This window comes from Sedimentisphaera cyanobacteriorum (assembly GCF_001997385.1).
Classification (GTDB): domain Bacteria; phylum Planctomycetota; class Phycisphaerae; order Sedimentisphaerales; family Sedimentisphaeraceae; genus Sedimentisphaera; species Sedimentisphaera cyanobacteriorum.
In genome coordinates this window covers 2,249,186-2,710,558 of record NZ_CP019633.1, presented here as the reverse complement: position 1 = coordinate 2,710,558, position 461,373 = coordinate 2,249,186, and the positions used below count along the sequence as shown (strand labels likewise).

Annotated in this window: 321 protein-coding genes, 9 tRNA genes, 1 other RNA gene and 9 pseudogenes (2 of these 340 only partly in view); 140 read left to right on the top strand and 200 right to left on the bottom strand. The window is 46.6% G+C overall.

Features of this window, described 5'->3' with window-relative positions:
* On the top strand, positions 1–606 hold the 3' portion of the coding sequence (locus L21SP3_RS10820) for an aldo/keto reductase (protein WP_077541412.1). Its footprint begins 540 nt before the window's first position; the window shows 606 of its 1,146 coding nt (coding positions 541–1,146); its start codon lies off the left edge, out of view; it ends in the stop codon at positions 604–606.
* Positions 607–2,271: a HAMP domain-containing histidine kinase gene (locus L21SP3_RS10815; protein WP_077541410.1), complete on the top strand. Its 1,665-nt coding sequence runs from the start codon at positions 607–609 to the stop codon at positions 2,269–2,271. It begins immediately after the preceding gene.
* A 69-nt stretch (positions 2,272–2,340) separates the two neighbouring features.
* Here the strand turns inward: L21SP3_RS10815 and L21SP3_RS10810 are convergent.
* The 38 genes and pseudogenes from L21SP3_RS10810 to der all read right to left on the bottom strand — a co-directional run bounded on the left by L21SP3_RS10810 (position 2,341) and on the right by der (position 58,733).
* Positions 2,341–2,415, bottom strand: a tRNA-Pro gene (locus L21SP3_RS10810).
* Positions 2,416–2,586: 171 nt separating this feature from the next.
* On the bottom strand, positions 2,587–3,060 hold the full coding sequence (gene rpsG, locus L21SP3_RS10805) for a 30S ribosomal protein S7 (protein WP_077541407.1): 474 nt from the start codon (positions 3,058–3,060) through the stop codon (positions 2,587–2,589).
* A 32-nt stretch (positions 3,061–3,092) separates the two neighbouring features.
* Complete coding sequence (gene rpsL, locus L21SP3_RS10800) at positions 3,093–3,458, bottom strand: 30S ribosomal protein S12 (protein WP_077541405.1); 366 nt, start codon at positions 3,456–3,458, stop codon at positions 3,093–3,095.
* Positions 3,459–3,524: 66 nt separating this feature from the next.
* Positions 3,525–7,784, bottom strand: coding sequence for a DNA-directed RNA polymerase subunit beta' (rpoC, locus tag L21SP3_RS10795; RefSeq protein WP_077541402.1), 4,260 nt, complete (start codon positions 7,782–7,784; stop codon positions 3,525–3,527).
* 43 nt (positions 7,785–7,827) lie between these two features.
* On the bottom strand, positions 7,828–11,583 hold the full coding sequence (gene rpoB, locus L21SP3_RS10790; RefSeq protein ID WP_077541400.1) for a DNA-directed RNA polymerase subunit beta: 3,756 nt from the start codon (positions 11,581–11,583) through the stop codon (positions 7,828–7,830).
* A gap of 164 nt (positions 11,584–11,747) precedes the next feature.
* The gene (gene rplL / locus L21SP3_RS10785; protein WP_077541398.1) at positions 11,748–12,155 is read right to left on the bottom strand and encodes a 50S ribosomal protein L7/L12; all 408 of its coding nucleotides are present in this window, start codon (positions 12,153–12,155) and stop codon (positions 11,748–11,750) included.
* A 137-nt stretch (positions 12,156–12,292) separates the two neighbouring features.
* Positions 12,293–12,823 (bottom strand): 50S ribosomal protein L10, encoded by a 531-nt coding sequence (gene rplJ / locus L21SP3_RS10780; RefSeq protein WP_077541396.1) that lies wholly within the window; start codon positions 12,821–12,823, stop codon positions 12,293–12,295.
* Positions 12,820–13,509: a 50S ribosomal protein L1 gene (gene rplA, locus L21SP3_RS10775; protein ID WP_077541394.1), complete on the bottom strand. Its 690-nt coding sequence runs from the start codon at positions 13,507–13,509 to the stop codon at positions 12,820–12,822. Before rplA ends, rplJ begins: the two co-directional genes overlap by 4 nt.
* Before the next feature lie 68 nt (positions 13,510–13,577).
* Complete coding sequence (gene rplK / locus L21SP3_RS10770) at positions 13,578–14,000, bottom strand: 50S ribosomal protein L11 (protein WP_077541392.1); 423 nt, start codon at positions 13,998–14,000, stop codon at positions 13,578–13,580.
* 100 nt (positions 14,001–14,100) lie between these two features.
* Positions 14,101–14,652 (bottom strand): transcription termination/antitermination protein NusG, encoded by a 552-nt coding sequence (nusG, locus tag L21SP3_RS10765; RefSeq protein ID WP_077541390.1) that lies wholly within the window; start codon positions 14,650–14,652, stop codon positions 14,101–14,103.
* A gap of 14 nt (positions 14,653–14,666) precedes the next feature.
* A complete protein-coding gene (secE, locus tag L21SP3_RS12195; protein WP_077541388.1) occupies positions 14,667–15,056 on the bottom strand; it encodes a preprotein translocase subunit SecE in 390 nt (129 codons plus the stop codon).
* 42 nt (positions 15,057–15,098) lie between these two features.
* A tRNA-Trp gene (locus L21SP3_RS10755) sits at positions 15,099–15,171 on the bottom strand.
* A gap of 9 nt (positions 15,172–15,180) precedes the next feature.
* Entirely contained in the window at positions 15,181–15,348 is a 168-nt protein-coding gene (rpmG, locus tag L21SP3_RS10750; protein ID WP_077541386.1) for a 50S ribosomal protein L33, read from the bottom strand.
* A 168-nt stretch (positions 15,349–15,516) separates the two neighbouring features.
* A complete protein-coding gene (gene tuf, locus L21SP3_RS10745) occupies positions 15,517–16,725 on the bottom strand; it encodes an elongation factor Tu (RefSeq protein ID WP_077541384.1) in 1,209 nt (402 codons plus the stop codon).
* Positions 16,726–16,821: 96 nt separating this feature from the next.
* Positions 16,822–16,894: transfer RNA gene (locus tag L21SP3_RS10740), tRNA-Thr, on the bottom strand.
* 319 nt (positions 16,895–17,213) lie between these two features.
* A pseudogene (locus L21SP3_RS10735) lies at positions 17,214–18,677 on the bottom strand (sulfatase-like hydrolase/transferase); the annotation flags it as partial.
* A gap of 15 nt (positions 18,678–18,692) precedes the next feature.
* A complete protein-coding gene (locus L21SP3_RS12035; RefSeq protein WP_161488190.1) occupies positions 18,693–18,842 on the bottom strand; it encodes a hypothetical protein in 150 nt (49 codons plus the stop codon).
* A 22-nt stretch (positions 18,843–18,864) separates the two neighbouring features.
* A complete protein-coding gene (locus L21SP3_RS10730; protein ID WP_077539332.1) occupies positions 18,865–19,971 on the bottom strand; it encodes an ROK family protein in 1,107 nt (368 codons plus the stop codon).
* A 16-nt stretch (positions 19,972–19,987) separates the two neighbouring features.
* Positions 19,988–21,163, bottom strand: coding sequence for an MFS transporter (locus L21SP3_RS10725; protein ID WP_077539333.1), 1,176 nt, complete (start codon positions 21,161–21,163; stop codon positions 19,988–19,990).
* Between the two features lie 71 nt (positions 21,164–21,234).
* Positions 21,235–23,538 carry a GH92 family glycosyl hydrolase gene (locus L21SP3_RS10720; RefSeq protein WP_077541382.1) on the bottom strand — a complete coding sequence of 768 codons (2,304 nt, stop codon included), beginning with the start codon at positions 23,536–23,538 and terminating at the stop codon, positions 21,235–21,237.
* 37 nt (positions 23,539–23,575) lie between these two features.
* The gene (locus L21SP3_RS10715) at positions 23,576–25,783 is read right to left on the bottom strand and encodes a hypothetical protein (protein WP_077541380.1); all 2,208 of its coding nucleotides are present in this window, start codon (positions 25,781–25,783) and stop codon (positions 23,576–23,578) included.
* 107 nt (positions 25,784–25,890) lie between these two features.
* Complete coding sequence (locus L21SP3_RS10710) at positions 25,891–29,247, bottom strand: GH116 family glycosyl-hydrolase (RefSeq protein WP_077541378.1); 3,357 nt, start codon at positions 29,245–29,247, stop codon at positions 25,891–25,893.
* Positions 29,248–29,472: 225 nt separating this feature from the next.
* Positions 29,473–32,316 (bottom strand): LamG-like jellyroll fold domain-containing protein, encoded by a 2,844-nt coding sequence (locus L21SP3_RS10705; protein WP_077541376.1) that lies wholly within the window; start codon positions 32,314–32,316, stop codon positions 29,473–29,475.
* 163 nt (positions 32,317–32,479) lie between these two features.
* A complete protein-coding gene (locus L21SP3_RS10700) occupies positions 32,480–33,298 on the bottom strand; it encodes a type II secretion system protein (protein WP_161488189.1) in 819 nt (272 codons plus the stop codon).
* A gap of 147 nt (positions 33,299–33,445) precedes the next feature.
* Positions 33,446–35,401 (bottom strand): LamG-like jellyroll fold domain-containing protein, encoded by a 1,956-nt coding sequence (locus tag L21SP3_RS10695; protein ID WP_077541372.1) that lies wholly within the window; start codon positions 35,399–35,401, stop codon positions 33,446–33,448.
* Positions 35,402–35,438: 37 nt separating this feature from the next.
* Entirely contained in the window at positions 35,439–37,052 is a 1,614-nt protein-coding gene (locus L21SP3_RS10690; protein ID WP_161488188.1) for a LamG-like jellyroll fold domain-containing protein, read from the bottom strand.
* A 94-nt stretch (positions 37,053–37,146) separates the two neighbouring features.
* Positions 37,147–37,749, bottom strand: a complete 603-nt coding sequence (locus L21SP3_RS10685; protein WP_077541368.1) for a PEP-CTERM sorting domain-containing protein — start codon at positions 37,747–37,749, stop codon at positions 37,147–37,149.
* Between the two features lie 538 nt (positions 37,750–38,287).
* Entirely contained in the window at positions 38,288–39,682 is a 1,395-nt protein-coding gene (locus tag L21SP3_RS10680; protein ID WP_077541366.1) for a sugar porter family MFS transporter, read from the bottom strand.
* 30 nt (positions 39,683–39,712) lie between these two features.
* Complete coding sequence (locus L21SP3_RS10675) at positions 39,713–40,981, bottom strand: uroporphyrinogen decarboxylase family protein (protein ID WP_227806770.1); 1,269 nt, start codon at positions 40,979–40,981, stop codon at positions 39,713–39,715.
* 76 nt (positions 40,982–41,057) lie between these two features.
* Positions 41,058–43,298 carry a carbohydrate-binding protein gene (locus L21SP3_RS10670; RefSeq protein WP_161488187.1) on the bottom strand — a complete coding sequence of 747 codons (2,241 nt, stop codon included), beginning with the start codon at positions 43,296–43,298 and terminating at the stop codon, positions 41,058–41,060.
* A 136-nt stretch (positions 43,299–43,434) separates the two neighbouring features.
* The gene (locus L21SP3_RS10665; protein ID WP_123785189.1) at positions 43,435–46,083 is read right to left on the bottom strand and encodes a hypothetical protein; all 2,649 of its coding nucleotides are present in this window, start codon (positions 46,081–46,083) and stop codon (positions 43,435–43,437) included.
* A gap of 265 nt (positions 46,084–46,348) precedes the next feature.
* A complete protein-coding gene (locus L21SP3_RS10660) occupies positions 46,349–48,940 on the bottom strand; it encodes a glycoside hydrolase family 3 C-terminal domain-containing protein (RefSeq protein ID WP_161488186.1) in 2,592 nt (863 codons plus the stop codon).
* Between the two features lie 775 nt (positions 48,941–49,715).
* Complete coding sequence (locus L21SP3_RS10655; RefSeq protein WP_077541358.1) at positions 49,716–52,754, bottom strand: glycoside hydrolase family 2; 3,039 nt, start codon at positions 52,752–52,754, stop codon at positions 49,716–49,718.
* Between the two features lie 24 nt (positions 52,755–52,778).
* The gene (locus L21SP3_RS10650; protein ID WP_077541356.1) at positions 52,779–54,167 is read right to left on the bottom strand and encodes an arylsulfatase; all 1,389 of its coding nucleotides are present in this window, start codon (positions 54,165–54,167) and stop codon (positions 52,779–52,781) included.
* 76 nt (positions 54,168–54,243) lie between these two features.
* An RNA gene (gene rnpB, locus L21SP3_RS10645) (RNase P RNA component class A) lies at positions 54,244–54,609 on the bottom strand.
* A 14-nt stretch (positions 54,610–54,623) separates the two neighbouring features.
* Positions 54,624–55,694 (bottom strand): hypothetical protein, encoded by a 1,071-nt coding sequence (locus L21SP3_RS10640; protein WP_077541354.1) that lies wholly within the window; start codon positions 55,692–55,694, stop codon positions 54,624–54,626.
* Between the two features lie 42 nt (positions 55,695–55,736).
* Positions 55,737–57,356 (bottom strand): L-aspartate oxidase, encoded by a 1,620-nt coding sequence (gene nadB / locus L21SP3_RS10635; RefSeq protein ID WP_077541353.1) that lies wholly within the window; start codon positions 57,354–57,356, stop codon positions 55,737–55,739.
* 6 nt (positions 57,357–57,362) lie between these two features.
* Positions 57,363–58,733 (bottom strand): ribosome biogenesis GTPase Der, encoded by a 1,371-nt coding sequence (der, locus tag L21SP3_RS10630; RefSeq protein ID WP_077541351.1) that lies wholly within the window; start codon positions 58,731–58,733, stop codon positions 57,363–57,365.
* Between the two features lie 271 nt (positions 58,734–59,004).
* Here der and L21SP3_RS10625 point away from each other — a divergent pair, with 271 nt between their 5' ends.
* Positions 59,005–60,033: an AI-2E family transporter gene (locus L21SP3_RS10625; protein ID WP_077541349.1), complete on the top strand. Its 1,029-nt coding sequence runs from the start codon at positions 59,005–59,007 to the stop codon at positions 60,031–60,033.
* 23 nt (positions 60,034–60,056) lie between these two features.
* On the opposite strand, the gene L21SP3_RS10620 is transcribed toward L21SP3_RS10625, so the two are convergent.
* The gene (locus tag L21SP3_RS10620) at positions 60,057–61,049 is read right to left on the bottom strand and encodes an IS30 family transposase (protein WP_077538477.1); all 993 of its coding nucleotides are present in this window, start codon (positions 61,047–61,049) and stop codon (positions 60,057–60,059) included.
* Between the two features lie 566 nt (positions 61,050–61,615).
* Here L21SP3_RS10620 and L21SP3_RS10615 point away from each other — a divergent pair.
* Positions 61,616–61,867, top strand: coding sequence for a hypothetical protein (locus L21SP3_RS10615; RefSeq protein ID WP_077541347.1), 252 nt, complete (start codon positions 61,616–61,618; stop codon positions 61,865–61,867).
* 227 nt (positions 61,868–62,094) lie between these two features.
* Here the strand turns inward: L21SP3_RS10615 and L21SP3_RS10610 are convergent, their stop codons facing one another.
* From L21SP3_RS10610 to L21SP3_RS10600, 3 genes are all read right to left on the bottom strand, one after another.
* The gene (locus tag L21SP3_RS10610; RefSeq protein WP_077541345.1) at positions 62,095–63,024 is read right to left on the bottom strand and encodes a dihydroorotate dehydrogenase; all 930 of its coding nucleotides are present in this window, start codon (positions 63,022–63,024) and stop codon (positions 62,095–62,097) included.
* Between the two features lie 22 nt (positions 63,025–63,046).
* Positions 63,047–63,964 (bottom strand): iron-sulfur cluster-binding protein, encoded by a 918-nt coding sequence (locus L21SP3_RS10605; RefSeq protein ID WP_077541343.1) that lies wholly within the window; start codon positions 63,962–63,964, stop codon positions 63,047–63,049.
* Positions 63,965–64,181: 217 nt separating this feature from the next.
* Positions 64,182–66,965: a glycosyl hydrolase gene (locus tag L21SP3_RS10600; protein ID WP_161488185.1), complete on the bottom strand. Its 2,784-nt coding sequence runs from the start codon at positions 66,963–66,965 to the stop codon at positions 64,182–64,184.
* Between the two features lie 436 nt (positions 66,966–67,401).
* Between L21SP3_RS10600 and L21SP3_RS10595 the strand changes: the two genes are divergently transcribed.
* Positions 67,402–68,784 carry a phosphomannomutase/phosphoglucomutase gene (locus L21SP3_RS10595; protein WP_077541340.1) on the top strand — a complete coding sequence of 461 codons (1,383 nt, stop codon included), beginning with the start codon at positions 67,402–67,404 and terminating at the stop codon, positions 68,782–68,784.
* 229 nt (positions 68,785–69,013) lie between these two features.
* Here L21SP3_RS10595 and ppdK read toward each other — a convergent pair whose 3' ends face one another.
* The 4 genes from ppdK to typA all read right to left on the bottom strand — a co-directional run bounded on the left by ppdK (position 69,014) and on the right by typA (position 74,784).
* Positions 69,014–71,719 carry a pyruvate, phosphate dikinase gene (gene ppdK / locus L21SP3_RS10590; RefSeq protein ID WP_077541338.1) on the bottom strand — a complete coding sequence of 902 codons (2,706 nt, stop codon included), beginning with the start codon at positions 71,717–71,719 and terminating at the stop codon, positions 69,014–69,016.
* Positions 71,720–71,940: 221 nt separating this feature from the next.
* Positions 71,941–72,285, bottom strand: a complete 345-nt coding sequence (locus L21SP3_RS10585; RefSeq protein WP_077541336.1) for a C-GCAxxG-C-C family (seleno)protein — start codon at positions 72,283–72,285, stop codon at positions 71,941–71,943.
* Positions 72,269–72,922 (bottom strand): dTMP kinase, encoded by a 654-nt coding sequence (tmk, locus tag L21SP3_RS10580; RefSeq protein WP_077541334.1) that lies wholly within the window; start codon positions 72,920–72,922, stop codon positions 72,269–72,271. The genes L21SP3_RS10585 and tmk overlap by 17 nt, the downstream gene beginning before the upstream one ends.
* Positions 72,919–74,784 (bottom strand): translational GTPase TypA, encoded by a 1,866-nt coding sequence (typA, locus tag L21SP3_RS10575; RefSeq protein ID WP_077541332.1) that lies wholly within the window; start codon positions 74,782–74,784, stop codon positions 72,919–72,921. Before typA ends, tmk begins: the two co-directional genes overlap by 4 nt.
* 34 nt (positions 74,785–74,818) lie before the next feature.
* Between typA and L21SP3_RS10570 the strand changes: the two genes are divergently transcribed.
* Positions 74,819–75,022: a hypothetical protein gene (locus tag L21SP3_RS10570; protein ID WP_077541330.1), complete on the top strand. Its 204-nt coding sequence runs from the start codon at positions 74,819–74,821 to the stop codon at positions 75,020–75,022.
* A gap of 23 nt (positions 75,023–75,045) precedes the next feature.
* On the opposite strand, the gene L21SP3_RS10565 is transcribed toward L21SP3_RS10570, so the two are convergent.
* The 5 genes from L21SP3_RS10565 to L21SP3_RS10545 form a co-directional block, all read right to left on the bottom strand.
* Positions 75,046–76,032: a glycoside hydrolase family 43 protein gene (locus L21SP3_RS10565; RefSeq protein ID WP_169835725.1), complete on the bottom strand. Its 987-nt coding sequence runs from the start codon at positions 76,030–76,032 to the stop codon at positions 75,046–75,048.
* 576 nt (positions 76,033–76,608) lie between these two features.
* A complete protein-coding gene (locus L21SP3_RS10560; protein WP_077541328.1) occupies positions 76,609–77,709 on the bottom strand; it encodes an SGNH/GDSL hydrolase family protein in 1,101 nt (366 codons plus the stop codon).
* Between the two features lie 11 nt (positions 77,710–77,720).
* Positions 77,721–78,872, bottom strand: coding sequence for an AGE family epimerase/isomerase (locus tag L21SP3_RS10555; protein ID WP_077541326.1), 1,152 nt, complete (start codon positions 78,870–78,872; stop codon positions 77,721–77,723).
* A 7-nt stretch (positions 78,873–78,879) separates the two neighbouring features.
* Positions 78,880–80,388 carry a DUF5009 domain-containing protein gene (locus L21SP3_RS10550; protein WP_077541323.1) on the bottom strand — a complete coding sequence of 503 codons (1,509 nt, stop codon included), beginning with the start codon at positions 80,386–80,388 and terminating at the stop codon, positions 78,880–78,882.
* Positions 80,385–81,506 carry a LacI family DNA-binding transcriptional regulator gene (locus tag L21SP3_RS10545; protein WP_077541321.1) on the bottom strand — a complete coding sequence of 374 codons (1,122 nt, stop codon included), beginning with the start codon at positions 81,504–81,506 and terminating at the stop codon, positions 80,385–80,387. The genes L21SP3_RS10550 and L21SP3_RS10545 overlap by 4 nt, the downstream gene beginning before the upstream one ends.
* A 175-nt stretch (positions 81,507–81,681) precedes the next feature.
* Here L21SP3_RS10545 and L21SP3_RS10535 point away from each other — a divergent pair.
* A pseudogene (locus L21SP3_RS10535) lies at positions 81,682–83,000 on the top strand (FAD-dependent oxidoreductase).
* Between the two features lie 100 nt (positions 83,001–83,100).
* Here the strand turns inward: L21SP3_RS10535 and L21SP3_RS10530 are convergent.
* From L21SP3_RS10530 to L21SP3_RS10485, 10 genes are all read right to left on the bottom strand, one after another.
* Positions 83,101–85,662 (bottom strand): alpha-N-acetylglucosaminidase TIM-barrel domain-containing protein, encoded by a 2,562-nt coding sequence (locus L21SP3_RS10530; protein ID WP_161488184.1) that lies wholly within the window; start codon positions 85,660–85,662, stop codon positions 83,101–83,103.
* Between the two features lie 89 nt (positions 85,663–85,751).
* The gene (locus L21SP3_RS10525; protein ID WP_077541313.1) at positions 85,752–87,392 is read right to left on the bottom strand and encodes a phosphodiester glycosidase family protein; all 1,641 of its coding nucleotides are present in this window, start codon (positions 87,390–87,392) and stop codon (positions 85,752–85,754) included.
* A gap of 11 nt (positions 87,393–87,403) precedes the next feature.
* Complete coding sequence (locus L21SP3_RS10520) at positions 87,404–90,280, bottom strand: glycoside hydrolase family 20 zincin-like fold domain-containing protein (protein ID WP_123785187.1); 2,877 nt, start codon at positions 90,278–90,280, stop codon at positions 87,404–87,406.
* On the bottom strand, positions 90,270–91,097 hold the full coding sequence (locus tag L21SP3_RS10515; protein WP_077541309.1) for a glycerophosphodiester phosphodiesterase family protein: 828 nt from the start codon (positions 91,095–91,097) through the stop codon (positions 90,270–90,272). Before L21SP3_RS10515 ends, L21SP3_RS10520 begins: the two co-directional genes overlap by 11 nt.
* Positions 91,087–93,312 carry a sodium:solute symporter family protein gene (locus tag L21SP3_RS10510; RefSeq protein ID WP_077541306.1) on the bottom strand — a complete coding sequence of 742 codons (2,226 nt, stop codon included), beginning with the start codon at positions 93,310–93,312 and terminating at the stop codon, positions 91,087–91,089. The genes L21SP3_RS10515 and L21SP3_RS10510 overlap by 11 nt, the downstream gene beginning before the upstream one ends.
* 41 nt (positions 93,313–93,353) lie before the next feature.
* Complete coding sequence (locus L21SP3_RS10505; protein WP_077541304.1) at positions 93,354–94,514, bottom strand: Gfo/Idh/MocA family protein; 1,161 nt, start codon at positions 94,512–94,514, stop codon at positions 93,354–93,356.
* A 48-nt stretch (positions 94,515–94,562) separates the two neighbouring features.
* Positions 94,563–95,720: an AGE family epimerase/isomerase gene (locus L21SP3_RS10500; protein WP_077541302.1), complete on the bottom strand. Its 1,158-nt coding sequence runs from the start codon at positions 95,718–95,720 to the stop codon at positions 94,563–94,565.
* 79 nt (positions 95,721–95,799) lie between these two features.
* Positions 95,800–96,807, bottom strand: a complete 1,008-nt coding sequence (locus L21SP3_RS10495) for a DUF4434 domain-containing protein (RefSeq protein ID WP_077541300.1) — start codon at positions 96,805–96,807, stop codon at positions 95,800–95,802.
* Between the two features lie 43 nt (positions 96,808–96,850).
* Positions 96,851–97,735 carry a type II secretion system protein gene (locus L21SP3_RS12030; protein ID WP_077541943.1) on the bottom strand — a complete coding sequence of 295 codons (885 nt, stop codon included), beginning with the start codon at positions 97,733–97,735 and terminating at the stop codon, positions 96,851–96,853.
* A gap of 121 nt (positions 97,736–97,856) precedes the next feature.
* Positions 97,857–101,426 carry a LamG-like jellyroll fold domain-containing protein gene (locus tag L21SP3_RS10485; RefSeq protein ID WP_077541298.1) on the bottom strand — a complete coding sequence of 1,190 codons (3,570 nt, stop codon included), beginning with the start codon at positions 101,424–101,426 and terminating at the stop codon, positions 97,857–97,859.
* Positions 101,427–101,817: 391 nt separating this feature from the next.
* On the opposite strand from L21SP3_RS10485, the gene L21SP3_RS10480 reads away from it, so the two are divergent.
* Complete coding sequence (locus tag L21SP3_RS10480; protein WP_077541296.1) at positions 101,818–102,888, top strand: LacI family DNA-binding transcriptional regulator; 1,071 nt, start codon at positions 101,818–101,820, stop codon at positions 102,886–102,888.
* 217 nt (positions 102,889–103,105) lie between these two features.
* Here the strand turns inward: L21SP3_RS10480 and L21SP3_RS10475 are convergent, their stop codons facing one another.
* Both L21SP3_RS10475 and L21SP3_RS10470 read right to left on the bottom strand, forming a co-directional pair.
* Positions 103,106–104,101: a dockerin type I repeat-containing protein gene (locus L21SP3_RS10475; RefSeq protein WP_077541294.1), complete on the bottom strand. Its 996-nt coding sequence runs from the start codon at positions 104,099–104,101 to the stop codon at positions 103,106–103,108.
* A 62-nt stretch (positions 104,102–104,163) separates the two neighbouring features.
* The gene (locus L21SP3_RS10470) at positions 104,164–104,487 is read right to left on the bottom strand and encodes a hypothetical protein (RefSeq protein WP_077541292.1); all 324 of its coding nucleotides are present in this window, start codon (positions 104,485–104,487) and stop codon (positions 104,164–104,166) included.
* A gap of 179 nt (positions 104,488–104,666) precedes the next feature.
* Here L21SP3_RS10470 and L21SP3_RS10465 point away from each other — a divergent pair, with 179 nt between their 5' ends.
* The 8 genes and pseudogenes from L21SP3_RS10465 to L21SP3_RS12255 all read left to right on the top strand — a co-directional run bounded on the left by L21SP3_RS10465 (position 104,667) and on the right by L21SP3_RS12255 (position 117,291).
* Entirely contained in the window at positions 104,667–106,214 is a 1,548-nt protein-coding gene (locus tag L21SP3_RS10465) for a GspE/PulE family protein (protein ID WP_077541289.1), read from the top strand.
* A gap of 8 nt (positions 106,215–106,222) precedes the next feature.
* The gene (locus L21SP3_RS10460; RefSeq protein WP_077541287.1) at positions 106,223–106,753 is read left to right on the top strand and encodes a hypothetical protein; all 531 of its coding nucleotides are present in this window, start codon (positions 106,223–106,225) and stop codon (positions 106,751–106,753) included.
* A gap of 920 nt (positions 106,754–107,673) precedes the next feature.
* Entirely contained in the window at positions 107,674–108,273 is a 600-nt protein-coding gene (locus L21SP3_RS10450; protein ID WP_077541283.1) for a hypothetical protein, read from the top strand.
* A pseudogene (locus L21SP3_RS12395) lies at positions 108,216–108,350 on the top strand (hypothetical protein); the annotation flags it as partial. The gene L21SP3_RS10450 and the pseudogene L21SP3_RS12395, both read left to right, overlap by 58 nt.
* 30 nt (positions 108,351–108,380) lie before the next feature.
* Complete coding sequence (locus tag L21SP3_RS10445; protein ID WP_077541281.1) at positions 108,381–113,540, top strand: PAS domain S-box protein; 5,160 nt, start codon at positions 108,381–108,383, stop codon at positions 113,538–113,540.
* A gap of 286 nt (positions 113,541–113,826) precedes the next feature.
* Entirely contained in the window at positions 113,827–115,587 is a 1,761-nt protein-coding gene (locus L21SP3_RS10440; protein ID WP_077541279.1) for an IS1634 family transposase, read from the top strand.
* A gap of 272 nt (positions 115,588–115,859) precedes the next feature.
* The gene (locus tag L21SP3_RS10435) at positions 115,860–117,143 is read left to right on the top strand and encodes an arabinan endo-1,5-alpha-L-arabinosidase (RefSeq protein WP_077541277.1); all 1,284 of its coding nucleotides are present in this window, start codon (positions 115,860–115,862) and stop codon (positions 117,141–117,143) included.
* A gap of 25 nt (positions 117,144–117,168) precedes the next feature.
* Positions 117,169–117,291 carry a hypothetical protein gene (locus tag L21SP3_RS12255; protein WP_261340800.1) on the top strand — a complete coding sequence of 41 codons (123 nt, stop codon included), beginning with the start codon at positions 117,169–117,171 and terminating at the stop codon, positions 117,289–117,291.
* Here the strand turns inward: L21SP3_RS12255 and L21SP3_RS10430 are convergent.
* The 6 genes from L21SP3_RS10430 to L21SP3_RS10405 form a co-directional block, all read right to left on the bottom strand.
* Positions 117,288–118,379 carry a UDP-N-acetylglucosamine--N-acetylmuramyl-(pentapeptide) pyrophosphoryl-undecaprenol N-acetylglucosamine transferase gene (locus L21SP3_RS10430; RefSeq protein ID WP_077541275.1) on the bottom strand — a complete coding sequence of 364 codons (1,092 nt, stop codon included), beginning with the start codon at positions 118,377–118,379 and terminating at the stop codon, positions 117,288–117,290. The genes L21SP3_RS12255 and L21SP3_RS10430 overlap by 4 nt on opposite strands.
* 22 nt (positions 118,380–118,401) lie before the next feature.
* Positions 118,402–119,649: an FtsW/RodA/SpoVE family cell cycle protein gene (locus L21SP3_RS10425; protein ID WP_077541273.1), complete on the bottom strand. Its 1,248-nt coding sequence runs from the start codon at positions 119,647–119,649 to the stop codon at positions 118,402–118,404.
* An 81-nt stretch (positions 119,650–119,730) separates the two neighbouring features.
* A complete protein-coding gene (locus L21SP3_RS10420) occupies positions 119,731–120,039 on the bottom strand; it encodes a LysM peptidoglycan-binding domain-containing protein (protein WP_161488182.1) in 309 nt (102 codons plus the stop codon).
* A gap of 164 nt (positions 120,040–120,203) precedes the next feature.
* The gene (locus tag L21SP3_RS12190) at positions 120,204–123,833 is read right to left on the bottom strand and encodes a protein translocase subunit SecDF (protein WP_077541269.1); all 3,630 of its coding nucleotides are present in this window, start codon (positions 123,831–123,833) and stop codon (positions 120,204–120,206) included.
* A 56-nt stretch (positions 123,834–123,889) separates the two neighbouring features.
* The gene (yajC, locus tag L21SP3_RS10410) at positions 123,890–124,321 is read right to left on the bottom strand and encodes a preprotein translocase subunit YajC (RefSeq protein ID WP_077541267.1); all 432 of its coding nucleotides are present in this window, start codon (positions 124,319–124,321) and stop codon (positions 123,890–123,892) included.
* A 576-nt stretch (positions 124,322–124,897) separates the two neighbouring features.
* A complete protein-coding gene (locus L21SP3_RS10405) occupies positions 124,898–126,307 on the bottom strand; it encodes an arylsulfatase B (protein WP_161488181.1) in 1,410 nt (469 codons plus the stop codon).
* Between the two features lie 286 nt (positions 126,308–126,593).
* Here L21SP3_RS10405 and L21SP3_RS10400 point away from each other — a divergent pair, with 286 nt between their 5' ends.
* The 4 genes from L21SP3_RS10400 to L21SP3_RS10385 all read left to right on the top strand — a co-directional run bounded on the left by L21SP3_RS10400 (position 126,594) and on the right by L21SP3_RS10385 (position 130,240).
* Positions 126,594–127,652, top strand: a complete 1,059-nt coding sequence (locus L21SP3_RS10400; RefSeq protein WP_077541263.1) for a M42 family metallopeptidase — start codon at positions 126,594–126,596, stop codon at positions 127,650–127,652.
* 74 nt (positions 127,653–127,726) lie between these two features.
* Positions 127,727–128,197, top strand: a complete 471-nt coding sequence (locus L21SP3_RS10395) for an NUDIX domain-containing protein (RefSeq protein WP_077541260.1) — start codon at positions 127,727–127,729, stop codon at positions 128,195–128,197.
* The gene (locus tag L21SP3_RS10390) at positions 128,194–129,129 is read left to right on the top strand and encodes a GGDEF domain-containing protein (RefSeq protein WP_077541258.1); all 936 of its coding nucleotides are present in this window, start codon (positions 128,194–128,196) and stop codon (positions 129,127–129,129) included. Before L21SP3_RS10395 ends, L21SP3_RS10390 begins: the two co-directional genes overlap by 4 nt.
* 10 nt (positions 129,130–129,139) lie before the next feature.
* On the top strand, positions 129,140–130,240 hold the full coding sequence (locus L21SP3_RS10385; RefSeq protein WP_077541256.1) for a tRNA-queuosine alpha-mannosyltransferase domain-containing protein: 1,101 nt from the start codon (positions 129,140–129,142) through the stop codon (positions 130,238–130,240).
* A 58-nt stretch (positions 130,241–130,298) separates the two neighbouring features.
* Here the strand turns inward: L21SP3_RS10385 and L21SP3_RS10380 are convergent, their stop codons facing one another.
* From L21SP3_RS10380 to L21SP3_RS10370, 3 genes are all read right to left on the bottom strand, one after another.
* On the bottom strand, positions 130,299–131,993 hold the full coding sequence (locus L21SP3_RS10380) for an FAD-dependent oxidoreductase (protein ID WP_077541254.1): 1,695 nt from the start codon (positions 131,991–131,993) through the stop codon (positions 130,299–130,301).
* Between the two features lie 14 nt (positions 131,994–132,007).
* Positions 132,008–132,343, bottom strand: a complete 336-nt coding sequence (locus L21SP3_RS10375) for a thioredoxin family protein (protein WP_077541252.1) — start codon at positions 132,341–132,343, stop codon at positions 132,008–132,010.
* A gap of 158 nt (positions 132,344–132,501) precedes the next feature.
* Positions 132,502–133,869 (bottom strand): sigma-54 interaction domain-containing protein, encoded by a 1,368-nt coding sequence (locus L21SP3_RS10370; RefSeq protein ID WP_161488180.1) that lies wholly within the window; start codon positions 133,867–133,869, stop codon positions 132,502–132,504.
* A gap of 195 nt (positions 133,870–134,064) precedes the next feature.
* Between L21SP3_RS10370 and L21SP3_RS10365 the strand changes: the two genes are divergently transcribed.
* A complete protein-coding gene (locus tag L21SP3_RS10365) occupies positions 134,065–136,332 on the top strand; it encodes a sialidase family protein (RefSeq protein WP_077541248.1) in 2,268 nt (755 codons plus the stop codon).
* A 363-nt stretch (positions 136,333–136,695) separates the two neighbouring features.
* On the opposite strand, the gene L21SP3_RS10360 is transcribed toward L21SP3_RS10365, so the two are convergent.
* Complete coding sequence (locus tag L21SP3_RS10360) at positions 136,696–138,039, bottom strand: IS5 family transposase (RefSeq protein ID WP_227806747.1); 1,344 nt, start codon at positions 138,037–138,039, stop codon at positions 136,696–136,698.
* Positions 138,040–138,260: 221 nt separating this feature from the next.
* On the opposite strand from L21SP3_RS10360, the pseudogene L21SP3_RS12250 reads away from it, so the two are divergent.
* A pseudogene (locus L21SP3_RS12250) lies at positions 138,261–138,410 on the top strand (DUF6900 domain-containing protein); the annotation flags it as partial.
* A gap of 6 nt (positions 138,411–138,416) precedes the next feature.
* Here the strand turns inward: L21SP3_RS12250 and L21SP3_RS10355 are convergent.
* From L21SP3_RS10355 to L21SP3_RS10340, 4 genes are read right to left on the bottom strand one after another with little or no spacing between them, the layout of a single operon-like run.
* Positions 138,417–138,929, bottom strand: a complete 513-nt coding sequence (locus L21SP3_RS10355) for a DUF6933 domain-containing protein (RefSeq protein ID WP_077541246.1) — start codon at positions 138,927–138,929, stop codon at positions 138,417–138,419.
* A 2-nt stretch (positions 138,930–138,931) separates the two neighbouring features.
* The gene (locus L21SP3_RS10350; RefSeq protein WP_077541244.1) at positions 138,932–139,519 is read right to left on the bottom strand and encodes a hypothetical protein; all 588 of its coding nucleotides are present in this window, start codon (positions 139,517–139,519) and stop codon (positions 138,932–138,934) included.
* Entirely contained in the window at positions 139,510–140,415 is a 906-nt protein-coding gene (locus L21SP3_RS10345) for a nucleotidyl transferase AbiEii/AbiGii toxin family protein (protein WP_161488179.1), read from the bottom strand. Before L21SP3_RS10345 ends, L21SP3_RS10350 begins: the two co-directional genes overlap by 10 nt.
* On the bottom strand, positions 140,412–141,014 hold the full coding sequence (locus tag L21SP3_RS10340) for a type IV toxin-antitoxin system AbiEi family antitoxin domain-containing protein (protein WP_077541240.1): 603 nt from the start codon (positions 141,012–141,014) through the stop codon (positions 140,412–140,414). Before L21SP3_RS10340 ends, L21SP3_RS10345 begins: the two co-directional genes overlap by 4 nt.
* A gap of 271 nt (positions 141,015–141,285) precedes the next feature.
* On the opposite strand from L21SP3_RS10340, the gene L21SP3_RS10335 reads away from it, so the two are divergent.
* Complete coding sequence (locus L21SP3_RS10335) at positions 141,286–142,485, top strand: DNA-binding transcriptional regulator (protein ID WP_077541238.1); 1,200 nt, start codon at positions 141,286–141,288, stop codon at positions 142,483–142,485.
* A gap of 145 nt (positions 142,486–142,630) precedes the next feature.
* On the opposite strand, the gene recO is transcribed toward L21SP3_RS10335, so the two are convergent.
* From recO to L21SP3_RS10245, 18 genes are all read right to left on the bottom strand, one after another.
* Entirely contained in the window at positions 142,631–143,383 is a 753-nt protein-coding gene (gene recO / locus L21SP3_RS10330) for a DNA repair protein RecO (protein WP_077541236.1), read from the bottom strand.
* Positions 143,384–143,388: 5 nt separating this feature from the next.
* Positions 143,389–144,678 carry a hemolysin family protein gene (locus tag L21SP3_RS10325; RefSeq protein WP_077541234.1) on the bottom strand — a complete coding sequence of 430 codons (1,290 nt, stop codon included), beginning with the start codon at positions 144,676–144,678 and terminating at the stop codon, positions 143,389–143,391.
* A gap of 128 nt (positions 144,679–144,806) precedes the next feature.
* Positions 144,807–145,847 carry a thiamine phosphate synthase gene (gene thiE / locus L21SP3_RS10320; protein WP_123785186.1) on the bottom strand — a complete coding sequence of 347 codons (1,041 nt, stop codon included), beginning with the start codon at positions 145,845–145,847 and terminating at the stop codon, positions 144,807–144,809.
* A 7-nt stretch (positions 145,848–145,854) separates the two neighbouring features.
* Complete coding sequence (locus L21SP3_RS10315) at positions 145,855–147,441, bottom strand: LptF/LptG family permease (protein ID WP_077541230.1); 1,587 nt, start codon at positions 147,439–147,441, stop codon at positions 145,855–145,857.
* Positions 147,442–148,361: 920 nt separating this feature from the next.
* On the bottom strand, positions 148,362–149,234 hold the full coding sequence (locus L21SP3_RS10310) for an alpha/beta hydrolase (protein WP_161488172.1): 873 nt from the start codon (positions 149,232–149,234) through the stop codon (positions 148,362–148,364).
* A gap of 478 nt (positions 149,235–149,712) precedes the next feature.
* The gene (locus tag L21SP3_RS10305) at positions 149,713–150,729 is read right to left on the bottom strand and encodes an IS30 family transposase (protein WP_077541228.1); all 1,017 of its coding nucleotides are present in this window, start codon (positions 150,727–150,729) and stop codon (positions 149,713–149,715) included.
* 288 nt (positions 150,730–151,017) lie between these two features.
* Positions 151,018–151,983: an IS1634 family transposase gene (locus L21SP3_RS10300; protein ID WP_227806768.1), complete on the bottom strand. Its 966-nt coding sequence runs from the start codon at positions 151,981–151,983 to the stop codon at positions 151,018–151,020.
* 66 nt (positions 151,984–152,049) lie between these two features.
* Positions 152,050–153,672, bottom strand: a complete 1,623-nt coding sequence (locus L21SP3_RS10295) for an IS1634 family transposase (RefSeq protein ID WP_077541224.1) — start codon at positions 153,670–153,672, stop codon at positions 152,050–152,052.
* Between the two features lie 127 nt (positions 153,673–153,799).
* On the bottom strand, positions 153,800–155,014 hold the full coding sequence (locus L21SP3_RS10290) for an IS1634 family transposase (RefSeq protein ID WP_077541222.1): 1,215 nt from the start codon (positions 155,012–155,014) through the stop codon (positions 153,800–153,802).
* Positions 155,015–155,511: 497 nt separating this feature from the next.
* On the bottom strand, positions 155,512–156,387 hold the full coding sequence (locus tag L21SP3_RS10285) for a cell division protein FtsQ/DivIB (protein ID WP_123785185.1): 876 nt from the start codon (positions 156,385–156,387) through the stop codon (positions 155,512–155,514).
* Between the two features lie 5 nt (positions 156,388–156,392).
* Positions 156,393–157,304, bottom strand: a complete 912-nt coding sequence (locus tag L21SP3_RS10280) for a D-alanine--D-alanine ligase family protein (RefSeq protein ID WP_077541218.1) — start codon at positions 157,302–157,304, stop codon at positions 156,393–156,395.
* Positions 157,305–157,306: 2 nt separating this feature from the next.
* Complete coding sequence (locus L21SP3_RS10275) at positions 157,307–159,436, bottom strand: sodium-dependent transporter (protein WP_077541216.1); 2,130 nt, start codon at positions 159,434–159,436, stop codon at positions 157,307–157,309.
* Positions 159,437–159,503: 67 nt separating this feature from the next.
* Positions 159,504–160,415 (bottom strand): amidohydrolase family protein, encoded by a 912-nt coding sequence (locus L21SP3_RS10270; protein ID WP_077541215.1) that lies wholly within the window; start codon positions 160,413–160,415, stop codon positions 159,504–159,506.
* A gap of 29 nt (positions 160,416–160,444) precedes the next feature.
* Positions 160,445–161,059 (bottom strand): hypothetical protein, encoded by a 615-nt coding sequence (locus L21SP3_RS10265; RefSeq protein ID WP_077541213.1) that lies wholly within the window; start codon positions 161,057–161,059, stop codon positions 160,445–160,447.
* Positions 161,060–161,217: 158 nt separating this feature from the next.
* Positions 161,218–162,657 (bottom strand): hypothetical protein, encoded by a 1,440-nt coding sequence (locus L21SP3_RS10260; protein WP_077541212.1) that lies wholly within the window; start codon positions 162,655–162,657, stop codon positions 161,218–161,220.
* A complete protein-coding gene (locus tag L21SP3_RS10255) occupies positions 162,654–163,556 on the bottom strand; it encodes an ABC transporter ATP-binding protein (protein WP_077541210.1) in 903 nt (300 codons plus the stop codon). Before L21SP3_RS10255 ends, L21SP3_RS10260 begins: the two co-directional genes overlap by 4 nt.
* A complete protein-coding gene (locus L21SP3_RS10250) occupies positions 163,549–163,944 on the bottom strand; it encodes a GntR family transcriptional regulator (RefSeq protein WP_077541208.1) in 396 nt (131 codons plus the stop codon). The genes L21SP3_RS10255 and L21SP3_RS10250 overlap by 8 nt, the downstream gene beginning before the upstream one ends.
* Positions 163,945–164,036: 92 nt before the next feature.
* A complete protein-coding gene (locus tag L21SP3_RS10245) occupies positions 164,037–165,029 on the bottom strand; it encodes an IS30 family transposase (protein WP_077541206.1) in 993 nt (330 codons plus the stop codon).
* Between the two features lie 361 nt (positions 165,030–165,390).
* On the opposite strand from L21SP3_RS10245, the gene L21SP3_RS10240 reads away from it, so the two are divergent.
* Positions 165,391–165,918: an SIR2 family protein gene (locus L21SP3_RS10240; protein ID WP_161488177.1), complete on the top strand. Its 528-nt coding sequence runs from the start codon at positions 165,391–165,393 to the stop codon at positions 165,916–165,918.
* 186 nt (positions 165,919–166,104) lie between these two features.
* Here L21SP3_RS10240 and L21SP3_RS10235 read toward each other — a convergent pair.
* Together L21SP3_RS10235 and L21SP3_RS11915 are read right to left on the bottom strand one after the other, a co-directional pair.
* Positions 166,105–167,460: pseudogene (locus tag L21SP3_RS10235) on the bottom strand (ISH6 family transposase).
* 399 nt (positions 167,461–167,859) lie between these two features.
* Positions 167,860–168,042 carry a hypothetical protein gene (locus L21SP3_RS11915; protein ID WP_123785184.1) on the bottom strand — a complete coding sequence of 61 codons (183 nt, stop codon included), beginning with the start codon at positions 168,040–168,042 and terminating at the stop codon, positions 167,860–167,862.
* A gap of 27 nt (positions 168,043–168,069) precedes the next feature.
* On the opposite strand from L21SP3_RS11915, the gene L21SP3_RS10225 reads away from it, so the two are divergent.
* The 3 genes from L21SP3_RS10225 (at position 168,070) to L21SP3_RS10215 (ending at position 171,042) form a co-directional block, all read left to right on the top strand.
* Entirely contained in the window at positions 168,070–168,378 is a 309-nt protein-coding gene (locus tag L21SP3_RS10225; protein ID WP_077541198.1) for a hypothetical protein, read from the top strand.
* A gap of 296 nt (positions 168,379–168,674) precedes the next feature.
* Positions 168,675–169,193 carry a PEP-CTERM sorting domain-containing protein gene (locus L21SP3_RS10220; RefSeq protein WP_077541196.1) on the top strand — a complete coding sequence of 173 codons (519 nt, stop codon included), beginning with the start codon at positions 168,675–168,677 and terminating at the stop codon, positions 169,191–169,193.
* A 487-nt stretch (positions 169,194–169,680) separates the two neighbouring features.
* Complete coding sequence (locus tag L21SP3_RS10215) at positions 169,681–171,042, top strand: PFL family protein (protein ID WP_077541193.1); 1,362 nt, start codon at positions 169,681–169,683, stop codon at positions 171,040–171,042.
* 71 nt (positions 171,043–171,113) lie between these two features.
* Here the strand turns inward: L21SP3_RS10215 and L21SP3_RS10210 are convergent, their stop codons facing one another.
* The 4 genes from L21SP3_RS10210 to L21SP3_RS10195 form a co-directional block, all read right to left on the bottom strand.
* Positions 171,114–171,740: a corrinoid protein gene (locus L21SP3_RS10210; protein WP_077541191.1), complete on the bottom strand. Its 627-nt coding sequence runs from the start codon at positions 171,738–171,740 to the stop codon at positions 171,114–171,116.
* A 152-nt stretch (positions 171,741–171,892) separates the two neighbouring features.
* The gene (locus tag L21SP3_RS10205) at positions 171,893–172,648 is read right to left on the bottom strand and encodes a M48 family metallopeptidase (RefSeq protein WP_077541189.1); all 756 of its coding nucleotides are present in this window, start codon (positions 172,646–172,648) and stop codon (positions 171,893–171,895) included.
* A gap of 321 nt (positions 172,649–172,969) precedes the next feature.
* A complete protein-coding gene (locus tag L21SP3_RS10200; protein ID WP_077541187.1) occupies positions 172,970–173,716 on the bottom strand; it encodes a hypothetical protein in 747 nt (248 codons plus the stop codon).
* A 40-nt stretch (positions 173,717–173,756) separates the two neighbouring features.
* On the bottom strand, positions 173,757–175,820 hold the full coding sequence (locus L21SP3_RS10195) for a penicillin-binding transpeptidase domain-containing protein (protein WP_077541185.1): 2,064 nt from the start codon (positions 175,818–175,820) through the stop codon (positions 173,757–173,759).
* A gap of 672 nt (positions 175,821–176,492) precedes the next feature.
* Here L21SP3_RS10195 and nusA point away from each other — a divergent pair.
* From nusA to L21SP3_RS10165, 5 genes are all read left to right on the top strand, one after another.
* Complete coding sequence (gene nusA, locus L21SP3_RS10185; protein ID WP_077541181.1) at positions 176,493–177,752, top strand: transcription termination factor NusA; 1,260 nt, start codon at positions 176,493–176,495, stop codon at positions 177,750–177,752.
* A gap of 38 nt (positions 177,753–177,790) precedes the next feature.
* Entirely contained in the window at positions 177,791–180,505 is a 2,715-nt protein-coding gene (infB, locus tag L21SP3_RS10180; RefSeq protein ID WP_161488176.1) for a translation initiation factor IF-2, read from the top strand.
* Positions 180,506–180,527: 22 nt separating this feature from the next.
* Positions 180,528–180,926, top strand: coding sequence for a 30S ribosome-binding factor RbfA (gene rbfA / locus L21SP3_RS10175; protein WP_077541177.1), 399 nt, complete (start codon positions 180,528–180,530; stop codon positions 180,924–180,926).
* A gap of 27 nt (positions 180,927–180,953) precedes the next feature.
* A complete protein-coding gene (locus L21SP3_RS11860; RefSeq protein ID WP_118084547.1) occupies positions 180,954–182,150 on the top strand; it encodes a hypothetical protein in 1,197 nt (398 codons plus the stop codon).
* 63 nt (positions 182,151–182,213) lie between these two features.
* The gene (locus L21SP3_RS10165) at positions 182,214–182,966 is read left to right on the top strand and encodes a YebC/PmpR family DNA-binding transcriptional regulator (RefSeq protein WP_077541175.1); all 753 of its coding nucleotides are present in this window, start codon (positions 182,214–182,216) and stop codon (positions 182,964–182,966) included.
* Here the strand turns inward: L21SP3_RS10165 and L21SP3_RS10160 are convergent.
* Entirely contained in the window at positions 182,963–183,937 is a 975-nt protein-coding gene (locus tag L21SP3_RS10160; protein ID WP_077541173.1) for an alpha/beta hydrolase, read from the bottom strand. The genes L21SP3_RS10165 and L21SP3_RS10160 overlap by 4 nt on opposite strands.
* Before the next feature lie 233 nt (positions 183,938–184,170).
* Between L21SP3_RS10160 and L21SP3_RS10155 the strand changes: the two genes are divergently transcribed.
* Positions 184,171–185,274: an SUMF1/EgtB/PvdO family nonheme iron enzyme gene (locus L21SP3_RS10155; RefSeq protein ID WP_077541171.1), complete on the top strand. Its 1,104-nt coding sequence runs from the start codon at positions 184,171–184,173 to the stop codon at positions 185,272–185,274.
* A 103-nt stretch (positions 185,275–185,377) separates the two neighbouring features.
* Here the strand turns inward: L21SP3_RS10155 and proB are convergent, their stop codons facing one another.
* From proB to L21SP3_RS10115, 8 genes are all read right to left on the bottom strand, one after another.
* Positions 185,378–186,478, bottom strand: coding sequence for a glutamate 5-kinase (gene proB / locus L21SP3_RS10150; protein ID WP_077541169.1), 1,101 nt, complete (start codon positions 186,476–186,478; stop codon positions 185,378–185,380).
* 288 nt (positions 186,479–186,766) lie between these two features.
* On the bottom strand, positions 186,767–187,921 hold the full coding sequence (locus tag L21SP3_RS10145; RefSeq protein ID WP_077541167.1) for a TlpA family protein disulfide reductase: 1,155 nt from the start codon (positions 187,919–187,921) through the stop codon (positions 186,767–186,769).
* An 84-nt stretch (positions 187,922–188,005) separates the two neighbouring features.
* Complete coding sequence (locus tag L21SP3_RS10140) at positions 188,006–190,882, bottom strand: hypothetical protein (RefSeq protein WP_123785183.1); 2,877 nt, start codon at positions 190,880–190,882, stop codon at positions 188,006–188,008.
* 18 nt (positions 190,883–190,900) lie between these two features.
* Positions 190,901–191,614 carry a hypothetical protein gene (locus tag L21SP3_RS10135; protein ID WP_077541163.1) on the bottom strand — a complete coding sequence of 238 codons (714 nt, stop codon included), beginning with the start codon at positions 191,612–191,614 and terminating at the stop codon, positions 190,901–190,903.
* A 72-nt stretch (positions 191,615–191,686) separates the two neighbouring features.
* Positions 191,687–193,204 carry a sulfatase family protein gene (locus tag L21SP3_RS10130; RefSeq protein ID WP_077541161.1) on the bottom strand — a complete coding sequence of 506 codons (1,518 nt, stop codon included), beginning with the start codon at positions 193,202–193,204 and terminating at the stop codon, positions 191,687–191,689.
* Between the two features lie 344 nt (positions 193,205–193,548).
* Positions 193,549–193,986: an arsenate reductase ArsC gene (locus L21SP3_RS10125; RefSeq protein ID WP_077541149.1), complete on the bottom strand. Its 438-nt coding sequence runs from the start codon at positions 193,984–193,986 to the stop codon at positions 193,549–193,551.
* Positions 193,987–194,011: 25 nt separating this feature from the next.
* Positions 194,012–194,707, bottom strand: coding sequence for a cytochrome c biogenesis CcdA family protein (locus L21SP3_RS10120; protein ID WP_077541147.1), 696 nt, complete (start codon positions 194,705–194,707; stop codon positions 194,012–194,014).
* A 3-nt stretch (positions 194,708–194,710) separates the two neighbouring features.
* Positions 194,711–195,196, bottom strand: coding sequence for a thioredoxin family protein (locus L21SP3_RS10115; RefSeq protein ID WP_227806767.1), 486 nt, complete (start codon positions 195,194–195,196; stop codon positions 194,711–194,713).
* Between the two features lie 148 nt (positions 195,197–195,344).
* Between L21SP3_RS10115 and L21SP3_RS10110 the strand changes: the two genes are divergently transcribed.
* Positions 195,345–196,568: an IS4 family transposase gene (locus tag L21SP3_RS10110; protein ID WP_077541145.1), complete on the top strand. Its 1,224-nt coding sequence runs from the start codon at positions 195,345–195,347 to the stop codon at positions 196,566–196,568.
* Positions 196,569–196,769: 201 nt separating this feature from the next.
* Here the strand turns inward: L21SP3_RS10110 and L21SP3_RS10105 are convergent, their stop codons facing one another.
* The 5 genes from L21SP3_RS10105 to L21SP3_RS10085 form a co-directional block, all read right to left on the bottom strand.
* Positions 196,770–197,003, bottom strand: a complete 234-nt coding sequence (locus tag L21SP3_RS10105) for a thioredoxin family protein (RefSeq protein WP_077541939.1) — start codon at positions 197,001–197,003, stop codon at positions 196,770–196,772.
* Positions 197,004–197,063: 60 nt separating this feature from the next.
* Positions 197,064–198,605 (bottom strand): BCCT family transporter, encoded by a 1,542-nt coding sequence (locus tag L21SP3_RS10100; protein WP_077541143.1) that lies wholly within the window; start codon positions 198,603–198,605, stop codon positions 197,064–197,066.
* A 13-nt stretch (positions 198,606–198,618) separates the two neighbouring features.
* Positions 198,619–199,416: a universal stress protein gene (locus L21SP3_RS10095; protein ID WP_077541141.1), complete on the bottom strand. Its 798-nt coding sequence runs from the start codon at positions 199,414–199,416 to the stop codon at positions 198,619–198,621.
* 75 nt (positions 199,417–199,491) lie between these two features.
* Positions 199,492–200,964: a permease gene (locus L21SP3_RS10090; protein ID WP_077541139.1), complete on the bottom strand. Its 1,473-nt coding sequence runs from the start codon at positions 200,962–200,964 to the stop codon at positions 199,492–199,494.
* A 67-nt stretch (positions 200,965–201,031) separates the two neighbouring features.
* Positions 201,032–201,358 carry an ArsR/SmtB family transcription factor gene (locus L21SP3_RS10085; RefSeq protein ID WP_077541137.1) on the bottom strand — a complete coding sequence of 109 codons (327 nt, stop codon included), beginning with the start codon at positions 201,356–201,358 and terminating at the stop codon, positions 201,032–201,034.
* Between the two features lie 452 nt (positions 201,359–201,810).
* Here L21SP3_RS10085 and L21SP3_RS10080 point away from each other — a divergent pair, with 452 nt between their 5' ends.
* The 6 genes from L21SP3_RS10080 (at position 201,811) to L21SP3_RS10050 (ending at position 212,660) form a co-directional block, all read left to right on the top strand.
* Positions 201,811–204,132 carry a glycoside hydrolase family 2 protein gene (locus L21SP3_RS10080; protein ID WP_077541135.1) on the top strand — a complete coding sequence of 774 codons (2,322 nt, stop codon included), beginning with the start codon at positions 201,811–201,813 and terminating at the stop codon, positions 204,130–204,132.
* Positions 204,133–204,296: 164 nt separating this feature from the next.
* The gene (rpoN, locus tag L21SP3_RS10075) at positions 204,297–205,778 is read left to right on the top strand and encodes an RNA polymerase factor sigma-54 (RefSeq protein WP_077541133.1); all 1,482 of its coding nucleotides are present in this window, start codon (positions 204,297–204,299) and stop codon (positions 205,776–205,778) included.
* A gap of 769 nt (positions 205,779–206,547) precedes the next feature.
* Entirely contained in the window at positions 206,548–207,900 is a 1,353-nt protein-coding gene (locus tag L21SP3_RS10065; protein WP_077541129.1) for a TolC family protein, read from the top strand.
* A gap of 1 nt (position 207,901) precedes the next feature.
* Positions 207,902–209,185, top strand: coding sequence for an efflux RND transporter periplasmic adaptor subunit (locus tag L21SP3_RS10060; RefSeq protein ID WP_077541127.1), 1,284 nt, complete (start codon positions 207,902–207,904; stop codon positions 209,183–209,185).
* 16 nt (positions 209,186–209,201) lie between these two features.
* Complete coding sequence (locus L21SP3_RS10055; protein WP_077541125.1) at positions 209,202–212,315, top strand: efflux RND transporter permease subunit; 3,114 nt, start codon at positions 209,202–209,204, stop codon at positions 212,313–212,315.
* 15 nt (positions 212,316–212,330) lie between these two features.
* On the top strand, positions 212,331–212,660 hold the full coding sequence (locus L21SP3_RS10050) for a P-II family nitrogen regulator (protein WP_077541123.1): 330 nt from the start codon (positions 212,331–212,333) through the stop codon (positions 212,658–212,660).
* A 111-nt stretch (positions 212,661–212,771) separates the two neighbouring features.
* Here L21SP3_RS10050 and hcp read toward each other — a convergent pair.
* From hcp to L21SP3_RS10025, 5 genes and pseudogenes are all read right to left on the bottom strand, one after another.
* Positions 212,772–214,384 (bottom strand): annotated as a pseudogene (gene hcp, locus L21SP3_RS10045) (hydroxylamine reductase).
* Positions 214,385–214,443: 59 nt separating this feature from the next.
* Positions 214,444–214,782, bottom strand: a complete 339-nt coding sequence (locus L21SP3_RS10040) for a cupin domain-containing protein (protein WP_077541121.1) — start codon at positions 214,780–214,782, stop codon at positions 214,444–214,446.
* A 10-nt stretch (positions 214,783–214,792) separates the two neighbouring features.
* Positions 214,793–215,209 (bottom strand): RrF2 family transcriptional regulator, encoded by a 417-nt coding sequence (locus tag L21SP3_RS10035; protein ID WP_077541119.1) that lies wholly within the window; start codon positions 215,207–215,209, stop codon positions 214,793–214,795.
* Between the two features lie 311 nt (positions 215,210–215,520).
* A complete protein-coding gene (locus L21SP3_RS10030) occupies positions 215,521–215,877 on the bottom strand; it encodes a PEP-CTERM sorting domain-containing protein (RefSeq protein WP_077541117.1) in 357 nt (118 codons plus the stop codon).
* 48 nt (positions 215,878–215,925) lie between these two features.
* On the bottom strand, positions 215,926–216,123 hold the full coding sequence (locus tag L21SP3_RS10025) for a hypothetical protein (RefSeq protein ID WP_077541115.1): 198 nt from the start codon (positions 216,121–216,123) through the stop codon (positions 215,926–215,928).
* Between the two features lie 396 nt (positions 216,124–216,519).
* Here L21SP3_RS10025 and L21SP3_RS10020 point away from each other — a divergent pair, with 396 nt between their 5' ends.
* The 7 genes from L21SP3_RS10020 (at position 216,520) to L21SP3_RS09990 (ending at position 229,426) form a co-directional block, all read left to right on the top strand.
* A complete protein-coding gene (locus tag L21SP3_RS10020; RefSeq protein ID WP_077540821.1) occupies positions 216,520–217,491 on the top strand; it encodes an IS30 family transposase in 972 nt (323 codons plus the stop codon).
* A 67-nt stretch (positions 217,492–217,558) separates the two neighbouring features.
* Complete coding sequence (locus L21SP3_RS10015) at positions 217,559–219,988, top strand: glycoside hydrolase family 127 protein (protein WP_077541113.1); 2,430 nt, start codon at positions 217,559–217,561, stop codon at positions 219,986–219,988.
* Between the two features lie 108 nt (positions 219,989–220,096).
* On the top strand, positions 220,097–221,206 hold the full coding sequence (locus tag L21SP3_RS10010) for an endo-1,4-beta-xylanase (RefSeq protein WP_077541111.1): 1,110 nt from the start codon (positions 220,097–220,099) through the stop codon (positions 221,204–221,206).
* A gap of 190 nt (positions 221,207–221,396) precedes the next feature.
* Positions 221,397–224,279 (top strand): sugar-binding domain-containing protein, encoded by a 2,883-nt coding sequence (locus tag L21SP3_RS10005; protein WP_077541109.1) that lies wholly within the window; start codon positions 221,397–221,399, stop codon positions 224,277–224,279.
* A gap of 117 nt (positions 224,280–224,396) precedes the next feature.
* The gene (locus L21SP3_RS10000; protein WP_077541107.1) at positions 224,397–226,829 is read left to right on the top strand and encodes a LamG domain-containing protein; all 2,433 of its coding nucleotides are present in this window, start codon (positions 224,397–224,399) and stop codon (positions 226,827–226,829) included.
* A 102-nt stretch (positions 226,830–226,931) separates the two neighbouring features.
* A complete protein-coding gene (locus tag L21SP3_RS09995) occupies positions 226,932–229,214 on the top strand; it encodes a hypothetical protein (protein WP_077541105.1) in 2,283 nt (760 codons plus the stop codon).
* A gap of 138 nt (positions 229,215–229,352) precedes the next feature.
* A tRNA-Val gene (locus L21SP3_RS09990) sits at positions 229,353–229,426 on the top strand.
* A gap of 393 nt (positions 229,427–229,819) precedes the next feature.
* Here L21SP3_RS09990 and L21SP3_RS09985 read toward each other — a convergent pair.
* The 4 genes from L21SP3_RS09985 to L21SP3_RS09970 form a co-directional block, all read right to left on the bottom strand.
* Positions 229,820–229,890: transfer RNA gene (locus L21SP3_RS09985), tRNA-Gly, on the bottom strand.
* A gap of 137 nt (positions 229,891–230,027) precedes the next feature.
* Positions 230,028–230,891: a metallophosphoesterase gene (locus L21SP3_RS09980; protein WP_077541103.1), complete on the bottom strand. Its 864-nt coding sequence runs from the start codon at positions 230,889–230,891 to the stop codon at positions 230,028–230,030.
* A gap of 5 nt (positions 230,892–230,896) precedes the next feature.
* Positions 230,897–232,003, bottom strand: coding sequence for a glycosyltransferase family protein (locus L21SP3_RS09975; protein WP_077541101.1), 1,107 nt, complete (start codon positions 232,001–232,003; stop codon positions 230,897–230,899).
* A gap of 229 nt (positions 232,004–232,232) precedes the next feature.
* Positions 232,233–233,027 (bottom strand): inositol monophosphatase family protein, encoded by a 795-nt coding sequence (locus L21SP3_RS09970; RefSeq protein WP_077541099.1) that lies wholly within the window; start codon positions 233,025–233,027, stop codon positions 232,233–232,235.
* A 213-nt stretch (positions 233,028–233,240) separates the two neighbouring features.
* On the opposite strand from L21SP3_RS09970, the gene L21SP3_RS09965 reads away from it, so the two are divergent.
* The 3 genes from L21SP3_RS09965 to L21SP3_RS09955 all read left to right on the top strand — a co-directional run bounded on the left by L21SP3_RS09965 (position 233,241) and on the right by L21SP3_RS09955 (position 237,023).
* Entirely contained in the window at positions 233,241–234,110 is an 870-nt protein-coding gene (locus L21SP3_RS09965; RefSeq protein ID WP_169835723.1) for an electron transfer flavoprotein subunit beta/FixA family protein, read from the top strand.
* A gap of 63 nt (positions 234,111–234,173) precedes the next feature.
* Positions 234,174–235,202, top strand: coding sequence for an electron transfer flavoprotein subunit alpha/FixB family protein (locus L21SP3_RS09960; RefSeq protein WP_077541097.1), 1,029 nt, complete (start codon positions 234,174–234,176; stop codon positions 235,200–235,202).
* Positions 235,203–235,232: 30 nt separating this feature from the next.
* Positions 235,233–237,023, top strand: coding sequence for an acyl-CoA dehydrogenase family protein (locus L21SP3_RS09955; RefSeq protein WP_077541095.1), 1,791 nt, complete (start codon positions 235,233–235,235; stop codon positions 237,021–237,023).
* Positions 237,024–237,080: 57 nt separating this feature from the next.
* Here the strand turns inward: L21SP3_RS09955 and ruvX are convergent, their stop codons facing one another.
* Positions 237,081–237,500 (bottom strand): Holliday junction resolvase RuvX, encoded by a 420-nt coding sequence (ruvX, locus tag L21SP3_RS09950; RefSeq protein WP_161488175.1) that lies wholly within the window; start codon positions 237,498–237,500, stop codon positions 237,081–237,083.
* A 215-nt stretch (positions 237,501–237,715) separates the two neighbouring features.
* Here ruvX and L21SP3_RS09945 point away from each other — a divergent pair, with 215 nt between their 5' ends.
* The 7 genes from L21SP3_RS09945 (at position 237,716) to L21SP3_RS09915 (ending at position 249,452) form a co-directional block, all read left to right on the top strand.
* Positions 237,716–238,009, top strand: coding sequence for an ACT domain-containing protein (locus tag L21SP3_RS09945; RefSeq protein ID WP_077541090.1), 294 nt, complete (start codon positions 237,716–237,718; stop codon positions 238,007–238,009).
* A gap of 2 nt (positions 238,010–238,011) precedes the next feature.
* Entirely contained in the window at positions 238,012–238,332 is a 321-nt protein-coding gene (locus L21SP3_RS09940; protein WP_077541088.1) for a cupin domain-containing protein, read from the top strand.
* A 100-nt stretch (positions 238,333–238,432) separates the two neighbouring features.
* Positions 238,433–240,280, top strand: a complete 1,848-nt coding sequence (gene glmS, locus L21SP3_RS09935; RefSeq protein ID WP_077541086.1) for a glutamine--fructose-6-phosphate transaminase (isomerizing) — start codon at positions 238,433–238,435, stop codon at positions 240,278–240,280.
* A 27-nt stretch (positions 240,281–240,307) separates the two neighbouring features.
* A complete protein-coding gene (locus L21SP3_RS09930; RefSeq protein WP_161488174.1) occupies positions 240,308–241,111 on the top strand; it encodes a carbon-nitrogen hydrolase family protein in 804 nt (267 codons plus the stop codon).
* Positions 241,112–241,613: 502 nt separating this feature from the next.
* On the top strand, positions 241,614–244,604 hold the full coding sequence (locus L21SP3_RS09925; protein WP_152024011.1) for an LPS-assembly protein LptD: 2,991 nt from the start codon (positions 241,614–241,616) through the stop codon (positions 244,602–244,604).
* Between the two features lie 283 nt (positions 244,605–244,887).
* Entirely contained in the window at positions 244,888–248,130 is a 3,243-nt protein-coding gene (locus L21SP3_RS09920) for a glycoside hydrolase family 2 protein (protein WP_077541080.1), read from the top strand.
* 155 nt (positions 248,131–248,285) lie between these two features.
* Complete coding sequence (locus L21SP3_RS09915; protein ID WP_077541078.1) at positions 248,286–249,452, top strand: DNA-binding transcriptional regulator; 1,167 nt, start codon at positions 248,286–248,288, stop codon at positions 249,450–249,452.
* 47 nt (positions 249,453–249,499) lie between these two features.
* Here the strand turns inward: L21SP3_RS09915 and L21SP3_RS09910 are convergent, their stop codons facing one another.
* Positions 249,500–251,047, bottom strand: coding sequence for an alkaline phosphatase (locus L21SP3_RS09910; protein WP_077541076.1), 1,548 nt, complete (start codon positions 251,045–251,047; stop codon positions 249,500–249,502).
* Between the two features lie 170 nt (positions 251,048–251,217).
* Between L21SP3_RS09910 and L21SP3_RS09905 the strand changes: the two genes are divergently transcribed.
* From L21SP3_RS09905 to L21SP3_RS09880, 6 genes are read left to right on the top strand one after another with little or no spacing between them, the layout of a single operon-like run.
* Positions 251,218–252,282: an MraY family glycosyltransferase gene (locus L21SP3_RS09905; RefSeq protein ID WP_077541074.1), complete on the top strand. Its 1,065-nt coding sequence runs from the start codon at positions 251,218–251,220 to the stop codon at positions 252,280–252,282.
* Entirely contained in the window at positions 252,251–254,488 is a 2,238-nt protein-coding gene (locus L21SP3_RS09900) for an O-antigen ligase family protein (RefSeq protein WP_077541072.1), read from the top strand. Before L21SP3_RS09905 ends, L21SP3_RS09900 begins: the two co-directional genes overlap by 32 nt.
* Positions 254,485–255,834: a peptide-N-glycosidase F-related protein gene (locus L21SP3_RS09895; protein WP_077541070.1), complete on the top strand. Its 1,350-nt coding sequence runs from the start codon at positions 254,485–254,487 to the stop codon at positions 255,832–255,834. Before L21SP3_RS09900 ends, L21SP3_RS09895 begins: the two co-directional genes overlap by 4 nt.
* A 6-nt stretch (positions 255,835–255,840) precedes the next feature.
* Entirely contained in the window at positions 255,841–257,241 is a 1,401-nt protein-coding gene (locus tag L21SP3_RS09890; protein ID WP_227806765.1) for a UvrB/UvrC motif-containing protein, read from the top strand.
* 26 nt (positions 257,242–257,267) lie between these two features.
* Positions 257,268–258,695 carry a dihydrolipoyl dehydrogenase gene (locus tag L21SP3_RS09885; protein WP_077541068.1) on the top strand — a complete coding sequence of 476 codons (1,428 nt, stop codon included), beginning with the start codon at positions 257,268–257,270 and terminating at the stop codon, positions 258,693–258,695.
* A 32-nt stretch (positions 258,696–258,727) separates the two neighbouring features.
* Complete coding sequence (locus tag L21SP3_RS09880; RefSeq protein ID WP_077541066.1) at positions 258,728–259,288, top strand: DapH/DapD/GlmU-related protein; 561 nt, start codon at positions 258,728–258,730, stop codon at positions 259,286–259,288.
* Between the two features lie 20 nt (positions 259,289–259,308).
* On the opposite strand, the gene L21SP3_RS09875 is transcribed toward L21SP3_RS09880, so the two are convergent.
* The 7 genes and pseudogenes from L21SP3_RS09875 to L21SP3_RS09845 all read right to left on the bottom strand — a co-directional run bounded on the left by L21SP3_RS09875 (position 259,309) and on the right by L21SP3_RS09845 (position 268,485).
* Positions 259,309–261,720 carry a ComEC/Rec2 family competence protein gene (locus L21SP3_RS09875; protein WP_077541064.1) on the bottom strand — a complete coding sequence of 804 codons (2,412 nt, stop codon included), beginning with the start codon at positions 261,718–261,720 and terminating at the stop codon, positions 259,309–259,311.
* Between the two features lie 27 nt (positions 261,721–261,747).
* Positions 261,748–263,013 carry a serine--tRNA ligase gene (gene serS, locus L21SP3_RS09870; protein WP_077541061.1) on the bottom strand — a complete coding sequence of 422 codons (1,266 nt, stop codon included), beginning with the start codon at positions 263,011–263,013 and terminating at the stop codon, positions 261,748–261,750.
* Between the two features lie 132 nt (positions 263,014–263,145).
* Positions 263,146–263,823, bottom strand: a complete 678-nt coding sequence (locus L21SP3_RS09865; protein ID WP_077541059.1) for a DUF4276 family protein — start codon at positions 263,821–263,823, stop codon at positions 263,146–263,148.
* Positions 263,816–264,928, bottom strand: a pseudogene (locus L21SP3_RS09860) (AAA family ATPase). Before L21SP3_RS09860 ends, L21SP3_RS09865 begins: the two are co-directional and overlap by 8 nt.
* A 143-nt stretch (positions 264,929–265,071) precedes the next feature.
* Positions 265,072–265,683, bottom strand: a complete 612-nt coding sequence (locus tag L21SP3_RS09855) for a CDP-alcohol phosphatidyltransferase family protein (RefSeq protein ID WP_077541057.1) — start codon at positions 265,681–265,683, stop codon at positions 265,072–265,074.
* A complete protein-coding gene (gene dxs, locus L21SP3_RS09850) occupies positions 265,664–267,589 on the bottom strand; it encodes a 1-deoxy-D-xylulose-5-phosphate synthase (protein ID WP_077541055.1) in 1,926 nt (641 codons plus the stop codon). Before dxs ends, L21SP3_RS09855 begins: the two co-directional genes overlap by 20 nt.
* Positions 267,586–268,485: a polyprenyl synthetase family protein gene (locus tag L21SP3_RS09845; protein ID WP_077541052.1), complete on the bottom strand. Its 900-nt coding sequence runs from the start codon at positions 268,483–268,485 to the stop codon at positions 267,586–267,588. Before L21SP3_RS09845 ends, dxs begins: the two co-directional genes overlap by 4 nt.
* A 121-nt stretch (positions 268,486–268,606) precedes the next feature.
* On the opposite strand from L21SP3_RS09845, the gene miaA reads away from it, so the two are divergent.
* From miaA to L21SP3_RS09815, 6 genes are all read left to right on the top strand, one after another.
* On the top strand, positions 268,607–269,551 hold the full coding sequence (gene miaA, locus L21SP3_RS09840; protein ID WP_161488173.1) for a tRNA (adenosine(37)-N6)-dimethylallyltransferase MiaA: 945 nt from the start codon (positions 268,607–268,609) through the stop codon (positions 269,549–269,551).
* Positions 269,544–270,158: a nicotinate (nicotinamide) nucleotide adenylyltransferase gene (gene nadD / locus L21SP3_RS09835; RefSeq protein ID WP_077541048.1), complete on the top strand. Its 615-nt coding sequence runs from the start codon at positions 269,544–269,546 to the stop codon at positions 270,156–270,158. The genes miaA and nadD overlap by 8 nt, the downstream gene beginning before the upstream one ends.
* A gap of 93 nt (positions 270,159–270,251) precedes the next feature.
* Complete coding sequence (rsfS, locus tag L21SP3_RS09830; protein ID WP_123785182.1) at positions 270,252–270,620, top strand: ribosome silencing factor; 369 nt, start codon at positions 270,252–270,254, stop codon at positions 270,618–270,620.
* Positions 270,621–270,625: 5 nt separating this feature from the next.
* Positions 270,626–272,380 (top strand): arginine--tRNA ligase, encoded by a 1,755-nt coding sequence (gene argS, locus L21SP3_RS09825; protein WP_077541044.1) that lies wholly within the window; start codon positions 270,626–270,628, stop codon positions 272,378–272,380.
* A gap of 115 nt (positions 272,381–272,495) precedes the next feature.
* Positions 272,496–272,915 (top strand): arsenate reductase ArsC, encoded by a 420-nt coding sequence (locus L21SP3_RS09820; protein WP_077541933.1) that lies wholly within the window; start codon positions 272,496–272,498, stop codon positions 272,913–272,915.
* Positions 272,916–273,675: 760 nt separating this feature from the next.
* Positions 273,676–274,548 (top strand): alpha/beta hydrolase, encoded by an 873-nt coding sequence (locus tag L21SP3_RS09815; protein ID WP_161488172.1) that lies wholly within the window; start codon positions 273,676–273,678, stop codon positions 274,546–274,548.
* 520 nt (positions 274,549–275,068) lie between these two features.
* Here the strand turns inward: L21SP3_RS09815 and L21SP3_RS09810 are convergent.
* Positions 275,069–276,691, bottom strand: a complete 1,623-nt coding sequence (locus tag L21SP3_RS09810) for an IS1634 family transposase (protein ID WP_077541040.1) — start codon at positions 276,689–276,691, stop codon at positions 275,069–275,071.
* Positions 276,692–276,829: 138 nt separating this feature from the next.
* On the opposite strand from L21SP3_RS09810, the pseudogene L21SP3_RS12425 reads away from it, so the two are divergent.
* The 10 genes and pseudogenes from L21SP3_RS12425 to L21SP3_RS09765 all read left to right on the top strand — a co-directional run.
* Positions 276,830–276,991: pseudogene (locus L21SP3_RS12425) on the top strand (ISH6 family transposase); the annotation flags it as partial.
* 204 nt (positions 276,992–277,195) lie between these two features.
* Positions 277,196–278,986: a DNA primase gene (dnaG, locus tag L21SP3_RS09805; RefSeq protein WP_077541038.1), complete on the top strand. Its 1,791-nt coding sequence runs from the start codon at positions 277,196–277,198 to the stop codon at positions 278,984–278,986.
* Between the two features lie 9 nt (positions 278,987–278,995).
* Complete coding sequence (gene rpoD, locus L21SP3_RS12310) at positions 278,996–280,882, top strand: RNA polymerase sigma factor RpoD (RefSeq protein ID WP_077541036.1); 1,887 nt, start codon at positions 278,996–278,998, stop codon at positions 280,880–280,882.
* On the top strand, positions 280,879–281,517 hold the full coding sequence (gene ruvA, locus L21SP3_RS09795; protein ID WP_077541033.1) for a Holliday junction branch migration protein RuvA: 639 nt from the start codon (positions 280,879–280,881) through the stop codon (positions 281,515–281,517). The genes rpoD and ruvA overlap by 4 nt, the downstream gene beginning before the upstream one ends.
* Positions 281,518–281,619: 102 nt before the next feature.
* Positions 281,620–283,137, top strand: coding sequence for a Clp protease/crotonase-like domain-containing protein (locus tag L21SP3_RS09790; protein WP_077541031.1), 1,518 nt, complete (start codon positions 281,620–281,622; stop codon positions 283,135–283,137).
* Between the two features lie 515 nt (positions 283,138–283,652).
* Positions 283,653–284,951 (top strand): pyridoxal phosphate-dependent aminotransferase, encoded by a 1,299-nt coding sequence (locus L21SP3_RS09785; RefSeq protein WP_077541029.1) that lies wholly within the window; start codon positions 283,653–283,655, stop codon positions 284,949–284,951.
* A 10-nt stretch (positions 284,952–284,961) separates the two neighbouring features.
* Positions 284,962–285,699, top strand: coding sequence for a tRNA pseudouridine(38-40) synthase TruA (truA, locus tag L21SP3_RS09780; RefSeq protein ID WP_123785181.1), 738 nt, complete (start codon positions 284,962–284,964; stop codon positions 285,697–285,699).
* Between the two features lie 80 nt (positions 285,700–285,779).
* Positions 285,780–286,556 (top strand): restriction endonuclease, encoded by a 777-nt coding sequence (locus tag L21SP3_RS09775; protein ID WP_077541025.1) that lies wholly within the window; start codon positions 285,780–285,782, stop codon positions 286,554–286,556.
* Entirely contained in the window at positions 286,549–287,460 is a 912-nt protein-coding gene (locus L21SP3_RS09770) for a DNA-methyltransferase (protein ID WP_077541023.1), read from the top strand. Before L21SP3_RS09775 ends, L21SP3_RS09770 begins: the two co-directional genes overlap by 8 nt.
* 237 nt (positions 287,461–287,697) lie before the next feature.
* Entirely contained in the window at positions 287,698–289,659 is a 1,962-nt protein-coding gene (locus L21SP3_RS09765) for a GLUG motif-containing protein (RefSeq protein ID WP_123785180.1), read from the top strand.
* A gap of 27 nt (positions 289,660–289,686) precedes the next feature.
* On the opposite strand, the gene L21SP3_RS09760 is transcribed toward L21SP3_RS09765, so the two are convergent.
* Together L21SP3_RS09760 and murC are read right to left on the bottom strand one after the other, a co-directional pair.
* A complete protein-coding gene (locus tag L21SP3_RS09760; protein ID WP_077541019.1) occupies positions 289,687–291,399 on the bottom strand; it encodes an ABC transporter ATP-binding protein in 1,713 nt (570 codons plus the stop codon).
* A gap of 11 nt (positions 291,400–291,410) precedes the next feature.
* A complete protein-coding gene (gene murC, locus L21SP3_RS09755; RefSeq protein WP_077541017.1) occupies positions 291,411–292,835 on the bottom strand; it encodes a UDP-N-acetylmuramate--L-alanine ligase in 1,425 nt (474 codons plus the stop codon).
* Between the two features lie 235 nt (positions 292,836–293,070).
* On the opposite strand from murC, the gene L21SP3_RS09750 reads away from it, so the two are divergent.
* Complete coding sequence (locus tag L21SP3_RS09750; protein ID WP_077541016.1) at positions 293,071–293,193, top strand: type II secretion system protein; 123 nt, start codon at positions 293,071–293,073, stop codon at positions 293,191–293,193.
* Complete coding sequence (locus tag L21SP3_RS09745) at positions 293,194–293,946, top strand: hypothetical protein (protein ID WP_077541014.1); 753 nt, start codon at positions 293,194–293,196, stop codon at positions 293,944–293,946.
* A gap of 154 nt (positions 293,947–294,100) precedes the next feature.
* Here the strand turns inward: L21SP3_RS09745 and L21SP3_RS09740 are convergent, their stop codons facing one another.
* The 4 genes from L21SP3_RS09740 to L21SP3_RS09720 all read right to left on the bottom strand — a co-directional run bounded on the left by L21SP3_RS09740 (position 294,101) and on the right by L21SP3_RS09720 (position 299,889).
* Positions 294,101–295,006, bottom strand: coding sequence for an alpha/beta hydrolase (locus L21SP3_RS09740; protein WP_077541013.1), 906 nt, complete (start codon positions 295,004–295,006; stop codon positions 294,101–294,103).
* Between the two features lie 737 nt (positions 295,007–295,743).
* Entirely contained in the window at positions 295,744–297,162 is a 1,419-nt protein-coding gene (locus L21SP3_RS09730; protein ID WP_077541009.1) for a sulfatase-like hydrolase/transferase, read from the bottom strand.
* 458 nt (positions 297,163–297,620) lie between these two features.
* Positions 297,621–298,313 carry a class I SAM-dependent methyltransferase gene (locus L21SP3_RS09725; RefSeq protein WP_077541007.1) on the bottom strand — a complete coding sequence of 231 codons (693 nt, stop codon included), beginning with the start codon at positions 298,311–298,313 and terminating at the stop codon, positions 297,621–297,623.
* Between the two features lies 1 nt (position 298,314).
* Complete coding sequence (locus tag L21SP3_RS09720) at positions 298,315–299,889, bottom strand: alkaline phosphatase family protein (protein ID WP_077541005.1); 1,575 nt, start codon at positions 299,887–299,889, stop codon at positions 298,315–298,317.
* Positions 299,890–300,004: 115 nt separating this feature from the next.
* Here L21SP3_RS09720 and L21SP3_RS09715 point away from each other — a divergent pair, with 115 nt between their 5' ends.
* Positions 300,005–301,591 (top strand): alkaline phosphatase family protein, encoded by a 1,587-nt coding sequence (locus L21SP3_RS09715; protein ID WP_077541003.1) that lies wholly within the window; start codon positions 300,005–300,007, stop codon positions 301,589–301,591.
* Here L21SP3_RS09715 and L21SP3_RS09710 read toward each other — a convergent pair.
* Positions 301,582–302,943 (bottom strand): lipopolysaccharide biosynthesis protein, encoded by a 1,362-nt coding sequence (locus tag L21SP3_RS09710; protein WP_077541001.1) that lies wholly within the window; start codon positions 302,941–302,943, stop codon positions 301,582–301,584. The two genes, L21SP3_RS09715 and L21SP3_RS09710, sit on opposite strands and share 10 nt — an antisense overlap.
* Positions 302,943–303,878 carry a hypothetical protein gene (locus L21SP3_RS09705; protein ID WP_123785179.1) on the bottom strand — a complete coding sequence of 312 codons (936 nt, stop codon included), beginning with the start codon at positions 303,876–303,878 and terminating at the stop codon, positions 302,943–302,945. The genes L21SP3_RS09710 and L21SP3_RS09705 overlap by 1 nt, the downstream gene beginning before the upstream one ends.
* Before the next feature lie 310 nt (positions 303,879–304,188).
* On the opposite strand from L21SP3_RS09705, the gene L21SP3_RS09700 reads away from it, so the two are divergent.
* The 3 genes from L21SP3_RS09700 (at position 304,189) to L21SP3_RS09690 (ending at position 309,030) form a co-directional block, all read left to right on the top strand.
* Positions 304,189–305,556 carry a transposase gene (locus L21SP3_RS09700; protein WP_077538585.1) on the top strand — a complete coding sequence of 456 codons (1,368 nt, stop codon included), beginning with the start codon at positions 304,189–304,191 and terminating at the stop codon, positions 305,554–305,556.
* A 206-nt stretch (positions 305,557–305,762) separates the two neighbouring features.
* Positions 305,763–306,866, top strand: a complete 1,104-nt coding sequence (locus L21SP3_RS09695) for a family 43 glycosylhydrolase (RefSeq protein ID WP_077541931.1) — start codon at positions 305,763–305,765, stop codon at positions 306,864–306,866.
* A gap of 526 nt (positions 306,867–307,392) precedes the next feature.
* Positions 307,393–309,030: an NAD+ synthase gene (locus L21SP3_RS09690; protein WP_077540997.1), complete on the top strand. Its 1,638-nt coding sequence runs from the start codon at positions 307,393–307,395 to the stop codon at positions 309,028–309,030.
* A gap of 300 nt (positions 309,031–309,330) precedes the next feature.
* On the opposite strand, the gene L21SP3_RS09685 is transcribed toward L21SP3_RS09690, so the two are convergent.
* The 3 genes and pseudogenes from L21SP3_RS09685 to L21SP3_RS09670 form a co-directional block, all read right to left on the bottom strand.
* On the bottom strand, positions 309,331–309,831 hold the full coding sequence (locus L21SP3_RS09685) for a PEP-CTERM sorting domain-containing protein (protein ID WP_077540995.1): 501 nt from the start codon (positions 309,829–309,831) through the stop codon (positions 309,331–309,333).
* A gap of 303 nt (positions 309,832–310,134) precedes the next feature.
* Positions 310,135–311,490 (bottom strand): annotated as a pseudogene (locus tag L21SP3_RS09680) (ISH6 family transposase).
* Between the two features lie 858 nt (positions 311,491–312,348).
* Positions 312,349–313,002 (bottom strand): HAD family hydrolase, encoded by a 654-nt coding sequence (locus L21SP3_RS09670; protein WP_077540989.1) that lies wholly within the window; start codon positions 313,000–313,002, stop codon positions 312,349–312,351.
* A gap of 152 nt (positions 313,003–313,154) precedes the next feature.
* Here L21SP3_RS09670 and L21SP3_RS09665 point away from each other — a divergent pair, with 152 nt between their 5' ends.
* From L21SP3_RS09665 to L21SP3_RS09655, 3 genes are all read left to right on the top strand, one after another.
* Entirely contained in the window at positions 313,155–314,555 is a 1,401-nt protein-coding gene (locus tag L21SP3_RS09665; protein WP_077540987.1) for a trypsin-like peptidase domain-containing protein, read from the top strand.
* Between the two features lie 431 nt (positions 314,556–314,986).
* Positions 314,987–315,919, top strand: a complete 933-nt coding sequence (locus L21SP3_RS09660) for a type II secretion system protein (RefSeq protein ID WP_077540985.1) — start codon at positions 314,987–314,989, stop codon at positions 315,917–315,919.
* A 385-nt stretch (positions 315,920–316,304) separates the two neighbouring features.
* Positions 316,305–316,490 carry a hypothetical protein gene (locus L21SP3_RS09655; protein ID WP_077540983.1) on the top strand — a complete coding sequence of 62 codons (186 nt, stop codon included), beginning with the start codon at positions 316,305–316,307 and terminating at the stop codon, positions 316,488–316,490.
* Positions 316,491–316,631: 141 nt separating this feature from the next.
* On the opposite strand, the gene L21SP3_RS09650 is transcribed toward L21SP3_RS09655, so the two are convergent.
* Positions 316,632–317,776, bottom strand: a protein-coding gene (locus tag L21SP3_RS09650) for an IS3 family transposase (RefSeq protein WP_390612105.1) whose coding sequence is annotated in 2 segments (ribosomal slippage) — positions 316,632–317,515 and positions 317,515–317,776 — 1,146 coding nt in all. Because the reading frame shifts where the segments join, the coding sequence is not laid out codon by codon here.
* 61 nt (positions 317,777–317,837) lie between these two features.
* Between L21SP3_RS09650 and L21SP3_RS11910 the strand changes: the two genes are divergently transcribed.
* From L21SP3_RS11910 to L21SP3_RS09640, 3 genes are read left to right on the top strand one after another with little or no spacing between them, the layout of a single operon-like run.
* The gene (locus tag L21SP3_RS11910) at positions 317,838–318,017 is read left to right on the top strand and encodes a hypothetical protein (protein WP_123785178.1); all 180 of its coding nucleotides are present in this window, start codon (positions 317,838–317,840) and stop codon (positions 318,015–318,017) included.
* A 60-nt stretch (positions 318,018–318,077) separates the two neighbouring features.
* Positions 318,078–318,530, top strand: a complete 453-nt coding sequence (locus tag L21SP3_RS09645; RefSeq protein WP_077540981.1) for a YhcH/YjgK/YiaL family protein — start codon at positions 318,078–318,080, stop codon at positions 318,528–318,530.
* Positions 318,531–318,545: 15 nt separating this feature from the next.
* Positions 318,546–320,015: a sulfatase gene (locus L21SP3_RS09640; RefSeq protein WP_077540979.1), complete on the top strand. Its 1,470-nt coding sequence runs from the start codon at positions 318,546–318,548 to the stop codon at positions 320,013–320,015.
* On the opposite strand, the gene L21SP3_RS09635 is transcribed toward L21SP3_RS09640, so the two are convergent.
* The 4 genes from L21SP3_RS09635 to L21SP3_RS09620 all read right to left on the bottom strand — a co-directional run bounded on the left by L21SP3_RS09635 (position 319,997) and on the right by L21SP3_RS09620 (position 322,926).
* A tRNA-Pro gene (locus L21SP3_RS09635) sits at positions 319,997–320,070 on the bottom strand. The two genes, L21SP3_RS09640 and L21SP3_RS09635, sit on opposite strands and share 19 nt — an antisense overlap.
* A 66-nt stretch (positions 320,071–320,136) precedes the next feature.
* A complete protein-coding gene (locus tag L21SP3_RS09630) occupies positions 320,137–321,432 on the bottom strand; it encodes a glutamate-5-semialdehyde dehydrogenase (protein ID WP_077540977.1) in 1,296 nt (431 codons plus the stop codon).
* A 174-nt stretch (positions 321,433–321,606) separates the two neighbouring features.
* Complete coding sequence (locus L21SP3_RS09625) at positions 321,607–321,735, bottom strand: entericidin A/B family lipoprotein (protein ID WP_077541929.1); 129 nt, start codon at positions 321,733–321,735, stop codon at positions 321,607–321,609.
* A 46-nt stretch (positions 321,736–321,781) separates the two neighbouring features.
* Positions 321,782–322,926, bottom strand: a protein-coding gene (locus L21SP3_RS09620) for an IS3 family transposase (protein WP_390612107.1) whose coding sequence is annotated in 2 segments (ribosomal slippage) — positions 321,782–322,665 and positions 322,665–322,926 — 1,146 coding nt in all. Because the reading frame shifts where the segments join, the coding sequence is not laid out codon by codon here.
* Between the two features lie 442 nt (positions 322,927–323,368).
* Here L21SP3_RS09620 and L21SP3_RS09610 point away from each other — a divergent pair.
* Positions 323,369–324,712, top strand: coding sequence for an IS5 family transposase (locus L21SP3_RS09610; protein ID WP_227806761.1), 1,344 nt, complete (start codon positions 323,369–323,371; stop codon positions 324,710–324,712).
* A gap of 189 nt (positions 324,713–324,901) precedes the next feature.
* On the opposite strand, the gene ispH is transcribed toward L21SP3_RS09610, so the two are convergent.
* Positions 324,902–325,735, bottom strand: coding sequence for a 4-hydroxy-3-methylbut-2-enyl diphosphate reductase (gene ispH / locus L21SP3_RS09605; protein ID WP_077540975.1), 834 nt, complete (start codon positions 325,733–325,735; stop codon positions 324,902–324,904).
* A gap of 134 nt (positions 325,736–325,869) precedes the next feature.
* On the opposite strand from ispH, the gene L21SP3_RS09600 reads away from it, so the two are divergent.
* From L21SP3_RS09600 to L21SP3_RS09590, 3 genes are all read left to right on the top strand, one after another.
* Positions 325,870–326,079: a zinc-ribbon domain-containing protein gene (locus L21SP3_RS09600; RefSeq protein WP_077540973.1), complete on the top strand. Its 210-nt coding sequence runs from the start codon at positions 325,870–325,872 to the stop codon at positions 326,077–326,079.
* Positions 326,080–326,100: 21 nt separating this feature from the next.
* A complete protein-coding gene (locus L21SP3_RS09595) occupies positions 326,101–326,496 on the top strand; it encodes a PH domain-containing protein (RefSeq protein ID WP_077540971.1) in 396 nt (131 codons plus the stop codon).
* A 99-nt stretch (positions 326,497–326,595) separates the two neighbouring features.
* Complete coding sequence (locus L21SP3_RS09590) at positions 326,596–327,942, top strand: ABC transporter permease (protein ID WP_077540969.1); 1,347 nt, start codon at positions 326,596–326,598, stop codon at positions 327,940–327,942.
* Positions 327,943–328,089: 147 nt separating this feature from the next.
* Here L21SP3_RS09590 and aroB read toward each other — a convergent pair whose 3' ends face one another.
* The 7 genes from aroB to L21SP3_RS09555 all read right to left on the bottom strand — a co-directional run bounded on the left by aroB (position 328,090) and on the right by L21SP3_RS09555 (position 338,138).
* Positions 328,090–329,199, bottom strand: coding sequence for a 3-dehydroquinate synthase (gene aroB, locus L21SP3_RS09585; RefSeq protein ID WP_161488171.1), 1,110 nt, complete (start codon positions 329,197–329,199; stop codon positions 328,090–328,092).
* A 96-nt stretch (positions 329,200–329,295) separates the two neighbouring features.
* Entirely contained in the window at positions 329,296–329,769 is a 474-nt protein-coding gene (locus tag L21SP3_RS09580; RefSeq protein WP_077540965.1) for a 3-hydroxyacyl-ACP dehydratase FabZ family protein, read from the bottom strand.
* A 24-nt stretch (positions 329,770–329,793) separates the two neighbouring features.
* Complete coding sequence (locus L21SP3_RS09575; RefSeq protein WP_077540963.1) at positions 329,794–329,961, bottom strand: hypothetical protein; 168 nt, start codon at positions 329,959–329,961, stop codon at positions 329,794–329,796.
* Between the two features lie 102 nt (positions 329,962–330,063).
* Positions 330,064–331,062: a lysylphosphatidylglycerol synthase transmembrane domain-containing protein gene (locus tag L21SP3_RS09570; RefSeq protein ID WP_077540961.1), complete on the bottom strand. Its 999-nt coding sequence runs from the start codon at positions 331,060–331,062 to the stop codon at positions 330,064–330,066.
* 15 nt (positions 331,063–331,077) lie between these two features.
* Entirely contained in the window at positions 331,078–334,554 is a 3,477-nt protein-coding gene (locus tag L21SP3_RS09565) for a DNA polymerase III subunit alpha (protein ID WP_077540959.1), read from the bottom strand.
* 155 nt (positions 334,555–334,709) lie between these two features.
* The gene (locus L21SP3_RS09560; RefSeq protein WP_077540957.1) at positions 334,710–335,624 is read right to left on the bottom strand and encodes a PEP-CTERM sorting domain-containing protein; all 915 of its coding nucleotides are present in this window, start codon (positions 335,622–335,624) and stop codon (positions 334,710–334,712) included.
* 117 nt (positions 335,625–335,741) lie between these two features.
* The gene (locus tag L21SP3_RS09555) at positions 335,742–338,138 is read right to left on the bottom strand and encodes a GEVED domain-containing protein (RefSeq protein WP_077540955.1); all 2,397 of its coding nucleotides are present in this window, start codon (positions 338,136–338,138) and stop codon (positions 335,742–335,744) included.
* A gap of 927 nt (positions 338,139–339,065) precedes the next feature.
* On the opposite strand from L21SP3_RS09555, the gene L21SP3_RS09550 reads away from it, so the two are divergent.
* Together L21SP3_RS09550 and L21SP3_RS09545 are read left to right on the top strand one after the other, a co-directional pair.
* Positions 339,066–339,725, top strand: coding sequence for a PEP-CTERM sorting domain-containing protein (locus L21SP3_RS09550; protein ID WP_077540953.1), 660 nt, complete (start codon positions 339,066–339,068; stop codon positions 339,723–339,725).
* A 484-nt stretch (positions 339,726–340,209) separates the two neighbouring features.
* Positions 340,210–341,832, top strand: coding sequence for a sulfatase-like hydrolase/transferase (locus L21SP3_RS09545; RefSeq protein ID WP_077540951.1), 1,623 nt, complete (start codon positions 340,210–340,212; stop codon positions 341,830–341,832).
* Between the two features lie 430 nt (positions 341,833–342,262).
* On the opposite strand, the gene L21SP3_RS09540 is transcribed toward L21SP3_RS09545, so the two are convergent.
* Together L21SP3_RS09540 and L21SP3_RS09535 are read right to left on the bottom strand one after the other, a co-directional pair.
* Positions 342,263–343,606 carry an IS5 family transposase gene (locus tag L21SP3_RS09540; protein ID WP_227806760.1) on the bottom strand — a complete coding sequence of 448 codons (1,344 nt, stop codon included), beginning with the start codon at positions 343,604–343,606 and terminating at the stop codon, positions 342,263–342,265.
* A 284-nt stretch (positions 343,607–343,890) separates the two neighbouring features.
* Positions 343,891–346,761, bottom strand: a complete 2,871-nt coding sequence (locus L21SP3_RS09535; RefSeq protein ID WP_077540949.1) for a valine--tRNA ligase — start codon at positions 346,759–346,761, stop codon at positions 343,891–343,893.
* A 1,302-nt stretch (positions 346,762–348,063) separates the two neighbouring features.
* On the opposite strand from L21SP3_RS09535, the gene L21SP3_RS09530 reads away from it, so the two are divergent.
* The 3 genes from L21SP3_RS09530 to L21SP3_RS09520 are packed head-to-tail and all read left to right on the top strand — an operon-like array spanning position 348,064 to position 350,824.
* A complete protein-coding gene (locus L21SP3_RS09530; protein WP_077540947.1) occupies positions 348,064–349,065 on the top strand; it encodes an NAD(P)H-dependent glycerol-3-phosphate dehydrogenase in 1,002 nt (333 codons plus the stop codon).
* Between the two features lie 16 nt (positions 349,066–349,081).
* Positions 349,082–350,029, top strand: a complete 948-nt coding sequence (locus L21SP3_RS09525; RefSeq protein ID WP_077540945.1) for a metallophosphoesterase — start codon at positions 349,082–349,084, stop codon at positions 350,027–350,029.
* A gap of 24 nt (positions 350,030–350,053) precedes the next feature.
* Positions 350,054–350,824, top strand: a complete 771-nt coding sequence (locus L21SP3_RS09520; protein WP_077540944.1) for a GDSL-type esterase/lipase family protein — start codon at positions 350,054–350,056, stop codon at positions 350,822–350,824.
* Between the two features lie 304 nt (positions 350,825–351,128).
* Here L21SP3_RS09520 and L21SP3_RS09510 read toward each other — a convergent pair whose 3' ends face one another.
* The 3 genes from L21SP3_RS09510 to L21SP3_RS09500 all read right to left on the bottom strand — a co-directional run bounded on the left by L21SP3_RS09510 (position 351,129) and on the right by L21SP3_RS09500 (position 353,536).
* Complete coding sequence (locus L21SP3_RS09510; protein ID WP_077540940.1) at positions 351,129–352,160, bottom strand: restriction endonuclease; 1,032 nt, start codon at positions 352,158–352,160, stop codon at positions 351,129–351,131.
* A 167-nt stretch (positions 352,161–352,327) separates the two neighbouring features.
* Positions 352,328–353,167 (bottom strand): ATP-dependent sacrificial sulfur transferase LarE, encoded by an 840-nt coding sequence (larE, locus tag L21SP3_RS09505; RefSeq protein ID WP_077540938.1) that lies wholly within the window; start codon positions 353,165–353,167, stop codon positions 352,328–352,330.
* 96 nt (positions 353,168–353,263) lie between these two features.
* A complete protein-coding gene (locus tag L21SP3_RS09500; protein ID WP_077540937.1) occupies positions 353,264–353,536 on the bottom strand; it encodes a PEP-CTERM sorting domain-containing protein in 273 nt (90 codons plus the stop codon).
* Positions 353,537–353,999: 463 nt separating this feature from the next.
* On the opposite strand from L21SP3_RS09500, the gene L21SP3_RS09495 reads away from it, so the two are divergent.
* Positions 354,000–354,992, top strand: a complete 993-nt coding sequence (locus tag L21SP3_RS09495) for an IS30 family transposase (protein WP_077539138.1) — start codon at positions 354,000–354,002, stop codon at positions 354,990–354,992.
* A 308-nt stretch (positions 354,993–355,300) separates the two neighbouring features.
* Here L21SP3_RS09495 and L21SP3_RS09490 read toward each other — a convergent pair.
* Together L21SP3_RS09490 and L21SP3_RS09485 are read right to left on the bottom strand one after the other, a co-directional pair.
* Positions 355,301–355,373, bottom strand: a tRNA-Glu gene (locus tag L21SP3_RS09490).
* Positions 355,374–355,490: 117 nt separating this feature from the next.
* Positions 355,491–355,925 (bottom strand): glycine zipper domain-containing protein, encoded by a 435-nt coding sequence (locus L21SP3_RS09485; RefSeq protein ID WP_077540936.1) that lies wholly within the window; start codon positions 355,923–355,925, stop codon positions 355,491–355,493.
* A 157-nt stretch (positions 355,926–356,082) separates the two neighbouring features.
* On the opposite strand from L21SP3_RS09485, the gene dapB reads away from it, so the two are divergent.
* Both dapB and L21SP3_RS09475 read left to right on the top strand, forming a co-directional pair.
* Positions 356,083–356,874 (top strand): 4-hydroxy-tetrahydrodipicolinate reductase, encoded by a 792-nt coding sequence (dapB, locus tag L21SP3_RS09480; protein ID WP_077540935.1) that lies wholly within the window; start codon positions 356,083–356,085, stop codon positions 356,872–356,874.
* A 5-nt stretch (positions 356,875–356,879) separates the two neighbouring features.
* Positions 356,880–357,392 (top strand): GNAT family N-acetyltransferase, encoded by a 513-nt coding sequence (locus tag L21SP3_RS09475; protein WP_077540934.1) that lies wholly within the window; start codon positions 356,880–356,882, stop codon positions 357,390–357,392.
* 3 nt (positions 357,393–357,395) lie between these two features.
* Here the strand turns inward: L21SP3_RS09475 and L21SP3_RS09470 are convergent, their stop codons facing one another.
* On the bottom strand, positions 357,396–358,145 hold the full coding sequence (locus L21SP3_RS09470) for a ComF family protein (RefSeq protein WP_077540933.1): 750 nt from the start codon (positions 358,143–358,145) through the stop codon (positions 357,396–357,398).
* Positions 358,146–359,350: 1,205 nt separating this feature from the next.
* Here L21SP3_RS09470 and rnr point away from each other — a divergent pair.
* Complete coding sequence (gene rnr, locus L21SP3_RS09465; protein WP_077540932.1) at positions 359,351–361,597, top strand: ribonuclease R; 2,247 nt, start codon at positions 359,351–359,353, stop codon at positions 361,595–361,597.
* 230 nt (positions 361,598–361,827) lie between these two features.
* Here the strand turns inward: rnr and L21SP3_RS09460 are convergent, their stop codons facing one another.
* From L21SP3_RS09460 to L21SP3_RS09455, 3 genes are all read right to left on the bottom strand, one after another.
* Positions 361,828–364,137, bottom strand: a complete 2,310-nt coding sequence (locus L21SP3_RS09460) for an amino acid permease (protein ID WP_077540930.1) — start codon at positions 364,135–364,137, stop codon at positions 361,828–361,830.
* A gap of 22 nt (positions 364,138–364,159) precedes the next feature.
* Complete coding sequence (locus tag L21SP3_RS12020) at positions 364,160–364,303, bottom strand: hypothetical protein (protein ID WP_161488170.1); 144 nt, start codon at positions 364,301–364,303, stop codon at positions 364,160–364,162.
* A gap of 105 nt (positions 364,304–364,408) precedes the next feature.
* Positions 364,409–365,371, bottom strand: coding sequence for an ELM1/GtrOC1 family putative glycosyltransferase (locus L21SP3_RS09455; protein ID WP_161488169.1), 963 nt, complete (start codon positions 365,369–365,371; stop codon positions 364,409–364,411).
* A 1,201-nt stretch (positions 365,372–366,572) separates the two neighbouring features.
* On the opposite strand from L21SP3_RS09455, the gene L21SP3_RS09450 reads away from it, so the two are divergent.
* The 5 genes from L21SP3_RS09450 (at position 366,573) to L21SP3_RS09430 (ending at position 373,403) form a co-directional block, all read left to right on the top strand.
* On the top strand, positions 366,573–367,895 hold the full coding sequence (locus L21SP3_RS09450) for a homoserine dehydrogenase (RefSeq protein ID WP_077540928.1): 1,323 nt from the start codon (positions 366,573–366,575) through the stop codon (positions 367,893–367,895).
* Positions 367,892–369,085 carry a cofactor-independent phosphoglycerate mutase gene (locus L21SP3_RS09445; protein ID WP_077540927.1) on the top strand — a complete coding sequence of 398 codons (1,194 nt, stop codon included), beginning with the start codon at positions 367,892–367,894 and terminating at the stop codon, positions 369,083–369,085. Before L21SP3_RS09450 ends, L21SP3_RS09445 begins: the two co-directional genes overlap by 4 nt.
* Before the next feature lie 29 nt (positions 369,086–369,114).
* On the top strand, positions 369,115–370,350 hold the full coding sequence (locus L21SP3_RS09440; protein ID WP_077540925.1) for an aspartate kinase: 1,236 nt from the start codon (positions 369,115–369,117) through the stop codon (positions 370,348–370,350).
* Positions 370,351–370,426: 76 nt separating this feature from the next.
* The gene (locus L21SP3_RS09435) at positions 370,427–372,343 is read left to right on the top strand and encodes a polysaccharide biosynthesis protein (RefSeq protein ID WP_077540924.1); all 1,917 of its coding nucleotides are present in this window, start codon (positions 370,427–370,429) and stop codon (positions 372,341–372,343) included.
* Positions 372,336–373,403, top strand: a complete 1,068-nt coding sequence (locus L21SP3_RS09430; RefSeq protein ID WP_077540923.1) for a glycosyltransferase family 9 protein — start codon at positions 372,336–372,338, stop codon at positions 373,401–373,403. Before L21SP3_RS09435 ends, L21SP3_RS09430 begins: the two co-directional genes overlap by 8 nt.
* Positions 373,404–373,407: 4 nt before the next feature.
* Here the strand turns inward: L21SP3_RS09430 and L21SP3_RS09425 are convergent, their stop codons facing one another.
* Positions 373,408–376,023, bottom strand: a complete 2,616-nt coding sequence (locus L21SP3_RS09425; RefSeq protein ID WP_077540921.1) for a carbohydrate-binding domain-containing protein — start codon at positions 376,021–376,023, stop codon at positions 373,408–373,410.
* A gap of 358 nt (positions 376,024–376,381) precedes the next feature.
* Here L21SP3_RS09425 and L21SP3_RS09420 point away from each other — a divergent pair, with 358 nt between their 5' ends.
* A complete protein-coding gene (locus tag L21SP3_RS09420) occupies positions 376,382–377,086 on the top strand; it encodes a hypothetical protein (RefSeq protein WP_077540919.1) in 705 nt (234 codons plus the stop codon).
* Positions 377,087–377,204: 118 nt separating this feature from the next.
* On the opposite strand, the gene L21SP3_RS09415 is transcribed toward L21SP3_RS09420, so the two are convergent.
* Positions 377,205–377,456: a DUF6868 family protein gene (locus L21SP3_RS09415; protein WP_123785177.1), complete on the bottom strand. Its 252-nt coding sequence runs from the start codon at positions 377,454–377,456 to the stop codon at positions 377,205–377,207.
* Between the two features lie 981 nt (positions 377,457–378,437).
* Between L21SP3_RS09415 and L21SP3_RS09410 the strand changes: the two genes are divergently transcribed.
* On the top strand, positions 378,438–379,859 hold the full coding sequence (locus L21SP3_RS09410; protein ID WP_227806759.1) for an arylsulfatase: 1,422 nt from the start codon (positions 378,438–378,440) through the stop codon (positions 379,857–379,859).
* 95 nt (positions 379,860–379,954) lie between these two features.
* Entirely contained in the window at positions 379,955–380,770 is an 816-nt protein-coding gene (gene zupT / locus L21SP3_RS09405) for a zinc transporter ZupT (RefSeq protein ID WP_077540915.1), read from the top strand.
* 8 nt (positions 380,771–380,778) lie between these two features.
* Here the strand turns inward: zupT and pepD are convergent, their stop codons facing one another.
* The 4 genes from pepD to ychF form a co-directional block, all read right to left on the bottom strand.
* On the bottom strand, positions 380,779–382,221 hold the full coding sequence (gene pepD / locus L21SP3_RS09400) for a beta-Ala-His dipeptidase (RefSeq protein WP_077540913.1): 1,443 nt from the start codon (positions 382,219–382,221) through the stop codon (positions 380,779–380,781).
* A 258-nt stretch (positions 382,222–382,479) separates the two neighbouring features.
* Positions 382,480–383,418 (bottom strand): tyrosine recombinase, encoded by a 939-nt coding sequence (locus tag L21SP3_RS09395; RefSeq protein ID WP_077540911.1) that lies wholly within the window; start codon positions 383,416–383,418, stop codon positions 382,480–382,482.
* Between the two features lies 1 nt (position 383,419).
* Positions 383,420–384,133 carry a 16S rRNA (guanine(527)-N(7))-methyltransferase RsmG gene (gene rsmG / locus L21SP3_RS09390; RefSeq protein ID WP_077540909.1) on the bottom strand — a complete coding sequence of 238 codons (714 nt, stop codon included), beginning with the start codon at positions 384,131–384,133 and terminating at the stop codon, positions 383,420–383,422.
* Between the two features lie 26 nt (positions 384,134–384,159).
* Entirely contained in the window at positions 384,160–385,260 is a 1,101-nt protein-coding gene (gene ychF / locus L21SP3_RS09385) for a redox-regulated ATPase YchF (RefSeq protein WP_077540907.1), read from the bottom strand.
* 388 nt (positions 385,261–385,648) lie between these two features.
* On the opposite strand from ychF, the gene L21SP3_RS09380 reads away from it, so the two are divergent.
* A protein-coding gene (locus tag L21SP3_RS09380; protein WP_390612106.1) for an IS3 family transposase occupies positions 385,649–386,793 on the top strand; the annotation gives its coding sequence in 2 pieces (ribosomal slippage) (positions 385,649–385,910 and positions 385,910–386,793; 1,146 coding nt in all).
* Positions 386,769–388,139 carry an IS5 family transposase gene (locus L21SP3_RS09375; RefSeq protein ID WP_315850251.1) on the top strand — a complete coding sequence of 457 codons (1,371 nt, stop codon included), beginning with the start codon at positions 386,769–386,771 and terminating at the stop codon, positions 388,137–388,139. Before L21SP3_RS09380 ends, L21SP3_RS09375 begins: the two co-directional genes overlap by 25 nt.
* Before the next feature lie 35 nt (positions 388,140–388,174).
* Here the strand turns inward: L21SP3_RS09375 and L21SP3_RS09370 are convergent, their stop codons facing one another.
* Together L21SP3_RS09370 and L21SP3_RS09360 are read right to left on the bottom strand one after the other, a co-directional pair.
* Positions 388,175–389,818, bottom strand: a complete 1,644-nt coding sequence (locus L21SP3_RS09370; RefSeq protein WP_077540905.1) for a sialidase family protein — start codon at positions 389,816–389,818, stop codon at positions 388,175–388,177.
* A gap of 579 nt (positions 389,819–390,397) precedes the next feature.
* A tRNA-Arg gene (locus L21SP3_RS09360) sits at positions 390,398–390,471 on the bottom strand.
* A 139-nt stretch (positions 390,472–390,610) separates the two neighbouring features.
* Between L21SP3_RS09360 and L21SP3_RS09355 the strand changes: the two genes are divergently transcribed.
* Positions 390,611–390,701, top strand: a tRNA-Ser gene (locus L21SP3_RS09355).
* A gap of 138 nt (positions 390,702–390,839) precedes the next feature.
* Here L21SP3_RS09355 and L21SP3_RS09350 read toward each other — a convergent pair.
* Complete coding sequence (locus L21SP3_RS09350; protein WP_077540901.1) at positions 390,840–392,258, bottom strand: sulfatase; 1,419 nt, start codon at positions 392,256–392,258, stop codon at positions 390,840–390,842.
* 399 nt (positions 392,259–392,657) lie between these two features.
* Here L21SP3_RS09350 and L21SP3_RS09340 point away from each other — a divergent pair, with 399 nt between their 5' ends.
* Positions 392,658–393,815, top strand: a complete 1,158-nt coding sequence (locus tag L21SP3_RS09340; RefSeq protein WP_390612114.1) for a XylR family transcriptional regulator — start codon at positions 392,658–392,660, stop codon at positions 393,813–393,815.
* A gap of 149 nt (positions 393,816–393,964) precedes the next feature.
* Here L21SP3_RS09340 and L21SP3_RS09335 read toward each other — a convergent pair whose 3' ends face one another.
* The 20 genes from L21SP3_RS09335 to L21SP3_RS09240 form a co-directional block, all read right to left on the bottom strand.
* The gene (locus L21SP3_RS09335) at positions 393,965–396,580 is read right to left on the bottom strand and encodes a glycoside hydrolase family 2 protein (RefSeq protein ID WP_077540895.1); all 2,616 of its coding nucleotides are present in this window, start codon (positions 396,578–396,580) and stop codon (positions 393,965–393,967) included.
* A gap of 107 nt (positions 396,581–396,687) precedes the next feature.
* A complete protein-coding gene (locus L21SP3_RS09330; protein ID WP_077540893.1) occupies positions 396,688–403,347 on the bottom strand; it encodes a glycoside hydrolase family 97 catalytic domain-containing protein in 6,660 nt (2,219 codons plus the stop codon).
* Between the two features lie 10 nt (positions 403,348–403,357).
* On the bottom strand, positions 403,358–406,219 hold the full coding sequence (locus L21SP3_RS09325) for a hypothetical protein (protein ID WP_077540891.1): 2,862 nt from the start codon (positions 406,217–406,219) through the stop codon (positions 403,358–403,360).
* A 4-nt stretch (positions 406,220–406,223) separates the two neighbouring features.
* The gene (locus L21SP3_RS09320) at positions 406,224–407,969 is read right to left on the bottom strand and encodes a sodium:solute symporter family transporter (RefSeq protein WP_118084542.1); all 1,746 of its coding nucleotides are present in this window, start codon (positions 407,967–407,969) and stop codon (positions 406,224–406,226) included.
* Between the two features lie 95 nt (positions 407,970–408,064).
* The gene (locus tag L21SP3_RS09315) at positions 408,065–410,470 is read right to left on the bottom strand and encodes an FAD-dependent oxidoreductase (protein WP_118084577.1); all 2,406 of its coding nucleotides are present in this window, start codon (positions 410,468–410,470) and stop codon (positions 408,065–408,067) included.
* A gap of 134 nt (positions 410,471–410,604) precedes the next feature.
* The gene (locus L21SP3_RS09310; protein WP_077540887.1) at positions 410,605–412,884 is read right to left on the bottom strand and encodes a LamG-like jellyroll fold domain-containing protein; all 2,280 of its coding nucleotides are present in this window, start codon (positions 412,882–412,884) and stop codon (positions 410,605–410,607) included.
* 41 nt (positions 412,885–412,925) lie between these two features.
* Entirely contained in the window at positions 412,926–415,178 is a 2,253-nt protein-coding gene (locus L21SP3_RS09305; RefSeq protein WP_161488167.1) for a LamG-like jellyroll fold domain-containing protein, read from the bottom strand.
* 73 nt (positions 415,179–415,251) lie between these two features.
* Positions 415,252–416,064, bottom strand: a complete 813-nt coding sequence (locus tag L21SP3_RS09300) for a type II secretion system protein (RefSeq protein ID WP_077540883.1) — start codon at positions 416,062–416,064, stop codon at positions 415,252–415,254.
* Between the two features lie 310 nt (positions 416,065–416,374).
* Positions 416,375–417,262, bottom strand: a complete 888-nt coding sequence (locus tag L21SP3_RS09295; RefSeq protein ID WP_077540881.1) for a hypothetical protein — start codon at positions 417,260–417,262, stop codon at positions 416,375–416,377.
* A 459-nt stretch (positions 417,263–417,721) separates the two neighbouring features.
* The gene (locus L21SP3_RS09290; RefSeq protein ID WP_077540879.1) at positions 417,722–419,518 is read right to left on the bottom strand and encodes an FAD-dependent oxidoreductase; all 1,797 of its coding nucleotides are present in this window, start codon (positions 419,516–419,518) and stop codon (positions 417,722–417,724) included.
* A 203-nt stretch (positions 419,519–419,721) separates the two neighbouring features.
* A complete protein-coding gene (locus L21SP3_RS12170) occupies positions 419,722–420,597 on the bottom strand; it encodes a type II secretion system protein (protein WP_077540877.1) in 876 nt (291 codons plus the stop codon).
* Between the two features lie 165 nt (positions 420,598–420,762).
* A complete protein-coding gene (locus tag L21SP3_RS09280; RefSeq protein WP_077540875.1) occupies positions 420,763–421,383 on the bottom strand; it encodes a flavodoxin family protein in 621 nt (206 codons plus the stop codon).
* A gap of 25 nt (positions 421,384–421,408) precedes the next feature.
* Positions 421,409–422,089: an LOG family protein gene (locus L21SP3_RS09275; RefSeq protein WP_077540872.1), complete on the bottom strand. Its 681-nt coding sequence runs from the start codon at positions 422,087–422,089 to the stop codon at positions 421,409–421,411.
* Positions 422,082–423,845: a protein-disulfide reductase DsbD family protein gene (locus tag L21SP3_RS09270; protein WP_077540870.1), complete on the bottom strand. Its 1,764-nt coding sequence runs from the start codon at positions 423,843–423,845 to the stop codon at positions 422,082–422,084. The genes L21SP3_RS09275 and L21SP3_RS09270 overlap by 8 nt, the downstream gene beginning before the upstream one ends.
* A gap of 42 nt (positions 423,846–423,887) precedes the next feature.
* A complete protein-coding gene (gene ftsH, locus L21SP3_RS09265; RefSeq protein WP_077540868.1) occupies positions 423,888–426,020 on the bottom strand; it encodes an ATP-dependent zinc metalloprotease FtsH in 2,133 nt (710 codons plus the stop codon).
* 66 nt (positions 426,021–426,086) lie between these two features.
* A complete protein-coding gene (gene lptE, locus L21SP3_RS09260) occupies positions 426,087–426,590 on the bottom strand; it encodes an LPS assembly lipoprotein LptE (RefSeq protein ID WP_161488166.1) in 504 nt (167 codons plus the stop codon).
* A gap of 13 nt (positions 426,591–426,603) precedes the next feature.
* Positions 426,604–427,620: an outer membrane protein assembly factor BamD gene (locus L21SP3_RS09255; RefSeq protein WP_077540864.1), complete on the bottom strand. Its 1,017-nt coding sequence runs from the start codon at positions 427,618–427,620 to the stop codon at positions 426,604–426,606.
* A 9-nt stretch (positions 427,621–427,629) separates the two neighbouring features.
* Positions 427,630–431,100 (bottom strand): preprotein translocase subunit SecA, encoded by a 3,471-nt coding sequence (gene secA, locus L21SP3_RS12305; protein WP_077540862.1) that lies wholly within the window; start codon positions 431,098–431,100, stop codon positions 427,630–427,632.
* A gap of 93 nt (positions 431,101–431,193) precedes the next feature.
* Positions 431,194–431,754 carry an elongation factor P gene (gene efp, locus L21SP3_RS09245; protein ID WP_077540860.1) on the bottom strand — a complete coding sequence of 187 codons (561 nt, stop codon included), beginning with the start codon at positions 431,752–431,754 and terminating at the stop codon, positions 431,194–431,196.
* Positions 431,755–432,098: 344 nt separating this feature from the next.
* Positions 432,099–433,133 carry a uroporphyrinogen decarboxylase family protein gene (locus L21SP3_RS09240; RefSeq protein WP_077540858.1) on the bottom strand — a complete coding sequence of 345 codons (1,035 nt, stop codon included), beginning with the start codon at positions 433,131–433,133 and terminating at the stop codon, positions 432,099–432,101.
* A gap of 1,402 nt (positions 433,134–434,535) precedes the next feature.
* Here L21SP3_RS09240 and L21SP3_RS09235 point away from each other — a divergent pair.
* Positions 434,536–436,167, top strand: a complete 1,632-nt coding sequence (locus L21SP3_RS09235) for an alkaline phosphatase (protein ID WP_077540856.1) — start codon at positions 434,536–434,538, stop codon at positions 436,165–436,167.
* Between the two features lie 96 nt (positions 436,168–436,263).
* Here the strand turns inward: L21SP3_RS09235 and L21SP3_RS09230 are convergent, their stop codons facing one another.
* Positions 436,264–436,680, bottom strand: a complete 417-nt coding sequence (locus tag L21SP3_RS09230) for an alpha-L-rhamnosidase C-terminal domain-containing protein (protein ID WP_077540854.1) — start codon at positions 436,678–436,680, stop codon at positions 436,264–436,266.
* Between the two features lie 180 nt (positions 436,681–436,860).
* On the opposite strand from L21SP3_RS09230, the gene L21SP3_RS09225 reads away from it, so the two are divergent.
* From L21SP3_RS09225 to L21SP3_RS09150, 16 genes are all read left to right on the top strand, one after another.
* The gene (locus L21SP3_RS09225) at positions 436,861–437,592 is read left to right on the top strand and encodes an HAD family hydrolase (protein WP_077540852.1); all 732 of its coding nucleotides are present in this window, start codon (positions 436,861–436,863) and stop codon (positions 437,590–437,592) included.
* 36 nt (positions 437,593–437,628) lie between these two features.
* Positions 437,629–438,972, top strand: coding sequence for a sigma-54 interaction domain-containing protein (locus L21SP3_RS09220; protein ID WP_077540850.1), 1,344 nt, complete (start codon positions 437,629–437,631; stop codon positions 438,970–438,972).
* Between the two features lie 182 nt (positions 438,973–439,154).
* Positions 439,155–439,565, top strand: coding sequence for a NifB/NifX family molybdenum-iron cluster-binding protein (locus L21SP3_RS09215; protein WP_077540848.1), 411 nt, complete (start codon positions 439,155–439,157; stop codon positions 439,563–439,565).
* Positions 439,566–439,594: 29 nt separating this feature from the next.
* Positions 439,595–439,927, top strand: a complete 333-nt coding sequence (locus L21SP3_RS09210; RefSeq protein WP_077540846.1) for a DUF5320 domain-containing protein — start codon at positions 439,595–439,597, stop codon at positions 439,925–439,927.
* A 129-nt stretch (positions 439,928–440,056) separates the two neighbouring features.
* Positions 440,057–440,419, top strand: coding sequence for a NifB/NifX family molybdenum-iron cluster-binding protein (locus L21SP3_RS09205; protein ID WP_077540844.1), 363 nt, complete (start codon positions 440,057–440,059; stop codon positions 440,417–440,419).
* The gene (locus tag L21SP3_RS09200; RefSeq protein ID WP_077540843.1) at positions 440,419–441,309 is read left to right on the top strand and encodes a damage-control phosphatase ARMT1 family protein; all 891 of its coding nucleotides are present in this window, start codon (positions 440,419–440,421) and stop codon (positions 441,307–441,309) included. The genes L21SP3_RS09205 and L21SP3_RS09200 overlap by 1 nt, the downstream gene beginning before the upstream one ends.
* On the top strand, positions 441,300–442,148 hold the full coding sequence (locus L21SP3_RS09195; protein ID WP_077540841.1) for an ATP-binding protein: 849 nt from the start codon (positions 441,300–441,302) through the stop codon (positions 442,146–442,148). The genes L21SP3_RS09200 and L21SP3_RS09195 overlap by 10 nt, the downstream gene beginning before the upstream one ends.
* Complete coding sequence (locus tag L21SP3_RS09190) at positions 442,145–443,020, top strand: ATP-binding protein (RefSeq protein WP_077540839.1); 876 nt, start codon at positions 442,145–442,147, stop codon at positions 443,018–443,020. Before L21SP3_RS09195 ends, L21SP3_RS09190 begins: the two co-directional genes overlap by 4 nt.
* Positions 442,999–443,367, top strand: a complete 369-nt coding sequence (locus tag L21SP3_RS09185) for an iron-sulfur cluster assembly scaffold protein (RefSeq protein ID WP_161488165.1) — start codon at positions 442,999–443,001, stop codon at positions 443,365–443,367. The genes L21SP3_RS09190 and L21SP3_RS09185 overlap by 22 nt, the downstream gene beginning before the upstream one ends.
* Before the next feature lie 19 nt (positions 443,368–443,386).
* Entirely contained in the window at positions 443,387–443,725 is a 339-nt protein-coding gene (locus L21SP3_RS09180) for a NifB/NifX family molybdenum-iron cluster-binding protein (protein WP_077540835.1), read from the top strand.
* A 166-nt stretch (positions 443,726–443,891) separates the two neighbouring features.
* Positions 443,892–444,716 (top strand): MBL fold metallo-hydrolase, encoded by an 825-nt coding sequence (locus tag L21SP3_RS09175; RefSeq protein WP_077540833.1) that lies wholly within the window; start codon positions 443,892–443,894, stop codon positions 444,714–444,716.
* Positions 444,717–444,761: 45 nt separating this feature from the next.
* Positions 444,762–445,667, top strand: coding sequence for a 4-(cytidine 5'-diphospho)-2-C-methyl-D-erythritol kinase (gene ispE, locus L21SP3_RS09170; RefSeq protein ID WP_161488164.1), 906 nt, complete (start codon positions 444,762–444,764; stop codon positions 445,665–445,667).
* Between the two features lie 18 nt (positions 445,668–445,685).
* Positions 445,686–446,096: a SpoVG family protein gene (locus L21SP3_RS09165; RefSeq protein ID WP_077540829.1), complete on the top strand. Its 411-nt coding sequence runs from the start codon at positions 445,686–445,688 to the stop codon at positions 446,094–446,096.
* Between the two features lie 153 nt (positions 446,097–446,249).
* Positions 446,250–447,329, top strand: a complete 1,080-nt coding sequence (locus tag L21SP3_RS09160; RefSeq protein WP_077540827.1) for a PIN/TRAM domain-containing protein — start codon at positions 446,250–446,252, stop codon at positions 447,327–447,329.
* 210 nt (positions 447,330–447,539) lie between these two features.
* The gene (locus L21SP3_RS09155; protein ID WP_077540825.1) at positions 447,540–448,646 is read left to right on the top strand and encodes a type IV pilus twitching motility protein PilT; all 1,107 of its coding nucleotides are present in this window, start codon (positions 447,540–447,542) and stop codon (positions 448,644–448,646) included.
* Positions 448,647–448,700: 54 nt separating this feature from the next.
* The gene (locus L21SP3_RS09150) at positions 448,701–449,402 is read left to right on the top strand and encodes an AAA family ATPase (protein ID WP_077540823.1); all 702 of its coding nucleotides are present in this window, start codon (positions 448,701–448,703) and stop codon (positions 449,400–449,402) included.
* On the opposite strand, the gene L21SP3_RS09145 is transcribed toward L21SP3_RS09150, so the two are convergent.
* Positions 449,366–450,337 (bottom strand): IS30 family transposase, encoded by a 972-nt coding sequence (locus L21SP3_RS09145; RefSeq protein WP_077540821.1) that lies wholly within the window; start codon positions 450,335–450,337, stop codon positions 449,366–449,368. The genes L21SP3_RS09150 and L21SP3_RS09145 overlap by 37 nt on opposite strands.
* 388 nt (positions 450,338–450,725) lie before the next feature.
* Here L21SP3_RS09145 and L21SP3_RS09140 point away from each other — a divergent pair, with 388 nt between their 5' ends.
* From L21SP3_RS09140 to L21SP3_RS09105, 7 genes are all read left to right on the top strand, one after another.
* The gene (locus L21SP3_RS09140; RefSeq protein WP_077541923.1) at positions 450,726–451,745 is read left to right on the top strand and encodes a glycoside hydrolase family protein; all 1,020 of its coding nucleotides are present in this window, start codon (positions 450,726–450,728) and stop codon (positions 451,743–451,745) included.
* A gap of 113 nt (positions 451,746–451,858) precedes the next feature.
* Entirely contained in the window at positions 451,859–453,016 is a 1,158-nt protein-coding gene (locus L21SP3_RS09135) for a potassium channel family protein (RefSeq protein WP_077540819.1), read from the top strand.
* Between the two features lie 695 nt (positions 453,017–453,711).
* The gene (locus L21SP3_RS09125) at positions 453,712–455,427 is read left to right on the top strand and encodes a 2-oxoacid:acceptor oxidoreductase subunit alpha (protein WP_077540815.1); all 1,716 of its coding nucleotides are present in this window, start codon (positions 453,712–453,714) and stop codon (positions 455,425–455,427) included.
* Positions 455,428–455,437: 10 nt separating this feature from the next.
* A complete protein-coding gene (locus L21SP3_RS09120) occupies positions 455,438–456,289 on the top strand; it encodes a thiamine pyrophosphate-dependent enzyme (RefSeq protein WP_077540813.1) in 852 nt (283 codons plus the stop codon).
* Positions 456,290–456,502: 213 nt separating this feature from the next.
* Complete coding sequence (locus L21SP3_RS09115) at positions 456,503–459,424, top strand: discoidin domain-containing protein (protein WP_123785176.1); 2,922 nt, start codon at positions 456,503–456,505, stop codon at positions 459,422–459,424.
* Between the two features lie 130 nt (positions 459,425–459,554).
* Complete coding sequence (gene lpxD / locus L21SP3_RS09110; protein ID WP_077540808.1) at positions 459,555–460,592, top strand: UDP-3-O-(3-hydroxymyristoyl)glucosamine N-acyltransferase; 1,038 nt, start codon at positions 459,555–459,557, stop codon at positions 460,590–460,592.
* Positions 460,593–460,594: 2 nt separating this feature from the next.
* Positions 460,595–461,373 carry the 5' portion of an LpxI family protein gene (locus tag L21SP3_RS09105; RefSeq protein WP_077540806.1) on the top strand. The gene runs 76 nt beyond the window's last position, so only the first 779 of its 855 coding nucleotides appear in the window; it begins with the start codon at positions 460,595–460,597; its stop codon lies beyond the right edge, outside the window.

Here is a 461,373-nt window from a genome sequence, read left to right as displayed (position 1 = left end):
ATGTTCCGCTGGGATGCTGTTGAAACAGCATACAAAAACGGAGCAGGGGTGGTTGCGATGAATCCGCTTGCAGGCGGCATGATACCTAAGCACGAAGAGAGATTCAGCTTTATCTCAAACGGCAGCGAATCACCCACAGATGCTGCCCTCAAATTCTGCATCGGCAGCCCTGAAATCACTGTTGCTCTCAACGGCTTTACAACCAAAGAACATATCAATCAGGCCTGCAGGTGCGCAGATCAGAGCAGTGAAATCAGCAAAGAGAGGAAAGATGAAATAGCCGAACTGCTCAGCGATAACTTCGATGAGCTCTGCACGGCCTGCGGCTACTGCGACAGCGAATGCCCCAAAAGGATACCGGTATCATCCTATATGCAGTTTTACAACAGAAAGCTCATTGAAAACAAAAGCGACAAAGAGCTTTTAGAGGCTCTGAAATTCAGCAGGGAATGGGGCATACTCAACGACAGAACAGGCGAAGCAGCTGACTGCATTAAATGCAAAAGGTGCGAAGAGGCCTGCACTCAGCACCTCAATATAACAGAAAGGCTTGAGCATTTGGAAAGGCTTGAAGAAAGGCTCAAGGAAGAAAATCAGAAAACTTAAATGGCAAAAAAAACTCAAAGAGAAAAGAGCAGACAGCGCAAAAAGCTAAAAATACAGTTTCGTCTTCTGCTCAAGAGCATTGATCTTCGCCCGCACAACGTTGCGAGCAAGTGCAGGCTGCAGTTCGGGCTTGCGATAATCGTAATCCTTACCCTTGCCCTTCTTTTTCCCTATCTATGGATGAATAAGCTCGCAGACAAGGCCGGCTACGATACCGTGGTTACAGTTTCCAAGCTGGTCATAAAAAACGAGCTCAAAGGCAATTCAGACTTTTCAGAAAAGTATATCCAGCAGGAAGGCCTAAGAGATACAAAAGAAAACGAAAGCTTTATAAGATGGGTTGATCTTCGAACTGCTGAAGCAGAAAAAAAGGCAGACCTTACCAAAAAAGAAAAGCAGATTATCGAAAAGCTCAGGGAATCCAGCGAAACAAATATGCGTTTCTGGAGGACTAAATCGCAGGAAAAAGCGTACAATAATCTCCTAAGGCTCGTTACCAATGAAGAGGTTTATTCCAATGATGCGATTCAGGAGCTTAATGCAGCAGGCCCAAAGCAGATTGTCGGAGCAGTTATTGTAAAACTTCTCGATGAAAACCGCGGCAAAACTATGCTTATGAACAAGATCTGTATTATATTCGCCGGCTTTCTTGCAGGCTGCGGAGCGATTATTACTGTTTATGTCATTATTCAGCGCGTTATCCTCAGCCCGATACGCCAGCTTAGAGCTCTTGTGAGCAATGTCTCCGAGGGCAATATCAACGCCCGTTCCTCAATCAAAACCAACGACGAATATCAGCGGTTTGCAGAAGGCTTCAACCAGATGCTCGACGGGCTGAGAGATACCCAGCAAAAGCTCAAAAAGGCCAATAAGCAGCTCGATGAGAAGATTGTGGAGCTCTCAGAGAGGAACGTTGAGCTATTTAAGGCCAACAAGCTGAAGAATGAATTCCTCGCCAATATGAGCCACGAATTCCGCACTCCTCTCAATGCAATTATAGGCTTCTCAGACCTGCTCAGAGACAATACCCCCCGCTCACAGGAGAAAATATCGCGGTATGCAGGGAACATTTCCGAGAGCGGGAGGAACCTTCTCAGTATGATAAACGACCTTCTCGACCTTGCCAAAGCAGAAGCAGGCAGGCTTGAGCTTAGAATTGATAAAACAAGTATCCCCGAGCTTTGCAGAGGCGTAGTAAGCTTCTTCTACGGGATGGTACAAAAGAAAAATATCAGCCTTGAGCTGGAGGTGGATGATGAGATACCTATTATCAAAACCGACGCATCAAAGGTGCAGCAGATACTCTACAACTTCATCAGCAACGCTATAAAATTCACCCCCGAAGAGGGCGAAATCAAGATGGATGTTATGATGGCAGACGAGAAAACCGTTCGCATATCTGTAACCGATACCGGGTGCGGCATTCCGAAAAACCAGCAGGAATCGATATTCGGCAAATTCCGCCAGCTCGACGGGTCTATAACGAGAATGGTTCCCGGAAGCGGGCTGGGACTTGCAATATCAAAAGAGCTCGCCAACCTGCTTGCTGCCAATATAGGCGTGGAAAGCGAGCCGGAGAGAGGCGCAACATTCTATCTGGAAATCCCCGTTATTCTGGAAGAGGCAGACGAGGAAGATGGGGAAAAGCAAAACCCTAATCAATAATTTGCTGAAATGGAAAAGCTCAAACGAAAAAAGCCCTGAATCCGTCAGTTCGGTTCAGGACTTTATAATTCGGAGTGGCGAGATTTGAACTCACGACCCCTTGCTCCCAAAGCAAGTGCTCTAGCCAAGCTGAGCTACACTCCGATTTTGAATAGACGGGGTATTTTACACACACCCGTTTTCAATTCAAGATTATAATTTAGATTTTCGAGGTTTTTTCGGCTTGGGTGAGAAATCCACCCCATATAAACCGGCATGAAATAAAAAGCCCCGCTCTGCAGAATACAGACGAGGCTTGAATGTTCATCTCAGAATCTACCAGGCGAAATGAGCGAAAGCCTTATTCGCCTCAGCCATTCTGTGCACGTTTGTGCGCATTATCATAGCTGAACCTTCGCCGTTGTATGCATCGCAAAGCTCTGCTGCGAGTCTTTGCGCCAAAGGCCTGCCCTTCTTGCCTCTCACGCCGTCGAGAATCCAGCGGAAAGCAAGAGCCCTCTGCCTGTTGGGTTTAACCTGCATAGGCACCTGATAGCTCGCACCGCCCACACGCTTACTGCGAACCTCAAGCGAAGGCTTCACATTTTCAATAGCCTTCTCGAAGACCTCATTAGGAGGGCAATCTTTAATACGCTTTTCAACAATACCCATCGCATCATAGAAAACTTTGCGTGCTACGCTCTTTTTCCCATCAAGCATAAGGCAATTGATAAATTTCGCAATCAGCTTACTTCCATAGACCGGATCAGCCTTCAGCTGAGTTGCAGATGCTGTAAATTTCTTTGCCATACTGTGCTTTATCCCTTAAATTAAAACAAAAATTACTTATTCTTAGCGCCGTACTTGCTTCTTCCCTGCTTGCGTCCATCAACGCCAGCGGTATCAAGAGCGCCTCTGACAACGTGGTAACGAACACCCGGAAGGTCTCGTACACGACCGCCCCTTACAAGAACAGTACTGTGTTCCTGGAGGTTGTGATCTATGCCGGGGATATACGCTGTTACCTCTTTGCCGTTTGTAAGACGAACCCTTGTGATCTTGCGAAGCGCAGAGTTCGGCTTCTTAGGTGTCTGTGTTCTAACTATAAGACACACACCTCTTTTCTGCGGACATCCACGGATATCCGAAATCCTTTTGCGGGAAGGCTTCTTCCTTCCCTTTCTAATCAGCTGGTTAATTGTGGGCATTATTAAAAACCTTTTATAAAACTGTTAATATTTCGTTTTCATCAAAATCGCAGATAAGCAGCTCACTTAAAGCCCAAGAGCTTCCCTTATAGCTGCATCAGCAGCGGCCTCTGCATCCTTGCTTTCCTTAATCTCTTCAGGAATAGGCTCTTCGGCATTGTAAACCACATTCAGTTTCTCGTAGTCCTTGAATCCAGTACCGGCCGGTATGAGCCTTCCAAGAATTACATTCTCTTTAAGACCGCGCAGTTTATCAATTCTACCGCTTAATGATGCCTCAGTCAACACTTTTGTTGTTTCCTGGAAACTCGCAGCAGAGATAAAGCTCTCAGACCTCAGAGAAGACTTGGTTATACCGAGAAGCAGGGTGTTCGCTGTAGCAGGCTGGGGACGTTTGCCCTTTGCCGGCTCGCCTACGAGCAGCTCCACCTTCTCGTTGGCCTTTGAAAGCTCTTCTTTGCTCACTTTCTGGCCTTCCTTTAGATCGGTATCGCCCGGGTCTGTGATAATAAGCTCGCTTGCAAGAGCAGCATTAACACGCTTAAATTCGCTCTTATCGACAACCTCTCCCGGGAGGAAGCCGCTGTCTCCAACGGTATCAATCTCAACTTTGCGAAGCATCTGAGAGATGATTATTTCAACGTGCTTATCGTTGATCTTAACATTCTGTGCACGATAAACGTTCTGAATCTCGTTGAGCAGATAGCCCTGAAGAGCCTCTTCGCCTTTGATTCTCAAGATGTCGTGAGGTACAAGCGGGCCCTGAGTGAGCGGGTCGCCGGCCTGAACAGTATCTCCTGCGTGAACATTCAGGTGCCTGTCTCTGGGGACATGGTGCTCTCTTTCAAGACCGGACTGCTCATTGCGTACAGTGATTGTTATCTTGCCTCTTCTGCGTTCACGCTGAAGCTCGACAACACCAGAAATCTCAGCCATTGCTGCTGGTTCTTTGGGCTTTCTCGCCTCGAAGATTTCCGTAACACGAGGCAGACCGCCTGTAATATCCTGCGTACCGTCTGAGGCTCTCGGTAGCCTTGCAAGCAGAGCACCTGCCTTCACTTCCTGCCCGTCTTCAACGCCGATACGAGCCTTTGCAGGCAGATAATGCACGTCAAGAATTTTTCCTGTTTCATCTTCGATAACAACCTGCGGGTGCCTGTCGCCTTTGTGTTCGATAACCACCGGATAGGGCTTCTGTCCCTTTCGTTCTTCTTCGATTCGAATAGTTTCGCCTTCGATTATATCGTGCAGACGAATGCGGCCGTCAACCTCGGCAAGAATCGGGATACGGTGTGGGTCCCAGCGGAAGAGCTTCTGCCCTTTTTTCACTTTCTGCCCGTCTTTAACCTGAATGAAGTAGCCGTATTCGACAGGATACTTCTCAAGCTCACGCTCTCTTTCATCTACAATAGCCAGCTCAGACTTCCTCTTCAGACAGACGTATTCCTCGCCCTTCTCGGAGCTTACCGTAACATACTTGATATCACGATACTTTATAGTACCGCCTCTGGCAGCCTTTTGGGCGTCTTCAACTACTGCACGAGATGCAATGCCGCCTGTATGGAAGGTACGCATCGTGAGCTGAGTCCCGGGCTCGCCGATAGACTGAGCGGCAACAATTCCCACTGCCATACCTTTCTCCACCTCGCGGCTCTTGCTCATATCCCAGCCGTAGCATTTTGCACATACGCCTTCTCTGGCATCGCAAGTAAGTGCGCTTCGAACCCTTATTGAATCAAGACCGAGCTCTTCAATCTTCGCTGCTGCTTTTGGAGTTATAATCTCGTTCTCAGCAACGATCATCTCGTCGCGAATCGGGTCTTTGATATTATCCCTTGCCGTTCTTCCTACAATCATAGCGCTTAGCGGGATATCAACGGCCTCATCTTTGTAAACTGTAGTTTTGGTAACCCCTTGGAGCGTTCCGCAGTCGTCTTCGGTTACGATAACATTCTGCGCAACATCAGCAAGCTTTCGAGTTAGATAGCCTGAATCGGCTGTCTTGAGAGCCGTATCGGCCAGCCCTTTACGAGCACCGTGGGTGGAGCTGAAATACTCAAGCACGTTAAGCCCTTCACGGAAATTTGATTTAATCGGCGTTTCGATAATCTCGCCGCTGGGCTTGGCCATCAAAGCACGCATACCTGCAAGCTGCATAATCTGATCTACACTGCCTCGAGCTCCGGAGTGCCTCATTACCCAAATCGGATTGAGATAAGGCTTGCCGTCTCTTGTATCGCTCTGGAGGCTGTCGAGCATAGCGTTTGTAACTTCAATCCTTGCGTGAGTCCAAACGTCGATAATCTGGTTCTTGCGTTCTGTTTCGGTAAGCAGGCCGTCGGAGTAGTTTTTGGAAATTTTATCTACTTCTTTCTGCGATTTATCGAGGATCTCCGTCTTTGTTTCAGGGACTTTCAAATCTGTAATACCAAAGCTGAGCCCCGCAAGAGCTGCATACTTGAAGCCCAGATCCTTTACCTTATCGAGAATATCAACGGTAGCACCGCTGCCTATTCTCTGATAGCACTCGCTAATCACCTTCCCAAGCTGCTTGCTGCTCATAAGGAGATTGAAGAAGGGTATCTCAATAGAGAACATATCGTTGAAAAGACACCTTCCTGCGGTGGTATCTACGACGCCGCCCTCACGGACTCCTTTTTCATCCATAAATTCCTTACCCTCAGGCAGGCGAACTTTAACCTTGGCATGAGCAGAAACTACGCCCCTGTCGTAAGCACTAATCGCCTCATAAGTATCGCGGAAAATCATTCCCTCGCCCTTCTCGCCTGGTACTACAGTTGTAAGGTAGTAGATTCCCAGCACGATATCCTGCGATGGGGTAAGGTTTGGAGAGCCGTTTGCCGGCGAGAAAATATTGTTCGTAGCAAGTATAAGCGTATGCGCTTCAACCTGCGCTTCACTGCTGAGCGGAAGGTGCACAGCCATTTGGTCGCCGTCGAAGTCCGCATTGAAGCCTTTACAGGCAAGCGGATGGAGGTGTATCGCATTACCCTCTACCAATACAGGCTCAAACGCCTGAATACCCATTCGGTGCAGGGTCGGAGCGCGGTTGAGAAGAATCGGATGCTGGTAAATCACCTCTTCGAGAATATCCCATACGCAGTCTTCCCTGCGTTCAAGCATTCTTTTTGCGCTTTTAACTGTATCAGCATATCCCTTCTCGCGGAGTCTGCGTATTATAAACGGCTGATAAAGCTCAAGGGCAATCTTCTTGGGCAGTCCGCACTGATTGAGTTTCAGCCACGGGCCAACAACAATCACAGAGCGGGCAGAATAATCCACACGCTTACCGAGGAGGTTCTCACGGAAACGCCCCTGCTTGCCCTTAATCATATCAGTAAGCGATTTAAGTGCTCTGCTGTTGCTGCCTACTACCGGCCTTCTGCACCTGTTGTTGTCCAGCAGGGCATCTACAGCCTGCTGAAGCATACGCTTCTCATTGCGTATAATAACTTCAGGAGCGTTTAAGTCCATAAGTTTGGCGAGTCTGTTGTTTCTGTTGATGATTCGCCTGTAGAGGTCGTTGAGGTCGCTTGTTGCGAAGTTTCCGCTTTCGAGCATAACCAGCGGTCTCAAGTCCGGCGGTATAACAGGGAGAACCTTCATAATCATATTGCGCGGGTCGTTGCCGCTCTCACGCAGTGCATTTACAGTTTTGAGCCTTTTGCTGAGCTCGTTAATCTTCTGCTTGCTTCCAGTGCTGTTAATCTGCTCGTGCAGTTCAACGCTTAGAAGCTCGAGGTCGAGCTTGTCAACAAGCTCTTCTACTGCTTCAGCACCCATAGAGGCTCTGAATTCCCTGCCGTATTTGCCCAGAGCATCACGGTATTCCTCTTCGCTTAGAAGCTGATTCTCCACCAGAGGAGTATCTCCCGGGTCGATTACTACATAATCCTGGAAGTAAACGATTTTTTCGAGGTCGCTTGTTTTGAAGCCCAGAAGCGTGCTGAGCCTGCTGGGCATAGCCTTAAAGAACCATATATGCACCACGGGTGCGGCGAGTGTTATATGCCCCATGCGTTTTCTTCTCACACGGCTCGGAGCCACTTTAACACCGCAGCGTTCGCAAATGATTCCCTTAAACTTTGTGCCTTTATGTCTGCCGCAGGCACATTCGTAGTCCCTTTCAGGCCCGAATATCCTCTCACAGAACAGACCTTCCTTTTCCGCACGATATGTTCTGTAGTTAATCGTCTCAGGTTTTTTAACTTCCCCGAAAGACCAGCTCCTGATATCATCTGGGCTGGCAAGGGTAATCTTAACTGAGTCGAAATTATTAATTTTTTCAAAACCAGGTTCTATCATTTCCCAGTAGCTCCTTTACTAAGAGGGCTCAAAGATTTCACGCTTAAAACGGCGAATTGTCTTTTTTGGTTCTTTCGAGTCTCATATTAAGTCCGAGACCCTTAATCTCATTACAGAGAACTTCAAACGAAACAGGCGTACCGGCCTGAAGAGAATTATTGCCCTTCACCATAGATTCATAAATCTTGCTGCGTCCTTCGATATCATCACTCTTAACAGTTAGAATCTCCTGAAGGAGGTAAGCCGCTCCATAGCCTTCAAGCGCCCATACTTCCATCTCGCCGAAACGCTGTCCGCCTGCACGGGCTTTACCGCCAAGCGGCTGCTGGGTGATGAGGCTGTATGGGCCGGTGCTCCTTGCGTGGAGTTTATCGTCCACAAGATGATGCAGTTTGAGCATATACATATATCCTACCGTGCCCCTCTGCTCAAACGGCTCACCGGTACGACCGTCATAGAGCTGATTCTTCAGCGTATCAGGCACAACAGAAAGCAGCTGGTCTTGCGGAGGCGGGGTTTTGGTTTTCTCGCATTCTTCTCTAACATTTTTGACGTGCTCATTTGCATGCATTGTAAGCTCGAAAATTTCCTTTTCGCTAGCACCGTCAAACACAGGGGTTATACCGTCAAATCCGAGAACTTTCGCTGCCCAGCCAAGATGTGTTTCGAGAATCTGGCCGACATTCATACGTGAAGGCACGCCGAGAGGGTTGAGCAGGATATCGACCGGTGTACCGTCATCAAGGAACGGCATATCTTCTTCCGGCATAATCCTTGCGATAATTCCCTTATTACCGTGCCGTCCGGCCATCTTATCACCGACAGAAAGCGGCCGTTTCATAGCTACGTAAATCTTTACCTTCTCGAGCACACCATTGGGGAGCTCATCGCCCCGCTTCATATGCTCTGTAACTCTCTCGAGCTCCTGGCCGATTTCAACAATCTGCGGCCAGTACATATCCACGATTTCCTGGAATTTCTTCTTTTTATTCTTCTGCTTCAGCCAGCTTGGAGAGAAGCTTTCGATCTGCTCGGCGATAACGTCATCATCCTTGCTCACACCAGCCTTCTGGAGAGTGTCGGGGTCTATAACATCAACCTCGCCCAGCTCACTGTAAACAGTTTCCATCATATTTCTGAAAAGACGAATCTGCTTGCCTAAAGCTTCTTTCCTGAGCTTTTCAATCTTGGCGTTAAGCTCTTTCTTTTCCGCTTCATTTGTTGCTGTGTATCTGCGGAAATGCTTAGTTCCGATAATAACACCTTCATGCCCGCTGGGCATAACAAGCGAATCATTTTTCACATCTTCGCCTGCGCGTCCAAAGATCGCATGTAAGAGCTTCTCTTCTGGAGTGAGCTCAGTTTTGCTCTTGGGAGACACCTTGCCCACGAGCAGATCCCCCGGCCCAACTCGAGTTCCCTCGCGGATTACGCCGCGTGAATCAAGATTCCGGAGCATCTTCTCGCCCACATTCGGGATATCTCTTGTAAACTCTTCTCTTCCCAGCTTTGTTTCGCGAACCTCTACATCGAACTCATCTATGTGAACACTTGTGAAAGTGTCTTCCTTTACTACCTTCTGGCTGATAAGAATAGCATCCTCGAAGTTGTATCCGTCGAAAGGCATAAAGGCAACGAGAAGGTTTTTCCCGATAGCAAGCGTGCCATTGCAGGTTCCGCCGCCGTCTGCGATAATCTGCCCCTGTTCAACCTTCTCCCCAAGGGTTACTGTAGGTTTCTGGTTCAGGCATGTCCTCTCGTTCAGACCGCGGTATTTGCGCAGGTGATATTCGTCCCTGTCGTCGATAACGATTTTCGTAGCGTCAACTGCTGTAACAGCACCGCTGCGTCGAGCCTTTACCACCATAGGGGTGTTTTTGGGAACTTCATATTCCATACCCGTTCCCACAAACGGGGCTTCTGTTTTAAGAAGCGGAACTGCCTGCCTCATCATATTCGAGCCCATAAGAGCCCTGTTTGCATCGTCGTGGTCGAGGAAGGGGATAAGCGAGGCTGAGATACCCACAGTCTGCTGTGAGGAGACATCGAGATATTCCACTTCTTTACTGTCTATCTGAGTAAGCTCGCCCTTCTCACGTGCAAGCACAGGACCAGACCTTAACTTCTTCTGGTCTTTAAGATCTAAGGCGGCTGGAGGGGCACATACTACTTCATCTTCATTATCCGCACGCATAGTTACCACGTCTCCGGTGAGCTTGCGGTTTTTCACCTTCATATAAGGCGTCATGAGGAAGCCGTACTCATCGAGGCTTGAATATACACCTAGCGAGGAAATAAGACCAATGTTCGCTCCTTCAGGAGTTTCAATAGGACAAATCCTGCCGTAGTGGGAGATGTGAACGTCTCTAACTTCAAAGCCGGCACGCTTTCTGTTAAGACCGCCCGGGCCGAGAGCTGAGAGCCTTCTTTCGTGCGTAAGCTGGCTTAGGCAGTTTGTCTGATCAACTACCTGACTGAGCTCGCCTCTTCCGAAGAAGGCATCTATATGATTTGAAACGCTCTTGCTGTTTACAATATCAGATATCTTCTTGATATCTTCGGCCTGCTTGCTGCTCATCCTGTCTGTAACAGTTCTGCGGAGCTTCAAGAGCCCCTTTCTGATTTCATCTGAGCCAAGCTCGCCCACCGTTCTGACACGGCGGTTACCAAGGTGGTCGATATCGTCGATTTCGCCCTGATTTGCCCTTAGCTTAAGGATATAGCTCACTACATTGATATAGTCTTCAGGCCTTATTGTCTGATGTTCTTCGGAAACATTAGTACCGAATTTTCTGTTCAGGCGGAAGCGCCCCACCTTCCCGAGGCGATACCTGCTCTTATCGTAAAAACGTTCGTTGAATAGCTGCTCAGCCTTTTCAACGTTTGCAGGATTCCCGGGACGCAGCTTTGAATATATCTTTATGAGGGCGTGTTCGTAGGTTTCGCAGTCATCCTCAGCGAGAGTGTTGAGTATGAGCATATCGCTCAAGTTTTTCACTACCTCAATCTTATCGATGCCGCTGCCTTGTATCTGACCTACTCTCTCGCCTATCTGGTGGCCGGAGTCAACAATGATTTCTCCGGTTTCAGTATCTACAACCTGCCCCACTGCCCACATAGTAGGCTCGAGTTTGGCAGGAGATATTTCTTCTGTCTCGTAAAACTGTCTTATAACTGCTGCTGTAGTTCCGTATTCGGGAGCCATAGCACGCAGAAGCACAGTTGCCGGGAGCTTGTTGGACTGGTCTATCTTTACAATCAGCTGGTCTTTCTTGGTAACATTCACCTCAAGCCAGCTTCCCCTTTCTGGAATAATCCTTCCTCCGTGAAGAACCCTGTCTGCCTCTTTGCTTTCAATGCCAAAGTCCACACCCGGGCCTCTGTGAAGCTGATTGACGATAACCCTCTCAGCTCCGTTTACTATGAAAGTACCGCCGCCGAGCATTACAGGCATCTCGCCGAGGAATACAGCCTGCTCTGTTACTTCATCGAGCTTTTTGTTGGTCAGCCGGAACGTAACTCGAAGAGGGTAGCCGTAAGTAAGCTTCAGCCCCTTGCATTCCAAAGGCGTGTACCTTGGTCTCTCCAGGGCGTAGTGCAGATATTCAAGGGTAAGTTCCTGGCCTTCTATCGGAAAAGACTCCCTGAAAACGGCTTCCAAACCGAAATCTTCTCTCTCCGCAGGATTCTTGTCGAGCTGGAGGAACCTCCTATAGCTCTCTCTCTGCACCATTGTTAGATCCGGTACAGGGATAGTTTTGTTGATTTTCCCAAAATTTCGTACTGCTCTTGGCCCCATTCAAATTCTCCGCATAATTATGATAATGCAAGCACGGGTCTGCCGGAATAAACCTCCGGCATATATAAACGCAATAAAGGTGTACGGGAAGGAGAATATCTCTCCTACCCGACACCACTATAATTTCAAAGATATCAGGCTGCCTTGCAGCCGTTGGAAAGTTTTTAGTCGATCTTGATAGTAGCGCCTGCTTCTTCAAGCTGCGTTTTCATTTCTTCTGCCTCTTCTTTAGAGACACCTTCTTTTATCGGCTTAGGTGCATTATCAACTAGCTCTTTTGCTTCCTTCAGGCCGAGGCCGGTAATTCCGCGAACTTCCTTGATAACACCAATTTTCTTGTCGCCTGCAGCTTCGAGGATAACATCGAAAGAAGTTTTTTCCTCTTCCTCTTCTCCGGCGCCTTCGCCGCCTGCTGGCCCTGCCATCATTACTGCGCCGCCGGCTGCAGGTTCGATTCCATACTCTTCTTTGAGGTAATCAGCAAGCTCTTTTGCCTGCATAAGAGTAAGATTTACAATGCTGTCGCCGATCGATTTGATATCGTCGCTGAATGTTTTTGCTTCTTCGCTCATATTATTAATCTCCTTTTATTACCCGCTTATGCCGGCTGCCGCAGCTACGCCGCCGCGTTTAACCCTTTCGGGACGACCGACAAATGCCGTAATAACTGAATAGATTGTCTTCTGTTTATTATCCTTTTCAAGGCTGACTAAGCAGCCTGCTCTTCTTTTTTCTCGATGAGGGTTTTCAGGCAGCCTGCAATATTTGAAGCCGGGCTGGAAACAGCTCCTGCAACGTTTGAAGCAGGTGTCTGAGAAATCTGAACAATCTGCGCCTGCAGCTCTGCACGATTCGGCATCTTTGAGAGCTCAGTTACGCCTTCAGAACCGACCACACTGCCTTCTACAAAAGCCCCTTTCAGATCCAGAGCCTTTAGCTTCTTTTTGAGAGCTACCATCTCCTTGGCAACATCTACAATGCTGTCGCCTCCGTAAGCAACCGTGCACTGCCCCAACTTGAAAAGCTCTTTGGCCTGTTCCTTACCGGCATCGCTTAGAACCTTCCGCATAAGGCTGTTGCGAACAACCTTAACTGTCATTCCCTTCTCGCTAAGGTCTGCACGCATCTGGTTGTTGTCGTTTCCCCCGATTCCGTCAATGCCGATTACGAGAAAATTATCAATATCCTTGAACTGGGCTTCAAGTTCTCTCTGAAGTAATTGTTTTACAAACTTACTCATTTTTCTTCACCTTTCAGCTCAATCTCAACACCAGGGCTCATTGTTGAACTGATGCATACCTTCTTAATATACGTACCCTTAACCGATTCAGGCTTCATCTTATCTATCTGGTCGATAAAATATTTAATATTCTCAACGAGCTTTTTTTCATTGAAACTCAGCTTCCCGACCAAAGCATGCACATTCCCGCCGCTGTCGTTTCTGAATTCCACCTTACCGGCAGAAAACTCTTTCACAGCAGTAATGACATCCGGTGTAACCGTGCCGTTTTTAGGAGAAGGCATCTTCCCCTGAGGCCCGAGTACACGGCCGAGCTTTCCGACTTTGCTCATAAGCTTTGGCGAAGCTATGGCAACGTCAAAATCAAGCCATCCGCCTGAGACCTTTTCTACGAGTTCATCACCGCCGGCATCAACAGCACCGGCAGATTTTGCTTCTTCTGCTTCTGTATCTTCGCAGAATGCAATTACCTTTTTGGTTTTCCCGATTCCGTTTGGAAGGGAAAGCGATCCTCTGATAAGCTGATCAGACTGGCGGGGATCAATCCCCAGATGCATAACCACATCAACCGACTGGTCAAACTTTGTCGCAGAGAAACCCTTGAGCACCTCTACCGCATCTTTCACAGAAAGCGGCTGTTTTGGCGCTTTTTCCGCTGCCTCGCGGTATCTTCTGCTTTTATTCATTCAATTATCCTTTCGCGTTAAATCTTAGTCAACGCTCCCACTGAAGCCGTGGTAAGCAAACATTACTATTATGAGACCTCTATCCCCATACTGCGCGCCGTACCCTCAATGATTAGGTCTGCTGATTCGATCTTGTAGGCGTTAAGGTCTTTCATTTTCATCTCAGAGATTTCACGAATCTGAGCCTTGGTAACAGTGCCGACTTTGTTTGTATTCGGCTCACCGCTTCCCTTGTCCAATCCTGCTGCCTTCATAAGAAGAACCGCGGCAGGCGGGCTTTTTACTATGAAATCAAAGCTTCTGTCGTTGTAAACATTAATTACAACAGGAACAGTCATCCCGTTAAGCTCAGCTGTCTGGTCGTTAAACTGCTGGACGAACTGGCCAATATTCACACCATGCTGACCAAGCGCAGGGCCAATAGGTGGTGCGGGTGTTGCCTTACCGCCCGGTGCCTGAAGCTTAATCTGTCCGGTTAGTTCTTTTGCCATTTTTTATAAACCTCTTAAACTCGTAAAAAAGTATTTTTATCAAATTATCCCGCCGAAGGGCTGCAATCTGCCTCTGCCGGTGGTGAATCTCAAAATCCGGCTAAGCCTTTTCAATCTGCCAGTACTCAATTTCTATCGGAGTACTTCTGCCAAAAACGTTAGCTATCACCCTGACAACCCCGCGCTCGGTATCTACAGAGTCAACCACACCTTCGGTATTTTCAAAAGCGCCGTCTATAATCTTAACTAAGTCCCCAACACTGAACTCGAGTTTGAAAACCGGCTCTTCTTCAGTTTCCTGTTTTTCAACTTCCTGAAGCATCTTCGCCACCTCTGTATCACGCATTGGAGTAGGCACGCCTTCAGTGCCGATGAAATCGCCCACCCCGCCGGTTTCTTTAATCAAGAACCAAGGCTTTTCGGGGATCCTGCCGTTTTCATCAGTCTCAAGCTCCATAAAAACGTACCCCGGGTAGAGCTTCTGTTTTTTTATCCGCTCTTTACCGTCTTTGGTGCGTTCTCTTTTTCTCTCTGTAGGTACTACCACCCGTCCGACACATTCCTCGAGCTGTTCAAGCTTAACTTTCTTCTCGATCGTATCACGGACATAATTTTCCTTGTTTGAGGCCACCCTCAGCACATACCACTGCATAAAACAGACCTCACTTACGAGTAAATCTTGAACACATACTCAAACATAGAGCGGAAACCAACATCTACAGCACCAAGAAGTATTGAGATTATCACGACTACAGATATCACAATCATCGTAGAAGCTATAATCTGTGCTCTGGAAGACCAGCTTACCTTCTTGAGCTCTCCCTCTGATTCGATGAGGAAATCTGCAAAACTTGGTTTATTCTGGACAGAATAAATCAGCCAGCTCAGCCCCGCAAGCAAAGCTGCCGGTACCATATACTCAATCCACGGGTTCTCTGTCATTGTAAGCATCTCGCTGAGCCTGTAGCATCCCCAGCAGGCCAGCGCAAAACACGCAAGACTTGTCCATAAACGAGTATGATATCCCTGTCCTCTTTTATATATATATAGCTGCATGGATTACCTCTGCCAAATATTATGCGCCATTTTTATTATAAACAGGACACGAGGGAATCGAACCCCCAACCTTTGGTTTTGGAAACCAATGCTCTGCCGATTGAGCTAGTGTCCTAAGCGCGTTTTATTTTCGTCTGATCTTATGAACAGTATGCTTGCGTTCATTTTTGCAGTATTTTTTCAGCTCAATTTTAGGAACACCGCCCACCACATTTACAGGTGTTCGATAATTCCTTGAACCGCAATCTTTGCATTCAAACCAAACGTGTTCTCTTTTGAGTGATTTTGCCATTCTTTTTACCTCTTACTGGCCTCTAAAATAGAGCTGGCTGCAAACAATTCCGCCGATATTTGAAGAGAAAACGTTCCCGCAGCGGCAGAAAAGATCCTAATAAAAAATTTGAGATAAAAAAAGCCGGACGGCCGGTTTGACCGCCCGACTGATATTAACTTAAGCTGGTTACTCGATTATTTCGGTAACAACACCAGCGCCTACGGTATGTCCGCCTTCACGAATAGCAAAGCGCAGTCCATCTTCCATAGCGATAGGTGCAATAATTTCAACTTCCATAGCGATATTATCGCCCGGCATACACATCTCAGCTTCGTTACCTTCACGGCTCATAATCTTGTTTACAGAGCCTGTTACGTCAGTAGTACGGAAATAGAACTGAGGACGGTATCCTGCAAAGAACGGACTGTGACGGCCGCCTTCTTCCTTAGTAAGCACATAAACCTCACACTTGAATTTAGTATGCGGTGTAATAGACTTCGGAGTAGCGAGCACCTGACCGCGTACGAGGTCTTTCTTTTCAACGCCGCGAAGAAGAAGCCCAACGTTATCACCAGCCTGACCTTCGTTAAGTGTCTTGTTAAACATCTCAACACCTGTACAGGTTGTCTTTCGTGTCTCGCCGAGGCCAACGATCTCAACTTCGTCGTTCACGTGGATAACTCCGCGCTCTACACGGCCTGTTCCTACAGTACCGCGGCCTTTGATTGAGAACACGTCTTCAACAGGCATAAGGAATTTCTGATCTACAGCACGCTCAGGTACCGGGATGTAGTCGTCAACTGCACCCATAAGATCATCAATGCACTTACAGGCATCGTCATCCTTGCCGTTTGATTCCATAGCCTTCAGAGCAGAACCCTGAACAATCGGTACTTCATCACCCGGGAATTCGTACTTGCTGAGAAGCTCACGAATTTCCATTTCTACCAGTTCGAGCAGCTCAGGGTCATCCACCTGATCTACCTTGTTCATAAACACAACAATTCTGGGAACGTTTACCTGACGTGCGAGCAGGAGGTGCTCACGTGTCTGAGGCATCGGGCCGTCTGAAGCCGCTACCACCATAATAGCACCGTCCATCTGAGCAGCACCAGTAATCATGTTCTTTACATAGTCGGCGTGTCCAGGACAGTCAACGTGTGCATAGTGCCTTTTGTCTGTTTCATACTCTACGTGAGCGGTGTTAATAGTAATACCGCGCTCTTTCTCTTCGGGAGCATTGTCGATTTCATCAAATCTTTTGCCCTCTTCGCCGCGATTGTTCGCCATGCGCATTGTGATTGCCGCTGTAAGAGTTGTCTTACCGTGGTCAATGTGACCAACTGTACCAATGTTTAGGTGCGGTTTGGTCCTTTCGAATACTGCTTTTGCCATTTCAGGTTTACTCCCTAAAATTCAGATTACATAAATTCTCTTTAATTTTCGCCGATTTATTGTACGCTTATTTCAAGCTTAGCAAGGCTGGGCAAGTGCTGCTGATGGGACTTGAACCCATGACCCCATCCTTACCAAGGATGTACTCTACCAACTGAGCTACAGCAGCGGAACTCAACGCCTTATCAAGCACGGAGTAGCTCAGACCAATACTCACACCGTCCCCGCTAAAGCTCAAAATAGAGCGAACATAGTAATAAAAATTGACAAGGATGCAAATAAAAAACAAAAAATTTTAAAACTTTTTTTAATATTTTGCCAAAAAACGTGCTTTCGTAGTAATTCCAGCAATTCAAATCGCCAAGATACGACAATTAAAGCCAAGCAAACGCTTTAATATCCTGTAAAGCTCAGCCTGTCGCCAACGGATTTAAATGAAAAACTCTAACAGAAGTTTCCTAAAACTGGATCTTCGAAAAGCTTCTCTATCACCCTGACAAGTCTTTCTTAAAACCTTCTGCAATTTCATGCCATTTCGAAGCTAACTGATTAACTTTATCCGGGTGTTTAGAGGCCAGATTATTCATTTCACATCTGTCAAACTTTAAGTTGTACAGCTCCCAAGGCCCCGTCTGACCATTGCTTGCTCTTCTGGCAGATATCTTCCAATCCCCCTTGCGCAAAGCCCTATTGCTGCTGTGCGCCCACCATAAGCAGTTATGTTTTACTGCTCCATTTTTCTTGAATGCCGGCAGTAAACTTTTCCCAAGGCGTTTCGGCACGTTCTTCCCACCCTCAGTTTTTTCAGGAAATTTGAGTCCAGCCGCATCCATACAGGTTGGCAGGACATCAATGAAATGTGAAGGGTCATCTCTTAGTTCACCTGTGTTTTTGATTCCATTAGGCCAATGAGCAATAAAAGGAGAACTTATTCCGCCTTCATGATTCCAGTGTTTATGCAGTCTGAAGGGGGTATTAGCCGCTGTTGACCAGCCAGGCCCAAGGCATAAATAACTTTCTGCCGAACCCAAAGGTGCATCGGGGTTATGGCCGTCCCCGCGGATAAACTGCTCAGCACTTGCCCCGTTATCGCTTGCAAATAGTATCAGGGTGTTTTCATAGGCACCCATTTTCTTCAGCTGCCTTATCACCCGCCCAATCTCAATATCCATACGGGTAATCATAGCGGCGTGGATAGACATTTTCTTCGCCTGAAATTCTTTTTCCTGTTCAGTAAGTGTATCCCAAGCTACGGCGTAAGCGGCTTCACCTTCATCAATCTTTTGTTTTAAGCCCTTTTCGGACATATTCCAATGCGGGATTATATTGGGTTCACGCTCGGAGAGACCGCAATTAACAATCCCCATTTTTTTCATACGTTCTAATCTCTCCTGCCTTACAGCATCCCATCCCTTCCTGTAAACTCCTTGATACGAGTCTATGTCTTTTTGCAGTGCCTGCAGGGGGAAGTGCGGCGAATAAAATGCCATATACTGGAAAAAAGGGCTGTCCGGATGTTTTTCCTGATGAAGTTTCAGGCATGCAATAGCATGGTCTGCGATGGCAGTAGTTGAATAATACTGCTCACCTTTTTGTGCCGGTGCTTTGAGGTCGTCTTCCTGCCAAGGCTTTGAGTCGAAGAATCTGTCCCAGTCGCAGCCGTTATTATGACTTCCCCACGAACGGTCAAAACCGCCCTGTTCAGGACTGCCGTCAATGTGCCACTTTCCGCTGTGGTAAGACTTATAGCCCCCATTTTTAAAGAAATGAGGCGCAGTCGGCGCCCAAGAAGGTCTTTTCCCTTTTTTTATCCCCGGTAGGCTGTCGCGGCGTATATGCTGAGCGTAGTAACCGGTTAAAAGGCAGGCGCGGGAAGGCCAGCATCGGCCTGAAGAATAATGCTGGGTAAAACGCAAACCATTATCCGCAAGAGAAGATAAATTCGGTGTACGAACCTCTCCTCCAAATCATTCTGCATCCGAATACCCCATATCATCTGCCATAATGATAAGTATGTTTGGCTTCTCCTTAAACCCGGCTTCAGAGCTTAATACTGGAGCTGTATGAAAAGCTAATATCCCAGCAGTACTTTTCATAAAATCGCGTCTGTTTATCATTTGATAATCCTTTCTTGTATAATCAGCTTTTATCCAGTTCACTCAGTGCATAAGCGTATGCTCCTATTGCGATGGCTCGGCTTGTATCGAGGACGGCCCTGCCGATTCCAATACGTTTCATAGAGTCGTATGGAATTTCTTTATCAGTCCCGGGGACCTTCAGCTGCTTAACCTTGCCTTCGATAAATTCCCTCCGCCCTTCTTCGCTCTCCAGATCGAGGGTTTTCTGAATAATTCTCGGCTTGGGCTCGCCTGCATAGCTGCTGATAGTTCCGTTCATCTGCCTCAACGCTGAATCTATGAACATATCGTACGCAGCGGAAAGCCCGCCGCCTACTACGATAATCCCGTCTATAAGCGTGATTGCGTTGGCAAGCGAATCGCCAACAATCTCACCCAGCTCGGCAAACGAATCCAGGGCTGCCTGCTTACTGCCTTCTTGATTGCCGTTGGCGATTTCGTAAATATCCTTTGGCTCGGGAGCGTTTTGCGGCGATATCCCCGCAAGCTCTGCATACTTATTCTTTACCGCCCTTATGCTTACGCCCTCTTCAGCGAAGCACTCGGAGTACTTGCTGTTTCTGGTGATCCATATCTCGCCTGCTGCGGAGTTGTCGCCTATGAAGAGCTCTCCGTTTGAAACTATCCCCGCACCGAAGCCTGTTCCGATTGTTATGCCGAACAGATTCTTGAAGCGTGTGGGCGAGCCTGCATTCTCGAGCATACTGTTGACCTTAGGCAGGAAGCCGGCAATCGCCTCCCCGTAAACAAACAAATCCCCGTCGTTGTTTATATATACGGGTATCTGGAATTTCTCTTCCAAATAGCTGCCCAAAGGGATTCCCCCCGCATAGGCGGGAAGATTGCCTACGTTATCTATAATACCGTTGGGATAGTCCGCAGGGCCGGGAAAAGCAAAGCTGATTGCCGCCGGCTTCTGCGGGAGCTTCTCGATCACCTCAGAGAAACCCTTCACCATCGAACCAAGACTCTTATCCAAGTCGTCTGCGAAGGCGGGCAGTTTTACCGGCTCAACTATTTCCTTCATATCCTGCATCGCAGAGAAAACGAAATTCGTTCCCCCTGCATCAAGGGTTAATACAATTCTGTTATCATTTGCTGGATTCATTTCTCACCTCATTTAATCAGGAACTTGCTGCTGATTCTGGTTCAATCTGCTTGGGCTGGTCCTTCTCAAGGGAAAGCACCAGAAGATACACAAAGCATACAACTGGAACGATAAATGCCTTAGTACCAAGGCCCATATCAACAAATTGCCCCATCAGCAGAGGCACGAGAGCTCCGCCTGAGATTGCCATACACATAAGACCGCTGAGCTCGCTTCCGCGGGCGGGATCCTTCTCTACTGTAATAGAGAAAAGCATTGGCCATATATTAGCAAAACCAAGGCCTGAAAGCAATACTCCTATTACCGCTATATTCGATGCACCGAACATAAGTATCAATGCCCCGACAAGACCCATCAGGGCTGAGAGCCTGAAGAATGTACGCTGTGAGAGGAAGTTCAGTACAGCACCCCCGCCCAGACGGCCGACAGTAAGCATAAGGAAGAAAAATGCAGGGCCGAATTTGGTTGCAGTGGATTCTTCAAGTCCCATCTTTTCAAGAAGAGGCAGGAGGAACCTTGCCATACATACCTCAGAGCCCACGTATAAAAATATCCCGAGAACCGCTAAAGCGTAAACCGGCTTTTTCAAAAGACCAAGTCCGGACTTCAGGCTTGGGGGAACGTCTGCCTTTGTCTCGTTTACTTTGATAGTGCAGACCCAGATAAAGGCCGCTGCCATAAGCACGAAGAAAATCGGAAATACGCCTCTCCAGCCCAGTGTCTTGAATATCGCAAATCCCGCTACAGCCGTTACAAGGTAAGAGGAAACCGAGCTTCCAATCCCCTTGAAGCCTTGCGCGAAGCTGAGGTTTCGGCCGTATTTGCCCTCAGCGCTCACATCGTGCATAATCGGATTGCCCGCTACCTGAAGGAATGTTGTTCCGATTCCGAGAACAAAAATGCAGCCCAGCAGAACCGCAAATGTTGGTTCTGTAAGGCAGGGTATCAGCATTGCTATCGCATTGAGGCCGAGGCCGAGCAGAAGTAGCCTTTTCTTGCCGATCCTTGCGGCAAGAAGACCGCCCGGAACGCTGAAAACAGCGAACGCTATAAATACAAAGAATGAAAGAAGGGTTGCTGTTACGTTGCTGAGCTCGTAATTCTCCCTTACCGCCTCAGACATAGGCCCCATTGCATCGGCAACGCCCATCATCAGAAATACAAATAGTATTGGAATTGTTTGGATTCTCACGATTCTGCCTTTCGTAAAATTAAACTGTTATTAAATTCTGTACATTAACAATATAAACCCCGCAATATGTCTTACTCCAACTCTTCAGACATTGAGTAAGGGGCATCGGAAGGGGCATTGCCCCAGTCTTTGTTCGGCTCATCATCCATATCGAAAGATATTGTTCCGCCCTTCTGGATGTCTTCGTAATTCAGGTAAGTCTTTGAATACGGTCTGCCGTTCAAACGGGCAGATTGAATATATATATTATCTTTGCTGTTCTCTTCGGCCTCAACGGTAAAGATATTCCCGTTTTCAAGCTTCATTTCAGCCTCCTTGAAAATCGGACTTCCTATCACAAACTCCCCTGAACCCGGACATACCGGATAAAATCCAAGGGCTGAGAATACATACCACGCTGAGGTCTGGCCGTTATCCTCATCGCCGCAAAGGCCGTCCGGGCGTGGCTGGTAGAGCCTGTCCATAACCTCCCTGACCCATTTCTGCGCCTTCCATGGCTGGCCGGCATAGTTGTAGAGGTATATCATATGCTGGATTGGCTGATTCCCGTGGGCGTACTGACCCATATCAACAACGGTCATCTCTATGATCTCGTGTATCGGGAAGCCGTAATAAGAAGCGTCGTATTTCGGCGGCGTTGTAAAAACAGAATCAAGCTTTTCTGCGAACGCTTTCTTGCCGCCCATCAGATTCATAAGCCCCTTTGGATCCTGAAAAACAGACCACGTGTAATGCCATGCTGAGCCTTCAGTGAAAACCCCGCCCCATTTCTCAGGAGCGAATGGAGACTGCCATTTGCCGTCTTCTTTTTTGCCTCTCATAAAATTCGTGCTTTTATCAAAAACGTTTCTGTAGTATTGGGCTCTCTTACGGAAACGCTTAATATGCTCTTCTGGTTTATCCAGAGCCTCTGCAAGCTTCCAGACAGTATAATCGGCATAGCTGTATTCAAGCGTGCGGGCAATGCTCTCATTTACACCTACATCGCAGGGAATATAACCCTTTTCGTTGTAATAGTCAACGCCGAGCCTGCCTACCGAAGAGAGCTTCGGGTGCTGATTTTCGGAATTTTTCAGAATAGCTTCGTAGAGAGTTTCAATGTCGTAGCCCCTTATTCCGCTGAGGTAGGTATTAGCGATTATCGAAGCAGAATTAGAGCCCACCATGCAGTCTCTGTGTCCCGGGCTTGCCCATTCCGGAAGCCAGCCGCTCTGCTTGTAGGTGTTTACAAGGCCCTTCATAATATCGGCATTCAGCTCGGGGTACATCACAGTGAAGAACGGGAAGACTGCGCGGAATGTATCCCAGAAACCGTTGTCTGTGAACATATATCCCGGGAGCACCTTGCCGTTGTATGGGCTGTAATGAACCATCTTGCCGTCTTCATTGAATTCGTAGAACTTCCTCGGGAAAAGCAGAGTGCGGTAAAGCGCTGTGTAGAAATTGCCGTACTGTTTTTCAGTTCCGCCATTTACCCTGATTCTGTTTAACTGCTTATTCCATATATCCTTTGCTTTTGAGCGGGTTTGCGAGAAGGTTTCATTGCCTATCTCTCGTTTGAGATTCAGCTTTGCCTGCTTAAGGCTGATAAACGAAGAGGCCACTTTAACGTTCACCTTCTCGCCCTTGCCGGTTTTGAATCTGACAGCCGCTCCGACATGTTCGCCCTTCTTCTCACTGCTGCCCTTTTTGATTTTCCAGTCGCTCCAGGTGGAAACTTCTTCAAAATCCTTGTCGAAAACTGCAGCGAAATAGTTATGGAAGTTATCAGGTACGCCGCCGCTGTTGTTGCGGCAGTAGCCTATGATCATTCGCTTCTCGGGCAGGATCTTTACGTATGAGCCCTGATTGAAGGCATCCAGCAGTACGTAGGATTTATCTGATTCGGGGAATGTAAAGCGAAACTGAGCAGCCCTTTGGGAAGGTGTGATCTCTGCGGTTACATCGTAATCGGCCAGATAGGCCTTGTAGTAGTGCGGCTTTACCGTCTCGGCCTTATGAGAAAACCAGCTCGCGCGCTCTTCCGTTCGAACTTTTAGCTCGCCGACTACCGGCATAAGGGCAAAACGGGCGTAGTCGCTGATCCAAGGGCTGGGCTGATGGGTCTGCTTGAATCCGCAAATCTTATAGTCGTCGTAGTTGTAGCACCAGCCGTTGAGCTGATCAGTATTCGTTACCGGCGTCCAGAAATTCATGCCCCAGGGAAGAGCTATAGCAGGATAAGTGTTGCCGTTGGAAAATTCGAAGGCCGAATCCGAACCAACCAATGGATTTACATAATCAATCGGTGATTGGCTTTTCCCGGCCATTGCAGGACTAAAAATTAAAACGCTCAAAAAGAGCAGCAGAAATAAGTTTTTGTAAATTTTACCCATTTAAAATTTCTCCAATGTAAATGCTAACTTTGTTTTTTTACCAGAATATTTTAACACTTTGAATTTTTTCAAAAGCAGGCGATTTAAAAAACACGGTTTTGCTATGTTTATGCCATGAAAAATCAGCGAAATTTTTATTGTCTATAAGCATTCTGAGTGGCTTTTTAGGTAAACGGATTCGGGAAACAATTTTTACATCCCTTGGAGCAGACAGTTTTAATTCAATGCCGTCGTCAAGTTTTTCCCAGCTCTCAATCCTCGCTGCAGAAGCTATTGGCTGGGCTTTATTCTTCTCAAGCTTTTTCAAATCCATCAGCCAGATGCGCTGGCCTGGGCTTACAGATACTTTTTTCTTTACAGGAAGGTTGCTGTCTAACAGATCTACAAAAAGCCCTTCAAGCTCAAGCGGCTTTTTGCTGATTGAATCTTCCAAGCATGCCGCTATAACATAAGGCCCGCGATTGAGCTGCAGATAATTATTTCGGTTATACTTCATGCCCGCTGCCTTAGCTGCATGACTCAAAATTGAGCGATATTCATCGGCGGCTTTTTCAGACCGGCTGTAGTAGGCGGGATGCTTCCGGGAAAGGAAAACCTTTCCTTCACCGAAGCTGTAAATCCCATCTTCTGTTTCGGATTTGATGCCCATAAGTTCCAGTAAATGCCCAGAGGGGGTCTGGCATTCTTTATCACCCATGTTCCACCATTCAGAGACATTATTGAACGGGTCTTCATCAGCTCCGACATAGACCAATACACCGCCTTGCGCAGTCCATTCGGCCAAAGCCTGATTAACAGCAGGCGTCTGCGGCTTCATAAATTCGTAGCTGAGAACAAGAACCTTATAGTCCGTTAGGTAATTTGCAAATCTTACAGTATTATCCAGCTGAACGGCCTGAACAGGGATCCCGTGCTTTAGAAGAGGAAGCGTCAAACCGTAAAAAGCAGAGAAATCCTCAATTTCTGACTCGCTTGCCCTTTTGGGGTTATCCATATTTCCCGCTGCCTCACGAAAAACGGGCTGGGCTCTTTGGAACATCGCCGAATCAGCTATCAAAACTCCGATCCCGTGAGATGCATTTACCCATTCATTCTCTTCCTGACGCATATCTCGAAGCTGATTGAATACTGTGCAGAGCGTAGTGGCATAATCAGCCGGTATGGGTTTGGCGTTCTCTGAACCTCTGGGATAACTTCTTTCAAAGACTCTATGGGGCCAAGGACATATTTCATAACGCCATATATGGGGCTGAAGCAGGGAAGCGATCAATGTTGCTTTGTAATTATATTTGTAATCATCCCAGCCGTAGCCTGAATTATCCTCGATTGGATCGTGAAGAAACCACAAACGCCGATCAGTATTTCGAACTAGCTCCTGCATAACGCCATATTCCAGAAAAGCAGTTTCGAAAGTCCGTTCTGCCCGATTGCCCTCATAAACATTCGGGGTTCTGGAAGTGCCTGTCCAGACCTGAGCAATACAGCCGTCTATAACGTCTGAATCTATCAGAGAGGACTGGGGAGAAACAATATTCCAATGAGTATAGTTTATGAGGCTGTGAGTAGGAACATAGATCCTCAATTCTCGATTGTGTTTTCTAAGGGCGTAATCCTTGCAGGCCTCCGCTACACGACGAATGGTGCGCGTGTAAAGGTAATATTTCAGCTTGCTGGCCTTGTATTGCGCATTTATGGATGAGTCCGGACGTGTAAAAGGTTCATCATAAAAAAGCTTCCATTCCTTCTGAAACTTTTCAGAAAAACCAGTGTAAGCCCAAAATTCCGGCTCCTCCAGATGTATGGCCAAAACTCCGGCATCAATTGCAGTTTTAAGCTTTTCGGTAATATAGTCTGCAAACTCGATTGAGGGGACAATGTAAGGATTCATATGCCCGTGGAGCTTTTGCGAACCATCGGCATCCACTTGAGAGAGAGACATAATTGAGCTGCCCTCAAAATCCTCAAAATCAGAGTATTGCCCCCAAGCGATTCCCGTCATCAGGTGAGGGAGATAATCCTTCTGCTTCCAAGACTTAAGGTCATCAATGAGATCGGGACGGGAAGCACCATACACCATTGCGAAATCATTACGGAAATCGCATTCAGGAGAATACGGCCTGCTGTCCTGAAACCCCGTCAACTCGAGGCTTCGATCAGTTACAAGCCTTACACTGTTATCCGCATAGCTATGTAAGGTGCAGACTGATAAAACCAAGCCTGCAATCAATATTTTAAAGTTCTTCATCAAATTCACCTTTTAGCGAGTTGTATATCTTTTACACGCTTTCTTTGCCAGTTTTCCAAAACGGCACTTTATACTGAGAAACAGTTTGAGCGCAAAACCACTTCAGATTAAAAAAGCGAAACTTCTTTTGAATCAGAACCGGATGGCTGCCATTTAACCTCGAGCAGCTCTCCCCCTTCGTTCTCAAAATATTCTACCTTAACCGAGTAGATACCTTTACTTAGAGGAACAGTCATGGTCTTTGTGTCTGTGGCGTCATGCACGCCGTCATTACTCAGAACTTTACCGCCAACAGTTAAACGTGAGCCGTCATCTGAACGAAGGCTGAAAGTATAAACACCATCTTTTTCGATCGTAACAGAGCCTTCATAGAGAACCGCAAAATTGTCCTTAAATCTAAACCTCTTAACATTGCTGTCAACTGCAATTCCGCTTTTAACGGGCTCAAGAAATGCAAAGTCCGGAAGTTTCTGAAAATACCCCTTATAAAGCTGATATCTGAATCGGACGGGGTTTTCAAGATCCGGAGAGAGAGGCTCGGCCTTGGTAAAGGTCTTGCTTTGGACAGGACTGTACAAACCGTCGCTGGAAGCGACAGCAAGAACAGTTGTCTCGGTATCTACTTTGAAAGGTTTCGTGTATTTTTTACCTTCAGCTTTTGGGTCAGACCCATCAAGTGTATAGTATATATCGCCCTTCTCAGAAGCAATACTTACTTCAATGCTGTCAATAAAGAAGTCTTGAGCTGATTTTATCTCGGGATACTTCAATGATTTTGCCGGCGTATATTCTTTAAATGGTACTACTTCAATTTTATCGAGAATAGGTTCGTGTATTTCGGCATCTGTAATTGCATTATAATACTCAGATAAGTCGATAGTTTTTCCGGCCTTGAGGGTTACAGGGCTAATATCAAAAGTCTTCTGCTGAGCAAACGACTTTCCAACAGGACGACAGATTAAACGATCGATTTTATATTTCTCTTCGCCAAAGGTTTTGGTTACTTTGAGGCTCGCAGTTTTGTTATTGTTATCAAGCGTTACAACAGCCCAGAATTTAGGATAGAACAGCGGGAGCTGCACCTTGCCCTGCTTTTCCATCGAAACAGGAGCAAGGTACAGAGTATTTTTTGTAACATCAACGCCTGCTCCAGCCAGCACATCTGTTACAAACCATGTTACCGGAGCTGTCATATATGTAACCTCATCGGGCTGCCATAGATTTTGCGTCCATGTCCAGCCGTTACGCAGATGCACAAGCTGGATGTGTTTCATAATATCCAGCCCATCCTGCAGAAATCCTGCCTGCATTGCTGCCATAGCAGTATAGCTTTCAAGATAAAACGGCCAGCATGTTGACTTGCCGTAATCGCCCTGCTCGGCCTGCTTGGCTGGAATATCCCATACCTTAGGTGCATAATAATCAACCGAATTACCAACATTTGTTTTAAGCTGGGCTATAATTGAAGATTTGACCATCTCAACAGGGAAATTCTCGTTCCACTGACAATAACGAGAAACAAACTGGCCTGCCAACTGCCCGCTGAACATCACATCATCAAGGCGGTTCGTGCCGTCAGGATCGCATCCATAGGCAAAATACTTACCGTTCCACAAATAATTAACAGCATCCTGAACGCTTCTTTCCTTCTGATAACGGCATTCTTGAGCAAGCTGATTCTCGCCCAGAGCCTCAAAAAGCACAGCGGCAGCATCCATGAAGACAGGATAAGTTGTTGCGGTGTATGAATAAATATCCGGATGCCAGAAATCGTCATAGGTCGTGTAGCCAACGGGTATTTCCAAGTCGTAGAGCATTCTTTCTTTCAGAAAGGCAACAGCTCCCTTAATCTCATCACGGAACTGGGCTATGTATTCTAAATCGCCTGTCTGCTGATATTCTTTTGCAAGCTGCACGAGCCAGCTGCCGGAATTATCAAGCATCCAGCCCTCCGGGGTTGGAGTTTGGCCGTCTCTGGAGGCAATGCCGATGTAGTAGTGGCCGTCAAAGTGCAGAATTTGCCCCATTGAACCGGGCGTATGACCGAACAGCTCCATTTCAGAACGGTCTATTTCTGTGAAGAATTTCTGGAAGAACGGATGCGAGCTCATCCGCTGGTCCATAGTACCAGCCAAACCGCCCATCATACCCTCCATCACGGTGAAATCTCCAGCTTTGTTGAGAATGGAGTTTGTATAAATAACGTAGCCGCTGTTTATCAACTTGAATTTGAGCCAGTCAGGCATAGTTGAATCGAGAACCGGCTTATGCCATTCACGTGATTTGTTGAGAATTCTCGAGCGATTTTTCGCTGCATACGAAACAAGCTCTTTAATATTATCGAAATAGTTATGGTAATACCGGCAGTAATCAGCAGAACCGAAATAAGTAACTGGATCGGCTTTTTCACGGTCAATTTTGTATTCGGGAGCAAACCATGCCAGCATAAAACGGACCGTTTTGGATTCTCCGGCCTTGAGATGCGTTTTTATAGAAACAGCCGAAGCAGCAGCTCCTTCGCCATGCGAGGAGAGAGGCTGGCTCATATCAGGTTCAAACTCGCCTGACTTTACAAAAGATTTCCACGCTTTTGGATTATCAACTTTCCATTCGGGAAGAAAGCTTACTTTTACACCAGAACTGTTCTCAGCCAGAATTGCTGTTTTGTTGTTGTAGTTCTGGTAGGTCATTTTTGAAGGTTTAAGCTTCTTTGAATACTGCAAGAGCCCTGAAAAACTGCCTACTTCCAACGGGACTACTCGTGTTTGAGGTTTTTCCATAGGCTGTAAGCCTTTTTCGGGATGCTTGTCTTTTACTGTATTCAAGCTCCACGCGTTATTGCTTACTTGATTGAATATAGAAGGGTCAGCGTAGTCAGAAATGCCTCTGGCAATTACATCCTCCCATGAGAATGCAACGCTGAAATCACTGTCTTTGCCGGTTGTATTTTTCACAGTAACATCAAGCCATGCAACAGGCAGCGAGGAATCTTTGATGTTGTGGGGGATTAGGCCGGAGTAGGCGTTTAGTGTAACACCATTGCCGTAATCGCATTTGATTGTTGGGAAAAGCCCTGTGTAGGTAACGTTGTCTATCGTATCCATACCGGCAACGCTTTTACGCTGCAGGAGTTTTGCATCTTCCCCGTTCCAGAAAGCCAGGAAACTGCCCTGCACATCTTTCAAGACTCCTGCTTCGTGAGTATTATTCAGAGCGATACGAGTGAAAGCTCCGTTTGGAGCAATATCAAAGCAGCCTGTCCCGATACCGCCCAGCGGCACACCGCTCGGCCCTTTGTGGTTTTTTAAAGCCAAATAATTATAATCAGACTTCCCGCCCTTAACCATATCTCTTCGTTCCTGCATCGCATTGACTTCGTCTGCCCCGTAGTCAATCTCTTCAGCCAAAGCAGCAGCTCCAAGAACGCAGACAACAATAAAACATGCTAATTTTTTCACTTCCATAATTTGCTCCTCTTAGTTAAGGTCTGGATAAATTGAAGCAATTAAAATGATGCTCCTTACAATAAAAGAGCTCTGCTTTCAATTTTAATCGCAAACCCTAAGCCAGTTAAAAATTTATCACTTATTTATTAATCAAAAATGCTGATTTCACAATTACTAATCAGCAAAACTATTTTTGAACAATTCAAACTGCCTGCAAACTCAAAAAAAAAACTCCAGCAGAGTTTATTTTTCCCAGCCATCAGACAAATAAGGAAAATCTCTGAGGTCAACGCTTTGATTTTGATCAATATCCGCAGAAATTCCTTCACCGTTTTCCAGCCAGCTTTTCCCAAACTGCAAAAGATCTGTCTTATTCACCCGGCAGTCTTTATTCAAATCACCCTTAAGATACGGAGAACAGGGGCCTTCATTCATAAGAGATCTAATTTCTTCGTGGGAAAGCGGTCTGCCGTAGATAACCACATCGTCAAGTATGCCAAAGAAAGCTTCCTCAACTGCAGCTTCTGCGGGTTTTCCAATTCGAATCGGCACAGAGGTATTCGCCGGCGAATGAACGATATCAGTTCGTTCTGCAGCAAGCTCGCCATTTATATAAAGCCGCCCTACGTTTTCATTCAGCGTACAGGCTACATGCACCCACTCACCCGGCGAATAGCCGTTTGGTGCGATAATGGTTTGATTATTGGATTCACTGCCAACGCGGAACCATACCTCGCCGGTCTCACGCAATTTAACATTCCAGCCGGTGCCGCTGTTATCGTTAGGCAGCTTATCAACGGGAACCTGAAGCTGGAGTCTTCTGGATTTCATCCAGAAGGCTGCTGTGAGCCATTCGGATGAGCCGGCTTGATTGCCAAAGTCTATGCAGTCGTCATCGCCGTCAAAACTTATTCCACTAATACCTCTTTTGGCATTGTCCTCAGCAACAAATTCAGGCTCGCCGAACTTTTCGTAAGAATGATTATCCGCAAAGCGGTTTTCAGTATCTAATTCAAACGGCCAGTATGCTGTATCGGTGTTAAAATACAATTGATCTATCATTTCATCGGGTGTTACAACCCTGACATTTTCATCCAAATTCTGAATAGCATTATGCACCTGCTCAAGACCATAACTCCATGCGTGGACTATAACAAAACTATAACCATCCTCACTGGTAGAATCTGCCGCTAACTGATTGATACTGTTTGCCAATTGTTCACCTGTTCGGCTGACTCCTTCATACTGCTGCGAATCCCATAAAGTGTACCTCGTGGCTACCATAGGCTTACCGTCAAACCAAAGTATTTTCCCGTCATAGCGGGCGTAATCACCCTGCACATCAACATAGAAGAGCCCTTTTAAATTGTCAAAGCGGGTGTACTTGCCTGCAAAATCCTTGTATCCGCTGAATGTAAGAGGTTTATCCCATCCATCCGAATAATTGTCTAAAATCACCATCGACTCAAGGTCGCCTTTTTTCATATAACTATTAAGTACGGTTGAATAACTATCGAGCTCTGGGAATTTAGAAGGATACATATATCCCTGTCCTGAGTATGCAGAGAAGGAATTATTATCCCCTGCTTTGCGGTACCACCAATCCATCACTGAAGGGCCTACTTCAACCATAGAAGCCTGCATGCCCCAGCCCATAGGAAACTGGCCGAAATATTGAGGATCGAACCAATGTGAGAGCGGATGAAACACGACGTTGATATTGTCCATATCGCTCATCATAAAAGCAACATGGTGAACATCAGTTTTCTTTTCATACTCCTTATCGCTCGCAGGATGTTTCAATTCTATTTCCGGCTCATAAGAGGCCATCCCTGCAAATGTGGATAGGTTAAGCATCCAGTCTGCCGGCACCTGAAAAAGACTGTTTTGGCTGTGAAAATCAACAGCGCTCAATTCGCCCGGGGCTGCCGGATTATCCCATCCCCAAACAGAGGAATTAGGGTTCATTGATTCAAACACCTGCTGGGTTGCAGAGTAGTCGCTGTTCCACCATGAGATTGCCTTGGAAGCTGCTCCCAAATCCCGAAGGAAAAACTTTCTGCTGCTCTGATCAGTATCCTGAATAGTTATTGCATTATGGTTTAGCCTGTGCCAATAATTTTGATAAACCCATTGCTCTGTTTTGCCTCTGCAGTCAACAAGCATTTGCAGCTCCGGCCATCTTCGATTTACATCGCTTTCAAGCGAGATATCCAGAGGTACAGCCCTCAACACTCCCGCCAAAGACATAGCTGCGCTGAACGAATCAACGTCATCGAAATCATAAAGCACGTATCCAGCAAGCTCATCTTTGTACTTATCAAGGTAAAAAGACAGGTAGTCATTTCTGGTGGCAGTTATGCCATATCTGTTTTTCAAGTCATCCAGATACATTTGATACCTTCCGCCTCCATCTATAAAATACAACTCCGGCTTATTCTGCGCAAGTATGCCCTGCAATGAAGTAAGGGCTATTCGTTTGGCATCATTTAGATATTTAGAATGAAAATCAATTACATAGAGGTGCTCGGGAGATGAAATACCAAAATCCATAGGTGCGCGGTAAACAGATATGTCATCAATGAGAAAAGTTCCCTCGGTTGATTCATCAATTAAGAACCGGACATCCATAACATCAGCACCTTCCTCCACTGAAACTATATGCGAAACATAAGTCCATTCAGTAATTCCGGCATCAATTGCGAACTGCTCCTGTCCTAAAAATTCATTATGACTGGAAAAGCGAACATCAACTTGCCCGTCGCTGCTTGCCCCATCCATTGCCATGACGGCAAATCGAATCATTATTTCCCCGCAGCCAGTAACATTGATCTCATCGCTGCGAAGGTCTTGGTAACGGTCTGAGAAATCGCGTTTTAGCTCAAAACAGTGAGCTCCTTCGGTACCGTCATTAACTATACTCACGCCATAGGAATAATTCCAACCATAAAAATCATTTTCAGCGCTTCCGTTAAGAATCAAATTAGCTGCAGTATCACCGCCCACCCATTCCTCACCGCCAACAGCGATGCCGCAAAAATAATACAAAAGGAGAAGTGCTGTAACCGCTTGCTTTTTTAATGCCATAAATTAATCCTAATTGCCGTAAGGTTTAACTGCTTGATATTATGCCAAAGAATTGACAGGGAATGTTTAATTCCTGAAAAACATTTTTCAAGATTTTGTTTACATTAATTTTTTTTACTTCGGCTGCTAAATAGTGGCCGGCGTATTATTTCATACCTGTTTATTAGGGTTGAGGCCAACCGTCATGTATATACTTCATATCCGCTTTGCCTTCATCTGTTACGGGCGAAAATGTCCCTGGATGCGCTCTGAGACGCTCAAAAGCTTCAACAGTTTCGTCGCTCAAATCCCTTGTTTCAACATGGCCGTCCACATAACCGAAATTCGTCTTGCCTCTGTGCCACACGGAAATCGGGTCATGCCAGGTTTGATCTTCCCATCTTTGTTCATAAGGGCCAAGTGCCCATGAGCCGCGATTAAAGTTGCGGCCGTCATACTCTCCAACAAAGTTATAAGAAGTGCTGGGAGAAGAAATCTGGACAGTCCGATCAAGATGAGTCCACCCCCAGTCTAAACTTCCGTTAAGTGAATCGGGAATAGAATATGTCCTGAAATTGCCTGATTTATCTGAAGGACAGTGATAAAGATCCACGCTTTCAGTGTAAGGAAAGAGGCTTCCAAGCCGAATACCTTCCTTGCGATGCTCAATCGTTGGACTGTCGATTATTGCCCCGCCGCCCCTTTGGCCTTCACTGTTCCAAGGAGCCCAAGCCCAGTCCCATTTATGTGTCTCTATCCACTCCTGCTCTTTAGGATTGTACACGTTTGCCCCTGGGATTTTGCTGTCATTATCCGATGCGTAGGTATGCCAAGCAACGTTCAAACCACGTATGTTGCTCTCGCATACAAGCGTTTTTGCCATTTGCCTTGCCTGCGATAATGCCGGCATAAGGATGGCCATAAGCAAAGCGATAATGGAAATGACCACCAGCAATTCGATTAGCGTAAAAGCGCTGTTTAATTTAAGATATTTATTTTTCATTTGCATTCTTTCTACTTTTATCAATTTTGTCAATGACTGATCTGTATCAAGCTGCAGCTGATTTCACAATGATTATTAAAGATCGTTATAAAAAAACTTAAAAGGAGGAGTCCCGGAATAGTCCGGAACCCCATCGCTCAATCTCTTCTATTCGGCCGGATACATACCTGAATCAAGCCATTGATCAACCATTACCATAAAATCATCCATATTTACGGCACAGTCGTCTGTCAGATCGTACCATACAAGATCTTTCAGACAAATTGTTTCGCCCGTTTCGTCCTGATACAAGCCTGCAATATGCTCAGAGCTCAGAGCGTAATTATAAACTTGAATATCATCAATTGCACCATCAAAACGCTGGCCGAGGTCGTCGCCAATTCTTCCGATGTAGAATGTGGAGTCTTCGCCGCCCTGCATCGGATATTCGGCTTCACCTGCAAACTGGCCGTTGAGATACACTCTGCCAACTTCGCCGGTGTAAACTGCTGCGAAATGATACCATTCATTAGGCTGTACAGAATCCTGGCCGGAGCCAATATAGCCATCTCCCCAAGACTGCATCACGAGCTGCTTTGACGGGCCTGCAACGAGAATCATAAACATATTGTCATCGCTGCTAGTCCAGTTATCGCGCTTGGATACGAGAGTATTCCAGTCAACAGCAGGATCGCTGTGCTGAGTCCACTTGAACCATCCGCTAACGGTGAACTGGTCTGAATATTCGGCAGGGTTAAATGTTCCTGCATCAGCCCATCCATCGTTTTCATATATCTTAACAGCACCGTTTGCCTTTAATGTATTCGGGTCTTGATCGCCGTTTACGAAACCATCAACAAATTCCGGAGTTCCTCCAACAGAGGCATCATTCCCTGAATTGCTGAGGTCTATATACTGGCTTTCGGAATAATCGACATCATCAAGGCTCCAGTGCGCTAATTTCCGGCGAATGCCAAGCGAAACCACATTTGAATGCAGCGTAAGGGAACCGGAAGATACGGCGCAGTAATAGAATGTCTCATCAGTCAAGTCCACATCAGTGAGCGTCAATACATCCCCGCTGGTGAGAGCCTCGTCGCTATCGTCAACAACATCATCTGCGGACTTATACCATTGATACGAGATTGGCGAGTCAAACAAGGTTTCTGCTGCGAGAGTAAAGTCAACATCGCTTCCAGCATCTACAGCAGCAGTCTCGGGCTGTTCAGTAATTGACAAGGTTACATAGCTGCCGAAAGACCAGACCGGCCCTTGAATGGTTTCAGGGTCTTCAGGCCCGCTTACGCCGCCGCCTGCAAGGCTGACGCCCTCATCTACCCGCCAGAGGTATTGCTTATTGAAAGACAAACCTGTGAGCGTGTATGTCGCTTCGGGGCTGTCGGCGTTTACATCATCCTGAAGCGTCCATCCGCTGCCGTCGTTGAGATACACGTAATGAGTAACTATATTCGGATCAGGAATGGTAGGATCGGCAATTTTCAGCCCTGTCTTCCAGCTCAAGTCAACATCACAAGCTTCATTCTGAACAGTTCCAACATCTTGAGCACCGTTTTCCGGAACAGGATCCCAAGCAGACGGGCCGAACAGAGCAATGTTGTCAACTTTAACAGCTCCATTGAAACTGTTATAAGCTCCGTTACTGAGCTCAACAGTCGCTTCGGCAACATTAGCGAAATCCACTGTAAACTGTCCGGTCAGTGTGTTCCAGCCGAATCCAGTATGGTCAGTAATCTCTTCTAAAAGAATGTCGCCGACCCATTCTCCCTGATCATCAAAACACTGAAGTCTGAAGAGATAACCTTCAGTTTGCGGAGTAGCCGACACCCATGTTGCATAGTCAATACTGTAACCAAGCTCCATCCCCTGATAAACCGAAAACCGTTCACTGCGGGCAAAGGCTCCATAGTCCTCTGTGTCATCAAGATTCGATGCATTACTGTCCATGTACAGCTCACCATTGGCGAATGAAAGGTTTTGACCACCCCATGAACCGGTCTCCGGCCAATTGGCATTACCATCAGCAAAATCACCGTTAGTAATAAGATTAGCTTGTGCAATGCCTGTTATAGCTAATATCAGTAGAAAATAATAAGTCTTATTCATATCTTTCTCCTTATATTGATTTATTCAATTAATCTTTTTAGAAGGCCTGCGGAGTGTAATTACCGTCATTCAGCCATTCCTCTGCAAGCAGAGAAAAATCAACAAAATCTACGACGCAGTCACCATTTTGGTCAGCCTCTGGTCTTTGTTCCTCCAGACACCTGCGAAAACCTGTTTCATCGTAATACAGGTCATATATATCTTTGTCAGAGAGGGAATAGTTGAAGACCTTGAAGTCATCAATCGCACCATCGAACCATTCTGCAGTACTGTCATTGCGGGCGACCCAGAACGTGGAATCGCTCTTTGTGCCCATAACATAGTTATCATTCTCAGCCTCAAGCTCGCTGTCAAGCCATATCTCTGCGCGCTGACTGGAATCGTAAGTTATAACCAGATGATGCCACTGACCGGGTGTTATTGCACTGCCGCCGGTACCAATCCAGCCGCCTCCGGAAGTTTCCATGATTACAGCTCCGTCCCATTCATCATATACGTGCACCATATACTGCATAGAATCGAAACCCCATCCGTCTCGTTTAGACCATAAATTGTTGTAACCCGAATCAAGGCCTGTATCGTTCCAATTAAGCCAGAGACTAACCGACCACTCGCCTGATTCTGCAGCAGGGTCAAATGTTCTGGCATTGGCTGTTCCGGCTAGGTGATCAATTTCAACAGCACCGTTTGGTTTTAAGTTTTCAATATCCTGATCACCGGTTACTACGCCATCAACAAAGTTCACCGGTACTGATTGTTCTATATTTGCGCTGTGTCCGTTGCCGGTCAGATCGGAATAGTAATTGGGGTCTGAACCCGCTACATCAGCTTCGTCCATACTCCAATGCGCCACAAGATCACCAAAACTCAAGAAGGCAGCATTGGTAGTTATCGTACTTGAATTCACTGCTGCTTCACAGTAATAAAAACCAGTATCAGCGGATGTTACATCAGAAATCGCCAATGTTGCTGCTGTCTCTCCAGTGAGCAGCTGATCATCTTCGCCTCCAATAGTTGAATCGGCAGACTTGTACCACTGGTATGAGGGAGTGTCCCCGGAAGCAGAGCCTGCTTCAGCAGTAAAGCTAACGTCATCGCCTTCATTTGCCAATACACCTTCAGGCTGGGTGATAATCCAAAGGTCTGCTTCAATTAAAATATTATCAATTATCAAGTCGCCGGTAAAATCATTGAATACGCCCAAACTAACACGAATATCAGCACTGGACGTGCCGGCGGGAGCTGAAGCTGAGCCGCTTGCTGTTATTGTTGAACTCCCTGTATCAGCCAGATCTACATCCTCCTCGCCGAGAAAAGAGCCGGAGGAATCGAAAAACCTCAACTGAAACAGACCAGCCAAATCATCGCTGGAAAAATTGTCTACCGAATACTCAAAGCTGTAATTATAGGTTGTAGCAGAAGCGCTGAATTTGTCGCTTATTATATCAGCATGGTCGCTGGCAGCGTCGGTACGCAGATATCCGTCGTTATAAGAGAAATCAACTACACCGTTGCCCCCAGTACCGCTGTTCCAAAACTGGTCTGGCGGATCCGCTTCAAAGTCTCCGTTAGGAAGAATATTTGCCTCTGCGGCAACACTCATTAACCCAATGAAAGCTAAAACCAAAAAATAGTTAATGCTTTTTTTCATAATTTTCTCCTTAGTAAAGAATTTCATTTAATAGAAGCGATCTTGAAGTAAATTCAGAGTCCCTTCTGTTCACATAACTTTCACATAACTTTTTTTACGCTGAGCTTCTTTTTCGAATCAGTGCTGCAGCACCAAATCCGAGCAGTGAAAGCGAAGCCGGTTCGGGAACTATCGAAACATTATCAACCTTTACAGCTCCGTTAAAATTGTTATAGGTTCCGTTGCTCAATTCAACAGCGGCTAAAACCGCATTTTCAGGCCCCACTGTAGTCTGACCTGACAACGTGTTCCAAACGAACCCTGTGTGGTCTTTAATCTCCTCTAACACAGTATCTCCGACCCAGTTTTCCTGCTCATCGTAAAACTGCAGTCTGAAGAGATAACTCTCTGCCTGAGGCGTCTCGGAGATCCAAGTTGCATAGTCAATACTGTAATCAAGCTGCATCCCCTGATAAACTGAAAAGCGATCACTACGAGCGTTAGCTCCATAGTCCTCAGTGTTATCAAGATTTTCAGCATTAGTATCCATATACAACTCACCGTTGTCGAATGTAAGGGTTGCTCCGCCCCAATTGCCTCTTTCAGGCCAATTGTCAGTTCCGTTCTCGAAATCACCATTGGCAATAAAATTGGCCTGCGAGCTAACTGCTACAGCAATAACAGCAGCAAACATTAGAATACTTTTTGTTTTTTTCATTTTTCTACCCTCAAAAAATAATTAAATAAATTACACGATTTTGATTACTGCGGTAATACCTTAAAAAACACTGTTCACTGTCGATCAAATCTCCTTTCTTCTCTTCGATTAATGCTGCCGGCTCTGCAGTTGTAAAAAACCAAACCCTTCTATTCATAATTCTCTACGCTTTCAAAACCTATTAAATTCTGCTAAATTCTGCCGTATTACGCATTACATCAGAGCAGTTTAGAAATCAAAGCTCAGCGGCATTAAAGCCTCGGATATTTACAACTTTGCTGCCTTCAATCAGCAAAAAGCGAATCAAGGCATTTTTGAGATCTATCGCAATACTATAAAGCAAAAACCGAAGGCTCATTGTACAAATATAAGAAACATCAGCCTCAAAATGAAGGCCATTTTGCGTTAATATAAAGCCATTTTCCGCAAGAACAAAGTGCTGTTTGTATTCTCACAATCGCTTCCACAAACATCTCAGTTTAAGTTCATTATTCAACAGCTGAATTTGTCAAAAATCCGAAAATGCCTTCTGGAAAATTCAATCGCTTCCAATCCAGCTTTTTGCTATTTCTTCAAGACTTTTGCCTTTTGTTTCCGGGACGAATAAAAGAACGAACAAAAATGCAGCCCCGCACACATCGGCATAAATCCAAAATACCGAACCTTTAAAGGTTTCAAGCATATAAGGGAAAAATACAGATACAAGAAAGCAGGCTGTCCATAAACACACAGTGGCAACAGACATCGCTCTGCCGCGAATTTTAGTGGGAAATATCTCAGATATTACTACCCAGACAACCGGTCCCATAGCTACAGCGAATGAAGCAACGTAGGTCAGAACAAAAAGCAGAACCCATGGCCCTTCAAACTGTTCAAGACGAATTGCCCTGCCGAGTAGTAACAAACTTACCCCCATTCCAGCACTGGCCGCCAATAACAAAGGCTTCCTGCCAAGCTTATCCACTACAGCAATCGCAACAACAGTAAAGGTTAAATTGACAATTCCAACAATAACGGTATCTGAAAGAGCCGATTGCGCTGTCAATCCTGCATTTTTGAAGATTTCCGGAGCATAGTATAGAACTATATTTATTCCTGTGATTTGCTGGAGGATGGCGAGTCCTGCGCCGATAATCAAAGCCATCCTTATCCCGGGTTTGAACAGATCCCAAATCGAGCCGCTCTCCATTGCGATGGTATCCTTTATTTCTTTCAGCTCGAGTTTAGCATGCTCACTGCCTCCCACCCTTGTGAGGATATTCCTCGCCTGTTTTTCTTTGCCTGCTTCTGTTAGCCATCTCGGACTTTCCGGAACAAGAAAAAGCAAACCAAAAAACAGTATTGCCGGCACCGCTTCCGAGCCGAACATCCATCTCCAGCCGTACTGCACATTCCACATTTCACCGCCCTGACGAGCAATCATAGTGTTTACAAAATAGACAACCAGCATTCCACCTACAATGGCAAACTGGTTCAAAGAAACCAGACGACCTCTCATCTTGGCAGGAGATATTTCAGCTATATATAAAGGCGAAAGCATTGAGGCCGCCCCTACACCTAATCCACCTACAACCCTCGCTATAATAAAATCAAATAATTGATAAGGAATAGCCGACCAAACAGCAGAGATAAAAAACATTCCTCCCGCAAGCATCATAATACGCTTTCGGCCAAAACGGTCGCTAAGCGTGCCTGCAAACATTGCCCCGAAAATACATCCAACAAGGGCGGCGGAGGCTGCCCAGCCGGTCATCATAGAATTCAGTTCAAAATGGCTGCGCAGAAAACCTATCGCCCCGGAAATTACCGCTGTATCATAGCCGAACAGTAAACCGCCAAGCGCAGCTGCTGCCGCAACAACAGCTGCATAACTCAAACTACCTTGTGAAATTTCAGTGTGCTGATTATCAGTATTTATTTTATGTTCAGCCATCTAAAACCTTAGATTGAATTATTATAATCGTTAAAAATCTCTTCCAAGCGCCTTGAACATTGCAATGATATTATCAATTGGAACATTGCTTTGTATATTGTGAATCGAGGTGGCTACGAAGCCATTTTTTTGCTGAAAAATCTCAGCCCTTTCAGAAACTTCTCTGTAAACTTCTTCAGGTGTCCCGAAGGGCAGCGTGTTCTGAGTATCAACTAATCCGCCCCAAAAAGTAATATTCTGCCCGAAACGATCAGCCAACTCCTGCGGATCCATCCCTGCAGCCGAGCACTGTACCGGATTAAGAATATCAAACCCAGCATCTATGAACTCCGGAATCAATTGCTTTACAGCTCCGCAGGAATGAATAAACACCTTCCATGAAGTATTTTGATGTATAAAATCATTAATCGCTTTATGAAACGGCTTATACAAATCACGGTAAGCCTGCGGCGAAATGAACAGCCCTGTCTGCATTCCGAAATCAGTTCCGGTGGTAAAAACCGCCAGTACATCGTCTCCGAGAGCTTCTGCAAGAAGACCAAGATTTTCGAGAGCTATCTCGCATTGTTTTTCAAAAACTGCATAGACATAATCCCGCCGAGCAACAGTTGAGACATACCACTCTTCGACATCCCTAATGCCGGGAGTATGTTTCACTCCCACAGCCGGAATCATAGCAATATCTCCAAACGGCGCAGCCGGAGCTGTAAGGACCGCTCCTTTTCCACTTTCTGCAGCAGCTTTGGCTTCCTTCTTGTAATGCTCTATCTCACTTTCCGAGAGTACACTGAACTCTACGCAGTTATCTGCCGGATTAAGTTTTTCTTCGTCTATCGGCTCTTGCCGACAAATTGCGTCAAAGTAAAACCCGTCCTTGGGCATATGACCGCTGGGCGGTACCGATGTATCACCTTGCGGGTGCTGGAATAAGCCTCCCTCTCCATCCGGGGTTACATTAAAATTACCCGGCACGAGTACTTCTGTACCGTCAAAAAGCGTAAACGGCTTCCAGTCCTTATTTTCAAAGCCAAACATATTTTTTGGCCCGAAGACACCCATAACATCAATTCCCAACGCCTCCATTAGTTTACTGTCCAGCTCACCAAGCATCTGGTAAGGCTCGATAACTTTGACGCGATAATCCTTTTCACCAAGCACGGTCTGACGCAATTTTGATAAAGTGCTAACTGCGATGCCCGTTACGGCTGTAGCTCCAAAGTCTATACATAACTGATCGACCGATTCGTGATTCAATGTTTTCTGAAGACGCTCTCGAGAATTCAAAGGCTCTTTTGACATACGTATATTTCCTCTTTGCTTGATTGAACTTACAATATCTTCATAATTTGCCGGCAGCGGCCGAAGAGGTTTTTTATTATCGAACTTTAAAGCTCACAGCGCCCTCTTTAATTTCTTCAAAAGGCCCTGGGGTTGGGTTGCTTTTGCTTCTTTCAACATTTAAATAATCGGTGTCAACTTTTAGGTACGAGCCTTCGTAATCCAAATATGGCAAATCGGAGATTTCAGTTCTGCCAAGCATTTCTGTCGTAATCAGTTTGGTATCTGCTGATACCACAGACTCTGGGAACGTCAGCTCTATATTACAACCATTTTCAGAAAGCTTTAACTCAGGGTCGAATCCCGGCAAAAAGATCGGGGTTTCCTCGTCCTCAGAAGCTTCAGCCCCATTCAGGAAGACGTTCCCGTCCATATACACAGGCAGTATTGCCTTGTCGTAAGATGCAAGTCCCTCACCGCCAATGAAAATGTTGTTGTAGAAACGATTATCTCCGTTTTTGATATTGCTAAGGCCTGCAATTTCCGTGGAATGAGGCTTATGATAAGGCGTTTCTCGGTTGAACTCAGCACTTCTGAAAATATCTCCCGCAAACAAATTATGGACGTATGTCCCGCCCTGAGAATTATCATAAAATGCCCTGCGGGAAAGGAGAATATTATTGTCGACAACAAAAGGTCCGTGATTAACCTCAACGAACAAATCCTCATAGACATCATTATCATGGAATAAATTACGAGTTACCCGCGTCCCCTGAGTCATCCAGTCCAGCCACATCCCTCTGGCGGTACGGTAAATATGATTATTGGCGATCAAACAGTCAATTGGGGCGTGCAGTTTGATGCCTGCCATTTCAGCCCCGGAAAAGAGCTGCCGGATATGAATATCATGAATTTCATTATCCGTGATCGTGCTGAAAATAGCACCAAGACTTCCAACCAGCCCCGCCTGCTCGCAGTGTGAAATGGTATTATTGCGGACGATGTGGCTGCCGATATTATCTTTCGCCCATCCATTGTTTCCTGCACGTTTAATTGTTTGAACATAACCCACAGCCGTATCCTGAGATGTGTTGTCAAACTCATCGCCGTACTTGCCAAGGGTAACGCCTGTACATGCTGAGTAGCTGATTTGATTATTCTCGATTATCCAGCCCCTGCTCCAATGAGTTCCTATAAGCCCGATTTGTTCGGCCGTCGGAGGTGCCCAAGGGGTGGCAGCGTGCATCAATTTGAAGCCTCGAACAGTAATATAATCCCTCCCGGGCTTTTCAGGATAGAATACCGTCTGGCGTACATTGATCTCAACCTGCTCCCTGTTGGGATTGGCATCCTTGAACTGTGCCCATATCGTTGTTTGGGAATCGTTCACTTCGGCATACCATAAACCTGAATTAGAAGGGCTTATTTCGGGGCTCCATAGAGGGTTCTTAACAGGCTTTGAGCCGCTGCTTAGGAAAACTAAGCAGATGTTCTGATTTCCGCTTATGGGCTTAATCCGGGCGGTAAAGCTGTCCCAAGACTGCCATCCAGCGGTATTTGGTATATCAGCCGTACCCAAAAGCTTTCCTTCCGGCGAATCCAGACGAACTTCTATACGGCCGCCGTTAGTGTCTGAAGCTGCACCGAATGTGATCTGTCCGGCATTCTCGCCAAAATTAATGTTATCATACCGCGCCCAGTCGCCATGCTGTATATAAGCAATGCACTGGCCTCCCTTAGATGCAGGCTCCTTTCTAACCCCATGCTGGGAGGAAAAATTGGCGGCAGGAATGCGTTTGGACTGGCCGGGCTTAATCCAGTTCACATTCAGCAGATAAGAAGAGGGTTGTCTGTATGCCCAGATTGGCTGTTTATTCACAGGCTGCAAAACTTGAGATTTCTCAGAAGCTTCGGTTAGCCAGTGGCCGTTAAGATACACCGCACCGGTATGGTGTTCCCGTCCTCTCGGATCAAACCAGTCTCCTGAAATCAAATCATCATAAGGATTGAATTCACCAAAAAAACTGTTGGGCATGGTTATCTTCCATGTGTCGTTCTGCACCTTTTCCCAGCCAGTAACCCGCTCTGACCCTTTAATCACAACATCATCGCCTGCGGCTGCCTGATACACAATACGTCTCTTATTTGATTCACCTCCGCGCGGGGGATTGATTCGCTCACGATAAACTCCTTCGTGAACAGTTATCACATCCCCGGGCTGAGCAATCTTAGCAGCTGCGCTAATTGTTTTAAAAGGGGCATTTAAAAATCCGTCATTGTTATCACTGCCGTCTTTAGAGACGTGATACTGCTGCCCTGCCGCCAAAGAACAGAGCAATAAACCAGCAGCCAAAGATAAATTCACTTTAAATTTTATTACATTCATTTGATACTATCACTTTTTGTATTTAGAATTATTTTTTCAGATTAGCATTATAAAACAACCTGCTTCTTCAATTGCAACTTAACAAGGGCTAATCGTTTGCGTTTAACCAATTCTCAGCAAGAATGCGCAAGTCAGAGGTGTCATAAATGGTCTGCCATTCTTGAGCGATAAGAGAGAGGTCGAACAAGTTCACGCTGCCGTCTTTGCTGAAGTCTGCCGGGTTATAGAAAGGCTTAAGCGAAACGTTATCAATCCTGAAACCGCCTTTCCAATCGTTAGGCCATCCTCCGCGGAAACGAAGCTGCACATAGTCTGTACCATCCGGCGGATGGATCGTGCCCTCGTTCAAAGCAGAAACATCTGCCCAGTCTCCTTGAGTTTTCTGTATATCTATCCATTCCTGACCAAGCCAGCCTCCATCTGCTGAACCCAGATCATTATAAAACATAATCTGCAGCAGTGGGGAATTCCCCTCAGATGTCTCCTGCCAGATGCCAGAGTTAAAACTATACCTCAGGTTTGCTCCTGAAAGAACTTTGACTAATGGGCTCTCGAGCTGAGCATTTCCCTCGGTCTGGGTTTCAATGTACATAAAATGGCTGTCTCCATCTTCAATGAGACTCGCTTGCCCGCCATTGTCTCCCTCACCCTGCCAGCATGTCCAGCCGTCTTCAAAATCGCCGTTTATTATGAGGTTTGAATAGCCGGAACCGGTATCTGAGAAATTCCATTGAGCTTTGGAGGCTTGATCGGAAGACTCTGTAAGAGTTGCAGAGCCCGATTCTATTTTCAGTCTGCTTTTGAGCCCTGCTCTCTGCATACCCACATTTTCCAGGAAAAAGCTTTCATCAATTTGAATCAACTGCCATTTCACAAAATTATCATTCTGATTATCCCGAACGAGACCAACATCACGGCGGATTTCTGATGCGCTTAAACGAGACCTTTCTCCAGCATCTCTAGCGCCAATATTATCAATGTAATAAAATGCCCCTGCGGGACGGAATTTCCATTGTGTGAAAGCTCCAGTATCATTTGTTGAAGTTGTGTTGAGCTTGCCGTCAATTACAGCCATCCTGGCGGTCTCTGCGCTATTATCAACATACTGAGAGTAATAAGGAGGATTGCGGTCGCCCCAAGTAAGCTCTGCATGCCAGTGGGCATGGGAGCCCATAGTAATTGTTTTTCGTACAGCTGGGCCGAAATCATTTATAAAAACGTCTCGGGTCGTGCTTATAAACTCCCATTTTGAATTTTGAGCATTTCTCTCAGAGGAGCCGGCAAACAGCCATACCCTGTTTTGGGGATCACGGTAAACACTTGTTCCGCTCCATGTTACAGCGTCCATCTGATAAGCAATCCTCTTGCCTTTACAGGCCTGAATAAATCTGCCTGCCGCAGGAACGACATTGTCCCAGAAAACACCGCCTTCGCCAGGCCTGTCTCCGCTTAAATCGGCCTGAATCAAAATTTCCGCAAAACTGTGCACTTCAGGATTAACAAAAGGTTTGCCGTCATTATGTACCCACTCAATGAAACCTTTAAAGGATTCAACAGAGCCGTTTATAACGTGCGTCCCGCCAATGTCGGTATAGCCCTGGGTTGCTGCGTACCAATTGTAAGCTGAATCCGAGGATAATGTGGAAGGTCCGAGCAATGGCACGCTGTCAAGCTCAGGGCGGCTTCGAAACTCCGCCATTACATCTGCCATATTCTGAGGGCTGCTGCAGGGATACTCCCAATCCGGCTCGTTAATAACCTCTACAAAATCCCAGCGGTCTATGGAGTATCCGTAATTGTCTCCAATATAATTTATCATTGCCACTGCACCATCGACGGTGCGTTCCGGAATAAGCAAACCGTCGGAGCCGACATACCAAGCGTGTAAATCAGATTTCGCCGTCAGGTGCATTCCCAAATTAGCCCCTGGGGCTCGCAGTGCCTGATCCATCGCTCTGTCAACAAAATCTTTCATTGTTTGAGTTAGAAGCGGCTCGCCTGCTGCATCATAATTCAGCGGCTCAACGGCCAGAAAATTAATGCGGACAACATCGAAATCATCTTGGCCGATTTGAGCAATTGCCTCTTCCATATTCCACCCGTCTATCCAAGTCTGATCCATGCCCCAATAATCAAGGCGTTTGGTAACTCCAGGGTCGCTGAGGTCAAAATAAATGGGTAACGCTCCTTCGGATGGGTTAAGTTTGCCTTTAGCTTTGAGCTTAACATTTCCGATACGCGCGCCGCCTTCCCACGGGTTATGTAAACCAGCAGAGAAAACAACATCCATATACTTTGTTCCAGAAGGAGCCTCAAATTCACCGCTGTTTTGGGTGAGTATTCCCCACCAATCATTACTCTTTTTCTGGACATCAAACTTCACCTCGCCAATCATATCTCCATGGTTTTTGGATCCGTAAAACCTCACCTGAAAAACAGGATGAAGCTCTGAGGTAGTTTGCTGCCAAATGCCGGAGTTGAAATTTAAGCTGAAATCCGATACTGGCGGAACCGCAAACAGATCGCTTCGGATGTCCTGAGCTCCCATGCCGCCGCCGTTTTCCAGGCGTCCGCAAAGCATCGCGGAATTTTCTGGATGGTTAGCATTTTCAACCCAAGCGTTTGTGCTGAAATTCCAGTAATCACGCCGGGCTGAAAAATCATCATTGGGAACCAAAGCCGCCTGCGATAATGAAGTAAAGGCAAAAAATACTAAAAAACACGCTAATTTTTTCATTAAAACGTTCTCCTGTAAGTTTTTTCGGCAAATCCATTTTTCACATTTGCCGGCTATAAGAACATTGTATGCCTTAATCAAGAATCTGCTTATAAAACCGCTGCTGCTTTAAGACATTTTCCAAAAACCGCTTGCCGGATATGCCCAAAAACTGCGGGCAAATAATCGCCTCTTATTTTCTGACGCATCATGCAAAACGGTTTTCAGAATTATTAATTTCCCGCCGGCAGAGTACGGACTTTATCACTCGGCCGGGGCAATAATGTCATTTAACGGTTAGGCCGCTCTTCAATTCAATATTAGCGGATGATGAGCCGATCATTATTTCAAATTCACCGGGTTCGACAACAAATGTTTTCTTTTTGCTGTCCCAGTAATTCAGATCGCTGATTTCAAGCTCAAATGATACAGTTTTGCTTTGTCCAGCGTTTAAATTCACCTTCTTGAATCTCTTAAGCTTCCTTTTAGGCTGATAAACTGGAGATTCCACATTTCTCGCATAAAGCTGAACCACTTCAGCGCTATCCCTTGAACCGGTATTCTCAAGAGTGAACTCTACTGTAACAGCGTCATCCTCATTAATATACCTCTTGCTTATGTTAATATCGGAATATGCGAAATCAGTATAGCTTAGACCATAGCCGAACGGATACAGCGGCTCGCCCTCAAAATACATATAGGTTCTTCCATGCTGGGGCTCATAATCGTCCCAAGGCAGCAGCTGTTCGTCAGATGCAAAGAAAGTTACAGGGAGCTTGCCGGAAGGAGAGCTCTTGCCGAACAATATATCTGCCAAGCCATTACCGCCCTGCTCTCCGGGATACCACATATTCACAATTGCAGGAATGTTTTCGTCCATCCAAGTAATCGCCATAGGACTTCCGATTTGGAGAACAACAACGACGTTCTGATTTACCTCATAAACCTTCTTGAGAAAATCGAGCTGCTCTGGAGGGAAGGTAAGTGTGTTTTTGTCCCTGCCCTCAAATTCGTATCTCTGGTCCAGCCCTAAAGCTACAACGACAAGGTCGCTCTTTTCAGCGAGTTGGAGCTCATTGTTCAGAATATCAGCGGGATCGACATCCGGCTCTCGCCAATAAAGATGCACCTGAGCTCCGCCGCCATCTTCACGGTATTCGAGCTTCAAATCGTATTCTTCGCCGGCTTCGAGCCGCACTTTGGATTTAACAACACCAATCTGGAATTGCCATCTGTCTAAGACAAGCTTACCATCGATGTAAAGCCTCACCCCGTCATCAATGTTCTCAGTGAGGAAGGTATGAACGCCTGTCTGATTAGGAATGAGCTTGCCCGTGTAAACAGCGGAGAAATTGTCATAAGGTATCATTGGATCAGGAGAGGAGCTGCCCCAGTCGAAATCGACAGTTCTCACTGTTCTGGTAAAGGGGTCGCCTTGGAAATTCGGAGTTGGGTAATACTCAGCCCTTAATCCATGCTCTCCCTCTTCTTCTGTTGGAGGCCTGTAGTTTGAAGTTGGAATAATAGACTTCATATCGTCCATAGCGATGGAAGACCTAACATGCTTGACCTTTATTGATTGCCCAGAACCGTTTTTCAATCCTTCCAAAACCGACACATCACCGCCAACAGGTGTTCCTGAATACCCGCCGACATAATTCTCTGTTGCATGAGTTCCGAGAACCGCTAAGCTCTTAACCCTGCTTCTTTCTACCGGCAGAAGCGGCTTGCCATTAATTTTGTCATTTTTCAGCAGAACGATAGACTCTCTTGCTGCCTGTCTGGCAAGAGAGATGTGCTTATCGCAGCCTACAACAGACTTGGAAATTTTGGAAAACGGAACGGCTTCAGGCGGGTCAAAGAATCCAAGCCTAAACAGTGTCCTCAGGTTGGGATATAAGGCCTTATCGAGCTGTGAATCATTTACCATCCCCTTTTCATAAGCCTCAATAATGTATTTCGGGAAGTCCGGACGGAAATCATCAATTACGTTCACCCCGGCCTCAATCATAGGTTCAACCGTTTCCGGCGGAGTGCCGTAAATCCTGTGAGACTGCACCAGATCGCCTGGAACACCCACATCGGTAACCACGCTTCCATCGAAACCCCACTGATAACGAAGCAGTCCTTCAAGGAGCCATTTGTTTGTGCTGCAGGGGATGTTGTTGATGCCGTTATAAGCGCTCATTATAGATTCGGCTTTTGCCTCGGTAATAGCCTTCTCGAAAGCCGGCAGGTAATATTCCCGCAGAGCCCTTTCGCTGATAAACGGACGCGTTGAATGCCGCTTTGCCTCTATATTGTTAGCTACAAAGTGCTTGGGAGTGGCTGCAACCTTCAGATATTTTGGATGCTCACCTTGCAGACCGGTGATAAATGAATAGCCCATACAGCCTGTGAGATAAGGGTCTTCGCCGTAGGTCTCTTCGGTTCTGCCCCATCTCGGGTCTCGGGCGATATTGATAGTAGGGCTCCACATAGTCAAGCCTCTGTACTGAGTGTTTTTGGCGGGGTCGGAATTATATTTGCCCCTTGCCTCATCAGATATCGCCGATGCTATTTCGTTCATCAGGTCTGTATTCCATGTAGAAGCAAGAGCTATTGCCTGCGGGAAGACCGTTGCCTTACCAGCACGGGCAACACCGTGAAGGCATTCGTTCCACCAATGAAAACTCGGTATTTCGAGCCTCTCAACACCTCTGGTATTCATAACCAACTGCCATGCTTTTTCTTCTACTGTGAGACGAGAGAGCAGGTCATCTATCCTGTCTTCAACTTTCAGCTCAGGATTCTTAAAAGGATACTCATAACTCTCGGCGTAAACGAATGACGTTAACGAAAATGCTGTAAAAAAAATAACAAACATTACCTTCTTCATATCTGCTCCCATAGTAAAAATCAATTTCAGTATTATTGCTTTCAAAACGAATTGCACATCTTTGACATGCTGACCACTATACCCCAATCACAGATTCATAACAAGGCCAATTAGCGTATAAATTAAACCATTTTCCGCAAAGAAAAGCTTCGGGATCGAACCCCAAGTGCGATACTTTGAAACTGCCTTAATCATAAATCTAACCCATATCCCTGAATTATTTGCTGAGTCGGGAAAAATGCGCAGATATGTCCCTTTCTATCCCGAAAAATGCAATTTAGATGTATCCTTTGATGATGTTTTCCAGCATTTCCCGCCTCCTGCGGGATGACTGTTCAGCAACATTACAGAGAATCTCTCGGTCTCAGATATTGGAGGTGTTCTCAAAAACGCAAGACGGCAGAACTGTGCTTATGCAGAGATATACCGAACCTGAAGACGGACACAAGATGCTGCTGCAAAAAAAGAAGACAGAAATGCCGCCGCAAAAACCTCCGAAAATATACAGCGGCCAACTGAAAAAATAACACATCTTTGGTGACAGACCAACCCCTCTGACGGGGGCAAAAACGCACTTTTAACCCCCTAAGTGAGAAATCAGGGTTAACAAATAATCGGCAGCAGCCCCCTTTTTTCCTGAAGGGAGTATAATTGCCCCTCCTAAAGTGGCAATTTGGGCTAACGGAGAATCAAGCTGGCAGATTCTGAGAATCTTTTCACAATTTCAATGCAGATTAGTCAATGAACCGATATCCGCTGTCTGCTGCGTAAGGTATTAGCGAATCGTTCTCACTTCAAGCTTGTCTATGTTCATCCCGCTTTGGCCGTCGGTTTTCAGCTTAATAATATTTGAACCAAGGTTTAGCTTTCTCTTCACTTTAATGGTCTGCCAGTCTTTCTGCCAGTTTGAAGTGCTTTTGAAGCTTAGCTTCTCGGGGCTTTGGCTGTTGAAAATCAGCTCCATATCCCTCTGGCTCTCGGGATCATTGCCGGCATAATGGAATACAAGCCAAACTGCCTCCCCGCCGCCGTCTGTGGTTACAGACCATTCAATCGAACCTTCACTGCCATCGAAATCGAGATATCCAGTCCCTGTGTACCCTCTGCCGGCCTTGGAAAATTTTGCTCCATCAAAATCGGACGATTCGGCCTCGTAGTAAACGCCATTTTCCTCGAGCTTAGCCTGCTGCCATACAAGCCCTTCATCGCCAAAACTTTCCTCGCACTCGAGAACGAGCTCGCCGTCTGCGTATATCCACGCCTTTACAACGCATTCTTCCGGAACGCTGAAAGGTGCATAATACTGCTTGGCATCGCTTATCCCCGCATTCTCGCCAACTGCATATTTTACCTTCGTATCCAGCCTTTCAGGCGCTCCGCTCAGGGTAATCTGGGCGACATCAATCGCAGCCTTATTCGAGGTAATCTGCCTTTTCTCGCCGAGGATTGATGCAGCGAGCAGAAGGGCATCCCCGCTTTCCTTTCCGCTTCGAACGTAGGCCTTTGCAAGCCCCATAAACGCCTTTCTGTCTGGCTTATTGTGGGTTTCTGTGTCTATGGGGCTCCCGCTGCCTGTTGCCTTAATTTTGCCCGCCCCGAATAGCTTGAAGTAAATTCGGTTTTCCCCGTATGGGTAGAAATTGCCGTTTTCATCGGTAATGCTTACAGCAGCCTGAGCATAATCTTTTCGGCCGGCCTCCAGCGAGGAATTATCCGTTTCCAGCTCGATTCGGGCAGGAGCTGAGGCCGTTTGAACCGTCTCGGAGCAAACAAGCTGGCCGTTAATATATCCTTCTGCCTTAATCTTTCCGGGCTCCCATGGCACGAGCCACTCACCGTTCATTTTATCCCAGCGGCTGATATCGAGCTTCTGCGAGCCGAGATTCTTTCCATTGCAATACAGCTTTACTTCATCGCAGTTTGAATAAACGTGAACTGGAATTTCCGTGCCTTTAGGCATTGTTGGATGTGTCCAGTGAGGGAGGATATGCACCATAGGGTCTTCAGAACCGTCCGTCCAGAGACTTTGGTATAGGTAGTATGCATCTTTGGGAAAGTTTGCCATATCTATAACGCCGCTGTTGAAGAGTTTGAACGGCCAGCCGCCGGAGATATAACCCGCCTCGCCGATATAATCGAAAGCTGTCCAGCGGTACGAGCCGCTTAGCCAGTCGCTTTTCTGCGTTTTCAACTCAAAATGACGCACATTATCCCGCACAGTGCTGTTATCGTAGGATGAATTAAAGCAGCGTTTGTATGAGTGGGAGTCTGTCCAGTCGTAATGGAAAATTTCCTTTTCGGTTAGATCGGGAATTTCGAGGGTCCTGCCCTTTTTGAACCCGTCTCGATACCAAGTCTGGGTTCTGTAGCTCCCTCGTACGTGCCAAGTATGAACGCATTCTGTGCCGATAAACGGCTTATCCGATGGGTTTTTGTAGCTCACGGCCTCGGTTCTTCCGTTCTCGCCGAAAACCTCCATCATTTTGGAGCTTGAGCTTCCGCTTGTAACCTTGCGTGTTGGGTCGAGCTGATGGCAGATCCGCACCATCTTCTCGGCAATCTCATTGCCGTGGGTTTCATTTCCGAGGCTCCATATAATTATGCTGGGGTGGTTTCTGTCCCGCCGGAGCCAGTCGGTTAGGTCTGTTTTCCACCAGCGGTCGAAATCGAGGGCTCCATAGTCCTGAGCAGCCTTCTGCTTCCAGCCGTCGAATATCTCATCCATCACCATAAGGCCTATTCTGTCGCATATATCATAGAAAACCGGCGGTCTTGGGTAATGAGAAGTTCGAACCGAATTGCAGCCCATATCCTTAACCATTCTCAGCCTCTGCTCGAGAATCTTATCGGGAACAGCTGCCCCGAGCGGGCCTGCATCAATATGCATACACATCCCGCGAATCTTCATATTCTTTCCGTTCAGGAAGAATCCTTTTTCTCCATCCCAGCGGGTGGTTCGTATGCCGAAATTTTCGGTGTATGTATCTAAAACTTCTTCCCCGCTTAAAAGCTCTATTTTTATGGTGTATATTGAAGGAGACTCAGGAGACCAGAGCCGGGGAGATTTAACATCAAAGGCCGGGGAATACTTGAATTCGCCATTTGCGGGCACAAGAAACGGTTCAGATTCACTTTCGGCAACGCTTTTGCCTGAAGGGGCTTTTATCTGGGCTTTGCACCTAATCTTCTCAGCAGAATTCGCTGTATTGCGGATTTTAATTCCTGCATCAACACGTGCAGAATCTCCTTCAAGCTCAGAGATAATCTGCACGCCCCACTGCGCAACCTTCACCTTCTCGGTTGCAGTGAGCCAAGTATGGGCGTAGATGCCAGAGCCGGTGTACCATCTTGCGGCAGGCTGTTTTGTATTATCAACGCGCACGGCTATCAGCACCTTCTCTTTGCCCTGAATATGCGGGGTAATATTATACGAGAAAGAGATCCAGCCGTACGGACGATGGCCGAGCTTTTTGCCGTCAACGTAAACTGTGGACTTGCGGAATACGCCGTCGAAATCTATACGAACGTCTTTGCCTTCCCAGCGAGACGGGATTTCAAGCTCTTTTCTGTACCAGCCTATGCCCGTGGGCAGATAGCCGCATCTCGGGCCTGAAGGGGCAGCCTTGTCATACTCGCCTTCAATGCTCCAGTCATGAGGGATGTTAACAAATTGCCAGTCTGAGTCATCAAAGTTTTTCTTTTCTGCGCCGGGGAAATCTCCGCGAGAAAATTTCCAGTCGAAATCGAAGCTCTCCCTCTGCCTTGCAAATACAGAAAGACAGAGCATAAATACCAAAAACGTTAATCTTTTCATTGAATAAACCTATATTTTAACTTTTTATTTTCTGAGATTTTTAAACGGAAAGTTCGAATCTTCTGTGCGGGAGGATTCCATAAGCTTAGCCATTTGCTTGGCTTGGTCAGGATAATCAGCGGAAATATCATTATTCTCCCCCGTGTCTTTGGTTAAATCGTATAGCTCGAGGGGTTTGCCCTTATACCGAACGGCCTTCCATTTGCCCTTGCGCACCGCCTGAACAGGCCCCTGCCATTCATTAAATTCCCAGTACAGGCATTTGTGGGGAATTTGGCCTCTTGTATTGCCCTTTAGAGCCTGAAAATATGAGATCCCGTCGGTTTTGGCTTTCGGCTCAATTCCGGCAATATCGCAGGCAGTTGGGAGAAAGTCCCAAAATGCGGAGATATGCGAAGACTTTGTTCCCGGCCTTATCATTTCCGGCCAGCGGGCAGCAAACGGGATATGAATACCGCCTTCGTAGAGGTCTCGTTTTTTGCCTCGAAACACTCCATTACTGTCGAAAAAGCCCTTGTCGTAGTGATGACCGTTATCGCTGGTGAAAATAACGAGCGTATTTTTATAAAGTCCCCTTTTCTTGAGAAGCTCCATAAGTGAGCCAATATCCCTGTCCATCCTCGAAACCATACCTGCGTAAGTGGTATTGCCTTCTTTGTCGTGGTAATAATGCCCCTGTTTCATAGGGCGTTTTTTCCAGCCGAGCTTCTGATAAGGCTCTTTGGAATCTTCTGGAACTGTAAGCTCGTAATGCGGTATCGTATATGCAAGATAAAGGAAGAACGGATTGTTTTTGTCCTGCCTGCTTATATATTTGAAGGCCTCTTGAGTGAATAAATCGTGTACATACAGCCCTTCTTTCTCCTTAGGCTTATTCGGAAGGGACACCTGATGTTCATTGCGCCATATCTTTTCTGGATAGTAATGATGTGCGGGGCCGTGCCTCATAAAACCGTAGAATTCATCGAAGCCCTTTTTCGTGGGCATAGCATCGCCGAGATTTTCAGCAAGCCCCCATTTGCCTATTGCGCAGGTTTTATAGCCTGCTCTTTTTAGCTCGTCAGCAACTGTGGGCTCTGATTTGGGTATGTCAACAGGCTTGCCGTCCGCTGTCCAGCGGGGATTCCCGCGAACCGAAGCATGCCCAGTGTGCCTGCCTGTCATAAGGCAGCAGCGAGAAGGCCCGCAGACTGTGGAACCGGAATAATGATTTGTAAAAACCGCTCCCTCTTCTGCAATAGAATCTATATTCGGCGTTTTGATTTTAGTCTGTCCGTTAAATCCAACATCCCCATATCCAAGGTCGTCTGCGAGGATAAAAACTATATTTGGTTTTTTGCTTTCGGAAGCAAAGCCAGCTGAGCCAGCAGCAAGAAAACAGCCCGCTGACTTCAAAAAATCACGTCTTTTCATATATATTCCTAAAAATAAGCATAATACTTCTATGTATATATTTATTGAGGCAGGAAATTTTACACAAAAAAATAAAAAAATGAGCAGGCCTTTAAGCCGGGTTCTGTTCCGCAAGTGCGGAGCCGATCATTTAACTGGACTGAATGTTGCCATTCAGCTCTGCATTTCTGCAAGCAGCCTACCCGCCGGTATCTGCCGGGCCGGCACCGGCATACTTGGTCTTGCAGGCGGAGGGGTTTGCCTTGCCGGAAACGTCGCCGCTTCCGCGGTGCGCTCTTACCGCACCATTTCACCATTACCTGAGGCACAATGGCCACAGGCTGTATGTTTTCTGCTGCACTTTCCCTCGGATCGCTCCGGGTGGCCGTTAGCCACCTCCGTGCCCTTTCCTGCCCGGACTTTCCTCCGGCATATCTCAGCCGGCGATCGGCCGGCCTGCTCATTTAAGACTTGTACTTACTTTATAGGCGGGTTCTTTGTTCCCTGTTCAATCATTTTGAGAGTTTTATTGGATGGGTTGAAAATTGCTGACAACTGAACAGTAAGATCCTCCATATTGGAGGTGTCAATACTGGGATTCCATTTATTTACGAGCTTATGAGTTCCAGATTCCTGAAGGATGTTATCAACCTTTCCGCTAACCTTTTCAAGAATCATATCTGCTGATTCGCCGCTGAAAGCCATTTTGTGGAATTTTTCCTGAAGCTCAGTCATTTTTTTGTCTATTGCATCAGCTGCTTTTGTATTTCCCGAAGCATCAGCCTTTTCATATTGCCGGCGTCTGCCCTTGAGATAATTATCGAACATCTCAGAATTAGCATAGGCTATTGCAACCGCTCTGGGGTCGTAGCAGGCGGTTTTTAAGCTCTCTTTTTTCAGAGTAATAGATTTCCATAAGTCTTTCTTTTCTGCCGCTTTCACGTAGAAATCCCTCAGCTCTTCAGAGCTTCCAGTGAGAAATATGTATTGGGGAGAGCTTTCTTTTACTGTGTAAGGCGTTTTCATTTCTTTGAGAAACTTCTCGAGACTTTGATACTCCAGAAAGCCAAGCTCGATTTTTTCAGAATCTATATCCTTTACAAGCAAAGTATTATACATCGGAAGAAGCTGATTGAAATAGAACACGCTGATATCTTCATCGTTCAGTTTCAGCTCTTTGGTCTTTGCAAGCAGCTCAGCAAAAAGCATATCTTCAGCCTTTAAAAGCTTTAGATTGAAAAATCCTGTTTTGCTTTCTGCCTCCGTTTCCCCCTCTTTCTGCACAATCTTTAGCTGGTAGTCCTTGGCATCAGGCTTGAGGAATTTTGCCCCTAAATTGCTGTCATCAACTTTTGCATCAATTTCATTGGAGCGTTTGATCTCAGCTTGAAAATCGCCGCCTTCACTAACCCACCGCCCTTCGATATTCTCATCTGTTACCTGCGAGACTGCACCGACCATACTGTTAATTGAAACTACTCCGCAGCCGGAGAGAAAGGCAGAGGCAAAGAGCCCTAAAACTGCAATGACACATACTTTAATTTTCATAATCAACTCCCTTACTAAAAAATCAGTTTATTTAAAGTTTGATTATAACAAATTATCTGAGGAAACCGAAATATGTTTTTCAAATTTTTCGGACGGTTCCGGAAAATCCTCCCTAAAATGCACACCCCTGCTCTCTTTCCTCTCAAGAGCTGAATTGGCCATAAGCAGTGCTGTTGTGAGCATATTCTGGCATTCCCAGCCCTCTGCGGCATCGAAGACCTTATCCATAACGTATCTCTGCCAAAACTGGATTATCTCTATCGTTTCGCGGAGCGTTTGGTCTTTTCTTGAAATACCTAAATTCCTCCACATAAGTGCACGAAGAGAATTGCGGATATCTGCGGTGTCGAGCATACTGCGGTCTGAAACTTCGATGTCATACTTGATTCTTCGGAATTCATTCTCCGAGCCGTTTTCGTGCAGTCCTATTGCGGCATTTTCTCCAGCCGCTCTTCCGAAAACGAGCCCTTCAGCGAGTGAGTTGCTTGCGAGCCTGTTAGCCCCGTGAAGTCCTGTAGCTGCGCATTCACCGCAGGCGTACAGCCCGGGGATGCCGGCAGCGGCGTTTTGGTCTGTCTTGATTCCGCCTATCATATAATGAGCGCTCGGACGCACGGGGATTAAGTCTTTCTCGGGGTCGATATCGAATTCTTTGAGAAAGCTGAAAATGTACGGAAAGCGGCGATGGAAAAAGCCCTTTTCAAAATGCCTTACATCAAGGAACACGTGGGTAGTGTTGGTTATTCGTATCTGATTTATTATAGACCTGCTAACGATATCACGCGGTGCAAGCTCGGCGCGTTTATCGTAATCGAACATAAAGCGGTAATTGTTCGAATCAACCAGCACTCCCCCCTCGCCGCGGAGCGCCTCAGACACCAAAGCCCTTGTTGCTCCTGCAACGTAAAGCGTGGTCGGATGGAACTGTATAAACTCCATATCCGCAAGCTCCGCCCCCGCACGGAACGCCATAGCGAGACCGTCGCTCGTGGCAACGGAGGGATTTGTTGTTTCGCGGTACAGCCGGCCTGCCCCGCCTGTTGCGAGGATTACCGAATTCGCCCATATAAGCTCTAAATCGTTTCTGCTGTTGAGCCCGTATATCCCCGAGCATTTGCCGTTTTCGCCTGTAACGATATCGATCGTGAAGAAATTCTCCATCAAAGTTATACGCGGATGGTCTGCAGACTTTTTCAGCAGCGTCTGAGAGATAGCTTTTCCTGTTGAGTCTCCAAAAGCATGCGCTACTCTGCTTGCGCTGTGGCCGGCTTCGAGGGTGGCAGCGATTTCGCCCGAATCATTCAGGTCGAATTCTGTGCCCCATTGGTGGAGCTCTTCGATCAGCTTCGGTGTTTCTGATACAACTTTCTGCACAGACTCATCTCTGCAGAGACCGCAGCCGGCATCAAGGGTGTCTTTGGTATGCTTTTCCGGGCTGTCTCCCTCTTTCATAACAGCCGCTATTCCGCCTTGCGCCGCCCAAGTGTTGCTTTTGGTGAGCGATCGCTTGGATACAACGGTAACATTACAGGTCTTTGCTGCCTCCAGAGCCGCCCTTAGCCCCGAGATCCCGCTGCCCACTACAATCACATCTGTAAACAGGTGCTTTGCTGTGCGTGTGCTGATATTTGTAAGGTATCGTCTGAAATACGGTATCTTCATTTCAAATCACCTTTTCCTGCCTTGAACTCTACTTTCCTTCCCCGGCTGTCTTCTATCAGAATGGTGCTGTCTGAACATCAGCTTTATCGGCACCTCGCTCACCGGCAGGAGGTCTCTGAGGCGGTTAAGCATAAATCTCTTGTAGTTTTCGTCGAAAAGGTCCGGGCGGTTTACGAAAATCAGCAGAGAAACAGGCTGCACTGACACCTGCGTTGCATAGTATATCTTAGGAAAAACGCCCTTATCGCTTTTGCCGGTTCTTTGTGCCCTGATAACTTCCATAGCCTCATTCAACTTGCTGGTAGGCAGACACATAGTGCTCTGCTTGTAGAGCTCTTTAGCGAGATCGAGGGTGCTGGAGATATTTCTGCCTTCGGTAGCAGTTGTAAAGGCAATCGGGGCGTGCCTGAGGCCCGGGAAGGTTTCAGTGAGGTAATCGGAAAAGTCTTCCGGCTCGGCGTCGTAGCCCTCTTCAAGAACCTTGTCCCATTTGTTTATTACGAAAATGCAGGGCTTCAAATAATCTGTTATCATCCTTGCAAGCTTCTTATCCACCTGCGAGGACGGCAATACCGCATCAATCATAAACAGCACTACATCCGCCCGCCTGATAGATTTCTCCGCACGGGTGTAGCTGTAGTATTCGATGCTGTCGGACATTTTCCCCTTCTTTCGCACTCCAGCTGTATCTATGAGCGTTACTGGATAGCCGTCCTTGATGAAGCGAACGTCAACTGCATCTCGGGTTGTCCCTTCAACCTCACTTACAATCATCCGCTCCTCCCCTAGAACCGCATTAACAAAGCTCGATTTGCCCGCATTCCTCTTGCCGACAACGGCAATCTTCATAAAAGCATCCTTGGGCTTCTCGGAGGAAATATCACCAACCTTCTCAGTGATCTTCTCAAGCAGGAACGATTTATTGAGATTGTTAGCAGCAGATACGCAAACAGCCTCGCCGAAACCGAGACTCATAAACTCCACAGCCCTTGAGAACATACCCGCATCATCGGCTTTGTTTGCTGCAAGAAGCACATTCGAACCGTTTTTCCTGAGCAGCCTTGCTATCTGCTCGTCGAGAGGCGTGAGCCCTTCTCTGATATCAACGAGAAACACCACAAGATCCGCCTCTTTCACAGCGCGGTCAATCTGGGAATTTATATCACTGCTTAGCTCGCGATTATCGAATATCCCGTATCCGCCGGTATCAACAAGCTCAAAGTATATGTCTTCGTATTCAAGGAGAATGCTTATTCTGTCTCTTGTTACTCCCGGGGTGGCCTCTACGATGCTTATCATAGAACCTGCAAGAGAATTCAAAAGAGAGCTTTTGCCCACATTCGGCCTTCCGACTATTGCTATCTTAGGAAGCGACATTAAATGACCTTAAAATAAAGTTATTGTCAAAAATTCGATTTGTTTACCAAACCTTAATTATACAGTCTATATGCATAAAAACAATTCCAGCAGAAATAACCGTTTAAGTTTGACAGAAAAAACAAGAATTTTCTGCGGCATAAGATAATCGACGGCAGGGACTTACAAAATATGAAACTGCAGTGTCATTCAGAATTAAAACAGCGAAAATATAAAATTCCAATTTGCCCAAGGTTGACTTTCAGCCCCAAATAGCTATAAGGATATTCCTATGGAGGAACTAAACAAAGAGCAGAGTTATTTAGTTACTGCCTCGCTTCTGATACTTGCTTCAGTAGCGATAGGATTTGTGCTTCAATATTCCAGCTCCATTATGATACCGTTCACTTTTGCGGTGTTTATAGTGCAGCTTGTCTCTCCGATACTGGACTATCAGGTGATCAAACTCAACGTATCCCGTAAAATCGCCATAGCCACTTCGATGCTCTTAGTTATCATAATTCTTGCGGTTATCTGCGTGCTGCTTGTGAATACCATAAGCATCCTTCTGAGAACTGCCAACAGCTATACCGATACATACGTTGGCTTTATTGAAAAATATCTCTGGAAGAGCGATCTTTTCGGCATCGAGCTCGACCGTGCCCAGCTCACATCCCAGATACGAAGCTATATCCCGAGGATCGTTTCAGGGACTTTCGGGACTATTATGAGCTTTCTTTCCAAATTCACACTCGTATCGATATTTGTAATGTTCCTGCTGATAGGGCGTAATCCGTACGTTATCCAGAAGGGCATCTACGCAGAAATCGATCATCAGGTGCGAAAATACCTCATAATAAAGACGATAATGTCTATTCTTACCGGAATTCTTGTATGGGCAATACTCAGCGCATTTAATCTGAAGCTTGCAGTTGTTTTCGGCACACTGGCATTCCTGCTCAATTATATTCCTTCTTTGGGTTCAATTATTGCGAGCATACTGCCTGTGCCTGTGGTTTTGGCTCAATTCAGCAACCCTTGGATGGCTGCTGCGGTAATTGCTTCTCCTGCGGTAGTGGAATTTACGATTGGAAACGTGATAGAGCCCCGAATACTCGGAAAAGGCCTGAATCTGCACCCTGTTACCGTGCTTTTCAGCCTTACATTCTGGGGTCTGCTATGGGGGGTTCCCGGGATGTTCCTGGCAGCACCGATTACTGCAATAATAAGGATCATACTAATGCAGTTTGAAACCCTTCGTCCTGCTGGGATGCTGCTTGCAGGACATCTGCCTGAAAGAATAAACAATTCGGAAAACTGAAATATTGTTTGATTATCAAAATTTTAATCTGAAGCGCAACTTTTTTCATCGCTCCAGAGCACTTCATTTGGTGTCCGATATTTTAAACATTTCCTTGGTCGATTATTGATTAAGGCGACAACTTTGTCAAGTTCCTTATCACTAACTTTCTTAAAATCAGTTCCCTTAGGGAAGAACTGACGAAGCAGGCCGTTTGTGTTTTCATTAGTTCCACGCTGATAAGAACTGTATGGATCAGCAAAGTAGCAGCATAGGCCGACTGTTTTTTCCATCTCTTTAAACTGGGCAAACTCCTTGCCATTGTCAACTGTCATCGTTTGACGCTTGGACTTTGGTATCTTCCTGAACAACCTTCGGGTGGTTTCATTCATGCTCTGGGCACTCTTATCTTTCATCCTGCCAGAGAGCAGATAGCGGCTTGCACGCTCGACAAGTGTCGCAATAAATGAACCGTGTCCTTTACCGCTGACGCTGTCACCCTCCCAATCGCCGAAGCGATTACGCTTGTCAACAACCTCCGGACGCTCACTGATCGAACGTTTGTTCGGTATCCGGCCACGCTTGTCATTACTGCCGTGCTTCTTTCGTCGTTTGCGACGGCCTTGACGCAAAAACTTGTAAAAAACACCGCCGTCAACCTTGTCTCGTTTAACCCAACTATATATGGTCAAAGGGCTTACACGCATTTGGGCATTATCTGGATAGTCGATTTCAAGACGGCCTGCTATCTGTTCAGGCGAGTGATATTGCTCGAGTTTACTGCATACTCGACGACGAAGACGGCCATTCTGTTCAAGCCGATATGGCTGCTTGGATGCGGCCCTGCGTTTGCTGTAATATCGCTGGGCCAGGTGGGGCTTATAATCATGGGTTGAGGACATGTTTCGATTCAACTCACGGCTGATAGTGCCCTTGCTCCTGCCGAGATATATGGCGATTTCCAGTAAATTTTTTCCTTCAGATCGCATTTTTAGAATGCTTTCTCGCTCATTAATGTTAAGATGTCTATAGCCCATTGCGGTTCCTTAAATAGAGTATTTTTCGTCAAAAAAACATTCTATCGAAAACAACCGTAATGGGTGCTCTTTTTTTACTTTTTAAAAGCAATCGCCATCGCTATAATAGATTATCTTGTTGCAGGGGATAGGGCAATGCTGGAGAGCTACCCGAGCACCGCAACAATCTATACTGGATAGAGGCGGCTTAACCGCCGCCCTTATTCTTTATCTATCCAGGCAGCTAAAAGCGATAAACTCCAGCCCGCCACGCGGGCTGATTAAATTAGCGAAGCGTTGCGCTTCAAATTAAAATCTAAGTTACTTTTAAGGCCGTGGAGTGAAAAAATTTTGAAATTTTTAATTTTTTTGTTGTATTTTCATAACAGTCAAATATAATTCTTCTTAGTGGGAGAAATCAGCAATTAATAAGTTTGCCCTCTCTCCGTTTATTAGCTCTTTATTAATTAAATATTAAACAGTTTTCATTTTTTTAAGAAATTAAGCTCTTTTCTGCGAACAAGCCTTAAAGGCGAAAGTAAAATTCTTTGGAAAAAGAAATTAACTATTACTGAAAGGGCTCAATTATGAAAACTAAATACTTTACAGCGATGGCAGTAGCGGCCTTACTGGCTGCATCAGCTCTCACGTTGCCCGTACTTGCAGGCTCAGAAACAATGCCGGCAAGCTCAGTCTCGCAAGAGGCTTCACTATCCTGCGGCGAATGCAGCTGTTCAGAAAACGGATGCAATAAAAATAAGCAGAAATGCGAAAAAGTCGAACAATCCTGCGGCGAAGAGAGTAAAGGTAAATGCGGAAGCAAATGTGAAAAAGATTAAAAAATCTTAACTTTGCTCGAACAAAATAAAAATTAAACAGTAGAAATGGTAATAACAACAACTATTTAATATCCAATAAACGCTACAACCAACGCAACCAGACAGTACACTAACAACAACTCCAACCAATAACTTACAACACACAGAGCGGCGCTTCCCTCCTGGCGCCGCTCGCTCTTTTTAAAGAAATTTAAAAATCTAACGAAGCGAAATCTCGTTATCAGATATCAATTAAGTGAGCCGGTAAGCTCGCTTATTTTTTTTATTCCCTCAGATTCGCAAAACCGCCTTAATCCATCTGAAACTTTAACAGCAGCGTCAGGTCTTGCGAAAGTTGCTGTTCCTATGCACACCGTCGATGCGCCGGCAATCATAAATTCAGCGGCATCCAAACCGTTTCTTATCCCCCCGAGCCCCATAATCGGAATGCCCGCATCCTTAGCCACATCCTGATAAACCCTGCTTACAAGATAAACAGCCATAGGCTTTATCGCCGGTCCGGAAAGCCCGCCGGTACGATTTGCCAGAACGGGGGTTCTGGTGTGAACATCAATAACCATTGCCGTGAACGTGTTTACAAGGCTCAAGGCATCCGCCCCGCCAAGCACGGCAGCCTCTGCTGTTTTGCTGATATCAGTTACAGACGGGGTTAGCTTTACCATAAGCGGCTTGCCTCCGCAGGCCGGTTTAACCTCACTTGTAATCTTTTTTATCTGGGCTGGGTCTGTGCCGAAGGATATACCGCCCTGTTTTACATTCGGGCAGCTTATATTGAGCTCAAATCCCGATATGCCATCTTGCCCGGAAAGCCTTGATGCCACCTCCACATACTCATCAATTTTCTGGCCGGCGAGATTAACAAAAACAGCAGTATTCTTCTGCCTTATAATCGGGAGCTTCTCGGCAATAAATTCCTCCAGCCCGATATTGGCAAGCCCTATCGCATTGAGCATTCCGCCGTTAGTTTCTACAACACGCGGAGCGGGATTCCCCAAGCGGGGCTTGAGCGTAATGCTTTTTGTTATCCAGCCGCCAAGCTGATTGACATCGAGATAATCATCAAGCTCGTCTATATATCCGCAGGTTCCTGAAGCGGTAAACACCGGATTTTTCAGATTCAGCCCTGCAAATTCAATTTTTTCATTCACTATCGACATATATCACCCATTTCTAAGTTGTTTATTCTGCAAACACCTCGCGGCTGTCAAAGACAGGCCCGTCTTTGCAGCAAAGCTTGTTCTGCTCTCTGCCAAGCTGTGATTTAACCGGCACAATGCAGCTCTGGCATACTCCGATCCCGCAGGCCATCATCTTCTCAAGACTCACCTGAGCCCTGATCCCGAGCTTATGTGCCGTTTGAGCTATTGCCCGAAGCATAGGCTCAGGTCCGCAGGCTGCAATCTCGCAATCGGCCGGGGAAAGCCCTGCACCGGCAAACCAGCTCTCGAAAACCTCGGTTACAAGCCCTTTATCGCCGAAAGACCCGTCATCAGTGGCAGCGGCAAAATGCTTGCAGAAACTGTATTCTTGGTTTTCAGGATTTTTGCCCTGCTGCACGCTTGCTATGGGCATATCTGCCCTTGACCTCGCCCCTGCAAAGGCAAAGCATTCCTGCTTGGGATTATCCCTGCACAACTGACGCAAAAAATGCTCCACAGGCGGTATGCCTATCCCGCCCGCTATGCCGATAACCTTTTTGCCCTTTTCAGGCTTTGCAAAGCCCCTGCCAAGCGGGCCGAGAATGCTCACCTTATCGCCGGCTCGGAGCCCGCTGAGACGAGCGGTGCCTGTGCCGATAATATCGCACATTATTTCTACAATCATATCCTCACCGTACGGATAGATATCCAGAAAACTGAAAGGCCTTCTGAGTATCGGCTGGCGGAATGCCCTGTCCTCAAGCCCTTCAGGCAGATTGGAAGGCAGAGCCAGCCCCTCAACCTGAAACTGAGCAAACTCCCCGGGCGAGGCAAGCTTGAATGCATCTGCGCCCTCACCGCTGAGGACAAATTTGAGCCTGCATATCTTTTCACCAAAATGCTCGCTGCCGGCAACAGAAGCCTCGAACACTCCCGAGCGGTTATTTTTGTTGGTCATAGCAAAAAATCTCCAAAGTAGGCTAATATATATAGCAGTATTTTACAAAAACTTATTAAACCTGTACAGTAAACACTAAAAGGGCGAAGATTTATAACAAATACGAAATGACCAAAAAGATAGAATATCCAGCTGCCCTTTATAACGAACAACTGGATAAAATATCATATTGAATGATATAAGAAATTAAATTTGCGGTTACGCTTTTCAATAAAACTCAGTTATCTTCAGCTAACGCTTGAATCAAATCCTCAGAAAGAGCAGTATCGTATATTCTAAGTTCATCAATCAAACCTTCATAAAAAAACGGAGACTCAGGATACCCCCCAATTGTTACATCTATACCATCAGAAGTGTTAATCGAAACCTCAGATATTCTCGACTCTTGGTCTCTCTGACCATCAACATAAAACACAACATCGCTGACCTGCGGGTTTTCGAGCTTGGGAAGAACAATTGCAATATGGTGCCACTTGCCGTCAACCAAATTGTAAGTTCCGTATTTATATCCGCCGCCAGCACCAATTGTCAGATTGCCCGAATCATTAACCCTGACAACCCACTTTTCACCCTGTGCCTTAGAGCCCCAAGACAAAATCTGCATATCCCTCCCAAAAGGCTTGATCCACATAGCACACGTCCTTGGTGTCGTGCCAAGAATTCCTTTGGAGTTATTCAGTTTCACAATGCCGTTACCATAGAAATATAAAGACCTGCATACTTTGGCTTCTGAATGTTGAGAAACCTGACCAAACGAGAAAATGTCAGCATCATTTCTTCCGCTGTCGTAAAAGCCGGCATCAAAGGTCAGCTTGTGAACCGGAACAGGTTCAAGCCATAAATCAGCAAAAACGGATAAGTCTGAAAACTGCACATCGCCATTCATATCAAAATCGCACCCGCTGCACCAATCAAAAACTGCACACCCGCTGTCGAACCAATTAGAGCTGAAAGTTGCATAATCAGAAAACCCAATAAAGCCGTTTTTACCTAACCCACGCCCTGGCATAACAGAACTGATTTCTCCTTCTGATGCAGTGAGCATAATCCTGTCTATAGCTGCCCCATCTTCTCGGGGATAAAAACCAAGTTCGTGAGTTCCAGCAGATAAATCGGCAAACGTATGAACTTTCAAATTCATCCATTCGTGATAATTGTTGTTATTTTGGTCAAGCCATGGCCCGCCATCTATATTGTAATAGAAAGAATCATCGGAGTCTCCAGGGAAATTCACCCTCGCTTCAAGGGATACATCAGAGGCATTGCTGAGGTTAAAGCTGAAAACAAACTTAGCGGAAGTTTGCTGTGACGGGACAGGGCTGTAAGAACCTGTTCCCTGTTTCATAATATAGCTGCCATTTGAAGCCTGCGCATCATTGTAAACCTCAAAAACATCAAATGAACTTTGAACTGCCCCTTTTTCAACTTCAAAAACAACAGTTCTTTGGGCTTTAGTACCTTTCCAGATTCTCCCCTGAGTTGTACCTAATATAATCCTGTCAATCTTTGCCCCGGGCTCTTTGGGAGCTATAAAAAGCTTATGGTCTCCAATTTCAAGGCCGGGAAATTTAATAATATCAAACGCCTCAAAACCGGAGGTTGTTCTTCCGTACTGCGAAACCCAAGGCCCACTGTCTATTCTGTAAAAAAACGAATCGCTTTCACCGGCCGGCATATCTGCATCAACCTTGAAAACCACATCAGCCTTGGTATCTATATTAAACGCAAAGCAAAGCTCTGCATCGGGCGATGTAAGGTCTTCCTTGGCGAGCTTTGATGAACCGTTATAAGCCATATATGCCCCGCCGGACGCATTTGAATCTGAAACAAAATCAAAATTTGTATTAGAATCTTTGGAGCTGGGATTCTCGGCCTCAAAGCTAACTTCCTCAATCGGTTCACCAGAACGAAGCGGGAACCAGTGCAGATAAGAACCGGTATAGCTGCTCATATGCATTCCTTGGTCAGGGGTATATCTCAGGTTGCTGCCCGAATTAACGTTTTTCAAGAGCTTCCAGCCTCTATCCATATCCACAATTTTCCACCTAACTTTATCCCCATAATAGTTTAATGGAACAAGCTTTATATCGCCATCCCTATCCTGAAGCTTAAGATTTTCCTCTCTGCTTACAATATAGAACTGGTCGTCAACATCTGTCTTAACAAACTTCCAGTCAACGGATGCTGAATCATCATAGATACCTGCGGTGTTTACCTGATTTGACTCTACCGAGATTCTGTTATGAAAGGCTTTATTATGGAAATTGTACCAAACTTCAGGACAAGGTCCTTCAAGGTCTGCATCAGTAAAATTTGCATAAATTTTACCTAAAGGGCTTAATTTGCCATCTACCATTATAGGGGAAGCCTCTGAGGCTGAGGATGAACCGTTCCACGGGAATATTGCATATCTTTCTATTTTATCGGAATGTCCCATTCGCCACAAAGCCTCGCACATAAAAGTACAAGATTCTTCCTGCGAATAATTATTCGGATAAGACCAGTCTGCAACATTGAATTCTGTAATCCAAACCTTTTTATGACCGTAATTAGAATAGCTGTAGTTTATTGCATTCATTAGGCTGTCAGCATTGGGACCTTTGTACCAGTGAATACATGTAAAATCAAAGGTTAATCCTTGTGCGGCAGCTTGAGAATAGAAATCCTGCATCCAAGAATTATTGTAGTTTGTCGCAGCAGGCGTTCCTACTAAAAGGTCATATTGCTGTGCATTGGGGAAAATATTGTTTATGTAGTCGTTTATAGACTGTTGAACCGTCATATCTGCCTGATTTTCACCATCCGGTTCGTTATGGCCAAGAATGTGAGTAGCCCCCATACCATCTAGATTGGCAAACCCTGGCCACCACCTTCCCCAGCGTTGAGGCGTATAATCTATTGAAGGGGGCAGTTCGGGATTTTTCGCAATATCCCAATTGCATGTCCAGTCGACCCCAAGCATATAATGTTTTTTTGTATATTCACCGGAGGAATTTGTCAATCCTACACCTTTCTTTGAATTGTTGCCGGCTAAAGAATTCGGCGAAAAAGCCAAAAAAAACAGCAAGAAGGCTAAAAAAAACTCTTTAATCATAATCACGCTCTTTTTTAAATCATAAGTAACTTCATTTTATATTATAATAGCGGCTGAGACAATTTTATGCAAAAAAAACTAAAAACAAAAAAGAGTATCAGACGATAAATATTAGTCAAATCACCAGTTTTATAGGGCAGTTATAGTTATATGGGCGAACTTCTGGTTTATCTGGTTCATTCAAATGCAGATTTGAAGTATTTTATCTGGCCTCCTCATTAGTTAAAAAAATCGGGCAAATTCAAGTCCCTGCCATATTTTGAGTATTATTTCGCTGGAAATCAGCAGAGTAAAAATTACAATACGCCAAAATCGATTTCAAACTGAAACGGGAGAATTCTCTATGATAGACGAAAAGATATTCAAGGCATACGATATTCGCGGAATTTACAAAGAGCAGTTCGATGAAGAAGCGGCTTGGAAAATAGGCTATGCTTCTGCTCAGTTCCTCCGTTCGCACCTTCGCGGCTACGACCGCGGGCAGGAAAACGCTCAGGCGGTTTGTGTGGGCAGGGATATGCGCAAGCACAGCCCCTCGCTCTCGAAAGCCCTGATAGAAGGAATGAGATGCGCAGGCACTAACGTTATTGATATCGGCGTTATCGACACGCCGCAGATGTACTTCGCTATCAACCACTTCGGGACTTGCGGAGGTGTTCAGGTAACAGCGAGCCACAACCCCGCTGCCTACAACGGATTCAAAATCAGCGGGCTTGAGGCAAAACCAGTAGGACAGGCTACCGGCCTTGCAGACATCAAACACATAGCCACTTCGCTTCTGCATACAAAAGGCAATCCTACGGGAACAGTTACCGAGGTTGACCTTACAGAAGAATACAAAAAACACATACTCAAATTCCTCGACAGCAAGATCAAGCCGCTGAAGGTGGCAGTGGATGCCTCCAACGGTATGGCAGGGAAGATGGTGCCGCTGATCTTCGGGGATTTGCCGATAGAGCTTAAAATCCTGAACGAAACCACGGACGGCACATTCAAACACGAACCAAATCCGCTTGTAGAAGAGAATCTCGCAGAGCTCAAGGAGCTTATCAAAGCTGAAAAAGCGGATGTGGGCGTATGTTTCGACGGCGACGCAGACCGTCTGCTGATGATAGACGAGACCGGCAGAAGCATAGGCTGCGATATACTCACCGCACTAATGGTCCCCTATTTCCTCGAACAGGAAAACGGCAGCAGGACAGTAGTTTACGACCTCCGCAGCAGCTGGGTAGTACAGGAAGAAATTATCAAGTCCGGCGGAACGCCCAGACGCGAGCGTGTTGGCCATTCATTTATGAAAAAGACGCTCAGAGACAGCCATGCGGTATTCGGCGGTGAGCTCTCGGGACACTTCTACTACCGCGACAGCTTCAACACCGATTCGGGTATGATTACATTCGTTCATATGCTCAATATCCTCAGCAGAACTGAGAAAACGGTATCAGAATTGATCGCCCCTCTGAGAAGATACTACGCCTCCGGCGAGCTGAATTTCGAAGTGGAAGACAAAGAGGCGATGATTAAAGAGCTCAAGCATAAATTCGCTGACGGGAAGATAGACGATCTGGACGGCATAACAATTCAGTTCAAAGGCTGGTGGGTGAACGTTAGGCCGAGTAATACAGAGCCATTCCTCAGGCTCAATATGGAAGCAAAAAGCGAAGATGTTCTAAATGAAAAGCTCTCCGTTCTGAAAGCCATTCTGGGTGAACCATCCGGCCATTAATCCAATAACCCCGACCATCGAACCCTTAACAGCAGAGGTGAACTTATATGTTTGTCTCTGCTGTTTGAATAATAGCTTTTGCCGAAATAGAAATTCTATCCGCTTGTTTCTGCTCGCCTCCGGCGGGTAACGAGCGGGAGGGTGATGATAATTCTGGCTCTTCGTGCAGCGCATAGAAAAGCAGAGCCCAGAAACCTGAGCTCTGCTGTAAATGTTCTGTAATCGAAAACTACTTAGACGCTGCCTGAGCGGCCGAGAGCCTTGCAATAGGCACACGGTATGGAGAGCATGAAACGTAGTTCATTCCCTGATCAGCGCAGAAATCGATAGTGTTGGGTTCGCCGCCGTGTTCGCCGCAGATACCAACCTTGAGGGTTTTCTTCTGCTCACGTCCAAGTTTGACGCCAGTTTCAATCAATTTGCCCACACCGGTCTGGTCGAGCACCTGGAACGGGTCGTCCTTGTATATGCCGTATTCAATATACTTGGCAGTAAACTTGGCAACATCATCACGGCTGAAGCCCAGAGCCATCTGGGTGAGGTCGTTTGTACCGAAGCTGAAGAAGTCTGCCTCGGCTGCAATCTCATCAGCAGTGAGAGCAGCTCTTGGAACTTCGATCATAGTTCCAATCTTGTAGGTAAGCCTTGTGTTATTGCTTTTGAGAACCTGCTTGATCTCGTCAACGATCTCTTCCTTGACGATCTTGAGCTCTTCCACATGGCCTACAAGCGGAATCATAATCTCCGGAACAACCTTCTTCTTAGGCGTGCTTGCTGCAATAGCGGCCTCGATGATAGCCTTAGCCTGCATCCTGTAGAATTCAGGGTATGTAACAGCGAGCCTGCAGCCGCGGTGTCCGAGCATCGGATTGAATTCGTTGAGCTTTTCAACCTGCTCTTTTACCTTCTTCAGCGAAACGCCCAAGCGTTTGGCCATCTCAGACTGAGTTGCCTTATCGTGAGGCAGGAATTCGTGCAGAGGCGGGTCGAGCAGTCTAACCGTAACCGGTTTTCCTGCCATCGCCTTGAATATACCTTCGAAATCCTTCTTCTGATATGAAGCAAGCCTTCTGAGAGCGCTTTCGAAATTCTTCTTGGTCTCAGAATACTTAGACTTAATCTTCTGCTGGTCGGTTTTTGTGTCGGCTTCTGCCAGCTCTTTTTTCATCTCGGCATAGTTGTCTGCCTCGAGAATAGCCTGACGAACATACCAAACTCTTTTGCCTTCGAAGAACATATGCTCAGTACGGCAGAGACCTATACCTTCAGCACCGAATCCTATTGCCTTTTCAGCATCTTCCGGGGTATCTGCGTTTGTGCGAACTTTAATCTTGCGAACCTTATCGCAGATAGACATAAACTTCTTGAAATCGCCGCTCATCTTCGGCTCTACAGTTGGCACGGCACCAGCCATAAGCTGACCGCTAGACCCGTCAAGACTGACCCAATCGCCTTCTTTGAATGTTTTGCCGGCAACGCTGAACTTCTTGCTCTTTTCGTTTATTGAGATATCACTGCAGCCTGCAACGCAGCACTTGCCCATACCTCTTGCCACAACAGCAGCGTGTGATGTCATACCGCCGCGGACGGTGAGGATGCCCTCTGCGGCTGCCATTCCGCCGATATCTTCAGGGCTTGTTTCCGTACGCACAAGCACTGTCTTTTTGCCCTGTGCTTCCCATTTCTCAGCTGCTTCAGCATCGAAGACAACCTGCCCAACAGCCGCGCCCGGAGATGCCGGCAGACCTTTTGCCACAACATCCCTCTTGGCGTTTGAGTCGAAGCTGGGGTGAAGAAGCGTATCGAGCTGATTCGCTGTTACTCTGTGAACCGCTTCGCGGTTGTTTATCAAGCGTTCTTTGAGCATATCAACTGCAATTTTGATAGCAGCTGCAGCTGTTCTCTTGCCGTTTCTGGTTTGAAGAACAAAAAGCTCACCTTCCTGAATGGTAAACTCAATATCCTGCATATCCTTGTAGTGTTTCTCGAGCTTGGTCATTAAGGTTGTAAGCTCTTTATAGAGGTTCGGCATTGCTTTACTGAGGCTCTTAAGCGGCTGGGGAGTTCTGATACCCGCCACAACATCTTCGCCCTGAGCATTAATGAGATACTCGCCGTAAAACTCTTTCTTTCCGGTGCTGGGGTTTCTGGTAAAGCAAACGCCCGTACCTGAACCCTCGCCCATATTGCCGAAGGCCATAGCCTGAACGTTTACCGCAGTTCCGAGGAGGGATTCAATCTTGTTGAGCTTGCGGTACTTGATTGCTCTTTCACTCTCCCAAGAACCGAATACAGCATTCACTGCATTTACCAGCTGCTTCTTCGGGTCCTGCGGGAAGGCCGAGCCAACGTGCTTTTTATAAATAGCTTTGTATTTCTCTACTACATCCTGAAGCTGCTCGGCAGAGAGCTGATTATCGTTTTCAACTCCGGCCTTTTCTTTAGCGGCATGGATTGCTTTTTCGAAATTGCTGTGAGAGCAGCCCATTACAACATCAGCAAACATATCGATGAATCTGCGATAGATGTCGTAAACGAATTTGGGGTTGCCGGTTTTCTCGATAAGTCCTTCAACGGCTTTGTCGTTCAAGCCGAGGTTGAGAACAGTATCCATCATACCGGGCATGGAAACAGCTGCCCCGCTTCTAACACTTACAAGCAGGGGGTTCTTGTTGTCGCCAAATTTCTGCCCCATCGCCTTCTCAAGCTTGGCGATGTTCTCATCGACTTCCTTGTTCAAGCCGGCAGGCCATTTGCCTTTGTTGCTTTCATACTCTTGACAAACCGAAGTGGCTATTGTGAAGCCCGGGGGGACCGGCACTCCAAGATTTGTCATTTCTGCAAGGTTGGCACCTTTGCCGCCAAGCAGATGTTTCATTTCAGCCTTTCCTTCGGCTTTGCCTTTGCCAAAGAAATAAACCCTTTTCTCAGCCATAAGATTTCTCCTGAATTAAGACGAATTAGTTTCATGTATCGCCGGAGGCAACACAAAACTCTTTTTTATGGAGTATATAAGCACAGAGCGCTGTGTCAACAGAATATCGCTTCTGAGAGGCTAAAAGAGTGAATATTATGAGCAAAATTGCAAAGATTAATGCAAATTCTTATTCGGATCAGCAAATAAACAGAATTATAAATTCTTTCAGCTGAGCAAATCTAAGCACACTTTTGCTCAAGTTCTGCGAGCAGCTCTGCCGCCAGCCCCACACATTCCCTGCACGGGAAACCGAGCTTTTTGAGCTCTCTGCATTTTGTATGCCCTGCTTTTTGCTCAAATCTTTTGCAGAGCTTTTCAGCCTGTTCGGGTTTGTTTTCAATCAGCTTTAGAGCTGCAAACAGAGCACCGCAAGTTCCGCCTTCGGCTCTTCCCCCGCCTGAGGCTCTAAAGTTTTTTATGCAGTCGTCTGAAACTGCGTATTTATCGCTAAAGGCAGAAAGAACTGCCTGAGCGCAATTGTATCTTTCTTCGCCGTGAAATTTCTTCTTAGCTGTTTCTACCATCTGTTAATCCCAGTTCTTCCAAAACATTTCTGTGTACTTGTTCAATAGTCCCATATCCTGAAACAACCGATACGTCAAAGTCCTCGAGGTGTTTGGAAAAAGCGGCCAGCTCCAAGAATCCTTCATAAACCAGCCGATGATAACCAATACCTTTCTGCTCCATTCTGTCGAAGCTGCGGGTAATTCTATTGAGCCCTTCCTGCGGGTCAACCTCAATTATGAAAGTTTTATCCGGCCATACCCTCGGCAGGCTGAGCTGGGCGATTTTTATAACGTTCTCAATTCCAAAACCTCCCGCCTTGCCCTGATATGCACAGGTGCTCGAGAGCCAGCGGTCCATCACAACGCATTTTCCCGCATCAATGGCAGGGTAAATTTTCTCTTTCCAGAGCTGGGCTCTTGCAGCCATATACAGAAGAACTTCGGTATTATCAGACATCGCCGAATGCTCAGGGCTGAGAAGAATATCCCGAATCTTCTCAGCAATTACAGTATCGCCCGGGTCTCTGAAAGCAGCCGTTTGAATGCCTGCACTGCTTAGGGCCTCTCTGAGCATTTGCGCCTGAGTGCTTTTTCCGCTGCCGTCCGGGCCGTCGAGCACTATAAACTTTCCTTTGTATGTCTCGGGCGAAATCATTTTTCTGTCTGCTTCTTTCTGTCTGCTCTTCTTCTGTCTGCTTCTTTGAGATAAACTTTCCTCATTCTCACAAAATTCGGCGTAATTTCAACAAGCTCATCATCCTGTATATATTCAAGCGTAGCCTCGAGGCTCATTTTCCTTGCAGGCTTAACCTTTGCAGAATCATCCTTGCCCGCAGCCCGGACGTTGGTTAGGGCTTTCTGCCTCACCGGATTAACAGGTATATCCTTATCCTTGCAGTGCTCCCCTACTACCTGTCCTTCGTAAACGGTATCTCCCGGAGAAACGAAGAAAAAGCCTCTGTCGAACAGATTGTCCAGCGAATACGGCGTAACCTGCCCTGGGTCTGTAGCAATCATCACGCCCGCCTGACGCTGGGGAATCGAACCTCTCATCGGGCCGTATCTCTCGAAGCGGTGGTGAACCACAGCCCTGCCCTGCGTGGCGTTGAGCAGTCTGGCATGCAGGCCGAAAAGGCCTCGGCTGGGAATGAGAAACTCAATATGAACGAAATTATCTGTTCCTGATTTTGCGGTAAGGTCCTGCATTTCTGCCCGGCGGTCTCCAAGCAGGCTCATCACAGAGCTCTGGCACTCCATCGGGCAGTCTATGCTTAGGATTTCAAGAGGCTCCTGCCGAACGCCGTCGAACTCTTTGAATATCACCTCAGGCTTGCCCACACATACCTCGTATCCCTCTCGACGCATATTCTCGAGCAGAATCCCGAGATGCATAAGCCCCCTGCCGGAAACCTTGAACTGCTCGCCTGTTGCCCCGGGCTCCGCCCTGAGAGCAACGTTTGTCTGAAGCTCTTTCTGAAGCCTCGCCCATATCTGACGTCCTGTTACATATTTCCCGTCTCTGCCTGCAAGAGGCCCGTCATTAACGCGGAAGGTCATTGTCATGGTAGGCTCGTCAACAGATATAATCGGAAGCGGCGAGGGCTTATCCGGACAGGCAATGGTATTGCCTATATCCACAGGTTCGAGTCCTGCAACGGCGCAGATATCCCCGCATTCAATCCAGTCAACAGGCCGTTTGCCCAAGCCTTCAAATTCATACAGATCAACAATCTTCTGCAGTGTGTGTTTGCCCTGTTTATCAATCACTGTAACCTTCTGAGCCTTCTCGATCCTGCCGGCAAACACCCTGCCCACTGCAATCTTGCCCACGTATTCGGAATAATCCAGCGTAGTAACGAGCATTTGCAAAGGGGTTTTCTCGTCGCAGGCCGGGGCAGGCACGTTTTCAATAATCGCATCGAAAACAGGCTTCATATTGTCATTCCCGCTGTCCAGATCGGTTCTCGCCCAGCCCTCCTTCGCTGAGGCATAAACTATAGGGAAGTCGAGCGTTTCATCATCTGCGCCCAGCTGGATAAGCAGCTCAAACACCTCATCTGCCACATCATCGCATCTAGCATCCGGGCGGTCTGCCTTGTTTATAACAACGATAGGATTGAGCCCGTTCTCGAGGGCCTTTCCGAGAACGAACCGCGTTTGGGGCATCGGCCCCTCGAACGAATCGACGATTAGAATCACGCCATCGGCCATTTTCATCACCCGCTCAACCTCTCCGCCGAAATCGGCGTGGCCGGGAGTATCAACTATGTTGATTTTGTATTCCTCGCCATCGGGCGTGGTGTAATTAACAGCGCAGTTCTTGCTGAGGATAGTGATCCCCCGCTCACGCTCGAGCGGATCAGAATCCATAACCAGATTGTGCTGCCCGCCGGCTAGCTTATCGAGCTCTGCACTTCTGAACATACCGCTCTGGTAAAGCAGCTGATCTACGAGCGTTGTCTTGCCGTGGTCAACGTGCGCTATTATCGCAACATTCCTTATATGCTGAATTTCCATCTAATATCCTTTTCGGGGTAGAATTGGTTCGTGAATGATTTGCGCAAAGAGTACAAAGAACTCACGCAAAGTAAAGCCTATTTTCATCCGCATTACACTTGGCTTCGATGATTTCAACTCTAATGAGCACAGCGGCCCAAAGAAGAATTCCCCGCTTGAAGCCCTTCGGTGCTTCCGGCAGATGGCTGAAAGCGCATCTTTAATACCAACTGCAATATATGTTGCAAACGGTCTTTAATGGCAACATTCAAAACATAACAATCAATCTATTGGATTTGGCTCAACTCCTTCAAACGTTATTTCTACAGGCTTGATGCGTCCGTTTTCGTCAAATTCCATCCTGTCAATACAGGTTACTCTGTGATTAGCGTCGGTTTCGCCAAGGGGGCGTCTGTGATAGACGATATACCACTGCTCACTGCCCGGGACGTTGGCAACGGAATGATGGCCTGCACCAGAAGCTACTGAGGCATCCTGTTCAAGGATTTTATCAAGCCTTTCGAAAGGGCCGAAGATGCTGTCTGAAATTGCATAGGCCACAGAATAATCAGGTCCTCCCCAGCCGCCTTCAGACCACATAAAGTAGTACTTGCCGTTCTTTTTGAACATACAAGGCCCTTCGACATATCCCTCCGGCGTAACCTCCTTATACATATCGCCGTCTTCAAAGGGAACAAGCCTTGTAAAGCTTTCGTGAAGTTTAACAATATTGCAGTGTCCCCAGCCTCCGTAGTACATATAGTAAGAACCGTCTTGCTCAAAAACGTACTGGTCTATGGGCTGAGCCCCGTTTACGATTTCGTTAATCAGCGGTTTGCCTATTAAATCTTTGTATGGGCCTTCAGGGCTGTCTGCTACGCCCACTCCAATACCGCCCACTTCACCTTCGTGAACATCATTAGCCGCGAAGAAGAAATAATACTTCCCGTCTTTCTCAATAACTCCGGGAGCCCACATCGCACGATTCGCCCAGCTCACCTCTTCAGAATCAATGATACGCTCGTGCTTTGTCCAGTTCACAAGATCCGGCGAAGAGAAGCAGTCGAAAAAGGTTTGCTTTTCGTACGGAGCGGAGTATGTAGGGTAAATCCAGTATTTATCATCGTATATGATAACCTCCGGGTCTGCATACCAGCCTTCAAAAATCGGATTGCCGGATATTTTTTTATCTCCATAACCTTTGCTTTCTACGCCGCCGCCCTGACAGTCGGCAGCAGAAGTCTTAGAAGCGTACTGCTTAAGCTTTATGAATTGCACATCACAAAGCGTGTTTTCTTCTTGCCTGCTTCGGTCTTTGTTGTACTTTTTCCTGTCAACATTATGAATATTATCTCCGAAATTAGGATTCTTCTCTAATCCCTGTTCAGCATAAGACCCGAAAACCGTGCCGGGAACAACTGCCTTTACCCAACCTGAATCTGAAAAGTCATCTGCGAACAACTCTAAATAATCATCTACCTTATCAGCAGGCCTCACCTTCCATACAGTTTTGCTGCTGTTAAGGCTGATTTCACTAACGCCGGCAAATGCTGGCAAAATCATAATCATCGAAAAAATGACCGCTGCTGGGCAAAAATATCTTTTACTCATCTTCAATCCCTGTTTAAATATGCAAAAACTGCGCTTATCATACCGGCAAACTGCTTTGACTTTTTAATTTGCTCTTTGCTTTACTGCAGGCAAAACCAGCCTGCCTCACAGCTTAATTATCCGAAGAAGTAAAAATGCAACTCCATCAAACATTATTTTTGGAACAAAGGCAAAAAAATTGCTCTTACGTAAAATACGCAGTCAAAAAGTGCTGAACAGGAAATAATGCTTAGATTACTCCAATATTTCTTCAGCAAACGGAACCAAGGCGTCTGCAATAATTTCAAATCCAACATCTGTAAGATGGATACCATCAGCAGTTGGATGATCGCCGCCTGCCTGTATCAAGGCTCCTGAATCAAAGAGATAAATATTATCATCACCCTCCTGCTTTAACTTGTCATAGGTTCTGAATAGGGCTTTGTGCTGTTTATCATAATACGACCTGCTCTCATATATATTCGCTGGAAGCGCCTCATAAGCGAAATGTATTTTAGTCATAAGAATCACAGGGGTATCAGGCTTATTTTTACGAAGTATTCTTACAAAATTCTCATATCTCTCTTGCATCACTTGTGCTTCCATATTCGCAACAGAATCTACAATATACAAAGATGCATCAATCTCTGTCATAAGCTCAGCCATTACGGGTTCGCCGCACCCGCTGCCGGAGAAACCAAGATTAATCACATCAGTGTTGAGCCTTCTCTGCAGTTGAGCGGCGTAACCATTGGATCCTCGGCTTGCACAAGCTCCCTGAGTAATTGATGTGCCGTAGATCACAACAGGTGCCTTTCTTTTATATGGAATTGGGGCAAGCAGGGCTGCATCATTCGATATACCAATCTTTAAACTTTTAAGCTCTGCGTAAGAAGGTAAATAGAGAGTAAATTCTCTGAGTTTCTTCTCCATACCGCTGAAATATTTATGTACATAATCACCTTTTGCCTGCTTAGGGTTCGATGTAAACAAGAAGGACATATTATCGGGCTCTCCAACATACAAATCAATACCACTAACCGCAACAGAGCTCATATGCCACATCTCAAGCCTGCCTTCTTCTGTCATTCCGTGATCAATACAAACTGAAAGCGTCGGCGAATCTGTTTTGAAACGTACCCGAGCTGCAGCTGGGCAAAGACTCATTCTCCAGGCAAGCTTGGTTATATCGTCTTTTCGTGCAATCGGAAGCCTGATAAACTCACCGTCATTTTCCTCAAACCAGCCCAGCCCATCAACAGAAACTGCGGTATCATTAGAAACATCAATCCATTTAACATCTTCAGCAGCCGAAAGCACCGCACAAAAAATCAGTATTGAAAAACATCGAAACATTATCAGTCCTTTTATAACTGAGAGGTAAAAAGCAATGCACGCGGGACATGGAAAAAGCCTTTGTAATTTCCGCCTTTGCAGGTGTGGGTTAAGCTTCCTCGCCTATCACAGTAGCCGAACCAGCCGCCATAATCATAGTCTATAAAGTGGCTGTATGCATATTCATGCACTTTACTTAACCAGTCAAGCCATATTTGCTCACCTGTGTTTCTGTATGCAAGGCCAAGAGCGTATATCGCTTCAGTATGCGGCCACCACAACTTCATACTTGATTCAAGCTGAAGTGTTGGTTTGTTTTGCAAATCCATAAAATAGTATATCCCGCCATACTTCTTGTCCCAGCCATAATCCAGCGAACCTTTAATAACATCATAAGCCATCTTTTCCATAGCCTCATCAGGGATAAATTTCAGCAGATGAAGCAAAAACCATGCAGCCTCAATAGAATGGCCGGGATTAAATAGTCTGCCTTCAGGGTGTTCTGAAATATCTTCACCGCCCAGAGCAGCTGTTTCAATGAGTATATTTTTATCAGAAACGAAATGAGCCTTGATATCACATAAAGACTTCTTCATTACGTCAATGTATTCCTGTTTCGGTTCAATATACGCAAGCTCTATTGCCATACTTGCAAGAACCATAACATCAGCTAAGCTGCTTGTCGGAGGCCGCCCTGGCATATTTGGTCTGCCAAGAAGCGATGGATCGGCAACCCATAGTTTTATCTTCTCAAACAGCTCCACAGCTTTTTCATAATACCGAGAATCGCCTTTAAGATTATAATACTCAAGGTAAGCCAGCATAATGAATACTGCGCTGTACACCTTTCTCTGGTAAAACCATGGCTTACCTTCTTTGGTAAGTGAAAAGTAGTATCTGCCTTGCGGGTCAACAGCATTCTTTTCAATAAATCTTAAACCAAGCTCTGCTGCTTTGAGATATTCCGGATTTTTATCAAGGCTGTTGTACAGCCTGCAAAACATCCATACAGAGCGTCCAACAAGCCACATATACTTTTTTCCATCGTAAACAGCGCCGTCTTTATCCAGACATGAAAATGTTCCGCCATCAGCCCAGTCAGGTGAATGCTTCAACCAGAACGGGACAACCCTTTCGCAGAGATCTTTGCTGTATATCTTTTGGTAATCTTCAAATTTCTTCATATAAAACTCAAGTTCTTAAATAAATCTTTTTCTTGGAAAATAAACTCACCCAAATACCAATTGCTGCCACCAGAATAACTGTAATACAGAAACCAAGCCAAGGATATTCAGTATAGACCCCCGTAATCGGCTCTCTCAAATTAATTAATGCAAGGGCAGGCCAGAACACATTCTGCGCCGCCAAATATGCGGCCATAGGATTTTGGCCGTTATAAACAAACAATTTGAGGTATTTCAAAAGCCCATAATAATGAACTAAAATAATTATCCCTGCAGCAGAAAATCCAGCAAGCCCAGCGGTTACAAAGTAATAACTGATTGTGCTGGGGTCTTTTTTTATACCACCTTCATACGGCTCTAATATTAAACCGAGAAGATACCAAAAAACTGCATTTCTTATCAGCTTATTCAATAAAAATTCAGTTGGGTTTTCTGAACTTCGAGCAATAAACACAATAGCAGCCGAGAGCAGCAGGCCAACAGCAAATGTACCCAGCACCAACCTTGACTGCAGTCCAACAAGTGTAGTTATAATCAATAAAGGCACCAAAAAAGCAGCAATAAGATATCTCCACCTGCTCCATTCTCGAACCAAACTGCTGTCTGACTTACGAGCCCATTCGTTAAAGAGATCACCCACTGCAGTTGCAGGTATTATGATGAACAAGTACTTGAGGAAGCTCCAATTCAAAAACCAGCTGTAATCATAAACCCAACGCCAATGCCCGCCTTTATCATGCAGCATCTCTTTTAAGAATGGGACTTGTATAAAACTTCCAGCCTGTGAGATCCAGCTGCCATCAACCTGACTTACAAGTCGAACAGCTAAAATAAACGCAAGGACACCAAATCGCAAAACTATATTATTCCTTGTCAAGATCCAGCAGAGAGCTCCCCAAAAAGCCAGATTAGAAAGCACAAACAAAATTATATCGTTACGATAAATATCAAACCCCTTGTCTCCATAATCTGCAAATGCAAAAAATACCGCAGCCGCTGCGATTCCCGCTGACTTAATCAGAAGCCTTATTTTGCGGTGCATCGCCCACGGCAATCTGCCCCATATAGAAAACATCAATAGATAGAGCAGAATAGCAATTACCCACTTCCATTCTCCATAAGAATCGGCCAAATAATAAGGCGAGATATGCTTTGCATAAACAGCAAAACCAACCAAGAAAAACCACCTTTTAAGGCTAACCAACACTGCTCTGGATTTTGACAGCCCGTTGTTCAGGCGTCTTTCCAAGGATAATGGGATAGCCGCTCCCATTGAAAAAATGAAAAATGGGAATACAAGATCAACCCACGTAAGCCCGGGCAGCTGCGGATTGAATTGGTGAGTTGGCGGCGGAGTTTGAGCATGATACATCCACGAGGGCAAACTGCCAAACGGCTCATTATTGGCAAGAAGCATTAGAAGAATAGCAATACCGCGGAGGATATCCAAGCTGTAGATCCGCTTCGGTTCTGATATGGAATTAAACTGAACACTCATTAGCTTAAAATCTGTCAAACAGGACAATGCCCGGTTGACTGCCTTTCTGTCAGTTTATTTACTTTCCATATATCTCCAGCACGGCGATTTGTTTCGATCCAATTAACATTCCTGTCGATGTAGTCTATAAGTAAACAAGCAGCTTGTGTTCCTGCCTGATGCATAGGCAGATTAATCGCAGTCATAGACGGTCTGCTCCACTTACACAAAATGGTATCGCAGGTGCATAAAATGCTAACGTCTTGCGGGCAGGAATAACCCGCCTCAAATACTGATTTCATAAATCCAGTGCACCATTGGTCATGACCAATAACCGCAGTAGGCCTGCTGCGAGTACTTGTATGAGCCCATTTCTTTCCATCCAAAACAGCCTGATTCATAACATCATTACAATCATCAGGAACAGTATAGTTGGAAAACTTCACAAAACTGGTTTCAGAATTATCTTTGTATTCCTGAACAGCCTCTCGAAATATTTGCTTTGCCAATTCTGTCTCAATACCGCCAACGGCAATGTTTCTATGTCCCAAGCCCACCAGATAATCAAAGGATGATTTCCAGTCATCTTTTAGGTTTCTTGTTACAGATAATACTCCTTCAACAGGGAAATCAGCATTTATGCCGACCAGTATGAAAGGTATGCCGCTGTCAATGAACATTTGAAGAATATCTTCTTCTATTCTCCCTGAGATAACCAGCCCATCTACAAACTTCCTTTTCAGTTTAGAGGGCATCACGAAATCTTTCACTGTGGAAAGATCGTAACAGTTTACGATGCAGTTGTATCCCTTGGAAGTTGCGCCGGCCTGAACACCGGCCATAATTGAAGCAAAAAACGGATTTGCCAATCCGTGATTTACTTTAGAAGAAAGCAAGAAGCCGATATTGCCCGTTTTGCCTGTAACCAAAGCCTTGGCAGCAGCGTTGGGTATATACCCCAACTCTTTTACTGCAGCATGTATCTTTTCCCTTGTTTTTTCGCTAACCTTTACCTTTCCCCGGCGATTTCTAAGCACATCAGAGACAGTTGACTTTGAAACACCGACATGGTCAGCAATATTCTGTAATGTAATATTTTGAGCCATCATCTCACTTTCAATTATCGACTGCATTATTTTAACGTATCGGTACGTCATATCAATATTTTTATAATAAAATAAAGCAATAAATAAGCGATTCAAAGCAATATTAATGATTTATTAAAGACACTTAAATACGAGCAGCCTTACACGTATCGATACGTTATATTTGACTTTCTAAAAAAACCTTCTATCATATTGGAAGCTTTTAAGATTATCAGGGTTCTATAATATGTTTCTAAAATACAGCAAATCCATACCAATCAAATATGACGTTGATGTATTTATTGGAGGCGGCGGGCCTGCTGGAATTGCCGCAGGGGCAACAGCCGCAAAGTCTGGCGCAAGCACATTTCTGGCAGAATCACATACATGTCTGGGAGGAATGGGAACGGCGGGACTTGTACCGCTGTTTATGAACTTCTGCGATGGAAAGAACTTCCTTGCAGGCGGATTCGGCAAGGATATTTACAATGCTGTCATAGACAGCGGCGGGGTAAAATATAACCGCTACCTATCCATCAAAGCAGAACCGCTCAAACGCATATACGACCGGATTGCTGCTGAATCAGGCCTCAAATTAACATTCCAAACAAACGTGGTGGATGCTGTTGCAGAAAACGAAAAATTCAATATATTATCTGCAGCTCCAAAAGCGGGATATTCGCAGTGAAAGCAAAAGTATTCATAGACTGCACAGGAGACGGAGATATCTCTGCAAGGGCAGGAGCAGAATATGACAGCGGAGACAAAAACGGCAATTTAATGCCGGCAACCCTGTGCAGTCAGTGGTCAGGTGTAAACTGGGATTTGGCCGATCCTGTGAATATGCAGCTTATATCAGAAAAACTCGAAAAAGCCTTCAAAGATAACGTCTTCAGCGAGCCGGACAGACACCACACAGGTATGGCACAAACAGGCAGAACCCTGGCTTCAGCCAATATGGGGCATATCTACGACATCGACAATACTAACGAAGAATCAGTAACAAGAGCTCTGATTAAAGGCCGCGAGATGCTGCCTGAATTTGAACATTTCTATCAGGAGTACGTGCCGGGCTATGAAAATATTGAGCTTTGCTCCAGCGCATCCCTTCTTGGAATAAGAGAGTCAAGACGTATCAGGGGTGATTATCAGCTTAACATAAGCGATTATTTAGAAAGACGCAAATTCAACGACCAGATCGGCTGTTACGCTTATGAAATAGACATTCACCCTTCAAGCAGCTCGAGAGAAGATTATGAAAAGGCGATTCAGACTTTCAAAGACAACAGATATAAAACAGGTGAGCATTACGGAATACCATACAGAGCACTCACCGTTAAAGGTTTCAGCAACCTCCTTGCTGCAGGAAGATCAATCTCAACAGACAGAGAAATGCAAGGTTCAATACGAACAATGCCCGGCTGTTTTATAACCGGTCAGGCCGCCGGAATGGCTGCATCATTGGCAAGCAGAAGCAAAACTGCCACTCGGAAAATTGACATAAAAGAATTGCAAGCCAAGCTGGCTGATATCGGTGCATTTATCGGAGAACTGCCAAATGAGTAATTGGCCTCCAATAAACCAGAAACAGAATATAAACTATGCCTGATTAACACGAAAACACTTCTTGGATCCCGAAAGCCGAATCAGCACTCACAGGAAAATGCTAAAAACCTATCTCAGAATTGAAAACTTTGAATTCTGATACATGAACACTCCCGTTGGCACTGTTTTTTACCATATTAAGACGCACGTAACGAGCCTTTATACCTTCAGGATGCGCAATCTTAATTTTGTGCAGGCAGCCGTTTCTTCCTGCCTGACGCGTATTGGAAAGCATATCTACAACGCGCACCCACTTCTCGCCATCAAGAGAAGTTTCGATCTCATACTGATAATACCTGCTGTCTCCCCAGTATGTATAAACCTGAAAGCCAAACAATGTTTCAACCTTTTCCAGGTCAATTGTAATAGCGGCCGGGGCTGCTGCCCACCATCCATTGTCTCGCTTAATATCCCCGTCAACAGCGTACTCAGGTTTTCGGTAATTCTCCCAAGAAGGAGCTTCTGCTTTTTTACCAACAGCAATACCAGAAGGAGTTTTAATAATGCCTTTGCCATTATTTTCTTTGATCTCAATGCCATACTTCTGCCAAAGCCTCCTGCTTACTTCGACAGCACAACCAACTGGCTTAGTACTTAATTCGCTATGAGAAGAAGCCCATTTCTTTCTGAAAACAGCATAATTTTTCTCAAGCTGCTCATCGCTTACAGTTTCACCCTGCATTCTCTTTTTAAGGCAGTTCAGATATATCTCCCACAGCGGCTTAGTATAGCTGCTGAAGATCCCTGACCACTCTTTAACCGCATAAGTACCATTATTGCCGCCCCAATCTGTAATCTGCCTTTTAGCGTTCCACTCCATAAGCTGTTTCTCTTCAGGAGTGCTGCCTAATGAGCGAAATCCTTTTATCCATCTTCCAAGGAGAAAATGTTTATTCGTGGCAAGCAGAGAATCGAAATCGTCGATAAATTCAAGCATATCCTTAGAAGCCTTCTCAAAACCTTCTACGTCTTTACTGTAAAATTCATTTTTTATAGCATTCGAATAATGCGAGGCATACAAACCCATCACCTCTCTTCCAATGTTAACCAGATCGTATCTGTACGCCTGGCAATCTGCCAGTTCTTCTGCGCCTGCAAGCATCAGCTGCCAAGCGTTTACAAGTCTTACATCAACCTGCGCATCATCCCAAAGCCCTGGAGCGTAACTAAGCGGCGTGCCGCCTGTCCTTTCGTGCCTTGTATAACGAACGGAATAAAGTATTTCCCATGCTTTCCTGACGGATTCAGGAACCACACCGTAGCGTTTGAGCAGATACTTTTCTTTCCATTGGTCAAGGTCATGCACACCCTCTGCCCACATCATATCGAAGAGCAGCTCGAAGACCACAGGGTTATACCCCAACCCCTCCATTGCGATACCCATACCAACAAGATTGCCTTTGTTATCAGATTCCACCATCATCTTGTAATTATCTGTTATCTGAGGCAACCCGCCATATATATCAACTGTATAACCGAAGTTCTGTATGGCACACCATATCCAAGGTTTGCCGTACCAGCCATTTTGCCTAAACCATCCTGTCCACTGAAGGCTGTCGGCATGGAGCTCAAGAGCAAGTAGTTTGTCATTCGGGATAGAATCAAAGAAAATTTCGGTTATGTCTGTCTGCCAATAATTCCAGTCGAATTGAGGACTTTTGCAAAACCATGTCATAAGCACCCATGTGCCTTGAGGATCCCCTTCCAACATTGAATTAAGAATGGTTTTACCCATATTCCTGATATAATCCGGCTCATCAGAGGGAGGCCTCATCTCATTGAAAGGGTCAATTGAATAGTAATGATCCGTGCCGTAAATCTCTTTCTGTTTTTTGATAAATGTTGAGCCTATTTGCTTAAAAAGTGGCTCCTGCCAATCCAGCAGATATGTCGGCCCGAAACCCTGCCATTCAAGTTCGTGAACTTCCGCATCAGGATACTTACTTACAACTGCGGCTGGTATATGCCCTGAGAAGCCGGAGAGGACAGGCTTCATACCTAGTTCGCGAACACGTGATAATATCTTTTTCTGCAAATCAGCCTGTTTATCAATCACACTCTGCGGCAAAGGACCACCCCAGCCGTCAAGGTTTCCCATCCATTGCCACGGCATCCATGCAGGGCCGGCGAAGAAATCCTTCAAATCATCTTTGTCAAAACCCAATTCAAGGTATGTTTCCTGCCAAACTTTCTCCTGACCAAGCAGACAGAGCGGCAGGTTAATGCCGTTCAATGCCATTATATCGATCATCCGCTCCCACTGCTGCCAATTCCATCCAGCAAGCGAATAGCCGTAAACACAGTTATTGAAGAAGTAACGATACTCAAAAGGCGTGCTCTCACGCGCCTTTGATTCAGGCATCGGCAAAGGGGAAGGCAGGTTAAGATTATCTCCCCGCCAAGAGAGACTGCAATTACAGTACTCATTCAAATAATACTTTAATGCTCTGCCGACAGATACGGGGTTTGAGCCTCGCAGATGAATCTTATTTTTAATCGTCTCTATCTCAAAAACATCATAGCCGTCCTGCTGCGATATGAACTCTACCTCAAACAGAGCGGCATCACTTTTACCCAAAACCCTTTCAATCAAACCCTCTGCCGCTGATACATTCTCCTGCATAGAAGCAGCAGTGAAAGGAGCAAATAAAAGTAAAAATAAAGCCGAGGTGCACAAATTCTTCATCATCAAAGCCGCATTATTTTCATATATTATTTTTCAGGATCATTACTCGAAAGCCAAAACTTTGAGAAATACCCAAGATCTATCATATCAACCCTTCCGCTTGAAGTAGAAACCAAATCATACACAGAAGAGCATTCAAGCCAATTTCTCGCAAACACCTCAAGGTCTTGTGAATCTATAACACAGTCCTGATTATAATCAGGAGCCATCCCCCTGCCTGACTTCCATATTTGTTCGCAATTTTCATAACGCTCCAGCGAACCAGCCGCATCATGGCTTATATCATCAATATAGACCACTGCATTAGTATTTGGACCTAATAGTTGAATGCTGTCTATAGTGAAAGTATCTTCCGAAACTGATCCGTCTCCATTGTACCACCCTTCCCACTTCGAATCATCTTCAAGCGACCATTGATAACAATGCCAATATCCGTCCGGCTGCATTTCTACGGGTACGCCTCTCTCCATTTGAGAATCATTATCAATGCACATAGAGACCTGCAGTCCTTCGTAGGAAGTCCTTGCCCAGAAGCCTATATAACCTTCTGCCGGCCGAGAAACATTTTCAGAGGGGCTCGCAGATGCCCCGGAGACCCAGCGAACAAACCAGCCGCCCTGAGGGTTCTCGCTTACACTGCTAACAGCAGGGTCTTCAGCGATCACAAGCTTTTCCGACCATTGGCCTGACCAAAATCGAGAAGTGTTTGGGTATGCTGTTGAATAGGAGGAGATTATTCCTTGGGTTGAGCCGGAATAGCCGGGAGAATAAGTAAATGTTCCTTCACTGCTGTTCTCAAAGCCGCTGAAAATGTAATACTGCTCAATATCATCATCATAATTTGCATAAACTCCAAGATGGTTGGCAACAGATCTTTGTGAACCGCCTGAAGGAGAGTTCACAACTCGCGGTGCAGGATCGGCAAAAGCCATTGTTGTAGAGCCGCCGCCGTCAAAATTTATGCCCTGATATACTCCAAGGTCAACAAGGAGCTGTGCAACTTCTTGAACTGTCATTCCTTCGCTGAAGCCGTTTTGCCTGCCGTCAACCGTTACCAAGTACAATATGCTCTTGTCCTGATTGTACCCCCCTGCGGTTCTTGGATGCAGGCCTGTATTAACAGGCCAGCTGTCATCAACAATCGCAGCACCTTCACGAACAATCCACTCACTGCCCGGTACAGCATTCCAAGGCTGATGCACAGGTGTGGAAGCAGTACCCAAAGGCTGGTCATCTGCCGGGAATATCATATCAGGCTGATTATATGGTGAAATATTGAGAGCTGCATAAGGCTGCGGCCATGATTCCGAGCTTAAATCCATAAAAGGAGAATACGCATAGCCCCTGGCGCATACATAGCCCAATACATCATTTGTTATCATATTATAGAAACCGGCATTGACAGCAATCTGGCAGCCGGCACTCTGCATAAAGCTTGTAGTGGTGCAGGCGTCTGCATCGCCTGGGCTCTCGCCATTGCTTGGAGTAACTGCGAAACCTATACCCTCAGCAGAAAGCTCTATCTCAACAATATTTATGTTAATGTTTCGCGGCTCTGTTAAGGTTCGATGAATATGCTTAACTCCTTCAAAAGGGTAATCTACAATATCGGAAGCATATAAAAGAACCGGAGCAAGCAAAATTAAACACTGTAATATTTTTTTCATTTTAACACCCTTTATTTCACAGCAGTTACAGCGTAAAGCAGCAGCGAGCTGTCTGTCTGCCCGCCTTCAATTTCTATTGAAGTAATCTGCTTGTTTGGCCTCGGATTTGGAAGTATGTATTGATGGACGCAAATTTCTTTACCATTTTGATTTTCACCTATCCAAACCATTTGCGTATTAGGAGCAACCCTTAAATCTGTATAAGCCAGAATATCCTCGCCATACTTGAGCGGTTTGCTGTAAGAAGTATTATCTGCATATTTGAGTGTGAGCTTCCCGACCTCTTTTCCAAACTTATTTGGGAAAGAAGTATCAATAAGCATCCTTATCTCATCAGCCTTTATATCCGCATTCAATACTGCTTTATTTGGGTAAGCACCTTTAGGATTGAGATTGCCGCTTGTTAATAAAACTGAATTTTGCTCAGCCCCAGCCTTGATAAGGTAGTTAGTGTCGGTGTGCAGCTCCTGACCGGAGAATGCAGACATATCATTTCCAGCTCCATAGCCAAGCCAGTCGGTGGAATCCTCGTCATCCTTTAATCTGCGATTATAAATATCGCTCAGGTCAAAAAAGTATCCGTCCTTATTCTCTGCTAATGGCTTGGTTTCGTTCCATATATCCCAGAACAGCTGCGGCGCACTAAAATCAAGCTCCTCCTGCGACCTTGTATCCGCTGTCCATGCATAATATGCAGCATATAAATATGCCCAATACTGGTTCCACTGAGACACATTTCTATCTACAGCAAAATTGTAACCCGCCCATGTTGTCTGCAAAATACCTTTCTGTGAATTATTTTTAACCGCCTGCACCATATTCTTAATGTTCTCAGGCTCAAACCAAGCAGCGCCTACTGTTTTAAACCCATCCTTTTTGAAAAGATCGAGAGATATATATTTTTCAGGCTCATTAACCTCATAATGCCAATCACAAATAAGAACATCTCGGGCAATCTTATCTCGCCTTTTCTTAGACTCCTCAGGATTCGGAGCGTGAGCAGAGCTGCTTGCCTCCTCGCCGGAGATCAGCATATCACCCCACATTGATATTTTAACATCTCTATCGGCAAACCATTCATAAAGCCTGTTGGTATCCTCAAAAAATAATTCGCTTGCGGTTTTTCCGGTATCCTTGCTTCTGTATGGGAAACGGCCTACGATGGTAACTTCATCATGACCAATATGGAAATATCTCGGCTTCTCAACGCAAGCATCAAGAATCTCTTCAAACAGCTCAAATAAAAACTCATAGGTATCAGGATTTGTTACACAGTAGGCGTAGGGGTAATCCGGATCTTCTGCTAAATCAAGATTCTGGCCATTGGCAAACAGCCATTCACAATGTCCAAGGCAATTAACAAAAGGCGTCATTTCAATGTTGTACTTATAAGTATCCTTGAAAACCTTCAAGGCATCCTTTTTATCCATGCCGTAATGCGGGTGCCAAGATTTTTTCTTCGATTCCCAGTTGACATACTCACACTCAAAGGCCAGCATATTGATCTTATGCCTTGCAAGCAGATTTCTCAAAGTTTTGCTGATCTGCGAATAGGCATTCTTGCCTGAGAAAAAATGAACGCCCCTGAAATCCAATGATGGATAGTCTGCGATTATTGCACCCTTAAAGTATTGCTTCTGCTCTTCGACAACTGCAAGCTGAATAAGAGAGGTTAGAGAATAGAAAAGACCTTGATCGGTATTAGCTGTAATGTATATTTCTTCATCACTGCATATTAGATTATATGCCTCTGCGTGCTTATTGAGTTCTAAAGCGTTTTTTTCGAACTCTTCGTCCACTCTTTCGCATTCGCCGCTCTTGGCGATTACAACAGTATTTGCTAATTTACCAGAATTCTTACTGACAACCTTCGGTGCAAAGCCAAATACTGCTTCAAAATCTTCAAGGAAATAATCTATGCTCCTTTGCAATTTTGGCGTTACTTCTTCGGCAGTGTAAATCTTTGTATGCTGATTAATGTGAAATTTGTCATCAGTATATTCAAGGCTCTTAGGCTCAGGCATAATATAATCCTGTCCCCACTTACGAACTCTTGCCTTATCAGTAGCTTTAACAGAAAGCTTGTTTTCAGCTGTTCGCTCAACTCTGTTTTCGGCCTTCTTAAGATCAAATCTAAACGCAACTTTATAATTTATCCCATCATCGGGAAAAGGCCTCTCAAGAAAACCCAACCAAAAGATCGGATTTGTGGAATCTGCCCATGCATTCTTTCTGTAATCAAAGAGGCGAATATTATCGCTGCTGTCCGATATTATCTCTATCTGTCCAAGCCTTGTCTGCAAGATAAGCTTATCAAAATCACAGGCAACCGTAGCTTCTTCTGCATCTGAGCTGATCGCTTCAAGAGGCACAATACCTGTCTTCTTAACGCCATCAGCATACGAAACAAATTTCTCGCCAACAATAGGCAAAGCATTTAATGCACCTACCTGCCCCTCATAAAAGGCCTGCCCTTGCCCTGCAAAGGCCAAATCATACTCGATTGTAAAAGTATTATCAGGCAGCATAGTATAAGTTTCGGTTCCTGTTACAAGCTGCTCGGGATCAGTTGAACTTAAATGATGGAGGATAAGTCTTTTGCCGCCATTATAGTCCTCAACCTCCAGCTTGTGGAGTCTGGTCTGGGCCATGGTAGCAAAATACTTTTCTGTCCAGCCAGCAGAAACAACTGCAAAAGAACTGCTTGTTATGACATTCGTTCCACGAACAGAAAGCGACATACCAAGCCTTGGAACATACGAGAGATGCATATCACCAACAGTTTGGGAAAATGACTTCACAGACCCGCCATCATCTCTTGCGATATAATCAGCAAAAGAAATATTTAAAAGTGAGATAAGCAATACAAATAAGAATTTAGTTTTCATAGCAGCCACTGTTATTATCAAATATCATCAAAACATCTGCAGGATAATTTGTTGTAATCCCATCAACGCCCCAGGCCCTCATCCTCTCTGCATCAGGCAGATAATTGACTGTCCATACAAAAAGCTCAAGACCATTTTTATGCACCTGCTTAACAAAAGACTCACTCAGCATCCCATAGCTTAAATTAAGTCCGTCAAGGCCATGCTTCTTTGCAGATTGAATATATTCAGCATCGAAAGGCAAATATTCACCGCCTTCTGCTTTTCGCGGCGAGGCAAGCCAGTACATCGGCACCTGCGGCATAACCTTCTTTGCCTTACCAAGCAATTCAAGATTGAACGATATTATGCAAAGCTGCTGAATCTTCCCGCTCTTGGAGAAAATGTCTTTGAGGAACGGAATAATTCTCTCTGAGCATTTAACCTCTACAAATAACTGCTTACCTTCCGGGACAGTGTCAATAATATCTTTCAGCAGCGGAATTCGTTCATTCCTGAAATGCCACCCTTTATGCGAACCAACATCTAAAGAGGCAATATCAGCATAGCTGCAATTTTCAACAACGAAATCTTCTCCGCTTGTGCGTTTTGTGTTTCCATCATGCAAAACTACTACCTGATCGTCTTTTGTGATATGCACATCCACCTCAACAGCATCAGCCTTTACCTGCCAAGCGCTCTTAACGGCTGCTTCTGTATTCTCCGGTGCATAGCCGGAATTGCCGCGGTGTGCAATAATTATCGGTTCGTATGAACTGCATCCGGTTAGATAAAACGCAACAATGAAAAATAATATTAAGATTACTCTACGCTTCATCTTGGCCCAGTCCCTTAAGAGTTTTAATAAAGACCTTCAAGTCTTTGAAACCGCCAATCGTGAGCCATATCATAACAATGATACCCACTATATACATAACCCACATCCAAACATACCAGAAATCCAGCCACTGAGTATCAGTAATACTCTTCCGCATTACAGAACCAGCAATAAAAACTATCAGCCAGAATACAATCCAAACGATAGAAACTATTGCAATAGCACAATCACCCTTCGTAAAGCTCTTTGATAAACCCAGACGAGAAGCAATTGAATCTTCCTTGTTGAGCTGAGCAATCTGGTCATCCTTGATCGCATACTTTCCTCTGTGAAGAAGTTTGTCCATATTGTGAGCAGGTTCTTTGGAGACCAGCGAGGTTATTACGTAAATCGTAATACATAAACAGCTTATGATAAACAGAAACTCCTGCGAGTTTAAAGCAAAAATATTTCTCGCCATTTCCCAGAAAGCTTCAGCACAACCTATCTTCTCGAGGCCGCTGGTTACAGAAACCCAAAACGGCTTTTCTATCGCCCCGTCAACAGCGGAAACGCCCGACTGCGTTATCATTATAGCAATTATTGAAAATATTACGCCTGCTGCCATTGCAAACCAAGCGGCTTTATTTGTACCGCGTTTCCAGTATAGACCGCCGATTATAACAGTACCTGCACCGGCAAAAAATATAGAAGCTGTTATCTGGCAGTAGAGCATAATGCGCTGGGCATGTTTGAAATTAAGGCTAAAGAAAAACACGTATATCGCCACACCAATCATTGCAAGCTTCAGCAATCTGAGATGATGCTTATTTGAAAGCGGCTTCTTCCTGAAAGGAAGCACAACATCCTGCATAAACATACTTCCCCAAGAATGCAGATAGGTATTGTGCGTGCTTATGAATGCCGCCAACATCGCAGCACAGAACAGCCCTTTAAGCCATACAGGGATAATATTACCAATCACAAGAGGCAGCCTCATCTGACTTGACACTTCATCTGTCTTATCGTGATAGAGCCTGGCCAGCTTTGAAACCTCCTCAGGTTTCCTGCCCTGCAACGGCTCAACTCCTGCATAATCTGATTCTTCGAGAATCTGATCAGACTTCTTATATATTGCAGTTAGCTGCTCAGCTTCAGCATTATTCAAGGTGCTCAGCAAGAGATAATCATCTGCTCTGGAATCATTGTCTTGGGCTAGCTTAGCCAGATCCTCAGCCACATACTCATTCAAAGCTGCATTAACTTCAACTGCCTTATCTGCATAGTTCTCATGTTGAGTATATATCCTCACTCCAATTGGCATAAATACCGTTAAAACAGGTATAATCCCCAAAAGCTTCCAGGGCTCAAGCACCTTTGCCATCTTTGCTTCATGCGGATTCTTAGCACAGCAGTTGTATCCCGCTGTACCCTGCCATGCAAGAAGCAGATAAAAGTTCATAAAAATAGCAATGAGATAAAATCTAATATTAAAGTTTTCCTCTTTGGCAAGGTCAAAGGGGTTAACAAGAGATCGGCCGGATGAAGCGGAAAGAACTGTTTCAGCAATCTCCGTCTTAGAAAAAGTGTGAAACAGACAGCCAACCACCAAAGCAAATACAAAAGTAGTAAATGCCCCCTGTATGAAGTCAGTAAACATCACTGTTATCTGGCCTCCGGAAAAGGTAAAGAATACTGAAATGCCAAGAATAATAACCATAATGAATGGGAACATCTGCACCTCAAGCGGGAGACCAAACAACTTGAACGTTTCCGGCAAATCGCAAAAGAACATAAAAAATCTTGCTCCAATGGAAGGGAATATGCCAAAATTCAAAATGCCTGATACAAACGCTACAATCCCTGCAAACACCCTGAAACCTCTGCTGTATCGCATTTCTAAGAATTCGGGCAAAGTCATTGCTCTGGTCTGCCTGAATCGATAAACCACCCACCCAGAGAGAGCGATAAAAATAGCCACAGGGCTGAATGTACCGGATACCATAAACCACCAATTGCTGGTAAAACCAGTGTCGTAGCTTATCTGAAATAAATACATTAAAGATATAACACCAAGCCCAGCCATACTGTTTGAGACAGATATCATATACCTGCCGCCGCATCTTTCTGCGGCTAAAAAGCTTTCCACGTTTCGTAAATATTTCCTTGTGTATGCTGCACAGGCAGTAAGGCCGCAGATAAATAATAATACGACAATCCAGTTTAGAGTAATCAAGCCATTGCTCCTTTTATCTCAAGCGTTAAGATTCTGATATGTTATCCAAGGTCTTTAAAAACGTCTTCCATCTGCTGCCAGATACCAGCATAATTATAAACACAACCTTCATCCAGAGCTGCGTCAATGCCAAAACAAGTAGCTGCCGAAACAATAGCGTCATACATACTCGTCTGCGGCTCGCTTTCGCCGTCAAAAAGCTCTTTCAAGCATTTGCACAGATATTCATCGCCCCCTGCATGACTGCCCTTAGCAGAGGTGCTGACATCAACAAATTCTTCATCAAAACCAATTCTTCGATATTCGATTTTACCTTCTATCGCATCACTTCTTATGCAGCCTTTATCGCCGATGATATACATTCGTCTCTCAGGTATGCCCGAACAGCAGTTTGTGTGAAAAGTTGCGCGTGTACCATTTTGATATTGAATTATTGCTACCTGATTATCAACCAAATCCTTAAAATTTGTAAAAGGGTTTGCAGTCTGCCCCCATGAATGAAATGGCTTTTTATTATCTGCGCTGCACTTCAATTCATCAACAATACCTGAATTTTCAGGCTTAAAAACATCTAATCCGCCAAAGCTGGCAGCCATTACAGGCCTGCTTTGAATGAGCCAGTTGACAACATCCATATCATGACAGCATTTTTCCAACAGATGTGTGCCTGCCTTATCTCGCTGGCTTCTCCAGCCGCCCATAATATAACCGCCATGGTTGAAGTCTAATGTCTCATTAAACTCCAGACTTATCGGATTACCGATTATACCCAGATTTATAACTTCCTTTATTTTCTGATAATGCGGAGAATACCTCAGCGTAAAACCTATCATAAATTTGCTGCTGCTTGCTTTCCAAGCATTATATAATTCAATACAATCAGAAGCATTTGTAGCGAGGGGCTTTTCGCAAAAAACATTTTTTCCAGCCTCAAAAGCTGCTTTTACATGCTCAAGATGAAAGCAATTCCACGACCCGACCATCACCCAGTCAACATCTGCCGAATTTGAAAGCGCCCTGTGATCTTCGTAAACAACAGGCATTATTGAAAATTTTTTACAGAAGCTTTCGATTGAATCTTTAGACGGATCACAAATTGCTGTGATCTGAACATTATCTGTTATATTCAAGAAACCCTGTAAAACCTGCTCTACCCTTTTTCCGCAGCCAACTACGCCTATTCTCGTTTTCTTATCGTCCATTGCATATCCTTTGCATTTACCGGGCGAATAATACCACGGTAATTTGCTTTATTTATATAACATAATAGTTTTTAACATTGCTCTTGGAACATGGAAAAAGCCCTTTGAGTGGCTTCCTTTAGCCTTATTTATCAAATTGCCTTCTCTATCACAAAAACCAAACCATCCGCCGTTTTCATAATCATAAAAATGTTCATAGACATATTTATGAAGTCTTTCAAGCCAACTCAGCCACATTTCATCGCCAGTGAGCTTATATGCCAAAACCACAGCATATATTGCCTCAAACTGCGGCCACCAAAGCTTTGTATTGCCTTCCAGCCATAGCGATGGTTTACCTTGCACGTCAATATAATTCAGCAAGCCGCCGTATTGTCTGTCCCAGCCGATCTGCAAAGTATTTCTGATCACATCTAGAGGGTCAAAACCTAAAGACTGGCTGCCAGCATATTTTTGAGCTTCTAATAAAAAGTAAGCGGCTTCTATAGAATGCCCGGGGCTAAAATGACGACCTTCGGAAATATCAGAAATGTCGGTCCAATCACGAGAAACCACTTCCATCAAAGCACCAATTTTTTCAAAATAATGCTTTTGAGCAGTTTTAAAGTAAACGGCAATATCATCGCAGTATATCTGTTCTTTTGTTAAATCGTATAATTGGCAGGCCATATCGATCAAAACCATTGAATCTGCCAAAATGCTGAAATTATGCTGATCTGCCAGTGTAGAATTCAGCACTTCCGGGAAAAATATGTTTTTTTTGATATCCTTATAAAGACTTACGGCCTTATTGAAATAATTGTCATCATTCTTAACGATAGAATATTCAAGATATGCCATCATGCAGAAAACCGGCTCATAAGACTCTGCCTGATAACAGTAAGGTTTCCCGTCAATCCTCACACCAAAATAATATCTTCCATGAGGATCAGTTGAATATCTTTCAAGAAAATCAATACATAGTTCAGCAGTTTCAAGGTAGCGGTTCTCTTTCGCTAAATGCCTGTACAGCCTGCAGCATGTCCAAACAGCCCTTGCCTGATGCCATATATACTTTTTTGTATCATAGACAGAGCCATCTTCGGCCAGACAAGTAAAAACACCGCCATTAACTTTGTCGGGTGCATTTTTCAGCCAGAAGTGAACCACAGATTCTTTAAGATCTTTTCTATACAGATCAAGATATTTATCTAGTTGGTTTTCCATTATATGCCAGTCCTTAATTTAAGAAATACAATACTCACAACATACAAATATTCTGTCATGAATACTCAATTTCATCGGCTCACATATTACTTAAGGCACTGGTATCAGCAATTGAGTTTTCGAGCCTGTCTGACAGAATCTCGCCTAACCTGATTGTATCAGATTCCACTCCAGCATTCAACGGAGTCAACCCAACTGATTCACAATATCTGTCATAAAGATGCCTTGCCGCGGGGTAGATTGAAAACGGGCTCATAAAATGAGAAAACTCGAAAGTTATCATCTTATCCACGCCAGATCTCGTCGCTGCATCCATTTTGTGGCATAACGCCGGCCAGTTTATCGGCGGAAATTTGATTAGGACATCCCTGTCAAAGGTCTCAACATTAGTCCAGCCTGTCAGCTGATATTTTTTTGCAAGCTTAGAATTCACAAGCAAATAATCATAAAGCTCTGCATAATCAACATTGCCGTCCTGAAAAGCGACGATGTCAACACAATCTCTTATCTCTGCAAAAACCTTATCCCAAGATTCTTTATGCTGCTCAAGAGAAGTGGGATCTTCTGCAAATTGCTTTTTACCATGAATATAAGGTGAAATAAGAATTGGAATATCTCTCAGGCCTTTCAAGTGGTTTCCAAGCTGCCTGTAAACATTCATAACATCAGGATTGTACGTATCAATCTCATGGCTGATATACCATCCCTGAAAAGACGGATGATGACCATATTTATCGTTCACCTCTTCTGTAAAAGCCTTATTAATATCAACTTCTCGCTGATAATCACCATTCATCCAATATTTGCCGCTGTCATAAGTTCCGAAGAATAGATTTATGCCATACTTATCAGACAGTGACAGAAAGAGTTCTAACAGGTCAATCGGAGCATTGATCATATCAAAATTGGAACTCAAAACCTTTGAGTTAAATGTCGCAAGATTGCGATAGCCATTCCTAATTATGATAACAGTATCAATGCCAATATATTTCATTGCTTGAAAATCAGCTTCCCATTCTCTTTCCCCCCAGTTAGATGAAGGAATGTCATGGGTGATCTCATCTATAAATGTTCCAGTTATTTTCATAGCTATTTACTCATCCTCGCTGCTGATGATTTGATCTAACAAATCATTTATCCCTTAAACCATTGTCAATCATTCTAGTGCCTACTTTGTCTTTAGTAGGGACATTATCCCTTGAGTCGTCAACAGCACTTTCATCTAAACTGCTTCTGTTTATGCCCTCTACGTGTCCATCGACAAACATTACATTAGTCTTGCCCTTTTCCGCAGATTCATGACTTTGAGAACCATTTCCAGCACCGTGTCTGCCAGGTATCACATAAACCTCGTCTTCCTGATAGTCGCCGAGATATCCGCTTGTCAAATCCCTGTATTTATCCCAAAGGACCGTTGCAGTACTTGGCTGAGATATCCATGGCTCTTGAATGCGGTCATAAGTAAAGAAATAAAATGTTGAATCAGCAAACAAAACCCTGTCCCCAGGGCGGCTAACGCCTGCAAAAGATGCAGTTGTAAACTCAAAGTTCATACCATAACATACACCTGTAGGGAATACGTCATTGAGCTGTCTTTTAGTTAAACTTGGACATAACAGAACAGAGCCGGATTCAGGCATAGAATTGTTTTGAAGAGGATTTTCTTTCAGCCTAACGTCGATATACGCACCAACACCAGGATAGTTTCTTGTCTTTCCATCAATATAAACTTCCCCGCCGCTGCCGTATATGCCAGGATTGAACCATGCGCCAGTACCAGTTGGATTCCATGATTCATTTTTTTCTTCATAAGGTACTGCGGAAGGCAAACGTCCATTGTAATCAGCTACATACATTGCTGTACCAACACCAATCTGTTTTAGGTTTGTACCGCAAATTACATTTTTCGCAGACTCTCTTGCCCTTCCTAATGCAGGCATAAGTATTGCCATAAGCAATGCTATAATTGATATCACTACGAGCAATTCAATTAATGTAAAGGCCTTTTTTCTCATAGTCTTTCCTTTTTTATATTTCTTCATTGACGCCTTTTTTTAATAGGGGCCAGTCGAAACCGGCCCCCAAAACCGACCTTAAGGCCGGCCCCAAAACAATTTATTTAGTTAAGAGATGTTTTCATTTTAGCCAATCTTCAGAAAGCTGTTTAACATCAGACATATTAACTTCGCAGTCATCGTTGAAGTCTCCTTCAATAGCCGCTGTACATTCCGGAATAAATACAAATTTGATATCATCAAAGAAAATTGTACCAGTCCCAAACGCATCTGAAGTAAACGGTGCAGATGAGCAGCCGATCTGGAAACCATGGATATCAGTCAAGTCTGAATATTGCGTAAGATCGCCTGTTATCTTCTTCCAGCCCGTTGATTGGTTAGTTGTAGCATCAGGAGTCTCAGCAATATACAGTGAGGGGCTCTGGAGACGGTAATCACCGTCATCACCGCCAGTACCGCCGCAGCCGATACCGCCTTGGAAGAGCTTTACATAGAAATATTGTTCTTTGCTGTTAGCTTCTCCAAAGTTAACCCACATTTCAAACTCATCGTAGGCAGAAAGGTCTTGCGGAGTATCAAACTCGTACATAAAATCTGCAATAGCCCAGTCTGCTCCACCGTCAGTGAAGTCGTAGGTAAGCTTTAATGCGCCGTCACCATTGTAAGGGGCATAGTTAGGATCACCCGTTCCCAGCAGACCCAGCTCACCTTGGCCAACATTAACTACTGTAAAATAATCATTTGGAACAATTTGCCAGTTTGCATTCATTTCAGAAGTTGAAGCATAGCTTTCAAAGTCATCAATTGGCATATCGGTTCCGACTGTCAGATTGCTTTTGTTATAATTGTCTGCAACTGCAGCATAGTCAATATTATTTACATAGGCATCTTTGTTAAGATCAGTGTCAAGGTAGTAATACTTGAAGCTCCATACAATACCGGTATTCGTTGTATCGCCATCGACTACATCGACTCTCCAGTAGTATCTCTTGCCCTCTACGCAGCCATCAGGAACAGCAACGCTTGTTGCAGAGATTCCAGCGGCCACTTGTGTATCAGCAGGCAGAGTTGGATTTGTACTAAAATAAACATTATATGTCGGAGCTGTTACTGCTGAAGGAGCTGTCCAGCTCAGAGAATCAGAAACCTGTGAAGCAGTAACTTGACCTGCAGCAGGCTGCGGATTTGTTGCAAGAATACCGTCCTCTGCGTCAGTTATCAAAGATGTAACCTGATCTGCTGTAAGGGCACGATCAAACAGATATACCTCATCCATCCCGCCATCAAACTTGGGATACCATGAGAAGCCGCCGCCGATCCTGAACACATCTGCGTGAGCATCAAAGTTCTGGGCCTCAGAGCTAACCTCAACGCCATTAATATAAAGAACAGTATCAGCCTGCAAGCCAGTCTTATCCCATGTCCATACAATATGGAACCAATCTGTGAGGGTCTCAAGCGTTGTTATGTTTGGAGCCCATTGGCTTGCAGCAAGACGAGCATATAAAGATGTCCCTGCTGGGTAAAGCTTCCAATCATTGCCTGCAACAGAAGCATCCCAAAGCACAGCATTAGAATTAACAGCAGCAGTATCTGCGTATTTTGCCCACATAGCAACAGAACCGCTCTCGCCTGGATGTTCTGCATAGAGAGAATCACCCTGAGGATTTGTGTTAGGATTGGTAAAATTACCATACTTTCCAATAATACCATTCTCAGTGATAACTATATCGCCTTCAGCATCGCCCTGGTCGTCAACATAAGCAACACCTTTGATCTGGTCGTCCTCAAAAGAAACGTGTGCAAGAGCTACAGGAAGGTCATTGCCAAGCATAGTATCAAACTGCCAGATTATTGGAGAATATGCAGTTGAACCTTCAACCACTTCCACTTTCCAGTAGTATGTTGTTGCAGTTTCAACTGTAATATCAATTGAAGTTTCTGTTGTAACAACAGGCGTTACATTTGAAAATACCGGCTCGTCAGCAGCGACATACACGTTGTATGATGGAGATGTAACGCTTGCTGGCGCCGTCCAGCTTAAAGCAGTCTGCTCGTTGTAAACGGTTTCTGATACCGAGGGTATTGGATTTGTTGCAAGAACTCCGTCCTGAGCATCCGTGATAAGTGCTGCAACCTGATCAGCGTTAAGTGCGTTTTCAAACAGATATGCCTCATCCATCCCGCCATCAAACTTGGGATACCATGAAAAGCCTCCGCCAATTTTGAATGCATCTGAATGAGCGTCTAAATTCTGCATCTCAGTGCTGACTTCAACACCATCAATATAAAGAATTGTTTCGGCTTTTTCCCCGGTCTTTTCCCATGTCCAAGCAATATGGAACCAATCTGTGAGGGTCTCAAGCGTTGTTATGTTTGGAGCCCATTGGCTTGCAGCAAGACGAGCATATAAAGATGTCCCTGCTGGGTAAAGCTTCCAATCATTGCCTGCAACAGAAGCATCCCAAAGCACAGCATTAGAATTAACAGCAGCAGTATCTGCGTATTTTGCCCACATAGCAACAGTACCGCTCTCGCCCGGATGTTCTGCATAGAGAGAATCACCCTGCGCCGGATCGTTTGGATTAACGAAATTTGCATACTTGCCGATAACACCATTATCTGTGATAGCTATATCGCCGGCAACGCCGCCCTGATCATCAATATAATCTACGCCGCCAAATCTGTTATCCTCAAAAGGCAGATAAGCTGCAGCAACAGGAAGGTCATCTTCCAGAGCAGCCGAGAACTGCCACACAATACCTTCATAAGTTGTATCACCGTCAACAACATCAACTCTCCAATAATAAGTATTATTGTTTGACACTGTCTTGTTGATTGAAGAAGAAGCAGTTGAAACAGGTGTTACAGCTGTAAAATCTGAATCGCCTTCTTTAAAATACACATTATAACTTGGGGAAGCAGCACCTGATGGCGCATCCCAACTCAGTGTTACGCTATCAGTTTCAACTTCTTGAGAAACATACGGATATGGATTGGTTGCAAGTGTGCCTTCATTTGCTGGATTAACAAAAGAGTTCATAATATCATTAGGCTCCATTACAGAGTCCATAATATAAAATTCATCCATCATACCGTTATACTTAAAGTTGCCTTCCAAACCGGCACCAACATTGAATGATGAACCAGATGCAGCAGAATTCTGAGTAACAGAATCAACCTCTACACCATTGATGTAAAGCTTGCATACAGCGCTTCCGCTTGTTGTATCCCATGTCCATGCATAATGGAACCATGAATCAAGGGAATAGTCCGAACCTTCATACATCCTGCAGCCGGGCCAGCCATCTATCTTTGTGAAAAATGTTCCGGTTTCATCGTTGTACATTTCCCATTGCCAGCTGCCAGTACCACAATCCCATATATTCTGGTAGTTGTAGCTTTGGTCGATATTGAGCCACATAGCAACTGTGCCTTTTTGCTCCATTATTTGAGAGAGCTTCAGGTAATCACCCTGGCTGGCTTCTGTAGGATTTGTAAATTCTGCCCCCTTTCCTACTGGAGCACCCGTAACATAATCAATAGCCCCGGCAACGCCGCCTTCATCATCAACATAGACAGCATTGCCAAAATTATCATCAAATGAAATGTGCTGCAAAGCAACGGGCGATGCCAGCAATGCATAAGACAGCACCATGAATGATAATAAACTAACTAATTTCCTGTTCATTTTAGTTCCTTTCTAAATCTTTAATCTGTACGTAAGAACACCTTCGAAATTGAAACTCGGCCGCAAGGCCTCAAAACATCTAATATCATTATTAATTGTAATGAGCTAAGGCCAGTTTATTTTCAAAAAACCTCAGTCTAAAGCTTCAATTTCTGGCACGGAAAAGGAAAACGTTTTACCTAAGCACAAAATACAAGCCCACAGCCCAATATTCAAGCTTTTAATTCAAAAACTTTTGCAGAACGACACATTTTTTTTAAATTATGCAAACAATTAGGTAAACAATTAGGTAAACACAATGAAATCGTTTTCCTTTTAACTTGACTTCCTTCATATTTCAATTAGCATAGAACTTTAAGAACAAGAAAACTATTTTTCAAGGCCGCAGTTTATGACAAAAGAAAAACCAACTATAAGAGATATAGCCTCAAACCTTAATGTTTCTGCGGCAACAGTGTCCAGGGCACTTAGGGATGCCGGGAAGGTAAGCGAAAAGCTTCGCCATAGAATAATCGATGAAGCTGAGAAAATTGGCTACAAACCTAACTTCGCAGCAAAAGCACTACGCAATCAAAGCTCACAGCTTATAGGATTAATAATATCAAACTTCTTTTCCTTCCAAATAGATGAGCTTGTAAGTCATATTCAAAGCTATGCAGAACAGCAGCAATACGGCATCATTCTCGGCGTAACACAATGGGACACTGAGCACGAAATTCAACAAATGGATTTTATGGTAAACAAACGCGTTGATGGGATAATAATAAAGTCAAAGGGGCTGCACGAATCTATAGACAAGATACAAAAAGTAGCCCTTGAAGGCACTCCTGTAGTAAGCCTGCTTGACAAAATGAATATACCAAATGTAAATTCCGTGCTTGTTGACAACGTAACCGGCGGATATCTGGCAACAAAATACCTACTCCAAAAAGGACACCGAAACATTCTGTATGTTACATATAAACAGGCACAATCAACGGTAGGAAATGATTCACACTTCTCACGTGAAAGGTATTTTGGCCTGCTCAGAGCCCACGCTGAAATGAATACCCTGCGACCGGACGGGCTGGTATTCTATGACCCAAGCAGCTGCGAAGACAACGACACTGAAGGGTGCTTTAGAGAATACTTCCGAAAAAACAAAAACTATACTGCAATATTTGCCTATGACGACCAGATCGCAGCGGGAATAGCACGGGCTATAAAAGCTGAAGGCTACAAGATCCCGGAAGATTTCTCGATTATTGGATTTGACGACAGCGCTTTGGTTAATAAATGGAGCACCCCTGCTATCACTGTAGTCAAACAACCCGATAAGCAGGTTGCTTATGAAGCGGTTAATCTTATCACTAACAGAAAAAACTTCAGCAGCATTACAGACCATAACCCATACCTCTGTCCGGAACTAATAGAAAGAGATTCAGTAAGAGATATCAGCAAAAAGTGCGAAAATTATCTGTAGGGCTTTATTTTTTGATTTCCTATTTATGCGGGGTGGTTGCGCAGCCTCTATAAAACATTTAATCTGAGCACAAATACTGCGTCCTACAAAATGTAATTTCACCCCTGAAAAAGCTTGGCAAAACAGGTTTGTAGTGCCTGCGCAAAAAATCGAGTCCTTTACTGACAAGGGTTTATGAAAAACTACCGCCGAAGCCAGGTCAAAGTATGCCTGAAATTTATCCCTGCCAGTATTCAGCGAGAGCTGCGTAATCTTCCATATCCACTTTCCCGTCGTCGTTGATATCAGCGGCATAATCGCCGGCAAGAAGCCATTCAGCTGCCATCATTGACAGATCTTCGAGGTTCACTTCTCCGCTTCCGTCTATATCGCCTTCAATCTCATACCCGAAAACAGCGAGCTTCGGATAACTCCCCGGGAGCATAATCCAAACCTGCTCATCGCCGTCGTCGCTGGAGAAATCCCAGCCTTCATCAGTAAATGTAGATTTAGACTGCATTTGAGCTGTGGTCTTACTTCCCGCAACGCCTTGAGAGCTGTAAACGGGGGTGTAGTCGAAGGCTATTGTGTAAGCCTTGTCTTCTCCTGAAGTTTGAATATCCCAAAAACATCCTGCGATATCCCCCTCATAGCTGCATCCGGCAATCGCTGCTCCGGACAAGCAGTCCGTAACGCTGCCGGTAGAGAAACAGTTTTGTATGCTTCCATAATTGAACCCGACAAGGGCTCCCGTTTCGCAGCCGCTTCCGGTAAAGGATGCTGAGGCATCTCCGAGGGCATAACAATCCGAAACAGTGCCCCGATTCTGGCCAATAAGAGAGCCTGTTTTCGCGTAGCCCGTTACAGCCATTTCTGAATATGACTGTGTTACAGTGCTGTTTGAGCCTGCATAGCCCACGAGCCCGCCAGTGTAGGTATTGCTGCCTGAAAGCGTTCCAGCGGTATAGCAGCCGGTAACTGTTCCGTTGTAATTCTCGCCTATAAGCCCGCCGGCATCGGTTGCCGAACCGCTAACGAGGACAGTGGAATAGCAGTTTTGAACAAATCCGTCGTTATAGCCGAGAAGACCGCCAAGTTTAGAGCCGCTCGCTGTAACGCTTCCGCCGGTTACGCTGCAGCCGATTATATCGCTAACCTCGCTTGGGCTGCTCCCTGCAAGAGCGCCCACATACTCATCGCCAGATACATCCACATTCACAAGCTTTACATCCATAATCAGAGCCTGTGAATCAAATTTGCCGAAAAAACCGATATACTCATCTTCTTCGCCGCAGTCTATTGTGAGCCCTGATATTTGGTATCCAGCCCCGTCAAAGCTGCCGGTAAAGGGAGTGCCTTCGCGTAGCTGGAGCTCCAGTAAGACGCTTCATTCGGAGAAATAACGGCTTCATCGTAAGTTGTGGAGGATAGATCAATATCGTTTACGAGAATGTAATGGGCTGCTGGAAAATTGGTAACCGCCTCCAGATCAGCCTGAGATGCGATTTGATACGGATCGGATGAACTTCCGCTGCCACCTGCAAAACCGAAACAAAATCCTGTTAGGCAGCAGAACGCAAATTGAATGATGACTAATGAAACAACAACTCTATTTTCCATTTTCAAAACCTTTCAATATAAACACGTTTAGCTGTATATTACCATTTTACTCTCAAAGATTAAACTTTTTTTTCAAAATTATTGGCTTGGCTATAAAAAAACTAAATATTCTTCTTTAAAAGCTGTTCTTAGTGAATATAATCTGGAATAATTAGAGTTATTTAAGCAGGCTTCAGAATATGGAGCTTGATTCAGTATTTATAGAGATGCAGCTGGTAAAAGGCGTTGTTTTGTGCGTCTGGTTCTATTTCTGCGTTATACTTGTAAAACACTTCAGCGGCCACGTATTTATGAAAAACAGCTTCCAGCCTATCATAAATGCGGTATCTCTGGTGCTCGGGCCTCTCTCGCTTTTTGCGGCATTTTCTGTGCAGTTTGCCCGCAGGGCATCAAAGAAAAACATCTCGCTCTGGGATGCCCTCAAGAGGCTTTTCAAGGGCAGCTTCTGGGGGAAAGGTCTGGATTCAGAGATGATAAATGAGTCTCTGATCTCCGCAGACGATATAGACATATTAGACAATACAGGCAAAAGCATTGAAGCTGTTTACGGGAATAATACATCCCGCTCTGGTACTGCTGTAGCGCTTTTGAGCAAGCAGATTATTGCCGATGCGATACAGTCCTCCGCAAGCGATGTGCTTTTAGACCCCTCGGGGACAGAAGGATACACCGTAAGGCTGAGAGTGGACGGGAAGCTCAGGCTCAGCAGGGAAATGAACACCGAGGTGGGCGCTGCTGTTATAAACTGCATCAAGGCAGTTTCGGGGATGGATATTTCCGAAAAGAGAAAACCGCTGGACGGGGCTTTCACAGCAAAAGTGAAGGAAGAATCCGCTTCTTTCCGCGTAGCCACTGCGGGCGTTGTAAACGGGCAGAAAATGTCTATAAGGCTGCTGTCCTTGTTTACCGGCCGGCTCGAGCTTGAAGAAATCGGCTTCAAAGAGAAAGATCTTGCCAAGGTGAAAAAGGCAATAAGCAAAAGCTCTGGTATGATTCTGCTCTGCGGGCCGACAGGCAGCGGGAAAACAACAACCATGTATGGTATGCTCTCTGCTGTAGATCGGGTTGAGCGGAACGTAATCACGATTGAAGACCCCGTGGAACACAGCCTGAAAGGTGCAAGCCAGATTGAGATTAACCCGAAGGCAGGTATTAACTTCGGCGATACGCTCAAAGGCATACTAAGGCAGGACCCTGATGTTATAGGCATTGGCGAAATACGAGATTCTATCACTGCCCAGACTGCTGTTCAGGCTTCTCATACCGGACATCTGATTATTGCCTCTATGCACAGCTCCGACAATCTAACAGCGATAATGAGGCTCAAAGAGCTCGGCGTGGAAACAGGGCTTCTGGCGAGCAGCATCTCGCTGATTATTTCGCAAAGGCTGGGGAGAAATCTATGCGAAAAGTGTAAGGTGTCGGAGAAAATCAGCTCTGTAAAACTCCAAAACCTTCAGAAAAGGCACATTGATACAGAGCACATTATGAGGCCGAAAGGCTGCAAAAGCTGCAGCTTCACAGGATACAAGGGCAGAACCGCCCTTTTTGATGTATTGGAAATGGATGATGAAACAAAAAACCAGATAGCTGACCTTTCGGAAATAACCAGAGAAAATCTGCTGGCGGCCTCTTCGGGCAAAATGAAATCCAAAATAAGAAAGGAAGCTCTCAAAAAGGTTATAAGCGGAGAAACCAGTTTTCAGGAAGTTAAGAGTTATCTTTAGAGGCATTTATGTTAATTTTACTGGCTTTAACAGCAGCTGCTGCCGGCATTCTAATCTCATTGAAGAAAAATTTTATCTCAGTATGGCTGCACAGTTTTAATGTAATAATATCAGTGCATCTTTCTATACTGATTTTAGGGATGCTCGGGAGCGCAGAGGCAGCGTCGCTGAACACAGCCGCAGTGAAAGGCGGGGCTTTGCTTGTAATAGCAGGCGTTATTTATGTATTTCTCACTTTTGCTGCCAAACTCCTTCTGAGCAATATACCAGATTTAAACCTGCCTGCGATTCTGGATTTAACCTTGAAACCTGCGGCGGCCGGTTTTGCGTGCTGGCTGGGTTTCTGGTTTATTATTTTCGCAGCAGGAACGACAGCTTCAGGCTCATTACCCGCTATTCAGGATAAGCTTCAAAAGACAAACAAAACTGCCGCTAAGCAAATCACTGCATGCGAGAGCATAGCAAGAGAGCTCTCGCTCTGCGAAGATGAAGATGTTCTGCCTGAGGTAATACGCTGGATAAGAGAGTCTGAAAATTAATCAGCAATAGGGCTCAATCGTAATTGCTGCGTCTGTCTGTGGTGGGCGAACCTGCCCACTTATTTCTTCCGCCGAAGGCGGAGCGGAACAAGCGGACAATCAAGGTCTATTATAGGCTGGCCGCAGCATTTACGGACTGAGCCAGCGGTTCGCTGCTTAATAATGCAGCGTCGCAGAGCGGTGGAGCGCAAGCTCCCCGCTAGGATAGCGAAACGTGAAGAGCCGGCGGTAAGCGAAAAATCTTTTCGAAAAGAATGCCTGGCGGGCGACTTGCGTCGCTCCGCTGTAGTACGGAGGATGTTAAACATTGAGCCTGTCCGCCTGTCCGCCGCAGGCGGAGAGTTATCGGAGATATCGGAGAAATGCAGATAAATGTTCGTTTCGTGAAATCGCAGCGTAATACTAATGACAATTAGAGCCGTGCGTGGAGTCCGCCGAAGTCGGGGAGCCTGTCCGCCGCAGGCGGAGAAAACAAGCGGGCAGATTCGCGGCGTGTGGTTAGCGGCGTGTGGCTCGCAGCAAAATCATCAGCAAAAATCAGCGTGAATTAGTAGTTCGTCAAACCCTCAGTGCTGCTCAGCGGCTGAAAAAAATTGCCGCACACGATTTTTTTCTAAAGCTCAGCAATCCTTAGTTTTTCTAAGTTTTTCAAACACATAGGAACTCTCAGATTCAGTGAGGGATTTAGGTCGAAATAGGAAATTTCAGAAAAGGACTAAGATAAAGTACACAATAATGGTTTTGGTGGTAAAATATACTTGTTAAAGATGCTTGATTATGTTAGTATAAATTCAGAAAGGAAAATATATCTCTCTTATTTGCGATGTTCAGCAAATGAGGTTCAGCATATTAATAAAACCTTTTATTCTATTGTTACCTGAGGTTGGTAAACAGCCAAGGCGGGCTCAGCAAAAAGTTGGATGAAAAACTTGTACAAAAAATACACGCGTAAATGGAATGATGAGCTCGGGCTATCAGCAGGGCTGACCGGGTGCAGAGCAGTTTTCCTCACCTTTCTGGAAGAAAACAGCTGCAAGCTGCTCGCTGCGGGAACTCAGAACAAACTCCAAACGCCAAACATCTCCCTTTCCAGCGAATTCACAGAGGCGGCTGTAAATGCAGACAAAAAAAATGCCTCCTTAAGGTTTAAGACAAAAACTCTCTGCTCAGGCTGCAGTGAATGTCTGATTTATCCTTTTGAATACAAGGGGGTTTCTTATCAGCTCTGCGCTTGCAGCTCAAAAGCTTTTCCAGAATCTGCTGAAAGCAGTCTTGAGGTTATAAAAAAACGTCTGATAAGCGATATCGAGCGGGAAATCTCAGACCCCACCTCCACTGCACCAATCGATATTGATCACTCAGATACGCTTGTAAAATCCGCTGCATGGAACTACGACCCTAAAACAAGGCTCTACACCGGCAGCGATTCTTTCTACGAGATTTTCGGCGTTGAAAAAAATCCCTGTCCAGAGAAGAGCTTTTCAGTTTTATCCACCCTGATGACCGTGAAAATGCCGTAAAAAAAATTGATGCCGGAATTAGAAATGGGACAGTTCACCAGAGCTATTTCTATCGCCTAAAGGCGGGCGACGGAGAAATCAAATATATAAATATCAATTCAATCAACGTGTTCGATGATGACGGCCGATTTCTCAGGCGGTTCGGGGCGATTCAGGACGTAACAGAGCAGAAGTTCGAAATCGAACGTTTAAGACAGAGAGAAAAGCGTCTCGAAAAAGCGCACAACCTCTCGCTCACCGGCTACTGGAGTTATGATGCGTCTAAAGATGAGATGGTTTGGTCTGAGCAGCTTTATTCAATCCTCGAAGTGGACAAATCCATAAAGCCCTCTCAAAGCTTCTTTATAAATCTGATTCACCCTGAAGACCAGAAGCAGTACAGCCGGCTTTTCGAAAATTCTCTAAATCTCGGCGGCCTAGACAGCTTCGATTGCAATTTCCGCATACTCCTGAAAGACGGCAGAATCAAATGGCTCGAAGGGTTCACAGAGGTGATACGGGGCGAAAAGGGAGAGGCGATTTTCCTCAACGGATATCTGAGAGATGTAAGCAGTTTGAAGCTTCAGCGGGAGGTTTTCGACACAAGCTCCTCAGTAGGTGATGTGGGAGTTTTCGATTTAAACCTTAGCTCAGGAAAACTTAAGGCCAATAAGCAGTGGTTCGTTAATAACGGCCTTGAATACAGGGCGGAGGAGCAGGACATCTCAATCATTCTCGAAAAGCTCCACCCTGAAGACCGCAAAAAGATAAACAAAATTCTCGCAGACTGCGCTGCTGGAAAAACAAAGCAGTTTTCAGCTGATCTGAGGGTAAATATCAGCCCTGAGAGATACAAATGGACAAAAGTTTCTGCTCAGGTTAAAGATTATCTGCCCGCCAGCAATATCATAAGGCTTGTAGGCGTGGTGCTGGATATAAACGAAATCAAGAAGGCGGAAACCGCTTCAAGGATAAATGAAGACAAATTCAAGTCTATGTTCGATAATGCTCCCCTGCCCTATCAGTCGCTTAACGAGGAGGGGCGATTTATTGAGGTTAATCCTGCTTGGCTTGAGCATCTGGGCTATTCAAAGAAGGATGTAGTCGGCAGGTGGTTTGGCGATTTTGTTACCGAAAACTACAAAGATGCCTTCAAAGAAAAGTTTAAGGAATTTCAAAATTGCGGCGAGATTGACAATGTAATCTTTGAGATGATAAAGGCAGACGGGAATCTGATTACTGTATCTTTTCAGGGGCGATTTCCCTACGATTTGGAAGGAAATCCAGTAAAGAGCCACTGCGTTTTCAGAGATATAACCGAAGAGCTTGAATCAATAAAGACAATCCGCCTGCTCTCAAAGTTTCCCTCGGAGAATCCCAATCCTGTTCTCAGGATGAGCGAGATAGGCGAGCTTTACTACACCAACAAAGCAGGCGAGGAGTTTGTTGAAATAAACGAAAATAACAGGAAGCTAAAGAAAGAATTCAAAGATCAGGTGCTAATTGAATGCTGCATCAGCTCTACAGGCGTTTTCAATTATAAGCTGGGCAAAAAAACTTACCGAATTTCCTATACAAAAATCTCGCCGGATAACTACATAAACATCTACGCCTCGGATATATCTAAAGAGATTGAGGCGAGAAAAAGAATAGACGACCTGTCTAAATTCCCTGAGGAAAACCCCAACCCTGTACTGCGAATCAGTCCTGAAGGCGGGGTGTTATACAGCAATGAGGCTGCTAAAAAATTCACAAAATTTGAAGACAGAAAAGAAGTACTTATTGGTGCAATGAAAGATAAAGCTGCTTACATTTCACCAAAAACAGAAGTAGGCAAATTCGAAACAGCAAATAACGGGCGAATCTACAACTTCTGGTATTCCTTTATAGACCCGCCAGGATACATAAACCTCTACGGGACTGACATCACCGACAGAAAGAGTGCAGAGCTGGAAAAACAAAAGCAGGCTGAAAACCTCCGCATCACGCTAAACTCAATCGGCGATGCAGTGATTGCTGCTGACACGCAGGGGATTATTACACTGATGAACCCCAACGCAGAAAAGCTTCTTGGAATAGATTTCAGCAAGGCCGAAGGCAGGCCGGTTTCAGAAATTCTCAATATCAAGAGCGCGAGCACAGGAAAGAAAGCTCCAAACCCTGTGAAAGAGGTTCTAAAAACAGGCAGGGAATTTGAACTTTCCAACGACACTGTTCTTACCTCAGCAGACCAGAACGAGTATCAAATAGCTGACAGCGCAGCACCGATAAAGGACGATAAGGGAAATATTACAGGCGTTGTGCTTGTGTTCCGAGATATAACTGAACAGTACAAGAACCGCAAAAGGATAGAAGAAAGCGAAAAAGAGCTCAAAAGGGCTCAGGAGATCGGGGAAATCGGCAGCTGGAAATTCAATATGAACACCTCCGAGGTTACGGCCTCCGCGCAAACTTGCAAAATTTACGGCTTAGACCCCGAAAAAAACTATACGATCCCTGACGTTCAAAAAATTCCGCTGAAAAAATACAGAAAACAGCTCGATGAAGCTATTGAAAAACTCATCTCAGGCGAGAAGAAATACGATGAAATATTCAAAATCAAACGCCCCTCAGACGGCAAGATACGATGGATTCACCCGGTCGCTGAATACAACAAAGATGAAAACGTTATCCGCGGAACCCTGCAGGACATCACAGAAAGCAAAGAGGCTTCCGATAAGCTCGCTCAAAGTGAAGCCAAGCTGAGAAGCTATATAGACAACGCGCCTTTCGGGGTATTCGTTGCAGACTCCAAAGGCCGGTATATAGAGGTTAATCCCTGCGCCTGCAGGCTAACAGGATACAGCAGAGAAGAGCTTACGAAGATGTCTATCCCGGATATGCTCACGCCTGAGAGCAAAAAGCTTGGAGAGCAGCATTTCAAACAACTCGTTCAAATGGGCCTTTCCTACGGGGAAACAGAGCACTTCCACAAAAACGGCGAGAGGAGATGGTGGTCTGTTTCAGCAGTGAAGCTCAGCGAGGACAGATTCCTCGGCTTCACAGAAGATATTACCGAAAAGAAGAAAACTCTCCTTCAGCTCGAACAGAGCGAAGAAAATCTCAGGATTACTCTCGATTCAATCGGGGATGCGGTTATATCAACAGACCTTCAGGGGCGTATAGTTCTGTTTAATCCCGTAGCAGAGAAGCTTACGGGCTTCAGCCTGAAAGAGGCTCAAGGCAGGGACATATTTGAGGTTTTCAATATTTTCAAGGGCGGAACTAACGAACCAGCAGAAAATCCCGTGGAGAAAGTTCTTGAGAAGGGAATAATCGTTGGTCTTGCCAATCATACCGTGCTGACATCAAAAGACGGCAGCGAATACCAGATCGCAGACAGCGGAGCGCCTATCAGAAATTCAAAGGGCAAAATGACTGGCGTTGTTCTTGTGTTCAGAGATGTTACCAAAGAGTATGAATACCAGCGCAAAATAAGGGAAAACGAGGAACGTTTCAACAAAGTGCTCCATACCATCCCCGATATGGTATCTATTCACGACCGCGATATGAACATAGTGTTCAGCAACTGGAACGGATTTGCCGCTGTAGCTGAAGAAAAAAGATTTACAGGAACAAAATGCTACAAGACATACCGCGGGTATGATGATATCTGCCCGGACTGCAAGGCGGGCGAAGTTCTCAATGCCGGCAAACAGATTCACAGAGAAGCCCAGCTCCCGGATGGAAGATGGTTTGATATAAGGGTTATGCCTATAGCTCCCGATGGAGAAAAGAAGTGCCAATACTTCGTTGAATGGGTTCGGGATATAACAGAGCTGAAAAATTACCAGCAGTCTCTCGAAATAGCAGCAGAGGAGGCTGAGAAAGCGAATATGGCAAAGAGCCGATTCCTCGCTAATATGAGCCACGAAATCCGCACGCCTCTCAATGCCATTATCGGATACGGCAATATCGTAAGGCAGAGCAACCTGGACCCCGTTGTTCTCAAGCACGTTGAATCTATGAATATTGCAGGCAAATCCCTGCTTGCCCTTGTTAATGATGTGCTGGATCTTTCCCGAATAGATGCAGGCAAATTCACGGTGAGCAATAAGCCGCTGGATATCGGCTCGCTTATGAACGAACTGGAAGCTATTTTCGAGCACAAAATAACAAGCAAGGGACTTAAATTCAATCTTTCTAAGGAACTCACCGTAAACGGGATTCTGATTGACGGAACACGATTAAGACAGATTCTGGTTAATCTGCTCGGGAATGCCGCCAAGTTTACAGAAAAAGGACATATCGACCTGAAGGCGGGTGTTTACAGATCGAGCGAAAAAAGCGATCTCTATGATTTAGAGTTCGCGGTTAGTGATACCGGGGCGGGGATAAAGAAAGAAGATCAAAAGAAAATATTCGAATCTTTTGAGCAGATCGACGGCGGCCCAACCAAAAAGCACCAAGGCAGCGGGCTTGGGCTTTCAATTTCAGCAAAGCTTGCAGAACTGATTGGAGGAGAGCTCTCTGTTGAGAGCGAAATTGGAAAAGGAAGCACTTTCCGCCTGCATCTGCCCAAGCGAAAATATGCTGAGATAGATTCTTATGACGACCGCTTGGAAAACGTTGTCTTCAGCCCTTGCAAGGCAGTTGCTGTAGAAGATGACGAGGATAACCTGAAGGTATTATGCGAACTGCTTAAATTACTCAATCTGGAAGCTGTTCCGTTTGATTCAGGCAGAAGTGCTGTGGAGTATTTCGAAAAAAACTCTGCACCGATTGTGCTTTGCGATTTGAGAATGCCCGGGTTGGCCGGCGATGAAACTGTTAAGCAAATAAAGCAAACCAAGCTCGGAGCTAAAGCACGTTTTATCGCAGTTACCGCGGATATCTTCGAAAAACAGCATTACGATATAAGCCTTTTTGATGATGTATTGCATAAGCCTGTTTCAAAGGCTGATTTAGTAAGAGTAATAAAAAAATACGTCGATAGCGCAATATCAAAAAAGACCGCCACAACTAAGAACAAAGGCACTGGGGAAAAGCTCAATAAAAATATTAAGCTTTCTAAAAAGGATGCCGAAAAATACAAAGAACAAATCTATCCTCTCGTTGAAGAGGCAAGCTCTGCCGGGCTGGCGATGAAACCAATAACAGAACTGACCGGGACTATTAGTATATTCGCAGAGGAAAACAAAAATGAAGAGCTTAAAGTTCTGGCTCAAAAGCTTGATTTTGCTGCAAAATCTTTCGATATAAACCAGATAGATGAATGTTTCAGTATACTGAAAGAGCTTGGCAGATAGAACATTTCCGCCCCTGACCGAGTCCTCCTCGTCCACCTTGTCCAGCAGCTAATCTCCACTGATGATTTTGCTGCGGGCTCGCAAAATCAACAATCCGCTTGCTCTCCGCCGCAGGCGGACAGACTCTGATTGCCCTTAGCCCCGATTTCTCACTTAGCGTTCAAAATCGTGAAAAATCAAAATTTTTTCTTTGATTCTGCGTTGTAATCGGCGTTTTAAAGTCTCTTTAGTCTCTGGTACAGACCTGCCCTATTGCAAGTGATTTTTCATCAGCAATAATATTGTTATGTACTTGAAGAAGCACAAGCGAAAGAAGAATGGTAAGATCAATTCCTATTACAGCATAGCGGAGAAGCGTAAGGTTTCTCGCGGGCGTTATGTTGAGAAGATGGTGCTGTATCTTGGTGAAATCTCTGATTCTCAGAAGAAGTCTTGGCAGAGATCCATTGAGATAATCAACGAGGACAACAAGCCTGTCCGCAAGTCATTATTCGCTTTTGATCAGGACAATCACACACATCACGACATAGATACGATTCCGGTAAAGCTCTCAAAGATGAAGCTTAACAACCCCAGAACATTCGGGGACTGCTGGCTCGGCTGCGAGATATGGGATATGCTGGGATTAGACACCTTCTGGTCGGAGAGGATAGACACTGCCAAATCGCCGGTTGACTATTCAAAAGTTGTAAAATTGCTGACAGTAAACCGTCTTATCAAGCCCGGAGCGGAGTTTTATGTCCACCGGCACTGGTTCACTCAGACCGCAATGGATGTATTGCTGGGCTGTGAATTTGATGTTGCCGAAAAAAACCGGCTTTACCGTTGTCTGGACAGGATATTGCCGTATAAAGAAGAGCTTTGTTCTTATTTGAAAGACACATGGCAGATGATGTTCAATCTGGAATATGACATTCTGCTTTACGATATAACCAGTACTTATTTTGAGGGATTATGCAAAAGCAATCCCAAGGCAAAATTCGGCCACAGCAAAGACCGCAGAGGCGATTGCAGGCAGATTCTTATCGCTTTGGTAGTTACCCCTGAGGGATTTCCGATCAATTATGAGATACTCGCCGGCAACACCTCAGAGAGAACAACGCTTAAACCCTTGTTAAACAAGATAGAGTCGAAATACGGCAAGGCAGGCAGGTTATGGCTGATGGACAGAGGTATTCCAACAGAAGCTGTGCTGGAGTATATGCGTGATAACGGGATTGATTATCTTGTCGGAACGCCCCGTAAGCTGCTGGATGAATTCCAAGAAGAGCTTTCTGTGAAAAGCTGGTTTGATGTAAATGGAAGCGTTCGCATAAAGCATATAGCCAAAGATGACGAATGCTATATTCTTGCTCGAAGCAAAGAGAGAATGGCTAAAGAACGGGCTATGCGTAAAAGAAAGCTCCGTAATTACTTAGAAGGACTGGAGAAGTTAAAGAAATGCCGCAGCCGAGATGTTTTTATGCAAAGGCTCGGCAAACTCAAACATCAGGCGGGCAGCTGCCGTAAGTGTGTAACTCTTACGATTCCCCGAAATAAGGAAAGGATTGAGAAGGGCGAGTTTGATTATAAGTTTGAAGCGAGCAAATATAAAGAAATGATATACCGCGACGGCACATACTTTTTGCGTACAAACCAGTCTGGCAAGGATGGTGCAGCCCTGTGGAAGGAATATATGCTTCAGTGCAACGTTGAGCAGGCATTCAGGGAGCTCAAGAGCGATCTGGGAATTCGTCCTGTCTATCACCATAAGCAAGACAGGGTTGAGGCTCACGTGTTTGTAGCGTTTATGAGCTATTGTTTGCAAGTAACACTGAGGCATAAGCTCAGGGCAAGCGCCTGCGGGATGACTGCTCAGGCGGCATTAGCAGCAATGTCTCGGATCCAGATGCTGGATGTTTCATTTGAAACGCAAGACAGCAGAACTCTGCTTATGCAGAGATATACCGAACCGGAAGACGAACACAAGCTGCTGCTGCAGAAATTGAAGATAGAACTGCCGCCGCAAAAACCTCCGAAAATATACAGCGGGAAACTGAAAAAATAACACATCTTTGGCGACAGACCAACCCCTCTGACGGGGGTAAAAACGCACTTTTTACCCCCTAAGTGAGAAATCGGGGTTAGTATCACGAAGCGATTCCACGGCCATATAGGCAGCAGTAAATTCTGCAAAGCATCGCAGCATTACGATTCGCATTTTGCCAAAAAAATTGTCGCACTCTTTATCTTTCTTGCGGGAAAATTTGCTGGTAAAATTGCGTTTTTTCAGTAAATTTATGTGCAGTAAATTTGAACTAATTAACAAAAGGGGAAGCGATGTTTCGCAAACTTACTATCCTATTTTTCGCTGCTGCTTTATGCTCAATCTGCTCTGCAAAAGAGATTATATCACTTGCAGACCCAGCGATAATTCAAGATGATGACGGCTGGTTCTACGCTTTCGGGACAGGAAGAGGCCTGCCGGTGTATAAGACCAAAGACATGGTTGACTGGCAGAAGGCTGATACCGTTTTTGATGCTCCTGTGCCGGAATGGGCGAAAAAGCCGATGAACAACCCTAATGCAATATGGGCTCCGGATATAGTTAAGATGGCTGGGGATTATTACGCATACTACAGCGTTTCGAAGTTCGGAAGCCAGCGGTCTGCCATTGGTGTTGCACGGAATAAAGCCCTGAATCCCGATTCGCCTGATTACGAATGGGAAGACCTCGGAATGGTTGTAGAATCTTTTCCGGATAAAAGCAGCTTCAACGCGATTGACCCTTGCGTTTTTCAGCTTGAGAACGGCAAGGCATATATGTTTTGGGGGTCGTTCTGGAGCGGGCTCAAGAGCGTTGAGATCAACCCTGAAACCGGCAAGCCCCTCAATCAAAACCCCGATATCCAGCCGATAGCTGCAAGGCCGAACAGCCATCCGCCAGCCATCGAAGCCCCCTACTACTACGGAAAGGACAACATCCATTATCTGTTCGTGTCTTACAACAGCTGCTGCGACCAGGCAGAAAGCATATATAAGATTATGGTAGGCCGTGCGGGCAAACCCCTCGGGCCTTACCGCGGCCTCGACGGCGAGAAAATGCTGGACGGCGGCGGGGCTCTTCTGCTCTCAAACAACGACAACTGGCGCGGCCCCGGGCACAATTCGGTAATCGAAGCGAAAGGGAAAACTTGGCTCGTTCACCATACATACGACACATTCAACCTGCACAGAAGACGCATTATTCAGGTGCGCCCGCTGTACTGGACTTCCAGCGGATGGCCTGTTGCAGGCGAGCCTCTGAGCAAAACAAACCCTATGACCGCCGAGAAGACTAATCCGTCCTCCAGAGACCTTTTCGGCAGCTGGAGACTGAGCATCGATTACTCAGAAAAAGGGATTTTCGATTTCGTAAGAGACGGAAAAATCGCCTCGCATCCAAAGGCCTGGTGGAAGCATTCAGGCAGCAGGATAAAGGTTTATATCCCGGGCAAGCTCACCGGGCAGAACTCCGAGGCGGAAGCTGAAACGCTTTTCATCGAACCTTCTGAGAGCTGTATGGTAGGCAGAAACCAAAACGGAGAAATACTGAGATTCAAGAAGGTAGGCGTTTGCAGGTAATATAAAGCTTGTATTAGCTTGGATTTTGCTCATTTTTAACGGGAGAAAACAGAAAACGGCAGTGGTGGAAACTTTCGATGCTGTTCAAATTGAAAAACTCATAAACAAGCTTGAACAGATATGCTCTGCTGAAAGGGAAGAGGTTTAGAGCGAGATTATTCTTTCTGCTATAAGCTCTGCCGGGTTTTGCCTGCTTTGGCAGTTATTCAAAGCGCGGTTTTTCATTTCCTCTAATCTGTTCTGATCTTCCATAAGCGGGAATAATGCTTTACTCAGATTATCCGCTGTGCTTTGATAATCCTCACGGCAGTCTTCAGCTATCAAAGCCGCACCTTTATCCTGAAGCTTTCGGGCATTAAGGAGCTGGTGCTGGTCTTTGTGGTAGGGGTATGGAATGCATACCACAGGCACGCCCAAAAAGGCATATTCCGCCACGCTCAATGCCCCGCTCCGTCCCGCTGCAAGAGAAGCATTTGCCAGAAGAGCGGGCATCTGGTCGGTGTATTCAAGAATATGAGCCTCAATTTCCCTTTCCTCATAAACTTTGCGAAGCTGGTCTGCCTTGCCTCTTCCTGCAATAACGGTAATCTGCCAGCTTCTGGCGTATCGATCGAATTGCTCAGCTAAAAGGCACATCGCCTTGTTGATGCTCAGTGCGCCGCTGGATGCCCCGCTAATGAGCAAAAGCTTTTTGTCCGGCGAAAGGAATGCCGGCTTCTCGAGCTCTGCAGATTCGGCAAACTCGCTTCTCAGCGGACAGCCCGTTACAAACGGAGCAACCCTGCCCTTATCAAAATATTCGAGCGTATCTTCAAACTGCAGATAAACCTCTCTGCACATATTTATAAAAAGCCTGTTTGCCCTGCCCGGGATTATATCGATATTTATAAACACCGACGGGATTGCCAAAAGCTTTGCCGCAGCGAGGACAGGGGCTGATACAAACCCCCCGCACCCTGCAACCACGCAGGGCTTTGCCTTCTTTAATATACTGACCGCTTTCGAAATGCTCTTAAGGAAGCCGGCAGCAAAGGGGGCGTTAAGGCCAAATTGTTTGGCGGGGAGCTTATAGAAGCTGTAAGGCTGACTGCCCAAAATCTCACTGTCAACCGCCCTTTCGCTGCAGAAGAATGATATGTCGATATCACTGTTTTTCTCCATCGCCTCGGCAACGGCGAGAGAAGGGTATATATGGCCTCCTGTTCCGCCCCCAGCAAAGAAAATTCGCTTACTCATTCAAGCCTCAAATACAAATGCATCAATAATTCTCTTCAAGGCTTTTGGAAGACTGACGCGCAATATTCATCAGTATTCCTATACCCATACAGCTTATAAAAAGGCTCGTTCCGCCCGCACTGATAAACGGCAGAGGAATCCCCTTGTTCGGGAGAAGCTTCAATACTACAAGAATATTCATAAACGCCTGTATGGCAAAAGCAGCGGAGATAGTGAAGGCAAGGAGTTTTCCAAAAGGCTCTCTGCACTGCTTCGCTGTTTTCAATCCGAGAATAAGCAGAGTTACAAAAAGAGCTATCACCAGCAGAGCCCCCAGAAGGCCGAGCTCCTCGCCTATTACGCTGAAAATAAAATCGGTTTCTGCTTCAGGCACAGCCCCCCTCTTGCATATTCCTCTCCCGAGCCCCTCCCCGAATATGCCGCCGTTGTATATCGCAGCTAAAGACTGGTTCTGCTGATAGTTAATATCCTTGTACTGCCCGTTGTCATTGAGGAAAGCGAGAATCCTTTTTACGCGGTAAGGCCTGAGCCAAACGAAAACGGAAAGCAGAGGTATCCCCGCTGTCACCCCCCCTGCAAGCATCCAGAGCGGAAGCCCTCCGATAAAGAGAATCAGAGCCGCAATAAGACACATAAAAGCCCCTGTGCCGAAATCATTTACTATCACAAGGAGTATGTAAACGGCCGGAACAATGAATGCCATAAAAAGCAGGGCAAAGAATTTTAAGCCCCTCGGGCCGTTATAAGGCGAATCTAAGCTGTTTTTGGGCTTTATGATGCTGCATCTCTGCAAAACATGGTTATGCTTTACAGCAAACCAGCATAGAAAAAATATAACGCAGTATTTAGCCATCTCGGAGGGCTGAAATTTTATCGGTCCAAGCACGATCCATCTCATTGAATTGTTTACGCTTTTCCCGAAGCCGGCAAAAATCAAAATCAGAAGGGATAAAGTGGCAAGCATAAATAAGGGCAAAGCGGCGCATCTTAAAACACCCCGAACAAATGCCAAGAACTTTGAACTGCCCAGCTCATCGGCCTCTTGTATTCTGCCCTTTATCTCGCCCCTTTCGGGTATCGAAAACCACTGATAGGGAACAATACTGAAGAGAAAAACAATCAAAACCGCAAAAGCATATAAGAGCAGGCGGTAGGAGGTGAACTGAGAATCCCAGCCTGCTTTTGAGGAATATACCATCACAACACCAATCCCCATCAGGGTAAAGGCGGTCATTGCGATTGCATCTGAATAATCCTTTTGCTTTTCCATAAGCTTCCCGGCACTTCCGTTATGCCGATTATATTAAAAAATTAAACTTGCGGCAAATATCCCCTGCAAAGAGCATAAAAATTATTCGCTATTTTCAGGAATTCTCAAATTCATCCCGGGCTTAAGCTCGGCTGCGGAATTTATTTTATCCCGATTGGCTCTAAGTATCTCGTTCCACTTAGAAGACTTGCCGAAATATTTCTTTGAAATTGAGGAAAGCGTTTCGCCTTTTTTTACAATATGATAAACAGCAGGGCTCTCGGGATTTTGCCCGATGAGGTTATTGTTCCCATTTGCCTCGGTTATCTGGCCGGCAGAGAAAGAATCGCTTTGCCCATCTTCGCTGCTTTCAAGGATAGCCCTGAATGAATCTGGAGTATGAGATTGCACAGCCCCGTTTTTCTGCTGATTATCTTCAAAAACAGAAAGACCCGAAGACGAAATCTCCGTCTCCGGGTCAGCTGTTCTTACTTTTATGTAACAAGAAAGTATAACTGCCGATATAAGCGATCCGACTATTAAACCGAATTTATAGTCTTTTCGCATTTCTCAGCTCACTTCTTGGATTTTGTCTTTTTGCTTCCTGCCCCTATAAGCAATACAGGAGATGCGATTGCTATTGAGGAATACGTACCGGCAAGCACGCCAAGCAGCATCGCAAAGGTAAATCCTCTCAGTCCTGCACCGCCCCAGATGTACATAATCAGCACAACTACGAACGTTGTAACGGATGTAAGGATCGTTCTTGAAAGCGTTTGGTTAATACTTCTGTTCAGCAGCTCTTTCCATACATTCAGATTTGAGCCGCGGTTTTCTCTGATTCGGTCGAACACAACAATCGTATCATTAAGCGAATAACCGATAATCGTGAGGAAGGCCGCTATTATCTCAAGATTAATCTTGAAATCACGTATCCCGAGCATCTCGCCAACTGCTGTGTTTGCAACAAACACGCATCCAGCGAGGATTCCAAGCGTAATGCAGACATCGTGAACGAGGGCTGCGATCGCCGCAAGACCGAACGAGAGATTCCCGAATCGTATCCATATATAGGCGATAATAGCAATCAGCGAAAGCACAATCGCCACTAAAGCCTTCGTTTGCGATTCGCTTCCTATTGAAGGATTGATCTGGGTTACCCTCGGCAGAGATGTTTCGATAGCTGCTGCCGCCTTGATTTTAGTAAGCTCATTTTCCTTGAAGGTCTCGATCTCGTCCTCAGAGAGCTCTCTTGAGCCCGCATCTGGATGAAGTGCCACATACTTAAACTCGCTTACCTTCTGGTTTTCATCGAGCTTCTCGCCGTTCTCGCTCAAAATATGGAACTTAAACCATGTAAGGTCTCTCATATCCGGCTTGAAGCGAAGATCGTTTAGTCTTGCCTCTATTTGGCCGGCTTCGGCTGGATTATCTATGGTGCAGTTGATATAGACTCCGCCAATATAATTGAGCAGAACAGGTTTCTTATCTGCCACCTTATCATCAATCACCACAGGCTCTTCAGCTTCCAGGCCGAGTGCCATGCGTCTTTCGAGCTCCTCGCCGAAGGCCTCGATTATAGCGTTGTTTACCACCTCATCTACCTTCAGCTCGCCGAGGTTATACTCATAATTACTGAAAGCCTGAGAAAGCAGATCACGCATTTCAGATTTTGCAAGCTGGCTGGTAGAAACTTCGAGGGTGCTGCCGCTTTTGCTAACCTCTATATGCTTAACATAATCGCTTGAATTTGTGTTAAGCAGCTGTAAAGCCTTCTCTTTCGATGGAGCCTGGCCTTCAAAATTAACATCCACCCTGCTCTTGTTAGTCTCGGTTGTATTTATTTCGTAGCTCTGGTTGTTATCGCCTACGCTGTAAACCTCTGCCGACTCAAGACCGGCTTCTTTAATCTTCTTCTCAACTTCATCGCGCTCATAAGAAACGTTTTCCTTGAAGTTCACCTGAACGCTTGTACCGCCGGTGAATTCGATGTCGTATTTATCGCTGCCGCGAGCGAAAAAGATAAACAGCCCAGTAGCAACAACCACGCCGGAAACAGCGAAGAAGCCGAAACGCATATTCATCCACTGCACATTCGGCCTGCGGATCATTTTGAGCATAACGAGCTTATCTTTAACCAAACCGGCACCGATCAGCCATTGGAAAACTGTCCTTGAAAAGAACAAGGCTGTAAACATACTCGAGACAATACCAATCATAAGAACTATTGCGAAGCCCTTGATCTCCTCGGAAGCCACTCTGTAGAGAATGAAGGCTGTGATGAAGGTTGTAAGGTTCGCATCGAATATTGTCCAGAAGGCCTTGCCGTAGCCGGATTTTATCGCTGTTTTGAGAGTTGCGCCTGATTCCTGCTCCTCTCGGATACGCTCGAATATCAGCACGTTTGCATCAACTGCCATACCTATTGTAAGAATCAAACCTGCAATTCCAGGGAGGGTGAATGTAGCGCCGGAAAACGCCATCACGCCGAGTATAAACAGCATATTCAGCAGAAGCGCTATATCTGCAATCGAGCCGCTTAGGGTGTAGTAGATCAGCATAAAGATCATCACCACTACCAGACCGATAATTCCGGCAGTTATTCCCTGATCGCGGTTGTCCTCGCCTATTGTAGCTCCGATAGTCTTCTCTGAGATTGGTGCAGGGCTTATCCTTGCAGGCAGAGAGCCGGCATTTAGCTTGTTCACCATATCGGCCTGCTCGACCTGCGAGAAGTTTCCTGTAATGATACCCCGCTTGCCTATCGCAGCCTGTATTGTTGCGCTGCTGAGAAGTTTGCCGTCCAGAAGAACGCCGAGCTGACGGTTCAGGTTTGAATCGGTGAGCTCGTAGAACATATTAGCGCCGATTTCGTTCATCTGGAAGCCTATCGCCCTTCTTCCGGCCTGATCGGTCTCACGCCTTGCCTTTGCGAGCTTCCAGTCTTTCCCGTCCTGATTATTCAGCAGCACTTCACCATCTTTATTGCTTGCAAGAACGTATTTCTTGCCTGCAAACTCACCTGTTACAGATCCCGGGAAGCCTTTTCCGTGCGGGTCGTCCACCTCGCACCATACATAATCAGAATCTGATGCGAGCTTCGGTCCTTTGGTTTTGAGCTGCTGGATGTAGTTCTGAGCTTCCTCGCTGCTGATGTCTCCTGAAGCGGCTCTCGGTATAATCCTGAATTCCAGAACGCCCGCTCCCTTTAGCATACGCTTAACGTCTTCAGGGTCGTCGAGCCTTCCGCGAACGCCTGCATACGCATCGTAAGCGGAAACGAAGTTTTCAATTTCCTCGATTCTGTCGGGGAATTTGTTTTTGGTCTCTGCAAGGTATTCCTGCCTGCCGGCAGAGCCGAGCATCTCGGTGAAGGCCTCAAGGCTGATGTTGAGTTTTGAAATGTCGTTGAGGGCGTCTTTGTATTTATCCGCCACTTCACCTGCAAGCTCATCAACCACCTGCACATACTCGTTCCTGCTTTGGATATAGTCTTTCAGCAGGGAAACTTTCTTCTGCGCATTTTCGGGCTCCTCGCCTTCCTTTGCAGTTTTTTCTACATACGAGTTAAGCGCTTCTGTAAGCTGTTCGCCCTCTTTCTCAGACCAGTTTTCATACTGATACTGAAGGCCTGTTGTGCGCATGCCGAGATCTTCCATGGAAGACTTGGCATTCTCCATCGCTTCTTTCGCCGAATCTCTCTTATCCCGAAGCCTTTCACGCTTATCGTATATTGAAGCAAGGGTGCTCAGCAAGTCTCTGTGTGATTCAGACTTCGCAAATTCCTTGAACTTCTCCTGACGGTCCTTCTCAGGCAGAGACAGAGAGTTGATAACCACCGCAAGATTTATGTTGGTATCTGCGAGGGCATCGTAAGCCTTCTGGTATTTCTCCCTGAGCTTCTGAGTTTCCTCGCTTGCGAGGGGAAGCTGAATTTCGAATCTCGTGTCGCCCTGCGGGCGTATAACAATATTCGAAAGCCCGTCCGGGTCTAAACGTTTCTTGATAACCGGAATTACCTTTGCGGCCAGTCCATCGGTTTCAGAATCGCTCATACCTTCGGTGTCGATACTGTAAATCAGACTTGCACCGCCGGCCAAATCGAGCCCGGGCTTGAGCTTACTCTGCGGAGGCCATAGGGAAAGCCCCGCAAAAACTACAAGAACTAAGATTAAAACACCTTTCCAGTGCTGTTTTTTCTCCATCGCTATTTTCCTGACAATGTCTTTACACTAAATATATCAACTCTCCGCTGTGATAATCAGGCCTGCTTCTCTTCTGCCTTGCCTGCAATAGCGGTGAGCTTCATTTTTACCTTCGCATTAGTCGATTCATCGACCTTCAGAGTAACCATACCGTCTTTTATCTCCAGGATAGTCCCGTAGATACCGCCGATAGTAACCACTCTGTCATTCTTGTTCAGCGAATCACGCATTTGCTGCTGCTTTTTCTGCTGCTTGCGCGGGCCGTGAAAAAGAACAAAATACATCATTACAAGAAGACCAACAAGCAGAAGAATCTGTCCGGGAGGCATCCCCTGAGGGGCCTGCTGCTCACCTGTTCCTTCAGCACCGGTTTTACTTGTGCTTTCTACCGTTGAATTTGTGCTGGCTGAACCGTCAGCCTGCTCCATTGTTACTGTGTTCTCGCCAGAGGCCGGATCGGCCGCTGCTAAAACCCATAAATTACGCATAATACTACCTTATTTATACAATATTTCGCTGTCGAGTAAAGTATCGAAATTATAAAAGAAAGCCTTTATAAGGCAACAGGTTTTTAACTTTAACACAACCTTTTCAGCCGTCAAGCCCGGAAGTGAATAAACTTTGCAATTAGTTTTATTGCTTACTCTGTTAGAATCACCTGCAGCCGTTTGCCCTGAGCGTCTGCTGAAAACCCTAATCATATTTGAATAATTGTAAAATTTTTCGTATTTCTAAACGATAATCCAAACTTATTTTCGCTGATGATTTTAGATTGAAGGGGTGTGAGAATTCAAAGGGTCAGGTATCTTCTTTAAACTCGCTGCCAAGAATGAAACGCCCGCTCTGGTTCGCCTCTGCATTTTACAAACCAATAAGCTTAAGAGGCCCGCGAAGATTTTTAATTATTTCTGAAAACGCTTTACATTTCCATTTGACAAGAGCCGATTGCCTCTTGCTGAAGAAACTGTTGTCAGCTTGATTTTAAGATACAAATCTTCGAGGGCCTCGCCGCAAAACAAACATTGAATATGTGCAATAATTTTATCGAAGCCGCCTGCTGGCTGCTATTTATCCAGAAGACCGAGATTCCAGTCTTTCGGCGGAACGAACTCGCCTTTCTTTTCGGGGCCGAGACTGCATTTTTCGCCCGCTTTGGATTCAACCTTCTCTATAAAATCATTGAGCTTTTTAACGATATCAGGCCGCTTATCGGCAATATTATTCTTCTCGTAAGGGTCTTTGCTGAGGTCGAAGAGTCTGCCTTTGTTTATCTTCCAGCGCTGCATAACCGCAGAGCTGTCGCCCAGATACAGCTTCCTTTCGGGATCTGGTTTTTCCTCGCCTTTCAGCACAGGCCAAATGCTCCTTCCGTCGAGCTGGGCTTCGGGCTTCTTGGCGCCGGTGATTTCAGCAACGGTTGGCAGTATATCCACAGCTCCGGTAACAGCGTTCTGCTTAACCCCGCTGGGGAGTTTCTTAGGCCAGCGGATCGCCGCCGGCACGCGGACGCCTCCTTCCCAAAGAGTAAACTTCCCGCCCCTGAGCGGTTTGTTGCTCCCGCCGAAATGAGCAATGCCTCCATTGTCGCTTTGGAACAGGACAATCGTATTCTTGCTGATTTTATTCTTATCGATGGCTTCGAGGATTTTTCCTATCTGGTCGTCCATAGAGTCAACCATTGCGCTGTAAGTTTGGCGGACTGTGTTCCCGCGTCCCTTCAAGCCGTATTCCGGCTGCATTTCTCTTTTGCCTCTATTCTTGCTTGAGTGCTTTATAATGCCCTTGTCATGATCGAAGCCGTATTCTTCAAGGTCTTCTCTTTTTGCCTGCATAGGGCCGTGAGGCGCATTGAACGCCACATACAGCAGGAATGGCGAGTCATCAGAATGTTTGTTTATGAAATTCACTGCTTCAAGGCCGAGAAGATCGGTGCTGTAGCCTCCGTCAACGCAGGCCTCGCGGTTTCTGTGCCAGTCGAGCTGGCCGTATCTTTTGTGTGTAAAGTAGTCCAGAGCTCCGTTGTAATGCCCGTAGAAGTAGGTGAAGCCTTGGCTGATCGGATCAAACTTCTGGGAATTGAGCCCCAGATGCCATTTTCCGAGGCAGGCGCGGTTCTTATAGCCAACACTGCCGAGCATTTCTGCGATGGTTATCTCCTTTGGCGGGAGGCCGTGAGTAGTAAGCGGGGTGCAAACGCCGTCCTGCATTCCGTAGCGAAGCGGGTGCCGGCCGCTGAGAAGCGTTGCTCGGGTTGGCGAGCATACCGGACAAACATAATAACGCTCCAGCTCCACGCCCTCTTTCACGATTCGGTCTATATTAGGCGTTCTTATCTCACTGCCGTGATAGCTAACGTCGTTCCAGCCCAAATCGTCAGCAAGAAGTATAACTATATTTGGTTTTTCCTCTTCTTTTGCCAAAAGCCTTTCCGGCAAAAGCATACTCCCTGCCATTAGGGCACAGCCTGATCTCAAAAAATTTCTTCTGTCCATTTTTTCTCCCAAGATTTTTTAAAATATCACCAAGGCTTAAAACAGCCTCCCTTTACCGTCAATTACAGGATATATATCTGCAAATGCCGTCTTCTTTAATCATTAAATGCAGGGCTGGAAGAAATTTTTACATTTTTTTTGTTTTTTAAAGCCCGCTGACCGATTTAGGCAGTTTAACCGCCCTGCTGGTCGTTATAAAAGCTTTACACTTGCTGAGATTGCGTTATATTAATTACTTTATTCTATATTTTAATAAGGAGATATCTTTATGGACAAACAAAGACTCGACTTCTTCAAAGAACTTCTGAATACCCCAAGCCCTTCCGGTTCTGAGCTGCCGGCAGCGAAGGTATGGCGAAGCAGGGTTGGCGAGAAGGTTGAAAACATAAGCTCAGATTCACACGGCAACAGCATTGCAGTGCTTAATCCTGAAGCGGATTTCAAGTTTATGCTGGCAGGCCATATCGACGAGATAGGCCTGATGATAACATATATCGACGACGACGGCTTCCTTTATACAGGACAGGTTGGCGGGATGGACCCTGCTCTGCTTGTAGGCCAGAGGGTTAGAATACTCACCGACAGCGGCGAGGTTCCCGGGGTTATCGGAAGAAAAGCGATTCACCAGATGAAGCCCGATGAGCGCAAGAAAAATGTTGAGATGGAGAATATCTGGGTTGATATCGGTGCATCCGGCAAAGAAGAGGCTAAGAAACTCGTGAGCGTGGGCGATCCGATGGTAGTCGATGTAAACTGCAGAGAGCTCACAGAAGACAGAATCACCTCACGCGGAACTGATGACAAGGCGGGTGCGTTTACAGTGGCAGAGATAATGCGCGAGCTTGCAGACAGAGACCTCAATATCTGCGTTGCAGGCGTGGCAACTGTGCAAGAAGAGCTCGGTATACGCGGGGCGAGAACCTCTGCGTTTTCTGTGAACCCCGATGCGGGCATCGCATTTGATGTAAACTTCTCCTCAGACCACCCCGAAACAGATAAGAAAAAACTCGGCGAGCTGAAGCTCGGAGAAGGCCCGAATATCCAGAGAGGGCCGAATATGAACCCTATCCTGAACAAATGCCTCTTCGAAACTGCAAAGAAACACGATATAAAGTATCAGGTTACAAGCGCCCCCAGGGCTACCGGTACAGACGCAAACGCTATTCAGGTAAACCGCGGGAGCGTGGCAACGGGGCTTATCGGCATACCAAACCGGTATATGCATACGCCAGTAGAAATCGTTTCGCTGAGCGACATCGAAAACGTTATAAAGCTGGTTACAGAATTTCTCGCAGAACACCCCGCTCAGAGAGACTACAGACTGTAGCAGGCATTAGCTTAATCTGCGAAACTGCGGGGCTTTCCATTGCAAAAGCCCCGCCTCAAGGGAAAGGCAGCCAAATGGCAGAGATGGGAGAATATACATACAAATGGCCGAGGCCTATGGTAACAGTGGATACGCTTGTATTCTCCGATTGCAATGGCGAGCTGAGCGTGCTTCTGGTTAGGCGCGGCAAAGCCCCTTTCAAGGACAAATGGGCAGTTCCGGGCGGATTTCTCGAGATGGATGAAGACCTGCTTGACGGGGCTCTAAGGGAGCTTGAAGAGGAAACAGGGCTCAAGCTGAAAACCGCAGAGCAGTTTGGCGTATTTGGCCGTCCCGGCAGAGACCCCAGAGGCAGAACGATAACAATATGCTATATCGCCTTGATTAAAGCGGGCAGACCTGAGGTGCAGGGTGCAGACGATGCGGCAGAGGCTCAGTGGATTCCGGCAGAAAAGACAGGCGAGCTGGATTTCGCATTCGACCACGATATGATCGTGAAAACAGCCCTTGAGAGCCTGCCCGAACTGGAGAAGCGGCTATTATGAAAACGGGAAAAGATATACTCATAGCTGCCCCGAGAGGCAGATGCTGGGGACTGCCGGAGAATATTGCCGAAAACCTTGCAGTTTCTGAAAGCCCGGAAAGCCTGCAAAGCCAGACAAAACCTTGGGCAAAGATTTTTTTCATTCTCGATTCTGCGGCTGATTTCGGCTTTACCAAACTTGCAGAAACAGCAAAAAACTTCCCTGATGCTTCAATCTGTCTTCTCGGCGAAACCATCTTCGAGCCGATAATGCAGAGGGTAGTGGACAAGGGCATTTGCAGCAGTTACTGCACGCTGCCTCTTACAGAATCCGAATTCAGCCAAATATGCGAAAACGGCAAGCTTGATTCAGTGGAGTCAAATTCATACGAAGCTCGAATCCGCAAGCTCAGCAGAATTGCCTACTGCGACGAGCTCACCGGCCTTAACAGAAGGCGGTTTTTCATAGAATCGGGAAATCAGATTTTAAGGCTTGGTGAATGCTGCGAGATAGCTGTTTCTGTGTTCCTTTTCGATATAGACAACTTCAAAAAGTACAACGACCAATACGGCCATTTTGCAGGTGATCAGATTATAAAAGACACATCCGGCGCACTGAGAAATTCATTCCGTCCCCACGATTTGCTCGCAAGGATTGGCGGAGATGAGTTTGCGGTTATGATCTGGGATTTCGAAATCAAAAATGAATCCCTCGAAACCGAAGACGAGGAAAGACGGCATTACTACAAACATCCAGTGAAAAGCTCTGAGATTTCAAAGCGAATCAGCAAAAACGTGGTGGAGGTGGAAACTTCACGCGGCCGGCTCACTCTCAGCGGCGGGATGTCCGCGTATCCCGAGGGAGGCAGGGAGCTTGACAAACTGCTCGAATCAGCAGACAGCGCCCTTATGAAGGCCAAGAAAAGCGGCAAACATACAATCCTGTTTTCGTGAAACAGCCCGAATGGATGAAAAGCTGAACATACTTATCATAGAGCCCTACTTCGACGGAAGCCACAAGGAATTTCTCGAGGGCTTCTGCGAAAACAGCCGGCACAGCAGTCATCTGCTGACTATGCCCGCAAGGAAGTGGAAATGGCGTATGCGGGCAAGCGCATTTGAGATGGCGGGAAGAATAGATGAGCTGAAATCCAAAGGACAGAAATTTGATGCAATCTTCTGCTCGGATATGCTCAACCTCTCAGAGCTCAAGGGAATTTGTAAGGCAGCGAATCTGCCCTCTGTTATCTATTTCCACGAAAATCAGTTTACCTATCCCAATCAGGTGGAAGACAAGAGAGATTTTCAGTTTGGAATAACGAACCTATCAAGCGCATTGGCAGCTGATAAGGTGATGTTCAATTCCGGGTATCATCTGGAAGACTTCCTCAGCGAATCGGAAAAAGTTCTCAGGAAGATGCCGGACTTCAAGTGCCTCGAAATTCTCGAGCAAATAAGAGAAAAATCCCAAATCACATACCCCGGAATAAGCGGTGAAATAGAAAGCAGGATTCCGCTTCGCAATGTGCCAAGAATCTCTTGGGCAGCCAGATGGGAACACGATAAAAACCCCGAAGACTTCTTCCTTGCCGCAAGGATTCTGCAGGAGAAGGGAATCGAATTCAGGCTGAACGTTTTGGGGCAGAGCTTTGCAAACTCGCCTTCGATTTTCGAACAGGCAAAAACTGAATTTGCGGATATCATAGAGAATTGGGGCTTCAAACAATCAAAGCGGGAATATCTGGGTGTGCTCAAAGACAGCGATATATTCGTTTCCACTGCCAATCACGAGTTCTTCGGGATTTCTGCTCTGGAGGCCTCCTCTGCGGGCTGCGCCTGTGCGGTTCCAAACAGGCTCGCATACCCCGAAACATTCCAAAAAAGCGAACTGCTGCTCTACGGAAGCACCGCTGAAGACTTAGCAGAAAGGCTTGAAACCCTCATAACAGACAAAGCCTTTCGCGAAAGGAACGCCCGAGAGGCAATAGAAAACGCCGGCAGATTCAAACTGGCAAAAACAGCCCGGCTCATAGACAGCGAGCTGCTTAAAGCTGTTCAGCCATAACAAGAGAAGGGACGGCATTGCGCCGCCCCTTGCAAGGAGTGGTAATAGGTAATTAGTGTTATGGTGTAATCTTTTCGAAAGGCCACATTACAACGCCGCCGTCGAGAACTTTTATGTCCTTCCAGCCTGCGTTTTCGAGTATGAGCCCTGCTTCGTATCCTCTCAAAGAAATCTTGCAGAAAACAACAATCTGCGTGTTTTTGTCTTCGGGCACTTCATCAAGCCTCTTGCGAAGCATTCCGAGCGGGATATTCACTGCCCCGGGAATCCGAACTTCATTGAATTCGCCCTCGCTTCTTACATCAAGCAGGAATAAATCTTCTCCGCTGTCCATCTTGTCTTTCAGCTCTCGAGGAGAAATGCCTTCCATATCCCCTTCAAGCTTGTTCCGCATAACGTTTGCTGCTGTTATGAGATTGTCCATTGCAGGAGAGAATGGCGGAGCGTAACACAGATCGAGGTTTGATATCTGCTCCATCGTCATACCGGCAGAGATTGCCGCTGCTGCTGCATCAACCCGCTTGTCACCTGCCCCCGGACCTATTGCCTGAAGCCCGAGCAGCCTTCCTGATTTCTTATCAGCCACCAGCTTCAGCATCAGCATCTTCGCCTCGGGCATAAAATGCGCCTTATCCGGGGACGGGGAAAGCACAGTTTCCACGTCAAATCCGGCATTAGCTGCCTGCTCTTCGCTCAGGCCGGTTCGAGCAACGCAGAAATCAAACACCTTGCATACTGCGCTTCCGAGAATGCCCGGGAATGAATCTTTTCTGCCGGAGATATTATTCGCTGCCACCCTGCCCTGCTTATTGGCCGTTGAGCCAAGCGGAACATAGCATTTGTCTTTGGTGATAAGGTTCTCCATCTCCACACAGTCTCCGGCGGCGTAGATATCGGGGTCTGTTGTCTGCATCTTCTGGTTCACTTTAATCGTCCCGCCAACTCCCAGCTCGAGACCCGCATCTTTGGCGAGCTTTGTATTCGGGCGCACCCCTACAGCCATAATAACCATATCGGTGCATATTTTCCCGTTGGAAGTCCGCACGGCCTCAACAACGCCTGATTTTCCATCCACCTTTTCAACCTTCGTGCTTGTCAGAACCTTAACCCCCTTTGCCTCCATGTGCTGCTCAACGAGCTTTGCCATCTCCCAGTCGAGCATGGTGAGGATCTGGGGCATCATCTCAACCATCGTTACCCTGCAGCCTGTATGAACGAGAGATTCGGTTATCTCGACGCCGATAAGACCGCCGCCGATTATCACTGCATCTCTGGCCTTATGCTCCGCGAGCATAGCCTTTATGCCCTCTGCATCATCCACCCCGTGCAGAGTGAATACGTTCTTAAGTTTCGTGCCTTCAATCGGAGGAATAAAGGGCGATGCACCCGTTGCAAGCACAAGCTTATCATAATCCAGCGAGATCTCATTGCCCGTTCTGATATCCTTCGCATAAACCTTCTTTCCGCTACGGTCTATCGATACTGCCTCTGTCTGCTCGAGAACGTGCACGTTTTTCACGTTCCTGAAAAACACCGGATCCCGAACCACACCTACAGGCGTACTCATCAGCTCTGCCTGATCTTCCACTACGCCGGATACATAGTATGGAAGCCCGCAGCCTGCATAAGAAAGGAATCTGCCCTTCTCAACGCAGGTTACCTCTGCATCAGGCATCTGCCTAATAATCTTCGAAGCCACTTTCGGCCCCGCAGCCACTGCACCTATAACCACTACCTTCATACCTTTTCCCATTGCCATCTCCTTTGTTAATTTTGTTTTTTGTTAATTCTGTCAGCAGCTTTCCATATAGACTCAGCAGACTGCACACCTATAAGCCGGCATTTTACACTTCCGTTTCGGATTATAAGGATTGTCGGGTAGGCAAGAATACTCCATCTTTCTGCAAGCTCAGGAAAGTTCTCAGAGCTCAGTTGAGCTGTTTTTAAGCCCATCTCGCGAAGGCTGTCTTCTACCGCTTCGAGTATTTCAGCCTGACGCATGCACGGACTGCTCCATTCAGCAGCAAACATTACCAGCCAGGTGCCGTTTTTTATTCTGCTGCCGAGTTCTTTTATGGATGTTGCTTTGCTCTCTTGATTCATTTAATAGCCTTGTATAACCACTTACATAGAGCTAAGAAAGAAGTATGCCAAAAAACAAAAAAGGAAGTATGCGCTTTCAAAAAGCCCTAAAGGCCTTTGTTTTGCGTGTTATAAACCGATGCGCTAATTAAATATGCGCTAACAGGATGAGGTTTGCGCTAACCGGCATCTATGCCGAAACGCTTCAGCCTTTTGTAAAGCCCTGCCCTTGTTATCCCGAGCAGTTTCGCTGCCTTGGTTTTATTTCCGCCAGTCTTTTTTAACGTCTCCAAAAGCTCGGTTTTGGGATCTGAGTGAAGGCTGGTATGTTCTTCTTCAAGACTGATTGACCTCGGTTTCACCGCAGGCAGAGATTCAATAGTAATAGTTTTCTGCCCCCTCAGCGAAACGGCAAACGCATGCTCTATAGAATGCTTGAGCTCACGGACATTCCCTGGCCACTCTCTGCTGAGCAGATTCTCCATAGCAGAAGGCGAGCAGCCTTCGATGTTCCTGCTGTACTCGGAATTGAACTGATGGATGAAATGGGTAACCAGATCAGGTATATCTTCCGTTCGTTCGGAAAGCGATGGGACACGCAAATTAACCACATTGAGCCTGTAGTAAAGGTCTTCGCGGAAAATGCCTTCCTGAACCATCTTATAAAGGTTTCGGTTTGAGGCGGCAATAATCCTAACGTTAATCTTGCGGGGAGCCGTTTCGCCGATTCTCGTTATTTCCTTCTCCTGTATAGCGCGGAGTATCTTCACCTGAGATGTAAGCGGCATCTCGCCAATCTCGTCGAGGAAAAGCGTGCCTCCGCCGGCGGCCTCAAAGCAGCCTGTACGAGCTTGAACAGCCCCTGTGAACGCGCCCTTTGCATGACCGAACAGCTCTGCCTCCAGCAGAGATTCGGGAAGAGCCCCGCAGTTTACAGCCAGAAATATCCCCTTAGACCTCAGGCTCTCGTTGTGGATGGTTTTGGCGATAAGCTCTTTGCCTGTGCCGGTATCACCTTCCACAACTACATTCGCATCGGTCTGCGAGACCACTTTAATCGTTTCGTAAAGCTTCTGCATTCTTGAAGACCCGCCAACGAGCTGCCCGAAGCTGCCCCGCCTTGCGATTTCATGCTTTAGTATGCTGATTTCTGTTCTCGCCTGCTTTATCAGGCTCACATCTATAAGAGCCTCGATCGCTCCGATCATCTGCCCTGCATCATCGTAAACAGGCTTGCTGCGCCGCATAACGGGAACTGTGCTGCCGTCTTTGCGGATCATCTCGCATTCTACCTCAGCCCCTTCGTTCCCAGATTCAAGTGGGCAGAAAGTTTTGCGGATTTCCGGATCCTTGCTCGCGCATATATTCATCCTGAGCTTGTAGCAGGTGCTCCCGATAATCTCCTCAGCGCTGTAGCCTGTGAGCTGCTCGGCGGATTTGCTCCAGAATATAATCTTGCGATTCTTGTCCACTATAAAAACCGAGCACGGAACTGTTTCTATCAGAGCCTCCCGGAAATGTGAATTCAGATTGCTTGAACCTGCCATATATGCCTCAGAAATAAAATGCAATTCAAATGCGCTAACTCTGCGCCAACTTAATTTTACATCATTAAATTTGACGGTCAAGCAAAGTAAATCAAAAAAAAAAGTCAAACATTCGCCCTGCCCGAACATTAAATATTAGAAATGTTAAACAGATATTTATTCTAAGACTTTGCAAACCTTTTTAAGAGGCTGATTATGAAAAAGTTTGGTTTTGTGTTATTTTTAAGCGTATTCTGTTTTGTTAAAGCAGATTTCAGCTCAGTCCCTGGCAGTGTTATCAACTACATCGAATCGCCTTCACGCTTTTTTGGAGTACCAATAAATCCGGTTTATATTTCAGACCCCTGTATAACAGTGCTCCCGAACGGGGATTATATCACCTCTCATGCAAGATTTGGAGGGGGCTCTGATGCCGATAATTCCGGCAAAACCTCAGTGTTTCGTTCTTCAGACAAAGGTGCAAGCTGGACTCATTCAGCCACCCTTAACGGCATTCTCAGAGCCAGTCTTTTCGTTCATAATGGTGATTTATACCTGCTCGGTTCCTACAACTCCGACGGCGGACAGAATGTAATACGCAAATCTACAGACAACGGCAATACTTGGACAAATGCAGATAATTCGCAGACAGGCCTTCTCGGCAATCAAGGCATAGGCTCACCGAATAATCCCCTGGTTTTTAACGGGCGAATTTGGTCAGGAGCGACAAGACGTCTTATTTCTGCTCCAACCGGCGCAGATTTGCTCAAAGCAAGCTCTTGGACAATGACCAACTGGGCATCCCCAAACGGGCATCCGCTGGGAGACGAATGGGACGGAGGCTGGACTGAAGGTCAGGCCGTGGCATCGGCTCAAACCGGGGTTTATATTCTGCCCAAAATCCGCGGACTTCCTCATACAGCTCGTATAAAAGCAAAATCCCCTTCTAAGGTAAAATTCAATGCATCCGCTGAAGATGCCTTCCCGCATCTGCCCGGAGGCGAGAAAAAGTTCGGAGCTTCATACGACCCTGTTTCCGGCAAGTTTTATGTGCTTAGCAATCCTGTATTAGACGTTCACAAGGGAGAAGGCACTCCGCCTGAGCTTGTTCGCACTGCGGGAGGACTGCTCAGCTCGGAAGACTTGATCAATTGGGAGCTGCAGAAGATTTTCATTTTCACCGAAAACCTCGATAACGGCTCTTTCGGCGAGGGTTTTCAGTATTTCAATTTTGACTTCGACGGAGATGATATGGTTATAGCCTCACGCACCGCTTTTGACGTAGGCGGGGGCGATGAAAAACCGCCCCGCGGCCACGACAGTAACCTGATGACTTTCCACAAAATCGAAAATTTCAGGCAAGCCTCGCCTGAGCATTTCCTCGTTATTGATTCAGCAAATGGAGATGTTCTCAGATTCGAAAAAACGCAGCATCAGGATGCACCTCTCGGAAGTTTTACGCTGGGCAGCACTTTCGAAGGACAGCCGCTTAATAACCCTGAAGCATTAGCTCAGGACGACAATGGTGATGTATATATCCGCCAGCAGAACGGGAAAATACTGCGTTTTGATGCGCTGGGCAATTATATTGATTCCCCGGCAAGCTCGCCGGCAGCTTTTCAGAGCGGGCAGCTGGATATCTCCCAGCCCGCTGAGGGAGAAAAGGCTTGGACAAAAAGCGGCTCGGGAAACTGGGAAGACCTTACCAACTGGTACTACTGGGGAAGACCTGAGAATAACAGCGAAACAGCGAATTTTGGAAGCGCAGCCGGATCGCCTGCCTCTGTGAGCTTGAATAAAGACTACGCGATCAAGTCTATCCGATTCAATAATGACTCCGGCTACACTCTGCAGGGCCCGGGCAGCATCACATTTGAATCAGATACTTATCAAAGCGTGATTGAAGTGCGAAGAGGCAGCCACGAGATAGCAGTGCCTGTGTGGCTGAACAATCATATTGATATTATTGTTGAAAACGGAGCTGAACTGCACCTTACCGGCGAGGTAGATCTAAACTATAAAAAGCTCGCTGTAAAAGGAGAAGGCACGGTTTATATCGAAGATACCTTCAAAATGAGCAGCGGAACTTTAGAATTAGACGGCTCAGCCAAGCTCAGCTTCACGCAGACCAGCCAAACTTTTATTACCGGCAGATTGTATTTCAACCCCCACGAAAGCCTAAGCCTTGAGCCAAACGCTTCTTATGAGCTGATGGAAGGGGTAAACCATCTCAGCAGTGAATTCTACTTAGAGATTATGCCCGTTCTCCCGGAGGGGCTTTCGTGGGACAGCTCTATGCTGTACTCAAACGGAAAAGCAGAGATTTCGCCTGATAACTCATATCTAAACTTTTCGCATATAGCGTATTGGTGGCTCGCTGAAGACTGCCCGAATAAACAGGGATGCAGCTATGCTGACTTTAGCCGCGACGGATTTGTAAACACGGATGATTTGATTGAGCTTGCAGAAAGCTGGCTTGAGTAATCAAAACGCTCCTTTCTATTATCCTAAACCCCTCGCCTGAACTAAAACTCACAGCACCCAAAGATTATTTACAGAACAAGGCTTATATTCAAACCGAGCAGCGCTAAAATCCGCCTGTCCGCCGCCGGCGCCGCCATTCGTCCCGATGGTAGCGAGATCGGCCCGGTATCCGAGGTTTACTGCCCGTGGTCACTGATAACGCCAGATTCGCCACCAAACCAGCAGGCAATCCATAAAATAAGCTAAGTTATTGCAATTAAACAGCTTAATTGACTTGATGACTGCCCGAATCAATGGCTTAATGGGGTTATAAAGTAGTCGTTCCTGAAAAATCAATGATTTTGGGGAAACTAAAAAAATATATCAGGCTAATCGAGTCTTTAATTTGCTTTTCATTGCCAAATTTCTGTAAAATTCAATAATTTTAAGCATAAAAATATAGGCAAAAGTAAACTTCTTTAGAAGTTTACGCATATTGTACCCAAAAGCGCTGCCGAGGGCGTTCATTTTGTCCCCTTCTACACCTTTCAAGAAGTTTCTTCCCAACCTGTTGTCTTCTTTGAGGTGGCCTATCGTTGGTTCTATGCTCGATCTTCTCTTAATCCACCTCTTGATACTTCGTTTCTTTTTTCGCCAGCCCTTTTCTACAATTTCAACATTTCCAATATCCTCGCAGCCGTGTTTCTTGTATCCTCCATCAACATAAACATCTCCAAGCTTTTCTCTCCCGATTAAATTCATTGTCTGCTTCAGATTAGCCCGAAGAGTATGGCCATCATAAGGGTTTCCTTCAAAGCCCAACGCTCCTACGATAAAATTATTCTTGGCAGTAGTTACAATTCCAACCTTATTTCCAAACTCATATTTCTTGTGGCTTTTGCCTTTCCCAATGCAGCAGACGTGAGGTTCGTGAATACTGTAGAGTTTATTTTTGCTTTTCTTTGTCTGGGCTAAAAGCTTCTTAGCGGCTTGAAGCAATGTATCAAAAATTATTCTTAACTGCTCATTGCCTGCTATATTCCGCTCGACCTCTTTCGTAATTCGCCGCAGGTAGTTCCTTAATTTCTTCACTTCTTTTTTAGCTCTTTTGAACTGTCTTGCACGTCGATACCTGCCCTGCATTACATACGCCCTTTTCCCAACCCTTTCGTAGCTTTGGCGAAGTTGGAGTTTTGATGCTTTTGCAAGATCTACAAGCTTAATGCGCAGTTTGTGGCAGAGTTTTGCGTCGGTCGGATAAGTGATGTTCTTCTGCTGAACGGTTGTATCTGCAACGAGCTTGTTGAAATCGTTCTTTTTGATAACCTTAAGCTTCAAGCCGGCTTTGATAGTTTCTTCGAGCAGCTCTTCAAGACCATCAGATTTTACCTTATTACGCCACTTAGTCATACTGGTTGGATCAATAGGAGGCTCGTGCTGGAAGTATCTTTCGCCGCAGAAATACTGCCAGTAAGGATTCTCAACCCAGCCGGCAACGATTGCTTCATCGCTGAGATTGAAAGTGTACTTGAGATACTGAAGGCCGACCATCAGGCGAATCGGCTTGGCCGGCCTGCCTGAATCAGGACTGTATAAACTGCCAAACTTTTCTTCAAAGCGAGACCAGTTGACAACCTCTGAGAGTTGGACTAAAGAGTGATCAGGATTTACAAGAGGTTTTAATGGCTGCTGAAAGAGTAAGCCTGCTTTATTGTTTTTTGCCTTCATTATTTTGTCCCAATATTGCAATGTTTTGATAGATGTAAGATAAACACTTGCAATATTATACCATATCTCGAAAGCTTTTCAATCATATAAACCATTATCAGGAAAGAATTTAAGGAAAATTTTAAACTTTTTCAGGGGCGACTAAAGTAAACGTAAACCATTGAATAGAAAGGTTTTAAGATGAAAAAGCAAATGCAAAAGCTGATAAAAAACGCGACGAGACCTTACTGCAAATAGCCAAGGAAGTGCTTTTCCTTGAAACGCTTGAAACCCGCAACTGGGATACCCACGATTTCCATGAACACGCCGTCTGGAGCATCAAAGAAGCCCTCGAAAAAGCCTATCAGGCAGGAAAAGAGTCATGCCGGTGAAGCTCTTTAAGGTCGTAGCAATTCAGCCACCAACTCGGTTGAACGCTTGTAGCCATTGGCTTTTAACGGTATTTGCGAAAGGCTCTCAAACATCGCCGGACTATCCACATCAATTTCATGGTAATCAGATGAGAATTTGGCCTGTGCTATAATATCGTTCATTGAACCAACAATGCTTCGGTTAGACGTTTTTGCGAAGACCGCTTCATCCATCTCCACAAGCTCTGGCATAAATTTTTCTTCCGGCAATTGTAGAAGAAGAAATGCTTTGAACAACCGTTGCTTGAAAAGTTCAAGAATATCCCTGCTTGTTTTCAATCCTTTAACTGAAACCACAATTGGCAGCAATGTGCGTACATTGACGAAGATCAGGTATTTTCGCCTGGATGTGGTAAATTCATTACAATACCAATTCCCCAATCGGGTGGTTGGCTCGGGCAAGGCACTAACCGGTTTAACCTTCAGGCGATCCTGTGCCTTTTTTGTGCAGTGTAATGCGAACATGAATTTACCTTTCAAAATCAGGCCCCGTATTTTTTGGGGAAATAGGCCTTCCCTGCTTGCCACAGATACTTATCAATTTGTTTTAGTGTAAAATCTCCAAGTTCATAAAATTTTCTAAATTGCATTAAAACTTTTCGATAAGTTGGATAGTGCTTGAGGTCATTTGCCTTGAACCTGAAAAACTTGTCCTTTCCTTTGAAATACATGAGCATTTTTTCCACAAAGCTGTCATATATGGGGTAATCTTCAGGCAAGTGATGGCTGCAATATTTGGTAGCGAAGGAGTAGAAATTGATGGTTTTATGGTCATTTACTTTTACAGTAGCAATATCATTTACAAGGTTGAAGTCTCTATCAGCAAGCCGCTGATCTATTTGTAATCCAACAATATGTTTCGCTACGTTGAAAGGGGAAAAAATGTTAGTGCTGTAAAAATCATTTAATGAGCAGACTTTTATCAAAACATCATCCATTTCAATGTTCAGTGGATATGTTTGTGTGAATAACTTTCTAAGGCTGCTTTCCTGTAACACGTAGTTTTCAAGGGTGTCCCATTTATCGAGATAGTATGAAACTTCTTTAGGATAGGGATTCTTTATTTCCATTGATTTTTGTCCCATTTTTTGTCAAAATTTTCGCTTGTCGCTAACGCCCTGATTACATCATCGAAAAATAGCTGTAATCTTTCAACGACTGCTTCCAATCTTTTCTCGACTATGCCCAATTCTGTTTTTCTAACAAAAGCATTCCATCGTGTAAGAATAATTTCATCCTTGTAAAATTCATCTGTTAGCCCAAGCGGCATTTTTTCTGGCAACGATGTCTTTCGCCTCTCAAAAGTTGTCTGGATAGCTTTTGCCAGAAGATTTCCGTCGAACTCATATTGCTTCGATAGTATCCACAGATCGTAGTAGTCTTTCATTCTGCTACTTGCAAGCCCCAGTACATTTATGGCATGAAATTTTTCTGCAATTACCGTCTCTCTATTATAAATTAGAATTTCTGGTGCAGGCATCTCTAACAGAGTGGGAAACTGAATCTTTTCCGGTACAGGCGTTATGGCATCTCCGAAGCCAATATCAATTTGCAAACGAATACGGGCATTTCCAAGCAAGGCATTCAGGGTAATTCGCTGTCCTCCGTATTCCTGCTCTTCACGAATAGGCTGTACACTAAGGCTTTCACTTAAAAACACAAGGCCGTCATTCAAGTCGTCATTTATTTGAATAATCTCAGTAAATAGATTCTTGAGATCTTGCGCTGAAGATTTGCCAAAACCTAAAAAATCAATATCTTTTGTTGGTCTGAATGATCTCCCTGACCAAACAGTAAAAAGCATAGCACCCTTAAGAATGAAACGACTTGAATACTTAGACCTGCTAAGTCTATAGAGCAGCCGTTCCAGGGCATACCAGATTAGAGTGAGGTTATAATCGACAGATCTTTCATTGGTGATATTAAGAAGTTGTTGTCGAATGGACTGAGCTTTTCTGGATGTCACGTTATTGCCTCCATGTAAGGTCTGATGACTTTTGATACTCTGCATATTTTGGCGAACTGCCAGATTCGATCTCGCGTAGCTTTTTTCTTACGAATACAATCAGTCATTGCTTCTATTGCTATTTCCAGCCCTATCTTGTTGCGATACTTAAAGCAGTCTGCCACGGTTTTCGCTGCACTGTATATTTGAACGTGAACCCCTTCGATACTGTGAGTTTCAATACCCTGTGAAAAAGAATCTCCTGAAAATCGAACAATCGAAACCGGCTGGCGACTGCGTTTCGGATTCCTTCTGTCCGCTTCTCGGTCAAGAGCAATCCAAACGTTATGGGGATTCTGTGTTGTAAGGTTATGAAATTGAAGTGCGGAAAGCAGACATATTACAGATTTAGGGAAAGCCACTGCTACAGTAACGTAAGTATGCCATTCGGTCGGCTCAACATTCCGAATAGAATATGTACCACGGTCTACTCGAACCAGTTTGCCTTCACGATAAAGTCTATAGAGCTTTTGCCGTGAAATACCCACACTCTCGATTTCTCTGGGACTGATTGCCCCTTTTTTAGCAGCATATTTCAGTATTTTTTCTTTGTCGTTCATTTTCGCAGCACTACAATTCAGTGACACTTATAAATATCTGTCATCATATTGTAACAAGCAAGCATCTATTTTCAAATAATTTTCATCTAAGAATAAAAAAACAAGAAAATTCGAATCCCCTCCATGATGGCCGCTAAACAGCTCTTTACGCAATATCCCCGAAACTTGCCTCCCATCGCTGACTCTGAAGTTTGTAAACAGCGGACGAAAGGTTATAATTCGTTTAGAATTAAGGGATTTATTTGTAATTTTTCAGCCGGCAGGATGCTTTATGCGTAAGAAAAAGAAAATACTCTTAGTTATCAACAGAACAAAGAGCAACGGACGAGAGCTCTTGAGGGGTATTATACAGTATGGGAAAACGAAGGATTATCTGGAGTTTACAACAATCGACTCTGAAAACTCGCTCTACCTGAATACCCGACAGTTTGAAGAATGTGTTATAGAGGCCGCAAACGAGGCACAAGGCATCATCATGGTAGAGCTTACGTGTTTGGATAAGGTGAAAGGGCTGAATAAACCCATAGTTCATTCGTATGTTTACAATTCACAGATCGAAGATAAATACACAATTACCACAGACCCTGTTACGGTTAGCAAAGCCGCTTACGAACACCTTCGCACAATGGGCAATATAAACTTTGCGTATATCGGCTACAAAGATGTTGTTTGGGCTGATGAAAGGCGAGATTGCTTCGAGAAAAATCTGCCTGCTGATAAGCTGCCTTTGAAATTCTTCTCTTATAATATGCCCAAAAGCACCGGCATCACCTCCGAAGGACTGGAAGAAATTGCCGCTTGGCTTAAAACTCTGCCAATACCTACAGGCATAATGGCCTGCAACGATAACTGCGGTGCAGATTTAATAAATGCATGCAAAAAAGCCAACTTGAATGTACCGGACGACATATCTGCAGTAGCAGTGGACAATGACGACCTCATCTGCGATTTCACTTCGCCTACGCTTTCAAGCATAGACCTTGATACCGACAGCGCTGGCTATGAAGCCGCTGAGCTGATAGATAAGATCACGGAAACCAAAAATATTCCGCCCAAGTTGATTCGAGTAAAACCGAGAGAAGTGATAATTCGACAGTCTTCGGATTTTGTGGCAGTGGAAGACAGGGAAGTGGCAGCTGCGCTTAGATTTATAAGGCTCAATTCAGACCGCTCCATTCTGGTGCAGGAGGTTTGCGATTTTTCCTGCTGTTCAAGGCAGTATCTGCATAGAAAATTTATGAACTCGCTGGGAAAGTCTGTACACAAATGCATAAAAAGGGCGAGAGTGAAGGCGATTTCCTCACTGCTTCTGGAAACTACCCTGCCGGTTACCGATATCGCATACAGGCTCAACTTCCCGGATTCGAACCATATTTCAAAGTATTTCAAAGATTACACAGGCCTCACCCCAAAAGAATACAGGGCGAAATATCAGCCCCTCGGCACTGAAAACATAGAGGGACTTGATTAGTCTTTCGGAAAAATTCTTTCAATCAACACTCGCCGGCATCAGGGCAGGGGTTTAAGGTTTATATCTATTGGGTAAGCAATTCACACGCCGAAATGGTTTTGCCGCTGATTTTAGCTGCCGTATGCTGCTGAGAAAGGGCGAGGGTTCAGAGCTTTTCGAAATGTCTTTTCAGGCTCTGCACGGTTTTGGGCATCTTCCCGAGATGGCAGGTGATATATTTGAGTATAAACTTTTCGATATACCATATCATCTCCCCGTCCTCAGAGCTGCCGATAGGATCTCTTTCGAGAATCGCCCAAACAGCTGCAGGCTTGAGCGGAAAAGCCTCTCGGGCCTTGTCTTTGCAGTCCGGGCAGTACAGCGAAACATCTGTTTCAGAAAAAAATGCTTCCTTCCAGCCTGAATCGAAATTCCTCCCGCATGCGCTGCACAGCGATATATTGATCGAATTTCCGGTAAGCTCAAGCATATCGAGCTGGAAGAGGATCAGTTTTTTTGCAGCAGCGAGCTCGCCTGCAGTTGAGACAGCATTCAGGAAATCAATGAATCCGTCATAAAGCTCAGGATTGGGCTGATATTCGTTTACAAAATAAGACAGAAGGTCTGCTGCGCAGAGTGAAAAATTCAGTCCCGCCCAGCTTTTGCGTATCTTATGGAATTTTTCGGTTATATCAAAGTCTGTAAGCGTTCCGAGGTTTGATTCTGCATATTTAGCCGGAATAAAGACAGCCTCGCCTAATGTGAAGATCTCTATATTACCCGCTAGGCCTTTTGTCTTTCTCGCACCTTTGGCGATCAGCCGGAGCTTTCCGTTATCTCTTGCGAAAAGCGTAAGTATCAGCGAGCTGTCGGAATAATCAACCTTGCGGATGCATACAGCAGTATCTTTTACCGGCATAACTGCTACACCGCCTCAGCCTCGGCCTTCTTCTCGATTCGAAGCCGCTTGATTTTGCGTTTTTCAGCTGCCAGCACTGTGAAAAGCAGGTTGCGGTAAGTGAAGGTTTCCCCGGGCTTGGGGATATAGCCAAGATGCGAGAACACAAATCCGCCTACGGTATCGTAGTCTTCATCTTCGGGAAGCTCGATATCGAAATCCTGGTTCAAATCATCCACGTAGATCTGGGCATCCAGCTCCACGAGATTCTCGTTTACCGGCTTGATAGAGGCGGGCGCTTTTCGTTCATACTCATCCTCAATCTCGCCCACGAGCTCCTCGAGCACGTCTTCTATCGTAACGATCCCCGCTACGCCGCCATACTCATCCAGCACAACCGCAAGGTGCTGCTTTTTCTTCTGGAATTCGTGCAGAAGCTCGCGGAGGGTTATTGTTTCGGGTACAAAATACGCCTCACGAACCTTTTCTCTGAGGTTGAAATCCTCGGTATTCTTATCGAATTCGCTCAAGAGGTCTTTGGCGTATATAAGCCCCACGATATTATCAATCTTGTTCTCATACACAGGGACTCTGGAATGCCCCGCCCCCCGGATTATCTTTACTACATCCTCAAAATTCGTGCTCACCTCTATCGCAACAAGGTCCGTACGGGGAGTGATGATTTCGATGGCGTTTGTTTCATCAAGCTCGAGGATATTCTCGATCATTGCCATCTCTTCATTGTCCACAACTCCCTCGTCCACGCTCTTCTCAACTACATCGAGGATCTCGTCGTGCTTTTCTTCTATCTGCTCTTCCTCGGTAGAATTCTGAACGCCTGAGAGACGCATAACCACGATATCATTAAGCCGGAATATATAAATCACCGGCTTTATAATCTGTGAAAGCAGGAAAACAGGTGCATACATAAGCCTTATAACATGCTCAGGCACATAAACCGAGAGCGGTCTTGGAATTACTATCGAAAACGTGCAGACAACTACAAGCGAAATCAGAAAACAATAAAAAAGCTCCGCAGCTGATAAGAAATTGTTCTCGCCAACGGTAAAGAATCTGACAATGGTAAGTATAGCAGCGGCATTAAAAAGAAGCTGAAAAAATCTCGATGTCATACTGAGAGTTTCAGAATTTTCAGAAACATTTCTCGCAAGCTCCTCAGCCTTATCCTTATTTTTGGAGGTTTCCAGGAGCCTCCTTCTCGAAAAAGACTTGAACGACAGAGAACTGGCTGAAAAAAGACAAGACCCGACCGCCGATACTGCCGTAATTACGGCTAACCATCCAATTTCTTCCAAATTGTTTTCCTTTTCATATTAACAGCATTTCCTCTCTCCGAGGCCGGAAAACAGAAACTACTCATCCCCGTACCGGCAGAATCAATTATAACCCACGCCGTAAAATTTTCAAATATGCTGTGCGATTATTATAAGAGAAGCAGATTTTTCAGTTCTTTAGCAGCTTTTTCAGGATTATCAGCCTTTGTTACCGCAGAAGACACAGCTGCGCAGCGTACGCCCGCCTCCCTGAGCTGCGGTATTGAACCGGCATTTATTCCGCCAATAGCAGTGTGATATACCCCGCTTCCCTGTAAATGCTTGACCGCCTCTTTGATGTATGTTAATCCCGAGGGGGTTAAGCCGGGCTTTGTCTGCGTTTGTGCGAACGGGCCTATCCCCACATAATCGGCTCCCTGCTTAATCGCATCTTCGAGCTCGGGGATATTGTGCGTTGTGAGCCCGAGAACCATCGGCCTTGTCGAGATATCCCGAAGAACCTCAGCGGGCACGTCAGCAAGCCCGAGGTGCACCCCGTCTGCACCGCTGGATACAGCGATATCAGGGCGGTCGTTTACTATGCTCACTGCCCCCGCCTCTCTGCACCTGCGGGCAAGAATGCAGGCCAAACGATACACAAAAGCCGCATCCTGATTTTTCGCCCTGAGCTGGATGCAGTCTGCACCGCCTTTGAGGGCGGCTGAGAGCATCTTCTCGAATCCCGTCTCTTCTGCGGCATCAAGCAGAACATACAGACGCACGTTTTCGAATTTCTCTCGTGCATTCAAGGCGCGTGCAATATCCTTCTCGAGCGTATAAGCTTGGAATCTTGCCTTCTCAAACTCCCCCGCAGATTCAGGGCTGATGGTTTGGGCAGTTTCCGCCAGCACCCTGAGCGCCTCGGGGAGTCTTTTCGCAGCTGCGGCGAAAACATCTTCCCCACCGGTTCTTTTCATCTGCCCGAAAACCTCGAGCCCTGCGCCGGGGTCTTTATCGCTTTCCCTTGCTGCAAGCATCTTTTTCGAATCGAGCTGAGCGGCTGCTGAAGAAATCTTATGACGCAGCTGCTTTGCCCTTGCGGCAAGGGGTTTCGAGCAGAGAACGAACCTTGCAAATTCCTCCATTACCCTGCACGCCTCACGTGAGCGGTTGAAGTTTGCATCTATTATTCTGTAAATACTGGTCTGCATATTTTCGCTAAGTTTTATGTATATTTCTCTGGGCAAAGGCCATTATCAGCATAACAACTCCCAGCCCCGCCCAAATAAGAACGATTCCTGAATCGCCGGAGCGGTCTGTATGGGAGATTATATTTTTTGTGAGATTTTTGCCCATCATTATAAAAACAACAAGCACAGCAAGAGGAATTATCCCAGCTCCGAAGGATGCAAGAACGTGGCTGCTGCGCATAATTACTCCGAAAGCGGCGCCTGTTATCGTAATGAAAAGGCAGGCAATCCCGAATACGAGGCGGTAGTTTATCTCTATAGCCACCTCACCTGCTGTTTCGTCTATCCTCTGGTTGAGCTCTTCTTTGAGCATTTTAACATCTATGGAAGGGTTTACCAGTCCGGAATCAAGAGCAGCTGAGAGGCTGTCTTGACTGCTGTATATCTCTTCGATTACAGAGGGAGTTTCCAGATGCCGGAACGTTCTTGATTCTACTGCCTGAGAGGATGTCCCTTCGGCGGGGGAAACGCTTTTCAGCGAGAAATTCCAGTAATCCTCGGGGCTGCTCCCTGCGGCATAGAGCTCGGCTGATTCTGCCTTCCAGCGGTTCTGAGGAACTTCCGCGCCTTTGGAATACTCCAGCACTTCCACGCCTTCTGCCTCAAGCGACAAATCCGAATCCAGCCGGCAGCTTTCAGCTCTAAACAGCAGCCTCTCGCTGATTCCTTCAAGTTCTATCCAGCTGTCATCCTCAGCCGACTCTGCTGTCTTCTGTGCTAACAGCTCAGTGGAAATCCTCTCGATAAGCTGGTCTGCCTTTTCCCGAACCGGCCCGAATAGAACTGGTTTTTTCTCTATCTCCCTGAGCATACTGAGCTTCTTGAACCTGATGTTATCTACAATCAGAGACCCCACTTTTGTTGTAAGCGGGAGCTTTGCGCAGTAGGAGTAGCCCGATTTATCCGCCTGAAACAACTCATAGGCGGTTACGGAAATCTCATTGCCCTTATCTGTTTTGCTGAAATTCACCTTCGCAAGAGAGCTTGTTATTAGTGAATCTGCCGAGCCGTCCTGCACCCTGAGAATGTTTACGCCTGAGAGGATATTTTTCTCCTCGTCCACCTTGTCTGCTATGATGAATGTTTTGGAGTCTTTATCCTCAATCTCATACATCCCCTTGCGTTTTATGCTCCTGAATACGATCTGCTTGATGTTTGCCTTTACGTTCACCTCGGCTTTGTGTATGTAATGGGGGACAACGTAAAAATTCAGCAGAAGGTTCAGAGCCATAACAAACAGCCCAAGATACACTGCCGGGAGCATTATTGATGTTGTGCTGATTCCGCCCGCACGGCAGGCGTTGTATTCATTCTGGCCGGCAAAACGTCCGTATGTAACCGCAGCGGCGAACACCGCACCCACCGGCAGAACAAAAGCCAGCGTTACGGGGATGAAGTATATGATAAGACGCACAGCCTGCGCAGGGCTTACGCCGTATTCCCTCGCAGGCGCAATAAGGCCTCCAAGGCTCAAAATCAGCGTAAGAGCGGCTGTGGCGAGCAGGAAAGATTTTACCAAATCTTTCAGCAGGTATCTGTGTATTATTTTATTCACGTCTGTTCCTGTGTCTTCTTGTAAACTATGGCTGTATTTTAAGTTTCAGAATATTAACATCAAGAAACATATTTCAATCTCGGAATTTAACTTTCATTTGCTGTTTTATTTAGGGCGAAAAAATCTTTTCCAACGGGATTTACAGGATTATTGGGGAGGGTAATTTTTTTGAACCACGCAGCGCGCGAAGCCCTCGAAGATTTTTTATAAATTTTTTGCAATGCTTTACAATCTTAAATACAACCAGCGGTAATCTGTGGATAAAAAATTTCGCTGCGGGCTCGCAAAATCATCTATCCGCTTGTTGCGTCCGCCGCAGGCGGAGAAATAATTGGATAAAAACCATTGCAAATAAGCAGAAGGAAAAAGTAATAAGGCATAGAAATAGAGGACAGCTGCCTATTTTTAATAATAGAAAGCTTCCGAGAAAGGGTTTGTAGTGCCTGCGCAAAAAATTGAGTCCTTTATTGACAAGGACTTATGAAAATTTACCGCCGAAGTCAGGAAAAAAACACATTTTCCGCATCAGAATAAAATTATGTATTGCGCAGCAACTTAGCTGCCGGCAGAGAGCCCCCCATTTATGTGCCTGTACCCCTCCAAATGTAAATGCAATTTACAATAACGGAGGAAGATGTTGTTATATTATATAAAAACTCTGTGTAATCTGTTGATTAAATATTTCCCCTGCGTCTGTGCGGACAGACTCGGCTTTAAAAAGCTTTGCCAAAAATATTCTCGCACACTCTGCGGTTTAGCCTGCGATGAAATATTGACAAACTAATCTGAAGCTTTAATTTGAAACCAGTAAGCTAATTGATTATACTTAACATACAGGGGAAAGCCAAAATTGGCAACTACTAGCAACTGGGATGCAGAACAATATTGTAACTGTCCCCCATTTCCAGACGAATTTTCTTCTATTCATTTTTGTCCCTTTTGATCTGGTCAAAAGCTTTGGTGATAAAATCGAGCATTATCGGCATTGCATTTTTTTGAGTTTTCCGGCTCTGATAAAAGAAGCCGTGTCCCAGGCCTTCGAAAAGTTCGATTTGTACATGGGAGCCATTTTGCTTTAAGGCTTTTGCAAACCTGATGGCCTGTTGACAATCTATGGTAGTGTCAGCGGTTCCATGCATAAGCAAAACGCGGGGAGGTTTTTGGTGGATGTTATAAATTGCGGAGGCGTTTTTTTTGTCTTTGAGGGTTTCTATGCCGTAATTTTCACATGTTTTGCCGAATCTGCCCTGGCCTATGTCAACCAGATCATAGAGGCCGCAAAGTCCCACGTAAACTTTGATGTCGGGATTTTTCTGGGCAAATGTGGAGGAAAGCTGCGCGCCGGCCGAACCCCCTGCCATTGCGATTCTGTTTTTATCGAAACCATAGGTTTGGGCATTATGTTTTACCCATCTGAGAGCGTCGGCGATATCGGAGGTTGCCCTATCGAACTGGCCTGTTTCAATCTTTTTGGCGTGGCGATCATTTTTCCAGTCGTAGAGTCTGTAGTCGATACTGACTACTGAGATACCCTTTTGGGCAAGTTCAAGAGCTTTTTGTTTTTCACCTGTGCGTGAGCCCGCAACCCATCCGCCGCCGTGAACCCAGATTATGACGGGTCGTTTAGTTTGTTTTTTGCCTTTTGGCCAATAGATGTCTGCGGCAAGTTCGAGTGAGCCGATCTTTTTGTAGATAACAGTATCAAGGCAGACGTTGTCATTTAAAACCTGAACGCCTTCAATAACCGGCTGATATTTTAATTTGCGGCCAGGTTTTGAGTAAACCGGGGTCATTAAAAAAAGGATTGTTATCAGCAAGAGAGTTTTATTGATAATGCCCATGTGATTCCTTCAAAAAACTAAAGTTGTATATGCATATTAAATTTCACAAACATCTCATAGAAGAGCAAAATACAAGATGTTTCTTTAAAATCAGCGGGGTATGAGTTACACTAATTTTTCAGTCTAATTAAACAAATTAAGAGTAACCCATGACACCCGCCAAACATCAATATATAATTCTTAAGCAAATATGCAAACATTTTACCGCTCATCTTGTCTCAAAATTGTCTCACTCTTTCAAAATAGGGGACAGCATTTACGGACAGAGCCAGCGGTTCGCTGCTTAATAATGCAGCGTCGTACAGCGGTGTTCGCCGTGGCGGACCCGCTAGGATAGCGAAACGTGAAGAGCCGGCAGTAAGCGAAAAATCTTTTCGAAAAGAATGCCAGCGGGCGACTTGCGTCGCGCCGCTGTAAAAACAGGGGACAGTTACCTATTTTTAATACTTAGAATAAAATCTGAAGCGCAACTTTTTTCATCGCTCCAGAGCACTTCATTTGGTGTCCGATATTTTAAACATTTCCTTGATCGATTATTGATTAAGGCGACAACTTTGTCAAGTTCCTTATCACTAACTTTCTTAAAATCAGTTCCCTTAGGGAAGAACTGACGAAGCAGGCCGTTTGTGTTTTCATTAGTTCCACGCTGATAAGAACTGTATGGATCAGCAAAGTAGCAGCATAGGCCGACTGTTTTTTCCATCTCTTTAAACTGGGCAAACTCCTTGCCATTGTCAACTGTCATCGTTTGACGCTTGGACTTTGGTATCTTCCTGAACAACCTTCGGGTGGTTTCATTCATGCTCTGGGCACTCTTATCTTTCATCCTGCCAGAGAGCAGATAGCGGCTTGCACGCTCGACAAGTGTCGCAATAAATGAACCGTGTCCTTTACCGCTGACGCTGTCACCCTCCCAATCGCCGAAGCGATTACGCTTGTCAACAACCTCCGGACGCTCACTGATCGAACGTTTGTTCGGTATCCGGCCACGCTTGTCATTACTGCCGTGCTTCTTTCGTCGTTTGCGACGGCCTTGACGCAAAAACTTGTAAAAAACACCGCCGTCAACCTTGTCTCGTTTAACCCAACTATATATGGTCAAAGGGCTTACACGCATTTGGGCATTATCTGGATAGTCGATTTCAAGACGGCCTGCTATCTGTTCAGGCGAGTGATATTGCTCGAGTTTACTGCATACTCGACGACGAAGACGGCCATTCTGTTCAAGCCGATATGGCTGCTTGGATGCGGCCCTGCGTTTGCTGTAATATCGCTGGGCCAGGTGGGGCTTATAATCATGGGTTGAGGACATGTTTCGATTCAACTCACGGCTGATAGTGCCCTTGCTCCTGCCGAGATATATGGCGATTTCCAGTAAATTTTTTCCTTCAGATCGCATTTTTAGAATGCTTTCTCGCTCATTAATGTTAAGATGTCTATAGCCCATTGCGGTTCCTTAAATAGAGTACTTTTTCGTCAAAAAAACATTCTATCGAAAACAACCGTAATGGGTGCTCTTTTTTACTTTTTAAAAGCAATCGCCATCGCTATAATAGATTATCTTGTTGCAGGGGATAGGGCAATGCTGGAGAGCAACCCGAGCACCGCAACAATCTATACTGGATAGAGGCGGCTTAACCGCCGCCCTTATTCTTTATCTATTCAGGCAGCTAAAAGCGATAAACTCCAGCCCGCCACGCGGGCTGATTAAATTAGCGAAGCGTTGCGCTTCAAATTAAAATCTAAGTTTCTTTATATTTGCTCGCTTCAAACTTATAATCAAACTCGCCTTCTCAATCCTTTCCTTATTTCGGGGAATCGTAAGAGTTACACACTTACGGCAGCTGCCCGCCTGATGTTTGAGTTTGCCGAGCCTTTGCATAAAAACATCTCGGCTGCGGCATTTCTTTAACTTCTCCAGTCCTTCTAAGTAATTACGGAGCTTTCTTTTACGCATAGCCCGTTCTTTAGCCATTCTCTCTTTGCTTCGAGCAAGAATATAGCATTCGTCATCTTTGGCTATATGCTTTATGCGAACGATTCCATTTACATCAAACCAGCTTTTCACAGAAAGCTCTTCTTGGAATTCATCCAGCAGCTTACGGGGCGTTCCGACAAGATAATCAATCCCGTTATCACGCATATACTCCAGCACAGCTTCTGTTGGAATACCTCTGTCCATCAGCCATAACCTGCCTGCCTTGCCGTATTTCGACTCTATCTTGTTTAACAAGGGTTTAAGCGTTGTTCTCTCTGAGGTGTTGCCGGCGAGTATCTCATAATTGATCGGAAATCCCTCAGGGGTAACTACCAAAGCGATAAGAATCTGCCTGCAATCGCCTCTGCGGTCTTTGCTGTGGCCGAATTTTGCCTTGGGATTGCTTTTGCATAATCCCTCAAAATAAGTACTGGTTATATCGTAAAGCAGAATGTCATATTCCAGATTGAACATCATCTGCCATGTGTCTTTCAAATAAGAACAAAGCTCTTCTTTATACGGCAATATCCTGTCCAGACAACGGTAAAGCCGGTTTTTTTCGGCAACATCAAATTCACAGCCCAGCAATACATCCATTGCGGTCTGAGTGAACCAGTGCCGGTGGACATAAAACTCCGCTCCGGGCTTGATAAGACGGTTTACTGTCAGCAATTTTACAACTTTTCCTGACTTCGGCGGTAAATTTTCATAAGTCCTTGTCAATAAAGGACTCGATTTTTTGCGCAGGCACTACAAACCCTATTTCGGAAGGTTTTTCGGCGGGTGAAATTACATTTTGTAAGGCGTTGTATTGGTGCTGAGATTAACTGTTTTATAGAGTTTTCTTGCGTCCTCGTTAATCTTTGATGGCAGGGCATATCTGCACTCTGTTTTCTTATCCCAGAGTATGCTCAGCTGCACGTGGTTGAGCGAATTTACAATCCTCGCCACAGACATCGGCTCAAATCTCAGCCGAACCCTGTAGGCCAGATTTCTCGCGCAGGTTAGAGCGATAAAGCATATCAGTATATGGGCTTTGATTCGTTTCGGCGTCCAGTGGTATATCGGCCGTATCTTCAGATCGTGCTTGCTTATCCTGAAGCACTCTTCAATCAGCCAGAGCTGCCTGTAATGATCTACTACAGCCGAATCATCCATATCCTTAACATTCGTTATAACACCGTGAAGACCATCAAAATTCGCAGCCTCTTCATATTTCTCTTCATCTATCCGGCAATCTATATCGCCGGTAACACGCATAAACTTCTTGTAGCCGTAGTTGCTTATAAGTGATTTGGGGTTGCTGCTCTTTTCAAGCTTCTCCTGGAGCTTTCTTATAGCTTCATCCCTGTCGTGCTTATTCTTTTTAGCGAGTTTATCGCTGTAGGTAACAATAAGCCTTGTATCTTTGCCGTAATCAAAGCTTCTAAGCGGGGCATTGGATTCTGTAACCTTTGCTTTCCATTTATCAGTGAGGCTTTTAAGCCTCGCTGCCACAATATACTCAACTCCCTGCTTTTCAAGGTAATCAAGATTAGCCTTGCTAAGCATTGCGCTGTCTGCGGTGAAGATAACACGCTTGAGGTTGTATTTCTCTTTGATCTTAGGGATTACAGTATGCAGCGTATGCCCTTCATACTGATTGCCGGGGAATACCTCATAACCTACTGGAAGCCCTTCTGATGTGGACAGAAGACCAAGGACAACCTGCGGCTGATTGAACTTCATATCCTTGCTGTAGCCGTTCTTTTTGAGCTCATCTTCTGTAAATGATTCAAAATAAAGCGTGGTGCAGTCGTAGAAAAGAAGACTTATCTCTTCGCCGAGAAGGCCTTTAGCAGCACTGTGAGCACAGTTTTGAGCCTTGCTGATAATATCATCTGTGATATTATCCATCATACGGTAAACGCTGTCTAAAGAAAGGTTAATGCCGAAGTCTTTGGAGAGATCCTGAACGCTGCTGCGTTTGCTCACTGGGTTTGCAAGCCTTGCCATTGTGATATGACGAAGGTTTTTGCCTGCAGACTCTTTGCGTCTATCGAAAAGATTGTTAAAGCCAAGCTCATTGTAGATGCTGCCGAATACCTCATGGATGCCTGTAGTTATGCGTGCCTGTTCCCTGAGATTCTTTAGATTGACCCGCAAAGGCTTATCATCAATGTTTTTGCGGGCAACTATTGCAGCTTCTGCAAGATGCTCAGGCTTGAAAAGTGCCGGCGTTTTCTCGGCCTCAAGCTTGGCCTTCTCGAATTCGGCAAAATCCTTGAGCCGCTTAAGCTCTTCTTCTGTGAAGGCTGTGCCGAGATGACGAACTATACGCTGACGAGGCTGGTTCTTCTCGTTGCGATAACTCTCTACAATCTGTACCGACTGCTTCGGACTGTTTTTTGATGTCTTTACTCGTATAAACATAAATGCAGATTATACGAAATCAAAACATTGTGTCAAAAAAAATAAAAAATTAGGCACTACGAGCGAACCGAACTTAACAAACCCTCATAACAGCCTCAAAACGCACTTTTTGCAGAGTTTTCCACAATCATACCGCCGAAGTCAGGAGTTTGCCGAGCCTTTGCATAAAAACATCTCGGCTGCGGCATTTCTTTAACTTCTCCAGTCCTTCTAAGTAATTACGGAGCTTTCTTTTACGCATAGCCCGTTCTTTAGCCATTCTCTCTTTGCTTCGAGCAAGAATATAGCATTCGTCATCTTTGGCTATATGCTTTATGCGAACGATTCCATTTACATCAAACCAGCTTTTCACAGAAAGCTCTTCTTGGAATTCATCCAGCAGCTTACGGGGCGTTCCGACAAGATAATCAATCCCGTTATCACGCATATACTCCAGCACAGCTTCTGTTGGAATACCTCTGTCCATCAGCCATAACCTGCCTGCCTTGCCGTATTTCGACTCTATCTTGTTTAACAAGGGTTTAAGCGTTGTTCTCTCTGAGGTGTTGCCGGCGAGTATCTCATAATTGATCGGAAATCCCTCAGGGGTAACTACCAAAGCGATAAGAATCTGCCTGCAATCGCCTCTGCGGTCTTTGCTGTGGCCGAATTTTGCCTTGGGATTGCTTTTGCATAATCCCTCAAAATAAGTACTGGTTATATCGTAAAGCAGAATGTCATATTCCAGATTGAACATCATCTGCCATGTGTCTTTCAAATAAGAACAAAGCTCTTCTTTATACGGCAATATCCTGTCCAGACAACGGTAAAGCCGGTTTTTTTCGGCAACATCAAATTCACAGCCCAGCAATACATCCATTGCGGTCTGAGTGAACCAGTGCCGGTGGACATAAAACTCCGCTCCGGGCTTGATAAGACGGTTTACTGTCAGCAATTTTACAACTTTGGAATAGTCAACCGGCGATTTGGCAGTGTCTATCCTCTCCGACCAGAAGGTGTCTAATCCCAGCATATCCCATATCTCGCAGCCGAGCCAGCAGTCCCCGAATGTTCTGGGGTTGTTAAGCTTCATCTTTGAGAGCTTTACCGGAATCGTATCTATGTCGTGATGTGTGTGATTGTCCTGATCAAAAGCGAATAATGACTTGCGGACAGGCTTGTTGTCCTCGTTGATTATCTCAATGGATCTCTGCCAAGACTTCTTCTGAGAATCAGAGATTTCACCAAGATACAGCACCATCTTCTCAACATAACGCCCGCGAGAAACCTTACGCTTCTCCGCTATGCTGTAATAGGAATTGATCTTACCATTCTTCTTTCGCTTGTGCTTCTTCAAGTACATAACAATATTATTGCTGATGAAAAATCACTTGCAATAGGGCAGGTCTGTACCAGAGACTAAAGAGACTTTTAAACGCCGATTACAACGCAGAATCAAAGAAAAAATTTTGATTTTTCACGATTTTGAACGCTAAGTGAGAAATCGGGGCTAGTGGGTCCGCCGCGGCGGACTCCGCTGTAGTACGGGGGATGTTAAACATTGAGCCTGTCCGCCGCAGGCGGAGAGGTTATCGGAGAAATGCAGATAAATGTTCGTTTCGTGAAATCGCAGCGAAGTTTATTATCCACAGATGGCACAAATGGCACAGATAATTTTGTGACTGTAAGAGCTTGCTGTAAAACAATTTATAATAATCCTTCGCGTCCTTCATGGTGAAACAGGACATACAATACGAGACGGTTTCAAGAGATTTCCCGATGTGCCTGTGAGCGTGGAGGAGATCGAGAAGCTCAAAAACGATGTTAACGTAATGAAAACCGCAATTTAAAAGCCAGGGCCTACTGTTCAAAACGCAGGTCTATATTCTCGTATCTGCCTTTTAGGTTTGGATGAGATTCAAAGATTGTATATAGCACAGCGAGTTTTTTCTTCTCGGGCATCTCGAAATACGCCTCGGCATCTCCCGGCGCAGCTCCCCAGAAGATATCCAGTTCTTCCTTTGTTTTGATCACGATTTGGGGGATTGAGGAATCTGTGATCCCGTAGTTCTCAACGTCTATGCTTTCAACCTGCTTCAGGAATTTGCGTGATCTGGATTTGTCCATCGCCCTGAACAGCTGGGTTAGCTTAACAGAAGCCTTGATCTGCTCGTGAAAAAGCGGCTCGCCCGGCGAAGGCGCAGATGCAAGCACCACACCCGAAACCTCCGGCACGCTCAAGCTGTCAATAGGGATATAATCCAGCACCGTCATATCCTCAGAGATATAGTATTTAGCGGATTTGTGCCTTAAAAGCACAGCGGGCTTTCGGTAGTCCGCATCTATTGTGAGCCGGTTTATCGAGGTCTGAACCCGAACATTTTTCAGCCAGGGAAACTTAGACTTGAGGTTCTTCGCAACGAGCTTTGCGGTTCCCGGGCTCGCAGTAAGCTTTTCAAGGCCGATATAGCCCTGCTCCACGATCCTCCTTTTAAGCGAAGCGTTAATCCAGTTTGGATAGCCCCGCAGAACCATACTTATCTCCCTTTCAGACTCTCTTATAATCTCCTGCTTTATGTGATTTTCAGCATTAAGGATTCCCCAGACGGACGCATAAACCGCACCGATTATAAGAATTAAACCCGGAAGCCGAAATAAGGCTCTCCAATAAGATCTTCTGGCAGATTTTTTAGGAGATTTATTCTTTGAGGCTGTTCTCTTTGTTTTTCCTGCCATTATTCTCACCTCGAAAGGGCAGACTGAATAATCTCTGAACAAAGCTGAGGCTGGCTTATTCCGATATGCTCAGCGGCTGCGGGAAGCAGTGAATGGCTTGTAAATCCAGGTATGGTATTCACCTCGATAAGAAGCGGTTTGCCGCTGTCTATCATAAAATCCACACGAGCCAGATCCCTGCATTCAAGCAGGTTGAAGGCCTTTTCAGATATCTGCTGCATCTGCTCTTCCAGCTGTTTATCAGCAGCTCCAAAGAGGAAGCCTGTGTTATCGGAGATGTATTTTGCGTTGTAGTCGTAGAAGCCTGTTTGAGGCTGAATCTTTATTGAAGGCAGTATATTCGCAGCTGCTATGCCTACGGTGAATTCCTTGCCCTGAATGTAAGACTCGATCAGGGATTTGCCGTATTTTTCGGCGGTTTTCTTTGCACTTCTCACCGCTGCCTGACTGCCCACACGTATCTCCACTCCGACACTGCTGCCCTCGCAGGCCGGCTTCACTACGAACCTCTCGCTTTTGCCCCTTATCATCTCTTCGGCTTTGTCCCAGTCGCTGTCTTCATCAACAGAAATACCGAAAGGGCATTCTATTCCGCTTTCCATTAGCTTAAGGCGGGTTATATCTTTATCGAAGCAGTTTTGCGAGCTTAAAGACCCGCTGCCTGTAAATTTTGCGTTTCTATTTTCGAGGATCTTCTGTATCTGTCCGTCTTCCCCCCACGTTCCGTGGAGCATAATAAAGAAAAGACCGTATTCCCCGATTGCCTTCTCTATCGTTTCGGGAGAAACATCGATAAGCTCGGCATTGTACCCAGCTTTTTTTATTGCGCTAAGTGCATTTTGCCCGCTCTCAAGCGATACTTCCCTTTCGCTTCCTATTCCGCCGGCCAATACAGCAATTTTTTTGCTAAAATCCATTATTAAATCGCTTCAGTTTCCTGCAAATCACTATTTTTTGATGCCTTAATCCTGTGGAAGCTCCATATCAAACCGCCCACTACTACAATCGTTACAAAAGCGAGTATGATATATGAAACAGTTGTCAAAGAATCCGGTATTTCTGCCTTTGCCTTCTCATCAAGCAGAAGTTCGGAAAGGTAAGTAAGTATTACAGAGAGGCATGCGCTTATGCTCATAACGCTCATAACCCCCGATGCGCCCGCTTGGATGTTGGGCAGTTTTCTAAGCTCGCCCAAGCAGCTTATATTCTTCTCAGCCTGAAACGCATCCACCGCAGCGGATATTATAAGCAGGTATGCAAGGAACATCACAAGCTTCTGACCAAGTATTACCGAATCGGGGCGGGTGGTATTGTGTATCGTCAATCCAAACGCAGCAATCGAAAGTGCAAATATTACGCACGAGGAAGAAAAGTGCCTTCTGATTTTTTTGCGGTTTGCCATATCGTTGAGCTTGAGATGGGGTATATTCGGCACTCGATCCTGTATTCTGGTTTTTGCCAGCGTAGCAAGGCCGGCCAGCAGGAAGCCCAAAGCGGTTACAGCGGTAGTAACGAGCACATTAATGTTATACCCGCCTTCTGGATTTTTGATAGGGGTGCCCGCTGTTGACTTGTCGAATATGTTCCAGAAGAAAAGTGTTCCGAGGATTATCGGAATAACAATCCTTATGCTCAAATCCCACCACTTGCCCAGAGGCCATTCACTGCAGGAGTTGCTGTGTTTCCTGAGGTAGTCGAGCCGGTAAAACCAGCCTATTGCAAGGCATTCCAGCAGGCCGAGAAAGGCGGCGCCGAACGTACCGTTTACAATTCCGTCTATCTCGCCTACCCAGTTAAGCCCGCCTTGCGTGGCGAAAACAGAGCTCACAAAAATCCCTGCAACTGTCATTACCACAAGAACCTTCCCGCGTGAGAAGCCGGTTTTATCAACGATGCTCGCAAGCAGGGTTTCTGTTATAGAAAATGCCGAATCTATACCAAGCGTTACAAGGGCGAGGAAGAAGAAAAAGCTGAACCAAGCCGAGAACGGCAGCTGGGCGAGAGTATAGGGGAAGGCGATAAATGCAAGCGAAACCCCTTTATCGGCCACCTGATCCACAGGCACTGCATTGCCCGCCTGAGCGGTAACGTAAGACATCCCGCCGAGCGTTGCGAATATCGCAATACCAGCGATGAAGCTTGTCGCAAAGTCTGTGAGTGTTATTATTCCCGCATTGTTGTTCAAATCGCTTTTCCTGTGCAGGAAGCTGGAATATGCAATCATAGTCCCCCAGCCAAGGCTCATAGAGAAAAACACCTGGCCGAAGGCGTATCGCCATGTTATCGGTTTTGCAAGTTCCGAGAAGTCCGGAGAGCTGCGCACACCGCCGCACGCCTTGCGAGTTATCGGTTTTGCAAGTTCCGAGAAGTCCGGAGAGAGGTAGTATGCAAGGCCTTCGGTGCTCCCGTCGAGCGTAAGCCCGCGAACGGTTAGGATTATCAGCATAATCCAAGGTATAGGAACTGTGAGCCATACAATCTTGCCCACAAGATTAACTCCCTTGAAAATACAAAGATACATTAGTATCCATACTATGATTACAGGCCCGAGAACCTTGAGCTCAAGCCCGCCGAGGCTGAAGCTGTCCTGATAGTTGAGGTATTTATCGAAGAAAAAGCCCTTTGCCTGATTGATCCCCTGAATTCCTTCCGCCGCCCAGGGCAGCTCGCCTCCGTTGAATATACCCTGAATGCTGTAGCCGAGGTATGTAAGGCAGTAGCCGAGGATTACCGGATAATAGCAGATGATCAGGATGCACATAAAGCTGCCGAGCCATCCAATCCCCTCAAACGGCTTCACGCAGCGCCGCATTGCATTTGGAGCAGCTCTCTGGGTGTAGTGGCCGAGGCTGAATTCGAGAATAATTAAAGGCAGGCCAACGGCAAACAGCGCGATGATGTACGGGATCAGGAATGCCCCGCCTCCGTAACTGTATATCTTGTACGGGAAAGCCCAAAGGTTGCCCAGCCCTACAGCCGAGCCCACGGCAGCCAGAATAAACCCGCCGCGAGAGCCCCAGTTCTCTCTTTTTTCAAGAAGATCAGTCATAAACTATGTACCTTAAAAATTCAAGATTGCAAAATCAATGCGAAGAACCGGAAATCAGCGGGTGAGTTTATTTTTTCTTTTTGGCCCTTTTTTCCCCACTCTTTTCCTCTTCTGAATCGTTTTCTGAGGAGCTGCTGCTTTCTTCCTCTCCAATAGGCTGTTTTGTCTGCGCATCTACTACTTCGGATTTAGGAGGCGCAGAGAGGTCTATAGAGAGTTTTTTAGGAACGTTTGCATTAACAATCTTCCTAATCTCATCAAGCGGGACTACTGGCAGCTGTGTATTGGCAATCATCCTGTTGAAGCCCAGCAGCGTTTCCAAACATTCATTCGGCTGATGACTGGGATAATTGCTCGCAAAGAGCAGCTTGCTGATTGCTTCGCCCTCAAAAAATCTTACAAGAAGGGTATATGTCTGATACCATTTAGAAGGGTTTACTGGCAATGAGGAATAAACGTTTTTATTCTTTGCAAGAACTGCCACAGTCTCGCTTTGAAACGGGACGCCGCAGTTGCTGATGATGATTTTCATATCGGGGAAATTTCTTGCTATCTCGTCTATGAGATAAGGCCTGCCATACTCCAGTATGTCGGTGGGGTCGAGCTGTTCGGGCATATAGAAGTATATAGGCATCGAATTCTCGTTTGCATATTCGTAAAAACGCATTGCCTGCGAATCTGCCGGATGGAAGCCGTGCTTGGAGCAGTACAGAGCAAAACCCTTGATGCCCCATTTCTCCGTTACTTCCTGCGGGCACTGCTGGCCTTCTTTTACCAGCGGATTGACAACACCAAAACCTATTGCCTTTGTATTTTTGTTCAGAAAATCTCCAAGCACCTCATTGGCATTGGGGTCCATGGCCAGCTTCGGCGATGCCAAAACCAGATAGTTATCGAGCCGTTCAGTAGCTTCATTAAATTCTGCAAGCTCTATCGGGCTCAGACGGCCTGTAAGATTGATCTGGCAGTCTGTTATCATACTAAAACTCTACCAAAAAATTAAAGCGGTTATCGCATAACCCAGCTTTTATCAACAAATTCCAGCTTCTGCGCCGCCCGTTTTCTCGGGTCTCCGGGCAGAAGATACTCTAAACAGAGAGTTTTCTGGAGAATAAACTTCCTGTCCTCTCCGTTCTCTTGCTGGATATTTACAACTTCGGTCTCGTTGCTCAAACCTGCAAAAAACAGCTTTATATTCTTCGCTTTTTTATCAAAGTCTTTCCAAACTGCAAGCAGGTCTATCTTGTTATCGTCGCCTTGGAGGATCTTATCCTTAGTTTCGTCAAGGGTCTGCAGGAACGGATACCTCCCCTGATTGATCAGCTTAATCTTCTCATATACGGGCTTTGTTATCCCTGTATCAGAAGGATAAAGCTTCCAAGTGTTTGTCATAAGCTCAAAATCCGGATAGAAATCAACATCCTCACCAGTTTTGTTGGTGAGAGTGAGAACTATATACCAGTATCTCTGAGTCTGCTCACCGGTTTTAAGCGTAATCTGCCTTGGCATATTGAACTCAACGTCAAGAGTCCAGATGCCGGGCTTAGGCGCACGGCTCGGCTCCGGAGCGGCAAATGCCGCTGCTGTTAAAGCTGCTGCAAATAGTATTAAAGCTTTTTTCATAATTAGTATTCCTAAAATCAGGACATCTTTCAAGCTGAATTAGCATACATTCAGCTGTAAATGGTAATAAAAATTTGCGTTAAGGTAAAGTCTTTTGTGAGTTTCCCTGCAAACCTTTATTGAGAAAATTTTGCTTATTCCCCGGCAAACAAAAGCAGTTAATCAAAATTATTACCCGCAAGGTTTCCCTTCAGGCATCTGAATTTTATTACTGAATAGGCTATTATCCAGCTCAGAGAGATTCCTGCAAGCCGAAAAACTAAGAGAGCTGGGGGCTGAATATTCTCTTCAAGACCGCTGATAATCACCACAAACATTATAATCAGCGGAAATATAAACGTCGTAATTTTTGATTTTCTTCCCCATACAGCACATGCGCAGGATGAGAGAGGAGTTATAAAGAATAAAAGCCACACTTTCTGAAAGCAGGGCGGGGCAAACTGAAATTTATCGCTTACTATACCCAAATCCGGCGCAGGCATATACGGAGCCGCTGCCTTGGCAACCAGCCCTGCTAATAAAAACACGCAGGCTGTAAGCATCATATAGGCAAGCAGGAAAGCCAATGAAGCGTTCAATTTATCTTTTCTGCTCGAGGTTAGAGCCATAGATGGATTAAGCGGGAGCTCCCACATCCCAGCCCACATGGCAGGCAATGCGAAAAATACTCCCCAGTGTACTGCCCCTGCCGAGAACGGATTCGATTCAACAGAAGGCATAAAACCGAGTATGTAGCCGAAAAGCAGCAGCACCAGAAACGGAGCAAACAAGAACTGCTTCCAGTTTAAAAGAAATTTGTCCAGCATAATATATATATAATCTGCTGATGTTTTGGCAGAGCTTCCTTTGAGTTTCTTGTTTACAGAAAGAAACAGCTTCTCAGCAAAGCAGGGCGATACGGCTGTATTTCGTTTCTCTGCCATGTTTGCAGTTTTTAATTTTAACATAGCAAAATTCGAATTCCAGCCGGACAAAGTGCTTACAGCATCCTCTTTCCCGCAGATTTCTCTTCTTGAAGCGGGATTATTTATATTAGATGCCAGATAGGCCGATACTGCCGCAATCACCAGTCCCGAACAGACCGGGAAACCGGTTAAAACAGCGTTTACAAATCTCGAGCCGAATATAATTAATAAAGCGGCTGCAAAAGGCAGTACGCGCAAGGTGATGCTGGTTTTAAGCGGGTCTGTCTTAAAGCCTATAAGTGCGGCATATAAATATACAAATATGCACAGCAGGATATTAACGGCGAAGTAAAAAGGATTTGCAAAAGGACTGCCCGCTCGCGTGAAACCTGCAAAGAAAAACAGCAGCAGCATTGCTGCAAGCATCACAATCCCAAACCCCGCTATTGCCTTAATCGGCATATTCCTCTGTCCGGGCAGGCAGAAAGTAAGCGGGGCGGAAACTATATCCTTCTGTACCGCCCCGGCAAGAACACCAAAAAACAGCGGTATAATCAGAAAGAGGAAAGATTCTTCGATATGCCCTGTGATGCTCATTGCAGCCGCTGGAACCTGGCATAAAGTAATGAAATACCAGAAGTATGCCATAGGCCTTTTATAATAGATGCTCAGATTTGCCGATAGAGGTTTCATAATACATACTCCGCCTTTCCCGCTATTACCTTGTATATCTCTTCCAGAGGCAGAGGGATTATCTCAGCGTCGATTTTTTCTTCAGAGAGGATTTTTTCAGCCTCCGCCCTGCTTATATCCTGAAGGACGAGCGATGTCTTTGTCCCGTCCGAGCGATGGTGGGCAATCTTCCCTGAAAGAAGCAGGTTAGTTAAATCAGCCCCTGCACCGTTCTCTACGACAGCCTTGAATATATTCTCTTTGAGCTTGTCAAAATCGCAGTCTTTGAGGATTCTGCCCTTATCCATAATTACTGCACGGTCTATTACCTTCTCTATATCTGAGAGTATGTGCGATGAGATAATGATGGTTTTCTCCCCGTCATTCTGCAAAAGCTCAAGGAGAAGATCGAGAAATCTGCTCCTTGCAAGCGGATCGAGAGCGCTTGCCGGCTCGTCGAGAATCAAGAGCTCCGGATTATGGCAGATTGCTGCGAGGATGGCTGTCTGCTGCCTCTTTCCCGGGGACAGCTTTCCTACTACCGCCTTCGGCTCCAGATCGAACCATTCAATGAATTTCTCTTCCAAATTCTCATCCCAGTTTTGGTAGTGCGAGCGAACGTACCTCAGCAGCTGCCTTATGCTCATCCAGTTTAGAAGCCTGCCCTCCTGATGGACATAGCCGATTCGTGAAAGCGTTTGCGGGGAAAGCTCGCAGCTTTGTTCGCCGAACACCTGCGAGGTGCCTGCATCTGGCAGATAAAGCCCGATCATATTTCGCAGAAGCGTGCTTTTTCCGCAGCCGTTTGCTCCCATAAGCCCGATGATAGAGCCCCTCCCGGCCGAGAAGCTTATATCTTTAAGAGCCTTTAGCTTCCCGAAGCTTTTACTGAGCCCGCTTACTTGAATGATATTATTCATCGTTCTCTCCTTTTGAATAACTTTCGTATAAATTCTGAACAATTCTGGCGAGCTCTGCTTTAGAGATACCGAAAGACCTTGCTCGGGATACAGTGCTCTTCAGGCTGTCTTTGATTATCTGTTCGCCGTTTTCTTCCCTGAGCTCTTCAGACTGAGGGTTTACAAACATCCCGACGCCGCGTCTTCTCTCGAAGAAACCTTCCATCTCAAGATTTGAGTATGCCTTGCTAACGGTCATTGGATTTACGCGAAGCTGAGCGGAAAGCTCACGTACGCTCGGCATCTGCTCGCCCGCAGTAAGCGTCCCTGAAAGGATGAGGTTCTTTATCTCGCCTGTTATCTGCCGGTATATCGGAATGCCTGAATGAGTGTCTATATTTATTATCATTATCAAAACCTTTGTATTACTGTATTAAGTATATAATACACTAATGCGCTGCTGGTTCAACAGAAATTTTATTATTTTTCATAATCAAAATTTTAATCTGAAGCGCAACTTTTTTCATCGCTCCAGAGCACTTCATTTGGTGTCCGATATTTTAAACATTTCCTTGATCGATTATTGATTAAGGCGACAACTTTGTCAAGTTCCTTATCACTAACTTTCTTAAAATCAGTTCCCTTAGGGAAGAACTGACGAAGCAGGCCGTTTGTGTTTTCATTAGTTCCACGCTGATAAGAACTGTATGGATCAGCAAAGTAGCAGCATAGGCCGACTGTTTTTTCCATCTCTTTAAACTGGGCAAACTCCTTGCCATTGTCAACTGTCATCGTTTGACGCTTGGACTTTGGTATCTTCCTGAACAACCTTCGGGTGGTTTCATTCATGCTCTGGGCACTCTTATCTTTCATCCTGCCAGAGAGCAGATAGCGGCTTGCACGCTCGACAAGTGTTGCAATAAATGAACCGTGTCCTTTACCGCTGACGCTGTCACCCTCCCAATCGCCGAAGCGATTACGCTTGTCAACAACCTCCGGACGCTCACTGATCGAACGTTTGTTCGGTATCCGGCCACGCTTGTCATTACTGCCGTGCTTCTTTCGTCGTTTGCGACGGCCTTGACGCAAAAACTTGTAAAAAACACCGCCGTCAACCTTGTCTCGTTTAACCCAACTATATATTGTCAAAGGGCTTACACGCATTTGAATGTCATCTGGATAGTCTATCTCAATGCGGCCTGATATTTGTTCAGGGGACAGATATTTTTTGAGTTTACCAATCACATACCGCCTCAGCCGTCCGTTTTCTTCAAGGTGATAAGGCTGTTTGGATTCAGCCCTACGCCTGCGATAATACCGCTGCGCCAGATGAGGCTTATACTCGCCTGTTGAGCTGATATTACGCGACAGTTCCCTGCTGATCGTACCTTTATTACGACCAATCAGTTTGGCAATATCCGTCATATTTTTTCGTTCTGAACGCATTTTTAATATGCTTTCCCGTTCATCAATGGTAAGATGTCCATAGCCCATTACGATTCCTTAAATAGAGTTCTTTTTTTGTCAAAAAACACTCTATCGGAAACACCCGTAATGGGCACTATATTTTCTTTTCAAAAGTCATCGCTGCCGCTATAATAGCTTGCGTTATCACAGAGGACAGGGCAATGCTGGAGAGCAACCCGAGCACCGCAACAATCTATACTGGATAGAGGCGGCTTAACCGCCGCCCTTATTCTTTATCTATTCAGGCAGCTAAAAGCGATAAACTCCAGCCCGCCACGCGGGCTGATTAAATTAGCGAAGCGTTGCGCTTCAAATTAAAATCTAAGCCATCATTAAAACCAATCCTAAGATTAAATATCACCGTCAATTTATTCGTGCAGTCCATGGCTTGCATACTGGTAAGGCAGGTTCCAGATGCTCTGTTGATTATTTTACTCTCAATTATGATACGTTGATTGAAGATGCGTTATTTTTGGAAAAAATCCCTGTTGCAGATGGTTTCAATGGAGGAGTAACAGGGTGGTGGGACATGAGAGCGTACAATTCTGATGAAGCGGCAGCAAAAGTTTTTAAGGTACATGGTTCTGTGGATTGGTGTCTTTTAGATGATGATATATTACCAAGGAGGATACGACATAGCATCAAAGAGGAAATTGATAACGAACCTGTGCTGATTTGGCCTGCAGCTACAAAATATATAGAATCACAACGCGATCCTTTTGCTCAGATATTGACTAAGATGCGAGAGACTCTAAGACCACAACAAAATGAGGTTATCCTAACTATAATCGGATACTCATTTGGAGACGCTCATATAAATGATGAATTAAATAGAGCTTTACTTGAAGCCGATGGCCGCTTAACAATTATTGTGTGTACTGAAATGGAAAAACCAGAACAAATATGGGGTGATTAGCATGTTGAGGATCGGCTTAAAGAACATGTTCGCATATACGCACGGCGAGGTTTTTTCCACTCAAACGAAATCATCGACTCTAAAGAGGATTTGCCGTGGTGGAAATTTGAAGTTATAGGCAGGCTTCTGGGAGGTGAAAGATGAATTCTCGAAGCAAAAATCCAGGGGAACCAATTGAAAATCTTATTAACGTCCCAAAGTTTGTGGGTTCTGTACTTTTATAGTCTTTAGAGCAAGCATTACATTGTCCAATAACCTCAGTTTTTCGTGCCAGTATTTTTCTCATTGATTTTCTGAAGTAAATCTTTTAATGATAATTCTGGCCATCTTTGCCGCTCCTTCTTCGCTCCAGCCAAATGCGATGCGTTTAAGGCGTCGACCAAGCTCTCGCATCATCCGTTCTATCATGCTGGAAACCCGCGGAGTTACAATACCTGTCTCCAGCCAGCGGCGAGCATAGCTGAACATATTTTTAGCTGAACGGTTCAGGTAATCGGCTGCTATTTTATATTCCTTCTCCAGCAGTTTGCCTATCAGCTTACGAAGATCACTTTCGGCACTATTGACAGCATCTTGCAAATCTTTCTTGTCATCATCACAGACCTTTTCAAAATCTTCCTCGGGAATTTCAATACCAATTACGGCATTCAATTCTTTCTGCTTTTGCTTACGTTCAAGTTTGCCGGCATCATACTTCCACATCGTATAATTCAGATCCCGAACCAGGTGCCAATGGCTTCTTTGGCTATCATTGCAAAGTTTGGCCAGACTCTTAACCAGACCTGTTTCGCCCTCGCTTACAAGCATATCGGCAACAAGCTCTTTGTTCTTACGTTCGCCCTTGACCAGCGAGGATATCTCGTCCCAGCTTTTACCGCTGAATGCCCCTAAAGGCACCACAGAACTACTTCTGGTGACTCCTAAGGCAACTCTGAGCTCACCGCGATTACTTATGCGTTTGTCCTTATCGGGCCGACGCTTAAAGCCGGTGCCGTCAGCAAAAAGAAGACTGAATGTATCTGTGCCGGTATCAATCTGATCGCAGTCGGTCTGTACAACCCAGCGATGGGCAGTGCTCTTTGGAACAGGTATGCTGCCGATAGATTCAAGATGAGTGCTGCTTCGGCGATAACTTTGTTCGCTTACAATTTCTGTAACCAGCTTTTCCAACTCCAATGTCTTTGACTGGTAGGGTGCAAGGCCTAAAAAATCTCTCAAAGGAGTTATTGTCTTGCCGCATTTAACGCACTTTAAGCGACGCCAGCTAATCTTGACTGTGCCGACAGAAGTCCTGAACTGGCGAAGAGACCTATCATGATATTCAAACCGCTCATTGCAGCAGCATGATTGGCCGGTATTATCCGATTTACCTTGAACAATGTTCATACATATTCGCTCATCAATCAACTGAAGAATCAGGCTTACAAAACCTGCCATAGCCTCAGTTTCAAATAACTCTTTGGTCCTGAAAACCAATTCATCTAAAGAAAATCCATTTTCTGATGTGGCACTTATCAGTTCTAATGATATAATGTTCTGCATGGCTTGAGACTCCTGTGATAAAAGTATTATCTTATCTATAACACTATATCACTTCTCAAGCCTTTTGCAATTTATCCACAAACTTTGGGACGGTATCTAAAAATTGTATTTTTTTGGGCGATAAGCCCCTTGCAGACGCTTATTTGTGCGATTTGAACAAATTTTAAAGGGATTTTGATCAATTTTAATTTGCTTTTACTGTTTCGTTATGGTAAGTTAAGTAACAGAAGTTTCTGTACTGCCTCTGTTAGTATTGCAAAAGGTATTTATAATGCAGTGTTTGTTCAGTATTCTTGTTGAGTGTTTATTTACAGCCAGCCCAAAACCAGCTGCGTATAAGGGAACTGCCCGCAGCGAAGAGAATGTGCGCAATCTGAAATTATTTTACCTTCCCGCCCTTTACTTCATCGTAAACGAAACATATATTCTCTGCGGGAAAAGACTGACAAACTTAGCCCGAAATCGCCTCTTACCGCCCTTCAAATCTGACTGCCGGCTAAGCAAGATAAATGCAAACTCCAGCAGATCAGCGGAGGCCGCCCTGAAATCGGGACAAACCTTTAACTCCTCGAAAATGCTCACTTCTTACTGCTTGAAGAGGGTGGATGGGTGAAAGCGGCATACTGGAATGGATGCATTTTCCAGACTCCTGCCGCCAAAAATGGTGAGAGACCTGAAAATGATTACGGCAAAACCGGCACCGGCTCGAGCTGTAAAAAACTCGCCCTCACAGAGCACATCTGCAGCCTAGCCCGCTTAAAAACAGCTCCCAAGCAGCTCAGCTCTGCCTCCATTATGACTGGCAGGGTATTTAAGCAAAAAGAAAACAATTCGTTCCAAAGCGATTACAGCTTTGCAAGCTGTTGCCGGCAGAAGTGCGGCTATTCCTGCAAAAACAAGCAAAGGGTGCCGCCTTAATCTGCAAAAAACGCAAAGCGTAATGCGGTTTTACCACGAAGGGCGATAAGCCGCGAAGATTTATTGTTAGTTTTCAGTAATCAGTCCTCAGCAAGAGGCTTACGCTGAAAATGAAAGATTGAATTTTCTTCTTCGTGTGTTTCGTGCAATTCGTGGTTTATAAAAAGCACAAAGAACTAACTCCCGCTCAAAAACGCGTGAGCCTTTGGGCGGGAATTCTTATTATCTACTCCTTTCTGCGCAGGAGATACAATCAAGTTATTTTAATTATCCTATTTTTTTGAAAGGACTTCACTATGAACAAATTTTCTGTTTTATCTTTGGTTTTCGCTGCTTCATTGTCTTTCGGGAAGCTTCCGCCTACCGCATGGGAAACGGTTGATTTTTCATGGACTGGTAACAGCGGCTATGATGTGCTGGGTTCAATGACGTACGATTCGGATTTGGATATCATCTCATATTCAAAAGGTTCCGGCAGCGGGATCAATAACTTCGAGGTAAGTATTTATGATTCTTCTAATGAATTTCTGGGTTCTTTCTCAAATGTAGTTAACAATACAGTCAACTACAGCGCTTTTTCAATCTTTTTCGATACAAATGAGCTTACTTTTGGAGACGAGACAGATATTGTTGCCTTCGGTTCAAATATTTTCACTTTTCAATACTCCGCAACCGAGCCTCATTTCACACTTAATAATGCACAGACACTTGAATTATTGGACAGTTCATCGGAAGGAATGAATGCTGTACCGGAACCTGCAACAATGGCGCTGCTTGGCATCGGCGGATTTATCCTCCGCAAACGCAGAGCATAAGTACGAATAATCTTTGGATTTTTTGGGCTTGCAATTTGTTTGAATCACGAAGGGCGCGAAGGGCTCGAAGGATTTTTGTAATTTGTTTAAACCACCAAGGGCACGAAGATTTTTATTATAAATTGTTTTACAGCAAGCTCTTACATTCAAATAAAATCTGTGCAATCAGCGGGAATCTGTGGATAAAAAAATCAATTGAAACCATATCCCCTTCGTGTGTTTCGTGTGCTTCGTGGTGAAAAAAACATAAAATCTGTAGGTAATAAATTTTACCAAAAACACGTCCTTTTAGTGCGATTGGAGGTTTAAATCCAATTCCCCTCACTGAAAAAACAATGTACACTGCCTAAATAACGACCCTGTAAGTTTCGTTAAAAATACCGTCCGCCAACTGAAATCCTGCCGGATAAATAGATTTAAAAATCCAGCGAAAAAGCGATAATAATATGCTTTAGAAGATAATAATATTTCATCCTCTGGAGAAAATATGAGAATATCAGTAGAAGAAGTTTACGAAACCGTAAAAATGACCGCAGAGTACAGCTTCGACATCCGAACTGTTACTCTGGGGATAAACCTAAAAGACTGCATCAGCAGAGACCAAAACGAGATGAACGCCCTGATATACGATAGGGTCTTAGAAATGGGCAGCAGGCTCAACAAATATGCAGACGAGCTTGAGTCCAGATACGGAATTCCGATTATCAACCGGCGCATTTCTATAACCCCCACCTCGATTCTGCTAGAACCTCTGCCTTCGAAAATCGAATCGGTCGTGAGCCTTGCAAAAACGCTCGACAAGGCCGCAGAGAAGGCAAACATCGATTTTATCGGCGGCTTCGGCGGTCTAATGCAGAAAGGTATGACCAAAGCGGACAAACTGCTTATGCGGGCAATGCCCGATGCCCTTAACCAAACCAGCAGGGTATGCGGCTTTTTCAATCTCGCCTCCACGCTTGCAGGTATGAATATGACAGCAATCAAGGAAACCGGCGAGATGCTCAAAAACCTCGCAGCAAAGGGCAAAGACGGTATAGGCTGCGCGAAGTTTGTGGTGTTTGCGAATGTCCCGGAAGACAATCCTTTTATGGCAGGGGCTAATCACGGCGTAGGCGAGCCGGACTGCTCGCTGAATATAGGGATATCCGGGCCGGGAGTAGTTCGGGCGGTGGTGGCAGAGAATCCAGACTGCAGCCTCACAGAGCTGTCTGAGGTAATAAAGCGCACGGTTTTCAAGATTACCCGCGCAGGCGAGCTTACCGGCAGGGAGATGGCTGAGATGCTCGGCGTGGAATTCGGGATTGTAGATATCTCGCTCGCCTCCACTACCGCTGTGGGCGATTCTGTGGCGGAGATAATCGAGGCGATGGGCGTTAGCAGGATGGGAAGGCCCGGGAGCACTGCCGCCCTTGCACTGCTGATTGATGCAGTGAAGAAAGGCGGGGCGATGGCCTCGGGAAACGTAGGCGGGCTAAGCGGGACGTTTATCCCCGTAAGCGAAGACCTCGGGATGATAAGGGCTGTAGAGCAGGGAGCTTTGAATCTCGAAAAGCTCGAAGCGCTTACCTCCGTATGCTCTGTGGGGCTGGATATGTTTGCCCTGCCCGGCGATACGCCGGCAGAAGTGCTCAGCTCTGTGATAGCCGACGAGCTGGCGATTGGTGTAGCCAACAACAAAACCACAGGCGTTCGCGTGATTCCAGTTCCCGGGATGAAAGAGGGAAACTGCGCAGATTTCGGCGGACTGCTCGGAAGAGCTCCGATTATGAGAGTTCCCATGGAGGCATCGCCTGCATTCATAGAAAGAGCAGGAAGAATTCCCGCCCCGATTAAAGCTCTGCGGAATTAACTTTAAAATGAACAAAGGGCGAACCTTTCTTTGCTCGCCCTTTGCGTTTTCAAGGAGGCTTTTGAAAACTGTTATGCCATTAATTCTTCTGCCAAGTCAACTGCGCTTGCGGCGTCTTCTGAGTAGCCGTCTGCGCCGATTTTATCCGCAAAGCCCTGAGTTACAGGGGCTCCGCCTATCATTACCTTGCAGTCCAGTCCGGCTTCTTTCATCGCCTTAACGCCCTTCTCCATTGCAGGCATTGTTGTAGTGAGCAGTGCGCTCATCGCCACGATCTCCGCTCCGCTCTCTTTAGCTGCCTGAACGTACTTATCAGGTGAGCAGTCAACGCCGAGGTCAACCACATTGAAACCTGCTCCTTTTAGCATCATAGCCACGAGATTCTTGCCTATATCGTGCAAATCGCCCTGAACAGTACCGATAACTACAGTACCTTTGGGCTCTACGCCGGATTTAACCAGCTCAGGTTCGAGAAGCTCCATTGCTCCCTTCATCGCTCTTGCTGCAATGAGAACCTCAGGGATATAAACTTCGTTATTCTTAAATTTCTTTCCAACTACCGCCATACCTGCAACAAGACCATTACTGAGCACCACATCCGGGCCCATGCCTTCTTCGATAGCTTCTTTAGTAACATTTACTGCGGTGCTCTGATCACCGCCAATGATGGCGTCAGCCAACGCTTGTAAATCTGCCATATAAATACCTCTTTAAAATAAAAATTAACATATCCGCAGGATATAGTAGGGAAGATAGCGGTACAAAGCAAGGGTTTCAGCAAAATTTTGTTAAAAGAAAAACTAAAAAAGCATATTATTGCAAGTTAAGAGCAGGAAAGTTACATTTTGCACTAAGTTGCTTTCCGTTTTTTTGTAATCCTTTTGCAAGTTGAAAGGATATGAACGATCCTTTCGTTGTGAGGCGGGTGTGTGGAGAAATATTTCATATAATCGTCTCGAGCTGGATTCTTATCGCCCAGGGCTTTCATCATCCTCGCACCTGCAGCAGGGTTAAACCCCGCTGCGTAAGAGAGATACACTGCAAATTCATCCGCCTGAGTTTCCTGCTTTCTGCTGTAGTTTTTTATAAAGAAATCCAGACCGGCATTTTTTATTACAGGTGCGAACTTACCCTTTGCCGGCACGGTTTTCAGTGTATTTACAGCATACTCGTTTATCGTCCTGTGGAAGCAGTGCCGCTTTACTACGTGCCCCATTTCGTGAGAGAGGATAAATGCGAGCTGATTTTTATCTGTTCCGCAGAGGTCTATGAGGCTGTCTGCGACGAAGATAAAGCCGCCGGGTATGGCAAAGGCGTTCGGTGTTGGGTCTGAGTATAGGTAGAAATGGAATTTCCAGTTTTTATCAGAGACCTTGCTCCCCAACTTTGTGCCTATGCCTTTGATAAGACTGGCAAAAGAGGTGTTGGAGTTGAGGGTGAGTTTTTCGGCCACCTCGCTATAGAGATCGAGCCCAAGCTCATACTCTGCCTTGATGCTCTCTTTGCTGCCCTCAGACATCGTTTTGTAGAGCCATTTTGCCTTGCGGAATTTCGGGCCGAGCTTCCTGCCGAGCCCGTAAGCTAAATTGCCAAAAAATCCGGCCATATTACCTCCCCGTCTGTTTCTGCTCTGGAAAAATGTTTAATCTCATACCATTATTATCCAGCAAAAAGCTTATTTATCAAGGTTAAACTAAAAGACGAGCTTAGGTCAGATGTTCGTGCTTATCAAAAACAGAGCAGAAAAATATCGCCCCCGATTTCCCGCAGCCACAGCCGATTTGAGCATACGATAAGGATTTACGGTATAAACAAAGCCGCAGTCAAAAACGTTTGCAAAAAATAATTGCAGCAAGAAGCCGCTGAAACTTATTTACTGCTCAGCATTTGAAAAGGGTCTTGTGTTAAAGGCCCTGTTTGACAGTACTCACTCAGGCTTTTTTGTTTTTATTTGCTTTAGCTTTCTGAAAACGAAGGTGAATATGCACCCCATAAACGGCATAACAATCACGGTTGCAAATCCGTAGGTGTAGAGAGTGAGCAGAAATGCCGCGAATACCGTTAGAATGAGCTTGAGCATTAAGCCGTGTTCGCTTCCTGTCATAGCGAGGCTCGAGAGGACAGATTCCCGCACTGTCATTTTCGTTTCGGCAATAAAGAAAAGCGCAAAAATCATCCTCATCACCAGATAAGCCGAGATTCCGAATGCAATTACAGTGCCCGTTCCTCCGGCAATTCCGCCCAGCCCGAGCACTTCTGCGGCAAACACCGGCACAAGCGCAGCAATATGCATCGCAAAGTAGCAGCCTAAAACTTTCCAGAAACAGTCTGAGCAGTTTGTGAGCGTTGCTGCTGAATGCTGCTTTTCTTCTATCATCGCCCCGACGATACGTATAAGCCCTGTTATCAGACAAACTCCGATAAGCTGCGTAACCACTGAGAGCATAAATATAACTGCAAGCGAGTTTGCCGAGAGCTTTTTGAAAAACTTGATAAGGTCGGTGTTTTCCCCGTAGCCCTGCGAGAATAGATAAACCACAATCGGCACCTGAGCTAGGGTCATTATGATAAAGAAGATCCCGCCGTATTTAAGAAGTCCCTGCCAGTTGGCCTTGTAGAAATCGTAAGCCTTGTTGACCAATTCAAAATAATTCAGTTTTTTCCCGTCGTCCATATATCCCCGTAAAATAATTTTTCAAAACCAGAACGGTAATTTAATCGAAATAGCCGCATTCTTCAATCACTTTAAATAGCTCTCTTCCGAGAGGAGCTCCGTCTCTTGCTCCGCTCTGCCCGCCTTCAATGATAACTGCAATCGCAATCGTGGAATTTTCCGCCTCGATGTAGCCTGCGAAAAGGGCGTTTTCCGGGTTCTGGGTGGAGCCGGTTTTCCCGTAGATCTCAATGTCCAGCTCTAATAGGTCAGAGCCCTTAAACTGCTTGTATGCTGTGCCGTGTATCTTGTTCACCACCATCCAGAGCCCCTTTTGAACATTTTCAACCGTTGACTCAGACCATCCCAAATCCTGCTTTCTCCGCGGTTCGGAGATGTTGGAGTAAATTACGGGCCTTTCAAACACTCCGTCCCTCGCAATTGAGGCGTAGAGGTTTGCTATTTGAAGAAGGCTCACGCGCAGATTCCCCTGCCCCATTCCGAACCATCGCCGCTCGCTGCTGCTCAGCGGAGGGATGCCCTCAATGTCCCTGCCTTCGGGGGTGTCGTATCCGCTCCATATTATACCCCGAGATTCAGGCAAATTCCTGTCTTCTGAAGGCATATTCTCAACCTTCCAGCCAACGAGAGAAAAATCTATCGGGCATAGTATTTCCCTTCCGAAGCCTGAATTGAAGAGGTGTTTCTGGAGCTTTAGCGGTGCGAGCCGGTGGGCGGCCTTTGTGAAATACACATTGCAGCTTCCCCGAATGGCGTTTCTGCCGTTATTGCCGCCTTCGCCTTCAAACTGGTAATCATGGCAGCTTCCAAGCCTCTGAAGCCAGCATCGCGGCCAGTTCTCATCGGCAGGCAGAGAGCAGCTTATCGTTTCATTAATTCCAACTTCTCCCTCCTCAAGGGCAGCTGCGAGAATAAGCGGTTTTATCGTAGAACCAGGCGGATAAAGCTTTTCGAAAGCCTTGTTAACTGAAGGTTTGTTTGGGTCTGAGATTATCTGGTTGTAGTTTTGTCTTGCTTTTTGCAGGTTGAAGCTAGGCTGTGAAACAGCGGCAAGGATCTCCGATCTGCGTGCATCAATAACCACCGCATTGCAGATTTTATCGCTGTTTGGGTTTCTCAGGGGGTCGTTGAGCAGTTTCTCAATTTTTTCCTGAAGTTTGATATCCAGAGTAAGCCGAACGTTGTCGCCGAATTCCCTTGGCTTCTGCTCGGGGGGCTTATCCCGTTTTCTGTACACAATCTTCCCCCGTCTGCCCCTTAAAAACGGCTCGCAGATCCTCTCTGTCCCTGCAAACCCTGCCACTTCCTTTTCTCTGTAGCGAATCAGTTCATCATTCTTGAAAAGTTCTTTATCGGGCTGGGAAGGATTAACCCAGCCGATAATCTGCGATGCGGTTTTACCGTAAGGATATTTTCTTCTGCCTCTGGTGGATATCTTTACTTCCGGATTGGAGGAAAGGGTGTTTTGAGCGTGATAAATCTTGTCTTGCGAGATATCGGCTATTGGAAACCATTTCTTTTTCATCTCCCAGAGATCATTTACAAAGGCCTCTTTAGCAAGTCTTTCACGTTTTGGGAGGCTGTCGAAATCTGAGATTGAGCTGGAATTGGGAAAGTTTCTTCTCCAAGCGAAATACCTCCTCAAACGCCACATTCTGTCGTTTATTTCAGATATTCTCTGCTTAATATCCTCAAGTCCTGCCGGCGAGTATTTCTCTGCATATTCGAGGACGGTATCAAGAAGCTCAATATCCGAGGCGAGCTGATCCTCCCAATACTCCCTCGCCTTCTCTAAGCTCACCCCTTTATCTTCCGAGCGGACAACAGCGTTGGCCTGCCAAAACCTCTCGTCAAGCAGTCTTGAAAGCTCATAGCGAATCATTAGCTGGAATACAGGACTGTCAACAGCGAGCTTTTCCCCGAAACGGTCGGTAATGCTGCCGCGAACTGTAGGCAAGACCTGCGCCGATTTAACACCCGTACGCGAGATCTGGTCTCTGGTAGCCTCGCAATGGACTAACTGGAGGTTTATCAGCCTCCCTGCGGTTATGCAGAGAAGAAAGATAAACACTGCCACTATAAACTTGATTCTGCCTTCGTACATCTAAAAAGTCTGCCTGATTAGTATTTGCATTGGAGAAAACTGCATGGATATAGTCTTGCTTTCAGTGGTCTGGGTTACAAGCATTTTACACCCAAAAATCCGCCTGCTTTTGATAATTCAAGGCTCTTATCAGCAGGAGAGTATTTGTAATATTGTATATTTTCCTCCGGGCAAATCAAAGATAACACGTTTCTGATTCATCTTCGTCTGCTGGTTGGTTTTAGCATTATTTCCTAACCCCTGCCGGAAACAGAACCCAAGACAGAGATAAAAAGCTTGATTGCTGAAGATTTCAGCCTTAGCGAGAGGATTTTCGGTAAGTTTTTTTACCCGAATCAATTAGATTTTCCAAAATAATATGATAAGCAGTTGACATGTCTCAATGGTTGCATTAAAATAACCAAAGTTGCAGTCTTAGCTAACTGCGGCGGGAAATGTCTAATTAATTATAAAGACACGTGAGTGTCTTTTTTTTGTGAACAAATTACTTATAGCGGGTTTATGCTTCGTTATACTGAGAAAAATATTTTTGGCAAAGGCGATTGCAGATGATTACGTAATTGCTCCGTTTTTCGAGCTGCTGCGGCAGGCGGCGGTGTATATTTTTGTCAGTTATAGAGAGGCGGCGCCCGTGGGTTCCGCTTTTTTGTTTTTATATGGAACGGAAAAAATATGAATCAGGAACTTGTCAGGATAATAGAGAATATAGCCAGAGATAAGAATATAGATCTGGAGTCGCTTTTTCAGGATCTGGAAACTGCAATGGTTTCTGGTGTGCGCAAATACTACGGCGTTCAGGATGCCGAGTACACCATCCATATAGACAGAACAAGCGGAGAGATAACTGCATATATGGACGATGAACTGCTTGATATAAGCGTTATGGGCAGGATAGCTGCCCAGACCGTTAAGCAGGTGATGATTCAGCGGATTAAAGCAGACGAGAGAGGCAGCATCTTTGCCGAATTTGTACAGCGTAAGGGCGAAATAATTACGGGTGCTGTTCTGCGCAAGGAACGCCGCAAGAAAATCGTCGTAGGTCTGGGAAATCGTGTTGAGGCAGAGCTGCCCAAAGAGGAACAGATTGCAGGCGAGAATTTCCGCCCTGGCGAAACAGTACGTGCTCTTGTAACAGAGGTTAAAGAGGGGACGAGTCAGGTAAGGATTATCCTGTCTCGAACACACCCGGATTTTGTACGAAGGCTGTTTGAGCTTGAGGTCCCGGAGATTGCAGACGGTATCGTGGAAGTTCGCTCGCTCTCAAGAGAAGCAGGATACCGCACAAAGATTGCTGTTGAATCTGTTGACGACCGCATAGACCCGATAGGTGCTTGCGTGGGCGTTCGAGGCAGCAGGATAAAGAGCATTGTAGATGAGCTCAGCGGGGAGAAGATTGATATTGTACCTTGGAGCGAGTCTTCTCAGGCATTTATAATCAACGCCGTAAAGCCGGCGGCTGCATCGGAGATTACGCTCTGTTTTGAGCTGGGCAAGGCGGTAGTAGTGGTACCTGAAGACCAGCTCAGCCTCGCTATCGGCAAGCACGGGCAGAACGTACGTCTTGCCGCAAGGCTTACAGACTGGGATATTGAAATCCTTACACCTGATGAATATAATGAAAGCGTAGATACACTTAACAGTGCCCTTGAACATCTTTTAGAGGATGAGCCGAGGCTTGTAGATGAATTGATAGCCTTGGGCATAATCTCCCTCGATGATCTTGATGAAGTAGGCAGTGAGCCGCTCGTTGAGGAGCTCAATTTTGAGCCCGGGCTTGCCGAGAAGGTTATAGAGGCCGCAAGAGAAAAGCTCAAAGAGGAATTTCCGGAGCAGGCGGAAAACGATGGTCAAGCCGCTGAGCAGAAAGATGCTCAGCAGGAAGATGAGCAGACAGAGCAGCAAGCAGACCTGCAAGAGAATCCGGAAGAATAAAAGTTTCAGGGTTTCGAGCCCAAAAAGGGAGCAATAATTTGGCAAAACCGGTAACAAGAGTTCATATTTTAGCTAAGGAACTTGGCGTTAAAAGCAAGGTGATTGTGGAAAAATGCCAGGCAGAGGGTATGGATGTGAAAAATCATATGTCAACCCTGTCTGCCGGACGCGCAGCTACAATCAGAGAATGGTTCTCGGCAGGTGAACATAAAACTACTGTGGAAACCGCTGCTCCCGTTGATGATAAATACAGAGTAAATGAGCAGAAGAAAAAGACTGTCCAGTCTGAAGCTTCTTCAGAAGAAGATAAGTCTGAACAGCAGGAAGTTCAAGAGCAGAAAGCTCCTGAGCAAAAGCCCATCCCGAGAAGCAGACTAACTGGCAAAACATCCACAAGGCATAAGACTGCCGCCAAGGCTGAAAAGCCGGAAGCTGAAGAACATAAGCCGGAAGAAAAGAAGGAACAGACCGCTTCACAAAAGAGGTCTGCCTCTGATGAGCCTGAGCAGAAGAAAACCGACGATGGAAAACAACCTCAGATGGTCGAGCTTCCAAAGGCTGAAGACATCAAACCAGCAGGGCCAAGGCTTGATTCCCCGGCTCCTGCCAAGCTGAGCGGGCCGAAGGTTGTGAGGATGGAATCTGTTCACAAACCAAGGCACCACAAAAAAAGGCCGGGTAAGAAGGGCGAAGAAACAAAACCGCATTTCAAAAAGAAACCTCAGACAGCTCCTCAGCCTGTACCAGAATCTGCTCAGCCCCAGCCGGTGAAGAGCAAGAAGGATAAGAAAAAGAAAGAACACAAAGGCGGAGAAGAGGAAAAAATCAAAATACCTAAAATTGCTAAGAAAAGCAAGCTGAGAGGTCGGGATGTTGAGGAAAGAAAAGCCCGCCTTGCAGCTGCAAGAGGCAAGAAAGTCGGTTTCAAAACTCCCCGCAAAATAGAATCCAAAAAGAAGGGTGAGCAGCAGAAACCTGCTGAGCAGCAGCGTCCCAAGAAGGCCTCTATATCAGAACCAATTAGTGTTAAGTCTCTTTCATCTGCACTTGCCGTTAAGGTGAACGATATAATCCTTCAGCTTATGAAGCAGGGTGTTATGGCAAATGCCAATCAGAGCATCTCTGTAGAGGCAGCCGAGCTTGTTGCACTTGAATTTGGTGTAGAGCTTGAGATTGAACACCAGAAGACGATAGAAGAACAAATCAGCGAGGAATTTGAAAACCGTGAGCGAAATGAAGTTAAGCGTCCAGCAATCGTAACGATGCTCGGCCACGTTGACCACGGAAAGACCTCGCTGTTGGACAAGATTCGCTCGGCATCTGTTGCCTCAGGCGAGGCAGGCGGAATCACCCAGCACGTAAGCGCTTATCAGGCGGAAATTGGAGGCAAGAAGGTAACCTTCCTCGACACTCCCGGCCACGCTGCCTTTACCTCAATGCGTGCAAGGGGAGCGAATATGACAGACATTGTTGTTCTCGTGGTAGCAGCGGACGACGGGGTGATGCCTCAGACTGTTGAAGCTATCCGCCATGCTCAGGCTGCTGAAGTTCCGATAGTGATAGCATTGAACAAGATAGACATCCCGGGCGTTGATACCAACAAAATTTACGGTCAGCTTGCCGAGCACGACCTAGTGCCCACAGAATGGGGCGGGCAGACCGATGTAATAAAAACCAGCGCCGAAACAGGCGAAGGAATCAGCGAGCTTGTAGAACACTTAGACCTTGTAGCAGATATAAATGAATTCAAGGCCGACCCGGGAATACCCGCTACAGGCTGGGTAGTAGAGGCGAGGATGACCAGCACTCAGGGCGTGGTTGCTACCGTGCTTATCAGGGAAGGCTGCATGAAAAAGGGCGATGTGATCCTTGCAGGAAGCGGCTTCGGACGAATCCGCTCAATGAAAAACAGCTTCGGAAAATCACTCAAGGAAGCGAAGTCTTCAATGCCGGTAGAGGTAACAGGCCTTAGCGATGTGCCTTCTGCTGGCGATAAATTCTTCATCCTCAGAGATATAAACAAGGCCCAGAAGGCCGCAGAAGAGATGAAATCTCAGGCAAGAGAACGCAGGCTTTCAAAACGCTCTCAGGTTACTCTCGACAACCTCTTCTCACAGATTGAAGCGGGTAATGTTCAGGAGCTGAAGGTGATTATCCGTGCGGATGTGCAGGGTTCTGTAGATGTGCTTCATAAATACATCTCCGACTTAACCACAGAAGAGATTAGAATTAATATAATCCACTCCGGCGTAGGCGGGGTTACTGAGGGTGATGTTGTTCTGGCTGAAGCATCCGATGCAGTAATTATAGGGTTTAATGTGGTTCCTGATGTGAAAGTAAAGCAGCTTGCTGATGCAAAGGGCGTGGATATAAGGCTTTACAATGTAATCTACAGGATTACTGAAGAGCTCAAGGACGCTATGTCGGGTATGCTCGCTCCTGATGAGGTAGAACAAACCCTCGGCAGGCTGAAAGTCCGAGACACCTTCAGAGTCCCGGGTGTTGGAACTATTGCCGGCTGCTATGTAACCGACGGAAAGGTAACAAGAAACAGCAGAGTAAGACTGATCAGGGATAATATTGTAATAAAAGATAACGCTTCTGTGGATTCATTAAAACACTTCAAGGAAGATGTCCGTGAAATTAAGAGCGGATATGAATGCGGGCTGAAAATTGCCGGCTATGACGACGTGAAAGTGGATGATCAGATAGAAGCTTACGAAATTGTAGAAGTAAAAAGGACTGTAGAATAAGTCCTTAGAAGGCTGGTGCTATATGAACAGTTCCAGAAGGCAGCTTCGGGTGGCCAGAGTTATCCGAGATATTGTAAGCGAGGCTATCAGGGAGCTTCAGGACCCGAGAATAAAGTCGTTTGTAAGCGTCAATTCAGTGGAGTTATCGCCGGACATGCGTTATGCGGATGTTTTCCTGAGCTGTTTCGGCGTTTCGGAAGAAGAAAGCAGGCTTTCATTCAAAGCCATAGCCCATGCAAGGGGCTTTATTCAGTCTGAAATCGCCGGCGAGCTGAAAATGAGATTCTGCCCATTGATAACACTCCATCAGGATGTCAAACAAGACCAGACTAATGAAACGCTGAAAATAATAGATAAGATATCCAAAGAGCTTCACCAGAACGACACCGAGGCTGAAGATAAACCTGAAGAAAAAGAATAGTTGACCCCGAATTAAGGGCAGTTGTAAATGAAAAACTCCAAGCAGTATTCAGAAAAGCTGAAAAAATTTCTTAAAAAGTCTTTGCAAGACAGGAATTACGAATCACCCCAGTTCCCCACCAATACAGACTGCATCGTTAGAGGGATTTTGAGCGAGTTTGTTTCTGAAAAGATGGTGGATAAGTGCATTGAGCTTATGCGTGAGCACTTTGTTGACTGGAACGACCTAAGGGTCTCGAGGAACGAAGAGATTATTTCTATTATTGATAATGCAGGGGTAAACCCTGATTTGCAGAGAGAGATCTCCGACGCCCTTATAAACACCCTAAACTCTATTTTTACAAATCTCGACAGAACCACCCTCGAAGAGCTTGATGAAGCCGGCAAAAAGCAGGCCAAGCAGATACTTGATGATGTGGGCGGAATCTCTGAGTTTGCAATAGATTATGTACTGCTCTTCCTCAAGCATTCACACGTTTTGCCTGTAAATCAGAGCATTGAAGATATGCTCAAAAGCGAGCAGCTCGTTCATCCAGACTCCAGCAGGAGAGAAATAAAAAATTTCGTTGTAAGGCAGATTACCAGCAAAGATACAGAAAAAACTTTTTATATGCTCAGAGAGCTTGCTGCTGAGTATGAAGAAAAAGAAATGAAAAAGAAAAAGTCTTCTGAGAAAAATAAGACTGCCTCGAAGAAAACCAGCAAGAAAACAGCAAAGAAGAAGGCATCTGGAAGCTCGGCAAAGAAAAAGGCTGCTGCTTCTGATAAGAAAGCCGCAAAGAAATCGGCTGGAAAGGCATCCCCGAAGAAGTCTCCTGCAAAGAAAATTTCAACGAAAAAGGCCTCTTCGAAAAAGACTGCCTCAAAGAAGAAATCATCAGACGCTGAGAGCTCTGAAAAAGCAAAACCTGCTTCAAAAACCAAGACAGCCAAGAAATCCGCAAAAAAGGCAGCTAAGAAAACGACTAAAAAGACAACCAAGAAAACCGCAGACAAGAAGAGCTCTTCAGCAGCGAAGAAGAAGGCATCTGGAAGCTCTGCCAAGAAAACTGCTTCCAAAAAGACCTCAGCATCCAAGAAAACTTCTTCAAAGAAAACCGCTTCTAAAAAAACTGCTTCCAAAAAGAAAACTGCAGCGAAGAAAACTTCAGGCAAGACTTCAAAAAGCGTATCTGCCGGCAAAAAGGCTTCCGCTAAAACAAAGAAGACAAGAAAGAAAAGCTGAACTGAACGTCTCATATTTGAGATTTGTAACATATAACGATTTTAATTTAAGGAATTAACATAAATGGCAGGTCATTCACACTGGGCTGGAATTAAACACAAAAAAGCTGCAAACGACGCCAAACGCGGCAAAATATGGAGCAAGATTTCCCGCTTGATTATGGTAGCCGCCAAGAACGGCGGTGGCGATCCGAACACGAATCTGCCCCTGCGTTACGCCATCGACAAGGGCAAGCAGGCCAATATGCCCAAAGATACTATCGAAAAGGCCATCAAAAAGGGCACCGGCGAGTTCGGGGCTGTGAGCTTTGAGGAAGCGTTGTATGAGGGCTACGCGCCTGGCGGTGTGGCTGTAATGGTTGATGCACTTACAGACAACAGAAACAGAACAGCCCCCGAGATCCGGAAGCTCTTTGAAAAGAGAGGCGGTTCTATGGGAACCAGCGGCTGCGTAAACTATATGTTTGCCAAGAAGGGCGTAATCCTTATTTCTGCTGATAAGGCTGATGAGGAAGAGCTTATGGATCTTGCCCTAAGCAGCGGGGCGAATGATATGGAAAATCACGGCGATATGTACGAGATAAACTGCGCTCCTGAGGCATACAACGACCTCAAATCAGCGATAGATGATGCCGGCATTGAAGTGGAAAGCGCTGAGGTTTCTATGATTCCAGATAACAACGTGGAAATATCAGACCCCGAGAAGGCAAGGAAAATTCTTGCTCTGATAGAGTCTTTCGAAGAGCACGATGATGTGCAGAACGTGTACTCGAACTTCGATATACCCGATTCTGTTATGCAGCAGATTGAGTCTTAACGGCTCTCCGCCTGCTCAAAAGTCTTGAGAGACCCGAAAACAGACCGATAAAACTGCCAATAGCTGGAAGATTCCCCGAGAACTTGCATTAGCTGATGGGTGTCGTGTTTTACACTATCTAAAATTGTAAACTCATGAGGGATATCAAGCGCCTCCAAATGCCTGTGGAATTCGATATTCGCCGGCAGGCAATAGTCTTTTTCGCCTATAATCTGACGGATTTGAAGATTTTTGCGAATCTTCTCTGCGTTTTTCTCTGCAAGATAAAGCGGGCTTAATCTCTTGAAGTATTCCTGATCTGAGCCGTAAATTTTCCTTAGAACCCGCCCTCGGGTGCGGGCATTGCCTTCCGGCCCTCTCTCAGGGACGAATACCTCCTGAAGCGGCCCTGCCCCGCGCATCGAAACAGCGCAGAAGAGCTCGGGGTATTTGAATCCAAGCCTTGCAGCTCCGTATCCGCCAGCGCTGTGGCCTGCAATCAAACGCCCTGAATTATCGGCGATTGTTCGGAAATTTTTGTCTATATGCGGGATAAGCTCCTTGATAACGAGCGATTCTACTGGGGTTTTCCCGTCTTTCGAATCCACCCACATTCCCTTTCGAAGACCGTTGGGATATACAATAATCATTGGCGGTATTTTGCCTTCCTGCATAGCTGTGCCGAAATGCTTTGAGATCGCCGCAGGCCCTCTGCCTCCGCCTGCCCTGTAATCTTGTGAAGGCTTTCCCCCGCTCCCGTGAAGCCAGTACATAACTGGCAAACGCTTCTCCGGACTCTGATAATACTGCTTTGGCAGGTAAATATGAAAGCTGGCCTCCCCTTCGATTATATCGCTCTGAAAGGTTTTGTGTTCCAAGCCCTCTGCCTTTAACGCCTTTGAAACCCATTCTATGCAGACCTCATTTCTCCCGCTCCCTGCCGATAAAGCCAGCTGAAGAAGAATTACAAACAATATAGTAACGTTTTTCATATTTTCTCCCTTTATAAAAGATCTGCTCCGTTTTGAGCATCAAGAATAACATTGTTCGGCATATAAGACGAGATAAAATCGCTGTTCATTTCAATAAATATAACGCTTTACTTCAAGCGGCAAGGCTAAAAGTTTTTTTCGATTTTTCTAAAAAAAGCTTTGAACGTGACGAATTAGTGGTAGAATGGCTGTAGATAATTTTGTATTGTTTTTAGGTTTTAAAGGAGAATAAAATGAAGTATCTTATTTTTTTAGTATCAATCCTCTTTATCGCAGCAACAGTTTCTGCTGTCTGGGATCCGGCAAGCGATATAAACAACGACGGAATTGTTGACATTGAAGATTTCTCTCGCCTCTGTATGCACTGGCTGGAAGTTGAGTTTGTTCAGGTACCTGATGTTGAAGGGATGGTTTATAATGATGGCGAAGCTGCCATACTCTCTGCCGAGCTGATTGTGGGAACTTTATCACAGCGATACCACGATTCTGTTCCGAAGGGGTATATTATCAGCCAAACTCCCGCCGGCGGTGAAAATGTTTCCCCGGGCAGTGAGGTTGATCTGCTTGTCTCTGAAGGTGCTGTTGGCGATCCCCTCGGAATGACTTGGGTTTATATCGAGGATGACGGGTCTAATATGAAAGACCCAAGCGGCAACTCGATCGACGGTCAAGGCGGTTTCACAGGTTATATGAGCAAATACGAAACCACAAACGCCCAATACTGCCAGTATCTTAATGAAGCTGCTGCAAGCGGGGATATTAAATTGGTTGACGGCTTAATTACAGGCGCAGACGAACAGAACGACCTTGTATATTACGATACCACCAACCCCTCAAGTCAGATTGCATGGTCTGGCGAGGTTTTCTATGTGGAAACGTTCGAAGGGCAGGATGTTACCGGATTTCCCGTTGCTTGCCTGAGCTATTATGGAGCAAAGGCCTTCTGCGACTACTACAGCTGGTATCGACTGCCCACAGATTTTGAATGGCAGGCGGCTGCAGATTTCGACGGGTCATACGTGTATGCAACTGGAGCATCGATAGATTTCTCCAAAGCCAACTATTCAGGCGGCGGGACTTTCGCCAATCCTGAAGGCTTCTCAGCCTTTCCGTACACATCTTCAGCAGGTTATTTCGGCGAGTTTGGCTACGGGCTCTGCGATATGTCAGGAAATGTTTGCGAATGGACAGATTGCGGCGCTGTCGGCAATTACAAAACCTTGCAGGGCGGCGGCTGGAGCAACGATAAGATCTATTGCACTGTTTCACTTAAGATTTATCAGCAAAAAGCCTTTATGAGCCATAACTACGGCTTCAGAGCTGCTCTGGATGAATAATTTCAGCCGCTGATACGCCAGCCTGTTTTATATTTCACGAATTCATTACTACTGTGAATTCTCAGCGGAATAGATCTGCGCATTACAGGCTGACTGAATAGCTTCAGCTTTCAATAAATACGATATCCTCCGGCAGGGCTACAACGTCTTTTCGCTCGCTTCCGAGGATCTTTCGTATTTCGCTGCTGTGTTTGCCGATAAGCGAGCTGAGCTCATCGCTGCTCATTGTTGTTACGGCCTTCGCCTCGCCGGAAAGCGATACCACACTGCCCGCCTCAAACACGCCTTCAACAGATACAATTCCCTTGGGCAGAAGGCTTTTGTGGTTCTTGATAGCTTTCATCGCTCCCGCATCGAGCTCAATTCTGCCGGCGGGGGTGGTGTTGAGTATCCAGCGTGCCTTGCTCCCGAGCTTTCTCTGAGGCATAAAGAGCGTGCCGATATCCTCGCCGTCGATTATTTTCAGAAGCACGTTTTCAAGCTCTCCGCTTGTGATTATCACCCTGCAGTCTGAGTCTGAAGCGATTTTTATCGCATCGAGTTTGGTTTTCATTCCCCCCGTGGCAAATTCAGACCCGCTCTCGCCTGCATAACTCCTGTGTTCATCGGTGAGCTGCTCTACAACCTTCAGCGGCTCAGCATCTTCGTGTTTTCTCGGGTCTTTGGTGTAGAGACGGTCTATATCAGAAAGCATTACCAGAAGATCCGCATCCACCTTGCTCGCAACAAGCGCGCTGAGCCGGTCGTTATCGCCGAATGCGCTTTGAATTTCGTCTGTGCTGATGCTGTCATTTTCGTTTATTATCGGAACGCTCCCAAGAGACAGAAGCTTTTCTACTGCATTTCTCAAATTCAGATAAGATGTCCTGTTGTCCATCACCCAAGCAGTGAGAAGCACCTGCGAGATTACAATATCGTAAATCTCGAATGCCTTTGAATATTCATACATCAAAAGCGGCTGGCCTATAGCAGCGCAGGCCTGCCTCATCCTGATTGACTTAACCTTGGAGCTCAGCCCGAGCCTGCCCGCTCCCATGCCTATAGCACCCGAGCTTACAAGCAGAACCTCAAAGCCCTTTTCGTGCAGTTTTCTTACCTGCCTTGCGATATCAACGATAAGAGCGCTGTTGATCCCGTTTTCACCTTTGAGCGTGTTGGTGCCTATCTTTACAACTATACGTTTTATTTCTGAAAAATTTCGCATCAGTAAAAATCTAAAATCCTAATATATTGCTTTGAAGGGAATTTTAGAGAGGTTTGATATTTTAACAAGTATTTTGTGGTTTGATGGCTGTGGGAGTGTGCGACAATTTTATTCTGATGCGGAAAATGTGTTTTTGGCTGAGCCAGTTTGCCTGCGGCGGACTCCACGTGCGGCAAAAAATTCCGCACAGCATTGCAGAATGATGATTTGAATTTTGCCCAAAAAAATTGCCGCAAACGTTTTGGAATAAATTAAAAAGGGCGGCTCGAAAACCGCCCTGAATCTTTATTACTGCATAAGCTCTTTGACCTTTTCTTCCAGCCTGCTTGACGCATTCATATCTGCTAATCGCCCCTTTTTATCCACAAGCCACATCGTTGGAATGCCCCGAATGTTGAATTTCTTCACATACTCATTCTCCCAGCTCTTGCCGTCGAAGTGCTGAGGCCATTCCATTTCATGTTCTTTTATGAAGTTCTTCAAATCTTCTTTGCTGTTATCGAGGCTGATTGCGAGGATTTCAAAGCCCTTGTCGCTGTATTTCTCGTAAACATCCTTCAAATGCGGGACTTTCTCAACACAAGGCCCGCACCAAGTTGCCCAGAAATCAACCAGCACAACATCGCCCCGGTAGTCTGAGAGGGAAATTTCCTTGCCGTCGAGGGTTTCAAGATTCATCTCCAGCTTGCTGCCGAGCATATCGAGCTTTTTCTTCAGGCCTGCGAGCTTCTCTTTTACCATCTCTCCGCCGTATTTTTCGCAAACCTCAACAAGCGGTTCTGCCAGAGAAGGCTCGTAGTACATCATTTCCTGAGCGAGAGTGAGGGCGGTATTCGGAAAAGTTTCTACACCCTTGAATCGCCCCGCAACCGAATCTATGTCCTCTATGAGCTTTTCAACCTGCTCTTTTACCTCGGCGGACTTATCCTCGCCTGTAACGGTTTCGGATTGTATTATCGAGCCCATCCTGCGAACTCGGTATTCAAGCAGTGTTTCTATAAAACGCTTGCCAACTGAATTGTGCTTGAGCAATTTTGTGTAGAAGTCTTCAAATTCGGCCGCTGTCTGCGGGTCTGACCCGATAAGCCCGAGGATATTCACTGCCTCGGGGATTATCCTCTCAGCCTGCTTTGTGCGGGGGTATTTGTTATAAAGTTTTCGTGATTTATCGAGAACATCCAAGCTCTTTTTCCACACCTGATCTCTGTAATCCTGAAATCTGCTGCGGTATTTCTCGAACATCTGCTGACGCACCTGATCATTTGGTGCTGAGCGGTAGTCCGGCCTTTCGGGTCTTCCATTTTTCAGAAAGTCTTCTCGTGCGGAAATTGCCGCCTTAACGTCTTCAAGCATACTTTTAGCCTTGGCGTCTTTGCCTTCAGGCTGGGCAATGCATAACCCTGCTAACATGGCCGATAGGAAAACGACCGGCAAAAATCTCATAAATTCTCCTGTGTTTAATTCCTAATTAACGATTCACCCGTTCAATGTATTAAAATTCTTTTACTTTTCACATTGAATTTTTGTTCATTCGACCGCATAAGTGTACCAGAAAAGACAGAGGCGGGCAAAATCTTTTAGATTCACAATACTGTCTTCGGAAAAATCTGCAAAGCCTGCCCACGAATTCTTGTTTGCTGAGCTGAGCCATTTATCTGAAAGAGCAAGCATATCCAGCTCATCCACATATCCATCCTGCGATCCTATGCCTTTATCATTGGCGATATCAGCCGGCAAAGGCTCATATTCGCTTGTGAGCCCGGCAGAAAAATCAAATACCGCGCTTTCTTGTGCGTAATAATCATCGGTTATTTTAACGAAATACCTCCCTGAATATTCGGGTATAAATGAAAAATTGTTTGAGTAATAGGAGTTGTTGGTTCTGGCGTCCGGCTCGTAGATTTCAATATCAAGCTCTTGAGTTGAAGAGAAATCCAGCGAGTATTCCTGGCCGGCCAAGAGATCAAGGGCGATAATACTGCCCGATGCCCCGTCAACGTCTTCAAAGCTGAGCGTTTCTCCGGGCTTGATAATCTCCGGATATTCAACGTTTATGCTCCCGCAGGATGAATTCTCCTTCCACTGCCTGAATTCTATTACGTTTTCGCATATCAGCTCTGAGCCAACCTCGAAGGGGTTCTCAAATGCGAAAATTGAGCAGTATGCCCTGATATAACCTTCAAATCCCATCGGCAGTTCAAGTTCAAAATCTCCCGCACCTTGTATTACTGCAAAATCAGCCATACTATCTTCAGGTTCAGCCTTATTGGTGTAGGCCTGAACGAAGAATCTGCTATCAGGGATTGTGCTGCTGTTTACAGTTCCCTGTACTGTTCCCATTTTCCCGGTGATTAGCTGAGTTGGATTATAGTCGATATACTCGTAGTTCCATTCATCCCCGCAAAGGGAATTTACAGTAATATACTTGCCCGTTATCGGCGGAAGCGTTGGAGAATCTGAGGAATCCGTAAGCGTGAAGTATATTCCTTTATCACTGCTGTAGATATATACTTCTCTATTCAAATCGGATTCCCAGTATTCATACCAGTCGTATTTCCATTCCTGATAGGAGTATTGTGTTCCATCCAGATTAATTTTTACTGCCCCTTTCGTTTCCGGATAGTAAGCAGACGGACTGAATATTATCTCATAGCTGCATTTCTCATCGAAGTAGATACCCTCAATTTCCTGCATATCTTCAATTGCTATGCATCCATAAAGCGTGCTGCCCTCATAAGCCAGATACAATTCGCTTATATCTGGATTGATTTCCTCTTGCGGCACTTCCCCTGCTGCGTCTTTGAATACGAGCTGTTCATCCAGCCAGTATGAGATTTCAGCTGAGCCGTCCCAGCTTTTGTAAATCTGCCATGGGTCAGCAGGATATATATTAACCCTCCCGCTGGGCTGGAGATTGTCGAAAGCTGAAAGCCAGTCGTTGTGGGTAACGTTGGGGAGGATCCCGCCAAGTGTTGGGTCGTTATCCATACCGCTTCCTACAGTGTATGCAGCGGGCATGTTCCATTTGTTGAATTCAGGGAGGCAGTCTCTCGGACTAATCGGCTCGGGGAATCTCTCAGACCCGTAAGCAGGGTTCAGGTCAAATGTGATCTGTTCTCCTGCGAAGCTCCCGGCAAGGCTGCCGGTTATTCCAGTGATTTCTATCGCTTCCTCCCAGTCGCTGAGATATCCTTCGGTGATATTTTCTTTGCTCTGGTCTATGAAGAATGTAAAGAAGCCAGACTCGAAAGAGAGATCTACATAGTCGGAAAATACTGTACCGCTTTCTAACTGATATGTCTTTTGCTGCTGCCCTGTATCCCCCTCATACACCAGCTCAAGCTCTCCTTGGTATAAAACGTCTATTTGCATCAGTTCCGCCTTTAGAGAGCTGCCCGGCAGCAGGGAAATTCCGTCGTCCGGCGAATTCTGCAAGGCGTACTCTTTCCCCTCCGATATCTGGAGCTCTGCGATATTATCGTTAGCCAGAGAATCTCTCACCTCTGAAATCTTATCCTCATAAAACTCAACAATATCGACGTCTTCCTCTGCAATAAACACGAACCTGTCCACTCCCGGCTGGCTGTAATTGTCATTTTTTATGTAATCTATTGCTTCCAATAGATAATCCATTCCTTCGATTAGATAGGTTTTGTTCTGAAGCTGAACACTTTTGCCCTTATCCGGGTCTTCAATTGTTGAGAGAAGGGTGAGAAATTCAAGGTTTGGCTCTAAAAGCTGGGCTGCGCTGAAGCTTTCGTTGGCAATGTTCTGAATCAGCGCGTCAAGATTTTGAATATCCAAGCTGTATGCGGGTTCCTCGAAAAAACCGCGCAGAATTTTTGCTAAACCCTTAACAATAAGCACCTCTCCGTAGCCGGCTCTAAGATCGTTTTCAAGGCCGGTCTCGCCCGTGGTGAATATTATAGAAAACTTATCACCCTCCGGGCTTTCAATAGAATCCAGCATATCTATGACGGCATCCAATTCCGGCTTAATCCAAGAATTGCAGAGCTGCTCCAATTCTTCGGCATCTGGAGCGGTGTCAGGGATTTGGTAGGATTGACGATTGTTCGCGGGGCAGCTGAAGCTCAGATAATCAAAATCATTCCCGCTCACTTCCAGCCCGTAAAGTCCGGCCAGCTCCAGAATGCTGTTTACATCCTCTCCGTCATCCTCAACGAAAAACACACCGAGCCTGCTCAATGCATCTACAAATCGAAATTCCCGCGTATCGCTGTTGTAATCAGGGTCGTTTTTAGCCACCTTACAAACCTGATGAGCCATTCGGATTCCTGAAAGGGTTCCTTCGCTTAACTCAGACTTTGCAACTGTGAGATAATCTGCCCGTGCAGATACGCACAGCAAAGACGAAATCAAAAGAATGCTCCTAACCAAACTCATAATTAACTCTCCAATCTGTTAAAAATTATCCTTAAAAACAGGGAAATTATAACATAAAGTAAAGTTTTTCCCAAGGCTTTTTTCCCCGCCAAAATTTCTGGCATATTTGCCCTGAAGTTTTATCTCAGAATTTTCAATGTCCCACAAGGCCTGCCTGCATTGATAAAGAACACCTGAATCAGTTTTTATTCTAACTCCGGCGGTTAATCTTATGCTGCCCTTTTGGCCAATCTCAGCTTGGTTCGCCCGTATTTCAACCACAGGATTTTTAGCGTCCTCCAGCACGCAGGTAAATTTCCTCACCCTAACGGATGTTATATTAGACATATCTCCAAAAAGCTTCTGATTAAACATTTCACTGCTGAAAAGACTTTCCTGAATGCCTCTGTTATCATCTTGGGAGCCCTGAGTATTCTTAATTCGCTTTTGGTTTTCAGAGTTGATTAAAATTTTGAGCTCTTTCAATACAAGCTCTCTATTCAAAGAGCTGCGTAGAAATCCCATCCGCTTATTAACAGTTTTGCCGTCTTGGATGTCTATGAAGATTTTGCAGGGTACTCCGTTAATCACTGCATCCCGTTTGATAAATACAGGCCTTTCTTTCAGCTCTGGTTCTTGGATTGAGCTTTTATTTTCCTTCATTGAAGGGCTCATCCAAAACAGAAGGCCAATGAGAACCAGCTCCAAGAGCAAAATGGAAAGAATTTTTCTGTTGCCGATTTTTCTTTTCAATATTCAATGCATTTTTCGGCCAGCATCCCCCCGCTTTCACAAAGTTAAACAGTGCGCAAAGCGGCTGCAATATTATTGCATCGGTCTGCTGAAGCCCTGAGATTTATATTTTTCGAGCAGACTTTTCATTTCTTTAACAGTCTTTTCATACTCCGGCTTGCCGTAGAGGTTGTCTGTTTCGTCGGGGTCTTTCTGCATATCGTATAGCTGGGCAGGCTTGTCGTCGCCGCCTTTTGTCCAGCCGCCTGAGCCTTTGCAGTCTATGTATTTCCATCGCCCTCTTCTGATCGCAAATTTGCCGCTGACAGAATGGTGAACTATTGCCTTGCGGAGCTCTCCGGACGGTTTTTCCCCTCTTAAAAACGGGAGGAAACTGAAGCTGTCTTCGCCCTCATTGTCTTTCATTCTATGCCCGGTAATCTCTGCACAGGAGGCGAAAAGATCCACAAGGCATATTGGCTTCTCGCATTTGGAGCCCTGCTTTACAACCCTCAACCAGCGGGCGATAAACGGTACTCTGTGTCCCCCGTCCCAAACGTCTGCCTTTTGGCCTCTGTAGATATAATTAGCATCATGCCCGAAATTGTGCTTGGATTCATCGGATACGCCGTTGTTGAACTTTCCAATACGTTGTATTCGAGAGCCGTTGTCGCTGGTAACTATAATGAGGGTGTTTTGCCTGTATCCGTTTTCCTCGAGCTTTCCAACAACCTTGCCCACAGCATCATCCACAAGCGTAACGAAATCGCCGTAAACGCCGGCCTTGCTTCTCTGTTCGTTTTTTTCAAGCGGAACCCACGGTTGGTGCGGCGCTGATAGGGGAAAATAAAGGAAGAAAGGCTTTTCTCCCTGCTCGACTTTGTGATTATCTATAAAAGAGCAGGCTTTCTCGGTGATTTTAGGCATAACATCATCCACATCAAACCCCGGAGAAGCCTTTCCCGTGCGGTAAAAACGAGGCAGGGATTCGCCTTTAATTTTGTCCGTTAGAGGTTTAGTTGGAAGGCCGTTTTCGATGAAGCAGTACGGCTTCATATCAAGCGATGCGGGAATTCCGAACCAGTAGTCGAAGCCGGCCTCGTTCGGCCCAGGGCGAAGCGGCTTTGAATAATCTGCCGGCTCGCTGTCGGTAAGCCCGAGGTGCCATTTGCCCACGCAGGCGGTATGATAGCCGCTGTCTTTGAGCATAGAGGCAACGGTTGTCCTGCCCGGCTTTATAAGACGGCGGCTGTAGCCCCAGAGAACGCCTTTTTTAAGCCTCGTTCTCCAGCAGTAGCGTCCTGTTAGAACGCCGTATCTGGTGGGTGTGCATACAGCGGATGGGGTGTGGGCATCGGTAAAACGCATTCCTTCTTCCGCGAGCATGTCCATATTAGGCGTTGGGATCTTCGAATCCCGATTCAGGCAGCCAAGATCGCCGTACCCCATATCGTCTGCCATAATGAACACAATATTCGGCTTTCCGCCGCTTTGCATTGCTCCTGCTGCTTTGCTTTCGGGGAGATTATCTGACATGCCGTAGAGACAGGGGGCTGCCAGCGCCGAACCTGCAGCTAATGCAGCCTGCTTGATAAAATTTCTTCGTTTCATAATTTTTGCCGGTTCTAACCGAGCTCTCCTTAAACTGAGATTGCATTAATCTTTTAGACTAAGCTTTCCCGGGGCTAAGTCAAGAAATATGAACCAAAGAGCGGCCTGTAATCAGGTTAACTGAATCTCCGTTTCAAAGCTTCCTCGCAGCTTGCAGAACCGAAATCTGCAGGAATTTATGGAAGTACTTTCCCCTAAGTGATAATCTATTCCGGCCATAAGTTGAAAACATTATAACTGTTTTGAAGCTGATGGAGATAAAATGAAAAGTAGTTTAGGCATTAATGTTTTCCTATTCTGATTTTCGGTAAGCAGTTTAGGCTGGTTTTATCATAATTATTCTGTTAAGTGAGATACTGCGGCAGCCTTAAAACGAACTCTTTAATTTCATCTCTAACTTTTCGATAGCAGTTTAGAGCCTCTTCAACTGTGGCGGCATCTTCAGCGAGCTTAGGCGGGTCTTCAAAGCCGGCATGAACAACTTTTGTCTTCCCGGGGAACATCGGGCAGTTTTCATTGGCATGCCCGCAGACTGTTACCACATAATCAAATTCAATATTTCTCAATTCGTTAAGATGTTTTGAGCGATGGCCGGAAATATCCACGCCCGCCTCGGCCATCACCTTCACGGCATTTGGGTTAAGCCCGTGCGTTTCGATACCGGCAGAATACGGTTCGATGCAATCGCTTTTTAGATTTCTTGCCCAGCCTTCAGCCATCTGGCTGCGGCAGGAATTGCCTGTACACAGGAACAGCACTTTAAGATTTTCTTTGTCTTCCATTGATCCCTTTTTTGTGTTTTATTTTTCAAGCGGTATAAATCAGCCAGAGCCCGCCTGCAATTACAAGGGCTCCGCATACTTTCTTAAGAATTAACGCTCCTTTGGATTTTTCATTCCAATTCATATATCGCTGGACAACCTCTGTGAATGTCCCTGCAAATACGATCACCGAGCAATGGCCTATCCCGTAAGCGAGAAGAAGAATGATTCCGTAGGTGAGATTCGTGGAGGCAAGTTTGAAAGTTATGCCCAGCATAGGAGCCATATACGCAAATGTACACGGACCTAAAGCGATTCCAAATACAAGGCCTAATATAAAAGCAGCCAGCATCCCTTTGCGTTTCATACCAACCTGGCCGGGAGCAGAAAACGGATTCGGCAAAACCTCAAGCAAATACAGCCCTACCGCAAAAAAGATCAATGCTACAAAATAGTTTCCGTATTGGCCAACGTCTCCCATCATCCGGCCGGCTGCCGCGGTAATAGCCCCGATTGCCCCGATGGTAATGAGAATACCGAGGGAAAACAAGGCTGAGATCCAGAACGCCCGCTTCGCAGACATCCGCCCCTGCTCATCAATAAAACCGATGATCAAAGGTATGCTGGCAAGATGGCACGGGCTAAGGATTATGCTCAATATCCCCCACATAAACGAGGCAGCAACTGCAATATACCACGTCCCTTCTACCGCATTGGTTAGTTGGATGAAAAGCTCCTGCATAAGCTATCTTTCTTTTTGAATCTCTATACCAAGCTCTTCCCATTTGCTTAAAATATCTTCCTTTGAATAGAATCCTTCGTGGCGGAACAGCTCCTCGCCGTCTGAATCATAAAAGATCTGAGTGGGAATAACTTTTATCTCGTACTTTTTCTTCTTTTCCGGATTGTCCCATACATCGATGAATGTCAGCTTGAATTGGTCGTTGTAGTTTTTCTTCAAGTCATCGAGAATTGGTTTCATCATTTTGCAGGGAATACATTTGCCCGCCCCCAAATCAACTAGATGAGGCAGCTTTTCAGCATCCTGATTTTTTTGGGTGGTTTGAGTTTGTTCGGAATGAGTTTGTTCGGAATTTTGATTTGTCTTTGCGGCCGCCGTTTTCTCAGAAGAAGGCTCAGCTTCTGTACCATTTCTCTGCTTCATTGCTATCACAATCGAAACCAAAGCAATGAGCACCGCGACAATAATTATTTTTCCTGTTTTGCTCATAAATTTCCCCTAAATTGCTGAGTGATTTTTGTAAACTGAATGCACAGCCATCCCATAGAAGAGCAAAATACAAGATGTTTCTTTAAAATCAGCGGGGTATGAGTTACACTAATTCTTTCAGTCTAATTAAACAAATTAGGAGTAACCCATGACACCCGCCAAACATCAATATAGCATTCTTAAGCAAATATGCCAACATATTCCTGCACATCTTGTTTCAAAATTGTCTCGGTCTTTCGGTATTGACAAGCAATCACGAACATTTTCTTGCTGGTCGCACATTGTATCTATGCTTCATGTCCAGATTGCTCACAGTCTCTCGCTCAACGACGTTTCCGACACATTGCGTAATCATTCTGGAGCTTTGACTCCTATCCGCCGTGCAACCCCTTCAAGCAGGAATGGGCTTTCTCATGCAAACAGGGTTCGAGATCCTCTTATGGCAGAGACTCTCTTCTGGGAGGTGCTGTCCCATATCCAGAACAAACATCTTGATTTTGGGAGAGGCCATAAGTATTCCGGCCTTCCGAGGCGTTTTAAGAGAGCAATATATGCGGTTGACTCAACCACGATCCAGCTTGTAGCCAACTGTATTGACTGGGCTAAACATCGCAGACGAAAAGCGGCTGCAAAGTGCCATATGCAGCTGAATCTCCAGACGTTCCTGCCTCAATTTGCTATTGTAAAAGAAGCCTCAACCCATGATTCGACAGAAGCTTATCAGCTCTGTCAGGACCTTAAAAGCGGCGAAATAGCGGTTTTTGACAAGGCTTACGTGGATTTTAAGCATCTAGCAGATCTTGACAGGCGAGAATTATTCTGGGTTACCAGAGCCAAAGATAATATGAAATATCGTTTTGTTAAACAGAATACAGAACCAAAAGGTAATATCCAATACGATGCTTTAATTGAACTTGAAATGCCGAAAAGCCGCGAGGCATACCCGAAGAAGCTCCGTTTAGTTAAGGCTTATGTGGAAATTAACGGCGAGAAAAAGCTTATGAAATTTATCACGAACAATATGCAGTGGGCGCCGAGCAGTATTTGCGACCTATATAAGTGCCGCTGGGGTATAGAGGTGTTTTTCAAGCAGATAAAACAGACTTTGCAGCTAAGCGATTTCCTAGGGCATAGCCAAAAAGCAATTCTATGGCAAGTATGGACGGCTATGCTGGCTTATATTTTAATAAGGTATATAGGTTTCCTCGGTCAGTGGAAAGGAGCATTCAGCCGATTGTTTACTTTACTGAGGGGTGTATTATTCAGCCGGCTGGATGTTTTTAGCGTTATGGCTGCCTGTGGGACAGCACGTGGTTCACCGCGTATGGTTGGCAGCCCTCAGCAGGCTTATTTGCCGGGTTTTAATATGTAGCAAGATTTTACGAAAATAAAGAGGTGAAAAGAGAGCGGGCAGTATTGAGCAAAAAACTGCCAATTGAACAAAAGCAAAAAAATGCAAACTGGGGTAATTCAAATCCTTCAAGAAAAGGGCGTTTTAATACAATAAACAAGCCCTCAACGATAAATTTATGGACTTATGGGATGGCTGTGAACTGAATGTAAAAAATGGTTCTCAGGCAAGCATCGCTTTGATATCATCAGGCGGAGCCGCCTTGCCGGTTATCTTTACTTCACCGTCAATCGCTAAGGCCGGCGTCATCATAACACCCATCTGCATAATATCGTTGAGCTGTGTAACCTTTTCGATTTCGTATTCTATTCCAAGCTCCTTAGCGGCAGCTTCGGCGTTTTCAGCAAGCTTTCTGCATTTTGGGCAGCCTGTACCTAAAATTTGAATCTTTTTCATTTTTGATTCTCCTAATGAACTGATTATAAAATCTGCTTTCAAAAGCCCGTATTAGCGCTTTTAAGATTTATCAGCGCCTTTTGAGCGGGCGATTTGTTTTTTGATATGCTCGCTGTTTCTCTGGCTGTATTCATATTTAAGGCCTTTCAGCAGGCTCCAGCTCATAAACAGCATAATCAGAGTAAACGGAAGGGCGGCAGCGATAGACATCTTCCGCAAGGCGTGCAGTCCGCCTGAGCTCAGCAGCACTACCGCTGTAAGCGAAACCGTGAGCCCCCATACAATCTTCTTGCCGGCCGAGGGAGTACGTTTCCCGTTAGAGGTCATCATCGCCAAAACATAGGTAGCCGAATCAGCAGAGGTTACAAAGAAAACCCCCAGCAGCGCAACGGTAACCAGCGAGAGCCCTGCGGTAAGCGGGAAGTGACTGTACACTTCAAAAAGCCCCGCAGATACGTTCTCCGATACAACAGAAGCAATATCTGCCCCGCCCAGTTCAAGGCTGAATGCAGATCCGCCAAACACGCTGAACCATGCGAAGCTCAGGATTGTCGGCACTAGCAGAGCCCCTATGATAAACTCCCGTATTGTCCTGCCTCTTGATATGCTCGCCACAAACAGCCCCACAAACGGAGACCATGATATCCACCACGCCCAGTAGAAAATTGTCCATGTCTGCGTCCATTGATAGCTTGTGAAGGGGTTTGTCGATAGGCTCATATCCAGCAGGTTAGACATATAATCTGCCAGAGTATTTGTAAAAGTGTTCATTATAAAGCTCGTCGGCCCAACGATGAACATAAAAAGCAGAAGCACAATGGCAAGCAGGATATTCATTTTGCTCAGTATCTGTATGCCCTTATCAAGCCCTGTCATACTCGATATAAGGAAAAGCACTGTTGCCGCTGCGATAATCACTACTGTAATCCCGAATGAATCGGCAAATCCGAACACCGAGCCCAGCCCGCTTGTTATCTGCATCGCTCCGAGTCCGAGCGAGGTTACAATCCCGAAGAGCGTTGCAAAAACAGCAAGTATGTCGATCAGATACCCGAGTGTGCCGTAAATCCGCTCGCCTATCAGCGGATAGAAGCAGCTCGAGATAAGCGTGGGCATCCCCCTTCGAAACGAAAAATACGCTATGGAAAGGCTCATCGTGATATACACCGCCCATGGCTGAAGTCCCCAGTGGAAAAAGCTGTACTGCATGGCGAAATTTGCCGCTGTTCCGGACTGCTTATCGATGTAGTCTGGGGGGTTGAGATAGTGGCTCAGCGGCTCAGCTACGCCCCAGAAGATAATACCAATACCCATACCCGCTGCAAAAAGCATACTGAACCAGCCGAAGTATGAGTATTGCGGCTTTTCATAGTCGCTGCCCAGCTTAATATCCCCAAACCGGCTGAATGCAATACATATACTGAAGACGAGGAAGAAAAATGCCGCTATAAGATAAGACCACCCGAAATTGTCAATGATAGACTGATAAATTGTTTCGGATGCCTTGTCGAGCAGGCTGGGGTTGAATGCCCCGACCAGAATCAGCATTCCAGCGCTGATAAGCGAGACAATGAAAACCAGATTCTTCTTTGCAAACTGCATTCTAAAACCTCATCTACGGAATAAGCAGGGTATTGCGTCTTGATTTATGAACCACAGCCTCAGCAGTGGAGCCGAGGATTTTTTCGAAGGTGCTTGCCTTGTCAGACTGCCCCAGCACGATTAAGTCAACATCTTTGCTCCAGGCCTGGAAGAGTATGCGTCTTTTCGGCCAGCCCGCCACTTCAATCTGCTCCACAGATTCGAAAGCCGTGCTGCATTTTTCCGCAAGACGTGAGAGGTTCTTCTTCGCAAGCTCCCGCCTCTGCTTTTCTGCATAAGGATCCGGCGCACGCTCGCCTACATGCAGCAGATGCAGTTTGACAGTCGGGTTCTTCTGATGGCATAGATACGGCAAAACCTTGCTGTCTGTATCTTGAAAATCTGTGGCATAAAGCAGGCTTTCCAGCTTCTTTTTCTTTTCAAGGTATCGCCGTCTTTTATAAACAAAAACAGGCATACTCGAACGCCAGAGTATCTCAGCATCCACGCTCCCCAGAAGAGCCCTTCGTATTACGCTCGCGGGAATCCAGTAGAGGCCGATGTAGTCGGCTTTTATTTCCTCAGCGAGTTTGAGCGTTTGAGTTGCAGGATTTCCCCTTCGGATATGCACTTGGCAGCTGTATCCGAGGGAGCGGAATTTCTCGGCCGCCTCTTCAGTTTTCGCATTGATGCTCTTTCGGTTTCCATGGTTATCAGCTGTCGAAATTATATGCAGGGTCTTTGTGCCGAAATGCTGCATAAATTCCGCCATCTCCAGCAGTTTTTCTGCGGGCTCTTTGAGGTCAAGTTTTATTACAGCAGTGTTAAACATCGGATCTTGCTGCCCTTAAAATTTTAATTAAAAAAATGGCCGAATTTGTAATATGATAATTAAATGCCGGCATTTTTAAAAGAAAGTTCCAAAAATAATTCCGGAAATCGCTGCCATCACCACCACAAGCGTTATAAAAACAATCGTTTTCAGTGTTCCCATCACCGAACGAATCACCAGCATATTCGGAAGGCTCAAAGCCGGGCCCGCAAGAAGCAGAGCCAGAGCCGGCCCCTTGCCCATACCTGCTCCGATAAGCCCTTGAAGAATCGGAACCTCTGTAAGCGTGGCGAAATACATAAATGCGCCGGCAACCGAGGCGAAAAGATTTGCAGAGAGCGAATTCCCGCCTACTGCCCGAGCTACCCATTCCGAGGGTATAAGGCCTTCGTTTCCCGGCCTGCCGAGAAGAGCGCCTGCGATAATCACCCCGAAAAACAAGAGAGGCAGAATCTGTTTGGCAAAAGACCATGTAGAGCTGAACCACTCCTGCCCTTCGCCTTCTGCAGTGCTTGCTGCCCATGAGAGGCCTATTACACCTGCGGCAAACGGGAACATCACCATCATTCCTTCCATCGGGAGGGCAAAAGCAAGAATAACAACAGGCACTGCTGCGACTATAATTTTCCACGCAGGAATTGTAAACCAGAAAATAAGTATTACCGCCAATGCGGCTGCAAATATAGAAGTAATCGCCCATTTAAGCTTCCAGATGCTAGTCCAAGCGCCAGCTTGCGCTTCCTTGCTGAGAATATTCTCAGCCTTGATTTTAGCCTCCTCGCCGGCATCTTCCCCGCCGAGCATTTTAAGCACGTAAACCCCGTTTTCGCTGCCGGAATCCTCAGGGGACTCTATCACTGCTGCGCGGAAGGTTTTGCCGCTTTCGGTTTCGAAATGGAAATCATTCGGAGCGCCCCAGTTTGCGAATACAAGCACTCCAATCATAACCGCAAAGAATAAAGCATTTTTCCAGAGCGGACGGGAAACTTCTGGCTCGCCCATATTCACCTGCATTCCAGCCTTTTCGAGCTCTTCCTTGCGGTATATAAAATGCATTATCAGCCCGATAACAACGCTGAATACTACCGCCCCCACTGCCCGGGCTATCCCGAGTTCGAGGCCGAGGATGCGGGCTGTGAGGATTACTGCCAGAACGTTTATTGCTGGGCCGGAATAGAGAAACGCAACTGCAGGGCCGAGTCCAGCGCCCATACGATATATGCCGGAGAATAACGGCAGGACTGTACAGGAGCAAACCGCAAGTATCATCCCCGATACCGAGGCGACGCCGTAAGCGAGAATCTTATTGGCCTTTGCCCCGAGATACTTCATCACAGAAGCCTTACTGACAAATACCGAAACAGCCCCTGCTATGAAAAACGCAGGAACGAGGCATAACAGAACGTGTTCGCGGGCATACCATTTAACCAGATGAAGCGATTCCATTATTGCATTATCGAAACGTCCCCAGCCTACCGGCAGATAAAAACAGCCCAGAAAAACAGCGATTATAGCTGCCAGTTTTTTCCATTCATTTTCCCAATCCATAGCCTGCAATGATCCTTTCATATAAGTTACTATGCAACGAAATACTCACATATTCGCTTAAAATTTTTTATTCTCTCTCGAGCAATGTGCTCTGGCTCCGAATCCTCTCCCTGAGAGCCTGATCTACGCATTCGAGGAAATTCACAATACAGGGCGTTTTCAGTGAGTACATCATTTTGAGCCCGTCTTTACGGCTCTCAAGCACGCCTGCCCTTACCATCATAGAAAGATGCCTTGAAACATTAGACCGCTTCGCCCCCAGATGAGAGGCGATATCGCATACGCACTGCTCCCCGCCTGCGAGAAAATCAATCACCGCAAGCCTTAGCGGGTGAGCGGCGGCCTGAATTATCTCGGCCTTCAGCTCATAAAGCTGCATTGTCTCTGTTTTCAAAACCTATCTCCATTACTGCGTTACATTTCACTCACATACTAAGGCATTTGTACAAATGTTCAATAGAAAAATATTATTTTCTGTCCATAGATTTTCGCTGATGCTATCCGCGAGAATCTGTCGATAATTAACTTCAATACGGTTAATCCTGCCAGGTCGTTTAACCGCTAATCTGCGATAATACTTATTTGCCCTCTTTCACACGCCGCATTCGGGCGGAATAAGTGGGCACGCAGCGGCCATTCCGCCCATACATCAGCGATTTTGTTATGAGCCTTTGGAAAAACAGCTTTGTATTGAAAATCAATCGGTTAAACCCATGTTCTGAAATCTGCACTCTGACTAATTTGCTGGTTAATATGTTATTTTGCAAAAAAAATAAAATAAAACGTTAAAAAAAGGACAGAACGATATTAAACAGCAAGCAAATTTATTATTAAAGGAGACTGAAAATGATAATGTCGAAGTTTAAGGTTTTGATTCACCTTCTGATTCTTACTTTTATTATTAATATCTACCCGGTTGCGAAGGCAGATATGAAAACTCCCGTTCAGACGCCTTGGGACAGCAAAGTGAACGAGAACAATCCGCTTCCTGAATACCCCCGCCCAACTCTTGTGCGTGAGGAATGGAAGAATCTCAACGGAAAATGGGATTATGCGATAGCTCCAAAGGGTAAATCAGAGCCGCAGGAGTGGGACGGAAAGATTCTCGTTCCGTTCTGCTTTGAATCTCAGCTTTCAGGCGTACACAAGCAGATTACCCTTGACGACTGGATGTGGTATAAGAGAAGTTTTACTGTGCCAAGCAGCTGGGAGGGCAGGCGAATAAGGCTTAATTTTCAGGCCTCAGACTGGGAAACAGCAGTTTACGTGAACGGGGAATTCGCCGGAATCCACAGAGGAGGATACTCGCCTTTTTCCTTTGATATTACAAACTTCCTGAAGCCTGAAGGCAGTCAGGAGCTTGTTGTTCGTGTGTGGGACAATTCGGGCAAAGAATATTTCACAAGCTGCGGCAAGCAAGGCAACCCAAACCGCTGGAACTCAAATTATCCCAACAGCAGCGGTATCTGGCAGACAGTTTGGATGGAGCCGGTAAATCAGGGAGCTGCCAGAGATTTAGACATCAGCGCAAGCTTAAAGAAATCTGCGATTAGTTTATGTATTGATGCTCCCGAGATCCCTGCCGGGACAACAGAGGCGGAAGTGAAGATTTACGACAGCGGCAAGCTTGCAGCTGAGAAAACAGCCCCTGCCGATAAGCAGATTGATCTGCACATAGACAGCCCCAAAGGCTGGTCTCCCGACAATCCCTGCCTCTACGATATTGAAGTTGCTCTTAAAAGGGGCGATAAGGTTATAGACCGTTTCACCAGCTACTGCGGCCTTCGTGATTTGTCGATAGACCCATCCCGAAAAGGCCCTCAAATACTTCTGAACGGCAAGCCGCTCTTCCAGTTCGGCCCTTTAGACCAGAGCTACTGGCCCAGAAGCGTATTAACGCCTCCAGCGGAAGAGGCGATGGTTTTTGAGCTTGAATACCTCAAGCAGGTTGGCTGCAATATGGTACGCCTGCATATCAAGCGAAATCCTTCCCGCTGGTACTACCACTGCGACCGGCTCGGGCTTATCGTATGGCAGGATTTTGTATGCAATAAGCCTTTCCCCAAGCGGAAAATAGATTCAAAAGAGAGCAGGCGATGGTTCAGCGAGCAGGAAGAGCTTGTTGACTCGCTGAACACTCATCCTTCAATCCTAAAATGGATTGTGTTTAACGAAGGCTGGGGACAGCACGATACTGAAAGGATAGTAAAGAAGGCCGATATGATGCTTTCGCCGGAGTATCTTGTTTCCGCAGCGAGCGGATGGACAGATATTGACAACCTCGCTGATATAAGAGATCTGCACGAATATTCGCGTTTCCCAGCGGTTACAATACCGGCTGAAGAGCCTGAAAGAGCGGTAGTTATGGGAGAGATAGGCGGATTTAATGTGCCTGTAAAAGGGCATAACTGGGTTCAGTATCCCGAGCCTGCCCTGCCGGAGAATCCGGATTTCAAGGTTGAAGGCAGAGACCGAAGAGGCGGCATGCAATCTAATACTGACGCAGCAGACAGGGATTTTGTAACCGATATTAAGCGGCCTCTTTTCTCGCAGGAAAATATGGCAGCCCATTATCAGCGGTTTATCGAAACGCTTGCTAAAGAGCGTTATTTCGGGCTTTCAGGCGCCGTTTACACTCAGCTTACCGATATGCGACACGAACAGAACGGATGGCTCACTTTAGACAGAAAAGTAAGCAAGATAGCTCCCGAAAAGCTCAATCAGATCCATCAGGTGCTTTATGAGCCCGTTTCTCAAAGGCATGCTCTTTTGCCTTTCAGCAGTGAGTGGAGATATGAAGGCCGGAGAGTTAAGTTTCCTATTTCAGCAGGCAGAGAAGAGATCAAAAATCTTGCCAAAGGCGATTCTGCCGTTTACACAACCGGATTTGATGTTGATAAAAAGCCGAAGCAGGCGGTTGTCAATGTTAAGCTGCGCAGCGAGCATCAGGGAGACAAATACGGCTATCTAAAGGTTTATATCGATGATAATCTGGTTTACGACGACCTTTCAAGGCATAAAAAGAGAGAAACCCGCATAACATGCGTTCAGCTTACCGAAGACCAGTGCGGGCTTTTGAGCAAGGGCTCGCATAAGCTCAAGATAGAAGTGGAGAACACACTAAACTTTGAACTGCTTGACCTGAGCATTGACAAAATAACCGAGTAATTTTTCCGCTTTGGCTTTCAGGCGGGGCTTTCTTTGCTAAAGGGCTGCCCCGCTTTTCGTTTTATGGAGTAAAGAGCGAGTATTGCGCTTTCAGTTTTCCTTTGATTCAAAGCGTTTTCGGGGTAAAATTTGCTTGGAATCTAACTACACTGGAAGCATAAAAAATGGCAATGGATCTCCAACTAACAGGACAGCTCAAACAGGAACTCCAGATGAAGCTCACCCCGGCGATGCTTCAATCGATGGAGGTCTTGCAGATGCCGCTTATGGCTCTCGAACAGAAGGTTGCCACCGAGCTTACAAGCAACCCTGTTCTCGAGGTTGACAGCGCAGAGAGCATTGATGCGCAGGAAGAGCCTCCAGAGCAGTCCGAAGATTCCTTTGATGAAAAAGAGCTGGATGTATCCCCTGAAAAAAGCTCCGATTCTTTTGAAAGGCTCGATAATCTGTCAAACGACTTCGGCGAGTACAGCGGCGAAGAAGATGTTTATGTTCCTTTGAAATCTTATGCTTCCGATGAAGACCCGAAGATGGACGCACTGCAGAACACAGCAGATTCAGGCATCTCGCTTCAGCAGCACCTTCTGGATCAGTGGCGTCTTTTCAATACAGACAGCGAAACTCTTCAGGCCGGCGAATACATAATCCGAAGCCTCGATGAGAGGGGCTATCTCAATACCGAGCTTGAGGAGATTGAAGATTCGGCTGAATTCAGCTCCGATGCGGTAAAAAATGCGCACGAGCTCGTAAAGCAGCTCGAGCCTGCCGGCGTAGGGGCGAGGAGCATACGTGAATGCCTTCTCATTCAGATAGAGCAGGATGATTCGGCAAACCCGCTTGCTGAAAAGGTGGTGAGAGAGCATTACGACCTGCTGATTGCAAATCATCTCCCGGAGCTTGCAAATAAGCTTGGCTGCGAAATGGATCAACTTCGAGACGCTGTGAAATATCTCTCTCATTTGGATACAAGCCCAGGGCTTCTGTTTGGTCAGGAGATGGATAATGCTCCGGTAAAGGCGGATATTATCGTAGAGGAAGACGCGGAAAACGGCGACTATATCGTGCGGCTTGCAAGCGGGGCTCTCCCGCCGCTGAATGTGAACGAGTATTACGAGAAGATGGCGGCAGATAAAAACACGCCTTCTGAAACGAAAAAGTATCTTCAGGAGAATATCCGCTCAGCGAGATGGCTCATTGAGGCTATTGCCCAGCGAAGGGAAACTCTGCTCAAGATAGCAGCGTATATCGTGAAAAAGCAGAAGGATTTCTTCGTGAAGGGCAGGCTCGGCCTTGTTCCGCTGTCTATGCAGGAGATTGCAGATTATATCGGCGTGCATATCGCTACGGTGTCAAGGGCGGTTTCAGGCAAGTATGCGATGTGTCCCAACGGGATTGTTCCGCTTAGGGATTTCTTCAGCAGCGGCAAGCTTGAGGGCGTTGAAGACGGCGAGGCTATGGGAGCTGAGTCTGTGAAGGAGGTGCTCAGGGAGGTTATAGAACAGGAAGATAAGTCTAAGCCGTTCAGCGATAAGAAGCTCTGCGAGGAGATGGAGAAAAAGGGCATCAAAATCGCAAGAAGAACCGTGGCAAAATACAGAGACCAGCTCGGCATACCATCTGCAAAGATGAGAAAGCAGTATGAATAGTATTGCGAATTAAAGTATAGAATTACACTTTTCTAATGAACTGAACGTTTATAAAAAGAATTATTTTGCCGCACTTATTGGAGCAATTTGCAGAAAGAAGGTGCAAGCTGAAAACTTTTCTTGACTAAAACCGTAAATCATTCAAAATTCTATAGCCCTGCTGCTTATTGCAGCTGAACTTTAAGGCAGTATTTTTAGCATTATTATTATCTGCGATTTAATTTATGAAAACAAAAAACATAAGAACATATAACTTGCACATTCTTTGCCTTGTAAGTTTTTTGTTTGCATTCAGCAATGCTCAGGGTCTTGTTCATTGTAAATCGCATGATGGCCACAGCAAGATAGAATTTGCAGTAAACAACTCTTGCAGCAGCTCTAATCCGGCCATTTCTTTAACTAAGCTGCGATTAAATTCCATACATCCATATTCTCACAGCAGCTCCAGCTGCGGCCCTTGTGTGGATACTCAGATTTTTAAGAAATATATAAACACAAATCAGAATCACAGCCAAATTAAATCTATAGTTTCGGCTCCGCCTGTTTCTTTAGCACCGATTTTCAGAAGCTTGCGTTTTTCTAAATACAAGCTTTCTTCAGAGTTTTCAGCTTCAGTCAATTCCTGCCTTGGTTCCCTGCGTACAATTATCATTTTAACATAAACCCCAAATAGCGACTTTTCTAATTAGCCTTAAACCAGCAGTGCACTTTGTCTGTGCATTGCATTTAAGGGTTTTTTATAGTTTGGACTGCTATTTTGGGAGACCTTATGTTTAAAATATTTTTTCCATTTCTATCAATTATTATGCTGCTTGGATGCACAAATTCCGGCAGAGATGAGACATTAGCGCAAAAACCGTCTTTAGAGCGGTACTTAAACGTTTCTAATTCATTGTCAGAGAGCTCAAGAGGTAATGAGAAATATGAGATTTCCGAGCCGAATGATGTTTTGACGCTCAGAGATGCCATTTCTTTAACTTTGATGAATAATCCAGAGCTCAAGGCCCATTCGTATCAGGTAAGGGCGGATGAGGCAAGAGCTTTGCAGGCCGGTCTTTCGCCTAATCCTGAATTAGGGGTAGAGGTAGAGGAGATTGGCGGTTCTGGAGGCAAAAGCGGCTTTGATGCAGCTGAAACTGTTATTTCGGTTAGCCAGCTGATTGAGCTTGCTGATAAGGCTCAAAAGCGTAAGAAGGCTGCTTCTGTTCAAACTGAGCTTGCAGAATGGGATTATAAATCAAAACGTCTGGATGTATTTACTGATGTGGCCAATGCGTTTGTGGAGGTATTAGGGGCTCAGAGAACTCTGTCTCTAAATCAGGAATTATTGGCGTTATCTGAAAAAGTTGCTGAAACAGTTTCGCAGCGTGTAGAGGCTGGTAAAGATCCTCCAATTGAGCAGGATAAAGCGAATGTATTGAAAGCGAAATTGGAAATTCAACACAATCAGGCTTTACAGAAACTGCAATCATCCAGAGAGAAGCTGGCTTCCTTCTGGTCTTCGGAGAGCCCGGTTTTTACAAAAGTCCAAGGCGAACTCGAGCTTATAGAACCAGTTCCTGCTTTTTCTAAGCTCAAAAAGCAGCTTTCAAAAAATCCCGATATCGCACGCTGGTCAGCTGAGCTTGATAAAGCAGATGCTTTGATAGATTTGGAGGAGTCTCGCAGTGTTCAGGATATTACGTTTAGTGCCGGAGTAAAACGTTTCAATGAGTCTGATGATAATTCCTTTTTCGTTGGTTTTTCTATTCCGCTCCCGCTTTATGACAGAAATCAAGGGAATAAACTTGCAGCGATAAATGACAAGCTTAAGACGCATCAATTACAAAAAAAAGCAAAGCTGCAAATCTATAGCCAGCTTTCCGAGGCTTACAGTTCTTTGAGCAATTCTTATTCTCAGGCTGTAAAAACCAAACAGGCTGTCCTTTCCGGAGCAAGGGCTGCATTTCAAGCCGCAAAAGAAGCGTATGAACAAGGCAAGACGGAATATCTTGCTGTACTGGATTCCCAGAGAACTTTATTCCAAGCCGAGTCTTATTACATTGATTCTTTAGTTTCTTATCACAAGGCAAAAGCAAATATTGAACGCCTTACAGGACAAACAATTCAGATGGAGAAATGATATGAAAGAACATACAATTAAAAATATAATTGCAGCATCTTTAACCTTGTTTCTTGGTTTATTGATTGGCATTGCTGCTGCCTTCCTGCTTATGAATCATCCAACAAAAGCTGAAGTTTTTCATAAAGACAAGCCAGATATTGGGCACAGCGAACCTGACGGGCATACAGAAGGATATGGAGCGCATAAAGAAAGCAGTGAAAACCATGACGACCACGGCGAACAAGACGGTCATATCGCTCTCTCCGAGGCGGAGGCTGCTGAATTTTCGATTGAAACAGCAGAGGCAATGCCAGGGAAACTGCATACAAAAGTAAAACTGCCTGGTGAAATACGGCTGAATCCCGATAAGCTTGCTCACATTGTTCCGCGTGTGGCCGGCATTGTTCAAAAAGTGAATGTTAATTTGGGCGATCAGGTTAAGCAGGGGGAGGTTATGGCCGTGCTTGAAAGCAGAAACCTTGCAGATGCAAAATCAGACTATTTATCTGCCCTTCAGCGGCGGGAATTAACAAATGCCACTTATGAACGTGAAAAGAAACTATGGGAAAAGAAGGTTTCATCCGAGCAGGATTATCTTGATGCCAGAGAAGCCAATGCCGAGGCAAATATCAATCTGAATAATGCAGAACAGCAGCTTATTGCTTTGGGATTTGATGAGAAATATCTTGCAGAACTCCCAGTTATGCCTGATGCCAGTTATACCCGATATGAAATCACATCGCCTTTTGACGGCACTGTTATAAAAAAAGACATCGTTAAAGGGGAATTTGTCAATTCGAGTTCGGATATATTAGAGATAGCCAATATGGATACGGTCTGGGCGATTCTTGCTGTTTACCAGAAGAATCTTTTAGAGGTTCAGGAATCTCAGAATGTTACTGTCCAAGCAGATAAGATATCGGCAGAATTTCGAGGTGTCATTGATTATATCAGTCCTATTGTTGAAGAGTCAACGCGCACCGCTTCTGCGCGGGTTGTAATTGATAATTCCAGCGGAAAATGGCGTCCGGGGCTTTTCGCTGCCGGAGTAATTGAAACAGCTTATTCCCAGCACGATTTGGTTATTCCCAAAGCGGCCGTGCAGACTGTCGGTGAGGAAAAGGTTGTTTTTGTCAAAACTGAGCACGGGTTCAAGCCTGCCCATATTCAAACAGGCAAAAGCAGCGGGAAGAACGTTGAAGTGGTTTCAGGTTTAAGTAAAGGCCAAACCATCGCAGTTAGTAACACCTTTACTCTAAAGGCTGAATTGAACAAAGGATCGTTTGGCGGCCATAACCATTGATAAGCAGGAGTAAACAATGCTGAAGAAAATAATTGATATGTCATTATCCAATAAGCTGCTGGTAGTATTGTCGGTTTTACTGGCAGTTATTTTTGGAATTAAAAGTCTAAATGAACTTCCGGTTGATGCATTCCCTGATGTTTCCCCCTCACTTGTACAGGTTTTTACAGTTACTGAAGGGCTAGCACCGGAAGAAGTGGAAAAATATGTAACCTATCCGGTAGAAGCAAAGATGACGGGGCTGCCGAAAGTTAGTAAGATCAGGTCGGTGTCAAATTTTGGTTTATCTGTTGTCAGCATTTATTTTGAGGATGGAACAGATATTTATTTTGCCCGTCAGTTAGTTGGAGAGAAGCTTCAGGAGGCTCGCGAGGAGATACCGGAAGGATTTGGCGATCCTAAGATGGGGCCTATAGCAACAGGTCAGGGGCAGATTCTTTACTATTACCTAAAAGATACCTCAGGGGAATACTCTTTGACCGAGCTGAGAACAATTCAGGACTGGATAGTTAAATTCAATCTTCAGACTGTCCCTGGAGTTACTGAGGTTCTGGGCATAGGCGGACATGAAAAGCAGTTCCAAATTGTTGTATCCCCCGAGGCACTGATTCGATATGATTTGACGCTCAATGAAGTAATCCGTCGCATCAAAGAGAATAATGTAAATGCCGGAGCCCAATTCATTGAACAAGATGGTGAGCAGCTTGTCGTTCGGTCTGAAGGCCTTGCCGAAGGTATTTCAGATTTGAAAAGCATTGCTGTAAAGACTGTTGACGGCAGGCCTGTACACATTAGCGATGTTGCAGAAGTTAAGATCGGCGGGGCAATCCGCCGCGGCCTGCAAACCCGCAATGGAAAAGAAGAAGTTGTTGCAGGTATGGTTGTTAAGCTGCTCGGTACAAATTCATCTACTGTCATAGAAAGAGTGCAGGAAAAAATTGATGAGATACAAAAAAGCCTGCCTGATGAGGTAAAGATAGTTCCTTTTTATGAGCAGAAAACAATTGTTGATGCTTCCTTGGATACAGTTAAAAATGCATTATTGCAGGGTGTCATTCTTGTTGTCATTGTTGTTTTTGTGTTTATGGGCGGCTTCAGGCCGAGTGTAATTGTTTCTGTTGCACTGGCCTTTTCTGTGCTGTTTACTTTTATTGCTATGAAATACCTTGGTCTTTCGGCCAATCTGATGACTTTCGGCGGAATTGCAATTGCCATTGGAATGCTTGTTGACGGGACAATTGTAGTAGTGGAAAATGTTGACAGGATGTTAAGCGAGGCCAGCCCGGACGAGCCGGCAGCTCATGTTGCTGCAAGAGCCTGTTCAGAAGTTGCCCGGCCAATTACATTTGCTATTTCCATTATAATACTTGTGTTTCTTCCCTTGTTCACATTGCAGGGTGTTGAAGGTAAAACATTCCGGCCTCTTGCAGCTACAGTAGCATTGGCGCTTTTGGGTTCTTTGATATATGCTGTTCTGCAAGCTCCTGCTTTGTGCAGTATCCTTATGAGGCGTCCTGCGGCGAAGAAAGCTGAAAAATCACATAAAGACAAGAGCGAGCCTTTTATTGTTCGAATTCTGCTCAAAGCTTATCAGCCTTTGGTAAGGTTCTTCGTTAGATTTCGTTATGTTACTGTAATTCTTGCTGCTGCATTGCTGATTTTGGGAGCTGCAATTTATCCGAGACTCGGCAGTGAATTTACTCCGAGACTTCTTGAAGGTGATATTATGGTAAATCTAACTTTTGCACCTTCGGCTTCCATAAAAGAATCAAAACGCAATGTATTGCTTTTGGAAAAACGTTTTCTTCAGATACCCGAAGTTGGGGAAGTCGTAAGCCGGATTGGACGCGGGGAGGTAGGAGCGCATTCAGCTCCGGTAAATGTAAGTCATATGAATGTTATTCTCAAGCCCAAATCAGAATGGTCAGGTGCCCTTAGTCAGGTTGATATTGAGGCGAAAATTAGAGAAAAGCTCAAACGCTTCCCAGGCGTTCAAAGCAACATCACCCAGCCGATACAGCTTTCAGTTGATGAGCTTATCGGCGGCGTAAAAGCTGAGCTTGCTGTAAAGTTATTTGGGGGCGAGCTGGATACTCTGAAGTCCAAGGGCGACCAAATCGCAGAAGTAATCAGAACTGTAAACGGGGCAGCTGATGTGCAGGTGCAGCAGATGGTTGGCGCCCCTCAGCTTGTTATCCGCCCAGACCGCCAAGCAGCTGCACGTTATGGGATGGATATTTCGGAAATTCAGAGAGTGATAGAAGCAGCCGTTGGCGGGGTAGAAGTTGGACAAATATTTGAAGGGATTCGGCGATTCGATATTTACCTCAGATATGAAAAGTCTGCAAGAGCAACCCCCGAAGCTATTCGAGATATAATTGCAGAAACTCCCGAGGGAAAACGAGTTCCGCTGGATGAGCTGGCGGTTGTCAAAGAAGTAGTTGGCCCAAGGCAGATACAGCGTGAGAACAATCAGCGATATCTTTCTGTTCAGTGTAATGTAGTTGGGCGGGATATAGGAAGTTTCGTTGAAGATGCGAAAAAGAAGATCAATGCAGAGATTAACCTGCCCCCGGGGTGCTTCATTTCTTGGGGTGGTCAATTTGAACTGCAGCAGAAAGCAAACAAGCGGTTAGCGGTTGTAATCCCGATCACCTTGTCAATTATCGCTTTGCTGCTTTATATCAATTTCAAAAAGATTTCAAACACACTGCTTATTCTTTTTAATATTCCTTTGGCTCTGGTTGGCGGGGTTGCCGCCCTGTGGCTTTTCGGCGAGAATTTTTCTGTCCCTGCATCAATTGGATTTATTGCATTGTTCGGGATTGCTCTTGAGAACGGGATGGTTCTGGTAACTTATCTTAACCAGTTAACGGAAAAGGGCCTGCCGATTGATGAAGCATCTGTGCAAGGGGCGTGTATGCGTTTGAGGCCTGTACTGATGACTGCCGGAACTACTGCTCTGGGGCTGGTTCCGCTGCTTCTCTCTTCCGGCACGGGAAGCGAGGTGCAGAAGCCGCTGGCAATGGTTGTTATCGGCGGACTTATAACTTCTACAATACTGACCCTGCTGGTGATACCCGCTCTGTATAAGTGGTTTTCGCCGCAGCAGATAATTGAAATGCAATAGTGAAGGAGATTCGAAATGAAAATGATAATCGCTTTTGTAAAACCTAATATGCTTGATGCAGTAATGCTTGCATTGCATAAAATTGAAGGGCTTACGGGCGCAAGCTCCTCAGAGGTTCAGGGCTTCGGCCAAGACCGCAGTGTGAACGACCGCGAAATTTCGTTCAAGACAAGCCCCCATATTAAATTAGAGCTATCATGCCATAATGATTTAGTGGATCAGGTGCTTTCAGCAATTGCCCAAGCAGCCCATACTGGGCTTCGCGGAGACGGGAAAATTTATGTATTGCCTCTGAACGATGCAGTGCGTATCAGCAGTAAGGAAAGAGGGGAGAAAGCAGTATGAATAGTATTTGATTCCCGCTTTGAAACTCCGCCCAGCTCAAAGAAAAAAAGTGATAAGAAAAAAGTAAGATCCCCGAATTTCGGGGAGCTTTTTGTACATATAGCTGCGGTTTTAGCCGACAAGCTTTTTCATATCTTCTTCCACTGTGCTGATTGGTGAGATGTCGAATTTTTCCACGAGCACATTCGCCACGTTCTCAGAGAGGAATGCCGGCAGTGTCGGGCCGAGGTGAATATTCTTTACGCCAAGAGCGAGCAGAGCAAGCAGAACAATAACCGCCTTCTGCTCATACCACGCCACGTTGTAAACAATCGGCAGGTCGTTGATGTCTTCCAGCTCAAAGGCTTCCTTCAGCTTCAAAGCTATCAGTGCGAGTGAGTAGCTGTCGTTGCACTGCCCGGCATCGAGCACGCGCGGTATTCCGCCGATATCGCCGAGGTCGAGCTTGTTGTAGCGGTATTTAGCGCAGCCGGCAGTAAGGATAATCGTATCGCTTGGCAGCTGCTTTGCGAATTCGGTGTAGTAGTTTCTGGTATCGTGCCGGCCGTCGCAGCCTGCCATCACCACAAACTTTCGCACAGCGCCGGACTTAACCGCATCCACAACCTTATCTGCAAGCTGCATTACCTGATTATGAGCGAATCCTCCCACAAGCTTGCCGGTTTCGAGCTCTTTCGGCGGGTCGCACTGCTTAGCCATCTCGATAATCTTTGAGAAGTCTTTGCTTCCGCCTTCCGGTCTGTCGGGAATATGCTTCATACCGGGAAATGCCACAACGCTCGTTGTAAACACCTTGTCTTTGTATGAGTCTTTCGGCGGGATAAGGCAGTTTGTTGTCATAAGTATCGGGCCGTTGAACGCCTCGAATTCCTCATCCTGAGCCCACCAAGAATTGCCGTAGTTGCCGATGAAGTGGTCGAATTTCTTAAACGCCGGATAATAGTTGGCCGGAAGCATTTCGCCGTGTGTATAAACATCTACGCCGGTGTTTTCTGTCTGCTCGAGAAGCTCCTGCATATCCTTCATATCATGGCCTGAGATTAAGATTCCCGGCCTCTGGCCAACACCCAGATTCACCTCTGAGATCTCAGGGCTGCCGTAGGTTTCGTTGTGAGCCTTATCGAGAACCGCCATAACATTTACACCATTATTACCGGCTGCCAGCACCATACTGGTTAGCTCATCAGCGGACAGGTCTTTTGTGGCTGCAGCCATCGCCTTCACCATAAAATCATCCACTGTCGGGTCGTTATAGCCAAGCACAGCTGCGTGGTCTGCGTATGCCGCTATCCCTTTTACGCCGTAGGTGAGCAGTTCCCGCAGAGACCTTATGTCTTCATTCTCAGTGTTCAAAACGCCGACCTTATCGGCCTTCTCGCGAAATTCATCTTCGCTGCCGCAGTTCCATGTTAGAACGTCTGAGCCGGAGCTGTCGATACCGGCCTCGCTGATAATCTTATCTCTCAGTGAAAGGCCTTTTTTAATCGTTTCGAGGATCCTCTCATCATCAAAGCTTACGTTCGTTACAGTGGTGAACATCGCCTTCCGCACAAAATCGATCACCTCTTCGTCATACTTTTCCGCTTTTTCTGCTGCAAGAGATACGCCTTTCACCGTATAAATCAGCAGGTCTTGGAGGTCTGCGGTAAACCCCTTTTTTCCGCACATTCCGTTCCTTACACACCCCTTATTCCAAGGGCTTCCTGGCATTGATAACAAAACATAATGCAATCCTTTCAAATATAACAAAAAATAAAAAAATTCTTTTCGGCTCCCGCCAGTCTCAGAGGATTCTAGTTGCGCTGGTTGGGGCAGGGGTCTTGATAACGAGTATTCTTAACTTTTCATCGGAGGTGTTTATCCATCGGTGCGGGATATTTTTGGGGCTTTCAATTATATCGTCCTTTTCTGCTTCATGGCTTTCTTCGCCGATCTCTACTAATCCTTTTCCTTCCAATACATAAAACGCTACGTCAACAGGCGTTATGTGTTTTCGAAGAGATTCTCCCTGCTCAAGTGTGAGGTGGATTATCTGGGCGGTTGTTTTATCGTAAAGTTTTTGAGCCTTAACTTTATGCGGGTTTTCGGTGAAAGGAGTATCTTTTGTTTTTGTAATTATCATTTCTAATCCTTTAATTATCTTTTACAAGTTCGGCAAGGTCTGCCATCGTTACGCTTCTTAGGTTTTCTTCAATTGTTTGCTGAAGGGAATTCAGCTTTGCAGTCATTGGGCATTTGCCCTGTTTAGGACATTTATCTTTGCCAAGCACGCATCTGTTCAGAGTAATAGGCCCCTGAACTGCAGCTACAACCTCAAGCATTTGAATTTGCGAAGGCGGCTTGGCCAGCTCAAATCCGCCTTTTACTCCCATAATGCTTTTTACGAATCCTGCAGCCTTAAGAGTTTGAAGCAGTTTGCTTGTAAGCTGGCTGGAAACCTCTTCCTCTTTCGAGAGCTGACGAGAGGTTTTAGACCCTTTCATATAGTTTGAGGCAAGGTTTACCATTATCCTGAGGGCGTAGTCTGTGTTTCTTCTTATTACATCCATCTCATTTTCCTTTTAATATATAACTATTTTAGTCCTACTTATAGCCGATTGCAAGAAAAAAAATAAAATTTTTTAAGACATTGCAAATCTCTGAGCAGAAAGCAGCTGTGATTTGTGCGGCAGGCAGTTTAAATCCGCAGAGTACGCAGACTGTGCAGATAATTATTGAATATAAGGCTCTGGTTTATAACACCTAAGAGGAATTTAGTGATTTTCGCGTGCCTCGTGATTCAAAAAACTGCAGCGGGTATTTAATCCGTGCCTAAGATGGATGCCGGCGGGGTCAAAAATCCTCAAGAAGTTTTATCCTCTCAGGCTCTGCGGCGGCGCACGAACAGTCCTCCCAGACCAAGGATCGCGAGAGTTGCCGGTTCGGGGGTTATGGTCATTGTAACGTTTTCGTCTTCAGCGAAATCTGAGTCGTTCATTTGGTAAGTGCCCAAATTGAGCCCCAGATCGGAAATTGTTTTGTTTTGAAAAGTCATCCCGCCGCTTACCGAGGCAATGTTATTCTCGTCGATATCCTTCTCGTCAAAAAAGATAGCTTGATCTGACGTGTCAGAAACTATTGTTACTCCAAAACTGTCGCCGTAAAAACTGTCTGGGACAGATTGTACATCAGAGCCGAAAGAGGGCAGCGGAGAATCAATACCCGAGATAAACCCCATCTCCGTATCCGCAGTGGTAGTAAAGACGCCAATAACCGGTTCCTGAGGCTATAGCAAAGCCTGTTCGCCGACAGAGTCCCTACTTTCTACTGAGCCAGAGTTGAAAAAGCTGGTTAAATCGAGGCTGCCGCCGTAAGTTACTTTCACATTGCTGCCGTCAGGTGAAATATTCATTTCTATCCCGGCTGAATAAGCATAATTAACTGCCGCTAACAAAACAGTCAAAACCAAAGCAATTCTTTTCATTTCAATAACCTTTCAAGTTTAGATTTTACTTATCTTGTAGATTTATAACCTGAAAAATTAGCAGGCCAAGTATTTTTTCAATTTTGAGGGTTAAAAACTTGAATTTTAATTTGAAGCGCAACGCTTTGCTAATTTAATCAGCCCGCCTGAGGCGGGCTGGAGTTTATCGCTTTAGGCAAACCTGGGAATTTCATAGGCAAGGCGGTTTTTAGGCCGCCTTTTCCCAAGTTTGACAGTTGCAGCGCTCGGGTTGCTCTCCAGCATAGCCCTATCCCCTGCAGCAGCGATTTAATTATAACAGCAGAGCAAGCATAGAAAAGTAAAAAAAAGAGTGCCCATTACGGGTGTTTCCGATAGAATGTTTTTTACGAAAAATACTCTATTTAAGGAACCGCAATGGGCTACAAACATCTTAACATCAATGAAAGAGAATGCATACTAAAAATGCAGGCAAAAGGAAAAAAATTATCTCAGATTGCCGAATATCTCGGCAGAAACAAGGGCACGATAAGTCGAGAATTGAGTCGCAATGTCTCTTCAACTGGGGATTACAAACCGCACCTTGCCCTTGGATATTACAACAAACGCAGAGTCGCATCCAAACGCCCTTATCGCTTGGAGCAGAACGGCCGATTGTGCCGGCTTGTAATCAATAAACTTGAACAATATCACTCGCCCGAGCAGATATCCGCTCGCCTTAAAATTGATTATCCCTACGAGCAGGAAATGCGCGTAAGTCATTTAACCATATATAGTTGGATAAAGAGAGATAAAGCTGCCGGCGGCGATTATTATAAGTATTTGAGGCAAGGACATCGTAAAAGGAGAAAGAAACACGGCAGCAGCGACAAACGTGGCCGGATACCGGAGAGAGCTCCGATCAGTGAACGTCCGGCTGTTGTTGATAAACGCAGCCGCATTGGCGACTGGGAAGGTGATACCGTAAGCGGCAAGGGGCACAGTTCGTTTGTTGCCACCCATGTAGAGCGGAAAACCCGCTACCTGCTGGTCGGTAAAATGGATGACAAGAGTGCAGCCAGTATGAACGTTACTACCAAGAGAATATTCAGGAAAATTCCTAAGTTCAAACGAAAGACACTAACGGTTGATAACGGCAAGGAATTTGGCGGATTTAAGGAGATGGAAAGAATGGTCGGTCTATGCTGCTACTTTGCTGATCCGTACAGCTCATATCAGCGTGGTACGAACGAAAATACCAACGGACTGCTGCGTCAGTTTTTTCCAAAAGGTACTGATTTTAAGAAAGTAAGCAAAGCAGAAATTGACAAAGCCGTATCCTTAATCAATAATAGGCCAAGGAAATGCTTAAACTATCGGACACCAAATGAGATGCTCTGGAGCGGATAAAAATGTTGCGCTTCAGATTTTATTCTAAGACAGTTTTCACGATTTGAATTTTCAGGAAAGGTCTTATATGCAGCGTTCAGGAAAAACTATATCAGTTATGTTTGTGCTTTTAGTTTCGGTTTCGGCAGTTATGGCCGCAGGGAGCTATCCCTATCAGCCGGTGGATTTCACGAAAGTTCATTTCAATGATTCATTCTGGAAGCCTCGGCTCGAAACGAACAAAAACGTTACCATCCCCTACGCATTCGAGAAATGCGAACAGACCGGCCGGATAGACAACTTCAAGGCCGCTGCCGGTGTGATCAATCAGGAATTTCAGGGCAGGCAGGGCTTCGACGATTCTGATGTTTTCAAGATTATGGAAGGCGCTGCATACTGCCTTATGGTAGAGAAAGATCCCGAGCTTGAGGAGTATTTGGAGAATCTTATTGGATGGGTTGCCGGAGCTCAGCACGATAACGGCTATCTGTACACAGCTTGGACGCTCAAAGCCAGAGACAGAGATGCGAAAACCGGCAATTGCTGCTACATAAATAAGCCTTGGGATAATCTCAAAAGCTCACACGAGCTTTACAATGCGGGGCATATGTACGAGGCTGCGGCTGCTCACTACACCGCCACAGGACGCAGGACCTTCCTCGAAGTAGCGATAAAAAATGCCGATCTGGTTTGCGATCTATTCTTAGACGGCGAACATCAGGGCTACCCGGGGCATCAGGAGATTGAGATGGGGCTTGCAAGGCTGTACCGCGTTACTGGGAATGAGCGCTATCTCAAGATGGCCGAGGAATTCCTTGAACGCCGCGGCGAGCAGAGCAGCCCGGGCTCCCATTCGGAGTACCGACAGGCGCATAAGCCCGTTACCGAGCAGAAGGAGGCTGTAGGTCATGCCGTTCGGGCGAATTATATGTACAGCGGTATGGCCGATATCGCTGCAATGACAGGAAGCAAAGAATACATTGGTGCTATCGACGCCATCTGGAATAATATAGTAGGCAAAAAGTATTACATTACCGGCGGCGTTGGCGCAAGGCACGCCGGCGAGGCCTACGGCGATAACTACGAACTGCCCAACGAAAGCGCGTACTGCGAAACCTGCGCGCAGGTGGCGTTTGTAATGCTCAATCACAGGATGTTCCTCCTGCACGGAGATTCGAAATATATAGACGTGCTTGAGCGAACGCTGTACAACAGTACAGTGAGCGGGGTATCGCTTGACGGCGACGAATTCTTCTATCCAAACCCGCTCGAATCGCAGGGCAGCTACTCCCGTTCGCCTTGGTTCGGCTGCGCATGCTGCCCTACAAACATAACCCGCTTTATGGCATCAGTCCCCGGGTATGTATATGCAGTGCGAAACGATGATTTGTATGTGAATCTGTTTGGCAAGAGCGATGCGAATGTATCGCTTGATTCAGTGGATGTGGAGCTGAAGCAGAAAACAGAATACCCATGGAACGGCGAAGTGGAGATAGAGGTTTCGCCGGAGCAGCAGAGAGAATTCAGGCTTATGGTTCGCATCCCGGGCTGGTGCAGAAACAAGCCCGCCCCGGGCGGACTCTACAGCTACATAGACAATATCAAGCCAAGCTGGAATATATCAGTAAACGGCAGGGTAATTGAGCCGGAAATGCAGAAGGGATATGCAGTTATAAAGCGCAAATGGCAAAGGGGAGACAGCGTGGAGCTGTTTATGGATATGCCCGTGCGATACGTTGACTGCATAGATAAGGTGGAAGCGAATATCGGCAAGGCGGCCGTGGAGCGCGGCCCGATAGTTTACTGCGCCGAAGAGCCGGATAACGGCAAAGGCAAGGTTCAGAATTTCTATCTGACCCAAACCAGCGCTGCCGGGAAGGTGCTTGAGATTAAAAACGGAATGCTTGCGGGCAATAAGAAGATCGTCTTGCCTGCTCGCAAATACAATAGCCCTGATATCAGGCAGGTGGTGCTTACTCCTTACAACGTTTGGAACAACCGCAATCCGAGAACGAGTATGACTGTATGGTTCGCCCAGACCAAGCAGGGAGCAAGGAAGGCCGCAATGAGCGAAAACGCCTTTATAAGCAATATGGGCATTATCGAAGCGAGCTATACGTATCGCGGAGATGAAGCGGAAGCTGTTAGCGACGGGAAGATTCCAGAGTCTTCAAGCGACAGAAGCATCCCGCGCTGGACGAGCTGGCCGAGAAGGGGTAAGTCCCAGACAATCACCTACAGCTTCGATGAGACCCAGAAAGTTTCGTCTGCTGGGCTTTATTTCTACAACGGCGGCGGCGGCGTGCAGCTTCCTGCAAGCTGGCATATCGAGCGAAAAATCAGCGGAAGCTGGGAGAAGATGGAGCCGTACCTGACAGATTCCTACAGCGTGATTGAGGATTCATTCAACACAGTCCATCCAGCAGAGGTAAAAGAGTGCGAGGCAATGAGGATTGTGGTAAACCCGAAAAAGACCTCCTGCGCAGGAATCCTCGAAGCCAAAATCGAAACCGAATAAATTCGCCTAAATGCAGAAGAGCCGTTAGATGGTATTTGCAAATTAAATCAAATTTGAATATCATCGTGCAGCGGTAAAATTCCTGCGGTTTGAATTAAGGGAGAATTTATGAGATTGTGGTTTGCAGCATTATTTGCAGCAGTATCTTTATGCTTTGCAGCTGAGGAAAATTCTTTAACAAGTCTGAAAGACGTTTTCAAAGATGATTTTCATATCGGCGCTACTGTAAACAGAAGCCAGATTTACGGCCGCTCCCCAAAAGCAGTAAGCCTTCTTCGCGAACAATTCAATTCCATCACGCCTGAGAATGTGATGAAATGGAGCAGCATACATCCGGAGCCTGATGAGTACAATTTTGAGCCGGCAGATAAATACGCATCCATCGGGGCTGAAAATTCGATGTTCGTTGTGGGCCATACGCTAATCTGGCATAATCAGACGCCGGACTGGGTGTTCAAAAATGCAGATGGAAGCGAGGTTAGCCGCGAAGAACTGCTCAAAAGGATGAAGGAGCATATATTCAAGGCTGCAGGCAGGTATAAGGGGAAAGTGCATGGCTGGGATGTCGTGAACGAGGCGATTGAGGATAACGGCTCGCTCAGAAATACGAAATGGCGTGAGATTATAGGCGATGATTATATCGCCAAGGCATTTGAATATGCTCATCAGGCAGCGCCCGAGGCGGAGCTGTATTACAATGATTATAATATGTATCGAGGCAAAAAGAGAAAGGCCGCCGCAGAGCTTGCAAAGAAGCTGCAAAGCAAGGGCATTCGAATAGACGGCATCGGCATACAGGGGCACTGGGGGCTCAGCCATCCACCTTCTGCTGAAATCCAAAAAAGCATTGATGCCTTTTCGAACCTCGGGCTGAAGGTTATGATTACAGAGCTGGATTTGACTGTACTGCCGAGCGCTTGGGAGCATAGAGGCGCAGATATAAGCCAAAATTATGAGCTGAGAAATGAGATCAATCCCTTCCCGAACGGCCTGCCTGCAAATATGCACAGAAAGCTCGCGAAGCGGTATAAGCAGCTTTTCGTACTGTTCAGCCGGAATTCGGGGAAGCTCAGCCGGATAACTTTCTGGGGAGTACACGACGGCTGCTCATGGCGTAACAACTGGCCTGTGCGGGGCAGAACGGATTATCCGCTTCTTTTCAATAGAAACTGCAAGCCCAAACCCGCTTTTGAAGCGGTTTTAGAGGCCGGAAAATAACAGATTCCGCTAACTGTCTCAACTTACTGTCTCTCTTTAAGGCTGTTCTGATGACCAGTCAGCTTGTGAAGTTGCACAAAATTGCGGTGTTTTTATACATATTTGCGTTGTCAGTTTCAGAAAATGTGTTATAAAGAAAGATGGTGTGTTTATATACACACTTATAATAAGCAATTATTGAGAGACAAGTATGCGTTTAAAGACTTTTTCAATTCTAACAACCCTGTTGCTAACTTCTTCAGTTTTAGCATCTTCTATCGACTTAAGCGGGAAGTGGCAGTTCAAATTAGACCCTCAGGATGAAGGCCGAGAACAAAATTGGTTTAATCAAAGCTTTGAAGGGAAAATCCATCTGCCCGGCTCTATTCAGGAGCAGGGTTACGGCGAGCAGATCAGTTTAGACACCGATTTCGTCTGGCGCAAATCTGTAAATTTCGAGAATTACCCCAAATGGCCGGACGATCCGATGTATGAGGCATATTCCGAGCCGGGGAATATTGTGATCCCGTATTTCCTCAATCCAGACCGCCATTACATGGGGCTGGCTTGGTTCAAAAGAGAGGTTGATATCCCCGAGAGCTGGGCAGATAAAGAGATTTTCCTCAATCTCGAAAGGGTACACTGGCGCTCTCATGTATGGATTGATTCTGAGAAGCTCGGCCAGTTCGACAGCCTTGCAGCGAGCCATAAGTACAACTGCACAAAGCAATTGAGCCCAGGAAGGCATCAGATTACTATAGCAGTTGATAACAGGATGCTCTACCCAATAGGCAAAAACTCCCATTCAATCACAAATCACACCCAAACCCCCTGGAACGGGATTATCGGGTCTATTGAGCTTTCTGCCAAGCCGGAGCTGAGGATAAGCGACTTGCAGGTTTATCCGAATGTTGAAGACAAATCCGCCAAGGTTAAGCTTAAAGTCTCAGGCATTGAGGAATCCGAGTATGGCAAACTGAAAATCAGCGCATCATCTTTCAATACAGGAAAAAAACATAAGACAGGCCAGCATTCATTCCCTGTAAACGCAGGCAGTATAAATCCGGAGATTACCGTAAGCTTCCCGATGGGTGAAGAGGTTTTGCTCTGGGATGAATTCAGCCCGAGTCTTTACAGAATGAAATTGAGCCTCAAATTTGAAAGCCGTCGAGAAATAACCGATACAGTTGTTTTCGGGATGAGAAAAATCGAGACAGAGGGAAGCAGTTTCCTCGTTAACGGGAGAAAGACCTTCCTTCGAGGAACTCTTGAATGCTGCATCTTCCCGAAAACAGGGTATCCGTCTATGGATATTGAGTACTGGAATAAGATTATGGCTCAATGCAAAAGCTACGGCCTCAATCATATAAGATTTCATTCTTGGTGCCCTCCTGAAGCAGCTTTCAAGGCGGCAGACCGTGCGGGGATATACCTCCAGCCCGAATGCAATATCTGGGCAGGGATAAAAAGAAGAGATTCAGACATAGCAGCTTATATCAAAGCCGAATGGGAAAGGATCCTCAAGGAATACGGCAATCACGCCTCATTCACTTTTTACGGGGTTGGCAATGAGGGCTGGATGAAGGCAGAGATAATGGAAGAGCTGATGGAGGAGTCTAAGCGTAAAGACAGCAGACGGCTATATACCGGTTATGCCAACGGATTCAACTCAGATAATACTGATTACTATATAGGCAAATCGGTAAGCACAGGCGGATGGCAAGAACTTGAAGAACTGCGGCGATTCCGAATCAGATACCAGTGCGGCTGGCCTCCGCTTCCCGGGTCGAGCTTTTTCACCTCAAGAAAACCCGATACCAATCTGGACTACAGCACTATCGCCTCGCTCTATCCCAAACCGCTTATTCAGCATGAAACTGTCCAGAGGTGCAGCTATCCTGATGTGGATGACATCGATAAATTCACCGGCAGCCTTACGCCGGGCTATTTGATTATCGCTCGAGACCAGCTCAAACAGAGCGGTATGCTTGAGCTGAATGATGATTTTGTTCAAGCCTCAGGAAAGTGGCAGGTTAAGCAGTTTAAGGAAGAGATCGAAGCAGGCCTTAGAACTAAAGATTTCGGGGGCTTCCAGCTTCTGGATATTCACGATTTCCTCGGCCAGGGCACGGCGTTAGTGGGCATTCTCGACGGTTTCTGGGATTCCAAAGGCTATGTCAGCGGAAAAGAATTCCGAAAATTCTGCTCGCCGGTTGTTCCGCTTCTGAGAATGGAAAAGCGGGTGTTCACAACGGGAGAAAAATTTGATGCAAAGCTTGAGGCTGCAAACTTCAGCCCTAACCCAATATCCAGCACCCGGCTTAAATGGGAAATAAATAATGAATCGGGCGATATGGTCAAAAGCGGAGAGTGTCAGGAGGTTGACCTGCCGGTTGGCAATGGCCACTGGGCTGGGAGAGTAAGGCTTGATCTTTCCAGCCTGAAAGCCCCCGCAAAATACAATATCTGCGTTAGAATACCTGAAGCTGAGGCAAGCAATAACTGGGATTTCTGGGTTTATCCTGAAAACCCGCAAATCCCCGAAGCGGAAGATTTCAAAATAACGAACAGGCTTGATTCGGATAATTTGGACTATCTGCTTGAAGGCGGAAAACTGCTTCTGCTTGCGAAGAAAGATTATATCAAGGGCGATGTGAAACCGTGCTTCCCGAGCATATACTGGAACTGCCCTTGGACAGACGGCGGGGAATCAGACACAATGGGAATGCTCTGCAGACCGGAACATCCTGTCTTTAATGATTTTCCCACAGACATGCATACAAACTGGCAGTGGTGGGAATTGATGAATGACTGCGAGCCGATGATTCTCAGCGGCCTTCCTCAAGATTTCCTCCCGACAATCCAGATGATAGACGACTGGCACAGAAACAGAAAGCTCGGGCTGCTGTTTGAGGCTCAAATAGGAAAAGGCAGTGTGCTGGTATGCTGCATGGATATAAACTCCGAACTTGAGCAAAGGCCTGTGGCAAGGCAGCTGAAGAGAAGCATCTTCAACTATATGCAGAGCGAAAATTTTGCTCCGGAGAAAAAGCTATCTGCTGAACAGCTGAAGACAGTTTTTAATCATAATTGAAAGCGAATTTATTTACATATTGGCAGAAAGCAAAAACAAATCAGTGCTTAAAAGCACACTAAGGCGGTATAATATTAAGATATATCTTTAATTTAATGTTTTTTAAGGAGTAATATTATGAAACGTTTTTTGAGTTTTTCATTGCTTGTTTGCTTTGCCTTGAGCGTTCATGCGGCCAACTGGTGGACTAATGCAGAGTACAATGACTGGTCTTGGGGCAATGCGAATAACTGGGGGCAAAGCACAGTCCCCGACTTTTCATCTGCTGCCGTGGAAATAAATAAATCCGGCTGGGAAACAAGGGCTCAAGTGAGTCCGGAAGGCGATTTCGAATGCGGAAGTTTGTTAGTCGGGAAAAACTGGGGGCCGAGTTATCTTGTAGTAAAGGGCAGCTTGAAGGCATACGACAACGTAACTGCCGGCAACTGGGGAAGCGATGCAGACGGGACTATCGAAGTCAGCCAAGGGGGTTCATTCATCGCAGAGAAAGCCCTGTTCCTTGGCCGGTCCGCCGATACAAGAGGCGTGCTGAATGTTAATTCCGGAACAGTTGAGGTAAACTGGAGTCTTTATGTCCCGGGCGACTGGAGCAGCTCGGGAGGCACCGCAGAGCTCAACGCATACGGAGGCACAGTAACAGCGGATGATATCGTCATTCAGGACGGCGGGACAGTGGATGTCACCGGAGGCACGCTTCAAATTTCAGGCTACAAAAAGAGCAAGTTCGAGCAGTATATAGAAGACGGCCTGCTCACAGCTTACGGCGGCGATCCGAGAGGGTCTATCAGCATAGTGGAAAACGGGACATACACTGTGATTACCGCTTCAATGCTGCCTGAGGAGAATGTATTCAATCCTCTTCCTGCTGATACCAAACTGCTTTCCAGCTACACCTCACCGTTAACCCTTTACTGGCAGCCGGGAGAATTCGAAACACATCACGACGTTTACTTCGGAACAGACTACGAAGACGTATTTGCGGCCACCCCTTCAAGTATGGACATTTATCAGGGAAGATTCGAAACTCCAGACTCAGACCCAAATCTTGTTTATTCTTACGGGCCTATGTCCGGCCTGAGCCTTGATGAAGAATACTTCTGGAGAGTGGATTCAGTGAACACTGACACCTCTGAAGTTTGGAAGGGGGATGTATGGAGCTTCAGCACTCCTGAATCAAATCTTATCGATGACTTCGAGAGCTACGACGAGGGCTCGCCCGTGGGAGATGTATGGACTGGCAGCCCAGACCCTAATTCTGTAATTGCAGAAAACCAGCAGTCAATTGAGCTGAAGTACAATAACGGCATCGCTGAGACATCCAGAGTTCTGCCTTTCAGCAGCCTTTCCTTCGGAGAGGGTGAAGTGATAACTGTAAGCTTCTTTGGCGAGCTGCCTATGAACGCTCAGCTTTCAACAACTCTAACAGACAGCAGCTCCAACTCAGCAACAGTTCATTACAGCCCATCGCTCGCAGACAGGGCAAATCAGTGGAAAGGATTTGATGCAAAGCTCTCTGACTTTGCAAATGAAGGCGTTGATATCACAGATGTTCAAACCGTTACTCTCGGTATTGATGCCACCGGATGCGGCGAGGGAAGCATATTCCTTGATGACCTGCAAGTTTACCCCAAACGCTGCGTTGGCAGATACGCCCTTGGAGATTTCCGCGGGACAGACTGCATCGCAGACCTTGGCGATTATTCAGTAATTGCTAACGACTGGGGAATGACAGGGCAGATCGTAACAGCTTCTGAAAGCGAGCCGGCAGGTCTTACAGCAAGATACAAGTTTAACGAAACAGAAGGCGAAATCGTTTCTGATTCCTCAGCAAATCAGCTAGACGGAGAATTCAAAGGCACAAGTATGCCAGCTGGTGCTTGGAACCCGGAAAGCGGCCGGGAAGGGGGCTGTTTGGATCTTTCTGCAATTTCAAGCGGATGGTTCCAATTCCCCGGAGAGGCATTAGTTCCCGAAAGACTCTCAGACCCAAACGCTGCAGGAACAGATGAAGTTACTGTTTCGCTCTGGGTAAACGGGAATACAGGAGCCCGGACATCGGCCAATAATCTTATGAAGTTCAGGAATCCGAGCTGGGCAGGCGGGGTTTTTCTGCCTGGGCCTTATCAGAAGGAAGGTAATATAGTTGAGTTTGCCCTGAACTCCGACAAGCTCAATTGGGGCTGGGCAGGCCCTGAAGACTGGCAGGGAAGCTGGAATCATTATGCCTTTGTGAAAAATGCTGATCTTGGCGAGATGTTTATATACAGAAACGGCGAGATGATGGCAAGGCAGGCCTACTTCCCGCTGACCCCGATTGATGTTACAAACTGGGAGCTTATTCCCGGCTGGAGCGGCAGGATAGATGATCTGAGATTCTATAACCGGGCGCTGAGCCATGAGGAAATTCTGTATCTTGCAAAAGTGAGCTCGGTATATCAGTCTGTTCGTTCTTGGGCGGATAAAAACCACGACAATTCAGTTGACCTGACAGATTTGAGCAATATGTTCGGCTGCTGGATTGAAGAAAAACTCTGGCCGTTTGAAGACTGATTAAATAACCAAATTTTGATTTATAAACTTGCACGCTTCTTCAAACAGGGCGTGCAGGTTTTTTGTATTAATTACTGGCTTCACGTTTAATTCAGGGTTTTTATGAAAAAACAGAGTGCCGGATTTATATTTTTTATTTCATTTTTCTTTTGGGTTTTACCTGCCGGCGGATTGGCAGATAACTGGTGGTCTGACAGCGGCAGCGGACATAAATGGACAACCCCCGCAAACTGGGGACAAAACAGCGTCCCGATTTGCAGCGAGGATATTTCAATTGATGTGCAGGCCGGTTCAGCCAGCCCTGTAACAGAACCCGGAGATGAGCTCTGCTGCAATGCTTTCAAGTTCAAGAATGGCAAAATGCAGCTGAATTCAGCTTCACTGCAAATTAACGGCTGGGGAGGCGCAGGAAGCTGGGCAGGCGGAACCGCCGAGCTTGTGCTTTCAGACAGCACACTCAATGCAGCAGGCAAATTTTACATCGGTAATTCTCAAACGGGAAGGATGATTGTTAAAAACGGCTCTTCAGTTAGAATAAGAAGCACCTTTTGGATTGCCAGAAGCGAAAATGATGCTCAGGCTTCAGGACATCTTTTTATTGCAGATTCTGCGGTAGAGGTGAACTGGCTCAGGGTGGATAATTCACAGCTCAGCTCGGGCAGGATAAATATTGCAGGAGGCAGTCTTACAATAAACGCTGATCAGCAGAATTTGGCAAATCAGCTCAAGGCTGAGGGCTTTATCACGGCCTATGGAGGCCATCCGCTTGCCGAGGTGCAGGTTCGTCTTGAAAACGGCAAAACAATAATCGATACGAGCATCAACACTTTCCCATCGGATCTGAATGCGGATTTTGCTGTTAATTTAGAAGATTTTTCAGATTTAGGCGAATGCTGGCTTGCAGATTACGATAACGATAATTTCTCCGAAACTGCTGACTTGGAAGCCTCAGGGAGTATTACAGCTCAAGACTTAAAGCAGCTTGCTGAGAGCTGGCTGAGCCTGAAATCGGATGTAGAAATTACGCTGGATAAAGATAATCAGCTCCATCAGATAAGCCCATACCTCAACGGGACTTGCGTGAACACCTGCTACGATAATGACCAGCGCTGGTCAGACGGGATTATCCCTCAGCGGATTTCCGAGCTGGGTGCTGAGGTGCTGCGATATCCGGATACAGCAAAGGCCGGCTGGCACTGGCAGGAATGCCCCGGCGCACCTGTTTGGAGAGATTCTTGGGAGACCGATCCGGATTCATTTTACTACTTTGAGGATAAAAGCGTTTGCCAGTCTGAGCATACCATGGATATTGATGATTATCGGTACTGGTGCTATGTGCTGGATGCAGAGCCTTTTATTACGATAAATTTCCAGTCCGGCTGGAGATACAACCGGATTCAGGATTCATTGGACGAAACGCTTGCTCTTGTGCAGCACTGCAAAAACAGCAGTTATAACATCAAATACTGGCGAATAGGCAACGAGCCATTCGATATGACAGCTCAAGAGCTAGCAGATATTGTTAATATGTTCGTTCCCGCCATGAAGCAGATAGACCCTACTATTGAGATTATCGTAAACACGTCTAACCATTTCAATACCCCTTATTCGGCTCCCAGATGGGACGAATTTTTCGAGCTTGCAGGGCACAACGTTGACTACGCAGACCTCCACTGCTACTGGAGATGGGGCGATAAGGATTCGCCGGCAGAAGACCTTGCTACGTGGGAGAATTTCATTAATGATGTTCCAATTACTGCAGAGCACACCCAATGGGCGGGCGAACATCTGCCCTATAACCAGGAGATAAACAATTTCCGCAGCCGGTATTCTGAGTATGGGATAGACGTTATAATCTCAGAATGGAATGCCGGGCCTCTATGGAACAGAATCGAAAGATCTCATTATCAGGCCGCACTTATTCAAAGCGAGATGATGATGCAGTTTATTAAGGGCAATGTGTTTATGGCTACAAGATGGCCGGGCTCTTGGGCTGCTGTGCAGGGCGACAGGGCATTTATAGACCCCGATACCCTCCAGCCGAGACCTGTTCTCAAGGCGATGAAGTTTTTCAATAATGTTTTAGGCAAGATGCTTCTGGAATCTGATTCGTCCGATTCGGCTCTTCCGTGCATCTCTGCCTTCAGTGAAGATGAAAGCAAGCTCTTCAATGTTCTGCTCAATAAAACCGCCTCGGAGAAAAAGGTGCTTATCGAAAACAGCTCGCCCATACAATCGGCGAATGTGAAGTTGCTCAAGGCTCAGGACGGCGATGTATCCAGAGACAGCTCATCCCTTCAAACAGCGGAAATATTGCAAGCGGCAAATTCAGTATATTATTCGCTTCCGCCTTATTCTCTTGCCCTGTGCGAGATTCAGATGTAAACTCCTCTTAAACCCTTGCATGACGGGAGCTTGCCAGATTAAGAGCTTCAAGATTAGAAAAATTCTCGAATAGGGCAAACTTTCCCAAAAAAAAAGTTGACTCTTTCAAAGCTTTCCATATTATACCTCTCTCTCAAAGGGCTGTTAGCTCAGTTGGCTAGAGCACCTGCCTTACAAGCAGGGGGTCGCAGGTTCAAGTCCTGCACGGCCCATTTTTCCACTTTTGCAGGCAAACGCACTGCGAAGCATTTTCTCGCATAAAGCGTTATTTTGAGAGTACTTAGATATTATATCAATCGCTGTTTGTAATTAATTGCAACTCTGTTCATTACCCTGCATATACGCTTTAGTATACGGTTCAGAATAAGAATTAGTATAAGCTTTAGAATCTGCACTCTGAACTAAGCCGGCATTCAATCCGACTATTACACGAATCTAATGGCTTTAATCCACATAAACTGTACGATTGCACGATTTTTTTTGTTTTAATGTTTTGAATTTCATATTCAAGGGCGGGGATTGAAATGGCGGATATGTTTCATAAGTGCTTGTGAGTAAATAAAATAACCCGCCTGCGTGTTCCACAGACGGGAGATTTGTTTAAAAGCGGGTGATGGGAATCGAACCCACATAGCCAGCTTGGAAGGCTGGGGCTCTACCATTGAGCTACACCCGCATTCGAGCAGATGGATAAATATATAGAAAGCGGGTCAAATGTCAATCTGTTTTGCTGAATTTTGGTTAAAATGCAAAATGACCTTTGCTCAAAGCCCAGAGCGATTTGGGGGGGGGGTGAATTTTTTGGGGTTTTTTTTATGCTAGGATTCTGTTGTTTACAGCCTGCGAGCCGCTGTCCCATTTGAGCACATCGACAACACCTGTCGGCCATATTTTCAGAAAATCAGATTTTGATGTTGTCCAAGAGCCGCTGTTGAAATACCAGTTGCCGAACATTCCCGCCTGATGTGTATGTGCTGAGATCACAGTTTTGCCCTGCTGTGAAGACTGATGCTCAAATTTTCTAATTCTTTTTGCGTTGTGTTTTCTAGCAAGGAGATTGAAAATGATATCCGGCGAGATCTTTTCCAGTCCGGTTTCCGCATCAATAAACGTATCCACTACCGTATTCCATATTGCCAGCACAAACGCTTCAAACTTTAAGAATCCTTCCACAAGCACATCTGAATTGAAAATTTGCCCTTTAGCAAAATATTCCACCGGCAGCACAGAATGCCCGAGCGTTTTCCCGAAAGACGGTCTGATGTATTTGTTGAGCATATCCATCTCGTGGCCGTGCCAGAAGGCGATATCTCTATCGCCGATTTTCATTGAGAACGGATAAGTGATGTTGTTAAACAGCGGATATTTGCTTCCGTGGTATTCAGGGTTGTTCAGTGAGAGGTCGTGGTTGCCCGGGATGAGATAGCAGTCCATCTCGCCGAGGCGGGAGATCAGCTCGTCGTGTTTTCTGATTATGCTCTTGAAGCTGAATCTCCAGAGATCCATAAAATCTCCGAGGATGATAATCTGGCCGTTCTCTTTGTCAACTTCATTGAGAAAGCGGTGAAATTCAGAAAGCTTATCCGGACAGGAGAAGTTGTCTCTGCTCTTGCCCGAGCCGATATGAAGATCACTGACTATGTAAAGCGGGACATCTCTTTTTCTAAATTTTTTCATAGGCCTTAGAGCTCAACACTTCTTTCGTATTTTGGCAACCTTGCCTTTCCGCCTGTAACATCGGCCAGCACGCCGGCCAGAATGCTGAAATATGCGTCGTTGTTCGGGCGGAGCATATCCTTATGCCCGAATGAAGGCGTTTCCTTGAGCCATTCAAGGTAGTTGTCCAATACATTTTCGTCAATCTTATCCACATACGCCCCTGCCCCCATTCTGTCGATGTGGTAGGCGTTTATCATCTGTTCAACCTGATTATGAATCGGCTTAACCAGCATCCTCTTTTTGAAATGCAGGCATTCGCTTATAAGCGAGAAACCGCCCGAGGCGATTACGCCCCTGCAGCTTGCAAGGTCTCTGAGGAATTCTTCGGTGTTTCGCTGCCTGAATATGCAGTTCCCTTCTACCCCTTCAATTCCAAATCCGTAAAGGAGGAACTTCTGCTGCGGGAATTTCTTGAAAACCCTGTAGAAATCATCAAGACAGCTCTCTGTAGTTGCATAACATATTACGTGGTCGTCCTCGCTGGTGGGCTTGTGCTTTGCTGCCTCATCCCGTATCACAGGCGGAGCGAGATGGGCGTTATCTGCAAGCGGATGGGCATTAAAGAAGTTCAAAACTATATACGCCGATATGTCCTTTAGATAGATTTTCGTTACAGTATCGCTCATAAGCCTCTCGAACCAGCCTGTTTCAGGACGGTCGAATTCAAATTTGCACATCAGATGTTCGTGGTCTATGCTTATGCAGGGCACCTCGTTTTTGCAGGCCCAGTTGGAGGTGAAAGGGTCGAAATCTGTTATTACTACATCCGGAGCAAAATCTTTTACCGCTCCGTTGAACGTTTTATTGTTAATTTCAAGCATTTCGGGAAGCTGAGAGAAATTCGAGAAGAAGGTCTTGGGAAGATTCACGGTAGAATTTTCGTAGTGGAATGTTAGGCCGTGAATTTTGCATACCCTCCCGGGGAAATACCTGTTAAGGTATTCCAGAGATTTGTTGGAAGCTGCAAACAGAACCTCATGCCCTGATTCTATGAGCATCTTGCCTGTGATATGTGCTCTGCTGCTGTGGCCGAAGCCTTCACCGGCCACTCCATATAGTATTCTGGCCATCTCTTTTCCCTCGAAAATTTATTTTTATGCCCCTATTAAACCAAACTTCTATAAGCGTTTAATTAGGAAAAAATTAGTTGTTTGTCAGCCTAACGTCAGCTTTGCTAATAATGAGCTAACATAAGGCTAACTTAATAAGGCTTAACAATCTCCTGCTGCCTATTTCATTTATTTTAACATAAAAAGGCTTAGGGGCAAGAAGCTAAGCTAAAAGCTGTTCCGGAGTGTTTTAACTTATTAAAGCATCTAATACTATGTTATGTACTACATTATTTGAGGCTGTAAGTTCGAAATTCTTTTCCGAAGCGGCCTGAGGATTGAGAGGTGTTATATCTGTTCCGTCCTGATAGGTGATTTTCCCTCCTGCTTCCTGAATCAGCATTGCCCCTGCGGCGAAATCCCATATTCTGTTTTTGTTTACGATGCATGCATTCATAGACCCCGAAGCCACGTAAGCAAGGTGTAGCGCTGTTGAGCCGAAATTTCGGAGTTTGCAGCTTTTGCAGAGCTCGATAATCCCTTCTGGTATGCCATTCGGCCAAGCGCTGTCAATAGCAACCATAGACTGAGGCTTGATTTGATCTTCGCTGCAGAAACTTCTGATTCCGTTAAGGAACATCCCGCCGTTTAGGCTTGCCTCAAACATCTCGCCGCTGCCAGGGCAGTAAACCACTCCCGCCACCGGCATGCTGTCTTCAAAAAGAGCAATTGAGACACTGAAAAGCATAATCTTTTTGCTGTAATTATTCGTCCCGTCTATAGGGTCGATTATCCACCATCTCTGCGAGCCTTGCGGAGGCAAAACAAGAACTTTTCCCTTTTCGCCTTCTTCAGCTACAATACCGTCTTCAGGGCAGTGTTTTTTTATCTCATCAATAATAATCTGCTGGCAGAGCGGGTCTGCCTGCGTTACAACTTCACTGCCGTTTTTGAAGCTCGTTTTGATATTTGCAAGCTCGCTCAAGGCCTTGTCCCCTGCAAGCGTCGCTGCTTTTTTGGCGATTTTTACGTCTTTAGAATACACAGGTTTCCTTTAAGAGTATGAATAATAATTTTACCGAAACAAGATACTACCAGTTAAAATTAAAAAGTCAATTTTGATGAAAATGCGGCCAATTTTTTCGCCCTTTATCCTGCAGCGCAGCCTCGGAGATATTGACTTCAAACCGCTTTTTAATAGACTGATACGGATTTTCACTGAGTTAAAACAGAAATTAATAATATTAGGAGAAAATTTGTGGCTTATAAGTGCATAGTTCTTATTAAGCAAGTCCCTGATACCAGCCGTATCACGGGCGAAGCGATGAACGAGGACGGAACGGTCAACCGCGGGGCGCTTCCGGCTATCTTCAATCCTGAAGACCTCAACGCCCTTGAGCTTGCCCTTGAGATAAAGGAAAAATACGGCGGATCAGTTACCGCTGTAACGATGGGCCTGCCCTCGGCATCAGAGGTTCTGCGAGAGGCTCTGTTTATGGGTGCTGATGATGCGGTTCTGGTTACCGACCGGCGCTGCGCTGCGAGCGATACCCTCGCTACCAGCTACATACTCACAAGAGCTGCTGAAAAAATCGGCTGCGACCTCGTGCTCTGCGGAAGGCAGGCAATAGACGGAGATACTGCGCAAGTTGGGCCTCAGATGGCCGAAAAGCTTGATATGCCGCAGATAACTTATGTAGAAGAGGTTCACGAGCTCACCCCGAGCAGGATTGTATGCAGGCGAAATATGGGCAACGGCTGGCAGAGAACAGCCTGCAAGCTGCCCGTTCTTCTTACCGTTACCGATCAGGCAAATGAGCCGAGAATAGGCGCTGCAAGAAGGATAATGAAGTATAAGAATGCCAAGACACCTGCCGAGATAAGCAAAGAAGGCGGCAGCGATGAAGACATCCGCGAAATGAAGAATAAGGGGCTTCTTATCGGGCAGCTTAATTTGGATGATGTTCAGGCCGATTTGCAGTGGTGCGGCAGAGACGGGTCTCCCACCAAAGTGCATCGGATTATGAGCGTTGTGCTCACTGCCAAAGAGAGTAAAGAAGTAGATTCTTCAGCTCAGGGCATCAATGATATGGTGCACGAGCTGATAGAAGACCATACAATAGGCTGATTAAAAATGATGTTTACGCAGGCCTTGTTTCTTCAAGCCTGCTTATTTGCAAGGGAAATATAAATGATAGAAGTAAACAGACAAGGCGAGGTTTGGGTTTTTGCCGAGCAGCATCTTGGGAAGGTTGAGGATATAGCCTTCGAACTGCTTGGAAGAGCCAGAGAGCTTGCAGACAAACTCGGAGTGAAAGTGGGGGCTGTGATAGCAGGCGACAGCATTAAATCTGTCTGCGAGGAGCTCATACAGTACGGCGCAGATAAGGTTTATACAGTTGAAAACAACCTTCTTGAACACTACCAGACCAATTCATACACTAAAGTTTTATGCGCACTGATCGAGAAGCATAAGCCCCAGATTGTCCTTTACGGAGCTTCCCCTGTAGGCAGGGACCTTGCCCCGAGGGTGGCCAGCAAGATGAAAGCAGGACTCACAGCAGACTGTACTGACCTGCAGATCGGAAACCATGAGATAAAGAAGACCGGCGAAAAGCACGAAAATCTGCTCCTCCAGATTCGTCCGGCTTTCGGCGGAAATATCATCGCAACAATTATCAACTACGACCGCTGGCCTCAGATGGCAACCGTTCGTGAAGGCGTTATGCCAATGCCCGAGCCGGATTCAAAACGCAAAGGCGAGGTGATTGACGAAAGCGTGAGCCTTTCAGCTGAAGATTTGCCGATTGAGATTATTGAGGAAGTGCGCAGGGAGAAGTCGGTTAATCTGAAGGCTTCGAGAATTATTGTAGCAGGCGGGGCAGGAGTAGGCAGCAAGGAAAACTTCCGTATGATATGGGATCTTGCAAACGCCCTCGGAGGCGTGCCCGCAGCAACAAGAGCAGCAGCGGACCTCGGATATATCGGGAAGGACTATCAGGTAGGCCAGACTGGAACTACCGTTCGCCCGAGCCTCTATATAGCTATCGGCCTGAGCGGCGCTATACAGCATCAGGCGGGTATGAGCGAATCGAAGAAGATTATCGCTGTGAACAACGACCCAGACGCACCGATATTTGACGTGGCACATTATAAGGTCTGCGGGGATCTCAACGAAGTTGTGCCGCAGATGATTAAGGCGGTTAAAGAGAAGGTTTAAAGGCCGGAACAGAAAGATAAGGAAAAGATTATGGGCAACTTTTTTACAGATAACGACGACCTTCGCTTTGTATTAAACAATATGGATCTGAGAGGTTTATCCAGCCTCACAGAGCAGGGGTATAAATTCGCAGACAAATTCGATTATGCCCCGGCCAGCGCCGAGGAGGCAATCCAGAACTACAATATGGTAATGGAATCTCTCGGGCAGCTCTGTTCAGATTTTATTGCTCCAAGAAGCGAAGAGATGGACAGACAGGGCAACACTCTCACTGAAGACGGAAGGGTGGAGAGGCCTGAAGCGATGGATGAAATACTCGATAAACTCGCCAAGGCGGATGTGATGGGGATGACCCTGCCTTACCGTTTCGGCGGGCTGAATTTCCCAACTACGATTCTCTCGGTTGCAAACGAGATGATATCTCGAGCTGATGCCTCGCTGATGAATATTTTCGGGCTCCAGGGCATTGCCGAAACTATAAACTCATTCGCCTCTGAAGAGATTAAGCAGGAATACCTGCACGACCTTGCAGCAGGCAGAAAAACCGGAGCAATGGTTCTGACAGAGCCTGATGCCGGCTCAGACTTGCAGGTTTGCAAGGTGAAGGCGTTTCAGGATTCCAGCGGGCAGTGGTATCTTCACGGTGTGAAGCGGTTTATTACCAACGGCTGCGGCGAGGTTCTTCTTGTAATGGCAAGGAGCGAGCACGACCGCAAAGACGGCCTTGGCCTGAGCCTCTTCGTCTGCCACAGCGGGCCTACCGTTAAAATCCGCAGGATAGAGGATAAGATGGGCATCCATGCCTCGCCAACCTGCGAGATATACTTCGACAACACCCCGTGCAAGCTTATAGGGGAAACCCGCCGGGGACTTGTAACTTACGTAATGGCTCTTATGAACGGAGCCAGGATCGGGATTTCCGCTCAGTCTGTTGGGATAGGCGAAGCGGCTTACCGCGTTGCCAGAGATTATGCAGCGAGCAGAGAGCAGTTCGGCGGGCCTATCGAACACCTTCCGGCAGTTCGGGATATGGTTGTCGAGATGAAGATAGACGTGGAAGAGAGCAGGGCTCTGCTCTATGAAACCTGCCGCGTGGTGGATATGGAAATCGGGCTCACCAGAATAACCGAGAGCGATGATTTCAGCAAAGAAGAGCAGAAAGATGCCAAAAAGCAGCTGCGTATGATAAAACGCTACGCTGCTATGCTTACGCCTATGAGCAAGTATCTCTCAACAGAGATGTCAAACAAGGTGGCATACGATTCGATTCAGGTTCTTGCGGGCTCGGGCTTTATGCGGGACTATCCCACCGAGCAGTACTACCGCGATGCGAGAATCACAACGATATACGAAGGTACTACGCAGCTTCAGATTGTGGCCTGCGTTCGCGGCGTTTGCAACGGAACTGCCCAGAAATATATCGAAGAGCTTGCAGACTTCCAGTTCGACCCCGAGCTTCAAGAAATGCTTGATATCCTCAAGCAGAACAGGGAAACGATGGATGAATGTATAAAGCATATAAAGCAGCAGAGCATGGAATATATGGACCTTTACGGACGCAGGATCGTGGATATAGCGATTAAGATTATCTGCGGGTATCTGTTCTGCCGTCAGGCGAGCGGTGCGGCCGATATGGAGATTCCTACCGCCAAAGAGGGCGAAACTGTAAGTATGAAAAAACGCAAGGCAGTTATTGCAAAAAGATATATAAACAGGAATGCAGCAGTGATCAAGGCTCTTGCTGAGCAGATCCTTCAGGGTGATAAGTCCACCTTCGAAGATTACGAAGAAATTGCAGGCCCTGTGCCTGAGCTCGTATGATTTTATGCTGAATGCTTAAAAAACAAGGCCGCAGGGAGCTTTTCTCTGCGGCTTTTTTCATTGTTTTTCAAGTTTTCTCTTTTCGATAAAGGCTTTGAGGATTGCCGCTGCAGCAACCGCATCCAGCCTCTGCTTTTTCTTTTTTCGAGTGAGCTCTGCAGGGCGGAGCATATCGGAGGCAAATTCGCTTGAGAGCCGTTCATCCTGAAAGTAAACCTCCAGTTCGGCCAGCCTTGCCGCCTTCTCTGCGAAGCTTCGCACCTTTCTCGCCTGATGTCCTTCCGAGCCGTCCATATTGTATGGAAGACCGAAAACAAGAGCTTCCGCATTGTATTCTTCTGCTGTTTGGGCTATTCTTTCAGCAAGCCCTTCGCCCTTGAGCTCCACAACTTCCAGAGGCGAGCAGATAATCTCATCCCTGTCGCAAACTGCCAGCCCCGTTCGCTTGAGCCCGTAATCTACTGCTAAAATAATCATAATCATTCCTTCCAGCGATGATTATATATCTGCCCGCTGCTTTTTCAATTCACTCTTGAGATATTCCATAAGCTATATTGAAATCTCTCAGCGAACAGCCGGAGAAAGTTCTTTTTCCGCAAAGATTAACGGATATAATTTCAGTTGCAACGAATAAAAGCCGGGCGGTTTGCCCCGGCGGCAGGTAAGAAAAGCTAATTGAGCTGAGGATTGATATGAAAAACGAAAACCATTCACGGATCTGCATAATCACAGTAACCGGCAGGGATCAGGTGGGGATTATCGCCCGCATAAGCAGGGAGCTTGCCGAGCTGGGCGTGAACATTATAGACGTAAACCAGAAGATTATGAGCGAGGAACTGTTCGTAATGACAATGGCCTGCGATATGGCCTCCAGCAAGGCTGCTATGAGCGAATTAAAGCAGCGTCTTGCAGAGGTCGGTCAGCAGCTCGACCTTCGAATCAACTGTCAGGATGAGAAAATTTTCACACAAATGCACAGGGTTTAATCTTGCAGCCGGAGAATATATTTGAAAACCTCCCGGAGGACTTTCCGGAAGGTGAGCAGTTTGACCAGCTGTGCTCCAAAGCCGGCGTTACTATAGAGCGAATTATCTCCCAGGGGCATAAAACAGCCGAAGGAAAATGGCTCTGCAGCGAGAAAAACGAATGGGTTTTTGTGCTCAAGGGAGAGGGAGTCCTTGAATTCCAGCACGCAGGGCAGGTAAGGCTTAAGCGGGGAGATTATTGTTTTATTCCCGCAGGCTCAAGGCACAGAGTAGCGGATACATCGCACGAGGAGAAGACGATATGGCTCGCTATACACTTCTGAATTGATTAGAGAATCACTTTAAGGGATTGAAATTTCGCATTAATGATTATAATGCTTACTGCGTTATGAATACTTGTTCATTTTATTTCGGGAAACAGATATGTGCGGAATAGTAGGATATATTGGCGGCAAGCCTGCCCAGCAGATTCTTATAGACGGGCTTAAAAGGCTTGAATACCGCGGTTATGATTCAGCAGGAATCGGCCTGCACGGCGGAACGAAAATCAAAATAACCAAGCAGAAAGGCCGAATTGCAGGGCTCAGCGATTCTCTGCCTCAGGATAATCCCCTCGAAACTGTGGGCATTGGCCACACAAGATGGGCTACTCACGGCGAGCCGAACACTGTAAACTCGCACCCCCATATGGATTATTCGGGCAAAATTTCAGTTGTGCATAACGGGATCATTGAAAATTACGGCGCTTTGAAGAAATTTCTCATCGAGAAGGGCTGTGAATTTAAGAGCGATACCGATACCGAGGTGATAGCCAATCTTATCGGCTACTTTTACGAACAGGAACACGACTGCGAACAGGACTGCTTCGAGTGGTCTGTGCAGAAGGCGCTCAATCAGGTTTACGGGACATACGGCCTTGCTGTTATGTGCAGTGATTATCCAGATGTAATTGTTGCAGCGAAGAAGGGCTCGCCTCTGCTTATCGGGGTGGGCAGCGGGGAGAACCTTATAGCCTCGGATGCCTCTGCGATTGTCGAGCATACAAAGCAGGTGATATACCTTGAAGATGATGAGATGGCGATCGTTGAAAAAGACGACGTTACCATCAAAACCATACACAACAAGCGTATCGAAAGAGAGCTCAAGGAGATTGATTTCTCCATAGAAGAGATCGAACTCGGCGGCTACGAGCATTATATGCTCAAGGAAATATTCGAACAGCCTGACGCCCTTTCCACCTGCCTGAAAGGCCGACTGGACTTGAACAACTATAAAATAATCTTAGGCGGAATTCAGAACCTGTCCCGCCATCTCACAACAGCCAAACGCTTCATCCTTACAGGCTGTGGAACAGCATGGCATGCGTGTTTAGTGGGCGAGTATCTCATTGAAAGGCTTGCGAGAACCCCCGTGGAAGTGGAGTATGCAAGCGAGCTGAGATACAGAAATCCGATTATCGAGGAGGGAACGGTGGTGATAGCGGTAAGCCAGTCCGGCGAGACAGCCGATACGCTCGCAGCTATTGAGATGTGCAAGGAGCGAGGCGCTACTGTACTCGGCGTTGTTAATGTGGTGGGCTCTACGATCGCCCGTACAACTGATGCAGGCGTTTACCTCAGGGTTGGGCCGGAGATCGGCGTTGCAAGCACGAAGGCCTTCACAGCGCAGGTGGCCGTGCTTACTATGATGGCAATCGAGCTGGGCAGAAGACGCCATCTGGACAATTCAAGAACCGAACAGCTCATTAAAGACCTCGACAGAATACCGAACATCATAAACGATGTGCTCAAATATTCGGATATGATAAAGGATATCTCCAAGGAATGCGGCGACCGTGAAAACTGGCTCTTCCTCGGCAGAGGCTACAACTATCCAACAGCCCTCGAAGGCGCCCTGAAGCTCAAGGAGATAAGCTATATCCACGCTGAAGGACTCCCCGCAGCGGAGATGAAGCACGGGCCTATCGCCCTTATAAACGACGGTATGCCGGCTGTATTCATCGCCACGCGCTGCTCAAACTACGACAAGATAATCAGCAATATTGAGGAAGTGCGTGCAAGGGGCGGGAAAACCATCATTATTGCAAACGAAGGCGATGAGGAGATAGAGAGATACGCAGATTATCTGATCCGGATTCCGAACGTGGATGATGCCCTTGAGCCTCTCGTTGCGGCGATTCCGCTTCAGCTTCTCGCCTACCACTGCGCAGTTCTGCGCGGGCTGGATGTGGACAAGCCCCGCAACCTCGCAAAGAGCGTTACTGTGGAGTAAGCCGGCAGGATGCCGGAGCGGTGCTGTATGGCAAGAGTGATAACAGCTGCAACATGTCAGTTCCCTGTATCTGCGGATATTTCCGCAAATTTGGAATGGATGGTTTCGTTTATCAGGAAGGCAGGTGAGAAAAGCTGTGATGTTGTGCATTTTCCCGAATGCTGCCTGAGCGGGTATGCTTCCGTAGATTTCAAAACGTGGAAAAATTTCGACTGGGCTCTGCTCAGCGAGGCTGCTGAGAAGGTTTCAAAGGCCGCAGAGGAAAACGAAATTTACGTTATCTATGGAACAAGCAGGCAGAATGAAACCGGCGAGAAACCCTTCAACAGCCTTGTCGTGATTGATAAGGCCGGCTGTACACTGAGCGTTTATGATAAGTGTTTCTGCACGCCAAAGGGCATTCAATTTTACCAGCCCGGCACAGAATACGTGAAGTATGAGATTAACGGAGTGGTATGCTCCTCGCTTGTATGCTACGATCTCAGATTCCCGGAGGTGTATCGAAAGCTAAAATCGATGGGCGTGGAGTGTATATTCCAGTCGTTTTACAATGCCCGGCAGCGGAAGGCCTCCGTACACACCGATATAATGCGTCAGACAATGCAGTGCAGAGCGGCCACGAACTACTTCTGGGTGAGTATGACAAATTCATCCGCCCCGATAAGCCCGTATCCGTCCGCTTTTATTCGACCGGACGGCAAAATTGAAGCCCAGCTCCAATTCGACAAGCCCGGGATGATGATCAACAAAATCGACACATCGCAGCAGTACTACGATGCCTCAGGACCATTCCGGCAAATAGCTATGAACGGACGCCTAAACAACGCCTGATTAAGCCGCAGCGAAATTTATTATCCACAGATTTTATGTTTTTTTACCACTAAGAGCGCGAAACACACGAAGGGGATATGGTTTTGATTTAATCAAAGAAGTTTGGCAGGTAAACGATGAAACGGACTTATTCCGCATTGAAGTTTTTTATCCACAGATTGCACATGGATGGCACAGATAATTTTTATGAATGTAAGCCCTTGCTATAAATAAATCTACAAAAATCTCCGTGCCTTTCTTGCACTTCGTGGTTTTTCGTGCCTCTCCCCTGTCTTTGAACAGAAATAATTAGACAAATTCTTTCAAAAGCATTATTCAAGTGCTGGAGCCAATCAGTACGAACGCCCAGTTTTGCTTTGACGGCAGATATTGCCGCATACGATAAATTGACTGAGCTGTTTTTTGTTGGAATTTTCAGCGGGTTATAAATATAATCTGCTTGTTAATGTATTATAAAGGTTAAATAAGCTGCAGGAGTTATATGTTGCTGCATTTGAGACTTTTGACAATTTCATTACTCGTATTCTGCTCGGCATACGGGCAGATAGAAAATGCGGGTCAGAATATTTACATATCCTCTGATTCGGTAAAGATGAGCCGTACAGAGGATGGAAACCAGATACTGATATTCGAGCAGGGTTTCGATTTAGAATATTCCTCCAGCACCTTCCACAGCGAGAAGGCGGTTGTATGGGTTCGTAAAGAAACTGAATTGGTACGCGGCAGGGAATCGCATTCCTACAGGCTCCGCTGCTATCTTGAAGACCAGATCAAGGCGGGCAGGGAAGGCAAACACAATATTGGAGATGTGCACAATTTCCTTGTAGAGCGGGGCAAATCTATGATTGCTGATTTCTTCGTTTCTGGAAAGGTGTTTCTCGATTGCAGTAAGCGCAGGCAAGTAAATGCGTCTGAGATAGCTCTCTACAGAAATGCTGCAGAGGCGGGAAAGGGCAGACGTGAAGGCTTGAAGCTAAAGCGTGAAGCCCTTCCCCCAGGACCTCAAAGAGCGAAAACAAGCGGGCAGCCTTCAGAACAGGGTAAGGGCGGATCAATTATTGGAAGGCTTCTCGGGAAATCAAGAGCCAGCGAAAAGAGCGCTGAAGCCGCAGCAGGTTCGGATGAATCTGCGAAACAGCAGGAAGAGAAAGATTATCCTGTAAATGTTGCCGCCCTTTGGAAACCTGCCCCTGTAATAGAGAGAAGCAGGATTTCGGAAGGTGAGTCTGTGATAACCGTTATGGGCAGATTCTACATCTGGCGCAAGATGGACGATTCAGGGAGGATACTCGAGTTCCAGGCGGACAGGGCGGTGCTGTTTCTCGGGAAGGAAGAAGTTAAGGCAGGAGCGGAGGAAACAGGCAGAAAAGATCTCCTCGCTACCGGCGATATCAAATCGGCGTACATCGAAGGCAATATTGTTTTCACCGAAGGCCTTCGCACAATCCGGGCAGACAGGCTCTACTACAATTTCCGCAATTCCCAGGCCCTTGTGGTAAACAGTGAGATGACACGCTACGATCCTGAGCGAAATATCCCAATCTTCATACGAGCTGAGAGGCTTGAGAAAAAGAGCGATTCCGTTTTTACTGCAAAAGGGGTGGAGATTTCCAGCGATGAATTTGCAGTGCCTCAGCTATCTGTTAATGCCTCCTCGGTTGTTATAACAGACAACTCAAACGTGGATGCCAAATCCTCATCCAGCGGCTTTTCCGCTGAGCTGAAAGACGTTTCTCTGAAATACTACGATAATACCCTGCTGAAAACAGACCAAATGATTACAGGGCTTGAAAGGCCGGAGCTAGCAGTAAAGAGTATTAACATAGGCGATTCCACTGCATTCGGGACATCGCTCGAGACAGACTGGTATCTATCAAGGGTGCTTGGTTTTAAAGAGCCCGAAGGGCTGGATACCACGCTGAATCTCGATTACTACAGCAAACGCGGCCCCGCAGGCGGGATAGATGCAGAATACGAATCGGACAGCTATTTCGGCAGCATTGAATCATACGTAATCCACGATACAGGCGAGGACAGATTGGGAGACCGTTTCTGGCGCAAAGACCTCGAGCCGGAAGATGAGCTCCGAGGCAGATTCAAATTCCAGCACAGAGAATACCTCGAGGATGGATGGCAGTTCTCAGCAGAGCTGAATTATCTCTCCGACAGAAACTTCCTCGAGAGCTTCTACAGGCGTGAACGTTTTACTGATAAGGAGCCCGAGAGCGTGCTCTACCTCAAAAATTCCACGGGCAACAGGGCATTTTCTGTGCTTGGGAAGGTACGCGTGAATGACTTCCAAAACCAGCTCGAAGAGCTTCCAACGTTTGAATACCATCGCACCGGCCAGAGCATTCTTGATGATAATTTCACCTACTACGGCGATACCATCCTCTCTCGGGCAAGGCAGAGATACGACAGCGATTCTGCTGTGGTTGGCAGCGGTTTCTTCTCTGCTGCAAGCACAAGGCACGAGATAGACTATCCGTTTATCTGGGGCAAAACGAAGTATGTACCCTATGCCGCAGGCACGTATGCCTATAACGACTATACCGGCTTCGATACCGATTTGGACGGAAGCCAGATAAGCGACCCTGAAAACGGCGCTTTCCTCGGGGAGGCCGGAATAAGGCTATCCTCGCAGTTCTGGAAGACAGATCAGTTCGTGAAAAGCGATTTCTGGGATATTAACGGAATACGCCATTACATCCGACCGCACATGGAGGCGGCAGTATTCCAGAGCGATGAAGACGGGCTGGAAATGCGTAATATGTTGAATCTCGGCCTCTCCCAGAGATGGCAGACAAGGCGGGGTTCTCAGGAAAACCTGAGAACTGAAGACCTTATGAGGCTCGATGTAAACGCAACTCTTCTCTCAGACGATAGAGACGAACAGGACAATATCCTCCCGGGCAGATACATCTTCAGCAGCCCTTATGAACCCTTCTACAGGCGTTCAGGCTCGGCAGACTTCGCTCTCCAGAGAGATACCGTGGATGCTGATTACCTCTGGAATATCTCGGACACCTTCGCCTTCAGCAGCTACGCAAACTACGACTTAGAGACCAGCGAGCTCCAGCGTTTTGATGCAGGGCTTGCAAGATACTGCTGGCCGGATTTGAGCTGGTATTTCGGAATCCGGCACCTGAAAAACATTATCCTCACAGACATAGACAAAACCCCTGCAAATAATCAGGACTATTACTACGAACACGGTTCGAATTCCTTCCGCACCGCAATGAGCTACAAGCTCAATCCCAGATACACAATAACCGCTGCGCAGGAATACGATTTCGATTTCGGACAGAGCGTTCGAAGCGAGATTGTGCTTATCCGCAGATACCGCAGACTGCTCTACAGCCTCGGCTACAGTGTCGATGAGTCGCTTGATTCAAGCTCGATTACCGTGAGTATATGGCCTCAGGGCGTTAAAGAGCTTGCTGTAGGTTCAAGAACCTACGTAGGCCTTACAGGCTCATCATCATACGAATAGGCTCGGAAAATTCTGCAATTGACGTTATGCAATGCACTGCCCTGAATATACAGGGCTGCGGATTGCTCTTCATTGATGGTGCGGGGCTTTAATTGCCTTTTCGATACAGCCCTGAGAATCTTTTGCGCTCAGAAATGTACGTCCAGCGGAAGGTTTGGAAGACAGTTTGCGCAAATTTGCGGTTTTTTTATACAATACTGCGTAGAAAACCCTCTCTTTATTGATACAATAAAGAATCTGAAGCAGAAGTCGTTAATGCAAAAGTAATTAAAGAGAGGTTTTTATGAAGTTTTACAGTGCTGCCGCAGTTCTACTGGCTGCTGTGTGTATAAACGCCCAGACTATTGATTTATCCGGACAGTGGAGATTTTCTCTGGATGAAAAAGATGTTGGCGTTTCCAAAGAGTGGTTCTCAGGCGAACTTCCCGGAGATGACACACTCAGGCTCCCGGGTGCAATTCAAAGCCAAGGCTACGGAGAAGAACCCGGCCCCGATACCGAGTGGGTTGGTGATGTAAGGCAGGATGTTTGGGATGCCCCTAAATACGAGCCATACCGCACGGAAGAGAATTTCAAGTTTCCGTTCTTCCTCCAGCCCGATAAGTACTATAAAGGCCCCGCTTGGCAGCAGAAGACAGTTACTATCCCCCAAGATTGGCAGGGAAAGCATATTACTCTCACCCTCGAACGCCCGCACTGGGAAACAACTGTATGGGTTGATTCCAAAAAGGCAGGCAGCTGCGACTACCTATCCACCCCGCATAGATACGACCTCTCAGATCTGCTCACCCCGGGCAGACACCGCATCACAATCCGCGTGGACAACAGGATGATTGTGGATGTGGGACACAATTCCCACAGCGTAACAGACCATACCCAGTCCAACTGGAACGGGATTGTAGGCAGTCTCAAGCTTTGCGCTGAAGACCCGGTATTCATTGATGATATGCAGGTTTATCCGAATATTGAAGCCAGCTCAGCTAAAGTGAAGATTAAAATAAACAACAATGACGGCGGCAACAGGGAAACCAGGCTTATCGTGAAAGCATTTTCCGATAATAAACTTGCCTGTTCGGAGAGTAAAAAGCTTGAGCTCGAGGGCAAAACAGCCTCGGCCGAATTTGTCTTGAGCGGTCTGGAAGAACGCTGGGATGAATTCAGTCCAAACCTTTACAGGGTTGAAGCAGAGCTCAAAGCAGGCAAGTTTATTTCAAAAGCTGATGACCATTTCGGTATGCGTGAGATTGAAACAAGAGGCAGCAAATTTTACCTCAACGGAAGGCATATATTCTTCCGCGGCACCCTCGAATGCTGCATATTCCCGAAAACAGGCTACCCGCCAACCAGCGTGGATGAGTGGGAGCGGATTATCAAAATCTGCAAGGCTCACGGTCTGAACCACATCCGTTTTCATTCGTGGTGCCCGCCGGAGGCCGCTTTCGAGGCCGCAGACAGGCTGGGCTTCTATTATCAGGTGGAATGCTCGTCTTGGGCAAATCAGAGCACCAAGCTCGGAGTGGGGCTGCCGATAGATGAATGGATATACGATGAGGCAGATGCCGTGCTCAAAGAATACGGCAACCACCCCTCGTTCGTCCTCTTTGCCTACGGCAACGAACCCGGAGGCCCTCAGCGTGGCGGAAAGTTCCTCAAAGACTGGGTGAATCATTACAAACACAAAGATTCAAGACGCCTTGTTACAAGCGCAGCAGGCTGGCCTGTTATAGAGCAGAATCAGTTCCACGTTACCCATCACAACGTGCGTATTCAGGGCTGGGGCGAAGAGCTCAACAGCCGCATAAACAGCAAGCCGCCGGAAACTCAGACAGACTATTCCTCGCCGGTAAGCAAATACAGCAATACACCGATTATCTCACATGAGATAGGGCAGTGGTGCGTTTATCCGAATTTCGATGAAATCAAAAAGTACGACGGATACCTCAAGCCGAAAAATTTCGAAGTGTTCAGGGATCTGCTCAAGGATAAGGGTATGCTCGATCAGGCAGAAGATTTCCTGATGGCCTCTGGCAAGCTCCAAACCCTCTGCTACAAGGAAGATATAGAATCCGCCCTGAGAACAGAAGGTTTCGGAGGCTTCCAGCTTCTCGACCTCCACGATTTCCCCGGGCAGGGAACGGCTCTGATAGGCGTTTTGGACCCGTTCTGGGACAGCAAGCCTTATGTATCTCCAGAGGAGTACAAACAATTTTCCGGTGCGATTGTCCCTCTTGCAAGAATGGCCAAAAGAACCTTCACTACATCAGGCACGTTTAACGCTCAGATTGATGTAAGCCATTTCGGGCCTGAAAATCTCAATAATGCAAAGCTTCACTGGAGCCTTGAAAACCAGAATGGTAAAGTCTTTAAGAAGGGGCTTATGTGGAAATATTCAATGCCCGCAGGCGGACTTTACACCCTTGGAGATATCTCATTTGAGCTTTCCGGTCTGCCCGCGCCCGCTAAATACACCCTCAAAACTGAAATTGAAGAGACCAATGCGAAAAACAGCTGGGATATATGGGTTTATCCGGAAGAAGTTAATATGGAAAAGGGCAAGGTTCTTGAAGCCTCCTCGCTTAATCCAGAAGTTCTCAAGCACCTCAGCAGAGGCGGAGATGTTCTGCTGGAGATAGACCCGAGCCTTGTAAAAACAGATGTGGAGCTTGGCTTCTCCTCAATCTTCTGGAATACCGCATGGACACAGGGGCAGGCCCCGCATACGCTGGGCATACTCTGCGACCCCGAGCACCCAGCTCTAAAGCATTTCCCAACAGAATACCACAGCAATTGGCAGTGGTCTGACCCGATTCGCCACGCAGCAGCTATGAAGCTCGAAAGGCTCCCGGACGGTATCGACCCAATCGTTCAGGTTGTACCGGACTGGTTTGCCCCTGAGAAGCTCGGGCTTGCTTTCGAGGCGAAAGTGGGCGGGGGCAGCCTTCTCGCTGTAAGCATCGATATGAAGGAAGATATGCTCCGGAGGCTTCCGAGCAGGCAGCTGAAGGCGTCTCTGCTTTCGTATATGAATTCGGACAAGTTCTCCCCTGATACAAGCGTCTCAGCAGAACAGATCCAGAAGCTCTTCAGAGAGCCAGGCTTTATGGACATGGCTGGAGCTGAGGTTGTAAAGACAAACTCCGCTCATTCTGGCAGAGGCGGTGCAAACGTTCTTGACGGGAATCCAAACACGATTTGGCACACCTCTTGGGGACAAGGCAAGATACCGCATCCCCACGAGATACATCTCAAGATAGATTACCCCGCTAAGGTGAAAGGCCTTAAAATCCTTCCTCGTCAGGACGGCAACAAAAACGGGCTGATCAAAAAATGCAGTATTTATGCAAAGCTCAGCGGCAGCTGGGGCAAGCCGGTATGGCAGGGAAGCTTCGAAAGGAATATGGACGAAAAGTCTGTAAGCTTCGATAAACCCGTAAAGGCAAAGCATTTCAGGATAGTATCAGAGGAAGGCTTTGCAGATGATCAGTACAGCTCAATAGCCGAAATTGAGCTCCTGCCTGCGGAGTAATCAAAGCTTATTTCCAGATGAAAAATATAAAAGGGCAAGGCCGCAGATTCCGGCTTTGCCCTTCCTGCTTTAGCCTTCTAAAACAGAAAACCTGCTTGACCAAACTTAAAGAAAAGCTTAGTATTAGGCTTTAGCTGTTCAAATCGGGGATAGATATGTTTCACTGCCCGCAGATACTCCTTTTGCTTGAAACCTCACGAGAATTCGGAAGAGGTCTTTTGAGGGGCATCTCTCGCTATGCATCACTTCACGGGCCGTGGTCTATCCAGCTCGAGCCGCTGTTTTATCTGGGCAGAGAACACCCCGCAAAGGAAACCTCACAGCCTCTCAAATGGCTCTCAGACGGGGCTATTATAAGAGAAACATGGGAGAATGAAGAAAGAAGACTGCCGGTTGATTTGCCTGTAATTCAGAGCTGCTTCCACAGCGGCGGCAAGGAGGGAAAGTCTGTTATTCTCACAGATGACTATCAAATCGGAGTTATGGCAGCTGAACACTTTATTAGCAAAGGGCATAAAAGGCTGGCTTTTGCCGGCTTCGACGGAATGTACTGGTCTCAGAGACGATTTGAAGGATTCAGGGCGAAGGCCGCTTCAAGCGGATGCGAGGTGATTTACTACGTTCAGCCTCAGGACGAGGACGGCCGGCTTTGGGACAATGAGCAGTTTTTCCTGGCAGACTGGCTCCGCAAGCTCAAAAAGCCCGCTGCAGTAATGGCGTGCAACGACGACAGGGCGAGTCAGATTATTTCGCTCTGCAGGCAGGAACGGATTACAATTCCAAGCGAGATTGCTGTGCTTGGAGTTGATAATGATGAATTTATCTGCAAACTCGCATACCCTCAGCTCTCCAGCATTTCTCTTTCCCTGGAAAAGGCGGGCTTCGAGGCCGCCGGACACCTCGACAATATGATCAAATCGGAAAACAGAAATCCCAAAACGATTATCATAGAGCCGATGAAGGTAGTGGAGAGAACCTCTTCAGATGCGGTTGCTGTGCCCGATCCGGACGTTTCATTGGCAGTTCGGTTTATTCTGGATAACAAAATGAGGCCTGTGCAGGTCTGCGATGTTGTTCAGGCTGCAGCTGTTTCAAAGAGAAGCCTCTATATGAAGTTTAATTTGTATCTTGGAACAAGCATATACCGATACATAAAAAATGTACGCGTCGGCGAGATTGAAAAGCTCCTTCTCTACTCGGATATGAACATAACTCAGATCTCAAAAATGCTGGGTTTCGGAAGCTCAGACCATATCGCCTCCTTTTTCCGCTCAGTAAAGGGGCTGAATCCTGCCGATTACCGCAACAGATACCGCCCGTAAAGGCCTTTATATGCCGATATTTCAGTGGCTGGAAACCTTTCTGCGAATCATTTTGCCAGTTTTGTAATCTTTTTCTCTGCGGCAGGGAAATCTTCTATACCCGCAGCTTCAGCAATCTTTACGGGCAGGTTGGTGTTGTCCATATATTCGCCGAACTTTTCTGCTCCGGCCCCGGATGCATAAATCGGAACTGGGATTGCAGTATGGCTGAATGTCGTCCATGTGAGCCCTGCCTTCTGATTGAACATATGTGTAACCGCTACCGTGAGCGGCTTGTATCCTCCGTAGCGGAGTCTGGCTTCCTGCCTGTGCAGATTGCTTTTCCCCATTGTGGCATCGTAAGCATCTTCGAGCTTCTGTTTTTCGTAGTCGGAAAGGTCTGAATATGCCAGCCCGAATACTTCCTTCAAAGCTTCCTTTATATCTGCGTTCATATTAAGAGAAGTTTCCCACTTCCCGCCTGTCTGTTCGAGCCTTTTTCTCTTGTGTTCAGATAGGAACGCTTTGTTAAACTTCTGGTATGATGCGGTTTGAGAATTAAGCCTGCTGCAAGCGGTTTTATAGCCGGTGCCTGCCCAGCCCATAGTCATTCCGCCTGTTTCGTGGTCTCCGGTTACAACGATAAGCGTTTCTTCCGGATGGGCTTTCATAAATTCAGCAGCCTCTCCAACAGCCTCGTCCAATGCAATCACATCTCTGAGAGCTGTAAAGCCGTCGTTGGCATGGCAGGACCAGTCTATCTTTCCGCCTTCAACCATCAGAAAAAAACCGCTCGGATTGTCCAGAAGGCGAATCCCCTCTCTTGTATAATCCGCTATAGACATAGCTCCTTCAGGCCTGTCGATCTCGTAAGGCATTGCCATACTTCCGTCAAGGGTGTCCGGCTCGAATGCGTAAACCTTCTCCCCCGGGTTCACTGCCTTAAGCTCTGCTTTGCTGTGTGCGATACTGTAGCCTGCTTTGCGCGCCTTTTCCACTGGGTTGTTCTCGGGCGATGCCTTTTTTTCTCCGGGCATATAAACGCGCTTGCCGTTTCTAACCTTCGCCCCCTTCATCCCGCCTCCTGCGAAATACTCAAAGCCGCTCTCAGAAAGCTGGTTTGCTATGTGCCAGTAGCTGTTTCTCGAGGGCTGGTTTGCATAGAAGCATGCGGGTGTTGCGTGGTCTATTGATACACTAGAAACAATGCCAATTTTCAGTCCCTTTTCCCTGAGGGCGTTTGTAATTAAAGGCAGCTTCCTCTCACGCCGGGAATCCATAGAGATTGTTCCTACCGAAGTTTTCTCGCCGCAGGCCATGGCAGTGCCCGCTGCTGCGGAATCTGTAATAAGCCTGTCTGAGGCGTAATTCCTGTGAGACCCGGCTGCCTCGAGATTGCTCATGGCGAGCTTTTTCATCTTAGAGCCAGTCGAATCTTCAATTCGCCCGTTCTCTACCATGGCTTCAGCCGCATAAACCTGAGTGCTGGCCATACCGTCGCCAATAAAGTAAAAGATGTACTTCGCTTCTGAATCGGAATTCTGGCAGCTTTTCTCAGCGGCAAATCCCGAGACTGATAACAATAAGCTCGCAGCAAAAAGAATTGTTTTTCTCATAATAATATCCTAAGCTAAATTGTACTGCTGAATGCAAGATTGTTGACATTCAGCGAAATATTTTTACCCTTTTCCTTAGTTCGATTTTTGTATATCAGCCCTTCTGATTTACCAAAAGTCTGAAAAAAAGTTTATGTCAAAATAGTTAATTATTTATTAGCGGTTTGAAAATGAGCAGATTTTTAATCCCCGCATTCTTGGTTTCCGCTTTTTCCTCTGCAATACTCACCGTACTGGTAAGAAATATATCTCTTAAAAACAATTTCAGGTCTATCCCGTCAGAAGACAGATACAATCCGCATTCGATAGCCCTTGGAGGCGGGATTGCCATAATTATATCAATACTAATCAGTTTTGCGATTTTTTTCCCGCTCGCGAATGCTTTTAATCCCGAACTGCTTATTATTTCTCTTTTGGCGGTCTTTTTGTTCGCCGCCGGCCTTGCAGACGATATAAAGAGCCTTACACCAATGCAGAAGCTTATATTCCAGATAATTGCAGCGGGCTTGGCCGCATTTTTTGCGGGAGGCAGGGTGGAGCTTTTTATCGAAAGCAGGCTTATTACAGCAGTGATGAGCATCTTCTGGATTGTACTGCTGATCAACTCCTTCAATTTTCTCGATAATATGGACGGGGCAAGCGCAGGTATAGCGATTATTGTATCCGCTGTTTTGGGAAGCGCATCATACATAAGCGGGGATCTGGAGAACGCAATCTTTGCCGCCGTCCTCTGCGGGACACTTTCGGGCTTTCTGATATTCAACTTCCCGCCTGCGAAGATATTTATGGGCGATGCGGGGTCTTTAGTTATAGGGTTTCTGATAGCCCTTCTCACACTGCGCATAACCTACTACAACGAAACCTCTGCCATAGACAGCAGGGCTGCTGTGTTCGTTCCGCTAATAGCGGTTGCTGTGCCTCTGTATGATTTCATCAGCGTTACGCTTCTTCGAATAAGCCAGGGCAGAAGCCCCTTCCTCGGCGACACCCAGCACTTCTCCCACCGCCTCAAGCGAAGGGGGCTGAGCGATTCCCAGGCCGCTCTTACGCTGTATCTTGCAACAATATGCACTGGCCTCGGGGCTGTGTTTCTCAGCAGGGCAACGCTGATTCAGGCGGGAGTAATTTTCACTCAAACTCTGATGATTCTTGGTATAATAGCAATCCTCGAAAAAAACAATAAAATTGAAAACACAGGCATAAATGGCAGTGAAAAAAAAGAAAAAGACAAGTGAATTAATGCTCCTTATCTGCTGCGGATTTTTTCTTGCTATGGCCGCAGTCAGGCTTACTACTGTTGAAGCCCTCGGGTTAAACAGAATAGACCCTCTAACGGACATCTCCGTAAATTTCAGCTTTCTGCTGATTACTGTTTTATGCCTCAGTGCATTCTGCATTTATCTTTTCTCAAGGCTTGGCTCTAATGCCTCGGGCTGGATAAAAAACGGCTCAGAAATTCCTGCTCTGATTTTTGCAGTAATCGCAGCTTTGCTTTGCTTTTTCGCCTCGGAGAAGAGGGCTGCTGTAAATCACAGCCTAATGCTTATCTCCGGGCTTTGTCTGTTTCACCTTATAACTCAGCTCAAAGACAGGAATCTCGCAGGCAAGCTCCTGCTTGCTGTGCTGTTCGGGGCGTGCGCTGTGAATTTTGCAGAAGGGCTCTTTCAGCTCTCCCAGAGCAATGAGTATATGATCAAGGCATACGAGGAAAATCCGCAGGCTCAGCTTGAAGCCCTCTCTATCGCTCCCGGCTCGCTTGATGAGTTTATGTATGAACACAGGCTTTATTCAAACGAGATTAAAGGATTTTTCACAAACAGCAATGCGATGGGGTCTTTGGCTCTTCTCTGCTTTTTCCCTTCGCTGGCTTTGTTTTTATCGAGCGTTCGGGAAAAAAGCGAAACTAAATCACGATTGCTCCTCGGCGTTCAAACAGCGTGCATACTCTCGATGGTTGTTTTCGCCTCAAGCAAGGGCTGCTTTCTTGCGCTTTTTGCAGGACTGGTTCTCTTTGGCGGGGCTATGCTTTTCAAAATCTCTGGAAGAAAAAAGATTCTTGCCTTCTGGATCATTGCCCTCGGAGGGTTCGGCGCAGTTTTGGCAGCTGCGGCATACGCAGCGCTCAATCAAACCCTCCCGGGCGGCGGGTCAATGCACGTACGCGGGCAGTACTGGTTTGGTGGCGTCAGGATGCTTGCTGATAATATCTGGGGTGTCGGGGCGGATAACTTCCGCTTCTTTTATCCGCATTTCAAGCCGCCTGAGGCTATGGAAACTGTTACAGACCCGCATAACTTCATCCTCAGCCTTGCCTGCCAGTTTGGAATTTTAGGTCTGGGGGCTTTTCTGGCTGCATATTTTCTCCCCATCTGGAAGAGCTTCAAAATTGATGGAGATAATCAGCCGCTTCAGGCAGAGAGCTACAAACCGGCAGCCATAACCGCTGGGGCTGGGGCTTTAGCTATGCTCATTCTCCGTCCTCTGCTTATTCCCGTGCAGTACAGCGAAAATGCAGGGGCTAACAGCTATGCAGCAGCTTTTATGTTCATCTTTCCGGCAGTTGTATTCTTCGGCTGGGCGTTTTTCCTCTCCAAGCACGGCGTGAAGAAGCTGAATTTTTCCTATCTGAAAACAGGCCTTATCTGCGGGATAGCTGCCTTTCTGATTCACAACACAATAGATTTTGCAATCTTCGAAACGGGCAATTTTCTCGCATTCTCAGCGGCTTGCGGGCTTCAGGTTGTAATAAGCAGGCAGAAGCACTCGGAGCCTGTGAAGAGCAGGCTCTCTAAAGGGGTTTTGTTTTCTGCCGGCGCTGCTATTCTGGCAGGGGCGATATTCTTCGCTGCTCTGCCCGCTTGGAAAATGAACAGCGCTTTCTCCAGAGCCCTGCAGACAAGATTTCAGAATGATGCTGCGATTAACAGGTTCGCAAATTCAGACCCGCTCAGCAGCTGGCCGGCATCACTTGCTGGCAAGGCCTATCTGAGAAATTTCAGAGAAACACAAAATGAAAAAATGCTCGAAAAGGCAGACCGTATGTTCACAAAACAGGCAATGCTGAACAGGGCAAGCTTCAAGCCCTATTTAAGGCTGGCTGAGGTAAGCGAGCTGCAGGCGAAGAATTCTATCAGCAAGGGCAAAAAAGATAATCTCGAGGATGCATTCAGCTACTATCAGATGGCAATTATGAGATATCCGGGCAAGGGCGAAATCCACCTGAACTACGCACTTGCTCTAAAAAAGCTCGGCAAAAATCAGCAGGCACTCAGGGAATTCAAGGCTGCAAGGAAGATTGAGCTGATGTTCAGAGAGGAATTCAGGAAAAACTATCCCGATAGAGAGCTTGTTTCAAGAATAGGCAGGGAAAAATTCAAAATGATTGAAGAAAATATCAGCAGGCTCAGCTCTGGGCTTGAAAAAAAGGAAACAGATAAATGAAAAGGTTTTCTGCAGCCGCTGCAATAATTTTGACTGGTTTGGCCTGTTTTGCCAAGAGCGCTGAACTGCCTGAGTCCAGCGGATTTGAGATAAGCTTCAAAGCAGATTTCGGGCAAGGCAGAGATATAGGGCTTATTATGTTTAGCGGGGAAAATGCCCCTGCATTCAGCAGCACAAAACCAGCAGCTGAAAACGCCCTCGGCATAGGTTTTCAGTGCGAAGAAAAAGACGACAGGCAGAAACGCTCGTCAATCTTTCTGACAAGCAGCGGCCTGATTCTCGAAAACAGGCCGAGCCCGCTTAAATTTGACCGCACGCGGGAATTCGAAATAAAGCTCACTCCCGTATGCGGGGGCAGGAATATAACTCTCTCGATAGACGGAAAAAAACACAGCTTTTACACCGATTATTTTCTGCCGGATGCTGTTTACCCGCTCAGCAGGCTGAAATTCAGCGAGAAGGCGGTGATTAGAGATTTCGCTGTGAAGAAAACAGGCAGGGGATTTCATAATTCAAAGCCAGCAGAGGTGAGCTGGAAGGGCTCGGGGTATTGGAACAGGAGCTCAAAAACTCTCAGACTCCCAAAAAGCCTTGAAGGCATAGGCAGGGTAACTCTGGACTGGAAGCTTATCCCGAAAGACGACCCTTGGGACAGGGTGAACAGGCTCTTCTCAGAACAGGCCGGCAAAAGCTTCGAAATAGCACGCATCATCACAAGCTACAATGAGGCAGGCGGGCGGTGGAAGCAGGATATAACACCCCTTGCTAAGCTGCTCACAGGCGAAAGAAAGCTTAAAATGCAGGTTGACGGGAATTTTGGCTGGCAAATCACCCTCCGATATTACAAAGGCGAAGGCCGAGAAATCCCCCGCAAAATCGTGCCTCTCTGGAACGGAAAATTCCGCTACGGGCCTCCCGGAGTGAAGGGGCTTGAGGGCATAGAGCCAAAAGAGGTAAAACTTCCTGATTGGGCAGAGAGGGCAGAGTTTTTCAGTATATTCACAGGCCACGGCTGGAAAGGAAATAAAGGCCGCGGAGCTGAATTTATCAGGAAATGGCGAAAGCTCAGCGCAGGCGGAAAAGAATTTATGAGCTATCTCTGGGAGGACGAAAGCGAATTCAACCCCATAGACCATCAGGGCGGTACATGGCATATAGACAGAGCCGGCTGGCGGCCGGGCTGTCTTGTGAGGCCGTGGATCGTGGACGTACCGGCAGAAGCGGGCAAAACGCTGAAATTGGATTACACCGCCGAACCGTACTCAGCAAACTTCAAAAAAGACTCACAAGGCAGGGGCTATCATGCCCAGCACTTTGCAGCATCCTGCCTTTTAGTTTATGATTAAGAAGCTATGGCAGAAGATAAAGGCAAAATCGAAAAGATCCGCGAAAAGATAAGGCAGTTCCCAGCCTCCCCCGGGCTGTACTTTATGAAAGACAGCAAAGATGCCGTGCTGTATATCGGAAAGGCAAAAAACCTGCGTTCCAGAGTTTCGAGCTACTTTCTCCCCAGCTCCGACATCTATTCCTCGCGAGGCCCGAAGATTGCAGAAATGCTTGAGCAGGTATGCTCTGTGAGCTGCCTTGAAACAGAAAGCGAAGTGGACGCAATACTTCAGGAAGCGCGGCTGATAAAGGATATAAGGCCGCCTTACAATACCAACCTGCTGGACGATAAAACCTTCCCGTACCTCCAGATTACCACGTACGAAGACTTCCCGGGTGTTTACATAACCCGCAACCCGGGTGAAAAACGCTGCCGGCTATTCGGGCCGTTTACCGCAATCAGAGAGCTCAGGGGAGTTTTAGTGCTGCTTCAGAAGATATTCAAATTCAGAACGTGCAAGCTGGAGATATCTGCAGACGACGAAAAACGCAGATTTTTCCGTCCCTGCCTTCTGCACAGCATAAACCAATGCACCGCTCCGTGCGCTGCAAAGATAAACAAGGAAGAGTACAGCGAGATAATCGAAGAGCTCACAAAATTCCTCCGGTCTAAAAGGAGCGTTGTCCTCAGAGACCTCAAAGACAAGATGCAGAAGGCTTCCTCACGGCTGCGCTTTGAAGAGGCCGCTGAATACCGCGATAAGATAAACCTAATCTCAAAGCTTGAGAGCCGGGGAACTGTGAGCGAAAATGTTCAGCCCGAGCTGTTTGTCCATAACCTCTCAGCAGCAAACCAAAAGCTCGCCGAGATGCTGGGCTCGGCAGACCCGATAAGAACTATCGAAGGCTTTGATATCGCTCATCTGGGCGGTTCGGAAACGGTGGGCTCGCTGGTTAAATTCATCGACGGCAGCCCCTTCAAACACGGCTACCGCAGATTCAAGATCAAAACCGTGGAAGGCATAGACGACTACGCCTCAATGCAGGAGGTGATAAGGCGAAGGTATAAACGTGCGATGGACGGCCGCGAGCTTCTGCCTGATATGCTGCTGATCGACGGCGGCCTCGGCCAGCTGCATGCAGTGGAGAATGTGCTCGATGAGTTTGAGGGGCAAAAACCCTACCTCGCCTCGCTTGCAAAAAAGGAAGAGCTCATTTACATATCGGGGAAAGACAGGCCTCTTCGCTTGCCGGCAAATTCGCCTGTAAGAAAGCTTTTCCAGTATATCCGTGATGAATCGCACAGATTCGCCCAGCACTACCACCACATCCTAAGAAGAAAAGCCTTCCTCGAAGAGGCTGAGAATAAGGCCAAAAAGCCAAGAACGAAAAGAAAAAAGAAAAGCAAGAATAAACCTGAAGAATAAATTTGTTTTAGATATCGGAGGATTGTATGACAGAGAAAGACGCAGTAATCATAGGTTCAGGCAGCGGCGGACTCTCCGCCCTCAGACAGATCAAAAACGCAACAGACAACTATCTTGTTATAGACCCCGGCCCGCTTGGAACGAAATGTGCAAGGGTGGGCTGTATGCCTTCGAAGGCATTGATAAAGGCTGCAAACGATTTCCACAGAAGACATAAATTCCAGAGCGAAGGGATAAGCGGAGCTGAAAACCTCAGCATAAATCCCGATGCGGTGATGGAGTATGTACGCGGTATGCGGGATAAGTTTGCAGGTAATATGGAAACGGTTACCAGAAAGCTTGCAGGAGATAAGCTTATTGAGGCGAAGGCAAAGATCCTCGCTCCGGATATGGTGGAAGCGGGAGGTGAGAAAATAAAAACAAAGAGCATTGTTATTGCGGCGGGCGCATCCCCGCTCGTGCCCGGCCCGTGGCGGGAATTCGGCGAAAGAGTCCTTACCAGCGAAACAATCTTCGAACAGAAGCAAATCCCGAAAAAGATTGCCGTGATAGGGCTTGGAGTGATAGGGCTCGAGCTCGGGCAGGCTTTGAGCAGAATCGGGGTGGAAGCAGTGGGTTTTGATATGAAAGAAACCCTCGGAGGAATTTCCGATGAATCTGTGAAGAAAAGGGCAATAGAAGCGGTTAGCAAGGATTTTCCGATACACCTGGGCGAGGCCGCCAAACTCACCTCAACCAAAGACTGCAAAATCACCGTCTGCTACGGCGACCACTGCGACTGCTACGACGCAGTGCTTGCAGCTATGGGAGTGAGCCCGAATATCGAAGGGCTCGGGCTTGAGAATCTCGGCGTTGAGCTCAATGAGAGAGGACTGCCGAATTTCAACCCGAGAACTGCGCAGATAGCCGATCTGCCGGTGTTTATAGCGGGAGATGTAAACGGATGCCGTCCGATACTCCACGAAGCGCTCGACGAAGGCTTTATCGCAGGGAAAAATGCCGCCGCAGGGAAGCAGGATTGCTTCTGCAGGCGCGTCCCGCTGAGGATTGTCTTCAGCGACCCTCAGATTGCTGCTGTGGGATATATGCGCGAGGAGCTCGAATCAACCGGCAGAGAGTTTGTAGTGGGCAGGGAGGATTTCTCCGATCAGGCAAGAGCCGCCCTCGAGCAGAACAACAAAGGCCTTCTGCATATCTATGCAGACAAGCAGACCGCCCGTTTCCTTGGTGCGGAGATGGCAATCCCCGGAGCTGAGCATATCGCCCACCAGCTCGCTGTTGCGGCGCAGAATCAGATGACCGTATTCGAGATGCTTCAGTCTCCGTTTTATCATCCCGTGCTCGAGGAGGGCTTGCGTTCGGCTCTGAGAAACGCAGCCTCAAAACTCAAAGACAAGCACAACCAGCCGGAGCTTCTCGTATGCGGGAGCTGTCCGGAGTCTCCATTATGCTAAAATAATGCGAAAAAAGCAGGAAAGGCTTTAAAATGATACATAAAGGACCGTACGGCCGTGAGCCGGTAATTGCTAAAACTGCCTTTGTTCACCCAAGCGCAGTGATTATCGGGAATGTGAAGATAGGCGAGAACGTCTTCGTGGGGCCTAATGCCTCGCTGAGAGCTGATGAGGCGCAGAGCTGCATATCAATTGGCGATAACTCCAACATACAGGATAATGTGGTAATGCACTGCCTGGAAAACTCCTCGGTGGAGGTGGGCGAAGACTGCACGCTCGGGCATAATGTCGTGCTCCACGCACCATGCAGAACGGGGGCGAAATGCTCTGTTGGCTTCGGCTCGATTCTCTTTAACTGCACCGTGGGCTCGAAGGTGGTTATAAAACACAACTGCTCAATTGAAAACATCGAAATCGGAAGCAACGACCTCGTGGACTCCGGTATGATGATTGCAGGCGAGAAAGACGTTTATAAAATACGCGAGCTGGACGTGAAAAACAGAGAATTCGCAGAGGATGTGCTCAGATGCTGCCTCAACCTTGCAAAACGATATAAGAAAATCGAAGATGACATCTACGGCAAATATGAATAAATAGAGCAGCGCTGAATTCTCTATTGGCAGAATGTTTGGATTCGAGTTTCCCCCGAGCTGGTGATTTCAATCTGCACTGCCCCTGTCTGAGCGGTTTTATATACTGGAAAATCATCGGATTCATAAACGCCTCGGAAATCCTGAAGCTCTCCGCAGCTTGCCACGCAGGCCTCAGGCGAGAGCTTCTCGGGAAAGCTCAGATCGAGTGTAGTGAGAAGGCCGTGATGCGGGAGGATGAGATAATCCGGGCTTAGCTTTTCGGCCTTGAGTTTCTCGAGCAGCCACTGCTGACTCTCCTGCTCCACATCACCCGTTACAGCTATCGTTTTGCCTGCATACTGAATAATCTGAACGATTGAGCGGTTGTTATCTCCCGCAGCAGCCTTATTCTGCCAAAACAGGATTCTGCATCCGCCTGACCTGCAGCTTTGCGGAACTTTCTCCAGCTGAGCTTTGCAGCTGATTATATCGGCTGAATATATACGGCCGACATTGATATTCTCATAAAGATAATCCACCCCGCTGTAATGGTCGCTGTCGTTGTGGCTGAGGCAGATAAAATCCAGCGATGTTTTGCCCGAATATTTCAGGAATGGCTGGACAATCTTTTTACCCGGGCGGGAGTATGTGGAAGAACCGCAGTCGAGCATTGCGGTTTCTCCTTCGGGCATTTCCAGCATAATCGCCTGCCCCGCACCAACCGACAGGGCGGTTAGCCTCAGGGGCTTTTCAATAGCCCGCTCCGCAATCGGAAATAGAAACACAGCTGCTGCTAAAAGCCCCGCCCCGCCTGCTGCGAATTTCCATTTTCTCCCCGAGCGGTAAAGTGAGAATGCCGCAAGGCCGAGAGCTGGATAATACGCCCCGACCGCATATTTCGGCGGACTTCCAAAAACAAGCTCTGAGCCCGGGAGAAGGGATAATTTTTGCACAATCTCGGCAAAGGCCCCCGTAAGCTGCCGGCTTATCGAGAGAGTAAAATCCAGCGCGGGGATAATCGCAGAAACGATTGCGGAAATCAGCCCGAAAGCCAGATTCAGCGCAAGAAGAGGCGAGAGGAGAATCGTATTCAAAGCGGAGTATGGATAAACAGCATAAAAATGCAGCCAGATTACAGGAAAAGTGCCAGCAAACACCGCAAGCCCCACAGAAAGAGCCTTTATAAACCACGAAGCAATCCTCTTCGATGCGGGCATCTCAATCGAAGCGCCTGCAAATCGAAATCCTGTAAGCTTGTTCAAAAGCAGATTGCAGGGTTTGGTGAATATGATAATAGATAAAACGCTCGCAAAAGAGAGCTGCCAGCCGGCGCTGTAGAGCTCGAGCGGGCGGAGTCCTAGCGTAACGAGGCATGCAAGCGAAAGCATATTCAGGGCGTTCGCCCTCCTGCCCAGTGCAATGGCTGAGAGATAAAGCAGGCAGATAAGCGTTGCCCGCATTGCAGGGCTTCTGTACGGTATAACGATCATATAGATGATGAGAAATGCAGCAGTGATAACCGATTTCCAGCGGGCGCCGAGACCTGTAAGGCTTACCAGCAGCCATACGATGCCGGCGAGAATGCCGATATGCATCCCCGAGAGGCTCAGCAGATGCATAAGGCCTGTGGTTCTGAAATTCTGATACGTTTTCTCGCTGATGTTTTCCCGCCTGCCTATCAAAAGGGCAGAAAGCAGCCCTGAAGCCTGACTCTCCTCCCGGGACATTACAGTGCGCACGGCAATTCTCTCAAGTGAATCAAACAGCGATGGCCTGCCCCGCTGGAGAATCTCGATTCCGTCGCTGCGTACATTGCAGCTTGTCTGTATGCCTTTGGAGCGGAGATAACCGGCATAATCAAACTGACCTGGATTTTTCGCCTTGGAAATCGGTTTGAAAACTGCATACATAAACGCCTTGTCGCCGGCCTTCGGGAGCTTGTCTCTACTGTTTACTATTGAAATATAGCAGTTTGAGCGCCCCTTTATATCCCTGAACTCCCCGGCGGCAGATTCTATACTGAGCAGATTAAGAGTGCAGAATGCAAAATCCCCCTGCTCATTTATGCTTGGATTATTAACGAATTCCGCCTTAACCTGCGCGAGGGTTTTCTCGGTGATAAGCGAATTGATATGATTCTCAGGAAAGCTGCGGAAGCAGGCAGCCCTTTGGAGGCCGAAAAGCGAGGAAGCGATAAACAAAATCGCCGCAAACCAGCCGAAGCCAGCTCCCCTTTTCCGCAGGAGAAAGCTCAGAGCCAGCAAAGCCGAAAACAGAAAAAGCAAAAAATACGCAGGCAGGATTACAGCGCCGGAGATGAGTATGCCGAGAATAAAACCGGCTGCAGCGAATAAAAGCGGGCAGAGCCTCGTCTTCCGAGCAGCCAGCTCAGCTGCAGGCACCAGCGAAACCTCAGCCAATGCCAGATTGGCCTGTATCTGTTTACGGTTCACAAAGCCTTCCCCGCAGGGTTTGTGTTATCAGCCTATCTTTTCTCTGCCTCCCATATATGCTCTCAGGGGCTCGGGTATTGTGATTGTGCCGTCGGGGTTCTGATTGAGCTCCATGAGCGGGATAAGCACTCTCGGCGAAGCAATTACGGTGTTGTTCAGCGTATGGCAGAATACGTTTTTCTTGTTTGAATCCTTGTATCTCAGGTTCATCCTGCGTGCCTGAAATTCGTAGAACCGGCTTGCAGAATGCGTTTCGCCGTAGCTGTTTCTTGAGGGCATCCAGCTTTCAATGTCGTACTTCTCAACCTGCCCTTTGCCCAGATCGCCCGTGCAAACGCTCACCACGCGGTATGGTATGCCGAGGGCTTTCATAACGCCCTCAGAGTTGGCAAGGATTTCATCGTGGAATTTGCGGCTTTCAGCCTCATCATTCCTGCAGATTACCACCTGCTCAACCTTCTCGAACTGATGGATGCGGTAGAGCCCGTGTGTGTCTTTGCCCGCGGCTCCGGCCTCACGACGAAAACAGCTGCTCATTGCGCAGTATTTCAGCGGCAGCTCATCCTCGGAGAGTATCTCGCCGGAGCGGTAGGCCGTTAGCGGAACCTCCGCCGTACCCGCGAGGCTCAGCTCATCACGCTCGAGCATATATGTCTGTTCCTCTGCGCCCGGGAAGTAGCCCGTGCCGCGCATTGCCTCCTCTCGCATAAGAAGAGGTACGCACATTGGCTTGTAGCCCTGACTGATCATATAATCCAGAGAAAACCTCAGCACAGCCCAGTGCAGAAGGGCTCCATCGCCCTTGAGGAAGTAGTTTCTGGTGCCTGCGAGCTTAACGCCCCTCTCGAGATCTATTATATCAAGCGCCTTGCCCAGCTCAACGTGGTCTTTTGGTTCGAAATCGAATTCCGGCAAAGCACCTTCAACACGCAGCTCCACGTTTTCGCTGTCGTCCTCGCCTACCGGTACATCCTCATCCGGCGGCTGCGGGACAAGCAGCATCAGCCTTTCGAATTCAGGCTGGAGCTCTTTTAGCTTTTCCTGATAGCCCGCTTCGGATTCCTTTATCTCTGAGAGCTTGCCGATTGCCTCCTGCTTCTCTCCAGCATCGAGCTTCGGTATCTGTTTGCCTATCCTGTTTTTCTCAGCAGTAAGCTCCTGCATATTCGTCTTCGTTTTGCGGATAAGTTCATCAAGCTCGACGAGCCTGTCTATATCCACATCAAACTTCTTATTCGCAGCAGCCTTCTTAAAGTGTTCAGGATTTTCTCTAATAAGCTTTATATCAATCATTTACTTCCTCTGAGCTTTATTTTCCGGTCATATTTTCGGGAATGAAAATCTTATCAAATCAGCGGGTGATTTCCATAAAAAAATCAGCTGCCCGGAGGCTGTGAGCTGAGAACTGCCGCCTTTAACTCCGTTTTATTTTTGCCGTGCCAGTTTTTCCATACGCCTCAGCCAGCTGTCAAAGTGCGGACATCTTTTCCGGATTGTCTCTAACCCTGTCTGTTCGGATATTGATTTGCCCTTAACAACTTTGTTATACCTCAAGCAGAGCCTTTCCAGACGCTTTGATGGAGCTGTCTCTATACCTTCATTTATCTCTTCATGCCCGCCGCACTCATTTAATATGCGTTCTATTTCACAGTTCTGAATACCCAATCCATCAGACAGAATCGAAATATCACTGAATAACAGTGCTTCAAATTCATGCATTTGAATATAAGGGATTAATCTTGCTTCTGGGTTGTGTTCAGGGAATAAACGTTTTAATTCTTTTAATGCTGCCTGTTCAATTCGATTTGCCTTTTCTTCCGTTGAAAGGTTAGCCGGCATCTCACCTCTGCCCGGCCAATCGTAAGGGAGCCTAAAATAATCAAACATTGTCGTTATATAAGTATCCCTTCTTTGCTTGAGAAAATGTTCAATATCTTTCCTAACTCTTTCAAACCGGACGTTTCCGCCTTTATGGCCTGGTTTGCCAATCAGTCTGGCATATATGAAAACATTGAAATGTCCCAGATACGGAGCTAAAACATTATCTACAAAAGCCTGCTCAGTCTGACCTTCCACAACAGCATAAACAGTGGTGTTATTCATACCGGGGGCCTCCCTGTATCACATTTTTTCTCCAAAGCTCTCCTAAAGAATATTCTTCCAGCCAGCCTGCGAGCTCTTCCTTGCTGAGCCTTTCGAAAGTTGAAGCCCCTTTATCACGGTTTACAACTACGATATCCTCTGCCGAGAAATTATCTATCAGGTGGGGGGATTGAGTGGACACAATAACCTGCGTTTGCTTTGAAGCAGAATTCATCATCTCTGCAATAATTCCAATCGCAAAGGGGTGCATACCTAATTCAGGTTCATCAATCAAAATTGCAGCAGGCGGTTCCGGCTGGAGCAAAGCTGCGGCAAGGCAGATGAATCTTATAGAACCGTCGGAGAGGTGATAGGGCTGCATGGGGTAATCAGAGCCTTTCTATTTCCAGCTTAGATTGACAACTTCCTTTTCGCCTTTGTAAACAGGTTTGAGAATGAAATCGTCAAAGAAAGGAATTACAATCCTAACTGCTTCTATTATCTCCTTATAACACCGCCCATTGTTTTCCCGCAAACCAAGAAGGAAAGGGGCAATATTTGCTGCGTCAGGCCTGAGTCTGCTGTTATCAGCCGTTATTTCAAATCTTCTCATTGGGGATTTTGCGCTTGTATCGTGAAAATGATAAACAACCCAATTTGAAACTGCTTCGTATATGTAATAGCCAACTCCCGAGATGTTAGGATTTGTTACAGCCCGCTCGTTCTTGTTAGCAGCTAAAGCGCTTTCCCTGCCGCCTGAACCTATACATCTCCAGTTGTTTTCTTTATATCTCTGCCATTCGTTAATTATTACAAATTCTTCACCATTTGCTGTTGGCTCGAGCTCTAAGGCATAAGAATTATCACCAAAAACAAATTCAGCTTCTATTTTTTCAGTTGTTTTCGGACCGCCAAACATATAATCATCTGCAGTTGCTCTGGTTTGAATGTAGTTGGCAAAATTTTCTTCTGCCATTGCTCGGACGACACGAAAAATTTCCACAAAATTACTCTTGCCAGCCCCGTTAGCTCCGATGAGGACGTTGAGATTTCCAAGCTCGAAATCTTCGAGCTGACTTATAGACTTGAATCCTCTTATTGTTAATTTATCTAATTGCTGCCCCATGTAAAAACACCTTCCATTGGCTGCTTTTTTTTTATAAATTATTAAATAGAGACATCCAAATTATAACAATTTATCTCTTCCTGCATAAAAAATTACTTAATTTTTTTCAACAGGTCAACAGGAAGCTTTCAGATGCGTAATTCTCAGGCTGGGGTGTGCTGATTTTTGTATGCCTTGTAGAGGCGTATTGCGGCTTCGATCCCTGAACCAGCTGTGGCAACGGCAGTAAAAATGAAACCAGCTGCCAGCAGCCAGTCTGAAACCGCTGAGCCTGCGAAGAAAGCTGAATGCACCAGCACATAAGCCCCAAGCACGCACTGAGAGAACATCTTAACCTTCCCGAACTGCGAAGCGGAGAAATCGAAGCCCTTTTTCTCGGCTATCTGCCTTACAATAGTAACAGCGGATTCTCTAAGCAGTATTACAGCTGCAAGGCCCCATCTTATCACTTCCCCTGCTGCTGCAGGTAAATTCTCCATTACTGGTATCTGCTCGAATGCGAAAATTAAAAAGCAGCCTGCTATAAAAATCTTATCAGCAAACGGGTCTGCCACCCTCCCAAACCTTGATTCCACCTTCCATCTTCGAGCGAGAAAGCCGTCGAGAAAGTCTGTGGCCGAGATAACAGCGAAGAAGACAAAGCACCAGAAATACAGACTCCCGTTTGATGAGTCTATAGTCAGCAATATTGCAAACAGCACGAAAGTGAGCGCTATTCGGGAAATTGTGAGTATGTTAGGTATGTGCTTTTTCATACAAATCGCGGTCTTTTATCCTTGCCTGAACCTCTCTGCAGATATGTTCGCTGCCTACATTGCATCTTTCAAGCTGCGTTTTTCTCGAGGCCTTGTCTATATATTCATCCGGCGCTGCAAGGCAGAATACGTTTTCAGAAGAAACGCCCGCCTTCGAAAGCTCCTCCAGCACAGCCGAGCAGAAACCGCCCGCCGTCCCGTGGTCTTCAAGGCAGAAAACCGTTTTCCCCTCTCTTGCAAGCTCAACGATCTGTTCATCTATCGGTTTGGCGAATCTCGCATTCACCACATCGCACCGAACGCCGCTCTCTTCGAGCTGCTTTGCCGCTTCCACAGCCTCTGTGAGCACTGCACCGTAGCAAACCAGAGCAATATCAGCATCGCCCTGCGAGACTAAAACGCTCTTGCCGGTTATGAAATCTGAACTCAGGCTTTCTATGCCGCTTAGATTTTCCGGCAGAACATCCCGCGGGTAGCGTATTGCAATAGGGGCTTTCCTTTGCGCTGCATACATAAGGGCGAGCCTTAGCTCTTCTCCGCAGGCCGGAGCGCAGAGTATCATATTAGGCAGCATCCTGAGCATACCGATATCTAGCATACCGTGGTGAGTCGGGCCGTCATCGCCCACAACCCCAGCCCTGTCTATGCAGAATACAACATGCAGATTCTGCTGAGCCACATCGTGTGCAATTTGGTCGAAGGCCCTCTGGAGGAATGTGGAGTACAGGCATACAAAAGGCGTTAGGCCGGTTTTGGCCATCCCCGCTGCCATATCTACAGCAGCGCTCTCGCATATACCCACATCGTAGTATTTATCAGGAAAATGGTCGCGAAAGGTATTGAGCCCTGTGCCCTCGGGCATAGCTGCTGTTACAGCGGTAATGTTGGATTGCTTCTCTGCTGCTATCTCGCAAAGTGTTTCGCCAATTATCTTCGTGTAGCTCTTTTTGCCGGATTTCTTCGATTCGCCGTTTATGTAAAAAGGGCCTGTGGAATGATATTTTGAGGGATTATCTCCAGCGGGTTTATAGCCTTTGCCTTTGTTTGTGTAAATATGAAGAACCGCAGGGTGGTCGAGGTCTTTCAGGGCGGTGAACAGCTCAATAAGCGAGCCGATATCGTGGCCGTTTACAGGGCCGAAATATGAAAGATTAAGGCTTTCGAAGATCTGCCCGGCGCTTTGCTGCATCCTGATAGCCTTCTTGAGCCTCTGAACAGCCTCCTCAACCTGCTTGCCAATCAGCGGCATATGCTCTATTATATTCTTGGCAGTTCTGTTCAGTTCTTCGTATGTGCTGTTCAGGCGGATTTTGGAGAATATCTTGGCTACAGCGCCTCTTGTAACGTCGATGCTCATATTGTTATCGTTGAGCACAACGAGCATCTGCCTTGGCAGGCCGGTCAGATTGTTCAGAGCCTCGAATGATGCCCCGTTTACAATGCTCCCGTCTCCCACAAAGGAAACCACCTTATCATCTCTGTTCTGATCGAGAAGCCCCCAGCCGATGCCGAGCCCCGTGGCTATGGAAGTGCCCGCATGCCCCACGCGGAAGCGGTCGTATCTGCTCTCGGACGGCTCTGGAAAACCGCTGACGCCTCCCTCCTTGCGCAGCAGGCTGAATTTGTCTTTCCTGCCTGTTATAATTTTGTGGGCGTAGCACTGATGCCCAACATCCCAGAGCAGGTAGTCTTTGGAAAAATTGAATACGTAATGCATTGCGAGAGTGGCTTCTATTGCGCCTAAATTGCTCGCAAGATGCCCGCCAGTATCGCTTACTGCATTGATTATATAATCCCTGATCTGATCTGCCAGTTCACCGAGCTGAGGTATTGAGAGCTGCTTGAGATCCTCAGGGGAGTTTATTCTATCAAGCAGCGTTTGTTTTTCTGTTTCTCTGTCGTTCATTTTTTTCTGTCGTAAAGTAATTGAGTAAGGCCTATCATATTGTCTGATTTTTGGCCGTATATTTCAAGGATTTCTATTGCTTTGCACGCAAGAGCCTTCGCCCTTTCTTCTGATTTCTCCTTGCCGGATGCCGATGGGTATGTCGCTTTTCCCTGCTTTGCGTCTTTGCCGATGGATTTGCCGAGCTCAGCGGGAGTAGAGCTTTCATCGAGCAGATCATCTGCCACCTGAAAACAAAGCCCCGCATAAATCCCCCACTGCATCATATTATGGATGTCTTCAGATTTTCCTTCCCCGCAAACAGCTCCCATCGCTGCTGAGGCCGCAAACATCATTGCTGTTTTGTGATTGTGGATATATTCCACCTCTTCAATGCCTGCACGCGTGTTTTCTGCTTCCATATCTGCTGCCTGTCCGGAAATCATCCCGCCTGCGCCTGAGAAACCGCTCAAAATACCGATAAGCTTAACAGCCTTTTTGCTGTCCTTGATTTCTTTTGCAAGGATCTCGAAGGCAAGGCTCTGAAGGGCATCTCCCGCAAGAACTGCCGCTGCTTCGCCAAATTTTATATGAACTGTAGGCTGGCCTCTTCGAAGCTCATCATCATCCATGCAGGGTAGATCGTCGTGCACAAGCGAATATGCATGCATCATCTCCACACTGCACGCAGCGGTAACCGCATCCTGATTTATACTGCCGCTGAAGAGCCTGCAAACCATCTGAATAACCGCTGCACGAAGCCTCTTGCCCGGCGAGCTTGCGGCATAAACCACAGCTTCTTTGAGCTTCGGGTGGATATCATCACGATTTTCAAGATATTCGCTGATTCTCCGGTTTACTATTTTCGCAGCAGCATCAAGCTGTTTTTGCAGCTGCTGGTCTGTATTAGCTTTCATTTATTAAACTCTTGTTTTAATGAGAGGTAGAAAATATCTGCCAAAACATTATATTATATTCCTGCAAGAAGCAATATCACGAAAAATGTTTCCGGCAAAGGCTTAAAATAAAAGGATAAACTTGAGCGAAAAGAAGATTGTAATTACCGGCGTTACAGCAGGCGGGAAAAGCTCGCTTGCCTTTTCGCTTGCGCAGAAAATCGGCGCTGAGATTATAAGCATAGACTCAATGAAGGTTTATAAAAAGATGGATATCGGCACAGCCAAACCTTCTCAGGAAAGAAGAGCGGAGATAAAATACCATCTGATTGATGTAGTCCAGCCTTGGGAGGAGTTTGGCGTGAGCAGTTTCCTCGAGCTCAAAGACAGGGCTGTTGAGCAGATTCATTCAAAGGGCAGGAAAGTAATCGGCGCAGGGGGAACAGCAATGTATCTCAAGAATATGCTCTACGGCCTTTTTGACGGCCCTGGAACCTCCAACCAGCTCAGGGATAAACTCAAAGAAAACCTTTATTCAGAGGGCAAACAGGCCTTCCATCAGCGACTGAGCCGAATAGACCCTCAGGCAGCAGAGAAAATACACCCAAACGACACCAAAAGACTCATTAGGGCTATGGAGGTTTATGAGCTTACAGGCAGACCGATAAGCTCTTTTCAGGTGAATTTCAATGCCTCGCCAGACCCGAGCTGGGTTGTTATTGGCATTCGGCGTGAAAAGGAGCTGGAAAGCCGCCGCATAAATGCAAGGGTCAAGCGGATGATGGAAATGGGGCTCCTGCAAGAGGCCGAAATGCTTTATAACCTCGATAAGCCGCTAAGCAAGCAGGCTGCAGCAGCGATTGGCTATGCAGAGCTGTTTGAGGTGTTCAGGGGCAATATGGAGCTCGAAAAAGCTGTGGAGCGGATTAAGATTAATACGCGTAAATTCGCTAAATCACAGCGCACTTGGTTTAAGAATTTCCATAACATCAAATGGATCAACGCAGAACAGGACGAATCCGAGGGCTCTATTATGGACAGGGCAATGAAGATCTTGGAGCAGGAAGGCGGGCTTGAGGATGACTGAAAAAATATTGCTCTTCGGAGGAACGTTCGACCCTGTCCATAACGGGCATACAAATATCCTTCAGGCGGCTTACAAGCAGGGCGGATTCGACAGAGCGATTGTCCTGCCGAATGCAGTATCGCCTTTTAAGCCCGGTTCGCCCGAGGCTTCCAATACCCAGAGGCTTGAAATGCTCAGGCTTGCATTTTCCGGATTAGAATGGTGCAGCATTTCAGATATGGAATTCTATATGCCCCAGCCCAGCTACACTGTAAACACGCTTGAAAAGCTGAAAAGTCAGATGCCCTCTTCAGAGCTCTTCTGGCTCTGCGGCGGGGATGTGATAAAAGAATTCCATATGTGGTACAGGGCGGATGAGATAATTGAGCTCGCCTCGCTGGCGGTGGTTAAGAGGGATTCTGTCCGAAAACCGGATTTCGAGGATATTGAGGCAAAACTCGGCAAAAATATCCCCAGAATGATTATCGACTCACCTATATACGATATAAGCAGTACAGAAATCCGCCGCAGGCTGAGAAAAGGAAGTGAAATCTCAGGGCTTGTCCCGAAAGCTGTGGAGCAGTACATAAAACAAAATAATATTTACTCCGCTCACTCAGCAGGTTGATATAAACTGCTATTAAGGTAAAATTATACACCTGCAGCGTTTCCTGCTGAGCTTGAAACATATATTTAATAGATAAATTTGGAGCTTCTTGTATTGATACCGGAAAAAGAAAAGAAAAAAGCTGAGAATTTTGCCGTAGAGATGGCTCGCCTAATCTCAGACAGGCACTTCTCAGATGTAGTTGTGCTTGATTTGTGCGGGCAGAATCCGGCAGTTGAATATTTAGTAATCGCAACGGGCACAAGCGACCGCCAAACCAGAAGCGTTGCAGAGGAGCTGGTCAAAGAGGCCAAGCATACCGGTTTCGAGGCCTTTGGAAAGGCCGGCTGCGAACAGGGCAGGTGGATACTGCTGGACTTTGTGGATGTAGTAGTGCATTTGTTTGAAAGCGAATTCAGAGAATATTACGACCTCGAACTGCTCTGGGGAGATGCCAAGCAGATTCAGTGGCAGGAGAATTAGCATAGATGCAGTTTACAGCAGACATACTCGAACAGAGGCTGAGCTCTGTTTTGAAAGAGATAACCGGCAGTGAATTCCCTGCGGTAGTGCGTCCTTCAGCGAACCCGGAATTCGGCGATTATCAGTCTAACGGCGTGATGGCAGCGGGCAAAAAAACAAAGCAGAATCCAAGGCAGCTCGCTGAAAAGGCAGCAGAAAGGCTTGATGTATCAGATATATGCGAGAAGCCGGAAATTGCAGGCCCCGGATTTATAAATTTCCGCATAAAGCCCGAATACATGAGCAGAGCTCTGTTAGAGGTGGCAGCAGATCCTGAAAGACTCGGAATCGATGAGGTTCAGATCCCTAAAAAGGTGGTTGTGGACTATTCCGGCCCGAATATCGCAAAGGAGATGCACGTAGGCCATTTGAGAAGCACGATAATTGGAGACTGTATCTGCCGGCTTCTGGAATTTGCCGGCCATAATGCAGTAAGGCAGAACCATATCGGCGATTGGGGCACGCAGTTCGGTATGCTTTGCGCGCTCTTGGAACGCAAGAAGGAATCAGGCGAAGAGGTTTCGATGGCTCTCTCGGATCTCGAATCCTTTTACAGGGAGGCAAAAAAGCTTTACGATGAGGATGAGAAATTTGCCCAGACAGCCAGAGCTGCCATAGCAGGTCTGCACAGAGGCGAGCAGTTCTGGAAGCAGAGCTGGATTGATATCATCGAAGAGAGCAGAAAGCATTATTCCCAGATATACCAAAGGCTCAATGTAACTCTCACCAGAGAAGATGAGCGGGGCGAAAGCGCTTATGCCGAGGATCTTCAGGGAATTGTTGAGCAGCTCAGGCAGAAAGGCTGCGCTGAGGAGTCTGATGGGGCGGTATGCGTTTTTCCTGAAGGATTCACCAGCAAAGACGGCTCGCCTCTTCCGTTTATTGTGCAGAAAAGCGACGGGGCATTCCTCTACGCCACTACCGACCTTGCAGCACTGAAATACCGTATAGAAAAGCTCGGAGCAGACGAAATTGTTTACGTTACAGATGCGAGGCAGATGCTGCATTTTAGGATGCTATTTGCCGCAGCGAGGCTCGCGGGCATAGCCCAAAATCAGAACCTGAGACATATAACCTTCGGAACGATGCTTGGAGAAGACGGTAAGCCCTTCAAAACACGTTCCGGCGATACCGTAAAACTCAAAGACCTTCTGGAAGAGGCCGTTGAAAGGGCTTATTCTGTGGTTAATCAGAAGAATCCGGGGCTGAGCGAAGACGAGAAAAAATCAATCGCAGAGGCTGTGGGCATCGGGGCGATAAAGTATTCAGACTATTCCAACAGCCGCACCACCGACTACATCTTCAGTTTCGACAAAATGCTCTCGATGGACGGGAATACCGCTCCCTATATGCAGTATGCCTGCGCGAGGGTTAAATCTATAGAGAAGAAGGCGAAAGAAAAGGGAATTGACGCAGACGGCGAAATAGAAGGTCTGCAAAAAATAGAACTGGCGGAAGAAGCAGAAAGGGATCTGGCTTTGCACCTGCTCAAATACGGGCTCGCTATAAGAGGTGCTTTGGCCGAATACAAGCCGAACTTCATTACTGCCTACCTCTACGAGCTTGCTCAGAAATTCAGCGCCTTCTACACAAACTGCCCAGTTCTCAGCTCGCAGGGCATTACCAGAAGCTCAAGACTTATCCTCTGCAGACTCACCCATCAAACCCTCAGGCACGGTTTGAAGGAGATTCTGCGGATAGATGTGCCTGAGAAAATGTAGGACAGATTTATTTTTTTAGCTGCCCGGGCAGCTCTTGTTTGAGCATTCTTCAGGGGCTTGATGCCCTGTTTACGGCTTTTTGGGATTTTACAGAAAATATAGAGAGAGAAAACCAATGGCGAAAAAGAAAGTTCTTTTTCTGTGCACGGGTAATTCGTGTCGCAGTCAGATGGCAGAGGCTTGGGCAAGGGAGCTCAAATCTGAAACGATTGAGCCGTTCTCCGCAGGCCTGAGCCCGAAAGGGATAGACCCTTTTGCTGTCGATGCGATGGAAGAGGCAGGGCTGGGAACGCAGCTGCTCAGCTCAAAATCCCTTGAGATTTTTCTTGAGCAGAGATTTGATCTGATAGTAACACTTTGCGATAATGCGAAAGAGAGCTGCCCGGTGTTTCCGGGGGCAGTGAAGGTTATTCATAAGAGCTTTCCGGATCCCCCAGCTATGGCCTCTGCATACAACTACCAAGACCTCAAGCTCGACTGCTACAGAAAAGTGCGGGATGAGATCAGGGACTTTATAAAAACGTTAAAAATTTAATTTTAATAGGGGACAGTTACCAATAATTGTTTTCAACTGATGTGAGTTTTCAGCTTCTTTGATTATTTTTTAGAAAACCAATTTCTGATTGTTCACAGGCTTTTACTCGACAGTTTTTTTCTGTGTAATTGCTTCACCAAGGCTTTAAACCGAGCAAATATGCTTGTTGAGCGGCAGCTGCTCTTGACGAACCACTTGCCGTCTCATCTCAACCAAATTCTTATGCCGGCCAATTCCCTATCTCATTATTTTATAAAGCTTTTTACTATTAAAAATAGGTAACTGTCCCCTGTTTTTACAGCGGCGCGACGCAAGTCGCCCGCTGGCATTCTTTTCGAAAAGATTTTTCGCTTACTGCCGGCTCTTCACGTTTCGCTATCCTAGCGGGTCCGCCACGGCGAACACCGCTGTACGACGCTGCATTATTAAGCAGCGAACCGCTGGCTCTGTCCGTAAATGCTGTCCCCTATTTTGAAAGAGTGAGACAATTTTGAGACAAGATGAGCGGTAAAATGTTTGCATATTTGCTTAAGAATTATATATTGATGTTTGGCGGGTGTCATGGGTTACTCTTAATTTGTTTAATTAGACTGAAAAATTAGTGTAACTCATACCCCGCTGATTTTAAAGAAACATCTTGTATTTTGCTCTTCTATGAGATGTTTGTGAAATTTAATATGCATATACAACTTTAGTTTTTTGAAGGAATCACATGGGCATTATCAATAAAACTCTCTTGCTGATAACAATCCTTTTTTTAATGACCCCGGTTTACTCAAAACCTGGCCGCAAATTAAAATATCAGCCGGTTATTGAAGGCGTTCAGGTTTTAAATGACAACGTCTGCCTTGATACTGTTATCTACAAAAAGATCGGCTCACTCGAACTTGCCGCAGACATCTATTGGCCAAAAGGCAAAAAACAAACTAAACGACCCGTCATAATCTGGGTTCACGGCGGCGGATGGGTTGCGGGCTCACGCACAGGTGAAAAACAAAAAGCTCTTGAACTTGCCCAAAAGGGTATCTCAGTAGTCAGTATCGACTACAGACTCTACGACTGGAAAAATGATCGCCACGCCAAAAAGATTGAAACAGGCCAGTTCGATAGGGCAACCTCCGATATCGCCGACGCTCTCAGATGGGTAAAACATAATGCCCAAACCTATGGTTTCGATAAAAACAGAATCGCAATGGCAGGGGGTTCGGCCGGCGCGCAGCTTTCCTCCACATTTGCCCAGAAAAATCCCGACATCAAAGTTTACGTGGGACTTTGCGGCCTCTATGATCTGGTTGACATAGGCCAGGGCAGATTCGGCAAAACATGTGAAAATTACGGCATAGAAACCCTCAAAGACAAAAAAAACGCCTCCGCAATTTATAACATCCACCAAAAACCTCCCCGCGTTTTGCTTATGCATGGAACCGCTGACACTACCATAGATTGTCAACAGGCCATCAGGTTTGCAAAAGCCTTAAAGCAAAATGGCTCCCATGTACAAATCGAACTTTTCGAAGGCCTGGGACACGGCTTCTTTTATCAGAGCCGGAAAACTCAAAAAAATGCAATGCCGATAATGCTCGATTTTATCACCAAAGCTTTTGACCAGATCAAAAGGGACAAAAATGAATAGAAGAAAATTCGTCTGGAAATGGGGGACAGTTACAATATTGTTCTGCATCCCAGTTGCTAGTAGTTGCCAATTTTGGCTTTCCCCTGTATGTTAAGTATAATCAATTAGCTTACTGGTTTCAAATTAAAGCTTCAGATTAGTTTGTCAATATTTCATCGCAGGCTAAACCGCAGAGTGTGCGAGAATATTTTTGGCAAAGCTTTTTAAAGCCGAGTCTGTCCGCACAGACGCAGGGGAAATATTTAATCAACAGATTACACAGAGTTTTTATATAATATAACAACATCTTCCTCCGTTATTGTAAATTGCATTTACATTTGGAGGGGTACAGGCACATAAATGGGGGGGCTCTCTGCCGGCAGCTAAGTTGCTGCGCAATACATAATTTTATTCTGATGCGGAAAATGTGTTTTTTTTCTGACTTCGGCGGTAAATTTTCATAAGTCCTTGTCAATAAAGGACTCGATTTTTTGCGCAGGCACTACAAAACCTATTTCGGAAGGTTTTTCGGCGGGTGAAATTACATTTTGTAAGGCGTTGTATTGGTGCTGAGATTAACTGTTTTATAGAGTTTTCTTGCGTCCTCGTTAATCTTTGATGGCAGGACATATCTGCACTCTGTTTTCTTATCCCAGAGTATGCTCAGCTGCACGTGGTTGAGCGAATTTACAATCCTCGCCACAGACATCGGCTCAAATCTCAGCCGAACCCTGTAGGCCAGATTTCTCGCGCAGGTTAGAGCGATAAAGCATATCAGTATATGGGCTTTGATTCGTTTCGGCGTCCAGTGGTATATCGGCCGTATCTTCAGATCGTGCTTGCTTATCCTGAAGCACTCTTCAATCAGCCAGAGCTGCCTGTAATGATCTACTACAGCCGAATCATCCATATCCTTAACATTCGTTATAACACCGTGAAGACCATCAAAATTCGCAGCCTCTTCATATTTCTCTTCATCTATCCGGCAATCTATATCGCCGGTAACACGCATAAACTTCTTGTAGCCGTAGTTGCTTATAAGTGATTTGGGGTTGCTGCTCTTTTCAAGCTTCTCCTGGAGCTTTCTTATAGCTTCATCCCTGTCGTGCTTATTCTTTTTAGCGAGTTTATCGCTGTAGGTAACAATAAGCCTTGTATCTTTGCCGTAATCAAAGCTTCTAAGCGGGGCATTGGATTCTGTAACCTTTGCTTTCCATTTATCAGTGAGGCTTTTAAGCCTCGCTGCCACAATATACTCAACTCCCTGCTTTTCAAGGTAATCAAGATTAGCCTTGCTAAGCATTGCGCTGTCTGCGGTGAAGATAACACGCTTGAGGTTGTATTTCTCTTTGATCTTAGGGATTACAGTATGCAGCGTATGCCCTTCATACTGATTGCCGGGGAATACCTCATAACCTACTGGAAGCCCTTCTGATGTGGACAGAAGACCAAGGACAACCTGCGGCTGATTGAACTTCATATCCTTGCTGTAGCCGTTCTTTTTGAGCTCATCTTCTGTAAATGATTCAAAATAAAGCGTGGTGCAGTCGTAGAAAAGAAGACTTATCTCTTCGCCGAGAAGGCCTTTAGCAGCACCGTGAGCACAGTTTTGAGCCTTGCTGATAATATCATCTGTGATATTATCCATCATACGGTAAACGCTGTCTAAAGAAAGGTTAATGCCGAAGTCTTTGGAGAGATCCTGAACGCTGCTGCGTTTGCTCACTGGGTTTGCAAGCCTTGCCATTGTGATATGACGAAGGTTTTTGCCTGCAGACTCTTTGCGTCTATCGAAAAGATTGTTAAAGCCAAGCTCATTGTAGATGCTGCCGAATACCTCATGGATGCCTGTAGTTATGCGTGCCTGTTCCCTGAGATTCTTTAGATTGACCCGCAAAGGCTTATCATCAATGTTTTTGCGGGCATCTATTGCAGCTTCTGCAAGATGCTCAGGCTTGAAAAGTGCCGGCGTTTTCTCGGCCTCAAGCTTGGCCTTCTCGAATTCGGCAAAATCCTTGAGCCGCTTAAGCTCTTCTTCTGTGAAGGCTGTGCCGAGATGACGAACTATACGCTGACGAGGCTGGTTCTTCTCGTTGCGATAACTCTCTACAATCTGTACCGACTGCTTCGGACTGTTTTTTGATGTCTTTACTCGTATAAACATAAATGCAGATTATACGAAATCAAAACATTGTGTCAAAAAAATAAAAAATTAGGCACTACGAGCGAACCGAACTTAACAAACCCTCATAACAGCCTCAAAACCCACTTTTTGCAGAGTTTTCCACAATCATACCGCCGAAGTCAGGAAGGAGCGGCAAAGATAGCCAGAATTATCATTAAGAGATTTACTTCAGAAAATCAATGGGAAAAATACTGGCACGAAAAACTGAGGTTATTGGACAATGTAATGCTTGCTCTAAAGACTATAAAAGTACAGAACCCACAAACTTTGGGACGTTAATAAATTTTTGTGTAAAAATTGCCCTCATTGTGCAATTATTATAGTAGAGGGGATGTGATACTGGCGATGTTTCAGTAAACTAAGTGTCCAAGCCGCTTAATCCTTTCCCCCTGCTCTTTAACAGTACATATACAGTTTATTTTGTTTTTTGCTTTTACGGTTGTATAAACCAAGGGGCTTAAAGAATATTACAGAACTTTGATAATGTCTTATTATTTCGACAGCAAAATAATAGATGATATACGAAATGCCCCCGGCAATTCTATTGAGGATGTTGTAGGTGAACACCTCAAGCTTGACAGGAAAGGCAGGAATTTTATCGGTTTGTGTCCGTTTCACGATGACCACAAACCAAGCCTTACTGTTACTCCCGAGATAGGCAGGTTTAAGTGCTTTGCCTGCGGTGCCGGCGGGGATATTTTTTCGTTTATTCAGATGCGGGAAGGCCTGAGCTTTCCTGAAACAGTTAAGCGGCTTGCAGACCGCGCCGGGATTACTCTGCGCGAAAAGAAGGCCCCGGCAGAAGAGAAAGAGGTTTTCGAGTCTCCAAGCGGGCTTGTTTATAAGGCCAATAAATGGGCGCTTAACTACTGGCGCGGAGTGCTTGAGAGAAGCGAGATGGGAGCGAAGGCACGTGAATACCTCAAAGAAAGGCAGATAGGCGAGGAGGCTTCAAAGGCCTGGGCTGTAGGCTGCGCTCCTGAGGGCTGGAGGAATCTTACTGACGCAGCAATTTCAGCAGGGATCTCCGAAAGACTTCTGATTGAAGCGGGGCTATGCAAAAAACGAGAAGAGTCCGGACGTCTTTACGATGCTTTCAGAGACAGACTGATGTTTCCGATTTTCGATGCTTCCGGAAACGTAATCGGCTTCGGCGGCAGAACTCTCGGGGATGAAAATGCCAAATACATCAATTCGCCGGTAACTCCTGTTTTCGATAAGAGCAGAAGCATATACGGCATAGACAAAGCAAGGCACGGGATAGTCCGCGAGGGCCGCTCTGTGCTTGTGGAGGGATATACCGATGTTCTGATGGCGCATCAGTTCGGGATTGACAATGTGGCTGCTGCTTTGGGCACGAGCTTCACCGAAGGCCATGCAAAACTGCTCAGGCGGTATGCACGCAGGCTGGTGATTATGCTGGACGGAGACAAGGCGGGGATAAACGCCGCTGAGAGGGCTCTTGAGGTATGCCTTCGGGAGAGTATGGATGTTCAGATCTGTATCATTGAAGGCGGGATGGACCCGTGCGAATTTCTTCTCTCTGAGGGAAGGGATAAATTTGTTGAGCTTATAAATACCGCAGAAGACGGGATAAAATGGAAATGGCAGAAGCTAAAGGCTGATTTTGAGGCCTCCGGAATATCCGACGGGAAGTTTTTAGTGGAAAAATTTGTAAAATTTCTTTCCGAAGCTGTCGAAAACGGCTCGGTTGATGATATAACTAAGGGGCTGATAGTTAACCGGCTCTGCTCGCTTTCAGGCGTAAGCAGGGAGCAGGTGAATAAGATGATTTATAAAAATATCAGCTCAAAAAGGATTTTTCATGATAAAAACCGCTCGGTTGATGTAATTAATACCGGCGGGGACTATATATCTGTAGCGGAGAGGGAAGTCCTTGAGGTGCTTCTTTGCAGTCCGGGATGTGCGGGAAAAATCAGAAATCGCATCTGTCCGAACGATTTCACCGTTCCGGTGCTCAAGAAGCTTGCAGAAAAGATCTTCCCGCTAACCGAATCAGGCGATTCGATAGAAACCGCCCTTGTTTTTAACGGCCTTGATGAGAAAGAGATAAGGCTGGTAAATGAAATGATTGATTCGGGAAATGAGAAACAGAACTTTGAAAAGAGGATTCAGGATGCTGCTGAAGTGATTTACTTTGATAAATCAGACAGCGAACAAGAGGATTCAGAATCATTAGATAAATATTTGGAAAATATAAGAAGTAAACAGGAAAACAGCAGGTATAAGAACCTTCGCAATGGGTTGTTTTAAGAGAAATATATGGCAAAAAAAAGCAAACAGAAAAAAAAGAATATAAATGAGCCTATCGAACAGGATGCAAGCCCTGAACAGCTCAGTGCAGCTGCAGATGAGATACTCAAGCAGGCCGAACAGAAGCAGAAAAGCGAAGACAGTGCACATGAAACTGTGCCTGTTAAGCTCGTTCCGGATGAAACGCTGATTGAAGAAAAAATCCGTGAGATAATAAAAAAGGGCAGGAAGAAGGGCTATCTTACCTATGAAGAGATGAATGAGGAGCTCCCTGATGAGTCTATCTCGCCCAACAGCCTCGACGGTTTGCTAGTTACCCTGGATGAAATGGGCGTTCAAATCCTTGATGAGGAAGATGTGCAAAGGACGCAGGGAGAAGGTGTAGATATAGGCGCAGAGGGATTCGAAGAGGATGAGGTTGAAGAAGTGGAGCCTGAAGCGCAGGAAGAGGTAGATCCGTTCAGTGCTGCTCTTCTTGAACAGGACGCCAAGAGAATCGAGGACCCCGTACGTATGTATCTCTCCCAGATGGGTGAGATACCCCTTCTCAAACGAGATCAGGAAATCAGCCTCGCTCGCAAGATTGAGCTTACCAGAATGGCATTCAGGAGAAGGGTGCTCGAAAGCGACTATGCCGCAAGGAGGGCTGTTTCCATACTCAGAAAGGTGGAAAGCGGAGACCTTCCTTTCGACAGAACAATGAAGATGAGTACCGCTGAGAACCTGATTCGATCGGTTGTGAAAAAGAGACTCCCCCAAAATCTTGAAACAGTGGAAAAGCTGCTCGAGAAAAACAGCGAGCTGTTCCTTGAGGCCCTCGACAGCGGCGATAAATCCAAAAAACTCGCTATGCACAAGCAGATACAGAGAAACCGCAGAAAGATCGCTACCCTGCTTGAAGAACTCAGCCTCAGAACCAGCAAAATACTCCCGATGAGGAGGAAGCTGGGCAGCCTTCTCAAGAAGATGAAAAATCTTGAAAGAATCATCTCCGAAGGCCCGGGCAAAGACTACTTTGAAGAAGACATTATGGCAATGACTGAAGAGCTTCGCGGAATGATAGAGCTTGTGAAGGAAACTCCCAAGCAGCTCGAAAAGCGGCTCCGCTCTGTGGATATGGTTTACAGGGAATACGAAAACGCCAAGCGAGACCTCTCAGGCGGAAACCTAAGGCTTGTTGTGTCTATCGCAAAGAAATACCGCAACAGAGGCCTGAGCTTCCTGGATATAATACAGGAAGGGAACACCGGCCTGATGCGCGCTGTGGATAAATACGAATACCGCAGGGGATACAAATTCAGCACCTATGCCACTTGGTGGATAAGGCAGGCGATAACCAGAGCCATCGCAGACCACTCGCGCACAATCAGAATCCCCGTGCATATGATCGAAACAATGAGCAAGCTGAGAACCGCAAGCAAGAACCTGCTTCAGAGGCTGGGCCGCGAGCCCACCATCGAAGAGATTGCCAAAGAGCTGAAAATCGGAATAAACGAAGCCAGAAGGGTGCTCAAGATATCCAAACACCCAATAAGCCTGGACAGGCCGATTGGAGACAGCGAAGACAGCTATTTCGGCGATTTCATTGAAGACGAACGCGCAGATTCGCCTGTGCAGTCTGCAACGCAGGAGATGCTCAAAGACCGAATCGATGAAATCCTCAACACCCTCACCTACAGAGAGAAGGAAATCGTTAAGCTCAGATACGGCATCGGCGACGGATACACCTACACGCTGGAAGAGGTGGGCAAGATATTCAAGGTTACAAGAGAGCGCGTTAGGCAGGTGGAGGCAAAGGCAATCCGCAAACTCCAGCACCCTGTGCGTTCAAGAAAGCTTCAGGGCTTCCTCGACAACGAGGAAGAAAACGATGAAGATGGCGAGGGAGAAGCTTGATAGCGAGAATTAGCGGAAATCTTCTTGAAGTATCCGAGGATTCGGCTCTTGTTGAAGTGGGCGATATCGCCTATCAGGTGCTTCTTCCCGGATACTGCATCAGCACTCTCTCCGGCCAGACAGGCAGCAGGGTTACGCTTTATACAAGCCAGTATTTCGAGGGCACTCCCGGCGGCGGGAATATGATACCCCGAATAATCGGCTTTATGAGCGAGAAGGAAAAGCAGTTTTTCAATATATACACCAGCGTAAAAGGCATGGGGATTAAGAAAGGGCTCAAATCACTTTCTATGCCCGTTGAAACGATTGCCTGCGCTATTGAAAACGGCGATGAAAAGATCGTGGTTTCTCTGCCCGGGATAGGCAAGAGGCTCGCCCAGCACATCATAGCCGAGCTCTCTGGCAAGCTCGATTATTACGCCCTTTCGCAAATGCCTAAGGATGGAGGCGGGGCATCCGCCGGCGGCTTCAAGGCGTTTCAGCTTGAGGCACTTGAAATCCTCACAGCTTGGGGAGAGAAAAGAGCGGAGGTTACAGAGCTTATTATGCTCGCCCAGAAAAAACACCCCGAAATCTCAACTGCCGAAGAGCTTGTGCCAGCTGTGTACCGCCTCAAACAGGGCGCAGAAGCTTAGCAGGCAGCAAAACTGGCTCGCGCACTTTCTCAAAAGATTTATTGAGTTAAGGTGCAACAAATCATATAATATCATCGACAGAGAAAATTTACGAGGTTTATTATGTTTAGATTCATCCTTTTTACTGCTCTTACAGCTTCACTGCTGTTTGCAGATACATTCACCCACAGCGAAACAGGGAAAGTTTATAACGGCTTTGCAACTCAGCCCGATGAGGATGACAAAACTTGGATTGTCCCCGAAGAGGGGAAGAGATTCGAGGCAGACCTTTCGGAATACAAAATCGAGCATAATCAGAAGGGACGCAAAAATGAAATCGCAGTTCTTGAAATCACCTATCCGATAGTTTCAGCAATGAAAACGGAGGCATTTGAAGAGGCGATTGCTGCCGAATCGAACAAAGGGCCTTCTGCGATTATTGTGGAAATAGATACTCCCGGAGGCAGAGTTGATCTGGCAAAAAGGCTTTGCTCATCGATAATCAAAACCAGCAACTGCAAAACAGCGGCATACATCGCCGGCGGGCAGCACGGCGGGGCATATTCAGCGGGAGCGGCAATCTCGATGTCCTGCGACAAGATATATATGGCCCCGGGCACGGTTATAGGAGCTGCCACAGCTATAGTGCGTTCCCGCATGGGCGGTGCTTCGGATATGAAAAATGCTTTCGGCGAGGCAGTGGGCGAGAAATTCGACTCTGCTTGGAGGAATTATATGGCGAGCATAGCTGAACAGTCCGGCAGGCCTGCTGCGCTTGCAAAAGCGATGGCCGAGCAGGATACAACCGTTCTTGAGGTGAGCAGAGACGGGAAAAAGCTTTTTATTGAGCCGGGCAGAAAGATTGAAGGCGATGAAGTGAAAAGCGTTGTTGTGCAGAAAGGCTCGCTTCTCACCCTCACCGCCAAAAAGGCTCTAAAATGCAATATGGCAGATGCAATCTGCGAATCGAGGGATTATGTGGTAAGCGAGCTGAGCGACAGCAAGCCGGAGGTTGCGGTTTCCGAGAAGATAAAAGAGGCCGAAGAAAAGCTTACTGCGAGCCCGGGAACCGCAAAGCTCGTTGCGAAGAACCTCAAGTCTAAGTTTCCCTGGCTGAAAAATGTTCGGGTTCAGACCTCGATAAACCGGCTCACAATAGATGCGGACTACCGAAAGCCCGCTGTGCTTTTAAGGCACAAATCCGCTAAATACTATATCTCTGAGGATATGACGGTGCTGGATTATATCCCTATTGACAGCTTGAGCGTGCCGGAGGTTTCGGGTGTGGTGCTTGCATCTGCGCCTTCGCCGGGCGAGCCGCTTTTTCACGAGCAGATCAAGGCTTCTGTTAAGCTAACCCAGCTGTTCAGGGCGATGGACAAATCCAGATCACGCAAATTCCTGAAGCAGGTTGAAAGCATAGACGTTGAGAACTACGGGATCACAGATTCCTCAATCCCCCAAATCGTGATCAAAACAAAGGAAGAACTGGATATCTTCTGGGGAGCTGCGCCGGGAGATGCCGAGGCGTATTTCGAGATGCCCGAGAAGAAAAAACTCGCTGTGCTATATACAATCTTTGAATCTCATCCAAACCTAAAAGGCAGATACGAGAATATAGACCTGCGTTTTGAACAGTAGGCCCTGGCTTTTAAATTGCGGTTTTCATTACGTTAACATCGTTTTTGAGCTTCTCGATCTCCTCCACGCTCACAGGCACATCGGGAAATCTCTTGAAACCGTCTCGTATTGTATGTCCTGTTTCACCATGAAGGACGCGAAGGATTATTATAAATTGTTTTACAGCAAGCTCTTACAGTCACAAAATTATCTGTGCCATCAGTGCAATCTGTGGATAATTTAATTTCGCTGCGACATAAATCCGCGAGATCGTTTACCTGCTAAGCCCATCAATTCAGCCAAAACCATATCCCCTTCGTGTGTTTCGAGTCCTTAGCGGTAAAACAAATTAACAAATCTGCTTGCTCTGCGGTAATCTGGGTGATTTTCGGATAAAATTCTGTTTTCTGGATTGGGGCGGCATTTTGGCATTTGAGTTGATTAAAACATTCAATTAAATATCATAACAGTCTGAAGAGTTATAAACTGAATCGGCATCGGGGCATTGTCCTCGAGCTTTTATTGAGGGTGATCAATTGAGAAGACATATAGTTCACGAAGGCGCAAGCCAGCTCACTTACGAGATCAGGGAGATAGTGGCAGTAGCCCATCAGCTTCAGGCTCTCGGCGTGGACATTACATGGGAGAATATCGGCGATCCGATTGAGAAGGGCGAGTCTGTGCCCGGGTGGATAAAAGAGATTATCAAGGATCTTGTAAGCAGCGACTACACCTACGGCTACACAGACACCCAAGGGGCAATCGAAACTCGTGATTTTCTCGCAGAGCAGGTTAATATCCGCGGGGGCTGTCAGATTACTGCAAATGATATAGCATTCTTCAACGGGCTTGGCGATGCGGTAGCGAAGGTTTTCGGCTTCCTCAAGAGAGAAGCACGGGTTCTCGGCCCTTCGCCTGCATACTCCACGCACTCCTCAGCAGAGGCTGCGCATTCGGGCTATGAACACCTTACCTACAAGCTCAATCCAGACAACAACTGGATCCCCGACCTTGAAGACATTGAGAATAAGGTGAAATACAACGACTCAATCGCAGGCATCCTCCTGATAAATCCGGACAACCCCACAGGGGCTGTATATTCCCGAGAGCTGCTTGAGGAAATTGTGGCAATCGCAAAGAAGAACAAAATCTTTGTTGTCTGCGATGAGATATACGCCCATATAGTTTACAACGGCGCCGAAACGGTGCATCTAAGCGAGGTTATCGGTAACATCCCGGGTATAGCTCTGCGCGGAATCTCCAAAGAGTTCCCTTGGCCTGGCTCACGCTGCGGCTGGATTGAGGTGTTCAATCAGGATAAGTACCCCGAGTTTAAGAGTTATATCTCCAGCCTCATAAACGCAAAACGCCTTGAGGTGTGCTCAACGAGCCTGCCTCAGTATGCGATTCCGAGGGTAATCGGAGACCCGAGATACATAGACCACCTAACAAGACGCAAGAAGATGTTTGAGAAAAGGGCAAACGAGGCATACGAATTCTTCAGCAAGGTGAAAGGCGTTAAAGTGAATCGTCCTCAGGGGGCGTTTTATATGTCTGTGCTGTTTGAAGACGGCGCTCTGAACTGCTCGCAGAAGCTGGAAATTAAAGACCCCGAAGTGCGGAAGTTCGTTGAGAATAAGGTGCAGAATGTTCCGCCGGACAAACGCTTCGTTTATTATATGCTAGGTGCGGCAGGTGTGTGCGTTGTACCGCTTACCGGATTCTGCTGCGGAATGATGGGCTTCAGGGTAACGCTTCTGGAATCCGATGACCAAAAGCGTCTGTGGACATGGAAAACGATAGCCGAGAATATCGAAAAGTATCTTGCAAGCTGAGAGGCTCTGCTTGGATAAGAACATAAAAATGACCGTTGCCTACGACGGCAGCGCATATCACGGCTGGGCAAAGCAGAGGGATACTGTGAGCGTGCAGCAGACCCTCGAAGAGGCTCTGGCAGCATTGTTTGAGAAGAAGGTAAACGTTTGCGGTGCAAGCAGAACCGATGCCGGCGTGCACGCACTCGGGCAAACAGCAAATATGGTTGTCGATACGCCGATACCGCTGGAGAATATCAAAAGGGCAGTAAACAATATCCTGCCCGCTGATATCTGCATCACGGATATTGAAGAAGTGCCTCTGGATTTCGACCCCATCGGCTCGCCTGTGAAAAAGCATTACCGATATACGATCTATACCGGCACCGGCAAACCCGTTTTCAGCTGGCGAACCCTCTGGCATTACCCCCGCCCCCTCGATACAGCAAAAATGGCCGAGGCTGGAAAGCTAATGGAAGGCACAAAGGATTATAAGTCTTTCGCTTCGGCAAAAGATTACAGGACAGACAGCATCAGAACGATTTTCCAGTGCAGCGTAAAGGCGGAAGGGGAGTTTGTGATTATCGATGTGGTGGGCAGGAGGTTTATGTATAATATGGTGCGGAATATGGTGGGAACTCTCGTGGAGGTGGGCAGAGGAAGATGGAAGCCCGAGAAGATACAAGAGATTTTCGCCGCCAGAGACCGCAGAGCCGCAGGACAGCTCGCCCCCCCAAACGGCCTCTGCCTGATGAAGATATATTACTAATAAAGACTATTTATTAATAGCAGTAAAACAGCATTGTATTGGTATAGTAAGAATTCTTGTTTTAATGAGGGTTGGATAGAATGAATTATGATGAACTTGAAATCAAGCAGCCAAAACAAAGCGAGGATTACGAGCAATGTTCAGACTTTGTTACACGTACTATTGAGAAGATAATTCAGGAGGCAGTTGATAAGCGGAAAAATCAAATTATTATAAATACCAATCTTAAACTTGGCTTGCCAATGGAAAACATTAATAAAATTGGCGGGCCGATAGTTGAAGCTTGGGCGTTCGAAACCTTCTACAATATTTCAGAAGACAATGGTAATAAGTACAATTTGATTAACGTTGAAGCTCAGCAAAGGCTTCACATGGCAGATGTTGTTCTGCAATTCAAGAAAGAACGTGCATCTGAGACAGGCGTTACTTCAGAAGTTGATGTGAAAGCCACTTCGGAAGATTTTCAAAGCAGCGGAAGAGCACCAAATATAACATCTTTTGCAAGGATAAGATCGGCCTTTGTTCAAGACCCTGATTATATGTTCATAATCCTTTCTTTAAAGTATAAAGTTTATTCTAAGAGAAATCCCAAAACCGGCCTTATTGATGGTATAATGGAAATCGTGTCGCATAATGCCTACGACTTGAAGTACTTGTCAGATTCAGATATATGCTTTAATCCTTCATTAGGGACTGGACAAATTCAAGTCCGTGATATACATTATGTTAAGATAAAAAAAAGAACGACATGGGAATTATGCAAATTGCTCGACCGAAAATATATAGATTCCCAAAAAGGTTTTGACCAATGGCTGAAACTCGCAAAGAAAAATGGATGGGTTAAAATAGATGAGTAACACAAGATTAATTACAGGTGATGCTGTAAAGCAAATGCAGGAAATTGACAGCAGCTCGATTGATCTGATAATCGCAGACCCTCCTTATAATCTTGGGAAAAATTACGGCAATAATTATGATGCCAAAAAATTCGATGAGTATTTATCCTTTACAAACTCTTGGCTTCAGCAGGCTCACCGTTTATTAAAGTATAATGGAACTGTATATGTTTTCATGGGGTTTCGATTCATTTCTTATTTATTCAATATCCTTGAGCGAGACCTGAAAATGTATTTCAGGAACTGGATTGTTTGGCACTATACGCAAGGTATTGGTAAAACTAAGGGTTTTTCCCCCCGCCATGATGACATACTTATGTTTACAAAATCGGATGAGTTTAAGTTTAATCTGGATGCTGTTCGAGTCCCGCAGAAGTATTACAGAGAACGAAATAATATGAGAGGGGCAAACCCTGGTGATGTTTGGGAGTTTTCTCACGTTCATTATTGTAACGGAAACAGGCAAAACCACCCTACTCAAAAACCGGAAGGGCTAATTGAACGAATGGTTCTTGCCTCCTCCTGCAAAGGGGACAGAGTGTTAGATCCATTTTCCGGAAGCGGGACAACCTTGAGGGTTTGCCAGCAATTGAAAAGAGATTGTATTGGTATTGAGATTAATTCTGATTATGTAAAAATGACTCAGAAGAGGCTGTCTGAGCCATTCAAAGGCTTCGACAGCGTTGATCCTCGAATGGAAAGAGTTCCCTTAGACTTAAGGCGGCCTGATATCAGAGATGAGTATTTAGAAAATCATAAAAAATGGTTTTTGTCTAATCATGAAAACGCTATGAAAAAATTTGTTCAGTCTGTTGAGTCTGTTTACGGCGATCAATCCTCAAAACAATTAAGCCTCTTTGAATAAATGCTATTTGGGAAGCAGAGAAATTTGTTGAGTTATTTATTAACTGTTCGTTAATCTGCACTCTGCATTTTTCACAGCTTAAGCATAAAGATATGATTTTTTGGGGTGGTTAGGGGCGGGGCAAACATTTTCTTAAAAAATCGGCAGCATTAAAAAAATAGCGTTGAACTTTCTGTGATATATTATATTATATAGTTTCAACGTTCTTAAAGCTGATATTTTTACTGGAGTATTGAAATGCTGCGTAATTGTTTGTTTTGTCTGGTCTCGCTGAATCTTTTTTGTTTTGCTTCTTTAACAGCTGAAAGCTTTGAAGGCGGAGAATATGCCCTTGCAGGCTGGTCTGATAATACAGGAGCAAAGAGTTGGGAATTTACAACAGAAGACTCCAGCAGCGGGGATTATGCTCTAACTTCCTCCCCTGAGATAGCTGAGGGTGATATAATCGTTCTCGAGATAGAGGTTACTACAAACCGAATAGCCTTCGATTTCAATCCGTATTTCCAGCCTTATGATCAGGCCAAGTTTTACATAGACGGCATATATAAGGGTAATCTGCACTTCACATCCACTGGCTGGCGTGAATTAGAATATAATATTGATTATCAGCCCCATACATTCCGCTGGGAGGTTTCTCGGCAGGGCAGCTATTACCCCGAAGAAAATCATTTCATGCTTCTGGATAACATAAGGTTCGGCTATCAGCTCCCGGGCGAGGGGACGAAAATCAATCCCTACCTGATAAGCTCCGGCGATGATTTTGCTTACATCTACAGCGAAAGGGAGCATCTCAGCGGGAATCATTTTGCCCTTGCCGGCGATATAGACCTAACCGGCTTCGGGCATAATTCAGGCGAGCCGGAAGACGAAACAGCTGAGTTCTACCCGCTCGGATACGATTCATCCTGCAAATTCTCAGGTTCATTCGACGGACGCGGATTTAAAATCAGCAGCCTTACCTACCACGCAGAGGAGTACCCATTCGACAGAAACAAAGGCATATTCGGATTTATAGCCGAGGGCGGAGTTGTGCGGAATCTTCACGTGAGCAATTTTGACATCATTGGCCATTACAGCCTTGCAGGTATCGCAGGTACAAATGAGGGAGCAATTTATAACTGCAGCGTTTCGGGGAGAATAGAGGCTTCAGGTCAATACGGAGCTGCCGCAGCGGGCATAGCAGCAGACAATTCTGGAACAGTAAGAAACTGCTCAGCAGATATTGAAATCTTATCCAGCTACGGAGCTGTTGGCGGGATTGCAGCCAAAAATTCCGGCGGAAAGATACAAAACTGCTCAGCGGTAAACCGCATTACTTGCAGCAGCGGCGGAGTTAGCGGGATTGCTGCAAATTTATCCAGCGCCTCGGGCAATGGAATTATCTCCGGATGCACTGCAAACAATATATTCCTCGGTTCAGAAACTAAAAACGGATTTTATTACGGAGGCATTTGCTCAACCAACAACACCGGCTGCTCTATTACCGGCTGCCTGAGTACCGGCTCAGTTTACGGGAATCAGTATGTCGGGGGTATTACGGGGAAAAACAAAGGCGAAATACTCTGCTGTGAAAGCAGAGCCGATATCTTCGGGGGAACTTACTGCGGAGCAGCCGTGGGCGAGAACGATACGAATTACGATATCGCATACTGCACTGCAAGCGGCGATGTTTTGGGCTGGGGCGAAGAAATTCCGGCAAATGCAAGCGGATTTTGCGGCCTCGCACGAGATCCGATCGAACAGTCATTCAGCTGCGGGTTTGTCTCATCCGCAGAAGGAGACTCCAACTACGCATTTGCATACCCCTGGCAGAGCGGGTTGATAATAGACTGCTTTTACAATTATTCAACCGCCCTCGCAGGAGAACGGTTTGCAAACACTTCTGAAGAGCCCTCAAATGCTGCTTACACGCTATACAGCAGCACCGTTACCGATTCTCTGAAATACATCAACAGAGGCTGGAACTTTGATTCGATGTGGGAAATGGGCTCGGATATGCCCGTACTGCGTGAGGACTGGCCGATATTCTTTGCAGACAGAAACGCCGATATGCAGACCGGCATGAGCGATTTAGATACGTTCAGGCAGAAATGGTGCGCCAGCCCGACAGCAGATAACAGCTGGCGAGAAGGAACAGACTTCAACAAAGACGGAGACATCAATAACATAGATTTTGCGTTTATGGCAAAGATATGGTAATCCCCGATTACGGTATGCCTAAGACGCTTACAGCACGTTCATAGTGTAGAAGCTGTGGTACTGGCCTCCGCTGGCGATCAGCTCTTCGTGGGAGCCTTCTTCTGTTTTCCTGCCGTCTTTGAGAACGATAATCTTATCCGCATCCCGCACAGTTGAGAGGCGGTGGGCGATAACAATCGTCGTTCGGTCTTTGCTGAGAAGCTCAAGAGAGCTTTGTATCAGGGCTTCGGATTCTGAGTCCAGAGCGCTTGTGGCCTCATCGAAGATAAATATCGGAGGATTCTTCAAAAACACCCTCGCGATGGAGAGCCTCTGCTTCTGTCCGCCTGAAAGCTTTACGCCCCTTTCTCCAACAAGAGTATCAAAACCGTCGGGCAGAGACTGTATGTATTTGAGGATATTTGCCTTTCGGGCAGCTTCTATTATTTCCTCTTCCGAGGCGTCGAGCTTTCCGTACATTATGTTCTCGCGAATCGTTGCATCGAAGAGAAAAGCAGACTGCTGAACGATTCCAATATTCTCGCGGAGAAACCTTCGCTTGAGCTTCATTATATCCACCCCGTCGATGGTTATCCTGCCGTTCTGCGGCTCATAGAATCTGGGCACAAGCGATACAATCGTAGATTTGCCCGCTCCCGATTCGCCCACCAGAGCGGCTGTTTTGTTCGCCGGTATGGTGAGGTTGAGATCCTTCAAAACATAATTCTTACCGTCGTAGCTGAAGGAAAGGTTTTCAAATTCAATATGCCCCTGAACATCGCTGAGCTCTACAGGGCTGTCGCAATCAACTATATCCGGCTCGATTTCCATAATCTCAATGAATCTCTCGAAGCAGGCAAACCCCCTCTGAAGCTGCTCTGAAAAATTAACAAGCCTCTGTATGGGTTTCAGGATAAGGTGCACGTACAGTATAAATGCCACAAGATCGCCCGCTGTGAGCTGGTCTGCCTTTATCAGAAACACGCCAACGCAAATCACAACGAGAAAATACGATTCTGTCAGCAGAGTCATCACCGAGAAGAAAATGCTCATAATCCCGTACATACGCTCCTTGGCTCTTTTGAAGCTGTAGTTTACAGAGTGGAATTTTTCAATCTCTTCCGGCTCGTTGGCAAACGCCTTAACCTCTCTGATCCCCTGCACAGAATTCTCAACGGAGCTGTTGATATCGGCAATCTTCCTTCGCACTCGCCGAAAGCCCTTTCGCATCATCCCGCCGTAGAGTATGCCCCAGGAAATAATAATTATCAGCGGGATAAGCGCCGCCCCCGCAAGAATCGGATTGAAGCTGAACATCATTATGAATGCGCCGATAATCACAATCGCCGAAATGAGCAGATCTTCTGGGGCGTGATGAGCGATTTCCGCTATCTGGTTGAGGTCGTTGGAGATTCGGCTCATAATATGGCCGGTTTTTACGTTGTCAAAATAATTGAAGCTGAGCTTCTGGATATGACGGAATATATCTGCGCGCATATCCGTTTCCATACGTACGCCGAGGATATGCCCCCACTTCACACGTATAAATGCAAGTATTGATGCGGCAGTAACCATACCAAACAGCACGGCAATGCTGATGCTTATGGCCTGCATATTCTCTTCGGGGAGATGGTCATTCAGCAGTCTTCTTGTGATTACGGGGATAAAAACGGTAATAGCGGAGCCTATAACCGCTGCACCGAGCGAGAGAATCAGAAGCCCCTTATGGGGCTTGTAGTATTGTATGAATTTTTTCAGCATTTATGTTCTTGTCAGCTTCCAGTGCGAAGCCATTTGATGTAGTCCTCTGCCACTTTCCAGATGTCGCCTGCACCCATGGTAATCACCACATCCCCGCTGTTGATATTTTCCTTGAGGTAGCTGAGTATGCCGGTGAACGAATCTATAAACACCGCCTCGCTGCCTTTTTCTTTGATCTTTGCCACCAAATCCTGCGAGCTCACCTGCTTTGTGCTCTCGAGGGTATCGCGTACGAAATATATTTCAGGAACTATCACAAGGTCTGAGAGTTCGAAGCTTTGGGCGAAATCGTCCATAAAAAATCTGGTTCTGCTGTACTGATGCGGCTGGAAAACGCATACGATTCTCTGCGGGCGATACATCTGGCGAACTGCCGCAAGCGATGCCCTGATCTCAGTGGGGTGGTGGGCGTAGTCGTCTATTAGCTTTATCCCCTGCCTTTCAGCAAGCACCATAAGCCTTCTGTCTATCCCCTCGAAGAGCCCGGCAGTTCTGATGAGCCCCTCAGTTTCAACGCCCTGACTGCCGAGGGCTGCTATCGCTGCAAGGCAGTTGTAAACATTATGCACCCCGGGAAGCTCAATGTGAATACGTCCGGTTGGGTAGCCGTCGTAGCAGAGCTCAAAGCTGTAAGTTCCGTCCTCAAGCTTCAGGCCGGATGCCTTATAATCAGCATTGGCCTCAATGCCGTAGGTAATAATATCTGCCGGCTCTCGGCCGAACGATTTCATTCGCTCGTAGTAGCTCTCAAGCAGGGGCTTATAGTATCTGTCGTCTGCATTCAGAATAATCTTCCCGCCAGGCTTAACCCCCGCAAGAAACTCGCTGAAGGCGCCGATAATATCATCAATATCACGGTAGTAGTCCAGATGGTCGAGGTCTATGTTGGTGATAACGGCTGTTTCCGGGCGGATATTGATAAAGCTTCTGTCGTATTCGCAGGCCTCCACGATAAAATCGTTTCCCTTGCCAACCCCGCTTGAGCCCTCGAGCTGCTTGATATCTGCGCCCACAATGTAATTGGGCGAATATTCCAGACGAGAAAGCATAAATGCCGCCCAGCCGCTGGTGGAGCTTTTTCCGTGTGTGCCCGCGAATGCGATTCCCTTGTGCTGATCTACTATCTGACCGAGCATCTGGGCGTATTTTAGCACGCGGAAGCCCTTTTCCTTTGCGTATTTCAGCTCGGGATTATCGCTTCCTACAGCCGCAGAAATTACAACCGCATCCATTTCTCCCGCAGCCTGAAGCCACTCCTTCATATGCCCGATCTTTATATCAGCGCCGAGGCTGTTGAGCTTTTCTATTACAAAACCGCCTTGCCGGTCTGAACCGTAGATCTCAGCACCGCTGCGCAGAAGCACCATCGCAAGGCCGCTCATGCCAATACCGCCCGCTCCGACAAAGTAATATTTTTTCCCTGCAAAGCTCTTCATTTTTTCTCCATAGTCTTAAAACTTTTCTAATTGCAATTATAAACTAAAAACCCCGTTTCTTCCAGAGCCAAGCGAAAGATTGGACATAAAAAACAAATACAATTAAGCGTTTTGAAGCCGGCAAATCAGTTAGGCCTTTAGAATAAAAAAAAATTTTTCGAAAAAAATCAGCAGTTGAAAACATACTTTTATGAGGTTATGAGGTTAGATATTTTTTCAGCTAAAAGGAGAAGTTATGAATAATAAAGCTTTTACGCTGATTGAGCTTTTGGTGGTAATCTCAATCATAGCCCTTTTGATGGCTATCTTGATGCCCGCTCTGGGCAGGGCGAGGGAGCAGGCAAAAATGACCGTCTGAATGTCTAATATGAAAGGGGCGGTAACCGCTGTTACGGCTTATCATGCAGACAATTATGACTACCCGCCTCACCCAACCTCCGGCGCAAGGCCGAATCTGCTTGCCCGAACCAAGGCCAATCAGGACACCATCCTCTACAACTACCTCAAAGGATATGTGGATGATGTTACCCTGTTTAACTGTCCTGTGTCCGGCTTCGACAAAACTACCGTTGCCATAACCCAAGGCGGGGATACCTACACCTATCAGGAGGCTTACACAAACAAGGATAATGTGCTCTCAGATAACAGCATAGACTTAAACTGCTCCTACGCCCTTTACTGGAATTTCAAGTCTTACTACCAGAATTCAAGGAATGTGGCAAGCTTTATGGGGCCGGGGAAGAAATCTAAAGGCCGCAATAAACTGCTGATCAGTGATTACATGGGCTATTACGACCAGCTCAGGCCAAATCAGAGCTGGGTATGCTCGCATAAATTCAGCGGCTCAGCTGTGGGAAGGTCGAGCAATGATGCAGGCGTGGAAGACCCGCCATACCATGTACTCAAAGACGCTAATCCATCAGATAATATTGAGCAGGACAGGGACGGATTTACTGTGCCCAGCGGCGATCTGTTCGGAAAAACCGAGCTCAACTGCGGCTATATCGACGGCAGCCTTCTCAAATGCAAAGGCACTGACACCATCCAGATGATTGCAGCAGGTGCGCAGTGGTCTTGGCAGTTTATGCCGGACAAAGACCACTGGAAATAATACCCCGTAAAAAACGAAAAATGTCTGCCGAAAGCTTTATTTCCCGGCAGACATTTTTAATACGAGTTCTTCAGAGAAGCGGGCAGGGGAGAAAATTCCACTAATGCCGCAGCGATTGCGATAATAACCTGCGAGAATCTCAAGCAATTGTGTTTTAGAAATTGCTCTTGAGGAAATCCCCTACCGCCGGCATAAGGTTTATCCCGTTTGCCCGAACTGAGAAGCCGTGGCCGGCGCCCTCGATGAATTTATGCTCAAACGGAAGCTCTTTCTCTTTCAGCAGCTCCGCTAATTCCCTCGAGTGTTCAATATCAACCACCCTGTCTTTTGTTCCGTGGATAATCAGTATCGGAGGCTCGCTACCCGCTAAATGTTCCACTGGCGAGGCAAGCGCCCACTCTTCGGGGCGTTCATCCCTCGGTGCTTCGATAAACATACTGCCTCCCTGTTTGCGAACATCCGGAACGCCGTAGAAATTGATTATGCAGCTTACATCATTGCCCTTATCCTTATACAGTCCGCCTTTATTAAGCTCTTTGCTGCTGGCTGAATAGCCTAAGAGCATTGCAAGATGCCCGCCTGCTGATGAACCCATAACAGCTATCCTCTCGCTGTCTATATTCACAATCCCGGATTTCATAAAGCGAAGTGCGCTTTTGCAGTCGTAGATGTTCTGCCGCCATGCACCTTTAACCAGCCTGTTGTTTGGGCCTCTTCCTTCAAATTCGCTGAGCTTGTAGTCTATGCTTACTGCAACATACCCCTTCTCAACGAAAAATCGTGCCCAGTCTGCCGGATTCCGCATCTTTCTGTTTCCTGCTCTCCAAGCTCCGCCGTGAATAAAGAGAACTGCAGGTCGCTTTTTGGTGATAGTGCTTACAGGCGAATATATATCGAGCTTTTCTTCTCTGTCTTTGCCCAAATATTCAACGCCGTCATAGAAATGATACTCCACGCCGGATTCATAAAACTTGATTTTATAATCCCCGAGAATCTCTTCCGGCTCTGCTGCAAATAATGAAACAGCAGCTATTGCAAATAGCAAACCGACTGGCTTCATACGTTTCTCCTTAAATAAATAATTGTTTCCGATTTACCGTTTTTCAAACTTCTATTCTTTTGGTTTTGTATTTTAACAGACGATAATTCGAAGGCAAATATTTCAAAATACATTTTCATTGTCTGCAAAATGTTTTGGGCACTATCAGAAAGAAAGACATGGTGCTATTATAAATGGAAAAAATTAAACCATTTATTTAAAAGGAGCCTGCAGCAAGTCAATTTCATTCTTGTATCATATCTTTGGTATTCGAGGAGTTCAATACTTAAGTACAGATTTTTTCAGGGCAAGACCCTATTCTCTGCCATTATTTCGCCTAAGAATGTGAGATGCTCAGTTTTCAGTTCACGAAACATAATCCGCAAAGGCTGTATAGTACGCACATTTCACACACTGCCTGTAGGCCTTCGTTATACTTTCTTAAAAACTATAATGCTTCTTCTTATACAGAAAGGCAGGCTGATCAAAACGGGCTTTATGACGTGGTTGGCAATGCTTGGGAATTGGCATACAAAGAGGGCAGCAGTGGGCCTTATGTATGCGGATTCTGTCTTTTAACCCCTCGCAGTGTAATCTCAGAGACCTACAGCCTGAGCAAACCCAACTGTAAAAGGAATGGAAATTCTCTGCTGGGTTTCAGAGCGGTAATTAATATCGATCGTCAAAATTAAAAGCGTCTCTGTGCTCGGCAAGCTCAGTATAATTTCATTCGGATTTGGCAGTTTGTCTAATGCTTCTTACCACAAACGCCTGCCTGAAGACCGCAGTTTTGCAAGCTCTGCTTCTAGGTATTCTCTGGCCTTGTCTGCCTGCTCGTTTTCGCTTTCTTTGAAAGGATTCTCTTCAAACGGGTCGTTTATTATATCGAAAATTCGGCCGTCGGAATAATACTTCCATCTCTTATTTCGTATTATGTGCAGGTGCTCGTCTTTATATTTAACGGGGTCTTTGTATCTGCGTGAGGTTTTGATAAAACCGCCCCAAGAGTAAATCCAGTCTCTGGCGTTTGAGCTGTCGCCTTTGAGCAGGGGAATAAAGCTTCTTCCGTCTGTTTCCAGCCCTTCGGGCAGTCTTGCTCCTGCAGCATCGCAGAACGAGGGAAGGATATCGGAAAAGTCTATCAGTTCCTCAGTAACCACCCCACTTTTCAGCATACCCGGACAGTTCGCAATAAACGGAACAGCTGCCCCGAGGTCGGATGTCTTGTATTTTCCGCCCTCCACCATACGATTTCTGTATTCTGAACGGAGCTGCTTTGCCTCCCAAACATTGTCTGTGCCGTTATCGGCGGTGAATATCACGAGCGTATTATCTCTCTGTCCTGTCTTTTCAAGCACTTCAACAAGCTTTCCAACGAGCTTGTCTGCATAGCTGAGCATATCGCTGAAATACTTTGTTTCGCCTTCGAAGCCAAGGAATTTATCTATGGCGGATTTACCGCCTTCTTTTATCACATCGCTGTCCGGCGTGGGCATAAACGGGCGGTGGCAGAGATTCATATGATATTCCATAAGCCAGGGCTTTTCTGAGTCTCGGGATATGAAGTCTTTGGTAAACTCATAGAATAAATCCTCGGCGTATTCGTATCCCGGGTCTATATGTTTGCCGTTTTTGTAAAGAGTTGGAATCTTCCAGAAAACGTTTCCTTCATCCCTCTTTGAATAAGAGAGCATTTTGGGGTGATCTAATGAAAGATACTCATCGTAGCCGGCCTTTTCTATGCCTTTGGGCTGTTCATCCCAGTCTTCAAGCTGCCATTTCCCAGCAATTGCGGTGCGGTATCCGTTTTGCTGGAGGATCTGCGGGAAGGTGGTTTGGTCGTCTTTGAGTTCGCGCCATTTTGTGTAGTTGCGGAAGCTGTATTTCCCCGTGAGCAGCTCTACCCTCGTTGGCGAGCAGATCGGTGTTGCATAGCAGTTCTTGAAACGCATACCCTCTGCAGCGAGCTTGTCTATGTTCGGTGTGCTGTAAGACTCCCCGCCGTAGCAGGAGATTGTTTCTCGGCCTATATCATCTCCGAGGATGAGCAGTATGTTCGGCCTTTTGATACTGTTAGATGATGTTATAGCGCTGATGTTTCCGCATCCGCCTGAGGCAAAAACCGCTGCGGCCGAGCCGATGGATTTCATAAAGCTGCGTCTGCTCAGATTTTTCATAAAAGCTTCCTCTGCAATTGGGTTTCAAGTTATATCGCAGTATGCTAAAATACATTTTGTTAAGGGGCCTTTTAAATTCTATACTAAAACGTTTTTTCGTAAAGTGAAACTTGCTTATTGTGCTTCATATTTGCACATTAATTGGGGCACATCTTTGTTATTAATGCTTTGTTTTGCTGCGATGTTTGCAAAGAGCTTTATCCACTGATTGTACAGATTTCTATTAAATGTAAAAAGCTGTCATTTAATAAGTTGCAAAATATTTACGTGATTTCAGATAATGCACCGCCAAACCGAGCGCCGCTTAAATTCCGCCGTTGGGGGATAGTTGCTGCGGCGGGTGCCAAATGGGTCAACTAATTATCAGTGAAGATTTGTTTTAAATCTGGGTAAACACTGCTTATGTGGTATCTCCGGAGAAGGTGCAGGGTTTGAGTCAGTTTTAAGTTTTGTATATTTCAGCCCTGCTTGGAAATCGAAAAGATGTACTTGTCTCTGAAGGCAGCCGGCTTTGAAAACTTGTAATCGGCAAAGGCCTGCTTGTAGCAGCTTAGAGGCCTTTTTACCTCGTAATAGCGGTTTTGGATTATCTGTTCAGAGAGCCAAGAGGTAACGATAAAAATCCCGCCCGGTCTAAGCATTTGGTCGATGTTTTTCATAGCAGATACGAATTTCTTCTCGCCTACGATATGCTGAGTAACATCAATCATTACGATCACATCGAATTTTTCCTTCAGCTTTCCCTTTGCTGCGTCGAGGGTTTTGAATTTGCAGTTGGGGTATTTCTCCTTTAGCTGCTTTACTGTAACTCTGCTTATATCTATGCCGGTGTAGTTTTTGCAGCCCTGATTTTTGATTATATCTGTGTAGAAGCCTGTTCCACACCCTATCTCGAGCACCTTCATTTCTGAAAAAACCACACCTTGAGCTTGGCAGAAATCAATGAACGTTTGTCTTGCCTTTTCATACATCGCCCTGTTTTCCTCCTCGGAGCGGTTTTTGTATCCCACTCTCTGAAGGGAATCGATATTTTTCGAGCTGTGCAGTTCGTTCCAGTATTTTCTGGGCATATAAACAGTTCTGAGCTTCTTTCTCAGAGCCCAGTATGGCTTGAACGGAAGCTTTATAATCTCCTTCAGACTGCTTTTCATTCTACATATACCCCAGATTAGCGAGTCTCTGCTTTATTTTCTCTTCGTCCTCTTCGTTTGTCTCTGCGTTGTGTTTTGGTAAGAGATTCTCTTCGCTGCGGTTTTCAGAAGCCTTTTTTGTGAGCGGAGTGCCCGAGAGATAATCGGGCAGTTCAATGCCGAGTATTTCCAAAACAGTAGGCGCTATATCATAGATAGACCGTTCCTGCCCTCTCTGAGAGCCCTCAAATCCTGTAAGCACGAATATACCCTCCGGTGCATGCTTGCCGAGGTGCAGGTCTTCCTGCTTGAGCACATCGGAGAACAGCGGCTGGTCTTTCTTAACTTTCCCTGTAACGGTGTAGCCGCTTTTTGGGATGATGAAGAAGTCTGGGAAGTCTTCGGGGATTTCGGTTTTGTAGAGCTCGTCTGCGGTTAGAACCTTTTCGAAAAGCTTTCCCCGCTCAGGATTCGGCAGGTCTATATCCAAGAGCCTTTTTCTAAGCTCCTGCTTCTGCTGGTCTGTCATATCGAAGCAGTATAGAAAGCCCTCGCTGCCCTTCCCGATTGCCAATGCGCTGCTTCGGACGGAGTCTATCGGCTCAGAGCGAACCTTGAGCTTTTTCTCCAGATTATTCACGGACTGCTCTTTGAAGAAATGCTTGAGAATCTTGCCTACCTTCAAGCTTTTCGAGATTTTTTTCTTCAGCGAAACCTTCGTTTCAGGGAGCTTTGTATAGGCGCTCTCAACTAGCCAGCTGCCCAGATTAAATCTGGCCTCGTGGTGTTCAAAGCCGTGATCTGAGGCGATCAGGCATTTGAAATTTTCTGTTCGGGCGCTTTTGCCAAAGGCCTGATTGAGCTCTTTGATGCAGTCATCCAGCTTTGCGTAAAACTTTTCGAAGATGTATTTCTGCCATTTTTCGTCGAAGTCTTTGCAAGTTTTATCGAGCAGAGGCCATAAGGCGTGTTGGAGGATATCGTTTGCCTGAAAGTGAAGCATAAAAACATCGTGCTCCTGCTTTCCCAGTAAAAACCTTGCCACCTCAAGCCTCTGAGAGATTATATCAGTAAGCTGATTTGTTATTTTTTCGATGTAGTAGCCTGAGAAGTCTCTGAGCATATTCTCAAGCGTGAAAATTCTGTAGTTCGGGAATTTCTCGAGGATCTCGGCTTTGAGCTCCTTCGGCCATGTGAAATCCGAATCCTCAGAAGGCGTGTTTACCCCTGTAACCATATACCCGTTTATCTCTCGGGGCGGGTAGGTCATAGGCAGGTTTACAACGCTCACCTTCAGGCCGTTATCCGAGAGTATCTCCCAGAGAGTTTTCTGCATTGTGCTGGTGGTGGAGAAATGCTGCTGTTTTGTCTGCCTGTTGAGATATGAGAAGCTGAAGATATTGTTGGCCGCCGGGCTAACCCCTGTCTGGAAGGTTGACCAGGCCGTGGGCGTGATAGCGGGGACTGTAGAGCGGAGCACGCCGCTGCAGGATTTGTTCAGCAGCGATTCAAGGCAGGGCATATATCCCTGCTTGATAGCTGGGGTCAAAACATCCCACGTCCCGCCGTCTATTCCTATAATTAAAAGTTTACTCATTTTTCCTAATTTACTAAAACTCTTAAAACATTAACTGCATTTTATGAATTGCAGTTTTGAAATAAAGGTTTATATTAGCATAAGTTTTAAAAGTTCTTTTTAGAATGGTGTTTTTATGAAAAGAAAAGTGATATTAGCGGGGCTGGACGGCTTTTCGCCCCGAATTTTCGAATATTTACGCAGTGAGGGGAAAATGCCCTTTCTCGAGTCTTTAACAGGCTCGGGTTCCTTTGGAGTTTTAAGGAGCATTATGCCTTTTGAAACTTCTCCCGCTTGGTCTTCCCTGCAGACTGGCTGCAGGCCTGAGAAAACCTCGATCTACACCTTCCACAGATACCAAAGCGACAAGAGACAGATTCGCCTGAACAGCTTCAGGGATATAAAAGTCCCATCGCTCTGGGAGCTGCTTTCTGATTCGGGCAAAAGAGTTATCAGCATCAATATGCCTGTAACATCCCCGCCCCCGGAGGTAAACGGGATAATTATTCCCGGGCTCTTGTCTCCGCAGCTCGGCAGAGAAAGCGTACACCCGCCTGATGTTTACGATAAATACATTGCAGGCAGAGAAGATTACAAGATTGTTGATAAAAGATGGGACGGCAGCATAGAGCTCTTCGCAGAAAGGGCGAAAAGGCTTATAAACGCAAGACTCACGCTCGCCAAGGAAATCCTCAGCAATGAAGATTTCGACCTTGCAAGCGTTCAGTTTCAGATGACAGATGTGCTCCAGCATAAGCTCTGGTGGGCAATAGACCCAGAGCAGCCCGGCTTTGATAAGGATACCTTTAATAAAATCGCAGAGATTTATTCGGCCTGTGATAATGCCCTCAAAGAGCTTTTCTCATTTGCTGATTCGGATGATTTGAAGCTTGCGGTATCCGACCACGGCTTCTGCGCTCATAATAAAACAATCTCCATCAATACGTGGCTGCATCAAAACGGCTTCCTTAAGCTCCTTGATTCCGAGGAAAAAAGCGGCCTTATCAGCGATGAGCTGAAAGATAAGCACCCCTTGCTGAAAAAGATTGCCGGAATTTACGGCGAGGCAAAAAAGAAGGCCGCCTCAGCGGGCTCGAAGCCCGATACGAGGCTCTTCTGCGAAAAGCATCTTGAGCACCTTCGCAAGATGATAGACTTCCAGCAGCCCAATATCTTCTGCCTCGGCGCTATGGGGGCATACTTTTACGTAACGGACGCCTCGCAGAAAAAGCATTTGGCTAAGATCCGCGATAGTTTGCTCAAGGCCTTCGGGCCTGAATCGCAGAATCCTGTTGTAAGCACAATAGAGATTACCGAAAGAGATAGCCTCAGCGAGCCTGCGATGAAAGCAGAGCTCAAAGAAGGAGTGCTGAATGCGGTAACTCCATCGCGCGAGGAAAATTCTCCAGTCCTCACTTCTCCTGCGAATAACGGCTTTGCCGGCGGTACTCATTCGATTGAGGGTTTCTGGGCAGCTTCAGGCGGGCTGATAAAGCAGCAGAAAAGAGATGCTGAGATAATAGACATCGCCCCCACAATCCTCGGCTTTCTCGGGGCAGAAATTCCCGGCCATATAGACGGGCAGTTCCTCGGGGATATTTTCAGCGAAGATATCCAGCCGAAATACGTCCAGAGCGGCTTGCAGGGCAAAGAAGGAGTTGACTACAGCGACGATCAGCAGAGCGGGGTTGAGGATCAGCTAAGGGACCTGGGCTATATATAGATTGAAGCGATAAAAACCGCGCCCCAAATACCAAGTACCGCGGCAAGCCCCAGAAGAAGACCCGGCACAATAAGCGGGAAATATTCAGACGCTCTGATACCGAGCAGGCGGTTTGTCCAGTAGAAACCGAGCGGCTGGGGAAGCGCTGCAGCCGCTGCCACTGCCCAGGCAACACCCTGCACGCCGTAATTAGAGGCAAGCGGGAATATCACTGCTGCGAGAAATACGAACCTGACAAGCTTGATGCGGAAGGCTATATTCGGCCTGCCCATGGAGAGAAAAACAGGCCCGCGGGAGGTGCCCATTGTTTGGAAGAAGCCCTTAATGCACAGAATTTGGATTACCGGTATCGCAGGCGCCCATTTGCTTCCGAGGATGAGCCAAAGGAATTCACTGCCCAGAATAAGACACACAACAACAGGGCAGGAAAACGTAAAAACCATCCTGAAGAGCTTGAGATACGCAGAACGCATTCGTTCTTTATCCTCTGAGATCTTGGACATAGCAGGGAAAAGCGTGGTATTGAGAGTTTTTGAAACGTAATCGCCCGGGATAGTGGAGATCTTGTAAGACATCTGATACAGCCCCAGAGGCTTCATTCCAAGGTAAAACCATACGAGAAAATCATCTCCCTGATTTATAAGAAAGCTCACAATCCGCCCGCCGGTAATCCATTTGCCAAAGCCCCACATATCTTTAAGCTTTTTGAGATTGATCTCAATTCGGGGTCTGAAGCTGTGCATAATATATCCCCCCGCAGCGGAGAGCAATGCACCGAGAATCTTTCCGATAACTATCGCCCAAGCTGAGCGGTAGTAGAAGGCAGCGGCAATCGACACCACTGCAGCAGCGGTGTTTGATATTGAGTTTATCTTGAAAACTTTATCGAATCGGAGATCTTTGGAGAAGTATAAAACGCCCGGGTTGTTCATCGCCTTTATTATAATCAAAAGGCCTAAAACCCTCATTATCATCGTGGTTTGTGCTGCCAGCTCGCCTGAGGCCTTCAGCTCTGCTGCAAAAGGGGAGGCGAAGAAAATAATAGAGTATAATATTCCTGCACGTATCAGGCCTGCTGTCCAGGCTGTATTCAGCCAGTTTTCAACACTGCCTTTTTTGGCTATCAGCGATTGATTGAAGCCTGTTTGAGTGAATGTTTCCAGCACTTCCACCAACAGAAGCCCCGCACCTACTACGCCAAACTGTTCTGGGGTGAGGAAAATTGCAAGCACTCCGAGCCGGACTATTGAAAGCAGGTGGTTAAAGAGCCTGAGCCCGAAAACCCACCCGCCGCTCTGGAGGGTCTTTTTGTAAAGATCTTTATGAGGCTTTTGTGTTTGATTATCGCTCATTACATATAGCCAAGCTGCCCGAGCTTATCTGCTACCGTCTGATCTTCATCATCTTCTGCCTGCGGGCTGTCTTCTGTGGAGCTCAGCTCTGATGCATTTATTTTCAGGCAGGGTACGTTCATCAGGATATCACTGCCTGAATCTTCCGGATGCCCGTACATCCCGTCCTCGCCCAGCAGTTCTCCGTGGTCTGCAACCACTAAGATTGTTCCTTCGGCCTTTTCAGCAAATATTCTCACTGCGGCAAGGGCGGCTATCAAATTTTTCTCATATTCATTTCTGAGCGTTTTTTTGCCGCCTTTTCTCCACATCGCTTCCATCGCGCCGGATGGAGCGAGGCCGAGATATTTTCGCAGAACCCAGTCCGGCTGGTTATGGCCTTTGACGAGCTTTCGAAGCTTGAATTTATTCTTGTCAAAAAACCTTCGAAAGAATTTGTTCTCGCTGTAGGTTTCCGATTCGAGCATCTTGCGCCGGCCCGCAATGTCTCCTGAGCTGTAGCCTCTAACGCCGGAAAAGATATAAGGTGCGTGTGGCTGAAGCATATGGATTATAAAGCGTTTCCCGCTGTAAGCGGATGAGATATCAAGAGCCTTGTCTACTAAAGGTATGGGGGCAACAGTTCCTAAATCATTATCCCAAAGCTCTTTCCATACCTCGTGAATATGTTTAAAGTGGTCTTTGGCGTTGTATCCGTAAACATCCCCCTCAGTGCTCATCATCGGGCTCGCTGAGATATAAACCACATCCTCATAATAATCGGGAAAATTTGCATCCCTCCAGCGGGGCGTGTTGGAGGCAGGGGTTCTTCGCTTTTCCAGCTCTCCCGGGAGGAAAAATTTGTAGTATTTCTCGAAATAATCATATCTGCAAGCATCGAGGATTATCAGATAATCCCATTTCTCCTCGAGAACTCTCAGCTCTTTGAACTGCATATTCAACCCAATTTCTGAAACTGTTATATTATTTGCAAAAAAATGCAAGTGATATCATTTTAATACTGCATCTGCTTTATGAAATGTTATTAAAAAAAGGGCTTGTTACAATAAAAATATAAGGCCGCAGGTTTATGCAGGCAAAAAGCTGTACAAATAATTCGTAAAATTCATTCTGTTTGGATATTTATCTGAGGAATGAGCCTGTTGCATAAATAATTGTCAGTGATTGCTCTTTTACAAGTGAATAAATCCAGCTTTTCGGTTATAATAGGCCAAAAGGATTGCTAAACATGTAAAGGATTACGAAATGGCTTACAATTTCCTGCCTTGCGACCGAAATCAGGCGTATCTTCTGCCTCCCTCATTGACGGATTGGCTGCCGGAAGATCATCTGGCGTGGTTTGTTCTTGATGCGGTTGAACAAATCGACCTATCGCAGTTTTACAAAAAATACCGTACTGATGGAGTCGGCAATTCAGCTTTTCATCCTTCGATGATGGTTGCTCTGCTGATATATTCCTACTGTAGCGGCGAGCGTTCCAGCAGAAAGATAGAAAAGCACTGCCAGACGGATGTAGCCTATAAAGTTGTTACTGCCAATCAATATCCCGACCACAGTACGATCAGCCGATTTCGCAAGGATAACCAGTCGCATTTAAAGAAGTTGTTTCTGGAAATCCTCAGGCTTTGTGTTGAAGCAGACATTGTTAAACTCGGCAATGTTTCATTGGATGGGACAAAGATCAAAGCCAATGCTTCGTTATCAGCCAATCGAACACTAAAGCACCTGGAGCAGGAAATCGATAAGATGCTATCCGAGGCGGACGCTAAAGACGCCGAGGAAGACAAAGCTTATGGCGCTGATAAGCGAGGCGATGAACTGCCCGAAGATATGCGGGACCGCAATAGCCGAATAAACCGTCTAAAGGCCTGTAAAGAGCGTTTAGAGCAGGAAAAAGCAGAAGCCGAAAAACAACAGCAGGACAAGATAGATGAGCGGAAATCCAAAGAAGAAAATACCGGCAAAAAGCCTCGTGGTCGTAAGCCCAAACCTGCCGAAGAAGCTGGAAACAAAGATGCCAAAGCCAATGTTACCGACCCCGACAGCAGAATCATGAAAACTCGAAAAGGTTTCGTTCAGGGTCTTAATGCTCAGGCGGTGACAACAGAGCAACAGATTATCGTTGCTGAGGATGTGACCCAAGAGGAAAATGATAAACAGCAATTACATCCGATGCTTGAGCAGGCCGAAGAAAATCGACAGGCCGTTGAAATCGAAGAGGAAATGGGTGTGGCTTTGGCAGATGCTGGCTATTGCAGTGAAGATAATTTTACAAAGGAGCCTGCTGGTGACATTGAGTTGCTGGTGGCGACACAGAAAGATTATAAGCAGCGAAAGGCAATGGCCGAGCAACCGCCGCCGGAAGAACCGATACCGGACGGCTTGTCGCCGACAGAATTGATGGAACGTAAACTGCTGACCGAACGAGGGCGAGAATTATATAAGATTCGAGGTCAGACAGTCGAACCAGTGTTTGGGCAGATTAAAGATGTTCGCGGTTTTGATCGATTTATGCAACGAGGCATTGAGGCTTGCCGCGGTGAGTGGTCGCTGATTTGCGCTACGCACAACCTTTTGAAGTTGTGGCGAAGCAAAAAGGCCTGCTGGAATTGATAAAAAGGCCGTTTTTATTCGTTTTGACGTGTAATTTTGCTTGTTTTTTTGGCGAAAACACGATACCATATAAAAAGCTAAGAAAAGGTGTTTGGGAAACATAGAATTGAGCCGTCTGCCCCAGACAGCCGTCGAATCCAATGGTTGGATTCGAAAATCATTGTGCAACAGGCTCGAATGTAAATTTATTATTAGAAAGGTTTACCATGAAAAAACACATTTGGATGCTCATTTTAGTATGTTTCTCCGTGTCTCTATTCGCAGCTATGCCTGCAGAAGAAATCAGAGCGGGGCTGGAAAGCAGAGATAAAGCCCTGCACATCAAAGACGGCTGGATAAGAGATCCCTACATCGTGCTCTCGCCGCACGGCTGGTACTACCTTACCGGCACAACCCCTCTGCCGGACAACCCGCAGCAGTATGAAAACCCATACAACGTCGGGCTTGGCGGAGTCAGCGTTGTGGGATATAAAATGCAGGCTTGGCGGAGCAAAGATCTGGTGGAGTGGGAATACCTCGGCACTCCATATTCAATTATGGATGGCATCTGGCCTAAGGCAAAGCCGGAAAGATTCAGGAATGTGGACAAAAGCAGATGGCGGCTCTGGGCTCCGGAAATCCATAATGTCGGCGGCAAATGGGCGATAGTTCACACTAGCCCCTCGCCTGTAAAGGGAGCAAATCTCTCGCTAACTGATGACTTCAAGCTTGAAGGCCCATACGAAAACCCCATGGGGGCTGATATTGGCAGAAAACACGACCCATCCTTATTCAGAGACGAATCCGGAACGGTCTGGATGATATGGGGAGCCACGCAAACTGCACCGCTAAAGGATGATTTCTCAGGTTTCAAGGCAAAACCAGCGAAAATAGGCCCTCCAAACAGAAATATAGGTCATGAGGGCTGCCTTATGCGTAAAATAGGGGATAAATACGTGCTTTTCGGAACCGGCTGGTCAACACTGAAAATGAGGCACGGTTCGTACAATCTTTATTATTCGGTAGCCGATGAGATTACCGGAAAATACAGCGACCGTAAATTTGCAGGCAGATTCCTCGGCCACGGCACGCCTTTCCAAGACAAAGAAGGCAACTGGTGGTGCACTGCCTTCTACAATGCCGATGTACCGCCGATAGGCAAAGTTGCAGCGGAAACAATGGACATCAGCGGGGATGCCTACACAATCAACGAGCAGGGAGTTACCATAGTTCCGATGGATATCAGTCAGCTCGACAGCGGCGAGATTCACGTTAAGGCCCTCGACCCTGCATACGAAAGCCCTGGAGAGGATGAAAAACAAGAGTTCTAAACAAAAGCGTACTTCATAAATTTACAGGGTTTTAATACCCAAAAAAAGTGCTCGTGAGGCTTGCTCCCGAGCACTTTTAGTTATAACAACAATCAACCTTTAATAGAATGCCGGAGGCATTTGAACCTCCGGCAAACTTTGAGAGGAAAACCAGGCGTTTTTGGGCATTGTTAATTGAATTATTGCTTTACCTCTTTCCTTGACCGGGCTTCTAACGACTCGGTGAATACATCCAAAAACAGCCTTGTCAAAGTATTGTTTTCTCTTATAGCATTTAAAGAATTTTAATTCAAATAAAATTTCTGTTTTAAGCTGATTTTCCCAAGAATTTCAGTAAATCCCCCTTTTGGGGAAACCGCTGGAAAGTAATATTGCTTGTGATTCGTTAGTTTCTTTATACCTAAGAAATGACCTAGACTGTTTTCAGCAATATTACTTGCAGTTTGCATTCTCAGCGTTTGCGGGTAAAATCTGCTGTGATTAATGCCGTTTGTTAATTCATAGAAGTAATGTAAGAAGTAATATAATGAGAATAGCCGCAGCACAAATTAACCCTGTAGTCGGGGACCTCAAGGCAAACGCGGAGAAAATCCTCAGTGCATACCAGCAGGCCGCTGAGAAAGGCGTGCAGCTTGTAGTTTTCCCTGAAATGAGCATTTCAGGATACCCGCCTGAAGACCTGCTGTTCAAAAAGCACTTTCTCAATGACTGCCTAAAAACCTCAAGGAAGCTCGCTGAAAAATGCAACGGCCCTGCGATAATATTCGGCTCGCCGAACTGCGATAAAGGCGGGTGCTTCAATTCCCTGTTCCTCGCCTCCGGCGGAGAGATCCAGACAATATACAACAAAATGCAGCTCCCGAACTACGGCGTTTTCGATGAACGACGCTACTTCAGCACTGGCAAGACCCCGCTATGCTTTGATGTTGCGGGGATAAGCGTCGGGCTGAGCATATGCGAGGATATCTGGGAGCCAGAGCAGCTTGAGCTTTACAGAAACCTCTTCCCCGGGATGGATATTTTCGTAAACATCTCGGCCTCACCTTTCCATAAGGGCAAAATTGAAGAGAGAAAGCAGATTATCTCAAACTGCTCAAAAAAACTCCAAGTTCCCGTAATATACTGCAACCTCGTTGGCGGGCAGGATGAGCTCGTTTTCGACGGACGAAGCATCATCACAGACAGTGCCGGGAATATAATCGCAAAAGCGAATTATTTCGAGGAGGATATTATATATGCAGATTTGCGGAAGTCTGACGGGGAAACAGATATTATAGCTTGTCAGGAAAAGGCTCCTCAGCCCAGAAACGTGGTGGAGGAGGTTTATGAGGCTCTGGTTCTGGGCACAGGGGATTACGTGCGAAAGAACGGCTTTGAAAAGGTGATTATAGGCATCTCCGGCGGGATTGATTCTGCCCTCGCAGCTGCGATTGCTGTTAAGGCGCTGGGCAGTGAGAACGTTTTCGGAATCACAATGCCCTCGAAGTTCAATAAATCCGAAACCATAACAGATGCAGAGCTGCTGGCCCGGAATCTCGCAATAAGCTTCAAAACTGTTCCGATATCAGAAACGCTTTCCGCATTTCATAAAGCGCTCTCGCTTATCCCGGGCTGGGACGATTCCGGCACAGCATACGAAAATCTGCAAGCAAGAATACGCGGGACGATACTTATGTCTTTGAGCAATCAGTTTGGCTATATGGTGCTCACTACAGGCAACAAGAGCGAAACGGCTGTGGGCTATTCCACACTCTACGGCGATACCGCAGGCGGATTTGCCGTGATTAAAGACGTTACCAAAACTATGGTGTACAGGCTCTCGAGATACATCAATGAGAAGTTCGGCGAGCTTATCCCCGAATCAACAATCACAAGGCCGCCATCGGCAGAGCTCAGAGAAGAGCAGATCGATGCTGATTCACTCCCCGATTACGACCTGCTTGATGCGTTAATAAAGGGCTATGTGGAGCAGGATAAATCAGCAGACCAGCTCCGAAACGAAGGCTGCAAAACCGAAGATATAAACAGGGTGCTGAGGATGGTGGATTTCAATGAATATAAAAGACGTCAGTCTCCCCCGGGAATCAAAATTACTCCAAAAGCCTTCGGAAGAGACAGAAGACTGCCAATTACAAATAAATACCGCTCACAAGTGAGGGAATAAGCACGCAAGAATTTAGCATTCTGCCGCTTCCAAGCTCCTAAGGGGGGACATTCTTTTAATGGATAATAAATTTCTATGCGACATAAATCCGTGAGATCGTTTACCTGCCAAACTTCTTTGATAAATCAAAACCATATCCCCTTGGGGTGTTTCGAGGACTTCGCGATAAAATAAAAACACAAAATCTGTGGATAATTTAATTTCGCTGCGATTTCAAGAAGCGAATATTTAAATCAGGCCACGCATGAATGATCCGCCTGCGGCGGACAGGCGGGACGAAATAAGTGGACAGTCTGCGGATTATATCGTGTTTTTTCGCTTCTTCAGAGCGATGCCGGCGAGTGCGAAAAGGCCGATCGTTGCCGGCTCTGGTACGGTTTGGCCTTCGTAGAGCGTTTCGTACGTGTTTGGATTGATTATCTCGAAGCTCTGATTCTGGGGTGTGCTGCCGGCATAATCAAATTCAACAGAAAACCCGCCCAGCACTTCGCCTGTGGTGATCGGCTCGGAAGCATTGAGCAGATCGTACCCCGCTCCCGATTCGGTTAGCGGCTCAGCAGCGATTATCATCTCATCCCAGCCCTGCGGGTCTGCGGTGGTAATCTCGAAATTCGTATAATCCTCATAGTCAAACCAGATCGTAAGCTCGCTTATCTGCTCTGTGCCGGTATTCTCGATAGCATACTCCGCCTCCCAGCGGCTGCCGCTCACGTTCGAGAAATCCGCCTGAATTTCCGCTATCATCTGCCCGCTGCAGGCCGCTGCGGTCAGGAAGATCAAAATTGCTGATAAAGATTTCATTTGTTCTCCTTGAAAGTTTTATTGTCAGTTATAAGTTTTAAGCCAACCGATTTTTTATTTCTGACAGGATTTACAAGATTGACAGGATGGGATAAGAAAAGATAAAATTTTAATCTTGGGATTTTTCAAAACTTAATTCACCTGCATCATTATATCTTAATCTCTTATTTTCACAGCCATCCCATAAGTCCATAAATTTATCGTTGAGGGCTTGTTTATTGTATTAAAACGCCCTTTTCTTGTAGGATTTGAATTACCCCAGTTTGCATTTTTTTTTGCTTTTGTTCAATTGGCAGTTTTTTATTAACGTCCCAAAGTTTGTGGGTTCTGTACTTTTATAGTCTTTAGAGCAAGCATTACATTGTCCAATAACCTCAGTTTTTCGTGCCAGTATTTTTCTCATTGATTTTCTGAAGTAAATCTTTTAATGATAATTCTGGCCATCTTTGCCGCTCCTTCTTCGCTCCAGCCAAATGCGATGCGTTTAAGGCGTCGACCAAGCTCTCGCATCATCCGTTCTATCATGCTGGAAACCCGCGGAGTTACAATACCTGTCTCCAGCCAGCGGCGAGCATAGCTGAACATATTTTTAGCTGAACGGTTCAGGTAATCGGCTGCTATTTTACATCCCTTCTCCAGCAGTTTGCCTATCAGCTTACGAAGATCACTTTCGGCACTATTGACAGCATCTTGCAAATCTTTCTTGTCATCATCACAGACCTTTTCAAAATCTTCCTCGGGAATTTCAATACCAATTACGGCATTCAATTCTTTCTGCTTTTGCTTACGTTCAAGTTTGCCGGCATCATCCTTCCACATCGTATAATTCAGATCCCGAACCAGGTGCCAATGGCTTCTTTGGCTATCATTGCAAAGTTTGGCCAGACTCTTAACCAGACCTGTTTCGCCCTCGCTTACAAGCATATCGGCAACAAGCTCTTTGTTCTTACGTTCGCCCTTGACCAGCGAGGATATCTCGTCCCAGCTTTTACCGCTGAATGCCCCTAAAGGCACCACAGAACTACTTCTGGTGACTCCTAAGGCAACTCTGAGCTCACCGCGATTACTTATGCGTTTGTCCTTATCGGGCCGACGCTTAAAGCCGGTGCCGTCAGCAAAAAGAAGACTGAATGTATCTGTGCCGGTATCAATCTGATCGCACTCGGTCTGTACAACCCAGCGATGGGCAGTGCTCTTTGGAACAGGTATGCTGCCGATAGATTCAAGATGAGTGCTGCTTCGGCGATAACTTTGTTCGCTTACAATTTCTGTAACCAGCTTTTCCAACTCCAATGTCTTTGACTGGTAGGGTGCAAGGCCTAAAAAATCTCTCAAAGGAGTTATTGTCTTGCCGCATTTAACGCACTTTAAGCGACGCCAGCTAATCTTGACTGTGCCGACAGAAGTCCTGAACTGGCGAAGAGACCTGTCATGATATTCAAACCGCTCATTGCAGCAGCATGATTGGCCGGTATTATCCGATTTACCTTGAACAATGTTCATACATATTCGCTCATCAATCAACTGAAGAATCAGGCTTACAAAACCTGCCATAGCCTCAGTTTCAAATAACTCTTTGGTCCTGAAAACCAATTCATCTAAAGAAAATCCATTTTCTGATGTGGCACTTATCAGTTCTAATGATATAATGTTCTGCATGGCTTGAGACTCCTGTGATAAAAGTATTATCTTATCTATAACACTATATCACTTCTCAAGCCTTTTGCAATTTATCCACAAACTTTGGGACGTTATCAAAGTTTTATGATTTTTTACAGGATTTACAGGATTTTTTGGCGGGTAATTTTTTTTAACCACGAGAAGCACTGAGATATTTCAGCCACTGAGAAACGCTAAGAAGCACTAAGGGGGATAATTTTTATAATTTTGACAGGATTGACAGGATAAATATTAAATAATGAAAAGGCGGAGGGAAGATTTTTCAGCCGCTGTTCTGCGCTGATTTTTCACTGATATATTGCATTTCTCCGATACCTCTCCGCCAAAGCGGGGGCTGAAGTTTTTACACAGAGGTATCGGAGGAAACGGAGGGGAGATTTTTTAACCGCTAATCTTCACTAATTTCCGCTAAGATGGTTCCTTCGTTGTGAATAATTCTTTTTAAAACCGCGAAGTGCTCGAAGCCCACGAAGGATTTTGATATAAATTGTTTTATCGCAATGCTTTATATTCTTAAAAATATCTGCGCTGTTTAACATCCCCAGTACTACAGCGGAGTTCGCCACGGCGGACCCGCTAGGCATTCTTTTAGAGAAGATTTTTCGCTTATGATTTTGCCACTTGCCACTCGCCACTCGCCACTCGCCGCTAATCTTCACTAATTCCAATAAAATATCGTTTTTTCGTGGTATAATCCAAATAAAATCTGTGCCATCTGTGGATAAAAAATAAATCAAAACCATATCCCCTTCGTGTGTTTCGTGCCTTTCGTGGTAAAACAAATACAAAATCCGCCTGAGCAATGGCTGTGTTATTATCAACTCGCTTACTTCACTCTCAGCCCGTTTCGATGATATTTTTCAGCTCTTCAGGGCTGGAGATTACATCGTCCGGCTTGTGTTCGCCGAGCTCTTCATAAGCCCGGAATCCCCAGTTTACCCAAACTGCCCGGAAGCCGCAGTTTTTCGCAGTTTCAACGTCGGTTTCGCCGTCGCCTACGAAGAGCGTTTTCTCGGGGCTTGAGCCAAGCAGCTCCAAAACGCCCATAGCCGGTGCCGGCTGGGGTTTGCAACCGATTCCGTCTTGCGCCCCGCGAACAACTCCAAAAACTCCGTCCCCGAATATCTTTTCCACTATCACCGAGGATATATCTTCATTCTTGTTCGTGATAACCGCAAGCTTAAATTTCCGCTCCCTGAGCCAGTTCAGCAGCTCCGGAATGCCATCATACGGCTTTGTTTTCTCGCAGAAATTATCGTTGTATATCTCGCGGAACACCGTCATCACCTCATCTGTCATCCCCTTTTTACCCTCAGGCAGGGCGGATTCGCAGAAATGCCTCAGGCCTATCCCGAGCATCATCCGGCACTGCTCGTATGTAATAGTTGGAAAGCCGAACTCCTTGAGAGCCTTGTTCATCGTGTCGCCGAGGTCTTCCACGGTATCAATCAGCGTTCCGTCGAGGTCAAATAGTACTGTATCGTATTGCATATTTATTCTCTTTAGAAAGATGTTATAATCATATCTCGATTCCTGCCCTTTCAGGCGGGAACAAATCAGCGTGATAAAAAGTACTGCAATAAAGTACGGCTGAGCGAAGCAAAGTCAAGAAAGCTGTTGATTAAACATAAAGGAGCTCTTTGATGAAAATTAAAATTCTACTGCTGTCTGCTGTTATGTTTGCAGCGGTCTGCACTGCGCAGAGTTATGAGCGTGTAACGCCGGTTGTGGAGGCGTATAAATCTGCAAAGGATTCGATAGTAAACATCTCCGGCTTCCATACAGTTGCACGTCCCCGAAGGGGCTCGGGAGATATATTCGATTTCTTCGGGCCGCGGTTTGCCCCGCGTGAATACGAGCAGAAAAAGCACGACCTCGGCAGCGGATTTGTAGTGCATCAGGATGGATACGTTGTTACAAATGCGCATGTGGTGAGGGGGCAGGAAAAGGTGATGCTCACATTCCCCGACGGAAAGGAATACGAGGCTCGGATAATCAGCGCAGATGAAAAGAAAGATATCGCCTTTCTCAAGATTCAGTCTGAGGATGATGAGCAATTCAAGGCGATACAGCTCGGCGAGAGCTGCGATTTGATGATCGGCGAAACTGTAATAGCAGTGGGCAATCCTTTCGGCTTTTCAAGCTCGGTTACCGAGGGGATTGTCAGCGCCAAGGGCAGGAATATCAAGGTTCGAGAGGGCTTCTGGCTGCGCGGGCTAATCCAAACCTCCGCAGCGATTAACCCGGGCAATTCCGGCGGGCCTCTGCTCAACATAAACGGCGAGCTTATCGGCGTTACAACCGCAATAAGGGCTGAGGCGCAGAATATTGGATTTGCGATTCCTGTGGACACTGTGGCAGGCGGGCTGGCAGATATGCTCCTGCCCGAGAATATGAGACGCGTAAAGATGGGGCTGGTGATCGGAAGGATGTGCTGCCTCAAGGACAAGAACGGCTTGAAGGTGGATAAGGTGTTTGAAGACAGCCCCGCTTCGGATAAAGGCGTTCAGCAGGGGGATATTATCACCGAAATAGACGATAAGCAGGTGCACGGATTCATAGATTTCTACGTGAAGATGATGAATAAGGATGTTGGCGAGAAAATCCGCCTCACCTGCGCACGCAAAGATACTGCTGTTCAGTACACTGTGGAGCTGAGCCTCAGGCCAAGACCAATCCCTGACGGCGGAAAGCTCGCTGAGCGGTTTTTCCAGATGGGAATCTCCGAGCTGGACAGGAAATTAGCAAAGGATTTCGGCTTCCAGAGCGAGTATCCCGTGATGATTGTTGAAGATCTCAGCCCCGAAGGCAGCGCCGCAAAGGCAGGACTGAAGAAGGGCGATATCGTCTTGCAGATAGACGGAACGCCTGTTACAAATATGAAGGAATTCTCGTTGGCAATGGAAGAGATCAGCTCCGGGCAGACTGTAGAAATGCATATACTGAGGATTGCTATGTTCGGAAACCGCCAGATATCAAGGCAGTATATCGCTGAGGTGAAGGCAGACCCCTCCGCTGGCGTTTCCGAAAAACTCGCAATATAAAGATTAAAACGCCGTGAGAAGCCTGTTCCCGGGCTTCTCACGGCTATTTCATCGGCATAAGGCTTCTGATTGTTAAGTTAGGTAAACAGAAATAACACCAGTATTCAACAGGGTAAACAGCATATTCATTTTTTGGGGTTGTGCGGGGAAATACGTTTTAGCTTAGCCTTTCGTTTTTATTCTTTATGATTAAATTGTTTGCGGTTTAAGGAAGCAGAAAAATCAAAAGCCTTAAAAGGCGAATACGTTTTAGCGATTTTTGTAACATCTTATAAGTCTTTGTTTTAGGTCTCAAACAAGCTGTGAAGGGAAAGCAAGTCAACAGAAAATTAGAAAAAATTGAAAAATATCCTTGACAGCAAATACGTTTTAGCATATACTGTCAATCGAATCAGGAAATTGAATTTAGAACATTATGTGGGAAATGCATTATGGCTCGTAAAAACAAAAATTTCATTTCAAAGGGGACTTTAAAAATGTCATTCACTAAAGCAAAAAGAACTCGCCCTGCATCTGGGTTCACATTGATCGAACTGTTGGTTGTTATTTCAATTATCGCTATGCTCATGGCCATTCTGATGCCTGCATTAGGCAAGGCCAGAAAACAGGCCAAGTCTACGGTCTGCCAGACCCGTTTGAAACAGTGGGGCGTCATAATGCAGATTTATACTCAGCAGAATAACGATAGCTACCCAAATCTAGATGAATTTCATCCAGACTGGTACAGAGGTTACTGGATTCTTAGGTTGAGGGATGAATGGGAGACTAATACAGATCTTCTACGTTGTCCTGAAGCTGATAAGCCCAGATTGTGGCCTGATCAAATGAACTCTGATAGCGATTCTTATGGAAGTTTAAATAAAGCATACTGGATGGGCGACTGGAACCAGAATAACCAAGGAGACGAAGAAACAGAGTACGCAAGCTATTCCATGAATCTCTGGCTGTGTCACAATACCTTTAAAGACAATGGTAATGCCATTCAGGGAAGACGTAAAGAAAAACATTGGCTGAAAAGAACTAATGTAAGAGGTGCTAATAATGTGCCTTTAATGGCAGATTCTATCTGGCGAGGAGGCGGGCCTCACGCTGACAACTCTACTGCTATAATTCCAAGTGCTGGAAAAAATGGCAGTTTTGAAGGGGCTCGCGCAGAAACGTCTCACTTCACAGTTGCGAGGCATCCACAGCAAACAAATCTTGTAATGGTTGACGGTTCTGTTATCACCAGCACTATAAAAGGACTTTACCAGAAGGACTGGCACAAAAAATGGAGGCAGGACTATGAAAAAGTTAAAGATAGGTTCGGGTCTGAGGGTTCTGCTTGGGAAAAAGAAGAATACCAATGGATTGACAATCTTTAACATCGTCCTATAAACAAAAATTAAAGCCGCCTGAGTTTGATTAATTCGGGTGGCTTTTTCTCTTTCAATTTTGAAAATCCGAAAGCCGCTTGCTACGAACATTACGGATTTACTGAAGACTGGCGGTTCTGAAGTTTTCGGAGCTTTTCGGTTTGTCTGTAAGTTATTGAAATTAAAAAAATAGTATTTGGGGTGAAAAAATATTTATCCATTTTTTGAATTTTTCCGGCCGCCTAAGAGATAGCGTAAACCTGAAAAAGTTTAAAATTTCCTTAAATTCTTTTCTGATAATGGTTTATATGATTGAAAAGCTTTCGAGATATGGTATAATATTGCAAGTGTTTATCTTACATCTATCAAAACATTGCAATATTGGGACAAAATAATGAAGGCAAAAAACAATAAAGCAGGCTTACTCTTTCAGCAGCCATTAAAACCTCTTGTAAATCCTGATCACTCTTTAGTCCAACTCTCAGAGGTTGTCAACTGGTCTCGCTTTGAAGAAAAGTTTGGCAGTTTATACAGTCCTGATTCAGGCAGGCCGGCCAAGCCGATTCACCTGATGGAATGAACGTCCTCGGCAGCGCTTTTGGGTAAAATATGCGTAAACTTCTAAAGAAGTTTACTTTTGTCTATATTTTTATGCTTAAAATTGTTGAATTTTACAGAAATTTAGCAATTGTGCCTCTCCCCTGTCTTTGAACAGTAATAATTAGACAAATTCCTTCAAACAGCAGTTTTTTCCTTTTGCCCCTTCAGAATTATTTTGAGGGGTGAAAGGCAAAAAACTGCGAACATACTCTACAGGAGTTTTCTCTCCCAGTGATTCGTGCCCACGCTCATAATTATATTCTATAAGCCAATCTAAAGTTAAATTACGAGCTTCTGATAAATTCTTAAAACTGTACATATCAAGTATATCCTCTCGATAACTCCGATTGAATCGTTCAATAAAACTGTTTTGCTGAGGCTTGCCTGCTTCTATACGGCGGTGCCTGATTCTGTTTCGGCAGCAGAACCTGCGAAATTGAAGGCTCCTAAATTCCGGCCCATTATCGCTGCGAATAAAGCGGGGGAAACCCCGATCAGAGCCTATTAATTCAAGGCTACGAATTATGCGAAGCGAAGGTAAGCTCGTGTCGATCTCAATATCCAATGCCTCACGGTTAAACTCATCGATAACGTTGAAAGCCCTGAATGGCCGACCATTACTCAAACTATCGCTCATAAAATCAATACTCCATATCTCATTAGCTCTCGTAGCTTCTGGCATAGGTTTACGCTCTATTTGCCTTATCAAATTCTTTTTACGGTTGTTAAGCTGAAATTCATTTTCCTTATAAACACGATAAACCTTTTTGTGATTCCAGCTATATCCCTTGCGGCGGATACTGTCGAATATCTTTGGAAATCCGCGTCGAGGACGGGAATCTATTACCAGCTCTATCTGTCTTTTTACCTCAGCATCATCGTTTCTTGAAGGAGTATAGTAAAAACTGCCCCGGCTGATGCCTGCTGCTTTACAAGATGATTGCACGCATAAGCCCTTAGAATGTGCCTGCCTGGCAAAATCCTTTCGCTCGGCAGGCTTTAGAAGTTTTTTTCTATTAAATCCTTGAGAACGTTATTCTCTAATGATAAGTCCGCATACATCTTTTTGAGCTTGCCGTTCTCTCGCTCTAACTCGCGTAAACGCCTTATCTCACTGCCGCCAATACCAGAATACTTGCTCTTCCAGTTGTAAAATGTGGCACGGGATATGCCGTATTTCCTGGTCAAATCACTGACCTCTAAACCGGCTTCTGACTCCTTGAGAATCGAAAGTATCTGGCTTTCACTAAACCTCGATCTTCGCATTTTAAGTTCCTTTCTAAATATTTGAGTTGGTTTATATTATTCAGGAACCGTCTAATTTAAAGTGTTCAATTCTATGGGAGAGCTACATCCCGTGCATCAGATTCCCATTTTCATCCGAGAAGGGGCGTCTGCTGAATTGCCGAACTTGAATAAACTATGGGAAGAATCGCTGGAAAAAGTTGAAAATATGCCGAAAATGAGCGAGCTTGAGGCAGGTGAGAAGTGGCAGCCTGCTGACTGAAGAGCGGCTGCCGTTTTCGGCAGAATTATTAAACAATATTTACAAGGAAAAGGTGATCGTATGATTATCGACAGATTAGACCAGGCGGATTCTTATTACTCTATGCACCCGCTTTTTGAAAAGGCCTTTCAATTCTTGAACAAGCCTGAGTTGGCGGATTTATCGCCGGGCAGATATGAGCTCGAAGGCAGCCGGTTATTCTGCAATATCGCAGTAGAATCCGGACGCAGTAAACAGGAATCTAAGCTTGAAGCCCATAAGAACTATATTGATATTCAATATGTTATCAGCGGCAATGAGCAGATGGGATGGAAAAAGACTTCCGACTGCAGCCTTGTTCGTCAGCCGTATAACCCCGAAAAGGATGTTGCTTTTTTCAAAGATGAGCCTGAAAAGTGGGAAACGGTCAGCCCGGGCAGTTTTGCGGTCTTTTTCCCTGAAGATGCCCACGCTCCGCTGGTCAGCGATGGGGAGATTCATAAAGCAGTAGTGAAAATTTTGCTTAATCCATAAACCTGAGGCTTAATTATGTACTTAAATCGGCGTAATTTTTTGAAAAGTGCAGGCGCTGCCTCTTTCCTTTTAGCAGGCGGAAATCTTGTTTTCGGCAATGAGAAAAAACGAGATAAGCCGAACATCGTTTTATTCCTTGCAGATGACCTCGGCTGGCATCAAATAGGCTGTTACGGAAGCAAATTTTATGAAACGCCGAACATTGATAAGCTGGCAGCTGAAAGTATGAAGTTTACCGATGCGTATGCAGCCGCGCCGGTATGCTCGCCCACGCGGGCAAGCATTATGACGGGCAAATATCCCGCAAGGCTCCACCTCACTCAATACATCAAGGCAGGAAGCCCTTCAGATGAAAAGCTCACTGTCCCCGACTGGACAGCATATCTCCCGCTTGAAGAATTAACAGCGGCTGAGCTTCTCAAAGATGCCGGCTATACCACGGGGCATTTCGGGAAGTGGCATTTGAACAAGGACAAAGATTACGAGCTCGGCCGTCCGGGCGATCCGGGCTCGCAGGGCTTTGATGATGTTCTAACCACCCACAAACCCGGGGCGGGGCCTGAGAGCCCTTATGAAAACGATGCGCATCACGTTCGCCAGATTACAGAGCGAGCCGTTTCTTTTATTGAGGCGAACAAAGATAAGCCGTTTTTTTGCTATATCTCGCACAATTCTATACACGACCCTGAAATAGAGCGGGACGAATTGATTGAGAAGTATCGAAACAAGCCCGGGGCTGATAATGATGTTCAGCAGGGGCATAATAATCCGGTTCAGGCCGCAATGCTTGAAACGCTTGATAAAAGTCTCGCTGATGTGTTGAGAAAACTCGAAGAGCTCGATTTGCAAAAAGATACGCTGTTCGTATTTTTCAGCGACAACGGGCATTTAGGGCCGAAAGACTGCAGCCCTTTGCGAGGCAGCAAGGCCGACATCTATGAAGGCGGCATACGTGAGCCGCTGATTGTCCGCCTGCCCGGCGTGATTGAGCCCGGCAGCGTGTGCAGAGAGCCGGTTATCAGCACAGACTTTTTTCCTACTTTCGCAGAAATCGCAGGCAGCGATGTCTCCAGCCCTAACGTTGACGGGGAAAGCATTATGCCTCTTCTCCGGCAGAGCGGAAAGTTGAAGCGGGATGCAATCTTCTGGCATTACCCCCATTACCACCACGACGGAGTTGGCCCTTCCGGAGCAGTGAGAAAGGGAGATTACAAACTTATTGAATGGTTCGAAAAAAGCATTGAAGGAAGACACGCAGAAGGCGCTTTCGAACTTTACAACCTCAGAGAAGACCTCAGCGAGCAGAATAATCTTGCGGAAAAAATGCCTGAAAAAGTAAATGAGCTCTATAAGGATTTGAAACAGTGGCGCAAGGACGTAGGCGCGCAGGAAATGCCGCTGAATCCCGATTATCAGCAGGCTGATGCTGAAAACCCTTTTCATACCGCCTGCAATTCTGGACAAAGTCGGGCTGACAGGACTTGAACCTGCGACCTCTTGACCCCCAGTCAAGCACGCTACCAAACTGCGCCACAGCCCGATTTGAAGCGGAGATTGTAACAAAAAGCAAATATTTTACAATCTGAAAATCCCCGTTGCAGTGAAATTAGAGCGGGCAGTTTTTCCCCAGCGGGGTATGTTTAAACTGCTTATCGCCCGAGGCGTATTCGCCTGCGGTTTGCCCGCTGCCTATAAGCAGCCATTTGTAAATCAGCAGTCCTTCCAGCCCAACAGGCCCGCGTGCGTGTATCTTGTTTGTGCTTATGCCCACTTCCGCCCCGAGTCCGTAGCGGAAGCCGTCGCTGAAGCGCGTGCTTGCATTCCAGAAAACATCCGCCGAATCAACGAGCGAGAGGAATTTTCTTGCCGCAGGCTCATCCGAGCTCACAATCGCATCTGTATGCCCCGAGCCGTATTTATTGATATGGTCTATCGCATCCTCGAGCCGGCTTACCACCCTTATCGAGAGCTCATAATCGAGATATTCGGTTTGCCAGTCCTGCTCGTTTGCAGGCTCGCAGGAAATTATCTCCCGGGTTTTTTCGCAGCCTTTGAGCTTGCAGCCGTATTCATCAAGCCCCTTCTTCGCCAATGGCAGGAACTGAGTCGCTATATCCTCATGCACAAGCAGCGTTTCCATCGCATTGCATACCGCTGGATACTGACACTTCGAATCAACGGCAATCCTCGCCGCCATTTCCAAATCCGCCTGCCTGTCAACATACACATGGCAGATTCCGTCCGCATGACCGAGGACGGGGATATTCGTGTTGTTCATTATAAACTGCACAAACTCATTCGAGCCGCGGGGGACGATAAGGTCAACGCTGTTTTCCAGCCCGAGCATCGCCGAAACATCCTCCCTCGTTTCCAGAAGTCCTAACCACCCGGCCGGCAGTCCGCTCTGCTCGCTTACCCTGCTGATTATATCGGCGAGAATTCGGTTGGTTTTCGCTGCTTCCGAACCGCCCTTGAGCAGTACGCCGTTTCCGCTTTTCAGGCAGAGCGAGGATATCTGCACCAGAGCATCAGGCCGAGATTCAAATATCACCCCCACAACCCCCAGCGGGCAGGCCGTTTTGTAGAGCTCGAGGCCGATATCCAGCTCTGTTGAGGCGAGCGTTTTGCCCACAGGGTCTTCCAGCCCCGCAAGGCTCCGAAGACCGCGGCACACTCCGGCTATCTTATCGCTGTCAAACTTGAGTCTCTTGAGCAGAGGACGGGCAAGGTTTTCATTCTCCGCCCTGTCTAAATCTTCTTTATTTGCCGCAGTGATTTCGTCTTTATTCGCCTCGAGAGCCTCTGCGATTTTGCGGAGCGCCTCGTTCTTTGTTTCTGTATCCACAGCGGCCATAAGCTTTGATGCCGCTTTCGCTTTTTCTGCTGTATGCTGGATGCTCATATCTAACCTCACATTAAATCTTTGGTTTTTCCCGATTATAATGATTTCAGCCTGCTTTGAAATACCCCAAAACCTGCCGGCTTATCCGAATTGTGCGCAAACCCGCCCCGAACAGACAAAGCTAATCACGCCCTGACTGCATCGAGCTTGAGGTTTCCTGTTTTTGCTGTGAGCTTAGTCGCCGGCGTCCTGCATGCTCTCGCCGACACGCTCGATATCCTCTCCCATACCCTCGAAGGTGTTGCAGCCTGATATGCAAACGATTATCGTTAATACTGCAAGGATTGTGAGAATCTTCTTCATTTCTGTTTCTCCGCTGTGCCTCTCCCCTGTCTTTGAACAGTAATAATTAGACAAATTCCTTCAAACAGCAGTTTTTTCCTTTTGCCCCTTCAGAATTATTTTGAGGGGTGAAAGGCAAAAAACTGCGGACATACTCTACAGGAGCTTTCCCTCCCAGTGATTCGTGCCCACGCTCATAATTATATTCTATAAGCCAATCTAAAGTTAAATTACGAGCTTCTGATAAATTCTTAAAACTGTACATATCAAGTATATCCTCTCGATAACTCCGATTGAATCGTTCAATAAAACTGTTTTGCTGAGGCTTGCCTGCTTCTATACGGCGGTGCCTGATTCTGTTTCGGCAGCAGAACCTGCGAAATTGAAGGCTCCTAAATTCCGGCCCATTATCGCTGCGAATAAAGCGGGGGAAACCCCGATCAGAGCCTATTAATTCAAGGCTACGAATTATGCGAAGCGAAGGTAAGCTCGTGTCGATCTCAATATCCAATGCCTCACGGTTAAACTCATCGATAACGTTGAAAGCCCTGAATGGCCGACCATTACTCAAACTATCGCTCATAAAATCAATACTCCATATCTCATTAGCTCTCGTGGCTTCTGGCATAGGTTTACGCTCTATTTGCCTTATCAAATTCTTTTTACGGTTGTTAAGCTGAAATTCATTTTCCTTATAAACACGATAAACCTTTTTGTGATTCCAGCTATATCCCTTGCGGCGGATACTGTCGAATATCTTTGGAAATCCGCGTCGAGGACGGGAATCTATTACCAGCTCTATCTGTCTTTTTACCTCAGCATCATCGTTTCTTGAAGGAGTATAGTAAAAACTGCCCCGGCTGATGCCTGCTGCTTTACAAGATGATTGCACGCATAAGCCCTTAGAATGTGCCTGCCTGGCAAAATCCTTTCGCTCGGCAGGCTTTAGAAGTTTTTTTCTATTAAATCCTTGAGAACGTTATTCTCTAATGATAAGTCCGCATACATCTTTTTGAGCTTGCCGTTCTCTCGCTCTAACTCGCGTAAACGCCTTATCTCACTGCCGCCAATACCAGAATACTTGCTCTTCCAGTTGTAAAATGTGGCACGGGATATGCCGTATTTCCTGGTCAAATCACTGACCTCTAAACCGGCTTCTGACTCCTTGAGAATCGAAAGTATCTGGCTTTCACTAAACCTCGATCTTCGCATTTTAAGTTCCTTTCTAAATATTTGAGTTGGTTTATATTATTCAGGAACCGTCTAATTTAAAGTGTTCAATTCTATGGGAGAGCTACACCGCGATGTTAATTTTTTTTATATATGCCTCTGCAGGCCGGTAAATCGAAAACCCCGTCCCGCTTTCCTGTATATTACCAAAAACCGCAAATCTGCAAAATAAAATTTATCATCGAAAAATCAACACCCTTCTCCCAGCTGTACTTACACGTCCAAATGAGTGCCTCTACAGCGAAGACATACACGAGAAAGCGAATGACCCTGCTGTACTTAGTCGCCCCTGAAAAAGTTTAAAATTTTCCTTAAATTCTTTCCTGATAATGGTTTATATGATTGAAAAGCTTTCGAGATATGGTATAATATTGCAAGTGTTTATCTTACATCTATCAAAACATTGCAATATTGGGACAAAATAATGAAGGCAAAAAACAATAAAGCAGGCTTACTCTTTCAGCAGCCATTAAAACCTCTTGTAAATCCTGATCACTCTTTAGTCCAACTCTCAGAGGTTGTCAACTGGTCTCGCTTTGAAGAGAAGTTTGGCAGTTTATACAGTCCTGATTCAGGCAGGCCGGCCAAGCCGATTCGCCTGATGGTCGGCCTTCAGTATCTCAAGTACACTTTCAATCTCAGCGATGAAGCAATCGTTGCCGGCTGGGTTGAGAATCCTTACTGGCAGTATTTCTGCGGCGAAAGATACTTCCAGCACGAGCCTCCTATTGATCCAACCAGTATGACTAAGTGGCGTAATAAGGTAAAATCTGATGGTCTTGAAGAGCTGCTCGAAGAAACTATCAAAGCCGGCTTGAAGCTTAAGGTTATCAAAAAGAACGATTTCAACAAGCTCGTTGCAGATACAACCGTTCAGCAGAAGAACATCACTTATCCGACCGACGCAAAACTCTGCCACAAACTGCGCATTAAGCTTGTAGATCTTGCAAAAGCATCAAAACTCCAACTTCGCCAAAGCTACGAAAGGGTTGGAAAAAGGGCGTATGTAATGCAGGGCAGGTATCGACGTGCAAGACAGTTCAAAAGAGCTAAAAAAGAAGTGAAGAAATTAAGGAACTACCTGCGGCGAATTACGAAAGAGGTCGAGCGGAATATAGCAGGCAATGAGCAGTTAAGAATAATTTTTGATACATTGCTTCAAGCCGCTAAGAAGCTTTTAGCCCAGACAAAGAAAAGCAAAAATAAGCTCTACAGTATTCACGAACCTCACGTCTGCTGCATTGGGAAAGGCAAAAGCCACAAGAAATATGAGTTTGGAAATAAGGTTGGAATTGTAACTACTGCCAAGAATAATTTTATCGTAGGAGCGTTGGGCTTTGAAGGAAACCCTTATGATGGCCATACTCTTCGGGCTAATCTGAAGCAGACAATGAATTTAATCGGGAGAGAAAAGCTTGGAGATGTTTATGTTGATGGAGGATACAAGAAACATGGCTGCGAAGATATTGGAAATGTTGAAATTGTAGAAAAGGGCTGGCGAAAAAAGAAACGAAGTATCAAGAGGTGGATTAAGAGAAGATCGCGCATAGAACCAACGATAGGCCACCTCAAAGAAGACAACAGGTTGGGAAGAAACTTCTTGAAAGGTGTAGAAGGGGACAAAATGAACGCCCTCGGCAGCGCTTTTGGGTACAATATGCGTAAACTTCTAAAGAAGTTTACTTTTGCCTATATTTTTATGCTTAAAATTATTGAATTTTACAGAAATTTGGCAATGAAAAGCAAATTAAAGACTCGATTAGCCTGATATATTTTTTTAGTTTCCCCAAAATCATTGATTTTTCAGGAACGACTATATAGAGGTGCCGACAACCGCTTGAAATGATATTATAATGAAGCTCCTGCACTTGTCAAGCTTGAGGATAAGATATTAATGCAATGCTTTAATATTTTCAATTTTGCAGATTCGTTTTTTAACTGGTCTGAAATCCTGCATTCAAAGCTTCTGGATTTCTTGTGTGAATTCCTGAATCACCCAGTCCGGCGTTGAGGCGCCAGCAGTGATACCTGCAGTTCTGCAATTTCTGGTCATCTGTTCTTTGAGTTCTGATAGATTCTGCAAGTGATATACGTTTTTGCATCCTTCGCTGCACAGCTCGGCGAGTTTTCTAGTGTTTGCGCTGTGGAGCCCGCCGAGAACAAACATCACATCCACTCTTTCGGAAAGCTCTCTGGCTGCCTGCTGCCTTCTCTGCGATTCTCTGCACAGCGTGTTAACGGCTCTTATCTCTGAGAATTCGGCGTTTACCGCTGCCGCAGCCATGCGGGAGAAGAAGCCGTAAGACTGCGTTGTCTGGCACAGCAGAGCCATTTTCTTGTGCGAGGCGGCTAAAGCCTTCATCTGCTCGGGGGTTTCTGCCACCACAGCCGCTTCGGTATGCCCGGCGATTGAGATTATCTCGGGGTGCTGCGGGTCTCCGGCTATCACAACCTTCCAGCCCTCAGCCTCAAGCCGGGAGGCCTTCTGCTGAACCCGCTTAACCAGAACGCATGTTGCATCAACAATGCGCAGCCCGCGCCTCTGGATCTGTTCTATCATATCATTTGTTGCCCCGTGCGAACGAATCAGGACAGTGCCTTCGGGGATATCATCGAGGCTTTCAACCGTAACCAGCCCCATCTCGGCGAGCCTGCTGACAACATCCTGATTGTGTATCACAGGCCCGAGGCTGTAAACGGGGGATTCCTTTTCGAGCGTCTGTTCGGCGATTTTAATCGCATTGCGAACGCCGAGGCAGAAGCCGCATTTTTCTGCTGTTAATACTTGCATATTCACCTTGTGTAATCAGTTTGATTCTGTTATTATCCAGAAACTTGGCTTCAGGGCAATTGTTTTAGCCGAAATCAGCTTAACTGGACATAAAGATTAAGCTCTAAAATATACTTATTTACAGGGGAAGCAATATGTATTGCAGTAAATGCGGCAAACAGATCAGCGATGATGCGAGGTTTTGCGACAGCTGCGGAACGCCCACCGCAGTAAACACAAGCGAAGACGTGCAGGCATCCGGCATGCGGGATACTTGCAGCCCGTCTATAAGGATAAGCCCAACGTTCAATCCTGTTCTTAGCGTGGTATCTTTTATTCCTCTCCAGCTGTTTCTCACGGCTTGAGGAGCAGGATTTCTTGGAGGGATGAGCTTGGGCGGAATCAAAGCTATGAAGCTCGGGATTCCCGAATGGGCGCCGTTTGTTTTCTTCGGAGCTCTATTCTTTTTCGGTGTGCCGGCTTTGGTGTATATCTTCAAGAAGAAGACCTACGAAAAAACCGAATACCGCTTCTTCAAAGACCGCCTTGAATATTCCGAGGGCTTTCTGACAGCTCAGGACAAAACAATCAAATACGACAAAATCACCGAAACTTCCATGAGAAGGGGGGTTGTGCAGAAGCGTTTCGGCCTTGGTACAATCTTCCTCGCCACGCCCGCTAGCGGATATCAGCAGAGCAGGGCAGGAAGCGGTATTCGGATAAAAGATGTTGAGCAGCCCGAAAAGCTCTATGCCCAAATTGAAGGCCTAATCGGTAAATAGCAGCATCTCGCAGTTGACCTCTCTGCCGGTGCGGGTAGAATTATGTCCAGCCGAGAATCGGCTTCAAATTCCCTTTATATTTTCTGAGAAAGGCATTCATTGAGCAGGCTCGAAAACATCCTTGCGGCAAGGTATTTCCGCAGAAGGCTTATAACGTTCCTCGCTGCCGGTGCGGTGGCGGTGTCTGTGTTTATAGTTATCGTTGTGATGACGATAATGAACGGGCTTGTGCTGGATTTCAAAGAGCGGAATCACGATTTCTTCGGAGACTGCATCATCAGCTCCACCTCGCTGACAGGTTTCGCCGGCTTTGAAGAGCTCACGGGCAAACTGCTTGAGAGCGAAAAGATTGAAGCGGCAAGCCCTGTTGTAAACAGCTACGGCCTTCTCTCGAACAGACTTCTTCCGAGCAATATCGGCGTGAATATTATCGGTATCCTGCCCGAGAAACACTGCCGCGTTACGAGTTTCTGCAGGAGCCTTTACGAACCTGCAGGCAAGGCGGGCGATGTTTTCGAAACGCATGGCAGTCAAGCAGAAGGCTGCATCAGAGGGATTGCGATGATGAATCAGCGCAGCCAAAACGGACAATACACCCACTCAATCGATACCGGCCTTGAATTCACGCTTACCACATTCCCCCTTTCGCCAAGTGGTATGCCCGCACAGGCGGGGGCGGATATCTCTTCCAGCAAAACTTTCCGCCTTGTGAACGACGCAAACTCAAAGCTCGCAAAAGAAGATAACTACAACTTCTACGTACCTCTTGAAGAGGCGCAGCTGCTCTGCGGGATGGCAGGGCAGAGCCCGAGAATTACTTCGCTGCACCTTCGCTTTTCTCCGAATACAACGCTTCAGGCAGGGTGCCGAGAGGCAAGAGACGTTCTTGCCGGATTCAGGAAAAGCTATGCAGGGCCTTACCCGAAACTGCTGGAGAACGTGCGGACTGAAAGCTGGAAGCAGTATCGAAGCGAGGTGATAGCTCCGGTGGAGAAAGAGCAGATTATGCTTACGATTATGTTCCTGCTTATCGGGGTCGTAACGGTTTTCGTGGTGCTTGTGGTGTTTGTGCTGATTGTGAGCGGAAAAACGAAGGATATCGGGATACTGAAAAGCTGCGGACTCTCGAATTATTCGGTTCTGGCTGTATTTCTTAAATTCGCATCGCTTACAGGGGCTCTGGGGGCAGCAGCAGGAGCGCTTGGTGCTTGGGCATTTCTCAGCAAGATAAACGAGCTGGAAAGATGGCTCTTCGAGAATTACGGCTGGCAGCTCTGGAACCGGAGCATGTATGTAATCGATGAGATACCCGATAAGCTCCAGCCCGGCGTGATAGGGGCGGTTTTTATCTTTGCTTTGCTCGCATCTCTGCTCGGGGCGGCTGTGCCCGCTGTGCAGGCCGCTGTTAAACGACCCTCAGATACGCTGAGAGTGGAAAATCTCTAACCCGACGGCGATTCATCGCAAACCAACGCTCCGACCATCCAATCCACTGGATATTCAGGTTGGGTGAGTAGTGTAATGGGCTGTCATAAAGGAGCTTAGATGTTAATAGCGGTATTGTCTCTGTTTTCGGTTCAAAATCAGCGCAGATTAGCGGGCTGCCTGCTGTTTGAGCTGATTTACAGCAGATTCCACGAGCCGGGCGTTCACAGGATGAGCCCACTGCCCGCCTTTTGTATAAGCTTTTCCAATATCTTCTATAAGTGCGAATCTCGGCCATCCGTCAACGGCCTTCTTATCGTGTTTTATCAGGCTTAGGATATCATCTTTGCTGATATAATCGGGAATTCTGACGGGCAAAGACAGCTTATTCAAGAGGTTCTCGATTCTTTCGAGTCTCTGCTTTGAGCCTATGCCAAGCTCAATTTCTATAAGCCCCGCAGCGATTATGCCTATCGAAACGCATTCTCCGTGCAGGAGTTTGCAGTTGCTGAGAGTTTCCACGGCATGCCCGATTGTATGGCCGTAGTTTAAGATTCGCCGCTGATTCTTTTCGCACGGGTCTTCTTCCACAACCCTTGCCTTTATCCTGCAGTTCTCTTTTGCCAGATGCTTCAAGGCTTGGTCTCCGCGCCCGATCAGCTCGGCTGTATTATTTTCAATGAAGCTGAAATAACCGCTGTCCATAATCAGCCCATGCTTTACCGATTCAGCGAGTCCTGAGAGATATTCCCTTTCGGGGAGCGTTTTGAGGGTGTGGGTGTCTATGATTACTGCGGCTGGATGATGGAATGCACCGAAGGCGTTTTTGCTGATTGATGAATCTACGCCCGTTTTACCGCCAATGCTCGAATCTGCCTGAGCAACTGTGCTAGTTGGGATGTGTATTACAGGTACGCCTCTTTTGAAGATAGCAGCAGCGAAACCGGCCATATCGCCCACAGTTCCTCCGCCGAGTCCGGTAATTACGGAATCTCGTCCGAAGCCGGCTGCTTCCATCGCCTCCACAATCTCTATCACGGTTTTTATGTTTTTGCTGATTTCGCCTGCGGGAGAGATTATGAATTTATCGTCTTGGGCTTTAAATTCCGAGCACAGAGATGCTGATTCGACGTTTTCATCGGTAACGATAAAATTCCTTCGCCCTTCCGCAAAGCTTTCTATAAGCGGCTTTGAGATTATTCCGCTGCCTATAACAACCGGATACTCCCCAGCCTCTGAAGGCTTGGTTTTTACATTAAATTTGATTAGTTCTTCCAAAAAACTGTCCTGCAAAATCATAAATCAGAAATACCGAAACAAAAAAGCCGTAAACCGCCTCGGGGCAGTTTACAGCTTTTCGGAAAACTTTACCGCCTAAACATTCATCCCTGAAATCTCGCAGGCAAACACCATCGTGCCGTCAACGAGCCCCTGCACTTTTGCAGTATATTTCCTGCTCCGCATTTTGCATATATGACAGAGCATTATCAGCCTGTCTCCGGGTACTACCGTACCTCTGAAGTTTGCCGATTCAATACCCGCAAAGCCAATAAACCCATTAAGGCCGTATATCTTTTTCATATAAAGGCTCGAAAGCTGGGCAGCTGCTTCCACCATAATCACCCCGGGCATAATAGGTCTGCCGGGAATATGGCCTCGCACCCAAAACTCATCGTCTGTTACGTCTTTAAAGCCTACAGAATAATGTTTCTCATCGTCATACCAGATGATACCGTCAAGCTGCTGCATCTCGTAGTTTTGCGGGTTATACTTTAATATTTCAGTTTTGTCAAAGAGCACTCGGCTCAAATCAATGTTATCTATGTCGAAAAGTAGTTTAGGAGGCATCCGAGTAATCCTAAATTTCAGATTTTAGTCGCGCATTTCAAGAACTTTTGCCCTGATTGTCTGGGCAGATGCTTTAATGTCCTGCATTTTCTTGCGCACTCTTGTACCAGCGGCTTTATTGCCGTTTTCAGCCTTCTGTAATTCCATTTCAGCTTCTTCAACAAGAGTTTTAAGAGTATCAAATTCCTGCATTGCCAACTCCTTGGTCTTAAAATGTTAACTGTTTATTATTTGATTATGACTGTTGCTGAAACTTTAGTGAAAAATGGAGGATTGTCAAAACAAAAAAACGGCTCAAAGCGGAATATCCTTGTTTTCAAGGTCTTCGGCAGCTTTAGCGGGCATATGCAGCCCTGAAAGATGTATCGCAAGCCCTGGCAGAGAGCCTACCAGAAGCACAAGACGCTGGCAAATTGCTATTGTAACGGCCTGTTCAGGGCTTACCTCAGGCAGAAGCGAGAAGGCAGCGGAAATGCCAACTTCTAAAACCCCCAAACCTCCCGGGCTTATGGGCAGAGAGCCTATCATCCAGCAGAGCGGGAAAAAGGCTGCGTAGTAGCGGAAATCTGCTTCGATTCCTGCAGAGCTGCAAACCAAATAAAACCCTGAGATGCTGCAAAGCTGAATCAGCAGAGTAAAAACAACAGCAAGAAACATCTTAAACGGACTGCCTGCATAAACCTTAACTGCCTCCAGAAGGCGAAGAACTTTATGTCGAATCTTATCCCAGAGCTTCAGCATAAAGGTGGTTTTTCTAAGGATAAAAAATGCAGCAGCTGCCAAAACGACCAGAAAAGCCCCTCCCGCAAGGATCGTTTCTAACCCGCGGATCTCTTTCGATGAATCGTCTGCAGATGAAATGAGCCTGTATGAATAGAGCAGGCCTACCCCGGCAAGGATAAGCGAGGCTGCAAGACCGCAAAAGCGGTCTACAATAACGCTGAAAGCCGCCTCCATCTTCTTATGGCCGGTATGGTGGGTGATATACCAGGCGCGCAGCACATCTCCGCCCACAAAACTGAGCATTACGTTGTTGTAGAAAAAGCCCACGTATGTGAGCTTCACGGAAGCGAGGCTGGAAACCTTTATGTCTATCAGGCCGAGCAGATATTTCCACCTCAGCCCAACCATCGACTGGGCAGTTAAGAACAGCAAAACCGCTGCCAGAAACATCAAAGGCTTTATCTTCGAGAATGACGCGGCTAATTCCGATATATCCTGAGTGCTCAGCAGAAGAGCCACAGCACCTACACCTATTACTATCCTTGCAATATTAGAAAATGTTTTTTTCATCAATCCAACCTTATGCTATTTGCTTCTTCTGAGCTCCAGAGCGCTGTCGCCGGCGATGCTCCTAACCTGCCCTCTGAAATTCTGGTCTGGGGTAACTGCGAATTTTCCGTCGAACTGGACGGTAACAATGCTTCCGTCTTCGGTTTTTATCTCGAGAAATACGGGCGATTTGCCGCTGTATTCGCTGATAACACGCTTGAGCTTTTCTACCTTCGCCTCCTCATAAGAGCTCTTCCATTTGATGAAAACATTCGTTGAGAACTGATTCATAACCAGCTCGGGCAGGATAACCCTTTTGGCAATAATCTGAGGATTATCACGGGATTTATCAACCTTGCCCTGAACGAATATAATCTTATCCTGCTCTATCAGATGCGAGAATTCAGCAAACTGATCAGGGAAAAGCACAATCTCGCATTCGCCGTTGAGATCTTCAAAGCTCACGATACACATCTTTTTGCCGGCATTTTTGCCGGATTTTGTGGTAAAGATTTTAGTATCGGTGATCATCCCTCCGATGATGATATCCGCCTTGTCTGCCAGCTTTGGAATCTCATCGCTGTGGGCTGTGGAGTATGCGGTGATTGTATCGGCCTGCCTGCTGAGCGGGTTTGATGTAACGAAAATCCCGAGCAGATCTTTTTCATAGCTGAGCATAAGTGCAGGCGGCCAAGCGGGCACATCCGGCAGGCTGTTTGCCTGAGCTTCCTGTCCGCTTTCTTCCTCCCCGAATGCGGCGAATAAATTTCCCTGTCCGCTGAGCTTATCGGCCTGCGCTGTCTGTCCTGCTTTTACGGCAGACTCTACCGCCTCGAAAAACTGTGCCCTGCTTCCTCCGAGCCGATCGAAAGCGCCCGCTTTAATCAGCGCCTCTATAGACTGCTTGGTAACAGCTCTCAGATCAACATTTTCGCAGAAGTGATACAGTCCTGTAAAGCCTCCGCATTCTTCTCTTGCCTCTATAATCTTTTCAATCGCCTTCTCTCCAAGCCCCTTTATAGCCCCGAGGCCGAAGCGAATCTTTCCGCACTTATTCTTTCTGTCCTTTTCGGAATCGTAGGCGGCCTTGAAATCCACAAAGCTTTCATTTATATCCGGCGGGAGGATATCAATCCCCATAGCCTTGCATTCTTTGAAGTATTCCTTGGCCTTTGTCTGGTCGCCCTTTTCGTAGGTGAGCAGGGAAGCCATAAACTCCACCGGCCAATATCGCTTGAGGTATGCGGTTTGGAAAGCAACAAACGCATACCGCGAGGAGTGGCTTTTGTTGAAGCCGTAGCCGGCAAATTTTTCGATAAGGGCAAAGATATTCTCGGCCTGCTCTTTATCGAGGCCGTTTTCAACGCATCCGCTGATGAAATGCTGCTTCTTATCGGCGATGATTTTTTCTTTCTTCTTGCTTATGGCTTTAATGAGCTTGTATGCCTCACGAAGCTTGATTCCTCCGAGCCTGTGGCAAATCTGCATCACCTGCTCCTGATACACCATAATCCCGAAGGTTTCTTCGAGCACCTCCTCCATTACAGGATGAGGCACCTCCCATTTCGCCCCATGCTTCCTTGCAACGAAATCATCAATCAAGTCCATCGGGCCCGGGCGGTACAGTGCGTTAGCTGCGATGAGGTCTTCAAGACGGTCTGGTTTGAGGTCTTTGAGCAAGCGAACCATACCTGCCGATTCAAACTGAAACACGCCTTTTGTTTTTCCTGCCCCGAATATCCCGCCTAAAACGTTCTGGTCTTTTATGTCAACGGCTTCGATATCGATATGATCGCCGTGGATTCTCTTAACTTTTCGCTTTGTGGATTCGATAATGCTCAGCGTTCTCAGACCGAGAAAATCCATCTTCAATAGCCCAACCGCCTCCACATAAGGCCCTTCAAACTGGGTGATAAGGTCTTCCGAACCGCTCTGGCGATACAGCGGAAGCATTGTATCCAGCGGCTCATCAGCAATAACCACCGCACAGGCATGCACGCCGGCATGCCTTGAAAGCCCCTCGAGCTTTAGGCCGGTGTCTATCATTTTCTTTGTCTGCGGGTTGTCTTGGTATTCCTTTTTGAGGTCATGGTCGTCTTCAAGAGCTCCATCGAGAGTAACCTTAGGCCCTTCGGGAATCATCTTGGCAACCCTGTTCACATCTGTCAGAGGCACGTCCAGAGCCCTGCCAACATCCCTTATAACGCACTTTGCTCCCATTGTCCCGAATGTGGTTATCTGGGCTATCTCGCCGTACTTCTCACGCACGTAGTTCAGCAGGGCAGGCCTTCCGTCCTGACAGATATCGATATCGATATCGGGCATCTCATTTCGCTCGGGATCCATAAAACGCTCAAACAGCAGGCCGTACCTGATTGGGTCAACATTGCAAAGACCGAGGCAGTAGCCCACTATCGTTCCCACGCCGCTGCCTCTTGCTCCGGTGGGGATGCCGTTTTTCGCTGCCCAGTTGCAGAATTCCCATACGATTAGGAAGTAGCTCGAGAAGCCTTTGCCGTCTATAACGCCGATTTCACGCTCTATCCGGTTTTTAATTTCTTCTGTTATCTCCTTGTAACGCTCTTCGGCGCCTTTGTACACCAGCTCACGCAGATATTCGCCCGGAGTTTTTTTCTCCGGCGGCGTGAATTTCGGTGCGTGCTGTGTTTCAAGGTCTATCTCCACATTGCACCGCTCAGCGATTTGAAGCGTATTATCGCAAGCCTCAGGGACATCGCTGAAAAGCTCCCTCATCTCTTGAGGCGATTTGAGATACACGCTGGTTGGGTAGTGCATTCTGTTCTCATCGCTGACAATCTTGCCTGTGCTGATGCAGGTGAGGATATCGTGCGCCTCGTAGTCGGCTTTGTTGAGAAAGTGCACGTCGTTTGTTGCCACTAATCCGAGCCCGAGCTTCTTAGCAATTTCGATCATCTCGGGGTTTGGGTCCACAGGCTCCTCATCCACCCAGCTGTGCCGCTGAATCTCTATGAAGAAATTATTCTCGCCGAAAATTTTTGCGTAGTTTTCAGCTGCCTTAACGGCATCCTCGTGCCTGCCGCGTATGATGTACTGCGGGATTATCCCCCCTAAACACGCTGAGCAGGCTATAATCCCCTCACTGTATCGGCTGAGAAGCTCATCATCCACCCTCGGCTTGTAGTACAGGCCTTCGGTGTATGAAAGGGATGTGAGCTTTATGAGGTTCTGATAGCCGGTGTTGTTTTCGGCAAGCAGGAGCAGGTGAAAGTTTGAGTCCTTCTGGGTGCCGGTTCTTTCCTGCCTTTTCCCCGGGGTATAGTATGCCTCGAGGCCGATTATCGGCTTAACCCCGCTGCCGGCAAATGTCTTATAGAAATCTATTGCCCCGTAGAGGTTTCCGTGGTCTGTCATGGCCACAGAAGCCATTTCGTATTCCCTGCATTTTTTGAGAAGTTCGGGTATTTTTACCGCTCCGTCGAGCAGTGAGTATTCAGTGTGAAGATGGAGATGCGAAAAACCTTGATTAGACATTTTATAACCGCAAATTGTATAAACTTATTGATAATTAACGAAAAAATAACAATCAAGATTCTATCAATACTCCACGTTTAGGCAAGCCGAGAATTTAAAAATAAAAAGGCCGCAGGAAATCCTAATTCCGCTGCGGCCTTACAATCAGGCTGAACTTATTTATATTTTCGCTTTCTCAAAAAAGCTAATCCTCCCAAAGCCATAATGGAAATTGAAGCAGGCTCCGGAACCTCGGTTACACTCAGATTTCTTATCTCGTGGTATGCTTTAAGTGCGCCTGTGGATGCGGCATAACCGAATTTGATATGATCGGGGCATTCAAGCCCGCACTCGTAATCCCTTATCAGATAAGACCAGTCTTCCCCTTCAGGTTTCCATTCTACAGAAATCACCTTGTCTGTAGGGATTGTGATTTTTACCGTATGTATAACTGCATCATCCCTTGAAGATACCTCATCTGTGGAGAAATCCGCCAAAGAACCGGTTCCAGTCTGGTATTCATACCCGGTGAACCTGTCTTCTCCTTGAGAGCCCCTTATAGCTACAGAATCTTGAGTCTGTCCCGGACCGCCTGTTCTTCCTTCGGAGGGGTTTGAGAAATTTCCGAACTCGTCAAATCCAAAACCGGCTACAGCCCCGTTCAGTCCTGGAGAGCTGTATTGAGGAGCGTATGCAAGCGAGCCGCCGTAGCTTTGAGGGTCAGGATCAACATCCGCTCTGAAAATTGCAAGAGCCAGCCCGTCAGCGAGCGTTCCTCCGCTTCCCCAAGTAACAAAATCGAACGTAAACATAAGACCCTTGTTTGTGGGAATTGCGGTGTCGTAGTAAGCAAAAGCCCCTTGGTTGGCATCCTGATCATTGGTAAGCCTCAGCCATCCATCGCCGTCCGGGTCTTCTCCTGTATCCGCAGTTAATCCCGGGGAGCCGGCAGAATTAGACTGAATCACCCAGCCGGGTGCCGATGTGCCTCTGAAATCTTCCTGTACATACGCTGCATTTACCGCTGCAGCAGCTGAGAAAACACACGCAAACAAAAAGTGCATTTTTTTGCGATAACCTATCACCATCATTTTGAACTTCCCTTTTTAAACACTTACATCTAAATACAGAGTATATTATAACATCAGCAAAAGGAAATGAAAGGGCTAAAGAAAAAATCTTCAGCCCTTTTTCTTTAAATTCTGAGATTACGGGCAGTTTGTGAGCCACTGGCTCGCCATGCATGCAAGGTCGCTGAGATCAACAAAGCCGTCTCCGGTAAGGTCTGCGCAGTCGCAGGTATCCTCGCTGGTTGCAACAGGAACGAATATATAATCTTCCGTTTCGCCGTAGCTGTAGCCCCCTGCAGGGCCTGAGCCCGCTGCAACCGGATCGCCGCTTCCTGTGAAAGCTGTAGGCGCAATCGTAATCCTCAGCCACATCGGCTCTTCGTCAGCGCTTCCCGGATGCCAAGAGTAGAATGGCGGGGTAGTGATTGTATTTACGCCCGCACTGAGATTCGCAAGCTGCTGGTCTTGAACGATCCATTCGCTAACCTGCTGGCCGCTGTCAGCGCATACAATTATATCGTCCCAGTCGCCGTCTCGGTTGAAATCTGCCCAAGCATTAACATAAGCTGTTATTCCTTCCGCACCTGCCGGCACTGTTACACGGTAATCGAAGCTCGTATTCTCGCATTTCGGCATCGACAGCGGCATACCAACGATCCCGTCATCTGCGAAGTCTTTATCTGCTGCGTTGGATGCCGGAATGATATTGTTCGTAGGGTCTTCATCGGAGCCGAAATCAGCGTCCCATTCCAGAGTTACCCCTGTTCCCAGATACGGTCCTGAGGCAGGCCAGAAGTGTATCGGGCCGAAAGGCGGGCTGCCGTTCTGGTAGGTGGTTGGGAATTTTGCAGGGACTGCTGCCGGATAAGTAACCATAGGCGCAAACGCAGAATTGGTGTCGTCCGGAGCATCGCCAAGATCGCATTCGCCGTTATCAGCTTCGTGCAGATGCCAAGACCATCTCTCATCAACCATATTGTTGTTGTTCATAAACCTGACTTTCTCGCGAATGATAACAAAATCGCCCGCATCAATCGGAGTTGGCTCGGACAGGTCTATATCAAAGAAAACATCAAAGAAGCTGTCCGGCGGCATATTTACAGGGTTATTCTCCTCTACAGGCATTCCGTCCTGCAGAACAGGCATCCATGGGAGCTCCTGCTGGAGAGGGCTGGAAGCATTGAGCTCGCCGAAAGGATAGTCTCCAAGCTGGTTTGCCAGCTCCTCAGGGCTGAGAACTGCAAGCTCGAGCTGCACTATCTCAACAGGTATCTCGCCCTGCGAGGTGTCGGGGTTGCCGTCTCCGTTTCTCAGAGTGAGATAGCCGAATTCCGGCATCCCGATAGGCGGAGGATTTATCATCCCGTCTTCCACCCTAAACCCTAAAAGCGGAGTGAAGCCGGCATTAGGCAGATCGGGCTCTGCCAAATCTTCAACCGGCACTCCGTCTTTTGTCCACCAGCCCTTCACTTCCATAATAACATTGCTGTTTATAACTTCCAGCTCAAAGCCCAGATGTATTACAGTGCAGTATGGAATTGGGTCTTCTACAGGGTTAGACCAGTCCATCGTTACATGATAATACCCGTCGCCCTGCGGGGTTATGCTGTAGTTGAAAGACATAAACATATCATCAATATGGGAGAGAAGAATCGGCGGGGCAGCAGCAGAGGGATTGAAGGGATTGTAAGATTCTACCACAAATTCCATGTGATAGTCGTTCGGCCAGAGGTCGGGGTTTTCGATATCCTGATGTATCTCTGGATTAAACCCGACTGTCATCCCTTCAGGGTTATCGCTCGGCCTTACAATCAAATCGTACCAGTAGTTCCAGGGCTTTGGAACGGTTTGCCCCGGAGGCGGAACAGCAGCTGGCCCGCCTACCCAAACAGCGTTCTCATCCACGATGAAATCAATCACCTTGGTGATATCGAAGGCCGGATTGTTCATAAAGCCTGAGGCAGCGGGAGATGCTGCGGCAGGTCCGGTCATCCAGGCATTGATTGTTATCGTTGTTGGCGTGTTCCAAGGGAGTCCGCCCGGACCGCAGACCCAGTGCCAAGAGCGAATTGCTCCGTTCATATCACGGATGCCGAAAGACACGGTATTCACCTGACTGCCCGTCGGGCCGTACTGAGGCGGGACAACAGTAATCTGAATCACCGCTCCGCTGAGGTCCGGATCAACGCCGTACTCGTAAACCCAAGCGCTTGCATACTCGCCGTCCGGCTGGCCGTCTTCCCCCCAAGCCATCACAAGCCCGGGCTGTTCGTCCATTTCCCCGGCATTTTCTGCTACATAAAGCTCAGGCTGGAGGAACTGCGTGTCAACAGGATAGGGGATACCGCCGGGACCCAAATACTGCTGCCACTGATTCATATATTCCTGCCATTCAGGGAGAGTGAGGCCGCGGATAAAACCTTCATCCAGAGCCTCCTGCCAATCTGAGGCGTCTTGTGTTGAGCAGTACGGCTCAGCGCAGAGAAACCCCGAGATAAGCATAATTAAAACTAATGGAAATGATAACTTCTTCATTTTTTTGCCTCCTTTAGCAAAATACAATAATACACCTACATCAATACACAGATGAAAATTCAAAGCTCTGAATTAAGATTAAAAAATTTAGTCGCACTTTTCAAATTAATTGTTCAAAAAGCCTGAAAAAGCCGTGTTTCAAGGACAAAAAAACATCCTGCCAGTAATATTACTGCACTCAATTAAGCATTCGCTGAATTTGAATGAATGTTAAGTTTTCAGCAAACTCTCCAGCCGTAGCATTTACGGACTGAGCCAGCGGTTCGCTGCTTAATAATGCAGCGTCGTACAGCGGAGTTCGCCGTGGCGAACCCGCTAGGATAGCGAAACGTGTAGAGCCGGCCGTAAGCAAAAAATCTTCTCTAAAAGAATGCCTGGCGGGTCCGCCACGGCGAACACCGCTGTAGTACGGGGAATGTTAAACATTGAGCCCCCGTATTGGTGCAGAATATCAAATTGCGGTGAAAAATAGGGGAACAGTTACCTATTTTTAATAGTAAAAAGCTTTATAAAATAATGAGATAGGGAATTGGCCGGGATAAGAATTTGGCTCAGATGAGGCGGCAAGCGGTTCGTCAAGAGCAGCTGCCGCTCAACAAGCATATTTGCTCGGTTTAAAGCCTTGATGAAGCAATTAAACAGAAAAAAATGCCGATTAAAAGCCTGTGAACAATCAGAAATTGGTTTTCTAAAAAATAATCAAAGAAGCTGCAAACTCACATCAGTTGAAAACAATTATTAGGTAACTGTCCCCTATTTTAGGTAAAAAGTGCGGCAAAGATTTACCTCCAATCACTTTAAGCCGCATGAAAAATTTAGAAAATCAGGAAAAATACTTAAAATTAATTTGATTTTTCAATTCAGTTTTGTTAACTCAAAAGAAGTATGTTTAATTGTTTTTTTAGAGAATTGTGAAAGGTGTTTATCATGAAGAAATTATTATCGTGTCTGGCTGTGTGTTTGGTCTTCGCTTCCGCAGGGTTTGCTGCGTATGATCCGGTTATTACCATAACCGGGGAAGCTCAAGACACCGTTTTAGGATATCAGGAAGGCCAAGAGTATGATTTTTCTTTCGTTGTCAACGGTTCTCGGACGGAACATAATATTGACAGTTTTATTTCAGACCGAAATAGCTGGTATTCTGAAACGTTAGAACAAAAGCCTGTGTTTACAGAGTTGTACGGTTCAGGGGTGTCAGGTGAATACGTTAGACCTGATTCAGAAAATGGAGATCCATGGGAAAAAATAAATATTGAATCTGACGGTATTTATATCACACTCAGCTCAGACTATTCCGATATAAATTCTGAAACCTTGAATGGAAGCACTATTTCTAAGCTTAACGCTTATCCGTTTTTACTTGCTGGTCTGACATTTGACTATTCCGATACATCTTATGTTACTCCTCAGGAATACTTTTCCGATTATCTCGGAGAATACAGTGTTTCAGAACAGCCTGTCTTAAATATGATATCCAGCGGCGGTGATACGGCATTTGATATTACTTCAGTAACGATCACCCCCGAGCCTGCGACGATGGCGCTTCTGGGCCTCGGCGGATTTATCCTCCGCAAACGCAGGGCATAAGTACGAATAATCTTTTGCGGCTAAAAATGGGGCGTTCGCTCTGGTTCGCCCCTGCATTTCAATAATACCTTCGATAGGATTGGCAGGATTTTTTGGGCGGGTAATTTGTTAAAATCACGAAGTGCTCAAAGGGCTCGAAAATTTATGTTATAAATTGTTTTACATCAATCGCTTACATTCAAATAAAATCTGTGCCATCTGTGTCATCTGTGGATAAAAAAACAATCAAAACCATATCCCCTTCGTGTGTTTCGGCCCCTTAGTGATAAAACAAAACACAATTTTTTGGTTGGGGGGATTGGTTTAAATTTCGTGGTTCTAAACTATCTAACCGCCCCAAAAGATAACCCTGCTTGACACAAGGCAGGCATCTATTCCCGCCTTTAAAGCATAAATTGGCTTTCGTTCGATAAAATTAAATGAAAAAAATTAACCCGGCTGACATACACTTATAGAACATCAAATACTTGATTAAGGATTACAAATGAAAAGCAGACGAGATTTTCTTAAATACGCCGGCGCAGCAGGCATTACCATCAGCGGAATGGGAGCTTTGAGCTCCTGCACAGGCTCTTTGATCGCCCCATCAGAGCAGAAAAAGCCGAATGTTGTGGTTATAATTGCAGACGATTTGGGCTATGCTGATATGTCTTTCCTGCCGGATGCTCCGGATGACGTAAAGAAATACGGCACCCCGGGCTTCGACAGACTCGCCAAAACCGGCACATATTTCAAAAACGCTTACGGTACATCTCCAATATGCAGCCCTAGCCGTACAGGGCTTATCACAGGCCGCTATCAGCAGCGCTGGGGGAACTACTGGTACGGCGACGGCGGCCTTCCCTCAAGGGAGCTCACCATCCCCGAACACCTCAGCAAATCAGACTACGTTACCGCCAAATACGGCAAAACGCACCACAACGGCGGCGATAAGGAATTCCCCACGCTCCACGGTTTCGATGAGTTTCTCGGCTTTATGTTCCACACATGGGACTATATCCGGCTCAGTCAGAAGGATGTGGAGGCATACAAGGCAAGAGAGGGGTTCAAAGGCAATTTTGGCTGTCAGGTTGTAGGCCCGCTGCTCTGGGCAGAGGGGAAGGGGAAAAAGCAGGAAGAGGCCGAGAAGGTTTCTTACGAAGACGGCTTTACCACCGAAATCTTCACCGACCGAGCATGCGAATTTATTGAGCGCAGGAAAGGTGATAAACCCTTCTATCTGCACGTAGCTCACAATGCTGTTCACCAGCCCACTTATGTTGTCGATGAGAAATGGGCGAAGAGAGTTGGAGCGAGATACCTCCCCTGGGACAGAAATGCAGAAAACTGGGATTACCCATACTGGGAGCCGAACGAAGAGCGTCATCAGAAGTTCCATAAAAGATGGGGGCATATGGGCAAGGTGGACCCGGAAGGCAGAAGATGCTACCTTGCTAATCTTCTCGCTCTGGATGAGAGCGTTTCCAGAATACTCGATACGCTTGAGAAGACAGGCCAGCGGGAGAATACGCTTGTGGTTTTCGTTTCAGACAACGGAGGGACAATCAATACATACGCAAACAACGCCCCGCTCAGCGGGTTTAAGTATATGTTTGCTGAAGGCGGGCTTAGGGTCCCGATGATAGTTAGTATGCCCGGAAGGCTCCCTGAGGGCAAAGTGAACGAAGAGGCGATTGTTTCCACGATGGACATCTTCCCAACAATAACCAGTCTCGCCGGACTAAAAACGCCTGATAATCTCGATGGCAAAAACCTTCTGCCTGTGCTCAATGGCAAACGCAAAAAGCAGCACGAATGGCTCGCCTGGGCGCAGAGCCGCAATTCGTGGGTTATCAGGAAGGGCAAATGGAAGCTCACTAACAACGTTGGCTGGGAGCATAAGGACTTTCGCATAAAAGAAAACGGGGATGCTGTTGAGGCGGAGAAGCCCTACAAATACCCAAACAGCCCGCAGCTTTTCAATCTCGAAGAAGACATAGGCGAAACAAAAAATTTAATTGATAAATATCCTGTAATAGCAAAGGAGCTCAGAGAGCTGTATAACTCTTGGGATTCTCAGATGGCCGGCAGAATGGATTCCTCGGGCAAGCCCCGCAAAAATCCGTAGGATTAGAAATGGGAGTCGCTTTTTATAATTCTCCGCAGGCTCGGAGCTGCGCCTTTTATGCAGATTAGAACCGTGTGCGACAAGTTTTTTGGGCAAAATGCAAATCATCACTCTGCAATGCTTTGCTGAATTTATTATCTATCAACTGAGCCAGTCCGCCGAAGGCGGACAACAAGCGGATAGTTGATCTTTCGAGCCCGCAGCGAAATTTATTATCCACAGATGGCACGGATGACGCAGATTTTTAAAAATCTAAGCCCTTGTTATAAAATAATTTACAAAAACCCTTCGTGCCCTTAGCGCCCTCCGGGGTTTTAAAATGAATTATTCACCACGAAGAAACCATCTTAGCGGAAATTAGTTAAAATTAGCGGTTAATAAATAGTCGTTCCTGAAAAATCAATGATTTTGGGGAAACTAAAAAAATATATCAGGCTAATCGAGTCTTTAATTTGCTTTTCATTGCCAAATTTCTGTAAAATTCAATAATTTTAAGCATAAAAATATAGGCAAAAGTAAACTTCTCTAGAAGTTTACGCATATTGTACCCAAAAGCGCTGCCGAGGGCGTTCATTTTGTCCCCTTCTACACCTTTCAAGAAGTTTCTTCCCAACCTGTTGTCTTCTTTGAGGTGGCCTATCGTTGGTTCTATGCTCGATCTTCTCTTAATCCACCTCTTGATACTTCGTTTCTTTTTTCGCCAGCCCTTTTCTACAATTTCAACATTTCCAATATCTTCGCAGCCATGTTTCTTGTATCCTCCATCAACATAAACATCTCCAAGCTTTTCTCTCCCGATTAAATTCATTGTCTGCTTCAGATTAGCCCGAAGAGTATGGCCATCATAAGGGTTTCCTTCAAAGCCCAACGCTCCTACGATAAAATTATTCTTGGCAGTAGTTACAATTCCAACCTTATTTCCAAACTCATATTTCTTGTGGCTTTTGCCTTTCCCAATGCAGCAGACGTGAGGTTCGTGAATACTGTAGAGCTTATTTTTGCTTTTCTTTGTCTGGGCTAAAAGCTTCTTAGCGGCTTGAAGCAATGTATCAAAAATTATTCTTAACTGCTCATTGCCTGCTATATTCCGCTCGACCTCTTTCGTAATTCGCCGCAGGTAGTTCCTTAATTTCTTCACTTCTTTTTTAGCTCTTTTGAACTGTCTTGCACGTCGATACCTGCCCTGCATTACATACGCCCTTTTTCCAACCCTTTCGTAGCTTTGGCGAAGTTGGAGTTTTGATGCTTTTGCAAGATCTACAAGCTTAATGCGCAGTTTGTGGCAGAGTTTTGCGTCGGTCGGATAAGTGATGTTCTTCTGCTGAACGGTTGTATCTGCAACGAGCTTGTTGAAATCGTTCTTTTTGATAACCTTAAGCTTCAAGCCGGCTTTGATAGTTTCTTCGAGCAGCTCTTCAAGACCATCAGATTTTACCTTATTACGCCACTTAGTCATACTGGTTGGATCAATAGGAGGCTCGTGCTGGAAGTATCTTTCGCCGCAGAAATACTGCCAGTAAGGATTCTCAACCCAGCCGGCAACGATTGCTTCATCGCTGAGATTGAAAGTGTACTTGAGATACTGAAGGCCGACCATCAGGCGAATCGGCTTGGCCGGCCTGCCTGAATCAGGACTGTATAAACTGCCAAACTTCTCTTCAAAGCGAGACCAGTTGACAACCTCTGAGAGTTGGACTAAAGAGTGATCAGGATTTACAAGAGGTTTTAATGGCTGCTGAAAGAGTAAGCCTGCTTTATTGTTTTTTGCCTTCATTATTTTGTCCCAATATTGCAATGTTTTGATAGATGTAAGATAAACACTTGCAATATTATACCATATCTCGAAAGCTTTTCAATCATATAAACCATTATCAGGAAAGAATTTAAGGAAAATTTTAAACTTTTTCAGGGGCGACTAGTTAATTAGTCGAGATACCTTCGATTTCTGCTCTGAGCTGCTGCATAAAATGAGTTCGAGGTGAGATTTAAGCGTTTTGCAAATCCGGCGGGACCGCCTTAGGCGGAACCCGCTTTTTTTTTGCTGCCGGCCGGCAAAGATCAGAGCTCTTCGAGAAGCTTATCAACAGCCTCAATCTGTTCTTTCAGCTCTGCGAGCTTATTTCTGGAGTCCTGAACGATTGCAGGCGGGGCATTCTTAACGTAGCTCTCGTTTGAAAGCCTTCCTTCCACGCCCTTTGCAGCTTTAACAAGATCCTGCTTCTGCTTTTCAAGGCGTTTTTTCTCAGCATCAGGGTCTATCACGCCGTGCACGAAAACTTCAATCTCGCCGATAACGTTTGTGGCGGTAGTTCCCTGCCGCTCTATGTTTTCGGCTATCTCAAGGCTCTCGAGCCCTGCGAGATTTACGATAAGCTCTTTGCATTTTTCGTATAGCGGCTGATAGCTCTCGGGTGCGGAGATGCCTGCCTTGATTTTCTGCTTCGGGGCGATATTGTACTGGCTTCTCACCTCACGAATGCTCTTAACAATCGTTTGCACTTCATTTATCTGCTGCTCTATATCGGGATTGCGGAACTGCTCCAGCTCGCTGCCCGGCCAAGCGGCTTCTATAAGCAGCTCTTCCCCGCTCCTTTTCACGAGCCCTTTCAGCGGCCTTGAAGGGGCGTATTCAGCGAGGGTCTGGAATATGCCCTCGGTTATGAAAGGCATAAACGGGTGCATAAGGCGGAGCGTATTATCGAGTAAAAACGCAAGCACGTTCTGGAATATCGGCCTTTCGCTGTCATCCTTCATCCGCGGCTTGCCCCATTCCAGATACCAGTCGCAGAGGTCGTTCCAGAAGAAGCGATAAATCGCGCCTGCCGGCTCGCTGAACTTATACTCACCCAGCATATCGGTTACATAGCAAACTGTATCTTCAAGGCGGGAGAGTATCCAGCGGTCTGTCATATCCATCTTATCGGCATCAAACTCATCTGCGCTGATATTCTCGAGGTTCATCATTGCAAAACGGGAGGCATTCCAGAGCTTGTTGCAGAAATTCCTGCCTATATCAAACTTGCTGCTGATATTCCTGCCCTGCTCGTCCTGCTTGACGGGCATACGCATATCCTGATTCTCTGTGGTCATATTAGCGAGGCTGAAACGCATCGCATCTGCGCCGTAATGCTCTATAATTGCAAGCGGGTCTATGCCGTTGCCCTTGCTTTTGCTCATCGTTTCGCCGTTGCCGTCGAGGATTTTCCCGTGTATGAAAACATCGCTGAACGGAACCTCGCCCATATTGTAGAGCCCCATCATTACCATTCTCGAAACCCAGAGCGTAATGATATCGCGTGAGGTAATCAGAAGATCAGTGGGGTAGTAGAATTTGAGCTCTTCGGTCTGTTCAGGCCAGCCGAGAGTGCTGAAAGGCCAAAGCGCAGAGCTGAACCACGTATCCAATACGTCCGGGTCTCTCCGGAAACCGTGCTTCTCGAGCAGGTCTTCTGCTGTGCGGTCTTTCTCTGCTATGCATATATCAATGCGCACCTTTGCAGGGTCTTCTTCATCGGGGAATATCTGCACGGCAAACTCGCCGAGGTCTTCTGTGAATTCCAGCCAGCTTACACCGGTTTTGCTGCTCAGGGCAGATTTGATTTCATCGGATATCGGGTCTGCATCCGGGTTCTCAATCGGGTTTTCAACCTCCAGCTCCACGCTCCAAATCGGGATTCTGTGCCCCCACCAAAGCTGCCTGCTAATGCACCAGTCTCTAATGCCCTCAAGCCAGTCGGCGTATGCGCTTTCATAGCGCTTCGGATGGAACTTCAAACGCCTTTCTCTGAGTACTTCAATCGCAGGGGCTGCAAGCGGGGCAACGCTTACGAACCACTGATCGGAGAGATACGGCTCTATTATAACGCCGCTGCGGTCGCTGTGGCCAACTTCCTGCTCCCTCGGCTCAATTTTCTCTAATAATCCCTCGTCCTGAAGCCTTTCAACTATCCTTTTTCGTGCCTCGAATCTATCGAGCCCTTCGAAGTCGCCTCCGTTTTCGTTGATGTATCCCTCGGGTGTGAGGATGTTGATTCTCTCGAGATCGTGGCGCAGGCCGATTTCATAATCGTTCGGGTCGTGGGCAGGGGTAACCTTCAGAAAGCCGGTTCCCTCGCCGCGCTTTACGTAATCATCTGCTATTATCGGGATTTTTCTCCCTGTGAGCGGGAGGTCTATCATCTTCCCAATCAGCTCCTCGGCGCGTTCATCCTTGGGGTTTACAGCAACAGCCGTATCGCCTAGCATTGTTTCAGGACGAGTAGTAGCGATCATTACTTCTCGGCTGCCGTCCGAGAGCGGATATTTCATATAGTAGAAATTTCCCTGCACTGTTTTATGCACAACCTCATCATCAGCCACTGCTGTTTGAAGGTGCGGGTCCCAGTTTACAAGACGCTTGCCTTTGTAAATAAGCTTGTCGCTGAAGAGCTTGTAGAATGTTCTGCGAACTGCCCTTGCGCACATATCATCGAGGGTGAAGCGTGTTCTCTGCCAGTCGCAGCTGGCCCCGATGCCCTTGAGCTGCTCGAGGATTCTGTCGCCATACTGCTGTTTCCACTCCCATATCATCTCCACAAGGCCTTCACGCCCCACATCGTGGCGGGTTTTGCCATGCTCAGAGTGCAGCTTTTTCTCTACTACGCTCTGCGTGGCGATGCCGGCATGGTCTGTACCGGGCATCCAGAGGGTGTTGAAGCCCTGCATACGTTTGAATCGGATAATCACATCCTGCAGCGTGTTGTTAAGGGCATGCCCCATGTGCAGCATTCCCGTTACGTTAGGCGGCGGGATTACGATTGTGTATGGTTTGCTGTCTTTTCCGCCCTTTGAAGGCGGTTCTGTATGGTAGCTGCCGGCATCAAGCCAAAGCTTTTCTGCAAGCTGCTCTACTTCTCGGGGGTTATAAACTTTCGATAGTTCTTTTGCCATAATTAACCTGTACCAATTCAAGCTGATAATTTTAAGCGTAATGGTATCAAATTACCCGTTTGTGTAAAGCAATAACCGACTGCTGCGTCCTCCATGTATGGCTCGAATAAACCGATTAAAAATATTTAATCCGCAGCGAAATTTATTATCCACAGATATTATGTTTTTTTACCACGAGGCCCGCGAAACACACGAAGGGGATATGGTCTGAATTAATTTTTTAATCCACAGATGACACAGATGACACAGATAATTTTATGAATGTAAAGCCCTTCTATTAAATAACTAACAGAAATCTTCGTGCCCTTCGAGCCCTTCGCGGTTTAAACCAATCCCACGAGGATTAAAAAAATTACCCGCCCAAAAATCTTTCTCCGCCTTTCCCTTATCAAATATCTATCCTGTCAATCCTGTTAATCCTGTCTAAAAAATATCCTCTCCGTTTCCTTCGATACCTCTGTGTAAAAACTTCAGCTCCCGCATTAGTGCAGAATATCAAATTGCGGGGCAGCTCTCTGGCCGTTGATGAGCAAAACAGCCTCAATTAAGAATAATTTAACCACCGATGTAAAAGGAATATTAAACATTGAGCCTGTCCGCCGCAGGCGGAGAGGTATCGGAGAAATAAGCGGACAGCCAGTATCTACTATAGACTGGCCGCAGCATTTACGGACTGAGCCTGCGGTTCGCTGCTTAATAATGCAGCGTCATACAGCGGAGGAGCGCAAGCTCCCCGCTAGGATAGCGAAACGTGAAGAGCCGGCGGTAAGCGAAAAATCTTTTCTAAAAGAATGCCTAGCGGGTCCGCCACGGCGGACTCCGCTGTAGTACGGGAGATGTTAAACATTGAGCCTGTCGGTCGCAGGCGGAGAGTCAGCGGCAGCTACAGAAGAAAAACTTTCCCCTTATCATTGCCTTGAACTTTAAAAATTCTGTCTAGAAATATCCCCTTAGTGCTTCTTAGCGTTTCTCAGTGGCTGAAATATCTCAGTGCTGCTCGTGGTTTAAACCAATTAAAAAATCTTCGTGTTCCTCCGAGCACTTCGCGGTTTAAACCAATCCCACGTGGTTCAAACAAATTACCCGCTGAAAAATCCTGTAAATCCCGTTAATCCCGTCTAAAAAACAACCTGTCTATCCCGTTGAAGGGATTATTAAAATGCTAAGGGGTGAACCGCTGCTGCTCATTCTGCGGATCAAAAAACTTTTCAAACTCTCGGAGATAGCCCTGAATGGTTTTGCAAGCATTGAAATTTGTTTATAATATTGTTTTTCATTTTGAATCTATTGAGGAAAAGCAAATTGTACAAGAATATTACTATAATCGGCGATGGAGCAATGGCCACAGCCTGCTCTTCGAATCTTTGCTCCAAAGGCTTCAGTGTAACTATGTGGGGGCATAATGCATCTCAGCTTGCAGAGATAGAAAAAGCAGGCGAAAATTTCCTGTTTCTCCCGGGCTTCCAGCTCGACCCCGCTTTGAAATTTGATTCAGATGATGCCTCCTGCATGCGCGGTGCTGAGCTGATTATTTCGGCAGTCCCGTGTCAGTTTTGCGGGAGCGTGTGGAAGCGTCTAAAGCCCTTCCTCCCCGCCGATGCTGCGATAGTCTCAGTTACCAAGGGCATAGAAAACGATCGTCTGCTCCTTCCCACTCAGATAATCGAAACGGAAACCGGCGGCGAGAACCCCCTCGCAACGCTTTCCGGCCCAAATATAGCAGACGAGCTTATGCAGAGGCTTCCAGCAAGTGCAAGCGCAGCATGCGAGGATGAAAACATCGCTCGCAGAGTCCAGCAAACCTTCACCACCCCTTGGTTCCGAGTGTATTCAACTCCGGATGTAATCGGCGTTCAGGTTGCGGGGGCATCGAAAAACGTAATCGCAATAGCCGCAGGCATAATAGACGGAATCGGAGCAGGCGACAACGCAAAGGCCGCCCTGCTTGCACGCGGGCTCGCAGAGATATCCCGCCTCGGCAAGGCAATGGGAGCAGACCCCGACACATTCGCAGGCCTGACAGGCCTTGGCGATCTGGTAACAACGTGCATCTCGCCGAAAGGACGCAACCGCAGCTTCGGCGAAAAGCTCGGCCGAGGTATGGCCGTAAGCGATGCCCTTGCAGAAACAAACAGCGTTGTGGAAGGCGTTTCAACGTGCGATTCTGTGGTTGCCCTTGCAGGCAGGCTCGGGGTGGAGATGCCGATAGCTGCCGGCGTTCAAAGCGTTATAAAGGGCGAGATGAGCGTCGATGAGGTGATTGCGAGTCTTATGAGCAGAGAGCTGAAATCCGAGAAGATTTGATGTTTAGGTTTCTCAAATGAGCTATACTGAGTTCTGCTTTTTTATGATTCGAGCGGTTACGCTTGCGGTATTTACAGCAGCAGCGTTTGTTTTAAGCCTTGAGGCTGTCCAGATTTACTTTAAATTCACAAAACGCCCTGCATTTCTCGCAAAGCTCTTTCGCTTCAAAACGCTTCGAATTCTCCTGCATGCAGCAGCTGCTGCGATTGTGATTACGTATGTGTATGCGTGTTTCATAGAGCCCCGCTGGCTTGAAATCTCACGCCACAGAATCGAAACCGACAAGCTTGAGAATACATCCTTCCGTATCGTACAGATCACCGATACCCACTGCGACAAGCGGGCAGTTCTCGAACAGAGGCTCGTTAGAGAGGTGCGAAGGCTCTCGCCGGATGCTGTTGTGTTTACAGGCGACGCCTGCAATATTGGCGAGTATGTAGCTAAGCAGCGTTTCAGGGAGCTTTTCAGCAATATAGACCCTCCGCTCGGGATATACGGATGCGAGGGGAACTGGTCTTTCGATACGAGAAAACTCTTCGAGCAGGCCGGCATAGACCCGCTTTTCAACGAATCAAGAACTATCGAAAAAAACGGCGAAACGCTCCAGATTTACGGAGCAGATTTCCAGAATCCGAATATCGAAGGGCTCACAAAGCTCGATGAAGAAAGCTTCCGGCTCTTTCTGTACCACAGCCCTGATTTGTTCGAGGCTGTTCCGCAGGGCTCTGCCGAGCTGTATCTGGCAGGCCACACCCACGGCGGACAGATCGCACTGCCGTTCTACGGGGCGATAATCACGTTCTCAAGATACGGCAAGAAATACGAGGAAGGAATGTTCGAAAAACCCGGCATGCAGATGTACGTTTCCAGAGGCGTGGGGCTCGATGGGGGCGGAGTGATTAAGGCGCGTTTTCTCGCACGCCCGGAGCTCGCTGTGTTTGATATTGTGCCAAAAGACGAATAAAAACTTTTTTAAGGAAGAATTTTAGTGGCTAAACTGCAAAAATTTATCTGTATCTCAGCAGCACTCCTGCTTGGCTTTTCGCTTGTCTCGCCTTTATCAGCGAAGGACGTTAAAGACCCCGGTCCTGCAAGGTTTAAGGGCTCGATAGAGTCTTTCAGGCAGTGGGACAGCAAAAACAGCTCGCCCGATGAAGCTGTTCTCTTCGTCGGCAGCTCGAGCATAAGGATGTGGAAAACGGCTGAGGCGTTTCCCGGGCTTGATGTAATCAACCGAGGTTTCGGGGGCTCGCATATCTCCGATATAATCCACTACTGCGATGATGTTATCAGCGGGTACAGCCCGGCAGTGATAGTATTCTATGCAGGCGATAACGATGCCGCCTCCGGCAAACCTCCAGAGCAGATTTTCAAAGATTACCAGCAGCTCTTGAGCAAAATCAGAGATGAATATCCAAGCACCCCGTTTGTATATCTGCCGATTAAGCCGGCATCAAGCCGCTGGAAGTATTGGGATCAAATGAGCGAAACAAATCAGATTATACGAAGGTTCAATCAGAAACACGAGAATCTGTATTACGCCGACACCGCCTCGGCTCTCTTAACCGAGCAGGGAAGGCCGAATGATAAGCTTTTCCTCAAAGACCGCCTGCACCTGAACAAAAAGGGGTATGAAATTTGGAACAGCATCCTCCGCCCCCGCCTAACTTCCATATACGAAAAGCTAAAGGGTGATGCAGGCAAATCCGGAAGCTGCAAGCAGGAAGCCTGCGGGGATTCAGTGTCCGGGCAATACTAATCATCGGCGGCGAAATCGAAATATGCGAAGATTGGATAGAATTAAGAAAATACATGAATATAAATGTCGCTATGAGGCCGAAAACTATAACGTCTATTCATACAAAAATTAATTTTACAGAAATAATCTTTCAGCTTGGTTTTGAACATCTTGCAGGGGTTCGGAAACTTCAGACGAAGCAATTATCGAAAATAATACGAGGGAGTTTATTTACATCTTTGCTCAACAAGGAGGCGTCAAAGGTCAGCCTGCGTTTGGTCAATCAGCTGGTTTTGTACGGCACATCTTTCACCGCCTAACGGTGTCATATTTCATCATCTTCTTGAACCAGCAACCAAACTCTTTTTAGAGGTAAATCCGCCTTTATTTCGTCCGCAAATTTTTCATAATAACCCAAGAGGTTTTCAACAACCTCTCCGGCATCCCAAAGCCTCAACTCAAAAAAGTTTTTTCTCGCTTCCTTTATTGCTTCACGAGTAAATCCACCCCAGGAAACAAATAATCCCTGTTCTGCTTTGAATTCCTGCATTACTCCCTTAAGTTCTCTCATAACTTTTACATCCTGCTGATTGTTGCCACTTTTCACTTGGCAAGCAAGCCATGGAGGATCAAAACCCATCGGCCCGCGTCCTGCAATTATGTCAACGCCTCCATCCGGTCCCGGCGGAGAAACTTCGGTAACATATCCCTGCGCCTCTAATATAGCGTTAATCAAGTCTGCTAATTGGTGTCCCGTAAATTTTTGTGCAATATATGAACGTATCTGAGTCGAAGCGTAATCCTCGATATTTACGTTTTTTATGCCGTCCTCATTGCTTACATCTTCATCGTCTTCGAACCCTGTGGCAGGCGGCAATTTACCTCCTTTAACTATAGCTTTTATACGCTCTTCCGCATTATTGCGTTTTATTTGACATACCGTCATAAATGCTCCGAGGGAATATAGCAAATCCTGATCAAATCTACTTCTCGGTATGTCCTGCTTTATCCATTTAACCCCTCGTGCATGTTTGGTGAAACTTGGATTATCAGGCCGGTAATTATAATCACCGGTTACTTCACCTACGGCGATAGCATCCTGACTTTTCAAAGGCAATACGACTAAATCACCTTTTACGATACGTTTAGCAAAAGCCCATAACTGACTTCGGTGATTGTAAAGGGCTTGAATTTTTTTATCAGGATAAACCTCTTTGAGCTTATCAAGCATCTGGTCTTTGTCTTTGAATTGGCTAAGATCCGGCATTCCATCCCAACCTATAATTACTTCATCTTTCTCTAAAGCCCAACTTTCCCTTGCGCCGCCTTTACCTGCTCTTACCAACCATATAGCCATAAAATATCTCCATTACACTTTAGCCGGTTTAGTTTATATATTTAGTGATTTACATGTAATTCTTTGTATTTTCACTGTTTCAAGTTTCGTTCTTTTCCTTCAAGGTTATTATACGCAAAATCAATTGCTCTTTAAAGTACTGAACAGTTTTTGAGGATGGGCTTAGGCTAAGATTTTTTCATTTTTTCATGACTTTGTTTGTTTTTGATGCGGAGTGAATCGTTTAAGGATCCTGAGCGGAAGCCGTTTTCGTCCAAAACAGCCTCAGAGAAACCGGTCTCGAGGATTTTCTCTCTGATCTGAGGCTCATTTTTCCTGTACTGTTCGAATTTCTGGGGAGGGATCTCGATTTTTGCAGTGATCCCGTAATGCCGCACTCGGCATACATCGAAGCCGAAATCGCCGAGGACTTTCTCCGCCTGCTCCACCTGCCTGAGCATCCGCTCATCAGCTGGACGGTTGTACGGGATTCTTGAGAGAAGGCAGGGTTCTGAAGGCATATCCGCTGTATCAAGGCCGAATCTGCGGCTGAGGGAGCGGATTTCATCTTTTGTAAGCTTGGCCTCGAGCAGAGGCTCGCTCACCCCCATCTCCTTTACCGCATCCCTTCCGGGACGGTAGTCTGAGAGGTCGTCGAGGTTGCTCCCGCAGGCAATAACATTGAATTCCTGCTCACCTGCTTTTTTGCCTATAAGGCTGAGGATATTCTTTTTGCAGAAATAGCAGCGTCTGGGGTCTCCCCTTCGAACCTGCTCAACCTCAAGCTCATCAACATCTATTATCTCGAGCGGGAAATCGTATTTCTCTGCTGATTTTCTGGCGTTATCCGTTTGCTTCCGGGAAGCGGCCTTCCCCCTCACGTAAACGCAGAGCATATTATTTCTTCCAAGCACTTTCCGGCAGGTGTATGCGAGAAAGCTTGAATCAACTCCCCCCGAAAAGCTCACGCACATCTTTCCGGACTTCCTGATAATCTCGCAGAGTTCTTCATATTTCTTCTGGCACATAACATATCTGCGAAATATATCATAAAATGTTCTGAAAATAAAAAATTTCTGCCGCAGATGCTTTGTGCAACATTTTTTCGGGCAAAATGCAGCTCTTTATGATTTGCGTCTGCTGCGCAAGAGCCCAAGGCCGCCTAAACCAAGCATAGCCATCGTGGCAGGTTCTGGAACAAACAACGTTCCGTTCTCTACCTTATAATCGCTGCCGTCGGTTAATGTGGCATAGTCAACATACGAACCATCATTCCAGATATTCAAATTAATGCTGCCCTCGCCGGAAAAGGCATTATTGATAAGATCTGAGATGTTGTTTGCGACAGATGCATCCCTAAATTCAATAGAGCCTTCCTGTCCAATATTTATTGTCATATCCGCTCCAGAGTCAACCTTTATATAATCGCTGGAAACACTTCCGTCTTCAACAGTGAGAGTGCCGGAATAGTACGGAGCGTAGATATGCGAGCCTACCTCAACAGTGCCGTCGTTTTCAATGGATAAGGAGCCGCTTATTTCGCCGTTATTTCGTTTATTACTTAGATTTTAATTTGAAGCGCAACGCTTCGCTAATTTAATCAGCCCGCGTGGCGGGCTGGAGTTTATCGCTTTTAGCTGCCTGAATAGATAAAGAATAAGGGCGGCGGTTAAGCCGCCTCTATCCAGTATAGATTGTTGCGGTGCTCGGGTTGCTCTCCAGCATTGCCCTATCCCCTGCAACAAGATAATCTATTATAGCGATGGCGATTGCTTTTAAAAAGTAAAAAAGAGCACCCATTACGGTTGTTTTCGATAGAATGTTTTTTTGACGAAAAAGTACTCTATTTAAGGAACCGCAATGGGCTATAGACATCTTAACATTAATGAGCGAGAAAGCATTCTAAAAATGCGATCTGAAGGAAAAAATTTACTGGAAATCGCCATATATCTCGGCAGGAGCAAGGGCACTATCAGCCGTGAGTTGAATCGAAACATGTCCTCAACCCATGATTATAAGCCCCACCTGGCCCAGCGATATTACAGCAAACGCAGGGCCGCATCCAAGCAGCCATATCGGCTTGAACAGAATGGCCGTCTTCGTCGTCGAGTATGCAGTAAACTCGAGCAATATCACTCGCCTGAACAGATAGCAGGCCGTCTTGAAATCGACTATCCAGATAATGCCCAAATGCGTGTAAGCCCTTTGACCATATATAGTTGGGTTAAACGAGACAAGGTTGACGGCGGTGTTTTTTACAAGTTTTTGCGTCAAGGCCGTCGCAAACGACGAAAGAAGCACGGCAGTAATGACAAGCGTGGCCGGATACCGAACAAACGTTCGATCAGTGAGCGTCCGGAGGTTGTTGACAAGCGTAATCGCTTCGGCGATTGGGAGGGTGACAGCGTCAGCGGTAAAGGACACGGTTCATTTATTGCGACACATGTCGAGCGTGCAAGCCGCTATCTGCTCTCTGGCAGGATGAAAGATAAGAGTGCCCAGAGCATGAATGAAACCACCCGAAGGTTGTTCAGGAAGATACCAAAGTCCAAGCGTCAAACGATGACAGTTGACAATGGCAAGGAGTTTGCCCAGTTTAAAGAGATGGAAAAAACAGTCGGCCTATGCTGCTACTTTGCTGATCCATACAGTTCTTATCAGCGTGGAACTAATGAAAACACAAACGGCCTACTTCGTCAGTTCTTCCCTAAGGGAACTGATTTTAAGAAAGTTAGTGATAAGGAACTTGACAAAGTTGTCGCCTTAATCAATAATCGACCAAGGAAATGTTTAAAATATCGGACACCAAATGAAGTGCTCTGGAGCGATGAAAAAAGTTGCGCTTCAGATTAAAATTTTGATTATAAAATATATAAAAAAAATGTTTATTTGTCAAGAAAATTTACCCTAAAATACAAACCTCAATACACCGGTCATTGAATTTCAGAATCGGCGATATATCCAGCGAATCCCAAAGGATGGCAATAGTGAACTTTTCCTGCAGTGTTCAGACCAGCTGAAGAAAGTCTGCACAAATCCGCCGCAAGGCCTTGCAGGGAAGAGCAGGAAGGCGAAGGGGGAAGTGATGTAAACCCTTGTGATTGAAGGAGTTTGCAATAAAAAAAACCCTTCCCTGTATAATCATACAAAGAAGGGCGAAATAGCCCCAAGGAGAATCGAACTCCTGTTTTCAGGATGAAAACCTGATGTCCTAGTCCACTAGACGATGGGGCCTTTTATATTGCGGGGAATCCCCGCCGAAATAAACAGGAACGAGTATAATACAGACTCAAACCCGCATTTCAATTTATTTTTGGAAAAAAATAAAAAAAACTTTGCAGCGATTCATATTTATGAGCCGTAGGCGGCTTTAATCTGTGCTTTTGTTGGCAGTGTGGAGTACGTTTCGCCCTGCGGACCTATCCACTTGCCGTTGATGTATCTTAGCGTAACAGAAGACTGCGAGCCGTTGCTGTTTTGGAAGCTTATAGTTTTCTCAACCGAATCTGCCCCGCCGGCGGAGTTGTAATTCTGCTGCTGAGCGGATGCTGAGGGCTGTTTACGCTGATTTTCCTGATGCTTGCCCACGCCGTAGCCCACGGCTCCGCCTACGCCTGCGCCAATAGCGGTTGATTCGGTGTCTCCGCCCACTGCCTGCCCGATAGCGGCGCCGATTCCCGCTCCTACAAGCGTTCCTGTGCCCGATTCGCTCTGGCATCCAGCGGCGGATATAATGAGCCCCAATCCTGCTGCAAAAATGAATGTATTTCTGATAAGTGAATTCATTTTACTAAATCCTCAAAAATGAAACTTCTAAAAACCTTGAAACATACTGTACTTACTGATATATTCAGTTATCTGTTCGCCCGGTATGTCAAACCGGAGCAAACGGCTTATATTGTATAATATTATAGAACTTGCTTGAAATTTGAAGGAGTTTTTTATGACAAAGCTGGTAATAAACGGCGCTGCCGGAAGAATGGGCAGGCGCATTCTCGCTTTGGCGGTGGAAAGCGGTGAATTTGATATTGTTGGTGCTCTGGAGCACAGCTCCTCCGAGCTTCTCGGCAATGACGCCGGCGAGGCAGCGGGAATCGGAAGGATTGGCCTGCCGCTGAGCTCGAGAAAGCCTGAGATTGCGGATGTGATGATCGATTTCACCCTCGCCCCTGCGGCGGATGAGACAATCGAATACTGCAAGAACGCAGGTATTGGGCTTGTAATGGGCACAACAGGTCTCTCAGACGAGCAGATAAGCAAGCTTGAGGAGGCCTCTAAGGATATACCTGTGATTTACGGGACGAATATGAGCGTTGGGATGAACTTCCTTTTTGAGATGGTGGGAAAGTTTGCCAAGATGCTCGGCGAGAAATACGACATCGAGATTATCGAGCATCATCACAAATTCAAGAAAGACGCCCCGAGCGGCTCTGCTGTAACTCTCGCTGAGAGGATCGCAGAGGAAACCGGCCGCGATATGCCCGGGAGCCTCCAGCACGGAAGGCAGGGCCCCGATTCTCTCCGCAAAGACGGCGAGATCGGTATGCATGCTGTACGCGGGGGCGATATAATCGGCTTCCATGAGGTGATGTATTCCACGCTCGGGGAAACCGTTACCGTTCAGCACAGGGCGCACAACCGCGATAATTTCGTTCGCGGGGCGATAAGAGCTGCCGGCTGGTTAGCAGGCAGGGAACCGGGCTGGTATAAGATGAAAGACGTGCTGGGGCTGTAGGGCAGATGGCAGAATTCATCAAAGTTCAGGGCGAAGAGCTTATCCGCCGAGCCTCGAAGCTCGCCTTCGATATCTGGCGCGAGCACTACATCCCGATTGTAGGCGAGGGGCAGGTGGAGTATATGCTGGATAAGTTTCAGAGCGAGCGGGCGATCTCTGGGAGCATTGCTGATGGGTGCGATTATTACCTCACCGAAGCAGACGGGCAGGATGCGGGCTATTTTGCACTGAAAATTGAGCCGGACGGGAAGGCGTTTTTGAGCAAGTTTTATGTGGCCAAGGGGTTCAGAGGCCAAGGGCTCGGCAGAAAGAGCTTTGAGTTTGTGAAAAGGCTCGCCCAGAAACGGCAAGCAGAAGAGATTTACCTCACGGTAAACAAGAACAACTCCGATTCGATCGGCATTTATGAAAAGCTCGGCTTTGAAAACCGCGGGTCTATCGTGATGGATATCGGAGGGGGGTATAAGATGGACGACTACAAGATGGTATTTGATTTGACAGTACCTTCCAATCGCTAACCGCTAAATCTGCCCTGCCGGCACGGTGAGCGTGAGGGCATACACCCTTTCCGCTCCCGCCTCTTTGAGCACTCGGGCGCATTCGTTCAGCGTTGCGCCGGATGTTCGAACGTCGTCAGCCAGCAGGATGCTCTTTCTGCGCACATCAGCAAATCTTTTGACTGCAAACGCCCCTCTCACGTTTTTCATTCGTTTGCTGTAGCTCTGCATTACAGGCTGAGGTTTTGTCTGTTTTTTTCGTGTTAGTTCAGTTCTGGAAGGAATTCCGATGGATTTGAGCCCTTCAGCGAGAACTCCGGCCTGATTGAATCCCCTTGCCCAGCGGCGTGTCCAGTGCAGAGGTACAGGGCATACACAATCAATCCGCTCTGATGCGAATCTGTTTTGGAAGGCCGAGGCAGCTAGAATTCGAACGAGCTTTATCAGTGCGGCATTTTCCGAATGCTTTAGCATAAGTACGAGGTTTCTAAGTGTGCTTTCGTATCTGCCGGAGCGGGCGAAGCCGTCTATGTAGAGCTTTTTGTTGATGCAGAACCCGCACATGCTGTTTTTAGCGGCCTCCTCGCTCACAACCGCCCCGCACCTCGGGCAGGCATAATCACTGCACGCATCTCTGAGCCCTTCCCAGCACGCCCCGCAGAGCGGCTGCCCCGGAGAGGCAGGCTCCCCGCAGCTCAGACACCTTGAAGGCCAGAGAACAGCGTTTGCAGTTTGGATTAACTCATCAGTTATGCAGGCTGTTTGGATTGGCATTTACAAAACCGCTTAAAAATTCATCACAGCTGAATTTATCATAAAATCTTAATGTTTACAATTATTTTTGCTTGAAATTGCAAATAAGATACGATAAAGTGAGTATCGATTGGATAAACTGCGCGTATTGGGAAAAAACTAAACAGAATTTGTTGTTATTACAGCAGGACCATAAAATGCATATACTCAGATTTTCCCTAGCGTTAGCGTTGGCCGCCGCATTTACTGACTGAGCCAGCGGTTCGCTGCTTAATAATGCAGCGTCGCACAGCGGTGTCCGCCACGGCGAACTCCGCTGTAGTACGGGGGATGTTAAACATCTGAGTCAGCGGCAGCTGCAGGAGAAAAACTTTCCCCTTATCATTGCCTTGAACATTAAAAATTCTGTCTAAAAATATTCCCTTAGTGCTTCTTAGCGTTTCTCAGCGGCTGAAATATCTCAGCGCTGCTCGTGGTTTAAAGCAATTACAAAAATTCTTCGCGCCCTTCGCGGTTTAAACCAATCCCACGAGGATAAAAAAAAATACCCACCCAAAAAATCCCCTCCGCTTCCTCCGATATCTCTGTGTAAAAACTTCAGCCCCCGCATTGGTGCAGAATATCAAATTGCGGGGCAGCTCTCTGGCCGGTGATGAGAAAAACAGCCTCAATTAAGAATAATTTAACCACCGATGTAAAAGGAATATTAAACATTGAGCCTGTCCGCCGCAGGCGGAGAGTTAGCGGAGAAGATATAATATTGGACAGGATTAACAGGATCTACAGGATGAGATGGAGAGATAGGAAAATTTTATGTTTTGTTTTACCACGAAACACACGAAGGGGATAATTTTTTGATTTATTTATTATCCACAGATAACACAGATAATTTACAAAGGTAAAGCATTGCTGTAAAACAATTTACAATAAAAACCCTTCGTGTTCCTCCGAGTCCTTCTCGGTTTAAACCAATCACCCGCCCAATAATCCTGTCAATCCTGTTTAAAAATACCATCTTTTTACTTCCCGCCTGTCCGCCGCAGGCTCTGTGTAAAATACTTTCAAAATTTTTAAAATAAAAACAAGTTAATCAGTCTAGTATCTTTCTCGAATATTTTTAGAACCCATTAATTTTTCAGTGATTTTTATCTTATTTTATTGTTTGGTAATTCAAAGCTGAAGGGTTATAATTTCCAGATTGTTAAATTTGCAAAGGATACGATTGTATGAAAAGTCTTAAAGACAGGATTCTAAAATTCGTAAAGAATTCTGAATATTCCCCTGTAACTGAAAATCGGTTAGCTGAGATGCTCGGTGCTGACGATAAGCAGCAGAGAGAGCAGTTCAGCCAGACAGTTCAAAATATGCTTGAGGAAGGCCTTCTGGATATCGGGAAAAACTCCCGCATTACACTGCCCAGCTCAGGCGATGTTGTTAAGGGCAAGTTCCGCTCAACAAGGCAGGAATTCGGCTTCGTTGCCCCGCTTACCGCCACACGAGACGGCGATCTCCGCATAGAACGCCACAATATAAACAGCGCCTGCGACGGTGATATCGTGGAGGCGAAGGTAATACGAAGACGGCGAAAAGGAAAGAAATTCCTGCTTGCCGGCAAGATAACCAAGGTGATTGAGCGGGCAAAAACCACCTCTACCGGCACTCTCTATAAAAATGAAGGCAGATGGATGATCGTGCCGGACGGGAACTTCTTCAAAGCCCCGTTCAACGTTGACGATCCTCAAATCAAGGGAGCGAAGCAGGAAGACAAGGTGTATTATGAGGTGCTCAAGTATCCAAAGGACAAAACCCCCGGAAAGGCTGTGATAATTGATGTTATAGGCAGAGCGGGGCTTTATGAAACGGAAATCGAAGCTACTATCAAGAATTTCGAGCTTCGAAGCGGATTCGATAAACAATGCACTGAGCAGGCGAGAAAATGCGCAGACGTTGATTTCAAGCCGGGCAAGGGCTATGATGATATCCGCGATAAGGAGCTTATCACGATAGACCCCGATACAGCGAAAGACTACGACGATGCAATCAGCCTTGAGTTTGATGAGGATAACAATCCCGTTCTGGGAATTCATATTGCAGATGTCAGCCGCTTTGTAACGCAGGGCTCGGCTCTAGATGAGGAGGCAGGCCTTCGCGGGAACAGCGTATATCTTCCCGGCAGGGTTCTGCCTATGCTGCCTGAAGTTCTCAGCAACGGCGTATGCTCTCTGCAGCCAAATCAGCCCCGATTCGCCAAGAGCGTTTACATCACATACGACAAGCGAGGCAGGGTAATCAAGAGCAAAACCAAATACGCAAACAGCCTGATTCAGTCTTCAGCTCGTCTAACCTACAGGGATGCAGACAGGATGCTTCAGGGTGAAAAGCTCGATTTCCCGCAGGAAATTTACAAACTGCTCAGAGATATGGATATGCTCGCCCGAAGGATCGAAAAGCGAAGGGAGCAGGACGGTATGATCCATTTGGATTTGCCGGATATTGACCTTGTGCTCAATGACAACGGCGAGGTGGTAGATGCAAACCCCGCAGACCAAAGCTATCCGCATACGATAATCGAGATGTTTATGGTGGAGGCGAATGAGGCTGTGGCAAGGCTGCTCGACAGCTTCGATATCCCGTTTATCCGCAGAATACACCCCGACCCCGATGCTTTCAGCGCCCAGAGGCTTGCGGATTTCGTGAGCGTTTGCGGGATGAAGCTGCCCTCCAGCGCGGACAGAGAATCGCTGCGTAAAATTCTCGATAAGGTTCGGGGAACAGGGCTTGAGTATGCAGTGAATAATGCCGTGCTGCGGAGCCTTCAGAAGGCAGTTTATTCCCCTGAGAATATCGGCCATTATGCCCTCTCTTCGCGCCATTACACCCACTTTACAAGCCCCATCAGAAGATACGCAGACCTCACCATACACCGCCTGCTGGATAAATACCTAAAGGAAGGCCGGCTCAGCGAAAAGATGGGAATCCCCTCAGAGGAAGACCTTGTGCAGCTGGGCGGGTATATCAGCAGTACAGAAGACAAGGCGGAGAATGCTGAGAGGGATCTGAAGAAGGTGCTGATTCTTCAGATGCTCGAGAAGAAGGTCGGCGAAACCCTCGAATGCTACGTTTCAGGCGTTATCCGCAAGGGAATCTTCGTTCAGTGCAAAAAATTCGGGATTGAAGGCTTTATATCCTCTGAGGAGCTCGGGCCGGACAGATGGGAGTTTCACGAGAAATCCCAGAGTCTTACCGGTCAGCACAGCGGCGTTCGCGTGCGGATTGGGCTTGAGATTGATGTTACGATAACGAATGTGGTTGTCCCGATTCGTCAGATTACTCTGCTGCCCGTCGAGCCGCTCGTTAAGAAAACAGAGCTCAAGCCCAAACACGAAAAGAAGCACAAGTTCAAGGCAAAAACCAAAGACCGCCGCTCATACACACATAGCAGAAAAAGAAAATCGAAAAGGAAACGAAAATAGCGGTACTAAACGGCTTACTGCTTATGCTTTATACACCAAAATGCTCAAAGCTTTTCTGCAAGACCTTGGCTTTGCAAAGTATGCAGAGGGGGCAGAGAGAGCTGATATTTCGCAATTGTTTCGTTTCGGCGCATTTTCCCCTGCTGTCTGGATAGCTCGTTTCGTTTAGTGTAAATGTTAGAACCGCAGAGGGGTTAGTTATGAAAACTTCTACCTCGGAGATCATCGCTTCAGGAAAAGATTCTTTTGAACAGTGAATCCACTTTCCCGCCTGCCTTTGCAATAACCACGGGCTTTGAAGTTCTGCAAGCTATTTTTTCGGGCACAGACAGCCCTCGGAACTGTCCGAGCGGCCGGTTAGTCATCCCGAGGACGGTGAGTTCGTGATTTTTTGCTTCTCTGAGTATAGCTATTACCGAGCTTTTCGCTTTTACGGTTTTGGTTGTGAATCTGTCCGGCCTCAGTCTTAGCCTCATCGCCTGATTCAGTGCGAATTCTCTGAGCTTGAATCCCCGCTTCTGTCCGGTATCCACCTTGAGCATAGTTACCTTTGCATCCGTTTCGGCCATAATATTAGCGATTTCTGCTGCGTATTCGGAGTTTGGCCCGCCTGATACCGGCACAAGCACGCTTTTGTATCTCTGCTTGGATTTCTCCGAGCCCTTAATAATCACCACATTGCAGGGCGCCCGCTCAACGATTGGGTCTATTGTGGCGCCGATATTGAAAAGCCTGTTTTCGGGTTTGCCGTGCCAGCCGAGAACGAGCAGCTTCACCTTCTTCTCCTTCACTGCCGAAACAATCCCCCTTGCGATATTCCTGCAGTAGCGGATTGTGGTATTCAGCGGGAAATGCATTGAGAGATAGAGCATAGCCTCTGTGATGGCTTCTCTTCCCGGTTCGGTGTATTCTTCGGATTCAGACAGCGATATATGCTCAGGTACGGACACCATATGAATCAGCTCCACATGCGGCTTCTTCTTTGAAGAGCAGAGTTTGTATGTACCGTTAACCAGATCCACTGCGTTCTCCGGGTCAGCCAGGCCCACCATCACCGGATACCCTTTGGGCTTATAGTTTCTCTGTTCATCGAATACGGTTATCTCGTGTTCTGCCGCGATAACCCTGTCTTTAGAGTACAGCAGGTATATCGCAAGGCCTGCGAGAATCCAGATCGGTGCGATTATCCAAGCGATTACGCTCATATGCACCAGCCATACCGCAAGCACAGCCTGCATAATCAGTGCAAGGATCGGCGGTACAGGGAAAAACGGCATCATAAAGCCGTATTCGAGCTCATCGCCCATCCCGAGGCGAATCTTTATAACGCAGAGATTCACCATAAAGAAAAGGAACAGAAACATTATGCTTGCGCTGGATGCCACATCCTCAGTCGGCAGGAATGCAGCAGTGAATATTACGATTACCGAGGTTGCAATAAGTGCACCGTAAGGGGTTCGGTTTTTTTCGTGTATTCGAGACCAGAATTCGGGCATCATCCCGTCGCGTCCGAGGGCGTAGGAGGCTCTTGTGCCCGAGTAAATCGTGGCGTTCAGGGCGGATGTAGAGGAGAAAATCACAGCGAGAGTGAGCACGAAATTACCTAACGGCATAAGCCTTGCAGCTGCCTCGCCGAAGCCCTTCTCCTTGAACTGACCAATCCACTCCCACGGGGGCATTTGGCCAACCCCTTCGCTGCCCGCCTTTACAGATACCACTGTGGCAAAGGCTACAAGCACATAAATAAGCGTTACGATAGTAACAGAATATATCATTGCCTTGGGCAGGTTTTTCTTCGGGTCTATCGTTTCATCGCCCGCCTGGGCTATCACTTCATATCCCTCAAAGGCAACGTAAGTAAAGCCCATAGTTACCAGCAGCTTAGACCAGCCTTCCGGCATAAAAGGCGTGAAGTTTTGCAGTCTTGAGGGGTCTTGGATAACCGCAACCACCCCGAAAATCCCGATTGTAAGAACGAAAAGGGTTTGTCCCACGGTAATTACTGCACCGGCTTTGCCGGTTTCCGAGGAGCCCTTGAAGTTTATATACACAAACAGCCCCGCAGTTATTACTGCTGTAAGCCTTTCCAGCACCAGAATGACGGTTTCCGGATCGTTTCCGAAAGATTCATAAAGCGGATTGAGCCAGCCGAGGGCGTCGATAAACCGGATGCTGTATATAGCAAATGTCAGGGCATACATGCTCCCTGCAACGCTCGAAGCGAACCACTCCATCCAGCCTGCGAGGAAGCTGGCGTTGCGTCCGAAGCCGATACGCGCGAAATTATACACACCCCCTGCTCGAGGAATTGCAGAACTCAGCTCAGCGAAGCTCATAGCCGTGAGCATTGCGAATACGCCATTCAGAGCGAATGTAAGGACAACCCCGCCCGGGCCGGCCTCGCCTATGGATATGCCCATCCCGAGAAACACACCGGCACCTATCATCATACCCAGCCCCATCATTATGATGTGGAACAAAGAAAGCTCTCTGGATAATTCTGGTGTGGGGTTTGCGGAAGGGCGGGATTTACGTGCCATTAGAGGTCTCTCACTAAAAAGACTATTTGCCTTTACGAAGATTTTTCAGCGCATAGCGAGCGGAGCCGTAGCCGTTTTGCGACATTTTTTTAATCCGGGAGCTTGCCCAGAAAGCTGTTATGAGCACAAATGCAACGCAGCTGAAAACTATTATTAAACCTGTCATAATCCCTTCGTTCATAATGCGCAGAGTGTAACAAAAACGTTACTTCAGGCAAGGTTTTTAATGCCATGAAAAATTATTTTTTCAGCTCTGCTGAAAAGGTTTTCATCAGTCTTCCAAAACCGACCGGATTTTCTCCTCCAGATTTATCTTCCTGTCTGCATCGCCTAATGTGCCGTCGAATATGTGTACGCAGCCTTCTGCTTGAAGCTCTGCGAGGAATCTGTCGAATTTGCTCTTTCTTTTCGGCTCGTTTTTGAGCACCTCCACCTTCGCACTGCCCGTACTGACGCATTCGCTGATCATAGAAGATGAATCGCTGGTAACGAAGATGTATTCGCTCATTCCTATAAACGCTGGGATGGGGTTGTACCGGCTTTCAGAGAAGATCAGCTTATAATCGAACGGGAAAGAAGCGGCTGTCTTTTCTACCTTTCTGCTTGTGCGGCGGGATGTTGTGAGCCAGTGCTCGAGATTGGGGGTTTTCTCGAAGATTTTCTCGAGCTGACCTCGAATCTTCTCCGGCTCGATTCTTCCGTACGCATTTTCCCCCCCGATTATAACGCTTGCAGAGGGGCCTTTCATGCCGGTTTTCTCTGTGAATTCGCCAGCTTTCTGGGCGTAAAAGCTTTCGCCCCTGCTGCAGAGCGTGATTGGCACAGGTGTTATGTTCTCCGCACGAGGGGGATTGTCGTAGGATGGGCAGAAGATATGCGAGAAGTCTGATTTGCGTATGCCCCGAGGGAGCATCAAAGCAATCACCTCAACCCCGAGGCGATTTGCGAGCACCTTGGCCGGATAGTATGCACCCGAGCTCACCGCTGCGATTCTGGTGATCCCAGCAGGCATATTCTCTGCTTCTGCCCGCTCGCCTGAGCTGCTGAAGGTGAGTGTGAACGGAAGGCTCGAATGCAGCCTGACCGAATCGAGCAGATAGCCCGCTGCCTTGAATGCCTTGAGCCTGTATTCGGCAACTGCCTCAATGCATTCCCAGCCCATAATGCTGCATAATGCTCTGGCCTGATTGACGTGGCCGGGTTTGCCGTCGCTTATGATTAAAACTTTTTCCATTTTCTTTCCCATGCTTTCACAGGATGTCAATGATAACGAATTTCTGCTGATCTGGCAAGCCAAAGACCTCAGCTTCGCAGTGCATTTCAATAATCACTTTGCCGTGATTTACTGCCGCTGAGCAGAGCTGAGATATTCCAGCCACTGAGCAGCGCTAAGATACGCTAAGGTGATAATTTTTAGACAGGATTAACAGGATAAATATTAAATAAGGAAAAGGCGGAGAGAAATTTTTCAGCGGGTAATTTGTTTGAACCACGTGGGATTGGTTTAAACCGCGAAGTGCTCGGAGGAACACGAAGATTTTTTAATTGGTTTAAACCACGAGCAGCACTGAGATATTCCAGCCACTGAGCGGCGCTAAGAAGCACTAAGGGGATATTTTTAGACAGGATTTTTAAAGTTCAAGGCAATGATAAGGGGAAAGTTTTTCTCCTTCAGCTGCCGCTAACTCTCCGCCTGCGGCGGACAGGCTCAATGTTTAACATCCCCCGTACTACAGCGGAGTTCGCCGTGGCGGACCCGATAGGGATTCTTTTAGAAAAGATTTTTCGCTTACCGCCGGCTCTTCACGTTTCGCTATCCTAGCGGGGAGCTTGCGCTCCTCCGCTATACGACGCTGCATTATTAAGCAGCGAACCGCTTAAAATAGGGGACAGTTACCTAATAATTGTTTTCAACTGATGTGAGTTTGCAGCTTCTTTGATTATTCACAGGCTTTTACTCGACAGTTTTTTTTCTGTGTAATTGCTTCACCAAGGCTTTAAACCGAGCAAATATGCTTGTTGGGCGGCAGCTGCTCTTGACGAACCACTTGCCGTCTCATCTCAACCAAATTCTTATGCCGGCCAATTCCCTATCTCATTATTTTATAAAGCTTTTTACTATTAAAAATAGGTAACTGTCCCCTATTTTTATCGCAATCGCTTACATTCATATAATCTGTGCCATCTGTGGAAAATAAATTAAATATCCCCTTCGTGTGTTTCGAGGGCTTCGCGGTAAAATGAAAACACAAAATCCTTAGCGATTTAATAGCCGGCGGGGAATATCAGCAAAGCTAAGGAAAAAGCCCTGCCGGAAAATATTGTCGCACAAAAAGAAGTTAAAGATTTGTTTGCGCTTGAAAAATAGCCTTTTTCAGCTAAGATGTGGTGCTGTACTTTTTTTGTAAACTATAAGTTAGAACAGGAATCTTCTGATGAATGAAAAGAGAATCAGAATAGGAATCGCGGGTTTTGGGACGGTCGGCTGCGGCGTTGCAAAGATCCTCTTCGACCAGAAAGAAACCATCCAGCAGAAAACCGGAGCAAATCTCGAGCTTGCAAAGATTGTGGATTTAGACATCACAACCCCTCGCTCAGTAGATGTGCCTGAAGAGCTGCTGTCCACAGACATAGACGATATAGCCTGCGATGAGAGCATTGACATTGCAGTTGTGCTGGTAGGCGGTACGACGGCCGCCAAAGACATCCAGATTAAGATGCTCCAAAGCGGAAAAAACGTTGTTACAGCGAATAAGGCTCTTCTTGCCAAACATGGTGCGGAGCTTTTCAGCGTTGCCCGTGAGAATAACGTCTGCATAGCATTCGAGGCCAGCTGCGCAGGCGGGATCCCGATAATCAGCGCAATAAGAACGGGCCTCGCTGCAAATGATATAGAACGAATCTACGGCATCCTCAACGGCACAAGCAATTATATTCTCACCTGCATGGAGCAAAACGGCGATGATTTCCCGGACGTTCTGGAAAGGGCTCAGGAGCTCGGTTATGCCGAAGCAGACCCCACGCTGGATATAAACGGCGGAGACTGCGGGCACAAACTCGCTATCATTGCGAGTCTTTGTTTCGGCTGCGAGTTTGAATTTGCAGACGTAACTTACGAAGGCATAGAGAAGATTGCCATCACAGATATCGAATGCGGAAGAGAAATGGGATACAGCCTCAAGCTCTTGGGCGTTGCAGAGAAGCAGCCCTGCGGGGAATACACGCTTCAGGTTAGCCCTTCTTTCGTGGCTTCTGATGAGATAATAGCTCAGGTTCCCGGGCCGTTCAATGCGGTAAGCCTTTTCGGAAACTGCGTAGGCCATACGATGTACTACGGACGCGGGGCTGGCATGATGCCCACAGCAAGCGCAGTTACCGCTGATATTATCGAAATCGTATCGGGCAATTCAAAGCAGCTCTTCGATAACCTCAAACTCAAGCCCAGAGAAGAAACAAAGCCTCTGGTTGCAGATATCAAAGACCAGCAGAAACGCTTCTATATAAGGATTCAGGCCAAAGACGAGCCGGGCGTTCTGGCGAAGATGTCCTCGGCGCTGGGCGAGAACGGGATAAGCATCAGAGGGGCCCTCCAGCAGGAGGCTCCCGCACAGAAAAATTATGTTACGGTGGTAATTACTACTCACAAAACCTCCCGCAATATGATTGATGATGCCCTTAAAAAGATTGATGAGATGAATATAATCGCCGGCGAGCCGGTTTGCATACAGATAGTTGAAATCCCGGGGGATGAGGGGTGAACTGCAAACACCTTATAGTAATTCCGGATGGAGCGGCAGACCTTCCCATAGACCAGTTCGACGGAAAAACGGTGCTTCAGGCCGCTGATATTCCGAATATAGACAGGCTTTCTCAAGCGGGAATTCAGGGGCTGGTTCAAACTGTCCCTGAGGGTATGTCTCCGGGCAGTGATGTTGCTCAGATGAGCCTGCTGGGGTACAACCCGTATGAATTCTACACCGGAAGAGCCCCTATTGAGGCCGCTGCTATGGGGATTGAGCTCACGCAGGAAGACTTCGTATTCCGATGCAATCTGGTTACATACTCAGACGGGAATATGGCAGACCACAGCGCAGGGCACATATCCACCAACGAAGGCAGGCAGATAATCGAAGAGCTTCAAAAACAGCTCGGCTCGGATAAGGTGCGTTTCTATCCGGGCGTGAGCTACAGGCATCTGTGCGTGGTAAAGGGGATGGATTTCGATGTAAAAACCCTTCCGCCCCACGACAATATCGGCAGGCCGGTAAAAAAGATTGTCCCGTCGGGCAAAAACAGCGCATTTTTGAGAGATCTGATGGAGAAAAGCAGGCTGGTGATAGACCAGATGGAGATAAACAAAATCCGTACAGACCTCGGGGAGAATCCTGTGAGCTCGATATGGCTCTGGGGCGAAGGGAAAAGGGCGAGTATGGAAAGCTTCAAGGCCAAGTACGGCCTTAAAGGGGCTTCTATCACGGCTGTTGACCTTGTTCGGGGGCTCTCGAAGCTGATCGGCTTTGAGGTTATAAATGTGGAAGGTGCTACCGGTCTTGCAGACACCAATTACGAAGGCAAGGCGGAGGCAGCAGCCGAGGCTCTCGACGAGAATGATATTGTATTCCTGCACCTCGAGGGGCCGGATGAGGCAGGCCATTCCGGCGATGCAGAGCTCAAGAAAACCGCCCTTGAAAGGATAGACAGCAGGATTATCGCACCTCTTTCAAAGAAGCTTGAAGGCTATGATGAGTGGAAGATTCTCGTAATGCCGGACCACCCTACGCCTGTGAGCACAAGAGGGCATACTGCTGAGCCAGTGCCGTTTATGATAAGCGGAACTATCGAACGCCCTGATGTCCAAGGCAGGGCCTTCAGTGAATTGAATGCGGCCGGTTCAGGCCTCCATATAGCAAGGGGCTATGAACTGATGGAATATTTTCTAAAAATGTAAGAATTATTTATTAAAATTACGGGGAACAAATGTCAATCATTGTTCAAAAATTCGGCGGCACTTCAGTTGCAAATTCTGAAAAGATCAGAAACGCAGCGAAGCGGGCTGTCGCCAAGTACAAGCAGGGGCATAAAGTAGTCGTGGTTGCCTCGGCAAGGGGCAAACAGACCGATGAGCTTGTGGCTGATGCATACGAGCTAAATCCTGACCCGCCCAAGCGGGAGATGGATCAGCTTCTCAGTACCGGCGAACAGCAGACAGTATCCCTGATGGCTATTGCAATCCAGAATATGGGTTACAAGGCTCTCAGCTTTACAGGACATCAGATCCAGATGATTACCGACAGCGTACACAGCAAGGCGAGGATAGAAAGCATCGGCTCGGAGATCATCCACGAAAAACTCGATGATGGCTATATTGTAATAGCAGCGGGTTTTCAGGGGATTGATGAGAAAGGCAATGTAACAACGCTCGGAAGAGGCGGGTCTGACACAAGCGCTGTGGCGATAGCAGCTGCTTTGAAGGCCAAGCAGTGCGAGATATACACCGACGTTGACGGGATCTACACAACAGACCCCCGCAAATACTCCAAAGCAGTGAAGATTAATCAGGTAAGCTATGATGAAATGCTCGAACTTGCAAGTCTCGGAGCGGGAGTTATGCACGGAAGAGCTATCGAATTCGGCAAGAAATACGGCGTAGAAATTCAGGTGAGAAGCAGCACTCTGGATATCGAGGGAACTTTAATTACTGAAGAGGTGCCTCAAATGGAAGGTATATTAGTATCAGGTGCAACGGTCCAGTCTGACCTTGCAAAAATTACGATAATCGGAATCCCGCACAGTCCGGGAAATGCAGCGAAGGTGTTCTCTGCCCTTGCAGGCACGAAAATCAGCGTGAACGATATTATACAGACAGAGCTTGATGACAACTCTGCAAACCTCTCGTTCACTATCTCAAAGAACGACCTTGCAGACGCATTGAAAACAATAAAAGCAATCAAAAATGAAATCCAATACAGAGATCTTTTCATAAGAGAAGACATCGCTGAGGTAAGCGCTGTGGGTATTGGAATGAGAACCCATTACGGCGTTGCAGACCGTATGTTTAAGGCGCTTGCGGAGAATAAAATCAACATCGATTCTATCACAACAAGCGAGATAAGAATAAGCTGCCTCGTAGATAAGCAGCAGTCTGACAAGGCTCTTGAGGTTATCTGCGATACTTTCCAGCTCGATAAAGAGCCGGAAGAGAGAGATATGTAATCCATTATGCCCGCCGGCAGCGAGATGCTCAGGCGGGCTTTCACTTTTGATTTAACACTAATTTGAACAGAAAAAAATGCGAACAAGGCTGCTGAATATTCCGGTAAAGCTTCTTACCTCCCATAAATACAGAAAGATCAGCCTGATTGTAATACACATTATAGTATTCACTTTGGCATATTTCGTAGCCTGCGGGATATTCAACAATATGAAAATCCAGCGAGACTGGATTATAGATCTGTTCCTCCCTCCCCTGATTATCATTCTGCCCGTAAAGGTTTTAATCTTCGGGCTCTTCCGGCAGTACAGCAGCCTCTGGAAGTATGTAAACATCTCAGACCTTGTGGGGATATGCACGTCCGCATTTTTCAGCGCAGCAGCCATCATCGGGATATGGCATACAATGATGTACACAATGCGCGCGCCTGAGCAGGCTATTTTCAGGGAAGTGCCCGAGAGCATTTTAATCCTCGATATGGTGCTTACGATTTTCGCCCTCTCGGGGCTGAGGGTGTCTGCAAGGCTGAATATTGAAGACAGTCTCGCCCTGAGCTCCACAGACAGAAAGAATCTTCTTATTGCCGGCGCAGGCGATGCAGGCGAAATGCTCTCAAGGGAGATTAAAAAATTCTTCCTGAATAAATACAAGATAATAGGCTTCGTTGACGACAACCCCGACAAGCTCAAGAGCATTATAAACGGCTTTGAGGTTCTCGGGACATCAGAACAGATCCCCGATATCTGCGAGGAATACGAGGTTCAGGAGATTGCGATTGCCCTGCCCTCTGCCAAGCACGACCAGAGGAGGCAGATTATCCGTCTTGCCGAAAAGACCAATGCAGTTTGCAGGATAATCCCGATCCTCGCTGAGATAACCTCCGGAAGCGTGAAGGTTAGCCAGATGAGGAAGATCGACATCTCCGATCTTCTCAGCAGAGATGAAATAAAGCTCGATACTCAGCATATACACAGCTTCGTAAACAATAAAACAGTAATCGTAACCGGTGCAGGCGGGTCAATAGGCTCAGAGCTTTGCAGGCAGATTGCCGGCTACGGGCCTAAGAGGCTGGTTCTTCTCGAGCAGGCTGAAAACCCGCTCTTTGAAATCGAAGGTCAGCTTCAGAACCTCTCTGAAATGATTGAGGTTAGCCCTGTGATAGCAGATGTCTGCGACAGAGAAAGAATTTTCCATATATTCGAGCATTACAGGCCGGATGTGGTTTTCCATGCTGCTGCCCATAAGCATGTACCCCTGATGGAAAGCAATCCGGGCGAGAGCGTGAAAAACAACGTTCTGGGCACGAAAAACGTTGCTGATGCAGCAGACCAGCATAAGACAGGAAACTTTGTCCTGATTAGCAGTGACAAGGCAGTTAATCCTTCCAGCATTATGGGCTCTACAAAACGCCTCGCCGAGATGTACACAACGAGCCTGAACGAAAAATCCGTTACAAATTTCACTACCGTTCGCTTCGGGAATGTCCTCGGCTCGAGCAGTTCGGTTGTGCCTGTGTTCCAAAAACAGATTGATGCCGGCGGACCTGTAACTGTTACCCATCCGGAGATGACCCGATACTTTATGACCATTCCCGAAGCTTGTCTTTTAGTAATGCAGGCAGCGGCAATGGGCAAAGGGGGCGAGGTATTCCTTCTGGATATGGGCGAGCCGGTGAAGATTTTGGAGCTTGCAAAGGATATGATAAAGCTCAACGGCTACGAGCCTCAGATTGATATAAAGATTGAGTTTACAGGCGTTCGCCCGGGTGAGAAACTCTTCGAGGAGCTGTCTGTGGAAGGCGAGAATATGCTGCCTACCAACCATCCGAAGGTGGCAATATGGAAAACAAAACGCATAGATTCATCCCGTTTGGAAAGGGATATTGAAAAGCTTAAAGATGTCTGCACAGGCGAGGATGAAAAGCAGGTGGTTCAAACGATTCGGGAAATTCTGCCTGAATACTCCTTTGAGGCCGAAGTGAACAAAGATGGCTAAGTTCAAAGTTTACGATATATTCCGAGCTCTCCATATAGACAAGCAGGCAAAAGCCCTTCAGGACGGCCTTTTAGATTCCCTTTGCAGATTCAAATCAAAAATATACTTCAGCAGGCTGCATCTTACCGCTCTGTCCAACTCGCAAAAGCCCTCCAGAGTGCTGATAGCTGCCAACATCAGCGGCATAGGAAACTGCATCGCTGCCACCCCGCTTGCTCAAGCGGTTCGCATTGCAATGCCGAATGCCGAGATTACGTTTATGGCATCCAAAGGCGACCTCTTCGACAGCTGGCATATCCCCGACAAAATAATCAAAGATAAAACCCCGCCTGCAGAGCTGAGCTTCGACTACACCCTCATCCCGTACTGGGGGGACAAAATACACCCATCATGGCTCTATGAGCCCCGCTGCGGGAAGGTGCTTGCATATAAAAACGCCTGCAATAAATGGTTCTTGAAGCCCGAACGCGAGTATGACCTTGATATCGCACGAAGGCTTGGATACAAAGGCGGCCTCCTGCCTGAATACGTGGGAATTAAGCCCGCTGAGCTTGTTCCTCAGGGCAGAAAGATAATCACTCTTCTTCCCTGCTCAAAACCAGACCAGCGATGGGAGGGGAAAAAGTGGCCGAAATTCCACGAGCTGATAAACCTTATCACCGAAGAGCTGCCTGATTACACCGTATGTATAGCGGGGCTTGAAAGCGATGAGATCGAAGCAGGCTTCGATAAGGCGAATGTTTTAGACCTGCGCGGAAGGCTGAGCCTTGCGGAAACCGCATTCCTACTTAAAAACAGCGAGCTTGCCGTGGCCAACGACAGCGGGCCTGCCCATATCAGCGATGCCGCAGGCACATACACAATCTGGCTGTTCGGGATGTCCTGCATTGTGAAGAATCATCCGATGAACAAATACAGAATCCTCAAATCCGCAGAGAAATGCTCTCCCTGCCAATACACAGGCGAGCACGAAAACTGCCCAGAACCAAGGTGCATAAACTCAATCTCAGCAGAGAAAGTTTTAGAAGAGATCAAACGCTTCCTGAATACGAATCATTAGTTGTTCATTCAAGCCAGCTTTGAGCAAACTCCAAGAGGTCTGCGAAATTCACCATCCCGTCTCCGCCTTGCGGGCTTATATCAGCGGAATACGTGCCCGCAGGCAGACCCCACTGCCCGGCAAGCAGAGAGTAATCCAGCAGGTCTATTTGGCCGTCTTCGTTTATATCCGCCGGCTCAGCTGCTGGGGTAAATTCAATATAGTTCACTGATGCGCTCTTGAAAGTGCCTTCATTGAAGCTCAGCCTTATTCTGCATTCTCCCTGCTCACTTATATTTGCGGCGGGGATTATCGTATCCTCCCAGCTGTTCCACCCGCCGGTGTCAGGGAGAATGAACGGAAGCTCTTCCCCGCTGCCCACCTGCAGAGCTCCGCTGAGCTCATAAGAGGAGCTGCTCCTAATCACTATATCATAAGTTCCCGGCATCACATCCGCATCGTATTCGAGCCACTCGCCCGCTTCAGCATAAACGGCAAATCCCCCGCCCGCATCGCCTGCGGCGAGTATATCCACATCCTCAGAGCGGTATTTTCCGTAGGCATTGCCCGGGCTGTTGTCGTAGTAGGCCTCATTCTGCCCGCCGACAGCGTAGTTCTCTGCCTGAATTACCCCGGGGATAACCCGAATAATCTTCACGTAATCAATCAGCCCTTCGCCCTGGGTGATACTGAGCCGAACCGAGCCATCGCCGGAGCTTTGAACCTCAAAGGGCTCTATTACTGTTTCGCTCCAGTTAGACCAGCCTCCAGTATCTTGAAGCGTAACCTCTGAGGGCTCCTGCCCCTCAATCTCAAGCTGAGCCTGCATAGAGTAGCTGGAGGTGCTCCTGATTACAGCTTTGTAGGTACCTTCGGTGAGCGTTTTGCTGTATCTCAGCCATTCGCCTGCCTCCGCATACACTGCATACCCATCACTGATTGAAAGAATTTCCACATCATCCTCTCTGTATTGAGAGTATGAATTGCCTGCTGTATTGTCGTAGTATCCAGCATTCTGCCCGCCCGCATCGTAGTTCTCGGCCTCTATCATTCCGGGAAGAATCCCCTGAGTTACTACAGCTTTCTCCGATGAGCTTGCTGTCTGGTTCTGATAAGGCCCTTTATCCCTAACAGTTACCTTATATGCGTATAACTTATCTGCATCAAGCCCTGTTTCTGTATATTCAGGGCTGTCCTGCCAGCCGCTGTCGTTTCCGCTGCCCTTTGTGCACTCGAAATAATATTCCACCCCGCTGGGGTCCTGGGCTTCGGCAGCCTTCATGTAAACGGAGTTTCCGTCTATTGTTTCCGGAGCAGCGAGCCACTGAGCCGGGTCAGGACTCGGCGGATTCTGGTCGTCGTTTATGTCAAATTCAAATACCATTATCGAATATTGGGGCACAGTAATTTCAAACCGCGTCCCGGAAGTTTTCGGGGCCGTACCGAGAGTTTCCAACAGATTCCCGCCTGAGCTTTCCCAGAGCGTATAGTCAACATCGCTGTCTATAAGCTTTGTTCCCGCCTGAACCTGAAAGCCGTAGTCCTGATACGCATTCGAGGAGTTGTTGATAAGCCATACAGTCATCGAATTGTCCTCACGGAATGCGCGGGTTATCAGCTCGCCGAGATTCAGGGATGTTCCGTCGATATCGTCCATAAACGCAGTGCTCGCTCCGGCTGTGCTGCGGGTGAGAGCCGTGCCCAGCTTAATGTGGTCATCGCCGAAAGGATAGCCCCAGTACGTCATTGCGCTGAAACCCTTGTCAAAGCAGTCGAACACGATTCTCATAGCCTTTTCTGAATCATTCAATAATCCGTCATTGATTCCCCAATGCACTTCGCTGTGCCACTTTGGCTTGTCCCCGGCTGTGTCTGCGAAATCGCCCAAAGCAGAAGAGTTGTACCATTGATTCGGATAGTGGTGAGTGCCGGCGATATCGTAATAATCTTCCCAGCCCTGCGTTTTCAGCGAGCTCAGCCAATTCTCAGCACTTGAAACTGTGTATGTCTCTGGAGCAATCAAGAGTGGCATATCAAAGCCCCTGCTCACAGAGAGAGCCTCCAGCTCATCTATTGTCTGCTTGTATCTGCTGGTGGTTATATTTCCTTCGTTGAATCTGCGCTCATTATCAATGCCCAATACGTCTATGAAGAAGCCGTTATCTTCCAGCATCTCGAGATAATCAGCGAGCATAATTGCGTATTTCTCGGGGATTATCGGGCCTCCTGCTGAGCTCTTTGTCCATTCGGGGAAGCTGTCGTCGCCTCTGAGCTTCTTGCTCGCAAATAGGATTACATCGCTGTTTTCAGCTAATGCATTGCCGATAGCTTCAAGCTGGATTGAATACTCATCCTCAAGGACCACGCCTTCAGAAGGGTGCCCTCGGTCTGTATCACCACCACCCCATATCGGAATCCTGAGAACAGAGAACTGATTATCCACAAACACCTCGCGTGCGTGGCCTGTGTTGATATAATTCGCCTTCCATTCCCATTTTATATCGTATCCCCACTGGATTACTGCGCTGCCGAGCTGATCGGCATTTATAACTGCATCAGAGCCCGTGGCTGAATAAGCAGGGCTGAGAAACAAAGATAACAGCAAAACTGCCGCTGTAACTTTAAAGATTTTTGTGCTCATATGCTTCCCTTAGAAAAAGTTTCATCTTATATTTATAGCTTGAGAGAAGTTCTTTTTTTATTTTTTTTCTAAATCGGCGCTGAAAATCGCAATTTTTGTTGAATACTCAAATTCGATTTGCTATTTTTGTGCTCATATGCTTCCCTTAGAAAAAGTTTCATCTTATATTTATAGCTTGAGAGAAGTTCTTTTTTTATTTTTTTTCTAAATCGGCGCTGAAAATCGCAATTTTTGTTGAATACTCAAATTCGATTTGCTATTATAGATTCAGTGTTCGAGAGTAAATGTTAAATTTCAAGCCCGCAATTCATCTTTGTGCGTTTAGTTTTTTGGAAGGGCGTAACTTAAGGAGAAAACCATGAAAAGGGTTGTTTTATTTGTGATTAGCGGGCTTATTGCGCCTGCAATATGTTATGGAGGTTTGTTTCAGGCAGATTTCAATAACGGCCTGAACAGCGAATACTGGAGCGTTAATCAGAATACAGGTATTTACACAGTTGATGATACCCAGGGCGATATAAGGCTCGAAAAAACAGGCAATGCCCAGGCGGGCATGAATTTAGTGGAAATTGAGCTGAATCTTTCAAAGGTTTCACTTATAGGCGACACCATTCCGGGAGATTTCGAAGCGCTGATTAATTTTTCGCAGGCCGTTCTGCCGGGACCCGGGCTCGATCAGGTGGAGCTGCATGCAGCATTTGATGACGACAGCTATTTCTTTAATGTGCGTGATAACGATTCAGGAACACATAACGTTCACGTTTGGGACGGGCAGAAGAAAGGCGGATTTCCCACTTCCGCAGCAGCTGGAACTCTGAGAATCGTAAGGCAGGCGGATGTTATTACCGCTTTGTTCGATGACAGCGTTGTTTATCAGAAAAACTTCACTGCTGCAGACTTAAATCTTCTCAGCTTCACTCTTCAGAATAATCTTGGCTCAAACGACAGTACAAGTGTGATTTTTGATGACTTCAAACTCAGCGGGGATTTTGTAGTACCTGAGCCGGCTTCGATTTTCCTCATCTTCTCAGCAGGGCTGGCCGGGCTTAGATCTAAAAAGTAAAAAATCCCCCACACCCTTGAGACTAAGCGGTTTGATTTAAGCTTAAATACTCAAGAGTTTCCGTATTAGCCCGTTACCCGCACAGACCTGATGCAGGGTTATAGGTTTTTAAGCGTGCTTATGCCCCTGCTGTAACAATCCAGAGGGCAATGTAGGGCACGATGTTGAAAACAACGATAAGCAGTTTGTACAAACCGAGACACGAAAACATCACTGCACTGTACTGCTGCTCATCCATCGGGAAAAATTTGCTGTGAATCTTGTACATCTCACTGCGAAGAGCGATTACAAGAAGCGCTCCGAATGCAATCAGAAGCACGTTGATAAGTGAACACCATCCCAGGATATTACGGATTTCAATAAGTGTCATTTTCTTCCTCCCAAGATTAAAATTAAATAATTTTTTCAATATATTCGAAAGCGAATTCAATTATTCTTACGAATAAATCTGCCAACTGTTTTCCCCCATGATTTTTGGGGGCGTGGGATTGGTTTTAAACCACGAGCAGCACTGAGATATTCCAGCCACTGAGCGGCGCTAAGAAGCACTAAGGGGATATTTTTAGACAGGATTTTTTAAGTTCAAGGCAATGATAAGGGGAAAGTTTTTCTCCTGTAGCTGCCGCTGACTCTCCGCCTGCGGCGGACAGGCTCAATGTTTAACATCCCCCGTACTACAGCGGAGTTCGCCGTGGCGGACCCGCTAGGCATTCTTTTAGAAAAGATTTTTCGCTTACCGCCGGCTCTTCACGTTTCGCTATCCTAGCGGGGAGCTTGCGCTCCTCCGCTATACGACGCTGCATTATTAAGCAGCGAACCGCTTAAAATAGGGGACAGTTACCTAATAATTGTTTTCAACTGATGTGAGTTTGCAGCTTCTTTGATTATTCACAGGCTTTTACTCGACAGTTTTTTTCTGTGTAATTGCTTCACCAAGGCTTTAAACCGAGCAAATATGCTTGTTGAGCGGCAGCTGCTCTTGAAGAACCACTTGCCGTCTCATCTCAACCAAATTCTTATGCCGGCCAATTCCCTATCTCATTATTTTATAAAGCTTTTTACTATTAAAAATAGCAACTGTCCCCTATTTTTATCGCAATCGCTTACATTCATATAATCTGTGCCATCTGTGGAAAATAAATTAAATATCCCCTTCGTGTGTTTCGTGGTAAAAAAAAACATAAAATCTGTGGATAATAATTTTCGCTGCGACATAAATCCGTGTCATCGTTTTCATTCTTTTTTGTTTGTCAGAGAGGCTTTTGTAATTATACTTAACATCAACAGCTTGTATAATATCGGGTCGGTAACGGCTATATGAATAATTAATTCAGTTTTTAGAGGTGATTCGATGGGAAGATTAAACAGAAGAACTTTTTTAAAGAGTATTGGTGCAGCAGCGGCAGGTTACGCAGCGGGAGGCTGCTCCACTGGAAATATGACAGCGGCCTCGAAAAGTCCTTCGGCTCCGAATATTATTTATGTCTTAGTTGATGATTTAGGCTACGGCGATCTTAGCTGCTACGGCCAGAAGCATTTCAAAACACCCAACATCGACAGGCTCGCCTCTCAGGGCATGAAATTCACGAATCACTATTCCGGCTCGACAGTCTGCGCTCCTTCAAGATGTACGCTGATGACCGGCCTGCATACCGGGCACTGCTTTATCAGGGGCAATTTCGAGATGCAGCCGGAGGGGCAGCTCGCTATGCCCAAAGACACAGAGACTGTGGCGAAACTGCTCAAGCGCAGGGGCTACAAAACAGGCCTTATCGGGAAGTGGGGGCTTGGCTGGCCGAAGTCTTCAGGCGACCCGCTCAATCAAGGCTTTGACTACTTCTACGGCTACAACTGCCAGCGCCACGCCCACAGCTACTACCCTGAATATCTCTGGAGAAACAGCCAGAAGGAAATAATCGAGGGCAATCTCAAAGGCAAAACAAACGTTTACAGCCACGACCTTCTCGCAGATGATGCGCTGAAGTTTGTGGAAGAGAATAAATCCAATCCGTTCTTCCTGTATCTTGCCCTTACCATTCCACACGCCTCAATGGCAGTTCCGGAGGATTCAATAAAGCCGTTTATCGGCAAATTCGGCGAGGAAAAGCCATACAAAAGCGAAGGCGGCTACCGCAACCAGCCTCATCCCAAGGCTGCTTTTGCAGGGATGGTAACACGTATGGATAAGGATATAGGAAGGCTCACAAGCAAGCTCGAGGAGCTTGGGATTGCCGATAATACAGTAGTAATCTTCACAAGCGACAACGGCCCCCATTCCGAAGGCGGGCACGTGCCTGCATATTTCGGCAGTTCAGGCGGGCTTCGCGGGATAAAGCGAGACCTCTACGAAGGCGGGATAAGAGTTCCGTTCATCGCAAAATGGCCGGGCGTTATTGCAGCGGGCACAGAAAACCCGCATATAAGCGCGTTTTGGGATTTCCTCCCCACAGCAGCTCAAATTGCAGGCCAGCCGATTGCGGTTCGCACAGACGGGATAAGTATGCTGCCTGCGCTTAAGGGCGAAAAGCAGCCCGAACACAAATACCTGTATTGGGAATTCCGCCCAAGAGGCACGCAGGCGATAAGGATGAGAAACTGGAAGGCAATAAAGTTTATCAAAGACGGACGCACAGAGCTGTACAACCTTGATAAAGACCCTACAGAATCGAACGACCTTTCCAAAACCTATCCAGACGTAACGGCAAGGATGGAGCAGATTATGCTCAAGGCGCACGAACCTTCTGATGAGTTCCCTCTGCCTTTTGATCTTTAGAAATCATAAAAGCCCGGTCAGTTAATACTCCCGGGCTTTTTTCAGATTTGGAGCATTAGACATTCTGTAAAAACTCTTCTCAGTTCTAGGGAAAAATGGAACATTCACTAAACAGCATACTCACGGCGTTTTCACTAACCCTTTTTGCAGGTCTGGCAACTTCAGTGGGCTCTGCGATAGCTTTTTTCTCCCGAAGAACCAATCCTGTTATGCTTTGCATATCTCTGGGGTTTTCTGCTGGAGTGATGATTTATGTTTCGTTCGTTGAAATATTCCAGAAGGCAAACGAATCTCTGCTGATAAGTTTCTCGGAAAGAAATGCGGCAGCAATAACGACAGCCGCTTTCTTTGCGGGCATAGGGCTTACTGCCCTTATCGATGCGCTTGTGCCATCAGAGGAAAATCCGCACGAAGCACAGGGCCTTGAAGACCTGGCAGGCAGCATAGACTTAAACAAAACCAGCCTTCTTCGCATGGGGCTCTTTTCTGCTCTTGCTATAGGCATACATAATTTCCCCGAAGGCTTTGCCACATTCACCGCTGCTTTGCAAGATCCTTCTCTTGGTTTGGCGATTGCAATAGCTATCGCTATCCACAACATACCCGAAGGGATTGCTGTGAGCGTACCGGTATATTACGCTACGGGAAGCCGGAAAAAGGCTTTCTGGCTTTCAACATTTTCGGGCTTCTCAGAACCGCTCGGAGCTATTATCGGGTATGTAATTCTCCGGCAGTTTATGAATGAAACGGTATTCGGCATCACATTCGCAATGGTAGCGGGTATTATGATATACATATCCCTTGATGAGCTCCTTCCTACCGCAGAAAAATACGGCAAACACCACTTCGCCATCGGCGGGCTTATCGCGGGAATGATTGTAATGTCCGGCTCTCTTTTGCTGTTTATGTAGGGCATAATTCAAAGCCCGGCAGGGCTTTCTATATTCTGAAGGATACCCTCGAGAACACCAAAACACTCTCCCGCAGAGCTTATCCTTGCCTTCTCTTCAGGGCTGTGTATGCCTTTTAGTTCAGGCCCCATAGAAATAATCTTCATCCCAGGGTATTTCCGCGATATAATCCCGCATTCAAGCCCAGCGTGTATAATTTCCATTTCCGGCGGTCTGCCTGAGACCTTTTGGAATGCCTCTTCAGCCCTGCTGAGAAGGTCTGTGCTGCCGGATGGCTCCCAGCCGGGATATCTGGCCTTGAAGGAGCATTCAAATCCGAGCCTGCTGCATGTGTTTTCGATGCTCGCATTGAGCATATCAAGCCGTTTGGTGTTAGAGCTCCTTTGGCTCAGTGTAAGCGAGAAGCAGCCTTCATCCAAACTGCATACCGCCACATTGCACGAAGACTCCACCACTTTCGGCATATCTGTACGATAGGATACAGGCCCGTTAGGCACAGAGGTGAGCAGTTTTGCGATAATACCTGTTTGCTGAGAGGTAATGCACTTGCCATGCAGTTCAGTCTCTTGCACCTTTATCTCAATATCAGGATCGGAAGACTGAAAGTTGTGTTTAATCCTGTCCCGCTCAGTTTCCACAACACATTCAAGCGTATCAATGTCTTCTGCTGTAACCACAAACTCAGCATCTCTTGCGATTGCATTGCTCGCCGACCCGCCGCTGAGAGACACCAGCCGACTTGCGATCCCGCCTGAACAGGCCTCCAGAAGCTCGCCGGCAAGAACAACAGCGTTGGCTCTGCCCAGGTGAATATCAACTCCAGAATGGCCGCCTTTGAGCCCGCCGATAGTTACCTTTGCTGCCTGATGCCCTTCGGGGATGTCTTTTAGTTCATGGGCAGAAGTGATCTCTGTTCTCTCGCCGCCTGCGCAGCCGATTATGAAATCGCTCTCATCACTGTCTAAGTTGATCAGATACTCAGCACTGAGAATATTATCATCAAGCCCCTGAGCGCCGGTCATCCCGCGCTCCTCATCAACGGTAATCAGCAGTTCGAGGTTGGGCTTATTTTCTAACTCCGCAAGTCCGGCAAAAAGCGATATCGCCATTCCGAGCCCGTCGTCTGCCCCGAGGGTGGTTCCGTTTGCCCTGAGCCAGCCGCCCTCTTCGATAACCTCTATCGGGTCATTGAAGAAATCGTGCTCTGTATCAGGCGTTTTTTCGCAAACCATATCGCAGTGAGTTTGGAGGCATACAGTTTTAGAAGCGCCTTCTTTATTAATCTTCATCAAAATATTTCCGGTATTGTCCTGCCGGCAGTCCCAGCCCTGTTTTTCAGCAAAACCTTTCAGCCATTCGAGAATCTTCTCTTCATGCCCGGAAGGCCTTGGGTGTTTGGATATCTCACGGAAAATGCTTATTATTCGTTCCTGTGCGTTCTCGGATTTCATTTCTAAACCTGCAATTTAATTCTGCTCTTTTTTGTACCCGCTGCGGGCCAAACTAAAAAATATCACGAAATATGTGATTTTCAAGAAGATTATAACTGCTTAAACTTCTAATTTCGTAAAAAAATCCTGATTATACGCTTGACTCACCCAGATATTTACAATCAATTTGAAATTTGAAATACTCATTTCCGCCCGCAGTTATTCAAGACTTTCAGCCTTTTATTTTTTTCTGAATTTTCAGAAACTCTGCTCTGATTCTCAGCCTCTGGGGTGATGTTTTTTATGTGTTTCGATAAGCTGATTTTCCTGAAGGTGCGTGTAGATCTGGGTAGTGGTAACGCTGGAGTGGCCGAGCATTTCCTGCACGCTCCTGAGGTCTGCCCCGCCTGAGAGCAGGTGGGTGGCGAAGGAATGGCGGAAGCTGTGGGTAGTGAAGTTCGGGATTCCCGCCCTCGCTGCGTAGCCTTTCACGATTCTCCATATATTTGTTCTATCGAGCGGGTTTCCAAGACGCGAGAGGAAAAGATTCCCCGCACCGGCGGGCTTTTCCATTGCCGGCCTCTCTCGTTCGAGGTAGTTTCTTATATGCGAGATTGAGGAGTTGGCAAGAGGAACAAGCCGCTCCTTATTGCCCTTTCCCGTGCATCTGAGATATCCGAGGCGAAAGTTTATATCTTTGTTTTCCAGCCTTGCAAGCTCGCTCGCCCTCATTCCGGAGGCATAGAGTATCTCGAGGATTGCCTTGTCGCGGTAGAAAAATTTATCCCTTTCGATATCGGGCGAATCCAGCAGTTTGATAATCTGTTCGATGCTGTACACCTCGGGCAGGTTCTCCGGCCTCTGCGGTGTTTCGATGAGAATTGTGAAGTCGTTATCGATAAGATTTCTGCTTATCATATATTTGATAAAGGTGCGCACAGCTGCTGCTGACCGCGCTGCGGTTGCCGGGCTCAGCCCCGATTCCACCTGCATTCGCAGATACCCTGAAACAGTATCAATCCCGAGCTCGGCAGGCTTTGCAGCTCCCATTCGGCCGCAGTATTCCAGAAAGCCTCTGAGGTCTTTGCCGTATGATTTAACGGTTTCTTTGGAGAGCCCCGCCTCTACGATAAGCATATTCAGGAATTCGTATGCCTCGCTGCCCATAGCAAGCGGGCTTATCTTTTTAAGTGTGTTGCTCAGCTGCACATCGCGCATTTTACATGCCTAAATGCTTTTTCTTTATATACTTAAACTCACGCGGATACTTATCCGGCGTTTTTTTAATCTTTTTTGCCCGAACAAGCCTCAAATCTCCGGCCTCCTCATCGGAAGTTTCATAAGATATCTGCTCAGGTGCATCGAAACCCATAATCTTTAGCGTCTTTACGCCTGTTTTGAGCTCATCGTCAACCTTAGGACCCTTATACGAGAGAAAATATCCTCCCCTCCGGACAAGTCCGCCTGTGATCTCTGCAACAAGCGATACAGTTCCCACGGCTCTGTTCAGGGCGAAATCGAAGGTTTCTCTGTATTCCGGCTCTCGGGAAATCTCTTCGGCTCTGTCGCTGATAACCTCGGCATTCATAAGCTGCAATTCTTCCACAACAATCTGCTGGAAATCGGCTTTCTTGCCCGTAGCCTCGATGCTCACAATATGCCAGTCCGGCAGGACTGCCGCCAGCACAAGCGCGGGGAAACCTCCGCCTGAGCCGATATCCACAAGCGCGGGAAGCCTGTCGGTATTCTGCTGGTATTCTCTGAGCATTTCCAGAGGAGCGAGAGAATCCTCAAAATGCCTCGTTTTTATCTCTTCAGGCTCTATGATTCTGGTAAGGTTGAGCCTTTCATTATGCTCTGTGAGAAGTTTTGCAAACATATCAAGTTTGTCTCTCTGCTCTTCGCTGAGAGATTCCAGCCGGGTTTTTCCCATATCGCCTGTTTTCCCAAAAAAAATAATTATACGTTGAAGAGGAAGTTTACAACATCCCCGTCGTTTACTACGTAAGCTTTGCCTTTGGCCGCCATTTTCCCCGCATCCTTGGCCGCATTTTCGCTTCCGCACTCAATGTAATCCTCGTACGAGATTACCTCCGCCCTGATGAAGCCTCTCTCGAAATCGGTATGAATAACGCCTGCCGCCTGAGGGGCTGTCCAGCCCTTTTTGATTGTCCAAGCCCGAACTTCCTTAGGGCCTGCTGTGAAGTAGCTCATAAGGCCGAGCGCATCAAAGCCGTGGTGAATCACCTTCTCAAGCCCGCTTTCCTCAACGCCCATAGACTCCAGGAACTCAGCCCTCTCATTGTCTGTCATATCCACCATATCCTCTTCGAGCTTTGCACATATCTTCACGAGCTCTGCGCCGCGGTTTTCTGCGATTTCGCTGAGAGTCTTTGTGTATTCGTTGTCTTCAAGGAGCCCCTGCTCGTCCACATTCGCAGCGAAGATCACTGTTTTGGCGGTGATAAAGCCCATCTCCTGAACGAAGTTTTCGAAGGCCTCAGAATCTGCCTGTTCGAACGAATTTACCGGTTTGCCCTGTTCGAGATGTTCCTTCAGCCGGGCGGCAAGCTCGAGAACGGGTTTTAGCTTTTTATCCGCCTTCACCTGCTTTTCAAGCCTTTCGATCTTTCGTTCAAGCTGCTCCAAATCCGCAAGGGCAAGCTCAGTCTCTATCGTTTCAACATCCCGCTTCGGGTCCGGCTCTGCTGATACGTGAACAACATTATCATCCTTAAAACACCTTACAACATGCACGATTGCGGAGGTTTGTCGGATATTCCCGAGAAACTTGTTTCCGAGACCCTCGCCCTTGCTCGCACCCTCCACGAGCCCGGCGATATCCACAAACTCAACCGTTGCCGGGGTAATCTTTTTTGGATTGACAAGCTCGGCAAGCTTGTAGAGCCGCTCATCCGGCACCGGCACAATCGCCTTGTTCGGCTCGATCGTGCAGAAAGGATAGTTCTGCGATTCTGCGTTCTGCGTCTTGGTAAGGGCGTTGAATAATGTGCTCTTGCCTACGTTCGGCAGGCCTGCAATTCCTATGCTTAAGGACATAAACTTTCTCTGCTAAATTCTGTATAATTTGATAACGTTTTCGTGTAAAACAGGCATTATATTATAAACCTTTCTCCACTCAAGCGAAATGATTACAATCAAGCTGTCAGTGTGCGACAATATTTAGTCGCCCCTGAAAAAGTTTAAAATTTCCTTAAATTCTTTTCTGATAATGGTTTATATGATTGAAAAGCTTTCGAGATATGGTATAATATTGCAAGTGTTTATCTTACATCTATCAAAACATTGCAATATTGGGACAAAATAATGAAGGCAAAAAACAATAAAGCAGGCTTACTCTTGTAGCTCTCCCATAGAATTGAACACTTTAAATTAGACGGTTCCTGAATAATATAAACCAACTCAAATATTTAGAAAGGAACTTAAAATGCGAAGATCGAGGTTTAGTGAAAGCCAGATACTTTCGATTCTCAAGGAGTCAGAAGCCGGTTTAGAGGTCAGTGATTTGACCAGGAAATACGGCATATCCCGTGCCACATTTTACAACTGGAAGAGCAAGTATTCTGGTATTGGCGGCAGTGAGATAAGGCGTTTACGCGAGTTAGAGCGAGAGAACGGCAAGCTCAAAAAGATGTATGCGGACTTATCATTAGAGAATAACGTTCTCAAGGATTTAATAGAAAAAAACTTCTAAAGCCTGCCGAGCGAAAGGATTTTGCCAGGCAGGCACATTCTAAGGGCTTATGCGTGCAATCATCTTGTAAAGCAGCAGGCATCAGCCGGGGCAGTTTTTACTATACTCCTTCAAGAAACGATGATGCTGAGGTAAAAAGACAGATAGAGCTGGTAATAGATTCCCGTCCTCGACGCGGATTTCCAAAGATATTCGACAGTATCCGCCGCAAGGGATATAGCTGGAATCACAAAAAGGTTTATCGTGTTTATAAGGAAAATGAATTTCAGCTTAACAACCGTAAAAAGAATTTGATAAGGCAAATAGAGCTTAAACCTATGCCAGAAGCCACGAGAGCTAATGAGATATGGAGTATTGATTTTATGAGCGATAGTTTGAGTAATGGTCGGCCATTCAGGGCTTTCAACGTTATCGATGAGTTTAACCGTGAGGCATTGGATATTGAGATCGACACGAGCTTACCTTCGCTTCGCATAATTCGTAGCCTTGAATTAATAGGCTCTGATCGGGGTTTCCCCCGCTTTATTCGCAGCGATAATGGGCCGGAATTTAGGAGCCTTCAATTTCGCAGGTTCTGCTGCCGAAACAGAATCAGGCACCGCCGTATAGAAGCAGGCAAGCCTCAGCAAAACAGTTTTATTGAACGATTCAATCGGAGTTATCGAGAGGATATACTTGATATGTACAGTTTTAAGAATTTATCAGAAGCTCGTAATTTAACTTTAGATTGGCTTATAGAATATAATTATGAGCGTGGGCACGAATCACTGGGAGGGAAAACTCCTGTAGAGTATGTCCGCAGTTTTTTGCCTTTCACCCCTCAAAATAATTCTGAAGGGGCAAAAGGAAAAAACTGCTGTTTGAAGGAATTTGTCTAATTATTACTGTTCAAAGACAGGGGAGAGGCACACTCTTTCAGCAGCCATTAAAACCTCTTGTAAATCCTGATCACTCTTTAGTCCAACTCTCAGAGGTTGTCAACTGGTCTCGCTTTGAAGAGAAGTTTGGCAGTTTATACAGTCCTGATTCAGGCAGGCCGGCCAAGCCGATTCGCCTGATGGTCGGCCTTCAGTATCTCAAGTACACTTTCAATCTCAGCGATGAAGCAATCGTTGCCGGCTGGGTTGAGAATCCTTACTGGCAGTATTTCTGCGGCGAAAGATACTTCCAGCACGAGCCTCCTATTGATCCAACCAGTATGACTAAGTGGCGTAATAAGGTAAAATCTGATGGTCTTGAAGAGCTGCTCGAAGAAACTATCAAAGCCGGCTTGAAGCTTAAGGTTATCAAAAAGAACGATTTCAACAAGCTCGTTGCAGATACAACCGTTCAGCAGAAGAACATCACTTATCCGACCGACGCAAAACTCTGCCACAAACTGCGCATTAAGCTTGTAGATCTTGCAAAAGCATCAAAACTCCAACTTCGCCAAAGCTACGAAAGGGTTGGGAAAAGGGCGTATGTAATGCAGGGCAGGTATCGACGTGCAAAACAGTTCAAAAGAGCTAAAAAAGAAGTGAAGAAATTAAGGAACTACCTGCGGCGAATTACGAAAGAGGTCGAGCGGAATATAGCAGGCAATGAGCAGTTAAGAATAATTTTTGATACATTGCTTCAAGCCGCTAAGAAGCTTTTAGCCCAGACAAAGAAAAGCAAAAATAAACTCTACAGTATTCACGAACCTCACGTCTGCTGCATTGGGAAAGGCAAAAGCCACAAGAAATATGAGTTTGGAAATAAGGTTGGAATTGTAACTACTGCCAAGAATAATTTTATCGTAGGAGCGTTGGGCTTTGAAGGAAACCCTTATGATGGCCATACTCTTCGGGCTAATCTGAAGCAGACAATGAATTTAATCGGGAGAGAAAAGCTTGGAGATGTTTATGTTGATGGAGGATACAAGAAACATGGCTGCGAAGATATTGGAAATGTTGAAATTGTAGAAAAGGGCTGGCGAAAAAAGAAACGAAGTATCAAGAGGTGGATTAAGAGAAGATCGAGCATAGAACAAACGATAGGCCACCTCAAAGAAGACAACAGGTTGGGAAGAAACTTCTTGAAAGGTGTAGAAGGGGACAAAATGAACGCCCTCGGCAGCGCTTTTGGGTACAATATGCGTAAACTTCTAGAGAAGTTTACTTTTGCCTATATTTTTATGCTTAAAATTATTGAATTTTACAGAAATTTGGCAATGAAAAGCAAATTAAAGACTCGATTAGCCTGATATATTTTTTTAGTTTCCCCAAAATCATTGATTTTTCAGGAACGACTAACTAAGGTTATGCCCCATTTCCCGTATTCAATTGTATCGCCTTTTTCAACGTACTTTTGATACACTGAAACGGTATCATAACGGTAATAACTGCCCTGGCCTTTTACTGCAAACGGGATGAACTGAGGGATGTCGGTCTTTTCAAAACCCTGTTTCAATAATTCTTCTTCAATTGCCTTCTGTTTGCCGATAACATAGACGTATCCCTGCGATTCTGCCTTGGCCTTGCTCTTTTCGATCTTTGAGCGGATGAACTTCTTGCCCTTTATCTTCTCAGGAAGAACGCTGAATACATACTTGCGGTTAGACCAAATCCTCGCTCCGATTTCGAGTGTATCAATATCCCCTCCGTCAACAGGCTTGACCTCAGCCGGACGGGAAAAATTGACTGGGGATTCATTCGAATTGTCATCAAAGTCGAATTTGTCAGCAGCGTACGGAGCAGCAGGCTCCGGCAAAGCAGGCTCATAAGGCTTTGGAGACGGGTTTTTACTGATAACAACCCTCAAACGCACATCCTCTGTTACGGCCTCGCCCGCCAAGGCGTCCTTTTCAGTAAACACGGCCATAAGGATTTTCTTTTCTCCGTATCTGTCGCAGTCATAGGTGATATAGATCTTGCCGTCTGAGGTTTGCTGGCCGTCCGGGTAGGACACCTTCTTTCTTTCGTCAAGCATAAGGCCGCCCTGCCAGGTTTTTCCGTCATCTTCAGAGATGAATGCCATTAAATCTCTGCGTCCTGTTTTTTCGTTTATCGGGCCGTGCTTAACGAGCAGCAGATTTCCGGAATTCAGGCGGCGGATAAAAAATCTTGCTGAGGGATGCTTTATATCCGATGGCGAAACCCTGCTCCATGTTTTACCGCCATCCTCGGAAAAACTTTCGCCTATGCCGTACTTTGTTCGAGCGAGCAGCCAAAGGCTTCCATCCTTCTTTTCAACTATCATATGCTCATCAAAGCTTCGGTCTTTTATGGGAACCAAAGCTGTACCGAGTAGGGTAAAGCTCTCACCTGCCCATTCGCTTTCTGATATATACGCAGCTGCCGTAGCAGCATTTGGAGAACGGCTTATTCGACCTGCCCAATCACTTACAGGCATAAGCCAGTCGCCGTTTTTCAGAACAGTCGGCTTGCCCATAATCACCCCTTGGGCAATATGAAACGGTTCTGACCAGCCCGCGGCCTTATCGTCCGGATTTTCGGCAGCCATTGCCCAAGTCTGCGCCCTGTCCCCGTAGGCGACAGCCTGAGCCCAAAACCACCAAAGACTTCCTTGCGGGTCTAACCAAACCTGAGGATCATAAGCTCTAAGCTGACCAGGCCCGTCGGGGTCAACAACCATAAGCTCCTGCCAGGTTTTGCCGTTATCGCCGCTGGTGGCCAATACAGCATAATTATTTTTGTCCTCGGACGGCGTTGGGCCGCCGTACCATGTAACCCAGATTCTGCCTTCCGGGCTAACCGCCAAACTTGAGATCCCTTGAAAATGCCTTGTTTTAACATTCGGATAATCCTTGCTGGAGGCCTTGATTATGTTTTCCGGCGGGGTTAAAACTCCCGCTTCTGCCGGCTGAACCGAACAGAAAACGGCTAATAATGCAATTATTAAGGCTCTCTTCTGCACAATCATTTGTATCTCCAATTATTAAATTATTTTTTTGAACAGCAATACATAATAAACCGAAAACCGGGTTTATATGACTATTTTGCCGCTCATACAGAAATGTTGTATTGAGCGGCTGTTTCCGTATTTTTCTTAAGCAGCTCTTCTAACTCTTCGGGGGATATTCCAGCTTGAGCCCGCACTCGCCGGCTATTGCTGCGAATATTTGAAAAGCAATAATAACAAAATTCCCCTTGCATCTAAACACCTTTATGCGAATAAAAAACACCTTATTGCGATAAGGCAGAATCGATTTAAAATCAATTAAGGTACATATAGCCGGCAGATGGGAATTTTTATGCCGCATAAAAAATCTGCCCGAAATCAAAGAGCAGCAGGCCGATTTGCAAGCAACCGGAACGGGAGGAAACAGCGAATTTTCTACCCCAGCAAAAATCCACGCAGATTGTGCACCCAAAGGCGGTTTTAAGCGAACTCAAGCGAACGATGGAAGCAAATATTCAGGGAATGCTGGAAGCAGCGAAAACGCCCCTGAGAGGTCTCAAAACGGCAATTTCAAGGGGCTGAGAGGTGATAAAAACAAAATACGTCAGGAAGGATTCGAACCCTCAACCTTTGGTTCCGTAGACCAACGCTCTATCCAATTGAGCTACTGACGCACTATTTTATGCCCGATTTGCGGGGAATGAAGTAATTTACAAAAATCTTAGTAAATTTCAAGCGAATTATCTTGCATACAGCAATTAAATTTGTATATTTTTCCTCTCGCCGTCTTTTACAGGCTGCAAATCTCTATACGGAGAGGTGACCGAGTGGCTGAAGGTAGCGGTTTGCTAAACCGTCGTACGGGGTATCCCCCGTACCGCGGGTTCGAATCCCGCCCTCTCCGTTTTTTTTGCCATCACCTAACATTCGCTTAATTATTTTACAAGCTTTGTAAGCTTGGACAGAACGCCAGCGGGTATTGTATTAAATATACATTTTTTCTAATCACTTTCCGCCCGCCGCGAACTGCCTGCTGCACCGATTATATTTTCTCGGGGATCTTTGCGTTCATCTTTTCGAGCCAATTGTCCAGTTTTTGCTCGAGCTGCTTTACCTTCTCGGGCATTTTCTCTGAGAGGTCGTTTTTCTCGCTGATATCTTCTCTGAGATTGTAAAGCTCGAGGGTTGGGCCTTCATAATGCCTGATAAGCTTGTAGTCCCCGCTGCGGACAGTGCTGCACGGCCTCTCGCCTTCGCCGTGGTAATGCGGGAAATGCCAGAAAAGGTCTTCCCTTGCAAGCCTGTCTTTCTTTCCTGAGAGAAGAGGCATAAGGCTCAGGCCGTCTTTATGGAGCTGCGGGAGGAGCTGGCCGCCCGTGGCCTCGATAACCGTAGGGAATATGTCGTTCGTAATTATTGGATAGCCGCACTCAGACCCGGGCCTGGTTACCCCCGGGACCCGGAAAAGATAAGGCTCTCTGATTCCGCCTTCGTAGTAGAAGCCTTTGCCCGATCGAAGAGGGTAGTTGCTGGTTGGGCCTTTTTTATGGGCGGTGAGTCCGCCGTTGTCGGAGGTGAATATAACTATGGTATCATCCTCGAGCCCCTTATCCTTGAGAACATCGAGGATTTTTCCGCAGTTAACGTCCATGCAGTGCACCATTGCAGCGTAGGATGGGTTGTCCCAAATCTTGTTTGGCCGGGCTTCAAGCTTTTTCCTGTAATACTCTTCAAGATCCTTGCGGGGCTTTATAGGCGTATGTACGGTGTAGAAGCAGGTGAGCATATAAAACGGCTTTTCACCCTCGCAAAGCTCAGCGAGCCTCTTTGCGGATTCATCGCCAATGCGGTCGGTGAGGTATTCGCCCTTCTCGCCCTCCGGCTTGATCTTCGGGTTGTTGTACGGTGCGTAGTAGTGGTTCGGGGCGTAGGGTGCGCCTTTGCGGGTGCCGGCGAAGTTGGTATCGTAGCCCTGATTTTTGGGGTAATACTTTTCCGTTTCGCCCAGATGCCACTTGCCCAGAAATGCAGTTGAGTACCCTTTTGCCTTGAAGTAGTCTGCGATAGTAACCTCTTCAAGCTCAAGCTGCTTTTCAGTTCGGATTATTTCCATTTCCGGGTCAAATCTGTTTTTGATCTTATTTATCGGCACGCCCGGTATCCAGTCTGTTATACCGAGGCGGGCGGGGTATTTGCCTGTCTGAAGGCTCGCTCTTGTGGGCGAGCATACAGCGCAGGAGGCATAGCCCTGAGTAAAACGCATCCCCTGCCTTGCGAGCCTGTCGAGGTTGGGCGTTTCGTGGAGGGTGTTCCCATAACACCCCAGATCATGAGCGCCCAGATCATCGCATACGATAATAAGAACGTTTTTATTATTCTTCTCTGCTGCTTGCAGGAAATCAGGAAATGCAGCTGCGCCCGCCATCACTGCGGCTGTTTTAAGGAAATTTCTTCTTTGCATAAGTCGCCTCACATTTTTGAATAATTTAATCTTCAGCTTACAGGATTAAAGCAGGGAAAATAATCCCTTACATTAAGGTATGTAAGAAATTGAGAATAATTTCCCCAAAAATTCGCCGGCATTGGGTATTTGAAATTGAAAAGCAGGTGAATCTTAAAAAAAGGCGCAGGCCGGATTATCGGAATTCTCCCAGCAGTCAAGAGCCGGCTGCTGCAAAAATAATCTTGCAGATAATATTCCCTATTCTTAATGAAGCGGAAAACAGGATAACAGGATAAGCAGAAATCAGCAAACAGATTCAGCATTTTTCTGCCAAAAATTTTACTCGTATAAATTTTTTAATATAATAAAAAATCAGGCTTTATAAACAGTTTTTGATATTTGTTCACTTTCAATTTTATGCCGAATGTTAATTATGTAATTCTGCTTTTAGAAATGGCTCGAGCCCTGGACAGAGAGCTGGCAAGGGGAATCTCCAAATATGCCCGTTTTCAGAGCCGAACCCGCTGGGCATTTTACAGCGAACCGGATATTCAGCGCAGGCTGAAGATAATCCCCAAACTCAAAGACTGGAAAGCCAACGGGATTATCGCCCACAACCCCACGCCCAAAAACAAACAGCTGATTATGAAGCTGGGCATTCCCGTGATTACCCGAGGGATTAAAATAGCCGGCTACCCGCATATCAGCTCTGATCTGGAAAAAATCTCTCAGATGGCAGCAAACCATTTGCTGGAGAGGGGATACAAGAATTTCGCCTACTGCGGATTCGACTCAGCGGAGTGGTCTGTTATGCGGGGTGAATATTTTGCCAAAATGATAAAAAAGGCTTCTGCAAATATAACCATATACTCTCAGCCCAAGAGGGGTTCTTGGCTTTCTTGGGAAAAAGAGCAGCCTATTATGGCCGAATGGCTCGAATCACTGCCCAAACCTATCGCTGTTTTGGCCTGTAACGATGACCGTGCAAGGCAGGTAATTGAAGCGGGCAAATTTGCCGATATCCATGTGCCCGAAGAAGTGGCTGTGCTGGGGATCGACAACGACGAGCATGTATGCGAGCTCTCCGACCCGCCTCTTTCCAGCATTGCTCTGAACTCCGAACGTGCAGGCTTTGAGGCTGCCAAGCTGCTCGATAAGATGATGGTTGACAAAACAGAATGCGAAGATGAGATTATCGTAAAACCAACCCATATCGTTACGCGGCAATCAACGAACATTCTGGCGATAGAAGATTCTGAGGTAGCAAGCGCTATAAACTACATCAGAAACAACAGCAGAAAACTCATACAGGTTGATGATGTGGCAGAAGCAACCAGCATCTCAAGAAGAGTTTTGGAAAACCGCTTTCGTAAAATCCTGAACCGTTCCATTCTTGAAGAAATCAACCTAACACATATAAATCAAATATTGCAGATGCTGCTGGAAACAAACTTCTCAATTTCTGAGATCTCAGAAGTTATGGGGTATTCAAGCGACAAACACATTGCCAGAAGCTTCCGGAAGCATATGGGTATGTCTCCTCTGGCATACAGGAAGAAGTTCGGAAGCAGATAAAATCTCAAAGCTATAAGGCAGGTGCAGGCTGAATAAGCTTTCAGCCTGAGAACCTGCCAATGCAAATGAAATAATCACCTGAATCTGCCTCTCAGATTTAATCATCCGATAAACGTTTAGAACAGCTCTGTTTGGCCGGCTGCCCAATCCTATTTGCAAACCTCTATTTCCCGAGGCGCAGACCACTGGCTTAAGCCGTTATTGTTATCCCGTCTCAAGCGGTATCTGTATCTGCCCGCATCAAGGTTTCTTACAGCTGCGGCTCCCTTGAGCTGCAGGCCATCCATTACTGTCCTGCTGTTGTCCTGCAAATTCGTTACTTCGAGAGTGAAGGTTTTATCATCTTCAGTAACACCGTAACCCACCATAAATCCGTTTGGGATACTAACTGCTTTCCAGATTACAGGCGGGAGCAGAGGCCCAGATGCCCTAACCATTCTTTCCTTAGAGCCCTCGCTGCTTCCAGCTGCATTTATGCTCTTCACTGCTGCGCTGAAGGTTTTGCCTTCTTTCAGCTGCGTAAAATCGCAAAACCAGCTTGTCGGATTTTTAGTTTTTGCATTTCCCTGCTGGTCGATAAGCATAACTTCATAACTCTCCGCTCCCGGGACGGGGGTAAATTCAACCCGAACCTTGCCCTTGGCCCCGAATACATTTGCAATCTCCGGAGCTTCAGGCGGATTTACCGAATGCACTGCTTCAAACACGGTATGCCCTGTTGCGGTTTTCAGAGCAGCGTTAATACTGAGCATATCTTCAAGAGAACCTATCGAATCGACAGTGAAGGTTAGGGTTTTAGACCCGGGCTTTATCTCAGGCAGCTCGATCCTGCCATCTTTCGCCTTTGAACCGTCCATCTCACGCTTCGACCAATGCAGTTTGTAATCGTGAAGAGTGAAAGACGGGATATCAACTTTATCTCGGGGCTCAAGCGTGATAACTGCCTTGCCTGAATTGCCGCTAGGGCGGATTTCGAGCTTATCAACCGGCGAATGCTGGGGTTTAATCTGTTCAAGAGCGCGTTTTGGCTGCCGCCAAACATTATAAAACCCCCATGCCCTGTTTTGAGAAACGGGCGTTCCCCGATATCGGCTGCGGTAATCATTGAACGACCACCACGACCAGCCGGCCACATAATCGTGTTTATTGCGAAAGTCTTCCATAAAAGGGAAGAGCTTGTCTTTCAGGACTGAATCGTTTAAGTTCAAACCAATCTGCCCCTTTCCAAACTCGGAAACAAGCACAGGCTTATCCGGCCATTTCCTGTGCACCTCGGCGACCTGCTCGGAAGCATTTCCATAGCAGTTTACATTGATCACATCGCATATTGAGGCAGGGTCGTTTTCCCGCGTGGCGATATCACGGAACACGCTGTTGCTCACATAAGTAAGCAGTCGTGTGGAATCGAGCTCATCACGGATATAATCCAGCATCGAACGAACGTAGGCAAATTGATGAGAAGCAAAACGCTTCTCCCATCTGCCGTCAACAACTATTCCCAGCTCGTTTGCCACGCTCCATCCGATGATGGAGGGGTGATTGTAATCACGATAAATCATTTCCCTCAGCCAAGCACGTGTAATCGGATTATCCTCGTAAACCTGAGGGTCTTCAGAACCCCATACAGGGATTTCTTCGATAATAAGCATTCCGATCTGGTCGAGGTAATCCAGCATATTCTCTGATATGGGCACATGGGAGAGTCTGGCCAGAACGCATCCGTTGGATTTGAGAAGATCGGCTTCTTTTTTAACAAACTCATCCGGCTCTGTACTGCCCCAAGTCCTGTGGTCGCAGATGCGGTTAAAACCGTTTGCCCGGATGTGCTCGCCGTTGAGCAGAATTTTTGTGCCTTTGGTTTCTATTTTTCGCACGCCGAAACGGTCTGTGGCGGTATGGCAGATTTTGTTTTTATCTGCAATTTCCGATTCGCAGATGTAAAGATAAGGCGTATCGAAATGCCAGAGTTTGAAATTTTCGCCTGAGAGCTTAAATTTGAGGGTTTCTGTTTTTGTTTGATAAGCTTTCAATTCAAAGGTTTTCGTTTTGACGGCAGTTTTAGAAGACTCCCATTTCAAAACAGCGGTTTGGTCTGATCTTATACTGGAAGAGATTTTAACCTGCTTATCCTTTAATCCTTCGTTGGTAACTGTGATGCTTACATCAGCCTCAGCGGTATTACTGTCGAGGTCAATATCGGTTTGGATCTGCTGCCTTTTAATCCTCACAGGATTATTGCGTATCAGCGTTACATCCCTGCTGATTCCGCCCCAGTTCCACCATGCACCGCGGTTATAGGTATTGTCTGCTATTACCGCAAGCACATTGTCTTTCTCTGTCTCGAGGATGTTTCCTACAGGGAAATCAAAGGGGGTGTAGCCGCCGGTATGCCTGCCGATGCAGCGTCCGTTGAGATATACAGACGCTTTCTGATAAACAGCTCCAAACTTCAGCCTTACATTAGCATTGCTCCAGCCCTCGGGGGTTTTGAAGCTTCGCCTGTACACAGCCTGACCGACATACTGAGCATAGTCATTGTATGTATCCCAGCTGCCGGGGACGGAGAGTTTGTCCCAGCTGCCTGCATCGAATTCGGGCTTATGCCATTTTTCCGATTCGGCAGATTTTTCAGGGTCTGTCTTAAAATGCCATTCGCCGTTGAGAGAGAGTTCCGCCTGCCCAGTATCTGCAAAACCTGCAAGGCAGATGCCTGCTGTTTGACAGAGAAAAAGCATAAGAATTGCTGTTTTGGTAAATCGTTTCATTATAGCCTCTCTTATAATTATTCATTTAGATTTTTACAAAGTTAAATTCACTCAGTCTGAGCCTTTCTGCTACTTTTCAGACCGCCCTGTCTATCACGTCCTGTGCATTAATAAATCTTATTGTTTTCAAATGCAATACTGCTGGTTGAATCATCATCGATTTTCCAAGGCTGGCCTATATCCTGAAAGGTGTTTCCCTGAATCAGAACATCCTCCGCTCCGCTGATATCAATGCCGATTTCTGCCTGTTCAAAGCTGCTGTCAATGATTTGAATGTTGTTCATATAGCAAAGGGATGTGCCTCCGGTTTGAATCCCTATAAGCCCTTTTGCATTCTGACGGTCAACCCAGCCGCTGTCTGAGAAGGCTGAATTTCTTATTGTTACATTCTTGGTAAATGTGCCTTCACCCTCATTCACGTTTGCACCCAGCACAAGCGCAGGGTACATAATATTATCATAGCTGCACCCTTCAAAAACCGCCCCGTCGTTTCGTATTATCCCTGCGCTTCCGGCAATCTTGGCAAAATCGCAGTTTTTCAGCTTGTAGGAATCGATGTTCCACGAATATATCGAAGCTATTGTGCCTTCATTTACAAATGACGGAATGTCCTGACTGAATGAGACGGTAAATTCGGGGCTTCCGTCTTCAAGACGCTGAAGGCTGGAGGTTTGAACCGTCAGTTCATACGGGTTGGAATTATCCCACAAGATTACTTTTGTGCCCTGATGTATAGGGTATGCAGAGCTGAATTTCTTAGTCATTTTCACGGTTTGAGCATCCAGCTTTTCGGTTACCCAGCAGAAAGACCCGTGTACATTCTGACCGTCCCATCGCACGCCTTCGCAGTACATATCTTCAATCAAAACTTCGCCTCTGCAGGCGTAGAGTTTCCAGCCGTCTCGCGGGCCGACCGGCAGCTGACCGCCTTCGGCTCTTATCTGAACGTCTTTAGCATAGATGTCCTCGCAATTGCTGGAGATCATAGCAAATCCTGCGGCATTTAATGTTTTTACATTCTCTACGTATAAATCATCGCATTGAATAAACTTCAGCTGAAGTCCTCGCCAGCCGAAATGCCATGAGATGCCCTCGCCCGCTTCAATCTTGTCTGTGAAATAATCGCTTTCAAGCCGAACCCTTCTGCCGCTGCCGCCGTGAACTTTTCTCCAAATCAGCTCATCTTTGTTCTTGTCAACATCCCCGCCGTAAGTGAGGCTCTCAACATGCTTGAGCCTGCCGGTTTCCAAGTCCCACGCATTCGCGCAGTAACAAAGGGTATTGTCGATATAGGGCAGGCCTTCAAATATCTCCACTGTTACAGAATCGCCGGTTTTCTCTACCACCTGCCCCGAGGTGCAGTATTGAGGGCTGTTGTCGAAAATTAAATTGCGAAACTGAAGACCGTCGCAGCCCTCAAAATGGATAATCGCCGTAGGATACCAGTCATTTGAAAATTCGTAATGACGCACGATTTTTGCTGCCGGGCTGCCGTCCGGATTAACTGCGCCTTCAAAAATCAGCCCGGGAAGATCCATCGCAAACAAATTCGCATGCCCTTTGCCCGGTCTGGATTCTTTGGAGCGAAAGTCGTACTGGCCGGGCTGAAAAACAATCCTGCGGATATTATTCTCACGTGCATAGCTCAGAGCCGAGCGAAGAGCCTGCGCATCATCCTGACTGTCATCAGGATACGCCCCGAACTGCTGAACTGAAATGGAATCCGGCCTTTCAAACATAATCTCGCTCAATCCTGCGTATCTGTCACCATTATGATTGCTGTTTATATCAAAATAAATCCAGCGGGCATTTGCATTTAGCGGAAATTCAATAACAGCAGGATTATCATAATCATCCTCGCCGCTGGCTTTGGGGAACTGCTGAGAGCCGGCTGGTGCAAGAATATTCCATGCCGAAGGATTTTCGGCAGGGCTGCCCGGGTCTGAGGGTGAGTCTGAATAATAAATATCTGCCTGCTTAACGCCCCTTTCGGTATAGCCGGCCATATTGAAATTCCAAACCTTCATTTCGAAAAGATGGAGGTCAAAATGATTATTCAGATCGATCTTGAACCAGCCTGTCTGCTGGTCGGTCATCCACATATTTTCATTCACCTGATTGGTATGCCCGCTTTCTGTTAAGCCTGCCCCGTTTACGGCATATATCGGCTCGCGTTCTCCGTATTGAGAAACTCCCGAGGCAAAGGCTTCAAGAGAATCAGGAGCAATCTTTTCCGGGGCGTCCTGCCAGGTATCAAACTCCCATACAAAGCCTTTCCATACCTGCTCGCCGTCTGTCTGGTCTATGCGCCAGTAGTAAGTGGTGTTGGCAGATAGAGAGCCCGGATCGAAAATCGGCTGATCTGAGCAGCCCGCATATTCAGGCGATTGAGTATCTGCGTTAAGCACCGCATCCCTGCTGGTTCCGAAATAAATATGGTGTCCGCCGGTTTGAGCAGTCTGCATCCCGGATTCCCAGCCAAGCTTCACCTCAGTGCTGATTCCAGCGGCATTATCCTCAGGGTATGGGTTGAAGGCCTCGTTAGACCTTTCATAAACTCGAACGTAATCGATATCCATGGAAGTTCCGTCTAACTCGTCTGTTACTTCGCCTGCCCACTGAACAACTGCTGTACTGAACCGGACTGCAACAGGCTTGTCAAGACTGATGTCCTTAGTCTCATAATTCCAGCGCCGAACTTCCGTGCCGTCAAAATACCAAATCAGCTCTTCAGGCGTCCATTCGAGGGCGCGAGTATGATACTCCTCGCTGAGCGGGAGACCAGTTTCCAGCAAATGTCCTTCGCCCCAATGGGTTCCCGCCCAGTTATGAACGTTGGTATGCATCTGATCGGGATAATGGCCTTCATCAATATCAATCTCAAAATCGCCCGTTTCAATCATCCAGAAAGCATTATTAAGCCCTGTTGAATCTGCAATCTTATACCTCGCCTCCCAGTAGCCGTATTTCTGCTTGAAAATGCGCGACCAGATGTGGCCTGATGTCCACTCTTTCCCGCCGCGTTGCTCTTTTTTGGTAAGCAATCGCAAATTGCCGTTTTCAACAACTGCATTCTCCGGCCAACGGCTCGAATCGATATGCCCGGGCGAACCGCTTTCGCTCTCCCACTTCTGCCAGTCTAAATCTGCGCCGTTGAATTCATCGTGAAATGTAAGCTTCCATCCCGGCTTCTCGGTATCCACATAGATTTCAGTGTCAAACTCCCAGAGATCCCCTTTGCGAATCTCAGCGGGAGTAACCGCATCAACGCGCCAATAGTATCGTTCTCCGTAATCGAGGCTGCCCGGGCTGAAAGTGTTTTCTGTTTGACTGCCCTTGAAAGAAGAAGGGCCAAACCTTTTCCAGTTATTTGATAAAATCGCTGCATCAAGAAGATTAACGCTCTGGTCTTCATTTAGATCGGCAGGCTTGGATGTATTTATAAACCGCAGGCGGTCTAACCCCATCAAGCCCCCCTGAAGCTCCAAGCGAAGCACCCCTGCACCGCTTTGAGCAATTTCAACGTTTTCAACGGTTACCATCTGCCACTCATCCCAGCCGCCTGTATCGGGCAGGTTAATCTCGGCAAGCTCTGAATCATTCAGTTTCAGGGTGATGCTTCTGCCGGCATAAGCGCATGCAGCACGCACTGAAATATCATATACACCTGCCCTGCTTTCAACAGTATATTCCAACCATTCAGACGCTGAGCCCATAACAGCATACTGGTTTTCAAGTTCTGAGATTTTTGCAATATCCACATCGTCCGAGCGGTACTGCCCGTAGCTGTTTCCGGTGCTGGTATCATAATACCCGACACCCGCTCCTCCTTCATCGTAGTCCTCTATCTCAATTTGACTGCAAAGCTCTGCAGGGCTTCCGTTATAGGGCAGCTGAGATGCCTGAGAATAACTCAAAGCAGGAACATATTTTGTATTCAAAACTATCTGCTGATAATCACTGCCAAGAAGCCACTGACTCATAAAAAACGCCAGATCATCGAGATCCACCGTTCTGTTTCCATCAAAATCCGCCGGCAATCGAGAAGCGTTCAATACCTGCTGATAATCAGTGCCGAAATATATATCTTGAGAAACTGCATCTTCTGCAGGAACCCAGCTTAACACGGGGTTCAAAGAAACCTCTTTTGTCCCGTGGCCGGGATACGGGGCATGAGCGAGAAAGGGATCAAAAGGTTCTGCTGTAACTGTGGTTTTCCCGAGATTGCGCAAGCCGTAATCTATCTGCAGAGTGCTGCGTCCGCTGTAGGCGGTGATTCCTCCGCGGTGGGTAAATTGTTTTACCGTTTGAATACGGTTTCCCGGAAGAACAAGCGTTCCGCCTGCGATGTCAATCAAAGACTGCTGATTCAGATCGGGATTGTTTCGCATATAAAGGTTTTCAACTTCAAGCGTTCCGCCGTTCAAGTAAATTCGCCCGCTGCTGCCGGTGCTGTATGGGATGAAAAGATTCTCTGCTGTGATCTTTCCCTCGTTGAGATGAATTGTCCCGTCGGTATTTCTCACCCCGACACGAAGCTGGCCGCTCCCCGCGCCTGTCCCTGCGTTGAGGCTCCCGCCGTTGATAATCAGAACACCCTCAACATCCGGGTTATTGTAATCGCCGAGATTGATAATGCCTTCAACGGAAAGCCCGCCTCCAGGATTTATAGTAAGCTTGGCCTGTCCTGAGCCTGCAGAGCCAATCTTCAGATTCTTAATTTCCTGCACAACAGAATTGATTTGAGGATAATCCGCCGGCGCCGCCATACTCCCGCCGATTATCTTGATCCAGCTGTTCGCTGTAGAGGGGGCAGAGCCAGTGCTCCAGTTTGAAGCCTCGGACCATTTATGGTCTTGTGAATTATCTTCCCATGTATTTGCTGAGATCCAATTTTTGGTAAGAACAAGGACAAACCCGCCAGCCTCATTGATTGGAATGTTTATTGAATCATTTTTTGCAACCTCAGATATATCGATTTGTGTTTCTGTCTGAGAGCCGGGCGTATCGCGTAAAAGCTTTGCAGACCAGCTTCCATTTGAAAGAAACGACAGATCGCAGCTGTAATCTCTCTGCCCAGCGCCGTTGATACCTCCAACAAACCACCTGTGGTCTTTTCGGCGAGCCAAAACAGCAAGCTCGCCAATTGAGCTGCCGTCTAAAACTATTGTCTCATCCCAAACTGTCGGAATATCTTTAAGAATATCAGTAACAGGGGCATTCTCCGCTGCCAGAAGCTTTGCAGGGTCTTCGGCAATCACCTGCAGGGGCGAAGTGAAACAGACCACGCCGGCAAGCTGATGAGCAACAGTAGTATTCCCGAGTTTATCGGCAGTTAGAGTGAAAGGTGTATAATCGGCATGCCCCAAAACAAACCGTGTGAATGGCAGCGCTGCATTATGGCCGGCAGGCAGGGGTTTGCCCATTTTGTTAAGCTCGAGCCCGCGAATGCCTTCACGCGTGAGCTCGTTAGGGTAAGTCCTGCTCTGGCCTGCCGCCTTGCTGCATCCGTGGAAATTCACAACGAGCTGCCTTTCAGCAGCGAGCTTCAGGGCGGCAATTTCAAAATCGATCTTATCTTTGGATTCAGCATTGATATAATCAATCTTCACGCCCTCGGCGCCGGCATCGCTGATGTTATCCAAGAAGCCGGCCATCTGCGTCCAGCTGCTTGCAGGTGAGTCTATCTCTCCTGAATGCTTCCATACAATTACGCGCACATCCTTCTGCTCGGCATAATCGCATATATCAGCAAGCTCAGTCCATTTCTCCGGCCAGCTTTCCCAGCCTGCATCGATAATTGTATATTCAAAACCGAGCTGCTCAGCGAAGTCAATCATTTGTTTTTCCTGCTCGGGAGTGCCAGTGTCTTTGCTCCACCAGCGCCAAACGCTTCGTCCGGGCTGAATGTAATCAGTACTAGAATACAAAGGCAGCTCAGGCTCAGAAGAGAGATTGCATGGAATCGCTGTGTTTACAAGCTCATTCAAATCATTCGCAAAAAGCACAACACGCCAGGGCGAAGTAATATCTCCGTCAATACTAAAGCCGGACACACCTTCTGTGAAATTGGCCTGAAATGTATTATTCCCAACAGCCTCATACCGCATCCCCGAATAATTCATCATCCCCGCCTCGGTTAATCCGGCATAGCCGCCAGAGGGAAGCTCAAAAAGAAGCAATGCGCCCTGAACAGGGCCTTCGGGAGAGATTTCAGGCATCTGTGAAATATCAGCCTTCATCCATTCACCTGCGTAGGTCTTGAGTTTCCAGTGGCTGTCTCTCTCGAAAAACCACACATCACTCTCAGCGGGCATTTTAAACGAAGTGGTCTCTTTGTTCACTGTGCGAACCGAGGAAGAGGGGATTATATATCTGAATGCGAAACCGTCATCATACGCCCGCGCCTCTACAATCCATCTTTGGCCTGATGTTTGATTGTCCAAGGGGATTTTAATACCGCTGCAGAAATTATGAGCAACGGATTTGCCGCCCCGGAAAGGATACGCCTGATCGATTGAATAGGTTTCGATCTGTTCTGCCTTTAGGGTGTTTTGCCCGGAATAATCAATCCCGTCAATCTCAATACCCATATCAGAATTTTCAACTGCTGTTATGCCGTTGAATTCGGCAGAATAGTATAAGCCGCTTTCCCCGACCCCTATCTCAGCAGAAACAGCCCCCGAAGGGCCCGATATATTCACCGCACCGAAGCAGTTTACAGCAGCAGCAATGATAACCACAATTAGACAAACTGAAAAACGCATAAAAACACCTTTACTTCTGCAATAAATATTCCTTTGAAATTACCTTTTCACCGTCCTGCCCGCTGCCTTCAATAACGAAGCTGAAGCTGCTGAGAGCCGAATCAATCGGGACAGTGAACTCCCATGGGAAAGAATCGTCTTGGATTCTGTTTTTGCCCGAGCCGTCATCATAAATCATATCGACATTACGGAAATCTTCCTTGCTGTCTTTGAGATAGACATATACAGTTTTCGCTGCTTTCCCGAGATTGAGAACCGCAGCCCTGCCTGCAGGACTGTCAAATTCGACAAACCCTTTATCCCAAGCATCCTCAGCGGTTACCCCCATCACCTTATGCTGAAAACGTGTTTGGATTTCAGCGCCTTCTATCGCAACTGCCGTGAGCCCTCTGGGAGGAATTTTAATATCGAAATCCCCGGAAGAGATCTCCTTAGAGGCTTTCCCGCCTGCACTCAGCAGCCGGACTTTGCAGCTGTCTAATGAAACAAGCTCCTGATTCAGCGATACCCTGCCTTCTGCCTGCTTATCCGATTCGTTCAGAAAAGCCAAATACAGGGCATTATCCCCTCTAGCCGAGATATAGTTAATCTCAACATTATCAACGTCCAGCAGTCCGCTCGGCATCCACAGCACAGCGTCCTGATAATCATAGAAACGTCCCTTCTGAGTGCCGTAAAACTTATTCTGAAGGTAGGCATAGCCTTCTATAAAGTGAGATGGGAAATCGATCTGTTTATCCGAACGAGCCATAGTCTCTGTAACCAGATAATCCAGAAGCATCGACATCATAGGCCAGATGTGATTGTAATGAAAGGAATTCACGCTGAGCTCCTTGTGCTCGCGCAGAGGATAATCGGGCTTTTCATAGGCAGTGGTTCTTGCCGTATTGATGTGGTATCCCGGGAAGCTGCAGTATCGCCCGACAATCGCAGAACGCCCCACTTCCCTGAGGAATGAATCGTCTGTGTAATAGCCGATACGAATCAGCCAAGGGGCATAATTGGCCATAAAAATCGCACGATGGCCTGTGCAGGTACCTGTGGACTCCGGGGTAAGACCGATGGAGGAGAGCCGCCAGGCCGGGACTTTTTCTTCGGGAATATACATCTGCTTATGGCCTTTGCTCTTTAAGTACCAGTACAGCGGGGCCTTGCCCCCCTCGTTCACGAGAATATCTCTCTCGGGGATTTTTGGACTCATCCAAGTAAACTGGGTAAACCTTCTTGCCCCTTCATGCGCAGCCTCCAGATACCTTTGTTCTTTAGTAACCTCATACAGCTCAAGCAATTGAATAAACTTCGGGGTGAAGGCTGTCCAAAAGAAAAATGCACCTGCCTGAGGGTCGTCAAAAGCAGTCTGGGGCTTTTCAACCCTTTGCTTTATATATTCATCCGCTCTGCTTTTTGCAAAATCGAGATATTTTCTGTCTTTCACTGCCTCGTACAGGAAAAGTGCATTCTCCCAGCTTTTTCCAGACTGCTGAACATCCAGATTTCGAACTCGGCTGCGGTGAAATTCCTGAACAGCAAGCTCCTTGAACGCCGGCGTTGCCTCTTCGAAAATGCCGAACAATGAACTAAGCTCAGAAATCGGGGCGCAGGGGCCTTCAAGTGTGTATGAAGGCCTTTGAATTTTCTGCTTTTCGTTTGTGGTAAACAGGAATTTCTTTCGAGACAGCATATACTCTATATAAGGATATGCCCTGCGTTTGAAAATTTCTTCATTATCTGCAGCAATAGCCAGCTCAAGCGGATTCAGGGAAGAAACGTTTTTCACCGTTCCGGGCGCATCGGTAGCATAGCTGCAGCCCTTCTGGTCTTCCAGAAAACGGCTCCAGCGGCTCATACCGTAATCAATCATATTTTCCAGCGTCTGATTCAAAGTACAGATTGAATTTTTCCTGTAGTTATCAAAGCCGTAAAGCCTGCGGGCTATATATTCAAATGCTTCGGTTGTTCTGCCTTTAACAGCAGTAGGGCGGAGCGAGAATGAAAAGCTCTGCCCGGCCTTCATCTTGGAATTAATACCGCCAAGCACCGGCGCAAAAACCATCGGCTCAGCGAGCCCCTCTTTATTCCGCACGGCAACCCCGAACCGCGAATTATCAAACACGGGAAGCTCTTCAAACGGATATTCCTCCGGGTCAACAACCATCCCGAAAGTACTGCCGTTTTTAGTTATCAGAGCTGAGGGGATTGTGCAGCGATACGCCATTGTCATAAAGGGCTTATTTGGGAAGCGCTTTTCCTGCCAGAGCAGCGGCTGCCAAATCTCATCAAGCTCTTCCAGCTGGTATTCCGGTGAGCCCGCATATCCTACAGAGTAATAGCCGTCCTTTTTCGGCGTAAAGCTATATTCCAAAGCCGGCGGGGCATCACCCTCTGTGATTTTAAGCCTCGCGCGAAGAGTAAACAAGGGGTGCTCGGGGAAAACGTATATAATCGAAGAGCCCCTGTGCACCATCCGTTCAGCCGAAACGGACACCTGCGGAGCGGCATAAAAGAGATTTGCGGTACGGCTGTCCCTTGAGCCCTCAAGTATGCTCGGATCGAATCCGTCGCCTACAGCCAAATAATCACTCTGGCTTGAATCCAGCCCGGCACCTGATTCAAGGCTCTTATTCTCCCATGTAACTACATTGTACTTCACATTCGGCACTTCACCCGGACGCGAGGCAGGTCTTGGATTTTTATCTGTAAAGAGCACGCAAAACCGCATCTCTAAATCCCATACGCCGGCATCTTTATGCCTCAGTTCGACCCTGCTCTGATCGAGCGTTTGGACAGTATAAGCATCATTTTTCAGCTCAGCGGAGAATGCCGCACCGCATAGAGATGCAAGCAGTATTATCTTCAGACCAGTCTTGTTCATATAATCATCCTATCTTTCCCTTTTTGCTCATTCTTGAAATACCGATAACTATAAAACCGGAAATTGCAAACAATGTTAATGCGAATGTTAGAATCACACCGGAAGATTCTTTGCCGAAAAAGCTCAACACCAGCATAAGCAGACCGCATACAGCAAGACTCCATGCCACAATAATCGCAGGAAGGCTGCTTGCCTTCACAGCGCCGCTTCTTTTCAGTTTATCCTCTTCAGCCTCCAGAGCCTGAATCTTATCATACCCTTCAGACCTTTTCCTTGAAAACATCTGTATTACTGCAAGAGTTATAACAGGCAGCAGAACGCCTGTAAATGTCTTTGTTTCAGTGGAATGAGAGCCCACCCAGCTGCTTAATCCGGATAACGGCTCAAACCCGCTGAGAAAGCCCTCCGGGCTAAGACCGAAACGAACAATGCATCCTGAAATGAAACCTGTCGAAGCTGTGATCCAAACTGCGAAGGAGTTAATCTTTTTGCTGAAGAGTCCCCAAAGGGTTGGTGCGAGCAGAGCTACAACCATTAATTCAGTAATGGATATAATAACCTTCTCCGCACCGCCCAAATACGGGATTGAGATTGCAATCCCCACAAGGACTGCCCCGAGCAGTATTGTAAAATAACGCCCCGCCCAGACCATCTGAGAATCGCTCAATTTTCCGCCTCGCAGTGGGCGGTATATATCGTTCGTCAACACTCCGGAGAAAACATTCAGCTGCGAGCTGACCATACTGGCCGTGGCGGAGAACATAGCGGCAACCATCAGCCCCACCATCCCGACCGGCAAAACAGATTTGCAGGAAAGGATGTACGCATTTTCCGAGAGAACTCGAATTTCCTGCTCTGTAGCGCCTTCAGGAATCGGCGACTGCACCCTCCAGAGCATTGGAGGCAGAAGCCAGAGCAAGGGGCTTACCAAATATAAAATACCGAACAGATACGAGCTTTTCTTGGCCTCTTTCGCCGAGGGAACACATATAAAACGCTGCACAAATGCCCACTCAGCACCAATCATAAAGAAATGAATTACGCACCAGCCTGCAAGGAAGAACCACGTATAACTGCCTCCCACAGGCAGGAAAAAGTTCTCAGGAGCCTTGTTTATAAATTCTCCTACCCCGCCTACCTTCATAAAGGCCAGCGGAACAACAAATAATACTGCAAGATTCAGCAGGATAAACTGAAGAGTATCAGTCATAAGAACTGCCCAGAGGCCGCCAAACATCGTATAAAGTACTACAATCCCGCCGAATATAATAATAGCAATATTCAGAGCTGAAAGGCTGTAGTCTCCATTGGTCAGAAGAGCGGTAAAAATTGTTCCCAGCGCATAAAGCGAACCGGCAGTTCCAACCATACGGAAGGTCATCATAAACCATGTATAAAAATGAAGCGCTTTATTCCCGTACCTGAGCTGAATGAACTCTGCAGGGCTTTTTATTCCAATCTTTTTCCATTTACCTGCAACGAAATACCCAACCAGCAGCGCAGCAACCCCGTACATCAAATTAATGGCAACAGCTGCCATACCGTACTTATATGCAATTCCGCCCCACACTACAAACGTATTTGCGGAGAACATCGTCATAAACCCGCTCAGCCCGCTTGTCCACCAAGGGGACTGCCCGCCTGCGGCAAACATATCAGCAGAGCTCTTATTCTTGCGGGTAAAAAGCATACCAACAAACAAGATTCCTAAAAGGTAAAAGCCGAGTACTATGTAATCCAATCCGTTCAATTTGCAGTCCTTTCTTTTTTGAACAGGCAGTTTGTATTAAGGTAAACAGATTCGCTCAGCTGCTTTAGCTTTTTTGTAAAAAATATAAGCAGCATCTATTCATAACACCGCACTTCAAACAGCGCAGCAGGTATATTCACATCAGGCCTTTGAAGCTGAATTATAAGCTTATCAGTGGTTACAGGCTCATCAAATGTTATAACATTACGAGTCTTATGGTTTTCCCTGCATTCGTAAACCACCCTGCCCTGTGAATCTGATATAAGGTATTCCCTAACACAGTAAGGTACTGTGTGATAAGTGTGTCCCATAAAAACCGATTCCATTGGATGGTCGAAATCGGTATCAAAAGCCAGTTCAATTTTTTTAATAGATTTTGGTTTCTCCCATTCAAGGACAGCCTCCGGTGAACGGTCATCAAAATCTGCAACCCAGGCATTCGCCCCTTTGAAAGGCCTGGCAAATCCGTTAGTCAAATTATCAGGGCCGAAAGCTTCAATCGCAGATTTAAATCTGCACGAGAGCAGATGACAGTTCGGCCAGCGCTGCGGAATCCAGAATTCCATTTCATCAACGCCAATATCCTTATCCGGCTTTTGTATATTTCCGTTGCTGACTCTAAAATTACCCTTTGAAACTACAGACAGAACCCCGGTAATATGCTGACTGCTGCAGCGGATATGGATATCGGGATTTTTCCGGAGGCAGATAAACACGTACTGATCAGTTTCCAGTATAGACTCGAATTCAATTTCAATATTGCCCTGAGAGAAAGAGTCCTCGGAGGTTTGATTAAACTTTTGCGTAAAAGCAGCTGCCCCTGAATTAACACCCCCGTCAGCACCTGAATACAACTTCACCTTTTCTTTAGCTCTGCAGCTTTCAGATGCAGTTTTGGGGGAAATGGAAATCTTTTTCCTTTCCAGAAGCAGATCCGGAGTAAAATTACCAATCCTGCTGCTTGATTTGAGCTCGACAATCAGTTCAGTTTCTTTATCTGCAAAAATTTCAAATGAGACAAAAATATTACTGCCTTTTCTTGCCGGAAAGAGCATTGCCATTGAATCGTGTAAAGTAAGCAGCGGGCCTTTATTATCAAGTTTCGAAAGCTTCAATTCGCTGGAAACGCTGATTGCGGCCTCTTTAGCTATATCTTCGGGGTCTTCAAGTTTAATGCCCGGGATGTACTGCCCGCATTTGAGAAGTTTCTGCTGGAGCAGAGAAACCTTCTCAGGCTCAGCGACATCCCTCGGCAGGCATTTATCACGAACGCACAAAACTGAAGCCATTCCAACTGCCTGAGCGTTATGCGCACATGTAAGCATAACGCGGGTGGACCCGTTTGCTACGTGAGAAGTGCTCATAATCCTGCCTGCAAGGAAAAGGTTTTCAATATCCTTGCTGTACATACACCGGTATGGAATCTGATAAACGCCCTTGGAATGCCATTGGTCGCACCCGGGCAGTCTGCTGTAAATCCCGTCTGCCGGGTGCAGATCGATTGCCCAGCCGCCGTAGGAAACAGCATCGTAATGCTCTTTCTGACGCACTATATCATTTTGTACAAGTATATAGTCGCCGATAAAACGCCGGCTTTCACGCTTGCCGGGAATCATTCCTACCCACTCAAGAGTCATATTTTCAGTGCCCGGAAAGCTGCCGGAATTTTTTATATAATCCCATATCCCGTAAACAATCTTCCACAGCTCCCATTTGATTTTCTCTGTATCGTGCACCGTATCAAGACGCCCGCCGTATTCTACCCACCAAAGCTGACAGCCATAATGATTTTTCCCAAAATTGCGATATCGAGGTATTTGTTTTATATCCTTCAATGCATAGCTTGGAGGTACAAAGCGAACGGGTTTGCCGGTATCCTTTGAATAGAAAAAGATTGAATGACCCATCAATGCGCCGTACTCTAATGAAGGTGCGAATTTTTCATCAAATTCTTCTCTGCTCTCGGCGCCCATTCGAAATTCTGCACCCGCAAGATACGCTGTTACACCGTCCCCGGAGGCATCGCAAAACAAAGGAGCTGAAATATTGTATAAAATTGAATTCTGTGAACAGAATGCTGTTACTGATTCAATTTTTTGATTTTCTTTTTTAGTTATTTTAACAGCCGAAGTATTCAGCAGTAAATTTATATTCGGCTCTTCGACTACCTTCTCAAGGATCACAGTATCGAAGATTACAGGATTCCCCTCGGGGTTGCGATATATATTTTCAACAAGTATTTCATCGATCACCCCGCCCTCACGAGACCAGCGATTGTTATTGCCTTTATGAGAGGTGGCTCCAAGTGCCCAAAGACGAACTTCGCTGGATGCATTCCCCCCGAGAACCGGCCTGTCCTGAACCAAGGCAACGCTCAAGCCCTCTCGGGCAGCGGTAACAGCTGCGCATACGCCGGCAAGTCCGCCGCCGATAACTGCAAGGTCGCATTGAATATTTTCCTGCCTAAACTCTCGTTTATCGGCCGGCTGTTCTATATTAATCAAATTAAATTACCTCAAATTTCCCAGTTGCTGCAGATATAGATAACAGTTCGTGTCTTAATATAGGGGGCTAAGCCGAAGAGCCCAGCCCCTATTAAATTACAGTCTTCTAAAGAATTATTAAATTAAATTTTTCATTCAAAGCATAAGGAGGCCGGATAAAGGCCGCATTCAAACCATTTTTTTGCGATTTGAACAAAATCATACATATCAACCTTACAGTCCGGCATACCTTCAGGTCCGCTCAAATCGTAAGCGGGGTCTGGGGGGTCTATGCAAATCGGCTCTCCTGATACATCGTAATACAGCTGAGCAATCTCTTCCGGGCTCAGGGCGTAATTGTAGATTCGAACATCATCCATAGAAGCGTTCGCAATCCTTTCAGGCGAGAGTTCACTAAATCGCCCTATCCAGATAGGGGCTGCAAGGTCTTCAGGGTCTGAGCCTAAAGTAAAATCGGAAGTGCCGCTGTTAATTCCATTCACATAGCAGTTTGCGTTATTATCTGAGACGGTAAACGCTACAAACTGCCACTGGTTATCATCAGTCAAAGGTCCTGCTGCAGGCCCGTAGCTGCCGTTTCTCATCAACTTCATACTTGTACTGCTGACATACTGACCGCGGATAAACCACATATTTCCGGCATTCAAGTCAACCGATTTGCCCAGATAGCCCTGACGAACATCGCTTACGCCGTCCCATTCAACCCAGAAAGCAGCAGTAAGCTCATTGCTGAATTCTGAGGGATTCCAAGTGCCTGCATTTGCAACACTGTTAGGATCAATCTTAACAGCACCGTTTGGCGTGCCGTCAGCTCCTGTTACAAACTGGACATCCACTTCGCCTACCAGCTGTGCATCATGTGCAGTTCCATCTTCAGGGCTTGAGTCAAGATAGGAGCTTCCATCATAATCGGCCTGATCCATTGAATACTTAGCCATCAGTCTCTTTACTCCCAGAGATGCTGTATCAGAAACGGTTGTGCCGCTGCTGTTGGTAATTTCGCAGTAATAGTATGCCTCATCCTCAACAGCTGCAGAGTACACTGTTAAGGTGTTTGAATCAGCGCCGGCTATTAATGAATCATCTTCGCCAGTATCAACGGCATCATCCAGAGATTTATACCACTGATAGCTTTCGCTTGACATAGTGGACACGCTAACGCTCAGCTCAGCAGTATCTCCAATACCAACAAACACATCTTCCGGCTGAGCTGTTACCACAGGCACACTCTTTAATGTTTCAAACTCCCAAACTGCGCTTACATAGTTGTTCGGGTCGCCCGGAGGATTCGCTGAACCTGTGCCGTCATCAAGGCCTTCTTCGATAAGCCAGTAGTATTTTCCGTCAAGATTGAGAGTTGTCGAATAGGATTCATTAAGGCCGGTTACATCAAGGGAGGCTTTAAGTTCGAGGTCAGTATCACCTTCCACGCCGCTGCTCATATAAAGATAATGTTTTTTGATATCAGGGTTATACGGCTGCGGGTCAGAGGTGCTGTCATCTCTTCCGGTTTTCCATTCGAGGGTAACATCGACATTACCGTTATTCTTAACACCCACGCCTTCTTCTCCGCTTTCAGGACTTGGGGAATAAGCATTGAGATTTACGCCAACCACATCGTAGAATGCATCATCACCTTGGCTGATATATACAGCATCTATCAGGCCGCCCCAGTGGTCGTCGGTATCATAGGCTAGCAGGCCGAGACCTTTCAGCCTGTCCATTTCGCCCCAGCCAAGGTCGCTGAGCTGCTCGAAATCGGGCGTGCCAAGGCCGTCCGGACCGTTTGCAGTATTTGGATTCACCCAAACCTGCAGGTGGGCAGGAGATGAATACGCATTCGGCATAAACTTGCAGAGAACCAAGGCTGTCTCGCCAATTGCGTATTTACTGCTAACGTCGATCCCGCCGGAGCCGGTGCCCCCGCTGCCTTGAACATACAGGTTTGTCCCGCGAAGCGAGATTTCCCTGTCTTTATTTACCCAGTAGCTGACATATTCATCAAAATCAATTCCGGTAACATTCGTTGATTTTGTATTTTTAGCAAGAAATGATATCCAGCAGCTGCCAACGAGATTTTCATGTATCAGCTCGCGATACTGCCTTCTCTGGTGTATCGACTGCACCTGCACGCACTGAGCTGTGCCAGTCTGCACAATCGAATAACCGGTGCTTGAAGGTGCAGCAAGGTTATCTTCCCTTACTTTGCAGTGAGATGTATTTGCCTGCCAGTAATCTGTTGAAAAGCCAACACCAGTACCGGCCGGCTGACCGTCGTTCTCCCGCATACCGCCTGTGGTCATATCATTAAATGTCGCTATTACATCCGCCTGCCCGTAAAGAGTTCCCGAAAGAACCAGACACAAGACTGCGCAAAAGAGGAAACACTTTTTCGTATGCTTTTTATTCATAATAATTTCCTTTCTGTATTGATTTTACTCATCAGCTTAATTTACATGCAGCCTTCTTCTGGATACAAACCGCAGTCAAGCCAACCGTTCATAATAAAAATCATCAAATCTGCAACATCTACATCGCAGTCGTTGTCATAATCGCCGTATTCAACTGGATAAACACATGCCGGCTCTCCAGTTACATCATAATAGAGGTCTCCTACCTCATCTGCAGAGAGGCTGTAGTTGTAGATCCGAATATCATCCAGTGCACCGTTGAATCGGTGAGCCCCGTCATCTGCGTATCCGGCACCAATTGCAATTGGCGCAGCAGCAGCGGCTTGATTGTAGAAATCAGCCACGTCAATTTCATCCACAGCAGCAAGCTGTCCGTCAAAATAGGTCTTAGCTTCCTGCCCGTCATAAACCAAGACATAATGCTGGAAAGTATCGGGGGATTCGGCCTGATCATTAACCATCTCTGCTGAAGAGGTTCCCGCTGCATTGTATGAATAGTAGCTTATGTTTCCGCTTCCCTGCTGTCCAGCCTGATTACCGAGTGTCCATGAGGAATTTGTGCTCGACCAGCTGTCTGTGGATTTAGAGATAATCCTCTGGTAATTAGAGCCTAACGGCCCGTGCCAGTTTACCCAGACGCTCAAGCTCATCATTCCGAAATCAGATGGCGGGTCTATAGTCCCTGGAGCTGAAGCATACACGTCTTCAGAGATAACCAGAGCGCCGTTTTCTGCGCCGTCAGCCCCTTGTGCAAATTCCGGCGTTCCCTGAATTACAGCATTATTTCCGCTTTGCACATCCAGCAGTTCACCTCCAAGCACATCGCTTTGGTTCATAGTCCAGTGTGCAAGAATCTTTTTGAGGCCTAAAACTGCAGTTTGCGAGGCTTTATCACCTGCGCTGTTTGAAACCACGCAATAGTAGTATCCCTCATCTGAAGCCGCTGCATTCTCAATAGCAATCAAATTAAGAGAAGCTCCTGAATCAAGAGCTGTATCATCAGCAGGTGTTTGGTTAGTATCATCAGTGGATTTATACCACTGATAATTCGTTATTGGCTTTTCAGAAGCGGCTGTTATTTCAAAGTTTGCTGTTTCGCCCTCAAACACAACCTGATCCTCAGGCTGGCCTTCGATTACCGGAACACTTTCCTTTGTTTGGAAAGACCAAAGCTCTCCTTGAAAGTTGTTTTCATCCCCGGCAGGATAAACTCCGCCCTGTCCGTCTTCCAGCCCCTCTTCAACAAGCCAGTAGTATTGGCCGTTTAAATCGAGGGTAAGCACGCTTGATGAGGCATCTGCACCTGTTACTGAAACTGTTTCAACCAGTGTCAGGTCGGGGTTGTTGGGGTCTATTTCATCCGCACTGTTTAGATAAACATAATGCTTCTTTATCCTCGGGTCATAATCTTCCACTCCATCAGGGTCGGCGCCGGTTTTCCAGGAAAGGGTAAGCTCAACCTGTGAATCTGTTACTTCTCCAACGCCATTCTGCCCATTTGAAGGGGTTGGGCTGTAGGCATACGATGGATAATCCGCTCCGGTAACATCTTTGTATGCATCAGCATCATTGCTTGCATACACCATATCTATCTCCCCGCCGACGTTTATACTGCCTGTGTAAAAACTGGGCAGACACAAATAATCAATGCCGTCGCCTACGAAATCTGCCCCGCTTTGAGACGCTGCTGCCATGCCCGGATTGGTTACATCGGGATTCAGCCAAACTGAAACATAATCTTCGCCGTTATCGCCGGCATCAACTTCAATCCTTCCAACAATCAGATAGGTTTCTCCCGCGTTCAAAACATCGGATAAAACTACATCATACTCATCCTCAGAGAAATCCAGTATCAAATCGCCCTGATCAGCAATAACCCTCGGAGCGGTTGTGGAATAGCCGCTTCTGTTGAAACCAAGGCCGCCTCCGGAACCTTCGGAAACATGCTTGTACAAGAAGCTGAACCAAACTGTCCCGTCCATCAATTCGGCTATTTGACGGGCCTGCTGACGCTCGCCCTCATAAGTACCCTGAACAAGACGTGTATTTCCTGTCTGGGTTAAGCCGAAGTTGGTACTTGAAGGAGCTGTCAGATCCCGATCCCGCAAACGAATCGTGGAGGTATTAACGTGCCAGCCCGAGCCTGGGGCAAAACCAACGCCGCTGTCGGATGCAGTCCAGCGCATCTCTGCCACATCAAGCTCATTAAAATTATCCATCACAAAAAGTGCTTGAGAAGTACCGGCCAAACACATAATGGACACAACCATCAACAGTAAAAATTTCTTCATCATAATTTTCCGCCTTAAAAAATAATTTAACATTAAAAAATACTCTTTGATTTAGAGAAAAGCCTTAAAAACGCAGTCATTCCGGCAGAGAACGCATCCAGTCCGGCCATTCGATCTCATCTTCCCTCGGCTTCCATTTGCGGTGCCAAGGTATATCCCAAAGCTCTTTGAGCTTAACCTGCTGAACGGAAAAGTCTGCGAAAACCCAGTTAACCCGGCCGTTGTTATGACGATTCGTGCAAACACGCTTCATCTCATTAGAGCTTTCATAAGAGTAATCACCGTCGCTTTCGGGAGGATCTGCAAATCTGGTAGGGCGAACCACAAACGAACCGCAGTCTCCGATTACAGGAACAGAAGAGGGCTTTTGAACATTGTCAACCCGCTTGAATTTATTCTCTGTAGGGTAGGTAGCAGTCCATGAATCATTGCTCGTAACCCACCAGTTCTGTCCATAGCTGCCTCCAAGCTCTTCGGCATCTCTGTCTTCCAGCATCTCTGTCTCAAAAACGTTCGGGGTCCACCAGCGGACGTTCCACTGCCAGCGGTTATTCAGCCTCCCCCCTCTGTCTTCCGGAGCGGCCTTGGTTGTCGGACACAGAAGAATCTCAAATTTGCCCGCATAATAGGGCTTCATTGATAAAAACCACGTCCATCTGCCGTCATCTTTATGACAATCTGCGGGGAAATATCCGTCGCTGTCATCGGTGTACATACTGAAAATAAGCCCCCACTGCTTTACATTGCTCTGGCATACAACATTGCGGGCCTGTTCGCGGGCCTTATTTAGAGCAGGCATAAGAATTGACATGAGCAAAGCGATGATGGAAATAACAACAAGCAGTTCAATAAGAGTAAAACCGGAAGTTCGATTTTTCCTATTTTTCACAATTTCTCCTTTTAAGAATTTAATTTTAATTCTCGGCTTTGAAGCCGCTGCGATAACAATTCAAATATACGTCGAGTGTATCTTCGCATAATCACTTTTTTCTACAACCCCAAATTGCGAAAATAATTCCCCATTTTACGAAGACCGAAAAAGAAATGCTTTTTTAGTTACAGGTTGGTAAATCTATTCATGCAAAAAAGATTGAAAGCATTTTAACAAGCAGCCTTAAATGTTTTTTATTATTCTCCGTTAATTCTCAAGCAAATCAGTTTTGGAAATATGGAAAATAATAATGAAGGATTCCAATTCCTTAAGATCGAAGTTTCTGCCTTCTCCTTAACGCCAGACCGCCCAGAGCTAAGAGGGTTAAAGCGGCAGGTTCAGGTACACCGGTAACATCCTGAAAAGCCGAAGTTTCATTGCTGATATACAAAGAATCAATCTGGCCGCCCCAGCTGCCTTCGGTATCATAGGCGAGAAGGCCGAGATTTTTCAGCCTGTCCATATTGCCCCAGCCAAGGTCGCTGAGCTGCTCGAAATCGGGCGTGCCAAGGCCGGCGGCGTCATTAGAAACATCAGGGTTCACCCAAACCTGAAGATTAGCAGATTCGGAAAGGCCATTTGGCATAAATTTCCCGAGTATTAAAGCGTTTTCATTCAGAGAGGTCTTGCTGCTTACGTCAATACCGCTTTCACCTGTACCGCCGCTTCCTTCAACATAAAGGCTCGTCCCCCGCAGGGAAATTTCCCTTGCCTTATCCACATGGTAGCTGTCGTAATATGAACCGTCGTAAAAATCAATTCCTGCAATCTGAGTAGATTTAGTGTTCTTCACTAAAAAGGAAAACCAGCTTGTACCTACAAGCTCTTCGTGATCAAGTCTTCTGCTTTGACGGCGCTGGTTAGTTGACTGCCCTTGAACGCTCTGAGCAGTTCCGCTCTGCTCGAGGGCATAGCCGGTTTCCGCCGGCGCAGATAGATCATCCTCCCTCGCTTTGTAATGGCTTGTATTAGCCTCCCATGTATCAGCCTCACTCGAAAATCCAGTGCCTTTGCCGGAAGTATCACGCAAATCACCGGTCTGATAGTCATTAAATGTTTCAATAACATCAGCCAAGCCGTAAGCTCTGCCGCAAATACTCAAAGAAATGAAACTAACAATCAGAAAACAATTTTTGAAAAGCTTTTTCGTCATCATAATCTAACACCTTAAAAATTTAACATAACAAAATACTCTTTAATGAGAAACACAAAAATTCCCGCACCGAACGCATTCAGAAAGGGCGTTCATCAGCTTCTTACCGCTCAGATTTGCGGTGAAAGGGAATATCACTAAGGGCTTTTAACATAAAAGGCTGACAACAACCCGAACTTCCATTTATCCTGACACCTATTTTTTCAATTTCCGGATTATTGTTTATAGCTCTAAACCTTTCTTTAATCATTCAGCAAAACTTAAATAATATGATTGCATAATTTTCTTGTAATAAAACCCCATTTTGCGAAAATAATTCACCATTTTACGAAGAATCAAAAAGCGCAAACTTGGAGTATCAACTCAGCAGGGATACCCCGCAGGAAGTGTTAGATTCAAACAGAATGAGAAAGTGTGCAGGCTTTGCCGGCTATATACGTGTATCGAGAAGAGTATTGAAGGCTAAAATTTGCACAGCTTCCTAAGCTCTCCGATATGGTCTTTGCCAACCTGCCTTGGGGATTTATCGAATTTTCTGCACAGAGCAGCAGCAAATCCCGCAGCAGCCCCCATCTGTCCGCAGGTGTTCATAACACGCGGCCCGCCAAGGCCGATGTGCGAGCAGCTGAAGCATCTGCCTGCCATCATAAGATTGCCTATATTCCGAGAATAAAGACTGCGGAAGGGGATGTAATAAAATTTCTCTTTAGGCTTTCGGTAGATTGCCTCAGAGAGAAAATCATACTTAGAGCCGGTGAGCGATCGCTGATAATGAACATCAATCGAGCGCTTCTCCACCGCAACCGCATCATTGAATTTTTTCGACTCAAACGCATCATTGCCCGTGTAGATATAATCCCCGAGCAGGCGTGCAGATTCTCGTTTCCCCGCATTGTACCCAACCCACTTGAGCCTTCTTTTTTTGTGCTTGTCCTGCTTGATTGTGTTTGAATATGTGCCGTATATAGCTCGGAAGAAATGGTCTCGTATCTGTTCTGCATCGCTGATCTGATTGAGGCTGTTATGCGAATATTCCCAGTACCACTCGCCGCTGGGAGAGGTGTGGTCTTTTGCAACGGGCATTGCCCAAGGAACTTCCGGAAACTGAACTTCTTCGCTTCCCTTTTCAGTGTTCCATAAAACGCTCGTCCCCATCACCCGATTATCCGCCTTCTCAGGACACCACAAATCGCCGTGCTTATCCCAGCCTTCGCTGTATTTAGATTCCGGCTCGCGGCCGTAAACCCAATCTGCCCCTGCAAGCCGGCCGAGCCATCCATCGCCTGTGCAGTCTATGAAAACCTCTGCCTCGAAAATCGTTCTTCTGCCTGTTAAATGCTCGAAGGCCTGAATTGATTTTATTTCGCCCCCTTGTGAATCTGCTGAAATCAGCGTGTGCATAAGAAACTGGGATACCCCTTCGGCTTCATTCATATTTTTCGTGCGTTTTCGGTCATCGTGAAAAGCCTTCTCTGAGCCGTTGGGATAATGCTCGGTATCGATCTTGCTTAATATATCTCCGGCATTCCCGTGGAGGCCTAATGTATGAACACGAATCTCCCCGCTGGCGTTCCCGCCCAGCACGGGTCTGTTGTGAATTAACGCAGTCTTCAGGCCTTGAGATTCAGCGGCCAATGCCGTTGCGCAGCCGCTTATACCGCCGCCTGCTATAACAACATCAAACTTTTTCTTTTCAGCCGCCTTAGCTCCTGCATTCTTATTAAGCCTCCAGCGGAGCAGTTTTTCTCTATCATTCGGAGGCGTTTCATTATCATCCTGAGTGAAATACACCGCCGAACACCGCCCGTCAAAGCCGGTAAGGTCTTCCAGCTCCACAAGAGCTTCGCCCTGCCTGATTTGAATCTTCCCGCCGTAATGCCATTTCCATCCGGGTTTATTTCCGAAAATCTCGTTTAGGTATTCCCCGCCAACCTTAAGCTTAAATCTGCCCGGTGCGTGCCAATTTCCCGGGCACCAGTCTTTTGTATGCACCCAGACATTATACAAACCGGCTTTCTTAAATAGGGCTTTTGTTTGAGCGTTTTTCACAGGGCTGCCCATCCCGTGGGCAAGCAAATAACTGAAGCCCAGAGTGTTGTGGAACTGCGTATCAATCTTCCATCCGCCAGTATTGTCAAACTGCACTGCTTCAATCAGAAGTGAGCTTTTATCAGAATCGCCAAAAGCGGCTGGCTGGCTGAAATTCAATGAAATGCCCGCTGCGGCTGAGGCCTTTAAGAAATCCCGTCTTTTTATCATATCCGTTTTTCCCGCTGAGATTCAGTTAAAATAAACAATTTGCTGTTTAATAACAGGCCTCTAATATAATGGCGAACTTCAAAGGCACAACCCTAATTTGCGAAAAACAATTCCCCATTTTGCGAAAGACAGCTGCAAATCCTGCCTCAATAGGATTATTTGTTTTTCAGCTGCTTGAGAGATAAATCGGGTGGCTTATAATCCTACCAGCGCCTCTTTGAGGGCATAAAGTGCTCGCACCATGCATCCGCGCCTGCGTATGCCCTCTGCCTCATAGTATCGCTGCCCTTGATAGATTTCACGCTCCCGTCGGTGTAGCCGCAGTTTAGCTTGATATCATCAAAAGGCGAGTTTTCTTTCAGCACTGTAAATCCCTCCGAATCAGTAGTAACCCACTGCCCGGGGCTTTCATCTTTCAGGGCGTAATAGGGCATTCCGTCTGAACGGGTAAGCGAGCCGCCCTCGAGCTTGTGAGTGCAAACCCAGCTCTGGGACGGCCTGAGCTGATTGTAGTATGCGAAGTAGTCGCTTATCAGCAGGCTGGACTGGGACTGGGAGCTCTTGCCCGGGCCTTCAAACCCGCCCGGATTGTTTTTATACGGCTTGTAGTTCCAGTACAGTGCGTATGAGCAGTTCAGGATTTTGTTGTTCGACTTATGGAACCAGTCGTTTTTGTTCTGGTAGGCCTCCTGATATGTAAGCGGCTCGCCGCCTGCATTCATAGCAATATCTGTTTCATCAAATCCCGAAAGAGGACAGTTAAACACGCCCACATCATCAATATAGCCCTTCAGATACTTGTAGGTGTAAGTATCGCTGTTTTCGGGGTCCTGGGGGTTGTAGGTTTTGTTTCTTGCGAGGGCATTCGGACGCACGTGAGCGCAGGGGTGCTTGGGGTAGTCGTAGTTGTCGGCGTGGTATGCGTTCAGACCGACAACAGCGCCGTGCATATTCGTCTTGCATACAACGTTTTTAGCCTGCTCTCTGGCCCTGCCCAAAGCGGGCATAAGGATAGCCATCAAAAGGGCTATGATTGATATAACAACCAAAAGCTCTATTAAAGTAAAAGCCTTTTTCATTTTTTCACCTTTCAACAATAAACATAAAGGCTATTATAACTCAAAAGCAAGGTTTTTAAACGCCAATTTTAACATTTTTTCCACCAATTTGTAACCTCAGATTTGGCGAAACGGAGTGCGAATTTGCGAATTATTTTACTATCGGCAAGCTTTAAAGTCAGGCAGTTAATTTTTGAGTGAGTCGGCAAGTTTTCCCCCGAGCTTGCGGGCATTATCCAAAACATCCGGGCAGTCTTTGGCTCTGCCCCTGTCGAAAAGACCGAAAACAGCAAGCTCATCTGCAAATTCATAGCCAAGCGCCTCGAGCGGGAGTTTCATAGATGGAATGGTGAAGCCCATATCCTTCTCATTCATCTGCTCTGCTATTCCAACAGCAGCCGCCTTCCTGCCCTGTCCGCTGAGCTGACTGCTCCATCTGCGGGGAACGGTGTTCTCAAAATTGTAGAAGCAGTACAGCCTGTCTATAAAGGCCTTCATCATTGCAGTTACGTTGTAGTTGTGCGTTGGGGAAATCAGAACCAAACCCTGAGATTCGATGAATGAGGGGTAAATCTCGGTTAAATCGTCGCTGAGGCCTGTGCAGATCTTGTCCTTCCTGCACCTTTCGCATCCAATGCAGGACTTGAAATCCAAATCCCTAAGCTGAATCTGCCTGCAGGAAATCCCTGTTTCACTGATTCCCGCAGAAATGCTTTCTAAAACTGCATCAGAATTGCCGCCCTTTCTCGGACTCGCAGAAACCGCAATAATCTGCTTTTCAGGTAAATTTTGCTTGAAGTTTTCCATTTCGAGCTCTAAATCGCTTCAGTGATTACTTTATAGGCTGGAGGGGGCCTGTCCCGTGTCTTCTGTGGAATTTCAGGAGGATATCCAGAGTTTCCTGCGGGTCGTCGGTGAGGTCTATAAAGTCTATATCTTCCGGCGTTATAAATTCGTGCGCTTTGCACATTTTCTCTATCATCCAGTCGAGCATATCCTGCCAGAAATCTTTGCCCATAAGCACCACAGGGAAGTATGCCTGTTTGTATGTCTGTATAAGCACGAGAGATTCGAACACCTCGTCCATAGTTCCGAAGCCGCCTGGGAAAACAACGAACCCGTTTGCGTATTTGAGGAACATAACCTTCCTGCAGAAGAAATAACGGAAGCTCAAGCCTCGCGTTAGATACTCATTCGGCTTCTGCTCGTGCGGGAGCTCAATATTCAGGCCTATCGTTTCGCCTCCGGCCTCGAAGGCGCCTTTGTTTGCGGCCTCCATAATCCCGCCGCCTCCGCCTGTAATCACTGTGAATCCTGCCTTTGCGAGCATAGCTGATGTCTGCTCTGCGAGCTGATAGTATTCATTGCCGGCGTCTGCCCTTGCCGAGCCGAAAACTGAAACTGCCGGCCCAGTTCTGCTCATCTCCTCAAAGCCCTCTACGAATTCCGCCATTATTCGGAAAATGCGCCATGTTTCTTCATTCAGTATTTTATTATTACCGCTATTATCCATCTTGCTGTTTGCTGAAATTGTTCAACACTTCCAGCAGCTCCTTCTTACTGTAAATTCCTCTAAGCTTGGTTCTTTCTCCGTCCGGCGAGATAACCACCGTAAGCGGAACGTTTCCTGATTCTCCAAACTCCTCTTTCAGCGCTTCCGTAGCTGGGTTTGAGCTGAGCGTTGTATCTGCGAGGACAGGATATACGTTTTTCTCTTCGAGGGCTGATGCAATTTTCTCATCCTGAAACACCTGACTGTCGAGAATATGGCAGTTCGTGCACCAGTCAGCGGTAAATTTTATCAGCACCGGCGTTTGCTGTTCTGTCTTCTGCTGAATCTTGGCTGTGCTGTAGGGCTGCCAGTCTATGAGCTTATCGCCTGAGGAGAAAATCATAAACGCAGGAACAGCTGCTATCAAGGCCGCTATCCCGCGGACAATCATCTTTTTCCGCTTCGGTGTGGTAAAGTTTACCCAGCTTCCGAACATCCAAACCGCAAAGCTCAGAATAACTGCATAAGTAAGCGCTTTGGAAAGCATCTCTGCGTTGAGCGAGACGAGCAGCTTCACGGCGATAAAAAGCAGAAGGAAACCCATTGCGTTTCTGAATTTTTCCATCCAGGCCCCGGGCTTGGGCAGCTTTTCGAGAAGAGCGGGGAAGTTTACAAGCAGGAAGTACGGTATTGCCATTCCAACGCCGAGAAGCAGGATTATCACCGTGCTTACTGCGAGGGTCTGCGTTTGCGCCCAGAGGAAAACCGCTGCAAGAATCGCACCGCTGCAGGGCGTGCTGAGAAGGGCAGCGAAAAATCCCATTACGGTTGTGCCGGCAAGATCTCCGCCGGAGCTTTTCTGCCCGCCCCCTGAGAGCGAGGAAGGAACAGCAAAAGAAAGCACATCAAACATAAACAACGCAAATACTATAAGAAGCATCCCCGTGGTTACAAGCACAGGCGGATACCGCAAATGCTCAGACCAGTTCAGGGCATTGCCCGTTGTGAGCTTGATTATTATCCCGGCAGCAGCGAAGATCGCAAAGAATGATATTATGCCCAAAGAATACGCAAGCCCCTGCTCGAAGAGTTTCTTTCTGCCGTGGCCTGCGAAATTAACCAGCCTCTGCACTGCAATCGGCAGCACAGGCCAAACGCACGGCATAACATTGAAGCTCAGCCCCGCTGCGAGTGCCAAAAGGCAGTACAAAAGAAACTCGCCAAGCTCAAACGGCTCGGCCTTCTGCGCAGGTTCTTCCGCTTCGGTTTCAGTTTGCTTTGAGCCCCTTTCGCCTGTTAAGGCTTTATCGAGCGTTTGCGGATTATCCGAGGGCTCTGCTGAGATTGTTTTTTCGAAAGGAGGAAGGCAGGTGTCCCCTGCGCAGCCGATCCCTTTGATTATTACATCCACGCCGGCGTTTGCAGCCTTCTCTTTGACGGGCAGATAGATGGAAAAATCGCCCTCATAAACCTCATAGCTCTTGCCCTGCTTATCCATATACAGGCTCGTTTCGGGATAAACAGCTCCGCCTGCTGAGAGCTCGGGGCCGGCAAGCGCAACAGAAAGTGTTAAGCCGCCCGGAGCGGTATTTTCGTCTGCGTAGTAATGAATGTATTCATCGCCTTCAAACTCAACTTGAACAGCAAGAGTGCCCTGAGAGCCTTGGACAAGCTCAGCTCCAGCCCTGCTTGTGTAGCCCTGATAGCTGATTACATCGACCGACTGAGCAATTGCGCCGCTAAGGAGCAAAAGCAAAACAGCAAAATATCTTTTCATTTCCCCGCCTCGCGTATTTCTGCAGATTGTTTTTTTTAAGAACTAATCTTTACTTTTATCATCATCGCTGCTGTCTTGAGAGTCCTGATCCTCGCCTCTGTTTTCAAAATCCTCATCTTCATCGATGTCCCAGTAGAGATCGTCTTCGTCCTCGTCGTCTTCAAGGTCTATCTCGTCTTCGTCATCGTAGAGCGAATCTTCGTCATCATCAAAGAGGGTGTTCAGTTCAGAGGATTTATTCTTCTCCGCCTCTACCAAATCGGAAACTGTAGGTCTGGTGAGCTCGCCGCCCTCGAGAATAGTTTTAACCTCTTCAGCATCGAGCGTTTCATATTTCAGAAGGGCGTTTGCAATCCCTTTTATCTTGTCCTTGTTGTCTTGTATAAGCTGATAGGCCTCATTGTAGCAGCTGTCTATAATCCGCTTAACTTCCGCATCGATCACCTCGGATGTCTTCTCCGAGCAGTCCAGCTTTCTCCCGCCGAACATCTTCTGGTCGTTATCCCCGCTGAAATTAACCATTCCTATCTTGTCGCTCATCCCCCAGTCGGTTACCATATGTTGAACCATCATTGTTGCCTGTTTGATGTCGTTCTGTGCCCCGCTTGTTACATCATCAAAAAATATGTCCTCAGCTATCCTTCCGCCGAAGCATATCTTGATAAATGCGTAGCAGTATTTCGAGGAGAATGTCATCCGCTCCTTCTCAGGCAGCGAGAACGTTGCTCCGCCGTAGGGGCCTCGCGGGATAATGCTCACCTTGTGCAGGGGGTCTGCATCTTCCAGCATACTCTGGATAAGCGTATGCCCCGCCTCGTGGTAGGCGGTGAGCTCTTTTTCCTTTTTATCTATTACGCGGCTTCTCTTAGCCCTTCCCCAGCGCACCTTATCGCGCGCCTCTTCGAGATCGTCCTGTTCAACGTAATTCTTGTTTGCCATTGTTGCCCCGATAGCGGCCTCGTTGATAAGCGCCTCAAGCTCAGCTCCGCTGAACATCGGCGTGCCTCGTGCGATCACCTCGAGATTAACCTTTTGGCTCATCTTGATTTTCTTTGAATGCACCTTCAGTATCTCGAGCCTTCCCTTGATATCGGGGAACGGGACATAAATCTGTCTGTCGAATCTGCCCGGCCTAATCAGGGCGTGGTCGAGCACATCAACCCTGTTTGTAGCAGCGATCACTATCACCTGATCGGTGGATTCGAATCCGTCCATCTCAACGAGAATTGCATTCAGGGTCTGCTCCCTTTCGTCGTGCCCGCCGCTTGCTACGCCCGGGCCTCTTTTCTTTCCGATAGCATCAATTTCATCAAGGAAGATAATGCACGGGGCGTTCTCCTTAGACTGCTTGAACAAATCGCGCACCCTGCTCGCTCCAACGCCCACAAACATCTCAACGAAATCCGATCCGCTGATGCTGTAGAACGGGACATCCGCCTCGCCTGCTATAGACTTTGCCAGAAGCGTTTTTCCGCAGCCCGGAGGGCCCTCAAGAAGAATGCCTCGGGGGATCCTTCCGCCTATCTTCATAAAGCGCTTAGGGTTCTTGAGAAATTCAATCGTTTCGGCTACCTCATCCTTGGCCTCATCGATACCAGCAACATCCTTGAAGGTAACCTTCTTCTGCTCATCGCCCATAAGCCTTGCCTTGCTTCTTCCGAAGTTCATCAGCATACCGCCTGCGCCGCTTTTCATATTCCTTGCGAAGATGAAGTAGAAAAGGGCGATGATAATCAAAAACGGGGCTACCTGAATAAGGAACGTTACCCAAAAACCGTCTGCAACGAATTTATAGTCAACCTGCTTCTCTGCGAGAAGCTCTTTGGTGTCCTGAAGGATTTCCGGAGAATACTGCGTCTTAAAGCGGTTCGCAGCGTTCGGGTTTTCTCTTTTCCTCGCCTGAACGCCTGCATCAGTGAGCTCGCCTTCAATCGTTACAGAACCTGTACCGATTTCTACGTTTCTCACATAACCCTGATTTACCAGTCTCTCAAACTCGCTGTATTTTATTGAGTCGGTCGGGGTGAGCTTGCCGAAAGAGCTTATTATCAAAAGCATCACCGAAAAAATAAAAAGCCAACCCATCGGGTTAGGCTTCTTGAACTTACCCCCGCCCGGAACCTTTGGAATACTGTTTTTCTGTTTATCTTTATTGCTGTTATTATCTTCTGCCATAAATAACTAATCCTTTTTGTATATTTTTAACCAGCTGAGTAAAGAGCCCCGGCAGTTTTAGAGCTTTTACCATTCCAACTGCATAGCTTCTACTATTTTTTCGGCAGCCTTGTTCACAGCCACCTTCCCTGCCAGTTCAACTTCCTGCCCGTCCGCGTACGTGCCGGCAGACTTTATCTTTTTGTTATTTGCGTACATCTTTCCGGTTATAAGATTCTTCCAAGTAAACACAGCATTAACAGCGAGCTCTCTTTGGATAGGAAGCCCTGTTTCGCTGTCTGTATTCAAAACGGTCTGGGAGATTGATTCAATCTCCCCGTAAATAAGGCTGTCTGCCCGAGAGCGGTCGGAAACGATCTTGTATGGGGTCTGCGCCTCAATCTGTTTGCAGAGAGCTTCGGTAAGCTCAAATTCGTACCCCCTGCGAAAGCTCTTGGACTCAAACATCTCCACGCATACAGTCTGCACCTTTTCGGGATAAGGAAAGCCCTGGGTGTATCCCGAACAGCCCGAAATAATCAAAACGCCGGCAGCAGCAGTGAGCAGTGTGATTAATTTAGCACATTTCATTTTACAAGCCCTCTTATTTGACATCAAAATCAAAGAAATGAGCGAACCTCCAGAAGATATTCTTATCTACCGGCCTGATACGCGGTTTATCCTTAAGCTTTTCCAGCTCTTTCCTGCATTGCGAGGCAGTTTTCTCAACCTCTTGAAAATACTGTGAATCCGGCCAGTCCTCTTGGAAAGATTCCAAATAAACCAAGGCTGTACGGTAGTCTTCCACACGGTAGTAATGCATGGCGATTCTGTACTGCTTGTATGCCTGCTGTTCTTGAGTGAGGTCGATCTTTTCGCTTATATCCCTGAGTTTGGCCTCTGAAGGATAGCGTTTTTTGAACTGCCCGTAGTAGCCCTCTGCGCTCTTGAGAGAGGAGCTGTCGTATTTCGGGCCGTTGTATGCCTGATGCATATTCTTGCCCATCTCGTAAAGCGATTTCAGACCTTCCTCGCCGGTAGGCCAGCGCGTGGCGATTTCAACCCAGATGTTGTATGACTCGAGGTATTTTTCGCGCTTCTCATAGCTCTCTGCAAGGGTGTAAAACGCTCTCTTAGCGATAGGGGCATTGCCCGCCCTCTCGGCAATCGAACGCATAATCTCTTCGCCCTCGTCGTATGCCTTGAGCTTGAATACCATAAGAAACGTTTTCTTCCTGCCCGAGAGATAGAGCTTTCCGCACTGATACAAACCCTCCATCGCCGGCTGATAGAATTCGCTCATGGGATAATTATCCAGCACTTCGTAAAACTTCTCTGCAGCCTCTTCCACATCCCTCTGGGCATAGATCATCTCGGCCTCTGCAAACGCCTCCCAAGCATCTCCAGAGAGCTCGGGATTGCCGGTTTCAAATTCTTCCAGCTTTTCGCTGAGCCGGTCTTTATCCTGATTCTCCGCAAGACGGCAAATCTCCGCAAGGCTTAGCTGCACTTCGCTTAGAGCCTTATCTGCCGGCTGCCAGCCGGTATCTTCAAGCACCAGCGTTTCTGCATGGGCAGAAATCAGAATCGATATTATCAATACCGGAATACATATTTTCATTTAATGCTCCTACTTATTTTTACCGCAGCATTTTTTGTATTTCTTTCCGCTGCCGCAGGGGCACGGGTCGTTCCTGCCCACTTTCGGCGATTTATTCACAATCTGCTTCGGTGAAGCCTTCGGCGCCTGGCCGGCCTCCCTCTGCTTCTCATTCTGTGCAAACTGGTCGGCCTGCTGGTGCACCTCGCTCTGCTGGCTGCCGTAAACGTTTCTCGTTTTTGCGTTCGCCTCGAGTCTAAGCTTGAACACCGTATCGGTTACGCGGTTTTCAATAGATTCTAACATATCATTGAACATCCGGTAGCCCTCGTGCTTGTATTCAATGCGAGGGTCTTTCTCGGCAAATCTTCTAAGCGATACGCTTTCCTTGAGCCTGTCCATTGAGTAGAGGTGGTCTTTCCAAGCCGCATCAAACACCTGAAGAAGAACGTATCTCTCGAGCCTGCTGAGCTCTCTGCGCATAAATTCGTGAACCTGAGATCTGAGCTCTTCGGCGGTCTTCGGGGCTTTTTCCGCCTCAAGATTGAAGCCGAATCTCTGCCCGGACCATTTTATCGCATCCTCTGCGCCAAGGCTTTCTATCTTTTCATCCACCTCAGCGAGCACTTTCTCAGGCGTGTTCTCCCGGGCTATTCCCATGAGCTTTTCTTCCACCTGATGGAAGCTCATATCTTGAAGCTCGCTCGGGTTTAAGTCTACGTTGTACTTATGCTTTGCCCATTTGGCGAGACTGTCGAACTGGTAAACGTTCGCTGAATCGCCGGAGTATGTCATGCTCAAAGCATATTCAACAGGATATTCGATCTCCCGCTGGTCGTACTTATCATACACAAGCTTGAGGACATAATCACGAACCTCGCCGGGCTCGCTGCCCTTAATCTTTTCAGCGTCGATCTTTATATCAAACCTCGCAGAAACCGTATCGGTGAACACGCGTTCAGCGAAACCCTCTTTGAGGAATTCTGCAAGCTTGCTGCAGTCTTTCTTTTCCAGCTGACCCGCTGCCGCTTCCACTGCTGTCTGCTCGATCTCATCGGCTTCCATCTTGCGAAGCTTTGAGAGCGGAACATTTGCGCTGTAGGTGCTCATAAGCCATTTGCTCAGCTTATCGAGCTTCCAAGTGGATTTATCCGAAGAGTCTTCGATATACTCGCCCATGGTTATTGAGATATCGTTCTCAATATTCTTTCTGGCCTTCTCTTTTGCCAGCTCTTCGATCTCTTCGGGCGTGGAATTTGCCTTAATCTGCCCGGGCTCAACATCCACTCCCAGATTCACGCGAAGCCATTCAACGATGCAGTTTTTCGGGTAATCCTCAGCGAGTATCGTATTGCAGGCATCGGCAACAACGTTTTCCATCATCTCCTCGATGATCCTGCGAAGTCCTATGCCCTTTAATACATTCTTTCTTCTTGTATAGAATTCCCGTCTCTGATAATCCATCACTTCATCATAATCCAGAAGCGATTTTCTTATCTCGTAGTTCTTTTCCTCTACCTTCTTCTGAGCCTTTTCAATACCGTTGGTGATCCATTTGTGGTATATCGGCTCGCCCTCTTCCCAGCCTGTTTTGGTGAGCGCTTTTATTGTCCAGTCGCCTGCGAAAACAGAGAGCAGCTCATCATCAAACGAAAGGAAGAACTGGCTCGAGCCGTTGTCTCCCTGCCTTCCGGAACGTCCGCGGAGCTGATTGTCGATTCGTCTTGATTCGTGCCTTTCAGTGCCCACAATATGCAGGCCTCCGGCATCGGCCACGCCCTCGCCGAGCTTGATGTCGGTACCTCGTCCGGCCATATTCGTGGCGATGGTAACATTGCCCCACATCTTCCCGTCGCGACCTTTATGCTGCTGGCCGGCCTTTTCAACAATAGAGGCCTCTCTCGCATGCTGCTTTGCGTTGAGAACTTCATGCTCAACGCCGTATTTACGCTTCAATGCATTGGAAATCGCCTCGGATTTCTCAATGCTCACAGTACCAACAAGAACCGGCCTGCCCTTTTCGCTCTCGCGTTTGATCTCCTCGACAATCGCATTGAATTTCTCGGGCATGGTCTTGTATATCACATCGTCCCTGTCGTCGCGTATGCAGGGCTCGTTTGTGGGTATTGACACAACATCCAGCCCGTATATCTCGAGAAACTCCTGCGCCTCGGTCATTGCAGTACCGGTCATGCCGGCAAGCTTGTCGTAGAGCTTGAAGAAGTTCTGCAGGGTGATTGTGGCCAGTGTCTGGCTCTCTTCCTTGATCTTAACGCCCTCTTTCGCCTCAACTGCCTGATGGAGACCGTCTGACCACTGCCTTCCGTGCATAAGACGGCCTGTAAACTCATCAACGATCACAACCTTTCCGTCCATTACCACATAATCCTTCTCACGCTCAAAGCATACATGCGCCCTGAGCCCCTGTTCGAGAAGGTGCGGCCAGTCCATATTCGAGCCAACATAGAACGAGCCCACATTCGCTATATCCTGCGCAGCACCAATACCCTCGTGGGTGAGGTGTACGGATTTCTTGTCGTATTCAACTTCGTAATACTGTGTATGTCTTTCAAGCTCCGATTCCAGCTCGAGCTTCTTCTGCTCTGCTGCCTGAATATCTTTTTCCGCCTTCTGCTTCTGCTCCTGAGAGGAAGCCGAATCCGAGGAAATACCCTTTGCGTTTGCAATATCCTTCTCGAGCTTGTCGATCTGAACCTGAATCTTGTTGTAGCCGCCCTGAAGCCTCATAAGCTCCCTTACCACCGAATCGGCCTTCTTGTATCTGGTAACATCATCATGCGCCGGCCCGCTGATAATCAGAGGAGTTCTCGCCTCGTCAATCAGGATCGAATCCACCTCGTCAATCAGAGCGAAATCAAGCCTGCCCTGAACGAGCTGCTCTGCGCTTACCTTCATATTATCTCGAAGATAATCAAAGCCGAATTCGTTGTTTGTTCCGTAGGTTATGTCTTTGGAATACTGCTCCTTGCGCTGGGCACCGCCAGGGTCCATATCCGCCTGAATAGCGCCAACAGTGAGCCCGAGAGTTTCATAAACCGGCCTCATCCATTCAGCATCACGCTTGGCAAGGTAGTCGTTTACCGTAATTATATGCACCTTCCTGCCGGTAAGACACATCAGATAGCACGCAAGCGTGGCGACGAGCGTTTTACCCTCACCAGTGGCCATCTCGGCAATCTTGCCCTCGAAAAGCACGTTACCGCCTACAAGCTGAACATCGTAATGACGCATATTGATCTTGCGCTTGGCTGCCTCTCGAACTACAGCAAACGCCTCCGGAAGAAGCTCTTCGGGGTCTGTCCCGCCCGCTATAGCCTCGCGGAACTGCTGAGTTTTTTCCTTAAACTGCTCGTCGGAAAGCTGCTCCATCTGCTGTTCATACTCTCCGGCCATCAGCGCAGTTTTCATGTAGTTTTTAACGACTCGTTCATTTCGCGAGCCGAAAAGATTTACAAGCATTTTTGAAAAGCGTGAAAACATTACTGCCTTTCTGTAATAATATTATCTGCCGGTAACGGCCGGCAAATGCAGGCCGCGAGCAGTATTCTGCGAAAACATTGCAGTTTCAGCAGCTTATTCCTTCACTCTGGTAACATATTCGTTAGTGCGCGTATCAACTCGAATCTTCTCGCCGTTTTTAACAAATGGCGGAACCATTACGCTTATGCCGGTTTCAAGCTTTGCCGGCTTGTTCTGGTTGGTAGCAGTGGCCCCTTTGATGTAAGGGGCTGTTTCGGTTACCTCGAGGTCAACGGTGTTGGGAAGGTCTATCAGAACCGGCTTGTTCTGATACATGCAAACCTGAAGCTCCTCGTTGCCTTTGAGGTATTTCGTCCCGTCGCCGAACTGATCGTCATCGAGCGAGATCTGCTCGAAGGTCTCTGTATCCATTAGAACGTGCTCAGTGCCTGTGGAGTAAAGATATTCGTACTTGCGCTTGTCTAAATATGCCTGTTCGATATCCTCCTCTGCACGAAGACGAACCTCTCGCGTGCCGCCGTCGGTGAGATTTTTAAGCTTGGTCTGATACACAGCACCCCCCTTGCCCAGCTTTACGTGCTGGTAATCGAGGATTATATAAAGCTCGCCGTCCATCGTTATGGACATACCTTTTTTCATATCAGATGCTTTCATACTGCTTTTGCCTGTTTAATTAGGGTTTTAAGTAAGATAAAAACAAAAATTCAACGATTTTGCTAATCTCTCGAGTATCTCTAACAAGCTCGAAAAGTCAAGTTTTTTGAATGCTAAACAGAAAACTAACGCCCTTTTATTCCCTTTGAGCTTCGGCCCGCACAGGCAAGACAGAAAGCAATAACCCTCCTGCGCTTGGAACAAAATCAGCGTGATCGTTTATTAAACTCTAAGATGAGATCCCACAAGGAATAAATTTGGCCTGAAATGAAAAAGAGCGGAACACCGCGCTCCGCTCTTCGTTTTGCTCCCGAAGGAGAGCAAAAGTCGTTCGTTAAACTTTTTCAGCCTTTGAAATCTCTTTCAGCTTTCATAAATGCTTCTATATTCTCGGGGGGCGTTCCAGGCGGGAGATCGCAGCCTGTGCTGAGGATGAAATTCGGTACGTCTTTCATCTTATACAATAGCTGGGTTGTGGCATTATAAACCTCTTGAGCTGATGAATCCTTCATAACCGCAACAGGATTAATATCTCCTATAATCACCACATCCTCGCCAGCTTTCTCCGCAGCAAGGTGCAAGTCAACGCCGGTATCAGGAGAATCAAGGCTGAGAGCCGATACACCCGCACCGCTCATACTTTCAATCAGATGCATTGAATTCCCGCAGATGTGGTAGATCGTTTCCACACCCTTTTTCCTGCACACTTGATTTATGCGCTTTACATACTCAGCACTGTAGGCCTGAAATTCATTCGGCCCGAAAATTACACCCGTAGGCTCCAATATGCAAACAGCATCCGCGCCCGCATCGCAGAGAGCAGAAGCATAGTCTTCAAGTACCTGCGCAGAAAATTCCGCAAGAGCCTTGAATTTCTCAGGCTCCAAAACCGCATCCATCGCCACCTTCTCAGCCCCGGAAAGCAAACCTGCAAGGGTGATCGGGCCTGCCATATATGCGCAGCAGAGGCTCTCGAGCTTGGAGGAAATCAGCTCCACAGCCTTTAAATAGCCGCTTATGCGGGAATCCTCTGTAATATCTATTTTGCGGAGCGCCTCAAGATCCTCTGCACTGGAGATCGGATGCTCCTCAACTGTTGCAGATTCATTTTTGGGGAAACGTACAGGGATACCGAGGGCATTAGCCTCTGCAGATAAATCCATCATCATAAACGATACGTCTGGATTGAACCTCTCGTAAATCGCTCTTATGCACTCGTAATGTGCGGCAGGATTCTGCTGGGCAACCTTGATGCTGTAGCCGGCTAAATCGCAGCCAGGGAAGCCCGCAAGCGGGGCCTTCACGCGTCTGCCGGCCTGAAAGGCTTTTAGTGTGCTTTCTATGATCTTGCTTTGCTTTTTTAGTATTGCAACACTCATTTTAATCTCCGTAATAATTGATTATGCTTCAATTATATAGTGTTAAAATGACTCGTCTTTCAGAATTGAGTTTTGTTTTATAACTATTCTGCTAATCTGCGGGAATTTGCGTTTCATACCGAATATTCAATATTATAGCAGACAGCACCAACACCGCAGCGCAAACAATGCATAGCTCGGGGTGAGAATTGACAGGATTTTTCGGCGGGTAATTTTTTTAAACCGCGAGGGGCGCGAAGAATTTTTGTAATTGCTTTAAACCACGAGCAGCGCTGAGATATTTCAGCCGCTGAGAAACGCTAAGAAGCACTAAGGGGATATTTTTAGACAGAATTTTTAAAGTTCAAGGCAATGATAAGGGTAAAGTTTTTCATATTACAGCGGTGCGGCACAAGCCGCCCGCTAAGCCGACACAACGAATAGACTCTTCATATTACAGCGGAGTTCGCCGTGGCGGACCCGCTAGGCATTCTTTTAGAAAAGATTTTTCGTTTACCGCCGGCTCTTCACGTTTCGCTATCTTGGCGGGGCACTTGCGTGCCACCGCTGTGTGCCGCCGGCTTATTGCGTTGCGGGATGATTTTTCATATTACAGCGGCGCATCACAAGCCGCCCGCTAAGCCGACACAACGAATAGACTCTTCATATTACAGCGGAGTTCGCCGTGGCGGACCCGCTAGGCATTCTTTTAGAAGAGATTTTTCGCTTATGATTTTGCCACTTGCCGCTCGCCACTTGCCACTTGCCACTCGCCACTTGCCACTCGCCGCTAATCTTCACTAATTTCCGCTAAGATGGCTCCTTCGTTGTGAATAATTCTTTTTAAAACTGCGAAGTGCTCGAAGGGTGCGAAGGATTTTGATATAAATTGTTTTATCGCAAGCTTTTACACTCATAAAAACATCTGTGCCATCCGTGCCATCTGTGGAAAATTAAATTTCGATACGGCATAAATCAGTGTCATTCTTTACCTGCCAAACTTCTTTGATTAAATCAAAAAAATATTCCCTTCGTGTGTTTCGTGCGTTTCGTGGTAAAGTAAAACACAAATTGCGCGATCCGCGGGAATCATTGAATAAAAAATCGAGGCGAGATAAAACTGTTCTATCCTTTTATCAGCATTTCTGCTTTTATAATTTAGGCTAATATTCACACACATCTAACCGTAAAATAATTTGCACTCCCGCCTAACGCCTCTTAGAAGCTCTATATTCGCAGGCTAACCAAAAACAAATTCTTTGCTGAATGAAAACCAAAAATAGACTAACCTCCAACTATCCAAAACCAAATTTCACAGTAAAACTCCACAAACAAATATATCTATTCTACTCTTTTGAGGCCTGCAGGGTGCAGGCTTGTACGTGTCTAACTTTTCTTTACTTTTATTTATGGAGTTTCTTAAATGAATCTTATCAAAAAATCTCTTTTGCTGCTCGCAGCAGCAAGTGCAGCGGTATTCGCTGCAAGCACTCCTTCTTCGACCTACAAAGTTCAGGCCGATGCGAACAAGGACGGCGTTGTAAACAACGAAGACCTTTCGCAGATGGCTTCAAGCTGGCTTGGTGAAGATGAAGGACCGAAGTATGTTTTCTTTTTCCTCGGTGATGGTATGGCAAGCCCTCAGATTCACGCAACAGAAGCTTACCTCAAGCAGAAATTGCAGGCGGACGATCCAGACAACGATCTGGGTGCATCAAGCCTTGGAACTGCTGGTTCAGAGCTTCTAACAATGAGCCAGTTTCCTGTGATGGGTATGCAGAGAACTTACGCAGACAACCGCTTCATCACCGGTTCTGCCGCCTCTGCTACAGCATTCTCCTGCGGACACAAGACAACCATCAACACAATCAGCATGGACCCCGAACGCACAATCGACTACGTTACTATTGCTGAAGCAGCCAAGGACAAGGGCATGAAGGTTGGTATCGTTTCAAGCGTATCAATCGACCATGCAACACCTGCCTGCTACTATGCTCACAACGGCTACCGCGGCAACTACTGGGACATCGCCAATCAGCTCTCAGATTCCGGCTTCGACTACTTCGGCGGCGGCGGAATGAAAGGTGAGAGGACAAAGAACGGCAGCCGTCACTATGCACCTGGGAAGCCTTCAGCAGCCCCTTCAAACTGCCCAATTCAGCACGCTATCGACAACGGCTACACAGTTTGCGAGAATAAGGCTGAGCTTGAAGCTGCTGCGCCTGGCGAGAAGGTATTCGCTTACAGCAAAGACTACATCGACGGGTCTTGGGCACTTCCGTATGATATAGACAGAGACCCCGCAGATGCCTCTATCGCAGATTACACATCAGAAGGCATCAGGCTTCTTGAAAATTCAAACGGCTTCTTCCTGATGGTTGAAGGCGGGAAGATCGACTGGGCATGCCACGCCAACGACGCTGTTACCGCTATCGAAGATACAATCGCTTTCGATAATGCAGTAGCAGAGGCCTACGATTTTTATCTCGAACACCCAGATGAGACGCTCATCGTTGTTTCAGGCGACCACGAATGCGGCGGTATGACCCTCGGCGCTGCAGGAACAGGCTACGACACCTTCTACGAAGTATTCGAGAATCAGACAATGTCTTGCGATGCGTTTGTAGCAGGCCCGCTGGCAGACCACAAGTCTGTTTACGGACAGGACCCTTGGGATAACTCTGTAGATATGAATCAGGATATCAAAGACAAAATCGAAAACGCCTTCGGCCTCGACTACGACGCGGTATCAGATTTCGACAGAGCTCAGCTCGAGGATGCTTACGATGAGACAATGGGCGGAAATGCTGTTCCGGACAGCAGCGAAAACTGGAAGCTCTACGGCTACTACGACCCGCTCAGAGTTGCAGTAACTCACATTATGAACCGCAATGCCGGTCTGGCATGGACTTCATACAGCCACACCGCAGTTCCGGTACCGGTAATGGCTTTAGGTTCTGGACAGTGGAAATTCGACGGCTACTACGAAAATACTGCTATCGCCGATAAACTTGCCGATATTATGCAGGTTAGCCTCGAAGAAGCCGCTCAGTAATCACTCAGCAAATGCAATAACCAAAGAGAGCGGGGCCAAGTGCTCCGCTCCTTTCCTGGCTTCGCCGGCATATTCAAATCATAGGCTTAAGCGCGTTTATATTCTCGATTCAAAGCGGTATTTGCCCGAGCCGATATGAACAATCGCCGCTTCCTGAGCGGGTTCTGCGTTTTCGATTCTATGGCCGTTCTGCCTAATACTTTCAATGTTTTCGGTTGGCAGATACACATCTGCTGCTGTGTTTGCGGGGATCACCACATCAAGAATGAACTTTCCGTCCTCGATTTTCCATTCGGTTTTAATCTCTCCTCTGATTGAGCGGTATGAAGTTTTTGCCCAGTCGAGATTTCCTCCTGGTTTTGGCTGAATGATTATTTTCCTGAAGGCATTCCCGCCGGTTTTGATTCCGCCTATCGTTTCATAGATCCACTGGCATACAGCTCCAAATGAGTAGTGGGCGAAGGAGTTCATCCCCGGGTCTGCAAAGCCCTGCCGGAAAATATTGTCGCCCACTTTAGCAGTGCTGGCTGAATAAGGGTTATTGAAGCAGAAGGCGAAAAAAATATAATAGAAGCAGTGAAAGCATCTCCAGCGGCGGGAAGAAGAAACGATTTTCCGGTTTTCTCACCCGCTTTGCGGGGTAAAATCGGAAAGAATTAAGAGCTGAAATAAAATTAAGATTCAGGTGAATAGGTGAAATACAGAGCGGTTTTATTTGATTTTGGAGATACGATAGTAAACTTCGGCCCGTTCGACCAGAAAGCGCTTATCAAGAAGGCCTGCGGCGAGAGCTACCAGTATCTATCCAGTCTCGGCCAGAGGCTTCCGTCGATGAAGAATTATATCAGGCGAATCCTGATTACCATCAAGCTCAAGCTGATCTGGTCTGATATAACGGGCAACGATTTCGATGCGATGGATGTATTGAAGAAAACCGGCAGGAAATTCGGCCATCAGCTCAGCCAGCAGCAGTGGCTCGAGCTGCTTCGTATATGGTACAGCCCGCTTATGGAAATCGGTCATATAGAAAAAAATTTCCGCGAAACAATAACCAAGCTCGAAAAAATGGGGCTGAGCCTTGGGATAGTATCCAATACATACGCAGGCGCAGAAGCTCTCGACCATCACCTCAGAGAACTAAATATCTTAAAGCATTTCCCCGTACGGGTTTACTCGTGCAACTACAAATTCCGGAAACCGGACAAACGAATATTCGAATCGGCCGCAGATAAAATTGGAGCTGATTTCAGCGAGATTGTGTTTGTGGGCGATAAGGTCGAAACTGATATAGCCGGGTCGATAGGTTGCGGGATGCTCCCTGTGCTCAAGAAAGCTCATACCAATGAGGGCAAAAAGATCCCGGAAAACGCAAGGGTGATAAATTCTCTTAATGAGCTTCCCGAGCTTATCAGCGCCGAATGCTGAATCTCGGCCGGGCTTTAAGGAATCCCAAGCTGTAACATGGACAACTCAAAACGCAAACCAGCCTTCACCGCCTGCGGCGATGCCGTATTAGACAGCATCTCCGACGGGGTTTTCACGGTTGACCTGAACTGGCTGGTATGCTCATTCAACCGCGCTGCTGAGCAGATAACCGGAATATCCCGAGAGGATGCGGTAGGGAGTTTCTGCTGGGATGTATTCCGCTCGAATATGTGCGAGGCGCAGTGCGCACTTCGAGAAACCCTCGAAACCGGCAAACCACTGATAAACCGCACAGGATATATAGTTGACGCAGAGGGAAACCGCATCCCCGTTAGCGTGTCAACGGCTGTTTTGCGTGATGAGAACGGCAAAATAATCGGCGGTGCTGAAACCTTCCGCGATCTAAGCGAGATTGAAACCCTGCGCAGTGAGCTGAAGGGCAAGTGCAGCCTTGGCGGCTTCATCAGCCACAGCAGCTCGATGTGCTCAGTAATGGAGCTTGCAAGGGCAGTGGCAGGAAGCCCCAGCACGGTTCTGATCGCAGGGGAAACCGGCTCGGGCAAAGAGGTTCTCGCCAAGGCGATCCACGAGATGGGGCCGCGCAGCAAATCCCCGTTTGTCGCTGTAAACTGCGGAGCTCTGCCCGATTCTCTGCTTGAATCCGAGCTTTTCGGCTATAAGAAAGGTGCGTTCACCGGCGCAGATACCGACAAACCCGGACGTTTCGCAGCTGCCGGGCAGGGAACTATCTTCCTCGATGAGATAGGGGAGGTAAGCCCCGCTATGCAGGTTCGGCTCCTGCGCGTTCTGCAGGAACGCTGCTACGAACCGCTCGGAAGCAATCAAACCGAAAAAACCAGGGCGCGAGTTATAGCAGCCACAAATCAGGACCTCTCAAAACTCGTGGAAAGGGGCAGCTTTCGACAAGACCTCTACTACCGAATCAACGTGATAACCCTCAGCCTCCCGCCACTTAGAGACAGAAAGGAAGATATTCCTCTGCTCGCTGATCATTTTGTGGAGAAGTACAACTGTCTCTACGGCAGGGAAGTGCCCGGAATTACGCCGGAGGTGTATTCGGCATTCCTGAATTACAGCTGGCCCGGGAACGTACGAGAGCTCGAGAACACTATCGAAAGGGCGTTTGTTTTATGCGGAACCAAAAGAATTTCCCTCTCGCACCTGCCTGAGGGTATATTTGGAAAAACAGAAGAAAGGGCAGAGGGCAGATCCATTCGCATGCAGACAGACCAAAGCGAGAAAAACGCCATCATCTCTGCTATCAAAAGAAACAACGGAAACAAAACCGCCGCTGCTAAAGAGCTCGGCATACACAAAACCACACTCTACCGTAAGCTCAGCAGGCTCGGGATAGAATAAATTAGTTGCATTGTTGCAACTATGCCGGTGCAGCAACGTTGCATTATTGCGCCGTTCAAGCCTCAATAAGAAAATGAAACATCACAAGACAGCTTTCTATAAGGTTCTGGCATTTAATGCTTTACAAAATTTATTGCATTTTTTTGCCCTTTTGGCACGCCTCTTGATTAAACAAAAGCGGTATGAAATTAGCAATTACAATATGGGCAGGCCGGATTGCTCCGGTATTTGATGCCGCCGGCAAAGCGGTAATAGTTGACGTTCCGCCAGAAGGCGGTGAACTTTCAAGAACCGAGGTGATTCTGCCGGGAACCAGCCCCTTTGAAAAGGTATCGTTCCTTGCGGAAATAGGAGTAGAGAGCTTGATTTGCGGAGCAATATCTCGGCCTGTCCAGGAATTTGCCCTCAGCAGCGGGATGGAGGTTATGGGATTTATAGCCGGCGATGTGGAGCAGGTGCTCTCGGGCTGGCTGAGTAACAGCCTCACCGCAGCAAGCTTTGCCATGCCCGGCTGCCGCGGCAGAAGAGGCGGCCGGCGAAGACGCAAAGGCAAAGCTGGAAAAGGGCTTAATCAAAGAAGACAGGACTTTTGAATTAAAACTTTACGAAAGGAGAGTTTATTATGCCAAGAGGAGACAGAACAGGCCCAGCAGGACTCGGGCCAATGACAGGAAGAGCAGCTGGATACTGCACAGGCAGCCCTGTACCGGGATTTATGAACGGTTTCGGTTTTGGATTCAGAGGCGGCGGACGCGGCCTCGGCAGGGGTTTCGGCAGAGGCTTCGGCTTCGGACGCGGGGCGCAACAGGCTCCGCCCTATGGCGCATACAACGCCCCTGCCTACGGCCAGCCTCAGTTGGACTCGGAAACTGAGAAGCAGGTTTTAGAAGATAATTTAAGCCAGCTGAAAGAGCAGATGAGCCAAATTGAAAAGAGGCTCGAATCGCTCAAATAGCCGATCCACGGTTTAGATAAATCGGTTTACCCTTTCTATATAACAGAGGTTAGGTTCTCCGGTGCCCCTGCCGGAGGGCCTGATTCTCTTATAAAAGCAATTAAGAGAACATTTGGACAGGAAATCGAAATGAAAGCAGCAATCACAGCAAACGGTAAAACATACAGCAGTGCGGTTGACCGCAGGTTCGGCAGAGCCGCAGGATTTCTAATCTACGACACTGAAACACACAGCCTTGAATATAAAGACAATACACAAAACTTGAGTGCAGCTCAGGGAGCAGGCGTTCAAGCGGCGCAGAATGTCGCTGATTCGGGTGTGCAGGCGGTTATAACAGGCCACTGCGGACCGAAGGCATTTCATGTGCTCTCGCAGGCAGGCGTTGAGGTTTACACAACTCAGGCTCAAACTGTCGAAGAAGCGATAGACCTTTTCAAAACCGGAAAGCTTGCTAAAGCCTCTCGGGCAGATGTGGAAGGACACTGGATCTGATGAAAACTTCACTGGACTGCATACCCTGTTTTGTGCGTCAGGCACTCGATGCCGGCAGAATGATAGGCTGCGATGAGAAAACTATCGAGCATATTCTAAAACGCGTTCTGCTGGCAGCATCGGATTTCAGCCTCGAGCTCACTCCCCCCGAGATGGCTCAGATTGTCCACAGAATAGTGCGTGAGGAAACCGCCAGCCCGGACCCGTACAAAAAGCTCAAGGAAAAATCCACCCTCCACGCAAAAGAGGTGGCAGGGAAGGCAGAAGGGCTCATTGCAGGCAGCGAAAGGCCTTTCGAAACAGCGATACGCTTTGCGATTGCAGGCAATATCCTTGATTTCGGTGCACGTTCAGACTGGGATGAGAGCGTAATCGAGGCCTCTTTTGACAAGGTTCAGTATCAGCCTCTGGATTCTGAAGCGGTTGACATTCTGTATGCAGATATCGAGCAGGCAGGCGAAGTGCTGATTCTGGGAGATAATGCAGGAGAGACTGTTTTCGATAAGCTCCTGATAGAGCAGTTTCCCGGAAGTGCAGAGGTGAGCTATGCCGTGAAAGGCTCGCCCATAATCAATGATGCCACCGAGCTGGAAGCCCGCGAGGCAGGCATTGAAAAGGTTGCAAGGATAGTCCCAAACGGGGCAGACATCCCGGGCACGGTGCTCTCAGCATGCAGTGAGGAGTTTCTCAATATATACAGCAGGGCTGATGTGGTGATTTCCAAAGGACAGGGAAACTTCGAGACCCTGAACGAATGCGAAAGGAACGTGTATTTTCTCTTTCAGGTTAAGTGCAGCGTGATTGCTGATAAGTATGGACTTGAATACGGCAATTGGATAGTTACATCCAGAGAGTTAATTAAGAAAGGCAGCCAGGAGCAATGCGTTTAGCTGTAGCATCAGGAAAAGGCGGAACCGGCAAGACAACGCTGTCGGTATCTTTGGCAAGGGCTTATGAAGGCCCGTCGGTTTATTTAGACTGCGATGTCGAGGAGCCGAACGGCAATATATTCCTAAAGCCCGAGATCGTAAATTACGCAACCGTTAAAACTCCCGTTCCGCAGGTGGATGAAGACCGCTGCGACGGGTGCGGGAAGTGCGCAGAATTCTGCAACTTCAATGCAATAGCAATAGCGGGCGGAAAACCGATCGTTTTCCCCGAGCTCTGCCACGGGTGCGGAGGCTGCGAGATGGTTTGTCCGGCCAAGGCGATAACGGAAGTTGGCAGGAAGGCCGGCTCGATAGCCGTCGGCGAGGCAGGCAAAATCAGCACAGCAGAAGGGCTTCTGGATATCGGAAACGCGATGGCGCCGCCTGTTATAAGGGAAGTGAAGAAATACTCCAGAGAAGATGCCCTGAATATTATAGACTGCCCGCCCGGGAACTCCTGCCCTATGATTACAGCTGTTCAGGGGGCGGATTTTGTAATCCTCGTAACCGAGCCAACCCCCTTCGGGCTCAACGACCTTATCCTCGCAGTGGAAACTGTGCGGGAGCTGGGAATCCCGTTCGGCGTAGTGATAAACCGCTCAGACAGCGGAGACGGCCGCGTTGTGGATTACTGCACAAACGAAGGGATAAATCTCCTGCTCGAGATCCCCGAGTCAAGAGAGCTTGCAGAGGCGTATTCAAAGGGAGCGGATATGGCCGATTCTGTTCCGGGGCTTGAAGACAGGCTCAAAGGGCTTATCAGCGAGATAGAACAGACAGCAGCGGAGGTGAGCAGATGAAAGAGCTGGTAGTGATAAGCGGAAAAGGCGGAACCGGCAAAACAAGCCTTACAAGCTCGTTTGCAGCCCTTGCGGAGAAATCCGTACTTGCAGACTGCGATGTTGATGCTGCCGATCTGCACCTGATCCTTGAGCCGAATGTAAAACAGACAACAGATTTTATCTCGGGCAATGAGGCGATAATCGATGAGGATAAGTGCCTCGGATGCGGTGCTTGCTGGCAGAAATGCCGCTTCGATGCAATAAACAGAGTCGATGTTGGGCAGTACCGCGTGGACAGTTCGATGTGCGAGGGATGCGGGGTGTGCGTTGAGATATGCCCTGCCGATGCTGTTGATTTCCCCGAGAGCAGCTGCGGACAGTGGTTCATCTCAGATACAAGATTCGGCCCGATGGTGCATGCAAAGCTGGGTATAGCTGCTGAAAACTCGGGCAAACTGGTGAGCGTGGTTCGGGAAGAGGCCAGAAAGCTCGCCCAGGAGCAGAATTCCGAGCTTATCGTGGTTGACGGGCCTCCAGGGACAGGCTGCCCCGTGATAGCCTCGATCACCGGCACAGACGCAGTTCTTGTGGTAACAGAGCCTACGATGTCCGGCATACACGACCTCGAGCGGGTTAGAAGCCTAACCAAACACTTTGATGTGCCAACGTTTATATGCGTGAATAAATGGGACCTAAACCCTGAAAACACAAAGCAGATTGAGAAAATAGCGGAAGAAAGCGGATGTCATTTCGTTGGGAAAGTGCCGTACACAAAAGAGATTACAGCTGCTCAGGTTCAGGGAAAAAGCGTTATAGAGAGCGGAAGCGAAGAGCTGAAAACTAACATTAAAGAAATTTGGGGGAAATTGTGTTCACAGATACTAAAATAAAATCCAAGACTGTCCCGCATAATTTCGGCCCGCTGAAAAACGCCTCGGGAAATGCAAGAGTCTATTCAAGCGATGGGGGATTTGCAGAGTTCTGGATAAATGTTCAAAATGAACAAATCGTCCAGGCAGCCTTCATAACTAGCAACAGTAAAGAATGTATGCTTTCGTGTTCGGCTCTTGCTGAGATCGCAGAGGGAATGAAGCTCAGCAGGGCATACTCATTCAGTCAAAACGAGCTGAAAGATTATGCAGACTTAAAAACAGCCGCTGGATGCACAGAAAATGCAATCGCCGCACTGAAAGAAGCAATACTTAATTACCAAAAAGCTGTAACAGAGATAACCTGAAATTTTAAGGATCGAATAAATGAAAATAGCACTGCCCGTTGTAAACGGAAAACTGAGTCTTCACTTTGGACATTGCCAGAGCTTTGCTCTTGTGGAGGCGGATGAAAATTCAAGAGAGATAAAAGAAACTGAATACACCCAGCCGCCGCCCCACGAACCGGGAGTTCTGCCGAAATGGCTTCACGACCTTGGAGCTGATTTGATAATTGCCGGGGGCATGGGGCAGAGAGCGCAGAAACTTTTTAATGATAACAATATTGAGGTGATAGTAGGTGCCGAATCTGATACGCCTGAGAACGTTGTAAAGGCATACCTTGAGAACACACTTACAACAGGCTCAAATTTATGCGATCATTAAACTTATGGTTTAATAACTGATTCGGTTTATCATCCAAATGTTTCCCCTAATTGCGCAGAGCTGCCGGCTTGCATAGCTTGCCGGCGGCTTTGTTTTTAAAGGATTGGTTTGATTGGCGGTTTTGTTATAATCTGTTCAAACCAAGAAAGCTGAAAGAGGAACTTTTATGAAAATTACGATACTTGTGGACAATAATTCAGCAGAAGGATTAGGCTCCGAACACGGCCTGTCTATGTTTTTAGAGGCCGGAGGCTCGAAGGTGCTCTTTGATGCAGGGCAGACTGAGCTTCTGGCAGAGAATGCAGATAATCTTGGGGTTGATTTATCCTCCATTGATTACATAGTTCTCAGCCACGGCCATTATGACCATACAGGCGGGCTCGGTTATGTGCTCAAAAGAGCAGAAAAAGCAAAGCTCTACTGCCATGAAGGCCTGCTCAAGGCCAGATACAGCCTCAAAACCCTCGGTGCACACTCGGTGGCTGTGCAGGAGGAAATTAAGAAGGCGATAGAGAATCTGCCCACAGAGAGAAAAATCTGGTATGAACAGCCCCTGACAATCCCGGGCGGAATAAACCTCACAGGAACTGTACCCAGAATAACCGCCTTCGAAGACACAGGCGGAAATTTCTTCTTAGATCGTGAAGGCAGATATATCGACGAGCTGGAAGATGATATTTCTCTTTGGGCGGAAACTCCCCGCGGCCTTGTGATTGTTCTTGGCTGCTGCCATTCGGGAATAGTTAATACTATCCGCAGAATACAGGACATATCCGAAAAAACTAAGATAGACACTGTTGTTGGAGGAATGCACCTCGTACATGCAGGCCAAGAGAGGCTCAGGGGGACAGTTGAAGACTTAAGCCAGATGGACATCAAATGCCTTGTCCCCTGCCACTGCACAGGCGATTATGCCGCTGAATACCTGAAAAACAACCTGAACTGCGAAGTTCAGCAGGGCTTTGCAGGCATGAAGCTGGAAATAGAATAGCTCCAAAGCCTTTAGATTAAAGCAAAAGGGAATAATATGGAGCCCATGCCCCATAAGGAAAAATATGAGTACCAAGGCAGCTGTCTTGTGGTTAATGCGCCTGCAAAGCTTAATCTGTTTCTGCTTATTGCAGGAAAGCGTTCAGACGGCTTTCACGAGATAGACACGCTTATGACGAAAGTGAGCTGGTATGATTCGCTTCGCCTCGAGGAGGGCTCCTCGCCCGGAATTGAGCTTGAATGCAGAGGTAGATTCTGGGCTCCGGAGGACGAATCCAACCTCGTACTAAAGGCAGGAAAGCTGATCTTCAGCGAGCTTGGCCTGAGCGAGCCGAATCTGAAAATCACACTCACAAAGAATATCCCCGCAGGCACAGGCCTTGGCAGCGCATCCAGCGACTGCGCAGCAGCCATCGACGGGATCGACAGCTTCTTCAGCCTCAATCTCTCCAGCGAGTTCAAACATTCTGCTGCCTGCAAACTCGGCAGCGATATACCGTTTTTCCTGCAGGCAAGCCCTGCCGCCAGATGCACAGGCAGAGGCGAGAAGGTGCAGGCGGTTGATTTGCCGCTTTCAGATATTGTTTTTCAGATTTTTGTGCCCGATTTCACCTGCTCTACCGCAAAAGTGTACTCAAAATACAAACATTCGGAAAAAGAATACGAAGAAAAACTGTCAGAAGTTAATTATGCCCTGAAGCAGGGTTATGCGGAAAAGATCTGCCGCCTCGGAATAAATATGCTTGAGAGAGCCTGCTTTAAGGCCTTTCCCGAGGCGGAAGAATTTGCCGAAATGCAGAATAATGGCGAAAAACTTGCTCTCAGCGGGAGCGGATCTGCGTTTTACCGCTTTTTTACCATAAATAAACTTGAAAATTACAAAAAAAATGCGAAAATCAAAAACTACTCTGCCCTTGGCGGCAGCAGGTTAGTGTCTTCCAACAGTTGGTAAAAACTACGAGGTGGAACTATGGAAATCAGCGAAGTTCGCGTAAAGTTGGTTGAAAACAAGGATGAGAGGCTGAAGGCCTTTTGTTCTATTACAATGGAAGGGGAGTTTGTCGTTAGGGACATAAAGATCATCGAAGGCAGCAGCGGATTGTTTGTTGCAATGCCTTCAAGAAAGATGAGCGATCATTGTCCTGACTGCGGCGCTAAAAACAGCCTGCGTGCAAGATTCTGCAGCGGCTGCGGAAAGAAGCTTCAAGAAGACAGAACAAAGAAAGATTCTGCCGGAAGGTCGAAGCTCCATGCCGATATCGCGCACCCTATAAACTCTGAATGCAGAGACAAAATACAGGATGCGATATTAAAGGCATACCACGAAGAGGTAGAAAGAGCCAAGCACCCTGATTACGAGCCGATAGATTTAGACAGCTGATTTCAGCTGCGGTTCTGTTTGAGCTTTGGATAACTGAAAACCGCTAAGGTTTTCAGAAGGGGGAATTTGTTTGACGTTATCAAGCCGTGGGGGTAGAATTTAACCGCATTTTATTTAATAACTTTATATTATTTCTTCGCTGGGAGTTTCTAAATGCTTCTTTACTTTATTCGCGGTCTTTTCTTTACTATAATCCTTGCTGTTTTGTTCCTCGCAATAGATAATGCTCAGGAAACAGGTGTTCTCAATCAGCCAAAGCTTCTTACAGGCTATTTCCTTGCAATGATACTGGCTATTGTTGTTATAGTTATAGACTGGCTTACCCCCAAAAAACACCTCTCCTCGCTTACGAGCATATTCTTCGGGCTTCTTGTGGGTATGCTGATAAGCTCAGCAATCACGCCTGTAATTTCAACGGTTAACGACCTTTACAATATCGGGATGAACGAGCAGGCGCTCGGGACAACCCGCTGGATTGTAAGCATCTGCATCTGCTACCTTACGATAAGCATCGTGATGCGTACCAAGGATGATGTTCGGTTTGTGATTCCGTATGTGGAGTTTTCACGTCAGACAAAGGGCGTTAGGCCGCTGGTGCTGGATTCATCTGTGATAGTTGACGGAAGGATCTTCGAGCTCGCACAGACAAAGGTTTTCGATGCTCCGTTTATCGTGCCTCGGTTTATACTCAACGAGCTCCAGCTGCTCTCGGATTCCCCCGATAAACTCAAGCGGACAAGAGGCAGAAGGGGGCTGGATATGATAGCCCAGCTTCAGTCCGAGCCGGTTGTGGAGATAAACATCGATGATACCCCTCCTCCGGGAATCGAATTCCACGCTCCTGTAGATCAGAAGCTCGTTGCCTTCACCAAAAACTGCGACGGACGCCTCGTTACTACAGACTACAACCTCGGTAAGGTGGCGATGGTGCGTCAGGTGGATGTGGTGAACATAAACGACATCGCGAAGGCCATCAAGCCAGTTGTTCTTCCGGGCGAGCCGCTGAAGGTTCGGATAATAAAGAAGGGCGAAGAACGCAAACAGGGCATCGGATACCTCGAAGACGGAACGATGGTGGTAGTGGAAGAAACCAGCGATATGATCGGCGAGACAGTGCCGGCTATCGTTACAAGCTCGCTGCAGACCTCCGCAGGCAGGATGATTTTCGCAAAATTCGAGCCCGCAGAACACGCCGCAGACCAGAGCAGAGGCAAACCTGCACAAAAAAGCTGAGCGAAACCTGATTCTTCTGTAAACAAATTTAGAGCCTTATAAGCGCTTAAAAACGCCCTGCAAGCTCTTTGACAGAGCCGGACAGGACGAAATTTTCAATACTGAGCGATTTATGTTAGAATAATTGCGGGCATTGAGCCCGAGGCTTTGTATTGCCCTGCCGGAAGGGCGATAATTCGATTTGTGTATGGTTTAATACAGGAGAACAATATGTCTATGCTGGACAGCATAATAGCGGCGGCCGAGAAGTACAATTCTTCCGATATTCATTTGAGCGCAGGCAGGAAACTGCGGCTCCGCATCAACGGATCTCTGCACGCTATGGGAGGTGAGGAGTCTATCTTGAGCGAAAAAACTGTTCGAAGCATTATGGATCAGACTCTGAAGGAGAGCCAAAAGCAGCGCTGCCAGAAACTGCTTGAGGAAAACGGCTCTGTTGACTATTCCTACGAAACCGAATACGACGGCAAACCCATAAGATACCGTATGCAGGTGTACACATCCATGGGCAAACCAGCCGCTGCTATGCGAAGAATCAGCTATAAGATTCCCTCATTTGAAGACCTCAACCTCCCCCCAATCTACCAAAAAGTGATGGAGAATCCCGAGCAGAAGGGGATTGTGATTGTTGGCGGGGAAACTGGCAGCGGTAAATCCTCAACTCTCGCCGCAATGGTGGGCTATCTCGGCAGATACCCCGAGAAACACATCGTTACAATCGAAGATCCGGTGGAGTATGTGTTCCGCAATACAAAGGGGCTTATCCACCAAAGAGAGCTCGGCTTGGATTTCAAGGACTACGCTCAGGCACTTCGAGCTGTGCTGAGGGAAGACCCAAACGTAATTATGATTGGCGAAATGCGGGACGCTGAAACAGTGCATGCGGCTATTATGGCAGCCGAAACGGGACACCTCGTACTCACTTCTCTGCATACGGCAACAGCAGCTTGGACATTCAGCAGAATCCTCAACTTCTTCACCGAAGCAGAGCACGATGCCGTGAGGCTCAACCTCAGCTACAACCTGCTCGCTATTATGAACCAGATGCTCCTGCCCTCGGAAAAGAAAGGCTTCGGCGTGATACCAGCGACCGAGGTGTTTGTGAATACCCCCTCGGTGAGGCAGTATCTAAGGGATGAGGAGAAGGAATCGCAGCTCTCGGATGTGATAAAAGACGGAAGCGACGGGATGCACAGCTACAATATGTCTCTGGCAAGACTCATAAATGAAGAACATATCGGCGTTTCCAGCGCAAAGGCATACTCACACCACCCCGAAGAACTCGAAATGCTCGTCAAGGTTACAAAAAATGAGTAGATTTTGTAGATTTCTTTTTGCATTTCCAGAAATCGAACTAAAAAAGGACTTTATATGAATGATATAGAAATTTTAGGCTGCAAGGTTCAAAACTTAAGAAACTATACCAATACTACTTTATATTTTCATAAATTTACTTTATTGGTTGGTGAAAATAACGAGGGCAAATCATCTGTTCTTAAAATGCTAGAACACCTTTTTAACAATACTGACAAAGAGTTATTGTTAAGTAAAAGACAACTCAATGTTGAAGAAAAAGCTTTTTGGAAGCCTGCGAATGAGAGTCATCATAAAGCGAGAAGATTTTCATTGATAATTAAGGTCTACGACAAAAGAAAGTTTAAGAAATACGGCTGCAATAAGGACGGAAAAGCTAAAATCAGATTATCTTATTTAAAATCAGCTAATAAACTAAGGCTAAACTATGGAGAACCTAAACAAAACGAAAAAGCAAACGAGCATGCTTATGATTTATTAGAAGAACTTAAAAAGAAGGTTGATGTTGTGTTGATTCCTGCTGTTAGAGATGCAGGTAATTCACAGTTTGTAAAACGTTTAGAAGATCAAGTTGACCAAAGTCTTAAGCAAAAAATAAACCCCTCAACCCGTGGAGGCACCTCTAAAGAATATCGAACAGCTAAAAACATAAACGAACAAATAAAAAAAGAAATTGTTGAGAACTCAAAATTTCTTAGAATAAAATCTGAAGCGCAACATTTTTATCCGCTCCAGAGCATCTCATTTGGTGTCCGATAGTTTAAGCATTTCCTTGGCCTATTATTGATTAAGGATACGGCTTTGTCAATTTCTGCTTTGCTTACTTTCTTAAAATCAGTACCTTTTGGAAAAAACTGACGCAGCAGTCCGTTGGTATTTTCGTTCGTACCACGCTGATATGAGCTGTACGGATCAGCAAAGTAGCAGCATAGACCGACCATTCTTTCCATCTCCTTAAATCCGCCAAATTCCTTGCCGTTATCAACCGTTAGTGTCTTTCGTTTGAACTTAGGAATTTTCCTGAATATTCTCTTGGTAGTAACGTTCATACTGGCTGCACTCTTGTCATCCATTTTACCGACCAGCAGGTAGCGGGTTTTCCGCTCTACATGGGTGGCAACAAACGAACTGTGCCCCTTGCCGCTTACGGTATCACCTTCCCAGTCGCCAATGCGGCTGCGTTTATCAACAACAGCCGGACGTTCACTGATCGGAGCTCTCTCCGGTATCCGGCCACGTTTGTCGCTGCTGCCGTGTTTCTTTCTCCTTTTACGATGTCCTTGCCTCAAATACTTATAATAATCGCCGCCGGCAGCTTTATCTCTCTTTATCCAACTATATATGGTTAAATGACTTACGCGCATTTCCTGCTCGTAGGGATAATCAATTTTAAGGCGAGCGGATATCTGCTCGGGCGAGTGATATTGTTCAAGTTTATTGATTACAAGCCGGCACAATCGGCCGTTCTGCTCCAAGCGATAAGGGCGTTTGGATGCGACTCTGCGTTTGTTGTAATATCCAAGGGCAAGGTGCGGTTTGTAATCCCCAGTTGAAGAGACATTGCGACTCAATTCTCGACTTATCGTGCCCTTGTTTCTGCCGAGATATTCGGCAATCTGAGATAATTTTTTTCCTTTTGCCTGCATTTTTAGTATGCATTCTCTTTCATTGATGTTAAGATGTTTGTAGCCCATTGCGGTTCCTTAAATAGAGTATTTTTCGTAAAAAACATTCTATCGGAAACACCCGTAATGGGCACTCTTTTTTTTACTTTTCTATGCTTGCTCTGCTGTTATAATTAAATCGCTGCTGCAGGGGATAGGGCTATGCTGGAGAGCAACCCGAGCGCTGCAACTGTCAAACTTGGGAAAAGGCGGCCTAAAAACCGCCTTGCCTATGAAATTCCCAGGTTTGCCTAAAGCGATAAACTCCAGCCCGCCTCAGGCGGGCTGATTAAATTAGCAAAGCGTTGCGCTTCAAATTAAAATTCAAGTTTGCTATAATCGTGTCCATTGATTAAAAAACTTAAGATTTATATTTCTTAAGCGGCTACTTACACCAGCTTTTATGAAAGGCGTTTTTATGAACTGCAAAACTGCGGCTTTATTTATACTTCTGCTTTTCCCTGTATTTGCGTTTGCTCTGCCGGACCCGCCCGGGCAGACTGCCCCTGGCGAGAAGCCGGTAAACGAGGCGTATCTTTTCGCCCATATGATGCACGGGGACTACGGGGAGCTTTATTATTCCGTAAGCACCGACGGGCTGAACTGGGAGCTGCTCAACGACGGCAAGCGCGTTTACGAGCCCTACCACGGCCACGCCGATATATGCAAGGGCCGCGACGGACGCTATTATATTGTGGGCAATGAAAGCGACCCCTCGCCGGATATCAACTTCTGGGTGTCAGATAACCTGATCGACTGGGAGTTTTACAGCAGGCTCGATCCGAACCTCGAAGAAACCCCCAACTACGAGAAGGCAATGCAGCGTATCGGAGCCCCGAAGCTTTACTACGACAAACCTTCCCAGCAGTACCTTCTCACTTGGCACACACCGCACAGAGGCGTAGATCCGAGCCTGCCCGAGCCGTATTGGGCGAGCCAGCGAACGCTGTATCTTCTCTCTGAAGACCTCAAAGAGTTCGATTCGCCGCCGCGCAGGCTGTTCAATTCTTGGGATATGGCCACAATCGACACCATCGTGCGCAGGATTAACGGGCGGTATTACGCAATCATCAAAGACGAACGCTATCCCACCCTCGACTGGCCTACCGGCAAAACCATCCGAATATGCAGCTCAAAATCGATGCTCGGGCCGTATTCTAAGCCCTCCGAGCCGATAAGCCCGAATTTCCGCGAGGCGCCAACGCTAATCCCCTCGCCGGACGGTACAGCTTGGTATCTATACTACGAGCAGTATCCGGGCGTTTCATACGGGCTTTCAGTGGCTGATTCGATGGATGGGCCGTGGCATCAGATCTCCGGCTACACCGACCACAAAAACTGGGACAAATACTCCCTGCCCGAAAAAGTCCGTCATGGATGTATGATTACAATAACCAAAAGCCAGTACAACAGGCTTGTAAGGCATTTCGGCAAATAAGCAAACGCTGCGATAAAACATTCTGCAGGATAAGGTGTCCCGAGGCCTTTGGTTTAACAGATTATTTAAATTAATTTGTTGAATTTTCATTGCAAATACATTCAAATACAGTTATGGAATTCAGAAGAGAACATCAGCGTCTTACAGCCTCGCAGGTTTTGCAGGCCCTCGCGGACGGGCAGGATATCAGCCTTCTCAGATGCACGGTTTCCGGCGATCTGGAAGTTGACCGATTCTTTGATAAAGAGGAGAAATTCGACACTTCCCGCCTCCAAACATCCGTAAAAGATCAGTGCAGAATAATCACATTTACTCAGAAGATTATTATGAATGAATGCACGTTTGAGGGGAACGTATTTTTTGCACCGGAATGGGATGATGAAGGCCTTATGCGGATTGTTTTCAAGCAGGATGCGGTATTCAATATGTCCGTATTTAATGGTCAGACCCGCTTTGCCGACAGCGTTTTTCACGGCAGAGCAGGCTTCGACGGCTGCAAATTTCACAGCGTGGCAGCTTTTACAGACTGCAAATTCGGAGCTCAGGCGATGTTCAGAACCGTTGAATTCCACGGCTACGCCCTTTTCAACCGCGCCCGCTTTTCGAAAGATGCAAGATTCATAAACACCCTGCTGAGCAAAGGCGGAAACTTCAAGGAATCAGTATTCTTCAGCGCAGCGGATTTCAGCGGCGTTTATTCCACGGGCAAATCCCTGCCCACCCATTACGACATAACCTTCGCAAGGCGATGCTCAGGCGACGGGGAGACCTTCTGGCGCTACGTAAAACAGGCGGCAAATGAAGCCGGCTACTACAAACTTGCAGGCGACTGCTTCTACGAAGAGCGAAAATGCAATATGAGAGGCCGGTTCTACGGCAAAAACTTCGCCAAGCTCGACAGGAATCAGAAGATAGCAAAGCTCGCAAAGGGCATCAAGCTCCTTCCCGAATACCTGCTCGGAGATCTGCTCTTCGGCTACGGCGAAAAGCCCGTAAGGGTGATTTACGCTGCACTAACAGTGATCATCACCTGCGGATTGCTCTATTTCAGCGTGGGCGATTTGGAGTGTCCGCATTCCCCGAACGGAACGTCATTCTTCGAGAGTATGTATTTCAGCGTTATCACATTCACAACCCTCGGTTTCGGCGATGTTTATCCAAACGCAACAGACACATTCACAAGGGCGGTTGCGATGTTCGAGGCGATCAGCGGAACGTTTCTCATCTCGCTATTTGTTGTATGCCTTGCAAAACGCTTCTCCCGAGGCTGAAATAAAAATTTCGTCAAATTTTTATGATTTTTTACAGGATTGACAGAGTATTTTTAAACCATGAAGGGCGCGAAGGATTTTGATATAAATTGTTTTATTGCAATGCTTTACATTATTAAAAAATATCTGTGCCATCCGCGAGAATCTGTGGATAATAAACTTCGCTGCGATTTCACGAAACGAACATTTATCTGCATTTCTCCGATACCTCTCCGCCTGCGGCGGACAGGCTCAATGTTAAACATCCCCCGTACTACAGCGGAGTTCGCCGTGGCGGACCCGCTAGGCATTCTTTTAGAAAAGATTTTTCGCTTATGATTTTGCCACTTGCCGCTTGCCACTCGCCACTTGCCACTTGCCGCTAATCTTCACTAATTCCAATAAAATATCGTTTTTTCGTGGTATAATCCAAATAAAATCTGTGCCATCTGTGAATAATAAAGCAACAAAATATCCTCTTCGTGTGTTTCGAGGCTTCGTGGTAAATAAAAAACACAATTTTTAGGGCAGGGGATTTGTTTAAACCACGAAGCAAAGAAGGCCTGCGAAGAATATTTCCGCTTATATCTGCCAGTTAGAAATTGATTTTTCTTGAACAAAGGGCTTTATAATGCTATATATGGTTAGGAAATATATTATTTGCCCGCTTGTCTATTCTTCAGCGGGCGTTAGTTTAAGCGAAAAGGGGAGAAAAGATGAACGCATTGCGCAGTGAAAACTCAGGTGTGTCTATTGTCTTGTGCGGTCAGGCAGGTCAGGGTATTCAAACGGTAGAGAAGCTTCTCACATCAATTCTCAAGGCCTCGGGCTGGAATGTATTTGCCACTAAGGAGTATATGTCCCGCATCAGGGGCGGAACAAATTCCACGCTCATCCGTGTCGGGTCGAAGCCTGTGCGAGGCTTTATAAACAGGATAGACGTTTTGGCGGCGCTGGACAAAAGCGCAGGCGGCCACCTCGCAAAACGCATCTCACCTGAGACTGTGATAATGGGCGAAAAGGAAGTGCTTTCCGGCTTCGGGGATACAGGCAGCTTCTTTGAGGCCGGCTTCTCGCAGGCAGCGAAAGACCTCGGCGGAAAGGTGTATGCCAACACTGTTGCTGTGGGCGCATTGCTCAGGCTGCTGGGGATCCCTGCGGAGGAGGTAAAAGAGCCCTTGGAGAGATTTTTCGGCGGCAAATCCGATGAGATAATCGAAAAAAACCAGCAGGCACTCCAAAAAGGCTTCGAGATGGCAGAAAAGCCCGCAGAGGATTTCGGTGCAGGGCTTAAGCTTTCCGGCGAGCCGGATGTTCAGGGCAGAATGCTTGTGAACGGGGCTCAGGCGGTCGGGCTGGGAGCTCTTGCGGGCGGATGCAATTTTATATCGTCTTATCCGATGTCTCCCTCAACGGCGGTTCTCGCGTTTCTCGCCCAGAATGGCGGAGGGCTTGGGCTGATAGCAGAGCAGGCCGAGGACGAGATAGCAGCGGTGAATATGGCTGTAGGGGCGTGGTATGCCGGAGCGAGGGCGATGATCACTACCTCCGGCGGGGGCTTTGCCCTTATGAGCGAGGGCGTGAGCCTTGCGGGGATGATGGAGAGCCCGCTTGTGATGCACCTTGCCCAGAGACCGGGGCCTGCTACAGGCCTTCCCACCAGAACCGAGCAGGGCGATCTCGAACTCGCCCTATACTCCGGCCACGGCGAATTCCCGCGGATTATCCTTGCCCCGGGAACGCTCAGCGAGGCCTTCAGCCTTGCGAAAAAGGCCTTCGATACAGCAGATAAGTATCAGGTGCCGGTGATAATCCTTACAGACCAGTACTTTATGGATTCATACTACAACACCGAAACATTCAGCCTTGAGGGGCTGAAAAAAAGCAGTTATATCACAAAAACCGATAAGGACTACCTCCGCTATAAGCTCACTGAAAACGGCATCTCCCCAAGAGGCGTTCCCGGTTTCGGAGAGGGGCTGGTTTGTCAGGACAGCGACGAACACGACCAGCAGGGCAGGATAACAGAAGATCTCGAGCTGAGGGTAAAGATGAACGATAAACGCCTCAAGAAGCTTGAGGCCGCCAAGGCCGAAACTGTGCAGCCGTCTCTTGTTGGCGCGGAGGATTACGAGAATATTATTGTATGCTGGGGCTCGAATTACAATATAGTTAAAGAGGCGATTGAGCTTTCCGGCAGAAGCGATACAGCAATGCTGCATTTCAGTCAGGTGTATCCAGTGCCCGAGAAGGCGATTGAAAAGCTGAAAAGAGCGAAGAAAACGGCCGTTTTGGAGAATAATGCCACAGGGCAGTTTGCCAAACTGCTCAAGCTCCAGCTCGATTTTGAGCCGGATGAGAAGATCCTCAAATACAACGGGATGCCGTTTGCGGCTGATGCGCTTTCAGAAAAGATTAACGAGATGTTTTAAGAGGTGAGAAATGAATGCTGATAAATTTGATATGGGGAATATTGATATTGCGTGGTGCCCCGGGTGCGGGAACTTTTCGATTTTAGACGTGCTGAAGGATTCGCTTGCAGAGCTTGAGATTTCCCCCGAGCAGCTTGTTATGGTTTCGGGAATCGGTCAGGCGGCAAAGATTCCGCATTACCTCAAAGCCAACTTCTTCAACGGCCTGCACGGACGGGCTCTCTCCCCCGCTACAGCGATAAAGGTTAGCAGCCCCTCGCTTACCGTGATAGCTGAAAGCGGCGACGGCGATATGTACGGCGAAGGCGGAAACCACTTTATCCATACAATTCGCCGGAATCCGAATATCACCAATATCGTGCATGATAATATGGTTTACGGGCTTACCAAAGGCCAGGCCTCCCCCACAAGCCGGCCCGGCTTTAAAACCGGCGTTCAGATTAACGGCGTAGTGCTTGAGCCGTTCAACCCGCTTGCCGTGGCGATTGGGCTTGATGCGGGCTTCGCTGCAAGAACGAGCATTACAGACAAAGAGCTTACGAAGGATATAATAAAGCAGGCGGTTAGGCATAATGGCTACGCCCTTGTTGACCTGCTTCAGCCCTGCCCGAGCTTCAATAAGGTGAACAACTATAAGTGGTTTAAGGAAAACACCTACCGCTTAGAAGATACCCACGACCCCTCTGAGAGAGACAGGGCATTCAGCCTCGCCTGCAAGACGGACAAGCTTGCACTTGGTGTATTCTATAAATCACAGAAGCCGAGCTTCGAGGAGAATATCTCCGCCGGCCCGGAACCGCTGCACGAAAAACGCCTTGATACTGATAAGCTCGAATCGCTGATAAAGAGCTTCGCTTCGTAGTTTCAGCGTGCAGAACCATACTGCCTGAGCGTTCATAAATACAGAATGAAATTGCCTCAGATTTATGGCTCTAAATGATAGCTATAGAAACAACAACCCGCAGGGATTGAGAGTGAAGCTTCCGCAGTGCTTACCAGAGACAATTATAAAACAAGAAGCGAATCAATATCTTTACCGAGCAAAGTGAAGAATAATTTAAGTGGAAAAAGAAATATGATAAAACATATCAGCGCAGCTGCAGCATCTTTATTAGTTTTTCTAAGCGTTTCTTTAACAGCTGCCACAGTAAATGTAAATTCATCCAGCGAGGGCAGGACTTTTGACGGCATGGGTGCGTGGAGTTCGGGCGGAAATTCGCGGCTTTTGATTGATTACGAGGAGCCCTGTCGAAGTGATATACTCGATATGCTCTTTAAGCCCAATTTCGGTGCTTCGCTTCAGCATTTCCGTGTGGAGATTGGTTCGAGTTTCAATTCTACCTCCGGTGCTGAACCAAGCCATGCTATTACCAGAGATGAACTTAACGACCCTGTTTCGCGAGGTTATGAATTCTGGCTGATGAAAGAAGCTCAAGACCGCAATCCCAATATTGTATTTGATTGTATGCTCTTTGCTTTTCCATATTGGTTTACCGAGCAGTTTTCTCAGGATACAGCTGATTATATTACGGCGTTTCTTGATGAGGCGAAAAATGAATGGGGAGTGGAGTTAGACTGGATCACGCCGACAAAAACAGAAACAATACGTACCTATGAGGAAATCGAAGAGAATCTTGAGTGGTGCAAAAACACCTTTATCCCTACAATGAACAGAAACAGCTATGACCTTAATATTCTGCTTCTGGATGGAGGCTGGTGGGCTTGGAGAATATTCGAGGTATTCGAATCTCATCCAGAGTATGAATCAATTGTCGATGCCTGCGGCGGACACAATATCGACCAGAAACCTCCCCATGCTCCTTGTTCATACCCTCCTAAGGAAATAATCGACACAGGCAAAAAACTGTGGAGCAGCGGAGATACGGCAGGCCACGGCAGCTGGGGTGCAGCGACAGGAATCGTTGAGCGTATGAACAGGCTCTATATTAAGGGCAGAATAACGAATATGCAGGTTTGGAACGTTGTTGACGGGTGCGCAGAAGGTGTTAACTGGACAAAATCAGGGCTTATTAAAGCAGACCAGCCATGGTCTAATCACTACGAAATATACCCCGCAGTGTGGGGGGTGGCGCATTACACTCAGTTTACCGAAGTTGGCTGGAAATATCTTAATGATGCGTGCGGATATTTATCGGGTTCGGGTAATTATGCCACTTTGAAAGACCCGGATTCTGATAACTGGAGCACTATAATTTACAGCGAAAATCCTGAAACGATAAAGTTTAATTTGACGGGGGTTTCAGCTGATACCGTTCATGTCTGGAGAACAACTTCAAGCAGTTATTTTGTAAAGCTTGAGGATATTAAAGTAACAGGCAGCAGCTTTACTTTGAATACAACTGCTGATGCGATGTATTCCATAACCACGACTGCCGGACAGCAAAAGGGACAGCCCGCTCACGAAGTACCTTCTTACGAGACCTTCCCTATGCCTTACAGTGAGGATTTTGAGAATTACGAAATTGGAGCGACAGCGAAGTATTTATCGGATATGCAGGGTACATTTGAGACAGCAGAGTGCAAAGGAGACAGAGAAGGGCTGTGTTTAGAGCAAATTGTACCGGAGGTAAATGAGACTTATTTATGGTGGCCCCAGGTGAATCCCTCAGCCGCAATGTCGCTGTTCGGTGAGATGAGCTGGAGGGATTACGAGTTAAACGCAGATATCTATATTGAAGATGGTTTTGTTTATATTGGAGGCAGGAAGGGCGATCATCAGGTTAAGAGCGGGTACTGTTTTGTGATAAATAAACAGGGCGACTGGAAGATAACTTACGATGACGTGGCTGCTGATGAGAGTGTTATTGAAAGCGGCAGTGTTAGCGGGTTTGACGGCAGTAAATGGCATAATCTGAAAATTCGGTTTATCAACGACGAAATAAGAACTTATCTCGATTCAAAGAAGATCTGTGAGATAGAAGATTCAAGACGAAAGGCCGGGCAGTGCTGTTTTGGAAGCAGTTTTGATCTTAACCAGTTTGATAATTTGATTGTAAAACCAATCGGCAGATGGTCGATGGTGGATGAAAAGGCCTCGAGCGTTTACAGCTGGGGGTGGAATTCTTTTAATAACAGCGAGCTTTTCGGCGGCAGTGCCGTGTATAATGATCAGATCGGAGAGATGATGAGCTTCAGCTTTCTCGGCCAAGGTTTCAGAATTTTCGGGTCTAAAAGAACGGACGGAGGCATAGCGGATATATACCTCGGACAGCAAAAAATTGACAGTGTGGACTGTTATAACCCGGACAGAGAAATGCATACTCTTTTGTATGTGTCCGATGACCTGAGCTTTGGTTATCACAATGCGGGAGTGCTTGTTTCCGAACAGAAAAATCCGTCAAGCAGCAGTAATATGCTGGTTATAGATGCATTTGCCAAAACTGAAATCCCAAAGCCGGTCAGGCCAGAGCCAAAATTAAATCTGGCACTTGGAGCCGTCGCAAGCGCCTCGAGCAGCTGGGGCGTGGGTTATGGGGCTGAAGAAGTAAATGACGGAGATTCCCAGAGCCGGTGGAACTCGGGAGTTGGAGATGTGAGCAATTCTTGGCTGTTATTTGAATTCCCCGAGAAGATTACATTTGGAAAGACCGTGATAAAGGAATTCAGAGAACGGATCGTGAGTTACAAAATTCAGTATTATAACAATGGCTGGAAAGACGCTTTCACAGGAGGATATATCAATTCTGAAAAGACGGATATTTTCGAGCCTGTATCATCTGACAAAGTTCGCCTGCTGTTTACCAGCGCCGAAACTGTGCCAAGTATTTATGAATTTGAAATCTATGCCCCGCAGGCAGATTTAGATAATGACGGGCAGTTGAATTTGGATGACCTTGAATTTTTGGCAGCTAAATGGCTCAGAGATGTGTGTTCAACTTATTATGACTGTTATAATGCTGATCTGAATAGTGATGAAACAGTGAATTTTCAAGATTTTGCCGAATTCGAAAAGGCAAAGCTTAAAGCTGAGCTTTAAGGCTAATATCTCCGCCGGGCCTGCCACGCTGCACGAAAATGAGCGGTGCAGTGTGCGCTGAATTGCTTGAAAATTTGGTTAAACAGTATATACTATTTGCACTGCAAAAATTAATTTATGGAAAAGCTATATGCAAAAATATACGGTTCAGCAGCTTGCAGACCGTTTCGGCTGCGAGGTAAGAGGCGATCCTGAAACTATCATACATACAGCCGCTCCGATACAGGAGGCGGGCGAGGGTGCGGTTACGTTCCTCTCGAACAGAAAATATTTCAAATTTCTTAAAGATACAAAGGCCGATGCAGTTATCCTCGAGGAGGAATTGGAAACAAACGCAAGGGCTCAGCTTATATGCAGTTCGCCATATTATGCCTTCTGCAGGATTGTTGAGTTTATTTTCGGCCACAGAAAACACCGAGCCCCGTCAATCAGCGAGAGAGCGTTTATAAGCGAATCGGCGGAAATAGGCTCTGGCTGCACGATTTACGAAAACGTATTCATCGATGAAAACGCCGTCATAGGCGAGGGCTGCGTGCTGTATCCCGGTGCGTTTGTGGGCAGGGAAACACAGCTGGGCGAAGGCTGCATCCTCTACCCGAACGCTGTTGTCTTTGAGGAATGCCGGATAGGCAGCCGGGTAATCCTGCAATCGAACTGCTCTGTAGGGCAGGACGGCTTCGGGTTCGCTGAGAATGACGGCTTCCACCACAAGATCCCGCATATCAAAAGCGTCATCCTCGGTGATGATGTGGAAATAGGAGCGAACTCAGCTGTAGAGCGTGGTTCGCTGAGGGATACGACAATCGGCGACTGCGCAAAAATCGGCGACTGCGTGGTTATCGGCCATGGCGCTCGAATCGGACGCGGGTGTATGCTTGTCCCTCAGGTTGGGATTGCCGGCACGGCCGAGCTCGGGCAGTACTGCGTTTTAGGCGGTCAGTCTGCGGTAGTTGGGCATATTAAAGTTGGCAATCAAGTTATGGTTGGCGGGAAATCTGCAATAATGGACGATATTCCGGACGGCAAACGAGTTATAGGTCAGCCGGCATTAGAAGAAAACGAAGCAAAGAGAATGTATGTCTCGCTTCCAAAAGTGCCAAAGATGCGCAAACAGATAAGGCAGCTTGAGAAACGAATAAAAGCCCTCGAGGCCGGCAGGGAGGAGTAAAGTTGGCAGGCAGCTTGCCAGATGAATCTGTTGTAGGACTGATTGCGGGGCAGGGAAGGCTTCCTTTCAATGTAGCCGAGGGTATTAGCAAAGCAGGCAAAAAGACGGCCTGCGTGGCTATTGCGGGCAATGCCGAACCGGAGCTTGCGGATTTTTGCGATTTTTACAGGCCTGTCCCGATAAGCAGGCTCGGGGCTTGGATAAAATGGCTCAGGCGATTCGGGGCCAGAGAAACGATAATGGTTGGCAGAGTGGCCAAGGCAGACCTTCACAAAGCGGGGATACTAAACCTTGTGCTTTCGTACCTGCCGGACTGGCGCGTGCTGAGAATCACTGCCAAAATTCTCCGCTCAGACTGGCAGGATGATACAGTTTTGAGTGCAATTGCCGATGAACTTCAAACCGGAGGGATTACCTTGATAGATTCCACACAATACAGCAGAGAACATCTCGCAGATAGCGGCGTTATGACCCGAACAAAGCCTGGCGACAGGATGATGGGCGATATCGAATACGGCTGGAATATCGTCAAAAAGCTCGGGGAGTTTGATGTGGGGCAGGCGATCGCCGTGAAGAACAAAGAGGTGATAGCTGTGGAGGCGATAGAAGGCACGGCCGAGATGATTGACCGGGCGGGCAAATTCTGCCGCAGCGGAGGCTGGACACTGATAAAAACCGCAAAACCCGGGCAGGATATGAGATTTGATGTGCCATGCATCGGGGCGGATACCATAAAATCCCTGAAGACAAACAAAGCAGGATGCGTGGTAGTAGAAGCGGG

What these genes read in the sequence shown, in the direction of transcription:
- L21SP3_RS10370 (WP_161488180.1), bottom strand. Translation starts at nt 133,869, where the DNA reads ATGGCAGGTTCAAGCAATCTGAATTCACATTTCCGGGAGGCTCTGATA.
- L21SP3_RS09115 (WP_123785176.1), top strand. Translation starts at nt 456,503, where the DNA reads ATGATAAAACATATCAGCGCAGCTGCAGCATCTTTATTAGTTTTTCTA.
- L21SP3_RS09820 (WP_077541933.1), top strand. Translation starts at nt 272,496, where the DNA reads ATGGCGAAAAAGAAAGTTCTTTTTCTGTGCACGGGTAATTCGTGTCGC.
- L21SP3_RS09180 (WP_077540835.1), top strand. Translation starts at nt 443,387, where the DNA reads ATGAAAATAGCACTGCCCGTTGTAAACGGAAAACTGAGTCTTCACTTT.
- L21SP3_RS10220 (WP_077541196.1), top strand. Translation starts at nt 168,675, where the DNA reads ATGAACAAATTTTCTGTTTTATCTTTGGTTTTCGCTGCTTCATTGTCT.
- L21SP3_RS10310 (WP_161488172.1), bottom strand. Translation starts at nt 149,234, where the DNA reads ATGACCCCGGTTTACTCAAAACCTGGCCGCAAATTAAAATATCAGCCG.
- rpsL (WP_077541405.1), bottom strand. Translation starts at nt 3,458, where the DNA reads ATGCCCACAATTAACCAGCTGATTAGAAAGGGAAGGAAGAAGCCTTCC.
- L21SP3_RS09500 (WP_077540937.1), bottom strand. Translation starts at nt 353,536, where the DNA reads ATGACAATAAATATTGGACAGGAAGGCTCTATTGAATTTAGGGATGCA.
- L21SP3_RS09930 (WP_161488174.1), top strand. Translation starts at nt 240,308, where the DNA reads ATGGCAAGAGTGATAACAGCTGCAACATGTCAGTTCCCTGTATCTGCG.
- L21SP3_RS09765 (WP_123785180.1), top strand. Translation starts at nt 287,698, where the DNA reads ATGCTGCGTAATTGTTTGTTTTGTCTGGTCTCGCTGAATCTTTTTTGT.
- L21SP3_RS09770 (WP_077541023.1), top strand. Translation starts at nt 286,549, where the DNA reads ATGAGTAACACAAGATTAATTACAGGTGATGCTGTAAAGCAAATGCAG.
- L21SP3_RS09690 (WP_077540997.1), top strand. Translation starts at nt 307,393, where the DNA reads ATGAGAATAGCCGCAGCACAAATTAACCCTGTAGTCGGGGACCTCAAG.
- L21SP3_RS09600 (WP_077540973.1), top strand. Translation starts at nt 325,870, where the DNA reads ATGTATTGCAGTAAATGCGGCAAACAGATCAGCGATGATGCGAGGTTT.
- L21SP3_RS09200 (WP_077540843.1), top strand. Translation starts at nt 440,419, where the DNA reads ATGAAAACTTCACTGGACTGCATACCCTGTTTTGTGCGTCAGGCACTC.
- L21SP3_RS10285 (WP_123785185.1), bottom strand. Translation starts at nt 156,387, where the DNA reads ATGGCAGGAAAAACAAAGAGAACAGCCTCAAAGAATAAATCTCCTAAA.
- L21SP3_RS09555 (WP_077540955.1), bottom strand. Translation starts at nt 338,138, where the DNA reads ATGAAGAAGTTATCATTTCCATTAGTTTTAATTATGCTTATCTCGGGG.
- L21SP3_RS09775 (WP_077541025.1), top strand. Translation starts at nt 285,780, where the DNA reads ATGAATTATGATGAACTTGAAATCAAGCAGCCAAAACAAAGCGAGGAT.
- dapB (WP_077540935.1), top strand. Translation starts at nt 356,083, where the DNA reads ATGACAAAGCTGGTAATAAACGGCGCTGCCGGAAGAATGGGCAGGCGC.
- L21SP3_RS09535 (WP_077540949.1), bottom strand. Translation starts at nt 346,761, where the DNA reads ATGGCAAAAGAACTATCGAAAGTTTATAACCCCCGAGAAGTAGAGCAG.
- L21SP3_RS09710 (WP_077541001.1), bottom strand. Translation starts at nt 302,943, where the DNA reads ATGAGCGATAATCAAACACAAAAGCCTCATAAAGATCTTTACAAAAAG.
- L21SP3_RS09665 (WP_077540987.1), top strand. Translation starts at nt 313,155, where the DNA reads ATGAAAATTAAAATTCTACTGCTGTCTGCTGTTATGTTTGCAGCGGTC.
- L21SP3_RS09415 (WP_123785177.1), bottom strand. Translation starts at nt 377,456, where the DNA reads ATGACACTTATTGAAATCCGTAATATCCTGGGATGGTGTTCACTTATC.
- L21SP3_RS10530 (WP_161488184.1), bottom strand. Translation starts at nt 85,662, where the DNA reads ATGCAGGAGAATGTATCAGCGGCAGAGGGTTTGATTGAAAGGGTTTTG.
- tuf (WP_077541384.1), bottom strand. Translation starts at nt 16,725, where the DNA reads ATGGCAAAAGCAGTATTCGAAAGGACCAAACCGCACCTAAACATTGGT.
- L21SP3_RS09120 (WP_077540813.1), top strand. Translation starts at nt 455,438, where the DNA reads ATGAATGCTGATAAATTTGATATGGGGAATATTGATATTGCGTGGTGC.
- L21SP3_RS10015 (WP_077541113.1), top strand. Translation starts at nt 217,559, where the DNA reads ATGCAGCGTTCAGGAAAAACTATATCAGTTATGTTTGTGCTTTTAGTT.
- L21SP3_RS09565 (WP_077540959.1), bottom strand. Translation starts at nt 334,554, where the DNA reads ATGTCTAATCAAGGTTTTTCGCATCTCCATCTTCACACTGAATACTCA.
- L21SP3_RS09715 (WP_077541003.1), top strand. Translation starts at nt 300,005, where the DNA reads ATGAAAAGAAAAGTGATATTAGCGGGGCTGGACGGCTTTTCGCCCCGA.
- L21SP3_RS09275 (WP_077540872.1), bottom strand. Translation starts at nt 422,089, where the DNA reads ATGGATAATAGCGGTAATAATAAAATACTGAATGAAGAAACATGGCGC.
- L21SP3_RS10430 (WP_077541275.1), bottom strand. Translation starts at nt 118,379, where the DNA reads ATGAGTAAGCGAATTTTCTTTGCTGGGGGCGGAACAGGAGGCCATATA.
- L21SP3_RS09885 (WP_077541068.1), top strand. Translation starts at nt 257,268, where the DNA reads ATGACAGAGAAAGACGCAGTAATCATAGGTTCAGGCAGCGGCGGACTC.
- L21SP3_RS10275 (WP_077541216.1), bottom strand. Translation starts at nt 159,436, where the DNA reads ATGACTGATCTTCTTGAAAAAAGAGAGAACTGGGGCTCTCGCGGCGGG.
- L21SP3_RS09190 (WP_077540839.1), top strand. Translation starts at nt 442,145, where the DNA reads ATGAAAGAGCTGGTAGTGATAAGCGGAAAAGGCGGAACCGGCAAAACA.
- L21SP3_RS09660 (WP_077540985.1), top strand. Translation starts at nt 314,987, where the DNA reads ATGGCTCGTAAAAACAAAAATTTCATTTCAAAGGGGACTTTAAAAATG.
- L21SP3_RS09545 (WP_077540951.1), top strand. Translation starts at nt 340,210, where the DNA reads ATGAAAAGCAGACGAGATTTTCTTAAATACGCCGGCGCAGCAGGCATT.
- L21SP3_RS09155 (WP_077540825.1), top strand. Translation starts at nt 447,540, where the DNA reads ATGTCTATGCTGGACAGCATAATAGCGGCGGCCGAGAAGTACAATTCT.
- rpoC (WP_077541402.1), bottom strand. Translation starts at nt 7,784, where the DNA reads ATGATAGAACCTGGTTTTGAAAAAATTAATAATTTCGACTCAGTTAAG.
- L21SP3_RS09670 (WP_077540989.1), bottom strand. Translation starts at nt 313,002, where the DNA reads ATGCAATACGATACAGTACTATTTGACCTCGACGGAACGCTGATTGAT.
- L21SP3_RS10720 (WP_077541382.1), bottom strand. Translation starts at nt 23,538, where the DNA reads ATGGGTAAAATTTACAAAAACTTATTTCTGCTGCTCTTTTTGAGCGTT.
- L21SP3_RS10090 (WP_077541139.1), bottom strand. Translation starts at nt 200,964, where the DNA reads ATGGATTGGGAAAATGAATGGAAAAAACTGGCAGCTATAATCGCTGTT.
- L21SP3_RS09165 (WP_077540829.1), top strand. Translation starts at nt 445,686, where the DNA reads ATGGAAATCAGCGAAGTTCGCGTAAAGTTGGTTGAAAACAAGGATGAG.
- L21SP3_RS09945 (WP_077541090.1), top strand. Translation starts at nt 237,716, where the DNA reads ATGAAAAACGAAAACCATTCACGGATCTGCATAATCACAGTAACCGGC.
- L21SP3_RS09865 (WP_077541059.1), bottom strand. Translation starts at nt 263,823, where the DNA reads ATGAATAACACCACTGTTTATGCTGTTGTGGAAGGTCAGACTGAGCAG.
- L21SP3_RS10155 (WP_077541171.1), top strand. Translation starts at nt 184,171, where the DNA reads ATGAAGTATCTTATTTTTTTAGTATCAATCCTCTTTATCGCAGCAACA.
- L21SP3_RS09960 (WP_077541097.1), top strand. Translation starts at nt 234,174, where the DNA reads ATGATAGAAGTAAACAGACAAGGCGAGGTTTGGGTTTTTGCCGAGCAG.
- ychF (WP_077540907.1), bottom strand. Translation starts at nt 385,260, where the DNA reads ATGTCCTTAAGCATAGGAATTGCAGGCCTGCCGAACGTAGGCAAGAGC.
- L21SP3_RS10480 (WP_077541296.1), top strand. Translation starts at nt 101,818, where the DNA reads ATGACAAAAGAAAAACCAACTATAAGAGATATAGCCTCAAACCTTAAT.
- L21SP3_RS10815 (WP_077541410.1), top strand. Translation starts at nt 607, where the DNA reads ATGGCAAAAAAAACTCAAAGAGAAAAGAGCAGACAGCGCAAAAAGCTA.
- L21SP3_RS10465 (WP_077541289.1), top strand. Translation starts at nt 104,667, where the DNA reads ATGGAGCTTGATTCAGTATTTATAGAGATGCAGCTGGTAAAAGGCGTT.
- L21SP3_RS10440 (WP_077541279.1), top strand. Translation starts at nt 113,827, where the DNA reads ATGTACTTGAAGAAGCACAAGCGAAAGAAGAATGGTAAGATCAATTCC.
- L21SP3_RS09645 (WP_077540981.1), top strand. Translation starts at nt 318,078, where the DNA reads ATGATTATCGACAGATTAGACCAGGCGGATTCTTATTACTCTATGCAC.
- L21SP3_RS10450 (WP_077541283.1), top strand. Translation starts at nt 107,674, where the DNA reads ATGAAAAACTTGTACAAAAAATACACGCGTAAATGGAATGATGAGCTC.
- L21SP3_RS09145 (WP_077540821.1), bottom strand. Translation starts at nt 450,337, where the DNA reads ATGGGCTACAAACATCTTAACATCAATGAAAGAGAATGCATACTAAAA.
- tmk (WP_077541334.1), bottom strand. Translation starts at nt 72,922, where the DNA reads ATGATTTCGCCCGAGACATACAAAGGAAAGTTTATAGTGCTCGACGGC.
- L21SP3_RS09705 (WP_123785179.1), bottom strand. Translation starts at nt 303,878, where the DNA reads ATGCAGTTCAAAGAGCTGAGAGTTCTCGAGGAGAAATGGGATTATCTG.
- typA (WP_077541332.1), bottom strand. Translation starts at nt 74,784, where the DNA reads ATGGAAATTCAGCATATAAGGAATGTTGCGATAATAGCGCACGTTGAC.
- secE (WP_077541388.1), bottom strand. Translation starts at nt 15,056, where the DNA reads ATGCAGCTATATATATATAAAAGAGGACAGGGATATCATACTCGTTTA.
- L21SP3_RS10570 (WP_077541330.1), top strand. Translation starts at nt 74,819, where the DNA reads ATGATTTGCGCAAAGAGTACAAAGAACTCACGCAAAGTAAAGCCTATT.
- L21SP3_RS10705 (WP_077541376.1), bottom strand. Translation starts at nt 32,316, where the DNA reads ATGGCATTAAAAAAGCAAGCGGTTACAGCACTTCTCCTTTTGTATTAT.
- glmS (WP_077541086.1), top strand. Translation starts at nt 238,433, where the DNA reads ATGTGCGGAATAGTAGGATATATTGGCGGCAAGCCTGCCCAGCAGATT.
- L21SP3_RS10140 (WP_123785183.1), bottom strand. Translation starts at nt 190,882, where the DNA reads ATGAGTTTGGTTAGGAGCATTCTTTTGATTTCGTCTTTGCTGTGCGTA.
- yajC (WP_077541267.1), bottom strand. Translation starts at nt 124,321, where the DNA reads ATGCGTAATTTATGGGTTTTAGCAGCGGCCGATCCGGCCTCTGGCGAG.
- L21SP3_RS09290 (WP_077540879.1), bottom strand. Translation starts at nt 419,518, where the DNA reads ATGATAAAAAGACGGGATTTCTTAAAGGCCTCAGCCGCAGCGGGCATT.
- L21SP3_RS09810 (WP_077541040.1), bottom strand. Translation starts at nt 276,691, where the DNA reads ATGTTTATACGAGTAAAGACATCAAAAAACAGTCCGAAGCAGTCGGTA.
- L21SP3_RS09160 (WP_077540827.1), top strand. Translation starts at nt 446,250, where the DNA reads ATGCTTCTTTACTTTATTCGCGGTCTTTTCTTTACTATAATCCTTGCT.
- L21SP3_RS10065 (WP_077541129.1), top strand. Translation starts at nt 206,548, where the DNA reads ATGTTTAAAATATTTTTTCCATTTCTATCAATTATTATGCTGCTTGGA.
- L21SP3_RS10050 (WP_077541123.1), top strand. Translation starts at nt 212,331, where the DNA reads ATGAAAATGATAATCGCTTTTGTAAAACCTAATATGCTTGATGCAGTA.
- ftsH (WP_077540868.1), bottom strand. Translation starts at nt 426,020, where the DNA reads ATGGCAGAAGATAATAACAGCAATAAAGATAAACAGAAAAACAGTATT.
- L21SP3_RS09895 (WP_077541070.1), top strand. Translation starts at nt 254,485, where the DNA reads ATGAAAAGGTTTTCTGCAGCCGCTGCAATAATTTTGACTGGTTTGGCC.
- L21SP3_RS10665 (WP_123785189.1), bottom strand. Translation starts at nt 46,083, where the DNA reads ATGAAAAAATTAGCGTGTTTTTTAGTATTTTTTGCCTTTACTTCATTA.
- L21SP3_RS11860 (WP_118084547.1), top strand. Translation starts at nt 180,954, where the DNA reads ATGAAAAACTCCAAGCAGTATTCAGAAAAGCTGAAAAAATTTCTTAAA.
- L21SP3_RS10165 (WP_077541175.1), top strand. Translation starts at nt 182,214, where the DNA reads ATGGCAGGTCATTCACACTGGGCTGGAATTAAACACAAAAAAGCTGCA.
- dxs (WP_077541055.1), bottom strand. Translation starts at nt 267,589, where the DNA reads ATGAACGACAGAGAAACAGAAAAACAAACGCTGCTTGATAGAATAAAC.
- rplJ (WP_077541396.1), bottom strand. Translation starts at nt 12,823, where the DNA reads ATGAGTAAGTTTGTAAAACAATTACTTCAGAGAGAACTTGAAGCCCAG.
- zupT (WP_077540915.1), top strand. Translation starts at nt 379,955, where the DNA reads ATGGAACATTCACTAAACAGCATACTCACGGCGTTTTCACTAACCCTT.
- L21SP3_RS10035 (WP_077541119.1), bottom strand. Translation starts at nt 215,209, where the DNA reads ATGGATGTAATAAGAAGAAACACAGACTACGCCCTCAGGATAATGGTA.
- L21SP3_RS10255 (WP_077541210.1), bottom strand. Translation starts at nt 163,556, where the DNA reads ATGAATAATATCATTCAAGTAAGCGGGCTCAGTAAAAGCTTCGGGAAG.
- L21SP3_RS10060 (WP_077541127.1), top strand. Translation starts at nt 207,902, where the DNA reads ATGAAAGAACATACAATTAAAAATATAATTGCAGCATCTTTAACCTTG.
- L21SP3_RS10660 (WP_161488186.1), bottom strand. Translation starts at nt 48,940, where the DNA reads ATGAAGAAGGTAATGTTTGTTATTTTTTTTACAGCATTTTCGTTAACG.
- L21SP3_RS09740 (WP_077541013.1), bottom strand. Translation starts at nt 295,006, where the DNA reads ATGAAGCCAGTCGGTTTGCTATTTGCAATAGCTGCTGTTTCATTATTT.
- L21SP3_RS10205 (WP_077541189.1), bottom strand. Translation starts at nt 172,648, where the DNA reads ATGGCCGGATTTTTTGGCAATTTAGCTTACGGGCTCGGCAGGAAGCTC.
- L21SP3_RS10425 (WP_077541273.1), bottom strand. Translation starts at nt 119,649, where the DNA reads ATGGAAAAGCAAAAGGATTATTCAGATGCAATCGCAATGACCGCCTTT.
- nusA (WP_077541181.1), top strand. Translation starts at nt 176,493, where the DNA reads ATGAATCAGGAACTTGTCAGGATAATAGAGAATATAGCCAGAGATAAG.
- L21SP3_RS10560 (WP_077541328.1), bottom strand. Translation starts at nt 77,709, where the DNA reads ATGTTTCGATGTTTTTCAATACTGATTTTTTGTGCGGTGCTTTCGGCT.
- L21SP3_RS09855 (WP_077541057.1), bottom strand. Translation starts at nt 265,683, where the DNA reads ATGAAAAAGCACATACCTAACATACTCACAATTTCCCGAATAGCGCTC.
- L21SP3_RS10605 (WP_077541343.1), bottom strand. Translation starts at nt 63,964, where the DNA reads ATGACCAACAAAAATAACCGCTCGGGAGTGTTCGAGGCTTCTGTTGCC.
- rplA (WP_077541394.1), bottom strand. Translation starts at nt 13,509, where the DNA reads ATGAATAAAAGCAGAAGATACCGCGAGGCAGCGGAAAAAGCGCCAAAA.
- L21SP3_RS10375 (WP_077541252.1), bottom strand. Translation starts at nt 132,343, where the DNA reads ATGAATCAAGAGAGCAAAGCAACATCCATAAAAGAACTCGGCAGCAGA.
- L21SP3_RS10470 (WP_077541292.1), bottom strand. Translation starts at nt 104,487, where the DNA reads ATGGAAAATAGAGTTGTTGTTTCATTAGTCATCATTCAATTTGCGTTC.
- L21SP3_RS09575 (WP_077540963.1), bottom strand. Translation starts at nt 329,961, where the DNA reads ATGCAGGAATTTGATACTCTTAAAACTCTTGTTGAAGAAGCTGAAATG.
- L21SP3_RS09540 (WP_227806760.1), bottom strand. Translation starts at nt 343,606, where the DNA reads ATGAAGGCAAAAAACAATAAAGCAGGCTTACTCTTTCAGCAGCCATTA.
- L21SP3_RS09750 (WP_077541016.1), top strand. Translation starts at nt 293,071, where the DNA reads ATGAATAATAAAGCTTTTACGCTGATTGAGCTTTTGGTGGTAATCTCA.
- L21SP3_RS09410 (WP_227806759.1), top strand. Translation starts at nt 378,438, where the DNA reads ATGGGAAGATTAAACAGAAGAACTTTTTTAAAGAGTATTGGTGCAGCA.
- L21SP3_RS09720 (WP_077541005.1), bottom strand. Translation starts at nt 299,889, where the DNA reads ATGAGTAAACTTTTAATTATAGGAATAGACGGCGGGACGTGGGATGTT.
- L21SP3_RS09150 (WP_077540823.1), top strand. Translation starts at nt 448,701, where the DNA reads ATGAATGATATAGAAATTTTAGGCTGCAAGGTTCAAAACTTAAGAAAC.
- rpoD (WP_077541036.1), top strand. Translation starts at nt 278,996, where the DNA reads ATGGCAAAAAAAAGCAAACAGAAAAAAAAGAATATAAATGAGCCTATC.
- L21SP3_RS09890 (WP_227806765.1), top strand. Translation starts at nt 255,841, where the DNA reads ATGGCAGAAGATAAAGGCAAAATCGAAAAGATCCGCGAAAAGATAAGG.
- L21SP3_RS09730 (WP_077541009.1), bottom strand. Translation starts at nt 297,162, where the DNA reads ATGAAAAATCTGAGCAGACGCAGCTTTATGAAATCCATCGGCTCGGCC.
- L21SP3_RS09685 (WP_077540995.1), bottom strand. Translation starts at nt 309,831, where the DNA reads ATGAAATCTTTATCAGCAATTTTGATCTTCCTGACCGCAGCGGCCTGC.
- L21SP3_RS09135 (WP_077540819.1), top strand. Translation starts at nt 451,859, where the DNA reads ATGGAATTCAGAAGAGAACATCAGCGTCTTACAGCCTCGCAGGTTTTG.
- recO (WP_077541236.1), bottom strand. Translation starts at nt 143,383, where the DNA reads ATGCCGGTAAAAGATACTGCTGTATGCATCCGCAAGGTTGATTATTCC.
- L21SP3_RS09900 (WP_077541072.1), top strand. Translation starts at nt 252,251, where the DNA reads ATGGCAGTGAAAAAAAAGAAAAAGACAAGTGAATTAATGCTCCTTATC.
- L21SP3_RS09350 (WP_077540901.1), bottom strand. Translation starts at nt 392,258, where the DNA reads ATGCAAAGAAGAAATTTCCTTAAAACAGCCGCAGTGATGGCGGGCGCA.
- rpoB (WP_077541400.1), bottom strand. Translation starts at nt 11,583, where the DNA reads ATGGGGCCAAGAGCAGTACGAAATTTTGGGAAAATCAACAAAACTATC.
- L21SP3_RS10020 (WP_077540821.1), top strand. Translation starts at nt 216,520, where the DNA reads ATGGGCTACAAACATCTTAACATCAATGAAAGAGAATGCATACTAAAA.
- L21SP3_RS10210 (WP_077541191.1), bottom strand. Translation starts at nt 171,740, where the DNA reads ATGGCAGATTTACAAGCGTTGGCTGACGCCATCATTGGCGGTGATCAG.
- L21SP3_RS10265 (WP_077541213.1), bottom strand. Translation starts at nt 161,059, where the DNA reads ATGAAAAAAGCTTTAATACTATTTGCAGCAGCTTTAACAGCAGCGGCA.
- L21SP3_RS12030 (WP_077541943.1), bottom strand. Translation starts at nt 97,735, where the DNA reads ATGAGAAAAAAGGCCTTTACATTAATTGAATTGCTCGTAGTGATATCA.
- L21SP3_RS09550 (WP_077540953.1), top strand. Translation starts at nt 339,066, where the DNA reads ATGAAGAAATTATTATCGTGTCTGGCTGTGTGTTTGGTCTTCGCTTCC.
- L21SP3_RS09700 (WP_077538585.1), top strand. Translation starts at nt 304,189, where the DNA reads ATGGCTTACAATTTCCTGCCTTGCGACCGAAATCAGGCGTATCTTCTG.
- lpxD (WP_077540808.1), top strand. Translation starts at nt 459,555, where the DNA reads ATGCAAAAATATACGGTTCAGCAGCTTGCAGACCGTTTCGGCTGCGAG.
- L21SP3_RS10620 (WP_077538477.1), bottom strand. Translation starts at nt 61,049, where the DNA reads ATGGGCTATAGACATCTTAACATTAATGAGCGAGAAAGCATTCTAAAA.
- L21SP3_RS09980 (WP_077541103.1), bottom strand. Translation starts at nt 230,891, where the DNA reads ATGAAAAAATTTAGAAAAAGAGATGTCCCGCTTTACATAGTCAGTGAT.
- L21SP3_RS10675 (WP_227806770.1), bottom strand. Translation starts at nt 40,981, where the DNA reads ATGTCAAAAGAGCCTTTGAATTCTCGAGAGCGTCTTCAGAAAACATTG.
- L21SP3_RS10295 (WP_077541224.1), bottom strand. Translation starts at nt 153,672, where the DNA reads ATGTTTATACGAGTAAAGACATCAAAAAACAGTCCGAAGCAGTCGGTA.
- L21SP3_RS09295 (WP_077540881.1), bottom strand. Translation starts at nt 417,262, where the DNA reads ATGATGACGAAAAAGCTTTTCAAAAATTGTTTTCTGATTGTTAGTTTC.
- ispH (WP_077540975.1), bottom strand. Translation starts at nt 325,735, where the DNA reads ATGCAAGTATTAACAGCAGAAAAATGCGGCTTCTGCCTCGGCGTTCGC.
- L21SP3_RS10120 (WP_077541147.1), bottom strand. Translation starts at nt 194,707, where the DNA reads ATGCAGGAGCTTTTCATCCAACTAACCAATGCGGTAGAAGGGACGTGG.
- L21SP3_RS10095 (WP_077541141.1), bottom strand. Translation starts at nt 199,416, where the DNA reads ATGTTTAACACTGCTGTAATAAAACTTGACCTCAAAGAGCCCGCAGAA.
- L21SP3_RS10260 (WP_077541212.1), bottom strand. Translation starts at nt 162,657, where the DNA reads ATGAAACCTCTATCGGCAAATCTGAGCATCTATTATAAAAGGCCTATG.
- L21SP3_RS09595 (WP_077540971.1), top strand. Translation starts at nt 326,101, where the DNA reads ATGAGCTTGGGCGGAATCAAAGCTATGAAGCTCGGGATTCCCGAATGG.
- L21SP3_RS12035 (WP_161488190.1), bottom strand. Translation starts at nt 18,842, where the DNA reads ATGATAAACAGACGCGATTTTATGAAAAGTACTGCTGGGATATTAGCT.
- L21SP3_RS10730 (WP_077539332.1), bottom strand. Translation starts at nt 19,971, where the DNA reads ATGAATCCAGCAAATGATAACAGAATTGTATTAACCCTTGATGCAGGG.
- L21SP3_RS10495 (WP_077541300.1), bottom strand. Translation starts at nt 96,807, where the DNA reads ATGAAAATAACTGGAACATTTATAGATGAGATCACCCATGACATTCCT.
- L21SP3_RS09570 (WP_077540961.1), bottom strand. Translation starts at nt 331,062, where the DNA reads ATGAAAAAAACATTTTCTAATATTGCAAGGATAGTAATAGGTGTAGGT.
- L21SP3_RS09955 (WP_077541095.1), top strand. Translation starts at nt 235,233, where the DNA reads ATGGGCAACTTTTTTACAGATAACGACGACCTTCGCTTTGTATTAAAC.
- rnr (WP_077540932.1), top strand. Translation starts at nt 359,351, where the DNA reads ATGAAAAGTCTTAAAGACAGGATTCTAAAATTCGTAAAGAATTCTGAA.
- secA (WP_077540862.1), bottom strand. Translation starts at nt 431,100, where the DNA reads ATGTTTTCACGCTTTTCAAAAATGCTTGTAAATCTTTTCGGCTCGCGA.
- L21SP3_RS09280 (WP_077540875.1), bottom strand. Translation starts at nt 421,383, where the DNA reads ATGGAAAACTTCAAGCAAAATTTACCTGAAAAGCAGATTATTGCGGTT.
- L21SP3_RS10380 (WP_077541254.1), bottom strand. Translation starts at nt 131,993, where the DNA reads ATGGGAAAAGGTATGAAGGTAGTGGTTATAGGTGCAGTGGCTGCGGGG.
- L21SP3_RS09270 (WP_077540870.1), bottom strand. Translation starts at nt 423,845, where the DNA reads ATGAAAAGATATTTTGCTGTTTTGCTTTTGCTCCTTAGCGGCGCAATT.
- L21SP3_RS10680 (WP_077541366.1), bottom strand. Translation starts at nt 39,682, where the DNA reads ATGGCTGAACATAAAATAAATACTGATAATCAGCACACTGAAATTTCA.
- L21SP3_RS09610 (WP_227806761.1), top strand. Translation starts at nt 323,369, where the DNA reads ATGAAGGCAAAAAACAATAAAGCAGGCTTACTCTTTCAGCAGCCATTA.
- L21SP3_RS12170 (WP_077540877.1), bottom strand. Translation starts at nt 420,597, where the DNA reads ATGAAAAAGGCTTTTACTTTAATAGAGCTTTTGGTTGTTATATCAATC.
- L21SP3_RS10340 (WP_077541240.1), bottom strand. Translation starts at nt 141,014, where the DNA reads ATGAACGACAAAGAAAAAATACTGAAATATGCTGCTAAAAAAGGGGCA.
- L21SP3_RS09325 (WP_077540891.1), bottom strand. Translation starts at nt 406,219, where the DNA reads ATGAACAAGACTGGTCTGAAGATAATACTGCTTGCATCTCTATGCGGT.
- L21SP3_RS09240 (WP_077540858.1), bottom strand. Translation starts at nt 433,133, where the DNA reads ATGAGTGTTGCAATACTAAAAAAGCAAAGCAAGATCATAGAAAGCACA.
- L21SP3_RS10040 (WP_077541121.1), bottom strand. Translation starts at nt 214,782, where the DNA reads ATGATAATTACAAAAACAAAAGATACTCCTTTCACCGAAAACCCGCAT.
- L21SP3_RS09915 (WP_077541078.1), top strand. Translation starts at nt 248,286, where the DNA reads ATGTTTCACTGCCCGCAGATACTCCTTTTGCTTGAAACCTCACGAGAA.
- L21SP3_RS09460 (WP_077540930.1), bottom strand. Translation starts at nt 364,137, where the DNA reads ATGGCACGTAAATCCCGCCCTTCCGCAAACCCCACACCAGAATTATCC.
- L21SP3_RS10505 (WP_077541304.1), bottom strand. Translation starts at nt 94,514, where the DNA reads ATGGACGATAAGAAAACGAGAATAGGCGTAGTTGGCTGCGGAAAAAGG.
- L21SP3_RS10215 (WP_077541193.1), top strand. Translation starts at nt 169,681, where the DNA reads ATGAGAATATCAGTAGAAGAAGTTTACGAAACCGTAAAAATGACCGCA.
- L21SP3_RS09495 (WP_077539138.1), top strand. Translation starts at nt 354,000, where the DNA reads ATGGGCTATAGACATCTTAACATTAATGAGCGAGAAAGCATTCTAAAA.
- ruvX (WP_161488175.1), bottom strand. Translation starts at nt 237,500, where the DNA reads ATGATTATTTTAGCAGTAGATTACGGGCTCAAGCGAACGGGGCTGGCA.
- L21SP3_RS10525 (WP_077541313.1), bottom strand. Translation starts at nt 87,392, where the DNA reads ATGAAAAAAATATTACAGTGTTTAATTTTGCTTGCTCCGGTTCTTTTA.
- L21SP3_RS10555 (WP_077541326.1), bottom strand. Translation starts at nt 78,872, where the DNA reads ATGAAGAAATTTGAAGATTACCAAAAGATATACAGCAAAGATCTCTGC.
- L21SP3_RS10000 (WP_077541107.1), top strand. Translation starts at nt 224,397, where the DNA reads ATGAAACGTTTTTTGAGTTTTTCATTGCTTGTTTGCTTTGCCTTGAGC.
- L21SP3_RS09340 (WP_390612114.1), top strand. Translation starts at nt 392,658, where the DNA reads ATGCCGAATGTTAATTATGTAATTCTGCTTTTAGAAATGGCTCGAGCC.
- der (WP_077541351.1), bottom strand. Translation starts at nt 58,733, where the DNA reads ATGTCGCTTCCTAAGATAGCAATAGTCGGAAGGCCGAATGTGGGCAAA.
- L21SP3_RS10005 (WP_077541109.1), top strand. Translation starts at nt 221,397, where the DNA reads ATGCGTTTAAAGACTTTTTCAATTCTAACAACCCTGTTGCTAACTTCT.
- L21SP3_RS09845 (WP_077541052.1), bottom strand. Translation starts at nt 268,485, where the DNA reads ATGAAAGCTAATACAGACCAGCAGCTGCAAAAACAGCTTGATGCTGCT.
- L21SP3_RS09430 (WP_077540923.1), top strand. Translation starts at nt 372,336, where the DNA reads ATGGCTAAGTTCAAAGTTTACGATATATTCCGAGCTCTCCATATAGAC.
- nadB (WP_077541353.1), bottom strand. Translation starts at nt 57,356, where the DNA reads ATGAAGATACCGTATTTCAGACGATACCTTACAAATATCAGCACACGC.
- L21SP3_RS09455 (WP_161488169.1), bottom strand. Translation starts at nt 365,371, where the DNA reads ATGGAAAAAGTTTTAATCATAAGCGACGGCAAACCCGGCCACGTCAAT.
- L21SP3_RS10585 (WP_077541336.1), bottom strand. Translation starts at nt 72,285, where the DNA reads ATGGTAGAAACAGCTAAGAAGAAATTTCACGGCGAAGAAAGATACAAT.
- L21SP3_RS09235 (WP_077540856.1), top strand. Translation starts at nt 434,536, where the DNA reads ATGAATCTTATCAAAAAATCTCTTTTGCTGCTCGCAGCAGCAAGTGCA.
- L21SP3_RS09790 (WP_077541031.1), top strand. Translation starts at nt 281,620, where the DNA reads ATGTTTAGATTCATCCTTTTTACTGCTCTTACAGCTTCACTGCTGTTT.
- L21SP3_RS09760 (WP_077541019.1), bottom strand. Translation starts at nt 291,399, where the DNA reads ATGCTGAAAAAATTCATACAATACTACAAGCCCCATAAGGGGCTTCTG.
- L21SP3_RS09440 (WP_077540925.1), top strand. Translation starts at nt 369,115, where the DNA reads ATGTCAATCATTGTTCAAAAATTCGGCGGCACTTCAGTTGCAAATTCT.
- L21SP3_RS10055 (WP_077541125.1), top strand. Translation starts at nt 209,202, where the DNA reads ATGCTGAAGAAAATAATTGATATGTCATTATCCAATAAGCTGCTGGTA.
- L21SP3_RS10390 (WP_077541258.1), top strand. Translation starts at nt 128,194, where the DNA reads ATGAAAACGGGAAAAGATATACTCATAGCTGCCCCGAGAGGCAGATGC.
- L21SP3_RS09335 (WP_077540895.1), bottom strand. Translation starts at nt 396,580, where the DNA reads ATGAAACGATTTACCAAAACAGCAATTCTTATGCTTTTTCTCTGTCAA.
- L21SP3_RS10690 (WP_161488188.1), bottom strand. Translation starts at nt 37,052, where the DNA reads ATGAAAAAAAGCATTAACTATTTTTTGGTTTTAGCTTTCATTGGGTTA.
- rplL (WP_077541398.1), bottom strand. Translation starts at nt 12,155, where the DNA reads ATGAGCGAAGAAGCAAAAACATTCAGCGACGATATCAAATCGATCGGC.
- L21SP3_RS10245 (WP_077541206.1), bottom strand. Translation starts at nt 165,029, where the DNA reads ATGGGCTATGGACATCTTACCATTGATGAACGGGAAAGCATATTAAAA.
- L21SP3_RS09920 (WP_077541080.1), top strand. Translation starts at nt 244,888, where the DNA reads ATGAAGTTTTACAGTGCTGCCGCAGTTCTACTGGCTGCTGTGTGTATA.
- rbfA (WP_077541177.1), top strand. Translation starts at nt 180,528, where the DNA reads ATGAACAGTTCCAGAAGGCAGCTTCGGGTGGCCAGAGTTATCCGAGAT.
- L21SP3_RS09655 (WP_077540983.1), top strand. Translation starts at nt 316,305, where the DNA reads ATGAAGGCAAAAAACAATAAAGCAGGCTTACTCTTTCAGCAGCCATTA.
- L21SP3_RS10485 (WP_077541298.1), bottom strand. Translation starts at nt 101,426, where the DNA reads ATGAACAGGAAATTAGTTAGTTTATTATCATTCATGGTGCTGTCTTAT.
- L21SP3_RS10145 (WP_077541167.1), bottom strand. Translation starts at nt 187,921, where the DNA reads ATGAGATTTTTGCCGGTCGTTTTCCTATCGGCCATGTTAGCAGGGTTA.
- L21SP3_RS09425 (WP_077540921.1), bottom strand. Translation starts at nt 376,023, where the DNA reads ATGAGCACAAAAATCTTTAAAGTTACAGCGGCAGTTTTGCTGTTATCT.
- L21SP3_RS09195 (WP_077540841.1), top strand. Translation starts at nt 441,300, where the DNA reads ATGCGTTTAGCTGTAGCATCAGGAAAAGGCGGAACCGGCAAGACAACG.
- L21SP3_RS09475 (WP_077540934.1), top strand. Translation starts at nt 356,880, where the DNA reads ATGGCAGAATTCATCAAAGTTCAGGGCGAAGAGCTTATCCGCCGAGCC.
- L21SP3_RS10595 (WP_077541340.1), top strand. Translation starts at nt 67,402, where the DNA reads ATGATAGACGAAAAGATATTCAAGGCATACGATATTCGCGGAATTTAC.
- L21SP3_RS10305 (WP_077541228.1), bottom strand. Translation starts at nt 150,729, where the DNA reads ATGGGCTATAGACATCTTAACATTAATGAGCGAGAAAGCATTCTAAAA.
- L21SP3_RS10475 (WP_077541294.1), bottom strand. Translation starts at nt 104,101, where the DNA reads ATGGATGTAAAGCTTGTGAATGTGGATGTATCTGGCGATGAGTATGTG.
- L21SP3_RS09525 (WP_077540945.1), top strand. Translation starts at nt 349,082, where the DNA reads ATGAGCTATACTGAGTTCTGCTTTTTTATGATTCGAGCGGTTACGCTT.
- dnaG (WP_077541038.1), top strand. Translation starts at nt 277,196, where the DNA reads ATGTCTTATTATTTCGACAGCAAAATAATAGATGATATACGAAATGCC.
- ispE (WP_161488164.1), top strand. Translation starts at nt 444,762, where the DNA reads ATGCCCCATAAGGAAAAATATGAGTACCAAGGCAGCTGTCTTGTGGTT.
- L21SP3_RS09420 (WP_077540919.1), top strand. Translation starts at nt 376,382, where the DNA reads ATGAAAAGGGTTGTTTTATTTGTGATTAGCGGGCTTATTGCGCCTGCA.
- L21SP3_RS10615 (WP_077541347.1), top strand. Translation starts at nt 61,616, where the DNA reads ATGAAAACTAAATACTTTACAGCGATGGCAGTAGCGGCCTTACTGGCT.
- L21SP3_RS10655 (WP_077541358.1), bottom strand. Translation starts at nt 52,754, where the DNA reads ATGAAAAGATTAACGTTTTTGGTATTTATGCTCTGTCTTTCTGTATTT.
- L21SP3_RS09995 (WP_077541105.1), top strand. Translation starts at nt 226,932, where the DNA reads ATGAAAAAACAGAGTGCCGGATTTATATTTTTTATTTCATTTTTCTTT.
- L21SP3_RS09395 (WP_077540911.1), bottom strand. Translation starts at nt 383,418, where the DNA reads ATGCGCGATGTGCAGCTGAGCAACACACTTAAAAAGATAAGCCCGCTT.
- L21SP3_RS10545 (WP_077541321.1), bottom strand. Translation starts at nt 81,506, where the DNA reads ATGACGTACCGATACGTTAAAATAATGCAGTCGATAATTGAAAGTGAG.
- L21SP3_RS10400 (WP_077541263.1), top strand. Translation starts at nt 126,594, where the DNA reads ATGGACAAACAAAGACTCGACTTCTTCAAAGAACTTCTGAATACCCCA.
- L21SP3_RS09815 (WP_161488172.1), top strand. Translation starts at nt 273,676, where the DNA reads ATGACCCCGGTTTACTCAAAACCTGGCCGCAAATTAAAATATCAGCCG.
- L21SP3_RS09205 (WP_077540844.1), top strand. Translation starts at nt 440,057, where the DNA reads ATGAAAGCAGCAATCACAGCAAACGGTAAAACATACAGCAGTGCGGTT.
- serS (WP_077541061.1), bottom strand. Translation starts at nt 263,013, where the DNA reads ATGATTGATATAAAGCTTATTAGAGAAAATCCTGAACACTTTAAGAAG.
- L21SP3_RS10650 (WP_077541356.1), bottom strand. Translation starts at nt 54,167, where the DNA reads ATGAAAAGACGTGATTTTTTGAAGTCAGCGGGCTGTTTTCTTGCTGCT.
- L21SP3_RS09510 (WP_077540940.1), bottom strand. Translation starts at nt 352,160, where the DNA reads ATGGCTATATGGTTGGTAAGAGCAGGTAAAGGCGGCGCAAGGGAAAGT.
- L21SP3_RS10290 (WP_077541222.1), bottom strand. Translation starts at nt 155,014, where the DNA reads ATGTACTTGAAGAAGCACAAGCGAAAGAAGAATGGTAAGATCAATTCC.
- L21SP3_RS10030 (WP_077541117.1), bottom strand. Translation starts at nt 215,877, where the DNA reads ATGGGGTTTATCTCGGGTATTGATTCTCCGCTGCCCTCTTTCGGCTCT.
- L21SP3_RS09905 (WP_077541074.1), top strand. Translation starts at nt 251,218, where the DNA reads ATGAGCAGATTTTTAATCCCCGCATTCTTGGTTTCCGCTTTTTCCTCT.
- L21SP3_RS10385 (WP_077541256.1), top strand. Translation starts at nt 129,140, where the DNA reads ATGGATGAAAAGCTGAACATACTTATCATAGAGCCCTACTTCGACGGA.
- L21SP3_RS09435 (WP_077540924.1), top strand. Translation starts at nt 370,427, where the DNA reads ATGCGAACAAGGCTGCTGAATATTCCGGTAAAGCTTCTTACCTCCCAT.
- L21SP3_RS09450 (WP_077540928.1), top strand. Translation starts at nt 366,573, where the DNA reads ATGAATGAAAAGAGAATCAGAATAGGAATCGCGGGTTTTGGGACGGTC.
- L21SP3_RS09630 (WP_077540977.1), bottom strand. Translation starts at nt 321,432, where the DNA reads ATGAGCATCCAGCATACAGCAGAAAAAGCGAAAGCGGCATCAAAGCTT.
- proB (WP_077541169.1), bottom strand. Translation starts at nt 186,478, where the DNA reads ATGCGAAATTTTTCAGAAATAAAACGTATAGTTGTAAAGATAGGCACC.
- L21SP3_RS09210 (WP_077540846.1), top strand. Translation starts at nt 439,595, where the DNA reads ATGCCAAGAGGAGACAGAACAGGCCCAGCAGGACTCGGGCCAATGACA.
- L21SP3_RS09175 (WP_077540833.1), top strand. Translation starts at nt 443,892, where the DNA reads ATGAAAATTACGATACTTGTGGACAATAATTCAGCAGAAGGATTAGGC.
- lptE (WP_161488166.1), bottom strand. Translation starts at nt 426,590, where the DNA reads ATGAAATGTGCTAAATTAATCACACTGCTCACTGCTGCTGCCGGCGTT.
- efp (WP_077540860.1), bottom strand. Translation starts at nt 431,754, where the DNA reads ATGAAAGCATCTGATATGAAAAAAGGTATGTCCATAACGATGGACGGC.
- L21SP3_RS10200 (WP_077541187.1), bottom strand. Translation starts at nt 173,716, where the DNA reads ATGGACGACGGGAAAAAACTGAATTATTTTGAATTGGTCAACAAGGCT.
- L21SP3_RS09725 (WP_077541007.1), bottom strand. Translation starts at nt 298,313, where the DNA reads ATGAAAAGCAGTCTGAAGGAGATTATAAAGCTTCCGTTCAAGCCATAC.
- L21SP3_RS09140 (WP_077541923.1), top strand. Translation starts at nt 450,726, where the DNA reads ATGAACTGCAAAACTGCGGCTTTATTTATACTTCTGCTTTTCCCTGTA.
- L21SP3_RS10515 (WP_077541309.1), bottom strand. Translation starts at nt 91,097, where the DNA reads ATGAAGCGTAGAGTAATCTTAATATTATTTTTCATTGTTGCGTTTTAT.
- L21SP3_RS09880 (WP_077541066.1), top strand. Translation starts at nt 258,728, where the DNA reads ATGATACATAAAGGACCGTACGGCCGTGAGCCGGTAATTGCTAAAACT.
- L21SP3_RS09125 (WP_077540815.1), top strand. Translation starts at nt 453,712, where the DNA reads ATGAACGCATTGCGCAGTGAAAACTCAGGTGTGTCTATTGTCTTGTGC.
- pepD (WP_077540913.1), bottom strand. Translation starts at nt 382,221, where the DNA reads ATGAAATCCGAGAACGCACAGGAACGAATAATAAGCATTTTCCGTGAG.
- rpoN (WP_077541133.1), top strand. Translation starts at nt 204,297, where the DNA reads ATGGCAATGGATCTCCAACTAACAGGACAGCTCAAACAGGAACTCCAG.
- L21SP3_RS10500 (WP_077541302.1), bottom strand. Translation starts at nt 95,720, where the DNA reads ATGGAAAACCAACTAGATAAATATCTTGATCTGTATAGAAAAGATCTT.
- nusG (WP_077541390.1), bottom strand. Translation starts at nt 14,652, where the DNA reads ATGCAGTGGTATGTGCTGAGGGTGGCCTCAAACAAGGAAAATTATGTC.
- L21SP3_RS10365 (WP_077541248.1), top strand. Translation starts at nt 134,065, where the DNA reads ATGAAAAAGTTTGGTTTTGTGTTATTTTTAAGCGTATTCTGTTTTGTT.
- L21SP3_RS10610 (WP_077541345.1), bottom strand. Translation starts at nt 63,024, where the DNA reads ATGTCGATAGTGAATGAAAAAATTGAATTTGCAGGGCTGAATCTGAAA.
- nadD (WP_077541048.1), top strand. Translation starts at nt 269,544, where the DNA reads ATGACTGAAAAAATATTGCTCTTCGGAGGAACGTTCGACCCTGTCCAT.
- L21SP3_RS10685 (WP_077541368.1), bottom strand. Translation starts at nt 37,749, where the DNA reads ATGAAAAAAACAAAAAGTATTCTAATGTTTGCTGCTGTTATTGCTGTA.
- L21SP3_RS09215 (WP_077540848.1), top strand. Translation starts at nt 439,155, where the DNA reads ATGAAATTAGCAATTACAATATGGGCAGGCCGGATTGCTCCGGTATTT.
- L21SP3_RS09310 (WP_077540887.1), bottom strand. Translation starts at nt 412,884, where the DNA reads ATGAATAAAAAGCATACGAAAAAGTGTTTCCTCTTTTGCGCAGTCTTG.
- L21SP3_RS10125 (WP_077541149.1), bottom strand. Translation starts at nt 193,986, where the DNA reads ATGGAAGACAAAGAAAATCTTAAAGTGCTGTTCCTGTGTACAGGCAAT.
- L21SP3_RS10130 (WP_077541161.1), bottom strand. Translation starts at nt 193,204, where the DNA reads ATGAAACGAAGAAATTTTATCAAGCAGGCTGCATTAGCTGCAGGTTCG.
- L21SP3_RS10715 (WP_077541380.1), bottom strand. Translation starts at nt 25,783, where the DNA reads ATGAAGAACTTTAAAATATTGATTGCAGGCTTGGTTTTATCAGTCTGC.
- L21SP3_RS10460 (WP_077541287.1), top strand. Translation starts at nt 106,223, where the DNA reads ATGTTAATTTTACTGGCTTTAACAGCAGCTGCTGCCGGCATTCTAATC.
- L21SP3_RS10700 (WP_161488189.1), bottom strand. Translation starts at nt 33,298, where the DNA reads ATGAAAAATAAATATCTTAAATTAAACAGCGCTTTTACGCTAATCGAA.
- L21SP3_RS10115 (WP_227806767.1), bottom strand. Translation starts at nt 195,196, where the DNA reads ATGAGCAAAACAGGAAAAATAATTATTGTCGCGGTGCTCATTGCTTTG.
- L21SP3_RS10335 (WP_077541238.1), top strand. Translation starts at nt 141,286, where the DNA reads ATGCGTAAGAAAAAGAAAATACTCTTAGTTATCAACAGAACAAAGAGC.
- L21SP3_RS09255 (WP_077540864.1), bottom strand. Translation starts at nt 427,620, where the DNA reads ATGAAAATATGTATTCCGGTATTGATAATATCGATTCTGATTTCTGCC.
- rpmG (WP_077541386.1), bottom strand. Translation starts at nt 15,348, where the DNA reads ATGGCAAAATCACTCAAAAGAGAACACGTTTGGTTTGAATGCAAAGAT.
- L21SP3_RS10195 (WP_077541185.1), bottom strand. Translation starts at nt 175,820, where the DNA reads ATGTACGAAGGCAGAATCAAGTTTATAGTGGCAGTGTTTATCTTTCTT.
- L21SP3_RS09640 (WP_077540979.1), top strand. Translation starts at nt 318,546, where the DNA reads ATGTACTTAAATCGGCGTAATTTTTTGAAAAGTGCAGGCGCTGCCTCT.
- L21SP3_RS09220 (WP_077540850.1), top strand. Translation starts at nt 437,629, where the DNA reads ATGGACAACTCAAAACGCAAACCAGCCTTCACCGCCTGCGGCGATGCC.
- L21SP3_RS09330 (WP_077540893.1), bottom strand. Translation starts at nt 403,347, where the DNA reads ATGCGTTTTTCAGTTTGTCTAATTGTGGTTATCATTGCTGCTGCTGTA.
- L21SP3_RS10435 (WP_077541277.1), top strand. Translation starts at nt 115,860, where the DNA reads ATGTTTCGCAAACTTACTATCCTATTTTTCGCTGCTGCTTTATGCTCA.
- L21SP3_RS09485 (WP_077540936.1), bottom strand. Translation starts at nt 355,925, where the DNA reads ATGAATTCACTTATCAGAAATACATTCATTTTTGCAGCAGGATTGGGG.
- L21SP3_RS09975 (WP_077541101.1), bottom strand. Translation starts at nt 232,003, where the DNA reads ATGGCCAGAATACTATATGGAGTGGCCGGTGAAGGCTTCGGCCACAGC.
- L21SP3_RS09560 (WP_077540957.1), bottom strand. Translation starts at nt 335,624, where the DNA reads ATGATGGTGATAGGTTATCGCAAAAAAATGCACTTTTTGTTTGCGTGT.
- L21SP3_RS09305 (WP_161488167.1), bottom strand. Translation starts at nt 415,178, where the DNA reads ATGATGAAGAAATTTTTACTGTTGATGGTTGTGTCCATTATGTGTTTG.
- L21SP3_RS10640 (WP_077541354.1), bottom strand. Translation starts at nt 55,694, where the DNA reads ATGAAAATTAAAGTATGTGTCATTGCAGTTTTAGGGCTCTTTGCCTCT.
- L21SP3_RS10160 (WP_077541173.1), bottom strand. Translation starts at nt 183,937, where the DNA reads ATGAAAAACGTTACTATATTGTTTGTAATTCTTCTTCAGCTGGCTTTA.
- L21SP3_RS09580 (WP_077540965.1), bottom strand. Translation starts at nt 329,769, where the DNA reads ATGCCTCCTAAACTACTTTTCGACATAGATAACATTGATTTGAGCCGA.
- L21SP3_RS10100 (WP_077541143.1), bottom strand. Translation starts at nt 198,605, where the DNA reads ATGCAGTTTGCAAAGAAGAATCTGGTTTTCATTGTCTCGCTTATCAGC.
- L21SP3_RS10710 (WP_077541378.1), bottom strand. Translation starts at nt 29,247, where the DNA reads ATGGAAGTGAAAAAATTAGCATGTTTTATTGTTGTCTGCGTTCTTGGA.
- L21SP3_RS09745 (WP_077541014.1), top strand. Translation starts at nt 293,194, where the DNA reads ATGTCTAATATGAAAGGGGCGGTAACCGCTGTTACGGCTTATCATGCA.
- L21SP3_RS12190 (WP_077541269.1), bottom strand. Translation starts at nt 123,833, where the DNA reads ATGGAGAAAAAACAGCACTGGAAAGGTGTTTTAATCTTAGTTCTTGTA.
- L21SP3_RS09470 (WP_077540933.1), bottom strand. Translation starts at nt 358,145, where the DNA reads ATGCCAATCCAAACAGCCTGCATAACTGATGAGTTAATCCAAACTGCA.
- L21SP3_RS10105 (WP_077541939.1), bottom strand. Translation starts at nt 197,003, where the DNA reads ATGAAAAAGATTCAAATTTTAGGTACAGGCTGCCCAAAATGCAGAAAG.
- L21SP3_RS10360 (WP_227806747.1), bottom strand. Translation starts at nt 138,039, where the DNA reads ATGAAGGCAAAAAACAATAAAGCAGGCTTACTCTTTCAGCAGCCATTA.
- L21SP3_RS10280 (WP_077541218.1), bottom strand. Translation starts at nt 157,304, where the DNA reads ATGGATTTTAGCAAAAAAATTGCTGTATTGGCCGGCGGAATAGGAAGC.
- L21SP3_RS09910 (WP_077541076.1), bottom strand. Translation starts at nt 251,047, where the DNA reads ATGAGAAAAACAATTCTTTTTGCTGCGAGCTTATTGTTATCAGTCTCG.
- L21SP3_RS09625 (WP_077541929.1), bottom strand. Translation starts at nt 321,735, where the DNA reads ATGAAGAAGATTCTCACAATCCTTGCAGTATTAACGATAATCGTTTGC.
- L21SP3_RS10695 (WP_077541372.1), bottom strand. Translation starts at nt 35,401, where the DNA reads ATGAATAAGACTTATTATTTTCTACTGATATTAGCTATAACAGGCATT.
- L21SP3_RS09695 (WP_077541931.1), top strand. Translation starts at nt 305,763, where the DNA reads ATGAAAAAACACATTTGGATGCTCATTTTAGTATGTTTCTCCGTGTCT.
- argS (WP_077541044.1), top strand. Translation starts at nt 270,626, where the DNA reads ATGCAGTTTACAGCAGACATACTCGAACAGAGGCTGAGCTCTGTTTTG.
- L21SP3_RS10350 (WP_077541244.1), bottom strand. Translation starts at nt 139,519, where the DNA reads ATGGAAATAAAGAATCCCTATCCTAAAGAAGTTTCATACTATCTCGAT.
- L21SP3_RS10080 (WP_077541135.1), top strand. Translation starts at nt 201,811, where the DNA reads ATGATAATGTCGAAGTTTAAGGTTTTGATTCACCTTCTGATTCTTACT.
- thiE (WP_123785186.1), bottom strand. Translation starts at nt 145,847, where the DNA reads ATGCAGACCAGTATTTACAGAATAATAGATGCAAACTTCAACCGCTCA.
- larE (WP_077540938.1), bottom strand. Translation starts at nt 353,167, where the DNA reads ATGTGCCAGAAGAAATATGAAGAACTCTGCGAGATTATCAGGAAGTCC.
- murC (WP_077541017.1), bottom strand. Translation starts at nt 292,835, where the DNA reads ATGAAGAGCTTTGCAGGGAAAAAATATTACTTTGTCGGAGCGGGCGGT.
- rplK (WP_077541392.1), bottom strand. Translation starts at nt 14,000, where the DNA reads ATGGCAAAAGAACTAACCGGACAGATTAAGCTTCAGGCACCGGGCGGT.
- L21SP3_RS10010 (WP_077541111.1), top strand. Translation starts at nt 220,097, where the DNA reads ATGAGATTGTGGTTTGCAGCATTATTTGCAGCAGTATCTTTATGCTTT.
- rsmG (WP_077540909.1), bottom strand. Translation starts at nt 384,133, where the DNA reads ATGGGAAAAACCCGGCTGGAATCTCTCAGCGAAGAGCAGAGAGACAAA.
- ppdK (WP_077541338.1), bottom strand. Translation starts at nt 71,719, where the DNA reads ATGGCTGAGAAAAGGGTTTATTTCTTTGGCAAAGGCAAAGCCGAAGGA.
- rpsG (WP_077541407.1), bottom strand. Translation starts at nt 3,060, where the DNA reads ATGGCAAAGAAATTTACAGCATCTGCAACTCAGCTGAAGGCTGATCCG.
- L21SP3_RS10250 (WP_077541208.1), bottom strand. Translation starts at nt 163,944, where the DNA reads ATGATAATAAATATAGACACTCATTCAGGCATTCCGATATACCGGCAG.
- L21SP3_RS10110 (WP_077541145.1), top strand. Translation starts at nt 195,345, where the DNA reads ATGACACCCGCCAAACATCAATATAGCATTCTTAAGCAAATATGCCAA.
- L21SP3_RS09370 (WP_077540905.1), bottom strand. Translation starts at nt 389,818, where the DNA reads ATGATTGTGCAGAAGAGAGCCTTAATAATTGCATTATTAGCCGTTTTC.
- L21SP3_RS10625 (WP_077541349.1), top strand. Translation starts at nt 59,005, where the DNA reads ATGGAGGAACTAAACAAAGAGCAGAGTTATTTAGTTACTGCCTCGCTT.
- L21SP3_RS10025 (WP_077541115.1), bottom strand. Translation starts at nt 216,123, where the DNA reads ATGAAAAGAATTGCTTTGGTTTTGACTGTTTTGTTAGCGGCAGTTAAT.
- L21SP3_RS10270 (WP_077541215.1), bottom strand. Translation starts at nt 160,415, where the DNA reads ATGATAACAGACTGCCAGATCAATCTTACAGGCCGTCTGAGCCCGATA.
- L21SP3_RS10520 (WP_123785187.1), bottom strand. Translation starts at nt 90,280, where the DNA reads ATGAAAACTAAATTCTTATTTGTATTGCTTATCTCACTTTTAAATATT.
- L21SP3_RS12020 (WP_161488170.1), bottom strand. Translation starts at nt 364,303, where the DNA reads ATGACAGGTTTAATAATAGTTTTCAGCTGCGTTGCATTTGTGCTCATA.
- L21SP3_RS10395 (WP_077541260.1), top strand. Translation starts at nt 127,727, where the DNA reads ATGGCAGAGATGGGAGAATATACATACAAATGGCCGAGGCCTATGGTA.